This is a genomic window from Vibrio sp. L85 (assembly GCF_963871815.1).
GTDB classification, from domain to species: domain Bacteria; phylum Pseudomonadota; class Gammaproteobacteria; order Enterobacterales; family Vibrionaceae; genus Vibrio; species Vibrio harveyi.
This window is the reverse complement of record NZ_CAWMYL010000244.1, coordinates 57,672-519,044: the sequence shown is the minus strand read 5'-3', so window position 1 is coordinate 519,044 and position 461,373 is coordinate 57,672. Positions and strand designations below refer to the sequence as shown.

Below are 461,373 nucleotides of genomic sequence, written 5' to 3'. Positions count from 1 at the left end.
CAATAAAAACAGCAGCTTGGTGAAGATGATGGTGCCAGTCAAATTGATAGAGCGCAGCACAACCAAAGCCTAATCCCAGAGAAGCCAACCCAAGCGGTTGGCTTTTTTATTTCCTCATTTCTTCTTTCTCTTGCCCCTCATCTTTTACTTCTACTTCTAAGATTTCGAGCCAATGGCTCATTTGGTGTTGTGGTTACTAATGAACCTCTGTATATTTATGGACCATTACAGTATATGAACCAATCTCAAGAGACGCATTGCACCCATGGCTACCTTTCTCTATACGCGGCACTCGCCAAAAAACCGGGCTTACCCTGAGCAGCTCAACGCTTTGAAAGCCTTTGCTCCAGAAGCCGTTCACTTTGAAGACAAAGTACGTGGCTGCACACCACCAGCAGAACGACACGCTTTTCAGCAACTCATCAACACCGTTCAATCCGGTGACACTGTCGTACTTTGGTGGCTAACCGCGTTTGGGCGCGATTTCAACCAAGCATTAAACACAATACAAGCTCTACTTGATCAAGGCGTCACCCTAAAAACGGTTTGTGAGCCGTTGACCTTTGAACCAGGTTCGGTACAAACACAAACCTTGATCTCACTTCTTTCTGGCTATGGGCAAGTCCAAACTCAACACCGTCTATTTGCCGCGGAACAAGGTCGCAAGGCGCTCAAAGACAACCCACAGATGTGGAAGCAGAAATTCCGAGGCCGTCCGGCAGATAAAGCAAAACATCAACACATCGCGACGCTATTGTTGGAAGGAAACACGCTCCAAAGTGTCGCAGAGCAATGTGATGTGAGCCTATCGACGGTAAAACGGGTGAAAGCCAAGCTAAATCAGTTCGATGAAGAAGGAAGCCTACGTCGCCGCGGTGATGGTGAAAAGTCATGAGTCGAGCATTCGAATTTAAAACCATCTTGCTAGCTTGTTTGATCATCAGCGTTGGTCAACTCAGCATGGGCTTGGTGTTTCCATCATTGCCTTGGATTGCGAAAGACTTTGATATCTCCCTCGACCAAGCTCAGCTATTGGTAAGTGTTTACTTACTTGGATTCGGTCCCTCTCAGTTTATCTACGGCCCAGTATCTGATGCACTAGGTCGTAAAAAAGTCCTACTGACCGGCTTGTTGATTGCTATGCTCGGCCTGCTGATGATCATCTTCTTCAGCAATACCTTCACTGGTATGGTGATGGGGCGTTTTCTGCAAGGTCTGGGAACAGGTTGTTGCGCCGTATTAGCTCGTGCATCCACCCGTGACCGCTTTAGTGGACCAGAGCTGCCTGTCGCCCTTTCCTACATCGCAATGGCTGCGTCTATCACACCATTAGTTGCCCCCGTTATTGGTGGCTTCATTAACGCCCACTTCGGCTGGACCATGGTGTTTATTTCACTGCTCGGTTACGTCTCACTAGCTTGGATTGTTATATTGGTGCGCTTTAAAGAGACCATCACACAAACCTCCCCACTGCCATCACCGAAAAAAATGCTGCTGCAATATCGTGATCTGTTGACTTCTCGTTACTTCATGAGTTTTGCCAGTATCGGTTGGCTTAACTTCAGCTTGATGATCACCACTGTTTCGGTAATGCCTTTTATCATGCAAAACCAAATTGGCATGACATCTGATCAATACGCGATGTGGGCACTGATTCCTGCATTTGGCATGATTTGCAGCACCAGTATTTGTAACCGTGTGCGCCCAATCATCGGCACGAAGAAGATGCTACTGGCGACGCCTATCCTGCACCTAAGCTCCGCAGTGTGGCTGTTCGTTTGCCCAGTCGAACCGCTATATTTGATGCTTGGTCAACTGCTGATGATCTTAGGCAATGCGATCGCTCTACCTTGTGCTCAAGCCATGGTTATGCAGCCATACAAGAAGCAAGCAGGAGCGGCGGCTGCCATGTCGGGCGGTGGTCAAATGGTGGTGTCATCCTTGGTCAGTATGGCGCTCGTGCAGCTCGGTTTGAGCCAAGCGTGGCACTTGTCGTTAGTGATTGTGGTATTCGCGACAATTACATTGACCAATATCTTGCGAGGCTTTGCAACTGAGCAGCCTTCAGAGCAATAGCAAGGATAGATAAACAAAAAGACAAGTTAATTTTGCTTAGCTTGTCTTTTTGTTTTTTAAAGCAGGAACAAATTAATCGTTATTTTTCTTTGCGTCTAAGATAGCTTGAATACGAGGATGCAGCTTATTACCGTGCTCATGTTCGTATTCTTCACGCTTTAAGTCCGTCATGCTTTTCACCGAGTGAGTCGGTAAAGCAATAGGTGCTGTCGTGAGCTTTCCTTTCTCAAGCAATTTCATCGCCTGACGGTAGTATTCACGGAATTTCTTTAAAATCAGATGCTCAGGCAGTCGACGTAGCTCGTAGAACTTGCTTTGCATTAACCACAATTCAATATCGTCATTTGGCGTACGTGCCACGACTCGGTTTAACGCATCCTCCAACTCAGATTCCGTTGGTAAATCTTTCAATACCACCAATTCACCCATAATTGGCGGCCATCGGTCCCCCGATTGAAGACGCTCGCGACAGTGCTGGATAATTCGCACTAGCTCTTTATCTGTAAGCGAATCCGCGAAATCTAAAAAGCGACCTGTTGGACGTTTACCGTAGCTTTGCACCCATGTTGATTCATAGATACTAAAGAGCGTACCAAACACCTCATTGCATCGATCGCTCGCTTCTTGAGTAACGACAAGCGCTTGCTCAGAAAACGTCGGCTGTGGTTCAGAGACAATGGGTTGCTCCCAGCTTGTGCTAGGTTCATTTTTCACAGTAAGAGATTGACTGGTAGATACTTTATCTTTGTTCAAGTGATCCACGTTAGCTTCAATACCAAGTTCACGAAGTCGACTTTCGAATGACGAAAAGTCCACTTTTTTTGGTTTTTTAGAATAGCTCATAGCTTCTATCTCTTTGGGTCAATTAGAAGGATGGTTTCTTGCCTTGCTCTCTCAAAAATTGTCTAAATTCTTCAGAAGGGCTGACATGCTTATCTCGAGCACTGCTGTGCTGTTGATATCTCGCTTGTTTTTGGCGATCTTTTTCCATCCACTGCTTCTTCAAGTTAATCGAATATCTTAACTTGTTGACGAATTGGGTAACAGGACCAATGAAGTTTGCCTGCGTTTTTTGGTACAACACGAACTCTTTCCAGAACACACGTAAATCCATATCTAAAGCAGAGTAGTGCAGCTCTCTTTCCGCCCAGTTTGGAATTGTGTTTTCATCGAGATCGTAGGAGTTGAGATAACCACTATTTGGACGACTGCTACTTTCAACGCTTCGATAACTATTTGGCGCTGCTGGTTCTTCGGCTTGGTGGTTACTGGTTAGTTTTTCTAAACGCCCAGTTCGTTTACTTTCTTCAAGCCAGTTTTCAAAATTGCGCTCCAACCTTGAAATGTTGACATTGCCCCGACCATTTTGGCGAATAAATTCACGCCAAACATCGTCTCTATAGCTTGCCGGAACCTTATAGAAATCACATGTTTTATTTGCCCATTGCGGCAAGCCAGCTCCTTCTAACGTCGTGATCGACGGTTTCTCTGTCATTGGCGCGGCTTGTTGTACCGATGGTTGAGGCGCAGATTGAGAATCGGAGTCTAATGTGAGCTGACATGAATGCCTCTCTACACTGCCTTCGCGTGTGGTTCGCCCCATCGCGAGCAAACCTTTTTGCGATAAAGCAAACAAGATGCTACTTAACTTGAACTCTTCGCACAGACACTCTTGTGTAATATCACGCAAGACAAACGATGCTTGTCCATCTGCGCTTGCGATGTCCGACAGTTTTAGAAGAACCAGCTTCTCTTCAGCACTAACGTTGTGTGCCTGCCAAGCTAAATAGGTGTGTTTATAACTCATGTAATACTCCCAAGTTGCCCGCAGATTTTACTAAGATGCTACAGAGAAGAAAACAGATAACTTTTACTCCATCACTTTCATTGATGGTAAATCACACGCTTTTCAACATTAGCTTGAGCAAATGCGCAACAGTCCTAATTAATTATATACAACGCCGTCCGCGCTGTGTCTCTGTTGGGTGATGAGTTGGACAGTTTTATACTTGGAAAATCAAAATAAAACGCCCACTTAAACAAAGTAGGCGCTGTTATTTTCAAACCATGCTGGAGGTTTCAACTAAGAACTTTGCAGGCTTACCAAAATCACGCCAGCGGTAATCAAGCCAATCCCCATCCAGTTAACCATACTGAGCTTCTCTCCCAGCAAAACCACACTGAAGATCGCAACTAACACCACACTCAGCTTGTCGATAGGTGCAACTTGAGAAGCTTGCCCCAATGACATAGCGCGAAAGTAACACAGCCATGATGCGCCGGTTGCTAAGCCCGACAACACCAAAAACACCATACCTTTGGTCGAGATCTCACCTATGGCACTGAATTGCTTAGTCGCGTAAGCAATCAAACCGACTAAAACAAGGATGACGCAGGTACGAATAAAGGTCGCCAAGTCTGAGTTGATATTGGCGACACCCAGTTTGGTCAATACTGCGGTCATCGCTGCGAACACAGCTGACATAAGCGCCCAAAATAACCAAGAAGTTTGTAGCATTGCCTTTCCCCATTCATCCCTAAAAGCAAAAAAGGCGTTGCAGAGTATACTGCAACGCCATGTGTTCGAATCAGTGTCTCACCAGAGCTTAGAAGTCTGCCGTCATACCAACGTAGTAAGTACGTGGCGCTTCTACATAGCCTTGCTCTTCCAGTTCCTTGGATACTCGTTCATCGGTCACGTTTGTAATACCCGCACGAATACGTAGTGCATCATTCACATGATAAACCGTACCAAGATCCATTGTCGTGTATGCGTCTTGAGATAGCTGAGCATCAATCCTACGATCACCGCGGTAGCGTGCACTCGCAAACAGGTTTAGGTCTTGTGATGGTGTCCAATTCAAACGTGCATATGCAGAATGTTTGTAACGTTCACTCAGCTCCTCACCCGTGGACTTATCTTCCGTATCCAAGTAAGTGTAGTTACCAGACATTGACCATTCCTCTGCCAATTGTACCCTTCCTGATAATTCAACACCTTGAATTACTGCTTTAGAAACGTTGTGGTACGTTTTGTATTGGTTATCTTCTAATGGCTCAATTTTGTCACCATTAGCATCTACACAATAACCGTCAGCATCAGACCATGACCCTGTTCGACAGAAAGTCTCATCAGTACGCTCAATCAAGTTTTCAATTTCATTACGGAAAATAGTGCTTTCTAAACTAAACCTTTGATTGCTGTAAAGCGCTGACAATTCATAGTTAATGCTAGTTTCAGCTTCTAAATCTTCATTGCCCTCTAGTTTACATGCTCCTTTACAGCTTGTTAGTAAGAAATCTGAACGATTTTGCGTTAAAGTTGGCGCCTTGAACGCTTTACCCACACCACCTTTCAGTACCAAATCATCCGTCGTTTGATGAACTAAGTACACGCGTGGGCTGAACTCCTCACCGAATTGCTCGTGCTTATCCAAACGACCACCAATTGTCGCAGTTAGCGTATCGGTCATTTCCCATTGATCTTGCGCATAGAGTGCAGCTTGATACGCATCCGCTTTGCCATTAGACAAGTTTTCTGGGTTATTAAGCTCACTCAACTGGTAGTCCACACCAAAGGTTACCGTGTGGCTTTCACCAAAATAAGTCGTTGCTGACGCTTCAAAAATTTGCGTCAGCTCTTCAATTGAATCAGCACCATCGTTCGCCGCTTCAATGTTCTCTACATTTTCACGTGAGTAACGAACTTGCGTATCACCCCAAGACCAGAAGCCAGTATGCGATAGCGCTTGGCTATTACGTTTTACACGAGCTTCTGACGGGTCCATTATTTTTGTGGGAGCTTCAGCTATCGAGAAACGTTCATCATCACTATAGCCTAAGTCCAAATCAATAAACTGATTGTCAGTTAGGTGCCACGATAGTGTGCCAAATAATGCGAGGCTATCACGATCTTCAAGGGCGGTTACCTGCTCACGATCCTGTGTAGTGCCTTCCTTGATTCCTGAATAAGGCTGCCATGCATTACGACTGGTTTGAGATGCAGAGAAACGAGCAAAAAGGGTATCTTCAATCAGAGCGCCAGATGTAGTCAAACCTACGGTGTATTCTTGACCGCCATTGCCATCATTCGGCGATGTGTTATCTAGGCTAAGCTGTGAGTTCCAATCGTTGTCTGGCGACTTGGTGATAATGTTAATCGTACCGCCCATGCCGTCTGAACCATAAAGCGCCGACATAGGACCACGGATGATCTCTACTCGCTCAATTGAATCCATTGGGATCGCAGAAAGATCAAAGTCGTTACCACGTACAATCGCACTTGCTGAACTCATACGACGACCATTTACCATGATCAATGTGTACTTAGAATCCATACCACGGATAGAAATTTGCTGACGACCGGCACGTGTGCTGTCGAAGTCTGACTCCACGCTGGTTGCATTAGACACGATGTCTGCCAGCGTGATGCCCGGATCGTTTTCGATATCTTCAGCGGTGATCACCGACATAGAAGCTGGTGCGTCTTTCAGCTCCATCTGGGTACGAGTTGCTGTTACAACAAGCTGCTCATCAGCTTCGATTGGCATTGTATCAGCAAAGACAGAAAAAGAAGTACATAGCGCACCGATCACCACTGCTAATGGTTTTGGCGCAAACGGAGTCGTCTTCGACATGGTAAAAACCTATAAACTTTAATGGAACTTATAATGATAATGGTTCGCATTAAATAGCCTTTATTTAACGAAGACAAGCAACCGAGCATTTGCCGAAGTTATTACGATTATGTCAAATGTGAATAATGAATTTCTTTACCATTCACTCTCAGTTGAGCCATATATTTCTTTAAATAATGACTTAACCCAATTACACATCGGGTCGTTATGATAGCGCTTATGCCAGTACAAATAGACCGATTCACTGTCCATTCGAATCGCTTTCGGTACGGTTTTAGTAATCAATTTTCTGCCCTGACAAGCGTCTTCCGCAAAGGGCGTTGGCAAGTGAAAAATCACATCTGTTTGTTCTGCGATCGCTGGTGCAGCATTGAAGTTTGAAAGCTGGACAGGAATCGATAATTGACGCTTTTTATCCACCACACCAAGCTCGACAAAACGATGATAAATCGACAGCGTTTTGCCTCCTTGAAGTGAGATTTGACCGAAATTGCAATCGAGCAGCATCTCTACCGTCAGCTCTTCAACATGCGCAAGCGGATGGGTTTCGCTCATCAGGAATCGGTAGTCGCGATTGGCAATTTTCATGCGGTACAAATTCTGCTCAGAGCTAGGCGGCTCGGCGGTTGAGAGCACAAAATGTACATCCCCTGCAATCAGTGCATCGAAATGGCGCTTCGGGATGGAGTCGATATCGACAATCATGTTCGGCGCTTCTTCACGGATACGCGAAACAATCGGTGGCAGTAAGAAAATTACCTGTGGAACCAAGCCGTAAAAACGGATCGTCCCGTTACTCTTTTCAGGTACAAATGACTGACCGTACATCAGCTTTTCTAGCCCGGTTAGAACGGTGTTCAAATCTTGCTTGATCACTTCGGCTTTTGGGGTCAATTCGTAGCCGTGTGCAGTGCGTACTAACAGCTCATCGTTGAACAAGTTTCTGAGTTTTTGTAAAGAGCGGCTCACCGACGGTTGGCTCATATTGAGCGATACCGCTGTGTTGGAAACATGCTTCTCTTCAAGTAGGTGTTTGAGAATAAACAATAAGTTCAAGTCGACTTGAGCTAAATTCATTTTTTGAATACTCACTATTCCGCTAATTCTGTTGCTGCATATAGACTATCTGCTAATGTGTCTGCAATCAATAATCATTCTTATTTGATTTTAATCAAATTAGTTATACCGCTTTACGACTAATCTCGCGCTCTATTTTTTAAAGCACTATTTGTTTTTTAAGGCACTAATGCGAGATTGCATCGCACCTTTTGGAAATCATTATGTTGGGTAAAACTTCTCTTCGCGTAGCAACGGGAGCTTTGCTGCTTGCATTGGCTCCTATTGGGGCAATGGCTAAAACCTACCAACACAGCTTGGGCACAGTAGACATTGATGGCGTTCCACAACGCGTCGTTGTTCTAGGCTACGGCAGTTTAGACTACATTGATGCTTTGGGTGTAACACCTGTCGGCATGCCAAAAACACTGTTGCCAAAATCACTAGAAAAATTCCAAATCGACTCGTTTGTGAATACGGGTAGCGTAAAAGAAGTGAACTTCGAGACGCTGTTTATGCTCAAGCCAGACCTGATCATTGCAGAAGGTCGCATGGCAGATATCTATAAAGATCTGAGCGACATCGCACCAACTTACATGTTCCGTATCGACACCACCGACTACTGGAAAACAACCCAAGAACACTGGCGCACGCTGGGTGACATCTTCGACAAAGAAGAACAAGCTGAGCAGTTAATCGAAGACGTTCAAGAGCAAATCGACCATCTTCACGCAAAAGTAGAAGAACAACCACGACGCGCACTGACGGTCTCAAACAGTGGTAACAGCTTGGCGATGTTTGGCACCAATAGCCGTTTCTCATTCGTGTATGAAGAAGCAGGCTTCGCGACTTCGACTTCTGAAAACGTGAAATCTGTACCACGCACTCACGGCAACCTGATTTCATTCGAATACATCGCTGATGCACAACCTGAAGTACTGCTTATTCTTGACCGCGAACAAGCCATCGGTCAGAGCAGTGGTAAAGCAAAACAGCTGTTCGACAACGATCTCGTGAAGTCGACACCAGCGGCGAAAAACAACCGCGTGCTGTTTATGGACCCAGCAGCTTGGTACTTAACCGCAGGTGGCTACCAATCGACGCAAACCATGATTAAAGAGCTGAACCAAGTCATTGCTGACTAGGGTCTGTTTATCTTTCGTGGTTAAATTTTGTTCGAGATAAAAGCGTTTTAATCGCGGCGAGTCGATTGAAGCCTAGTGGTTCTAAGTAAAATTGACTCAACAAAGAGTAAAACGCTTTTAGCCGAACCCTTTGGGCAGCGTTTGTAGGTGCTTTCTACTGCGTTATCGGCTTATCAGGTAAGATAGCTACATATCAAAGCCTCTGCCTTGTATAAAACACCTACAAATTGCTGCAAAAATCATCACGAAAGGTCAACAGACCCTTATAGATTCGGTTCCTGCTCACTCTAAAAGATGACCTTTCCCGCTTCACGGTGCGAAAGGTCATTGTTGTTTTTATCACCCTATAAATACACCATGAAATTACATCATATCTTGGCTTTTTTGTTGCTCGTCGTACTCGCCTGCGCCTCTTTGTTGGTTGGGGTGGCGAACGTTTCACTCTCGCAGATTTTGGCTGGTGACAGCCACAGTTTGAACATCTTGCTGGTTAGTCGCTTACCCCGCTTGCTTGCTATCGTCTTAGCCGGAGCAGGCTTGAGTATCGCTGGTTTGATCATGCAGCAGATCGTGCAAAACCGCTTTGCTGCCCCATCCACCACGGGCACCGTCGATTGGGCTATGTTCGGCTACATCGTCGCGCTGATTCTGTTTGCAGACATGAGCAGTTGGGTTCACCTGGTCACCATCTTCGCGTTTTCTGTGATTGGTACGGTGATCTTCGTGCGCTTCTTGCAACGTTTGAAGTTTAAGAACACCGTACTCGTCCCGCTGATCGGCATCATGTATGGCAACGTGGTGTCATCCATGACCACCTTTATTGCCTACAAGTACGACCTAGTACAGACTCTTGGTTCTTGGACTGTGGCTAACTTCGCCTCGGTATTGCGTGGTAACTACGAATTCTTATATCTCGCTCTTCCGGTCTCGGTTCTGGCTTACGCTTACGCTAACCGCTTTAGCGCGGCAAGTGTGGGTGAAAGCTTTGCAAAAAACATTGGTTTGAACTATCAACGCATCGTTCTGGTTGGTGTGATCCTTGTGGCTGTACTGTCGTCATCGGTGGTAATGATCGTCGGGATGATTCCGTTTCTCGGGCTTATCGTGCCAAACCTTGTGTCGCTGTTCATTGGCGACAACATGCGTCGTAACTTGCCTTGGACCGCATACGCAGGTGTGATTTTGGTGCTTACTTGCGACATTCTAGGTCGACTCATTATCTTCCCTTACGAGATTCCAATTTCGATGATCATCAGCATCTTGGGTGGCTCAATCTTCATTTACCTAGTTCTGAGAGACAAATCGAATGCGTGATTCTATGAAAGTAACGCTGCTGGCAATCGCGGCGGTTTTGATTTGTGCGGTGTTCATCGGTAAAGGCTTAACGCCAGATAACTACCAGTTCTTCTTGTCACGCCGCATCCCGAAAGTACTGGCGATTGTCTTGGCAGCAATGGCGATTGCGTCGTCGTCACTGATTTTCCAGACCATCACCAACAACCGAATCCTCACCCCTTCGATTCTGGGTTTCGATTCCATGTACGTGATGATTCAAGTGCTGCTTGTGGTGATGTTTGGGGGCTTGAGTGCTTTGGTCATCAACAGCAAACTCAACTTCGTGTTGTCGACTGGCATCATGATTGTGTGTGCGATGACTTTGTTCAGCTTCTACTTTCGTGGTCGTCAGCGCAATATCTTCACCCTTTTGTTGATTGGTATCGTGTTGAGTAGCTTGTTCAACAGTGTCACTGGTTTCTTCACCATGATCACCGACCCAGATGAGTTCACCTTCATCCAAAGTTCGATGTTCGCGAGCTTCAACAACATCAACAGTGAATTGGTGTACTGGTGTGTGGTTCCGATGCTGCTGTGTGGCGCGTACCTAATGCGTATTGCCCACAAATTAGACGTAATGTGGCTTGGTGTCGATAACGCGAAAAGCCTAGGTGTGGATACCCACAAACTGACCATGCAAGTCATGTTCATCATCACTTTGATGGTGTCTATCTCGACCGCATTGATTGGTCCAATCTTGTTCTTTGGCTTGATTGTCGTGGCTCTGACTCGCCAAATCTTCACTGGTTACCAACATCGCTTATTGATTGTAGCGAGCTCAGTACTGTCAGTTGTACTGCTGTCTGGCGGTCAATGGGTGGTTGAAAACCTGTTCGATTTCGATACCACCATCAGCGTTATTATCAACTTTATCGGCGGCGGCTACTTCTTGCTTCTGCTTATGAAAAACAAATTCGATTAAGGGTTTATCACATGATCCGTATTCAAGGTCTTAGCAAAAAATACAACGAAAAATACGTGGTAAAAAATGCCGATGCCCTTTTCCCTCTTGGTAAAGTAACCAGCATTATTGGTCCTAATGGCGCGGGTAAAAGTACCCTACTATCTATGGCGAGTCGTCTAACAGAAAGCGATGCTGGTAGCGTCGTGATTGGTGATAAGCCGCTTGACCAATGGAACACCGAAGACTTAGCAAAGCGCCTATCAGTGCTGCGCCAATCAAACAACATCAACATGCGCTTTACGGTGCGTGACTTGGTGGCGTTTGGTCGCTTCCCGTACTCGCAAGGTCGTCTGACAGAAGAAGATCACCGCATCATTGATGAATCAATGCAACATCTGGAAATCGACCATTTGAAAGATCGCTTTATCGACCAACTGTCGGGCGGGCAACGTCAAATGGCATTTATTGCTATGGTGGTGGCACAAGATACCGACTACATCTTCTTGGATGAGCCGCTGAATAACCTCGACATTAAACACTCCGTCGACATCATGAGTACGCTACGTAAGCTTGCGGAAATGAAGAACAAAGCTGTAGTAATCGTAATTCACGACATCAACTTTGCGTCTTGTTACTCTGACCACATTGTGGCGATGAAGCTCGGGGAAGTCATTAAAGCGGGCTTAGTTGAAGAAGTGATTGATGCCGACGTGCTGAGCGATATTTACGAGATTCCATTTATCGTGCAAGAGATTAACGGCAACCGTATTTCGTTGTACTACCGACGTTAACGTAACCAATTTGATTTCAAAGGCGGCCTCGTGTCGCCTTTTTTAATTTTGGTCAATGAAGAAGCATTAAACGCGGAAAAGCGGTGTGTCTCGGCGGCAATAATGATACTGTACTGAACAGTTTTATTTAGGCTGATTTAGTTATGCGCGCATCTACTGAAAAGAAAAGAACTCGAATCATCGAAGTCGCGACCGAACTGTTTATTGAACAGGGTTACAAGGACACGTCACTCGATCAAATCGTTTCAATTTGTGGTGGTTCAAAACAGACCCTGTATCGTTACTTTTCCAACAAAGAAGGGTTGTTTGTTGAAGTGCTCGCGCATAACACCAAGATCAGCCTAGAATCCGTTTTCCAACTGGCCGATAAACAGAATGAGCCACTAAGAGAAACCTTAGAAGACTTCGCTAAAAAGTATCTACGTGGCATTTGCTCTAACCCAATCTTATCGCTTTATCGCATCGTGTCTGCTGATTTTAATAAACACGACTCGGTTCCAAATCAGTTTTGGCAAACCGGACCACAGCGTATTCACCAATACTTAATTGAGTTTTTAAAAACCGACACCATTAGCCAGCAACTTAACATCGATGATGCCGATTTAGCCTGCGGGCAGCTACTCGCGCTGATCAAAATGGATTACCAGAACATGGCACTGATGGGCTTTGATTTCTTAAGCGATGAAGAATTGGATTCGCACACACAAAAAGCGGTGACGGCGTTCCTTAAACTTTATCAGCGTTAAGAACCTCAAAACTAAAAAACAAAGGGAGCACATTGGCTCCCTTTATTCTTTTACGGCTTAGTTACCGAGTTGTTTGGCTGGCTATTTGTTCTGTTTACCTAACCTCAGTGCGCTTCTTGTTTTGCGGCTAGCTTCTTACCAATCAACAAGATTGGCGCAAGCGCAAAAATAGACACAATAAACATCACCAACGAATTACTCAGCGCCAATGTCGTTGCTTGCTCCTTCACAACGGCACTAATCTGGCTCATGCCGAGCGCCGGATTAGGTAAGCGACCATGAGTTAGAATCGCGCCGCTCAACGCCTGCTCGTAAGCTACGAATACGTGATTAGAACCATCCAGAGTACGACCGATTTCGCCCGATGCTTGCGCGCTGTGGTTTTGAATCACACGAGAGAAAAACGCTCCGCCAATCACCCCGCCCATGGTTCGGAACAGATAGAAGTTAGCAATGCCTTCTAAGCGCTGCCCTACTTGGAAATACATCAACACCGCAATCGTCACCGACACGTTCAACAAGCCAACACCAAAACCGCGCAGCAGCATTGGGATAGGTAGTGACTCTGTACCAACAAAGCTTGGTAATTGGCTGAACTCATGCACCGACAGTAGAATCATCAGCACGCCAAAAGGCACCACAGCATCCGCCAGCGGACGGCGGAAGTAATACACCAATACACTTACCAGCATGCCGACCAACATGGCGTAAAACGATGGCAACTGCGCATAGCCCGCATTGAGGCTGTTATAGTGCATCGCCATTTTTAGGAAGTTAGCAAACAGCACCGTACTTGCCATCACGGCAAAGCCTGCAAGAAAGGCGTTGTACATAAACACGTTAGTCTTTAACTTGCCGTGCAATTGCATCGACGCAGTATCCAAATGGCGCGTTTTCACCAACTGATACACCACCAACAAAACCAGTGCTGCAGCGACAGAAGAAGCCTGTACAAACCAGTCTGAATCCAACCAGTTGTAGTAGCTGCCACGCATCAGTAGGAACACCACCAAACTCATCGTTAACGCGAGTACGAAGTAAACTGAAGCTGATGATTTTAGCTTAGCTTCAATCTCAATCGCCTGAGGTTTGTATACACCGATCATTACTAGAGCTGAAAAGTACAACCAAGCCGAGGCAACATTCAGAAACGACCAATCAAACTCTTCAACAATCTCAGCCACCAACCACGGGTAAGCGCCCATTGGTAACAGTGTTGAGAAGATCAGTGTCAGCGCAATAATCGCAGGCAACCAACTTTGCTCAAAAGTATTGAGTAGATAAAGGTTCACCACCACCAATAACATGCTCATGAAAAAGCCGCTTACTAACCAAGTCAGTGTGAACAACAACGCATGCTGACCAGTCCAATAGAGCGCAAGGTTTGTTCCCAAACCCACCAGCAATGAAGAGTGCAATGGCAATGACGTACCAAGCTTACGCACCATGATTGGGGTAAACATAAACCCCAATACTTGAGTGATCATAAAGCCGATTTTCACTAACTCGACTTCATCTGCAGACAAACCGGATGTGGCTGCCATCTCGTGGGACAACTCAGTAAACATCACTGAATTGATCCCAAAAGCCGCAATGGCGAACAGCGCAAAAATCAGCAATGGTGAACGTGTTTTCATGGCGATTAACCTTGCGTTGCGGTCTCAATCGACACTTCAGCCGACAAGCCAGGGTAGATGCGCTGTTTCAGCTCTTGTGGAATATCCAACTCGATACGCACTGGCACACGCTGAACTACTTTCACGAAATTACCAGTCGCATTTTGCGGTGGCAGTAAACTAAACTGCGCGCCTGTTGCTGGGGTTATGGAAGTTACACGACCATGCAATGGATGATCAGGGAACATGTCTAACACCACTTCCACGTCTTGCCCTTGTTCAACGTTTTCCAATTGAGTCTCTTTGAAGTTTGCCTCAATCCACACGTAATCCGGTACCATCACAATCAAACCCATGCCCGGTTGAACAAACTTACCCACTTGCACTTGTCTGTCTGCCACATAGCCATCAAAAGGCGCTCGAACGATAGTTCGCTCAAAGGCGATATTCACCAGTCTCAAGTTCGCTTCGGCTTGTTTGCGTTGCGCGGTTAGCTGCATCTTTTCTGTCACGAGCGCGTCAAGCTGCTTCTGTTCAGCGGCTAGCGCTAGCTTGGCAGTTTCAAGGTTGCTGTTCGCTTCAATAGAACGCGTTCTTTGCGCTTCAAATTGGTTTTTACTCACCGACTGCTTTTGTACCAAACGAGACAGACGTTTAAACTCCGCCGCTTGATGTTCCGCGTTGGCACTTGCACTGTGAATGCCCTGCTTCGCCTGCTCGATCTTTACCAACTGCATCTCAGTTTTGGTTTGATTTGCGGTCAGCGCTGCTTTTGCGACATCTAACGCCGACTTCGCGATTTCTTGATTGGCAATGAAATCTTCATCATCAATCGAAAACAGTGGCGCACCTTTGCTTACCCACTGGTTATCTTCGACAAAAAGTTGGCTTACCTGCCCACCGACTTCCGGAGAAATCGCCGTCACATCCGAGTGAACATAAGCGTTATCGGTAGTCACCGTATTAGGTTGGTATAACGCACAACCTGCAGCGAACAACGAACCAATAACAAGCGACAACGCAATGACTTTCTTCTTCATTTTTGAAACCCAACTTAATGATTTCCACAAACTGTACTGCACCGTACAGTTTTAGTAAAGATACATTTGATCATTTATGGAGGAGAAAGATCCATCCCACTGATTTTTATTGATCTTATTTGATGCCCACTTTTGAATGAAAGGGAGAGAATTGAAGTACATATATTGAGAAAAACAAAAAAGGCGACACTGGGGTCGCCTTTTGATTATGAAAAAATGCTTCGAGATTGAAGCCAGTGAATCACGCTTATTGCTGCGCTACCTTCACTTGTGGTTTCGTTGAACCGGTGTAATCAAAGTCGAACGTGATGCCATCTTTGGTTACATCCACCGCCATACCACCAACAAGTTGACCTTGAAGGCTCATCATCAGATCTTCTGGAACTGGTTCGCCAGAAACTTCAGATGCCGTTTCCATCACTTCCAATACACGCTCTGAGTCCAGAGTGAAGCTCAATAGACCATTCGCTGTTAGCGGTTGTGCCATCACCTTGTCACTTGCAGATGCTGCTGCATCACCGCTGTAAAGCGTCAAGTGACTGTCATTCAGACGAGCAAACACATCAATTGGCTTGCCAGCGTACGGTTCTAACAAACCACCAATATTCACAGGTTGGTTATCCGGTTGGATTTGGATTTGAGCGAGTTCAGGCACAAACATCTGCGCGGTTTGCAGCAACATGTTTGGATCGTCCGCAGAGATCGAGAAGATTGCGTCTAGCTGACCAAGCTCAGGACCGTATTGACCACTCATGTCTACATCAAGACCGAACATTTCCATGCTCAAGCCTTTCAGTCCATTCGCCATACCTGCACCCATGCTGATTGCTGGAGCTGGATTTTGACCACGCATATCTTGCTGCGCTTTGGTTAAAATTGAACATTGGTATTGAGGCGTAGTTAGATCGGTCCAGATCTTACCAATTGCTGGTGCAAGCGTGGCAACATCCAAGCCCAGCGCTACACTGAACATACTCTTCTCGCCGTTTGATTCCGCCAGTACGCCACGCATTGATTGCAGTGCTTCCAAAATCACTTGGTTTTTCGATTCAACCACTAGGCTACCATTAATGCGCGCCTTGCTGTCTTGGACTGAGTATTCACCAAATACCACCATTTGCGACCAGTTTTCTGCGATCTGAGTAAACTCGGTATGACACGCTGGCGTGCGAAGTTCATCCAACATTGGATCAGAACCCGCCGTGTTTAGTTGGCGAGCAAGGCGGTTACCATCCGTCGTAGTGAAACCTTTGATGACTTCACGAAAATCAACCAAGCCAAACGAGTTGTTGTTCGCACCGTATTTCGCTTTCAGCGCTTCCAAGCGACCAGAATCCGCAATGTTGTTCTTTGGCGATTCTAGACCAAATGCCATCTTAAGCGGGTTCTCAGCACCTAGCTCAGGAATATCCAACGTCACCGTCAGCACGTTGTTCACTACGCCCACAGCAAGACCAACACCCATTTGCGGATCTTGTGAGTCTGTTAGCTCATAGCGACGGAACTCAACCGTATCCAATTTCACGCTCTCGTGTTGAATGCCGGCTAATTTCTCTTGCTCATCTAAGCTTTTCCATAGTGATGCAGGAGTCTCAAGCTGCATCTTATAAACTGGAACAAAACCAAGCGTATAGATAATTGGGCTTACCATATCGCCAGTACCTAGGAAAGATTTGAGACTTTCAGGTGAAGAAGATGCCGCAACATAAGCATCGAAGAAGTTAACCGCAAACTCGAGACCTGGAGTCAACTCTTCTTCTACGAACAGATCAGCAAGAGGCGGCTGTTGTGTTCCACCGAAAGCAGTCATGTATTCGTAATGATTGAATGGTTCTGTTTGGTAAGTCAGAACAAGTGTATCTGCCGGAACTTGCGTAAGTAGCGAGTTTGAAGATTCACCTTGGGCAAGGTTGTTTTGGTACACATAAGCGGCACCACCAACTGCTGCGACCACTGCAGTAGCTAATAATAATTTTTTCACGACCAACTCCGTTGTCTTGGTTATATTTCCCCAAACCAACTAGCTGGTTTGAGAGAGCATTAAGCCTTCAATGAACGCTTTAACAAGATGAAAAATTTCATTTTTTGTTTCAGGCGTTTATTCGCGTGCAACGCCATCATAAACACCCAACCAGACTTATCAATTTCCCAAATGCTAAATTACTAAAATATCCAACATTTATAAGATAAAACGTGAAGTGAGTTAAATTGCTCAATCATACTATTGGTAATTTACTCAATCGAAAGGATAAGCTCCCCTTATCTCACTGACCAAAGCGGCGATAAGATTAAATCTACCCCCTAACTTTTATTGATTGTGTGAAAACAGATCACGATCTGACATTTTCATCAACATAATCAGTAGAAGCCGACGCACCTTTTCCTTAAAGTCTTGCTTTTCAACAAATAAACGGCAGAGCTACACCTAATTAAGCGCAATGAAAGACCAGCTAACGATTTCAATCTCCACCATTAACGGTTCCAAGCATTGGTACTTCAGTAAAACCATGCAACGCAACTTTAAAACTGGCGTAGTGGTGTTTGTACTGGCGTTAGCGGCGACTGCAATTTTGATAAACCACCTCTACTCACAAGTGGATGATGCGGTTCTTAAACAGGCAGAATTGACCGAACGTTCGCGTAGTATCGGGCAAGAACTCGATGATTTAAAAAATCTTAAATCCGAGTTAGAGAACGATCTCTCTGAACGAGAAGAACGCGTTCAACTCGTTTCTGAACGCTTAGGTGAGTTAGAAAAAGTGCTTGGTGTTGCCAAAGAGTCCTCCAGCGATAGTTTGGATGCGCGACTAGATACCGCAGCCATTACCTCACATGTACGTATGGCAATGCTTAATCAGATCCCTAACGGCTCGCCAGTAGGAAAGGCACGTTTTTCTTCTGGTTTTGGTAAACGCGTCCATCCCGTTACAAAGCAAGTCAAGATGCACCGAGGATTGGACTTTGCCGTAAACACTGGAACCAAGATTTACGCGCCAGCAGATGGCGTTGTTGAAGTTACTCGACGCAGTAAAAAAGGCTCGGGTAACTTCTTACGTTTACAACATTCATTCGGCTTTTCGAGCTCTTACTCGCACTTAACAGGGTTCAAAGTCAAAACCGGTGAGTTCGTCAAAAAAGGACAACTCATTGCAATCTCCGGCAACAGTGGGCTCTCTTCTGGTCCCCATCTTCATTATGAAGTGCGTTTTGTCGGACGAGCCCTAAACCCGAGGCCATTTGTCGATTGGAACCTCAATGATTTTGAAGACATCTTTACCAAGGAGCGAAGAATACGATGGGAATCTTTAATCAAAACCGTGGAACAACGAGTAGCCCAACAGCTTCAACTCTCATCGCCAAAGGCTGTACTGTTAGCGGAGAACTCAAAGTAGAAAGCGACATCCAGATTGATGGTATTGTTGAAGGTCAATTGCACGTCGAAGGCACCCTTGTGGTCGCAGAAAGTGGTCGCATCAAAGGCGACGTTTATGCGAAGCAACTTGTCATCAATGGCGTCCTTGATGGCAACTTCCATGCAGAGCACATTCAAGTGCTCGCAAAAGGTCGTGTTAGCGGCAAGATCTGGAGCAACAACTTGAGCATCGAACCGGGCGGTAAGTTCTTCGGTGAGGCAGCAGAGCTACCAGAAAAAGAAGTGGTGACGTTAAAAGACAAATCCACAGCAGTGAAAGGCGCCGCAAAAGCCGATAAGCCACAGGCGGTTAAAAGCGCTTAATAACAAACCAAAAGAGCACATTTAAGTGCTCTTTTTTGTTTATCCTCTTCATCACCTCTCCCACTCCTTCATATCGTTACGAACACAGCCTCGATAACGGATTCGCACTTGGCAGAAGCGAAGCCAGTACTTTTATTCGGGCAAAGTCAGCGGATTGTGAAACTTCATCCACATGCAAAAATATCGCTAGTAGATTTTCATTTCTCTCGACTATGATTCGCGCTCCTGTGTTTTGGTGATTATTTTAATGAGAATTTATACCGCTATTATCACGGCAGCACTCGCTGCAACAACACTTATCGCGCCTGCTCATGCGGACGATAAATTCACTTTGGGTCGTACCATTTTGCTTGAGCACGGTAACCTAGCAGCAAAAATCCCGATGATTGTTTGCCGCAATACCAACGCGATCAAAGTGAAAGCAGAGAAAGATATCGAACTACGAAAAGTGGTTGTACGATTCCAAAATGGTGACGAAAAAACCATTCGTTTCCATCGTGACCTTGATAAAGACAAAATGACAGATTGGCGTTACTTTGGTTACCGTCGCTGCGTAAAACATATCGAAGTTTACGGTAACTCAGAAGGCTCAAAGGCGGGCGTTCGCGTTTACGGCAAAGAGAAAAACGATTAAGTATCAGAGTGCGATCGTTCCTTTCATCGCAGACAAATACATAAAAAGACTCCCGCTTGGGAGTCTTTTTCGTTCTGTGACGAGTTTAAGCTGAGTGTTTATTGAGCGCTTTGTTTGATTGACTCAAACTTTTTCAACTGCTCTTGCTGGCGCTTCTCAAGCGTTGCTTTCTGTTCGTCAGTAAGCACATTGTAGATATCGTGCTGCGCTTTAAGTTGAGCAAGTTGTTTGTCCAACTGTTTTGCATTTGCTTGCTGAATCAGCTGTTTTGCTTTTGCTTCATCAAAGGATGATGCTTTAACCAGCTTCTCGAATTGTTTTGCACTCTCTTGAGCCGCTTTAGGATCTTGTTTGCCCGCTAATTCGCTGCTGAGCTTAATCTGGATGTCTTCAATTTTTGCTTGCTGCTCCGCAGTCATACTCTCTAAACCAAATGGTTTTGGTGCAACAGGCTGCGCTGGTGCGGATTCTGCGAATACATTCGCGCTGCTTAGTAGTAGAATCGTCGACAATAGGTAGCGTTTCATTGGGGGAACCTTCATTTACTGCTATTTGGAATTAGATGAGACTCAATCGATACCACATGGTTTCCTGTACCTAGTAAATATGAGGCATTCCTTCACAAAAATGATTTTCGATTGAAGCCCGAAGGAACCTTATACAATTCCAATAACTGCGTCGTCTTTTCTCGTGATCATTCGTCTTATACCCAAGTAACCTCGAGATGCTAGGTTCAGCGAGAATGACTTGGAAAGAGCTGGCTATTCCGCTGCGTTGTTTTCCTTGCTTTCGGTAAATAGGGAATTAATGACAGCGCTCTGAATCCTGTATCTTGAAGTCACTTGGATATAATCATTGTTTAACCCTAATTTAAGAGCTTATGTTTACCTTTAAACCCGCAATCATTGAGATTGATACCCATAAAATCGCTATTTCACCGGATGACCAGAACCTTGTTGATATCGCTCGTAAGGTCAGAGTGAATATCGCCGCACCGTGTTTAAAGAACAGACGTATCAAAGGCTGCTGCCATGTTTGTAAAGTAGAAGTGGATGGCCAGCCTCGCTACGCATGTAAGGTAAAACCCATGCCGGGCATGAAGGTGATCGTGCGTCGTGCTGATTTAGATGCGGCACGTAAAGAGGCAGCAAAAGCTTACAAGCAGAAGATTACAGCGCAAGAGTCTGCCGCCAATGAGCAAAACTGACTGAATACGGCGGCATTCAAAAATAAAAAGGGCGACCATGGAGTCGCCCTTTGCAAATTATGATTTTGGATTGAGGATGATCGTCGTGCGTTTCGCTTTGTTACCGAAGGCACGTTTTGCCAACGCTTTAACTTCTTCTAAAGTGACACTTTGCGCCGCTTTGTCGATATCAAGCAATACATCCAGTCCATAGTCATGAACAAGGTAACGCGTGTATGCCCAACTGCGTTGACCCGGACTGTCGTCGATGTCTTTCATTGCAACCACCAACTGTTTCTTCGCAATATCGACTTCTTTTTGAGTAATGTTCGTTGCCAAATCATCGATGATGTTGCCAAGCTGCGCATCCATTTTACTCACGTCTTTCGGATCGATTTGAGATTCAAAGAACCAGTCAGACACCATCTCTTCATCTTGCGTGATTGGGTAAATGCTTGGGCTGTAATCCAAACTTGCCTCTTCACGTAATTGATCAGTCACTCGTGCTGCCGCAATGCGTTGAAGTATGTCAATAACAACCGTTTCTTGCGCCGTTCTTGGCTGTTCATTGCCGTTCGTTAAACGCAATAAATACAACGACGATGGCTCGTGCCCTTCTGCCATTACCAAGCGTTTTTGCGCATTAGGATTAAAATCGATGTGGTAGTCCACGGCTTCACTTGGTTTTAGATCAATCGATGCAACGTACTTACGCAATAATGGCGTGATCTGCTCTGGGTCGATGTCTGCAACGATCACCATCTTGTAACCGCGGTTGTGGTTAAACAATGTCTCATGCAAAGCGAAAACTTGCTCTGATGTGACATCCTTAACCCCATCTGCAGCTAACAGAACTTGGCGACTGTTCGGAAGGTAAGCGTTTTCATTTGCCGCTTTGACCCACTTACCCATTGGTGATTCAAAGAACGCTCGACGCTGCTGAACAAACTCGCGTTTCACAGCGGCAAGTTGACGCTCGTCGACTTTAATTTCCGTCATGATGTTGTACAAACCATTTAGCGCACTCGCAAGGTGTGCTTTTGGCGCGATCACTTCTACACCATGATTGGTTGCACCCAAAATAGGAAACAGTGAAATATCCGTTTTACGCAAGTAGCTGTCGAGCTCAGAACCAGAAAAACCACCTAAGCCACTGCGTGCGGCTGCCATCGTTGCCACATCAAAGGCAGGGTACAACGACTTATCTAACGCCGCTTTACCACCTTGGCTTGCTAAATAAACGTATGCGCGATTGGCTGCTTTCTCGTCTTTTTGGAACCACACCTCAATGCCGTTCGATAGAGTGTAAACTTGGAATCCACCCTTCTCTTCACGCATTTTAGTGATCGTGCCTTCTTTGGTTGGTTGAATAAAACCATCCGTCTGCGCATACATGTTCAATGGCTTCTCACCAGCTTGTGCATATGCGGCGCTCAAGGCTGCAAATTGACCTGCAAACTGTGCTTTGTTTTCATTTTTACCCAGTCCAATTACAAAGTTTGCTGGTTCAGACAACAGCGCTTTCAGCTCATCATTGGCATGATCTAATGTGTTGCTGTCGATAAAGCTCGACAAGCTTTGCTCATACCCTTGCTTCGATTGGCTTACCGAATTGATTTCTAACTGGTAAGTACGCGCTTCGGCATAACCTGCTGGCTTACGTTTCGACCAATCTGAATCAAGGTTAGATAGCTCGCCATACCAACCAGACATCACACCATCAAGCTCTTGTTGTGTCACTCCGTAGTCGCGTAAAGACGTTAGCGTATTTAGGAAGATTTTCTGAATATTGTCACGACGCTCTGGCGCAAAAGAAACACCGGCAGACATGACACTGTGGTAGTTGGACGTGTAAGGCTGTGCATACGCGTATTGGAAAGATTCCGCCGCATCATTTAACACCGCAAGCAAACGTTGCTGGATAAGCTGAGCACTGACTTCGTCTTGCCATGCGCTATGTTGTTGAGCCAAGGTTTGGCGCATCACAGAATCACGGTCGATGATCAGGTGCAGACTTGGCGATTCCATTTGGCTGCTTGGCAGAATGCGATTGGCGTTATTCGCACGAATATCACGTCGCTTCTCAACCACAACGTCAGACGTGCTCTCCCAGTTTGAGAATTTTTTCTCGATAATCTTAGCGATCGAGTCCACATCAACATTACCTGTGATGATCAACTCTGCGTATTGCGGCTGATACCACTTGTCATAAAAGCGCTTTAAAGCGGGTGATGACGTATTTTCAATCGAGCTACGCGTACCAATTGGATCGTGCTCTGCGTAAGGCGTCCCCTCAATTGTGGCTTCGTACGCAGTGAAAGACAGCGGCTTATCATCCGGACGAGAACGTCGCCACTCTCCCAAAATCACGCCTTTCTCTTTTTCTACCTGCGTTGGGTCAAATTGAATGCCATCACCGATGTCACGCATCCACGTTAGCGCCTCATTCAGCTTGTCTGGATTGGCGAGATCCAATTTGTACGTCGTCTGCTGATAGGTTGTCGTGGCATTAATATCTGCACCAAAGCTGCCGCCTGATGCTTCAAACAGCTTTACAACATCATTGCCAGAAAAGTGCGTACTGCCATTGAACGCCATGTGCTCAATAAAATGAGCGTAGCCTTTTTGGCTGGCGTCCTCTTGGAAAGAGCCGACATTCATCATCAAACGTACTGAGACTTCTTCGTCTTGAGTCGGATAGATGTGGTACTTCATCCCATTGGCAAGTTGGTCGACATGCCAATTTGTATCGGCTTGGAGAGGTGTTGATTGGGGAGTCAGAGCGCACCCTGACAGTAATAATGCGGGTAATAACAACGTGCTACGCATAACTATTGTCCCTAACAATGAATAATTGAGGCAATATATCGATCACGTCATATGCTTGATATTTAATATGCAATATACGCCCTTATAGTAAGACTTTGATCACACTTTATAAAAACAAGAATCATTTACAAAGATGTAAATAACGGTTTGCTAATAAACAAGTTAGCGCAAAAAAGCAAAACAATTTGAACAAAATGTGTGCATTAGCATGAGTATGAATCAAATACGCGACACAGATCGGTATTTATTTTGAACACTAAAATATAATATCGGCGCGAAATACAAATTTTTATAAATAATAAGAGCCAATCATATCTATATGTTTAAGAACTTATCTTTGAAGAACAAGCTGGCGATCTCTGCCAGCGCTGCCATCATCCTCGGGGGAGTGTTGGTAGAGGGGCTGTCTTTCCGTGACTCTTTGCAACGACTTGACGTTGAAGTTGCACAGCGTTTAGAAAGCACAAGCGCATCTTACAACCAATATGTAAGTGACTGGATTCTATCCAAAGAACGAGCACTGACTTCACTATCACAAGACGCTAAAAAATCGGCAATCGTGACGCACCTAAAACAAGTTCGCGATTCTGCCAAGTTTGATAACGTCTTCTTAGCTTACCCAGACGGTTCGCAAGATAACGCAAACGGCGTTGTTCTACCGCCAGGTAACGATGACCCACGCAAATGGGGTTGGTATACCAATGCCATTGCTAATCCATCCAAAGTCTTTATGGATAACCCAACGGTTGCCGCCGCAACAGGCGCAAACGTGGTGTCTTTGGGTAAAGCGATACAGCTTCACGGTCAAACTTCAGTATTAGGTGCTGACGTAGAAATCGGCGATATCCTAAACAGCCTAAACCAAGTAATTTTACCGGGTGAAGGCTATATGTTCATTGCGAACGACCAAGGCAACATCTTCACTCACAACGACAGCAAACTGCTTAATCAACCTGTGAGCAAGCTTGGTTTGAGCAACAATGACATCGTTGCAGCAGCAAGATCTGGTCAGGATCGTACTGTGTCTATCCATGGTAAAGACTTTTTGGTTCACGCAAAAGCCATCGACGGCACCAAGCTAACCACAGTAACCGTTCTGGATAGTGATTCACTTGTCGCACCACTTTACGATGCCGTTTGGGGACAAATTATCGCTACGGCTATCGTTGTGATCATCTGTGTGGCGTTGTTTAACTTGCTGTGTAACATCCTGTTCCGCCCGCTTTACAACGTCTCTCATGCACTTTCGCAAATCGCTAACGGCAGTGGTGACTTAACTCAACGCATCAAAGTAGAAAACCGCGATGAGGTAGGTGAACTGGCAGAGAACTTCAACCAGTTCGTAGCGAGCCTTCAGCAGCTTATCGGTCATATTCGTCATCAAGCCGAAGACCTAAACCAACAGTCTGAGCTAAGCACTAAGCGTGCAAACCAATCGGTTGATGAGCTAAACCACCAGCAACAAGAAATCACGCTTGTGGCAACGGCAGTGACAGAAATGGCGTCTGCAACTCAAGAGATCGCCTCTCACGCTGAACAAACAGCGAAAGTAGCGCAAGATTCATCAGTAAGCACACAAAACGGTCACTCACTTGTGGTAAACACGAAAGACTCGATCAACAACTTGTCTTCTGAAGTGAACCAAGCAAGTGGTGTTATTAGTGAGCTAAACCAGCACGCACAAGACATCAATACCGTGCTGTCAACCATCCGTGATATTGCTGAGCAAACCAACCTACTTGCGTTGAACGCGGCAATCGAAGCGGCGCGCGCTGGTGAACAAGGTCGTGGATTTGCAGTCGTGGCTGATGAAGTTCGCGTACTATCGCAACGTACACACACTTCAACAGAAGAGATCAAATCCACCATCGAAACGCTGCAACGCACCACTCAACGCGCTGTGACCCTGATGGAGCGCAGTTCAGAACTGGCGATGGGTTCGGTAGAAGATGCCGACCGTGCTTCGCAAGCGTTGGATGAAATCAATTCAGCGGTTGCATTGATCAGCGACATGGCGACACAAATCGCTACAGCAGCAGAAGAGCAAACGCACGTGACCAACGAGATCACGCAGAATGTTACGTCCATCAAAGACGTGACCGATCACTTGGTGATTGGTGCAGAAGAATCCATGAACCAATCTTCTGAGCTGAAATCACAAGCTGAAGACCTCAACTCGAAAGTAGCGACATTTAAACTGGCGTAGTACTCGTTTCTAAGCTCAATATCAAACCCCGCCTAGCTGCGGGGTTTGTTTTTCCCACCGATACTTCTCTCTTAAATTGACCTCAAAGCCTTAAAAATCCGTACATATACCCAACCAGTATTTTCACCTACCGCCGAGAGCAAGCTTCATAGAAAGCGTGGTAGGACATCATTTAGGGAAACGGCTTTTCAACCTTATTCTGAATACGTTCGAAGAGGTGCGCTTATGAATCTTATGGACCTACCCAAAAAACGGGGGAAATGGAATCTCGAACTGTGCAAACAAAGCGCAGCACAATACAAAACTCGCACCGCATGGAGCGAAGGGAGCAAAGCGGCTTATAGTGCTGCTTATCGTAACGGTTGGCTAGACCAATGCTGTGCCCACATGCAACGCGTTGGCGTTAAGTGGACCTACGAAAAATGCGTACGCAGCGCTGCTCGATATAAAACCCGCTCTGAGTGGAACCAAGCGTGCAAAAGCGCCTACCATGCAGCTCGTAAAAATGGCTGGGTAGAAGATTGCTGCGCTCACATGCTTCCCTCTCGTACAGGTAAAAAATGGACCTTTGAAAACTGCGCGAAAAATGCCAAGAAGTACAATACCCGTTCTGATTGGCAACGCGGTTGCAGCGGTGCTTATAACGCAGCAAATCGTAATGGTTGGCTAGACGAATGCTGCACTCACATGAAGCCCATCGAACTGAAATGGGACTTCGCGGCGTGCCTCAAAAGCGCTCGAGCGTTTCGGACCCGGACAGAGTGGATCAGCGCGTGCAAAAGTGCGTATCAAGCGGCACGAAACCGAGGTTGGTTGGATCACTGCTGCGCTCATATGGGTGCGCCGAGAACGCAAAAGAAATGGACACTCGACGCCTGCATCAAAAGTGCTTCTGAATTCAAGACTCGAACCGCATGGCAAGAAGGCTGCAGTGGCGCTTACTTCGCAGCACACCGTAATGGATGGATGAAAAAGTGTTGCCAGCATATGCGCTCTGCTCGCGCCAAATGGACACTGAAAATCTGTAAGGGCAGTGCCTCTTACTTCTCGACCAAGAAAGATTGGCTTCGCTGCTGTCGAGGCGCATACAACGCCGCACATCGTAATGGATGGCTGGTCGAGTGCTGTTCACATATGAAGAGAGCAACCAGCTCGCGATTGTCTTTAAATCCAACCGTTTAACACAATAGCCGGTGGGCAACGTTTTTCGTGATCCTACTTCGCGTTTTAACCACATGAATCCCTTCGTTCGGCTGAGTTGGGATTCATTTCACAGTTTATTCATGAAGCGAACCTAGACTGAAAAAATCCATCGAACTCGTTCGACCTACAACAACGTTAGGCACGATAAAAACTAGGTACTACAGCACCTCTAGGACATTTCATGAAGAAGAACTTACTTGCTATTGCTCTTGGTAGCGTGATTGCGCTAACGGCTGCTCCATACTCCATTGCAGCAAACGATGCTGCTATCCAATCTTCAGCCGACTATTCACAGATCGTCACCAAGCGTCAGGTTGTCGACCAACTGCTCAACGACGCGGTAAAGGCATTCAAATCCCCTGCGCGTATCTCGCACGCTGGTTTTACCGCCAAAATGCCGAGCAACATGGAGATTGTTACCGACCGCTTACTAGAAGCCTACAAACTTGAGCCATACCGTACTGACCTGCTGATTTCTGCGGCAAACGCGCAGATCTACAACAAGAATGCAGATCGCGCGATTGAACTGTTCGAACAAGCCCTTTCGGTCGCACCAGACGATGTGGACTTGCACGCTTACTTAGCGGTATGGCAACGCTTTGAGGGCAACCAAGCGGAATCAGCGAAACACATGGCGACGCTCACGAAGCTCAATGCAGGTAAAGCGGCAGACATCCAACGCATCTTCGACACTGTAGACCGCGTGCTTGCCACGCCACTAAAAGAGAAAGCCGACAAAGGCAAGCTGGATGACAAAGGGGCGATCGTCACACTGGGATACGCACTGAATCCGGATGGTTCAATGCACCAAATCTTGGTTGAACGTTTGGAAACCACGCTAACCATGGCAAAAGCAAACCCAGACGCGTTGATCGTATTGACGGGCGGCGTACCAAAGAACCACAAAACCGAAGGCAAGTTAATGGCGGATTGGCTGATTGAAAAAGGCATCAGCAAAGATCGCATCATTGAAGAAAACTATGCCACCAGCACGGTAGGTAACGCCCTATTCAGCAGCTACGCATTGGCACGTCACAACATCAAGCACGCGACCATCATCAGCTCAGCGAGCCACGTGCGCCGTGGTCAAACGCTATTTGAAATCGCAAGCTGGCAAACTGGTCCACAAGGCATCACTTTCGACACCGTAAGTTACCCAGACAAACCGCTTAAAGACTTAGCCAAAGCCAGCGATGGCGAACTACTTGGTATTTATCGCGATGCACTGCGTACTTACGGCATGTGGAGCTACCGCTCTTACCCACTAGAGTCGCGTTAAGTATTCTCGCTTCATACCAATCAAAAAAAGCCTGCGTACTTGCAGGCTTTTTTGTCTTTGTACCGTGGTAAGACCCGCTTAAATCGCTTCGCCGTTTACCGTTACTGCTACATCAATGTTGCCACGAACTGCGTTTGAGTATGGGCAAACTTGGTGCGCAATGCGCGTTAGCTCTAGCGCTTGTTCTTGTGGCATATCTAGCTCTACCGCTAGGCTCACTGTTAGTGCGAAGCCGCCGTTGTCGTTCGGACCGATACCTACTTCCGCTGTTACGGGTACGCTTTTCAGGTCTACTTTACCTTCACGTGCTACGTGCAGAATCGCGTTAGAAAAACATGCCGAATAGCCTGCTGCGAACAGCTGTTCTGGGTTAGTTGCTGCGCCTGTGCCGCCCATTTCCTTCGGATATGACAGCTCTAGATCGAGAAGACCGTCATCTGTTTTTACTTGACCATTACGACCAGCCAAAGCGGTAGCTTGAGTTTTGTATAGAGTAGTCATGCGAGTATCCTTCTTAATTTAGGTTGCGCACAATTCAATTGCTCACAATCTTAGATCGAAGTAAAGATCGTTTGCAACTATATTGTGCACAATTTATTTTATAACTCTCTTTCTCTGTGAGCAGGTAGGCAACGCCAATGAGCCAGTGTTACACCGACAACACCATGACCGACGACGATAAACTCTTACTCGAAAACCAAGTTTGCTTCCCGCTCTACAGCGCAGCAAATGCAGTGATCCGAGCTTACCGCCCGTTGCTGGACGAGCTTGATCTGACTTATTCGCAGTACTTAGTGATGATGGTGCTGTGGGAAAAAGACGGTGCCAGTGTGAAAGAACTGGGATCACAACTGCATTTGGACTCAGGCACACTCACACCGCTGCTTAAACGCTTAGAAGCAAAAGGCTATGTAGAGCGTGGTCGCAGTGAAACCGATGAGCGCGTCCGCGTACTCAACCTCACCGAGCAAGGTCTTGCTCTCAGAGAACAAGCCAAGGCAGTGCCAAACGCCATGATGTGTAAAATCACATTAGAGCTGGATGAAATGATTATGCTGAAGAAGCTGTGTGGCAAAGTGCTCGACAATCTAAGCTAATCCTTTGAAATCTTGCCCACTGACGAAATAAGTGGGCGATGAGACGTTAAAGGTTGATTGAAATCATATTCAACTAGTGTCATTAATGTAAAACTCCGCGCGCTCAAGTTTGGGCATACATTTCGGAGTATTAAATGAAAAAGGCAGTATTCGTTCTTCTTGTTAGTTTCGGTATGGTTTCTGCGGCGTTTGCCCATTCTGGAGGCACCGATGCAAATGGCTGTCATACAAACAGTAAAACTGGTGAGTACCACTGTCACAACCGCAAATAATTCCGTTTGCATAATATGAGAAGGCGCGGCTTATCGCGCCTTTTTAAGCGGGAATCACACGTTATACCTCCATCCTCCCTCATCGTCCTTCTCAATCAACATTATCTATTATCGCTCTGCATTCACCTTCAATAAAACCTATCAAAGCAAACTCACCTACATCGGATATGCCTATCAAGTGAAATAGGAAATGGCTATCAATAGGATAGTTACAAGCGATTTTCCTTAAACACACTCCGATGAGAATATACTTTCCGAAAGCAACAACAGCTCAGCTTAAAACATTCAAAGGAAAGTAAATTATGATTAATACTCAAATCAAACCATTTGCAGCTACAGCGTACAAAAACGGCGAATTCGTTGAAGTAACAGAACAAGACGTTCTAGGTAAATGGGCAGTATTCTTCTTCTACCCAGCAGACTTTACGTTTGTATGTCCAACAGAACTGGGCGACCTAGCAGACCACTACGAAGAGCTACAAAAACGTGGCGTAGAAGTTTACTCAGTATCAACTGACACACACTTCACTCACAAAGCATGGCACGACAGCTCAGACACAATCGGTAAGATTCAGTACTACATGCTTGGCGACCAAACAGGCAACATCACAAACAACTTCGGTGTGATGCGTGAAGGTCAAGGTCTTGCAGACCGTGCAACATTCCTAATCGACCCAGAAGGTACTATCCAAGCAATGGAAATCACTGCTGAAGGTATCGGTCGTGACGCAGAAGACCTACTACGCAAAGTGAAAGCAGCTCAATACGTAGCAGCACACCCAGGCGAAGTTTGCCCAGCTAAATGGAAAGAAGGTGAAGAGACACTAGCTCCATCACTAGACCTAGTTGGCAAAATCTAAGCCACTGAAATTTAAGTTCTAATCAGTTCCCGATTTCCTTTTTCTGATTAGAACTGAATTAGAGAGCACTTCAGGTTAGATACCTTGACGACCTTCTGCCTGATTTGCTCTCTCCCCCTCAGGTTTTATCTACAGTAACCACTTTTTAGTTTTAATTAAGGTAGTAACAACTATGTTAGACCAAGCGATCCAACAACAACTCAAACAATATCTGGCTAATGTAAAAGAAGAAGTTCGTTTAGTGGTTAGTCTAGATGAAAGCAAAGCATCGAATGACATTTTGTCTCTAGCGAACCAAATCGCAGAGATGAGCGACCTAATCACCGTTGAACGTGACGACAACGCAAGCGCACGTAAACCAGTGATGGCGGTAACTAACCCAGCAAAAGGCACAGCACTACGCTTTGCAGGCTTGCCAATGGGTCACGAATTTACCTCTCTAGTATTGGCACTGCTTCACTCTGGCGGTCACCCAATCAAACTAGAACCGGAAGTGATTGAGCAAATCGCAGCACTAGACAAAGATCTAGACGTAGAAATCTTCATTTCACTGTCGTGCCAAAACTGTCCGGACGTGGTTCAAGCGTTCAACATGATGGCGGCGATCAACCCGAAAGTAAAAGCAACCATGATCGACGGTGGTTTGTTCCAAGATGAAGTGAAACAACGCGACATCATGGCAGTACCAAGTGTATTTGTGAATGGCGAGCTATTCGGTCAAGGTCGTATGTCTCTGACTGAAATCCTAAACAAAGTGGATGACGGCGCGAGCGAAAAAGCGGCAAAAGCACTGAGCGAAAAAGACCCATACGACGTACTTGTTGTCGGCGGTGGTCCTGGTGGTAGCGCTGCTGCTCTATACGCTGCTCGTAAAGGTATTCGTACTGGCGTTGTTGCTAAGCGTTTTGGTGGTCAGGTTATGGACACCATGGCAATCGAGAACTTCATTTCGGTAAAACGTACTGAAGGTCCAAAACTGGCAACTGATCTAGCAGAACACCTAAAAGAATACGATGTAGACGTAGTAACTGAGCAACAAGCTGAGAAGCTAATGGGCGCAGCACACACAGAAGATGGTTTGATTCACATCCAACTTGAAAGCGGCGCAACGCTGAAGAGTAAGAGTGTCATCCTAAGCCCTGGTGCACGCTGGCGTGAAATGAACGTTCCGGGTGAGCAAGAGTACCGCAACAAAGGTGTCGCGTACTGCCCACACTGTGACGGTCCACTGTTCAAAGGCAAGAAAACTGCGGTTATCGGTGGTGGTAACTCAGGCATCGAAGCTGCTATCGACCTTGCTGGTATCGTCGAACACGTAACGGTTCTTGAATTCGCAGACGTACTTCGCGCAGACCAAGTGCTTATCGACAAAGCGAATTCACTACCAAACGTAGACATCATCACGATGGCGCAAACTACTGAAGTTGTGGGCGACGGTACTCGCGTAACAAGTTTGAAGTACAAAGACCGCAACACAGACGAAATCAAAGAGATTGAACTGTCAGGTATCTTTGTTCAAATCGGTCTAGTACCAAACACAGAATGGCTAAAAGATTCAGAAGTAGCCCTATCTGAGCGCGGCGAAATCGAAGTCGGTAGCCGTGGCGATACTAGCCTAGAAGGTGTGTTCGCAGCCGGTGACGCAACAACCGTTCCTTACAAACAGATCATCATTGCGATGGGTGAAGGTGCAAAAGCAAGCTTAGGCGCATTTGACTACCTAATCCGTAAGCAAGGCTAATCTCCAAATTTCTTGGACACAAAGCGCACAGTGCTGTGTTTTCTTCCCCAGAAGGCCAATCGGGGCACTGTGTAGAACGGAGTGGCAAGAAATAAAAGCAAAAACCTAGAAGCCCAAAGACTTTGCCAGCAGCTACTACTGCTGGCTTTTTTTGGTTTGTGGCGAAAGCACTGAGCACACAACAAGAAAGAACAGCCCTCCCCCTTATATCAAACTCCGAAGCTCTCAAAGCAACGAGTTCAAAGGGGAGGAATTGGCCCTGCAATCGCGGAAAGTTCAATTCACAATGCAACATCACAACGCGCTGAAAATTGATTCTGAATACTCGCTTAGGCTCCTTCAGAATGACGCTGCTCGTTTAGCTCTCTTTCCGTCATTCCCGCGAACCTAGGTGAGACTGGGAATCTATTCACCACAAACTCGATCGAAATTGATTAGTAAGAACACGAACAAACAAAAGGTGAAAGAAGGTCGCAAGCACCTAACCCAACATTCAGATTCAAAGCACTAACCTCACCTAACCTCTCCTTGTATCAAACTCCGAAGCTCTCAACACTCCGTGTTCAAAGGGGAGGAACTGGTTCTACACTCGCGGATAATTCAATTCACAATGCAACAGCACAACGCGCTGAAAATTGATTCTGAATACTCGCTTAGGCTCCTTCAGAATGACGCTGTTCGTTTCATGCTCTCTCCCCGTCATTCCCGCGAACCTAGGTGAGACTGGGAATCTACTCACCGCAAGCTCGATCCAAATACTTAGCTAAAACACGAACGACTAAAAGGTAAACAAGGTCGCAAGCACCTAGCCCAACATTCAGCCTCAAACCACCAACCCCAACTAACCTCCCCTTGTATCAAACTCCAAAGATCTCAACACTCCGAGCTCAAAGGGGAGGGACTGGTCCTGCAATCGAGGATAGTTCAATTCACAATGCAACATCACAACGCGCTGAAAACAGATTCTGAATACTCGCTTAGGCTCCTTCAGAATGACGCTGTGCGCTTAGCGCTCTCTCCGTGTCATTCCCGCGAACCTAGGTGAGACTGGGAATCTACTCACCACAAACTCGATCGAAAATGATTAACAAGAACACAGACAAACAAAAGGTGAAAGAAGGTTGCAAGCACCTAACCCAACATTCAGCCTCAAACCAGCAACCCCACCTAACCTCCCCTTGTATCAAACTCCGAAGCTCTCAAAGCAACGAGTTCAAAGGGGAGGAACTGGCTCTGTATTCGCAGATAATTCAATTCACAATGCAACATCACAACGCGCTGAAAGTAGATTCTGAATAATCGCTTAGGCTCCTTCAGAATGACGCTGTTCGTTTAGCTCTCTCTTTCCGTCATTCCCGCGAACCTAGTGAGACTGGGAATCTACTCACCAAAAACTCGATCCAAATAATTAGCCAAAGCACTTACAATAAAAAATTCCAAAAAAGCTCTTTACCTCAACCTAACTTGAGGTTTTAGCATGTTCATCGTTGGCTAGGAAATGAAAGAAAGGAGCACACAATGATCCAACTAGAACATGTGAACTTAGTGGTAAAGGATATCCCAGAAATGCTGAAGTTTTATCAAGCGGCATTTCCGCATTGGTATGTACGTGATGAAGGTACTGGCGAATGGAGTGGAAAGCCGAGAAACTGGCTACACTTTGGCGATGAATACCAATACATTGCAATGAGCGACCACGGCGAAGGCAACAACCGAGAATTAAGTGGTCACCAAGTTGGTCTCGCACACTTCGCCTACGTGACTAATGACATCGACGGTGTGACAAAACGATTGATTGAAGCAGGTTATCCAATTGCCCAACCCGGCGCAAAAGAGCCATACCGTAAGAACATTTACTTTGTTGACCCAGCTGGCTTTGAAATCGAATTTGTAGAATACCTTATCGATGATCCAAAACTACGTAACTTAACGAGTTAATACCAAGTATAAAAAACGCCAGCAGGAATTCCTTGCTGGCGTTTCGTTTATCAAGGGGGCGTAATTGACGATGCTCGTATCTATTGAGAAAGAGACGGGCGGTAAGGCTCTTCTCGAACACCGTGTGAGAGCACTAACTTAATAATGAAGATTGGTGCTAACCATTCTAAACCAGTCGGAGCCGGGACTAATGTCGAAAGAATGATGGATAACATGACTGCAAGTAGCGCAACCGGACGTTGTAAATAAAGCGGCAGGAAGTGCAAAAACACAACCGATACCATCATCACGGCATACCAGAAAAACGCGTAAGACCAAGCGACATCAAAACATAACGGCACAGCAAACAATTGAAAGTGAATAGCAGGGAACAAGAATTTGCTGCCTACCAATTTGCCCATCCAAGTCAGCTCTAGTTTTTGGTCGGTATGTAGAAATCGCTTCATCGAGCCTAAAGAGTTCGTCAGAACACCTCCAATCATATCTAACGTGAGCAATGACGCGACAATAATTTGAAGCCAACTCCACTCCAAGGTTTGCCATGCAAAAAAGTAGAGGATCACTGGAGCAATAAACGCTGCGTAATTGGCGATCATGGATTCCGCTTTGGTTGCACCAAACCCAGTCGTGAAGTTGAACTTACCCTCACAATCCCAATTGATATGCGCATTCTTTATCGTAGTTTTACTCGTAGACATCATTCGATCCCCTTCATTTAAACGACTTATTCATTTCAAACCTTTTAAGACCACCTGGTCTATAAAAAGAATAATCGATCAAAACTTATCTTGTCAATTTTTTAGACCAACTGTACCAAAATAAAAATAAAGCCAGTTGAGTCTCCTCTACTGGCTTTATCTGTTTGTTGTCCAGACTGATCTATTTGTCGTCATCAACGCTGCTTGGCGAAGACTTGGGTCCAGTAATAGCGATAATTCGTCGATTGGTTCTCCACCATGGATGAGCCCATCTGGTCGAAGTCGGCGTTCATGATATTGAGGCAGTGCCCTTCACTCGATAGCCAAGAGTTCATTACCGCATCGATTGAACGTTGCCCTCTCGCGACATTCTCTCCTAACCTGCTCCAAGCATAACCTGTGGCATTGACGCGACTGGAAAGCGTGCTGCCATTTGATCCGGTATGGCTCATAAAATCACTGTTTGCCATATCGCTAGAGTGTCCATAAGCTGCGCTTTCTAAATCGTAACTCCAAGTAAGCGCTCCAACGGGAGGCATAGTTCTTGAGCCACATTGCTGAGTTTTAGATCGAGCATCGTTAACTGCGGCAAGCATTTGCTCGGCAAAAGTGGTGGCTGTAGGTGGTGTATCAGGGGATTGTGAGCCGCTGTCTGCAGGTGATGACGAATCTCCATCGCCACCGCATGCACTTAGAAGTAGCGCCAAAGTAGGCACTAAGATCTTTGTTGGCATTGTCTGTCCTTATCTGTTTGACGAAAGGCAAAAAACGCTTTCGATAACCAAGTTCAATAACCTAACAAAAACCAATAAAAGCACCATATGGTGCAAGGTGTTTTAACCAAATACTCACGCTACGCTTTCATAGCTCGAATTTGCTTACGACTGGAGATTCAATTCCATATCGATACGGTGCATATCGACACCCCAACCATCAGGGATGTAGTTCAGCTCTACGGCACCATATTTGGCAAAAAACGGCGCAGATAAATGACTTGCGGCGATTTTGATTTGGGGGATGTTCAACTGCTCAGCTCGGTGAATCGCTCGGCTCATAAATTCATGACCAATCTTCATGCCTTGCGCTTTTGGTGAGATTAAAATCCAGTTCAAGCTATGAAATGCCTGTGTTTTGCCACTCAAACCATAAGCACCAACGAGTTCACCATTTAGAAAGCACACTTCATAACCTTGTGGGTCACTATCAAGAAACTCCGCGTAATCCTCTCTTTCATTGATTGTGAAACAATGACAACGCTCTGAATCCTGCATCTTGAAGTCACTTGGGTATATTCTGGGCAGTTTTCATCGAAGATGCGCAGACAATCCTCTTTATCACTTGGTAGGAAGGCTCTGAAACTTATGTTGTTGGTCATAAAATTATCTCTTTAGAATCGATTCGTGCTTACTATGAGGGTATGTAAGACCTTACTAAATCTCTGTCGTCATGGTCAGGATTTCATTAATAAGGAACTGAGCTTTGTCGTTATCTAACTGGCGTTTGTGATAGATACCGACATTACCGATTTTACTGGTATCTGTGTGCAAACACTTCACGCCGTTTTTCTCCATCCAACCGTTCATCTTATCGCTGTAAGGCATAATAGCATTGGTCGTTTCGAGCAAATCCAAGCTAGCAAGCAGAGAACCGACTTCATAAACCACAGATGCAGTTTCATTGGATTGGTTGAAGATTTGATCGTACTCGAATGCGTTGTTGAGCACTGAGCTGTATCGAGAATGCCCCGGCGTTACGCGGATCAGTGGATAAGCAGACATCGCCTCGGATGGTGATTCCAAAAACATTTTGTCATTAAGTAGAGGGTGGTCTCGATGAACAAAGAAAGACTCTTGATCTTGGAACAGCGGTCTGAACACCACCGGCATAAGATCTTTCAATCCGCCGATTTCGTGACCAATAAATAAATCTATATCACCTTGAATCAGGTGCTGCATCAAAGAAAGGTTGTTGCCAAATTCAATATAGAGTGAGCTATGAGGATGCGCTTCTTGGTATTTGGTGATCCCATGTCGCACAAAAAGCTCCCACCACGCTTCACCAACACCGATCTTCAGTTTGCCATGTTCCCTTTGATGCATGTCTTGAATTTTGTGCATCAAATCGAGATGTTTTTCTTGCTGTTCCTCGACATAACGGAGAAACACTTGCCCGTATTCTGTCAGCTCTACGCCTTTAGAACGACGTATTAATAGCGATACACCCATATCGCTTTCTAGCTTCTTGATCGCCGTTGTCAGGGTTGGTTGTGTTACATGCAGCAGCTCAGACGCCTTCTTGATGTTTCCGGTTCTGGCTACGGTCAGAAAATATCGATTCACTCGATTCATCATCGCCCACTCATTTAGGTATCAATTTTTCCTATATCATAAGCAAAAAGTTCAATTTCTACTAGCGGGGAAAAGCCACTATATTTTGTCTTAGATTTTTGATTGAAAAGGCACAAATAACATGGAAAAAACGTGGTGGCATAATGCAGTCGTTTATCAGATTTACCCACGCAGTTTTTACGACTCCAACAATGATGGCATCGGTGATCTAAAAGGTGTCATCAGCAAACTGGATTACTTAAAAAACCTTGGCATCAACGTGATTTGGCTCTCTCCTGTTTACCAATCGCCAATGGATGACAATGGTTACGACATTTCAGACTATCAAGCCATCGCACGTGAGTTCGGCACCATGGAAGACATGGAGCAGCTATTCAAAGAAGCTGGCGAGCGTGATATCAAAATCGTTATGGATTTGGTGGTTAACCACACTTCGGATGAGCACCCTTGGTTCGTTTCTGCGCGTGAATCTAAGGATAGCCCGTACCGCGATTACTACATCTGGCGTGATGCAGACTCAGAAGGCAATCTACCAAATAACATCGAATCGATTTTTGGTGGCGATGCTTGGCAATGGGACGAGAAAACCGAGCAGTACTACTTCCACCTCTTTTCAAAACGCCAGCCAGATTTGAACTGGGAGAACCCGAAAGTTCATCAAGAAGTATTCAAGATGATGAACTGGTGGATTGAAAAAGGCATCGGCGGTTTCCGATTGGATGTGATTGATCTGATAGGAAAAGAAGTCGACAAAGGCATCACGGGCAATGGCGATCGCCTGCACCCGCTGCTGCAACAAATGAACAAAGAAACCTTCGGTGGCAAAGATGTATTAACGGTCGGTGAAACTTGGGGGGCAACGCCTGAGATCGCTAAGCTGTACAGCGCGCCAGAGCGTCATGAGCTGTCGATGGTGTTCCAATTTGAACACATTACCCTAACCTGGCAAGGTGGCGACAAATGGCAGCCGATTCCGCTCGACCTTAAAGAATTCAAAGACGTGCTAACCAAGTGGCAAGTCGAGCTGCAAGACACGGGTTGGAACTCCCTATTTTGGAACAACCACGATTTGCCTCGTGCTGTGTCGAAGTTTGGCAATGACAAAGCCTATCGAGTCGAGTCAGCCAAGATGCTAGCAACAACGCTGCACTTTTTGAAAGGCACGCCATACATCTATCAAGGCGAAGAGATTGGCATGACCAACGTGGCGTTCGACCAACTAAGCGATTACCGCGATATCGAAACGCGACAATTCTACGATGTGAAAACCGCTGCTGGTATCAGCCACGAGCACATGATGGATGCGATTCACAAGAACAGTCGTGATAACGCGCGTACACCAATGCACTGGAACGCATCAGAGCACGCGGGCTTTACCAGCGGAGCACCTTGGATTGCGGTCAACCCGAACTACCCACAGATTAACGTGGAAGCGGCGCTTAACGATTCGAGCTCGATCTTCTACCACTACAAAAAGCTCATTGAGCTGCGTAAACGTCATGAAATCATCGTCTACGGAAGCTTCACTCCAGTATGGCAAGAGCATCAACACGTGTTTGGCTACGTGCGCGAATACCAAGGTGAACTGTTGTTTATCGTGAGTAACTTCTCAGAGCACGAGCAAACACTGCAAGTTCCAACCCAATATCAAGCCGATCAGGTAGAGTGCTTAATCAGTAACTATGCGACGCCTTGCGCGATTGCAGCGACGATAACCCTCGCACCTTACGAGTCTTTCGCAGTCAAACTGAAATAACTTTTGGAGGATATGGGAGCCACGAGCTCCCTTAAATATCTATGAATTCCGCAGCGAACGTTTATCAAGTTTTCACCCGACTATTTGGCAACACCAACACCACCAATCAACCTTGGGGCACCATTGAGCAAAACGGCGTCGGTAAGTTCAGTGACTTTAACGAAAAGGCGCTCACTGTCATTCAACAGCTTGGCATTACGCATATTTGGTACACTGGAGTACCACACCATGCGGTGATCCGCGATTACAGTGCCATTGGCATTGAGAACGACCATCCAGCGGTGGTGAAAGGACGTGCAGGCTCGCCTTATGCGGTGAAAGATTATTACTCCGTGAATCCCGATTTGGCAGATGATCCAGCATATCGATTAGAAGAGTTTGAAGCCCTTATCGAGCGTACGCATGCGCACAACATGAAGATCATCATCGATATTGTGCCAAACCACGTTGCCAGACGTTACCAAGGTTTGAACAACCCTGTCGGTGTACGAGATTTTGGTGCCGATGACGATACGAACGTTGAGTACCATCGTGACAACAATTTCTATTACGTTCCTAATCAAGCGTTTGAGTTGCCTAACATTCCTGAGCAATTTTCCCCGCTAGGTGACCCGACGCTGATTAGGAACCTTTCTAATTTTGAAAAATTGCCTGCCTTTGAAGAGTTTCCCGCCAAATGGACCGGCAACGGCTCCAGGCTTGCTCAGCCGCAATTTGATGATTGGTATGAAACCGCCAAAATCAATTACGGCGTGCGCCCAGACGGCAGCAAAGATTTCCCAGAACTGCCAGCCGATTACGCAAACAAATCCCATGCTGAGCATTTGCAATTCTGGCAAGACAAAACGCTTCCAAACTCTTGGCACAAGTTCCGCGACATCGCGCTTTACTGGATAGAAAAAGGCGTCGATGGCTTCCGTTATGACATGGCGGAAATGGTGCCTGTCGAGTTTTGGAGCTTTATGAATTCCAGCATCAAAGCAGTCAATCCAGAGGCGTTTTTGATGGCAGAGGTGTATCAACCGCATCTCTATCGCGACTACATTCATCTCGGCAAGATGGACTATCTGTACGACAAAGTTGACCTCTATGATTGCCTCAAAGACGTGATGCACAGCAAACAGCATGTAAGCAAAATCAGTGAGATTCAAGAAAGCATGATGGATATTGAACACCACATGCTGCACTTCCTTGATAACCACGATGAGCAGCGTCTTGCCTCGCCTGAATTTGCTGGCAGTGCAGAGAACGGCTTGCCCGCTATGTTGATTTCTACCCTGCTTAGCACCTCACCAACCATGGTGTATTTCGGACAGGAAGTGGGAGAAGCAGGAAGAGAAAACGCAGGCTTTGGGCAACCAAGTCGTACCTCCATCTTTGATTACATCGGTGTCCCAGAACACCAAAAGTGGATGAATCATGGCAAGTTCGACGGGGGCTTGTTATCGCAACAACAGAAAGAAGTAAGAGCCTATTATCAACGCTTACTCAACTTAGCTTTGACCTCGCCAGCCAAAATGGGAGGTTACTTTGACCTGTATCCAAGTAATCAACAAGCCTTGGGGGAAGAGTCATTCTGCTTTGCTCGCTATTCGAGTCAGCAATTGATTTTGGCAGTCGCACGATTAAGGGGAGAACAACCTCAAAACATAGAGTTGGTCATGCCATCTGAGCTGATCAAAAAACTCGAACTGCGCGATGGCGAGTACATCTTAAAAGACGCTATGAATCGTCTTTCTCCACTCACCTTACGCGTCGAAAATGGTGTCGGTAAATGCCAACTGAATATCGAGCCACAGTGCGCTAGTGCTTTCACACTAGATATAGACACTTCCATCGCAGATTAAATTTGGCTACTGTTCACAAAAACAGTCAAAACCTTCCAAGTCCCTTCTCTACATCAACCACCGCAAAGCATTGGCTACTGGGTATCACCCAAGCCAATGCGCTTCCCCGATCACATTCCAACGCATTGATATAGAAAAATGTAATACCAACGACAAAGAAATCAATTTTAACCGCAGAGTGCATCCCCGTATTATCAAACCGTGAAACAACAGCTGACGTCCAGTCACTAGGTTTGAAACAAGGAATCTATCGCAATGAAACCTATTCTAAAAACACTTTCGCTTTGCACTTTATCTGTTCTTTTAGCGCCTTCTGTTTCTGCAATGCAGGAGGGTGAAATCATCATTTGGATCAACGGTGATAAGTCTTACCAAGGATTGAGCCAAATTGGTCAACAGTTCGAAGAAGATACGGGGATTAAGGTTAATGTTCAGCACCCGGATTCTCTAGAAGAAAAGTTCCAACAACACGCCGCGACAGGCGGTGGTCCTGACATCATCTTCTGGGCACACGACCGTTTTGGTGGCTACGCTCAAGCGGGCTTACTGCAAGAAGTGAAACCGAGCCAAGAGTTTAAAGATAAGCTTGTCGATTTCAGTTGGGATGCAGTCACTGTAGATGGCAAAATCTTTGGCTACCCTCTGGCTATCGAAGTCCCTTCTCTAATTTACAACAAAGACCTGTTGCCAAACCCACCTAAGAGTTGGGAAGAGCTGGAGTCCATCCACCAAGCGATGCAAAAACAAGGCAAGAAAGCGATCATGTGGGACGTGAAAAACGCTTACTTCACTTGGCCAATGATTTCAGCTGGCGGCGCTTATGCTTTTGGTAAAACAGCAGAAGGCTACGATGCTAAAGACACGGGTGTAAACAATGAAGCGGGTGTGGCTGGTCTGCAATTCCTTGTCGACATGGTCAACAAAGGCATCGTCGATCCAAATATGGATTACTCAGTATCCGAAGCGTCGTTCACCAAAGGTGAAGTGGCAATGACCATCAACGGTCCGTGGTCTTGGGGCAACCTAGACAAAATGGATGTGAACTACGGCGTTGCTGTGTTGCCAACCTTAAACGGCGGTAAAGGTAACCCATTCGTTGGCATTTTGAGTGCGGGTATTAACGCATCAAGCCCAAACAAAGATCTGGCTGTTGAGTTTCTAGAAAACTACCTATACCAAGACGCCGCATTGAAGATCATGGATGACGACAAGCCACTTGGTGCCGTGACACTAAAATCGTTCCAGAAAGTGCTGGAAAGTGACGAGCGCATTAAATCAACCATGATCAACGCAGAAAACGGCGAGATCATGCCGAACATCCCTCAAATGACGTCTTACTTCTTTGCAGAAGGTGCTGCTATCGATAACGCGATGCAAGGCAAGCAAACCGTGAAAGACGCCCTAGACACTGCAGCAAAACAAATTGTTCGCTAATTCTTTCATGTTCGTATTTGGCACAGTTCGCTGTGCCTTTTTTATTTTATGAGACTCTAGAATATGCCCCAATACCCAACGTTATATCTGAAAGGCACACTAAATGGTTGGGGGCTAGATACGCCTTTCCAGCCAATTGATGAGCACCAACTACAAGCTAGCGTAGTTTTCCCAGCCGATAGACACCAATTCAAAATCGCCGATTTGAATGGCAGCGAAGAATGGACGTTCGCCGCAGATGATATTAAAGCAGTGAATATCAGTTTGAATCAAAAGCTCTCGCTTATTCCAACTCAAGGCATTGGTAATGATTTGGTGTTTGAACCAAAACAATCAGGTCGTTATTTGCTGACGCTCGACTTCAGCACAGCGTCGCCAAGTCTAAGCGTCAAACCCGAAATGGCAGACACCGCCTCCTTACTCACTCAATTGAAATTCGATCATCTCATCACTTCGCAATCAGGCCCTATCCCCGCTAAATCATTGCCAAGCACAGCCAAAATCCTTCCGCTCGATGAGTTGTTCGAGGCGTTGGCGATCAAGAGCGAAACGCCTTTCCCATTTGTGTTTGGTGATAACCTCGACGGCTACTATGAAGGCACCACACACAGCGCTTTGGGCACGGCACGTTATCGCCATCATCAAGGTTGGTATTTAGGTGGTTTCGCCTCAAGCATTGGCAACGTATTCAACGACAAAACACAGGCGCAGTATGCCTGCTTAATGCCATATGGAATCGAGCATCATTATGAGAATGCCAGTAAAGATGGCTTGTCCTTGATTGCAGGGCAACGCCTTGCTGCACTGAATGTGGAATCCACCAGCAGCGAAATGTTGGCACTGTTTCCTGAACTCAACCTCAATCCATCGTACTGCCAAGTAGAAGCGTTGGAAGATTGCCTGCTTATCTCTGTCGATCCAGACATCTGCCCTGAAGGCTCGCTCTCGTTTATCGCGATCAGCGCAAACCAAAGCTTCCGAGCACAAACGCTCAATGAGAGAGATTCGAACGTCAGTGATAACGTTCTATCCGGCAGCCAAAACATTCAAATTAAGCTCAGTTCAGAGACCACAACGAACCGCTTCACTGCCTACTTTGCGTTCTCCAACAACAAAACCGATGCTATCCAACAAGCACAAAACGCAGCCCTCGAACATGCAGAGTTGAAACATCAAAACGCAGTATTTGAGTTTTTGACCAAGAACTATTTTTGGTGTGATGATCTGGAATACAACCGCGCCGTTATGTGGGCACGATTAGCCAGCCGAACCTTCGTTAATAAAGAGCTGGGTACCGGCATTTGGGCGGGGTTGCCATGGTTTAAAGACTGCTGGGGCAGAGACACCTTTATCGCGCTGCCCGGCACCAGTTTAGTAAATGGCGAGTTTGACGAAGCCCGCGACATCATCACCAACTTTGCTTCGATGCAGTTAGATGATCTGAAAGACAAAAATCATGGTCGAATTCCAAACCGTGTCACCAGCGAAACTAATATCATCTACAACACGACCGACGGCACACCGTGGATGATTCGCGAGATCTTCGAATACATTAACTACTCCGGTGATACACAGTTCGCCCAGCAAATGTTGCCCATCATAGAGCGCTTTATTGAAGGGGTTGAAAAGCACTACCTCGATGATGATGGCTTGATGCGACATCGCGATCCCGATACCTGGATGGACGCCAAGATCAACGGTCAGCTCCCATGGTCACCTCGTGGACCGAAAGCCAACGACATCGAAGCATTGTGGTTTGAGAGTCTACAAGTGGCAAACCAACTTGCAAAATGGAATGGTGACCACGCCTTAGCGGAACATTGCCAAACTTTGGCGAACAAAGTGAAAGCCAGCTTTATCGACAAGTTCTGGGATAGCGAATCCATGTGCTTAGCGGATCATCTCAAGCAAGACGATGTGAAAGACATCAGTATTCGCCCAAACCAGCTAATGACGTTGACCATTCCGACCAACCAAGCCTTAATTCCAGAGTATATTGGGCAGCACATTGTGAAGAACAGCGTCGAGCATCTGCTTTTCCCTTGGGGCATCTGCTCTTTGCAACAAGAGCACCCAGAATTCCACCCCTATCATGACAACCGCCCTGAGTATCACAAAGATGCGGCATACCATAATGGGACCATTTGGGGTTGGAACGCAGGCTTCACTGTGGGCGCACTTACCCGTTACCAGCAACAGGATTTAGCGTATCAACTGAGCAAAAACTTAGCCCATCAGATTTTATATCAGGGACATCGCGGCACCATGAGCGAAAACTTGGATGCTTACCAAGCGTCTGCGACGTCCGTCATTCAAAGCGGAACTTATGCTCAAGCGTGGTCAGTGTCGGAATTTGCTCGTAACACTCAGCAAGACTATCTCGGCTTTACGCCACAGCTCTCGCGCAACAACATCAAGCTTTGCCCAAGCTTACCATCAACTTGGAAACACCTAAGCGCTCGACTGCCGTTTGGTGATAACAACGCCCTGCATGTTGACGTCGAACAAGCTGAGAAAACCAAATTCTCATTTGAGTTTGAACGCCCTCAACCTGAAGTTCAGTTCATCGTGAAACTGCGCGGTCAGGAATATGAGGTCGGCATTGAAGCCGATGTGATTGACGGTTCAATTGAGATCGAATGGTACCCAGAATCCGGGCAAATGAAGTGTAATCGTGATGGTGTAAAAACCAGATTAAAACCATTAGCACCAGTTACTTTGTTGGAGGGATTAACCTTCACTCAACCTAACCCAGCACTATCGCACCGAGCGCTTGAGGAAGAGAACTACTTGCTCAACAAGCGTTCTGCAGAAAAGCTATGTATTGCTAGAGACTAAAAAAACTCAGAGGGCGCGAAAGCGCTCTCTGAGGTCCAAAACTAGACACTTTAATAATGGAGTTACTTGTTATCTACGGCGTCAACAAACACTTTCTGTGCGCCGTCGATACCCAATCGGTTGGCTTCTTCTAGCAGCGTCATCGCTTTTGATGTTTGGTTGTTCTTCACTGCTGCTCGAATAGATTCAAAATAATAGGCTCGTGTATCAGCATGAACACTCGTTGATGCCGATTTCGTGTTCGAACTTACTGCTGACGATGTTTGCATGGTTGCTGATGCTGGCGCTGACAATTTTACCGGAGCCACCACAACTGCCGCTTTCTGTGTCTCTGTGGTACGTGAAGGCGCGGCTAACGATAAGGTTTTGATCGCCACTTCCAAAGAGCCAAAAGCTTCATAAGTATATTTCGGGTCGGTCACCATCGGCATTGGCTGACCCAACTCCACAGCACGCTCTTTGGCAGGATGAGGAATTTGAATCGAATCACCTAGCTCGCTTTCATCAGTATAAACAATAAAGTAAGGCGTTTTCTCAACGTCGAGCGTAAAGCTCAGCTGGTATTGAGTGCGTGTAAGCATGCCCGTGGTTTCGATATCAAAGCTATCATGATCATTGATATTCACGATATTGAACGCTTTATCTAAAGTGATCAGCTTAGGCGCGAAAACCTCGCCATTGACCATATGGCTGGCAAGCTGAATATTCACTTTGCTTGAACGCGCTGGCAACTTAAACGCAGCAAAATAGCTGTTCCCTTCAGCGAAGCGACCTACCGGCGAATCCGCATTAATCGAAAACTCAATTTGCTCATTAGTGCCGAGCTCTAACCATGGAAATTCAGAGAAGTTATTGCAGCAAACTGCCGCTTCCGGCACCGATTGCAACGTCGTCGCTTCCAATGTTGGAGAAGCCGCACATGCGGTTAACGCCGAGCTCAACATGAGGGCAAGGATTACACGGTTTTTCTGCATGATTTATCTCTCTTTCTCAAGGTAAAACAGATCTGCTAAACAATCATTCAAAAGCAAACAAGGCAGCGCTATTCGCTGCCTTTTGCAAAGTGTGCTTAGAACCAAATTTCGGTGTGAACACCAATCACGGTTTCATTTTTACCATCCTCGATGCCAATCTGACGCGCGCTCGCTTCATCATCAGCGGTAATGTAGCTCACGTAAGGTTTGATTTGAGGACGACCAAAGTAGTCTGCGTTTACAGTAAACGCCGCCGCGAGTTCGATGTTGTAAATATCACTTTCGACATCATCCCCTGTACGTCCCCAGTAGCCTTCAGCCCCTTCTTCATGACCATAAGACGCCGTCATCTCAAGACGAAGGTTATCGTTCACTTTGTAAGAAGGACGGACAGCCACAAGGTAACGTTTTAAGTCATCAGCACCAAACAGTTGGTCGAGTGCACCGATATAGGTAATTTCAGAACCCATCTGCCAGTTTTCAGAGATGTTTAGCACACCGTAAGAAGTGAAGAATAGAGATTCAGCTTTATCGTCACCGCCAGACCAACCACCAAAGTTCACGCCACGGTTTTGCGCGACACCCTTACCGTAGGCAAGTGCGTTTTGCGTCCAACCGTCTAAGCCGTAGTAACTCGTGTTCAAAGTAATTGCAGCGCCAAAGCCATCATCTGAAGAATTGTCTTTTCCTTCTTGCTGCATGTATTTAAAGTCGAAATCTACGCTACCGAAGCCCACATCTACGCCATAGTAGTAGAAATCCAAAGTAGAAACGGTAGTGCGCTCAGCATTGGCTTTAACAATCTCACACGTCGACGCATTGCTGTTGTCTTCACACACCAACACATCTGGTGCGCCTGCATCTGGATCGGCAATCACGTACGCGATACCTGCGGTGTTGCCAGCGAGCTTAGTTTGAATACCGGCACCAACACCTGATGACTGCTTCCAGAACTCACCAGATAACAGACCAGACGCACGATTTAGGAAGCGTTGACCACCCCAAATCGAGGTGTCTTCCCCAAAGTAAGGCAGCGCACCGATTTCAACAAACGCTTCCTTCACTTCAAACTGTGCAGTGGTATTGTCTTTTTGGCTACCCGCAGAAGAGTAGGCATAAGAGTTGCCGTTGCCATATTCAGAGCGAACAACAAAGTCAGACCAAACACCGTTCGCGTGCTCAGTATGCTTTTTGATGATGAATTCAACTTGGTTGGTACTCTTACCGTGTGTACCTGCTGTTTTGTAATCTGGTTTGCCAAATTCAGTATCCACTGATTTGCCATCAACAGTTCTAAAGTTCATTGACGCATAGCCGAAGATTTCCCAACCATCAGCGATAACATCGGTACCATTTACTTTTTCAACAACGGGTGCGGCTTCATCACCAGCGATCACATCTAACGCCACTTCGGTCTCAGCAAAGATGGCACCTGTCATTAAAACAGATGTAATTGCGGCAGCCACTGCACTTACTTTTTTCATTCTAAACTCCGATACGGACAACTAAATTCGTGTGCTTCTCTTGCGGAAAGCATTGCTGTTTCTATGACGTATGATGGAGTGAAAAATAAGCGGCTAAAAATTGATTTAATTGACGATGATATTGCTATTTTTTATATCAGAGCGGTTTGAGATGGATTTTAAAAGCATTGATAGAATCAATTACAACGTAATGCGCGTTAAACGAACTAAGAATGATTCACGGTAAATAGTAAGGAAGATGAGAATTTGTGAACACTGCCAAATTTAGCGTTTTAAGCGCACGGCGGTTTTGAGATCACGATGCAGCACATATTTGCCCCGCCAAACACAACTTACGGAAATAAAGCAATATTACCGTCCCATTTCATAAGTCGTTACACAACTCGGGGCTTTAAGACTTTACATCTGGCGCAAGGAGTAGAACACTTCTCACAAAGTAAAACCCAAGCCGACATAGTAGAGTCAGTAAAATTATGAGTAACACCACGGCGAAAAAGTCGAATCCATTATTCGAAGTCCTGTTTAACGTCATCATCCCTTCCTTCATTTTGATGAAGTTCAGCGGTGAAGAACACCTAGGTACAGCAATGGCACTCGTTGTTGCCTTGGCGTTCCCATTGGTTTATGGCGGCATGGATCTTATCCGCAACAAGAAATTCAACTTCATTTCTGCACTTGGTTTTATCAGTGTGCTGTTAACCGGTGGTATTGGCTTGTTAGAGCTAGACACACGTTGGTTAGCGTTAAAAGAGGCGTTGATTCCAGGTCTGATAGGTATTGCAGTGTTAGGCTCAACCTTCACTCGTTATCCGCTAATGCAAAAGCTTGTATTGAACGATACCATCTTGAACCTACAACTGATTAACGAACGTTTAGAGCAGAATGGTAAAACGCAAGCATTTGAGCGTTGCCTGATGTCGTCGAACTATCTGTTCGCTAGCACCTTCGCTTTCTCATCTGCGATGAACTATTTTCTAGCAACTTGGATTGTGACTAGTCCATCGGGCACAGCGGCGTTCAATGAAGAGTTGGGTAAGCTAACCCTTTACAGCTACCCAATGATTGCTATCCCAAGTATGTTGATGATGTTTGGTATTTTCTACTACATCTGGCGTCAAGTTCGCGCGATGACGTCGCTAGAAACCGAGCAGATCTTCCATACCAAGTAATGCTTGTTGCACCTTGATAGGCAAAGTTAGATAAAAAGAACCCCGATAATTGATAACCAATTATCGGGGTTTTGTTTTTAAGAGTAATTTATCACTTAGAAGCTGTAAGCCACTGACGCTTTGAAGTTACGACCAGCTTCGTAGCTAGTGTACTTATCTGAACCCCAAGAAATACCAAAGCCTGTATGCTCTGCGTACTGCTTGTTGAATAGGTTGTCTACCGCTAGGTTAAGTGATAGGTCTTTTGCAAAATCTGGTACGTAAGCCGCCCATAGGTTGTGCGTTGCAAAACCTGCACGTTCAATCTTGTCACCATCTTCGTCTTTATAATCATTACCCGGAACGAAACGTGAGTCCCAGCCGAACACAAACTCGCTGGTTAGATCGTACTTGAAGCCCGCCTTAATGTTATGGATACCAGTTTTGTTCATGTGGCTCTTCTTCCCATTCTTCAGGCTCGTTTGCTCACCATCAGAGTATGAGTGGTTTGCGTAAAGCGCGAAGTCTTCAATGCTGTAGGTGAATACCGTCTCTACACCCCAAACTTCAACATCGTATTGGTTTACCAAAGTTGTGTTGTTTTTGGTTGGGTGCATTTGGTTATCTAGATCATACTGGTAAGCAGTAAAACCAAGGATTGCATCGTCTGCCATCAGCAAACCAGACATGTCGTAATCAAAGCCTGCTTCGTAGTTGTTACCCGTCATCGCTTTGGTATCAGACTGTTTAACATCGCTCGCCGCTTTCATGGTTAGCGTTTCTGGCAATGAAGCCCCTTTGAATAGACGACCGTAACCAATACGAAGTTTTAGGTTGTCTGTGGTTTGGTATTCACCTTGGAACTTAGGCGATAGCTGATCGTATTTACCTTTAAACACACCACCTAGCTCATGAACATCGTAACGAAGACCGGTTACGAAACGGAAGTCATTAATCTCAAACGCATCTTGAGCGTAAATACCATAAGCCGTTACAGTACCGCCATCCATGTCGTAGTTCTTCGTTTGACCTTGCTTTGAACCTGAGGTGTAGTGACCTAGACCAGAGTCGATCCACTGCTCCGCTTTGTAGCCTTCGAAGCCGTAAGTCAGCTCGTGTTCACCAACCCAAGAGATATTGCGGATATCACCACCAATGGTCGTCACGTTGTATTCGCGATCAGGAATTGATAGGTCACCATCTTTGGTGAATTCCCAAGCGCCGTTCACCTTCTTCCAATCGCCGTACTCTTCGACTAACGCGTCGCGTTCCATGTATTGACGGTTGTAGTACAAGTTAGTTTTTAGGTTAACCAAGTCGCTTCCATTATCGAAACGGTGCTCGAACGTCACGGTATCACGGTTAAGTGAGTTGTAGTTGTGATCATCATGCAGGTAAAGTGCGCCTGCTTTTTCACCTGATAGCTGACGCTTACCGCCATCTTGGTAGGTGTTAAAAGTAAGCTTAAATTCATTAGCATCGTTTGGAACGAAGACTAGCTTCACCAAGCCAGATTTCAGTTCACCTTGCTTTGAAGTCACGTCATCTTTACCAGGAATGTAAAGATCGCCGTCTTCTGAGTAGTTGATGATACCCATCAACTGAAGTTCATCATTCAACTGCGCGTAAACCGCAACATTCGTCGTGAAGCGCTCATAAGCCGTTTGATACCCCGTTTTAACGCGAGCACCGACGCTTTCGCCTTCCGAAAGTAGATCGCTGGGATCTTTCGTTTCGTATTTAAATGAGCCGTTAATCGCACCAGCACCAGACAGTGCTGAGTTACCACCTAGCGTGATTTCAGCTAACTTAAGCATCGCAGGATCGAACGTTTGGTCGCCCGAGTGGTGGAATAGCTGACCTTCTTGACGCGCACCATCAATGGTTACGACAGAGAATTTGTCTTCCATACCGCGAATGTAAACTTTACGAGAGTAACGAGCGTTACCGTCAACCGTAACACTCGGCATGGTGTTCAATACGTCTTTAATATCCGACGCTTGTTTGAGCTCTAACGTTTCAGCGTTAATCTCAGTTTGAACAAGTTGATCAAGGGCAGAACCGACAACAACAATATTTTCATCGGAAGCGTGAGCAGCAAAAGAGGCAATGGCAACGGTGATGGCTGCTGATAGTGACTTCAGTTTCATAATACTACTTATATTTTATAAACAACAACGTGGTGCGAAGCATAATACACAACATTAATGATAATTAATCTCATTTACATTCTTTACGTTAATGAGTGATTTATTTTTATTCAGAATGAACCAGGCATCGTCAGTAAATCACTCAGCAGAAAAGAGCAAAAAAGTGTGAGGAAGAGGGTGTTGGACGGTTTTGAGTAAAGTGAGAAGTAGATAACCTCCACGAATCTGCTTCCAGTGTTAGACTAAAACCACTCTCTTTCGCTTTGTGAAATATGATGCCATCTCGCCCAAAAACCTTTTATGAACAAGAAATCGATCGCGTGTACGGCGAGATGCCGTTGAGCCCGAAACAGTACCTCCTGATCAGGCAGTCCAAGGCATTTATGGAAAAGCATCACTCAGAAAACATCGAGCTAAACGACTTAGCCAAAGCGGCTTTTATGTCACGCTTTCACTATGTGCGGATTTTCAAACAGATGTATGGTGTCACGCCGCGAAGCTATTTAAGGGATATGCGGATTAAAAAAGCCAAAGTGCTGCTCAAGGAAGGTCACTCGATTACGGATACTTGTTTTCAGGTTGGTTATGAGAGCTTAACCACGTTTTCGAGTGTCTTTAGAAAGAGCACAGGTTACTCCCCCAAAGCGTTTCAAAAAATGTATAAAAGCAATCTAGAATAAGTTTTTGAGCCAAGCTTTCGCTATCTTTTACTTATTCCAAAACAGTAAAGGTGAATACCCGTGATCAGAATTTCCCTAACCAGCGTTCCTGTTAACGATCAAGATAGAGCTCTCGATTTCTATACCAATATCCTTGGTTTCATTAAAAAAGCAGAAGTACCAATTGGTGAGCACAAATGGCTAACAGTGGTCTCTCCACAAGAGCAATCTGGCGTGGAATTATTGTTAGAACCGATGGCATTTGGTCCAGCAAAAATATACCAAGACGCGTTGAAAGAAGCCGGAATCCCATGGACGTCGTTTGCGGTCGATGACCTGAATAAAGAATATGCAAGATTAACTGAGCTTGGCGTGCAGTTCTCAATTGAGCCACGAGAAGCAGGCACGGTCATGATTGCAGTACTTGACGATACCTGTGGCAACTACATCCAATTGATGCAAGAGCTTTAAAAGCGGCTCATGAGCGGATAGAAAGAACAGAGGTTATCAGGTAAGCACCAAAATCTGAGACCTCTTGTTTGTATAAAGCCCTACCGAAAAAGTGTGATTACACCAAGCAAAGATATGAAAGTGATCGTGTATTCGATATCCAACTCGATTAGCATGGATTTTTTAACATCCTGTCACATTTATAGAACCTATGTTTGGATTAAAACGAATCAAATCAGAAAATGAGCTGCTAAAGCAAGAATTAGCAGACCTCAAACAGAAGTACCAAACTGACGTTGCCGCTCTGGAAAATCAGCTCCAAGAGGCTCAGCAGCTTGTTCGCTCTGCTCAACAGGAACACCACAATAGTGATGAGTTGATGTCGAGCAGTTTGAAAGGTGGAGATATGCTCCAAACCATTCGAACAGAGATGGTGGAGAGTGCGCAATCTATGGCGCATGAAAACCAAGAGCTGCAACAACTAGATGAAATGTTTAAGCAAACTCATCAAGCTCTTGCTCGTCTTGATAACCGAGCCGTGAAGATCAGTACGCAAGCCTCACAAAGCATTGAATCTGTTCAAATATTAGATAAAACTGCCACTTCTATTTCCCTTCTTGTATCGACTATTCAAGAGATTTCTGACCAAACGAATTTGTTGGCATTAAATGCAGCGATTGAAGCAGCACGAGCCGGCGAAGCAGGCCGCGGATTTGCCGTGGTGGCAGATGAGGTAAGAAACCTTGCCGGCAAAGCCAGCGAAGCCAGTGAGCAGATTGATTCTTTGGTGAACCAAGTACTAACGCAAGTGAACGCGATTAAAACCTCGATTGATGAAAACCAAACTTGTGCAGAGGAAGTGTCTGCCTCTTCTGCGCAGATTGGTTCTATTGTCAACGAAGTGGTCGTGAAATCGGAACACATGCAACAGGTGATCCATATTGCTTCCACACGCGCTTTCTTGGATACGGTCAAACTCGACCACGCTATTTGGAAGAACAATATCTATCGTCTCCTACAAAAAGGCGCGTTTGGTGAAACCGTTAATAGCCACTCTGAGTGTCGCTTGGGTCAGTGGTACTACCGTGGCGATGGCAAGGCTTACAGCCACTTAAGAAGCTATGCATTACTTGAAGAACCACACAAGGGCGTGCATGACGGTGGACGTGAAGCGATGAGCCAAGCCAAATCTGGCAACATGGCAGGCATGGTGACTGCAATTAACGCCATGGAAGACGCCAGCGAACAAGTCGTAGTGCAAATCGATCGCCTAATGGATGAAATCATCGCGAGTTAAAGGCACCTCAATTGCTCTTGGCTAGAACACAAAAGGGATGGTGAATGCCATCCCTTTTTTATTCTTCAATTTACCCAGTAACCTCAAGGTGTTTGAATATAGTTACTATATGGTCAGAATGATTTTGCCTTGCAGCGTGACCGACTCATCTTCTATCAGCTCGAAGGCGCGCTGGAACTGTTCTAACGGAAGGTAGCAATCCACATCGAGTTGTATTTGGTGTTCCATAAAGTGTTCTAGCATCTCGGCAAAGACTTGTTTGCGAACGGTCTTACCAACCGACTCTTCCCAATAGCGCAAAAAGAACGTACTGAAGTCGATATTGTTTTGCTTCATACAAGCGAAGAAAGCTGGCTCATAAGGGGTGAGTGAAAGCGTTCCATAATTGATGTATATTCCCGAATTACGCACAATTTGGATGAGTTCTGTACCCAAATTGCCGCCAATGGCATCGAATGCAACATTGGGTTGAGGTAACTCTCGGGCATCAATTTGAGATTGCAGATCTTGCTTGCTATCTAACACTGCAATGGAATCGTATGGATAACGCTCTGGCGCGGAGCTTATCGCAATCAAAGTAAATCCAAGTGAGTGCGATAACTGAGCGAAGATCTTACCAATCGCAGAATTGCCCGCGTTGATGATTACCACGTCATCTTTACCTAACTTGGCAACGTAAGTGGTGATCACCCAAGCCGTCAGGGCATTGATATACAACTGGCAAGCGTAGCCATTCTCAAGCTCTTCCGGCACTGCAAAGACATTCTCCGCAAGCGCATCGGCATAGCTTTGCCAAGTCCCGCTTTGTGCCACCAGCACCTTTTGCCCGATGTGAAATTCGGTTGGGTGCGGCTCGTTTATCTCAACCACACGCCCTACCGCTTCAAAGCCTGGGACTCGCGGCGGTACATGGGTGCGACGATACTGCCCTACTCCCTGAATCGACAATCGGTCACTTGGGTTAATGTTTGTGGCTTCGATTTGCACGCGCACTTTGCCCAAAGCGAGTGGCTCTAGCTCAACATGCTCCAACACCAATGACACACTTGGCGAGCCAAAGCTCAGTTGATTAACGCGAGTGTTTGTCTTATGCGAGTTGGTCTTGGTTAAGCTCATTTGGATACCACGGGACTGCTAGAGGAAGTATGACGCGCCATAGCGAAACGGGTATATAACGTTTTCTCGGCGCGCGCGTCAAATTGGATAAGAGCTTAAACGGGCTGACTCAGCATAAACACTACCACTAAAGCGAGACTGCTGCCCATGCATCGGTTTACCCACACCACCTTTTGTGGTGACTGAATAAAGCGGTTCAATACGGTGCCAAAGTACGCCCACGCAAACATCCCCAGCACACCAGTCCCTACCATCACGCTGATAATGATCACCACTTGATTCAGGTAATCATTGTTTGGCGAGATAAATTGAGAGAACACTGTCAGCGATGCAACCCAACTTTTGGGATTTAGAATTTGCACCCAAACGCCAGATAAAAAGCCGGACTTTTTTGCATTCGAATCATTGTCGAGTTCCATCGTAGCAATCGACCATGCGAGATACAGCAGGTAGGCCGCGCCAATCCACTTTAATGCCGTGTACAAATCTGGGTAAAGGGTAAACAAACTGACAAGCCCCACACTTGCACCAACCAACATGATGATCACCCCGACTGCATTGCCCAATACAAACGGCACGGTCGCAGAAAACCCATATCGGCTTGAAATACCTAACAGCGCGACGTTACCTGCTCCCGGCGTTAAAGAAATAGAAACGGCAAACAACAAAAATGCCGCTAGCAATTGAGCACTCATGCACTCTCTCCCAAAAAGTAATCAACGAATATGGGAAACAGTTTAACGATTTGGGTAGAAAGAAAATTGCTATCTGCGCTACGATAAAAGTCAATTTGAGCAGACTATTTCTAAAACAATTATGAAAAAGAAAGAATCCACCAACTTTGAATTGGATAGTACCGATTTCGCCATCCTTGACCATATTCAGAAAGATGGTCGCATGAGCAATTCTAAGCTTGCCGAGACCGTCAACCTGAGTGAAACACCCTGCTGGCGACGCTGGAAGAAAATGGAAGAGGAAGGTTACATTGAGGGTTACGCTGCAAAGCTGAACCGTAAAAAACTCGGTTTCCAAGTTTCTGGTTTTACTCTGGTTACCCTCGGCAGTCATGAGGTAGAAAACACCACGCCTTTTGAAGACTTTGTCGCAGAAACCGATTGGATCTTAATGTGTCACTGCATTGCAGGCAGCGCGGATTATATGGTGCAAGTGGTGGCTCGAGACTTAGACGAATACTTTGACCACATCAGTGCTATTCGCCGCGTGAAAGGCATCAGCGCCATTCAATCTAACGTCTCCGTAAAGGAAATTAAGAGTACTTTCCAGTTACCGTTAGAGTAGTGTGATGGACGAGACTGATTTCGTGGGCAAGATTGGACTCACTATCCCCGTCGACCATTCACGCGAAACTGTTGTGGGGTGACATCAAAATAGGCTTTAAATGCTTTGATGTAGGAAGAGTCATTTTGATACCCCACTTTATCGGCAATGCTTTGGATGGAGAGCTCTTCGTCCAGCAAAGAGAGCGAATAAATCAGCCGAATTTGTTGTCGCCAAAGTTGAAACGAGGTGTTGAACTCTTTGGAGAATAAGCGCGACAAAGTTCGCTCGGATGCACCGACTTTCTCTCCCCACTGTTTGAGTGACCAATCCAATGCTGGCGTGTCGGTCAGCGCTTCAAAAATCAGCTTTAAGCGTCTGTCTTCAGGCAGCAGTAACTGAAAGGTCTGCACGTTGTCTTTCATGATTTGATCGTGCAGTACGCCTAGCAAGCGCGATACTTCCTCATCACTGACGAACCCTTCGCATTGACGACGTATTTCCTGTAGCAGCTCGTTCAAGAAAGGAGTGAGAGTGATGGTTCTAACTTGATGCTCGTACTCAGTACCGAACTTAGGGTTTAGATAGATACCGACAAATGTCGTATGGCTTAGTGCGATGGATTCATGTTGAATACCCGCAGGTACAAACAGCGCAGAGGTATGAGGCACAAGGTGTTGGTAGTGCTCGGTTTTGGTTTGCAATAGCCCTTTGATCGGGAAAATGACTTGATGCCACGTGTGTTGGTGCAGCGCATCAATGTAACCTTTCGGCATGTCGATGGTCTTAACCAGTGCCGGTGAGTGGGGATTGGCAGCCATCATCTCATTGGAGGTCATGACACCGGAGTGAGAATCGATTTGGCGGATTGGCATCATTAACTGTCCTTACATCCCTACTCTGACACAAGCTCACTAGGCTATCATGCTCGTCAAAGTGAATGAAGCCGTGAGGTGCGACGTATGCGATATCAAGTTGAAATATCCAAAGAAAACCAACTCTTATTCAAAGTCGATATTGATAACATCAAGCAAGACAAGTGCGAAGCATCGCTCGAAACCGTGTTGACCAAGTTTCCTAAAACGGAAGGTTATCAACGACATGTGTTGGTTTCAGATAGCGAAACGCGTTACTTAAAAAGCACAGAAAAGCGCATTGAAGTACTGGCAGCGATTCCGGTATTCAAATCATTGGGTGAGCGATAACGTGACTTTGTGTCACACCGTTTGGCAAATCAGTTTTAGCGATAAGGAAAGAATATGAAGAAGTTAGGCGTAGTTAACAGCGTATTAGCAGGTAAAACCGTTGCCTTTGCACATGGTGCGAAAAGTGCGATTAACAAGCAGGTTCTACCTCAGCGTCAGCACGCAACAGAACTGGGTTTTACCAACGACGAACAAGGCGATCCGCGCTTTCATGGTGGGATTCAAAAAGCCCTTCATATTTACCCAAGCGAGCACTATCCGATTTGGCAACAAGAGTTGGGCGACAAAGCGATTTTCCAATCAGCTGGCGCGTTCGGCGAGAACTTAAGCTCAAGCGGCGTAACAGAAGCGTCCATTTGCCTGAAAGATAAAATCCGCATCGGCTCAACCTTGCTGGAAGTATCCCAAGGGCGCATGCCTTGCTGGAAACTCAACGTCCGCTTCGAGCAAAACGACATGGCGAGAAGACTGCAAGACACGCTTCGAACAGGCTGGTACTTCCGAGTGCTACAAGAGGGCGATATCGGTGCAGGTGACGAGATTATTCTGTGCGAAAGACCTTACCCAGACTGGTCATTGGCTCGCATCATGGGCGCAGTATTTACTGGTTGCCTAGATAAAACAGAGCTAAGCCAACTGGCGGAACTTCCATTAGTTGAATCTTGGGGCAAGCTTGTTGAGCGCCGCCTAGAAACCGGTGAAGTCGAAGATTGGGAAATGCGTTTGGTTGGTCCGACTGCGGGTTAATTCCCGTTTTGACTCCCTGAGAGAAGGAAGCGTATCCCTTCCAATATTAGCCCCACTACCAAGTCAGTGGGGCTTTTGCTTTTTAGCCGTTCAATACAGCAAATCTGTATTTAAGCTGGAGCTTAGCAATTAACAAAGGTTAATGAATCCCGTACAAATACTCTTTATGTTGTACCCAAAATAATACAAGGGGAAGCATGATGCTCGAGTGGAGAATTAAGAAATTCGCAGACCTGTCTGTTCAAGAGCTTTACGATTTTTTGCAGCAAAGAGTCAATATTTTCATCGTAGACATGAACACGCCATACAGCGATTTGGATGGTAAAGATAACCATCCCGACACCTACCACGTGATGGGGTATGATAACGAACGTCTGGTGGCTTATAGTCGTATTATGCCTCCGAAACTCGGATATCCCGTTGACGTTTTACCCTTGCTGAACTCTGATGCCAATGACGTGTGTATCGGTCGCGTTATCGTCGCAGAAGATTACAGAGGGAAAAACATCGGCAACCAATTGATGCAAGTGAGCTTCGATACCACAAGGAAGATCTACCCGAACGACAGCATTTTTATATCCGCACAAGCGCACTTGAAAGACTACTACGGCAAGTTCGGCTTCGATGTTGTCACCGATAGCTACTTGGAAGACGGATGCACTATGTTGGGTCTTAGACACATTCCGAAAGTTATCTGCTCAGCATAAAACCATTCATCATCCTATACGTTCACTTATAACGCTATTAGGCGTTTTATCTCAAAGCCAAAACCGTCATCACTTTGCTCTGTATCGTGTATTGAAACAAAGCAAAGGAGAAAGGCAATGAGCGGACAGTTAGTAAGATTGGTTTTAAGATGGATGCATATATTGTGTGCGCTGTTGGTGGGTGCAGCGCTTTATTCACCGCTGAAGGCAAATGAAATGTTCATGACTTTAACGTTATTTGTACTTGTTCCCGTCGTTGCTATCACAGGCGTTATGATGTGGAAGCAAGGGAAAGTCATGAAGTACCTTCACCGCAAAACCAGTTAAACCATCTCAACGGCAATAGAGATCATCTATACCAATGTCTCAACCATGCCTTCACAGCGGGCATGGTTCTACTTCTTAGCGTTTTTTAAGCGAAACCATACATTTCTTAAAGTCATCATTACACTTCCATACGCTCTGCTGATAGAGGGTTACAATTTTATTTTGTACAGTGTTCAAAACCAAACAACTGGGACAGAACAATGAACAAAACAATTATTGCATTATTAACGTTGACGGCTGCAGGCACGGCAACAGCGGGTGATACTTACATTCGTAACGGTAACATCTACAACAACGAAGGTGGCTGGATGGTCGAAGCTGGCGTAGTACAAGCGAGCGATCTTTTCAAAGACCAAAAACACAACACTGCGCCAGTTCTAAACGGTGGCTACCATGGTGAAGACTTCAACGCTGATTTAGGCGGTATTAACTACCGTTTCCTAGGTGACAACGATGAACTACTTAACATGAGTGCTTACGCGGTAGGTAGCGGTGTACCTCGTGATAGCGATGTAGCGAAAAGCCTAAAAGGTACGAAACGACGTGATATCGCGATCGATCTAGGTTTGAACGCAGATTTCAGACTTGATCCAAACAACGTGATCTCAACTTACCTACAACATGATGTATCAGGTGCTTACAAAGGCTTCCAAGGTGGTGCTACTTACTTCCATATCATGAATATCGGTAATGTTGATTTCGTACCATTTGCGAGCGTGTCTTACCAAAGCAAAGATTACGTTGATTACTACTTCGGTGTAACAGACAAAGAAGCACGTGCAAACCGCAAAGCATACAAAGGCGATGCAACCGTAAACTACGGTTTAGGTTACAAACTGGTAGTGCCAATCACTGAGCACTGGCAAATCAGCCAAGTATCACAATACACTCGTCTAGGTAGTGGCATCAGCGATTCTTCTATCGTAGACAGTGCAAACCAATGGGCAGTAGGCGCGACAGTTTCTTACAACTTCTAAGCATTACCCCTATTTAGACACACACTCCATTTAATTAAAAAGCCATCATTACGATGGCTTTTTTATTTGGTTTTGCTCATTTAGCTTTAGGCGCTTGACGTTTCGGCTTACCTTGAAACTGCTTAATGCTCTTTTTGGCATTGGTTCGGCGATTGGCTTTTTTATCACGTGGGGCGCGCTTGCTTTCGCCTGTTGATGGCTTATCCGTTACAGGGAAACCTTCAAGGTCTTGCGTTGGCAATTCACGTTGCGTCAAGTTACGGATCGCTGTAAGCGCTTCGGTTTCTCCATGGCAGACCAGCGACATTGCGACGCCTTGCTCGCCAGCACGCGCTGTGCGCCCAACTCGGTGAACGTATGTTTCCGCATGCATTGGCAATTCAAAGTTAATTACTACTGGTAGTTGCTCGATGTGAATACCGCGAGCTAATAGATCGGTAGCGATCAACACCAGTGTTTGCCCGGACTTAAACTGCGCCAACGCTTCTTCTCGCTCTGCTTGGCTCTTATTACCGTGCAGCGCATTGGTTGTAATTCCAGCTTTGTTCAATTTCTTCGCCAAACCATCAGCGTTCTCTTTCGCACCAATAAATACCAATACCTGCGCCCATGCATTTTGCTTGATCAGTTCAATCAACGCTTTGGTTTTGCTGCCTTTGTTGACGAAATACAGCGTTTCGGCAATATCTCGATTGGTGCTGTTTTCTTGATGCGCTGCTACCTGTTTTGGTGCGTGCATGAGCTGCTTGGCTTTGCCCTTCAACTCATCAGAAAACGTTGCTGAGAACATCGCGGTTTGACGCTGGTTTGAAATCTGCCCTGCAATATTTTGCACGTCTGGCCAAAAGCCCATATCCAGTAAACGATCCGCTTCATCCAACACTAGATAATGGATATTACTCAGAACCAAACCGTTGTTCACCAGATCAACTAAACGACCGGTTGTCGCCACAAGAATGTGGGGATTTGACGCAAGTGCTTGTAGTTGCTGCTCTTTATCAACACCACCACACAAACACACTGCGTTGAGACCAATAGATTGACCAACTTGGTTAATCGCCTCGCTCACTTGTGTCGCCAGTTCACGTGTAGGTACTAGAATCAGCGCTTTTTGCTCTGGATTTACACTTAGCTTTTCCAACAAAGGCAAACCATACGCAAGGGTTTTACCACTGCCTGTATTTGCCAATGCCAACACATCTTTACCACTGAGTAGCTCAGGAATAGCCAAAGCCTGAACATCAGTTGGCTTCTTAAAGTCTTTTGGCAGTGCGTGAATCAGCTCAGAACTCAAAGAGAGAGTAGAAAATGGCATTAGCTTAACCTTGTGCTTTTGATTGAAGAGGCAGTAAAAGATGCGGTAAATCGCAGGCGCGGACTTTACCACAATCTAGGAGACGAACAATCCAATTTTAGAAGAGGAAGTCTGCGAACGTCGTTGGTTTTTAATGCCTCAAACCAAAACAGTGATTAGATTGCCGCTTGGTAGGTACCACGAATAGGGTAATCATTTTCTGGGTTACGGATAAACGCCAACCCTGAGAGCAAGACTTCTAGGTCAGGTCGAGCGAATGGACCGTTGGAAATATCGACTAACTGAACTTGTCCTTTACTGTTCACCACAAACAAACCTGGCTCTGCAAAGAGATGGTCTGTCTCTTTTTCTGAGCGAGGCTCCGAGATATACAAACCTAGCGTTTGCATCTGCTCTACTGTCAAACCATAAGCCACTGGGAACGTGACGGTCAGTTGCTCCTTATGCTGCTCTAGCTGTGCTTGGCTATCTGCGGACACCGCTACGATATCCATCCCGAGTTGTAAGAATCGCGCTTTTAGTGTCTCTAGTTGGTTGAGATAGCGAGTACACAAAGGGCAATGTTTGCCACGGTAAACCACCACTAAACGCCAATCGACATTCTCTGAAGGCTTACCTAGCACGATTGTATCGCCATTTAACGTTGGTAGAGTGATAGAGGGAAACAAATCACCTGCGGTAAATTTCGTCGTTGTCATTATTCAGTCCTATTTACTTCACATTGTTCACGGTAAAGCGGGCGCGACACAGGTTGGAGTGGAGGGCATTGCTGCCCTCACATGTCGCGCCCTAATCAAGAGACCGGAGTTATCATCGAATGTATTCGTTACATTTGTCAGAATTAATACGTTCAATAACCACAACTTTTAAAAATGTGAACGCAGAGCCAAAACTCTGCGCTTTTACATTGTAAATCGAGCGGATATTTTAACTTTATGCCACTTCAGCACTATACATTTGAGCCATGTGAAGGCACTGCGGTTCTGGTGAGAAATCAACGATACCTCCTCGCCCAGCTTCAACATTACAGCACTCAACTAACAAGGCTTTGAGCTTAACTCGACCGCGCTGAATTCGGCTTTTCGTCGCAGAAAGCGAAAGCCCCAACTGATCCGCTACCGTTTGTTGAGGCAAACCATCGAGTTCAGACAAAATCATGGCTTGGCGATATTTCTCTGGTAGGCACTCAAACATTGGGCGCAAACAATGCCCCATGGTTTGTAGATTCTCCAGCTCTATCGGCATTTCCTCTTCAATCTGATTGTCTATCAGCTCTTCATAACTTTGCTGCGTACGATAGTGATCCATGATCGCGTTGTGCGTGATGCGATATAACCAACTTTTAATTTTGCTTCGCGCTTCTAACTGGTCGATCTTTTGACTCGCCTTGATATACACCTCTTGCAAAATGTCATCGGCTAAATCTGGATCACTGGTCTGTTTGACAATGTAGTTTTTGAGCTGCTCTTTGTGCGTCAACCACTCTGCTAACATACGACGGTCTCTATACATAAAAAGATAATTCGATATTAATCGAAATATAAACCGTATGGCAAGTATGACATAGACCGCTAAGACTCAAACTCAACCGCGCCATCTGCTAGCGCTTTGATACCTTTAGTGATGGTTTGTGTCATCGTTTTATTCTCCTACCACTTCACTTATTTACGTTTATCGACAGCGGCTTTAAGCAACTCAAACGAGGTTTGAATTTGCTCTAAAGAACAAGCGAAGTTCATGCGGTAGTAGTTTTCATTGGGTTCACCAAACCAAGTACCTGGCGTTAGCGCCATTTTGGCTTCTTCTGTCAGCAAGGCTTTTAACTGAGAAGGTTCCAATTCTAAACCAGAAAAATCCAACCAAATTTGGTTGGTTCCTTGTGGCGGGAACGCTTTCACCAGTGGCAAGTTGTGCTCAATAAACTCAATAATCCAGTCACGATTGTTTTGCGTGTAGGCATAAAAACCTTCAAACCACTCTTTACCTTGTTGGTAAGCCGCAATCGTCGCGTAAGTGGTAAACGCATTGCCATGATCGATAGACAGTGAAGCTGACGTCGCTTTGATTTTCTCGAAAAGTGCTTGGTTATCGCTGTAAATATAACCGTTAGAGATGCTGTTCAAACCAAAATTTTTCGCCGGCGAGCCAATGATCGTCAGGCTGTTTTCATAACCTAATGAAGTCATACTGGTAAAGGTGGAACCTTCAAACACAATGTCGGCATGCACTTCATCGCTGATGATCATCACCTTGTATTTCTCAGCTAACGCCACCATGCGCTCTAGTTCTGCTTTCGTCCAAACACGCCCCACTGGGTTATGAGGGTTGCACAGCAAAATCATTTGCACTTCACCACTTTTCAACTGATTTTCAAGCAGCTCAAAGTCCATCACGTAGTAGTCGTTTTCAATTTTCATTGTGTTGCCCACAACAGTACGACCCGCAGATTCAATTAAACGTCGGAATTGATGATAAACCGGTGTCTGGATCAGAACGCCCTCACCTTCTTTGGTGAACTCGCGAATCAGTAGCGCAATCGCACTCAGTACGCCCGGCACTTGAACAAAGTTATCAATGCTAAGCTCAAGACCATGCAAATCCTTATTCCAATCAGCAATGGACTGAAAAACCGTCTTACTATCAAACTCGTATGAGAAGGTTTCACGGCTGACAAGTTGCTGCATCGCTTGCGAAATAGGTGATGCAATAGGAAAGTCCATATCGGCAATCCAATACGGTACGACTTGGTCTGTTCCGTACACTTGGTTGAGCATTTGGCTATCGTGCTTGATGAATTTATCTTTAATGTCTGAACGCGTTGGTTGCGGCTTGAACATGGAATTCTCCGGTCAAAATAGTTGTGTCTAATAAGACGACATCGCAAAGAAAAAGACGCAGATTATTTGCAACTCTTCATTATAAAAGTGACTTTCGATCACTTTTTACGCCAAGAATCATAGTGTTAAAGAGCAAAAATTCACAATAAATAACTGTGGTTAATCAAAGTCCCATGAGAAGCCAACACTAACATCGCCATCGTCGTTCGACTGCATGCGGGTTTTAATGTTGCTGTTTGGAAAATGCGTGATGTAGCACTCGACGTTTTTCTTTTTGTTCGCATCGGCAAGAGATGTGAATTGCTCTTCTGTCCCTCGCGTACATTTATCATCGGTAAACGCGTCATGTTTTGGCGTTGTATCCAGCGCGTATGGAGAACTCTCCCATGTATTGCTCTCTTCGAGATTGTAGTCTTTGGACAAATCATCCAAAAAAATACCCTCAGCTAAGCTAGGAGCAGATACCGTTAGCAACGTCGTTGTAAAAAAAATCGCCTTATTCATTCCCCGTACCTTTATTCATCAATTTTATAAATCCACTTGGCAACATTAAATACTCGCATTAAGAAAAGCAATAAAAAATTATCGTAAAACGATAAGTTTTTATTGCGATATTATTTTTAACTGATTAGGATGAGCGAAAATTAAATCTGATATGAGGTTTGTCATGTCTCAACATTCCATAAGCAACTTTAGTCGTAAGCTACTTATCCTATTTTGGTTTTCTATGATCTTCACGGTTGTGCTCAATACCGTCTTTTGGTTTGGGGCAACTATGTTTGATGCGGAGTGGTTTCACGCCACCTTTCCTATTGAAGTGGCGCTCCCTCTTTCCGTTACGCGTTCTATAATTGGCTACTTCCCAAGCATGATCTCAACACTACTGACAGTGGCCTTACTGTGGCAGCTCATCGTCCTTTTCCGTTTGTATGAGAAAGGGCAGATTTTTGAACGCCAAAATACGGAGTGTTTCAAGAAACTCAGCTACTTACTGATCGCAACACCGTTTATTGAAGTCACGATGGACGTGCTTCTTAGCTTGGCTTTGTCGTACAATGACGGGAATTGGAATGTGTCAGCGGAAGTAGACGACAGCGACATTACTATGATGGTCATCGGTTTTATTGTCCGAGTCATCGCTGTAGTGATGGATAGAGCAGTCGAGCTACAAGAAGAAAGTGAGCTGACAATTTAAGTGAATGGTATATGGCGATTGTAATCAACTTGGATGTAATGCTGGCAAAACGGAAGATGCGCTCTAATGAACTAGCGAAGCTCATTGGTATTACTGAACAAAACTTATCGGTACTCAAAAATGGTCGTGCTAAGGCGGTTAAGTTAGCCACTTTGGAAGCCATATGTACGCATTTAAATTGCCAACCAGGTGATATTTTAGAGTTTGTGCCGGATGACGACGATTAACACCCTTCATCCCTAATCAGCTTAAATAAAAACCGAAGCATTACGCTTCGGTTTTTTGCTTTTATTAATATAGTTTGATGACACTCTCTGGTGTGCTTAATAAATTCAATTACTTAGTGTAGAAAGCGCGTTTTAGTGCCATCTCTAGACCACGCACTTCCGCAAGACCTTTCAAGCGACCGATGGCTGAGTAGCCTGGGTTGGTCTTCTTCTTCAAATCATCCAGCATTTGGTGACCATGGTCAGGACGCATAGGAATTAAACGGTGATCGCCCACTTCTGCGCGGCGTTGTTCTTCATCCAAAATTGCCATCACCACATTGTACATATCTACATCGCCATCAAGGTGCGCCGCTTCGTGGAATGTCATCGGGTTGCTTTCTTCACGTTTGGTTGAACGCAAGTGAGTGAAGTAAACACGGTCACCGTGCTTTTTAATCATTTTCACTAGGTCGTTGTCACCACGAACACCGTAAGAACCGGTACACATGGTTAAACCATTCATTTTGCTTGGTACTTTTTCAGTCAACCAATCAATATCTTCGATGGTTGACACAATGCGTGGCAGGCCAAGAATTGGGCGCGGTGGATCGTCTGGGTGTACCGCCAACTTCAAACCATGCGCTTCACACACTGGCATGAGTTCTGCCAAGAAGTGCGCCATGTGCTCACGGAGTTTGTCTTTGCTGATGCCCGAGTAACGGTCCAATTGTGCTTGGAACTCTTCTAGTGTGTAACCTTCTTCTGCGCCCGGCAAACCAGCAATGATGTTGCTTGTCAGTTGTTGAATTTGATCCGCCGTCATGTTGTTGAAGTATTCAAGGGCTTGCGCTTGCTCAGCTTCGGTATAATCCGCTTCTGCGCCCGGACGCTTAAGAATATGCAGCTCAAATGCCGCAAATGCGATTTGGTCAAAGCGTAGCGCTTTAGAGCCATCCGGCATTTCAAATTCAAGGTCAGTACGTGTCCAGTCGAGTACTGGCATAAAGTTGTAGCAGACCGTATCTACGCCGCACTCAGCAAGATTACGCAGCGTTTGTTTGTAGTTGTCGATCCATTGTTGGAAGTTGCCCGTCTGAGTTTTGATTTCTTCGTGAACAGGAACACTTTCAACCACCGACCACGTTAAGCCTTTCTCTTCGATGATGGCTTTACGTTTTAAAATCTCTTCTTTAGACCACACTTCACCATTTGGAATGTGATGCAAGGCATTCACAATGCCTGTTGCGCCTGCTTGACGAATATCGTCTAGCGACACAGGGTCATTCGGACCGTACCAACGCCAAGTTTGTTCCATGACACTCACCTTTTTTAAGACGCACTCAGCCCGCTCGAATTTATCAAGCTAAGTGCACAACGACTTCTTAATATGCAGCCACGATAATGCAGCTGCGCTGACTAGAGCCGACCGAAGCCGGCAATGTGGTTAACCGTTTTCAGCGCCCTGCAGAACAACAGGGTTGGAACTGAATAAGTAACCATCAAAATTCGGGTCATCGATGTCAGACAGCTCCAAAAGGCGCTGTTTAACGTTTTCAAGGTGTTGCCACATGGCATTTTTTGCAGCGATTGGATCTTTACGCTGCAATGCGGCAAGGATTTTGGCGTGATCGTCTAACCACTCTTCACGGTAGTCTTGACCAGCAATGTGAGAATGAAGTTTATTCCACATTGGGCTGCTCTCACGTCGCTCCCAAGATTGCTTCAGCATGTCCACCAGCACAGAGTTTTGAGTTGCCTCTGCAATGCACATATGAAACTTCTCATCACCGTTACAATCTGCGGTACCGCTGGCGAGTTCTTCTCGTTCTAACTCAAGGGCTGCACGCATTTTCACGATGTCGCCTGGCGTTACTTGCATCGCTGCAAATTCCGCAATGTTACTTTCAAGTAACTGGCGAGCTTGGAGCATTTCAAACGGACCGGCATCATCGCTGATCACGTTCTCACGGGAGTTCGGTTGAGATGGAATATTGATAACATACACCCCAGAACCTTTCTTCACTTCGACAAGGTTTTCCAGCTCCAGCATGATGATCGCTTCACGCACTACTGTGCGGCTAACGTCGAGACGTTCTGCGATATCGCGCTCAGGCGGCAGCCTATCTCCGACCACGTAACGGCCATTGATAAGTTCTTGTCTAAGGACTAAACCGATCTCTTGATACGGTCTTTTCGGTTCAAAAGGCATCATGATGATATTATCACTATATTCCATCTAACTTCTCACGCCATCATAACGACCAATAACAATTGGTCAACCTCTATGTACCAGAATGTGGTAACACCTTGTTTTCGATTGTTTATTACTAATTACTTTGTGAATTACTTAACTGCTTTGATCTTCTCAACCAGTTCATTTAATTCAGGATTTGTCTTTTCTAAGTCCGCGTACATTGGTTGAACCGCTTCAACGAATGCCGCTTTATTTGGTTCAACAAAAGTTACGCCCATCTTTTCAGCTTTTGTACGCTCTTTTGCTTCTGACTCAGCCCACAATTTCTTCATGTATTCAGAAGAGTCTGCTGCTGCTTTCATCAATGCTTTTTGCTGCTCAGGTGTTAGCTTGTCGTACGTTTTAGTCGAAATAACCAATACGTCTGGCACCATGGTGTGCTCGTCTAGGCTGAAGTATTTCGATACCTCACTGTGACGGCTCAAGCTAAATGATGGGATGTTGTTTTCCGCAGCATCCACCACGCCTTGTTGTAATGCTGTGTATAGCTCACCGTATGCCAATGGTGTTGGGTTACCACCTAACGCTTTTACCATCGCAATCGCAGATGGGCTCGGTTGTACACGCACTTTCAGACCTTTTAGATCTTCAGGCGTATTGATTGGCTTATTGGTGTAGAAGCTACGCGCACCCGCATCGTAGTAAGTCACACCAATAAAGCCGCTGTCCGCTGAAGAATTCAGGATTTCACGACCTACTTCACCGTCTGTCACTTTGTAGTAGTGGTCTTTATCACGGAACAAGTAAGGCATGTTGAATGCTGCGTAAGCTGGGGAGAAAGCTTCCAATTCTGCCGCGTTGCTCTTCACCATATCTAGAGCGCCGTTTTGCATTAGCTCCATCGATTCACGCTGAGTGCCTAGCTGCGCATCAGGGTAGATACGGATACGAACTTCACCGTCTGTCATTTCACGAACTTCTTTTGCCATAAAGTCCATTGCTTTATGTACTGCATGGTCACGAGGGTGGTTGTGACTTAGCTTCAAAGTGGTCGCAGCATAAGCAGAAGCAGTGGCGCCGAAGGTCATTGCAGCACCTACTACAGCGCTTAAAAGAGTCTTACGCGTCATCATTGTTCTATTCTCCTTGGATTGGTTGTCCAATATGTAGGGTAGTTTTAATTTTTCACGGTATTTCTTGTTTCGAGGTCATTATTGGCGATCGAAAAACCTATCGTCAAAACAAAAAAGCAAATTGATTGACCAAAATCACAATAAGAACCCTTGAATTGGTCAACCAATCCATTTGTGAACCTGCTCACGTGACAACCAAATTGGCTAACTTATAATCCGACCAGAAAGATTAGCGTATGTTACTGCCCTACACAGAAACACATTCTTACATTGGTAAACCAATTGTTATGAGATACGCGTATTTACTGAAAGGAAACTAAAATGAATAAATTGGTCAAATACATAAATAGAGGGTTGGCCGCCTTTACCATCTCTCTGTCGACCTTCCTCGTTTTTTGCGTGGTCTGGCAAGTGCTATCTCGTTACGTTATTGGTAGACCAAGTACCGTGACCGATGAACTTGCTCGTTATCTCTTTATGTGGGTAGCCCTTATTGGTGCCGCATACACTACTGGTCTGAAACGTCACCTTGCTATCGACTTGCTGACAATGAAGCTGCAAGGCAAACGCAAACTCATCAATGAAATCGTCATCCAAATTGCCATTGCCCTGTTCTCTTACGTGGTATTGGTTCACGGCGGTACTCAACTGGCGATGAAAACACTGGCTACGGGTCAGTTAACGCCAGCACTAGGCTTGGAAATGGGCTACATCTACTTCTGCCTTCCAATTAGTGGCGCACTGATGATCTTCTACTCGGCGGTATTTGCTTTTGACCGCATCAAACAATTGACGTCTGGTGAAGCCCTACTCACCGACACCCAACTTGATCAATAGAGGGTTCCACAATGGAATGGCAATTAATTCTTACCCTATTCGGTAGCTTCGCAGTCCTGCTTGCGATTGGTGTACCGGTCTCTTTTGCTATCGGCTTGTCGTCGTTAGCGACCATTTTAATGAGCTTACCGTTAGAGCCTGCTATCGCCGTTGTGGCACAGCGTATGGCGGCGGGTCTTGATAACTTCGCCCTATTGGCAATCCCGTTCTTTATCTTGGCGGGCAACATCATGAACCAAGGCGGTATCGCACTTCGCCTGATTAACTTTGCTAAAGTTTTAGGTGGCCGTCTTCCTGGTTCTCTAGCACACGTAAACGTGATGGCGAACATGATGTTTGGCTCTATTTCTGGCTCAGCGGTTGCGTCTGCTGCAGCGGTTGGCGGTACTATGTCTCCACTGCAAAAGAAAGACGGTTACGATGAAAACTTCTCTGCCGCAGTAAACATTACGTCTTGTCCTTCTGGTTTGTTGATCCCACCAAGTAACACACTGATCGTGTTCTCATTAGTGTCTGGTGGTACGTCTATCGCAGCATTGTTCCTAGCGGGTTACATTCCTGGCATCTTGATGGGTCTGAGCATCATGGTAGTGGCAGGCATTATTGCGAAACGTCGTGGTTACCCAATCGCAGCACTCCCTTCTCTTGCAATGGTTTGGGATACGTTCTTAAAAGCAGCGCCATCTCTGGCACTGATTGTGATCATCATGGGTGGCATTATCGGCGGTATCTTCACCGCAACAGAAGCCTCAGCTATCGCGGTGGTGTACACCTTCGCCCTTGCAGTACTGATTTACCGTGAAGTGAAATGGCGAGACCTTCCTAAGATCATCCTAGAATCTGCAGTCACCACCTCTATCGTATTGCTGTTGGTTGGCGCATCTATGGGTATGTCTTGGGCAATGGCAAACGCTGATATTCCTTACATGATCGCAGACGCTCTACTGGCTATTTCAGATAACCCACTGATGATTCTTCTGATCATCAACATCATTCTGCTGATTGTTGGTATCTTCATGGATATGACACCAGCGGTACTGATCTTTACGCCAATTTTCCTACCAATCGCGCTGGATATGGGCATCGACCCAGTGCACTTCGGCATCATGATGACGTTCAACTTGGCTATCGGTATCTGTACCCCACCAGTAGGTAGCGCGTTGTTCATCGGTTGTTCTGTGGCGAACGTTGCCATCGACAAAGTGATTAAGCCTCTACTTCCATTCTACGTTGCACTGATTGCGGCACTAATGGCTGTGACCTTTATTCCTGAACTAAGCCTGTTCTTGCCTAACCTTGTTCTTGGCTACTAAGCGCTTAGTGACAAGCTCTAGAGTTACGATCTCTAGATTCGAATGATTAAAATAAACCATCCCGCAGGTTCGCCTGCGGGAAAAGGGATACCAAAATGAAGACTATTTCGAATTCCACTCTGAATGACCACGTTCTGCTTCCGGACTACGACCGCTCAACGCTTAAAAGCCGTATTGTTCACCTTGGTTTTGGTGCATTCCACCGAGCGCACCAAGCTCTATTCACCAATGAAATGCTAAGCAAAACAGGCTCGGATTGGGGCATTTGCGAAATCAACCTATTTGGTGGTGAAGAGTTAATTCAATCGCTGCGCGCACAAGACCACCTCTATACAGTGGCAGAAAAAGGCGCAGGATCGACAGAGGTAAAAGTGATTGGATCAGTGACCGAATCACTCCACCCAAGCCTCGACAGCATTCAAGCGGTGTTAGAAAAAATGACAGAGCCACAAGTGGCGATCGTTTCAATGACGATTACCGAGAAAGGCTACTGCGCTGACCCAGCGACGGGCACGCTTGATAAAAACAATCCGCTAGTCATTGCTGACCTTGCCAACCCAACGGAGCCAAAATCGGCACTGGGTTACATCGTGCAAGCACTAAAGATGCGCCGTGAACGCGGTCTGACGCCATTTACCGTGATGTCTTGCGATAACGTGCAGGAGAACGGTCACGTAGCAAAAGCTGCGGTACTTGAGTTCGCTCAACTGCTCGACCCAGAATTGCGTGACTGGATTGAAACCAACGTTACCTTCCCTTGCACCATGGTTGACCGCATTGTGCCAGCAGCAACCGAAGAGACACTAACCGAAATCGCTGAGCTACTTGGCTGTGAAGATCCATGTGGCATCGCTTGTGAACCATTCCGCCAATGGGTTATCGAGGATAACTTCGTGGCAGGTCGCCCGGATTGGAACGTGGCTGGCGCAGAATTTGTTGCCGACGTTGTGCCTTACGAAGAAATGAAACTGCGCATGCTAAATGGTAGCCACTCGTTCTTAGCCTACCTAGGCTACCTTGGTGGTTACGCGCACATCTCTGACACCATGACAGATGAAGGCTACCGCAAAGCGGCATTCGATATGATGATGCAAGCGCAAGCTCCTTCGCTGACCATGCCAGAAGGCACCGATTTAGAAGGCTACGCCAAGCTGCTTATCGAGCGCTTCACTAACCCGAGCTTGAAACACAAAACATGGCAAATCGCGATGGATGGCAGCCAGAAGATCCCACAACGCATGGGCGGCAGCTTACGATTCCATCTTGCTCAAGGTTCTAACTTCTCTTGGTTGGCAACAGCGATTGCAGGTTGGATGCGCTACGTATCTGGCGTGGACGAGCAAGGCAACGACATTGATGTCCGCGATCCAATGGCAGAGACACTACGTCAGATTTGCGACCAACACGACTTGAACGTTTCTGTTGTGCCTGCGTTGCTCGCTGTTGAAGCCATCTTCCCTGCAGAGCTTGGTCAAAACCCACAAGTGATTGATGCGGTGAGCAGTGCTTACCAATCTCTAATCGATAACGGTGCTCGTGCCACTGTCGCTGCGTTGTAATAGGAGTTAACGATGAAGAATTTCTTGTGTAAAGACTTTTTACTCTCAAACGAAACTGCACGTCGCTTGTACCATGAGCATGCGTTCCACCAGCCAATTTATGATTACCACTGCCACCTAAACCCAGCGGAAGTGGCGCAAAATCGTCAGTTCGATAACTTGGGTCAAATCTGGCTTGAAGGCGATCACTACAAATGGCGTGGCATGCGCTCGGCAGGCATTGAAGAGCGTTTGATTACGGGTGATGCGAGCGATTACGACAAATACATGGCGTGGGCGAAGACGGTTCCTCAAACCTTGGGCAACCCGCTTTACCACTGGACGCACCTAGAACTGCGTCGCCCATTCGGCATTACCAATACGCTGTTTAGCCCAGACACAGCAGACCAAATTTGGCATCAATGTAATGAGCTGCTTGCGACACCTGAATTTACGGCTCGCGGCATCATGCAGCAAATGAACGTCGTAATGGCGGGCACGACCGATGATCCCATCGATTCACTAGAACACCACAAAGCGATCGCAGAAGACGACACCTTTAACGTTAAAGTACTGCCAAGTTGGCGTCCGGATAAAGCGTTCAAGATTGAATTGGACGTGTTTGCGGATTACATGCACAAACTGGGCGAAGTAGCAGACATTGAAATTCGCCACTTTGATGATTTATTGAGTGCGCTTGATAAACGTTTGGCACACTTCGATGCACATGGCTGTCGTGCGGCAGACCACGGCATTGAGATCGTCCGTTACGCGCCAATTCCAAGCGAAACTGATTTAGATGCGTTGCTGACCCGTCGTTTGAGTGGCGAAGTATTGTCAGAGCTTGAATGTGCGCAATTCTCTACCGCAGTTCAAGTTTGGCTCGGCAAACGCTACGCACAATTGGGCTGGGTCATGCAGCTTCATATTGGCGCACAACGCAACAACAGCACACGCATGTTCCAACTACTAGGCGCTGATGCTGGCTTTGACTCGATTGGCGATCGCCCATTTGCTTTTGAACTAGCACATCTATTGGATGAAATGGACCAAACCAATGAGCTGCCTCGCACCATCCTTTACTGTTTGAACCCTCGTGATAACGAAATGATGGCGACCATGATTGGCAACTTCCAAGGTGGCGGCATCGCGGGCAAAGTGCAGTTTGGCTCGGGTTGGTGGTTCAACGATCAGAAAGATGGCATGCAACGCCAAATGGAACAGCTTTCTCAACTTGGTTTACTCAGCCAATTCGTAGGTATGCTAACGGACTCGCGCAGCTTCTTGTCTTACACTCGTCACGAATACTTCCGCCGCATCTTGTGTGACATGGTCGGTCGTTGGGCAGAGAACGGCGAAGTTCCAAATGACCTATCGTTGCTTGGTCCTATGGTTGAAGACATCTGTTTTGGTAACGCAAAACGCTACTTTGAAGAGAGGGCGTAACCAATGAAGCACATCGCCATTATTGGTGAATGTATGATTGAGCTGAATGGCAAACCGTTCGGCTCAATGCATCAAACATTTGGTGGGGATACGCTCAACGCTGCGGTTTATTTGAGCCGCGGCTGCAAAGCCAATAGCAAACCTGATGAAGTTAAAGTCTCTTACGTTACGGCGCTTGGCAATGACCCAATCAGTACGGGCATGCTGACTCGCTGGGAAGACGAAGGCATCTCAACAGACTTAGTGCTGCGCGATGAGATTCGCACGCCGGGTTTGTATCTGATTCAGCTTGATGATCAAGGAGAGCGTACGTTCCTATATTGGCGCAATCAATCAGCCGCACGTTACCTACTTCAACATCCAAACTTTGGAATGGTTAAACAAGCATTAACTCGAGTAGACGCAGTGTTTCTCAGCGGTATCTCTTTAGCCATCTTGCCAGAAGAAGACCGAATTTCACTGCTCAACTTATTGGTCGAACTTAAAGCCCAAGGCGTTGAAATCGCGTTTGATAGTAACTTCCGCCCAGCGCTATGGTCTCAAGACGATAATCAAACCGTCAAAAATGTGTACCAAGCCATGTATCAACTGACGGACGTTGCCTTGGTGACTTTTGATGATGAACAATTGATCTGGGGTGACGAAGCACCAGAGCAAACCATTGAACGCCTTACCTCTCTTGGCGTAGGCAAATGCATCGTCAAGCTCGGCGCAGATGGCTGCTTGGTTCAAGACTCAACAAATCAGGGTTCGAGCGCGGCTCTGGCTCCACAAGCCGTGCCAACCCAACCTGTCGCTCAAGTGGTGGACACCACATCGGCGGGCGACTCATTCAATGGTGGCTTTTTATCAGCATACCTTGCTGGCGCCGATCTCGCGACCTCATGTCAAAGAGGTAACGCACTGGCAGGTGCTGTGATTCAACATCGCGGTGCCATCATTCCCAAAGCATTCACACAACCGGCGCTTGGCGTCGTTTAAGGAACACTCATGTCTAGTATTAAAGAACAATTGAAAGCTCTGAAAGTCATCCCTGTTATCGCCATTGATAAAGCAGAAGACATTATCCCACTGGGTAAAGTACTGGCAGAGAACGGACTACCAGCAGCTGAAATCACCTTCCGTTCAGCAGCGGCTGCAGAAGCGATTCGCCTATTGCGTGAAACCCAGCCAGACATGCTGATTGGTGCAGGTACGGTGCTGAACCGCGAGCAAGCAATTGCAGCAAAAGAAGCAGGCGCAACCTTTATCGTATCGCCTGGCTTTAACCCAAATACCGTTAAAGCGTGCCAAGAAATCGGGATTGATATCGTACCGGGTGTGAACAACCCAAGCACAGTTGAAGCCGCACTGGAAATGGGATTAACCACCTTGAAGTTCTTCCCTGCCGAAGCTTCTGGCGGCATCAACATGGTGAAATCACTGCTCGCGCCATACACCGACATCGAACTGATGCCTACTGGTGGTATTAACCCTGCGAACATCAAAGATTACTTAGCTATCCCGCGCGTATTGGCATGCGGCGGTACGTGGATGGTAGATAAGAAACTCATCGAAGCGGGCAACTGGGAAGAGCTTGCTCGCCTAACTCGCGAAGCAGTAGCACTTGTAAATGAGTAATGATTGGTAAGTAATCTCAAGGCTCTTGGGTAACCCCTTAGCGATTTAGATAAAGTGCCCAGCCCTCCCTTTGTGGAGGGCTGATTCATTCAAAGCATGGCTCAATTGATTGGGTTATCGCGATAAGTAGATTCCTGATCTCGCCTAGGCTCGTCGGAATGACGATATGACAAATATCTCCCTATTCGTCATCCTGAAAAGCGAGGCACGAGCGTGATTCAGGATCTACTCACAGAGTGAATCAAACTCTATAAGGGCAGCAACTTTGAAGGATGCTCATTAGCTTACTCACTTAACGAGATGACTTTGCAACACTCTAGGGAAATAAATGGAAAACTGGTTAGCACAAGGCATTGGTGGCATCGCGTTTATGGTTGGCGTGATGGCATTCTGGCAAAAAGACGACATGCGCTTTCGCTATCAGATGATGGTGTTTTGTTTCATCATGGGTATTCACTTTACCCTAATGGGCGCAACCGTCGCTGCCATTGGCGTGATCATTAATGGCATTCGCAGTTTCGCCTCAATCAAAACCCAATCACGCAAAGTGATGTGGTTCTTCATTGCTCTTATGTGGCTGATGACCCTACCAAACATCACCCACTTTTTTGAGCTACTTACAGTAATAGGATCGTCCGTCGCCACTTGGGCACTCTTTTCCAAACAAGGCATCACTCTACGTAGCTTAATTTTGTTTAATTCCTTCTGCTGGGTAAGCCACAATATTTGGCTTGGCTCTATCGGTGGTTCATTGGTCGAGAGTACATTTATCATCACCAACTTACTGACCATATATCGCTTGTATCAAACTAAGACGAATCAGAATGAAACTTGTTAAATATGCTAATTCACAAGAGCTAACCAACTTACGCCGAATGAAAATTGACCTTCTGACAAATTGGGGGGATGTAGAGTTGAAGATAGGACTCAGACAGGCGAAGGGCTTCTTTTGCCAGTTCTGGGGTGATGTAGCCATATTTGCGGTAAGAGAGAGAATAGATTTTGTCGGCAACTTGCAGGGATATAGCAAAAATATTAATCGGTTGAGGTAGCTGAGGAATATCGAAGAACTGGCGATAAATCATCTCAACTTGATGTCCTAACTCAAGATCATGCTCTGTATCTGCATGACCTAACTCTGCAAACGTGTGGCGTCCCAATATCAACTTTTTGGCAATTGGATTGTTATTGTAATAATTCACATAAGCGGTTTCTATCATTCGATTAATATCGGTCCAATGTAGAACTTGTTCTTCATCAATACATTGCTTTAATAGTAAGTCAAAATCGACAAAAACATTCTCCAATAAGCTATGAAATAAGTTTTCTATATTCGGATAATGATGATAAACCGTTGAAGTTGCCATTCCGCACTCTTTAGCAACGTCGTACATCGAAATATCTGTCGCTTCTCGCCTTTCCATCAAGCGGACAACTGCTTTGTTAATTTTCAACAATTTTGTTTCCGTACTAACTTTTCGCATCGTGATGTTGTCCTTCCAAATTTTAATTGAAACCTAATATATAAGGTCACACTATCAATGTCCGCCAAAAGCGACCGTAACTTTGACATGCGACCTTATTGATTTGTGAATTAACGTATTTGCATATTATGGCTGTATATGTGTACCAGACTTCCCTTCAATGATTTCTAACGCAAAAGATAAATCGCCAATATGACCACTTTGTCCTGTTTTTTCAACAAACTGGCAGCATGCATCGACTTTCGGTCCCATCGATCCTGCTGGGAAAGAATATTGCTTCATTTGCTCAATAGTCACATTCTCTAGCTTTTGCTCTTGTGGTGTTCCCCAGTTAAGACAAACGTGGGTGCCATCAGTCAGAATCAGTAAATGCTCCGCCCCAATTTGTTCTGCAATTAATGCGGCTGTCATGTCCTTATCAATAACCGCTTCAAAACCGACATATGCCCCGTCTTTTTCGATCACTGGAGCACCCCCACCGCCACCACAAATAATCAGGTGTTCTTTCTCAAGTAAGTCTTTGATTGCTTTGATTTCTAAGATCTCTTGTGGTTTAGGAGAAGGGACGACACGGCGCCAATGCGAGCCATCAGGTTTCACAACCCAATGATTTGCCTCAGCAAGTTGTTTCGCTTGCTCCTCGGTATAAACTGGACCAATGAACTTAGAAGGGTCAGCAACGGCAGGATCGTTTTCATCGACGACAATTCGCGTCAGTATTGTCGTGGTATAGCGGTCTTCAATCGCAGCATTAAGACCTTGTTGAATCAAATACCCAATCATGCCTTGCGTCTCTGCTCCAAGAACATCGAAAGGATAAGGAGGACAGTCTTTGTAAGCGTTATTTTGCAAAGAAAGCAGACCGACTTGAGGACCATTGCCATGCACAATGACTAAACGGTAGTTTTTACTCAGCTCAGCCAATGAGGTCGCGGTTTGCGCGATACTTTTCTGTTGGTTTTCACAACTCATCACCTCTCCACGTTGCAATAGAGCATTACCCCCAACAGCTACAACAATAATAGGTTTTGACATATCTAAATCTCCAAATACAGTGACGTCAGAATAGACTCAATTCACTGTATTGAATTCACAGAAAAGGATTGGAGATAAAAATCACAATTCGATTCCTATCCAAATTTTGGCTTAGAAAACCTTATTGATATCACGAACTCATTATTATTAGCGCACTGAAACTCGATATGTGATCTCGTATATATTTTTGTGCTTAGCTAAGTAAGAAAAATCTGAATTTCATAAATTGATCAAGAACAAGTATTTCGATAATTACGTTTTTTTTCCCTAAAAATGCCTAACTTCTTTTAATTTACAGCGCAATTAACCTCTCCAAAGCCGATATTAAATTCACATCAAGGTTCGTTACATAAATTTCACTTTTAATAATTGCCATATTCGGTAGTTAAGGAGCGAAACAATGAGCAACGAAACTCAAGGAAAAATGGGGGTCATGAGTATTGCACTATTTACTTTATGTGCAGTACTTGTGGTCGACACACTTACGGCATCCGCCAGTATCGGGGTCAGCTCAATCGGGTGGTGGGTTGTAATGCTGATCTTTTTTGTCATTCCCTATGGATTCATCACCTCGGAACTAAGCACTACCTACCCTGGTGACGGCGGTATTTATGACTGGGTAAAAGAGGCGTTCAATTTTAAATGGGCAGTTCGTACCACTTGGTTCTATTGGATCAACGTCGGTCTCTGGATGCCAGCGGTATACATCATGTTCGCAGGTATGTTCGCCGAGCTGTTTATGCCCAGCCTTTCATTGTGGGGACAAATTGCGATTTGTATTGCGCTCACATGGCTTACCGTTTGGATCTGTAACGTCTCAGCAGACATTGGGGTTTGGGTCACCAACATCGGTGCAATTCTAAAAATTTTGGTGATTGGCACATTGGGTGTAGGCGGTTTTATCTATGCGATGAAACACGGCGTGGCGAATGAATTCACGCTTGCAGCAATGGTTCCTACGCTTGATTCAGCAGTGGCATTTCTTCCTGCCATTGTATTCAACCTAATGGGATTCGAATTGGTTGCAACTATGACCAAAGAGATGAAAGACGTACGCGATATGCCAAAAGCCGTATTCCTTTCTATTGGTATCACTGCATTCCTCTACATCTTCGGCACCATTGGCATTCTGATGGCGTTACCTGTTGAGAGCATCGGCTTGGTTGCAGGCTTAATCGATACCTTCAAAACCCTGTTTGGTGATGGTCCGCTGGGCAATGCCATGGTGTATTTCTTTGGTGTCTGCGCTCTATTAACGCTCATCGGCAACATGGTGAGTTGGACAATGGGCGCAAGCCGTGCCGCCGCAGAAGCAGCGCAAGAAGGCGAACTACCGGCAGTTGTTGCAAAGGTATCGGATAAAGGCTCTCCAGTAGGTGCAAACAATATTACTGGCACGGTTTCTACCGTGGTGATCTTGTCTTACGCCCTATTTGCTCAAGGTAATGACGACTTGTTTTGGTCCATCTTTGCCTTTTCAAGCTGCATTTTCTTATTGCCTTATCTGTTTATGTTCCCTGCTTATCTGAAACTGCGCTTGGTAGATGGTGAACGCGAACGCCCATTTAAAGTCCCTGGTGGCATGGGGTTGCAGTTTGTGATGTCCATTGTGTGCTTCTTCGTGATTTTACAAGCGGTGGTGCTTTTCATCTTCCCAGAAGCACTTGACCTAACCGTTGCCGATTGGAACTACACAGCTCCGGTATTAATCGGCGTCATCACCACGATATTAATTGGCGAGTGGATCTTACTCGGTGCCTTGAAACGCAAAAATCAACAAGTGGAACAAAAAGCTGAGGCTTAGTTCAGGAGATAGACAATGAAAAAGCTATTAGAAACCACACCAAAACAAGACGGGTTCAGAATGCCTGGTGAGCACGAACCCCAAAGTGAAATTTGGATGGCTTGGCCAGAGCGCACGGATAACTGGCGTAACGGTGCGAAGCCCGCCCAAAAAGTGTTTGCCGAAGTAGCCAAGCAAATCAACAAAACCACACCTGTCACCATGTTGGTAAGCGCAGAGCAATATGATAATGCCGTATCACGCTTACCTGATGATATTCGCGTTTTGGAAGTGTCGACCGATGACTCTTGGATGCGGGATATCGGCGCAAGCTACGTCGTAAATGACAACGGTGAGCGTCGCGGTGTCGACTGGGAGTTTAATGCTTGGGGTGGGTTTGTTGATGGTCTGTATTGGCCATGGAAGCGCGATGATCAAGTGGCTCAGAAGATGTGTGAAATTACGGCTGATTCACGTTACAGAGCACCGATAATTCTTGAAGGCGGCTCAATTCACATCGATGGTGAAGGCACCTTGTACACCACAGAAGAATGCCTACTGGACGAGAGCCGTAACCCAGATCTAAGTAAGGAAGAACTGAGCAAAATTCTCCGTGAGCACCTTAATGTGGAGAAAATAGTTTGGTTACCTCGTGGCTTATACAACGATGAAACCAATGGTCACGTCGATAACATTCTCCACATCGTCAAACCCGGAGAAGTGGTTTTGACTTGGTGTGATGACCCGAATGACCCTCAGTACGAAATCAGTCGCGAAGCCTACGACTGCCTAACAAATCAAAGGGATGCGAAAGACCGGAAAATCAAGGTCCATAAGCTACCAATGCCGGGACCTTTGTACATGGCAAAAGAGGAAGCGGCAGGGATTGATATTGCAGAAGGGATGGAACGTGAAGCTGGTGAGCGTCTAGCCGCCTCATACGCGAACTATCTCATCACGAACAACCAGATTGTTCTACCTCTACTCGATAAGCGATACGACGCAGAAGTGATTGCGCTCTTAGAGGAGCTCTACCCAGGCTATGAAGTAAACGGTGTTCCTGCTCGTGAGATTTTGCTCGGTGGCGGAAATATTCACTGCATTACTCAGCAAGTGCCTCAAGTTTAAATCCATACGAATCCAACGACTCAAAATAAAAGGGGCGAGCTTAAGTAAGCCCCAAATGAAAATAGGAAAATGATTATGAAATTACCTTCTTCAAGTGCAACTGACCTACACAAAGCAAACATTGAGCATATGGTGTCTATGAAAGATTTCTCAGTCCAAGAAATGGACAACATGATGGAGTTGATGAGCTACCTAAAACAAGCGCGAAAAGACAATGCTGTCCCACAACTGTTCAAAGGAAAGTCAGTAGGGATGATTTTCGAAGCCGGCTCGACTCGCACACGCGTTTCATTTGAAGTTGCCGCAACGCTACTTGGTGGTCACGCTTTGTTCCTATCGCCAAAAGACATCCATCTTGGCGGCAAAGAATCGATTGATGATACCTCACGTGTTTTGTCACGCATGTGTGATGTGATCATGGCTCGCACTAACAGCCCTGAAACGCTAGATGGTTTGTTAAACATGTCTACCGTACCGGTAATCAACGGCCTAGATACCCGTTTCCATCCAACGCAAATGCTGGCTGACTTATTTACCATTCGCGAGCACATCACTGATGGTCGTCAGCTTAATGAACTGACTTTGGCATTCATGGGTGACGCTACCGATGTATGCCGTTCATTGATGCTAACTTGTGCGAAATACGGCATGGGCTTTAAACAAATTGGGCCAGTTAAATACCACATGGAACCAGAATGGGTCGAGCTTGCAGAATCGTTCTGCAAAGAGTCTGGCGGTCATATTGAGATCACCGATGACGTAGAGCGAATCAGTGATTGTGATGTGGTCTACGGCGACAGCTTCTACTGGGTCACTCAAATGGATGAGAAAGAAGAGCGCTTAGCTGCCTTCATGCCTGATTACGTGATCACGGAAGAACTTATGGCAAAAGCGAAGCCAGGTGCAATGCTTCTGCACTGCTTACCAGCAAACGACAAAGAGGAAGTCACTCGCGGTGCGCTAGAAAGTGAATACTCTGTGGCATTCGACGAAGCAGAGAACCGTCTAACGGCGCAAATGGCCATCTTGGTTTACTTCACTCATAAAGATGCCATCACACCAAGCGAAGAAACCATCAAGCGTCACGAAGACAAAATCCTGACCTTCCTCGGCACCCTATAACGATCTCATTCACTAACTAACGTTTTTATTCGGCACACATAGCCAGACTTGCCTCTGTTTTGAGCGGTTGGTCTGGCTATCTATTGCCTATAGGAATGCATCCATAGCGGTCCTATAGCAGCCAGAATTGGAGAACATTCGAAATGCACGGCGAAATCATCAAAGTATCTAGAAATACAGAAAAAGCACCAATCAACGACGGCTCAACTCAATCGGTGGCTTTCTCCCATTACAACAATATCTCAGCGCAACTGCCGATTGACCCAGAAAGCCAAAAGTTAGTGGAAGGGGGCATCAAAGAGCAAACTAAGCAATGCTTAAGCAATATTAGATCAATCGTGGATAGCATCGAGCACAGCTTAAATGACGTCGTTAAAATCACGATTTATCTTAAATCTATGACCGATCTAGATGCTGTCGATGAAGTTTATAAACAATACTTCATCAGCCACCTTCCAACTCGAACCGTAATTGCCGTTGCTGCACTGCCTTTGGAAGGCGCTTTAGTTCAAATCGACGCGCTCATTTCGAACGGTGAAGGAACACACCCTCAAGAACCTTGCGAGCTGATCAAGCTGGTAAGAAACACAGCAAAAGCCCCTGCCAGTTTGCTGTCGAGCCAAAGTGTTTCGTTCTCACATTACAACCACATTTCAGCCCAACTGCCGATTGAACCAGAAACAGGCAATATTGCTGAAGGCGGGATCAAAGCGCAAACTCGACAATGTTTAAAAAACATCAAGAGCATACTGAACAGTATTGATGTCCCTTTTGATGACATTGTTAAACTCAATATCCATCTGAGAAGTCTCGACGACGCCTTTGCTGTCAATCAAGTCTACAGCACATTTTTTCCAGACTCGGCGATAGCAAGAAGCGTAGCCTACGTGCCCGCTCGTACTATCATCAAAGCTGATGGGTTACCAATGGACGCCTTAGTGCAAATAGACGCGACGGTTTCTCATGGAGACGGAACGCCACCACAAGCCGTTGAAGATCGACATGGGATTGTGATTCGCGCCCACAACACAGAGGCGGCACCAATCAGCAAGTTCTCAACTCAAACTGTCGCTTTCTCGCATTACAATAACGTTTCTGCACAACTGCCAATCCATCCGTCGAGTGGCGAAGTCATTGCTAATGACGTAGGCGAGCAAACCATGCAATGCTTAGACAACATCAAAGCCATCATCAAAAGCGTACACCATATAATGGACGACATCGTGAAGCTGAATATTCAGCTAAAAGATATCAACGACTTGCAAGTCGTGGAGGATATTTTAGCAAGCTACTTTGATAAAGAGCTTCCAGCGTGCACTGTTATCGGTGTATCAGAAATCTTTATGGACGCTTCTATCCAAATAGACGCGATCGTTTCTAATGGTGAAGGCACATTTCCAAAAGAAGAGCTTAGCTACTGAGCCTAATAAAATTATCCAGAAAAAAGGTCAGCTCTACAGCTGACCTTACGTTTATCAAAGCCTTATTTGGCTCTAATCAAAGATCGACTTACCCAAAAGAACAGGGTTTTGCTGCCCAAAATTGGTTCCGTTTTGTAATCCACGACAAAACGAGCAATGGATGGTGCTGTATTTGATGTCGTTATCTTGGAGCAATTTGAGAGCTTCAAATAAGGTTGGTGGAGTGCCGCAGCTACGGTTACGAATGGTCAATACATCCATTTGAACGGTGCCTTTGTGCTGCATCAGAAATTGTTCAACAACCTCATCATTCAGCTTTAACACGTCACGATAATACGATTCGAGGTCATGCATGCCTTGCGCAATGTAAGCGTAAGTTTCCGCCTCGTCCGCACTTTGATACTTGGTCAGGTCATAATCTTTATCCAGATCAGTGCTGGTAATAATTTGCCTTGGCTTCACATAACCCGAAGCGAGCCTGCGAATATCCATGCTGCCGCCTTGCGTGTATCCATGTTCACAGTAGAACTGGAGATTCTCATTGGCGGCTAATTTGATTGGACTCTTACTAGAGGTGCGTCCATGGGCACTAATGATCAAATGTTCCGAGGTTGGCTTTCCCTTCTCTTTTGACCATAAGTAAAGGTGATTACCAATACCGTGTTTCTTAAATGTCGCGTTTTTAGGTACCTTCATTGGCATATTATTATCTCCATATTCACTAGTTCAACCAACGGATTGAAGCTTAAGTATAAGCAGCGAAAATAACCCAACTGGTTGGTTCAGAACGAGGATAATTATGTTTGTGATATGGCTTCTAAAAGTCACTGCAAAAATAGAGCGGCATACAGCCAAGCATCAAGTATATAAGCGTAGTTCAAATTGCCTTTTCTCTTTTGAAATCAGAATCCTGGTCAAAAAATGAAAATTTACCTTACGCAGCACTCTGTCAGAGTGCTGTCAGGACAGCGAATACTCTCTGATCCGCACACAAAACCTTCACATCACGGTCATAATCTAGGGTCTAAAATTACTCTTGTACTCGTGTCTACGGACGAAATTTTCAATCGTTAGTTGTGGGAGGTTGCTATGAAAAAGTACTGTCCAATATGTCAAACAGAGCTCATTGGTCGAAGCCAATATTCTGTGTGTCCGAGAAACAGTATCGGTGAATGTGCTTATGATGGTTATGAGGAACACCACGCCCATTGCTGTCATGAAGTGGGTGAAAACACCCATGAGAAAGAATTGGTCACCTTAGATTAAAAAATCAAACAGCAACGAAACATGAAAATGCCACTCAGTGTTGAGTGGCATTTTTAATGGTCAGTTCTTCACCTGCGGCATCAATAAAAAAGCACCACATCTTTCAACATGGTGCTTTTTGGGGGAAATTCAGGATTGGTTTACAACACGGCTTTGCGGCTTGGTAGGAACACTTCGCCTAACATACAGCGTACAGAGCCACCACCGATCGATTCGATGGTAGAAACGTCAAATGGTAGCAATTTACCGTGTGTCGCTAGTTGATTTCTTTGTGCTGGTGAGAACGCATCGTAAGCCGATTGAGACATAGCAATGACCTTATCGCCGCGTACCGTTTCCAACTGAAGGATGTTGCCGCAGAACTGGTTCATCTGCTCAAGCGAAATCGAGATAACCTGCTTATCTTTCGCCAATGATTTAAGCACAAAGCGACGCTCAAACTCAGGGATCACTTCATCACATATCACGCAGAACTGCTCACCCACCGCCATCATCACGTTAGTGTGGTAAATCGGCGCGCCAGAAGGCAAACGGGTTTGGAAAGAAATCACGCGATCGTAACCAATGCGCTTGGCATAATCTTCTAACACCAGACGATCACAACGCTGTGAAAGCGCGGCATAAACGGTTTTGTTGAAGTGGTCGAACACCATCACGCCTGTACTTTCTAGGTAGGCTTCTTCTCCGAGGTATTCGGTTAATGAATCTTGTTGATGCACTTCACGACCCGCTTTTGCTAATGCGGCGACCAGCGCATCTGGGCGAACTTCATGCTGACGGTTTTCACACGCCATCGGGAAGGTATACAAAGTGCCTTCTGGAGTGGTGCTAAACCAATTGTTCGGGAACACAGCATCTGGCGTGGCAATATCCGATTGAGGGTAATCAAACTCAACGACTTGCACGCCTTCTTTACGCAATGTTTCAACCATCGCGGAAAATTCAACCATGGTGTTACGTGAGACTTCTTCTTGAGTTAGCGAAACTTGGTGTTGAAACTCGTTGTCTTGCGCAGTTTCTTCGTTAAAACGAAACTCTTTAGGTGGCACCATCACAACGCAATTTGCGGTATGACGCAGAGCACTTTGCGTGCTTTCTTCTTTTCCATGTGCATTCTGAGGCACTGATTCGTGTAATAGCATCCAATACATTCCTTTTCACTAGAATGATGAGATTGTAAATTTATTGTTAACCGCAGTTTTGCTGTTTTTAATAATAAATCCATCAACCAAAAGTAAATATTTTGGTATAAGACCGGATTAACCCGACTTTTTATTGTCACTTTGCCGATTTACTGTTTTGTGACGCGTGAATGGTCATCTCAAGAATAATGCACTAGCGAATTCTTTATAACCAACTAGTTACATTTAAAAGGCAATCGGTTAGACTATTTTTTCGCCTCTCACACATACGCAAATACGTCTGCTTTTCTGGCTAGCAGACCACAATATGTCTTATCTCCACGTTCAGGATTTCTGCCTCGTCCAAGGCAAGAAGAATTGACGGATTCACCCTCTGACGTGGCAATGCTTTAACTTTAGGATGAGTTATGTTTAAACGATTTGAAGGCTTTACCGAGCCGTTCCCCAAATCACAGCCTGACCAACCCCCAACTGGGATTTACGCCTTCTTGCGCTATTACACGCGCGGCTTTGAGAAACCGCTGATCATCATGTCGATCATGTCGACGATTGTGGCGATCGTAGAAGTGTCTCTGTTTGGTGCCATGGGTCAGTTGGTTGATTGGCTATCCACCAGCAATCCAGAAACCTTTTTACAAGACAACAAAGCAGACCTTATTTTCTACGGCTCTTTATTGCTGATTGTCATGCCGATTTTGGTCGTGGTTTACTCACTGCTGATTCACCAAACCCTGCTGGGTAACTACCCAATGTCGGTACGTTGGCTTGCGCACCGTTACTTGCTTAATCAAAGTCTGAACTTCTATCAGGATGATTTTGCAGGACGTGTCGCCACCAAGGTGATGCAAACCTCTTTGGCGGTGCGAGAAACCGTCATGAAGACGATGGACGTGTTTGTTTATGTCTTGGTTTACTTCACCAGTATTATCGTTATGCTGGCGGCGGCTGACTGGCGCTTGATGATCCCAATGTTGGTGTGGCTAATGGCATACATCGCGATTCAGGTCCACTTTGTTCCGAAACTAAAGGCCGTGGCGACTGAGCAAGCCGATGCACGCTCCACCATGACAGGACGCATTGTCGACAGCTATACCAACATTCAAACCGTGAAGCTGTTCTCTCACAGTAAACGAGAAACCGAGTACGCCGAAGAAGGCATGAAAGGCTTCTTGAATACCGTATATCGCCAAATGCGCTTGGTAACCGGCTTCGACGTGGCGGTAGAGATTTCCAACTATTTATTGGTGTTCTCGGTGGCTGCACTGTCGATTTACTTGTGGTTGGATAGCGCGATTAGCGTTGGTGCCATTGCAATTGCTGTCAGCTTAGCCCTGCGTATCAATGGTATGTCGATGTGGATCATGTGGGAAGTCGGTGCCCTATTCGAAAACTTGGGTACTGTCGTAGATGGCATGAAGACGCTATCTAAACCGATCGACATCAAAGACAAAGCCGATGCGAAAGATCTGCAAGTGTCTCAAGGCGGCATCCACTTCGATAACGTGAGCTTCCATTATGGTGAGAAAAAGGGCGTGATAAACAACCTCGACCTTAATATCAAACCGGGTGAGAAAGTGGGCTTAGTTGGACGATCTGGCGCAGGTAAATCCACCTTAGTGAACTTGTTATTGCGCTTCCACGATGTAGAGGAAGGTTGCATCAAGATTGATGGGCAGGAAATCTCGAGCGTCACGCAAGATTCGCTGCGCTCGAATATTGGCATGGTGACGCAAGATACGTCTTTGCTGCATCGCTCAATCCGCGACAATATCTTGTATGGCAACCCAGATGCGACTGAAGAAGACCTGATTAAAGCGACTAAGCAAGCGCACGCACACGAGTTCATCGAAACCCTAACCGACCCTTTCGGCAACGTGGGTTACGATGCGCAAGTGGGTGAGCGCGGTGTGAAACTGTCTGGTGGTCAACGCCAGCGTATTGCGATTTCACGCGTACTGCTAAAAGACGCACCTTTGCTGGTACTGGATGAAGCGACTTCAGCACTGGATTCAGAAGTTGAAGCTGCCATTCAAGAAAGCTTGAACGAGCTGATGCAAGGCAAAACCGTTATCGCCATCGCGCACCGTTTGTCGACCATTGCGCAAATGGATCGCTTGATTGTGCTTGATAAAGGCAACATCGTCGAACAAGGCACACACAAAGAGCTTATTGCCAACAACGGCATTTACGCTCAGCTTTGGGCGCACCAAACAGGTGGCTTCCTTGGGGAGGAGCTAGAGGGTTAACGTTCTTAAATTACAGTAAATCACCAAACTAAAACGGCGCAATAAGCGCCGTTTTTTCATTCGATTTTGCTATGTCGAACCGCTTCCCCAAGAAGACACCCCATACAAATAGTGATGCAGATCACTTAATTTCTCAGATATAAAACAACTTTGTGGGTGAAAGTCACACTTTTTCTGGTAGTATGGCGTCCCGTTGCGTAATCGTTAGTAGTGGACACAACGCAGAGTAGCAAGCTGGATTCATTTGTAATTTCACTTTTTGAGAAACAGCTATACTCAATTGATGGCTTAGTTATTAATCTAATAATAAGGTAATTAGCTTATGTGTAAATGTGGTTCAATGCAGATCGTACAAGTAAAACCAAGTTGGGCAGACAAATTATTCGGCTACTCAGAGCGCTGGAAATGCCAACTTTGTTGTAAGGTCTTCCGCTTCTAAAAACACAATAAAAGTACACTTAGAATTTCTAAGAAAAAGCAGTGACCCGGCAGTGAATGTCGGGTTTTGTTTTTTAGCGCTAACCTATTTCATCCCGCCTAAAAGCAGACCCAATCAAGCTCAACCTAGCATCTCTCTACCAGTTAGGTATAGAATCATGCCCACTTATTACTTCATCAATTCATACATAATCGGTCACTATGAACAAAAGTTTGCTGACTAATATCCTCGCGATCGCCATGATGGGCGCGGGATACCACATTCAAAATGATTACCTTTGGTACGCGGGTCTATTCGCTTTTTCTGGCGCTATCACCAACTGGTTAGCGATTCACATGCTGTTTGAAAAAGTACCCGGCTTGTACGGTTCAGGTGTCATTCCAGCTCGTTTCGAAGAGTTTAAATTGGCAATCAAAAACTTGATGATGGAGCAATTTTTTACCGAAGCGAACATCGATCGTTTCCTAAACAAGGAAATGGCTGGCGGCGTAAACATCAACCTAGAACCAGTGATCGAGAAAGTCGACTTAAACCCAGCCTTTGATTCTCTAGTGGAAGTCATTGAAGGTTCTCAATTTGGCGGCATGCTCGCAATGTTTGGTGGCGCAGAAGCGCTACAACCAATGCGTCAGCCATTTGTTGAGAAGATGCAAGAGTCCATCATCGAACTGAGCAAGAGCGACAGCATCAAAGAAGCACTCAAAGAGCAGTTAGAGTCACCAGCAATGATGGATGAAATCAAACAGAATATTGAAAGCATCATCGATCAGCGCCTAAGTGAATTGACGCCAGCGCTGGTAAAAGAGATCGTACAAAAGATGATTAAAGAACACCTTGGCTGGCTCGTCGTTTGGGGCGGGGTATTTGGTGGTCTGATCGGCGTACTGACAACCTTCGTCAGTGCCTAAGGGCCATCTAATCACTAATGCTGATTAACTCGCATTAAGAACTCAAAAGGAGCCCCATTGGCTCCTTTTTTGTACCTGTGTTTCGCACACTTTGTGCAATTTAACCAAGCAGCTCGGGATTCACCCCAAAGCCCGTCTTGTGTTCTTCAATGACCACTTCACTACGAGTTTGTATCACACCAGGCAACGTCCCAAGCTTACTCGACATAAACTCTTGGTAAGCCTTCATGTTCTTCACTCGCACTTTGATCATGGTATCGAAGTCACCTGACAGCGAATAGCACTCTTCTATTTCAGGCATTAACTCTACTGCTTTAGCAAACTTCTCAAAAATCGAAAAGCTGGTTTGATCTAAGCGAATATGGATGAAAACCTGCACATCCAACCCAAGCTTCTCCGCATTGAGCTCGGCATGATAACCATTTATGTAGCCTTCTTTCTCTAACCGTTTGACACGCTCAGAGCATGGTGATGTGGTTAAGTTAACCTGCTTTGCCAGTTCTACGACCGGAATTCGCCCACGAGAATGCAGCACTCTCAAAATTTGCAAATCAATTCTGTCTAATTGGTAACTCATTAACCACATCCTTGTAACAACTCAGGAGTCATCAGAGTAATAGTAACTATTCAGTTTGCAAATAGTGATATCAACAACGTGTGAAACCTGCATACATTTAACGTTTGCCCAGCACAAAAATTCATCAAATAGTCAAAAAATAAAAACATTCATCTGCATAATTTATAAATCAACACACCAATATTGGCGACTTTATTAATCAGATAATTTTGTTAACAAAATAATGGAATGATGAACTTTGAAGAGAAAAACATGAGCTGCAGAGAAAAGAAATGAGCCAAATGATAAGGCAATAATAGGTAAAAATATTAAGGAGAAAGCAATGTTAACCCTACAACTCGCGTACAAACCATTTGGCGTTGGAGAATGGACGTACACGACCGTCTCACACGAAGTCGCAAAGTCTCTGGCGTCTGAATATGCGTCTTACGGCTGGCCAGTTATGATCGACGGATTGCCATTCGCAACAGAAAAAGATCTTGCTGCGTAAGCGTCAATTACATAATTGCTGATGTCTGTCGCGCTGGATGATGAACCACTTCACCAATAGCGCGATGGTTACAACAACGGCAGTAGTACTGCGGTTCCATCTCGTAGTAATGCTCACCCGATACAAACTTTGCCATCAACTGAGTAAAACTGACGACTTTGCCAGTTAGCGTGGCGATATGCTCTGGTTCACAACGCTTCATGATCACTTTATGCTGCGTTGATCTTCTACAAACTGAGCAATAAATATCCGGCATTTCTCTTCTCCCTGATTTTCTGTGCTACTGACAATTGACATATTTTGTTCAAAATAATTCCACAATTAAAAAGCCCCTTTAGTTTTTTGTGCCCCACATCCAAAAAATTCCGCACACGTGCCTGAAAACTGAGACCTTGGTCAGACCTCAACTTTTGTTTCAAATTATGAACAATAATGCCTATGTATGTAATACTACGAGATACTAAGCATAAGTAATTGTCACTGTGTATTTTTTGCATTCGGCATTAAAGAGCGTCTTGATTCCGACAGGTGAGAGAGAACGGATACCTCTCTTCCGATTCGTGTAATTTACAGTGTGAATTGTACACAAAAAAATCGCAGTACCCCTCGCGCAGTTCAATGCGGATTTGATGCGAATAACTAAACCTGAAAGCGTTCCGCAAACTAAAGAAAGCATTGAGTGTACGGTGGGACTTGCCTCTTAGATTTGCTGTTCAGCGAAACTAAGCAGCTCTCATCGTGACATTATGATGTGCAAAAGATAACTAGATAGAACATGGAGTCATTGGCATGGAAAGCCTCGCAAAATCTCTCAATCAACAAGGGTTCCGCTGTCATGCGCTAGATCGAAAGGTCAAAGTAGAACTCGGTAGCTTTGGGCAATACGTTTACGTTATTAAGGACTACCAAACTGGTCACTATTTGGTTCAGCGCCATTTAACCATCCAAATGGCGACGTTTATCCTTATGCTGATTACAGGTCTGTATGGCTTAGTAACCAAAGGAAGTGGTATCAGCGCGGTCCTTGCGGCTATCTCCGTTGGTGGGCTAATAAACCTGATTTTAATTGAAGTGAAATCTCAGCCGCTTACACAAGCTCTGCGTAAACTGTCAAGCATAAGCAGCGAGGAAATTCGAAGTGATCATTCATGAGACCTCACAAAACCTACCAAAGAACAATCCGTTCTTATTCAGCATTTGGTTTCTATCACTCACCTACTTTGCTTATATAGGCGGTTACCTATGGTTAATAGGGGCAGGATTGGCTGTATTTATTCTATTGCTGTACGTATTACATCTATCTAAGCGTAAGTGGTTTACGCCAAAATCGATCAGCATTGAGCCCGCTTCTAACAGTTTGAAGTACCATCAAGATTCTACAGTGTACTTTCGTATTCCATTGAATGAAATCAGCAAGGTTCAAATTGAGAAAGAACCTTTCAGTAATAACTGCTTGATGCTCTACACCGCCACAGATTCCTATCAGGTTCCAAATTCCAACAACTTCGATAAACTGCAATTAGCGCAATTAATGAAACAGATCGAAGAGAAAATTGATGATAGAGATAGTCAAAGCGCAAACGAATGACATTATGCCCAAGTGACTTCAAGATGCAGGATTCAGAGCGTTGTCATTGATTCGAGAGTAAGGAAAACAACGCAGTGTAATAGCCAGCTCTTTCCAAGTTGTTTGACGCAGCAATCGGGTCAATGACACGCTCCCAAAGGGCGAGCTGCCTTGGCTTGTATACTTTGTTGCCGATTCTTGATTTAGACCCACTAGACCTTTAAATCGCCGCCGCGTATACAAACCAAGTCATTCTCGCTGAACCTAGCATCTCGAGGTTATTTGGGTATACGAACAACTAGATCATTCTAAGTACATCTGCTTAAATGATTTTTCTTTCATTTTTCACCCAAAGGAGAGCCGATATGGAAACGAAACGTCTTAAGCTAATCCCTGCTTGTTTAGAACGTGCAGAAGAAGCACACCAAGCAGTACTGCGTAGCCAGAAGACACTCGAAGTGTATCTTCCTTGGGTGCCACATGTGCTCACACTAGAAGCAATGATTGAGGGGACAGAAAAAGCCATCGCCAACTTTGAAAGTTTTGAAGGGGAGTTGCGTTACTTCATTATTGAAAAAGAAAGCGACCGTTTAATTGGTGCAGTAGGCTTAATGATTCGTGATCAAGAAGTGCCGTCGTTTGAAATCGGTTACTGGCTGGATGATACCGCGGTGGGCAACGGCTACATTTCCGAAGCGGTGCTTGAGCTAGAGCGCTACGCGTTTGAAGACCTCGGTGCAAGACGCATTGCGATTATGGCAGATTCAACCAACCTAAAAAGCCGCGCTGTCGCAGAGCGTTGTGGTTATGACTTTGAAGGTGAGTTGAGACACGACCGCCTCTCTACCTCAGGGGAATTGAGTAACACTGTGGTTTACTCAAAGATCCGTTTCTAAGCAGTTTATGATTAAGTAAGCTGTTATAAAAAATAAGCCTCACGAAGAGGCTTATTTTTATTTAACCGGTTTTTAATGTCCTGCTTAAGCGCTAATTATAGAGCGCGAATGCGCACAATTTCGTCTTGCTCAATACCCAAAGATTCAAGGAATTTTTGGTGCTCAGCAGGCTCCATCTCTTCAAATTTCTGGTGCCATGTCACCATGTCGCTTTCAGAGAAGCCCGCCGCTTGCATGATTTGTACCCAACGTTCTTTAGTCACAATATTATCCTCTATCAGTTGTGGTTCTTGTAATAGCACCACGATCGCTTTTTGCTGCGCTCGCAGATTTTGAATCTCGCGTTCGAGTTCATTGAAATGGTCTTTCAAGATCTCCGCTTGAGATTTGCCTTTCTGTGCCAACAAAGTGCGTATGCTGGAAATCGGTAACCCATAAGAACGATAAGACGAGATGGTTTTTAAACGCTGCATCTCTTTTTCTCCATACCAGCGATAACCGTTTTCTGAACGATGTGCAGGCGCTAGCAAGCCTTCACGTTCATAGTAAAGAATCGTAGTACGAGAGAGTCCACACTCTCTGGCCAGTTGGGTTACGGTTAGCATAGTGGCTCCTTTTGTCGGTACAGACATAGCATCAGCCCTACACTGATAGACGGGTCAACACGTTTTTCACTATACCTCAGAAACTCTCTAATTGAGGTATTGGTGCGTCATTCAAATTGCTATCGAACAAACACAAAAAAGCCCGCGATGGTCGCGGGCTTTGTTTTTAATTGAGAGGAATTAGTCTAGCTCAACCAATTTCTTCTCGTATTCTTTGTGTTGCTCAAGCACTTCTTGCGCTGCACCACCAGTCAACTTACTTACAACAATGATCGCAATCGTTGAGAAGATGATGCCCGGTACGATTTCGTACACATCGAACCAACCGCCTGTTAGCTGTTTCCAAACCACGATAGTCACGCCACCGATTAGGATACCTGCTAGTGCGCCGTTACGGTTCATGCCGCTCCAGTAAAGGCTAAGCACAACTGCTGGACCAAACGCAGCACCAAAGCCTGCCCAAGCGTAAGATACAAGACCAAGAACAGAGCTGTCTGGCGTCATTGCTAGGAATAGCGCGATAAGAGAAATCACGATAACGCCCACACGACCAATCATTACAACTTCTTCAGACGTTGCATCTGGCTTAATCACTTGCTTGTAGAAGTCTTCTGCTAGAGCAGATGACGATACTAGAAGTTGTGAATCCGCAGTACTCATTACCGCCGCTAGGATTGCCGCCAATAGGATACCGGCAATCACTGGGTGGAATACCGTGTTCACCAATAGCATGAAGATTTTCTCACCATCTTCTAGTTGCGTACCAGGATGACCTGTTACCCACACTAGACCAACAAGACCAACTAGCATTGCGCCCGCCATAGAAAGCGCAGTCCAACCTACAGCGATACGACGCGCTGTTGTTAGGTCTTTGTTCGAACGAGAAGCTTTAAAACGTGCTAGGATGTGTGGCTGACCGAAGTAACCTAGACCCCATGCCACCAACGAGATGATCGCGATAGCCGATAGAGGCTCGCCTTTCGTATCGTTCCATAGCGTTAGTAGCTCTGGGTTAATGTTGTGCATGTCCGTCGCTAGTTGACCTAGACCACCATCCATCACAGCAACTGGCACGATCATTAGTGCTGCTGCCATCAATAGACCTTGCACCAAGTCCGTCCAAGATACCGCTAAGAAACCACCGAATAGCGTGTAAGAAACCACACACACCGTGCCAATGATAACGGCAATGCTGTAATCCAAGCCGAATACGGTCTCAAACAGTTTGCCCCCTGCTACCAAGCCTGAGCTGGTGTAGAAAAGGAAGAATAGAAGAATGAAGAAAGCAGAGATTGTCTGAATCAGTTTCGACTTATCGTTAAAGCGACGCGACAGGAATTCAGGCAGCGTTAGCGCATCAGTTTGAATGCTGTACGTACGTAGACGTTTTGCACTGATTAACCAGTTTAGCCATGTACCCACAAGCAGACCACCTGCTAGCCAGAACGCTTCAATACCTGCTGCATATGCATACCCCGGAAGACCAAGTAGCAACCAGCCACTCATGTCTGATGCACCTGCAGAAAGTGCCGCTGGCCATGGACCAAGGCTACGACCACCTAGGAAGTAGTCTGATGAATTGGAAGTCCTCTTATACGCGTAAACGCCAATGGCAACCATAATTAGTAAGTACGCCACAAAAGTGGTCGTGATAGCAAAGCTATTTTCTATCATTTGATAGTCCTCGTTATAATTATTTCCTTCCTTGCCTGCTTTGATATTTTGCCATCGCAGCAATACATCAAAGTAAGAGATACCAACCTGAGTAAGCTCTCAGGCTCTTTTGGTTCAGATTGGTATCACAAGTCAGGTTAGTGGGAGTCGCTTCCCAACTCGAGTAGAGTCGCGTTACCGCCCACCGCTGTAATATTTATCGTTCGAGTACGCTCGGTAATGAAGCGCAACGACAGATGAGGATCATGAGTCAATGTCGGTGACTCTAAATCCGTTTCAGAAACTAAGCCGACGATGGCACCGTCACGCTTAGCCAGTTGCAGGTTAAGCGCATGCTCAACCTGTGAATGCCCAACATAACCCACACTACGTACGTCGCTGTCTAACAACGGGGAAGACGCATCGTACGCAACCACTTGGACTAAGTTAGATGGGAAGTTTGCTGACGCCACAGCATGCTTAACCAATTGAGTAAGCTCTGTATTGTCACTACAAATCACCACGCTGTTGCCTGCAATCAGAGCACAGGTGATCATTGCAAATGTGCTGTTCAGAGCGTTCTCGGTATTTGCTAGATTGTTTTCACAAACAACCAAAGCCACACCGCGACCCGCTGCGTACAGCTCGTTAGTTTCACCCGTAGGCCCCACTAACTGATGAGTTTCTGCTAACAGAGTAGACGCTTGCTGCAAGTGGTAAGACACCACTTTGCCAACCACGCTATGCTGCTCTTCAATCGCAGATTTAAATGCCAGCAAATGCTCACATTTGTAATCAAAATCGGTCAGATTCCACTGCTCCCACGCAGAGAATGCATCTTTAAAAAACGTGATCTGATGAACCATAATGCGACTCCTTACGCCTTCTCTGCTTGAACAAGATGTTGTTTAGTAAAGCGGTATAGGTAGTGAGGACCACCAGCCTTCGGACCTGTACCCGACAAACCTTGACCACCGAATGGCTGAACGCCAACCACCGCGCCAACCTGATCACGGTTGATGTAGCAGTTACCCACACGAGCGTGTTTTTCAATCCAACGGTAAGTGGTTTCGTTACGGCTGTGGATGCCCATTGTGAGACCAAAACCAGTTTGGTTAATTTGCTCAACCACGTTTGGCAACTCAGACGCTTTAAAGCGAACAATGTGTAAGATGGGACCGAATTGCTCTTCTTTCAGAACATCAATGCCCGAGATTTCGAATGCACTTGGCGACACAAAATCACCATGCTGACACGCTTCGTCCAATTGCAATTGAGCAACTTTGGTTTGCGTGCTTGTCATGTGCTCTAGGTGAGCAAGGAGTTTATTTTTCGCATTGCTGTCGATAACCGGACCCACATCCGTTTTGTGCAGGTAAGGAATACCAACATGCAGTTCATTCATCGCACCTTGGATAAGGTTGATGATGCGATCTGCAACGTCCTCTTGAACGAACAGAACGCGCAGAGCAGAACAACGTTGACCAGCAGAAGCGAAAGCGGAACGAATCACGTCACGCACAACTTGCTCTGGCAGTGCCGTACTATCCACAATCATGGCGTTTTGACCGCCAGTTTCAGCGATAAACGGGACTGGCTTCGCGCTACGCTCGGCAAGCGTAACGTTGATGCGCTGCGCTGTTGCTGTCGAACCAGTAAATGCCACACCTGCAATCGCATCGTGAGATGTTAGTGCATGACCAATTTCACCACCACGACCCGGCAATAGCTGAATCACGCCCGCTGGGAAGCCGGCTTCTAACATCAATTCGATCGCACGCGCCGCAATTAAGCTAGTTTGCTCAGCTGGCTTAGCCACAACTGTGTTACCTGCAACCAATGCAGCAGTTACTTGACCAAGGAAAATCGCGAGTGGGAAGTTCCATGGGCTGATACAAACGAATACACCCAAACCTTCACGGCTTGAAATGCGCTTCACACCATCAAAACCTTCTAGTTCAAACGGCTGAAGATTTTGCGCTTGTTTCGCGTAGTAACGACAGAAGTCGACCGCTTCACGCACTTCATCAATGCTATCGTGAATCGTCTTACCCGCTTCTTGGTGACAAATTGCCACCAGTTCAGCCAAGTTTTCTTCCATCAGATCCGCAAGCTTATCTAGGCACGCCGCTTTTTGTTCAATTGCGGTGCCTTTCCACTCTGGGAATGCAGCATCAGCCGCTTCGATTGCAGCGGAAACATGATCAAGGTTTGCGAAAGCCACCTGACCCACTTCAATACGACGATCGTAAGGGGCAGTAATGATCTCTGCGGAGTTTTCCTTGATCATGCTTTCGGCATGTTTTTCGCCGTTGATGATCGGACCCGCAGTCCACTTCTGAGTTAGGAAGCTTTCAACCTGCGCTTCAAACGGCTTCGCTTCGCTGTCGATATCAACGTTCACACCGTATGAGTTTTTGCGCTCTGGGAAAATGCCGGTTGGCATTGGGATTTGACCGTTGTGCAAGGTCTCAAACGAGGTCAGCACATCAACAGGGTGATGCGTCAGCTCTGAAATTGGACAACGCGCGTCCACCAAACGGTGCACAAACGAGCTGTTCGCGCCGTTTTCTAGTAAGCGACGAACCAAGTAAGGCAGGAGGTCCGCATGGCTACCGACTGGCGCGTAAATACGTACTGGCTGACCATAAGTGTCCATCACATGGTTATAAAGCGAATCGCCCATACCATGCAGACGTTGGAATTCGTAATCTTTGTGCTCTGCCATTACAGCAATCGCCGTAACAGTGTGTGCGTTGTGACTAGCAAACTGCGGGAAGATATTACCGCGCACGCCTTCACTCAGTAGGAAACGCGCACACGCTAGGTAAGCAACATCCGTCGCTTCTTTGCGCGTGTAAACAGGGTAGTTCTCGTAACCCGCTTGTTGCGACCACTTGATTTCGCTGTCCCAGTACGCGCCTTTTACTAGACGAAGAGGGATCAAATCACCCTGCTCTTTCGCTAGACCGTTTAGCCATACGAGTACAGGTAGTGCACGTTTCGAGTAGGCTTGAACCACCAGACCAAACTTACCCCAGCCCTTCACTAGGTCGCTGCGGTACAGCTTTTCAAACAGTTTTAATGACAGCTCAAGACGGTCCGCTTCTTCTGCGTCAATCGTGATGGCAACATCCACCTCAATAGCGCGCTTAAGCAGTTGCGTTAAGGTGTCGTAAAGCTCTGTCATCACGCGTTCTTCATTCGCCACTTCGTAACGTGGGTGAAGTGCAGAAAGCTTGATAGAAACAGAAGGGGCAGGGCTTGTGTCACTGCCGTACGTTTCACGACCAACGGCTTCGATCGCCATTAGGTAGTCTTTGAAGTACTTGCTTGCGTCTGCTGTGGTCAGCGCCGCTTCACCCAACATATCAAATGAGTAAGTGAACCCTTTGTCGCGCATTGGGCGACCGTTCTTCTGCGCTTCTTCAATCGTACGACCACGTACAAACTGATGACCCATGATCTTCATTGCCTGATACATGGCTTTACGAATCACAGGTTCTGAGAATTTATTTACCAGACGGTTTACAGCCTGACCTGGGCTCTGGGTTTCCTGCTCACCAAGACCAATCACTTTACCTGTTAGCATTAAGCCCCAAGTTGAAGCGTTAACGAAGACAGAATCAGAACTCTTAAGGTGAGATTTCCAGTCAGCAACGCTTAACTTATCTTTAATCAGTGCATCCGCCGTTGCTGAATCAGGAATACGCATCAATGCTTCTGCAAGACACATCAGTAAGATACCTTCATGAGTATCTAAGCTGTATTCCAGCAATAGCGCATCAATCATCTGAATTGACTTTTTATCCGCACGGATGGCTTCGATAAGCTGGGTTGTTTGGGTCGTGATTGCCGATTTTTCTTCCGCTGTCGGCGTTGCTAGTGGCAATAATTGCTCTAGCCATTGAGACTCGTCCACCATGTACAATGGCGAGATCAGTGACCACAACTTATCAAGCGGCTGCTCGATAAATTCCGGTGTTAACACGTTCGTTGCTGTAAACATGCGTTTTCCTCAATCTCTCTCCTCGAAAACCGCTTCGAGGATCATCAATGGCTGGCAGTGTATTTTGAGCCCGAGAAGAATACTTGTCAAAAACTCCGAGCTTTTTGCTAAAAACTCGCTTTTATAACAAAACATCTACATAGTCACATGCAAATACATAATATATTGTGTTGTAAAAATTCATCTTTGCATGTCATTTACAACAAAAGCAGGCGGGTTTTGAGCAATTTCTGTTTGAATAAGAAGGATTTAGATTGCGCTTTTGTGAGGAATGGACAAAAACATTGAAATTTTCCGGAGAATTACGCAAAAAAGTTCGACTTTCCTGTGCAAAACACAAGCACAAAAAAGCCGCGACTCATACGCGGCTTCGCTCAAATAAACAACTTGATGAGCAGTGTTAGCCAACCTGTTTCTTATACTGAGAAGGTGATAATCCTTGTAAACGAGTAAAGGTATGAGTGAAAGTACTTTGGCTTGAGAAACCGGTGAATTCGGCAATTTGCCCCAACGTTAAGTGACCTTGTTCAATCAAATCGCGCGCCATATCGATGCGTTTGCCGAGCACGTACTGATGCGGCGTAATGCCCATCTGATCTTTGAATAAGCTATGGAATTGGCTTTCACCCAAAAATACGCTGCCAGCCAATTGCGCCACGCTGATTTTGTGGCTCAAGTGCTGTTCGATGTAACGGTCAATCGCTTCCAGATCAAAGCGTGACTCTTTCCTTGAGGTTTCAAATGCTGATATATGACGCTGCATAAGAGCGATCACGGTGTCATTACACGCACGGCTAAGCAGTAAATCGTCTGGATGATTACGCATCTCTTGCACCAGCATTTGAATCAGCTTTTGAATCTGACCATCCAATTGGAAGTAAAGATGAGAGCGTTCTAGGTTATTGATTTTTTGCAACATCTCAGGATCATCGTTGGCAGGCTTTGGCATATTAAGCACCAAGATGTCTGATTGATGAATCACGCCACCGAAAGCATGATCAGAAGATGCCGTTACGATGCAACCTTGCCCCGGACCAACCAAATTGCCCTGACCACGAACTTCGAATTCTGCTTGTCCCTTTAAACCGATCACGATCTGTGTGTAAGCATGATCATGGCAATCCATATAAGACGGAAGCGTGATCAACTCTGCTGGTTTAGGCAGCATGATCTCTTTATATAGCGGGGCTTTCGGGTTATCTGAATCACTCATTTCAAACAGTCGTCTTTACACAGTCGGCTTATATCTTGGCATCATATACCTTCTCTGTTGGGTTGCAAATCTTCCCCAATCCAATCGCACAAGAGCAAATCAACACGATCATTGCACTCTACATGATCATAGTTCCGGAACGATGATCATGTAAGAGAAACTTACGGTCAATGTGCAACCAATTTTTTTAACAAAAACGGACAGATAGCAAAAATTACCAAAGATGAGACAAGCCAATAGCAAAGATCTTTGGGGTTGAAATGCACACCAATGTAAGCAACAAGGTAAAAACTACGATCGAAAGCGCACGAAATGCCCGAAAAACAGGGGCATAGAGGGATTTCCCCCCTTACTAATATGCTCACAATTCAATACATTAGACCTCGAGCTCTAGGATGCATACGACCCTGAGCTCATCGGTATCTACTTGATACCTCTAACTTACTTAGCAGACCCTCGCTATGTAATTTAGAACCTCTTCTACACGTCGACAAGATTATATCTTGTGTTGCCAGCCCGTCTTCAGGCTGGCTTTTTTTTGTCTCACGCCAATGAAAACAATGGCATAAGCTGATAATATATCGACCATCTCACCGTATCCTGACGTTAATCATCACGCTGAGTTATCCTGATCGACCTTCTCTCTTCCAGTTCCATCTGGCGCGATTCTCGAAAGCATGATCAAGGCAGTGTTGTAATAAAAACGCGGGATAAGCGAAGTGAGAATACTGACCTGCAATCAAGCAGGCGATATGTAGCAGTAGTGAGTCCCTTGTGAATATTCCAGTCAATACCATAGAACAGTCGCTCCTTCGACAGCTACCGGGTTGTTGGGGATGCAAAGATAAAGATTCGGTATTCCGCTATGTGAATCAGGAATACGCAGAATTGATAGGCTACGATTCACCTGAAGTCTGTATAGGCAAAACAGACTTTGAGGTCGCAAGCCCTACCATTGAATGTGCAAAAGAGTTTCAAGAACAAGATAGGCACGTAATTGAAACAGGCGAGTCGCTAAAGATCCTTGATATCCACCCTTATCCAGATGGTCATTGGCGAGCGCACATTTTTACTAAGACGCCTTGGCGAGACGACGACGGCAACATCATTGGCACCATATTTTATGGTCGCGAACTTACTGATACTGCCGTGATCGAAGTGGGATATTGGGTATGCAGAGCCATCGGTGGCACGCCCAACCAGCAGTCCATCTTTCGTTTTTCTAACCTGAAACCCGAGCCAGAAAAGCTGACCTGCCGTGAGCAAGAGACTCTGTTCTTGTTGCTGTATGGCAAAAAGCCGCAATTCATCTCACAGGTCATGGGGATTTCAACCAAGACCGTAGAAGGGCATGTTGCTCGTCTGCGCACTAAGTTTGAAGCCAACAGTAAGAACGAACTTATCGACAAAGCCATGGAGGCAGGCTACGGATCGATTGTGCCGAAAACCCTGCTTAAACATCAGCTTTCTGTCGTGCTTAACGGTGAACGTTGATTCGCCATTGGGTAAACACAAAAACACCGCCTATTGAGGCGGTGTTTTTTTATCTCTTTGTCAAAGCCATTACGGCGCAAGGCGATCGATGTCCCACTCGCCTTCTTGATTTGAGAACAAGAAACGGTCGTGCAGACGATGTTCACCACCTTGCCAGAATTCAATGCTTTGCGGCTTGACGCGGAAACCACCCCAGAAGGATGGCATCGGGATTTCACCCTTGGCAAACTTCTGCTTCAACTCTAGGAATTTACCTTCCAATACACCACGAGCAGAAATACGGCTACTTTGTTTGCTCGCAATCGCAGCCAATTGGCTGTCTTTCGGACGAGAAGTGAAGTACTTCATGTTCTCCATCGGCGTTAGCTTTTCTGCCACACCTGTGATGTGAACCTGACGCTCAAGTGGATGCCATGGGAAATGCAGGCTGATGTTGCTGTTGTGCTCAAGCTGCTGCGCTTTACGGCTGCCCAAGTTGGTGTAGAACACAAAGCCATCTTTATCGACGTTTTTCAGCAGCACAATGCGTTGAAACGGCATGCCATTTTCGTCCACTGTCGCGACCGTCATTGCGGTTGGATCAGTCAACCCTGCTTGTACCGCTTGCTCTAACCATAGGTTAAATTGATCAATCGGATCTGCTTTTAAATCTTTACGACGCAGGCCACCTTTTGTGTACTCACGACGAATATCAGCAAGTTCCATCTTCACTCCTTCACTCGTTTTTGTCGATTGTGCGCCCGATGATAGGGAAATTCAAGGAAAGCAAGCGAGAACCCTGATTGCGGTTTTGTGTTATGTCACGTTGTCGCAGCAGCTCACAGCATCACTAAATGCCTTTTGATAACATGGCGTTAAAAACTAGTGAGCCAATCGTGAACCTACTTAACCCCAAAGCTCTGCGCCATTTTTTATTGGTCTTGCTCGCCATCGGTCTGGTCGGGCTGATGTTGACTCATAAATACGCAACCCAGCATCAACATGATCAGTGGCAAAATAAGCTGCAAACTCAAGCTTCGCAGGTTGCACAGGAAATCGATTATGAACTGGCAAAGTTTGAACAAATCCCGAACTTGCTCAGCCATGACCCAAGATTACTCGCAGCGGTCAAAGAGGGTAAACCGTCAGAATCCTTCAATTTATTGCTCGCTGATTGGTTAGCACAAAGCCTCGCTGACACTATTTACGTGCACAATAAAACCGGTTTGGTGATCGCATCGAGCAACTATCAACAAGACGACAGTTTCGTCGGTTCTAATTTTGCCTTTCGTCCTTACTTTCAACACGCATTAAATGGGGAGAAGGCTCAATACGTTGCCCTCGGGGTTCGCTCCAATAAGCGCGGATATTTCTTCTCATCACCACTTTGGGTCGATGGCGAAGTCGCAGGCGTAATAACAGTTAAAGTCAATTTAGAGCAACTAGAACAGCGCTTGGCACAAGACGATGGCGATTTACTGGTTGCGGGTGTGCACGACGTGGTGTTCATGAGTAACTTGCCCGATTGGCGCTATCGTGCTCTGTTCCCATTATCTGAACAAGCAAAACAAGAGCTCAATCAAACTCAACAATACGGTGATACCCTTCCTCAATATCGTGGCGAGCTCACTGGGCAAAGCGGAGTCAATCAGTTTGAAAACAACCAACTCTTGGTGTCACCCAACTACCTTGCTTACGCGACCAATCTGTTTGACAAAGGTTTTCGCGTCATTGCACTGATTAGCCAACAAGAAGTCTTCACCGCTGTATTGCAAGCCGACATAGTTTATCTGCTGCTGTATGCGCTCGTGGGGTTAATTGCGTTGGCATGGTTCCAAATGCTGGTCAACAAAGCACGTCTTGCCAATGTCAATGCCAGCTTGGAAGAAAAGGTAACAGAGAGAACTTTCATCCTCAGCCAAGCCAACCACAAGTTACAACAAACCGTGCATCAATATGAGCAGAGCCAACAAGAACTGAAGCAAACGCAACAAGAGCTAACTCAAGCGGCAAAGTTAGCGCTACTTGGTGAACTGTCTGCAAGCATTAATCACGAAATCAATCAGCCATTGGCTGCGCTGCGGACTTACACCGAAAACTCGCAGCGTTTAATGACAATGGAGCGTTACCCAATGGTGGCGGACAATCTGGATAAGATGCTGTCGCTCAACGATACCATGACCGAAGTCATTGCACGCTTAAAGGTCTTCACGCGCAAGACGGGTGACAACCTACACAGTGAGGTATCGGTTCTACACGATGCGGTGCACAACGCGACACGTATTCTGAGCAGTAAGCTGATCAAACAGGGAGTGACGCTTAAAGTGCCAGCCATTGAATACGACGTAAAACTCGCGATTCACAGCGTCGAGCTTGAGCAAGTGCTGATCAATCTATTCCACAACGCAGCTCAAGCTATGGAAGGGTATTGTATCGACCCACAGATTTCGATTGCCGTGCAGTGTGACCAGAGTAACTGCGATATTTTGGTTTCTGACAACGGCCCCGGCATGTCAGAACACGCCTTAGCTAAGATTTTCGACCCGTTTTACACCACCAAGCCAGAGGGGCTCGGACTGGGTTTAACCATCTCAAAACGCATTTTGGAGAGCTATCAAGGCTCACTCAGCGCTTATAATCATGATGCTAATAGCGATGCCGATTATACCCGTCACGCTCACAACCAAATGGATACACAATCTCAGCTATCAGGTGGGATGACTTTTGTCATCAGCGTACCTCTCGTTTCACTTCATCCAGCAGAGGAAGACTCTCATGCATAACCCTGTTTTCTTTGTCGATGATGAGCCGCATATTCGTGATGCGGTTACTCAAGCGTTATTGATTGAAGGAATTGACGTCACTTGCTTCCCAAATGCAGTTGAAGCGCTGCGCGTGATTGATCCCAATACGCCAGCACTGATCATCACCGATATCCACATGCCAGTGATGAATGGGTTAGAGTTCATGCGCACCCTGTTAGGCAAAAATAATCACTTTCAATTTATCGTATTAACTGGGCATGGTGATGTAAAAACCGCGGTCGAAGCGATGAAGAGCGGTGCGTATGACTTTCTTGAAAAGCCATTCTCTACCGAGCAACTATTAAAATCGCTCAACAATGCCGGCGATAAACTGGTCTTATTGCAAGAAAACGTCTGGCTAAAGAAAGAGCTCGACATGCAAACCCATGTCGGTCCAAAAATGATTGGTCACAGTCAAGCTATGGTCGACATTCGCCGTACGCTGATAAGCGCCCCACTCCACCAGCCGCTCATTTTTGTCGGTGAAGATGGCACAGGGCGAAGACTCGCTGCTCAGTTTGCTCACGATATCCATGCGACCGCAGAAAGTGAGTTGATTGCCGCATCCGGTGAAGACTTATACGAGCTTTCACATGAAGCATTAGACAAAACCATACATCATCTTACAGACGGTAAAAGCCATTGCAGTTTGTACTTACACAGCGCCGAGCATATATCGGAAAAACAGTGGCAATGCTTGTTTAACCACCCGAAACTGCAACGCGTATTTGGTGCTGCAAACACCGTCGATAAAGGCATTGAAAGCTCAGTAAAGATGATTCGGATGCCGAATTTGAATGAACGCAAAGAAGACATCGGTCCCTTATACAAACACTTCGTGCGTCATGCAGCGAGTCGCTATCAGCTCCAACCCCCTCAGATTAGTCTGAATGAAGTGAAGCGGATTACGGAACTCGATTGGCCAGAAAACATCAAACAATTGAGGCAGTTTGCCGAATTAAGGGCATTGAAACCGGACGCGTTTCGTATGGAGGATTGGAACAGCGAAAAAAGCATTGAAATCCAAAGTATGACCCAACGCACAGAACACTTTGAATATTGCTTGTTGTTTGATGCCTTGCAACGACATAGAGGCAGACTCAAAGAGGTTCAACTAGAATTACAAGTGTCGCGCAAAACCTTGTACGACAAACTAAAAAAACATCAGTTGGACAAAACAAAGTTCAAGGCACAGTAAATGAGGGGGGACTTACCCCTTTCACACATTTTTATTAGCTGAGTATGCTGACATGCTCCGTTAATAATAATAAGATCAAAAAGATAAACCGTCTTTATAAAACAAGGAATGTGATGAGCCGAGACAACTACAACAAACTAAGCAGCGAAGAGCTGGATTTTGTTGACGACAAAACCGCTGCATTGCTTCTAAATACGCCAAATAGTGCCCGCTTAATGCTGTGGGTGATGGTGTTATTCTTTGTTGCGGCTATCGCTTGGGCGTCGTGGGCGCAAATCGATAAAGTAACCGTAGGGCAAGGCAAGGTTATCCCTTCCTCTCAAATCCAAGTCGTACAAAACCTCGAAGGTGGTTTGGTCAAAGAGATCTTGGTGAAGGAAGGTCAACGAGTCGAAAAAGGTCAGCAGTTGTTATTGATTGACGACACGCGTTTCCGCTCAGACTTCCGTGAACGTGAACAACAAGTTGCCAACTTGACGGCTTCCGTACTGCAACTTTCTGCGTCGATCAGTAGCGTCGAAGTCAATCGCGATTTCGATGACAGCAACTGGGAACAAAATGTCGTTCTTGATTACGGAAAACTGACATTCCCACCAACGCTTGAAGAAAATCAACCTCGCCTAACGCAACGCCAAAAAGCGGAATACCGAGAAGACCTAGATAATCTGCGTAACCAAATTTCAGTTATCGACCAGCAAGTAAAGCAGAAGCAGCAAGACCTGGTTGAGATCCAAGCACGTGTGAGTAACTTGCGCCAGAGCTATCGTTTTGCCAAGAAAGAGTTAGACATTACCAAGCCGCTCGCAGATGAAGGCGTTGTGCCTAAAATCGAACTGTTGAAACTACAGCGTCAGGTGAACGACACACGCCGCGAAATGACATCCAGTGAACTGAAGATTCCCGTAATCAAATCTGGTATCCGCGAATCCATGCTTAATCGTATTGATGTTGCTCTGAAATTCCGTTCTGAACAACAAGAGAAGCTCAATAGCACCCAAGACCAACTTTCTGCGCTCGTGGAATCGGCTGTGGGCTTGGAAGACCGCGTAAATCGTACCGTTGTGGTTTCTCCAGTGACAGGCACTATCAAAACATTGAACGTCAACACCGTTGGTGGCGTTATTCAACCGGGTATGGACATCGTCGAAATCGTCCCAACTGAAGATACCCTTTTGGTTGAAGCCAAAATTGCACCGAAGGACATCGCATTCTTGCGCCCTGACCTTCATGCCATCGTGAAATTCACCGCGTACGATTTTACCAAGTACGGCGGTCTTGAAGGGGAACTGGAGCATATCAGTGCCGACACCACACAAGATGAGGAAGGCAACAGCTTCTATATCGTGCGTGTACGAACTGAGAAAACCAGTTTTGGACAGGATGCAGACTTGCCAATCATTCCAGGTATGACGGCTTCAGTCGATATCATCACAGGTAAGCGAACCGTTTTGGAATACTTGCTTAAACCAATTTTGAGCGCCAAAACCAACGCACTTAAGGAGTAAGTGTCAGCAAGGACTCTCCAATGTATATTTAAGTGTTGATAAGTGGTTAAATAAAAAGCACTTATTTCTCACTGTCGAGCCCATTGGAAGAGTACACTTGTGATGTGAGTCGAATATGCCACCCAGATTGAAGCGTAAAGTTACATTATTAATCAGCATTAGTTGTTTTTCGTTCCAAATTGGAGCCTTGAACAACAAAGAACAAAGATGGGTCGATACGGTCACTTCAGTCTATGGTGAACGCGCTGGAATGCGCGTGAAAACCTGGCGAGATAATATCGACTTTTTTAAAACATTGGAGACTCATGAAAAGCTGGCAGGCGTTAACGACTTTTTCAATCAACTTTACTTCGTTGACGACATAGACCTATGGGGCAAAAAAGACTACTGGGCAACACCACTCGAGTTTTTAGGCAGCAATGCCGGTGACTGTGAAGATTTCACTATTGCCAAATACTTCTCTTTACTCGAGCTTGGCGTACCGGATTCAAAGATGCGTTTGATCTACGTAAAAGCCATCGAATTGAATCAGTTTCACATGGTACTCGCCTATTACCCAACCCCAAGTTCAGAGCCGCTCATTCTCGACAACATCAATCCAGAAATTGTCCGAGCCTCCAAGCGTAGCGATTTGCTACCGATTTACAGTTTTAATGGTTCAAACCTATGGTTAATGAAGTCTTCTGCTAGCGTTGGAGAGCTAGCAGGAAAAGCCTCACGTTTGAGCCTTTGGAATGACTTACGCTCGCGCGAACGTAAGTTGCAGTTAAAAAAACCTAAAATTAACTATGACGAGTGAAAAACATGACCCTATATAAGAAGCTTGTAGTGGGAATGGTTACGGTCTTTATACTCTTGATGGCATCAGTATTCGTAATCCAGTTCAACACTACTCGAGACAGCTTAGAGCAGCAGCAACGTTCAGAGGTCAACAACACCATTAACACCGTTGGTTTGGCACTGGCACCTTATTTAAAAGACAAGGATAAGGTGGCGGTAGAATCCGTGATTAATGCGTTGTTCGATGGCAGTACTTATTCTGTCGTACGTCTCACCGCGTTAGATTCGGATTACCAAATCGTACGCTCGTACCCAGTCAAGCCAAGCCATGTTCCACAATGGTTCATCGACTTGAACTTGTTCAAAGCGATTCATGATAAACGCGTGGTAACCAGTGGTTGGATGCAACTTGCAGAAGTTGAAATCATCAGCCACCCAGGAGCTGCTTACGAGCAACTTTGGCAAGGCTTTATTCGCTTACTTACGGCATTTGGCATTATCTTCCTAGTGGGTCTGATTGCGATTTCTTACATTCTACGTCGCTCATTAAAACCGCTGGCTGCCATCGTGAAGAAAATGCACGAGATCGCCAACAACCAGTTTGGTGACCCACTGGCGCGTCCAAAAACCAAGGACCTAATTGCAGTGGTTGATGGCATCAACTCGATGTCAGCACAAATCGAACTGTCATTTAAAGAACAAGCCAAAGAAGCACAGCGTCTGCGTGCTCAAGCTTACCTAGACCCAATCTCCAAACTAGGTAACCGCTCGTTCTACATTAACCAAGTTGACCAATGGCTTGCAGAACAAACGCAAGGGGGTATCGCGCTACTCCATGCTGAATACATTGGCGATATTTACGAGACGAAAGACTATCAACGCGCTGATGCCCACGTGAAAGAGTTGTCTCAACGTCTGAAAAACACTATCGATGTACCAGGAGCGACCATTGCTCGTCTATCTAGCGACGAATTCGGTCTATTATTCCCACACATGGATGAGAGCGAACTGCGCATTCTAGCTGACAGTATCGTTAACTGTGTAAATGGTCTGAATACCGATCCTACCGGTCTTGCGAAACCAAAAGCATCACTGGGTGTTGCACACAGTAAAGATCAGAAAACGCGCACTGAAGTGCTATCGATGGTGGATAACGCCTTGTCGAAAGCGAAAGCGCAACCAGACAAAGCGTACGGCTTCGTTGGTGGTGAAAATACTTCTAACCTTATGGGTAAACAGCAATGGAAAGCGTTGGTTGAAGAAGCGATTCACAGCGATTGGATTAAATTCCGCTTCCAGTCTGCGAAAAATACTTGGGGTAAAGTGTTCCACAACGAGGTGTTCTCAAGCATCGAAAAAGATGGCGAGACTTACCGTGCAAACCAATACCTGTTTGCTCTTGAGCAGCTAGACGCAACCAACATCTTCGACCAATACGTCATTGAGTCGATGATTAAGATGTTAGAAAGCGGCGAGCTAAAAGAGCCAGTGGCCATCAACATCGCACAAAGCAGCTTGTCTCAACCATCGTTCATTCGTTGGACCACCAGCATGCTAGAGAAGCACCCGAAAGTAGCACCTATGCTCCACTTTGAGCTTCCAGAAGCGTGTTTCATTGACCATCCGCACCATACAGCCCTGCTGTGTAACGCGATTCGTCAAACTGGAGCAGAGTTCGGTGTTGATAACTATGGTCGTAACTTCCAGTCACTTGAGTACATTCAGGAATTCCGCCCGAATTACGTAAAACTGGATTACCTATTCACGCACAACTTGCACGACGAGAAGCAGAAGTTCACGCTGACTTCGATCTCACGTACTGCTCATAACTTGGGTATTACCACGATCGCATCTCGTGTTGAAACACAGATTCAGTTGGATTTCCTAACCGAACACTTTGTGGAAGTCTTCCAAGGCTTCATCGTCGACAAGGAATAAGAAAGGTATACCAAGGATGAAAGACCCTTTACTGAACTCGCTCATTTACGTTAGCCGATACTACGGACTAGCCAACTCACCGGAAGCCCTGATTAACGGTCTTCCGCTCTCTGATGGCAAGCTTACCCCGTTTCTGCTACCAAGAGCGGCGGAAAGGGCCGGATTGGTTGCCAAGGAAAACCGTGCAGATTTAGACAAGATCTCTAGCCTAATTCTGCCGGCTATCTTACTTCTTAAAGGTGGTGATTCTTGCGTTCTCAATAGCATTAACGTTGAGAAGCAAGAAGCTGAAATCACCACCCTAGAAAGCGGAATGGTGCCTATCTCCATTCCTCTAGAAGACCTACTTGAGCAGTACACTGGTCGCTATTTTTTAGTTAAAAAGCAATTCCGTTATGACGAGCGCTCTCCCGAAGTGCTCAAAACCAAAGAAGGTCACTGGTTCTGGTCAACCTTGTGGCAATCTAAACGCATCTACCGCGATGTGCTTATCGCTTCTCTCCTTATCAACATCTTTGCTATCGCTGCACCAATGTTCACTCGCTTGGTGTATGACAAAGTAGTACCAAACCTCGCGTTTGAGACGCTATGGGTGTTGGCAAGCGGTATCTTCGTGGTGTTCTTGTTTGATTTCTTGCTCAAATCACTGCGTAACTACTTCATCGACGTGGCAGGTAAGAAATCCGACATCCTGATTTCCTCTAAGCTGTTTAGCAAAGTGATGGGCATCCGTATGGAATCCAAGCCGCCTTCTGTGGGTGCGTTTGCTCGCCACTTGCAAGAGTTTGAATCCATTCGTGAATTCTTTACCTCTGCCACGGTAAGTGCGTTGATTGACTTACCTTTCGCGATTCTCTTCCTGATTATCATCTGGTTAATGGCTGGCGACTTAGTATTCGTGCCTATGGTGGGCGTGGTGATTCTGATGATTCACTCCGCGTTGATCCAAGGTCCATTGCGCCGCTCGATTGAAGAAGGTTCACGTCTTGCTTCACAGAAATACGCTAACTTGATTGAGAGCCTATCTGGCTTAGAAACGGTGAAAATGCTGAGTGCACAAAGCCAATTCCAATACCGCTGGGAAGAAGCCGTTGCACACATGGCAAACTGGAACATCAAGAGCCGCCGTATCACCGACAGTATTCAAAATGCAGCAGGTTTTGTGCAGCAAAGTAGTAACGTCGGCATGATCATTTTAGGCGTGTACTTAATTGCGAATGGGGACCTCACCATGGGTGGTTTGATTGCTGCAACCATGCTAAGTGGTCGAGCGATTGGTCCTATGGTTCAGCTTTCTTTGCTTTCAACCCGATACAACCAAGCGAAGTCTTCGATGACCATCATTAATCAAGTGATGGAAATGCCAGACGAGCAAGAAGAAGGTAAACGCTACATTCACCGTCCTATCGTGCAAGGTAAGATTGAAATTGACCGAGTAACCTTCCATTACCCAGATGCACCAGTAGCATCGATTCGTGATTTGAGCCTAACCATCAATCCAGGTGAGAAAGTGGCGATCATCGGTCGTATTGGTTCGGGTAAAACCACGCTAGAACGCTTGATAATGGGTCTGTACAAGCCAACAGAAGGTCATGTGCGTATTGATGACACCGATATTGAACAGCTTCATCACGTGGACGTACGACGCAATATCGGCTGCGTACCGCAAGATTCGAATCTATTCTTCGGCTCGATTCGCGACAACATTACACTCGGTCGTCCACTAACCGATGATCGCGATGTATTAGATGCAGCAAACCGAGCGGGCGTCACAGCCTTTACTCAATCTGACCCAGCAGGTCTTGAGCGTCAGGTCGGTGAAGGTGGTGCGATGCTTTCAGGTGGTCAGCGTCAAGCGGTAACCATTGCGCGAGCGTTTTTAGGTCGCCCACCTGTGCTATTGATGGATGAGCCAACCAGTGCAATGGATAACCGTTCGGAAATGCACATCAAACATCAGTTAGCGCAGTTAAAACCAAGTGAGACGCTGATTTTGATTACACACAAAACCTCAATGCTCGACATTGTTGATCGCGTGATAGTCATGGAAAAAGGCAGTGTGATTGCAGATGGTCCGAAGGCGCAAGTGCTTAACGACTTGAAGCAAGGTAAGGTTCGCGCCGTCAGCTAGCACTAAACCGCACAAAAAAATCAAAGCCCCGTTGAACTGAGTGTTTCACGGGGCTTATTTATTGAAGGTGAGTAAACCAAAATAGCCAAACTCTTCGAGAAGTATCCAAACCAACACAAAGCCAACAATGGCGACAAGTCCCATGATAGCCCTTTCATCTTCTTCCACACATCCCTCCACTTTCCATAGCGCAATCAACTTGTCTAGATTAGCAGCAGCGAACACAACAAAGAGCAAGGTTCATTACGTCTCAATCCGGAACTGGGATAAAGGTCAAAATTTGTTCAACATAAATCTCATTCCGCAGTGAAAATAGTTAATTACTTGCGAGTCAAAATCGGCTATAACACGCGCCTTCTTAATATTCTCGAGTTGAAGAAATGAATCATTGGATGCATTTAGAGCAAATCAGTCAGTATTTCACGGCGGGCTCTATCGGTTATAAAGTGTTGATGGGCGTCATCATTGTGATCGCTTATCGCTTGCTAAAGAAGATCGCCAACCGCGCGATTCTGAATTTGGCAGAAGCTAAAGGCGTAAACAAAGCACGCTTGAGCTTTATTCAACGTTGCTTCAACGTCGCATTTTTGTTCCTGTTTGCTTCGCTATTCGCCATCGTGACCGGTATTGGTTATGGCGATGTGTCGCTATTCCTATCGTCTATCTTCGCGGTATTGGGGGTGGCTTTCATCGCTCAATGGTCGATTCTTAGTAACATCACGGCAAGCTTTCTGATCTTCTTTGTCTTCCCATATCGTGTCGGTGACCGAATTAAAGTCGTGGACAAAGACGAAGACATTAGCGGTGAGATTCAGGAAATCCGTATGTTCCATGTGTTGATCAAGCACGACAACGGCAACCTAATCACTTACCCGAACAACTTGATGCTCCAAAAAGCGGTACTCAAACTGGCGAAAGAGAAAGCCAAGGTTGAGGAGCCAAAAACCACCTCACGCATTTATACCCGCAGAAAGAAATAGCCCACTAAAAGCCGATGTATCTACATCGGCTTTTTGTTTCCTCGGTTTTTTTAAATACCTTTTTGACCTCAACCATGCTTGAGGTTTTAGCCTTATTCGCACGATTCAAGATCAACAATGAAAAAGGAACCATTGTGGCTAAAATTGCGATTATTTATTTCTCTAAAACCGACGTAACAGGTCAGCTTGCTCGCGCAATTGCCGCTGGCGCTGAACAACAGGGTATTGAACAGCAAGGTGGATTCGAAATTCTCTCTCACCGTATTCAAGGCAGTGAGATTATTGAGGGGCGTTTTGTGCACCCTAACCTAATGGATGAACTTGCTGAGTGTGATGCGATTATCTTTGGCTCTCCAACCTACATGGGCAGTGTGGCAGCACAGTTTAAAGCATTTGCCGATGCAAGCAGTGAATCTTGGTGTTACCAAAAATGGGCAGGGAAAATCGCAGCCGGCTTTACCAGTGGTGGGGCTATGAATGGTGACCAATCTTGCACATTGCAATACCTACAAACGCTCGCTAACCAACACGGCATGATGTGGGTCGGCTTGGACAAGATCAGCAATTCTGGTGAGCAAAACCTTAATCGCTACGGTGTGCAAGGTGGCATTGTTGCTCAAGGTGGTGAAGATGGTCAGTTATCTCTTTCTGATCTCGCGACAGCCGAATATCTTGGCAAACGAGTCGCAATGCTAGTCAACAAGCTCTCCACCCGCTAAGAGAAAAGAAGCCCCGTAAGACACCTCTTCGGGGCTAGATTTTAGCACTGGTTGGTTAGGTGCTATTTCTTGATATAGAGGTCTTTCGAGTAAATACGACCTTCTACGTTGTTTTTGGCAAAACCACCCACCGTAGGGCGAACCAAACGCGCTTGCATGTAGTAGTAAATCGGCGCGATTGGCATATCCATAGCTAATAGTTGCTCTGCTTGGTCATAGAAACCTTGGCGCGCTTTTTCATCGGTGGCAGCCAATGCACTGTTCATCGCGCTGTCATAGGCTTCACTGCTGTAGCGAGCAAAGTTACCTGACGAGCCTGAGCGCAACAGACTCAAGAAAGTGGACGCTTCGTTGTAGTCTCCGCACCACGAGGCACGCATGACATCAAAATCCCCTTGCTTACGTGCGACCAGGTAAGATTTCCACTCTTGGTTTTCTAGCTCAACCTTGGCTCCCAAATTGTTCTTCAACATAGAAGCAATTGCCACTGCAATGGCTTTGTTGGACTCGCTGGTGTTGTACAGCAATTTGAAATCCAAAGGCTTACCGCTTCCGTATCCTGCTTCTTTCAACAGTTCACGCGCCTTTGCATCACGCTGTTTCTGTGTCCATGCGCTATATTCTGGCTGAGTTGCGTCAAAGCCCGCCGTGTATTGATGAGCAAATGTGTATGCAGGCAAGTTACCCACTTGAGTCACACCATCGGTGATCACATCACGCATGATGGAGTAAGACACAGCTTTACGAACTCGCTCATCATCAAACGGAGGACGAGTGGTATTAAACGCATAATAGTAAGTACAAAGCAGAGGTACCGCGGTGTAAGCTTGTGCGTATTCTTTCTTCAGCTTTTGCGCCATGTGTGTAGGTACATCTGAAGTAATATCAACCTCACCCACGGCATAGCGATTGATCGAGGCATTTTGGTTTTCAAACGGAATATAGGTCACCTGAGTGAGGTGAGCGTCTGCGCTATCCCAGTAGTTTGGGTTCTTCTTCAGTTCAATACGCTCATTCACCACCCACTTGTCTAGCACGAATGCACCATTGCCAACAAACTGCTTAGGATCACTCCACGGTTTATTGCTGCTCTCAACCGTCGCTTTGTGCACTGGCATCATGGAGGTATGCCCGGTCATTGCGACAAAATAAGGCACCTTGCTATCCAGCTCGAAACGTAGCGTATGTTTATCGACAGCGGTAATACCGAGATTATCCAGCGGCTTCTTACCTTCCGCAACATCAGCAATGTTTTTGATCTTGGTGAGTTTGAGATACCAAACATTCGGTGATGCCGTTTTAGGATCCACAGCTCGGCGCAGCGAATAAACAAAGTCATCCGCTGTCACAGGATCGCCATTCGACCATTTCGCATCTTTACGCAGATGGAACACAAAAGTTTGGTTATCTTCCGTTTGCCAAGATTCTGCAACGCCGGGAACGATGTTGCCATCACGATCTTGGATGACTAAGCCTTCGAACAAATCGCGAATGATGTGCATCTCGGGTAAGCCTTCAGCCTTTGCCGGATCTAGTGTCGCTGCTTCGGCATCGTTTGCACGCACTAAATGTTGTTCAGATGCCAATTGCACGCCATCAGGTAGAGAGTCTGCGAACGCAGCTGCGGACAAAAATGGGGTCAATAAAGAGGAAATCACTAACGCTGTAGAGTGCTTTTTAAAATCCATATCGTTCTTCGTTCTCCTAACACGTCTTTTGAAGCAAGTACCACAATTGATAATACAAGCATTGACGAACTTTAAGTGTTCGGTTTATACCCAAGTAATCTCAAAGTGCTAGTTTCAGCAACCATAACTTGAGTGATATCCAAATACTAATCGAACAATCAGGAGATTACGGTGAGTCTAATTCCAAGAACGGAAAGAGCGGCTTTTTTAATTTCGCCGATATCATATGGAAAATCGGTGTTGGGCGCGCCATTGCTGTACTTCCCTGCGCAAGTAGAAAGTAACTCCCGAGGTTTGATTTTAGCAGGCACACACGGTGATGAGACAGCGTCTATCGCAGGGCTATCTTGCGCGCTGAGAAGTTTGCCCGCTGAAGATTTAAAGCATGACGTTATTTTATCGATGAACCCAGACGCCAACCAGTTGGGTACACGAGCAAACGCCAATCAAGTCGACTTAAACCGTGCTTTCCCCACACAAAATTGGACAGAACACGGCACCGTCTATCGTTGGAGTTCACACACACCCGTGAGGGATGTCAAAGTCAAAACAGGCAGCAAAAAATCGCTTGAACCCGAAGTCGATGCATTAATTAACCTGATTGAGCAACGCAATCCAAAGTTCGTGGTCTCTTTTCATGAACCCCTTGCGTTTGTTGATGATCCAGCCCATTCAGTGCTGGCGAAGTGGCTTGGAGAGCTGTTCAAGCTACCGCTCGTCGATGACGTAGATTACGAAACTCCGGGATCATTCGGAACTTGGTGTAACGAGCGCGCATTGCCATGCATTACGGTTGAACTACCCGCGATCTCTGCTGATCTGACAATTGAACAGCACCTAGACGCATTTATCGCTCTATTGCAGCACCAACCAGGCTTTTAATTTCTCATCAAGACGTCAGTTTGCTGTTGCATACGAATAATAGAGGGGGAACTGGGGACACAAAATGCATGTCCCCTATAAGAATTAGAACTTGTAGCCCACGAGAAGGTTAGAAGTTGTTGCATCGATACCAGCAAAATCTACAACTGAGATTTGAGCATCCAACGTAATTCCATTTTGGAACACGTAACCGCCTTGCACAGCGAAACCAGTCGAAGAGTCTGAGTCACTAACTGATGTGTATGCGTTGTACACTGTCGCTTCCGTATCAGTAGCAGCTAGACCACCTAAAATACGCCAACCGCTCATGCTCTCATAACCAACCATAAGGTTTGCTTGCGAAGCCTCTACATGCGCACCTAGATAGCCGATTGATGCACTGTCTTCAACGATGGTTGGAACATAAGAACCAGCGATCACAAGACCATTGTTAAAAGTGTACGAAACACCGAAAGATACACCGCTTTCCGTCGCCGCTGTAACATTATCAAGGGAAGTCATTGCGTAGCCAATATTTACACCAAAACCAGAACGGTCGTATGAGGAGCCTTCAATTGTTTCTGCAGAAACAAAAGTTGAAGTGAAAATAGTAGCTAACGAAAGAGCAACAATTGAACGTGTCATATAATAAAAACCCAAATATGCGTGCGATGCACTGAAACGATATTCACAAAACGTGATATTTAAGGGGTGCGAATTATAGGCAACAAGTTGCTCCCTTCAACTAAACTCACTTATTGTTACCACAACATGTTGTTATTGAACAAAAAACCACCGAATTATCTATTGTTTTTAAAAAAATCAATAAATGCTCGTGTTCGTTTCGGTAGATGTTCACGTTTAGGGTAAAGCAGGTAGAGTGGAAGTATCGCTTTAGTGCGCCAATCGGGGAGTAAAGTGACAAGTTGCGCTCGCTCTTGGGGACTCAGTTTTTCTAGTGCAAACTCATCCAACATCGCGACACCGCAACCAGCTACTGTCGCATCAAGCATCGATTGGACAAGATTAAAGCACAACACGCTGGATAACGTGACCTTAATGTCTTGTTGAGTTTGCTGATGATGAAAGTGCCATGTATCCAGATTCAATTCAGCATTGCGATAGGTAATGTGCTCTAAAAGATGCAAATCTTCTGGTGTGTTTGGTGATGGTTTTGTCGCTAGATACGCTTTGCTCGCGAATGGTTTACAGTGTAAAGAACGCAGATGGTGTCCGACATACCCTTCAGGGGGTGAGTCGGTAAAAAAGAACGCAAGATCAAACCCAGACTCGATCAAATCGAGCGGTGTTTCAGTGAAAATCACCTCAAACGTAACGTCGGGGAACTGCTGGCGAAATGCAATTAATGAAGGGTTGAGTAACTCCGCACCAAATGAGGCAGAAGCAGCAATACGTAAATGCCCAGCAACCTTATCGGTCTCCATCACTTGTTCATTAATCTGTTCCACGTTTTCCATTAAGCCTTTCACTTGGTGGTAGAAACGCTGTCCATCATAAGTAAGGTTAAATTGTCGCGTGGTGCGTTGGATAAGCTGAACAGAAAGTATCGCCTCCAACTGCCCAAGTCGACGACTCACATGGGCATTGGAACAGCGCAGCTTTTTAGCCGCACCAGCAATACTTTTCTCTTCGCACAGTGCAATGTAAATCGGTACGTAACTGAGCCAGTTTATTTCCATATAGTAATTATGAATCTCTAAAATCAATCTACTGGAAATAATAGAAAGGCTCTACACTGCGCACAACTTAAATTTTTGCATGGAGAATACAGATGAACGCTTTCGATACTTGGCTGAAAGGGCAAATCATTAAAGAACATGTCACCAACCCAAACATTGAAGTGGGTGAATACAGCTACTACTCCGGCTTTTACCATGGCAAAACTTTCGAAGATCAGGCTGTTCGTTATTTGATGGGCGACAGCGTGACACAACAAGAATGGCAAAACGGCGCATATGGCGAAGTCGATAAACTGATCATTGGGAAATTTTGTTCAATTGCCTCTGGTGCGACTTTTATGATGGCGGGTAATCAGGGACATCGTATTGATTGGATTTCCACGTTTCCCTTTTCCCCAGAAGAGTTTGGAAATGGGGTACAAAGCGGCTTTGAACGTGCCGGCGATACCATTATTGGCAACGATGTCTGGATTGGCAGTGAAGCCATGATAATGCCGGGTGTAACAATCGGTGATGGTGCAGTGATTGGTGCGCGTTCAGTGATCACTAAAAATGTCGAACCGTATTCCATTGTGGTTGGTAATAATCATGTGGTTCGCCTGCGCTTTGATGAAGAGGCGGTATCGATGCTACTAGAGATTCAGTGGTGGGATTGGTCAATAGAGCACATCAAACAAGCGATGAAAATCATGTGCAGTGGTGATGTATTCGCATTAGGTGACTACTACCGTGAACACATCGCTTAACGACTTAGCATTGGGGCTGATTTGTTAAGGCAAAATGAAGCGAAAGCCCAGATAAATGGGCTTTCGTTCCTAAAGTTAAACAGCAGCCAGATCTTCTTCTTCCAAGGTTGCAGAGACTTTAATCTCGTATTGATTAAAGCTAAATACACAGCCGCCATGGGTACGTTTGGTGGTGACTTGCTCATCACCAAATTGAACCGTCACCCGAGTAAAGACTCGGTCAGTTGCTTCAACAATATTCTCTGCTAATGCGACTTCGAAATCTTGTTCAGTTTGCTCAAGCTTCTGCTTTACGTCTTCCAAACGAGTGTTGTTTTGCGCCTTCAATACTTCTATCTGCGCTTGCTCTTCATCTGTGCGCTCTGCTTTAGGGCGTTTCTTAAACTCAAGTTCCTTTCGGATAACGTCCATGGTGCCTTCTTGCGCGGATTTATACTCGTCCTTTAGATTTGCAATACGTTCCTTAAAGACAGAATAATTTGCAAAGGCTTCAACCTTGGTCGCCGTATCTCCCTCTACACCCAATTGCGAACAGGAAACCTTACTGCCCACTTTTGCATCACCGCCACTTAAAGTGCCGTTCTTGCCACTGGCATCAAGCACGATTAAATTGCGCCCACAAACAATGTCATTGTTCATGCTATGGACAGCAAGTTCTATGTCTTCACCAGATTGCAATTCACAATATTGGGCATAACTGGCACGAATCGATGTTTTGGTGCGCACATGGCAGCTTTTTGGCTGACCATCGCTCACTGTATGACCAATGATGCCCTTAGCAACTTGAATATCCCCTTCAGCTTGTACATCGGCAGATTCAATAAAACCACCCACTGTGATTGAGCCCGTCGCTTTCACTATCATGCCCGATTCGATGTTCCCGCCAATGATGACGTTGCCTTTAAATTTTACGTGACCGGTGTTTACTCCGACACTATTGAGGCAAAGTGCATTGTCGACTTCGATGGTTTTTTCTTTGATCAGTGGTGTGCCTGAAACAGATGCAAGTAAGAGGTTTGGATCGGACTTGCTGATTTCAGTACCTTTACCGGGTTTAATTGGACTGTCTTTGCCCGCTTGTGGCGGAATAACGCGACCTTGAACGGTGAAGCCCGGGATGCCTCTGGTCGCCGGAGTGCGGCGCATCACTTCATCCCCAATATCGACAGCGATGGTTTCACCTAAATTGCGTAGATCGATTTTGTCACTAGAGGATTGACCTTCTTTCGGCTTAAGGATGCGCTTGGTGATGTCTTTAACAAGTGGCGTGAAGATAGCGTCTTTGCCTTTAACAGGTTGCTTGCCAACCGCAACAGCTTGGGTGAAGGTTTCTCCGGGTTTTAGCTGTGTACTGACAACCAACACTTTTTTCAACGCAAGTTTATTGATGCCTTTGGAAACACGAGCATGCGCGAGTGCTTGAACAATTTCAGGACCTCTTAGTCCTCGTCCTCCATAAGCGCCCGTCACATTCATGCTGGCAAGCATGTCATTGTTGGAGAGTTCAACTTCCACCTGAGCGTTTTTGATCTGTGCAATCACGATCCCTTCATAGGCTTCTGATTTACGTTCACGCGCGCAATTAATGAATCGCACCACCTCAGTTTCATCGACAAACGCTTTGTCAGCTTCCATCATCTGAAGCTGCTCAGGCAATTCCTTTTGATTTAGCTCACCTCCGAGATCCACATCTCCCGGTAAGCGGGCAAAAACCTTTGTTTTATCTTCTGACCACTCCAGGCATATCTTCCACATAACCAATCCATCTGCTACCCATCACCACCTTCAGTCTAACCAAAATCATTTTCTGAACAAACCTCTCAATTCTAAGAATCAGGCTCACATCACTAAAGCATTAACAGGCTCAAAACTCAGGTATATAAAGCATTGAGCATAAAACTCATTTCAACAAAGCCATCTTAGACAAAATGCAATTTGGTTTAGAAAAGGTCGTAAAATTGATTTACCTCCAGCCGTTTTCAAGCAAAGAAAATAACGAAAAGAGTTTTATCAATACCGAATCAACTTCGACAATAGAATATTTCTTATATAGCTCAGAAAATCTTGTATACGGTCGTTTTCTTCTACCTGTCGCGCTGGCAACACCCTGGTTTATTCACATCTTTTTTTACTTTTAAAGTCATTGATTTAGTGACGATAGTCTTATCATTAATAATTTTTATAAATTTTTCCTCTGGAACCTATTTATTTTTCTGTTATATTCCGCCAACTGTCGTAATGATAATTATTATCATTACTGTTAGTTAGGGAAGGAGTATCAAATCATGGCGGCTATCAGTTCAGCAAGCGCAGCTCGTATCGGTAACATGTACCAAGAGCACCACAGTTGGTTATCTGTGTTTATTAAACGTCGTTTGGGGTGTCCTGAAGCAACTGCCGATTTAGTTCAAGACACTTATTTAAGACTCCTTACCCGAGGCAAATTACCTGAAGCGAAAGATTCGAGAAGATACCTTACTCATATCGCAAAAGGTTTGGTCATTGATCTTTACCGACGTCGTCGAATCGAAGCCGCTTACTTAGAACTCATCGAACAAGAACCTGTAGAAGTCGCTGGCTCTCCTGAAGACCAAGCTGTCGTTGTGCAAGCTCTGGTCGAAATTGATGCCCTTCTGCATCGTTTACCTCTTAAAGCTCGCCAAGCACTTTTGATGCGCCAATTGGAAGGCAAGAGCTATAAAGAAATCGCACTCGCACTCGACGTGTCAGTGTCTTCTGTCGAGAAATACGTAGCGAAAGCACTGCAGGGCTGCATGATGACCATGCTGAGTGAGAACGAGTAACATGGAGCAAGTTTCTCGTGAATCCATCGAGCAAGCCTCTCTGTGGATGGCGCGCTTGTGGGCCGATGACGTAACACAACAAGACAGAGATGCCTTTGATAGCTGGAGAAGCGCCCACCCTGATAACGCTTATGCTTGGCAGCAGTTAGAAGAGCTGCAAAGAAAGTTTATTGGTATTCCAAACTCCCCGATTAGCCGCAAAGTGCTTGCTCCAAAACAGCGTGGTTTGAACCGCCGACAAGTCTTGATGCTTGGTGGCCTTTCTCTTGGCACGTTAAGTTTGATGATGTCTACTCATACCTCTCTTCCCAATGGTGCGGAGTACACTACAGCGACGGGTGAGGTGAAAGACATATTGCTTTCTGATGGCACTCAAATGGCAATGAACACCGCCACCCGCGTATTTGTCGACTTTAACCAGCAAGAACGACGTTTACACCTGCTTGAAGGTGAGATTATGGTCACCAGTTCTCACCATCTCACCCCTTTCCATGTCACTACTCCGCAAGGTCGAGTCGTACCAATAGGCACCCGTTTCACCGTACAAAAACGAGACGACGATACGCTAGTTTCCGTTTATGAGGGCGAAGTAGCACTCTACCCTTTACTTGGTATGGGAGCACAGCACTTGCTTGCTGGTGAAAACGCCCACTTTACGCAACGTGAAACCTCGAACATACAAAAGAATCTCAGTGACGACGCCCTATGGTTAGAACAAAAAATCATGGCACAAGGGATGCCACTCACAGAGTTTATTACGGAGCTAAGTCGATACCGTCGCGGTATTCTCTCAGTCGATCCACAGTTGTCCTCTTTGAAGCTCACCGGGGTATTCTCGACAAAAAGCGTCGACAAAACGCTTTTTAACATCAGCCAAATATTACCAATCGAAATCCGCTATCGGACACCAATGTGGGTCAGTGTGAAAGCAAAACCATAAAAAAATTTACGGATTTAGACATCTCATTCGGTGTAAAGAGCAGTTAGTAGACCGATTAAGGAAAGCAAGGTGCCGCTCCCTCAACGACGCCAGATATTGGCGATAATGATTCAAGCCAATCTAGGATTAGCCTCTCTCGTCACTCCTTTTGCCGCATGGGCAGAACAGTCAGTACAGTACGATATTCCACCAGGTAATCTTGACCATGTATTAAACCAGTTTGCGGTAGAGTCTGGTGTTGAGTTTTATCTCAATGCTTCACTTTCAGAAAACCTGCAAAGTCCTGGATTAACAGGTAACTATGACCCCGAACAAGCATTGACATTGCTGCTGGCAAACACGGGATTGAATGCCGAGAAGCAGGCTGATGGTGTTTATCAACTTTCTCCTTCCTCTGAAATGACACTCGACGCAATTCAGGTAAGAACGAGTTTTGAAGATGCTTATTATCGCGATAGTGATGGTGAGATGGCGATCTATGACGCCGATGTTGCCAGTGCCTACATGGGCAAAGAAGAAATAGAACGCTTCAAAGGCGCAAGCGCTGCCGATCTGTTTACCGGAATGGCAAATACCTTGAGTGGTGAGGCTCGTAATGGCGGTGGAAGCATTGATCCTAATGTTCGTGGTGTACAAGGTTTTGGACGAGTCCCTGTCGTCATAGATGGCACAGAACAAGGCATTTCCGTTTATAACGGTTACCGAGGCGCTTCAAACCGAAACTACATTGATCCAAACTTGATTGGTGGTCTGAAAGTTTACAAAGGCGCACAGATCAGTTCGGACGTGAATACCTCTGTAGGGGGCGCAGTACAAGTCACGACATTGGAGCCACAAGACATTGTGCCTGAGGGTGATAATTTCGGTATGGAGTTCGTGGCGGAAAGCAGCAGCAACTCAGTAAAGCCCAACAAAGCTCGCTTGCATACAGGTAAACGGTGGCAAGATGTCCCAGTATACAATGAGTTAGGCGGCGTACCATTATATGACGACCCAGAAGTACGCTTTCAAACTAGAGATGATAAAGATGACAATCCGCTAAACGGTGAGGATACAGCTTATCGACTAGCTATTGCGGGCGTAAAACCAAAAATTGAATGGCTTGGCGCGTATGCATATCGTAATCGTGGTAACTACTACTCAGGCACAAATAAAACGGGTTTCTACTCCAAATCAAGAGATGGTAGCGGTAGCGAGATCGTTGCGGGCAGAAACCCATATTTGAACCCGGAACACATTGCATTGAGCCATATCCCTGGGCACGAAGTACCAAATACTTCCTCTGAGATGGAGTCGTTCCTATTAAAAACAACCATTAATTTTAGCGATTACTATAAGTTACAGCTGAACGCGCGCTACACAGAGAGTACTCACGGGGAAATCCTCGCGAGTCGTTCAGATTATCGAAACAGTGACGGTCTGCCTCAATGGCCGCTAGCGAATGCCAAGATGCAAGCTTACAGCATCAAGTTTCGAGCAAACCCAGAAAGCCGCTACATTGACCTCAGTACTAACCTATGGACAACGTTAACGGATTCCAAAAGCAATACTGGCTATGGCTTTCCCAATTTTGTGAACTTTCGTAGCGAGACACCAGATATCATCATCAACACCTCGACCGTCAATCGTGATGAAAACCGTTTTGGCTTTGACTTTAAGAACAAAATGCTATTGCTCGATAACTTGGATGTCACGGTTTCCGGCAGCTACATGAAGCATGAATTGACCCCAAAAGAAGGTTTGGAATACCTCATTGATTTCTACGGTGGTCCTGTGCGCTCGGGAGAAAGAGAAGAATATAACGGAGCCGCGGTCATCGAATGGCGTCCACTAGATGCCTTTATTATCAATGCAGGCGTGCGCTATATCAGTTATGAAGCCACCGACTTTTACATCGAGAATCGCATCAAAACGGGCAATAGCGACGATGTTGGTCTTAAAGAATACAAGAAAGATGGTTATCGTCTCGCATTTCAAACCATTGAAACTTACGCCCCAGAAGAAATCGCACAAAACGTCGCGAATGCAGAGCATGAAGTTCGTGCAACGTTCACAAAAAAGAACATAAACCGAGAAATCAATCGCCTGCAACATTTGATCACCACCGATCCCACCCAAGCTGATACTTACCGTGAAGAGTTAAAACTGCGTCAAAATGAGATCAATAACTTTGATTCACTGTTAACTGCAAAGGTAGAAGAGAAAACAACGGAAGCCAAAAACAAAACCAGTTTCGTTGAGGATCACCTAGTTGAATGGCGAACCAACAGTAAAAACGAACTGGATCTTGCTAACAACCCTTGTTTGATTGCCCAAAAGAAAGACAACTTTGTTGAAGGCAGTTGTAAAACCAAAGGACAAATTGATGGCAAGGACAACCGTAACCTCAGCTACAAGAACAGCGGCAGTGGTTGGATGCCATCTCTTACCACAACATGGCTAATCAACGAAAACAGCCGTGCGTATGCTCGATATGCAGAAACACTGCGATTTCCAAGCTTATTTGAGAGTACCAGTGGATTTTCTGGTAACCCATCAGCATCAGTACCCCTTGAACCAGAGCGAGCGAAACTCTTCGAGGTCGCGTACATTCACTACTTTGAGAACGCAAGTGCAAAGCTCACTTACTTTGATCAAACGATTGATGATGTAATGGATCGCGATCGATCCAGTTTTTCATTTGCCAATCTGGATAGCCAACGCACCAGTGGTATTGAAATCAACGGTATGTTCGATAACCAACTGTACTTTGCCGATGCGTCATTGGCTTATAACTTCCGCAATGAGGTGTGTGACAAAAACTCTGCAGCTCAAGGCTTCGTCCCAGCTCTTGTCGATAAAACCACACCATCAACAGAAACGTGTGTTCGCGGTGGCTTCACAGCAGCAAGCTATCTGGCAGCACAAGCGGCACCAGAGTATTCGGGTAGCTTATTAGTCGGAGCAAGGTTCTTTAATCAAGCATTAGAAAGCGGGTTACGCACCAACTATGTTTCTGGCAGTCATGAAGATGAACAAATTAAACGAACCGATGTAACAACATTTGATGCTTACATTAAATATGCATTTAACGAACACCTATCTGCAGAGCTTATCGGAAGCAACATCACCGATGTTTATTATCTTGAAGCTGGATCGGTATCTGGGATGCCTGCACCAGGAAGAACGATAGGACTCAAGTTAAACGGACGCTTCTAAACCTTATGAACGCCCCTTAAAAAGAAAACGCCTCACCCGAGGCGTTTTCTTTTTTCATTTTATTTTTACGGATTTCCAATTGCTATTCGGTGTAGTGGATGAAACTTCATAAAGCCCAATATAGGTTTGGTGTCCCAAACACCACCAAGCCTATAGAACCGTATATTTAGGATGATTTAATGAAACCCAACATGAAATGGACGCTTCTTGCTATCACCATTCCTTCGCTTATCGCTTGTGGTGGTGGTTCAGACTCAAACACTGCAGATTCACATAAAGCGCCTGTGTCCGTTGTATCTGGTTACGAAACAGCAAAAGTCGGAAACAGAATTCGTGTAGATGGACTGGGTAGCTACGGTGTAGATGCCAGTATCGCAACGTACACTTGGTCTATCAGCAAAAAACCACAAGGCAGTAACGTCAAGTTAAATAACGTTAATGCGATCTCTCCATACTTCACACCAGACGTGGCAGGAGACTACACCGTTCAGTTGGTAACCAACGATGGCAAAAAAGACAGTAGCGCACAATCGCTGACTATCACCGCAACAGAAGTAAATACCAACGTGGCGCCCGTTATTTATGCATCGGAAACCTACACGGCAGCGCTTGATCAAACCCTGAAATTAGACGCGAAAGCTTACGACGCTGATAATGATATGCTCAGCTACCAATGGGCTCTTAACTCAGCACCAAAAAACACCACGATGTCGTTGAGCAACGCAAGCACCAAACAAGCAGCGCTAAAAGCAAACGTTGCGGGTGAATACAAACTAACTCTAACCGTCTCAGACGGTAAAGAAGAGACAACTAAAGAGATCACCATCAACTACTCTGCCGATAACGTCGCACCGGTTGCCATGGCAGGACGAGATACCACATTCGAATTGGGTGGAACCGCAACCTTAGACGCTAGCGCAAGCATTGATGGCAATGATTCAGGTATCACGTACCAGTGGGAATTTGTGTCCAAGCCTTCGGCAAGTACTGCAGAATTGTCGGATGCTACGTCAGCAAAACCAACATTCACCCCCGATGTCGAGGGTGATTATGCGCTTGCTCTAACCGTAAGTGATGGCGCTCTAAGCAGTGGAAAAGATTTTGTTCGAGTAACGGCATCAAAAGCAGGAACAAGCGACCTCGTATTGCACTTCAACGGTGAGAAAAAACAATGGCCTCTCGAAATTCCGATTATTACTCTGAATAAAGACCTCAAAGGTGAAGCGCCCAAATACGTACTCCTAGGGTCACTAACTCTTGAAGCCGTTGGACAAGATTATGAAGTTCAGCAGGTCTTTGCAATGAACGCAACCAATCCCGATCACGACTTGAAATTAAGCGGCATTGAAGATGGCAGCGTGCTACCTGTCGGTGATGAGATTGTTGTTAAGTTTTGGTCAGCACCAACACAAGGAAGTAGTGTCATGATGACTTACGGTCTAATGATCAAAGATCAAACAAACTTTTATGGCGGTGTTGGCTACCACTTCCAAACAAACTGATCGTCCTGCACAACAATGACACATAAAAAAGCGCGGTCTCTCCGCGCTTTTTTACGGATATTCAAATCTCATTCGGTGTATCAGATAAAGCCTTTCTTTTACCGCGCCGCGTTATGGACCGCGCTTCTAATCAATTAGGATGAACTAAGATGAGTCTAAGCTCGAAATATACTCTCACACCATTGCTATTATTACTTCTTAATGGTTGTAATGGTGGCGGTGGGAATGATGCCTCTGAACCCCAAACGCCTAACAATCACCCCCCTATTGCGATAGCTGGGATCAATCAACATGTAAAGCTGAGTGAAAAAGTGGTGCATCTCGATGGCACGGGTAGCGTCGACTACGATCAAGACTCAATAGCCTTCTCTTGGAAAATGGTATCGAAACCCTTCAAGAGTAAGGCGGAGCTCATTAATCCAGAATCCAGAACTCCGCGCTTTGAACCAGACTTATTGGGCACTTACCTTGTAGAGTTGGTGGTTAACGATGGCAAAACAGACAGCCGCCCTAACCAAGTAAAGATAGAAGTCATCAGGGAAGACGAAAATACACCACCAACGATTAAATTTACCAAAGATAAGTACACCGGTAACCTAACTCAGCAAATTAACCTAAACACAAGACCTCAAGATATTGATGGCGATAAATTGTCGTTTACATGGGAAGTGTTGTCCCACCCACAAGGCAGCAATTACTCTATAGCGAAATCGACTGTATATGATTTCAACTCAATCAAGGCTGATACGGAGGGCAATTATGTGGTTAAAGTGACTGCATTCGATGGCTTTTCTGAAGCTTCCGCTACGACCACCGCTTCCTTTTTTTATAAAAATGTCCCTCCACATGCGGAGGTAGATGGTTCAATGTTTTGGGTTCTTGATAACATGAGTGTCCCATTGAATGGCACACCCAGTGGTGATGCCAACGGCGATGTACTCACTTATGAATGGCACTTCACTAAAAAACCAAACGGCTCATCCGCCGTCATCGATGATCCTTATGCTGTGCTAACTTCATTTTCGCCAGATATCTCCGGGGATTACGTCGTCAGTTTAACCGTAAATGATGGCGAGTTTTCAGATAGCCATTCTGTGGGAGTTAGAGTAAGAGCGATTTCTGAATCCCAACCGCACACCAAACTCACACGCGGCTCAGATACCACTCCTTTGCGACTGCCTCACAAGCAAAATGACGTCATCGATAAAACATCCGATACGGGTCCTATTCCTAACTATTACACTCTCGATAGCTATACTTTTGAAGCAGTAGGAAAGCCAGTCACCATTACTCTCGGAAAGTATACGCTTAGTAGTAGCAACGACGATGTAACACCAAGGATATTAGTTGGTTCTCAAAGCTACTTTAGTAAAGACCTTCAAGATAACGATGTCATTATTGTTATCCCCGCTGGTGACAGCTTAACCTTCCAACTACAAAGTCCACCGACCAACGGCAAAGTGGCAAAAGCCTCAATGGGCTTCAGCTGGAGTCTTAACGGTCCTAATGACTTTAGTATGGTTGAAAGAATTTCCACAACGATTGAATTTACCAGCCGTTAAAACACAAGCAGCTATCAAAAACGTCCACAGTTGTGGGCGTTTTGTTTTTTATTCGCCAACAATTTAAAAAATCACAAACTTATTTACGGGTTTTGTCTCCTATTTCGGTGTACTAAATGAGACCGCGTTAGTCATCTGTCGCGCGCACCGGATGCACTGGCATGGTCTCTTTCTTTAACTATTTCAATCAACAAAAGGAAGAGACAATGAAACCACTTCAACTTTCATGGATTGCAGCAGCAATGATTGGTCTAAGCCCACTTGTTCATGCAGGATTTGATGGCGCGATCAGTGATGATTCGCTTCGCCAAGTAGGAGAATCAGAAGTTTGGGTCCCATTTATTCACTCTAAAGGCAATGCAGGCATCGGTAAAACAGGTGGCAAACGAGTGGACTTTGAAGGTCTAGCTGGTGGTATTTTTGATGACGAGCGAAATGGTGTTCACACATCAGGCAGCAAACATTTTCAAGACAATTTTTACAGTTTTGTCCAAGTAGCGAATCAAGATGTGTGGTTTGGAGAATGGTACGAAGGTAAGAAAGATTCTGAGTTTAACAACCGTACCGTTTACTACGTCGGTAATGATGCAGGAACGACTGTACCAACCAGCGGCAAGGCGACCTACAACATTACTGGTATTAACAAGTTCTCTGGCGCAAACAAACTTTCAGGTACGTTTAACGCTGATTTCGGAGCCAAAACGCTAGACGGTTCAATCAACAATAGCAACCTAACGGTAAGTGTAGACGCAACGATTAATGCAGCCACCGCAGCATTTAATGGCACTGCTCAAGCTGTACAGAATGGCACAACCACGAATGGCGCTTCTCAAGGTCACTTCTTTGGTGCGAATGCTGCTGGCTTGGCTGGTATCGCCACCTTTACCAACAATAGCGATCTAGACACTGCTTTTGGCGGCGAGAAAAAATAACTCTCGATTCAATGAGTGATAACCAAGAAGCAGCCCGTGCTGCTTCTTTTTATATGGAATATTTATGGCGGTTAGAACCTCTTACACCATCGCTCTGACATCCCTGTTAGTGCCGTTGTTTTCTTTTCCCGTTGTAGCCAATGACCAAGATACGAATCTTCGCATTCAGCAAAGAGATGCGCTATCAGCACAAGAAAAAGAAAAGCGTCTCCTGCAAGAAGAAAAAGAACTCGAATTACAGAGGTCGAAGCAAGCTCAGGAACAAAGCTCGTCAGATCAAAGCAACGACAACTTAGGGCAAGCGCTTTACCTAGCAGTTAAAGGAAAGCAATGGTCACAAGTAGAAGTACTATTGAACCAGTATCAATCTTCACCCTATGCAGATCCTTTACTTATCCATTATGCCCAAGGCGGTCTATCACGCTATTTAGGTCGTTTAAGTGATGCAGAGGCAGAGTACCGATCGCTTTTATCCTTATATCCGAATTTTCTTCCCGCTCAGTTAGAGCTTGCTCGCGTTTTGTTTGAGCGTAAGAAAAACCAAGACGCACACACCCTTTTCTCACAAATCAAATCTACTCTCCCTACTGATAACCCAAGGGCTGATGGTGTCAGACGTACTCTCAATGCCTTTATATCAGCACTAGAGCACAGAGATGCATGGCAAGGTGCGATCAGCTTTGGTCCAACTTTCAATGACAATCTCAATAGCAGCTCAGAAACCTATACTTGCTTAGTCCGTCATGAGACAGGAAAGTGTTTATTTGATCGAGTAACACCGGAAAAACAGAGAGCAGCAGGGTTAACTTTTAATGCAAGTGCGAATAAGCGCATTAGCTTCAAAGGTCATCATGGTATGAGTTTGCAAGCGCTGACGTATGGTTCTCGTTACAACAATCACAGTGAATACAACGAGCAAACAGCGAATGTTAGCTTTGGTTACAGCTTTCAAGACCAGCGTCATAGTATCTTGGTTGCGCCGTTGATCGAGTACAGCACATACGCAGATAAGAGTTTGTATTGGTCAACAGGTCTAAAGTTGAATGGATTCCATAGCTTAGACTCGAAAAGCGCATTGAGATGGGAACTAAAAGGCGAATACCAAGATTACCGTCCAACAAAGCTCGACTATCAATCAGATTGGCAATGGAATGCAAGCATCAACTATTGGCACCAGTTGCCACAACAATGGCTCGCATTCGGTGGCATAGACTGGACGCATAAACAAAATGATCAAGATGTACATGCTTACCAGCTCTATGGTGGTCGAATCGGAGTCGTGAAAAGCGTCGAAGGTTGGCTTGACGCTAACCTGTTTGCATCACTGCGAGAAAGGCAATACGAGGGATATAACGCCCTACTCGATGCAAAGAGAAGAGACACAGAGCAAAACTATACTGTCACATTTTCCTCTCCAAAGTTGGTTTTTTGGACGTTGACACCCATTCTAGAGTGGACTCATAAACGGGTAAACAGCAACGTTGATTGGCTGTACACCTATCAGCAAAATGAGGTGAGCGTAAAATTTGAAAAGCGTTTTTGACTCTAAAATCACGGCAAACATGCTTTACAGTGTAAATTGACCCAAATATTTAAATTTATTTTACGGATTTCGTTACTTCATTCGGTGTAGTGGATAGAGCAGGCGCGAAAAGGTTATTTGCGCCATCAGTCATTTTCACAACGAGCAATGGATAATGAATAAGCGTTTTTTTCTCCTAGTGTCGGCATCTTTTAGTCTGGCACTTCTTCCCCTTTCTTCTTCTGCAACTGAGTCAACTGGTACTTCTATAAATAACTCAGTCACCGAAACACAAATAGCACCACCTTCTAACCCGCTCATCACCCACGATTTATCCCCAATGGGTATGTACCACGCTGCTGATTGGGTGGTAAAGGGAGTGATGCTCTCACTGCTTGCCGCATCCATTTTGACTTGGGCAGTTTTTCTTTTTAAACAAGTACAACTGATGAAAGCAACACGACGCACACAAAAACTACTTACTGAGCTTGTTGATGCAGAGTCATTGGAAAATGCCAAACAGACCACTCAGCCTTTTAAAGGCGTAGAATCCTCACTAATTTCAGCAACGCAGCATGAATTGCAACTCTCTTCTCTAGGCTCTGCTTCAGAAAATGGCATTAAAGAACGCGTACAACTGCGCTTAGAAAGAGTGCAAGCAGAATTAGGGAGAAGCATGACTTCACTGACCGGCATCCTCGCAACCATCGGCTCCGTCGGTCCTTTCGTTGGATTGTTCGGCACAGTTTGGGGCATCATGAATGCTTTCATCGGAATCGCAAAATCTCAGAACACGACGCTAGTGGTGGTCGCTCCGGGGATCGCAGAAGCCCTCCTTGCCACGGCAATTGGTTTAGTGGCAGCAATTCCAGCAGTGGTCATCTATAACTACTTCACACGTAAAATTTCTGGCTACAAAGCGCAACTCGCCGATGTCTCCGTAGCATTGATGATCTTGGTTAGCCGAGATTTGGATCAAAAGCGAATGCAATCTCACCAAGAACACAACGACACAGTGCTAAAGAAGGTGGGTTAAGCCATGGGATTTAAGCCAGCCTCAGACAGCGATGATATGGTTGAGAATCATGAGATCAACGTGACACCTCTGGTTGACGTCATGTTGGTGCTCTTAATCATAGTGATGGTTGCCGCCCCATTAGCGACAGTCAACGTTGCAGTCGATTTGCCGACGTCATCTGCAGAGCCTCAGCCTCAACCTGATAAACCAGTTTATCTCACGATTCAAAAAGACCTAACCTTAGTTGTGGGAGAAAAGCACGAGACTTCGCTTGCCGATTTGAAGCAAGCCCTAATACAAGCCGAGGTTGAACCAGACACTCGGATATTTCTTCGAGCTGACAAATCTCTGAGTTATCAAGATTTAATGAAAGTGATGAATGAAATGGTCGCTAGCGGCTACAACCAAATTGCATTAGTTGGTGTAGAGCAAGCGTCGGGAGCGCCACAATGAATGCTCTAGCGGGACCATCTTTTCGTTATAGCTATAGGAAAAAACGTTTTGTTTTAACGGCTATACTACTGAGCGCCTCTCTTCACGCCTTAATAGCCATCGCTTACATGTGGACACCTGAGTATGACTTTTCCTCTCCGCCACAAGCGATACCGATTACAGTGAGTATCGTAGCACCAATGGCTGCCCCCAAAAACACGGTGAAAGCGGTTGAAAGTACAGTGCAACAAGAAGAGTTAATTCAACAAGCCCGTCAAGAGCAATCCGTAAAACATAAGCCCGAACAAGAGCAGTCTCCAGCTTTAGTCAAATCCAAACAACCGAGCACGATTGCTGCAAACACTGAAAAGCCAATAAAAACAGAGAAACCAAAACCGAACAGATCAAAACCAGAAAAGCAGTCAAAGAAAAAACAACCTGAAATCAATCAAGCCGCCAGTTCAAAACCTAGCTTGGAGACGAAACGTGAATCCAAACAAATCAGCGCACTAAGGCAGGGTCAGCAATCCGAAGCAGGACGAGCGGCAAAGGTAAGTTGGCAACAAGCTCTGCATGCACACCTAGAACGAGAAAAACGCTATCCAAGGCAAGCACGTCGACTTAAGAAGAAAGGGATGCCAGTGATTCGCTTTACCATGGACAGGGAGGGAAATGTTCTCGATGTGGAACTCGTAAAAAGCTCAGGAACAGCATCATTAGATAAAGAAGCGATTGAGCTTGTAGGACGAGCGCAACCGTTAGTAAAACCACCTTCAAGTGTCAAAGGCGCTCGCTTGACACTAACTCTTCCTATCAATTTTTCGTTCTAGCCAGCCTGAAAAACAAAGGAGAGAATTTACAGTGTAAACTCTCTCCTCTATCTAAATTCTTATCTATTCCACTTTACAGTGTAAATTACAAAACCGCGTATCGTTTTACACTGTAAATTTAGCGATTAAAGCTTGAAGCTCTTTGCGTATCTCAGCTTCGATTTGCTTACGTCCCGCCAATCCAAATTGTTTTGCGCACTCATTCCAATCTTTGTTTAAGAGTGACTTACTGATCAGCAGATCAGAAACATCAACCAAACCAAATTGAAGTAACCATTGTTGAAGCCATGTCGACACAGATTCAAAGCTATTACCACCTTGAGCATAGCACTCCACCAAAGTGAGCTTCGCCTTATTCAACGAGACAGCTTGAATTGGTTGGGATAACAACGTACGCATTAAACTCGGCTCAAGTCGTGGATAAATCGCAGAAGCACTCAACGACAATAATTCTTCAAATAGATGCTTAGACTCTTCAATCCAAGACTGCTGTTGGGCGTTACAATTGCGAACCATCAAAAGTGAATAGCAGCCACTCGCAGCGTCACGCATCGTTCCAAGTCGAATCGACTCATAGCCCGAGCGTTGCCAAAACTTTATGAGTTCTTCCGTTGCACCAAAGCTGGTGGACAAATAGGAAATGTGAGATGGCGCAGATTGCTCCAGCAATGACAACATATGTTGACCAATTCCTTGCCCTTGCAACTCAGGATGAACAGCGATACGCATCACACGTAATGTAGAAAGCGCGCCGACTTCTGAGTAGCCAAGCTGGTTAATAATGGTAATGGGAGCTAAATGCCCTTTTGGACGACGCTTGCCAAGCTGGATATCTTTAATTAGGTTTTCGGCAAAGTTGCCTTCTTCCACGGTTAAAATCACACCGGCGATTTGACCTTGGTACTGAGCAACATAAACCTGACTGTTTTCATCTTGCAGCAAGTGAAGTAAATCATTAGGCGCCGTTTGATAATGCGCGTTGACCAATAGCGCAAAGCACGTTTTCAATACGGAAGGATTAGAAATCAGCTCGGACTTACGGAGATTGATCAATGCAATTTCACCAAGCTCTATTCGCTCAAACGGTTCAAGCTCTGCATTCAACAAAAACGTCTCATACAGCCACGACTCTAGATTGTCATTTGTACTCCAACGGATAGGCTGTTGAAGGTGGTGGCTTTTCATTCCTGGTCTTTGTTCTTTCAACCACTCAATAAACTTAAGCGTAAACCCTCGACCACACCCTTCATAACCATGTATCGTGCTCGAAAAAACCAAACGATGATAATGTTCCGTAATTTGCTTGAGCATTGGTACAGGGATCGCCGCAGCTTCATCCACTAACAACAAGTCACATTCCGGCATAGACGAAAGCAGCTCGTCTGGGGCAATAAATTGGATGTACCCCTGCCCTACTTCCAATCGATCTTTCTTAACTCGTTGCGCTGTTGAAAGTAATCGCAATGCATGCTGATAGATGGGTTCAACAGCTTTAATGCTTGGTGCGGTAACTAAGATACGCAGCGTCTTTTGCTTAAGAAGCTGTGCACAAGCGATACCTAAAGCGCTGGTTTTTCCACGACCACGGTCAGCAGTCAACACCAATGGACGCTTGCGGTGTCCCGTTACGACTTTCTCAACTAATGCTACCGCTTCAGTTTGTTGCTCAAACTGGTTTTCCTTCGCGCCATATTGTACGCTCGATAGTGTCGGCAACGGAAGACTCTGGTCTATCACAGTCAGTTTTTGCCAATGCATTTGCATCCACAAATCAGCTTCGCTTGGTTGCTCTTGTTTATTGGCGATAACAAGCAGCAATCCACCGCCAACTAAAGCCCCAAGAGCAGCGGTAAAACTGTTGGCATCGACGCCTTTTCTCGCATCAAACAATAAAACATCGCACTCACGACCAAGCAACATATTGCCTTGTTTGCCAGACACACAAAAAGCCCCTTCAAGGGACCAATCACCAACACAGAACCAAGTCTGATCCGATTGATGTTTGTAAAAGTCAGCAATTAGCGCATCTTGCCATTCGGGCTCACCATAGATAGCCACGCCACGACGTTGAAACGCATCATGAGATTGAGTTTGAAGTTGAGAAAGGAATTCAGATTGAGCGAGCATTACGTATATCCGAGCATTAAACTGACGCCATGTTATCACATCTCGATTCACGGAGACTTTGCCAAATTGCAGACATAAAAAAACCGCCCGAAGGCGGTTTCAAAGAAGAATATATTTACTTCATTTTACTCTCAACGAAAGCAAGAATTTCTTCCATCAAGCTGTCGTCAACTTTCTTCAAGTTAAGAGCAAGGTTATTGCCTTTGCGGCTGTAGCTTGCACGCCCTTTAACAAGATCAACTTTTTCAGCTTTCTTAGCTGGCTTCGCAGGTGCTAATTCTGCAATCCAGCTTTCAATGCTTTCTGTCACTTCTTTTGTCAGACGAGCAACACCTTGAGCTGTGCTACGTTGCCACAGGTAGCCTTCAGACGTACGGCATTTATCCAGCAGATTTTGTTGCTGTTCACCAGTTAGTGATGAGAATTGCTTGTGCAGCTTCACTATCGTTGGACGACCTAAATCGCCAACATTCGGGTACGCTTGAAGAAGCTCTAACGGTAATGCCGCCGCTTTTAACGCACCACTCACCAATGCTTCGCTGCACTGGAACATTTTTGCCAGTGCTTTTTGGTCTTCTGCTTCGCCGCTTTCTAACTTCGCCTGCATCTCTTTACCTTTCTCGTAGAGAGACAGTGGCTTGTGCGCGTTTGCAACATCAGAAAGGAATTTCGCGTGGTCTGTGTTGATGCCGTCACCAACGTAAACCAAGAAATCTTTGCCCGCTAAGATACAAGACATACGACGGCGGCTACCATCTAATACTTCAATCTTGCCATCTTGCGTGCGACGACCAACTGCTGGATATTGTTGACCACGTTCTTTCAACGTCACCAAAACATCCGATAAAGCGTGTTCGTTTAGGAAAGATTGCTCACGAGCGTTTTCTGCAAATACGCTCGTGTCTGTCGCCACTTTATCCGCAGGGATTCGTACCAATTCAAATTGCACAGTATTCTCACCAGCGACTGCTAGTTCGATAGTTTGTGCTTTGTCTTTTGCCGCCGTTTGCGCTTCTTGAGGTGTCGCAACACGACGCTTATTGGTTTTACCAAATAATTTCGCGTTTAATTCAGACGTTTTCAATGCCATTTATTCATTACCCCTGATTCAATGACGGCCAGTTAGAGTGCAGTACGCGCTCTAGTTCTAATGCACTCTTGTGTACCGCATCTTGTGCAGTTGCGAGTGTTTTCTTACCACCTTCGAAGTCGCCTATGGTTAAGTCAAACACAGTGCTGTAGGTATCAGCACAGGTTTCGAATGCACGACTGCGAGGAATGGTAGCCATCATAACTTGGTCACCTAGAAGATAGTTCATTTCAGTTAGAACAGAAACTTGCTTCTTGTTGTCGTCTTCAAACATAGTAGGCATCAGACGAACAAACTCAAGACCGTTCCAATCTTCAGGGAACATCTCATAAACCGTTGGTAGGTGTTGGAAGAAGTTTACTGTCGAAGCCCAGTCAAGACGCTTCGCCGCACAAGGAATCAATAGCGCGTTCGATGCGTACATTGCGTTCCATACTAGCGGGTCAACGTGTGGACCGGTATCAATCATAATTACGTCGAAGTCATTCGCGATCTTGTCAATCAACTGCTCTTTCAGCAGACGAACGATATCTAGCGATGGGTCTTCAGAGAGTGTTTGCCACGCTTCTGCGTTGAACATTGCGTCTTCTGGGAAAGCAGAAATCGACTTCAAGTTCGGATATTGCGTCGGCAACAGTACGTTCTTGTGAAGGAATTCACGATCGATTTCAACACCATCAGGCACGTTACCCAACATGATATCGACAGCAGAATAGATGTTGTCGTGTTCTGCCACGCTAATTTGTGGGTTCAAAAACAGACGCAGAGAGCCTTGAGGGTCAAGGTCAATCAAACAAATACGGTAGCGTTTATCTAGGTTTAGAGCCAGACACGCCGCCAAATGAACCGCGGTCATCGATTTACCCGTACCACCCTTTTGGTTTTGTACGTTGATGATCCATGGTTTATTTTCAGAATTCTTTTTGCGTTCATGGAATTTTGGCACTTCCGCCGCATCCATTAGCATGTGCGCTTCTTCAAGCGTGATTGAATAATGGTTAGCATTATTCTTTGTAAATTGATGACCTTCCGCTTCCATCTTGCCGATAGCATCGTCTAGTTTACGACGAGTTAAACCAGAGCGGGTTTCCATCATTGCCTTAGACATTGGTGGGAAGTAGTTGTCACTACGCTCTTCCAAAACAATCTCAATACGGTCAGCTTGAACTTGTTGCGTCAGCTCTGCTAATTCCTGGAGATTTTCAATCGTTGTTTCTCTTTTCATGCCAAATTCCGTTGGAAGGATATCTGCATTTCATTGTACAGCACTACAACACAAAAACAACAAAAAGGTGCACAAGCATTTTGAATAACCATCACATAAAAAACACTCACAAACGCCAGTTTTATGATTTCACCATCAAAACATCACAAAATTTAATCAAAACCCTGCGAATAAAGGCTTTAAACTCGACTAGATTTAAAATGTCACACTGTCACTTATTTACAATGTAAATAGTATTAATCTCGGAACGATTATAAAACAACGCTAAATTACGGATAGTGTGAGATGAATCTTATGTTGGATGATTTTCAGTGTCTCTTTAAAGAAATGGAAAAAAACCACACCTTGATCATGCATCCAGTACGTTAGAACGTATATTTAAGTGAAATGAAGCGGAAGTATGATCAAGGGGAGTTCTTGATCATACTTCCGGTACTCACACCAAAATCGAAAGCATGATCAAGGAAATCAACGCATCATTTACATTGCAGCTCGTTATTTCAAACGGATCAATTTACCGGAAAAATGATCAAGTGAATTAACCACTCGGAAGCATGTAATTCTCAAGCTAATTTACGGAAGAATGCAGACAGACAGGGGGATAGAGGCAAAAACGAATATAAAATCACGGAACGATGAAAACAAAGCGAATGCAAAATGTAGAAACTCATCTGATGATCATGCTTCCGTTTAATTAACGCTAATCATTAATAAGAGGCACAACCAGCAAAGTAGAGTAAGTTTTCATCACATGCGCAAATAATATCCAACTCAATGAACAGAACGTAAAAAACCTCTCTCTTGATCATCGATCCGAGTGTAAAATGACAATGTTTCAATATGCAGAAACCGAAAGTTTTCCATTTGAACCGCTAGGATCTGTGGATAAGTTGTACAAACATCATGATCATCGTTTCAAGGCTGTTTTGATCATCTTTTCAGAAACTTAATGATCATGCTTACGACGTTTTGTGATCATGCTTTCCGGCTCATGTTGATCATCGTTTCGATATAATCATGATCATAGTTCCGTTAATGAACTTTTAAATATCATTATAAAACAAAAGCTTACAGCACTAAAAATCTCCAGATCATTAGATCATATAATCAATTAAGATCAGAATAATCAGAAAGATCAGTTATTTAAAAACCCAAGATTTTTTCTTTATTTATGATCTGTTTTTCTTTATCCTTCGGAACCATAGCAAAACTACGGCTAGTGTGATCTGGATCTAAAATGACGGCTGATGAAAAAATTCTGATTAAAGCGCCAAGAAGCCATAAGGATGGGCACCTTTTTGAGGTACACGAATCTTCTGCAGATTGGGTAGAGCAATACCAACACTTCAAAGGGGTAACCAAAAGCATCTTGGAGTTACTTAATCTGATCTCTTTAAGAGGGTTCACCAGCAAAGATGGTTTGGTATCTACAACTGAAATTGTTGAAGCGACAGACGGTCAATTGACCAGAGCAGCATTACAACAGCGCCTGCGTGCTGCCGTTAACATTGGTTTGTTTACTCAAACACCAGTGCGTTTTGAAGAAGGTCTCGCAGGTAAAACCATGCTGCATAAGTTCGTTAACCCGAATCAACTTATTTCAGCCTTAGGTGCCACCAGCTTAGTAACTGAAAAAGTTCGTCAAAACGAAAAGCAAAAACGTTCTAAAGCCCTAGCACAAACTCAAGTGAATAAACGTTTACTGAACGAACATGGTTTAAATACTCCGCCGATGATGAAAGATGAAGCGGATCAATTTGTTGTTTCACCAACCAATTGGGCAGGGATCATCGACCAAGCTCTCGCGCCACCGCGTACTCGAAAAAGTTATCAAAAATCCATGGTGTCGATCTCTGGCACAAAAGCTGTGATTGAAACTCGATCGTCTAAAAATATCATGACGGTAGATGATCTGATGACTTTGTTTGCTCTGTTTACTCTAACGGTGCAGTACCATGATCATCACAAAGATCAGTACCACATGGATGCGGCGCATGTTCCAAACAAAACTCCTCTGTACATTACTGATATTCTGTCGTTACGTGGCAAAAAAGACAGCGGTCCGGCACGAGATTCCATTCGTGACAGCATCGATCGTATCGAGTTTACCGATTTTCAATTGCATGAGCTGACAGGGCGTTGGCTTAGCGAGAACATGCCTGAAGGCTTCAAGAGTGACCGTTTCCGTTTCTTAGCGCGTACTATCACGGCATCGGAGGAGGCTCCAACAGAAGGCGCTGATGGCGAAATTCGTATTAAACCAAATCTGTATATCTTGGTTTGGGAGCCATCCTTCTACGAAGAACTGCTTACGCGAGATTATTTCTTCCTGTTCCCACCAGAAATTCTGAAGCAGCACACTTTGGTGTTCCAACTGTATTCATTCTTCCGTAGCCGCATGGTACGTAGACATACGGACTGCATGTTGCTGAGCGAATTGAACCAGAAATTAGCGCGCAATATTGAGTGGCGTCGTTTCTCCATGGATCTGATCCGTGAATTAAAACGACTATCGGAAGGGGCTGGGAGCGATGATCATTTTGTTGTGAATCTTTGGGGATATCACTTGACGATCGAAGCGATGATCGAAAACGACAAGGTGATGGATTACCAAATCGACATTAAATGCGATGTGGAAGAGGTGCTGCGTTATTCTCGTGCTCGTACAACCAACGCAGGAAAGCGCAATATGGCGCCTACACTGCCAAACCCACTTCGCAATGAGATGGTGACCAGGCAGCAGCTAGATGAGCTCTCAGGTATCATAGACGGCGAATTTGAGCCTATTCAGCGTAAAGCCCCGTCTCCACGTGGCAATTTAGGTCGCCGAGTGAAACAGAAAAAGCACTTGGTAGAGATCAATGCTGACGAGATAACCATAACTCTATCTAAATATACCTCTCCAGAGGCTCTAGAACGCAGTATAACGGCTTTATCGGCGATGACAGGGCATTCGTATGCCTCGATCAAAGAAGAGTGTTCTGACTTCATTGAGAAGCTTGATTTCTTGAGAGTAGGGGATGCACCGCTTCCATACGAGACATTAAGTAAGACAGTCGAACTGTTTAATAACCAAAATGATGTCAAACATCTCACCATTGAACGTTTGATTGCGGGCTTAGCTGTCCGTCGTAAGGTATGCCGTCAGATCTTTGAAGGTCATATGGATGAAATGGTATTCAGAGCACTTGATGAGATGGCGATCTGATATCAACCAAGCGGATACTTATCGAGTGATAAGCATGAGTAATTGATTCAGAATGTAACAATGAATTGCACTGATGGAAATCAGACTTAACTCTTACAAACCACTGACATTGCAACGCTGAGCGCAGACTAAGATTTATCCCGAATAGACAACCTTTTGTCCTTTCTGATGATTAATAGATTGGCTCATATTGTTACATTCATTCTGAATAGACTTCGCGAGTTTCTCCTCAAGAAACTCGCTTTTTTTTATCTAAAATTCCTGTCTTTTGTATCCACAAAATCCATTCGGAACAAACAAGCAACCTTGATCATCTTTCCGGATTAATGACGTAATCCTTGATCATGCTTCCTAGTTTCATTCCAATTTAACGATCGCATCAACGCAACGTGTGACTCGATCAAGCTGCTTGCTTGTTGCTGCCACTCATTTTGATCGTGCTGTTGATTGCAAAACTCCAACGCCAGAACGGTCAAATGTTGCAATCGTTTGAGGCACCAATCCTTGATTAGAAGATCGGTCATCGGTTGGCAAGCCGCGTGTTCTAGCTTTGCACTGGTGTACTGTAGGATTTGAAACGCTTTTTTATGGTCTTGATGCCTAGCGTATTGAAAGACTCTTAGGCAGCCATCTAGCCAACAAGCGATGGCTTTACTCTGTTCGTCCGTTAATTCTGGACCAAATACAGAAACAGGTGCTTGATATAAGATCGCTTCTAATCTTTCTACTTGATCATGCTTCCGATTATCGTACCAATCTGAAATATGATCTTGCCAGGTCATCAAATTCATTAAGCTGCCTCAGTCCATTGTTTTACAAAGTGGTTTGGTCCGATTTGATCGAATTCTTCAACGATAACACTGCTGCGATTACGGATCTCATCGGCATCTACTGAATAGTTTGGTTCACTTTCCACTAGGTTGCCAAACGGCAGATCAGGATCTGGCACCGCAGAGATCAACAACTTAGTGTACGGATGCTGTGGGTTCTTTAAGATCGCTTGAGTGTCTCCCCACTCCACGATCTGTCCTTTGTACATTACTGCGGTTTCTTCGGCGATGTAATGTGCGGTTGCAAGGTCGTGAGTGATATACAGAAATCCGATTCCAAGCTCTTTCTTCATGCGCTGCATTAGGTTGAGCACACCCAAACGAATCGACACATCCAGCATCGATGTTGGCTCATCGGCAAGGATAAGTTGTGAGCCTACCGCCAGAGCTCGCGCGAGATTGACGCGTTGACGTTGACCGCCACTAAGTTCATGAGGGAACTTGTTCAGAGTTTCCTCTGGCAGCTCGACCAAATCCAGCAGTTCTAGTAGCTTGGCTGGGATTTCTTTGTCACTCTTCACCTGCTTATGAATCTTCAGTGGGCGAGTTAAGTGATGACGAATAGTATGGGTTGGGTTTAAAGAGCCAAACGGGTCTTGAAACACCATTTGGACCTTGCTGCGATAATCCTGAATCTCAGCGCGAGCGGTAATATCGTTGACGTTTTTCCCGTTAAATAGGATTTCACCATCACTGGCTGGATACACTTTGGTAATTAATCGAGCGCAGGTACTTTTCCCACAACCAGACTCGCCTACCAGAGCAAGGGTCTTTCCTGCATAAAGATCAAAACTCACGCCCTGAAGCGCGCGGAAGGTTTCTTCTTTGGCAAAACCACCACCGACTTTGAATTCCTTGATCACGTTTTTCATTTGGATGATCGGTTCACTCATGCTAGCGCTCCTTCCGTTTGCGGTTGTTTGTGTACATCGTGGATATTTGGGAATGAAGCCCAAAGCTTTTGGGTGTATTCGTGTTGAGGATGATTGCGGATTTCGTATGAACTATTCACTTCGACAATCTTGCCGTGGCGCATGATGGCAATGCGGTCGCACAATTGGCTCATGAGCGCTAAATCGTGGGTAATAAAGAGCACAGAGAAACCAAATTCGTCACGCAACTGATAGATTTGCTGCAAGATTTCGCGTTGAACCACTACATCAAGTGCTGTGGTTGGCTCATCCATGATGATCAGCTTTGGGTTGAGGGATAAGGCTATTGCGATCACCAAGCGCTGACGCATGCCTCCGGAGAACTGGTGTGGGTATTCTCCCAGACGATTTCTCGGAATGTTGACCAAGTCGAGAAGCTTCTCTGCGCGGTCTTTGGCTTGCTCGTTGGTTAACCCTTTGTGGTGGCGTAATACGTCGGCAAATTGTTCCTGAACCGTGAGTACCGGATTCAGCGAGTTCATGGCACTTTGGAACACCATCGCAATCTCGCTCCAGCGTAGCGTATTTAGCTCATTATCAGGTAGGCGAAGGATGTCTCTGCCTTCAAATAGAATTTGTCCACCAGAGATAAACGCGGGCGGCTTGTGTAGGCGGTTGATAGAGAAAGCAATGGTACTTTTGCCACAGCCAGATTCTCCAGCCAGACCAAATATTTCGCCCTTGCCAATATCAAAGCTCACTGATTTAACAGCATTGAAGTCACCGTTATCAGTGATGTAGTCCACGCATAAGTCTCTGATCTGAATAACAGGATCAGAGTGGAATGCCTGGTTCAGGTTAAGTTCACTCATAATTACACCTTACCAATACAAAAGATAATTATTATCATTATCAGGTGTGTAAGGTTTGCGAAAGATAAAACCGTCTAATCAGTGAAGTGACTCGAAAGTTGAGTGTAATAAAAAGATTTTTTTCCGTTATGGAAGTGTGAATTTATGAGGGAAAAATGAGAGCTGGATCAGCTCACTTTTCGTAGGGGGAATTCTTCAAATCTAAACGCTAAAAACGTGGTTTGCAAAAACTAAATGATGAATCTATTAAAGAGTTGATGAAAGGTCGAAAGGGGTCACATTTCCCTACTGTTTTTCTTACCTCTGCATTGGGGGTTTGCTATAGATTACCCATCGAAAACATGGTGTGTTCGGAGGAAATATGTCCATTAATTCTATCGACCATGAAGAGATGAGCAACATCGCTCACAAATGGGAACTCCCAGAAGAAGAAGCCGTTGTGAGACCCGAGAAAACCGTGAAGTCTGCCGAAGCAAGACGTCGTATTGAAGCACTTCGAGAAATCCGTGAAAGCGGCTTGAGCATCGAAGAAGCAAGGGAACTTGGCTTAATTCACTAATTCTCACACTGCGGTATAAAAACCATGGGGTAGTCATAGGGCTGCCCTTTTCATTTTTCTGATTTACAACCAATTATTTGACTTTCTTACCCTGCGTTACTAAAGCTTATATCAATAGCAATATGCTTTTTGTTGACTATTAAACAGCAACGTCAGGAGTACGATTATGGTTGATCAGATCCTTTTCTATGAGCCCGATGAATCCCACGGTTTTCTCTCCAACTTTTGCCAAGCTCCAATCAAAGTTTCCACCCAATCTTGGCCCACCAGCGAACATTATTATCAAGCTCAAAAATTCAGTGACCTCAAACTGCAAAACAAAATCCTCTTAGCGAAAAGCCCCGACGAAGCCTTTGCTTTAAGCCGCAAATATCAACATCTCGTCCGTGAAGATTGGGACGACGACAAACTCTCCGTAATGGCGTTTATCGTCCGTGAGAAGTTTCTGCAAAACCCACTGTTAGCCCAACAGTTGATGCAGACAGGAAACGCCTGTCTTACCGAACATTCGCACAAAGATGCCTTCTGGGGCGATGGCGGTGATGGCTCTGGTGAAAACTATTTAGGGGAGATTCTGATGAACGTACGTGCTGAACTAAAACATGTAGAGCCATATAGTCTGGTTCGCTTTGTCGATAAAGCCAAACTGCCAACTCAATGGGGCACGTTTATCATGCATGGTTTTATCGAGAACGCGACAGGAAAAGAACATCTCGCCTTGGTGTATGGCGACCCTGAAAACAGTAAAGCGCCGCTGATTCGCCTGCATTCAGAATGCTTAACTGGTGATGCGCTGTTCAGTACGCGTTGTGATTGCGGCTTCCAGCTTAACCGTGCATTGCAAAACATTGTCGAAGAAGGCTGCGGTGTGCTGCTTTATCTGCGCCAAGAGGGCAGGGGGATTGGCTTAATCAACAAGATTCGTGCGTATCACTTGCAAGACGAAGGCGCAGACACGGTCGAAGCCAATGAACGTCTTGGCTTTGCCGCAGATATGCGTGACTACGCGTTTTGCAGAGGGATGCTGGAGCATCTTGGAATCGATGAAGTACGTTTGATGACCAACAATCCACGTAAGCTTGCAGCGCTGAAGAAGGTGAACATCAACGTGATAGAAAGAGTGCCACTGCAAGAGGGCAATAACCCGCATAACCAACATTATCTGCAAACCAAAGCCAATAAGCTCGGCCACATGTTTGACCCCAAATTTGTTGAACAAGATTAGTTGCAGAGATGAAATAAAAATAAAACCGCTGGCTTATCCAAGCTGGCGGTTTTTTATGAATGCTAAGGCGTGAGTGACTAGATGTATTTTTTGATGATGTCGTCGATTTTTCCTGAATTTTTAAGCTCCGCTAAGCGTTTATTGATGAAGCTCTGTACTTTTGGATTCATCTCTGGAGAGAAAGCCAAATAGATGGAGTAGTCAGGGATGATTGAACTGAAAGATTGGATCTGGAAGTCTCCCATTGGCAACTCTAGGCGTTTGATGTTGTATACCACGCGCGATTCCATTTCGACGAAGGCGGTATCACCAGGAGTTCGTTGCAGAACGCGATAAGCAGCGTCGTAGTCTTTGACGCGCATTTCACTGACGGTGCCGTTTTCAAAGAATGGGCTAAGGTTAGGATAATCGAAGCCAAGCAGTAGTACGATAGAACGACCTTGCATATGCTGCATATCGCTAAATTTGAATGGCGCTTTGCTGCTGGACACGAGTACGTGTTTTACAGTGTAAATAGGCTGTTCAGAGAGGTTTTCCGATTGCACTTTCCCCCAATTCGGGCTGCCATAAGTGACCCAGTTTTCCTCGCCGCCCGCTTCGAGTACCGAAATCATGCGCTTGAATGGGTAGGTGTGGTATTTCACTTCGTAATCGGATTCTGCAAAGATGGCACTGACGATATCAGTCACAATTCCAGAGTGTTGCTCTCCTTGCTGCTCTATTTGAAATGGGCGGGCTTGCTCAGCAATTACGTAATAATTCACTTCGCTTGCCATAGAGTATGAGCTTAAGGCCATAAAACTAAAGCCTAATGTACGTAAGAGTCCTTTCATCCTAACCTCGATTATTGTCGTGACGTGACTATATTTATAGTAGCGCAAGTTTAAGGGAGCGATTTCATATGGGGATAAAAGAGCGAGCTCAACGCCGATTTAGTATCGGAAATCAATTGATGCTGGCGATTTTTGCGTTGAGTTTAATCTTTACCGTGATCATCTCTTCGATCAGCCTTTATCGTGATTTCAACGATGATCTCGCTCGCTTAGATGTAGAACTTGAACAGGTAAAAACCAGCTACCTGTCCAGTTTCTCTGCCAGTTTGTGGGTTGAAGATAGAGAACTGTTACGCACTCAGGCTGAAGGCGCAATGCGCCTACCCTCTGTGGACTATCTAAGAATCGCGACACCGGATGAAGTGATCTTCGAACTAGGTAGCGCATTAACGGAAGATCGGATCGAGCGTCAATGGCCGTTGAAATACGAAATGGGGACGAAAATTTATGATCTCGCCGAAGTGACGGTGCAATCAGATCTTAGCCCGATCTATCAAGGGTTATGGCAAACCTTCTTTTTTCTCGTGATCGCGGAAGCGATCAAGATCTTCTTACTCATCATTGGTGTTTTATGGGTGGCATTTCGTTTGATGGTGAAACCACTAGAGTTGCTCTCCGGTGCGGTGAGCGATTTCAGTGGCGGTCATGTACCTAGTAAAGTGACATTGCCAAAACGTTGGTTCTTTGATGAAGTGAGTTTGTTGGAACGCAAATACAACCGAAGTGTTGAGCGTGTGAAAGAGCACCAAGCTGAAATCGAAGAGGCGCGTGACAAAGCTGAAGTGGCAAACCGTAAGAAAAGCGAATTTCTTGCCACCATGAGCCATGAAATTCGTACGCCAATGAACGGGATTATCGGTATCGCTTCGTTGCTCGGAGATACCAAACTCGATGATCAACAAAAAGATTTCGTTTCTATCATTAACAGCTCTTCCAACTCGTTGATGGTCATCATCGACGACATCCTCGACTTTTCCAAAATTGAAGCGGGTAAGATTGAGTTAGAAACCACGACCTACAATCTACTCGATTTACTTCACGAGGTCGGGCGTCTTCATACTGTCAAAGCTCAACAAAAAGGTCTTCAACTGGTTTGTGATATCGACCCTCAGTTACCTTTAGAAGTCGAAGGGGATGTTGGCAGACTCAAACAAGTGTTAAGCAATCTGCTCAGTAACGCGGTGAAGTTCACAGAGCGCGGGCATGTTAAGTTAATGGTGTCGCAGGTGAGCCGAGAAGAGGGGGTTGCCAGCGTGCATTTTCGTGTTGTGGACTCGGGTATTGGGATTGCCAAAGAGAACCAACAAGCGGTGTTTGAGAAGTTTCAGCAAGCTGATGGCAGTACCACTCGTAAGTACGGCGGTACTGGTTTGGGTTTAGCGATTTGCAGTAGTTTGGTCGAAGTGATGGGCGGAGAAATCCGTCTGACCAGTGAACCCGGTCTAGGCAGTTGTTTTGAATTTACTATTCCACTCAATATCGTCAGTGAAAAGGCTATTTCTCCTCAGACACCAAATGTGTTCGATTTTCCGAATGGTGAGAGTAATGCCATCACTTCTGAGTGTATTAACTCAGCCAAAGACGAGGGGAAACCTTGGATTCTGGTGGTGGAAGACACGGCAGTGAACCAGAAAGTGGTACGCATGATGCTAGAAAAACTCGGAATGCAGGTGAATGTTGCCGAACACGGTGAAGAAGCGCTCCAGCAATGCCAAGCGCATAAATTCGATTTGATATTGATGGACTGTCAAATGCCAGTGATGGATGGATTTATTGCCACTGAAAACATTCGCAAGATGGGCGAGTGGGGTCAGCAAGTGCCGATCATAGCGTTGAGCGCCAATGTGATTAAAGAAGATCAACAGCGTTGTTTTGATGTTGGCATGAATGAGTTTGTTGCCAAACCGGTTACCAAGGAGCGTTTGCAGCAAATTTTTGAGCAATATCTTCCTGATTCATTGCAAACCCGATCGAATCCCAAGGAAGCAACTTGAAATTGATCAAGGAAAGTGCGTTTCACTTCTTAAAAGTCAAATCTGTGTGCTATAGTGCGCGGCTAGTATTTATTAAAGTACCTTGAGGCTGTGAATGTCGTTCAATCTATCCCTGTTGCCGCCTGACGAGAAAAACAAAATCGAACTTGATAAGCAAGCATCGTTTTTGGTTTGGAAGCTTAAAGAAGCGAAATCTGGTCCTGAAGCGATAGAAGAAGAGTTGTCTAAGATTAACGACGCTGATGAGAAAGTGTTTTTTCAACAGGCAATCGATAAGTACAAACGAGTAATGGGTGTCGCATAAAGCGAGCGTGGCTCTGGTGTAAACCGTAGCGGCGAATGAGGTTTCCTCCCCATTCCTTTGCAAGGTGAAAGGTAAAATCTTCACTCTTTGCTAAAATCCTTCGCATTAAATTTGAATTTAGAGAGACATCCCGATGGGAAGAAGTTTTGAAGTGCGCAAAGCCTCAATGGCGAAAACTGCAGGCGCAAAAATTAAAGTTTATTCCAAATACGGTAAAGAAATTTACATGTGCGCGAAAAACGGTGGTGGTGATCCAGACATGAACTTGTCTCTGAAGCACCTGATCGCAAAAGCGAAAAAAGACCAAGTTCCTGCACACGTTATCGATAAAGCGATCGACAAAGCGAACGGCGGCGGTGGTGAAGACTACACTCCAGCACGTTACGAAGGCTTTGGCCCTGGTGGCACAAGCGTGATCGTAGACTGTCTAACAGACAACGGTAACCGTACATTCCAAGACGTTCGCCAATGCTTTGTTAAAGTAGGTGCGAAAATTGGTGTTGAAGGTTCTGTTTCTCACATGTTCGATCACCAAGCGGTATTCCAGTTCAAAGGCGAAGATGATGAAATCATCCTAGAAACGCTAATGATGGAAGACGTAGACGTTACTGACGTTGAGCTAGAAGATGGTGTTATCACTGTATTCGCACCTCACACTGAGTTCTTCAAAACAAAAACTGCGCTTAACGCTGCATTCCCAGATCTAACGATCGACGTTGAAGAAATCACATTCGTACCGCAAACGAACACGCCAGTAACAGGCGAAGACGCAGAGAAATTCCAGAAGTTCCTAGACCTTCTAGATGACTGTGACGACGTTCAACAGGTATACCACAACGGCGAACTATAATTCGGTTTCCCAGTTGTAAAAAAGGCTTCCCGAGGGAAGCCTTTTTGATCGTGTTGTTTGTCTTTTCTATTGTGACTAGCGTTTAGGTGTTTCGGTATTTGGAATAACACAGCGACATGATCACACCAAAACAGATGCCTTGAGTCAGCATCGCCGTACCACCGTAGCTAAAGAACGGCAATGGGCTACCCATTACTGGCAACAAGCCACTTACCATGCCGGTGTTGATGAAGGCGTAAAGGAAGAAGCTCATCGCTAACGCACCACTTACCAGACGACTGAAGAAGTGCTCAGATTGGCATGCCAGCAGCATCACACGTGCCGTAATAAACAAGTACAGCGCCAACAACACCACACAACCAATAAAGCCCCATTCTTCTGCGTAGGTCGAGAAGATAAAGTCAGTATGGCTTTCAGGGATAAAGCCTAGTGTACCTTGAGTGGCATTCATCCAGCCTTTGCCTTTCATGCCGCCAGAACCAATCGCAATCAACGATTGGATGATTTGGTAGCCCGAACCCAGTGGATCCGATTCAGGGTGCAAAAACTGCGTTACACGGCTCTTCTGATACGCTTCCATCACAAAGAACCAGAGTATTGGTGCCAGCGTAAGAATACTCACCAAAAAGCCGCCAATGATCTTCCAGCTCATGCCTGCAAAGAACAGCACAAACAACGCGTAAATCACAGTGAAGATAGCGCCGTCCAAGTCAGGTTGTAAGGCAATTAAGCCCGCAGGGACAAAGGTGATCAGCAAACAGAAAGCAATTTTGCGAATGTCTGGTCGCCCACCTTCTAGATGCAGCATCCACGCAATCATAATGGGAATGGAGAGCTTGATCAGCTCAGAGGGTTGAAAGCGGAAGAAGCCGATATCGAGCCAACGCTGCGAGCCATTGGTACTATCGCCAAACAGGGCAACGGCTGCCAAGAGAGAAACCGCAACCAGATACAAATAAGGCGCTGAACGTTGATAACTGGACGCTGGAATCGACGACATGACCAAAATACACACCAGCGTCAAACCGCATCGAGCGAGGTGTTTAAAGAGCATAGCTTCATTGAATCCACTGGCACTCCATAGAGTGAGCGAACTCAATAGCATGATCGGAATGATCGCCATCAAGAGTGGCAAATCAATCCTAGGGAAGAAACGCTTGTTCATTTTCTACAACCTAAAAACGCCCCAACGCGGGGCGAAAACAACCAGAACTCTGCGAGCTCAAACTATTCCGATGCTAAGAATCCAATTTGGAAATAACAGACACCACGCAAAGGTGTGCAAGAGAGGAGTGTGCGACGCCGCCTGTTATGGGTAAGCTGACCTGGAAAGTCGTGGGAAGGATAAATACACCAGGCTGAGGTTTTGCGCCACACTTTTTATAAGGTTGAAATGGAAATTGGTACAGACAGCGCAATGAAATGAGCAGAATCACCTTAAGTATTGAGCACTTAAGGCGATGGCATGATTAGGCTTGGGCTTTTTCTGGCTTGTGCGTGAAATGGTACAACGCCCACAGCACAAACAAAGTCACGGTAAGCTCCCAAGCTCGGAGGAAGGTGCTTTCCAAGCCCAGTTCGCTGCTGGTCATGTACAGCTGAATCGGCAGCATGGTCGCCAATAATGCATCAGCATGAACGTCTTTGGCTGGACCTTTTGCTTTTGCCATTGATGCGGTAATCATAAAGGCAAGCAGACCCAATACGATGGTGTAGTAACCGAACGTGGATTGATGCCCAGCCATCAACAAGGTGAACACTACAGCTAATGCACAGCCGCCCACCTGAGTTTGAAAACGGCGGTCAACCACGTCGATAAAGCTTTTGTGTGTGGTTTGCGTTGCTGCGGCAATCACTGGCACCAAACAAAACGTTGCTGAGATGATGTCGACAATCATTAAGAACGCCACACCAAGACCAATCAACGCGAGTGAAATCGCTCGGTTCTCAAACGTAACAGGCTCTTCTTCAAATGCTGGTGGTTTGCCGCCACGTTCAACAGGGAACAGAGTCACCATGGTTTTTGCGACGACCATGGTAATCAGCATCGATAGCAGGATTTCATGAATGCGCATTGGCATGTCCATGGTGGTATGCTGAGCAAACACCACAATCAGAATCCAGTTGAAGGTTGGCATTAGCATCTGACCTTTCTTCGGCGGCGTGGTCGCTCTGCGGCGCATAAAGTCGAAGAAGAACAAGCTAATGGTCCACACCACAAACGGATGCTGCGAAAACACTTCAGTTACCACTAATGCTGCACTTGCTGCTAATAACGTAGGTAGCAAGGTGCGAAGCAGACCAAGCCAAGAATAGTCTTTGTTCTTGGTCATGATGATGGTTGGGTACAGCGCCAGATAAACTGGAGAATCAAGGTTCAGCAGTTTGCCCAGCACCATACAAATTGTCACAGTAAGGGCGACACGCAGTGCTTCATTACGCTCAGAACGACTTTGAAACAGGCTTTCGAAGGTCCACATGGTTCACCCCTTAGTAGATGTAGCGGAACATCGCTACCAAGTGAATCCAAGCTGAGCCAATGACATCCATGATTGGATTACCGCTTTCAACGATCACACTTGCTCGTGAACCAGAAATCATAGAAGGATCCAACTCGTTAACTGTAATGCGAGTACGCACTTTCTGTTGCTCACGGATCCAACGAGTATCATTGGTCACGCTAGAAAGCTGCCCATTAGCATTGTTGGTATCGTAAATCGCACGCTCTTGGCTGCTGACTTCACCAGTAAATACTTTGCCTGGTAGCGCATCGAAGGACACCAACACTTCGCGACCATTAGTTAGCTTATCAATGCCTTTTTCGTTGAAGTCCGCACTGATCCACGCATGAGCTTCGTCCACCAGCAGCAACGAAGCTGTGCCTTGTGTGATGTAGCTGCCTGATTGCAGTTGCAAGTTCGTTACCACGCCTTCAGTTTGCGCCACGATTTGGGTATGGCTTAAGTCGAGCTCCGCACTGGCAAGTTTTGCTTCTGCCAATTCAATAGCCGCTGTGCGGTCTTGAGTAGAAAGCTCTGCCTCAATGCGTTTCACTTCTGCGTTCGCTGCTTCAACCGCGCTGCTGGCGACTTGTGTATTGGTGATCGCGTCATCCAGCTCTTGCTCAGTAGCCAGCCCTTTATTGCGCAGTTTTTGGTTACGCGTCAGTTTTTGCTTCGCGTTGTGGTATTCGAACTCGCGTTGGCTTTGGGTTTGTTTCGCTGCTGCCAATTGTTGCCATTTCGCGGAATCTGATTCACGTGCTTGGCGCAGTTCGGCTTTGGCTTGTGCCACTTTCAATTGGTAGCTGCTGGCATCGATAGCAAACAGTGGCTGACCTTTTTCAACCAATTCACCGTTATTCACCATCACATCCGTAATCACACCAGATACCTCCGGCGCAATGGTTGCGACATTACGATGCAGTGTCGCTTGGGTGGTGAAAGGGGAAACATTGTCTGAGGTGACTAAAAAAGCGGAGAACAAAGCAGCCGCTGAAAAAACAGTGTATATCGCGTATTTATAAAAATTTTCTTTCACGTCTGTACCTAGTATTCATTCGTTATTACGCGCCGCGTTCACGGCATATTCGGGTCTCTTTTCTACGTGGGCTAGGTTATACTCATCTAAAATTGGAAAAAATAACCAATGGAAGAAGTATGAATTCCATATTTGGAAACGTTGATGATCTGTACCTGTTTTGCTCAGTGGTTGAGCAAGGCTCTCTGCTCGCGGCGGCGAAAAAGCTCGAACTGCCGGTCTCTACTATGTCTCGTCGTTTATCGGCGCTGGAAGCGCGTCTAGGGCTGAGGTTGCTGGAGAAGAAAGGACGTGAGTTGGTGGCAACCGAGACAGGCTTACAGGCGTTTGACCAGCTCAGCAGTGCGATGGCGCAGATTGAATCCGGCATCTTGCAGCTCAATCAGCAAAGCCAAGAAGTGGAGGGGCGAATCCGACTGGTGATGCCAAGCCGCTTTTACAATGACTTGGTTGACAAGGTGGTTGAGGACTACATCAAAACCTATCCAAAAGTGACTATTGATCTATTGCTTAGCCAAGTGAATTCGATTCCAGAAACCGATCGCGATCTGGTGGTGACGTTCGATTTGGATGGTTTGGACGATATGATCGCGCGCCCGTTGTTTAAAGTAGAGCACGCTTTCTTTGTTAGCCCAGAGTACTTAGCGCAAGCGGGTGGCAATATTGAAACCTTACAAGATTTAGCCAAGCAAGACTGGGTAGCCAGCACACACACCACACAAGTGCCTATCTATCAGCAAGACAAGCTGGTGGACATGCTCAACTGCAAGCCGCGCTTGGTGGTCAATGACATAACTGCAGTGATCAAAGCGGTGGAAAACGGCTTGGGGATCGCCTCGATTCCCATTCGTCATGCGAAACCTGAGCTGAATCTGGTGCAAGTCGCGCAATCCTACAGCCGTGGGGATCGTCAAGCCTATTTGGTTTATCGTCAACGCAACTACCAGCCTAAGGCTCTCAGCTTAATGATTGAGGCGATATTGCAGGCTGCCGAAACGCAAAACCATTCATCCTCTCTCAATACCATTCACTCCGCATAACTGCCATTGGTCGCATGCAAAAGCAGCGTGCGATCTTCTCCCTTAATCTGAAACCATCAAATCACGTTCAACTAAGGACAGTACATGATGGTTTCTCAATCTCGCTCAATCAAAGCTCTTAAACTGGTAAGTACGTTTATCGCCGCATTTGCACTTAGCAGCAATCTGGCTCTGGCTAATCCAAGCGAGCGCACACTCAGTCAATTCAACCAAGCAGCGCAAGGTGACTCTGGCTTAGTTGATACCGTTTACGGCGAATTATCTAAACAACTCGAAGAGCAGGGCGCAACGCCGGTGACTTTGGTGTATTTAGGCAGTGCAGAGACGTTGCAAGGTCGTGAGGCGTTTATGCCTTGGAACAAGATGAAGTTCACCGAGCGTGGTCTTGCGACAATCCAAAAAGGTTTGGATTTAATGGCGAATCAGCCAGTTCCACTGCAAGAGCAACAACGTTTACAAGGTTTGCCGGAATACCAACTAGCCACCGCCATGGCAGCCACTACGTTTACCTCTCTACCTGACATGTTCAACCACTTTGAGCGTGGCTACGAGCTGTACCTTTCTCTGCTCGATGAACCGAGTTTTAGTCAGCAACCTTTTGCGGCTACTTCATGGATTTACCGTTATGCCATTGAAGCAGCGCTGCGCGCTGAAGACGTTCAACAAGCCAAAATATGGTTAGCGCAAATGGAGCAGTTGGGTGACAGCAATTTAGAAACGCAAACCGCGAAAGCGCTGCTAGCGAAATATTAGGGAGGCGTCATGATCGTTTTTAATCAACTTAGTCGCGATTACGCCCTTGGCAACCAAACGGTGCGTGCATTGCGAGACGTGTCTGGTGAAGTGTTTGCTGGCGAAATGGTGGCTCTGTGTGGACCGTCTGGCTCAGGCAAAAGCACCTTACTTAACGTGCTTGGTATGCTGGATACTCAATACCAAGGTCAGGTGACGTTTGCAGGCAGCCCATACCCAACCGGGCAAATGCAGGCGGCGAAAATGCGTCGTGAAAAGCTTGGTTTTGTGTTCCAAAAATTCAATCTTGTCCCCGTGATGACAGCGTTAGAGAACGTGGCGTATCCGTTACACCTCAACGGCTTTTCAAAAGCTGAACAAACCGAGCTCGCCACACAAATGCTAGAACACGTTGGCTTGGGCGAGTTTATTCATCACATGCCCGATAACCTATCAGGCGGTCAGCAACAACGCGTGGCAATTGCGCGCGCCTTAGTGCACAAACCGGCATTGGTGATTGCTGATGAGCCAACCGCAAGTCTTGATAGCCAAACTGCCAACAAGGTCATCGACATTATGAAAGGGCTCGGACACGAGCTAGGCACCACTTTTATCGTCGCCACTCACGACCCTCGCATGGCATCCCGTTGTGATCGCACCATTGAATTGGTGGATGGCAAAATTACCCAAACGCACGCAAGTGTGGAGGAGGTTTCATGGGCAAGCTAATTCCTGTTTCGGTTCGTCTTGCTTGGTTGAACCTGCAACGCAATCGCCGTCGCAGTTTGTTGTCGATGCTGATCATCGCTATTGCCGTGTTTGCGTTAACCAGCGCGGGCGGTTTTGGTCTGTACACCTATGACAGTTTGAAAGAATCGACAGCGCGTGACACGGGGCATCTGACGTTAACCACTCCGGGTTACTTCGCCAAAGAAGAAGAGATGCCGCTGAGTAACGGGTTAACTCATGCAGACGACATTACCAAGCAATTGATTGGCTTAAACGAAGTGCGAGGCGTGCAGCCACGAGTTGAGTTCAGTGGGTTGATTTCCAATGGTAACAAATCATCGATCTTTATCGGCATTGGTGTGAACGAGCGCGAATTCGATATGAAAGGACCGTTTTTGGATGTGCGCGAAGGGCAAACGCTGTCCAACATTCACGCATCGCGTTATGACCCTGCAGAGCCAGAAGTGATGCTCGGTGTTGATTTGGCGAACAACCTAAGCGTGCACGTTGGCGATTGGATTACCTTGCTGGCGACCACAACTGACGGCGCATTGAACGCGTATGACTTCAAAGTTCGTGGCATCTATTCAACAGGCGTACCAGAGCTTGATAAACGCCAGTTGTACGTGCACATCAACAGCGCGCAATCGTTGTTGGGCTCAGACAAAGTCAGTGCGTTATCTGTCTTCTTGTTCGATACCAGTTTAACGAGCCAAGTCGAGCAACAAGTGGCTTCGGTTCTGAGTAAGCAAAAGCAGAACTTTGGCGATCAAGATATTGAGATTACGCCTTGGCAAGAACGTGCGTTCTTCTATCTCAAAGTGAAAGATTTGTACGACCGCATCTTCGGCATTATGGGCGCAGTAATGGCGTTGGTAGTCTTTGTCGCCCTGTTCAACACCATGACCATGTCGGTCACCGAGCGTACCCGTGAAATTGGCACCTTGTCAGCGCTTGGTAGCTACCCTCGAGAAATCATTGCTGGGTTCTTGCGCGAAGCAGGGTTACTTGCGGTGATTGGCAGCTTAATCGGCGCTTTGTTTACTGCGTTAGTTACCGTCTTACTGATGGTCGTGGATGTGCAAATGCCGCCACCGCCAGGACGCACAGAAGGTTACCCATTGACGATTTACTTCTCTTGGGAGCTGGTGGCTGTCGCAGGATTCGCGGTATTGATGATTTGTTTGGTTGCGGCGTTTTTCTCGGCGCGCAAAGGGGTGAACAAGCCAATTACGGAGGCACTGATTTATGTTTAATTTCAAATCACTATTACCAATTGCACTGCTGACGGTAAGCGGCGTTGCAAGCATAAATGCCAGTGCGAATGAAACAGCGCTAGATGCACAGCAAGTTGCGCAATTGATTGAAAAAGCCGACAGCTACCGCTTGCAAGATGATTCCTCCAAAGTGGTGTCACTGGTGCGCTTATATCAAGACCAAGAGTTAGATAAAACCCGCCTTTACCATGTGTACACGCGTCCAAATCGTGAATCGTTGGTGGTGTTCAAATCGGCAGTCGAAGCTGGGCAAAAGATGCTGATGATGGGCGACAACTACTGGCTGCAAATGCCAAAGAGCCGCCGTCCGATTCGCATTACGCCGATGCAGAAGCTGCTTGGTGAAGCGTCTATCGGCGACATCTCAACCCTGACTTGGAGCCAAGATTATCAAGGTGAATGGAGAGCGACAGAAACCGTTTCGGTGAACGGAGAAAGTGTCGCGGCTTATCACCTTGCGTTAACCGCGAAAACCAAAGGGGCGAGCTATCAGAAGATCGACTTGTGGTTGTCTGAGCAAGATGCGTTTCCAATCAAAGCCGATCTTTACTTGCGCTCGGGCAAACTCGCCAAGCAAGCGCAATACGGACGTGCAAGCGACAACGGTGAAGACTACGTCAGTGAGATGACCTTGCTTGATAGCATTCAGCCGAGCAAAAAGACCGTTATCGAGTATCAAGAAATCGTGCCTTGGCAGCTGGACAATAAGTTCTACAACCCAAGCTATTTGCCTAAAGCCAATACGACTCAGCTTTAGCCTGAACTCCGTAAACAGAGCGATTAAAACGAGCAAGGAAGTCACATGAAACCGCACCAGCTTAACCTTAACAAAAGCACCAGTCTGTTGATTGCTGCGTCATTGTGTGTGGGCGCTGCAGCCCCAGTTTTTGCCAATGATGAACTGAGTTTTGAGTGGGATTGGGCTGTCAGTTACGAAACTGCCAAGCAGCGTGATAGCGCATTTATGCAGGCGCAGGGCAGTTCTCGTGATTCACTCAATGCATTGCTGGATGTGCAGGTTAACTATCAAAACTTTAGTGGCTTGTTCGCTCTGTACAGCCAAGGTTTGTACCTCGATCAACAAGGAGAGAGTGATTGGTGGAGCGAAGCTGATAACAAACTGTTGATTAGAGAGCTGGCTTGGCTAGGGGAGTGGCAAGTCGGTGACACCACTCTTGATGTGAGTTTGGGTAAGTTGCGCGTGGATTGGGGCGTGGGTTATGGCTACCGACCTTTGGATCTGTTTAAGCCTTATCGACAAAACCCGGTTGGCTTAGTCGTAGAAGAAGGCGCGGGTGTGCTTTCACTTTCACACTATGATATGGCAGGCGAGTGGACGGTGATTGCAACGGATTCAAGCTGGGGGCAACAAGACCAAAGTGCACTTGATCAAGCCGCAGAGCAACAGGGTGTTGGTATCCGCCGTTATGCGCTGGTGGGTGACACAGAATATCAGCTGATTGGTTATTACGATGATGTGCGCCGAGGTTTACTCGGAGCCAGTGCCATTGCCGTGTGGGATGAATCCATCGCCATGCACGGTTCCATACTGTGGCAAAAGCAAAGTGTCGGCTATCAGTTTCAGCAGGATGATCTTTACCAACCCGTTTTAGCTGAGGAGCAGGGAAGCGCATTCCAAGCTTTAGTTGGGGTGAACTGGGCAAACCAAGCCGGACACAACGTGATTGCTGAATATTGGTACGACAGCCGAGCATGGTCGAAAAGCGAATGGCAGCAAGCAATAGAGCGTGGCGAATTACTCTCTCAGCTCCCTGAACCTAACAACTCTCTGTTGGCTAGCAGCGCTCTACTTGCGACAAGCTACGCCCAAGGGTTTCAGCACGCCAATATCGTCCAGCATAATGTAATGCTGCACTGGAGTTGGGATTTGGAAGCGTGGGCTGCATGGAACGGTAAAGCGGATATGGGCTGGCTAAGCGATGTAACCCCTACGTTGGATGTGATGTTGGCGCCACAAGATGGTGGTGTGATTGTCACGCAGTGGCTTAACTACCAATGGATTGATACCGGCGATCAAAGTGTAGAAGTGGAAGTTGCCGCACGCTTTTTAACCGGAGACGACCAATCTGCTTACGCACAAATCAATGATAAGCATATGATTGTATTTAACATCAAAGGGAAATTCTAAATGTGTTCAGCAAAATCAGTGGTGAAAAGTGGATGGTCGCGTAGCTTATTAGTGACCACGGCATTTTGTCTCTTTATCGCAGCAATGACGCTTTCTGTTTGGGGCGGCTCATTTTACGTTCATGTTATGGTGAGTTTTGGATTTGGCTATTCGGCTATATTCTTCTCATGGCTTGTCGACCGCCTGTTTCCTACCATTCCTCGTTTGGCGGAAGTGGCTATCTCGCTGACGGCTTGCTTATTGTTCGGTGTGGTAAACGCCCAGTTTTGGCTCGGAGAATATTTCGGCATCTCAGGTATGCTATCGGTTGGACTCATGGGGTTGTTATTCAGTGCCATGTGCTTTTTCTATTTTTACTCACGCGAGCAACATGCAATCGCTCAACGAGAGTTGGAAGCCATTAAACGCGAGAAAGCAGAGCAAGATCGTGCGCTGTTGCTGAGTCAGCTTAAGCAGATGCAAAGCCAGATTGAACCGCATTTCTTATTCAATACCTTGGCAAATATCAGTGCGCTCATGTCGCAAGATGTTGATAAAGCTAAGCTGATGCTAGAACAGTTAACCGCGCTGCTGCGTGCAACGCTCAAAAGCTCACGTGAAGAGCAAACTACCATAGACAATGAAACGGCGTTAATTGAGGCTTACTTAGGCATCCAGCAAACCCGTTTAGGTGACCGACTCAGTTACAAGATTGAGGTAGAAGAGGGGCTAGGTAGAACCGAGTTACCGCCGATGATGCTTCAACCCTTAATCGAAAACGCCATCATCCATGGTATTGAGCCGAAGCGAGAAGGCGGTGAAGTCCGTTTGCTGATTAAGCGCGAACAACAGAACTTGCTGATTGAAGTCAGAGACACAGGTGTTGGCTTAAATCACGTGAGTGGGCACATGGGGTCAGGCGTCGGTTTAAGCAATCTCAAGCAGCGAGTTGAAGCTTTGTTCGCAGGACAAGGAGAGGTTTCTATCAGTGAGTCTGCTCTGGGTGGCGTTTGTGTTCGCCTGAGCTGGCCAATGGAATCGTAATCAAGGAAGAAAGGAATGAATACAGGGTTTACTGCCATTATTGCTGATGATGAACCGCTATTGAGGCGTCATCTTGATAAAAGCCTAGCTGAAGTGTGGCCAGAGTTAGAGGTAATAGCTAAAGTCGCCGATGGTGAACAAGCGTTGCAAGCCATTGAGCAAAGCCAACCTGACATTGCGTTTCTTGATATTCGTATGCCAGTTTTGGATGGCATGACATTAGCGCAAAAACTCAATCAACTCGCCAATCCACCTTTGATTGTATTTGTCACCGCGTACGATGATTACGCCATCAAAGCTTTTGAGCAAAATGCCGCCGATTATTTGCTCAAGCCTATCTCGGATGAGCGCTTGCTGACGACGTGTGAAAGAGTGAGAGCACGCCTTGCTAAGCGAGAGCAAGAAAGCAGTAATGTGCAGATGAGCAGCCTATTAGAGCAGTTGCAGCAATTATCCGCGCCACAAACGCCGCAATATCTTCAGTGGATCAAAGCGACGCAGGGGGAAGATATTCATCTGATCGCCACGTCTGATGTGCTGTATTTCAAAGCGGAAGAAAAATACGTTTCTGTGTATGCCCAACAAGGACAAGGTAAAGTGCAGGAGTATTTGATTCGCACATCGTTGAAAGAGTTGATAGGGCAGCTTAACCCAGAACAGTTCTGGCAAGTGCACCGTTCAAGCGTGGTGCAAGTGTGCAAAATTAGCAAAGTAAACAAAGACTTTACAGGCAGAATGTTTGTGCACGTTGGAGAAAACAAGCTCGCTGTGAGCCGTGCATCTCAAAGTTTGTTCAAAGGGATGTAATCGCTAGAACTGCTCACTCTTTACACTGTAAACTCGCTGCTCATTTTTTCAGCAATAGAAACAAAAAGCGCCTAGGTCATAAGACGTTAGGCGCTTTTTTCGTTTTATAGTGATGACCTCTCCGAAGAGGCGAATGGGTTTATTCGCTGACCGTCACTTTCTCGATAATGATTGGATCGCATGGCACATCATCGTGACCAAGCTTAGAGGTCGTTTTTACTTTCGCGATGCGATTTACGACATCCATACCCGCGGTCACTTTACCAAACACTGCGTAGCCCCAACCTAGATTGGTAGTTGCGGTGTGGTCTAGGAAATCATTGTCTTCCAAGTTAATGAAGAACTGTGCCGTTGCAGAGTGCGGTGCATCGGTACGCGCCATTGCGATAGTGCCAACAAGGTTCTTTAGACCACGGTTTGCTTCATTTGCGATCGGGGCGCGCGTTGGCTTTTCTGCCATGTCTTCGGTGTGACCGCCACCTTGAATCATAAAGCCATCGATAACGCGGTGGAAAATGGTGCCGTTGTAGAAGCCATCTTCACAGTATTTTTTGAAGTTCTTTGAGCTAACTGGCGCTCGTTCTAGGTTCAGTTCAATCTCGATGTCACCGAAATTGGTGGTCATAATAATCATCTGGTTTGCCCTTATGGGTGCTAAGTTGGCGGCATTATAGCTAAGTCGTATGAGGATAGCAGAAATAAAAACAGCGACGTTTTGGCGTCGCTGTTTGCATGGTGAATAGGTGAGGAAAGCGTTAAACCGTAAAGCGACCGACCAAGTCGTACAGCTCGTTAGCTTTGTGGTTTAGGTTGCCACTACCTGCGCGGTTCTGATTCGCAAGGTGCGCCGATTGGCTGCTTTGTTGAGAGATCACCTCAATACGTTGTGAAATCTCTTGCCCAACTTGGCTTTGCTCTTCGGTTGCCGTTGCGATCAAGGTGTTCATGTCCATGATGTTAGCAATTGCGGCTTGGATTTCTTGCAGTGCGGCAGAGGCTGCTCGTGCTTCCTCAACCGTTGCTTCACCACGCGCTTGGCTTGAACCCATGGCTTTCACTGCTGCATCCGAGCCAGACTTCAACTGCTCAATCATTTGGTGAATTTCGCCTGTGCTGTCTTGAGTGCGACTCGCCAGTTTACGGACCTCATCGGCAACGACTGCGAAGCCGCGACCTTGTTCGCCTGCACGCGCTGCTTCAATGGCTGCGTTCAGTGCCAATAGGTTGGTTTGCTCGGCGATGTCTTGAATCACTTCTAGCGAAGAAGAGATGTTTTGTACATCGCTCTCTAAACGAGAAATCACTGTGCTGGCTTCCGATACTTCTAGAGCGAGCGCTTCGACAGAGTTTGCTGCCGAATCAACAATGTGTTTCGCTTGCTGTGAATTTTCATCGGCGTCTTTGGCGGATTGCGCCGCTTGGTTAGCGTTGCTGGAAATCTCGTGCGCCGTTGCTGTCATCTCGGTCATTGCCGCTGCGACTTGTTCGGTCTCTTCACGTTGACCTGAAGCCAATTCGTCCACTTGCGATGCTCGCTGTGACATGTCGTTGGTTTCAGAAACCACTTCTTGCCCAACATGGCTAACACTCTTGATGATACCCTGCAGGCTTTCAACGAAGATATTGAAGTTACGGCTAAGCTGGGTGAACTCCGGTACGCTTGATTCTTCCATGCGTGCGGTTAAGTCTGCATCGCCTTGCGCGAAAGAGTGGATTGAGGCATCAAACTGCTCGATAGGCTTCATGATGCTGCGGTTAACAAACACCGCGAAGACCGCTACGATAGCTGCAATCGAGACACAGAACAGAGCAATTGCCGTCAGTGTGGTGTTGAGGACCTGATGCGCGGCTTCTTCCATGTTTGTCACAATGGCGTCGATATCGTCAGTGTAGAAGCCCGTACCTAACATCAAATCCCATTCAGGAATGAAGACCGAGTAGCTCAGTTTCGGTAGTGCTTCGTTCTGACCGAGTTTCGGGAAGTAATAAGTCGTGAACTCACCAGTTTTGGAATTTTTGATCAAATCCTGAATTAGGTAATTGCCTTTCTTGTCCTGCAAGTTATAGAAGTTCTCTCCGATGCCTTTGGTGTTTTTACCCACCACGACACGCACGCCTTTTGAATCGTAACCGAAGATGTAGCCGGATTGGCCAAACTCCAACTGTTTCAAGATAGGCAGTGCTTCTTCAAGTGGGGCATTTTGAGCGAGTAGTGGCTCGACGGCGGAGCGCGCCATTTGGACGTAGTTTTTGAGCTCAGCTTTTTTCATCTCCATCATTTGACTTCGAGTCTGCTCAATCTCGTGTTCGTTGTAGGCAGTGGTTTGTAGGTAGGTGAACCACATCATGCCTATTGCCATGGTTAGAATTGGAATTATTGAAAGGATATATAGTCGTTTTCTGATCGTCAGATTCATAGAGACGTCCTTCTCTCGGCGCAGCGTTACAAGTGACAAGCTGAATAAGCCTGCCTGATAAAATTATTAATACTTATTGTTGTAATGCTTAGAGATTAACCGAGTTAATCAATCAGAAGTACAGGAAGTTTATAAATTTAGACTAAGGTCGTAGCATTTTTAAGCGGGATCACAATTAACGTGAACACGAACCGTTATTGCAGCGAGAAGTGCCCGTTAGCCAGTAGGAAACGCGGTAGCGGTTTTTGGCAAATTTGAGGTAAAGCCAGTCCGCAACAGGTTTGATAATGCGCCAACGCAATGGTGCATACAACCAACCTTGACCGACCAATTGCCATGCACGATGAGTCACGTCCAACCCAAGCAGCAGCTCACCCTTATCGTTGAGGGCGTGCAAAATGGTGTTGGCTTGCTCCGGATCGATCTGCGGATAATCGGCGAACGCCTCGCTGTAGATATCGACGGTTTTAATCTGCTGTTTGGAATCGCGTTGTTTTAGCGCCTTCATCTCTTTGGCGCACAAGGGACAAGTGCCATCGTAAAATACGGTCAGTTTGGTCATGATTGAGCTCATTATTGGCGGTTCTTATCCCTTTTACGCGATTATTTTTCTTTTAGTTCATTGTCTTGCAAGTAATGCAGCCAATTATCACGGATGTTGCCGTAATTGAATTGGCAGAACTCTTTGCGATCGCGTAAGTAATCTTTTTCTACTTCATCCAACAAGGCTTTGTATTGCTCTGGATCGCTGCCGTAGACCAGACACAGGGTAGAGAAGTAACGTTGCAGATCGAAACTGTGCTCATCAATGTACTCGCCAAAATCGTAGTAGTCCGGTCTGTCGTCGGATTCGAATGCGAACATGTCCGCAGCACTGATCGCCACATCGGCACCGTCATCAACGTAATCAATCAACAAAATGGTGGCGAAGTTATCGACCGCATCTTCCTCTTTACCCAGTACTGGAATGTTTTGATCGGCAATGTAAGCGTGTCCGGCTTCGTGCAATAGTGTATGCAGCAAAGTATCGAGCGCGCCCGTTTTCGGTGCTTTACCGTAACGTTCTTGGTACTTGTTGTTGGTGAAGTAGTTAAATGATTCCAGATAGAAGGTGTATGGGATATGGATGGTGTGGGTTTCTGGATCGTAAAGCGGACCGTCTTCGCCACCGTAGGTCAATGTCAGTGGGTTATCAAACGGGAAGTAATCATCAGAAAGCTGGACAAAGATGTCGTTCACTTCACTGCTTTCAATCACTTGCGCAGCAAAGCGATCATCGGCAGTTTCCGCTGGGAGGTATTCGATTTTAATGTTTTCGCTCGCAGACGCTGTGGCAGCAAACAGCAGCAGAGAGGCAAAGGCAGAGTGACTTTTCATTTTCGGAATCTTGTTATTTGTTTGGTTTGCTTGAAAATTATACATGCTTTTTATAGTGTGCGCGCTGGAGGACACATTCATGAATAATCCATTACTACTGCAACCCCGCATCCAATAGGCGTTGTTGACTGAGAACGCAGCAACAACGCCACGAGAAACCGTTCCGTGGCATACATTTACTCTATTGAGGCAACTGCCATGAAAAAACATTGGTCCAAATTTCAGTACCTGCACCAAGTGGTGCAAAACCAAAACATCCACATCAAAGGCACCCACAGTTATTACAGCGATTGTTGGGATAACGGCTTTGAAGATTCTGTCGTGCGTTATCTGCATGGCGATGAAGTCAGTAAAGCGTGGCAACCGAGGTGGGAAGTCGATCAGCTCTATATCGGTGATTACGTTTGTATCGCGGCTGAAGCGGTGATTTTGATGGGCGGCAACCATAATCACAGGACGGACTGGTTCTGTCTGTATCCGTTACTTGATGACATCGAGCAATCTTACCAAGGCAAAGGCGACACCGTGATTGGTGACGCGGCTTGGATTGGCATGCGCGCGATGATCATGCCCGGTGTCACCATTGGGGAAGGCGCAGTGATTGCCGCAAACAGCGTCGTGACTAAAGATGTCCCACCTTACACTGTGGTGGCAGGATCTCCGGCAAAACCCGTTAAGCTTCGCTTTAAGCAAGACATCATTGATAAGCTGCTCGCCCTGCAAATCTACACGTGGGATGAAGCCAAGTTCGAGGCACTTCGCGCTTTCATCTGCAGTAATGATATTGAACAGTTGATCATTGCAGAAGCAAACTATGAAAGTGGCGAATAGCACTGAAATGAGGAAAATTTTCAGCGATATGTTATAATCTCGCTCCGTTGTAACGAGAACACTTGTTGCAAGCTTGAGAATTTCCCGGGATTCGGCTCGTTCCAAACACCATGAGTCAGAGTTTTTAACTACGATGGGATACAAGCAAACCCAGATGTTAGAGCGCCACCTCGGCGCTCTATTCGTTATGACGGGAAGGAACTTTGCTCGATAGTGATGATCACATTCTGTTTAAGTAAGGGAGCCCGATAGCGGTTCAGAAAGTGTCACTCGGACAATACTCACAACACGATATCCATCTCCTGCAAGCAGTCATTTCTGTTTGTCTATGAAGAGGATAAGAAGGAGCTTAACAGGCTCCTTTTACATTTTAGGGCTTGCGAATAGCGCGTAAATCAGAACATCGCTTAACGACCGTCCCTTAAACTAGCCTAAGGCGCATTTAACACAACCTTTTGAGTATTTTCGGAAAAATATAGCGAGAAAATTTGCTATTGAGCGAAGGTTAAACTAACACTCAATCATTACGGAGGATGAAGAGAACAATAATAAGAGGCGATATGAATCATTTAATATCTGTAGGTGCACTGGAGTCCTTTTTGGTTGCGATCAGTGTGCTTTTCCTGGGGCATTTCATTAATGCTAAGCTACCGATCTTAAAGAAATTCAACATACCTGAGCCGATTGTAGGGGGCTTAATCGTTGCCTGCATCATTACTGCTCTTCATTTTAACGGCGTCGATTTGGAGTTCGACTTACCGTTGCAAAACACATTCATGCTGATGTTCTTCGCTACCGTTGGTTTGGCAGCAAATTACACTCAGTTAATGAAAGGGGGCGCGAAGGTTTTCATCTTCTTAGCAGTCGCGTCGTTCTACATCATCATTCAAAACGGTGTTGGTGTTTCACTGGCAGCGGCATTGGGTTTAGATCCGCTGATGGGGCTTATCGCTGGTTCGATTACTCTATCAGGTGGTCACGGCACGGGGGCGGCGTGGTCACAAACTTTCCAAGACGTTTACGGTTTGAATAACGTATTGGAAATCGCGATGGCGTCAGCAACATTCGGTTTGATCATCGGTGGTATCATCGGTAGTCCGGTTGCGCAGCGTCTGGTCGAAAAGAACAACATCGAATCTGAGTATGGTCGTGGTGGTCGAGATGCCAAAACCCACGAGAAATTCCCGGAGTTGGTGACGTACAACGAGTACGAAGAAGACAAAGTAACCGCGAAAAAAGTGGTTGAGAAACTGTTCTTCCTATTGATCTGTGTAACAGGTGCTAAGTACGTAGAGCAATGGGTGAGCACTTACGACATTCAATGGCTGATGATTCCAGACTTCGTTTATGCGTTGTTCATTGGTGTGATCATCACTAACTTCTTGGAAGTGACCAAGATTCGTAAGTTGGATGCCGAAACGGTCGACATGTTAGGTACGGTGTCGCTGTCTCTGTTCCTAGCGATGGCTCTGATGAGCTTGAAACTATGGAACATCTTTGACCTAGCGATCCCATTCTTGGTGATTCTAGGCGTGCAGTCAGTGATTCTGGCTATCTTCACCTACTACGTCACGTTCAAGGTGATGGGTAGCAACTACGATGCTGCGGTTATCGCAGGTGGTCACTGTGGTTTCGGTTTGGGTGCAACCCCAACGGCGGTAATGAACATGGGTTCAATCGTTAACCGCTTTGGTCCGTCACCACAAGCGTTCATGGTTGTTCCGATTGTTGGTGCCTTCTTCATCGACATTGTTAACTTGATCATTCTACAAGGTTACATCTCGTTCCTTGGCTAGATAGATTAAGACGCCAAATAAAACAAAAGGTCACAGTATTGCTGTGACCTTTTTTGTATCTGGCGTTTGCCAACGAATAGCTTCGTCTGTCTAGACGCACGCTTTCATTTTCAAGCGGTTCTTGTTGTCGCGATTAGCAAGGACTTGCTGGTGGTCATCAATCGTCCCCAGTGTTTTCGCCATGCGATCGTAAAGCACAACGTTCACCGTCGCGGCTAGGTTCATACAACCGTGAGTCGGTACGTACACCACGTGATGCGCCTTATCGACCATCTCTTGCGGCAGTGAACCGTCCTCCGGTCCAAACACATAAACCGCGTTCTCTGGGTGAGTGAAGTGGGGCAGTGCTGTTGCACCGACCACTAACTCAACACAAACAATTTCCACATCGTCGGCAACATTAGCAGTGAGGTCTTCCATCTCCACTAATTGAATGCGTTCTTGTGAGTTCTGGGTGTCGGTCTGAAACTTTACTGCGCGGCTGTAGCGTGTGCCGTTGTAACGAACTTGCGCAGCGTCGTAGCAGCCAGCGGCTCGCAATACAGCGCCAACGTTGGTTGGACTCTTTGGGTTGTACAGTCCAATAATGGCTGTTGGCTTGGTGGTCATGGTTGGTGTTCTGCTTTTCAAAAATTCTAGATAACAGCGCTGGGCGCATTAAGCGGGGGATTATGAACTTAACCACGCCGAAGCGCTATTGCTACAGGCTGATTATTTTTGCGTTGAAGCAAAGAGAATGAAGATTGATGGTGTTGAAAATGAAAAAGCGAGGACAGTACCTCGCTTTTGATGTGTGGTTTTGCTTGTGCTTGTTAGTCCACGGTGCGGCTAAACTTGATGCTAGCCGTCCAAGCAAGCACACCGATGAAAGCGTAAATCCCAACGTTCATCCAACCTGCATCTGGAATCGCGCTGAACGGGTTTGGCGCAAGAATCGCGTGCAGTGGTAGATAGAAAATTGCTGAGAAGAAATCATCCAGACCATAGTAGTTAAACATCGCAATTGGCATCCAACGTAGCGCGTAAATACCAATCAAGATCACCAACAATGGTGAGTTCACTTTCTGTGAGATTGCCATTGCGGTTAGTGCGAGCGGCAATAACAACACCCCAGCCACCACCATTCGAAGCAAGAATTCAACCCAGTTCAGCAGTACGAAGCCCAGTGATGCCTGGCGATACAATAACGCCAGCTGGTGGTCGGTTGAAACATTCAACATCCACAGCATAAAGTCGGCAGCGAAAACCAATACCGAACACACCAATGGAATCACCAATAAACCAAACGTCAGCTTCACCAGATGGGTTTTCACGTCACTGACAGGCATACTGCGCCAAAACATGATACTGCCCTCTGAACGCTCTTTACGCAGCGTTCTCGGGAAGTATTGAGTGCCAAGTAGGATAGACAACAAACCAATGCCTCCTGTGATCAGCATGTTGACGTCATCGCCGAGCTCTTTGTGGATGTCACTGACATCACCGCCAAAGCTCATTTGGAAGAACATATTGTGTTGCAGTGTCGAGCTACTCATTAAGCTGACAAACAGTAGCACACCACAGGCAAACATAAATAACGGCACGCGTGTAACCAACGGGTTCTCTAGCCATTCTTTACGCAACATCGCGACAATCGATTTCATTATGCTGCCTCCTTCTGCAATGCCAAGAACAGATCCGCAAGCTTGACGCCATACACATCACCCAGCCCAGCGACTTGCTCTGCGTATTGGGACGACAGCAACCATTTAGTCGTGCCTAAGCCTTTTTGCGATGACAGTGGTTTCAGCGCTTCGATTTGTGCGCGATGCTCATCACTGGCATCGAGAATGAAGTAATCTTCGCTGATGCTGTCCATTGAGGTTTGCAGAACAGGTCGACCGTGTTTAAGGATCAGCACGTCCGTCAGTAGGTGTTCGATTTCCGATACTTCATGGCTCGCTATGATCAGCACACGCTCGCCATCGTGGAACCATTCCAGCAAATGACGGTAGAAGGTATCGCGATAAACCAAATCCAAACCAAGCGTTGGCTCGTCCAGAATCAGAATCTGCGTATTGGTCGCGATGACGACAGCCAAGTGCAATTGCACCTTCATGCCTTTCGATAGGGATTTGATGCGTGCACGCGGCTTGATGTCGGTTTGACGAAGCATGGTATCGGCTTTGCTGCGATTAAAACCTGGGTGTACGCCCTCGGTGTAATCGAGTAGCTGAGCAACCGTCATCCAGTTTGGCAGAACGTTCACATCCGAGATGTAAGACAAGCTCTGCATGATTTTGTCGCGTTGCATGATTGGCTCAAAGCCGTTGATGCGAATGGTACCCTGATATTCGTGTGCACCGAGTAGGGCGTTAATGAGAGTCGATTTACCCGCACCGTTATGACCTAGCAAGCCAAGCACTTGACCCGCTTGTAGATCAAAGCTCACGTCATGCAGCGCTTCACCCTGCTGACGATATTGCTTGGAGACGTGTTTTACACTGACTAATGCGCTCATTGGTCACCTTCAATATGTGTTTGGATTTGTTGGATAAATTCATCAAGTGACATATCCAGACGTTGTAATGTGTCGGCGATCTGCGGAATTTGTTGTTCAAGGAAACGGGCTTTTTCATCAGCAAGAAGCTGTTTTTTTGCACCTTGGGCGACAAACATGCCTTGCCCACGTTTCTTCTCAATCAATCCTTCATCAACCAATAACTGATAGCCCTTCATGACTGTCAGGTGGTTGATCTTCATATCCGCAGAGACACTGCGTACCGAAGGCAAAGCTTCGCCCTCTTGCCAGATGCCTTGCAATATTTGCTGGGTGATCTGGTCAGCCAACTGACGGAAAATCGGTTGGCGATCATGCCAATGCGTCATGATTGGTTTCCTTGGCTGAGTTGGTGTTATATATATGTATAACACCTTGGCGATGGGATAGAAAGCGCCAATCTTCTTGCGCTGTTTTCTCAATCACTTTTGTCGATGAAAATTCGACACAGTTTGCACCAGAGTTTCACGCAAAATTTGCACGCAATCGCATACGTTTTAGCCCTCAAAGATTGGCAAAAAATTGATCACTTCTCATAAGTTGAGAAGTGCGAAAAAAACGAGAAAATTGCGCCACAAAACTTGGTGAAAAAGTGTGTTTTTTCATTGAGTGAGAATTGGGTGAATATTCGAGTTATTGCTTTCTTATTTAATGAGAATCTAGTGGGTTTGGACCCTAGAAAACCACACGTTCAGTAGGCACTCTGACCTGCCTAAATACCGCTCAACCTGCGAGTTGTTACTCAAAGGATGAGAAAAAGGAGGCAAAGAGGTTTTATGAATCAGGTCATTTCTGTCGGTCCACAAGAGTCGTTTCTCGTCGCTATTTGTGTGTTGTTCTTGGGACAATTCGTTAACGCTAAATTACCGATCTTAAAGAAATTCAATATTCCCGAGCCAATTGTGGGTGGTTTGATTGTCGCATGTGCGATCACCGCGATGCATTTCAATGGCGTGGATTTAGTTTTCGATTTACCGCTGCAAAACACTTTCATGTTGATGTTCTTCGCTACCGTTGGCTTAGCAGCGAACTACACCCAGTTGATTAAAGGCGGCGCTAAGGTATTTATCTTCTTAGCTGTAGCATCGGTGTACATCCTTATCCAAAATGCGGTCGGTGTCTCCTTGGCAACGGCGCTCGGCTTAGACCCGCTAATGGGCTTGATTGCAGGTTCGATTACGCTGTCTGGTGGTCACGGTACGGGCGCAGCATGGTCACAAACCTTCCAAGATATGTACGGCTTGCACAACGTTTTAGAAGTGGCAATGGCATCCGCTACCTTTGGTTTGGTGATTGGTGGCATCATTGGCAGCCCAGTAGCGCAGCGCTTGATCGATAAACGTAACCTTGAATCTGAATACGGGCGTACTAACCAAACTCACGAACGTTTCCCTGAATTGGTGACCTACAACGAGCACGAAGAAGACCGCGTAACCGCGAAAAAAGTGGTCGAGAGCTTGTCGATCATCCTGCTGTGTGTCACTGGTGCTGGCTACTTAGAAGGTTGGGTGAGCAGCTTTGGCATCAAATGGTTGATGATTCCAGATTTCGTTTACGCACTGTTTATCGGTGTGGTGATCACCAACATCATGGAAGTGACCAAAGTTCGCAAAGTGGATGTTGAGACGGTCGATATTCTTGGTACGGTTTCGCTGTCTCTGTTCCTAGCGATGGCGCTAATGAGTCTAAAACTATGGAACATCTTCGACTTAGCAATCCCGTTCCTCATCATTTTGGCGGTGCAATCGGTGATTCTGGCGGTTTTCGCTTACTACGTGACATTCCGTGTGATGGGCAGCAACTACGATGCAGCGGTTATCGCAAGTGGTCACTGTGGCTTTGGTCTGGGCGCAACCCCAACGGCAGTCATGAATATGGGCTCTATCGTTAACCGCTTTGGTCCATCACCACAAGCCTTTATGGTGGTGCCTATCGTTGGCGCGTTCTTTATCGATATCGTTAACCTAGTGATTCTGCAAGGCTGTATTTCTTTTATAAAGTAATCAGCTACGCTCCACAAAACAAAAGCCAGTCCCGAGAGACTGGCTTTTTTGATCGGCTTAGAGCAATAGGCATCAACAATTTAGATTACTGGAATGAGCCATGTCCTTTAAATTTATCAATGACTAATATTCGGTTTGTTGAGGACGTTACTGATGCGAAATCGTCGGACATTTATCATCAGTAATTTCCTTTTCTCCTTATAAGACTCTAGCTAATTGCCCGTCGCATCCATCATCGCGACGGGCTTTTTTTATTCCTGCCAAACCGACGTTGCGACGGAATTACAAGAACGCTTTGTATGGCAATTCTGGTTCGTTTTTGAAGATGTCGCTGAAGCCACGGAAGTGTTGGTAGTGCATGCGACCTTTATCGGTAGGGAAGGTGTATTTGCCTCCCACTTGCCAGAAGAACGGTGCGAACTTGTATTGCAGACGATCTTTCTTCATGTTCCACAACACTTCGATTTCGCGTGGGTCGTTTTGGAAGTTCGCCCAAATATCGTGGTGGAATGGCATCACGACATCACAATTCAATGATTCTGCTGCGCGTAGGATGTCAGAAGACGTCATTTTGTCTGTCACACCGCGTGGGTTCTCACCGAAAGATAACAGTGCCACGTCGATTTGGTATTCGTTGCCGTGCGCTGCGTAGTAGTTCGAGTAGTGCGAGTCACCAGAGTGGTAAACCGACCCGCCTGAAGTTTCAATCAGGTAGTTCACCGCGCGTTTGTCCATGCCGTCGAGGATTTCTTTATCGTAAGAAGAAGTGCCTTCTGGCAGCGTGACAAGTGCAGTACGGTCGAATGAATCCAGAACGCGGATCTTCATGTCGCCGACCTCAAGCACATCGCCCACTTTCGCGACAACACAACGCTCTTCTGGTACGCCCCAGCCCATCCATAAATCGACACACGCTTGTGGACCGATGAACTTCACGTGGTCACCACAGTTTTGCAGTACCGCTGCCGCGACGTTCACGTCGATATGGTCAGCATGGTCATGGGATGCCATCACAGCGTCGATCTCTTTGATAGCAAATGGGTCAAGCGGGAAGATAGCAGTACGTAGGTTTGGTTGCAGCGCTTCGACGCCGCCCATACGCATCATTTGGTGCTGGTTCTTCATGAAGGCATTCTTTTGCGTCTTTTTGCCCGTACCACACCAGAAGTCGATAGAGATGTTGGTGTTGCCCTCACTCTTCAACCAGATACCTGTACAACCTAGCCACCACATCGAGAATGTATTTGGTTCTACCACCGTATTTTCGATCTCTTCGTTTAACCAGGTACCCCACTCAGGGAATGTATTTAGGATCCAAGATTCACGAGTGATTTCATTTACTTTACTCATAGCAACACCTTTTTGTTTCACAATTTTTATTAAATTTGGGATGTAGGGAGCCGAGCGCCTTAATTTGTGGTTAAGGCACTGAGCTGAATTATTTTTATTTATTTGAGAAAGAGGCTAGGGCGCGTTAGACCAGTATGACCTGTGTCCCTTTTGCTTCTATCGCTTTGATGACCTCTGGGTTGGCACTTTTGCCAGTGATCAGAATGTCGATTTTCTCGGTAGGACAGAACAACATGCCCGTTCTGTGACCCACTTTGGAGCTGTCTACCACGACGACGAGTTTGTCGATTTGCTCAAGCATTTGCTGCTCTGCCACCGCAGTTAACATGTCGGCTTTGTAGAGTCCGGCTTCGGTTAACCCTTTACCCGAGGTGAACATCCAATTGCCTGCGTAACTGCCAAGCGAGTTGGGCGCCGGATTTAAGAACAGTTTTTGCGAACGGTTGTATTGACCGCCAATGATGATCACATCGTCATGGTCTTCATTGATCAGGTAGCTTGCCAATGGGAAGTAGTTGGTGACGATCTGCACGTCTTGTCCACATAGCTTCTGCCCAAGTAGGAAAGCGGTCGAACCGCAGTTGATGACCACGCTGTCGCCAGGCTGACAAAGCTCAGCGGCTTGCATCGCAATCAAGGATTTTTCTTCGTAATGCTCAGTGCTGTTGATATTCAGCGGTGACCATTTTTTCTTTTCTGCTTCTACGCGTTCTGCGCCGTTGCGTACTTTGCGTAGTTTGCCTAGTTCATCCAGCTTAGAGATATCACGGCGAGCCGTAGCTGGAGAGACGTTAAAACTCTCAATAATGTGTGAGACGTTAATCGTCTGATTTTCTTCTAGTAAAGACAGAATGCCATTGTGTCTTTGTACTTCATTCATACCCATCACCCTATTTGATTCAAATTCACCGAAATGTGTATCTAGTGATTATTTGGTGATTACTTGTGATTTGTTTTGATTCTATTAATCACGCTCTTGATTGTCAAATTCAAGACTGATGAAAATCTGAACTTCATCACAAGAATTTATAAGTTATTGTATTTACTGGTAATTTAATTTTTGTGTGTGATCCGCTTACCATTTGTGGGGTTTTTTGAAGGGCAAAATTGATAAATATCAAAATAATCACAAATGAGCATTGCGTGATTACTTTTGATTGTTAGAGTTTATTTCGTGAGCAAAAACTGAGTAGATTCTACGACATCAGATGGAATCACTCTGACCTACATACGATTACAAATAAAAAACACTCTAGGGGTAAAGATATGGAGTTCTTGTACGACATCTTCTATATTTTTTACAGCCAAGTTATGACCAAAGCCCCACTTCTACTGGGTTTGGTAACATGCATTGGCTATTGGTTGCTGAGAAGAGACGCCACCACCATCATTAAAGGTTCCATCAAAACGATCGTGGGTTTCATGCTGGTTCAAGTGGGTGCGGGCACCCTAGTTGCTGGCTTCAAACCTGTGATTTCCAAACTTTCTGAATATCACGGGCTAACCGGCTCAGTCATTGACCCTTACACATCCATGATGTCTACCATGGAAGCGATGGGCGACAACTACTCTTGGGTGGGTTACGCCGTTCTGTTGGCATTAGGTATCAACATCCTCTTGGTACTGTTCCGCCGCTACACGGGCATCCGCACCATCATGCTGACTGGTCACATCATGTTCCAGCAAGCGGGTCTGATCGCCGTGTTCTACTTTGTGCTTGGCGCAAGCATGTGGGAAACCATCATTTACTCTGCGGTGTTAATGGCGCTGTACTGGGGTATCTCCTCTAACATCATGTTCAAGCCAACTGAAGAAGTCACCGGCGGGGCGGGTTTCTCTATTGGTCACCAACAACAGGTGGCGTCTTGGATTGCAACAAAAGTAGCCCCAAAACTGGGTGATAAGAACGACAGCGTTGACCACCTAGAACTGCCTAAATGGCTACACATCTTCCACGACAGCATCGCAGCAACGGCGATCGTGATGACGGTGTTCTTCGGCATCATTCTGCTTTCATTCGGTCTTGATAACCTTCAAGAAATGGCGGGCACCACACACTGGACTATCTACATCCTAGAAACGGGTCTGAAATTCGCTGTAGCGATTCAGGTGATTGTTGCCGGTGTACGTATGTTCGTTGCTGAGCTATCTGAAGCGTTCAAAGGCATCTCTGAGCGCGTGATTCCAAATGCGGTATTGGCGATTGATTGTGCGGCTATCTACGCATTCTCTCCAAACGCAATGGTATTTGGTTTCATGTGGGGTGCGCTGGGTCAGTTCGCAGCAGTACTGGCGATGTTGGCATTCGATGCACCAATCATGATCATCCCTGGCTTCATTCCAATGTTCTTCTCTAACGCGACCATCGGCGTATTTGCTAACCACTTCGGTGGCTGGAAAGCGGTGATGAAGATCTGTTTCGTGATGGGCATCATCGAGGTGCTAGGTTCTGCTTGGGCTATCCACCTATTTAGCCAACACGGCACAGAGTTCAACGGCTGGATGGGCATGGCGGACTGGGCGCTTGTATTCCCACCAATCATGCAAGGTCTGTCTGCATCGAAAATGTTCTTCTTCGTTCTTGTTGGTCTTTCTCTGGTTTACATGTTCTTCGCTTCTCGCAAGCTACGTGCTGAAGAAGACGCGCAAGGCACAGTAGAAATGAGTGAAGAGCCAGAAGTGATTGAAGCGGTAGAGCAAGCAATCAAAGCGAGCGACGGTCTGCGCCCAGTAAGCATCCTAGCAGTATGTGGTAACGGTCAAGGCTCATCGATGATGATGAAAATGAAGATCGGCAAATACCTAGAGAAGAAAGGCATTCCTCACGTGATGGACTCATGCGCAGTGTCGGACTACAAGTCGAAGCTTGCGAGCACGGACATCATCGTATCGTCGAAGCACCTATCTGCGGAGATGGAGCCAGGCGAAGGCAAGTTTGTACTCGGGGTGCAAAACATGCTTAACCCTAACTCCTTCGGGGACGAGCTACTCGACATCATCAATAAAAACTTTGTACCAGCAAAATAAAACAGCATGACCAAATACTTCTCTCAATGAAGAGAGAAGAAACCAATAACAAACAGCGGATAACAACAGTGGTGTCGTGTTTCGGAAAGCCAAAGTCACGGCACCCAAACTGGAGATAGAACAATGGGATTAAAACAATCACTGATCGACAACAACTCAATCAAACTGCAAGCAAAAGCCTCTAACTGGCATGAAGCCATCAAGATTGGTACGGACATGTTGATTGCCTCTGGTGCGATTCAGCCTTCTTACCATGACGCCATCATCAGCAGCGTGGAAGAGTTGGGTCCTTACATCTGCATCGCGCCTAACTTAGCACTGCCACATGCACGCCCAGAAAACGGCGTAATTCGTACTGCCTTCGCACTGGTTACGTTAGAAGAGCCAATCTACTTTGAAGGCGAAGATGAGTCAGTTGATGTGTTGATCACGCTAGCGGGCAGCTCTTCAGACGAGCACATGGAAGGTCTGATGGAAGTGACCCAAGTGTTGGATGATGAAGACAGCGAAACGGGCGTGGATTTAGACAAACTTCGTCGTTGCCGCAGCAAAACCGATGTATTCAACGTGATTGATGAAGCTTTGGCTGTCACCGCCTAAGGAGAAATCATGTACAGCGAACTGAAACAACGTGTGCTCGAAGCCAACCTCAAACTGCCGAAATACGGCTTGGTGACCTTCACTTGGGGCAACGTGTCTGAGATTGACCGCGAGCGCGGCGTGATTGCGATTAAACCATCAGGGGTGGAATACGATGGCATGCGCGCTGAACACATTGTAGTGGTCGACTTAGACGGCAATGTGGTGGAAGGCAATATGAATCCATCCAGCGATACCGCGACCCACATTGAGATTTACAAAGCGTTCCCACAAGTGGGCGGCGTGGTGCACACCCACTCACGCAGCGCAACGATTTGGGCACAAGCAGGGATTGATATTCCAGCGCTGGGCACGACTCATGCCGACTACTTCTATGGCGACATTCCATGTACTCGCAAGCTCTCACAACGCGAAATTGCCGAAGAGTACGAGAAGAACACTGGCTTAGTGATAGTGGAAGAGTTTCGTCAACGCCGCATTGATCCAATGGCAGTGCCAAGCGTGATTGTTGCTGGTCATGCGCCTTTCTCTTGGGGAACCAACGCCGATGATGCCGTGCATAACGCGGTGGTATTGGAAGAAATTTCTGCCATGGCATTAGCAACGCGTTCACTCAACAGCGGCATCAAGATCCAGCCTGAGCTTTCAGACAAACACTACCTGCGTAAGCACGGTGAAAACGCCTACTACGGGCAGAGGTAACGACATGTACAAAGTGCTTGCTTTAGATTTAGACGGAACCGTCCTCACCGATGACCACAGCATTCACCCAGAGGTGAAAAAAGCGATTCAAGAAGCGCAGCAGAAGTGTCACGTGGTGATTGTCACCGGACGCCATCACACTGCGGCACGTCCGTATTACGATGAGTTGGGTCTTACCACGCCTATCATCTGCTGCAACGGCACTTATGTTTATGACTACCACAATGACCGTGTACTCAAGCACAACTCCATCAATAAGGAAGACGCGCTGACGTTCATCGCCTTGGCGAAGGAGTTTCAGGTCAAGATGGTGATGTACGTAACTGATGCCATGACGTACTCAAACTACAACCCAATTCATTATATGGAAGCGTTGGAAAAGTGGGCGAAAACCGCGCCAGAGCATCTTCAACCGAAGATCTACAAAATCGACTCGTTCAGCGAAGAAGTGCGCAATACCGAGTTCGTGTGGAAATTCGTGGTGGAAGGCTTACCAAGCTCGGTAGAACGCTTGATTGAAAACCCATGGGTGAAAGAGAAATTCAACGGCGAACGCTCGTGGTCGAATCGCATCGACTTCGCAGCAAAAGGCAACAGCAAAGGCTTAAGACTGGCGGAATACGTTTCTGAGTTGGGTTATCACCCGAATCATGTCATTGCCGTGGGCGATAACCACAATGATATTTCCATGCTCCGTTACGCCGGATTAGGCGTTGCCATGAACAACGCAGACGAGACGGTACGTTCTAGCGCCCGTTTGGTATGCGAAACCGATAACAATAACGACGGCTTAGCTCGTCTGATACGTGAAAAAATTCAAGGATAAGCATCATGACCAAACCAATGATTCAAATCGCTCTAGACCAAACTAACCTAACTGACGCTGTGGCGGTTGCAAGCAATGTATATAGCTACGTCGATGTGATTGAAGTGGGCACCATTCTCGCGTTTGCAGAAGGGATGAATGCGGTCTCAACACTGCGTAAGAACCACCCAGATCACATTCTAGTGTGCGATATGAAAACCACCGACGGCGGCGCGATTTTGTCTCGCATGGCGTTTGAAGCGGGCGCTGACTGGATTACGGTTTCAGCCGCAGCGCACATTGCAACCATCGAAGCGTGTAAAAAAGTCGCGGATGAATTTAGTGGCGAAATCCAAATCGAAATCTACGGCAACTGGACGATGGAAGATGCGCAAGCGTGGGTGGATCTTGGTATCACTCAAGCGATTTACCACCGTTCTCGCGATGCAGAGTTGGCAGGGATTGGTTGGACAGACGCTGACATCAGCAAGATGCGTCAACTCTCTGAGCTAGGTATCGAGCTCTCTATCACGGGCGGCATCGTGCCAGAAGACATCTACCTGTTCGAAGGCATCAAAGCGAAAACCTTTATCGCAGGTCGTGCATTGGCGGGCGACAGAGGACAAGAGACCGCAGAAGCATTGAAAGCGCAAATCGACCGTTACTGGAACTAGGGGGCGACATGTATCAGAACCTACAACGTCATCGTGTTGGCTTGTATGAGAAAGCGTTGCCGAACGAGTTGAGTTGGGAAGAAAAACTCAGCGTGACCAAAGAGTTGGGCTTCGACTTTCTTGAGATATCGGTGGACGAATCAGACGATCGCCGCAGCCGCTTAGATTGGGACGACGAGACGATCTACACCCTGCGTCACCAGTGCGAACATTATGGCATGCCATTGCAGTCGATGTGTTTGAGCGCGCACCGTAAGTTTCCGTTTGGCTCGGCTGATCCGAAGATCCGAGAGCAAGCTGTGCTGCACATGGAAAAGGCGATCGCATTGGCGTACAAACTTGGCATCCGTACCATTCAATTAGCTGGCTACGATGTGTATTACGAGCCAGCAAACCGTGCCACGCATTTGCGCTTTATTGAAGGTATGAAGGAAGCGGCGAAACTGGCTGAGCGCGCAGGTGTGATGCTTGCTGTTGAAATCATGGACACCGATTACCTCAATTCATTGAGTAAGTTCGAGGTGCTCAATCGCGAAGTGAATTCGCCGTATTTCACTGCTTATCCAGACGTGGGCAATATCTCTGGTTGGAACTATGACGTCTGCACCGAACTGAAATTGAGTAAGCCACACATTACCCAAATCCACCTTAAAGACACCTATCGTGTGACGCCGGAATACAAAGGTCAGTTCCGCGATCTCGTGATTGGCGATGGTGAAGTGAACTTCGATGCCATCTTCCGCACACTCAAAGAGACAGACTGCGTCGTGCCACTGGTGATTGAGATGTGGGCGCACGATGAACATTGGCGTGCGCACATTCAAACCGCCCAACAGCGCTTAAATCAAGCGTGTGATCATGCGGAATTACCAAGGTTGTTTGCCGCATAACTCTCTCTTAACTGTATAAACAGTTATACCCAAGTAACCTCGAGATGCGTGGTTCAGCGAAAGTGACTTGGTTTGCAGACGCGGCAACGATTTGAAGATCTAGTGGTTCTAAATCAAAAATCGTTAACAAAGTATGGAAGCCAAGGCAATTCGCCCTTCGGGAACGAGTCACGGAAACAATTTCTTCGTCAAACGACTTGGAAATAGCTGTCTATTACGCTGCTTCGTTTTCCTTGAACTTGAGTCAGTGACTCGTTCTGAATCCTGCATCTTGAAGTCACTTGGGTATATATGCTCCGGTGCTCGTTATTGGGCACTGTTTTCCCATCGTGGGAACGTGCAGTTTTTAACCCTCGTGAAAACTGCACTCTTTCGTTTCATTGGTTGACTTACCATCAGGGTTGGCGCAAAGTTGCGCTTTGTCGTTATGAAACCCCGTTAATCTGAATGAAATTACTCCATCTGCAACTTTTCTGGTACGAAAAACATCACACCCTATTGGAGATGGAAGACCTGCCAATTCTCACCCCAGCGCAAGAGCAAGAACTGCGTGAGTGGGCGAAAACACGCCGCAAAATCCTCAGCTACGAAGTGCATCAACAGCCTTGGGTAAAAGTGAATGTCGACGGTTTCTCATCGATTTTAGAGCTCAAACCAAATGGCACGCTGGTGGAAAAAGACTTGTTCAGTGAGCGTGGTTTACAGGGCTTATGGAAGGTCAGCGACGGCTTTTTGTTTATTAAAGTCATCAGCGGTGAATTCATCGTCGAATACCAAATTGTTGGTCACACCGAAAACAATGTGCACAGCGGTATCGAGTACATCAACGGCAAAATCAGCACCTACAGCAAATTTGCCAAACTTGCGAATAATTAAGCCGATTCAATTCGATGTAGAGAAAGGAGCCAAAGTGCTCCTTTTTTGTTGTGGATAGAAAATCCCAACTATTCTTACTTCAAGCAATGAAATCAATGCGTTAATATCCAAGTCATTACCTTATTTCAAACAGTAGCAGGAGGCATGAATCGTGTCTGAAAAAATATCGACGTCGGCGCTGGCAAAAATGCGTCAGATAGAAGCCAAGCTGTTGTTTGCTGATCTGAAGCGTGCTGGCTACATCGTTCGCCAAGACGAGAAATGGATTTTGACCGAAGAGGGCGCCAAGTTTGGTGGTGAGTATGTCGATCATCCCAAATTTGGACAGTTCATTGTTTGGCCGACTAACTTGCACATCGAGCTTGCTGCGACGTCTGGCAAAACCTACAGCGCAACCCAGTTGGGTGAGAAGCTTAAGCTCAATGCCAAGCGCATGAACCAGCTGTTAAGTGAATTAGGTTGGATCAGTAAATCCGAAGAAGGTTGGAGCTTAACCGAAGCCGGAATCCGCGCTGGTGGGCAGCAGAGAACCGATAAAGAGTCGCAGAATACCTTTGTTGTGTGGCACGACGTAGTGCTGCGTAACAAGCGACTCAAGCAGTCTGTGATTGAGTTTTTAGGACAAGATGCCGAGTCCCATTCCACAGATAAGTCGTTTTCTAGTTTTCGCCAGAAGTTTGAAGCTAAGCACCGCACTTTAGACGGGCATTATGTTCGTTCTAAAGGAGAACTGCTGATCGATAACTGGCTGTATTTGGCAGGAGTAGTGCACGCTTATGAGCGTCAACTGCCGATCGACCAAGACGTGACAAGCGATTTCTACCTACCAGGCGGCAAAGTCTATCTTCAGTTTTGGGGTAGCGACACCGGTGAGATGTTAGAGGCGGAGCGAGAGAAGATTCGTGCTGTGTACGAGCAACATAGCTTTAACCTTATTGAGGTCGAACCGAGTGAGTTAGATAAACTCGATGAGGTATTGCCAAAACGTCTGCGCCAGTTTGGTATTCAAGCTTATTAGACGCACCGCTAGCGGTTGTTTAAATTCCCAAACCTTTCAGTCTCTAAAAACGAAAAAACCCGTGATAACTCACGGGTTTTGTGTATTCAGCGTTTATCTTTGGTTGTTACCCGAAGGATTAGAAACCTTTGATGTTTTCCGCTTCTAGCTCAGAGAAGTACTTAACAGTCTTCACTTTAAGCTCTTGTTGTGAAGGCTCATCACAAACGATCACTGCTTTAGGGTGTAGTTGAAGTGCAGAAACCGTCCATAGGTGGTTTACGCTGCCTTCTACCGCTGCTTGTAGAGCAAGTGCTTTGTTGTGACCAGTTACTAGGATCATCACTTCTTCAGCGTCTAGTAGAGTGCCAACACCGATAGTTAGTGCGTACTTAGGAACTTGGTTGATGTCGCCATCGAAGAAACGAGAGTTCGCGATACGAGTGTCTTCAGTTAGTGTCTTGATGCGAGTGCGAGAAGACAGAGAAGATGCTGGCTCGTTGAATGCGATGTGACCGTCGTTACCTACGCCGCCCATGAATAGATTGATCTTGCCGTAAGACTTGATTTTGTCTTCGTAACGTTGGCATTCCGCTTCGTGATCTTCCGCGTTACCGTTAAGAAGGTTGATGTTCGCTTCTTGGATGTTTACGTGGTTGAAGAAGTTGTTGTACATGAATGAACGGTATGATTCTGGGTGATCCGCAGGGATACCGATGTACTCGTCCATGTTGAAAGTCACAACGTGTTCGAAGCTCACTTCACCTGCTTGGTAAAGTTCGATCAATGCTTTGTAAGTTGCTAGAGGAGTGCCACCAGTAGGTAGACCCAGAACGAACGGACGCTCAGCAGTTGGTTTGAAGTCGTTGATGCGCTTAGCGATGTGTGCTGCTGCCCACTTGCCTACTTGTGCTGCTTGAGCTAACGGGATAAGTCTCATTTTGTGCCCCTAGTTATTGGAATTTAAGATGTCCTGAAACATTAATTCGCATTATAAAATAAGTAATGACGATCTGCTATTGTTTTAGGTCAAAATTTTGCTTTTTCTTTAACCAATGTTGCTTTTCTCAACAGTTTTCACGTTTGCTTCTTGCGATTACCCTCTTATATAGAGTGCGTTAGACTAGTTGATTAGCGTTTAAAATTTATGACTGAAAAAAAGTTTTTTGGCTGAATGAGCGAGCCAAGTTGAACCGAGTTGCGTAGGAGAAAGGGAAGAAAAATGCCGAAGTTATGATCTCACGCAATCTATGGTGTGGCACGGCGTTTCTTCCTTAACCATACTTAAAGTGTGTTTATTGCTGAGGGAATCGCAATGAAAAACGACTTAGACGCAACCAAAGTGCTGCAAGCATACGAATGTGTGATGAATAACGGCACGCCTACCGAGTTTGGCAAGATGTATGAAGGGGTAGAAGCCTTTTCTGATTACGACGGCTATAACGTGTTTCTGAGAGGCAATGGCGTGGAGCTTAAAGTGGGTTTCCACAACACCTATCAGTTGGAGTATGACCAAGAGCATCTTAAAGACAGCTTCTTGAAGAAGGTCGCCATGCTGGCGAAGTGAGTGCTCGCCGGATAAATAGGTTTACTAAAAAATGAAAAAGCCCTTTGGTGAAACACCTCTGGGCTTTTGGAAAAGAAAAATTTTTGCAACTCCACAGAATGAAACACTCTGAGGATTAACCAAGCATTAAGGCTTGGCAGAGTCGGTTAATCGTCTTCTGCTAGGCTCTCTTCTGCGTAGTCATCTGTCGCCTCTGGTTTGTTACGACCATTTAGCGTGTGGAAGCGTTTGCGACCACGAGCTAATTGTGTGTATTTTAACCAAGTGCGCTCGATCTTAGTTTTCGCTTTGCCTGGGTTTTCCAGAACTTTTACGAAGTGTTTCTCTTCGCTGTTCTCAGGTGTCAACTCGCCTGACTCTAGGCCAAGCATAGTATCCCCATAAATTGTTAGGATTTCCTCTTCTGAAAGAGTAAAATCGCCAGACTTTGCAAAGCCGCGTGGGAATTTTACGTTGTCGTAAAAACGTTTTTTGCCATGACGAAATTCAGTGTCAGACATATCAACAGCCTCTGTAACCGTTATTGATGAATGTGATGAATTACGGCGAAAATTAGGCGCAAAGCTAACAAAAGAAAAACAAAATTTTTTTGTCGTCAAGATTTTAATTAGTTGTTAATCTGGTTTTATATTAACCAGGAGATGGTTTATGGATGTAAAGGTCTTTCGAACATTTTTAGAGCTGGCAAAGGTTCGTCACTTCGGACGGGCTGCTGAGAACTTGTACATTACTCAAGCCGCAGTGAGCGCACGCATCAAACAACTCGAAAGTTATTTCGATACGCAGTTGTTTATTCGTGATCGAAATAACATAAAGTTGACCTCCGCAGGTGAGCGTTTAATAGGCTATGCCGAGGTGATGGTGAGCACTTTGCAGCAAGCCAAACTCGAATTATCCCTCGAAGATGGTAAAGCGTTGCAGCTTACTATGGGGGGAACGCCTAACATTTGGGATGCCTACCTGCAGAACTGTTTGAGTGTGGTGACAGACTCCTTTGGTGGTTACGGTTTTATGGCGGAAGTCATGGGACGTGAAATGCTCAGTCGAGGTTTACTAGAGCGCACCCTCGATATGGCATTCGCCTTCGATCAAATCAAAGCGGATGAGCTTAACTGCAAGAAAGTCGCTGACGTGGTGTTGGTGCTGGTGTCTACCGAACAAGATTCTCTTGATACGGTGTTTAACAAGAAATACGTTTACGTTGATTGGGGTACGCGCTTCGCTTCAGAACACGCAGAACGTCACCCGAAAATCCCAGCACCTTACCTTCGCACTTCTACCGCTCGTATCGCGTTAGACTTCGTTTTAGAGAAAGGTGGCAGCGCATACCTACCAGCGTCTCTGGTAGAGCCGTTTATTGCAAGTGGGCAGCTCCACAAGGTGTCTGGCGTAGAAGATTGGTACCGTCCTATCTATTTGAGCTATCGCAAAGCCAGCACGTCTGTAGAAGCGATTAAGCAGGTTGAAGAAATCGTAAAAGAGATTGACCCGTTAACGGCGTACAGCTTGCAACAAATTGCGGACATTCCTGCAGACGAGTAATTTCTGCTTTTGCGATCCAGTGCAAAATTAAACGAAAACCCCTTGGTGTGATGCCAAGGGGTTTTTTGTATGGGTTTCCGGAAATGCCGATATGTTTATAAATAAGTCGCCTTCTTGAAGCGAGAGTTGTGGCACTGTGAAGGTCGTTTTTGCTCCCGTTTATGCCAGTTTCTGACGAAGTGTTTCATCCAATGCGGCTTTGCCTGCGCCAGAGAAAACGAGAGAAACGCTTGCTGCCAGCAGTGCTAGACCAAACTCGTAACCGTTATTCGACATAAACAAACCGTTTTCAAAGTGAACCGAGAAAATGGCGATCACCATGGTGAATGCTAAAGCCACGGCTGCTGGGCGAGTAAGTAGACCAAGCAAGATGAACAAGCCGCCAAAAAACTCTGCACTGCCAGCTAAAAATGCCATCAGCATGCCTGGACCTAAACCAATCGATGCCATCCATTGACCTGTACCTTCAAGACCATAACCGCCAAACCAGCCAAAAAGTTTTTGTGCGCCGTGCGCCATAAAGATGATGCCGACTGGAATGCGAAGAGCGAGTGCGCTGTAACCCGCGTTTGAAGTGGTGATTTTCTGTAGTAGTGCTTTCATGACTTTATCCTTTCTCGAATTTTTCTGATGAGGAGTGGTGACTCCCTTGCTGTTGAAACCAGTGTAGGTAGGAGGAGAGAAAGAAAAAATTGGGGCAATTTGATGTTCTCGTTCGATAAATTCGATGGAACGTTTTTTTATTTTTAAATACATTAACTTAAATTGTTAAAAGTATTTGTTTTTAGTGCTCATACGTGCCGGTTTTGATCAAGGAATTGGTAAAATTTTGAATGACATTCTTTACTTTGGTTGGTCTCTTGGAAGGGCGTCTGTGTACTACGGGCAAAAAAAGAACACAGGGGGCTGTGCTCTTTTGCTTTTACGATTAACAAGGGAGAAAGGAGTTTTTATAGATTCATTAAGCTTTCAAGCGAGTCTTCCACACTATGGTAGTGATAAGTGCGAATATTCACACCATCAGTCGCATTGATTTGAATTTCTGAAATCTCGTTATCAGAGTCGCGTTCGATAATCCCTATCGAGTGCTCGACTGATTTACTGGTAATAACCTTGTGATTTCTAAGTACAATCACGCACGTATGTAAGTCCATGCCAATTCCCTTTAGCCGACGTTGTTGTGTTGTTCTGATCTAACTTTAGTGCACAAATTTACTAATGCCAAAATTTCTCAATATTGAGTTCCGAAAATGGCTAATCTACAGTAACTCCTCGTTCTACAATGAAGTTATACCGATCGAGTGGCGAGCAAGTTACCCACTCGTTAAACACCCACTGTGTACGCAAGGACAGCACTATGCTCATCCACCCACACACATCGTTGACCTTCGAACAATGTCAAAAAGCACGCATGGCACGTGACAGCCGTTTTGATGGGCGCTTTTACATTGCGGTGAAAACCACAGGGATCTTTTGTCGCCCGATCTGCCCAGCCAATTTGCCCAAAGAGGAAAACGTCGAGTACTTCACTGACAAGACGCAAGCTTTGAAGGCAGGTTATCGTCCGTGTTTGCGTTGTCGCCCGGATAGTGCGCCAGGATCATGGGCTTGGAAAGGGGTTGAAACCACATTCCAACGTGCGATCAAAATGATCGATCAAGGTGAGTTACATCATCAGTCCCTTGCAGATCTCTCCGATCGTCTTGGGATCTCGGATCGTTACTTGCGCATGCTGTTCGAGCAATATTTGGGGATGTCACCTAAGCAATATGCGCAGTATCAGCAGTTGATGTTTGCCAAGCAGCTTTTGCATTCGAGTTCGATGTCAGTCACCGAAGTTGGCTTTGCTGCGGGTTTTAACAGCACTCGACGTTTCAATGATGCGTTCCAAAAGATCCTTCAACTAACGCCTTCTCAAGTGCGCAGAAAGGAGTTTGATGGCGTGGGGACGAATCGAATCGTGCTACCTTATCGCGGAGCTTTGAACTGGCAACACATGCTCGACTTTTACCGTCTGCGTGCGATTGAAGGAATGGAGCAAGTCACACAAGATGCTTACCAGCGCAATGTTCTACTTGATGATTGCCATGCACGATTTAAGGTCACTCAAGGGGACGGTTACCTTGAGATGGAGTTCGATATTGAAGACGTCACTAAATTGCAGAATTTGGTGTCTGGAGTGCGTCGCATGTTCGACCTTGATGCGGATATTTGCACGGTGGAGCAGCACCTTAATTACATCGCGCCAGGGTTGGTGAAAACCCAAGGGATTCGCATTCCGGGCGTCTGGAGTGCGTGGGAAGCCGGTGTACGCGCTGTGTTGGGGCAGCAAGTGTCGGTCAAAGCGGCTATCGGACAACTTAATTTGTTGGTAGAAACGCTCAGTAACGATCAGCAAGCGCGCTACTTTCCAACGCCAGAAGCCATTGCGAATGCCGATGTTAGCTTCTTGCGTATGCCGCAAAGCCGTAAAGACACACTCGTGCGATTTGCTCAGTACATGCAGCAAAACCCAGAAGCCGATCCGCAGCAATGGCTGGAATTAAAGGGCATTGGTCCGTGGACGGTGAGCTATGCGCAACTGCGTGGTCAGTCTCAGCCCGATTGTTTTTTAGATAAAGACTTGGTGGTGAAGAAAGCCATGCCAAACTATCCGTCATTGAATGCTCATACTGCGTCGCCTTGGGGCAGTTACGCGACTTTTCACTTATGGAATCAATCATGAAATCACTTTATACGGTAATGCCAAGTCCGTTAGGCGCTGTGACCATTCAAGCTAACGATCAAGGTTTGCTGGGAATTTGGTTTGAAACGTGTACCACCAAACCAGACGAGTTGGGTGAGCGTGATGATCAACATGCAGTGCTCAGCCAGACTGTTACTCAATTGGAAGAATACTTTGCTGGGCTGCGTAACGAATTCGACTTGCCCCTTGCAGCGACAGGTACGGCTTTCCAAACTCAAGTTTGGGATGCGCTAACGACTATTCCTTACGGTGAGACATGGAGCTACCAAGACTTGGCAAATGCCATCGGTAATCCGAAAGCGGTACGTGCGGTGGGGCTGGCGAATGGTAAAAATCCAATCTCGATTGTGGTGCCGTGCCATCGTGTGATCGGCAAAAGTGGCAAGCTTACGGGCTATGCAGGCGGGGTAGAGCGAAAGCAACGATTACTCGCATTGGAGAAGGGCACGCCACTTTAAGTGAGACCATTCTCAGAATCCGGCAAGGTTTATCTTATTTGGCTAAATTTTGTGTAGGGTTGTTGTGCTAATAAACAATCCAGAGCAATGAAAAAGGATAATAAGGATATGTCTTTCAATACGGATTTTGATGCATTCATAAACCAAAGCTGGCAGCAACATGAAGCGCAGCCACAACAAACATACAATCAATTAGAACAAGCGCTTAGCGAGGTGGAAGACACTAACCATGCTGAGCGCATCTTACCCTTGATGTTGCACACATCCATTGGTCATCTGCACGACCCAAGCCAGTTTCTCTCCAGTTTAGATAAGCTCGAAAATGGCGTAGCGACTCAGTGTCTAGCGCGTCAGAGAGCCAAAGCCGTTGCACAGTACTTCGTTGATCAAAATACAGACCCGATTACGGATCTAGATGATGTCGATCAGCGTCGCGTGTTTGCTCAAATTGCTAACGAGCTGTCAGCAATGAATGAACTAGAGCAAGCGAGCACGTGGTTAGCAAAAGCTGCCAACGGTATAGATTCAGATCAAGCTGCCGAGCCTTTAGCGCGTTCAATTGCCATTACGGGTAACAACCTTGCCTGCCAATATGAAGAGCTTGAAACCCGCTCTGAGGTGCAAGTAGAACACATGCTAGAGGCTGCTACATTGGCGCTGGAGTATTGGAAGGTAGCGGGAGGTTGGATGCAAGAAGAGCGCGCAGAATATCGCTTAGCCATGAGTTTGCTCAAAGCAGGAAACCCACTCAAAGCCAAAGTGCACGCTGATCGCTGTGAAGCAATCTGTCGACAAAATGGAGAGGACGCTTTTGAGCTTTTCTACGCGCATGATTTGTTGATGTTGGTGCACTATCACTTAAGCCAAGCGAGTAAGCAAAAACTGACTGCGGATGACCAGAAGTATTGTGAGAACTCACCATTGGCGTAGCTAGAATACGTGAGAATAGAAAGTAGCAAATAACGGCTTGAACCTGATAACAAAAAGGCAGTTAAGCCCACTCAATTGGGATTAACTGCCTTCTGTTTTCTACTATGCCCAAGCGACTTCAAACGCAGGTTTCAAATCAAGTGATTTTCACTTAACTAAGCATCCGAGGTGACCTAGGTATACAAGGAATTAGTTGCCTTGATTTTGGCTTTGAAGCTTCTCTTTTGCTTCTTCAACTTTTGAGAAATCCAATCCCAACTCATCCACCGCTTCTTTGATTAGCACTGGGTTTTGCATCACTTGCGCCATCAGCATTTGTAGTTTGTCTTGTGGTAGACCTAGCTGGCTGATTGTTGCCATTGCCGCAAGAGGGTTTTGGGTCAGAGTCTGAAAAATCTCGTTGATTTGTTCGTCGCTGATATTGTTCTCTTTCAACAGCGCAATAATCGGGTTCATCGCATTTCCTTTTAATCACAGAATGAAATAGAACCTGAGTTTATCATTTGGCTGGGTTTGGTTGAACTAAGAACTGCTCGCGAAAGCATTTGTTGGTTCTACCGCGCGTTTCCGGTAATTGAATAACATGCTCAAGCTGATCACCGCGGTGAGAGACTCTGCGAAGAGAATGCTTGCCCAAATACCGTTGTGCGGGAAGAACTTAGGCAGTATCAAAACACCCAACGCAACAAAAACAAACCCTCGGCTCAATGAAATGAGTGTTGCTTGCTTTGGTTTGGCAATGGCTTGGAACAAATTAGCAATCACCATGTTTAACCCCATCAAAGGCACGCCGAAGAAGTAGAAGGTGAGTGCAGTCGCGGCAAGTGGGATCAAGTCGTTGCTGTTACCTAAGTACACCGATGCAATCATGGGCGCCAATAACCAAATCCCCATTAGGAAGACGGTGCCGCTACCAATTGCCGTTTTTAACCCTAGTTTTAAGATCTCATCAATGCGCTCTGGGCGAGCTGCGCCGTGGTTAAAGCTGATGATTGGCTGACACGCTTGCGCGATGCCGACCATGACAAAGAGGGCGAACACACCGACGTTCGTAGTCAAGCCGTAGGCAATGATATGACTCTCACCAAATTGAGTCAGTAAGACATAATTAAACAAAACAATGGTCATTGCAGACGTGACTTCGATAAAGAATGTCGGTGTACCGATGCTTAAAATCTCTTTGGTTTTGCTGAATCCGATGCCTTTTAAGCTCAGTACCAAAGCGCCTTTCTTTTGCACAAAGTGAGTCAACAAAATCAGTGCGATGACAGCTTGAGCTATGGCGGTGCCGTAAGCCGCCCCTTTCATCCCCATGTTCATCTCGATGATAAATAGGTAATCAAATGCAAGATTAGTAATGGCACCAATCGACATGGCATAGGTTGCCAATTTGGGGTTGGTGTCGTTACGCACAAAGCAAGACAGTACCCAAGCGAGGGAATAGAGAGTAAAAAACGGCAACAGTACAACAAGGTAATCATGAGCAAGCTGAGCCAAGTTGCCTGAAGCGCCCATCAAGGCAATCAATTCATCTAACCAAATGAGAGCGAGCGTCACCGTGATAGTGGATAGCAAAGTGGTAATCAACATGGATTGGCTAAACCACATCTGGCTGGACTCGGAGTTGCCTTTACCAATTTCGATCGACATTTTTGCGGCGCCACCAATGCCAACCATCATGGCGATGGCAGTAAAAATCGAAAACGGTGGGATGACTAAGGCAATAGCACCAAGTCCATCGGGACCAACACCCAAACCGATAAATAACGCATCGCCCATGATGAACAAAGATTTGATCACCATGCCAGTGAGAGCAGGCCACAGGTACTGATAAAAGGATTTTGAAATGGGATCAGTTTTTAGATTGATAGCCATGGAATAGAAAAATACCCGAATGTGGTGGATTTATGTTCGGGTATTATCAGTACATTCAAGCGTGGCGAAAAGGGATTATCCGCCCATTATATTGCACTATCTAAACATCGTAGACGAAATTCCGCTGGTGTTTCTCCTTTTTGTTTTCGATAGAAGCGGCTGAAATAGGCAGGGTCATCAAAGCCTAATTCAAATGCTATGGTCTTGACGGTTTTCGTCGAAAACACCAGTTCTCGGTTGGCTTCTAATATGATTCGGTCATGAATCAGTTGCGTGACCGTCTTGCCTCTGTCGGCTTTCACTAACTCGTTTAGACGTTTGCTGGTGAGAGCTAAGGCATCGGAGTAGAACTGGCATTTCTTTTGTTCGCGATAATGCAGCTCAATTAATTCGGTCAACTGTACGATGCGAGCGTCTTTCTGCTCACCTTTTTGAGATGGTGTTTTAGCGAAGCGCAATGCATAGCGTAGAAAGCTGTTGATGAGTGATTCGACAAGATCCCAATCACAATCCTCTCTTTCACATTCTTCTTTGATTAGGGTGTAAATTGATTCTAGGTAGGGAAAACTCTCTTCGCTACAATCGAGGTACGGCGGTCGATCAATCGTAGAAAATACGCTATTCACCAACTGCGTGCTGCGTGGATTGGTTTCAGCAAAGCCGGGACGGAATATCAACATGCGAATGTTTTTACCCATGAACTCGGAATGGTGAACCTGCCCTGGTGAAATGGTAAATAAGCGACCAAGGCGGTTTTGGTATTCGACGAAATCGATGCTCTGCGTTCCGCTATTATCCAAGCACCAGACAATCTCCCAGTACTCGTGGCGATGTGGCTCGATGTATGGGTCTTCTTGGATGTCTGAAAATTCAAGCGCTCGACATGGTTCACCTAAAATGAGTCGCACTTGTCGAATTGGCGAAATCATATTGCTCATGAGGGCATTCAATAGCTCTTGGGGATGAGGATTTCATCATTATGAATCGAATAACCAAGGTTGTGCACGGAAATTTTTGTCCTCAGTAGCCGGTGAGTTCCATATAACCAGTCCCAGAATGAGAGCCATCAATACGCACCGGGCCTTCCCAATAAGGCACTGAAAGCGGCATTTTCGCGTTCGGGTTGAGTGCAGAAACGGTTAGCTCGATTTGCTGCTTAGGAATCGACACTTGCCACTGGGTTGGATACTTTCGCCCTTGGATTTCTGTTTGATTGGTTGCCTCTAACTGAATGTCTTTTTGTGGGATAGCGATGCCAGAACCATCTTGCTGCATCAGCCTTGCGCTGGAGTAACTGGCTTGACCGGTTTTGGAATCTCGCAATTGGAACACCACCAAGCTGGTGTCGTCACTCAACCTTAGGGCAAACCAGTCCCAGCCTTGTTGTGAGTCGAGTAAGAATTGCGAGCTCCACTCTCGGTCTATCCAACCTTTGCCCGACACTTGATGGATTTCGCCGTCGATAGTGACTTCACCGGAAACATCAATAAATGGTTGGCTGTAGTAATACGAAGCCACCTGTCCATCGGCACTTTTGGTGCTGTAACCTTGCTCGCCTTGCTTTTGATAAGGTGCGCTGCTGGTAAGCGTCAGCGAATAGCCAAACTGTTCCGAGTTCGCCTTCAATGTTGCAGGGAAGAGATCGGTGGTTGAAGAAGTCCACTGCCAATCATCGAGATAAACCCGAAATGGTGAAGTGTCGACGCCGGCTAGAGAGGCTTGATCGCGTGACCATTTTTCATCGGCGTAGTGTTTGTCGGTTGTGGTGACCGCGCTGTGTGCCATGAAGATTTGCTGAGTCTGCCATTCGGTTTTCTTCACGTCATCTTCGCCCTTTGGCGGTGGCGGCGCAGCAGCAAAGCGAAATTGTGTCCATTGGACGCCAAGTGGGTTGCTGTCTTCATCAATTAAGTTAGCGGTTAAGTACCACCATTCATGACGAAAATTCGGGTGCGCTTGATGGTCTGCTGGGAAGGTGAGTTCAACCCCTTTTTCCACGGGTGTGAATGGGTTGCTCTCACTTTGCGTATCTCCACTGCCCAGCAATGCGCCCATATTTTGTGTGCTCATATTTTTTTGTTGGGGATCTTCACATCCAAATAGGAACAGACTACCTATGAACAGAGTAAGTTTGCTTGCTAATCGAACCATCACAACACCTCGCTTTGCAAACTGGACACGACAGGCTTGCTGACTAATCGCCACAGCGGAATCAAGGTCGCAATCACTGCCACCAAGATGGTGATCGCCGCAATGCTGAGGGCATCACTCCAATTCCACAGATAATTTAAGCTCCAACCAAAAGCGCGCAAGGTGACGATGTCTGTCAGCACGTAACCCACCATCGCACCGAGGGGCAGGGCGATAACCAGAGTAAAACTGACCAAAGCAACGATCTGTCCGACTACCATGGTCATTAATTTACGACGGCTGACGCCAAGTGCATACAGCCTTGCAATGGCGGCTTTGCGCGCGTCGAGTAACATAAAACAAGCACTGAACAAGCCAATCACTGCGACCATCAACGTCACGCCGTTGAGTGCGCGTGTAATGGCGAAGGTCTGCGAGAAAATATCCAACGCGATGGATTTGATTTGCGCCTGATCGTAGAGCTGACTTGGATGCAGATTCAGTTGCTCGCGCAGTTGGTCGTATACGATTTGTGGGTCACTAGATACTTTAATGCCAAGGCTTGTTGGCAGGTCGGTAAAGCCACTCTCTTGCCATAATTTGGGTGCCAATAACACTTCACCATTGGGTGAACCGTAATCGTGAAATATCGCCCCCACAAGCAGGTTCTTACTTGGAACGGCATCAAGCGTGATCTCGCTACCCAGTGATAAACCCAGTTTGACCGCGGTTGGTTCACTGATGGCGACTAATTCACCTTGGTAAAAACGTGACCAGAAGTTCTCCAAATGCGATTTGAACACCATGGTTTGCTCTAAGGTGTCTTTGTCTTTGGTACCAAGCAAAATCGGTAAGCCTTGCAGGTTATCGTCGACGTAGTATTGCTTGTAGACGGTCTCAACCTTGTCGAACTGTCCTAATGCGCGCTCTACATCTGCGATTTCCCCTTGGGCAGGGCTGACGTAAATATCGGCGTGCAACCTTTGTTCTAACCACTGTTTTAGGGTGGATTCAAAGCTGCCCACTAAGGTGTTCATCCCCATATTGGCAGTAACGGCGAGCAGCAGTGCCATCATGGCGAGAGAAAGCGGAGAAATCAGCTCGCGCAACTCAGCAAACAGATACTGCATCAAACCAGAAGTGGTGCGCTTTTCACACCAATTGGCTAATACGCTGAGTGTTTTGGGCAAGTACAAAGGAATCGACACTACAAGCACGCCGAGCCACGCCATAGTGAAGCGGTGATGCCCACTCAGCCATAACCCTGCAAGTGCGAGAGCCGTCAACGCAGCACCTATCAAGAACAATTGGTTTTCGTTAGAGGCTTCAGGTGCTTGATAAAATCCGCCATGAGAGGAAAGCGGCTGGCGCACTCGTTGTTTAAAATGCTGCCAACATGCTAATAGGGTGGCGGCTAATGTGAGCAGCAGGGCTTGCGCCCACCATTGCCATTGCCAAGTGCCGGGCAGCAGTGTCGCACCATAAAGTTGTTCTAGAGTCAGTGCTACGGTCGGATGCAACCAATGGCTGAGCTGCATGCCCAATACAAAACCCAGCGAAGCACCGATGGTAACGAGAATAGTGAGTTCAACCAACAGCGCAGAGAACACAATGCTCGGCGCAACACCTGCCTGTTGGATTTGTACTAACAGACGATTGCGTTTCAGCAAGCTGTATTTTACGCCGTTGTAGGCAATGAACAGCCCGACTAAAAAGGCAAGTAAGCTCATTGCTGTGAGATTGAGGTGAAAGCTGTCGGTCAGCGAGCCAAGGTCTGTGCTTTGATTGTTGGAAATCCATTGCCCTTGATCGCCAATCAGCTTCTGCCAATTTGCTTGCGTGTCTTTATTCCCTTTATCACCCGAATGGAAAACCGCAATGTAACTGAGCTGTCCTTGTTTATTGAGCAGTTGCTGGGCAAAACCAATGTCCATCAACATTCGGCTACCTAACTGCCATTCGTCGGGTAGCACCACCACTTGGGTTGGAATGTCGTCCAGAGTTAGGGTTTCTACCTCTCCTAAGTTTTGATGTTGAGATTGACTCATCATCACGATTGGCTTGCCGGCTAAAAGCTCAGGCAAAGGTAAAGCACTGTCGAACAAAGAGACGTTCTGTTGGTTTTCTGCTGACTTTCCGTTTGCAGAATACCGAGAACGTGAAGAGATAGCGGCAATCAACTCGCTGCCTTGTACTGACCAGCGACGCCCTTGTTCATCTCTCACTCGCCCTTCGATTACAGGTAGTGCTGCACTGAGCCCGTTTTGTCTAAGGGTGAAGTAGAGCGATTCAGGCAGATAGTTTTGCCCTGCTGGTGGAATAATTAAGTTCTGAGCTTGTGCGCTAAGCTGCTCGGTAGACTCTGCATAACTGCGCTTGGCATTGAGGTTGATGGCTTGTACCGCAACAAACAAGGTCACAGCCAACACGATACCGATCAGAATCGCAGCGGCTTGCAGTGGTGCCTGCCGATAGTGCGCCGCAAACAGATTCAGGGCGAGTCGAGTATGCGTGAATCTGGTGTTTTGGAGCTTAACTTGCTTCATGGTGAAGCTCATGTTTGTTTACTTGATGACTGTTCTGTAGCTGATTATTATCCAATCGCAGCCGTGTTTTCATAAACTCAGCGCAGTCAGGACTGTGGGTGACTAACAGCACTGCCGTATTGCCTTGGGTGGTGATTTCACTCAGTAGTTTCATCACTTCCAAGCCGGCTTTTTGGTCGAGGTTACCTGTGGGTTCATCAGCAAGCAGCAGTTTAGGTTTGTGGGCTAATGCGCGCGCAATCGCAACTCGTTGTTGTTGACCACCAGAAAGGGCAGAAACATGTCTATCGAGCAGTTGGCTGATGCCCAGAGTCTCGACCAAGTAATCGCACCAGTCGTTCCATTTCTGTTGATTCAAATGCAGAGGGAAGGCGATGTTTTGCTGCACGTTGAGCGGCGTTAACAGATTGAATTGCTGGAAGATAACACCGAGCTTTTGGTGTCGAAATCGGCTCCATTGTGGGGCTTTCCAAGCCGTCGTGTTATCGCCATCTAACCACAACTCACCTTCGGAAAGCGGCTCAAAGCCAGCGATGATATTGAGTAGGGTACTTTTGCCGCTACCACTGGCGCCCGTCAGCGCAACACTCGCTCCTGTGTTCAACGTAAAGTCGACGCCTTCCAACACGCGATGTGTCTCTTTACCATCGACAAAGCTTTTACTCGCATGTTTAAGTGTGACAAGTGGGCTTTCCATTTCCTCTCCTTGTGTTCAAAGGTGTCGTTTCTTTTGGCAATGGTTATTACAGTAAGTTCTATAGAAACTTTAGACAACAATAAGATAAAAACAGCGATTTACATCGATTTCTTAATAACTTGTACTGAAAAGAAGAGGGATTAGATTAAACGAGGAGGAGATATGGCAGGCATTAAAAAAGCCCGAGTCAGACTCGAGCTTTCAAAGAAATTTAGCGTGGTCAGCTTACACGTAGTACGCTTCAACTTCGCCTTTAAGTTTGATAAGCATTGGGTTACCGAAACGGTCTTTTGCTTTAGGAGAAGCAATTTTTACCCAACCTTCGCTGATGCAGTATTCTTCTACGTCAGTACGCTCTTTGCCGTTAAAACGGATACCGATTTGGTGATCGAAACATTCTTTGATGAAGAATGGGCTACGTGGGTTACCCGCTAGGCGATCTGGTAGAGCTGGTTTAGCTGTATCTGTCATTTTGTGTGACCTTGAAGTCCGTAAAAAAAGTGCGCCATTGTAGTCAGTGCAAGGCGAGTGTTCAAGAAATGTTGATGTGAGTTTGAAGCGTATAACACTCACAGTCATGCTATCGTCTTTTTTGGCGTGAATACGCTCTCGATTTCAATTTGATAGCATTAAAGAAAGGTTGCATTATAAACAGATACGAGTACCTACCATTATATCTATAGCTTATTATCGGTGATCAACTTTTATGAAATTAAACGCATCATTAAGGCGCAAAGAGATTTTGCGGTTCATCCAGAACGCCCAGCGAGGTGAAGTGAGTGACTTTGCCAAGCAATATGATGTGTCAGAAGTGACCATTCGAAATGACCTCAACTATCTAGAGAAACAAGGCTGCGTCAAACGTTGTTATGGCGGAGCACTGTTGAATAATCAGTTTGCGTTTGAACGTCCTCTCAATGATAAAAAGCAGCTCAACAGTAATACCAAGGCGAAGCTCGGAGAGTATGCTGCCTCGTTGATTGCGGACGGCGATAAAATCATTCTCGACTCTGGTTCAACCACAGAGCAAATTGCTTATCACTTGAAAGGTAAGAATGATCTTGTCGTCATGACTAATGGGATTAACATCGCCTATCACCTTGCCAATCAAAGTAATGTCTCTGTTATGGTCACTGGAGGCACCATGCGTGAGAATTCTTATTCCGTCCACGGTTTGAGTGGTGAGGACTTCCTCGCAGGCTATCGCTTTAACAAGCTCTTTTTAGGTGTGGATGGCTTTGACAAATCTACTGGCGTCACGACTCCTCATCAGGGTGAGGCTGACATTAATCGAAGAATGCTTGACGCGGCACAAGTCGTTATTGCCGTAACCGACTCATCAAAGTTTTCTCGTCAGAGTTTTTGCCTTATTGCCCGACCAGAGCAACTTGATATGCTCATTACTGACAGTGGCATCCCGTCCGATTACTTTGAACATCTCACTTCAATGGGCGTTGATGTACGTATTGTTGATTAGTGATTAGTGATTAGTGATTAGTGATTAGTGATTAGTGATTAGTGATATTGGTTTTTCTATCAATATCGTGAAGATTATTTCTGATCGACTTAAACCTTTGTGCAACTTCAGCATCAAAAAAACGCCTTCTAACGACTTCATCGACCTTCAAAAAAATAGCCGATATTGCATTTTGTGATCTTGCGCAGGCTGTAGTTCGAAACGACAGCTGTTAACTCTATTTCATCCTACCTTTCACTTTCCTTGTATCGAAAGTGAGTTTTTATGCGCCCCTTTGTGATTACTTTCAATTTAATAACGAAAGAAAAGCCTTTCGTTTTTCATGAAGTGAAAGGTTTTTTGGGGTGAAAACGAAAGAAAAATGACTGTGATCTAGCTTTCACTTTTCCTAACTTCGCCCTGTTTTAATACCAACGAAAAGAAAATCGAAACATTTCTAACGGAAAGCGAAATGGAACGAAAGGAGAGTTGGTGAATGAACAGTGCAGAACGAAGACAGCAAATCATGGCTCATATTTGTCGTCATGGTTCAGGAAAAGTGGACGACTTTGTCGAGCATTACAATGTATCGGCTGTCACCATTCGCCACGATCTCAATCTTCTAGAAAAAGAAGGCTGTGTTTTTCGCTGTTATGGTGGCGCAACACTCAACCCTAACTTTGCCTTTGACCAACCGCTCTACCGCAAAGATCAACTTAATCGCAGTGCGAAACAAGCGATAGCACAGGCTGCTGCGAGCCTTATTCAAGATGGCGAAGCGATCATTTTGGATTCCGGTACCACGATAGGTCTTATGCCGCAGTACTTGGTCAATAAACAGCAATTGGTTGTGATGACCAACGCCCTCAATACCGCCTACCAACTTAGCAAGATGGAAAACGTCGAGTTACATGTGGTTGGAGGTAGCCTCCGTCGCGCTTCTTGTTCACTGATAGGTAACCATGGTGAACAACAAATTCGATCTTACCTTTTTGACAAGCTGTTTTTGGGCGTGGATGGATTCGACCTGCTTGCTGGCGTGACTACGCCGGACAATCAAGAAGCTCAGGTGAATCGCGCCATGTGTGAGGTTGCTCGCCAAGTCATTGCTGTCACCGATTCAAGCAAATTTGGTCGCAAAAGCTTTTGCATGATCCGAGCTGCAAGCCAGATCGACGTCTTGGTCACTGATCGCAACATTCCCCATAACACGCACCAATCCCTTATTGAACTTGGCGTAGATGTCGTTATTGCGGATCAAATCGTTAACTAGGAATCAAAATGAAAGCGTTACTTTCCCTAATCGAGCAACACAAACAAGGTCAGCTTACCGGTATTTATGCTGTGTGTTCTGCTCATCCCTTAGTACTTGAAGCTGCGATAAAGCAGGCTGCGCAAAATGAGCAACTGGTTTTGATTGAGGCAACGTCAAATCAAGTTAATCAGTTTGGTGGCTACACCGGAATGACGCCACAAGATTTCGCGAGCCACGTATTTGATTTGGCTGAGCGGGTTAATTTTCCTGCTGAGAACGTGGTATTGGGTGGCGATCATCTTGGTCCTAACTGTTGGCAGCACTTGCCAGCAAGCCAAGCAATGGAATATTCAGCGCAAATGATTCGAGACTATGTTTGCGCGGGCTTTAAGAAGATTCATCTCGATTGTTCAATGCCTTGTGCCGATGATGAGATACCGCTGAGTGAAGAACTAATGGCGCAGCGTGCTGCCCAGTTATGTTTGGTGGCAGAGCAAGCTTGGAAAACGGTCGGTGGTGAAGCGCCAGTGTATGTGGTTGGCACGGAAGTTCCAACGCCAGGTGGTGCTCTTGAGTCGCTTGAAGAAGAAGGTATTCAAGTGACGAAAGCGGAAGAAGCATTGGCAACGCTAAATGCTCATCATCAAACGTTCAGTGATATCGGGCTTAGCTATGTTTGGCCTCGTGTGATTGGCTTAGTGGTGCAACCAGGAGTGGAATTTGATCACCACTCAGTACATCACTACCACAGTGCGGCAGCGCGATCGTTAAGCAATATGATCGACAGCCAACCAAATCTGGTCTTCGAAGCGCATTCTACGGATTACCAAAACCCAGAGGCATATCACCAACTGATTCGCGATCATTTTGCGATTCTCAAAGTCGGTCCAGCTCTCACATTTGCTTTGCGTGAAGCCTTGTATGGTCTGGACTCTGCGGAGAAAGAGTGGTTAGGCGCTCATCATGCTTCTCACTTACGCGAAACCATAGAACAAGTGATGAGAGAGCAACCTAATTATTGGCGTTCTCACTACTCCAGCAAAGGGCATCAACAATATCTCGATTGCAGCTACAGCTTGAGTGATCGCATCCGTTACTACTGGAATCATCCAGAGGTTAAAGCGGCGCAGCAAGCTCTGTTTGACAACTTAGCTGCTCACCCTCTGCCAATCACAATCCTTAGCCAATATTTACCCAACCAAGCTAAGGCAATTTCTCAACATCAAATTCAAAATCAACCTGCTGAGATTGTCGTGCACAAGATTATGGAAGTGACACAAGTCTATTCCGAAGCCTGTTACGCCAATTCAGTGGCTAGCAAGGAGACGACCAAATGAGTTCAGTTTTAGGCTATGAGTTGCCATGGTTAGAACAACGTAATGGTGTTCATACGGCTCAAGAAATCAGTCATCAACCTCAGTTATGGCGAGCACTTTCTACCATTTTAGAAGAGCAGTATGAGGCAATCCGCGATTTTCTAACGCCTCTGCTTGAGCAGCCAGACCTACGCATTATTTTGACTGGTGCGGGCACATCCGCATTTGTCGGCGATGCGGCAGCACCATTTATTCAAGAGGGGCTGAGATTTCAAGTTGAGTCCATCCCAACCACGGATTTAGTGTCAAACCCGGAACAGTATCTGGACCCAAGTCGTCCGACGTTGGTCGTTTCTTACGCCCGCTCTGGTAATAGCCCGGAAAGTGTTGCTGCTGTTGCTCTTGTCGATCAGCTTGTTCCTCATTGTCATCACTTGTTCTTGACGTGTAACCGTGACGGGGAACTCTCTCATTACGCTCGAACTGCACAAAATGCTTGCTGCGTGATCATGCCTGAAGGCTCAAATGATAAGAGCTTTGCGATGACATCAAGCTTCAGTTGTATGTTGATGTCTACGCTGACGTTATTTGGTGGTCAATCTCCAAAGCAATGGCATGAACAAATTGAAGTGGTAGCAGCACTTTGCGAAGCCAAGTTAGAGCAATGGGAGTCTGCTATTAAGGCGCTCGCCAGCCAGCCTTATGAGCGTTTAATCGTAATTGGTAGTGGTGGTTTTGCAGGGCTTGCCCGTGAAGCATCACTCAAATCGCTTGAGCTAAGTGCAGGTAAAGTGATGACGGCTTTCGACTCATCTCTTGGCTTCCGCCATGGCCCTAAATTCACCATTAACGATAAAGCGGTCGTGATCCAGTTGCTATCAAGTGACGCTTATACCCGTGGGTACGATCTGGATTTATTCAATGAGATCCGTCGCGACAAACAAGCATTAGCTCATATTGCTCTCACAGAACTGTCTCTCAACGAAGACGATGTTTTTGAATTTGGGAGATTGGACTTGGGCGATCAGTGGCTGTGCTTCCCATTCATTCTCTTCTGCCAAATGTTGGCATTTGAAAAATCACTTCAACTGGGATTTGGACCGGACAATCCGTGCCCAACCGGTGAAGTCAATCGTGTGGTGCAAGGTGTCACCATCTACCCATTCAACAAGTAACGGATTCGAAAAGGAATAGACCATGCCAAATATCGTGTTAAGTCGTATTGATGAGCGCCTCGTCCATGGGCAAGTGGGTGTGCAATGGGTAGGTTTTGCGGATGCCAACATTATTGTCGTTGTGAACGATGAGGTAGCAGAAGACACCATTCAACAGAACTTAATGGAGATGGTGCTAGCAGATGGCATCGCAATCCGATTTTGGACGGTGAAAAAGACCATCGACACCATCCATAAAGCGGCTGAACGCCAACGAATTCTAATGGTTTGTCGCACACCAAAAGATTTCCGCCAATTGGTGGAAGGTGGTGTGCCAATTAGCAATATCAACGTCGGAAACATGCACTACGTTGAGGGGAAAAAGCAAATTGCCAAGACGGTTTCAGTCGGAACTGAAGACGTTGCGGAGTTTGAAAAATTAAAAGCACTAGGGGTGAAATGCACGATCCAAGGGGTGCCAACTGAAAGTGCGACTGACCTCTTTACTCTTATCTAACAATAGGAAAGAAATCATGGAAATAGGACTCTTACAGGCCTTGATGCTCGGCATCTTAGCCTTTTTTGCTGGCCTAGATTTATTTAATGGTCTTACTCACTTCCACCGTCCGGTGGTGCTTGGTCCACTTGTTGGTCTGATTTTAGGCGACTTGCAAACCGGTATCTTGGTCGGCGGTACGCTTGAATTGATTTGGATGGGACTTGCCCCTCTTGCGGGGGCTCAACCACCAAACGTTATCATCGGCACCATCGTGGGTACGGCTTTTGCGATTACAACCAAAGTCGAGCCAAATGTTGCGGTTGGTGTCGCTGTGCCTTTCGCCGTTGCCGTACAGATGGGCATTACGCTGCTCTTTTCTGCAATGTCTGCGGTCATGTCTAAGTGTGACGAGTACGCACAAAATGCGGATACCAATGGTATTGAACGCGTGAACTATATGGCACTTGCTGTACTCGGTTCTTTCTACTTTCTGTGTGCATTCTTACCCGTTTATCTTGGGGCTGAACATGCAGGGAAAATCGTTGAAGTACTGCCGAAAGATCTCATTGATGGCTTAGGCGTCGCTGGTGGCATCATGCCTGCAATAGGCTTTGCTGTCTTGATGAAAATCATGATGAAGAACGCCTACATTCCTTACTTCATCCTTGGCTTCGTCGCTGCAGCTTGGCTTCAACTGCCAATCTTAGCGATTGCCGCGGCTGCGACGGCCATGGCCATTATCGACTTCATGCGTAAAACGGAACCCACTCCTGTAACTGCACCTGCTGAGGACTTTGAAGATGGAATCTAATGTAAGTAACGAACTCGACCTTCGTAACCAAAATGTTGATGTGCAGCCAGCTCCTGGCGTGGCTGAAGATGAGTATGAAAATAAAGAGATTGGTGCAGATCTAACCAAAGCAGACATCAATCGTATGGCGTGGCGCTCGCTGTTACTCCAAGCGTCTTTCAACTACGAACGTATGCAGGCTTCTGGTTGGTTGTACGGACTACTGCCTGCGCTGAAGAAGATTCACACCAATAAAGCTGACCTATCTAAAGCAATGCAAGGTCATATGGGGTTCTTCAATACTCACCCGTTCTTGGTGACATTTGTCATGGGGATCGTTCTGGCGATGGAACGCTCCAAGCAAAACGTCAGCAGTATTCAGAGCACTAAGATTGCGGTTGGTGCACCAATGGGTGGCATCGGTGATGCGATGTTCTGGCTGACTCTTCTTCCTATTTGTGGCGGTATCGGTGCAGACCTTGCGCTGCAAGGCTCCATCATGGGTGCGGTGTTCTTTATTGTGCTGTTTAACGTGGTGCATTTTGGTCTGCGATTTGGTCTCGCACATTATGCGTATCGCATGGGGGTTGCTGCTATCCCTGTTATCAAAGCCAACACGAAGAAAGTCGGACACGCGGCTTCGATGGTAGGTATGACGGTGATAGGTGCTTTGGTGGCGACTTATGTTCGTCTATCGACGACCGCAGAAATTACCGCCGGTGATGCCGTGGTGAAACTGCAAGGCGATGTGATCGATAAACTCATGCCAGCGTTTCTTCCATTGGTCTACACCCTAGCTATGTACGCGCTCGTCAAGCGTGGTTGGAGCCCGCTAAAACTTATCGGTATCACCGTGGTGTTAGGCGTTGTTGGGCGTTTTATGGGTTTCTTATAAATCACATTGGACACACAAAACATTGGGGTGGAGTGCTCTGCCCCATTAAGGAAACGTAAATGATTGCTGTAATTCTATCTGGTCACGGAGGGTTTGCTTCCGGTCTTGCCAAAGCGGTGTTTCAGGTTATTGGGGAGCAACCTCAATTTAAGTTTATCGACTTTCCAGAAGAGGCAACGACTCCGCAACTGGAAGTGTCAATGCGCGAGGCGATTAATGAAGTTGATTCTGGCGAAGGTATTGTTTTCTTGACTGATTTGTTGGGAGGTACACCTTTTCGTACCGCATCACTGATCAGTCAAGAGCGTGACGATGTCCAGGTTGTAACGGGAACAAACATGCAGATGGCGGCTGAGATCTTAGGTGCGTATCTAGAGGGACCTTATTTCACCGAGAAGAATCGCGGCGCGCATCCGACGACATGGTTTAGAGATTTATCGCTCGAAGAGTTGGAGCAGTGGATTTCTTATTGTGATGACCAGCTCGTCACCGTCGCACTGGCTCCAGAAAAAGGTGGGGCAATCGATGCGATTCGTTACCTGAATAAACAGGGTATTAACGTGATGCTTGGGCATACTGATGCGAGTTACGACCAAGTGAAACAGGCGTTGGATGCGGGCGCAAATGGCATTGTCCACTGCTACAACGGCATGCGTGGTCTACATCACCGAGATCCAGGAGTCGTTGGGGCAGGGCTTATCCACCCCAATAGCTATGTCGAAATGATTGCCGATGGGCATCACGTTCACTCTGCTGCTATAGATGTCGCGCATCGCTGTTGTGGTCAACGCATGACGCTGATTACCGATGCTATGAGTGCGACAGGCATGCCTGATGGTCGCTACACGCTTGGTGAATACGAAGTGCAAATGAAAGGCGGCGTCGTTACTACAGAAAGTGGAAGCTTGGCAGGCAGCACTTTGACTTTGCCGCAAGCAGTTAAAAATATTCATAAATGGCTAAACATCCCACTAGAGCAAGCTTGGTTGATGGCATCGTTAACTCCGGCTCAATCGTTAGGTTTGCAACACCAATTAGGCACCCTAGAAGCCGGAAAGCGTGCATCTATGGTCGCTGTTAAATCAGATTTCTCAATTGTAAAAACTTGGGTCAATGGGCGTCTTGTGTTTGATGCATCCGTATCAAGTCAGGAGGCTTTATGTATCTAATTTCTTCCCGTGAAATGCTAAAACGTGCTCAACAAGCTGGTTATGCGGTGCCTGCATTTAATATTCATAACTTAGAGACGGTCCAAGTCATTGTTGAAACCGCTTCAGAGATGGGCTCTCCAGTGATTCTCGCAGGCACGCCGGGAACTTTTGATTATGCGGGTACCGATTACCTGATCAGTATTTGTAAAGAAGCTGCACATAAGCATTCAATCCCGTTGGTTCTTCATCTTGATCACCATGAAGACCTACAAGACATTTGTACTAAGGTCGATCACGGTATTCGTTCTGTAATGATTGATGGTTCGCATTATGCGTTTGATCAGAACATAGAGATTGTGCGCTCGGTGGTTCAATACTGTAACCGATTCGACGCAAGTGTCGAAGCTGAGTTAGGTCGTTTAGGCGGTCAAGAAGACGATCTGATTGTCGACAGTGCCGATGCACTAATGACCGACCCAGCTTCTGCCGCAGAGTTTGTTCGTCGTACTGGTATTGATTCGTTAGCTGTGGCAATTGGCACAGCTCATGGCTTGTATAAAGCGGAGCCTAAACTCGACTTTAACCGCTTAGATAAAATCCGTGGTGTTGTCGATATTCCGTTAGTACTGCATGGCGCATCAGGTGTTCCTGATGAAATGGTTCGTCGTTGTATTGACCTTGGCGTGTGCAAGGTGAACGTGGCGACTGAGCTGAAGATCGCGTTCTCAAATGCGGTCAAACAACATTTTGCGCATCACCCTGACGCAAACGACCCTCGTAAATACATCACGCCTGGTAAAGCGGCGATGAAACAGGTGGTGATGGATAAGATCCATATGTGCGGAAGTGAAGGAAAGCTCTAGGGTCTGTTGACCCTAACAACTGATTATATTTGGTAAACTCCCCCCGATGACATGTTTACCTAGGTGCTAGGTCTTCTAGCACCTTTTTATCTTTATGGCATTTCAACCGTTATGATGTGGGTATTAAGCCCGATAGAACTTACTGTAGTTGAACACGTCACGATCACGTGGATCATTCGATAAGAACATCCACATCTCTTTCATGCTTTGTTCAAAGAATTCTTCCTCAAACACCACCATGGAACAATGTTCATTCAGCCTGATGACAAAAGATTCGAGTGCTTCAAAACCGATGTTTTCGATGTCATCAATATCGATAAAATAAAGTTTCTTATCAGTTTTTTGCGCGCTTTCTGCGGGCAATTTGCCTTTACCAAGAGCAGAGAAGTTGAGCTCTACCGTCAACCCCGTGCGGTTTTGCGTGAGCTCATAGACGTCTTCTGATTGCGTCACAACGCTGTAATTCAGATCATCAAAGTAGCTGAGCGTTTCTTGCTTCATTGGGTATAAGTCTTCCATAAATTGTGCGAGTGCAATCTTGCTCTATTCGCTTATAAGCCTTTTAAATACTGAGCATTAGCAGTAGGGTGAATCGCAACATTCAGAGCGTCTAGATTCTGCTCATTGTGTTCATCAAGCAGCGTTGAAAAAGCCTCTATTAGCTCAGGTTTGGTGATTGTGACTTTGGTTTCTGTCTGGATATCACGTAGGTCAATCAACACGTCTGTAAACAGCTGCGGCAAATCTTGCAATACTTGCAGGTTCAGCACGTTATGTTCGCTGTAAATTGCGTTATGGCTGCCTTTTTGCTTTTGTACCACATATGGGTTGTCTTTGAGGTTGATGATTGATGTGCGTTTATCACAACGCTTCAAACAACCTTTGTTAACCTTGATTTTGCGGCAACCTTCGGTTTGTTGGAACAAACATTGGCGACTGGTTAAGAGCGTATTTGGGTGGTAAATGCTGTAGTAACTGCGCATGTTGTGTGGGCGTTTAATATGACGCATTTGCTTCATGTTCAGCTCGTTTGAGATAAATGCTCCGCGTGCCGCGAATTCTTCTTGCAAACACTTAAACGAGTATGAGTTCACCGTATTCATTTGTGGACCTGCAACCCAACCTAATCCAAGCTCTTGAGCGAGTAAGCCTACGCCAGAGTTGTTGGTGATCAGCAGCTCTGGTTGGATAATTTCTAAGAACTTGCGTGCAGCTTGGTAATCGTCACCAATCAAAATTGCAGGGAACCAAGGCTTCAACGCCGTGTTTTCTTGGAATAAGTCGACCATAGCGTTTAACTCGCTCGCCAATCCCATTGGTAGTTGAAAGTACACATCGACATCGCGATATTTGCACAGCGAAGCATCTTCTAGCGACGAAATCAGTACCGATAGTTTTGCTGCCCCTTCACGCTCTTGTGGCTGAGGTAGCGTCGGTAAACTTGGTACATCAATGGCGCCTTTTAAACTACTGCCTGAGCTTTGTGTAGCCGTGACGTCGAAGTTTTGCGTCTTCTCGGCGACTTTTTCAATGATTGCGGTTTTGTCGTCGTACAGCTTCTTCTTCACTGTTTGCACATTGTCCGCGGATTCGCATTTGTATATCTTTGAGAAGTGTTTCACCGCATGGTCGCGTGGGTTGTCGATATACATCGCTTTACCGAAGTCGCCTTGCAAAAATGCGTTGGAGAAATCACGGTTGAATACGGTGTACAACTCTGTGGTGTCGCTCGACAGCTCTACGCCATCACATAAGCGATCAATCTGCTTACGCCAATTATCGACGACGGTGTAAACGTAGTGGGACTTCTTGATGCGACCTTCTACTTTCAATGAATACACACCTGCATCGGCAAGCGCTTCTAGATCGCCAAAAGCTGAGTTGTCTTTCATGTTGAGCGGGTAGCTGTTGCCTGTCTTGGTTGTCTCGTATTGCTCACGACAAGGCTGACTGCAGCGTCCACGGTTGCCCGATGCACCATTACGCGCTGAGCTAATGTAGCAAATGCCAGAGAAACCAATGCAGTAAGAGCCGTGCACGAACACTTCCATCATCACGTTGTGCTGACGACCGAACTGAGCCAAGTGTTTTATTTCATGGATATTGAGTTCACGAGAGAGGTTCACGCGGCTCGCTGTCAACTGATTGAGGAACAGAATCTGTCCTTCATTGTGAGTGTTGAGCTGGGTTGAAGCGTGTACATCTAACTCTGGGAAGTGGTTCTTGAGAATGTAAGCAAGACCAAGATCCTGCACGATTACGCCGTCAATCGCGGTGTTGTTCAACTGGCTAAGTAAGCGAACGATAGCAGGAATTTCGCTTTCCAGAATTAACACGTTCAACGTGAGGAAAATTTTACAATTGTGCTGATGCGCCAACTGTAATACGCCGTTCAAGTTATCTAAGGTGAGGTTGGTTGCGCGGTTACGTGCATTAAAGCGGTCAAGTCCGCAGTAGATGGCATCGGCACCTGCAGCAATGGCCGCTTTAATGGAATCTAAATCGCCACCTGGCGCTAATAACTCAAATTGATCGCGTGTCACTAGTTAACTCTTACTCAATAAAATAGGTTGCGTATTTTATGTGCTTCACAGTTTTAATGTTGGATTGATTAACGCTTTATTAATCTGAATCAATTATTGCTTGTTGGTCGGTCTATTGTGATTACGGGAAGTCATGACCTGAGTCCACATGCTCGCGAGTCGGTGACTTGGGTATATAATTTTTGGATATAGTAAAAATAAGGAACTGGCAGATGGTAAAAGTAATCACAGTTGGGTTGGTCGTTGCTCTGGCGTCATTTTCGGCCCTAGCAGAAGAGAGTGTTATCCGCGTTGCAAGCCAGCATTCGGTGCAAGATACAGCAAATAAATTTGTTCAGATTGCTCAGGGTAAAGGGTTGAATGTGTTTGCTCGCGTGAACCATCAAGAGAATGCGGCGAAGGTCGATATGACGCTACGACCAACAGAAGTGATCGTGTTTGGCAACCCAAAAGTAGGGACGCCATTGATGCAATGTGCACAAGAAGTGGCGATTGATTTACCGCAAAAAGTGCTGGTTTATGAGGATGCAGAAGGTAAGACATGGCTTGCTTACAACAACCCAATGTATCTAAAAGAGCGCCATGGTATTGAAGGGTGTGATGAAGTGCTGACGAAGGTGAGTGGCGTACTCAGTAAGCTAACCGGTGCAGCGGCAAAATAGTGCTTGTAGAATAGGGGCTTATCATCGCTATCTAAGCTTACGACGCTATCATCTACATTAATTTTGAAAACAAAAATCCCCGAGATATTGCTCGGGGATTTTATTTTTAGCTGCTGTTGAACGCTAAGATTAAGTTCGTCGTTTATTGCGTTTATACTGGCTGCGGCTTGGGCTGATAACGCCCAGGTTTGTGGTTCATCGCCAAGATCAAGTTGGTCGCCACAGCGCCAAGTACAGAAAGAGCAATCAAGTAAACATCAACGATAAACAGCGACATCACTACGATGGTGCAGTCTAGAGCCATTTGTACTTTACCTGCTCGAATACCAAAGCGTTCCTGAAGAAAAAGCGCCAAGATGTTGAAGCCACCTAAACTCATCTTGTGGCGGAAAATTACCAGCATGCCCATGCCAATCAAACCACCACCGAGTAGCGCTGCGTACACGGGTTCAATACGAGAAATCTCAATCACATGGTGCAAATGGTCTACCGCAAAAGACACGATCGAAACCGCAATAAAAGTGTTGATGGTAAAACGCCAACCCATGCGCATCACAGAGAGAATGTAGAACGGCAGGTTCAGTGCGAAGAATATCTGGCCAAAACTGAAGTCACTGACCTTGGTAAGGAAGATCGCCAAACCGGCCGTTCCGCCAGTGAGCAATCCCACCTTGCTGAAGAAGATAACCCCAAGTGACACCAACGCACTACCGAGCGTCAAAGCCAAGAGGTTTTCTCTAAGGCTATGATCTTTATCCATAAAAGTATTTTCCTTGGTTTTAAAGCCGTTTTAGCTGTAAGTACGAAACCAAAACGGATGCGGTTAGCAAAATGCCAACCAAATAATGATAAATCGCTGAATAAAATGTCGTGAAAAGTGATTGATGTCGAGTTTTCGACCTAGATTGCGCGGATGTTAACTGTTTAACAGACTTTACACATTAAGCTAGGGCATGTTGCTCTTTGCTGTACGCATTTTGTTCAACAGCGCATCGGCAACCACTTTACTACCTTTCCTTGCTTCCGCATTACAAGTCCGCTGCGCACCAGCACAAGAACTAACACGCCTTTAGCCAGCGTCTCTGATATCCAGGGTGAATAGAGGTAAGTACCAAGCTGCAGAGCCGCAATATTATGTATCCAGCGCAACAGAAGGCTTGCGATAAACGGTCAAATAGCGTGCCCACTGGCATCAGCGTTTGCTTAATAAACCTAAAAAACCTTGCCTAATAATGAAAGAAATTCCCCTTGCATGCGCGGTAGTCTGAACACTCATTCCCCGACTGTATCTGGAGGTGCTGATGACGGCCGACCAAACCTTTCTGAACAACCTGCTTCTCGAGTTGGGTAACACTTGGCAACTGGACTGCTTAGAGCTTGATAACTTTGGACGTTGTGCACTGCTGACTGAAGAAGGCATCGAGCTGGCAATCGATATGGCAGCGGGAAGCAACCACCTTCAGTTTCTTGCAGAATTAGGGGTTCTGTCGGAGGTGCAGAGAGAACGCCACCTGACCCGTCTTCTTAAGCACAACTTTGAAAACCCCGTCTTGCGTCAGGCACACTACGCCCTGAGTCCGCAAGGCGATCAGGTTCTGTTGCGCTACCAGCACCCGATTGAAGGGTTGGAGCTGGAACTACTGGCGAACCTGCTTGGCAACTTTATTACCACAGCGACTGATGCCAGAAACGCTCTTCAAGCCCCTTTAAAAGAAGAGGCTAAAGCACCTTCTCTGTTTTGCGACGCGCACCTGTTAAAAGGTTAAGGAGTCATTATGCCGGTAACTAAACTTCTCAACACCTTGTTTAAAGGTGTCTCTCAGGTACATCAGAGTGCACCGCAACAGGCGCCGAAACTGGAAAAATCTAAAACAGAACTTCCGGGGGCTGCGCATTCAACACAGAGTATGAGTGAGCCGCTAAGCCAGAACCCTGTAGGTTTGCAGAGTGCGCCTCGCATCCATGATGAGGATCTCACGCCACTTGCCAAAGCTTTTAGCAGCGCACTGCAACAATATGTAGACAATAAACCGGAGAAGCATGGCGAGTTTCTGCGCGGATATTGTGAGATGGAAGAGATCAAGGGACGGATCACCATAGATGATCAGGAAAAAGTCAGGGTCATCAGACTGCCCCGCTCGCCGCAAAAACTGGCAGAAATGTTTAACCTGATGCTAGAAGGTCACTCAAGGTTCGGCTCTATGTATAAAGCGTTAACCCGACCTTTAGAGAGCAAAGACAATATTCTGGGCTCGTACCTGCGCCTTTCTCACGGCAAGGTAAAAGCCGCTAAAACACTGCCTGCCGAAGCGGTGACTAAAGCGGAGCAGACAACCAAAGCTAAGCCTCAGGAAACAAAAGCTGAAGCAGCGCCAAAAAACGCGCCGGCTCCTGCTGCCGAGCCACCGAAAACTGAGATTAAATTTACTTCCAGTGAACGTAATATGATCTCAGACGGTATCAACCAGATACTGTCCGACTACCTGCTCACTGGCAAGAAAGCGGCCTCACACCAGGAGAAACTGAAAACGCAACTGGAAAGCGGCGATCCCATGCTCAGCCGTTTCTTAAATGTGGCAAACGGCGAAATGAAGCTGAGTTGTCCTAAAGATCGCCAGGAGTTGAAAGGATTTCTCGAAGCGCTGCTTAAAGGTCACCGGGGCTTTGATACCCGTTTTTCTGCTGGCTCAAGCAGCCTGGTAAATCTGGTCAAAAAAGCGGTGCAGAGTGAAACTGGCGCACTGCGCCACTACCTGAAGTGGGACAGCAGCAACCGGCTGACAACTCGCGCGCCGAGTGATGAGGCGATTAAAGCTGCAGAAAAGGCCGAACAACAAAAGCTTCTGATACTTGAGAACCGTGAAAAAGCCGCGCTGACCAAAGAGATCAAACTCTCTCGGGATCAACAGCCCGCTTTGATGGCTCGGGTTAAACTCGCCCGTCATCTGCAGGTGCACGCCAGAACAAATTGGCCGGAGCTAGAGTTCCGCTCGGTCCCTATAACCAGAATGACCAGCGCCCCGCTGCACGGTAACGAATCACTAACGCAACTGCGGGATATGGTCAAAGCTGTCAGCGGAGAAAACCGCGGTCTTGCCGGAGAGATAGAACTCAACCTAGAGCAGTTGCCGATAACAGCAGAGATCAGAGAGAAAGGCCTTCCGGTTACCCGGCTTCCTGTAAAGCAGGCGCTGACAGAACTTAGAGATAAAGTCACCAACATGGAGAAGGCTTCTTCAAACTGGTTCACCCGGTTGCTGTTTAAACCACAGCATCAGGCGCTGAACGAGATCAAAGGTCGCCTGAACGAGCTGGATAATCTGCGTCAGCAGCTCACCGAGTATTGGCCCGGAATGCCTAATCAGATCTGGTTTAGCAGCTTTGTGGCTAGAGAGGTAGAAAGGCTGAGTGATAAAATCATCCCAGAGCGTACGTTTGGTCCTATCCACCTGACCACACCCGAGCATAAAGCGTGGCAGGCTGTTAAGGCTGAGATGCTCACTAAGTAACTGAACCCCCCTTGAGCGTGTTGAACTTTATATGGTCAGCACGCTCTACCTCTTCTTTCTAGCTCGGGCAACCTTCCCGAAATCTATACCCAGGTTACTTTCGCTGAACCATACACTCGGCTTTTCCAATACATTCACTGCCCCTTGGTGCAGCATCGGTACTGTGTTGATGAGCTTTAACAATCCAGCCATCAGCAACCGCTCTCGTAATCTGGATTCTTGGCTAATTTATTGAATAAGCGGGTTAAAACTCCGTTGTTGGACCAGTGATTGGAGTGACGATAAACAGCGCTCCACTCACTAAACGCTGCAGATAAATCACGCTAGGGAATGCCTGTGTGAAGTCGGTATAGTCTTCGAAGGTCATTCTATGTTTGGGCTTGTTGTATACACGGTCGGTGCTCTTCATAAGCTGAAGTGGTTTTTCCCACCGCTTATCAGTTACATTAGTCTAGGCATGATTTGGAGTGTTTTTGCTCATGATACCTCCTTACCATGCAGCTCAAAAAACATCATGAAAGAACAACACACTTTAGGTGAACAGGGAAGGAACAAGGAAAAATCATGATTAAACAAGTGGGTAGTACGACAATTCAGCCTTTGCATAAGCTTTCTTGCCATTGTGGAAAAGTGCAAATCGAACTGTCATTACCGAATGGAATCGAGAAGCCTCGACGCTGTGATTGTTCCATGTGCCGACGTCGCGGTGCGATTGTGGCATCGGTACCGTTGAACGGAATTCGTATCACTCAAGGTGAGGAAGTACTCAAGCTTTATCAGTTTAATACCAACACAGCTAAGCATTTCTTCTGTGGAGAATGTGGCATCTACACTCACCATCAGCGCCGCTCTAATCCGAGTGAATATGGCTATAACGTTGGCTGCTTAGAGGGCGTAAATCCGTATGAGCTGGGAGAGATAGAGGTGATGGATGGCGTGAACCACCCATCAGACCGATAAGAATTATTCCGATGGATTAAGGCAGTTTAAGTGAACAAGCTGCCATTCATCCAAAGGTGCGCGGCAATACTCGCTGCATATCCAAGAGCAATCACCGGTGCCCATTTGAGATGACCAAAGAAAGTATATTGCCCCCTCGCAGCGCCCATGAGAGCCACGCCAGCAGCAGAACCAATCGACAGTAAGCTACCGCCAACACCTGCTGTTAGTGTCACCAACAACCAGTTACCCATCGACATGCTTGGGTCCATCGTTAGCACAGCAAACATCACTGGAATGTTATCGACGATGGCAGAAAGTATCCCCACCATGACGTTCGCCCAAATTGGATTCCACTCGGTGTACATCACGTTGGAAACCAGTTCGAGATAGCCAAGCAAACTCAAACCGCCAACACACATCACTACGCCGTAGAAGAACAATAAGGTGTCCCACTCGGCGCGAGACACACGATGGAAGACATCAAATGGTACAACAGAACCCAGACGTTTCAGTGCGTAGTCATCCCCGTTGGCAATCGCCATTGCGGCTTTTTTGGCAAGAGAATGTTTGAGTGTTTTTCGCAGGAAGTAGCCAAAAAATTGCAGATAAGCGAGCCCCATCATCATGCCGACCACTGGAGGGAAGTGTAAAACGGCGTGGAAGGAAACCGCTGTTGCAATGGTCAGGATAAACAAGCCAACGATACGTCTTGCACCACGTTTCAGTTCGATGTGCTCATGAACCGTATCTGGCTTTGTGTTTGGTACAAACAACGACATGATGAATGCAGGTATTACGTAGTTGATTAGAGAAGGTACAAACAACGGCATAAACTCAGCAAAGCTGACGTGTCCTGCCTGCCAAACCATCAGAGTCGTAATATCGCCAAATGGGCTGAATGCACCGCCAGCGTTTGCGGCAATGACGATGTTAATACAGGCAAGATTGACAAATCTTGGGTTGTCGCCAGAAACTTTCATCACTACTGCACACATTAATAGCGCTGTGGTCAAGTTATCGGCAATAGGAGAAATCACAAATGCAAGACTACCTGTGAGCCAAAATAACTTTTTGAAATCAAAACCTTTACCAACCATCCACGCTTGCAGTGCATCAAACAGTCTGCGTTCTTCCATCGCATTGATGTAGGTCATCGCCACTAATAGGAACAATAAAAGTTCAGCGTATTCCAAAAGGTTGTGTTCCAGTGCGGCTTTAGCAACGTCAGCTTGGTTGTGTTGGGCAAAGGTATAGCCAATTAAAATCCAGATTAATCCCGCGGCGAGCAGTACAGGCTTGGATTTTCGCATTTGTAGGTATTCTTCCAGCATTACCAGAATGTAGGCAATGGTGAAGAAAATCAGTGCGGCATAGCCGACGGTGGAATTGACGAGGTTAAGTTCACTGGTCGCAGCTGCAAACGTGGAGCTAGAAAATATCAAACAGCAAAACGCGACAATTGGGTAGATTGGCATAGACATTTCTCCTTGTCTGACTGGAGAAATTTTAGCCACATATTAATAGGTTAAGTGTGAGTAAGCTCGAATTAACGGTAGGAGTTTTGAATTGATGTAGCTTGCGCCACTACTTTCTGAGTGACGCAATGCTCGCCGCGCCAAATAGGATTACTGCAGCGTATAAACCATAGGTTAACCAATGGCTAATTTCTAAAAAAGGAACGAGTCCCTGACCTGCCCACATACCGCCTCCGTTTAATGAGCATTTTGTTGATGTCGGATAAATCTAAAGTAAATGAACAATGTTTTTTGTGAGTGAAAGCAAATTACAAAGTATTAGAAATGATAATTTTGGTGAGTGAGAGAGAGCTCTCATTTTTATAAAGTCTGCACTAGCCAAAAAGTGGTAGTGCAGACCATACATAGTGCTGAATGGATTTAGCGCAGTAATAGTTTTTTCAGCGGCGTAGCTTCAATGCCTTTTACAAGTAGCAGGGTTACCACAATGGTTGCTGGGTAAATAAAGGCGTCTTTAGCTAAGTTTTCTAGCCCTAATATACCTGCCATGTTCATCATGATGATGATCACCAGCAAATGACTCACGTAGATACCTAAAATGCTCGGTGACCACTTAAACACCCATGGCATATTGCCAAAGTTTGGATGGGCAAGAAGCCACATGAATACGCCTAAAGACCAGATCACATTGCCAAATAAGAAGTCGTGTGAATTAAAAGCGATCTCGTCGTTCATCAAATAATAGGCTTCGGCAAAGTGCAGTGCCATACCAACCAACATCAAGCGAATGGTGTTATTACGAGACCATTGCCACTGGTGTTGTCTCGCTAAGTAACCAAGCACAACCAACAATGTGCTGAAGAACGGACCATTGCGAGTAAAGAAGGGCGCTGGTAGCTCAGTCAGTGTGATGTAACTGCCTGCGAGTACCCCGTAGACGTACAACAATATTGCCGTCGGGAGCAGCAACTGCGCCATGCCACCACGAACCAGCAATGCAATGATAGCGACGGCAATCACAAGTGCAGGAATGAACCACAAATGAACTAAGCCGCCTTCTAACAGCGAGTTAATTGGGTTCGACATCAAGTAGCCCCAATAGCCTTGTCGCTCAGCGAGATAGCCTGCCTCCGCAACCACTTGCCAACGGAACGGCATTAACAGACAAATCGCACTCCAAACCAGCCATATCTTAAGCAAGGGCTTAGCGTAGTTTTTCAGTGTTTCAACGGGATTTGCGCTGAGTTTAGGCTGGATTAGATAACCGGAGATGAGGAAAAACAGTGGTACAGCAAAGCGAGCCAATTGGTTAAGCATATACCCAACCCAAGGTACCTCATCCCATTGCCAGTACGTGAGTGCCATTTGACAGTGAAGCCCAACGATCGCGAACATTGCGATGATGCGGGCGAACTCTAAACTGGCAATTTTCTTTGTGGTTGCCATAAATACTTACCTAAAAAAGTGAAAAATCGCTGAGAAATTAACAGCTAATAGCTTGCTCATCGCGGTAAAAAATCAACTCATGTGCAATTGATAGTAACCAGTTTGTGAAATTCAGACCCATCTCAAATTTCGAAAATTCGTATTCATTGAGTTGCTCAATGTATTGCGATCGTGAGTGTGTCAGAGGGTATACATTGGTTTGACCAGTAAACTTTAGATTGTAAAAAAGTACGACCGTGCTAAAAGTGTATTTATGAAAAAAGGAAAAGTAACCAAAGAGCTGATATTGCAGCGTGCATTCCAACTGGCGAGTGAAAACGGGTTGGAAAGTCTCACTATAGGTGAGTTGGCGAAGCAGTGTGGCATGTCGAAAAGTGGCTTGTTTGCTCACTTCAATTCCAAGTTGAACCTTCAACTATCGGTGTTGGAGTTTGCCAATCAAGTATTCGCAGAGCGGGTTATTGCGCCTGCGCGTGAGTTGGGTGACAGCAATATCGAACGTAAAGTACGTGGTCTGTTGGACACTTGGATGACGTGGAATCACTCTTTTCAAGGTAGCTGTATGTTCCTTGATGCTTGGAACGACACCGCAGAAGAAGGCTGTGCGTTGCAAGCTGCATTACGTAAATCGATTGATACTTGGCTGAATTATCTCGAAATTCAAATCAAGAAAGGCAAAGAGAACCAAGAGTTTGTCGCCGATTTAGATACGCGACAAGCGACCTTTGATTTATACGGGCAGTATTTAAGTGCGCACGTGTTTTATTCGATTAAAGGGCAAGAAGAGAGCCAGAGATTGTTTTGGCAAGGTATCGATAATTTATTTATTCGATGGAAGCGCTAGCCCCGCTGTAACGGGCATAGTACGAGATTCATAATGAAGAGCGACATAGAGCGCTCTTTCTTATCAGTATAAAAAGCACGACCGTTCTATTTTGTGCAAAGCTGATAGTTAAGGAAAAGATCATGAGTGAGAAAATCTACTTCAATACTTCGCAGCGCTTCAGTGTTAAGCGTAGCTTGGTCAATATCAGTACGCGTTTGCACCATACGTTGGCACCGTCACATGCAAAAAAGACCGCGCGTAAGCTGTTGCTCACCCCAGCACGTACTCAGCCTAAAAATGCAGAGCCACAGGGGCTGATTAAAAGTGAAGTACAAGGTCATGCTGGTGCAATCAAAACTTATCAGCTTGGTAATGGTCCGGTATGGGTGCTGACTCACGGTTGGTCGGGGACAGCAAGTCAGTTCTATCCGTTGATGGAGCACATCGCCGCATCGGGTTACACCGCTTTGGCTTACGATCACCCTGCTCATGGTGAAAGTGATGGTCAGTATGGGCATATCCCGGGGTTTGTTCGTGGTCTAGAGGACGTGTTGGATTCTGTTGATGATGTTGCAGGTTTGGTGGGGCACAGTATGGGTACTGCGTCGGCGTTAGAATGTCGTCACAGCAAATTAGAAAACAAGCCATTGCTGTTGATTGCGCCTGTGCTTAACTACGTAGAAAACTTGTTTGGCAGCATTGCGCGTTCGGGTTATTCAATGAAGCTATTCAAAGCCGTGGTTTCGGAAGTGGAAGAGCAGTTTGGTTACCCATTGCAATCCATTGACCCTGAAAAGCGTCTCGCTGAGCGAAAAGCAAAAACTATCATTGTTCATGATGAACAAGACAAATTCACCAAACACGGTGTATCTGCGAAAGCTGCTAATGAGATTGAGCGAGTCGAATTGGTGACGACGCAAGGGCAGGGTCATGGTCGTGTCATGAAGTGTGATGAGGTATTCCAGAGTTTTGATCGTTTAGTTGACGCTCGTTGATCGTAGCGATGGCGCTTGTGAATCAAAATCTAGAATAACAAAAGGACAGCTGATGCTGTCCTTTTCTATTTTACAATTTTGATAGCGGTAGGTGCTGAATAACAACACCTTAGCAGTGTTTAGTTACAGTTAGCTGGACCAACTTCTTTCCAAACACCCCATTCGCCAGACTTACTAGGATCTTGACCTTGAGTCCACCATTTCGCTTCCCAAGTTTTACCTGCGTAAGTCACTTGATCACCACCAGTGTAAACTGCCGTTGCATCCCATGCGTTAGTACAAGTACCACCGCCTGTGCTGTGCTTCGCTACAACAACGGTTGCACTTGCAGTTGATACTGCTTGACCATCACTTACGCTTACTGTGAAGCTTAAGCTTGTGTCTTGTGGGTATTCTGCTGCTGTGAACGTTACTTTCGCACCGTTGACCGTAGCATTTAGACCTTGTGGTAGCGTCCAATCGAACGTTAGTGTGTCGTTGTCAGCATCGCTAGAAGCTGAAGCATCAATCACAACCACGTCCCCAGCGCTTGCCGTTGCTGGTGCAGAAACCTGTGCAACTGGCGCTATGTTTGGTGGATCAATCACGCCTGCTGGCTTAACGGTGACTACAACAAGATCAGAAGCCGTTGCGCCTTCGTTATCTGTTACGGTCAGCTTAAACGTTAGTTGCTCTTCTGCCGCGACTTCTACCGCATCAAAGCTTGCTGTTGCTGTGTTCGCGCCAGATAGAACGACTGCAGTACCTGATACTTGCTCCCAAGCGTAACTTGCGATTGTACCGTCAGAGTCAGTTGAGTTGCTGCCATCAAGCACAACGCTTGCAGGACCTGTTACGGCTTGGTCTACGCCTGCTGCTGCCGTTGGTTTACGGTTTGGTGGGGTAACGACGCCGCCAGCCATACCTTCGTGCATTGCATTAAGGATGTCGCCGTTATCTGCATCAATCTCCCACGAGAATAGACCTGCTAGACCTAGAGATTTTGCGTAGTTGCCTTTCGCTAACACAGAACGATGATCGTCAAATGTGATTAGCTCACCAGTCGAACGGTTCCACACCCAAGGTGCTTCTGCTTGCGCATCATAGCCGTATTCAAAGCCGTTGATGCCAGTGTTGTTCGCACCTAGCATAAATGACTTAATACCTTTGTAGTCGATTACGCCATCTTCCCAAACACCTTGAGCTGTGCTGCCTTTCAGTTTGCCTGTTGCAGTACCGGTCATTGGGTCATTTGGATCTGTTAGCGTATCAGGTGTTACACCTTCCCAACCACGACCATACATCGCTGTACCAAGAACCAGTTTATTTGCAGGAACACCTTGCGCTAGAAGAAGCTGGATACCGTTATCTGCAGTGTATGCTGGACCTTTGTACGGTTCGCCGTTTTCATCCACGCCGCTGCCATCACACTGACCAGGACGCATGAATGAGCCACAGTAAAGAGCAGTTTGGTGACCAGGAACGTTGTTCCAGCCGCCGTAGAAGTCGTAAGTCATCGCAAAGATGTAGTCCATGTACTGAACCGCGTCTGCGTAATCTACGTCTTCAATCTTGTCGTAACCAACACCGATTGCTGAAGTTAGCTCGTAAGTACGACCTGTTTCTGCTTCAAGTTCATCTAGCATTACACGTAGTTCACGCATCAATGCAATGTATGCAGGACCATCGTTTACAGGGTCACCCTTATCTGCTGCAGCGCCGCCGCCACCAGGGAATTCCCAGTCAATATCTACGCCGTCGTAAAATTTCCAAGTTTTCAGGAATTTCTTAACTGACGCGACAAACGTGTCACGATTCTTCTTATCAACGAAGTCGTAGAATGGGTCAGAAAGTGTCCAACCACCGATAGATGGGATAATTTTTAGATCCGGGTTACGTTGTTTCAACGCCATTAGCATTGCGTAGTTACCCTTGATTGGCGTGCTGTACTCATGACCTGCTTGAGGGAAGCTCTTCTGATAAGCAGCCCACGGGTCATGGATAACCACTTCGTAATCATTCACACCACGACATGCCGTTTGCAGCGCATTAAAGCTGTTACCACCAACTGATTTTACTGATTCGTTTGGACCACAAATTGGGATAAAGCCGTAAAGGATGTGAGTTAGGTTATCAACTGGCATGTTGTCGACAGTGTAATCACGACCGTAGATGCCCCATTCAACAAAATAAGTACCCATCACGATACTTGGATCTGTGTTGTAGCTCTTGTTGTTCGGATCAACATTCATCGTCAGAGGCTTCAAGTGTGAGCCGTCTGTATCTGCAATGGTAATTTCTACCGGAGCGCTCTTAGAACAACCTGTTGCGTCACACGCTTCGATTTCCATTTGGTACAAGCCGCCTTGACCATATTCAAATGAAGCCGTGGTTTGACTGCCAGTGATAGCGCCTGTTGCCACTTTTACACCGTCAAAGTAGACGTTGTAAGTGTCGCCAGATGTGCCACTCCACTGGTTAAATTTCACTTTGATCTTAGCCAGTTCATGGTATTTGACCATGTCGTTGTAGCCAGATGTGGTTTCCATTGCCAATTCAATTTTAGAAAATTGAAGGTTATTGGAACCGTACATATCGATACTTGGTGCGGTTGGAGCCGCGTTTGCAGCGCCAGATAGTGCTAGGGCAACCCCAGCTGCACATAGGTTAAATCGAATCATAACTTCTCTCTCAATCCTTGAATTCATGCTCGTTTAGGAACATAAGCTGCTCTTGCGACAGAAAAGACAATCAATTCACACACTGTGCAAAAGCATCCCTTTGAGCATTTCAGAGGCTTATTTTTTTTCAAAAAAAAATAAATCAAGATTCGACCGTGTTACACAAAACTCACTACAAGAAACATAGTTTTGCATAGAAAATACAATATTGAGCCAAGATTTTATAAATATTTTGCATGTATTTAATTAATCGCTTACTCAGTTCGTGGGGGTTGTTTTGCGAGTGAAATTAAGCTTTTCTGATGAAACAGAAAGAGTTACGACATAGAGGTAGCGTTGAAAAGGAGGTTATTTGCGACTGAAGTGTTCGCTCAACGCTGCTCTGCGTTTGGAAGCTGCGCCAGTTTCTGAGCCCTGAACCGTGTGTTCGAAGCCTTTTAGGATAAAGCGTTGGTCAGGGAGTCGAGGCTCAATGCGTCGTATCTGTGGAGAGAGATGAGACCCTGAGATTTGGTACTCAGTTTTGCCAAGCCCGGTGTTCAGTGTGACGACTTTGCCATCAAACTCGAATTGAGTGGCGATAAGGCGATGGTTGCGAAAGACACCTTCGGGTGTAAAAGAAAGCTGTTCGGTTTGATAAGGTGGCGCACCGATCTCTATCCATTCACCGTAGATTTTGTTTGGGTCGATGTAATCTAAGTAAGATGCGTACAACTGGTAACTAAGCACACTAATCAACGAGCAACCGAAAACAGCAAAGCCCCCTTTAATGATTTTGAACTGATGACGAGCCCAAAATGAGGGTTGCGGTTCTGGCTTCTGTTTCCTTTTCCTGCGCGCAGTGGTGGTCATGATTCCTACTTACCTTCCTTTTTTATTATGGTGAGAAGCTTGAGCTACAAAAACAAACAATCTAGCTTTTGAGACGGTGAAACTATGATCTGATGTCCACTTTTACATTCCGAAACACAGTTATTGAGAATTTGCTCTTTCAACAAAGACCCATTTAGAGACTTGAGTCGTAAACCGAAACAGGGTAAAAAAGAGCTGATTTTTGATAAGGAAACCAATAATGAGTATTAAGGAAAACAGTTATTTTGCTGGTGGCGTAAAGTCACTAGGTTTTAGTCAACAAGGGCAGGATGTCAGTGTTGGCGTAATGCTACCAGGTGAATACACGTTCGGCACACAAGCGCCGGAGCGTATGAGTGTTGTTAAAGGTGCGTTGATCGTAAAGAAAGCGGGTGAAGTGGATTGGGTCACCTACAATAGTGGTGAGTTCTTCGAAGTTGAAGGTAATTCATCATTCGAACTGCAAGTGAAAGACGCGACCGCGTACTTATGTGAGTACCTCTAAGTACTAAATAGAATTGAGATAAAAGCCACCTTTTGGGTGGCTTTTTTCATGCATGTTGTTCAGATACAAACGTTTTTTAACAACAAACTGATAACTTTGTATATACTTAATACAGGTGCAACCATCAACAAGGAGGAAGTGATGGCAGTACAACCTAAACATTCTGATCTCCCTCCTCGCTTTGAGGCGACGGAATTTACGACAGAGCAAAGGCACCGTTTCACGAAAGTTGCGAATGCGGCACAAAAGCGTCGTGCTTTCTATAAACGAGCGATTGAAAACAGTCTAGTCGGAAAAATTAAGGAACGGGCACTGAAACCCGTTATTCGTCCTAGAGAGGATAAACCAAGTAAAACACGCCAAGTGATTTGGTTGATTACGTTTTTGCTCGGCGGTTTATGGGCGATGTACATGTTTGCTTAACATGTGTGATAACGACCATTTGCACTTGCCATGATGCTAAGCAATTGGTCGTTATAAACTGGCATCGCGTTGTAACGAGGTCACATTTTCACTTCCCATTGCGCCAACAAGCGAATGTCTTTGATGGCGTAACTCTTCTGCATGCGAGCAATGCTCATAATAGGCGTACTGGTTTTTACCCGTGTGCTTTGCCGCGTACATGGCTTTATCCGCACAACGAGTCAGCTCAGATAGGTCATTCGCATCCTGATGATAGATGGCAACGCCAATGCTCATTGTAAGCTCATTAATCGTGTCTTCCGATTGATAGCCAGTTTTAAATAGATTGACGATGCGATCCATGATGGTGTCTAAGTCCTTTTTACAGCGCACATCGTAGAGCATGAGTACAAACTCATCACCCGCAAAGCGAGCGATCGAATAATCGTGTTTGTCTGTCTTTCGGTCTTTGTTGCGAATGTTGTTTTTCAAGCGTGTCGCGAAGTGTTTTAGTACGCGGTCACCCACATCATGACCATAGTTATCATTGATGTGTTTGAAGTTATCAATATCAAGGAAGACCAATGCGGTAACCGTATTACTACGGGTTTGATCTAGCTCCTCTAGCTTGGCGCGAGCCCAAGTTTCAAAACTCCAGCGATTCGCTAAGCCTGTCAATTGATCGAGATAAGCGAGTTCTTCAATCCCTTCTCGATAGAGAGTTTGGATGTAATTAACCACTTTTGAGTAGTAATAAGAAAACGTATGGCACACAAAGCAGATCGCCACTAAGGTGAACATAAAGCGACGCTCAGTCATTTCACTTGCAGTGGGAACACTTTCTAGAAAGGTTAAACCAAAAAAAATGATGAGTGTGTAACTGACACTGAATAGTATGCCGACCTTAAATTCATTAATTAGAATAATGGCAGCCACAATGGGGTAGAGCCAAAGTAACCTGCCGGATGGCGCGTCGTTATAGAGTAGCAGTAGTAAACCATCGAACATCAATACTGCGGTAAGTAGTAAATCTGCGTATTGATGATGCTCGTGTACTCTTATCAGATAACTGATCGTTAAGCATGTGGTTGCACACAGACCAATAAAAAAACTGACTCCCCAATTCCCTTCAAAGTAATGCAGCACAGAGCCATAAGCTAAAAATGCAGTGGCAATACTAGAACAGAGAAATACGATCTTCTTTTTTCTTGTCGATCGGATATCCGCCATTTCCTCTAGGCGCGCTCCGGCCAATTTTGACATCATGCATCCCTACTTTTGAATTATTTACAGCCTATTCTAGGTGGTAATTTAATGCGACATGGAATGGTAATACGTTTAATTGTGATATGAATCATGTTTGACATTGACGTGAGTTATTGAATTTGTAAGAAATTTACGACTTGTGAAAGTTTTCAGGATTATGAAAACTTTCAAAAAACCAAGTATGAATTGCGCTTATTTTGAACAAATTAACGTGATTATTCTTAAACATTTCTGTGAAATGAAAGCGATTTCAAAATATGAATGACAAATTAGAATCTAATAACATTATGATTTTAATTAACAAAATACGGCGCTAGTTTCATGCGTTGTTTCATGTCATTTCGAGTGCTTGTGCCATGTGAAGCAGTAGCGACTTTTCAAACGTTTCATTCCTTAAGATCCCTATTGAAATAATTACACCTACAAAAACTTAGGGAAATCACATGAAAAACTTAAAGGTTTTACCTCTCACTCTTGCAGTGGCCACTTCGCTTGCTTCTCTTTCTACTTTTGCTGCCGATTCTGATGTAGAAGCTTTGGAAAAACGTATTCAAGAACTGGAGAAACACATTGACCCAACTTATGTCGATGACCAACAACCAGCGGTATTAACGCCGGACATTGAGATTCCTTATGGCGTTGTGTTCTCTGGTTATGCTCGTTACGGTGCTCACTACCAAGGGGGCGACCAAAAGTACGTGATGGTTGATGGCTCTTTTAACGGCTCATCCGCTATTGGTCGATTAGGTAACGAAGGCAATGGCGGTGAATTCCAGTTAGCAAAAGCATTTAAGAATGACAGTGGCGCAATCTGGGATGTTGTGGTGATGTTCGATCACTGGGGTGACGAGGTGAACCTGAAAAAGGCTTATGCAGGCGTTACGAATGTACTAGAGAGTCAGCCGAACGCTTACATTTGGGCTGGTCGTGATTTCCATCAGCGTCCACAACAGGGCATCAACGATTACTTTTGGATGATGCACGATGGTCAAGGTGGCGGTATCAACAACCTTGAGCTTGGTTCCGTCAAACTTGACCTTGGTGTGGTTGCTTCGGTTGAAAGCTGTAACCCGGAAATCACTCCGGGATCAAACCCTTCAATCTCTTGTACTGGTGGCTCTGGAGCGGGTGATAGCGGTGCGTATGCATTCACATCTAAACTGCACGGCATTGATATGGGCTTTGCTGATTTAGAGCTTTACGCGAACTATGGTTTTGATTCAGAAGCAATTGAGAGCTCAGAACACATTGATGCTTACCAGCTGGGTGCGGTGATTTCTCGTGCACACGACAGCGGATCAAATCGTTTAGTGTTGCGTTATTCTGATAACGCTGACAACGGCGTATTCTGGAAAACAGAAGACTTAACAACTATTTACGCAAGCTTTGAAGGTAATGCAAACCTTGGTGAAAACGCTGCGGTTGAATACCTATTGGCATACCATGATTACTCAATTGACGGTTCAAACAAGCTTGAAGATGAGCGTACTAACTACAGTGCTATCGTCCGTCCTATGTACTTCTGGAATGATGTTCACTCGACTTGGCTAGAAGCGGGTTACCAAATGGTTGATTACGCACGTGCCGATGATGACAACACAGGCTGGAAAGTGACGCTATCGCAAAATATCTCGTTTGATTGGGGCGCTGGCGCTCGTCCGATGCTCCGCTTCTACGCGACGGCAGGTGAGGTCGACAACAAAGCAACCAACAATGACCCTAAGCAAGACACATTTAGCGTAGGTGCTATGTGGGAAGCTTGGTGGTAAACCGAGTCTAATTAATTACTGTCCATGTAACAGTGGTAGGCACTGAAGGCAGATTTATTAGGTTTCTACCACTGATTTATTTCTTAACTCTCTCTATTTAGTCATGGTGTTCATTGCAGCCAGTGAAAACCATACTGTCCATTATTGACCCTATTTTGAGCCGCATTTGCGGCTCTTTTTTTGTTTATATGCTCTAAAAAACTGCGCAGAGCTCTTTATTAAAGAGTTGTGAAATCAATGCCTTTATTGAATCTCATTTGAGCGTGAAATGACCGTTTCATGAAACAGTTTCATGGCGTGAAAGGAAACTGCCTACCGCTTCATTTTTTCCGATATTGCCCGAATCTAAAGGGATTTCGGTGTGATTTCTCTCACGATAACACCCTAGTGGATAAGAAATACTAGCTGCCATGAAAGCGGTTTCGAGAAATGCATCTCGAAGCAAAATTGAATCTTGATGCTCAGGTGGAAGAGGTTTCTTGTGGCGACGATTAAAGATGTATCTGAATACGCAGGGGTTTCTCAGGCAACGGTTTCTCGTGTGATCAATGGCACTAGCCGTGTAAGTCACGATAAGAAGCTGAAAGTCGAGAAAGCGATTCAAGAACTTGGCTATCGTCCAAACTCAATCGCTCAGGCTTTGGCGTCTAGTCGCACTGGCAGTATTGGCATCATCGTGCCAGAGCTTGGTGGTCCATTTTACTCTGGCATTTTGCACAGCATGGAAGAGCGTCTGCGCCGTTTCGGTTACCACGTGGTGGTGACTGCAGGTTCAAACTCTGAGCAAAGTCAGCGTGAGTCAGTGGAATTTCTGCTTGGACGACGCGTAGATGCCATCATTTTGCATGCACAAAACCTGACGGATGATTACTTAATCGATCTTAAAGAAAAAGGCATTCCAGTGGTACTGGTGAATCGCTTTATTCCAGAAATGGCGCAATGCTGTATTGAGATCGATAACGAATTTGGTGGTCAGTTGGCGACCGAATACTTGTTGCGAATGGGGCATCGCAACATAGCGTGTATCACCGGTCCTCTGGACAAATCTGACGCACGGGGGCGTCTACAAGGTTACCGCAAGGCTCTTGAAGAAGCGGGAATCGAGTATGACGAAGCGTTGGTGTCCGAGGCCGGTTTTACCGAAGAATCAGGGGAAAGCGCAATGCGTAAACTGTTGAAGCGCGATTGTCATTTTACTGCTGTATTTGCGTGTAATGATCATATGGCGTTTGGTGCTTACGAAGTGCTGAAAGCCAATGGTGTCAACGTTCCGGAGCAAATCTCTTTGGTAGGGTTTGATGACATTTTATTTGCACGTTACCTCACGCCAGCCCTAACCACAGTTAACTTCCCTATTGAGCAAATGAGCGCTGAAGCTGTCCAGCTCGTGATTCAAATTCTCAATAAAAATAAACGAGATGTGAACTTCAAATTGTCGCCAAGCTTGGTGCCAAGAAGTTCAGTCAAGGAACTGCATACCCTATAAAACGATAATTAAGGACAACAACATGAAACTGAAAACTTTGACGCTTGCCATGACCGCTGCTTTGGGTGTTGCTGCAACGGTAAATGCGGCTGATGAAACCAAAATTCGCTTCGATGGTTTCCCTGATTTTGATAGCAGCTTGAAAGTGTTGCTACCGGATTTCGAGAAGGAAACTGGCATTAAAGTGGATTACCTAATGAATAACCACGGTGACCACCATACCAAGCTGACAACCAACTTGGCGACGGGTTCTGGCGCAGGTGATGTGATTGTTGTTGATGTAGAAAAAATCGGTCCATTTGTGGCGTCTGGCGGCTTAGTTAATCTGTCTGAAAACTATGGTGCAGACAAATACGCAGAAAACTTTGCGCCTTATGCATGGGCACAAGGTAAAGGTGCAGATGGCGATGTGTATGGTATGCCAGTCGATTTAGGTCCGGGTGTGATGTACTACCGCACTGACATTTTTGAAAAAGCGGGCATTGATATCAATGAAGCGATCAAAGATTGGGACTCTTATATTGCTGCGGGTGAAAAGCTGAAGCAACAAAACGTACAACTGATCGCGTCTGCTGCGGATGTGGCACAAGCGATTATCTTTACCACAGTGCCAGAAGGTGAAGGTCTATACTTCGATAAAGATGGCAACCCAGTCGTGACCTCTGAGCGTTTTGTGCACGCGTTTGAAGTGGCGAAAGAGATTCGTGATAAAGGCTTAGATGGTCGTATTCTTGCGTGGTCAAACGAATGGTACGAAGGCTTCCGTAACGGCACATTTGCTACTCAGCTTTCGGGGGCTTGGCTACTTGGTCACCTAAACAACTGGATTGCTCCTGAGACTGCAGGTAGCTGGGGTGTATCTAACCTTCCTGATGGTATTTACGGTAGTTGGGGTGGCTCATTCCTATCGATTCCAACCCAATCTAAGCATCAAGACGAAGCGTGGAAGCTGATCGAATACATGACAACTCGTCGCGATATTCAGCTTAAACACTTCGAAACTATCGCAGCATTCCCTGCAAACACAACAACTTACGACGACCCTATGTTTGAAGAGAAAGTCGAGTTCCTTGGTGGGCAGCAAGCGCGCTTATTGTTTGCTGAGGTGGCACAAAACATCAAGCCAGTGGCACCAGCAAAAGGCGACCACGTTGCTCGCTCTATCATCCTAGAAAACGCACTGATGGAAGTGCTGGATGAAGGCAAAGACATTGAAACGGCATTGAAAGAAGCGGAACGCATGATTAAGCGCCGCACCCGTAATTTGTAAGCATTTCGCCATTTGGTAAGCAAGGAGGGCGAATCGCCCTCCTGAGTAGAGGTCGTTACTATGAATCATGCAGCGAGCAAGGTTATGGAAACATCACAACGTGAGAGCATTTTTTCTCGTCTAAGTTTGAAAGCGCTTACACCGTATGGATTCCTATTGCCGTTTTTGATTATTTTTTCTGTTTTCGGGATCTTCCCGTTACTGTTTTCAATTTTTCTTTCTTTCCATGAGTGGAACCCAGTCGAAGGTTTGGGTGCGATGGATTACGTCGGGCTAGGGAACTACCACATTGCTCTGACTGACCCGTGGCTGTGGCGCTCATTGAAGAACACCCTTTGGCTAGCCATTACGTCTGGTGTGGCGCAGCACTTAGTTGCTCTGCCTGTGGCGTACATTCTGGTGTCTTTGGGTGACCGTTTCCGTCATTGGTTGACGTCGGCTTATTTCCTGCCGTTCATTACGTCAACGGTGGCTGCGTCACTTATCTTCTTCAACATGTACTCGCCAAACTCAGGGATCATCAACCAAAGCTTAATGGCATTGGCAGACAGCACACTATTTGGTTGGGCATTCTCTTGGGTGAACGACTTCCAGCCAATCCGTTGGTTAGATGACGCAACCATGGTGAAGCCTTCTATCGCCATTATGGTGTTCTGGAAATACACCGGTTTTAACATCGTGCTATACACCACTGGTTTGATGACGATTCCTAAAGACATCCTAGAAGCGGCTCGTATGGATGGTGCAAACGCATGGCGTCGATTCTGGAGCATTTCACTACCAATGATTCGTCCATTCATCTTCTTTGCGGTCACCATGACCATCATCGGTAACTTGCAGTTGTTCGAAGAACCCTTCGTTCTAACGCGTGGTACGGGTGGTACAGGTCAGTCTGGTTTAACTATCTCAATGTACCTCTACAAAGTGGGCTGGGAATGGCTAGAGATGGGTACAGCGTCAGCGATTTCGTGGCTGCTCTTTACCTTGATTGCAGGCTGTACAGCGGTTCAATTCTTCTTCTTCGGTAAGAAAGGTCTAGGGGAGCAATAAGATGAGTACTAACACTTTACCTGCGGCGCAGCGTTGGCGTCCAAGCGATCGCAGTATCGAGATCTTCACCAAAATACTGATGGTGATGCTCGGCTCAATCCTGATTGTTTCTGCCATCATGACCGTATTTCCGTTCATTTGGTCGGCGCTGCTATCAACCCGTGACCGTACCGAAATCTTTGGCACTGGGATTAGCTTTGCGATTGGCGACAGCTTAGCGGTCAACTACGCAAAACTATTGGAAATCATGCCGTTTTGGCAGGCGATGTTTAACTCTATCTACATCGCATTCCTAGGCACCACAATTTCACTGCTGTTTTGTAGCATGGGCGGCTATGCGTTTGCGGTGTACAAGTTCAAGGGCAAAAACGTGCTATTTGGTATGTTGGTTGGCTCAATGATGATTCCGCCAGTATTGAGCTTGATCCCTTACTTCATGATCGTGAAGTTTCTCGGCTTACTCGATAACCACTTAGCGGTTTGGCTACCGTTCACAACGACACCATTTGGCATCTTTTTGATGCGCCAGCACGTGGTGGCTTCGATTCCAAAAGAGCTGTTAGAAGCGGCGAAGCTCGATGGTGCGGGTGAATTTAGAACTTACTGGAGTGTGGTATTGCCACTGATGAAACCGGCGCTTGCAACTTTGGCTATCGTGCAGTTTGTCTTCTTCTGGAACATGTTCATGCAACCACTCGTGGTACTTACAACGCCAGAAAACTACGTGATTACGCAGGCACTGCGAAGCGTGCAGGGCATTCCGAATACGCCGTGGGGAGCGGTGATGCTCGGAACAACCATCTCCATTTTACCGTTAGTGATTACTTACTTATTTGCCTCTAAACAGATGATCAGCGGCTTGACCTCTGGTGCCGTCAAGGGCTAAGCGAAACAAAAGGTTTTATAACAATGAATAAATTCCAATTACCACAAGATTCAAAATTACGTAGCCCAGAGTTCCTATTTGGTGTCGCAACCTCTTCTTATCAGATTGAAGGCGGTGCCCAGTTAGGTGGTCGTACGCCTTCGATTTGGGACACGTTTTGTAATAAGCCAGGTGCAGTCGACAACGCAGATAACGGTGACGTGGCATGTGATCACTATCATTTGTGGAAGCAAGACATCGAGATGATTCAAGGCTTAGGGGTTGGCGCATATCGTTTATCCATGGCATGGCCGCGCATCATTCCAGAAGATGGCAAAGTGAATGAAGAAGGTTTGAAGTTCTATGAGCAAATCATCGATGAGTGTCACGCACGTGGTTTGAAAGTTTTCGTCACGCTTTACCACTGGGATCTTCCGCAATACCTAGAAGACAAAGGTGGTTGGCTAAATCGAGAAACGGCTTACAAGTTTGCAGAGTATGCGGATGTAGTTAGTGCTTACTTTGGCGATAAGATTGATTCTTACGCGACACTGAACGAACCATTCTGTTCAGCCTACCTAGGTTACCGTTGGGGTGAACATGCTCCAGGTCTTAAGGGTGAACGCGAAGGTTTCTTATCAGCACACCACCTAATGCTGGGTCATGGTCTTGCGATTCCACACATGCGTAAGAATGCACCAAATGCGATGCACGGTTGTGTGTTCAATGCGACGCCTGCTTACCCATACAGCGAGGCAGATATCGGAGCGGCAGAGTACAGTGATGCGGAAGGTTACCATTGGTTTATGGACCCTGTATTGAAGGGTGAATACCCTCAGTTGGTCTTAGATCGCCAATCGCACAATCTACCGATGATTCTGGAAGGTGACCTCGACATCATCCAAACCGATTTGGACTTTATCGGGATTAACTTCTATACCCGTTGTGTGGTGCGTTACAACGAACATGGTGATATTGAAACCGTTCCTCAACCAGAACAAGAGCACACGTTCATTGGCTGGGAAATTCACCCTCAGGCATTGACGGACTTACTACTGCGTCTGAATGACCGTTATCCAAACTTGCCGCCACTTTACATCACTGAAAACGGCGCAGCTGGCGATGACCATTGCATTGCTGGCGAAGTGAATGATGAGCAACGTGTGCGTTACTTCCAACTGCATCTAGAAGCGTTGGATGCTGCGATTAAAGCAGGTGTGAATGTGAATGGTTACTTCGCTTGGAGCTTAATGGATAACTTCGAGTGGGCTTACGGGTACAAGCAGCGCTTCGGCATTGTCCACGTGGATTACCAAACACAAAAACGCACCTTAAAAGCGAGCGCAATTGCTTACCGTAACATGCTGCTAGATCGAGCAGAGGAGAACCAGTAATGGCAAAAGTCGAATTCAAAAACATCAAAAAATCCTACGATGATGTTGAGGTAGTGAAACACTTCGACTTCACGGTGCAAGATGGAGAGTTTGTGGTTTTCCTTGGTCCATCGGGCTGTGGTAAATCGACCACGCTACGTATGCTTGCTGGGCTGGAAAGCATAACGGGTGGTGAGATTTACGTTGGCGATAAGCTGATGAATAAAATCGATGCGAAAGATCGTGACCTTGCGATGGTGTTTCAAAGCTATGCGCTGTACCCACATATGACGGTATACGAGAACATCGCTTTTGCACTGAAACTGAAAGGCATGCCAAAAGACCAAATCGATGTTGAAGTGCGTAAAGCGGCAAAAATGCTTGAGTTGGACGTACTGTTAGATCGCAAACCAAAAGAGCTGTCTGGTGGTCAACGCCAACGTGTTGCGATGGGGCGTGCCATGGTTCGCACGCCTAAGGTGTTTTTGTTTGATGAGCCATTATCGAACCTAGATGCCAAGTTGCGTGGTGTAATGCGTGAAGAGATCAAACAGCTTCATCGTGAGCTAAAAACCACCACGATTTACGTAACCCACGATCAAATTGAAGCGATGACACTGGCAGACCGTATCGTGATCTTGAAAGATGGCTATGTGGCTCAAGTTGGCACACCAACGGAAGTGTTCCAACGCCCGGCCAACAAGTTTGTGGCGCAATTCATTGGCAACCCATCCATGAACATGTTGGATGCCAAGCTGATTGGTGAAGACGGTAACTGGGAAGTGGAATTGGGTGATGTTCGTATTCCTCTACCAGAGCGTTTCAAAGCACACGCATCGAAGAACTTAGCACTGCACTTTGGTGTACGTCCTACGGACATTCATCTACGTGCTGAGCAAGTGGATCATGACCGCGTGCTGCCATTCCCTGTCAAAATTAAAGACAAGGAGCTACTAGGTGCAAGTATTCTACTGAAAACGGAAATTGCTGGTCAGCCATTAATGGTTGAAACACAAGCTGCGGAAGTGGATGTGGATAGTTTAACTCTCTACTTGGATTTAGATGCGATTCATCTGTTTGATGCACTGAGTGAAAACTCGCTAGCGACATTCTAAACCCTCGATATGAAAGCCAGTGCGCGCTTGCGTACTGGCAAATTATCTAGCTCTCATTTCCCATATCCAAACGTTGTCGCGTTCCCCGGCGCAACTTATATTTTTGTTATTAGCTTGCTGGGAAAATTCCTACAATGAAAAAGAAAAAAAGAGCAGCATCTATTTACGATGTGGCTAAGTTGGCTGGGGTATCACCGAGCACCGTTTCACGTTTCCTCAACCGTACAACTTTTGTCTCGGACGATAAAAGCCAAAACATAGAGAAAGCGATCAAGTCACTGGGCTATAAGCCGAACTATCAAATGGGACAAGGCACTAATACGCGTTCCATGACGATTGGCGTTCTTATCCAACATCCAGAAAGTCCGCACACCAGTCGTATCCTTAACGATATGGAAAAGGTTCTGAATGCTCAGGGGTATTCGTTGGTGATTGCGACGGGACATTGGCAGCGTTCATTGGAATCGCATGCTTTGGAGTATTTGGCGAAGAGTAATGTCGATGGCGTCATCATTGTAACGGGCAGTTTGACGGAAGCGCAGATACTGGAATATGCAGAGCGAATTCCGGTTGTTGCGGTTGGATACAATGTCATTGGCGATAAGGTTCGATCCATAAATATAGATAATGTATTGGGTGGATATATGGCGACACTGCATTTGATGCAGCAAGGTCACGTGAATATCGCGCATATTAAAGGGCTTTTGAATCAACCAGACGCCGTTGCTCGCTTTGTTGGCTACAAGAACGCACTGCAAGAGGCTGGCATTAAAGTGCTACCAAAATTGGTTAAGCAAGGCGACTTCAGCAGTGAGTCCGGTTACGCGAAAACCGTTGAGTTGATCGAATCTAAAGTGCATTTCTCCGCGTTGTTTGCTGCCAATGACCAAACGGCTTATGGAGCAATAAAAGCTCTGCATGACCATGGTTTTCGTGTACCAGAAGATGTATCCGTGATCGGTTTTGATGATTTGCCGACCTCACAGTATTTTACGCCAGCATTAACCACGTTGCGTCAGCCGATTGAAGAAGTCGGAGCGCTCAGTGCAGAGTCCATTCTTAATTTATTGAGTGGTGAGAGACACGAGGTGCGTTTGCCACCTATTGAGTTGATTGTTCGTCAATCTACCGCTTCAAAGTTTCGTCAGTCAAGCTAAGGCAATCCGTCGAATGCATTAGAAAATATTTTCCGAAACTCGACGAAATTTTGTTGTATTTGTGACCAAACTCCGTCTAGAATTCGCGCCTGCATTTTGGTGGTTAAGTGTTCAATTGCCGAAATGTCCAAATTCTAATAAATCTAATTTTTTGAACTGCCTCACAGTTTTCTGTGGGGCAGTTTTTAGTTGTAGGAAAGGTCTCAATTCATGCCTAAAAGCCAGAATATCAACCAGCGTATGTCTATCGTGGCATTGGCTTGGCCGATACTTGTCGAAATATTGCTACGGACGGCTTTAGGAACCAGTGATGTATTCATGCTGAGTGGTTACTCGGATAAAGCCGTCTCTGCGGTTGGGGTTATCACGCAGCTCACGTTCTTCCTGATCATCGTATCCACCTTTGTGAGTAGTGGCACGGGCATCTTGATCGCGCAATACAACGGTGCAGGGCGTGAGAAAGACTCCGTTGATGTTGGCGTTGCCAGCGTAGCTTTGTCCGTTATTGTTGGTGCATTTTTGAGTGTGCTTGCTGTGATCGGTGCGGTGTTCTTCTTACCTTACTACGGGTTAGAGGCGCAGGTTGAGCAATACGCAAGAGAATACTTGCTGATCAGCGGTGCGATGACGTTCAACGTGACGATTGGTATCGTCTTCACCACAATTCTGCGCAGCCATGGTTACTCACGCTCACCAATGGTGGTGAACCTTATCTCTGGTGTATTCAATATCATTGGTAACTACATTGCTTTGTACCAGCCTTTTGGTTTGCCTGTGTATGGCGTTGAAGGCGTTGCGGTGGCGACTGTCGTCAGCCAAGTGATCGGTACTTTGCTATTAGGCGTGATTTTGAAACGCAGCAGTATTGAATTGCCAATGTCTAAGCTCAAACAAGTTCCGAAAGAGGTCTACAAAAAGATCTTAAAAATCGGTGGCATGAACGCGGGCGAAGTACTGTCTTACAACATGGCGCAAATCTGCATCGTGTACTTTGTGGTGCAAATGGGTACCTCTTCGCTAGCGGCATTTACCTATGCGCAAAACATCGCACGTTTCTCTTTCGCGTTTGCGCTCGCGATTGGTCAGGCAGCGCAAATCCAGACAGGGTACTACATAGGCAAAGGTTGGGTGACCAGCATTTTGAAACGCGTGCAGATCTACTTTTTGATTGGCTTTGCGGCGTCAACAGCAGCGACGTGTTTGATCTACCTATTCCATGAAGAGATTCTGAGCGTGTTTACCGATCAGCCAGAAATCTTGGCATTGGCGGGCGCATTGGTCATGGGGTCAATCGTGCTAGAAGCAGGACGCGTGTTTAACCTGATCTTCATTTCGGCACTCAAGGGGGCGGGCGACATCAAGTTCCCCGTACAGATGGGTATTCTGAGCATGTGGGGATTAGGTGTGGTGTTTTCTTACATCTTCGGCATTCACATGGGTTATGGCGTGATTGGTGCTTGGGTGGCAATTGCTCTAGATGAATGGGTGCGCGGTATCATTATGGCAAGACGCTGGCGCTCTCAAGTGTGGACGAAGTTTAAAGTCAGTTAACTTCCGTTCATAAAAACCAGAGATTCCAGACATCTCGTTCCTCGATTCTGGAATGACAATGTTTAGTTATGGTGATTGGAAACCTTGTTCTATAACGCGTCATTCCCGATAGCGACGGAGGAGCGCAGTCGGGAATCTCTTACTTGCTCTAAACGTAAAAAAGGCGCTGTAACTCAGCGCCTTTTTGCTATCTGCTTTTCACGTAGATTCACTTTAAAACTCACACTCTGCTTGGAAACACATACGCTCCTTGCTGTACGGATGATCCAACTCTAACATCTCCGCATGCAAATGCAGACGGTTGGCTTTCTCGCCATATAAGCCGTCGCCAACCATCGCCATGTTCAAGCCCATGTGGTGGGCACTGTGTACACGCAATTGGTGGGTACGCCCCGTTTTCGGGTACATGTACACCTTGCTGCGTCCGTCTTTTATTTCAATCAGTTGCCAGTAAGTTTCGGCAGGTTTACCGTGCTCAAAGCACACAAGTTGACGTGGACGGTCATCTGGATCGCCACGCATCGGAAGCGAGATTTCACCTTCAGGCTCAGTTAATACACCTTCAAGCAGTGCCATATAACGCTTTTGTACGCCGCGTGTAATGAACTGCTTTTGCAAGCTCTTGTTCGCGCGTTTGGTTAAAGCAAACACCAAAATCCCCGAAGTCGCCATATCTAAGCGATGAATCACAAATGGTCCTTCGACATCTGGGAACATTGTTTGAAGACGTGTGTACGCCGAATCCTTGATGGTTTTACCCGGAACAGAAAGCAGACCCGATGGCTTGTTGACGATCACCATGGCTTCATCTTGGAACAGTATTTCTAACTCTTTATCTTCTGCCCAATTTTCTGCCAATGGGTTTGGCTCCACATCCAAGCCTTGCAACATGTGCCCCAAAATCGGCTGACACTTGCTGTTGCAAGATGGGTAAAACTTTTTGTGTTGGCGCACTTCCGATTTCGGCGATACGCCCCACCAAAACTCAGCTAATGCTAGTGGTTGGTAGCCATGCTTGTATGCGAACTGAAGCAGTTTCGGAGCGGCACATTCACCAGAACCGGCTGGTGGTACTGGATTGGTAGTAGGAGCAAAAATGTCCACCAAGTCGCGCTCTGCGTTGCGGTTGTCCAAGAAGCGGTATTGCTTATGCAGTTTGTGTTGTAGAGCATTAGACAAATCTTTGCGCTGCTCTTTGAGCCCTGCCAGTGTTTGTTCTAGCTCGGCTAAGCGTGCTTCTTTGATTGCCAGCCTTTCGTTCCAAGCTTGTTTGAGGTACTTGAGCACATTCTTCTCAGCAACGCTTTGCTTACCCAAATCATCCAGTAGCGCTTTTAGATCTTCTGGATTTAAGGTTTGCTCGCCTTGCGTACGTTGCTGTTTTCGTTCTGCACGACCGGTAATCATCACTTGGCGCTGGGCATTCTCTTTTTGTTGATACGCTTCGCGGTCGGCTTTGATTTCTGCTTTCAGTTGTGCCAGTTCTGGATTAGCAGCAAAGGCTTTGTATTCCGCATTTGCCGCGTTAATAGCATCCGTCTCGCCACGAAAGAAACCTTCTTCCGTCAACATGTCGAATACGGGTGGAACAAAACCAGGGAGCAAGTTTTGATCGGCAATCTTGCCAGAGAACGCACTGAAGTAGCCAATCTCACCTTGTGGATTACGCACTAGCAAAACACCGAACATCTTACCGCGTCCACTTTGCTCACCCTCAAGACCAAAATCGTGCACAAAGTCAGTTTGTGTCATGAGGTGCTGCTGTAATTGCTCGGCAGCCAATACACACAATGGGTGAGGGGTGTAGTAGAACGGAAACGTAAACTGCGCTGGCAAGTTATAGCCAGAAATGTCTGCAGAAAATCGAGTAAAGCATTGTTCAGGCGAGTGCATGAGAGTGAGTCCGCGCGAAATAAAAATCGAGCACGGATTGTACCTGTTTTGGCTGTGATTGCTATTCGAAGGCGCTCCTGGGCTGACGGTATCGGCTTGCTATGACTCCTTATCTCAATGATTTTCATTGCTTAGAACGCAGAAACTAGGATTGTGTTTGAAATGATTAATTTGAGTGATGTACTGTTTTGATTGATTCTGGAAGCATTTGACCAAACGCTTCTAGTGCGTTTTGAGATGCTTTACGTGATGCGATGTTCGCAGGGTTTGCTTGAAGGTCTGCAATGATTTGGTTTGCTTTTGCTTCCCATTCAGCCGGTAGATCACCGTTTACGCGGCGTTTGAATTCAGCTGCCAGCTCAGGGTACGCTGCTTCATAAGCTGCAAATTTCTCGTCCCACGCTGCTTCCTTAGCTGCGCCTGCTTCTTTCGCTGACCATTCTGCGTAGACTTCCTGCGGAATTTCAAAAGGACCGTGCTCCCAACCTAGTTCTTTACGTGTCGCTGCAATTTCTTCAGCACCTAGTGGTGCACCGTGACAGTCGTGTGAACCAGATTTGTTTGGTGAACCAAAACCGATGATAGTTTTAGTACAGATAAGTGTAGGGCGTGGATCTGCTTTTGCCGCTTCGATTGCTGCGTTGATCGCTTCAGAGTCGTGACCATCTACAGCAGGGATTACGTGCCAGCCGTAAGATTCAAAACGCTTAGGCGTGTCGTCAGAGAACCAACCTTCAACGTGACCATCGATAGAGATGCCGTTGTCATCCCAGAATGCGATCAGTTTGCCAAGACCTAACGTACCAGCAAGAGAACAAGCCTCGTGCGAGATACCTTCCATCAGACAGCCGTCGCCCATAAACACGTAAGTGAAGTGGTCAACGATGTCGTGGCCTTCTTTGTTGAACTGAGCCGCTAGTGCTTTCTCAGCCATCGCCATACCAACAGCGTTAGTGATGCCTTGACCTAGAGGACCCGTTGTAGTCTCGATACCAGGTGCGTAGCCGTACTCTGGGTGACCAGGAGTCTTAGAGTGAAGCTGACGGAAGTTCTTAAGATCGTCGATAGATAGCTCGTAGCCTGCAAGGTGCAGTAGAGAATAGATAAGCATAGAGCCGTGACCGTTAGACAGTACGAAACGGTCACGGTCAGCCCACTCTGGGTTTGATGGGTTGTGGTTTAGGTGAGAGCGCCAAAGAACTTCAGCGATGTCAGCCATACCCATAGGTGCGCCTGGGTGGCCAGAGTTAGCTTGTTGAACACCGTCCATGCTTAGTGCACGGATTGCATTTGCAAGGTATTTACGATCCATAGTAGTTACTTCTCGATATTTGATTTAAATAGAGGGAACTCGTCGGAACAAGTTCAAATAGAATTTTTTGAATAAAGCGTTGATGCTAAAAGCGAGTAGGCTGGCTACTCGCTTTTGGTAAGCAATTAAAGCTTAGCTGCGATCATGTCTTCTAGTTTGCCTTGGTCAACCGCGAAGTTACGGATACCTTCAGCTACTTTCTCAACAGCCATTGCGTCTAGGTTGTGCTCCCATAGGAACTCAGCGTGAGACATTGGAGCTGGACGCTCTTTAGAACCTTTAGAATCAACTAGCTTCTCTACAACTTCGCCTTCAGCAGCTTCTAGCTCAGCAAGAAGAGCAGGAGCGATAGTTAGACGGTCACAGCCAGCAAGTTCTAGGATCTCGCCGATGTTACGGAAGCTTGCGCCCATAACAACTGTGTTGTAACCGTAGTCTTTGTAGTAGTTGTAGATGTCTGTTACTGAGATTACACCTGGATCTTCTGAAGCTTCGAAGTCACGACCTTCTTTCGCTTTGTACCAGTCCATGATGCGACCAACGAATGGCGAGATTAGGAATACACCTGCTTCAGCACATGCACGAGCTTGTGCGAAAGAGAATAGAAGCGTTAGGTTACAGTTGATGCCTTCTTTTTCAAGGATCTCTGCAGCGCGAATACCTTCCCAAGTAGAAGCCAGTTTGATTAGGATACGGTCGTTAGTGATGCCTGCGTCGTTGTACATTTTTACAAGTTGACGCGCTTTAGCAACACTGCCTTCTGTGTCGTAAGAAAGACGAGCATCTACTTCTGTAGAGATACGACCAGGAATAGTTTTTAGGATCTCTTTACCGATGTTTACTGCAAGCATGTCACAAGTGTCTTGTACTTGTTGTGCTTTGTCGTTGCTTTGTGCTTTTGCGTATTCGATAGAAGCGTCGATTAGAGGTGCGTACTCTTCGATTTGAGCCGCTTTTAGGATAAGAGATGGGTTCGTTGTCGCATCTTCAGGTTGGTACTTTTTGATTGCGTCAATTTCACCAGTGTCCGCTACTACAGTTGTTAGTTTACGAAGTTGCTCTAACTTGTTGCTCATAATCGATCATCCTATATAAATGGGCTTAAGTGTGGTTTTGAGTACCACAGCTTGTGCATTTGCAAGCGTGTCGGCTAATCGTCTCATCATAATTAACGAGACATCTGCTCAGCCAACTACGGAAAATTTCGGTACCGAACATTTGCTTTGAACATTTGATCGGTAGCTGAGTAAATGATGAATCCATATTTATCCTATCCATGCTGAAAGTCAATCGTCGAAACCGACTTTAAGTGAAGTTCATCAACGTTTTTTTGCTGTGTGTTCAGAGCGTGACCCAAATAAACGTTTGCCCTTATTGTTCAAGGCTTGAGCAGCAGTGAGATTAATAAAAAGACATAGTGAGAAAATGTCATTGCAGTGAGCAAATGTCGCAGTAAAATTGGTAGGTAACATATGCTAAGTCAATGAGCAGATGCTCACTAATGCATACAATGTCGATCCTCTAAAAGGGCGAGAAAAATCATGAGCAGTTCTAACCAAGATATTTCTATTGAAAGTACAGACTTGTTGACGGAGATCTCCGTTGCTTATTATCAAGATGGTGCGACACAAGAAGAGATATCGAAAAAATTTTCCATATCACGTGCCAAAGTTGGGCGAATGCTGAAACAGGCTCGTGACGAAGGCATTGTTGAGATTACCGTAAAATATCACCCTGTGTTCAGTGCCAAGATAGAGCAGCGCCTCATCGAGCGCTTTGGTGTGAAGCGAGCACTGGTTGCTTTGGACCAACCTAATGAAGAAGCGCAACGCCTGCAAGTTTCTGGTTTAGTCTCTAATTACCTGACGAGTACTCTTAAGAACGGCATGGTGGTGACGGTAGGGCAAGGGCGTAACGTATCTTCTGTGGCGCACCACATTGGTGTTATTACGCCGCGCGATTGTAAGTTTGTGTGCGGTATCGGCGGGATTCACCCTCGTGGCGGTATGTTCAACGCCGACCATATATGTCGACAATTTGCCAAGAAATACGGCGGCACATCGGAAACCCTATACGCGCCTGCCTATGCTGAAAACCGCGAGCAGAAGGTTGCCTTTATGCAAAATGCCACGGTTAAGCAAACCCTAGATTTGGCGCGCAAAGCGGATGTAGCTCTTGTTGGTATCGGTGATATGAGTGAAAACAGCTACATGGTTGACCTTGGTTGGTTCACTCCAGATGAAGTGGTTCAATCTCGCTTGATGCAAGGTGTCGTAGGGGACTTTGCCGGTTATGACTTCTTTGACATTCACGGCAACGTAGCAAATACGGTGATGAGTGACCGTGTCATAGGCTTGGGTATTGAAGAATTTAGACCTATTGCAGAAGTGATTGCGATTGCAGCTGAAAACAGTAAGCCATTGGCGCTACTTGGAGCGTTAAGAACCGGAGCCATTGATGTGATTGCAACCAGCGTAAGTAACGCACTGACGGTTCTTAACTTGGATGAGCAGATGCACGGCAACAGTGCATCAGAGGTTTAGCACAAATAATATGCAAACTATGTAATCAGGTGATGAGGATTTATAAATGACTCGCAACCTGATTTCGTTTCCAAGTTAAAAATAATCCTCAGGAGTAATTTGTAGTTAATTACTCTGGAGGAAACGATGAAAAAGACACTTCTCGCAGCTGCTTTATTTACGGGGTTAACGGGCATAGCGCACGCCGAGCAAAAAGTCGTCGCAGGCTATTTTGCAGACTGGCAGTATGCAAACGCAGACAACCCTTATACGGTTAAAGATATTCCGGCTGATAACCTGACTCATATTATCTACGCGTTTTTGAGCATGTGTGGTCCTCACACTGGTGCCTCAGAAACCGTGCAAAAACTGGTCGCAAAACAGTGTGAAGGTAAAGAGCCGTATACCGCGATTCTGGTTGATACCGAGGCGGCACTTGAAAAAGACTTTGGTCCGGTCTCTGTCGGCGTTCCATATAAAGGGCACTTCGCTCAATTAGCCGAACTTAAGAAGCAACACCCTGAACTGAAAATTCTCCCTTCTTTTGGCGGTTGGACCATGTCTGAACCTTTCCACGCGATGGCAAAAAACCAGCAAGCGATGGATCAGTTCTCTAAAACAGCAGTCGAGCTGATTGCTCAATACGATTTCTTTGATGGTATTGACTTGGATTGGGAGTATCCAGGGGGTGGCGGCTTGACTACGTCTCCTTGGAACCCAGATACCAAGCTGACGGATGAGCAAAAAGCACAAGAGCGTGACGCCTTCACTTACCTAGTTAAGACTATGCGTGGTGATTTAGACGCGTTAGCGAAAAAGACCAAGCGCGAGTACGAGCTTTCAACAGCAGTGGGTGTTGGTCCAAAAGCCGCGGGCATTGATTGGAAAGCGGCGCAGCCCTACTTAACCAATATGTTTGCTATGACGTATGACTTCCTTGGTGGTTGGGGACAACAAACAGGGCACACAACAAACTTGCATGCCACTGACCGCAGTTGGTGGGGCATGGGCGCTGACGTGTTCATTAATCAAATGATTGAGCTGGGTATTCCTAGTGAGAAGTTGGTGATTGGTGCCGCGTTTTATGGTCGCGGTTGGCAAGGAACCAAAGATTTCTCCGGTGGTTTACCAACTCAAGATTTATTGTCAGAGAAAGGCGCGCAGTTTGGTACCGGTGAGAATGGCTACTTCATGTTTTGGGACCTTATGAAGAACTACAGCGCAAAACAAGGTTACGAATATAAGTACGATGAACAATCTCAAGCCCCTTATTTATGGAACCCTGAGAAAAAAGTGTTCATTTCATTCGAAGATCAACGCTCTATCAAAGCCAAAGCGGATTGGGCAAAGCAAACGAATCTTGGTGGCATCTTTACGTGGGAGCTATCAGGTGATCCGAAAGGCGAGCTTGTTGAAGTGATGTATAAGGAAATGCAGAATTAATCTGTAAAACGTCACATTATTGTTTGTTCTTAAAGCCGTCGTTATTCTGCGACGGCTTTTTCATTTTGGTTTTGCTCAGAGAATTCGATTAATTGTTTGAAAGGTAATGGCTTAGAGTAGAAATATCCTTGAATCAAGTCACAGCCACACGCGGCTAACTGATCACGTTGCTGACGAGTTTCTACGCCTTCCGCGAGAACTTTCATGCCAAAGTTCTTACCAATCGCAATGATGTTTTGCACCATGTTAAGTGCTTTTTCATCATCTTCGATATTATCAATAAAGCTCTTGTCAATTTTGACTTCATCAATCGGAAGTGCTCTTAGCATCGAGAGGGAAGAGTACCCGGTACCGAAATCGTCGAGAGAGATTTTAAAACCGAGCGCATGCAAGCGCTCACAAATAGGTGCGAACTTATCGAGGTCTTCAATGAATAAGTTCTCAGTGATTTCAAGCGTGATGCGGTGTTGATCGACTTTATATTTGTCTATTAACGCCACTAAGTCATCAATGAAGTTTATTTGAATAAACTGTTTTACCGAGATATTAATCGACATCTGAATTGGCTGCGCTGCCATTTCCGTAAGGCGAGCCATGTCGATCAAGCTTTTCTCGATAATCAACTCACCCAATCTCACCATCAGACCTGAACTTTCCGCTACTGGGATAAACTCATTGGGTGGGACGAACCCAAGCTCTTCATCTTGCCAACGCACCAAGGCTTCAACACCATAAATTTTGCCATTAACGTTCAATTGCGGTTGATAAACTAAGAATAGATTTTGTCGTTCTATCGCTAGCCTTAAACGTTGTTCCATCTTCATCTTGTGAAGGTGTTTTGCCTGCATTTGTTGGTCAAAAATACTGTATGCATTGCGCTCTTTTTTTGCTTGATACATAGCGATATCTGCAGAACGAAGCAAGGCATCTAAGTTTTGACCGTGAGAAGGGTAAAGAGCAATACCGACGCTGCAACTCAACAGAAATTGGTTTTCTTGAACTAAGTAGGGTTCGGATAGGTAATTGATCAGCTCTTTTGCCAACGCTCTCACCGTACCTTCGTCGGTTTGGTTAACAAGCAGTATAAACTCGTCACTTGCTTCTCGAACGATCAGACGACCATCACAACCAAAGGTCTTTAAGCGTTGTGCGATCAGCTTCAATACCTCATCCCCAAATTCGTGACCATGGGTGTCATTCACGGATTTAAAGTTATCGATGTCGATAAACATCAGGCTAAATGGCGTGGCTGAGCCATTCACCCAGTGTCCAATATGTGCGCGCAGATATTCTCGATTTGGGAGTAGCGTGAGGTGGTCATGATGCGCTTGATATAAGAGTTTTCGTCGGGTACCCAATTCATTATTCGCAATGGAACGAACCAGCGCATAGAACCCACCTTGAATAAATAGGAACACGAGCGAGTATAGTGCGAACTGATCGAAAAAACCGCTCTGGATATACCGAAGATCCGTCGAAGACGATGCCCAAAGTTTATAATCTGGTAGGTATTTCAATGTGACCAGTTGATTAATTCTTGGGTCATCAGCAACAATGTTTACTGCGCTTGCAAGTGTTCTGACTGTATCTCGGCTCCATCCATACTTGTTTTCGATCTGTTCGAAAACGATAGCCTTGGTATGCCCGTCAGCAGGATGGCTGTAACTGTTGAGGTTTGCTTGTTCAGCCGAAGTAAAGGTTAGATAACCATCTTCACGATTTAATGACACTCGATTGTGTTCATTTGCGTGAACGTCGCTTCGAAAAACCAAAGAGGAGTTCATGTTGAAACCCGCCGTCATCACCGCGAGAACCTTACCATTTTTATCTCGAATAGCTTTTCGGATGGGGATAACAAGAGAGTCGAGCGCAGGCATAAAGTAAGTTCTACCAACCACCATGTGATCAGACTGTAGTGCGGCTTCAAACGTTCCTCTTGTTTGAGGATCTTGCTTCAAGTTACGCAGTTTTTGTAGGTCCAGATTCGAGCTTATCGCTAAATAATCGCCTTGTGGGTTTGTAAGACCAAATGCGGCGATCGCTGGGTGGATATCCATCAGCTCATCCAGAAGAGGTCGCATTTGCAATGAGGCGGTTCGAGTAAAGTCGTTCTGTTCAATCAATTGGTGACCGACAACTTCCAGTAAGGTTTCTTGTCCTTTAAACAGTGACTGTACAGATGAAGCAAACAGCTCTAATTGCAAGAGCTGCTTGTCTTTGTATTTATCGAGTATGGATTGATAATGATAATGACCAAACAGAGAGAACAAACCGACACTGATGGTAAAAAGTGTCAGATATAGCGTCCAAATGTTCTTCTTTAAGCCGATCATATCGTATTACTGCTCCTGATATTAATGCTCGATTGGTAGGGTTTCATCGGCACCCCACTCAGTCCAAGAGCCGTCATAGACTGATAAATTCTGCAGACCAATTTGATAGGCGGCGAGCAACAAAATGCACGCGGTCACACCGGAACCACAGCTAAAAATGATTGAACTATCACTGTCTAATGTTAATCGGCTAAATATCTGTTGCAACTCGGAATTTGGCTTAATGTGACCGTCCGTTAAGAGTTCTTGAAACGGCAAGCAAACTGAATTAGGAATGTGTCCACTGCGTAACCCTTCTCTTGGCTCAGGAACTTCACCTAGGAAGCGGGCTTTAGCTCTAGCATCGACAATATTTGCACTGCAGTTATTAGAATGGGTTAACACGGTATGCGCGCTTAAGAATGCATCTGGGTTTAGTTTACCTGTGAAGTTGCCAATCTCTGTTGGTTGAGACAAGGTATCGACAATAGGTAATCCTGCTTCAACCCAAGCCGGAAGCCCCCCATTTAGAATGCATACGTTGTGATGACCCATCGCTCTGAACATCCACCAAGCTCTTGGTGCGGCAAGAGTGCCGGAATTGTCATACACCACAACCACATCTTCGTTATTTAACCCAAGTTGTTGAGCACTGCTATTAAAGCCTTGCTCTGTTGGCATCATGTGAGGCAGGTTGGAGTTAGGTAGGCAAAAGTCGTTGTCGTAGTCAAAGCGCAAAGTGTTAGGTATCCATTTATCTTTGATCTTTTTGCCTTCTGATGGGATCTGAAAAGCAATGCTGGCGTCTAGGAGTTTGACATTGGGTTGGCAGATGAGCTCTTTGAGTTCATCTATTGTGATCAGTGCTTGCATCGTCTTTAGTTTCCTCACAGTAGTATGGAATGTTTTGGCGTGAACAGCTTAAGCTCATTCGCAGTTTATAAACGTGAGCGGTTGCTCGAAGAGAGAATCAGTCGCTTGGCTAAATGTGACAATAGCACCTTCTGAACACTGAACATTTGTGGGTACTGCGACTCGTTTGAGCCCCAAAACGTCAGATTCTACTGTTAAGTAACGTCTTTGACCGTCCAGTGATTGCGTTAAGGTGTTCGATATTACTTCCGCTGTAATTAACTGTTTTTCTTCTGAGGACGTTAGCCATAGAGCCAAACACAACAGAGCAATGGCACTAACAAAAGCCAAGATGTAGGTTTTGGGGTTGTCCAACGTATTTTTCCCGCCGCATTAATAATCTTACTGTTTTACAACAAAAAAATCGCATGTTCAAAAGAACGATGCGATTTTTAAGTGTGAGTTGTTTTCTATCTTCACGTTTTCAGCTTGTTTTGGCTAAAGAATCCAATTGCTATCACCTGAAGAAATCACTTTCTGTATTGGGTCCGAGCCATCATAAAACCAGATTTCTACTAGAAGATTCCCTTGGCTGTCTGAGACGTTGAAGTCAAAGTTTGCGGTTCCGTTATTCAGAGGTACAGAGGCAACTTTGCTCGGATATTTTGCGTCGTATTTTCCAGAACCACTCTCTTTGAAATCTTTGTAAACGCTTAGGTGTGCACGCTGTGAAGAGAAACCGCTGATATCCACATTTAATGAGCCTTGTACTACAGGGTTGTAGTTAAAGCCATCGGGCACTTCAAGATCTTGCATTGTAGGATCTTCATCTGGCACTGCAGTCTGTGTCGGTGGGGGCGCACTCGTACCGCCTCCACCACCACCGCCGCCGCCACATGCTGTTAAAGCTAATCCCATGATGATTGTAATTAAAGTTCTCATAATGTTCTCTCCCTATGGAATGTAGCACTTGTTTGGTGTTGGAGCGGTATGCCAATCTGTACCTAACTCGCCAGCAGATTCAGCCCATGTTTTGAACTGAGGATAAGCCTCAACCATATCGATACGTTCGAGTGGCCAATCCCAATCCTCAACGATTAATAGTGCCCAAGGTAGGTTGTTCGCAGTTTTAAAGTACACACCTTGTGAAGGGTTACTTGCGTCCACACCAACACCGAAAAGGTTTTGGTCATCAAATTGCTCTGTTGGCGCTTGGTCGGCTAAGTGAACTTCCCACTTACGTCCTGGTTGGAAAGTAATGCCGTCACCATGGTAAGTTCCTGGAGTCGCGAAGATGAACGGGTCGTAAGGCATCGCTTGTATGGATGAACGGTCAGAGCCTTCAGTAAAGTAGACGTTTAGAGTAAAGGTGAGAGACACGCTGTCGTCGCACCCAGCTTCTGTTCTAAAGAAGTTACAACCGCTCGAGGCATGTTGGCTCAAGTCTTCACTAATGATGAATATTGCTTCGTCAGAAATGCTTTCTAGCCCGTTGGACGCCTGCTCAATGCCATTAAAAGAGAGTATTGTGAGACCATTTTCAATCGCGCTTCTCGAGATGCCCGGTAAGCGGATGGCGAACCCATTTTTGTAGTCTGCACCGTACGCAGCCAAGTCACCAGTTATTTGGATGTTCTCTACATGACCATCTAAGCTGGTTTCCGTGATTTGGAAGGTCACGACAACGTCATTCATGTCGTAGTCTGCTGTGTAGGGCCAGTTATCTTCATAAGCAACGGTGGCGAAGCTTTCTGCACTTGGGAAGTATTCAACAGAATACCCATTTCCCGTGATCGCAATAGGGTAATCTTCGACCTCACCAGATGTCGAACCACCGTCGTAATTCAACCCAGTTTGTTGGCTGAAGCGGAATCGACTCCAACTCGAACCTTCTGTTGCCGCAGTAGAAACAACGAATGGCAGTGGATTATTTCCGGCTGAAAGCAGTTCATCGGTAAAGACCTGTTCGCCTTCATCATCAAAGTCACCATCGCGGTTCCAGTCAAACCACGCAGACAGATAACCAGAAGTGGAGGCGGTGACATTCACAATGGAGCTTAAGCCAGGATCAAGCGCGGGTACAAAACCAACACCATCCTCATCTGCTGTGCCCACGGAGTTATCATTTGCTTGACCGTCAGCGTCACCATCTGGGGCGACAGAACCGAGCCAAGTGACGTCGTCGACTTCGTGACGAGGTCCGTTAGAAGCTAGAGTTGTACTGTAACTATCGGGTGCATCACCAAAATCGATAGGATCGTCTTCATCAATAACAGGTGCATTTGCACAACGTGCACCATCATTCTGACTTGAGCTTGGTCCGTTTGAGACAAACTCAACTGCCGGAACAATCCCTGCTGAAATGTTAGCGGCGTTTTCTGAAGACAAGTTGATACGATAGATCTTACCGTCTTGGTTACGCGATACATAATAGTTGCCGTTTACATCGAAATAACCAGCGCCGAATGTGCCTGTTTCGCCAGTGTCACCGATTGCAGTTGCATTGCCATTTGATGGATTGAACTGGTATAGGACACCAGAGTTGTTGTCGATACCATAAAGAGAACCGTCACCGGGATGGAACGCAAAGTCGGTAAGGTTGACAGTCGCCGTCGAGCTAATCTTTACGATGTTTAATGTTGCGTTTGGATCCGAGTCTAGTGGGGAGAGGTCAATGGAGAATAGACCTTTCCCTTTACGGTACAAATAGTAAACGTGATTGTAGACGTCACCCACAAAAAAGGTGTGATCGGTAGGTAGACCGGAAACGTTCAGTGTTTCTGCTTGAAAGTCTTTCCCTAATCGAACTATCTTTTTGTTCGTAGTGTCGTAGCCATAAATGTAACGGTCAGTGAAGTCAAAGCCCACGCCGTTAATACCCGAAGCTAAACCCGTGTCGTCCTCTAAAAGAGTAGTAGAACCTGTAACCAAATTGACGCCATAGATTTGAACTGGGGTTGATTGAAATAGGTATGCTTTGCTTGGGCAGGTGTCGAACGGCGTGGCTTGAGCATACGCACTTGCCATTAAAGTCCCAAGTATCAGTGATGTCCTTTTCATAATTCGCCCTCTCATTGGTTCGTGATATATGCAATGAAAGGAATGTGCCATGTTTTAAGATTATGATTTTTAATGAATTATGATTATTAAATAGGCAGGTTTTAATTCTGATTGTCAAAATGAAAAAAAGCCCAACATTGAGTTGGGCTTTTTGGGAATGATTGAGTAAAGAGCTAACTACAAACCGGACAGGTTGGCATTTTCATCAGATTCATTTCTCGCCAAGACATGCTTAGCGCATCCAAAATAAGAATTTTTCCTTTCTTTGGCTGCCCGTAGTTAGCAATCACCTTGATGGCTTCCATTGCTTGGACTGCACCGACAATACCGACGACAGGTGCCATTACACCGGCTTCAACACAGCTTAACGCGCCATTGCCGAAGAGGGCGCTTAAGCACTGGTAACATGGTTGAGTAGGATCATCGTAAGTGAACACGCTTACTTGCCCTTCCATGCGAATAGCGGCACCCGAAACCAATGGTGTTTTTGTTTCAAAACACAAGCGGTTGAGTTGGTTGCGTGTATCTACGTTATCTGATGCATCTACAACGATAGTGTGTTGTTCGATGAGTTCTTTGAGTTCAGTATCACCAAGGCGTTTTGCAATGGTGTCCACGGCAATATGTGGGTTTAGCTCCCTTAGTGCCTCAGCCGCTGACTCGACCTTCTTACGACCAATATCTGCATCGTGGTGCAGCACTTGACGCTGTAGGTTAGATAGCTCAACGATATCATCATCAATCAATGTGATTTTACCTACACCGGCAGTCGCTAAGTATTGGCTTGAGGCGCAGCCTAAACCGCCGGCACCAAGCATCAATACCGATGCTTGCTTAAGTGCTTCTTGCCCATCAAAGTCAAATTGACGAAGAATGATTTGGCGGTTGTAACGCAACATTTCCTGATCGGAAAGAATATCCACAACGACTTCCTAGTAAAGGGTTGAGTTGAATAGTTGAATCTGAACCGTTTCGCCTACTTCGACGCGGCCGCGTTCACGCTCCAATACAACAAAACAGTTCGCTAGGCTCATTGATCGGAATGCACCAGAGCTTTGGTTACCTGTTGTTTCAACCACAAACTTGCCATCTTCTAAGGTATAGATGCCACGTTGATAATCGGTACGCCCCGGTGCTTTCTTAAATGCTGTTTTGGTTGTCGCTGGAATAGACTCCGGAGCCTTCCACTCTGTATGTCCTGCGAGTTTTGCCAACATCGGTTGAACAAGCACGTACATGGTTAGCACCGCAGAAACAGGGTTGCCCGGCAGACCACAGAACCAAGCAGTACTTAGCTTACCAAAGGCGAAAGGCTTACCTGGCTTGATTGCCAGCTTCCAGAAACCGATCTCACCAAGTTCTTCAAGAATGTCTTTTGTGTAATCCGCTTCGCCAACGCTGACGCCACCAGAGGTAACAACGACATCAGCCAACGTTTGTGCTTTTTCAAAGGTCGCTTTGAGTGTTTCTGGGCAGTCGGGGATGATGCCTAAATCGACGGCTTCACAACCAAAGTTTTCAATCAACGGTTTGATCCCGTAACGGTTGCTGTCGTAGATTTGACCTTCTTCTAGCGATTCACCCAGTGGTTTTAGCTCATCACCAGTAGAGAAAAACGCCACTTTTGGTTTACGAACGACGGTCACATGGCTGACGCCAAGAGACGCAATCATTGGAATATCACGCGGTGTTAAACGAGCACCTTGCGCAAGTACAATGTCGCCTTGTTTGATGTCGTCACCTGTTGGGCGGATGTTGTTTTGTGGCTTCACGTCCGTTTGGTTGAACTGAACACCTGCATCCGTTACTTCGGTGTTCTCTTGCATGATAACGGCGTCACAACCCTCAGGGATTTTTGCGCCAGTCATAATGCGAACACAGGTACCTTGAGGCCATTCACCTTCAAAAGGTTGCCCTGCGAATGATTTGCCCGCCAAAGGCAGTACCGAAGACGACTCAAGATCTTGAATGCGAATTGCGTAACCGTCCATTGCTGAGTTATCGAATGGTGGCACATGGATAGGAGACAAGATGTCTTCTGCCAGTACAAAGCCAAGAGCATCAGCAAGTGGAAGAGAAAGAGTGGTTTGGATAGGTTTGATTCGCGATAGCATTTTATCCATCGCTTCTTCAATTGGCATCAAGCCAGGTGCGTCGCAGCAGCCCATTGAGAAAATCCTGTGTTCTTTTGTTTTGTGGCAACTTTACCATAAAAAGGGGACTGAGTAGGGTCTGTTAATCTTTCATGGTTAAATTTTGTTCGGACGGGGGCGCCTAGACGAACCCTTTGGGCAGCGTTTGTTGGTCATTTCTACTTCGTTATCGACTTCTCATGTAGGCTAACTACACATCAAAGTCTCTGCCTAGTATAAATGCCCCACAATTCGCTGCAAAAATCAGCTCGAAAGATCAACAGACCCTAAGAATGTCCACCTATAAAATATGGGTGTAATTATTCAAAAATCCGAGTATCCTTGTCAGCCATCCGAAAGGGGTAAAAAACCTGCGGAGCTCAAGAAAATCAGCTCAGTACCTTCATTTGATGTGACTTGGTGGAAAGACACGAACTGAGCAACTCAAAGCGAAAAGTATGAATGCAATTTTGGTTGGATTTGTACAATCGGCTGAAGTAACAAAAGAGGAAGTGGAATGTCAGGTCTTAGCGAGTCAGCGAAGTTAGTAAAAGAAGCGCTAGAGCAACGTGGTTTGGAAACGCCAATGCGCCCAAACAACGTAAGCCGTGAAGAGAAGAAAGAGAAGATCGAACACCACATGCGTGAGATCTTAAGTTTGCTTCAACTTGACCTTACTGACGATAGTCTAGAGGAAACGCCGCATCGTATCGCTAAGATGTACGTGGACGAAATCTTCTCCGGTCTAGATTACGCCAATTTCCCGAAAATCACTGTGATTGAAAACAAGATGAATGTAAGTGAGATGGTTCGCGTGAAAGACATCACAGTGACCAGTACTTGTGAACACCACCTTGTTACGATCGATGGCAAAGCTGCCGTTGCTTACATCCCACGTGGCAAAATCATTGGTCTGTCTAAGATCAACCGTATTGTCCGCTTCTTTGCACAGCGCCCTCAAGTTCAAGAGCGTATGACACAGCAAATTCTTGTAGCACTTCAAACGTTGCTAGGTTCAGATGATGTGGCGGTGACTATTGATGCAACGCACTACTGCGTGAAATCTCGTGGTGTTATGGATGCAACCAGCGAAACAACGACGACAGCATTGGGCGGTATTTTCAAAAGCAACCCAGCGACACGTGCCGAGTTTCTCCACGGTTTACGCTAAGTAATCAAGCAAGTTTCTAAGAGGATGGTAAATGCCATCCTTTTTTGTATCTATCTGAAAGTCATAGATAAGATGGATTTGAGACGACAAAAATCATTTATCGAACTTCGTGTTGACAGTTATTTGAGTTGCCCTTAATATCCGCGCCCAGCAAACGGTTGCGAGGGTTTTCTCTCTTATTTGATTTGCTTATCTGATTCTTCAAGTTCAGCTGATCTCGGTCAGTTGTCTTTCTTTTTTCTAATAATAGAAAGGCAACAATATTGAGACTTGGCATGACCACACAAACTACCGTTCACTCTTCTATTCCGACTTCTGCACAAGCCTCGGAAAATAGCTGGCAAAAGAAAGCTATTCTTAGTGTCGCATTCCTAATGGCGACTACTTCTGTTGGTCCCGGCTTTTTAACTCAGACAGCAGTCTTCACCAATATCTACAAAATTGACATGGCGTTTCCAGTCTTTGCATCCATGTTCATTACTTTCGGTATCGTGATGAACTTATGGCGCATTGTGGGTGTATCTGGCATGCGTATTCAAGACATTGCCAATAAAGTAGCTCCGGGCATGGGCTACGTGGTGGGTATTCTCCTTGCTCTTGGTGCGGTAGCGTTCAACTTTGGCAACGTGAGTGGAGCTGCACTTGGCATCAATGTGCTAACAGGGGTTGATACTACCTGGGGGGCTTTGTTTACCGGGGTTGTGGGATGCCTGCTGTTTGTGGTCCACAATGCATCTAAACGTATGGATCAGATGGCGCGCTATCTTGGTCTGTTTATGATCATTCTGATTGCTTACGTTGCAATGACCAGTTTGCCACCAATGGGTGAAACCTTGAGCGCAGCGGTGATGCCGACAGATATTGGTAGCTTACTGCTCCCAACACTGACCATTGTGGGTGGTGCCGTCGGTGGTTACTATACGGGCGCACAACGCTTGGTTGATATCGGCTTACAAGGCAAAGACAAGGTTCCGGCGATTAAAACCGCGGCTTGGGCGGGCATTTCTATTGCAGTGGTGATTCGTATTCTGCTGTTCTTAGCCGTATTTGGTGTGATTGCGACAGGCGCAACGTTGGATTCTGCAAACCCAGCTGCTGATGCCTTCCGTCAAGGTGCTGGTGAAGTGGGTTACTTCATTTTTGGCTTGGTATTATTTGTCGCGTCGATTACCTCGGTTGTGGGGAACTCGTACATGGCCATCTCCCTGATCAAAACTCTATTCCCAATCGTGGCTCGTAACGAGAAAGTGTGGTGCGTTGGCTTTATCATTATCACATCACTTGGCACAGTGACCATGAACATGCCGATTCTACTTCTTATGCTTGCAGGTTTGGTTAACAGCATTATTTTGCCAATTGTACTAGGCATGATGTTGGTAGCGACACGCAGAAAAGATATTGTGGGTGACTACAAGCATCCGGTCTATTTAACCTTTACGGGTATTGCGATTGTGGTGGTAATGGCGGCATCAAGTATGACCAACATCAGCAATTTTGTGTCGAAGTTCATCGGGTAACGTTGCTCGTTGAAGACAAAAGAAAACGGCCTCACAATGAGGCCGTTTTTTATGTTTGTTTCGATGGTGTCCTAACAAGCTCTGGCCAGTACATTTTGACATAACCAGCAGACACCCAAACCACGAGCACGGTTGCGATGCTTAGTTCTAGAAATCCAAAATCGTGTAACCAATGCCAATGCGGGTGAGACTCCGCGAAGAATGTGGTGAGACGATGCATTGCAATCGCACTGATCACGGAAGGAAAGGTGACCGCTGCGATAGATGGTTGAAATTTCAAACGCATCAAACGGAAATAACACAGATAAATTAACAAGGTCATCGTAATGGCGATGCCTGCCAGTGCGCCCGTCAGGATCGGATCTGGTTGCGCAAAGTTGACTAGGTACGCAGCCAGAGAAAGATTCACAGGCGCAGCCATGATCGCGAGTGTTGGTCGTGCTCGACGCGGCAGAGAGCCAAAGAATACCAAGCGATACAACACCAAAGGCAACATGAAGAAGTAAATGCCGATACACATCATCGCCAAAGTTTCAGAAAACACGTTGTGTCCAAACTGAGAGCCAGCAAGAGAAGAGCTGATCAAGCCCACAGGGTAAAGAAACCAGCTTGGCACTATGTTCGACATCTTGAAGTTCATGATCTGAAAACCAAAGAACAGCACCATCATCGTGAAATGCAGTAACACCGCCATAAACCACAGCGGGTAGGCAATGATTGGCGTTACCACGGCAAGATAGTCACACAGCATGAGTAACGCCATGCTCATTGGCGCCATTAAACTACCGCTCAGTGGGTGCTTGATGTCCGCCATAAACAGTCGAGGGCTGGTGGCGTATTTAAGTAGAACCGGGGTAAGAAGAAGAGCTCCGAGTGCAGCAAGAAATGGTCTTATTGGTTCTCCAATCTGTGGAATGTACAAAGCCCAAGCTTGTCCAAGCCCTATCATGCCTAGTGCTAACGCCGCTTGTGACGGAGGAACACTATAAAACTGCACAAGTCTTTTCCAGTTCAAAACGACTCCAGAAATGGGTTAATTGCTCTAATTTGAGGCGCAAATACTAACAAGTTTAACGTCTTCTTACCTTTCATTATGATAGGTAAATTCCAGAGAATGGGAATTTTGTGAGTTTGGTAGGAGATTTATGTAGAGACTTGCAAAAAAGTAGAATTACTGGCTCCAAAAGAATCTTAATGGTGAAAGATAATTTGGAGCCGGTACACCCAAGTACCCTGGGTATATTAGGTTAAGCTTGGTTTTCAGGCAGATCTTGTTGACGTAGCTTGTCATTCTTAAGCGTACGATGTAACAACTGGCTGTAAATTGGTTGTCCACCAAGTAATTGCGCCACTATTACTGCGCCTAAGCTGGTAATAATAAGTGGTAGGATCAGGTAGTAGTTATTGGTCATCTCGATAACCAGTAAGATACCTGTGATTGGCGCACGTACTGTTGCGGCAAATAAAGCCCCCATGCCTGCAATTGCGAAGACACCTGGTTCGATAGTCAATGAAGGTAACAGCATGTCTGCACTTGCTCCAAATGCATAGCCAAACAATGTGCCCAAAGCCAGCATTGGAGCGAAGATACCACCAGGAGCACCAGAACCAAAACAAAGTAGGGTAGTGATCACACGACCAACGAACAGCATAACTAAAATAGAAATTGAGTAGTTGCCGTTGGTAATGTCTGGAATCAAACCAATACCGCCGCCGGTTAGCTGAGGAACATAAAGCAGTAGCAAGCCAAACACACCGCCCAAAATAGTACCTGTGATCAAGTAACGTTTACGGTCGTTTTTATGTAGGGCAACAAAGCTGTCTTGCGCGATGGTGATTAGCTTATTGAAAATCACACCAAATACGCCAAACAAAGAACCGAGTAGCAAGAACAACCATAATGATTGTAATTCCGGTGATTGGTATTGCGGCATGGTGATTACCGCTTCTTGACCGTTAATCGCGCGAAACACAATGTTTGCCATGATCGCCGAAATGATCACTGCTCGAATAGAAATTAAAGAGTAGCGAAATTGAGGACGCATTTCCTCAACAACAAACATGATGCCTGCTAACGGTGCATTAAACGCCGCGGCTAAACCACCGGCAGCACCGGATGCTAATAGAGAGTGGCGAGTATCATCGTCTTTAATACGAAAGATATCGGTAACCATGCGACCAACCGCGCCACCCATTTGTACAGTTGGACCTTCACGACCTAAAACCATACCTGAGCCAAGTGCGCCCATACCGCCAAAGAACTTCACCGGGATGACACGCCACCAACGTACCGGGCGAATATTGTCCATTGCACCTTCTATCTCAGGAATGCCGGAGCCAGAGGCTTCTGGTGCGAAACGGTGCACAAGGTAGTAACCGATGAATGCTAATGCACCACTGATTAAGATTGCGGCCAGCCACAAAGGCAGCACGCTACCGATTTCGCTTTTTAACCACTCTGTACGGGTTTCAGAAACAAAGTGAACAGCAATCTCAAAGTAAGTGCCGACAAGACCTGCTAGCGTACCAACGATGGCCGCCATAAAGAGGACGGAAAATGAAGTTGGCGTTGACCCTCGAGAGACAAACTGGTTAATCGCATCTTTAGGTACGTGCGCTAACACAGATTTCACAATTCTCTCGCGTTTGGTCATTAACAGATTCTCCTGACTACAGATTGGAAGGGACGGAAGAAATTATACGCTCAGGAGAGTCTAGACCTAATCAATAAAGATGCAATTTAGCTTTCCACTATTGAGCGGTTCAAGTGTCGATTGTCTAAATATTGATAAACTTTGTGCTATTGATCCCATATATGGCACTATTTTTTTATCGGTAAAACTTGTTTTCTGAGCAAAATGAACCATGCTTTAAGTGTAAAGCAACATGACTGCTTCAGAAGGAGGGATGTGAGGTTTTACACACAATTTGGATGGATTCAAACCCTACAGAAATTCCTCGTTATTTGTTTGGGATGCATCAATAGACTTCCCGATTCGCATACTCACGATTGAGTCACGAGGCAGAGGCGCACGCATAGGTGCGCCTTTTTAATGCCTATTATCTTCCCCGTTACTTATTTTAAATAACCGTACGAAGTGTTGATAATTCCAACTTGGTATGGCATTCTGTTTTCTCGTAATGGTTCTCGGCGTGATGGATTACGCGGTTTAGGCTTTATACAAAGATTGATGCGGGCTAGAAGGTCCGCTTTTTTGTGTCTGAAATTCGAGCTGAGTACTTGCTTATCTTAGGTATAGGGGCAAAGATAGCGTTTTCGATAACATCAAATTTAATCGTCAAGTAATAACATGTCGCGCTTTTCTCTTTGTTTGCTCATCTTCTCAGGGTTATTTTCTCAAACTACATCGGCTCAAGATCTATGGTGGCAGGCGATATTATCGAGTGCTCCTGTTGAACAAATTCAACAAGCGATAACGACAGGTGGAGTTTGGTATCGATGTGAGACACAAGATAGTACCGAAGCGTTTTGTTTGGATGATTTTCACTACTACCATCAGCATCTCTACGGAGAGTCAACAATAGAAGATCGTGAGGTCTATTTGTCTTTTCTTACCGAGTACCAACCCCAGAGTTTGAGCGAACTGATTTTAAATTTGAGGAAAGATGGGCTGGTGATGCAGAAGGTGGAGATTGATGGGCAACAATATGATATTTCTGAAGCGATGAGGCACGCCACGCCTGAAGAGGTAGATAAAGAGCTGATTGTCTTCATTAATCGCTATCCACAGCAAGCGCCACGAAGTATTGATTGGGTGTTAGCACAAGAGTTTGGCACGCCAACGCCAAGATTAAACGTCATGTTAAACAGCGATGGCGAGATGATTGAACTAAAGGTGATCCGTTTCTAAAGTGTTATGCTTTAGACGTCTGAAGCCTCAGTTTTGTTTTCGTGATGGAGAGCCAAAAATGTCGCCATCGCAGATTCATCCAAAAAACCATCCGACTTTTTATGCGCGCGTAGATACTGATAACCCGCAACCAATTTGCGGTGCTGCGCTTCTTCTTCCCCAGAAATTACACCATTCATGACATGTTGATAGGCGAGTTTGTAAGCCTCCATATCCACTACTTCGGCTTGGCGATATAAGTAACCACAACCCGTCGCTAGCCATTCTAGTGAGCAGTTTGCTCGCATCGCTATTTGGTTCGCTTTGGTTAAACTTGGCTCACTTCCTTTGAGATATTTCCTGATCAAAGCTTCAGATACATCGACGCGTCGAGCGAAGCCGCTGACACTTTCTTCGCCTATAAGGGTGGCGAGTCGTTGGGCAAAAGACATATTTCGTACTCCAGTTCGAATTGCGAAAGTTTACCCGTTGAGCGAACGGTAAAACAAGACTAGGATGAAAGCAGATTAAGAAAAGGAGAGAAACCCATGGTTGCAAAAGTAGTGACTGCACCAAACGGTCCAGAGTTTTCTGAGCTGGTTCAAGGATATTGGCGTGCAGTAGATTGGGGCATGACAGCGCAAGAACGTTTGTCATTCCTAAAGCAACATATTGAGTTAGGTATTACGACTGTCGACCATGCTGACATCTACGGTAACTACGAATGTGAAGCGCTGTTTGGTGAAGCATTGGCGTTGGATAAAAGTGTTCGTGAGCAAATCCAGATCGTGACCAAATGCGACATTAACTTGTGTGGTGATAAAACACCTGAGCGTAAGATCAATCATTATGATACTAGCGCGGTGCATATCTACCAATCCGTCAACAACTCACTTGAGCGTTTAAATGTTGATGAGATTGACGTGCTCTTGATTCATCGTCCTGACGTTTTGATGGATGCAGATGAAGTGGCAGAAGCGTTTTCGGAGCTTCATAAAGTCGGTAAGGTGAAGCACTTTGGTGTTTCTAACTTCACACCTCGTCAATTTGAACTTTTGCAATCGCGCTTAAGCAAGCCACTTGTGACTAACCAAGTGGAAATCAACCCCCTTAACTTTGAAGTTGCACACGATGGCACGTTAGACCAGATGCAAACTTTACGAGTGCGCCCGATGGCATGGTCGTGTCTAGGTGGTGGTTCAATCTTTACGGGTGATACGGAGCAAGCGGTTCGTGTTCGCAACGAGTTAGAAATGATTCGTGAAGAAGTCGGTGCGAACAGTATTGATGAAGTGATTTACGCTTGGGTTCGTCGTTTACCATCGAAGCCAATGCCTATTATTGGTTCGGGTAAGATTGAGCGAGTTCACTCGGCGGTTAATGCACTGAATATTGAATTGACGCGTGAGCAGTGGTACCGAGTTTGGGTCGCTTCAAAAGGTCACGGTGTGCCATAGAAAGACCGAAAAGTTTTATCTTCTTAGGCACTCTTGATATCCAAGTAACCACGCATTTCGAGGTTATAGGATATATTGGGTGCCTTTTTGCCTTCTAGATTATCTTTTTCATTCTAATTGCTAAGAGCAACCCTTTGCGTATCAGGCTTTGTCGAAGTTTTAATCACACTTGCGCAACATCACTAAATGTATAGGGAATTGCGTTTTTTATTGGTTCACTGGTTCACTCATCTATTCATATTGCGTATGCTAGTCCGGTAAACAAGAAATAATAAAAACTCCTCGTCAGTTTTCTCGTACTTTGTGCTGCGACAATCTGTTAGACTCCTGCGCAGATTGTTGAATATATAAAGGTGGTAGAATGTCTTTTCCTGTACTCATCTGTGATGACTCTGCGTTAGCACGTAAACAGATGGCAAGATCACTGCCGGCAACATTAAATGCAGACGTGACATTTGCCGTTCATGGTAAAAACGCGCTAGAAGAACTAGCGCAGAAAGAATTTAAACTGATGTTTCTTGATTTGACCATGCCAGAGATGGATGGTTTTGAAACATTGGAAAACATGAAACGCTTAGGCATTCAAACTCCAGTTGTGGTTGTGTCTGGTGATATTCAACCCAAAGCAAAAGAACGTGTATTTGCACTCGGTGCGAAAGCGTTTATTCAAAAGCCAATTGGTAAAGACGAGCTTAAAGCGACGTTAAAAGAGCTGATTGAGCCTAATGATCGTCCACAGGTTATCACTCCTACAACGATTGAGCTGCCTATTCTGCGTCGTCGTGATATTTACATGGAAGTGGCTAACGTGTCGATTGGTCGAGCGGCAGATGCCTTGGCGCGTCACTTTGATGTTTTTGTTCAACTTCCACTTCCAAACGTAAATATCTTCGAAGTCAGTGAGCTTCATATGGCATTGAGAGATTTAGCATCTCATGACAACGTCTCAGGTGTTTGTCAGGGGTTTTGTGGAGAAGGCATTGCGGGCGAAGCACTGGTTATCCTAAGTGACTCAAGTGTCTCTGACTTGAAGAAGCTAATGAAGGTGCCAGCAGACAGCGAAGAGTTAGAAGAGCTCGAACTGCTGATGGATATCTCTAATATCTTGGTAGGCGCATTCTTGAATGGTTTAGGTGAGCAATCTGAGGTGCGATTCTTCCAAAGTTCTCCTGTATTGCTCGGGCAGCACATCTCCATCGATTCAATTATTGAATCAACTACGGGGGCATTTAGTCGAACCATGACATTTGAAGTGAGCTACAACATTGAAGGTACATCAATTCGTTGTGATCTTCTGTTTATGTTCGTTGACGAGTCGCTGCCTTTGCTAGACAACAAATTGTCATACCTAATGGAGGACTTCTAATGCTGAATCTACCTGCAGAATTTGAACAATTCCATTGGATGGTCGACATGGTTCAGAATGTCGACATGGGTTTGGTTGTGATCGATAAAGATTACAACGTACAAGTATGGAATGGGTTTATGACCCACCACAGTGGCTTGCAATCTCACGAGGCAATTGGTCGCTCCATTTTTGATATTTTCCCAGAGATCCCACAAGAGTGGTTCAAGCTAAAAACCAAGCCGGTTTATGATTTGGGTTGCCGAAGTTTTATTACTTGGCGTCAGCGTCCGTATTTGTTCCGCTGCCGTAACGTGCGTCCTGTGACACAACAAGCAGAGTTTATGTACCAGAACGTAACGCTGAACCCAATGCGTACACCTACAGGAAAAATCAATTCCTTGTTCTTGTCTATTCAAGATGCGACGGCTGAAGCGTTGATGTCTCAGCAACACAACTAAAGGTTGATTAAATAACGATATTAAAAGCCGAGGTTCGCCTCGGCTTTTTTGTATACTTAAATCGTGTCTTCAAATGCGCAGAATAATCATATGGACTTTAATCTCGCTCTCAAGCTCTACACCGCTGAACAAGTCAGAAATGGAGAAGTAATGGCAGCTCAATTGGCGGGGGTATCAATGTATAGCCTTATGCAACGCGCTGGAATGGCTGTGTATGAGCGTTTTCTTCATCTTTATCCCAGAGCACGAAATGTGTTGGTGGTGTGCGGTAAAGGCAATAATGGTGGTGATGGTTATGTGTTTGCCACTCTAGCAAAGCAGGCACAGCTGAATGTACGCGTGTTTCAGTTGGGTGACCCTTTAACCTTGAAAGATGATGCTCTGAGAGCGTTCGAAGATTGGCAAGCTAGCGATGGAGAGAACAGTGCTTGGGATGATTGGCATACTGCATTGTTAGAAGCTGATGTGATTATCGATGGCATGTTAGGGACAGGGTTAGTGGGAGAAGTCAGAGCCAACTCTCGTCGCTATATAGAGCAAATCAATCAAGTCCATTGTCCTGTAATCGCTATTGATGTGCCATCGGGTCTAAGTGCTGATACTGGCGCCGTTTTGGGAGAGGCTATTCGCGCAGACCATACCGTGACATTTATTGGTGTAAAGCAAGGTTTGTGCACGGGGCAAGCAAGAGATTACGTTGGAGACCTGCATTTTTCCGGCTTAGGTGTGAACGTCGAGTTCGAGTCGATTGAAGAAGAAAGCGCGTTAGGTATTGATCATCAGATTATCGGTAGACTGCTACCGGAAAGGAAAGCCACTGCTCATAAAGGCGATAACGGGAAACTCCTCTGTGTAGGAGGTAATCAAGGTATGGCAGGCGCGATTCGATTATGTGCTTCTGCCGCAGCGAGAACAGGGGCGGGTTTAACCGCAGCGATTACCTATCCAAGCTCGCTACTACCGTTACAAGTGGGAGCTCCAGAAATAATGAGTCGAGGCATTACACTTGATGAGCTCAAAGACACCGATAACGAGCTGGTTAAGCGTAGTCGTTGGGCTGATGTTCTCGTCTTTGGTCCTGGTTTTGGGCAAGATGAATGGGCACATCAGGCATATCAATTCTTATCTCAGAAAAACAAACTCAAAGTGGTGGACGCTGACGGACTAAACATCCTTGCTATGCTCAATCAGAGAAATGATGTCGTGTTTTTACGAGACGAGCAACGCGTTATGACACCGCACCCCGGAGAAGCTGCACGCTTGCTCCATGTTTCAACAAAAGAGGTAGAGCAGGACCGTTTTGCAGCGGCGAGGCAGCTTCATGAACGCTACGGTGGAGTTGTTGTACTCAAAGGCGCGGGCACTCTTATCTATGACGGTGTCAGAATGTATATTTGTCTCGCGGGTAACCCTGGGATGGCGAGTGGGGGAATGGGAGACGTCTTGTCTGGTGTGATTGCTGCGCTACTTGCAAAAGGACTTCCTATTGCTGTGGCGGCTCGTTTAGGCGTGATACTTCATAGCCATGCAGCCGATATTAATGTCCAGCAAAGTGGTGAAGTTGGCTTGTTGGCGAGTGACGTTATCGAATCTCTTCGATGTGCCATCAACACACCAAAGAACTGAACAGAGCTTTTTTAGCTCATTCGCTTTCAAGAAGAGGCAAAAAAGTGATGTTGGGCATGAAAAATTTGAAGAAATATTTTTTGAAGAATCGCACTAACTGGGTTCGTTTGACGTTATTTTGAGCGTTTATGAGAAGTTAAACGGTAACCTACGATGAAAATGACGCAAAGGTTTGCGCAAAGGATAAAATAATCGAGCGTTTTAACTGTTTGATATTGTTAATTAAGTTGCGATTTTGGGAAGAGGGGAGGTGTTTTTGATATGCGATTTCCAAGATGGTATCACAAAAAAAAATCAAATATCAGACTTGTAGGAAATAAATCACAGCCTATAATGCTGAAAACCGGAGCGTCTGCCAACGCTCCGGTTTTTTTGTGTCCGAAGAACAGTGAACTCGTCTGCCAACGATTTCACTACGCACTCTGAGATGACACATATACTTATGAATCAAGGAATTACACAATGCGTATCGAACAAGAACTTAAGTTAGGTTTTAAAGATGTACTGTTTCGCCCGAAACGTTCTACCCTTAAGAGCCGTTCTCAAGTAAATTTAACCCGCGATTTTACATTCAAGCATAGTGGTCGTCAATGGTCTGGCGTACCAGTAATTGCGGCTAACATGGATTCGGTTGGTAGCTTTGCAATGGCTAAAGCGCTAGCAGAGCATGGTGTAATGACCGCTGTTCACAAACATTACACAGTTGAAGACTGGGCAGAGTTTGCGAAAACAGCAGACAAAACAACGCTAAACAATGTGATGGTGTCAACGGGCACGTCTGATGCAGACTTCCAAAAAACTAAAGACATCATGGCGATTTCTGATGAGTTCATCTTCATCTGTATCGACATCGCGAACGGCTACTCAGAGCATTTGGTGGAGTACGTACAACGTGTTCGTGCTGAATTCCCAGACAAGGTTATCTCTGCTGGTAACGTCGTAACTGGTGACATGTGTGAAGAGTTGATTCTTGCTGGTGCAGACATCGTGAAAGTAGGTATCGGTCCTGGTTCTGTATGTACAACTCGCGTCAAAACCGGTGTTGGTTACCCACAACTTTCTGCAATCATCGAATGTGGCGACGCAGCTCACGGTCTTGGCGGTATGATCATCGGTGATGGTGGCTGTTCATGTGCGGGTGATGTAGCGAAAGCATTCGGTGGCGGTGCTGATTTCGTCATGCTAGGTGGTATGCTTGCTGGTCACGAAGAGTCAGGCGGCGAAGTCATCGAGAAAGACGGCGAGAAGTTCATGAAGTTCTACGGTATGTCGTCGAAGAGCGCGATGGACAAGCACTCTGGTGGTGTTGCTGGCTACCGCGCAGCTGAAGGTAAAACCGTATTATTGCCATACCGTGGCAGTGTTCACGGCACTATCCAAGACATCCTTGGTGGTGTTCGCTCAACATGTACTTACGTAGGTGCAGCAAAGCTTAAAGAGCTAACCAAGCGAACTACGTTCATCCGCGTGCAAGAGCAAGAAAACAACGTATTCGGTAAAGAGTAAGTCGACTGAATATCGGAAATTTCTAATAGTTAAGAGCCGCTAGCTAATAGCGGCTCTTTTTTTGCGTAAATTGTGTTGTTAAACAAAGAAGTAACAGAACTGGTGGTTTGAAGATCATGCTGTCCAAGTTGATGTTGATAAAGAGACTAGAGAAGAGCATAACGACACGTTTTCGGGGGGAAGTGGTCAAAGTTGGTAACCTCACGAGATTGGAAGGTGTGGCAAATTTATACTGTACCGATCATCTCAAGTCTTTATGCGAACAAAACCAGCTCGATGGCATCGTATTCTCTTCCGAGTTAACTGACTATTTTAATTGAGTTCTTTTCATCAAAATTTGGTTAGTGGTGAAACTTATAGTTTGCTCGCTGTTGCACCTCGACGCATTTATTGACTTCATTAAGATGAGGGGTGAGGGCGGCGGTTAGCACCTAACCAAACTTTCTCGCCATGCTTTAAGTTATCTCTCTAACTTATCAAGTCACACCTTACTTAGGGTCTTATGGTGACTACTTCTGTATATATCCTTATATTGTTGTTGAATGGCAACAGTGATTTGATTTAATTGCTATATATCAACATCAGTGCTTTTTCATAACATACCTCTGTTGCAACGGGGAACGTTGTAAACCTCAGAAATCAATGGAGTAAGATATGAAAACTACAAAGTTAATTGCCCTTTCATTAGTTGCTAGTGCTGTTTTAGGTACAACATCTGTAGCAGCAGAAACCTTCTTAGGGGCTGACTATCATGATGGTAAGAATAAAGTTGCTTTCCTTAGCGAAAATGTTCGTATTGCTGGCAATGTGTTTCTACCGCCAAATTATGATAAGAGCAAAAACTATCCAGCATTAGTGGTCATTACGCCAGCTAGCGGTGTGAAAGAGCAAACGGCAGGTATTTATGCCGAAAAAATGGCAAAGAAAGGTTACATTACCTTAGCTTTTGACCATCGTACTTATGGTGAAAGTGGCGGCTATCCACGTGGTATGGAAAATGCGCCAATGAAAGTTGAAGATATCAAAAATGCCATTACATTTTTGAGTCATTTCCCAGGTGTTGACTCTCAGCGTATCGGTGAACTGGGGATCTGTTCAGGTGCTGGTTACAGCTTGCAAGTTGCGATGCAGGATACCCGCTTAGATTCAGTCGCGACAGTTAGCGGTTTTGTTGACTTTACTGACTACGGCATGGGTGGTGCAACACAATATATGGACCAACTTACCGGTGATCCTGTTGAACAATATCGCCAACAAATTCAAATGGCTAGTGATGCGCGCCAAAAGTATTACGAAACCGGCGAGGTTGTGCTTGTTGATGGAATCCCATCGGCAGAAAAAGCCAAATCGATGAATGAGTTTTGGGTGCGTGCTGCAGATTACTATCGTAACCCTGCACGTGGCGGTGGTGCGGAAAACTACTCACCTATGCGCGCTGCAATGTCACTAGATACGCGCTATGCCTATAATCCATCAGAAAATATGGCATTACTGGGAGATACACCTTTCTTAGCCATTGTTGGTACAGAGGCGCTATCAGCATACTTCAGCGAAGTTGCAGTAAAACGTGGCAAAGATGCTGGTATTGACGCTGAACTGTTTAAGATTGAAGGTGCGCAACATTTCGACTTATATGATCAAACCAAGTATGTTGATCAAGCTGTCATTAAGCTTGATAAGTTCTTCTCAACAACGTTGCTATAACTTACTTGATGCTTTTATAGAGGCGAGTGGACATCACTTTTGTAGATGATCATCAACGAATAAGAGAAGACAGTCTTTAGTAAAAATTAACTCTTTGTTTTTAAGAGACTAAAAAGACTAAGAGCCGCGATGAGCGGCTCTTTTTTTATCCTGTTTTTAGAACAGCAGTTTGTACAATACGGTCGCTTTTACTACTGCGCTAAGTCAGCAATAAAAGTCTGTTTTTTGCTTACGCAAGTCTGCAGTTCACCTTTGATCCATTGGTTAAACAAACCAAAGTCAGAATGCACCGGCCAGAAAAGGGAAGCGACAACTCTCTTGCCAAAAAAGTCGGGGTGGTCGGTAATGATCTTTAGCTTATTCTCTTTCATGTTCTTCTCAATAAGAAATTCTGGCAAAAATGCCATGCCTCTTTGAGCTTTGCATAAATCGAGAATCGTGCCTAAATCGTCCAATCTCCACAAGTTATATGAGGCAATGTTCGATAAGTTGAGCAACTCTTCGCATCCATCCATAAGAAGAACACGCTGAGAAGGGTTACTGGTCACTGAGGCTAAATCTTCATGTGCAACCCACCAACAGTTAACGTGAAACAGTTCGTCAATGTTAAAGTCGTTGTTTGTTTTGTGGTATGGGTTCCCCAAGGCAAGATCTATTTTTCCCTCGTTGATGTAATTTCCCAAAATAAAGCTTGGCTTGGTTACTACTACCAAATCGACATTTGGAAAGGCTTCCGAGAAATCCAACAGTGTTTTTTTTACATCTTTATTGAATACCAATGGATCGATCCCGACACGGTAAACAATTTGTTCTGAAATATTCATTTGTATCGCTGTTGTAATCAATTCTCGGTACCTTGATACAACGGGTGCGGATAAATGAAATAGACGCTTCCCTTTCTCAGTCAACCAGACTTTTGAATTTTGCCTATTAAATAAATTGAAGCCTAAGTCTGACTCAAGATTCTGAACAGCAGTGCTAACAGTAGATTGGGATTTTCCAAGCTTACGAGCAGCGGAGCTAAATGAACCTTCCTCAACTACAGCTACGAACGAAACAATATTTTCGAATTGTAGTTTCATGATTCGACCAACCTTTTAAAAGCAAGCAAATTATAGGTTTTTGATTTGTAATTTGTATATTTGCAACACAATAGCGTGATGAAACTCGTATTTCAACTCGTTTTATAAAGCAAAATTAATTATTGGTGCTAAATTCAACGTAAGTATATTCCTACATTGCATAAACAATCATCACATTTATCTATCTTTTTGATAAAAATAATTTTTGAAAATAATAAAGTAATGACTCTATTGATGATCTATGTCTCACCGTGTGAATTAATTACCTTATAGCGACTATTGTAAATAATACTCGATATATGTCTGTAAGCCATTGTAATTTAAGTGCTTGTTGGTTCTCTATGATTTTTTCAGCATAACTTGATGTGCCGGTCTTTGCCAAATCTATCGATTCTATCGATAGGGGCTATTTTTCCATACCTTTTGGTATTCAATAGAATGGCAAAGCTTTTGTAAATCAACTTCATAGGAACTAAACATGATTACTAAACTGTACGTAAAAACAAGCCTGTTTTTGTCACAATTTAAAAACGACGAGCGCGGTGTAACTGCAATCGAATACGGTCTAATTGCTGTTGCAATGGCGGTATTGGTTACAACTGCAGTTGGTGATGGTGGCTTCATCGACAAACTAGAAAAAGCATTTACTCAGGTCGGTACTGCTATCGATACTGCGAGCAAATAAGCCAAGTAATTACCTTACTGGTTTATGTAGATAATATCGCTAGATATTTTTGCCAGACCTCTGTTTCTCATTGGTCTGGCTCAGCTAATTTAGAATATCTAATAAATGTTATTTGAAGCTAATCTCGATAAATTCAGGCAAGAGTCTTAATTTTGAGTCATGAATTGTATTTATTAGTATTGGCAATCGCGTGTTTGTATGTATCTATTACCGATTTTCTTCATCGTAAAATACAAAATAACGCTTTGCTTTTACTCCTCTTGTTGCAGAGTTTTCTTTCACCATTAGATCTTCAGATTACAACCTTTTTGCTGGTGCTAGGGATAGGGTTAATACTCTATGCTCTGATTTGGATTGGAGCTGGTGATATTAAATATGCCGCAGTGTTGTCACTGACAATCCCTCTCAATGACTTACCATGGGCCTATATTATGACGGCGTTTGCTGGTGGTTTTTTAGCGATTATTTATTTAGTTACTAGAAAATTAATAAGCAACACGTCGAGTAGCCAAGAAGGCCTTCCGTATGGGATAGCAATTAGTGTTGGATTTTATTTAATAATTTTAACTCAAAATACGCCACATATTTAAACCTCCAAGAATGGGCACATTATGAGATCTCGACTGGTTTTACTTGTTGCTATTGTTGCCTTGATCGTAGGCGCGCTTGGCGTTGTCGACTTGTTCAAGAGTCAACCTCAACCCGAAGCTGTCGCTGAAGTGGTCGATAACAAAGATGAACAGCATGTTGCTGTATGGATGACCACCGAAGCTTATGAAAAAGGACATGCGATTAGTGCACAAGGAGTTATCAAACAACAGCTCCCACTTAGTGAAGCACTAACGCTTGGCGTCAGAGAAGACGCACAAATCAGTTTTTCACCATCCGTTTTATTAAACCGAAGCCTAAATCCAGGCGATGTTGTGTTACCAGAGTACCAAGTTTCTCCCGGTCAACCAGGGTATATCGATCTACTGGTAACGGAAGGCATGACCTTGTATCCACTGAAAGTGAGTGATCAGAACTTAATCAAAGATTACATTCGTCCTGGCTCATATATCGACATTCTTACCGTGAGCTCTCCAAACGCTAATCTTGCTGAAAATATGGATAAGCCGAAGCGCTTTCGAGGTGTAAAAGCGTCCATGTTCCTAAAACATGTCAAAGTGCTCAACATTGGTGATGGCGAGGGTGAAAACAGCAACATTACCGCTCGAACACCAAATAAAGAAGACGGTATGACGACGGTGGTTATCGAAGTGAAGCCAGATGAGTTGGCAAAGCTAGCGTTGGCTCAACGAACTATGCATATCGAAATTTATCGAAGCCAAACCTATACGCAGCCGGAATACGCGGAAGTACGCAATGTTATCGACAATTATACCGGAATCGAAGAGTTACGCGGTAACGTTAATGATCCTAGAGAGGCTTTGTAATGATGATACACCATCGAATTAAGCAAGTACTGTGCGTCTCCTTTACCTCTCTTTTGATTGGCTTGCTTTCTATAACAAACACTTTTGCTGCTGACCGATCTATCACACTTAATGACGGTCAGCACATTCAATTAAAGATGCCGATTGGAAAGGTGTTTATCAGTAACCCTGATATCGCCGACTACAAAATCATTAATGACAATACGCTAGTGGTTTTTGCCAATGGCATTGGTCAGTCTCGCTTGATTGTCTATGGAACAGACGATGATGTGTTGCTTTCTGACCGCATCATCGTTGATTTGGATCTAAGCGAGGTTAGACGTCAACTCAAGTTCCATTTTCCTGATGCCAAAGTCAAGGTTCAATCGGTGGGCGAGCAAGTTGCAGTGAGTGGTGTTGTTGATTCTGAAGAAACTCGTGATGACATTTATCGCATGGTGGCAACCTTACTCGGACGAGAAAAAACCGAGAAGTGGGAGAAAGTCGAAAAGCTGGAGTTCAAATCTGACTATTCAGATTATGAAGAGCCAGAGAGCATGGTTTTCGCTCGCAATATGACTTGGAAAGGAATCATTGAACGCATTAAGGTTGCAACGACACAACAGGTAAACGTCAAAATCTCAGTCGCTCAAGTTAATGAATCTTTTAGTAAAACAGTTGGGGTCGACTGGAGTTCTATTGGTTCTAAAGCGGGTGAGTTCGTATTTGACCAATTTGATGCGGCAAACCTAAGTACCTTGATCACTGCATTGGGTGACGATCAGGTTGCAGAAGTCTTGGCGGAGCCAAACCTGACGGTACTTTCCGGTGAATCGGCGAGCTTCCTCGTCGGTGGCGAAGTGCCCGTTATTGTGTCGAACAACAACAACGTGAATATTTCGTTTAAAGAGTTTGGTATTAAGCTCGACCTTACAGCGAAAGTACTTAGTCAAGACAAAATCCGAATGCAGCTAGCTCCGGAAGTGAGCGAAGTAGAAAGCTATGTCGAAGCTGCAGGCATTAAAGTGCCACAGTTGTCATCACGACGTGCAATGACAACCGTTGAACTGGCAGACGGAGACAGCTTCATCCTTGGCGGGTTAATGAGCAGTGCTGATTTAGAGAAAATGCAAAAGATTCCTTTCATTGGAGACATTCCTGTACTTGGTGCTGCATTTCGTAAAGCAACGACAGAAAGAAAGCGAACTGAGTTGATCATCGTGGCAACAGTAAACCTCGTGGAACCAATCAAACCGAAAGATATTCAGCTGCCACACATCAAGAAAACCTCAACGTTAGCGCGTTGGTTGAATATTGATTCTGACGATAATTCTAACACGTCATCGGATGCGACGATTCGTCTGCTATCTGAAGGAGGGTTTATTCAATGAAGAAGCTAGTACTTATTGCTTTATTGACATCGTCACTCTTTGGTTGCGCAACAGAGCGATATTTTGGCGGAAATGGCGCTGAAGCCGTGGTGTATAAAGAGCATCATAGCTTTGAGTTTGCAGTAAAGAATCGTGCAGAAACAGAAAAGCAGATTAAGCAACTCATCCAAAAAATCGAATCGATGGATAAAGAAGCCACTTACGTGATCGATTACAAATCCGCGCGCAGTAAAACAATGTTAAAGAAGACATTTGAGCAGTATCCGTCACACATTATTGCCCCGCAAAGAGTGGAATATCGTTATACGCCAGCTTTACCAAGTGATCTGAATATCCAAGTGACGTTAACGCGTTTGCAAACCCAGCAATGCTCGCCTGCACAGATTCAAGTTCAGTTAGGTGAACCAGACTGTTTTGTTGAATCGATGCGTCTTAAACAAGTGTCCTACAAGTCAAGATTGGTAGGAGAATAATAATGTTTGATTTAACTAAAGCATTAACAACGAAAGCAAAACCGGCGCAGTCTTCGACGACAGGTGTTGCTGGATGTACGTTGTTTTATCAATCACAAGAGTGTTTAAACCTCGTTCAGGAAGTGTTTCGATTCGAAGGTTGGAATGACCCAGAATGTGTAAGAGCTAACGCAGGCTTAACCAAGCTGACGGAACAACATAGCAGTCATATTGTTATCCTTGAACTGAACGAATCGAACAACGTCGTTGAAGATGCTAAGTCTTTCGCTAGCAAACTACCAACACACAAAGGTGTCGTGGTCATTGGTAAAGAAGATGCAATTTCGACGCTTCGTTCCCTCAAAGACATGGGCTTTTACTACGTCTTTTGGCCGGTGAACAAACAAGAGTTCGCAGACTTCTTAAACCATGTTAGTAAGAACTTGAAGACGTTCTCCGGTGTTAGCCAGAAGCGTAAGGCGAAGCGTGTAGCAGTGGTGGGTTCAAAAGGTGGTGTTGGTGCATCATTCATTACTACTGAATTGAGTTCGTTACTATCCACTCAAGGTTCCGATACCATTTTGGTTGATCACCAATACGCAGATACCAACATCGATGTTTTATTGGGACTGAAAGATTTTAAACCGCGCGGTATCGATGAGTTTACTGCTCCCTTGCATGAAATGGATGAAGAGGGAGCACTTAGCTACCTGTTTAACGCACGAAAAAATCTACGTCTGTTGGCTATCGATGGCGACATGAGTCAAAGCGATATTCTCAACTATAACCAGACGCTCTGTGATCTTTTAGCTCGAAACACGAACTTCATTATTGAAGACTTCTCGGGCGGTGTGGACTTCAAAGTTGAACCTCAACTCTTGGTAGAAAACTTTGATGTAGTTGTGCTGGTTTTGGATGCGTCGGTATCTTCTGTAAGAAGTGCCAAACGACTGTTTGAGAAAATTTCCAATTTACAGCTCACATTATCGTCCCGAACTCGTGTGATTACATTGGTGAATTATCACCGTCCGGAAAACGCGTATGTATTACAACGTCCTGACCTTACCAAATACTTAGGTGCGGATGTTGATCTCGAAGTGGGGTACTGCAAGTCGTTGTCGCACATCATTATTGATGGCAAACGAGGTCATAAGCACGATCGTCATATTAACCGTTCTATGGAACTACTGGTCAAGCTGATTAATGGTCAACCTGTTGATCAAAAAGGCATGGGATCTTGGTTGAAGAGGGTGCGTGCTAAATGAGTTCGAATAAAGACTTATACCTCGCGTTTCGCGGGCAAATATTTGAAGCACTAGATGCTGAAGCGGTTCAGAAAATGAGCCGCCGAGACTTAGAGGCTCAAATCCAAGCCGCTGTTGATCTTCTTGCAAACAGCTACCAACGTCCGATCACTTCGATGATGAAGTCAGGCTTGGTGAAAAGCTTAATTGATGAACTGTTTGGCTTAGGTCCATTGCAGCCTTTGGTTGAAGACCAGTCTATTTCCGACATCATGGTAAATGGACCTAACAACATCTTTTTTGAAAGACACGGTAAAGTCCAAAAGTCAGAGGTGTCTTTTGTCAACGAAGAGCAGTTGTTAGCAATTGCTAAACGCATTGCTTCGCGTGTTGGACGACGTGTTGATGAACTGTCTCCAACGGTTGATGCCAGACTTGAAGATGGCAGCCGTGTGAATATCGTTATCCCACCCATTGCGTTGGATGGGACCTCGATTTCAATACGTAAATTCAGAGAGCAGAACATCGGCTTTGAAGATTTGATTGGTTTTGGTTCTATGTCTCCTGACATGGCGAGAGTGCTGATGATTGCGTCTCGTTGCCGAATGAATGTGCTGATTTCTGGCGGTACGGGCTCAGGTAAGACGACGCTGCTTAACGCATTGTCTCAATACATCGCTGAAGATGAGCGTATTGTCACCATAGAGGATGCGGCGGAATTACGCTTGCAACAACCTAACTTGGTTCGATTGGAAACGCGAACTTCGAGCGTTGAGCAGACTGGGGCGGTGACGCAGCGTGATTTGGTGATTAACGCACTTCGTATGCGTCCAGACCGAATCATTCTTGGTGAGTGTCGTGGCTCTGAAGCGTTTGAAATGTTGCAGGCCATGAACACGGGACACGATGGTTCTATGTCTACACTGCACGCCAACACACCGAGAGATGCGATTGCGCGTGTGGAATCGATGGTCATGATGGCGAACTTAAACCAGCCGCTTGATGCGATTCGAAGAACCATCGTCAGCGCTGTGCAAATGATTGTCCAGGTTAACCGACTGCGCGATGGGTCTCGTAAGATAACCAGTATCTCTGAAATCGTCGGCTTGGAAGGCGATAGTGTGGTGATGGAAGAGATCTACCGTTTCCGTTATGACGATGCACATTTTGGAGAAACCGTTAAAGGTGACTTCGTAACCAGCGGCATCATGCAACGATCTGAGCTTGTAAAGAAAGCCCAATTCTTCGGGCTGTATGACGAGCTGATGGCATCGTTTAAGGGGATATAACATGCTTTGGCTCTCACTTATCCTCTTTGCGTTCGTACTGCTTTTGGTCAGAGACTCAAAGGTCAAAAAGGTCGATCAGTTTTTCAACATCGAAGAAGCTGAAGCGGAAAACTTCAATGCTATCAACGTAAAATCACTGGTACGAAAACAAAGTTGGCAAAAGTTCAAAGAGTCTATTTCTCCAACACTAAAAGTACTTGGACCACGTTCATCGCTGTATATCGCTTTGTATATCACGGCGAGTCTCATCGCCTCTTGGTACGTCGTGGTTAAGCTGTTGTTGATGACGAATACCGGGTTGATCGTAGGCTTGTCTTTGGTGTTTACCATTATGGGTTACCGCTACCTAATGACAAGAAGGCGACGTGATTTTGAAAACACTTTCCCTGATGCGCTAAACATTCTGATGAGTGCGGTAACCGCGGGTGACAGCTTAATGCAAGCCATCAGTTATGTTGGCGAGGTGATGGATAACTCGATTGGGCGCGAGTTTAAACTGATGGGGGACCGACTTAAGTTGGGTGAGTCTCCGGAAGTGGTACTTCAACGTTCGTGTAAAAACTACCCTTACCCAGAGTTTCTGTTTTTCACTGTAACTCTTAGAGCAAATATTGCGCGAGGCGGTCAGCTGAAAGGCGTACTAGCAAGGCTTATTCGAGTTTTGGTGGACGCCAGAACCCTAGAGAAAAAGAAGATGGCCATGACGTCTGAAGCGCGAATTTCTGCCAAGATTGTTGCGGCAATTCCGTTGATTTTCATGATCATTCTTAACTATGTAAACCCTGACAACGTCAATTTCGTTTTGTATGACCCTTCTGGTCGTATCGTGTTGTTTTATGTACTTGGCAGTGAGTTATTTGGCTTGTTCATTGTTTGGTTGTTAGTCAGAGGAGTACGCGCATGATGCTATTGATTGCCCTTATAGTACTGTTTGTTTCGTTGCTTTTCTTGATTTTCGATTCGCTTCGTACAGAACAACGACGCAAAAAAGTCGCCCTTTATATTGGCGGTGATGCTGTACGTGCGCCTTCCCGTGTTAACCGCTTTTTTGTTCGTTTCGGTAAAGAGCATCGACATGAGCTGGAACAAAAACTCATCGAGGCCGGCTATTACAACACAGAGTGGGCGAAGTTCTACTTCTCTGCCAAATTAGCGGTGCTCGTGGTTGTTACAGGATTGGTGTTGTTGTCGGATATGACAGCAAATAATCAGCTAATCATCATTATTTTTACGCTTATTGCTGTGATTGTCTTGCCGGATACTTTGCTTCAAATGCGACGCAAAATGTTGATCTTTAAGACATCATCTCAGTTACCGTACTTGCTGGACATGATGTCAGTTTGCGTGCAAACCGGTATGACGATTGAGGCGGCATTGGTTTATCTGGGCAAAGAGTTGGCTGAGTTTGACTCTGACCTTTGTTATCAAATTAAACGCACCTCAGATTCGGCAAAAATCCACGGGCTAGAAAAAGCGCTAAATGACCTCAGTGATCGTATTCCAACGCCGCCAATACGAAGCTTCGTGCTGACTATCATTCAAAACTTGCAATACGGTACATCAGTGGCTCAGGTGTTGAGTGATCTCGCTGAAGACATGCGAAAAGTGCAAATCCTGACCGTTGAGGAAAAGGTAGGCAAACTCTCCGCTAAGATGAGTGTCCCGCTGATCCTCTTCATCATGTTCCCGATCGTTATTCTGATTCTCGCACCAGGAATCATGCAAATGACATTAAATATTTAGGAGAGTAACCAGTGATTGGAAAACGCATTTCTCTCGTTTTGTTAGCGCTGGGCGTGTTGGCAGGTTGTCAATCGACACCTTCGCAACAGAGTCAGCTACAAGATGACGTCGCGAGCATGGAAAAAGTAAAAAACTACGATGGCTTAATCTCTCACTACAAATCTCAGTTAGAGCAGGGTTCGCAAGATCCAGAAGTGAAAGAAAAGCTAGCATGGGCGTATTTCCATAAAGGGGATATCGAGTCGGCAAACTTTTATGTTCAGCATTTGCAAAAAGAGGGGGTAGAGAGCCCTGACTTGTACCAGTTAGAAGGGCAAGTGTTTGATGCAAAAAATGACACTGATAGCGCGGTAGAAGCGTATTTATCTTCCATTAAAACGGGTAATGAATCGGGACAAATCCATGTATTACTGGGTGTGTCGTACGCCAAGTTAGGTAAATACGAAGATGCCTACCAAGAGCTGAACAATGCACGTTTGCGTGGTTATGATGATGTCGCGATCAAGAACAACATCGCGATGATTCATATGGCAAATGGTGAATACGAGCAAGCCATCGAAACACTGATGCCAGTACTAAAAGATAACCCGGAAAATAAAGTAGTGAAGGCGAACCTAGCGATTGCCCTTATGAAAGCGCAGCAGATGGATGCGGCGAAGAAACTACTCAAAGGTGATTTTTCGGATCAAGAGCTCCACAGTATCGCCGTCGAATTAACTCAATATAGGAGTTAATGATGAAATTGCTTTCTAAACAAAAAGGGGTAACGGCGATCGAGTTCGTAATGGGCGCGCTCGTTTTGTTCTTTGCCACTTTTGCCATCTTTGAGTCGAGTTACCAAATCTATGTTGTGAACATGACGGAATATTCTCTTCGAGAAACTATACGAAACACCAAGATTTACGAGGGCAAAGGCATAAATCAGCAGTACGAGGACAAGTTTAAATCTCTGATCGAAGCTGATGGTAACTTGTGGCATTTCTTAATCGATAGCTCGCGATTTTCTATCAAAGGTCGTTACTACAAAACCTATGATGACTTCATTGCGAATAGAGGATATTCGGATGAGGGCTTGAACTTCAACTACAACTTAGCGGAGATAACGGTCACTTATCGTTACTCTCCGATCATAAAACTTGCCGGTGCAGCAGATCGAGATATCTCAAGCACAATGGTACTGAACTTAGAGCATGAGGGGTGGAAAGATGACGCTCCGTAAACAAGGTGTATGTTCTCCAAAACGCCAAAAAGGCTCATTTATGGTTGAGCTTGTGTTCATTCTTACTGCGTTATGGGGTGTTTACCTTTTTGCCGCGGATTTGAGCTATCAGTTGCTTTTGCGAGCCAAGCTTGATCGTTCTAGCTTTGCGTTGGTGAACGTAATCAAAGAGCGTTCGCGTTACTTTGAGGGCGACGTGTTAGGTGGAAAAAATCTAGCGGTAACCAATGCCGATTTAGAAGACTTATCCAAAGTCGCGAGTCGAATGCTCGGCACTCCCCCAAACGATGTGGCTATCAAAATCGAGTCATTGACCAATAAAGTGAATGTGGCGGTATTTACCAGCAGTAAATACAACAGACTAAATTGCAAAACGGATTCAATACTCGCACACGCAGATTTGGCTCCGGTGGAAAAGGGCGTGGTGTATCCATTGTACCGCGTCAGCCTTTGTGAGGAGCAAAGCTCTTGGTTCAAGCCGTTCTTTAATGGCGGTACCGGCACAACCGTGAAAGTTGGCTCTTCTTCAATAATGCCAGGGAGATAGTGAAATGAGAATGCAGCAATATCAGCATCGAAGTCTCCAACAACAAAAGGGCGTCGCCGCTGTATGGATGGGCTTGTTGCTTGTGCCTATTATGGGCGTCACTTTTTGGGCTGTTGAGGGCACCCGTTATGTGCAGGAGTCGAGCCGACTAAGGGATTCAGCGGAAGCTGCGGCAATGGCCGTTACGATTGAAGACCAACCGGGTGCAGCCCGCGCGCTGGCAACGAAGTATGTCGAAAACTATGTGAGAGACATCAAGTCAACCAACCTTTCTGCTCAACGTTTTTATCAAGCGGAAGATAAGGATACTGGTGCTCTTGAGTATATCCAATACACAGTGAACGCCAGAACAACGCATGACTCTTGGTTTGCAAGCAGCTTTATCCCATCGTTTGATAAGCAGCAGGAATTAGCCGGACGATCGCTGGCAAGAAAGTACCCTGCTTATCTTGGGGATAACAACATTGATATCGTTTTCGTCTCGGACTTTTCTGGCTCGATGAATGATAAGTGGGGCTCAAGTCGGAGCAAAAAAATTGACGATTTGAAAACCGCTATCGATCAGATATCAAACAAGATTCTTTGTAAAAAAATTCGTCAAGACTTCGTCGACGGAGAGTGGAAAGACGTTTGTGATGAGCCAGGAGAAGACACCACCGGGGACAAACTGCTTAACCGAGTTGGCTTTGTGCCGTTTAACGTTCGCACCAGAGAAATTGTGGCAGGCAATAGAGCCAATGCGACAAGCCAACTAAGTTACAAGAACGGGTACAAGGCTTACTTGTCACCTTATAGCTACAACGATGTCGATTGGGACTACTGGCGCACGTACACAGCAAGCGAAGTGAAGAATTGTGCTTATTGGCAGTCGAACTGTCGAAGCCCTCGGGCAGAAAATCACAATTATGCCAAGCGTATTCGTGATGTTATCGACGCAGATCGCTACGCCGTAGCTGATGTCTACAACTATGTTGATTTACCGACTTCGGTATCGACCATGTTTACTGATAAATCAGGATTAAAGCCTAATTTCTATGGTGTGAGCGGCACCCGACTGTTTAATGCTCATGGTTCTTCATATTCATCGCAATTTTATAACATCCCATTGTCGAACAAACTTTCAGATTTGGACTCGATTAAGTCGATGTGGGCAGACGGTGGTACTGCAGCGTTTCAAGGCATATTAAGAGGATCTCAGGTTCTTCATGATGGAGACCCAAACAGTACCGATGAAGAAGAGCAGCAAGCTTACAACAAGAAAATCAAGATGTTGCTGATTTTGAGTGACGGGCAGGAAAGCCCTAACAACGGCATTCTGAAGGGGCTAGTAGACAACGGTATGTGTGACAAAGCCAGAGCAGAGATTCCGGGCTTATACATCGGTGTTATTGGTATCGATTTCCGTGCATCTCAACAAAGTGGTTTTCAAGACTGTGTTGTTAATCCAAGTGAAGACATCATTGATGTATCTAACTTAGATGAATTGATTGAAAAGATAGAAGAACTCATCCGCAAAGGCTCAAAAACAAGCGGAATAACTAAGTTGTACTAGAGGAAAATATGAAAAAGTTAGTCATTGGTGCATTCGCTATCTCGACGTTGCCGTTTAGCCTGATAGTTAAGGCAGAAGAGGGGATTAGCGTTTATTGCGACAATACCTTCAGCGAGTACCAACATAGTATCAAAGTGGATGACGTTGTCGGAATTGCTCAACATCGACAGGGCTTTTTGCAAATAGAGCAGAAGTCTAACAATGGTGAGCTCAAACAAGCATTGGCAGGTAAATCAAAGTTAGGGTTGGATCAAACAGGCTGTACGACATGGATTAGCAATCAAAATAACAATCATCAAGGTGATGGCTTGGTTGCGCGTCTGCATTTTGGTTTTGATAAATCCAACTTAACACCAATGGGCAGCAAAGCTCTGAATCAACTCGCAGGTTCGCTTAAAAATAGCGATAGTGCTATTGCGGTAGATGGTCATACCGACAGCAAGGGCTCTGAAGGCTACAACCAATCGTTAGGCTTGCAACGTGCGTTGACAACGTCTAACGGTTTGATTGCGCAAGGCGTGGATAAAAGCCGTATTGTCGTTCGTTCATTTGGTGAAACTCAGCCGATTGCGTCGAATTCAACCGCTGAGGGGCGAGCACAAAACAGACGCTCAGAAATATGGGCTTCTAAGAATGATCAGGCAAAACCAGATCAAATAAAACCAGACGAAGTAAAGCCAACGGAATAGGTTTTAATCGTATAGCGTTCACCTTGCCTAAAACGCAAGGTGAAGCATTAACAACAATGGTGTCGTGGTGGGTCAATTTGGAGTGGCAGTGGGTAAATCTAAAACAATAATAGCCATTATGGTGGGGGTAGCGTGGAGTGGTATGATCGCTGCCTCAGAGCTCATTAACTTTAACGAGCAGGATACATTAAACAGCATTAATACTGCTTACGACCAGCAGTACAGTGCGCTGAGAATTGATGAAAACATCTCGCACTACAATAAATTGAATGCTGAAATAGAGTCCACCAAGATCAAATTGGCGACCAATGTCGAGATGATCAAATCTGACTCTAATCGCTTGAAAGACAAGTTGGTTGATGGTGTATATGACGAATCCTTAATTCTGACTTTGCGCAATATGTCTGCCAAAGTGAATTCAATGAAAAAGGAAATTGAAACCGCAGGGAAGTTGTTGGTCGAAACTAAGCAGCAATTGTCACAAGACCAACAAGAGGCAAGTCAAATCGAGCGAGTGAAGAACGACGCACTCCTTGCTCTGTACGAAAAGATAAAAGCGCGTCATTTGAATGAATCAAAACGTGTGATAAACGATACTTATTCTGGTCAATTGCAGTGTAACGTTGCGGAAAGTTTATCAACGTGCGTAAACCGAAATCTCCCTTCTATCAAGAACGCTTTTGTATTAAGCAAAGGTGGTTTATCTCGAATCAAACTCACGAGCTTTAAAGTCGTGGATGCAAACCAAAAATTAAACGGCGACCTTTCTTTCACTGCGGACGCAAGCTACAAGCACAATTACAGTGCGAATACAGAGGTTGAACTGAGACAAGCACTTGATCTTGATAACGTGCGCTTTGTGTTCCGTTCAAACTCACCACAAACGGTTTTCTACATTAATGACCAGGAAGTCGGCTCTGGCGAGCGAGTTGATGTAACGGGCAACTATGTGGGTATTTATAGTGTGCGAGCCGTGAACAATCATAAAACTCAGTCGCTTAAGCTAAATCTTAAAAATGGTGGCGACTACTTCTTCCCGTTTGCGAGCAAAGCCAGTGCTCCGAAGGCGGTTCCTACACGTTTAGCGGTAGAAGACAAGACTGATGCGAACAGTGAAAAGGCTCAACCTAAAGATACCGTAAGATTCTCTGAGAGTTTGTTACCACCTAAAGTCGTCGCTGAGCTGGAGTCTGCAGAAGAGCCCGATCTTCAGCGTTACACCAATAAGGTACTGTACAAAGATGAAGCCTTTACTTATCTATTGCCAAGATTCAGAGGTAACAAAAAGTCTCATGACATCTTCTTAAGTCAGGCTGACGCACAGAAATATTGTGAGCGTCTATCGTCTCGTTTGCCAAACAAAGCCGCTTATGAATACTTGCGCCTCTACACCTATCTATCTCCGGGAGATTACTGGACGAAAGATGGCAAAGTGTATTCATCGGAGAAGCATGAAGAATTGGATCAAGCATTTGATACAAATAAGTTCATTTGTATGGTGAACATGAACTAAGACATCGTTCCCCCTTTAAATCTTATTAGTAAACAAGCACATTTAAGAGCCGCATTTCGCGGCTCTTTTTGTTCCTATTACTGGAAACTTCCTAAATTCGACTGACGCAACAACGTTGGGCGTTATCGACTTTCTCTGTATTGCAGTGAAATTTTGTTACTGATGATCCTGTCTTTAAGCATAGCCTCTAGTTATTTCTGTTCATCAATATGGATCGAAAAATCATCTCGTAGAGGCCTTGAATGACGAGTGAATAGCAATGGGACAGAGAATATGAGTGAAGTGGCAACGTTAGAAGCTTGGCTGTATCAAGGCAATGTGCCTCTGTCGATGCTATTTCTCGGAGTAGTATTGTTGTCATACTTACTTGAAGATTTGGCTATCGTTACTGCCGCTACTTTAGCGGTAGAGCAAGTGATGCCAACACCTCTTGCGTTATTGGCGATTTTTACAGGTATCGCCACAGGAGACATAGGGCTTTATTGGCTGGGGAAATTGGCACAAAAGGTACGTTTTTTCCGCTATCGCTTGCTTCGATATCAACGTGCTAGGCGCGTGCGACGCACACTTCATCATAAAGCTTTCATTACGTTATTCACCGTTCGGTTTATTCCCGGATTAAGAACCGTAGGATTTACGCTTAGCGGATTTTTGGATGTGCCCAAAATGAAGTTTCTCATCGCCGTGTTAAGCGCGACGAGTTTATGGACTGCGTTGATTTTTGGCTCTTTCTTCCAACTAGGCAGCATGCAATGGCTTCAACAACATCAAATAAACAGTTTGTTGATTCCGATTGGATTGGTCGTGATGTTGCTGCTCAACAAACTGATTTCAAAAACATTGTTAAGGAACACATATGGTGCAACTCGCCCACGTTGAAATGATCCCAAACGGAATGGTTAATGCCGGTATGCCCGCTCTTCAAGAACCAAAGCGAGTAGTCTCTCCGTTTGAGTTTTTACCAGCTTGGTTTTTTTATACACCCGTGGTGATTCAAAGCGCGGTCCTCAGCGCTATCCACCGAGATTGGGCATTACCTTTGATCGCAAACCCTTCAATCAAGTTAAGCGGTATGGTGGGGGAGTCCAAGCATGACATTTTCGCTTCTTCGGGAGACAAAACTAAGCAGTGGATATTGCCTTTTATCACATTAACTAAGACGCATGAACAGCTTGAAACTGCTTTAGAAGACGCAACACAGCAGCTAAAACGATCGAGTTTAGAGTATCCATTGGTGGCGAAACCTGATCTTGGTTGCCGTGGTGCTGGCGTGAAGCTATTGCGTTCGGATGAACAGCTAAGAAGCTACATTAAAACGTTTCCCGTTGATGGACGTTTCCTGTTACAGAAGAAATCAGAGTACAGCGCTGAAGCTGGGGTATTTTACGTCAGGCAGCCAGGCGAAACCCGAGGGGAAATCATCTCACTGACATTAAAATATTCCCCTCGAGTGATTGGTGATGGGCAGTCTACGCTTAAGCAGCTTATCGAGAAGTGTCCAAGGGCCGGTAAGTTACAGCACCTTTATTTACCAAGGCACAGTGAGAAATTAGAAGTGATCGTCGCGAAAGGTGAAGAATTTCAACTAGCCTTTGCAGGAAGCCATTCACGCGGTGCCATTTTTCGCGATGGTAACCGATTCATTACGCAAGAGCTGGAACAGACGCTCGATCAAGTGCTAGGGGATTTTAATGGGTTCCACTACGGGCGATTGGATATCAAGTTTAAAGATATTCACGCTCTAATGAATGGTGAACATTTTGATATCTTAGAGATTAATGGTGCGAGCAGTGAAGCGGCACATATCTGGGATAGCGATACACCACTAACTCATATCTTCGCCACATTGCTAAAGCAGTACCGATTACTTTATCAAATCGGATCAAAGCAGAAGCTTCGAGGGCATCAAACGCCGACACTGGGTGCTCTCATTCAAGCATGGCGAGAAGAGAAAGTCCTGACGCAGCTGTACCCGATGACAGACTAAAAGCATTGATCTATACCCAAGTATCTCGAGGTTATTTGGGTATGGATGCCCCTACAAAGGGTGATGAATGGGGACATCTGTTATTCAACTTTACGTCATAAAACAGTTATTCAGTACTTTTCTTATTTAATTTTCAATTCTTTGTAATTTTTATCTCATTTGCCCTGTCTTTTTATTAACACCAAATAAATCACACAGTGAATATGCTTTCTTAGTGAGGGCAATACCTCGATAGAACGTATTTCCGAATAAGGAATTTAATGATGAGAAAATTATTTGCATTACTGATGGTATTAATCAGCTTCTCTTCTTTTGCGGAAGATGAAATTTATACCGGATTTTTTAGTAATAAGGCATTAAGCGGTTATGACACGGTCTCCTATTTTACAGAAGGTCAGCCTGTGAAAGGAAACAGTAACTGGAAAACTGAATACAAAGGGGCAGACTGGTATTTCTCTTCTCAAGATAATTTAAATAAATTTATAGAAAATCCAGAAGCTTATGCGCCACAGTATGGTGGCTATTGTGCATGGGCGGTATCCGCTAAAAATGATTTTGCCCCTGCGGATCCTAAACAATGGGCAATTGTTGATGGCAAGCTGTATCTAAATTACGACGCAGAAGTGAAGCAGTGGTGGGATGATGACCGTGCAGGACATATTGCTACAGCCGATAAAAACTGGTCAACATTGATTCAGCAGTAATAAGACTCAGAAATAATAAGGTTCATCTCATGACATTTATTCCAAAGAAACATATACCTTCGATTTTTATTGCTTTCGTTTTTATTCAATCATTATTTTTTAAGTTTACTGGTTCATATGAAACCGATCATATTTTTGGCACGTTAGGAGAATGGTCAGGGATTCATTGGTTTGGTGTTTATGGCGGGTATTTAATTGGGATTGCTGAGTTAATTGCAGCCATTTTACTGTTTACTCGTTTCCATGGTGTTGGTTCAACAATGGCCGTTGGGATTATGACAGGAGCCATTTTATTCCACTTGTTTACGCCGCTAGGTGTCGTCATGCCTGAATTTAGCGCTACGGGCGAAGTGATAGGTAATGATGGTGGATTGCTATTTGGTATGGCTTGCCTTGTTTGGCTATCCGCTATTTTCTTAACCATTCGCGATATTAGAGCTCAGGGCTCTTTTACAAACACCTTGCTAATGAAAGGAGCCTAATATGGTTGAAAGTCCTTTCCGGTTATCAAGAAAAACGCCATTTGGAATAGGTGAGTCTGTTGTCGAGTGGGCTACTGGGCTTTCCAAGTTAGATTCCTTGTACAAGCAAGAACCGTTGCCTGAAGATAGTCATTCATTTATGCATGAAGCGCTTGCTCGAATTGGTACTCAATATCGAGTTCAACATGGCAGCTTAGAGAATATTCCCAGTGATGGCTCGGTTTTGGTTGTTGCTAACCATCCGTTTGGTGGAATTGAAGGGATCATCTTAGCTTCCTTGATTTCCCAAGTGCGCAAGGATGTCAAAGTGCTTGCTAACGAACTGTTAAAGCGAATTCCTGAGCTGGATGAATTGTTTATTGGTGTTGATGTGTTTGGTGGTGAAAAGGCAAAGCAAACCAATCGACGAGCAATTAAAGCGGCGAACCAACATCTCAAAGAAGGTGGGGTGTTGATTATCTTCCCTGCTGGAGAAGTCTCTTCTTGGCAAGCCAGTGAAAATAAAATCACTGATAAAACATGGAGTCACTCAGTAGCAAAATTTGTTAAGCATGCTCAAGCGACGACTGTGCCTTTGTTTATAAGTGGTATGAACAGCAAATTATTTTATCAAGCGGGGAGAATTCATCCGCTTCTTAGAACGGCACTGCTGGGACGAGAACTTCTCAATAAGTCGGGTGAGATCATTTCTGTTTCAATCGGCAATCCAATCCCTTATCGCGAGATACAAGGGTTTGAAAATGATGAAGATATTACCCAGTACTTCCGTTTGAACACCTATTTAATGGGAAGTATGGACAGTCGCAAGGAGCTCACTCAACAAACTCTTCATGCAGAACCAATAATTGCGCCTATTCTTACAGAGACTTTAGAAAATGAACTTCTGGATCTGTCTGAGTTTAAATTATTAGAGCAGGCTGATTTTGAAGTGTATTGTGCGCCTACACCAAAAATGCCGCAAATGATGCGTGAGATTGGGCGCGTACGAGAAGAAAGCTTTAGAGATGTTGGAGAAGGCAGCGGCTTGAGCTGTGATGTCGACCTCTTTGATCCCAACTACCATCAGCTCTTTGTTTGGCATAAAACCAACCGAGAACTTGTGGGTGCTTATCGTTTAGGTCTGGTTGATGAGCTGATTGAACAAGGCGGAATTCATGCCCTCTATTCAACCAGTTTGTTCAAATATGATGAGGCGTTTATCAAAACTCTAGGTTGCTCGATTGAGCTGGGGCGCTCGGTGGTTGCGAAGCAATACCAACGCAACATGCATTCATTGCTTTTATTGTGGAAGGGCATTGCGTCTTTTGTTCAGCGCAACCCAAAGTACACCCATCTCTTTGGTCCCGTAAGCATCAGCAACGATTATAGCCCAGTGGCAAGGCAGCTCATCGCCTCCGTTATGTCGGTTCATTATTACGATAATGACAAAGCCAAATTGGTTTCGCCAACAACGCCTTTAGAGAGAAACGGTCAAGAATTTTGGCGACCAGATATGTTGAGCTCACTCTCTCAGTTGCCTTTGTTATCCAAAGTGCTCAGCCGTCTTGAACGTGGTATGGGAATTCCGGTGCTTCTCAAACAGTACCTGAGCATGAATGGCAAGTTAGTCTGCTTTAATGTCGACCCAGCGTTTAACTATACGCTAGATGGTTTGATTGTCGTGGATCTGACTTCGGTGCCGGAGAAAAAGCTTGGTAAATACATGGGTTACGACAATGCCGTGAAGTATCAGTTAGCCCATAAGAAAACGGATTTAAGTGAATAGCTATCTATAGGAGTAAGAAATACGATGCCTTTTATCAAATTAGCCAATTATCGTGATGAGCTGACAGCTCAACTCGAAAATATCGCTCATCAGTTTCAACTGCATTCCTTATTGATTATGGAATCTAAGCCGGATCAAATGGTGGTGTTTGCGGCGAATGAGCAACCTATTTACCACGTTGGTGATGCTGGTCCTAAAAGTAATCAACAAGGTTGTCATGAGCTGTATTGCGAACGCGTCGTTGATACTGCACAGCCGTTGCTGGTGGCGGATGCAAGTATGGATGAAGAGTGGAAGGGCAATGAAGACTTAGTGAAATTTGGTCTCGGTGTGTATTACGGAGTGCCAATCACCTTCAAAGGTGAAGTTATTGGGACGGTGTGCGCACTGAATAATGAGCCTTTCGATTTCGCGAAAGGTACGCCTAGTGCGATTGATCAAATCCATCAACTTCAACTCAACGTAGAGCAGCATCTCCAAGCCACTCACTGATTACTGTGAACTAAAGAAACTCTGACAATTCTTGGTCAGAGTTTCTTTGTTTGTCTCCTTCCTTAGCATCTAACACTTCTACTCCAGCACTTTTTCTGGTTGTTGTTGATTCACTGCTTAGACCAAGAATGTGCACTTGTCGTGAAATGGCAATTCTATTTCTCAACCGCTCGATATGATGCACCTGTATTGAGACAACTGACTCGGAGATAGAAACCATGAGTATCGTAATTAAAAATGCAAACGTGTTTAACGGTGTGGATGAGCAACTTCTGAAGAACGTGGACCTTCTGATTGAAAACAACTTAATCACACAAATCGGGAAAGTGGATGACTCGAATGCTGAGCAAATCATCGATGCAGAAGGCAAAACGGTGATGCCAGGCTTGATTGATGCGCACGTACACATCACGCTTTCAGCAGGCTTTAATGAGCTAGATGGTATGACGAGAGAAGAGATTGCGATTCGTTCTGCGAGAATTTCTGAAGAGATGTTGATGCGTGGCTTTACGACCATTCGTGATGTTGCTGGCAACACACTGGGCTTGAAAAACAGCATCGATAAAGGTTACGCCAAAGGTCCTCGAATTTTGCCTTGTATGGCGGCGATTTCGCAAACTTGTGGTCACTCAGACTACCGCCAAAACCAAGCGCAAGAACGTCTAGCGAGCGGTCATGAAGACTCGCCACTAATGAAGACGGGCGCGTTTAAAGTCGCGGATGGTCGTGCTGAAGTATTAAAAGCTGTTCGTGAGCAACTGTTCATGGGTGCTTCCCAAATCAAGGTGATGGCAGGTGGTGGTGCATCCTCTACCTTCGACCCGCTGGATACGTTGCAATACACGTTAGATGAAATGAAAGCAGCGGTGGAAGCGGCAAGCGACTATGGTACCTATGTCGCGGCTCATATTCACACAGCACCAGCGATGAAACGTGCAGCAGAAGCAGGGGTAATGTCCTTTGAGCACGCTACTATTATGGACGATGAAATCGCTCAAATTATAAAAGAGAAAGGCATTTGGCTTGTTCCGTCATACTTCACGTCATCACTGATTGCGGAGCGTAAGATCCCGCTGCCAAACGAAGAGACTTACCGCAAGACAGAACGCGTTGGTAAGGCAATGTTTAAGTCTGCTGAGCTTATCAAGAAATACGATATTCAAAACCTAGCGTTTGGTACTGACTGTGTTGGTAAAGCAAATGTTCATGAAAGTCAGATGCAAGAGCTTGGTGCGATTGAAAAAACGTTCGACACTATCACTGCACTGCGCATGGCAACTTCAAACTGTGGTCGTTTGTTTGAATTGTCGACTTACAAGCACCCATATCAAGAAGGCAAATTAGGTCAAATTGTGGAAGGTGCGTATGCAGATTTACTTATCGTCGATGGTAATCCACTTGAGGGTGTCGATTGTGTAATGAAAGACGAAACTAAGAAAGTCATCATGAAAGATGGCGTGGTTTATAAGAACACATTGTAAAAACATTATCCTGTTAATCAAAGGCGCTCATCGAGCGCCTTTTTTGCGTCATGGGATTAGAGTGGATATCACTTTTCAAAACCTTATCGGCTAATCTATTGTTGGCTTCATCCATTTGGTTCTTACTGCCAACATCTACTCGTGTTAAACCATCGTGCCCATTTTAAACTCATCCGTATTGGCTATCGAGAGCGCCTTTATGTTCTTCTAGCATTGAGTTTAGTTATGTTCTACCACGGGAGTGTCGAAGGGAGAACACCATAAATTAAGCGGTATAGGAGAAGACAGAGGCAGAGATTTCATCTCTTAGAGCGACATCGTTACTGGCTGGTTATTAGCTGGCGTGCGTAAAGAAAAAAGATAGGGGAAGGAGATGTCCCAAGCATCTCAAGGCTACTTGGGTAAAGCATAAAAGGGTTGATGAAATACAAACAAGGCAAACAAAAAAACGCGCCTTAAATAAGGCGCGGTTCGGACTAAAAAGGTTTTGGTGAAAGGACTTGTAGGGCTTACTTCATCACATAACGATAGGTTTTGATTACCAACCAGCCAAAGGCTTTGCTTAGAATTTTTACGGCTTTAAAAGCAACTTTACCAATCGTTACCATCAATTCGCCAGCAACAGTAAGGCACGTGTGTAAATCAGTTTGTTTGAACTCTGCGTAAGTCATGTTGGTCTCTCATTTTTAAGTGGGGGACTCCTGTCGCTCAATGCATACCCTGTAGCGATATAGTAGGAATAAGTGAGATTAGGGACTTACCATTTGGCGCCACCTCGCACGTAAAGATAGAAAATGAGTATTGCTTGGAATGGTTATAAATAACCAAGGTGAATTTATGATGAGTGGATTACAGATGCAAAAAAGCCACCACTAAACAGTGATGGCTTTGTCGGGCACTTGATCGACTAATATTTTACGAACAACATTTTTCTTAAGCTGTTACAGCGAGATTTATCTAACGGGTCACCAAGGTATTCTCCATCTTCAGCGGCTTTCTTCATTACTAAGGCTCTTGCTCGGTCACCGCTGTCTAGGTCTTGATACTCTTCCAGTGTTTTCAGCTTCAACAAACGGTATTTCGATTTGTCTTTGCCAGAGGCGACGTGGTCGTAGCAATAACTCATTGCTCCTGCATTCGCACCGATCTTGCTGGCGTCTGTAATCGCGTAAGCGTTAAAGCCAATTGTGCTCGTCAATAAGATTAAAAGGACATTGCGTGCTTTCATTTCTGTTTCCTAATTCAAATAAGTTGACGAATAAGGTAGGGAGAAATGGATAACAAAAATTGCCATTAAGCGACATTTGCGAACAATCAATCACTTTGTCTGTTTTGTCAGAGCGAGGTTAGCGATAAACCAGTGGCGCGAATTGGTAAATTTCTATTCTCCGAATTGAATAACCTCTGCTCATTGAATTATTCGGAGCATACGTCATGAATGCGAGACAATTTACTAACGACAATAAACGGAAGCTGCTGCCCATTGTTTATCTGTTGACGATAACCGGCTGGGGTATTTACACACTTACGTATGATTACAGTTGGCAGGCACTGATGCTTTTTGCCATCGGGTTATTGATGGTTATTCGTAACTATTATCTTGAGAGCGAACGAATTGATGAAAAGATTGCCAGTATTGCTGCTCACTCAGTCATTGGTGTGGTGATTCTTGATCAATATTTGCGAGTAGACTACGTCAACAAAAGTTTCTTGAGGCTGACGGGGTACACAAGTGAACAATTAAATGGTGAAAATCTAAAGCAGTTTGGCTTTCGTCCATTAAATGAAGCACTTACTAAGTTGGGCGCTAAAGCGAATTGGAAAGACGAGATCAAAGTGACCAATCGTTTTGGAGACCACTTAACGTTAGATGTGCACATCACACATTATAAAGTGGGGGTAGGTACGCGAGATCGTTATGTCGTGAGTTTTCGAGATGTTAGTCATCGTGCTCGACTAGAGAGCAAATTAAAGAGCTTAGCAGAAAAAGATCCTTTAACGGCGTGCTGGAACCGTCGTCGTTTTGACGAAGAATTAGCTCGCTACGCAAACATCGCCGGTCGATATGGGTTTTCTAATGCCACCTTAGCCATCATAGATATTGACCATTTCAAACAAATCAACGACCAGCACGGTCATGATGTGGGCGATGTCGTACTCAAAGACCTCGCTAGATTGATGAAGTCGGAGTGTCGTGAAACTGATATTGTTGCACGTGTTGGGGGAGAAGAGTTTGCCATCATTATGCCTGAGACCAATACTCGAAACGCGTTTGAAGTGATTTACCGGCTGAAAGAAATCATTCAGTCGAAAAGTGTATTGGGCATCACGGTCAGTGGTGGCATTACGGCAATCAATCGTTCGGTTGAGCAAACCTATCGTCGAGCAGACAAGGCTTTGTATCAAGCCAAAAATTTAGGGCGAAATCGTGTTTGTGGCGCGAAAGGTGAACCGCTAAGCAAGCACGTTTCTGAGATGGAAGCGCTGATTGCTACTAGTTCTCGATAGTCGACTTCCTAAAGCATACATTAGATTAAGAGCCGCACATCGCGGCTCCTTTTATTGCTGAAGCATTGTTAATTATCTAGGTTTACGAGTGGCTTGCTGATCAGTTCCACTTTTTGACCCTGTTGGATTTTAGCGACTTCAGTGAGTGCTTGTTTGACTTCATTTTGGTTTCTAAGTACTGAGTAGGTTAGATCAAAGTATTTGCTTTCACCTGCTCGTATGGTTGGAACTAAGCCTAATGGGCGTTGGTACTTCGTGTTGTAGGCGTAACTGGTTCCGGGCTCAATGCCAGTCACATAACCCTGTTTGTATGTATCGGTATTTTTCCATAGTGTCAGTACAGGCAGTTGCTCTACGTTATAACTGAGCGCCACACCTTTATCGCTTTTTTTGTTGTGGAGCACCGCTAAACTTTGTCCGGAATCGTCACCTATAGGCTTCAAGTTAAATACCATTTCATCATAGCCTTTTGTTGGTCCTTGATAGGTTTGCCAACTATCCAAGCCCGCCTTTGCGTAGTTGTTGAATGGAGAGACTTCCTTTACTGCTGCGGAAAACTTCGCTCCGTTTTCAAGAATAGGTCTACCAAAGTTAGAGTGGTAAATAATCTGGTACTCGTCATCGTAGTCAGACATGTTGGTTAACTTATCGTGTAGAGAGAATGAGTTGCTACCTGGCAGTATTGATAACTCTGTATGAGTCACCAGTTCTGCTTTTTTGAAAGTGCGTTCTGAAACGGTACCTTGCACCCTAATTCTGTGTGGGGGATTATCATCAATGATCACTTTTACTGTAGAAGCGGGTGTATTTTGGACTCGACCATGCAGGCTTAGAAGCTGACCGTTATCATCAACGCCCGGGTGACCTGTCCATTCATACCCACAACGTACAAGCATTTCATTGAACCCATCGAGCCAGCCAAGACCATTGCGACTTTCCAGCTCGATGAATGCTGGGTTAACGATCTCTTTGACAGGTGAGTCCCAGCCAAGAATTCGCTCTCCGTCCATTTTGACATCAAAGATGCCCATCCCACGAGTTGGGATAAGGGTAACTTCCAAAATGCCGTTGTCTATGACGAGAACATCAACACCAAATTGTTTTCCACCGTGCAAACGTTTTTTTTCAATGCTGAAGGGCAAGTCTGGATTAAAGCCGAGGGAGCGACTAGTCATTTTCCAATCTCCAACGTCTTGATTTAAAGCAGAATTAGTTAGAACAAATTCTGCTGAAGAAACAGGTAGGGTAGTGAGTCCGAGTAGCATAGCGGTACAAGCGATGTACGAATTTTTCATCCTTTATTCCTTATTTATTTTTCAAATCTAAGTGTTGCTGAATCGATTCAGCATTATTATATAAATTGCGCTATTTTTGAGCAAAGTAGGCTGATATGAGTTGTGATCAATATGCTCATTAGAGGGTTTTTTAATGATCTTTTTGATTGCTGAATCAAATTCAGCAGAAATATTGAGTGCGAAAATGAAAGTCGTTTTGCTGAAGCTCGCTCTTAGTTAACTAAATAGGGGCGTCAAACGACTCGGAGACACCTAGCTATTCCGGTTCGTTGTTTTCCTTGCTGTACTGGGCGATTTTAATTGACACGAAACGATTACATTTTGTTGCTGTGGATTCGCTGTGATGAAGTGGTATGCCATTCCTTGGTCAATTAACAAACTTAAAAATAAAATGTGTAGAAAATATTTGAGCTCATTGTATTTGTCTTTGTTTGTACTTTTGATAAGAACGGGGTCTTCATGAGTCTTTGTATCTATAATTTGCGTTATAAAAATTCTAATTATTGATTTTAATGGTTTTTGTGTTTCTGTTTTTACGTGTTAAATCTTCATAAACTCTCTCTTTTCTCAAGTTTTAGTAATGATTGTTGTCGAAATGATTCGGCTGTATCTGTCACTTTTTCTAGATAATTAGTTTGAGTTCGAACTAAATTTAAGGCATTTTATATTTAACTAATCGTTCAATTAAAAATAACAAGGATGCAAAATGCCCAAGGTTGGGATGCCTGAAATCAGAAAACCGCAGCTAGTCAAAGCGACGATGTCGGTCATCGACAGAGTAGGTTTGCACGCCGCGAGTATCTCGTTGATCAGCAAAGAAGCAGGGGTATCAACAGGGATCATTAATCACTATTTCGGTGGAAAGCACGGCTTGTTAGAAGAGACCATGCGTGAAATCCTGCGTCAGCTTTCTGCCACCATCAAAGAGAACCTAAGCCAGCTGCCGGCTGATGCGCATCATCAACGTATTAATGCCATCATCGACGGCAACTTTGTGGGTTTCCAAGCCGAGAACCAAGTGGCAAAAACTTGGTTGGCATTCTGGTCGTACTCCATGCATGACGCCCAGCTCAAACGTCTGCAACGAGTGAATGAACGACGCCTCCTTTCTCACCTAAAAAAAGAATTAAAAGCTTTGCTGGATAATGACCAAGCAGAGCTAGTAGCGCATGGTATTGCGTCACTGATTGATGGCATTTGGCTGCGTGGAACGCTCAACCCACAAGGCATCGATGCCGAGAAAGCACGCATTATCATCAACGACTATCTCGACAAACAACTCACGTTCTACTCAAAACAAAAATAAAGAGTCAAACCTTCAAATGGATATGAAAGCACACTACATCGATGGTGCCATGCACCTAGGATGCTCAGAAGAACACTTCACCACATACAATCCAGCCAATGGTGAGCCGCTTGCGAATGTGAAGCAGGCTAACCAGCAAGATATGCAAGCGGCAATTGAATCTGCCAAGCGCGGCTTTGCGATTTGGTCTGCCATGACGGCGACAGAACGCAGTCGTATTTTGCTTAAAGCGGTGGCGCTACTTCGTGAAAGAAATGACGAACTGGCGGCACTAGAAGTTGCAGATACGGGCAAACCAATCCAAGAAGCGAATTGCGTAGACATTGCAACGGGAGCAGATGTGATCGAATACTACGCAGGTCTTGCACCTAGCATGCATGGTGAACAGCAACCACTGAATGAATCACAGTTTTTCTACACTCGCCGCGAGCCTCTTGGCGTTTGTGCGGGTATTGGTGCATGGAACTACCCAATTCAAATCGCGATGTGGAAGTCTGCCCCTGCGCTTGCTGCGGGTAATGCGATGATCTTTAAACCATCAGAAGAAACCCCGTTAACCGCACTCAAACTAGCAGAAATCTACAGCGAAGCAGGGTTGCCAGATGGCGTGTTCAACGTCATTCAAGGTGATTACCGAGTAGGGCAAATGCTCACCGCACATCCAGACATCGCTAAAGTCTCTTTCACGGGTGAATCCGGCACGGGCAAAGTCGTGATGGGCGACAGTGCCAATACGCTGAAGCAAGTCACCATGGAGCTTGGCGGCAAATCACCAATGATCATTTTTGATGATGCCAAGCTAGACGACGCAGTTTCTGCTGCAATGGTCGCGAACTTCTACACCCAAGGTGAGGTTTGTACGCACGGTACTCGCGTGTTCGTTCATGAAGATATTTATGATGAGTTTGTCGATCAACTGAAAAACCGAACCGAACTGCTGGTGGTTGGCGATCCGCTTGATGAGCAAACCCAAATTGGTGCGCTAATTTCCAAAGAGCATGAATCAAAAGTTCTTTCCGCAATTGAGCAAGCGAAAGCAAGCAAAGCAACGTTGCTGACTGGTGGCTACAAAGTCACAGAGAACGGTTTGGCGAGTGGTAATTTTGTTGTGCCAACGGTTTTCATTGATTGCGAAGACGACATGCCGCATGTGCAGCAAGAGATTTTTGGTCCCGTAATGTCAGTGCTTAAGTTCAGTGACGAAGACGAAGTGATTGCACGTGCTAACAACACCGATTACGGACTTGCAGCTGGCGTGTTCACACAAAACCTCTCTCGTGCACACCGCGTCATTCACCAAATCCAAGCCGGTATTTGTTGGATTAACACCTGGGGTGATTCTCCTGCTGAAATGCCAGTTGGCGGTTACAAACTGTCTGGCATTGGGCGTGAAAACGGCGTTGAAACCCTTAAGCATTACACCCAAACCAAGAGCGTGTTAGTGCATTTGGGTGATTTCGATAGCCCTTACGCCTAATCAGTCTGGAGGATTTGTAATGCAACAACACTACGATTACATCATCGTCGGTGCGGGCTCGGCAGGCTGTGTTTTGGCGGATCGCCTGAGTGAAAGCGGTCAGCACCAAGTCTTACTGTTGGAAGCGGGTGGCTCAGACAAGAGCATCTTCATCCAAATGCCAACGGCGCTGTCTTACCCAATGAACACCGAAAAGTACGCATGGCAGTTCGAAACTGTAGCTGAAGAGGGTTTAGACGGACGCCAACTGCATTGTCCACGCGGCAAAGTGTTAGGCGGAAGCTCTTCGATCAACGGAATGGTTTATGTTCGAGGTCATGCTTGTGACTTTGACGAATGGGAAGCAGAAGGCGCAAAAGGCTGGAACTACCAAGCGTGTCTGCCGTACTTCCGTAAAGCGGAAACATGGACAGGCGGCGCAGACCAATACCGTGGCGACAGCGGTCCAGTAGGGACATGCAACGGCAACGACATGGAGCTGAATCCACTTTACCAAGCGTTTATTGAAGCAGGCAAAGATGCGGGCTACCCAGAAACGCAAGATTACAACGGTTATCAGCAAGAGGGCTTCGGTCCTATGCACATGACGGTAGACAAAGGTGTGCGCGCTTCTACCTCTAACGCTTACTTAAGCCGTGCAAAAAGGCGTAGTAACTTCACTTTGATGAAAGGCGTAACGGCTTACCGTATTTTGCTGGAAGGCAAGAAAGCGGTCGGCATTGAGTTTGAGCAATCTGGCAAAATCAAACAGTGCTTTGCCAACAAAGAGGTTGTGTCGAGCGCAGGTTCTATCGGCTCGGTACAACTGCTACAGCTCTCGGGTATTGGTCCCAAGTCTGTACTTGAGAAAGCAGGCATTGAAGTGAAACACGCACTCGAAGGTGTGGGTAAGAACTTGCAAGACCACCTTGAAGTGTACTTCCAGTATCACTGCAAACAGCCGATCACGCTCAACAGCAAGTTAGGTTTGATCAGCAAAGGTTTGATTGGTACGGAGTGGATTCTGACGCGCAAAGGTCTGGGCGCAACTAACCACTTTGAATCGTGTGCGTTCATCCGTTCTCGTGAAGGATTGAAATCGCCAAATATTCAATATCACTTTCTACCCGCAGCAATGCGTTATGACGGTCGTGCGGCATTTGATGGTCACGGCTTCCAAGTGCATGTTGGTCCAAACAAGCCAGAGAGTCGCGGTAGCGTTGAGGTGGTTTCTGCCAACCCAAATGACAAGCCAAAGATCGAGTTCAATTACATCTCGACTGAACAAGATAAGCAGGATTGGCGAGACTGTATTCGTCTAACCCGTGAAATCCTCAATCAACCTGCAATGGATGCGTTCCGCGGTGAAGAGATCCAACCGGGTCTGAACATCACCAGCGATGAAGCGATTGATGAATGGGTGAAGCAAAACGTGGAAAGTGCTTACCACCCATCGTGTAGCTGCAAAATGGGCGCAGACGATGACCCAATGGCAGTTCTGAATGAAGCCTGCCAAGTGCGCGGCATTGAACGCTTGCGCGTGGTGGATTCATCCATCTTCCCAACCATTCCGAATGGCAACTTAAACGCTCCAACCATCATGGTCGCAGAGCGTGCCGCGGACATGATTTTGGGGAACGTACTCGAAGAATCGAATAACACACCGGTTTGGATTGCTCCGAACTGGCAAGAGACGCAACGAATGCGTCCGCCGAAAAGAGACTTAAGCTCAATCTCATAAAGTCAGTAATCATTACAAGGAATTTAAACATGTCTACGATGACAAAAATCTTTTCATCTATCGCGCTGAGTGCAGTAGCGACAGGTGCTTACGCTAACCAATGTGAAACTGTTCGATTTGCCGATGTAGGCTGGACAGACATTACTGCAACCACAGCGGTTACCTCTGAACTGCTCAAAGGCTTGGGCTACAAAACCAAGACCGACCTTCTGTCTGTACCTGTGACGTACTCTTCAATGGCAAACGGCGACATCGACGTATTCCTAGGTAACTGGATGCCAACCATGGAAGGCGATATCGCCAAATACCGTGAAGCTGGCACAGTGGAAACCGTTCGCGCAAACCTAGAGGGCGCGAAATACACACTAGCCGTACCAAAGTATGTGTACGACGCAGGCGTGAAAAGCTTTGCTGACTTGGCAAAACATGCCGACAAATTTAAAGACCGCATTTACGGCATTGAGCCGGGCAACGATGGCAACCGCTTGATCCAAGATATGATCGACAGCGATGCATTCGGCTTGAAAGACTTCAGCCTAGTGGAATCAAGCGAAGCGGGCATGGTGTCTCAGGTGTCTCGTGCTGTGCGTCGTAACCAATGGATCGTTTACCTAGGTTGGGCTCCGCACCCAATGAACAGCAATGTTGAGATGGAATACCTATCTGGCGGTGACGACTTCTTTGGTCCTAACTACGGCGGTGCAAATGTTTACACCAATGTGCGCCAAGATTACCTATCTGAGTGTCAAAACGTGGGTCAACTGCTTAAGAATCTAGAGTTCAGCCTAGAGATGGAAAACCAGTTGATGGAAGCGATTCTTAACCAAAAACAGAAGCCAGCGAAAGCAGCGCAAGAATGGTTGAATGCTAACCCACAACAATTTGAAGCGTGGCTAGAAGGCGTGAAGACGCTAGACGGTAAAGACGCAAAACAAGCGATTACTTCTTACCTAAAAACAAACGCTTAATCATTCCTCTCTTTAGGAAAAGGTGGGCAGCGATGCCCGCCTATTAACACAAAGGTTTTATTGTGAATTTTATTACGGACAACAAACTTCCGTTGGGCGAATGGATGGAAACTGGCGTAGATTGGTTAACCATGAACGCGTCGGGTTTCTTTGATGCTATCTCTATTTTTCTCGAAACCATCATTCTATTCGTGGTGGATATTTTCAAATGGATGCCACCGGCAGCACCAATCATCATGACCGCAGCGATTGCGTGGTTCCTACACCGCAGCATTCCTTTAGTTGCGTTTATCGTGCTGGCGCTGCTGACTATCCTTAACCTCGGCTACTGGCAAGAAATGCTGGAAACCTTTGTTCTCGTCTTCGCTGCGACAACGATTTCCGTATTAATTGGCGTGCCGCTTGGCATCATGGCGGCGCATCGCCCGTGGTTGTATACTTTATTGCGCCCGATACTCGATTTAATGCAGACCGTACCAACGTTTGTGTATTTGATCCCAACATTGGTTCTGTTTGGTTTAGGCATCGTTCCGGGGCTGATTTCCACCATTATCTTTGCCATCGCCGCGCCAATTCGTCTGACTTACCTTGGCATCACTAAAGTGCCAGAAGAGCTGATTGAAGCAGGTAAAGCCTTTGGTGCTAGCCGCATGAAATTGCTATTCAAAGTCGAGCTCCCAGCAGCATTGCCAAGCATTATGGCAGGTGTTACCCAGTGCATTATGTTGTCGCTTTCTATGGTGGTTATTGCTGCGCTAGTCGGTGCCGATGGTCTGGGTAAGCCAGTCGTACGAGCATTGAACACCGTTAACATTTCTCAAGGCTTTGAAGCGGGTTTAGCGATTGTGTTAGTTGCGATTATTCTCGACCGCTTGTGCAAAGCACCAAACCAGAAGGAGGCATAACATGGACGCAATTACGATTGAAAACCTCGACGTTGTGTTTGGTCAGCAGCAAGAGCAAGCATTGGCGTTACTCGATCAAGGCAAGTCTCGCCAAGAGATCATTGATCAAACCGGACAAGTGGTTGGTGTTGATAAGGTCTCAATGAGCGTCAAACAAGGTGAGATCTGTGTATTGATGGGGCTTTCCGGTTCGGGTAAATCCAGCCTCCTTCGTGCCGTTAATGGTTTGAATGAGATCTCTCGCGGCTCACTCAAAATCAAAGATGGTGAAGACATGGTAGAGCTTGCTAACTGTGACGAACAAACTCTACGTAACCTTCGTACTCATCGCGTATCAATGGTGTTCCAAAAGTTTGCGCTTATGCCGTGGTTAACGGTATTGGATAACGTGGCGTTTGGTCTTGAGATGCAGGGCATTGGCAAAGCGGAGCGTCGCAAAAAAGCGCGTGAACAACTAGAAATGGTTGGGCTGAGCGAGTGGGAGAGTAAGTTCCCGCATGAGCTTTCTGGTGGTATGCAGCAACGTGTTGGCTTGGCTCGCGCCTTTGCTATGGATACCGATATCTTACTAATGGATGAACCGTTTTCTGCGCTCGACCCACTGATTCGCGCTCAGCTTCAAGATGAATTGATTCAACTGCAAGAGAAGCTCAACAAGACGATTTTGTTTGTGAGCCACGATTTAGACGAAGCGCTGAAAATCGGCAACAACATTGCCATTATGGAATCGGGCAAACTGATTCAACACGGCAAGCCTGAGCAAATCATCCTTACTCCAGAAAATGAGTATGTTGCGGACTTTGTGGCTCACACTAATCCGCTCAATGTCTTGAAAGGTCGTTCACTGATGCAAGCCAGCACCGAGCTTAAGCAGCAGAATGACCGCGTATTGGTGTGTGCAGATAAGCAAATTTGGATCGAGCAAGAGCCGAAAGGCTTAACGCTGGTGGATTCCGATAAGTCATTGGTGAATTGGGAAAGCGATTCAACCACACTCGACGACATCGGAGAAAGCACAGTCGTTCAAGCCAATCCAGATATCAGCATGCGTGAAGCGATTGAACTGAAGCAACGTAGCAATCAACCTATCTTGCTAGTAGAAGAGAACAAGCTAGTGGGCGTACTGAGTGATAACGAGTTGTACGATGCGCTGCTTGGTAACTTTAAGTCCAAGCAAGTGGCGTAACTCTCTCTTATCTCAAAACGTTTGTTGATTCCCCTCAGCAAAACAAAAAAAGAGCCGTACTCTTAGACTTAGAAACTAAGAAGTACGGCTCTTTCAATTTGAACAATGATTTAGATAGCTAAGCTCTAGGCTAGGAACCAAGGAGCTAGGAGGCGATACTCATTAAAGAGTAGTAATTACGTCATCCATGTTTAGACGTGCTTTTGGTAGACCGTGGTTGTAGTCTTCGCCGTCTTTGTGGTAGCCGATTGCTAGTGCAACTTCACATACGTGACCGTCTAGTTCTGCTTTGAACTCTTCACCGATCAGTGTTGGGTCAACACCTTCCATTGGAGTAGAGTCGATACCTAGACGCGCTAGTGTGTGCAGTAGGTTACCAAGCGCGATGTAAACTTGCGCTTTAGTCCAGCCGCCGTTGTAGCCGTTCTCATCTGTGTTTGCTTCAGCAAATGCGTAAGCACCCATGAACATGTCGTACATGTCTGCTGGTAGGTGACCAGAAGTTACTTCAGCATCAACACGCTTCGCGAATTTCTCTTTAGTGAATTTTGGATCGTACGCTAGCAGAATAGTGTGAGATGCTGCTTTAGCGTGCGGTTGGTTGAACTGGTGCATGTTAGCAAACGTGTCGTGGAAACGCTGTTTCGCTTCGTCGCTCTCAATTACGATGAATTTCCAAGGCTGAGAGTTGATAGAAGACGCAGATAGGCGGATTGCTTCTTTGATGATTGCCATATCTTCTTGAGAGATGCGCTTCTCTTCGTCGTATTTTTTAGCTGTGTAACGGTTGTTTAGGTCTGTAATGATTTGATGAGACACGTTTATATCCTCTTAATATTATTAGACAAATGAGGATGCGCTTAGCATCGACAACCATGCGTACCTCGAAAGTGAGTCCATAATATCGACTTTTATCGAATTGATAATACGTGTTTCGTTTAAATCACTTTCTATTTTTTATTGAAAATCGAATTTGAACGCCTAAAAGGCAGGTTGGTATTCTCCGTACGCCGACGTTCAGAAACCACAGAAACCACCAACGAGCTTGGTAGGATTATCAAATTACATTCATAATGAAAATAGATAAGTTGGTTGGAGGCTAGGGTATGAACGTAATCGAGGTATTTAACGACAGTTACGAACGCTGCGTAATCCATGAGGAGTTCTTTGATTTGTTCTATGAGAACTTTTGGTCGAAAGGTGAGAACTTCAGACAAAAGTTCGATGGCGTGGACATGAAAAAGCAAATCCGGATGCTTAAAGGCTCTATCGTGTTTGTGATGATGGCAGACACCTCAACAGACGCTCGTGACATGATGCGTAAATACGGCGATAAGCATGGACGTAACAATATTGGCGTTGCCCCTGAAGATATCGATGTCTGGTTTGAAAGCCTGTTAGAAACCGTTGCCCAATGTGATCCTGACTTTGATGAAAGGGTAGAGTACGCGTGGCGTCACTGCTTTGAAACTGGATTGGCGATCATGAAGAAAGAGTGCACCGATGCTTGAGTTCAACCAATGTTGAATTCGTAAAGGGAGTAGAACACAGCTACTCCCTTTTTTCTTTTTCCTTTTTCTACTTGCCTCTATAGCGACTGCTAGGCTTACTCGTTCCCTTACTCTCCCTGATTCTTCTTCACTGCTTTGGCGATATCGGAGACTGCTTCGACGAGATTAATCGGCATCGGGAAGATGATGGTCGATGTCTTGTCTGTGGTGATTTCAGTGAGCGTCTGCATGTATCGAAGCTGTAAGGCGTTAGGTGCTTCGTTAAGCATTTCTGCCGCTTCTTTTAGCTTGTTGGAAGCTTCTAACTCACCAGTTGCGTGGATGATCTTCGCACGGCGGTTACGTTCGGCTTCGGCTTGGCGGGCAAGGGCACGTACCATGCTGTCGTTAAGATCAACGTGTTTCACCTCAACCGTTGCGATCTTGATACCCCAATCGTCAGTTTGTTGGTCGAGAATGGATTGCAGATCCTTGTTGAGGCGTTCACGTTCAGAAAGCAACTCATCCAGTTCATGCTGACCAAGCACAGAACGCAACGTTGTCTGCGCAAGTTGGCTGGTGGCATCGCTGTAGCTTTCAATGTTGTTGATCGCCATTTGTGGGTCGACAACTCGGAAGTAAACCACGGCATTGACTCTAACCGATACGTTGTCACGGGTGATCAAATCTTGAGTCGGAACATCCAAGACGATGGTGCGTAAGTCGACACGAACCATTTGTTGAATGAAAGGAATTAAGATGATCAAACCCGGTCCTTTCACTTCTTGGAAGCGACCGAGGAAGAACACCACGCCGCGCTCGTACTCACGCAGCACCTTGAACATTTGCGTTGCCAGTGCAACCAATAAAACAATGATAACGGCAACAGTGTAGAGCATCATAAGCGCCTCCTATTCCTTAGGGCGGTCACTGGGTTTCACGGTTAGGGTCAACCCTTTTATGGTTACCACGGTGACGTGGTCTCCTTGTTTAAGCTGTGCATCAGCTTTGGCTTGCCACAATGCACCATCCAGTTGGACAAGCCCCGTTCCATCTACAAAATCATCGCTCACAACAGCGAGTTTGCCCGGGTAGGTTTCTAGTCCGGTGGTGGCTTTTTTGCTGCGAATTTTCAGAAGCAAGCCAACCGTGATGATGATGAGCCCAACCGAGAAAATAGCGATACCGAAGATCAGCGGTAGGGCGATTTGAAAGCCAGGTATATCACTGTCCATTAGGAAGATTGAGCCTAGAACAAACGCAACGACGCCACCTAACCCGAGTATGCCAAAGCTCGGGTTAAAGGCTTCAGCAATCATCAGAGCAATACCGAGCAGCAGTAACCCTAAACCAACGTAATTCACTGGCATCATTTGTAGGGCATACATGGCGAGTAACAAGCATATCCCACCGAGCACACCTGGTAAGCCGATGCCAGGGTTGTAGAACTCTAATAACAGACCGTAAATACCAATCAGCATCAGGATATAAGCCACGTTGGGATTGGTGATCACCGCCAACATTTCTGCACGCCAGTCTGGGACGCGCTCGACCCACGTTGGGTTATCTAACGTCAGCTTATATGGCTTGCCGTTCACTTTTACCTCTGTGCCATTAATAGTGCTAACCAAGTCTTCGGGCGAGTTAGCAATGTAATCAATAACGTTTAACTCTAGCGCTTCTGAAGCGTCTATGTTTGCAGCTTCGCTGACGGCTTTCTCTGCCCACTCTGCGTTTCTGCCATGCAAGCGAGCCAAACCTTTGATGTATGCTCTGGCGTCATTAATGACTTTCTTTTCCATTGCGGTTTTGGCGGGTACTTCATCAGAGTTTTTACCTGATGATTCATCATTCGATTCGTCACGGTCTTTGTCGTCGGCACTAGAAGGTTGCTGTGGTGCACCGCCTAGTGAAACAGGCGTAGCTGAGCCTAAATTAGTGGCTTCTGCCATCGCGGCGACATGACTAGCCAGCAGAATGTAGGTACCTGCGCTGGCTGCCCGAGAACCTGATGGACCAACCCAAGTTGCAATGGGTACGGAAGAGGTGGTGATGGCGTGAATGATGTCTCTCATTGAGCTATCAAGTCCGCCGGGGGTATCCATTTTTAGAATGATGAGGTCGACGCCGTTTTGCTGAGCCTCTTCAATCTCTCGCGACAGATAATCGCTCAGAGCAGGACCAATTGCACCTTTGACTGGCAATACCCAAATGGTGCTCGCTAGCGCTTGGCTAGCGAACAAGAGTAGAGGAAGAAGCCACAATCGTATCTGTTTCATACAGCCCTCCTTGTGTTACCACTGGGACTTATTGAAAACGCTATTTAAAGTATATGCCCAAGTGACTTCAAGATGCAGGATTCAGAGCGTTGTCATTGATTCGAGAGTAAGGAAAACAACGCAGTGTAATAGCCAGCTCTTTCCAAGTTGTTTGACGCAGCAATCGGGTCAATGACACGCTCCCAAAGGGCACTCTTTGCAAATAGTAAGGGCCTTGGCTTGTATACTTTGTTGTCGATTCTTGATTTAGACCCACTAAACCTTTAAATCGCCGCCGCGTCTACAAACCAAGTCAGTCTCGCTGAACCTAGCATCTCGAGGTTACTTGGGTATAGATACGAGTAGGCGTGAGAATGGATTTATACGTCGCCTCCAAATGTATAAGCAAATGTACAAGGGTGAAGCTTAAGCTGTGATGCACACTTTCTCACGTAATCTGGGTTTTAATGCGTTGTGGTTCGTAAGAAAACCAGTAAACTGCGAGGAATCAACGACACTCAGACAAGAAGGTAAGTGGGAAGTTATGATGTTAATTGCGATTCGATTGGTGAAGCTTGCCGTTATCTGTGCAGTGTTCTTCACTATCTACGATTTGATTGCGTTTGGTGAGGTGACTTGGATTAACCGTTTCTTCAACCTGTAATCCGAAATAAAAGGGGCATCGTGCCCCTTTTTGCTGTCTAGTTTGTCAGTTCTGGTTGCGTAGGTGGAGTGTTCACCACAGACATCTGTTGACATCGATCTTGAGCCAGAAAAAGAAACTTGTCGTAGCCGCTCTTCTCAAGCTCTTCACTAGAAACCAATTGCTTCACAATGTTGTCGCAGCGCTTGATCAGCAACTCAACCTCTAATGACGATTTGTTGCTTGGAAAAGCTCGTGTCAGCACTTTGATGATGTTAATACACACGGTTCTTAGCAGTGGACAACGAGCTTGAAGCTCAATTAAGGCATCGATCAAAGCTTGGTAATCTTGCTCGGCTGCACGAATCTTCTTGTATTGCTCCTGCATCCAAGCTTGGCGCTCCGCGTTGTCGGTTTCTAAAGAGCGACCTAGGGCAATCTTACTCGATAGAATGGTATCGCTTGAGTCGGTTTGTAAATTCTCAAAACACCATGTTATCGCGTGAGAAAACTCAGATTCGAAGTTCATCTCATGCAATAACCAAGCGAGGTGAAATTGTGCATAAAAGTGAGCGAAAGGCTTACGGCGATACAAATCACTGAGCACTTTAAACGCTGCAACGTACTGGTTTTCCTCAATCGCAATGTGCGCGGCAATTAAATCCAATTCGTCCTTAATTGCTTTGTTTTCTGGGCCATTAGTGATCGATTTAAACAGGCTTTTTGCCTGAGCCAGCAAATCCTCACGACCTTCTAATTTTCGCACGCAGTAAAGCAAATTGCGGATCAAATTTAGCTTAGAGAAGGTGTTGTTGCGATAGGTATCTTTGTTGATATCCATGTACGCATGATAGTGCTGCAATGCTGAATGGTAATCGTGCTCTGCAAGGCACAAGTTTACAATCACCAGTTCACGTTCTGAATTTCCTTCAACCAAGCTGTTTGCTAGCTCCAAGTGTTTGATAGCTAGCGGCACTTCGCGGTTCAGCATATTGAAGTTCGCGGCACATTCACGTACTTCTACGTTGTTCGGAGACTCTTCTAGCAGAGTACGCACTAGGCGTTGTGCTTCGTCGTTTTCCCCCAGAGAAACCAATGTGTTCGCCAAGCCGATTTTTGCCCAGTTAACGTCTTTGCGCTCGATAACTTGTTCGTAGACGATTTTGGCTTCGTGATGCAACTTTAGGCGCGTTAAGAAATCAGCGCGGAACTTCTCAATGATGAAAAAATACTCGGGATGAAAAGGCATCAGCTCTTCACATGCTTCTAAACCGGCGTGAGAGTCGTTGTTGAGTTCTGCTTGATAGATAGCCTGCAACACGTTCTTGCGTTTCACCGCTGCTGAGATGCGTTCTCGCAACGTAATGGAATTAAAAGGCTTGAGTAGGTACTCGTCTGGTTTTAGCTCGATAATAGCGCGTACGATGGTCGCAGAGCTTTCACCGGTCACTAGAATAAACACCGTGTCATGGTTGAGTAATTTGAGATGTTTTAGTTCTTCAAACAGCTGCTTACCATTCATACCTCGACCGAAGTTATAGTCACAAATGATCAGATCGATACGCTCTTGGTGAGCAATGGAAACCGCCCCCTTGGCTAAGCGAGCGGTGAAGATGCGTTTGTCAGAAAAGCCAAGCTTGGTCAGCATGTTACGTAATGTCAGTACCACGATAGGTGCATCGTCGACGATTAACACATTGTACTGTGAGAAAGATTTGGTATTCATTTCAAAGAGACTCATCATATGAACCATGTGACCGCGAATGAACAGTCACTGGCTAGAATTAGATCAAAGCTTCCAACTGCTCAAAGGGAATAGGGCGACAGCGAACAAATCCTTGGTACAGTTCCACACCAAGTTCGCGCAAATAACTTAACGTTTCAGTGTCTTCCACACCCTCTGCCACTGACTTAAGCCCCAAAGACTTAGCTAGATGTAGGCTCGATATGGTGATCTGCTGGCTTTTGAAGTTCGTCAACGCATCTTTGATGAACTGGCGGTCAATTTTCAACTCGGTGTATGGCAGTGTTGCCAGTTGGCTGAGTGATGAGTAACCCGTACCAAAATCGTCAATCGCTAAGCCAACGCCTGTTAAACGTAAGTTAGCGAGATTCGCCAAGGACGTGACGCTGCAGTCGTATACTTCATCCTCGGTGAGTTCAAGCGTGATGCGTTCAGGTGCGATTTGGTATTGATCGCACAACGCAAACAAGCGAGCACTCATAGGTTGCTTGAGTGTCTTTTGATTCATGTTTACCGATAAATTGATATTTACCTTCAGTTGAGACATGTCTTGCAGCGCGTTCTCTAATACAATCCAGAACAGCTTATCTAACTCGTTACGAGCCTGAATCTCAGTAATAAACTGTGCAGGTGCAATAATGCCGTGTTGTGGATGTCGACAACGCACTAATGCTTCGACGCCGATCAGGCGGTTATCTTTCGCGGAGTATTGAGGTTGGTAATAGTTGAGAAACCAACCTTGCTCAAAAGCAGTGCTAATTTCATCCCTACCTATCAAAATGGGCAAGGACACCACTTGTTCTTCCAATGTGTATTGTTTGAACTCATTAAAGATCTGATTCAACTGCTGATGAGAGATCGGCTTAGTTAACGCTCGAACAAAGCCATAATCCGCAGACAAACACATGTTGTAGGTGATTTCGACCACATCTTGGCTCATTGCACTTAAAATCACGACACCTTTAGGGCGAGCGCTTTCTGCCAGGTTGGACAGCAGGTTCACCCCGTTAATGTCTGGCAAATCAATATCGCAGAACATCAGATCGACAGGCTGAGTCTCGCAAATGGTCGCGACTTCAGCACCTCGATGGACGATAGTAATCGTGCCCTCAAACAGACGATTGAGCAAAATCTTAAGATTAGTTGCTTGTAATCGATCGTCTTCAACAATCAAAATATTCAATTAATTGCTCTCACTCATTTCCAGCCACTGTTGTGTGGTACTGACTATGGTTTCTAATTCGTTAATAAGCGCGGTGCGAGCCTGAGTTTCTTGCTCACTGCCTACTGAAGACTCACATTGCATTGCCACATATCCAAGCTGGACTAAGTTGAGGGCGGCGGCTGATCCTTTGATGCGGTGCGCGATGGACTTGAGGCTTTCTTCTCCAGACTGAATCAACGCAATATCGTTGCTCAAAGCCTCACAAATCACCTGTGCCATTTCGAGCTTTTCTTCGTAGCTGTAGTCTTCAAGCCAGTCTTCTTGGCGTTCACTGTTAAACGCTCTCGATAAGTATTGCTCGCATAAGGCTTGTAGATCGCCCAAGTTATATGGCTTAAACAGTACTGTTTCCATGCCATTGTGTTCCGCTTTTTCAATCACATTACGTGAGTTTTCTGCGGTACACGCTACAACGGGAATAGAGGCAAACTTACTATCTGCTTTGAGTGCTCTAGTCAGCTGGTAGCCGTCCATATCAGGCATGTGGCAGTCAGTAATCACCAAACTAAAAGAGGTGATCGTATTGTCGCTTTGCGCTTGTTCTAACACCTCAATGGCTTCGATGCCACTGGCTGCAAGCTGGCAATTAACCCCCAGCTTTTCAAACTGACGCTTAAATAGCAGTCGATTGATAGCGTCATCATCGACGACCAATACGCGACCATCCCAATGATACGCTTCTGTTGGTTCCAAAGGGCTTTGCGTGGTCGTATTACGGTTCAATTTCTGCAAAATCAAATCGGGATACACATTAGAGTAATGTGGATCTACCTCGACAATATGATGCTTGCTTTCAAATTCATCTAGCGTGACTTGCCATGTATTCAGCCAACGCTGGACTTGTTTGCTTTCAGTATAAACCGGAACCAAAGCTGTCAAATCAAGCGGTTGACTGGTCATCGGAAGTTGCACCTTGATGGTTGTGCCTTGTTCTTTTTGGCTTTCAACCTCAATGCTACCCTCCATGATGTCGACCAAGCTTTTGACGATAGACATACCAAGTCCAGTTCCCCCAAAGCGGCGACTGATACTTTTATCCCCTTGAACAAAAGGTTGGAAAAGAGCAGCCAATTGCGCCGTGCTCATGCCACACCCGGAGTCTTGCACGGAGAAAACAAGCTCATTCGCGCGGACGTGAATGTTCACGCTGATCTTGCCTTTGTCTGTGAACTTAACGGCATTACTCAGTAGGTTGTTGATGATCTGGTTAACGCGCAGCCAGTCTAGATTCACCAAAGCATAAGGCGTCGGTTGCCAATTTACTTCAAACGCTAAAGCCTTTTGTTCTACTGCTTTTTCAAAGCTGCGCAAACTTGAGCCAAGCTCTTCATAAACGTTGCCACTGTGCACATCCAACTGAAGCTGGTTCGCATCCACTTTCGAGAAGTCGAGAATGTCGTTTACGTGCAGTTGTAAACGCTCAGCCGACAACATCGCACTTTTCAGAAGCTCTTTGCTTTCTGGGCGGTCGAGGTCTTGTTCCAGTAGTTCCATCAGTCCGAGCATGGCAGCGATAGGTGTTCTCAGTTCATGGCTGATCACCGCAAGAAAGTGTTCTCGTGCCTCAATGGCTTGCATGGCTTTGAGGTTGGAGGCTTTCAACGCACACTCTTTCTTTTTCAGCTCAGTGATGTCATCAAATACCGTCATATGGAAGCGTGTCCCTTCTTCTGGATGAAGGAGAGACTGTCTTCTTACTCGGTAATGCTTTTTACCAAGAGAGCAGAGCGTGGTGACGATTTCATCCGGTACTGGGTAATCCGTATCCTTGGTTAGCTTCAAAACTAGCTCGCGCTGTTCATCGGTGATGTTGCTGTCGGTATTGCAACGTTGCAGCATCGACAAGTACGGTTTGTTGGCTAAGATTTGCTGGTGGTTATCATCCGAGATCAAAATCTTATTAGGGATATGATCAAGCACCGAAGACAACCATCGGTTTTGTCGTTGACGTACTTTGGTCTCGTACTCTTTACGCTTGATCTTGCGTGTCAGATGTCCGGTTCTCAGAATGTAAATCAGTACGGCAACCAACAACACACAGACGCCGACTAGCGCCCAAATCACTACGATTTCTTTGTCGACACCATAGTGGACGGTGACTTTGTCATGACGCTCCATGAGCTGCTTCAACTCGGCGTCTGTGGTGATTTTCAACACGGTGTTCAATACGCGGCGTAAGAACTCGGAGTCTTTTCTTAGCTCCATGCCCAGTCTTACTTTGAGCTGAATACCCGTTGGAGGTGTAACCGCTTCAAACGTCTTGCCTTGCCCATCGTAATAATGATTGTCGATCAGGCTCTGGTTAACAAAAGCATGGGAAATCTCACCTTCTTCAAACGCTGCCATCAAGTTATCGAAATCACGATAAACTTCCGCAGATGAATACTCCGAGTGATCGAGAAAATGCGGGTAAAAGTTACCTGAACGATCCAAAATCGCCACGTTTTCTTCAGCGTTTGAGTTGAGCGATTTAATGTAGCCAAACTGCAAGTAGCCCAAGGTTCTGGTCGTGATAAAACGCTTTTTGTCGGTTAGGGCAATGTTGCGTGCAGGCAGTAAGTCGACAAGGTTTTCTTGCAGCATCAAATCAACATCGCGCCCATTGGCTGGCACGTATTCGAACTTGATCATGCTCTTTTGCTCCATCAGCTTAAGCAGATCATGAACATAGCCTTTTATCTCGCCCGTTTTTGGATCGAGATAAGACAGCGGATACACGTTATCTTGAATTGTGTAGCGAACCGTCTGGTGACCTTGTTGCTGCTCTAGAATATCGAGCATCAATTCGTTGTGCAGAATGTTGATGTTGGCTTCGATGTGCACACGACTGTGTTTCGATTCTTTCGAGTGCTTGATGTACTTAGTGATGATGTCCATCAACTGAGTGGACTCTTTTCCGGTAAAAATCGTTACTTCTCCCGGAGTGAGAGATTTGTTGTAAACGACTTTACCCGTCAGTTCACCTTTCGGGTTTTTGAATCCATAAGAGCTCAGCGTCGACAAACCGACCACGGCAGCATCGGCTGCGCCACTATTAAGCGATGCCGTCATCATCATGTTATTGCGCACAGAATGGACGTGCTTAAAGCCAAGTACATCAATCTGATCACACGCGCTTGAATCTTGCACACACACCCATTTGAGCTCGTCTAGCGGGGTATTCTCTAATGCGCTGTCACGCAGCCAAACCAGTCTCAATGTGTGGAATATCGGATCAGAGTACAGGAAACGTTCTGCACGCTTTTTGGTTGCGACAAAGCCAACGGTGAGGTCTATCTCTCCGTTCTCTAAACCATCGAATAGTGTATTTAACGTTCTATACGGGACGTACTCTGCCTCAATGTTTAAATCGTGCAGCATGGTTTCTGCATACTCGATATTGATGCCTTCTTTTGAGGCAAGGTCACCCCAGTAAGGTAGCCAATCTCCCTCAAGTACACCGACTTTTAATGTGCTTTGATTGTCCAGGAATGTTCTGTCTTCTACGTTTAAGAAATCACGAGCAGATGCATTGAACGACAGAGTGGTAAGTAGTGCAGCAATGAATGCGAACAGTTTCACTATTTTATGTTTTCCAGCCAAGAACAGAATTCAAAATGGGGCGGAATCGTATAGGTTTTCACCGCGTTCTCCAATCAAGGTTGTTTGTCTTGTCGACAACATACGCTTGATATACAACTCGATGAGTTCAGAGAGGATCAGGACGATTAATTATCAATAAGTTATGAGAGGAAGTTCAATATCCCCACGAGCCGTAATGGAAAAAAACTTAAAAGCAACTAAGTTCATATTAAGAGGCTAGGTAAGGATACCCAGAATTATGAACAAAAGGCTTACCACAAAAGGGTTATGTGGATGTTTGATGATAGGTTTTAGCGCTTCGGTTATTGCTGGTGCAACGCATGATGACGAAGTGAATTTTCAGTTGGTGCAACCAATTGATGGCGAACCTAAGATCGACATGGATCTAGCTCGAGTCGGTTGGCACTTGTTCCGAGATCCAAACTTATCTTCCAACGGAACAATCAGTTGTGAAACTTGCCATGATCTTTCAACTAACGGTGCAGAACCAACCGCGGTTTCTACTGGCGTGAATGGTGTTGGCAACCGCAACTCGATTACTGTTTTTAATGCGGCTTTAAATTATCGTTTTCTTTGGGATGGCACGGCGAACTCTTTGATGGCTCAAATCGATGGTCCGGTGCAAAACCCGTTAGAGATGGATTCGAACTGGCAGGATATAGAACAATATGTGCAGTCGGAACCCTCTTACCAAGCTTTATTTAAACAAGCCGACAATCGAGCGATCACAGTCAACAACATCAAAGGTGCCATTGTTGAGTTCGTTAAGGGACTGCAAACGCCAGGCGCGCCTTTTGATTCTTATTTACTCGGCTACTCCCACACTTTGGACGAACAAGCGATTCGGGGTTGGAATACCTTTCAACAAGTTGGTTGCGTTCAGTGTCATCAAGGTAAGAATGTCGGCGGTTCAATGATTCAGCGCTTTTCCTACTTCCGAACCCAAGACGAAAGCCTCGATACAGGGCGCCACTTAAGGACAACGGATGGCGAGGATAAGTACTATTTCCGAGTCGCGAGCTTACGCAACGTGGGGCAAACCAGCCCTTACTTCCACAATGGGCAAGTCGATGAGCTTTCCGAAGCTATTCAAATTATGTCGCAAACCCAGCTGGGAGTAACCATGAGTGACGACAAAGTGGCAGACATCGAAGCGTTCTTAAATACGTTAACGGCGCCAAGACCCGCGATTTTAGAGGTGTTTGAAAATGAATAAATTCCGATTACTCAACGCCTTTCTTTTCATCGTTATTGCAGCCATGATGGTGCTGGCGTACATGACGCATGTGAATTCCAAAAACACACATGGGCTACATACCTCATTATCTGAGATCGGTCATCATTTGATTGAGTCTCGTGACAGTGTCGTGAATCGTTATTCTCTGCAAGAGAGAAAGAACTACGAAATCACTCAAAGCTTGGTGGAATTAGAGATTGCCGCTGAGAATTTGTGTACCGATTTTAAGCAATCCATTTGGTTTAGTTTCACCCCAACCAAAACGCGCGTGCAAAACATCGTCGCCCAATTCGATGGCAAGGTACGCGATGCGACGCAGACGTTAGATATGTTGGTAGGCGTTCAAGTGGCAAATCAATATGAGATGCACACTCTGCACAATATTTATAAGCAGCAGTTTGAAGTCACCAATGAAGATGCTTGGCTTGAACAGCATTATTTTGAATTCTTGACCAATGCCGCCCTAGAGGGGGAGAACGCGCAAAGTCAAAATATCGCTTTATTCCTTGATCGACTGCGAGAGAGCGAACGCAAAATTGAGTTGCTTACCAACAAGATTTTGGAGAGTCACTATTTTGAATTTGTTGAATACTCGGAGCATCAACTTTTAGAGATTGCTCAGCGTGAAGCAAGGCTTACGTGGGTGTTCGTTCTGTTATCCATTATCTCTTTGGTAGCGGTATTTGTGCTGCAAACTCAACACCGTGTGAACAAACTGAAGCAACTTAATGACGACTTAACCGAAGCCACAGAAAAAGCGGAGCGGGCGGCGAAAGCCAAGTCACAATTCTTAGCAACCATGAGCCATGAGTTAAGAACGCCAATGAATGGTGTTCTGGGTATTTCGCAAATCATCGCCAGTGAGACCAAGGAGAAGGGGACGAAAGAGCACGTTCAGGTGATTTTGGATTCTGGTCAGCATCTGATGACGATTCTTAATGACATCTTGGATTTCTCCAAAGTTGAAGAGAACAAGTTGGAGCTTGAAGCCGCACCATTCAATTTACCCCAAGTGCTCACCCCAGTTTGTAGTGCGATTCAGCCTTTAATCGAAGAGAAAAACATTCAGCTTTATGTCGAGAACGAAGTGCCAGAAAACATCGAGTTTAATGGTGACTGTGCGCGCATTCGACAGATCCTGTTTAACCTTGCAGGCAATGCGGTCAAGTTCACCAGTGATGGGCATGTACTGATTCGAGCGGAATTGGATGAACCAAGAAAGCGCTTATTGTTGTCTATTAACGACACGGGCATTGGTATTCCAGCCGACAAGCAAGACCGTATCTTCAACTCCTTCGAGCAAGCAGATACTTCCACCACACGTAAGTTTGGTGGCACCGGGCTTGGTTTAGCGATTGTGAAAAAGCTAACAGAATTGATGGGTGGTGAGGTCAAGCTTAAGAGTGTAGAGAGCATTGGTACTCAGTTTTTAGTCGAACTCCCTATACCTTGGGAAGAGAAGGCGCTACCTAAAGCGGAAGATACCAAAGTCAAAGTTCAGCGAGAAAACAAACGTAACCTGCACATTCTTCTCGCCGAAGACAACCGAGTCAATGCGATTGTGGCGAAAGGGTTCTGTGAGAAGTTAGGGCATACGGTCGAGATTGCTGAGAATGGTTTGATTGCGACTAAGAAAGCGCAAGAAAACCAATATGATTTGATTCTTATGGACAATCACATGCCGGAGATGAACGGGGTTGAGGCGACGCGATTTATCCGAGAGAAGATTGGTGTGAAGACCTTATTGTTTGCTTACACCGCCGATGTGTTTAGAGAAGCACACGATAACTTTATCGACGCGGGTGCTGACCATGTACTGACCAAACCATTGCAGCGAGAGAGCTTTGCTGATGCGCTCAAGCAGTTCGCCTCTCGTTTACCTGTGCAAAATGACGTATCGGATCAAGCTGAAAACGTGGTTGAGTTACATCGTGAACCAATTGAGAGGCTGAGACTGACAGAAGAAGAGCTGACTCATTCTGAGACGGTAGAAATGCTCAAAGAAGAGCCTGATGCACTGTTAGATCTGCTTGAAAGCATAGTGAATGATTTCGAAAAATCGGTTGATGAGTTGATTGAGTATTTCATGGCAGAAAACTTATCGTCACTTTACAACACCTTGCACACCACTAAAGGGATGGCGTTGAATCTTGGGTTAGACACACTGGCGAATCAGGCGCTAGAAATCGAAACTCAAGTTAAGAACAAGCAGATTCCTGATATTGAACAACTGCAAAAGTTGATCAACCGATTGCAAGTTAATATTCATCAAGGGCAGCGTTTGATTGATCGTTGCCGAAAGCAACAAACAGATTCAAACCAAGTGATTTGATCGCTCTATACCTGCATTTTCTGCCTTGTGAGTGGGAGTAAGCCCTAGGTTGTGGTCTACTTAGCTCTCTTTTGAAATCATCTCCTTTTGGAGTGCGAAACGACAGGGCAGGGAATTGCAATGAGTCAACATACCGCAGTGATTAAATGGCAACGTCAAACCGACGAAATTTTCAGTGATAATCAATACAGCCGAGCGCACGTTTGGCAGTTTGATGGTGGGCTTTGTGTTCCTGCTTCGCCATCTCCTCATGTTGTTCCATTGCCTTTATCTGTAGCTGAGAATGTGGACCCAGAAGAAGCGTTTATTGCGGCACTTTCAAGCTGTCATATGCTGGTCTTTCTCTCTATTGCTGCTAAACGCCGTTATGTGATCGACTCCTACGTAGATGAAGCGGTGGGCGAACTTACAACGGGAGAAAATGGTAAAGAGTGGGTTTCAAAAGTGACACTTAGACCAAACATTGTCTTTTCAGGAGACAAACAGCCGACACGTGAACAGTTAGAAAAAATGCATCATATGGCACATGAAAACTGCTTTATCGCTAACTCTGTAAAGACCGACGTCGTGACAGAGTTATTGGATTAGGAGAATGAGCCATTAAAAGCGTTAGTGAGGTGAAGCTCTCATAATCTTGCTTGTTGTGTAACCTAAGTTATACCCAAGTGACTTCAAGATGCAGGATTCAGAGTGTTGTCATTGATTCGAGAGTAAGGAAAACAACGCAGTGTAATAGCCAGCTCTTTCCAAGTTGTTTGACGCAGCAATCGGGTCAATGACACGCTCCCAAAGGGCGAGCTGCCTTGGCTTGTATACTTTGTTGCCGATTCTTGATTTAGACCCACTAAACCTTTAAATCGCCGCCGCGTCTACAAACCAAGTCAGTCTCGCTGAACCTAGCATCTCGAGGTTACTTGGGTATAAAGCTCTAATTAACCGTTTAATAGTTTGAATATGGGTGACTGATTTCACATTTTGGTTCATTTTAAGTCGGTATGTGAACCAATGTTGTGCAGTGGCGCAAACTGTTTGTTGTTAAATTAATGTTAATATCGAATGGTGTGTCATTGATTAATAGCGAGCATGGATGTGCAAACGCCTTTGAATCCCTTTATTCAAGCGAATGGATTACCTCAATTTGGTCATTTAGCATCGATTCCCGAATCGCTTCAGTTGGATGCGTTTCAGTATCTTAATGAGATGGACCAGCCTGCATCGAGTTGGCGTAAACGATTCGACTATAAGCAGTTCCAGTTCGTCTCGATCGTGACAGAGAAATACATCATTGGTGTTGCGATTGCCGATATTCGCTATTTGGCGTCTGGCTTTTGCTATGTGTTTGATACTGAAACCCATGAACTGGTGGAGCAGCAGTGGCTAAAGCCGCTCAACATGGGTTATCAAACGCAACCTTCTAGTTGGAACAGCCACGCCTATCTCGCTAATGATGACATTCAATTCAAGATTGAAAACGGACTCTGGCACATACAGCTTTCAACAGACCTTATTCAAGCTGATTTGAGGTTAAAACCTGAGTCAGAAAGCTTGCCTTTGATGCTCTGCACGCCAACAGCATATTCGGGCTGGACCTACACTCAAAAACACAACGCGCTCGCTATACAAGGTCAAATGAGTGTGAAAGGGCAGCCACAAGATCTCACCAATGCAGTCGCTGGGTATGATTTCTCTGCTGGTTACATGCGCAGAGAGACCAGTTGGCGATGGGCGAGCATCAATCGCCAAAGGGAAGGCAAACGGATAGGACTGAACCTTGCGGCTGGTGTGAATGAAACTGGGTACTGTGAAAACGTCATTTGGATTGATGGAGAACGCCACTTGATGCCGCCCGTACAGTTCGAGTTTTCTCGCATGCATCAAGAAGCGTCATGGCGAATTACCTCACAAGACAAGCGCATCGACTTGATCTTCAAGCCTAAAAATCAACGATCAGAGAAAAAGAACTTCTGGTTTTTGAAGAGTAACTTTCGTCAGTTTGTCGGTTACTTTTCTGGTTATTTGACTGATGACAATGGCATTAAACATGAACTTGATGAGGTGATGGGACTCACCGAAGATCATTACGCGAAATGGTAGGAACGGACTATGGAATGGTCACAGATTACGGAACATCCTGATTTATTGTTGATGTTGCTCGCGCCAATATTCTTTCTTTGTATTGCGGCAGAATATTGGTTTGGGCAACGTGGTGGTCGATTACCTGAGAGTGCGCGATATTACTTGCCAGAAGTCGTGTGTAACTTTGTATTGGCTGGGCTTCATCAAGCGACAGATATCTTAACAGGACTGCTGATCGCTAAACTGTATTTGTGGTGGTTTGGTTGGCGCTTGTTTGATATCGAGATGACGGTTTCTACCTTCCTGTTACTCATGGTCTTGCAAGATTTCTTCTATTATTGGTTCCACCGAGCAAGCCATCGTATCCGTTGGATGTGGGCAGCGCATGTGGTGCACCACAGTTCAGAGCGTATGAACTTCAGTACCGCATTTCGCCAAAGCCTGATGTACCCACTAGCGGGTATGTGGTTGTTCTGGTTGCCACTGGTCATTATTGGATTTGATCCTAAATGGGTGGTGTTTGTTGTGTTACTTAATCTGGGTCTGCAATTCTTTGTTCATACTCAGTCGATTCGTTCCCTTGGCCCTTTGGAGTGGGTCTTCAATACACCATCCCATCACCGAGTTCATCATGGTGTGAATCGTCAATACATTGATAAAAATTACGCTGGTGTATTGATTATCTGGGATCGCATGTTCGGGACGTTCGAGCCTGAAGTAGAAACCGTCCGTTATGGCATCTCAAAGCCCGTTAACAGCTTTAATCCTATTACCGTGACGTTTGCAGAATGGAAAGACATGTTCAAAGAGGTGACCCGTCCCAATTTGTCTTGGCGTCAGCGCTGGCGGTGCTTGTTTGCTCCACCGTCCGATACAATTGAGTAATGGTTCTGAATGATTAACTAAACGCCATACCATTAATGCTTGACAGTGTTCGGTGATGTTGTTTTAATGCGTACGGTGTTTTGTAAGTTTTAAGGAACGGACGATGACATTTAATCGAGTTTTCTCAATTGTAACGATGACCGCCGCTATGCTCAGCTCTGGGTACGCATACGCAGCACCTGCTTTTAGTGCAGATCAGTTGTGTAAAGCAGGGTTGGCACTGGCGATTGATAAGCAGCCTCGCGGGATTAAATCAGCGGGTACATCGGGTCAACGTATTTTGCTGGCTTTGAAAAATGGCAAAAACGATTGGGATTATCGCTGCACGGTGAATCGTCAGAATCGTACGTTAAAGATTGATGCTAGGGACTTGAAGCGAAATGATAAATATCTCGCTCAAGCCATACGTTATCGTATCAATGAAGGGAAGCGATCGGTTGAGGTCACCATGAAGAAACGCGCTGGTGGCGGGCTGAAAAACGACACGTTCACGACACTTCAGTTGGATTAACCCCAAAGATATGGGGAACACAATAACGAAGACGCGCCCCTGCACTCTGCAGGGGCTTTTTTATGCCTGCAGTTAGAGGTAGCAAATACAGAGATCGATTACAGCCACAGCATGAAAGCAATGAAGTACGAGTTTAAAGGGTATTTTAGGGAACTGATAAAAAGTTAGCTTAGGGAAAGCTTGGAGCGGGCAGCGGGAATCGAACCCGCATCATCAGCTTGGAAGGCTGAGGTAATAGCCATTATACGATGCCCGCGCATCGATAGGACTCATTCAATATGCCAGATTGAGTGCAAAAGAAAAGTCTTTTTTGCTCAATAAGTTGCTTAGTGAGTAAATAAATACCGATTCGTTCAAAAAGCGCACAGCACTGTTGGCAATATGTCGCTCTGAATACGATTTCACTCTCTTTCTCAACCAGTGTTTTACTCTGTTCTTAGTCTCTATTACGTCTTGAATTTGAACACTTGGCATTCATGGTCAAGACTAAATGTTGAAATGATTCAATATTTTCTCAGGTTCGTAAGATTAAACACCACAACTTGCCGAGAGACCGGCGCGATAGAGAGAGGAGAAAGAGTATGTGGAAAGGTTTATTGGCAACGTTGTTTGCTATCTCGGTGGTTGCTTGTACCACGGTAACCACTGATGTTGACAAGCAAGCGGATTTCTCATCCTACAAGACGTTTGATTTTGGTGAACAATCAGACACCCCAACCAGTTTGGATGCTCGTCGCATTGAGCAAGGGTTAGCAGCTCAACTGGAATCAAAAGGAATGTCGCGCGTGAAAAGCGGCGGTGATCTGTATGTGCACCACGACATTATCAAAGAATCGGAGATCGTATCTTCTGGTTCAAGTTTTAGTGTCGGTTACGGTTGGAACAGTTTTGGTGTGGTGACGTCCAGTCCTGAGCGTTACAAAGAGAAGAAGTACGGCAAATTGGTCGTTGAGCTTGTCGATACTAAAGCCAATCAAGTGGTGTGGAAGGGGGTTTCTAGCCGTAAGCTCACCGAGTCAATGAGTACTGAAAAGCGCGAAGAGTTGATCTCGGAAGAAGTCACGAAAATGTTTGAAAACTACCCGTATGGTAAAGAGTAAATTGAAGGTTAAATCATCGTCTAATCGCGCCAACAATCATTTGCAAAACGCTCTTTTTATTATCGATTAAGAATTTGAATTGCAAATTTGCACGCACGGAGTTACAACAGCGTATCGTTGTGGTTTAGGTGAATTCTGTGCGTGCTTACTTAGTCTCTGTATTAGGACTCTTTGTTGCGCTGATGGCTTTTGGGTTGAGTCAGGCTTCACCGTCACCAAAAATCTCCTACGCCGTCAGTTACACCTCTTCATTGATTGATGGTGAGGCGCATCTAGAGAAAGCACCGTTTTCTCCTTCACGTAAAGTCGCTGTGAGTTTATTCAGCCGCAATGCACTCCGCGTCAACCATTCCAATACGTCGCCAGATTCGGATGATTTCGATGTGCTGCCTGCACGTTGGCTAAATGACGTGCAGGATTTCAACAAACGCGAGTTTACTGACGTAGCGTTGCCTGTCATTCAAATTTTTTATTCGCACTCCAAATATCGGCTGGGGGCAGGGCAAGAGTCCAACCTGATCTATCGCTTTATTCATGCGCGGTAATTCCTATTCATTAATTTTCGAAGTTTGATTGTGATGTTTAGGAGTTTGTTATGTTTGATTCAATTACGCAGGTGCTGTTTGCTTTATGGCACCAGGATTTTACTGCACTGATGGCACCAGGTAGTGCAGGACTTATCTACTTTGTTGTGGGTGCACTTATTTTTCTTGAGAGTGGTTTTATTCCTGCGGCGCCTTTCCCTTGTGACAGTGTTGTTGTGCTTTCTGGCACTTTAGCGGCGGTGGGTGTATTGGACCCAGTGATGATCATGTTAGTGATCGTAGTGAGTGCGGCAATGGGAAGCTGGGTTGCTTACCTACAAGGCAAATGGTTAAACCGTTTACCAAAGGTGCAGGGTTGGGTAAATGCAGTTCCCGCAAAACGCTTGGAGCAAGTTGACATGTTACTTGGTAAGCATGGCTTGATTGCATTGTTTTGTGCGCGCTTTATTCCGGTTGTGCGTTCTTTGCTGCCTTTAATGATGGGTTTGCGCGTTAATCGCGTGAGTAAGTTCCATTACTTCGCATGGTTGAGTGCGATTCTATGGACGCTGCTGCTGTGTGGTTTAGGCTTATTATTGCCTCTACTGCCAGAGAAGCTTAACAAGATTGTGACCATGGGATTGATGGCTGCACCGGTGATTACCCTGACCATTGCCATTATGAGCTTTGTATTGGTGAAGGTGCGTAAGGCTTGGAGTAAATCGAAAACCACGCCGCAATTGCCATAGTCTTATAAACCTGAAGCTCGAAAAGCAAAAAAGGCGCGATGATCGCGCCTTTTTGGTTCTCTACGTAAATTGAAATGAGCTGGAATCAGTAACCATTGTTATAAAGGTATTCGCCTGCTTCTTTGCACTCAGTTTTGTAGAGCTGTTCCATCTTGGTTTCATCCATGCCTTTTGCTTTGAATTCGGTCTCTGCCGAAGAAAGCTGGCTGAATGTGTACCCACGTTCTGCCATTAAGTAATGACGAAACATTGCACGGTGTTCAGGAACCGCAGTTCGGGCGTTAGAAGCATTGGCACACTCCATCAGAGCGCTGTTGCTCATTTCTTCTGGTTTTGCTGCGTGCGTAGTTGTTGTGAATAAAGTAATAAGCGCCAAAGTGGCAATAGTCGCGATTTTTTTCATAATCAGGATCTCGAGTTAATTCGGTGTTCAGATGAGATCATCCATGGCTGGTACTGACGGTTTCCATATTGTGTCAGTACAGTCAATGTGCGAGCTAAGCGTCGCGACTGTGTGCAAACACGTACAGTAAATTGGCTTGCTTCCATCTAGCGAGATGATACGAGCGACGGTATGCAAATACATCGGCAGCATCGGGTAATGGCGTTGCTTTGAGCGCTATGTCCAACAGTGATGGAGACAAAAACGCGACTAACAGGTGATAGTCGGGCGTTATATTTAGTGGTAAATCACCATCGTTACCGGATGTACGGCGACAAGGGAGTAAACCAAGCAAATCACGTTTTAGGTGACGAAAGTAACCGTCTGGACTCCAAGAGTCGCGAGTATTCCATGCACGATAAGGCGCTTTTATTGCGTGATAATCGTATTGAGTGAGCTTATAAAGCTTTTCTGAATGCGTGTAGTGGAATTCTGAGGATGGCTGATTTTGCGCTGCAAGCATTTGCCCTGAGAACAGGGAGAGTGACAACAAAAGCAAAAGGCGAAATACGTGAACCAAAACTAACCCTAAAACACTATGGAATCGATATTCGTTTGCTGCCTGAAGGTGGCGCTTGCGTATACTAACGACTTGCTGAAAGGATGAACAGTTTTTTGTCGCATTAAAAAAGGGAGCGTATCAGCTCCCTTTTCAACATTAGGTCAAGAAACCTTAAGCGCTAGCGTAGATAACACTGCCACCTTTAATGGTGTCGATGATTTCTCGTGATAGCTTCTGTGGCAGAGCGGGGCAACCCCAACTGCGACCAAGATAACCATTCTTCTTAATAAAAGAAGGATTCGCGTAGTCTGCACCATGAACCACGATGTAACGCTCTCGTGCTTTATCGTTAACGCCGGATGTCAGTCCATCCAAGCGAAGTGAATAACCGTTAGAACCATAGTATGTGGTATCGGTTAAGAATGTTCCTAGAGAAGTTTTACGAGAGTTCACAACATTAGAAAACTTCGTTGCGGTCTTCTTGCCGCTGTTTACGCCGTGAGAGACATAAGTATTAAAAATGAGCTTCTTCTTGTCCAAGTCGACCACATAAAAGCGTTTTTCAGTAGATGGTTTACTGTAATCGATGATAGTCAAAAGTGGCTTTTTGCGGTCTGAGGTTTTCTTATAAGCTAAGAACGCATCATTGAATAAACTGAAGTCAATGACGCCTTCCAACTTGGCTTCTTTATATGTCTTTTCAACAAGTTGTTTAGTGGCTTTCGTTTCTGTCGCTTTGCCTGAATGATGAGCAAAGGCAAAAGGAGAAACTGCCAGCGATGTCCATATCAATAATAAAAATAGCTTTTTCATTTGTACTAAATAAAACTCTTGGTGCAACAAATTTAGCGATTGCTTCGTGCAGTCGTTAATACAGCATGTTCATCAATTTAACTCTATTCCCAATGTTGCTTATTATGCGTAGTGACGCCTATTACTCAAATATTTTTAGTATTTGGTAAAGACTATCCAACTAACTTACTGAATTTAATCAATATTGAGAGGTTAATTGATGACTTTAAAAATCTTCAGAACAAATACTAGCCGATTTGGCTAATTAATAAAACTGTGTTTATCAATATTTACTGAGATGGATACTCAATAAAACATCGTTTAATTATACTTTTAATAAAAATATTGTTTGAATTCAATGAACTTATTTCTAACTGGTCATTCGGCGAAAAGTTTTTAGACTGTGATCCTAGTCGTAACAAATCATGACTGAATAAAGGTGAATGTATTGATAGCTACTATGGGTTGCGGAGCATATTCAACCAAACGGCCAGCTAGATTGTTGTATATCGTCAATTTATCCGTGTTCACTGTTCACATCATCCAAACTTTTTATGTTAGCGTGCTATAAAACTGTTAGCAGAAGGCATTGAAGATGGAAGTTTATGAGTGTGTCTCATTTATCCTAGTTAAGGATGATGAAGTGTTATTAGAAACAAGATCGAAGGACAAGGACTCTGACCCAGGTATGATCGCGATACCCGGTGGGCACATGGAACAAGGCGAAAGTCAGTCCATGACATTGCTGAGAGAATTAGACGAGGAGCTAAACATCAGACCGCAAAGGTGCGGGTATTTGTGTTCTTTATATCACCCAACCACCGAACTTCAATTGCTTCATTATTATGTAGTCACTGATTGGGTGGGAGATATTCAGAGCCTAGAAGCAGAATCTGTCAATTGGTATCCAATAATAAATGCGCCTGTTGCTACGGAAGTGGATCGCATAGCTTTAAGTGAATATCAAAGATTAAAGCATGTATTAAAATCGGTATTTAATAATGACTTCTCAATAAATAATGTTTGTGGATAATCATAATGTTTTTAATTAATGATTAAATGACGAGTACATTTGAAATAAAGTTTTTCTGATAAATAGTTTAAATGAATTGTATACCCAAGTGACTTCAAGATGCAGGATTCAGAGCATTGTCATTGATTCGAGTTCAAGGAAAACAACACCGTGTAATAGCCAGCTCTTTCCAAGTTGTTTGACGCAGCCATTAGTTTAATTAAAAAAGCGGGGCAATGACACGCTCCCGAAGGGCACTCTTTGCAAATAGTAAGGAAGTCATTCTCGCTGAACCTAGCATCTCGAGGTTACTTGGGTATAAAACATTGATCAAAAATAAACTTTTCTCTCAGTAAGTTATGCTAGTTTCTGTAAAAGTTGAACAAAAGCTAAATATACAAGGAAGAAAATGAAAACGATAGGTCTGATTGGTGGCATGTCATGGGAGTCTACCGCAAACTATTACCAAATTATTAACCGAGAAGTGAAAGCGCGCTTAGGTGGTTTGCATTCAGGTAAAGTCTGCTTGTACAGCGTCGATTTCGCCGAAATTGAAACGCTGCAACACCAAGGCCGTTGGGGTGATACTGCAATCATTCTCGCGCAGGCAGCAAAATCAGTGGAAGCGGGCGGTGCAGATTTTATTTTGATTTGTACAAACACGATGCACAAAGTCGCAGACCAAATTCAGCAGGCTGTTAATGTACCGCTTGTTCATATTGCCGATACGACCGCAGAGCAGCTGGTGATGGATGGCATTAAGAAGGTTGGTTTACTTGGTACGCGTTTTACCATGGAACAAGACTTCTATAAGCAGCGACTTATCGATAAATTTGGTGTTGATGTCGTCGTACCCAGTTCAGATGACCAGACGATTGTTCATGACGTTATCTACAACGAATTGTGTAAAGGCGAAGTGCGTGATGATTCGCGCCAACACTACCTCACGATTATTGAGAAACTCGTGGAACAGGGGGCTGAAGCAGTCATTCTGGGTTGTACTGAAATCGCGATGTTAGTTGAATCTCAGCACACTGACGTCAAGCTTTATGACACAACTGAAATCCACGCGAAAGCAGCGGTAGAAAAAGCCCTCGACTCAAAGTGAGACTTCGCTTAACAGGCTTAATCAGATCAACGAACTCAAGGAAGAGTGATGAACTATCGATGCGGGCAATGCCGCCAGTTTACTCGTCAAAAAGGTAGCGCAGATATTTGCGGTGCATGGGGGAATCCAACTGATGCAAAACGTCCAGCGTGTGACTATTTTATGCCAACCGTTAGCGCAAAAGAGCGTGTCGCTTCTTCAATGAAAACCAAAAATGGCTAAGTCTTTCTCATTAATTGAGAATTTCTTAGCCAATCAGTATGCATTGATCAATGCAAACGATTGCTCGGTTTGGGATGTGTTGTATAATCTGCGTCGCGTCACACTTTGGTGACACGTATTACATTTCAGGACTCCCATGTTGAAGAAATCTCTTGCTCTCATGCTTGCTGCGTACTCACTTCCTTCCGTTGCAGGTTCTACCATCGGTATCGTTGGTGCGATGGATGTTGAAGTTGAAGCGCTATTACCAAAAATCCAAAATCAACAAGTAAAGAAAATCGGTAGCCATCGCTTTTATATGGGTGAGTTAGAGGGAAAAACGGTCGTTGTGACTCAATCGGGTGTTGGTAAAGTCAATGCAGCGATGACGACAACCCTTCTGATTGAATCTTTCGGTGTTGACCAACTTATTTTCACAGGTATTGCGGGCGCAAGTGATCCGAAATTGGATCCGCTAGACGTGGTCGTCTCTACGCGTTTGGTGCAACACGATGTGGACCTAACCGCATTTAACATGCCGAAAGGCTTGCTGCCTGATTATGAAGAGCGTTACTTCTACGCCGATAAAACACTGCAAAAGTATGCATTCGATGCCGCCGTTGACACACTTGGGAAAGAGAGTGTTTATCGAGGCATTATCGCATCAGGTGACCAGTTCATTGCGAGCAAAGTGAAGGTAACCGGCATTTACCAAGAATACAACGCGATGGCGGTAGAAATGGAAGGCGCAGCGCTAGGTCAAGTCGCAGACGCTTTCAATGTACCTTACGTAGTGATTCGCACGATCTCTGATAAAGCGGATGGCTCAGCAGATGTTGTTTACTCAGACCTGAAGAAGGCAACTGCAGACAATTCTGCAAACATTACTCTGAATATGCTGAAACGCATGTAATTGAAAATAGGTTAGGCAAACTTTTGCAAGCCGTAATAGGACGAAAAAGCAGCACTTAGAATGCTGCTTTTTTCTTGAAGATTCGCTTCACCCACTAAGCGATGTGCGTGCTCTTGAACGGCTGATCGTTTGCAGATTTCCACCAATGATCGAGTTGCTCTTTGTTCATTGGCTTGCCAAACAAATAGCCCTGCATAAAGTCGCAGCGGTAAGAAGAAAGCCACTCGTGCATCACGTTATGCTCAATGCCCTCGGCCGTAACGGTCTTATTCTGTGCATGACACAGTTCTATAATTGGCTTGATGACATGACCATTATCGGTGTTCATCAGAGTTAACAAAAACTCTCGGTCAAATTTGATTTTCTGTACCGGGTACTGCACTAATTGCGTCAAAGAAGTATAACCAGAACCAAAGTCGTCTATTGCCAGTTTGTAACCTAGTTTCGATAGCTCATCTAGTAGGGCTGTACCTTGTTTATCAGACGCAAAAGTTTCGGTAATTTCTAGCTCAATACAATGCGCAGGAACACCATTTTGTGATGCTTTATCATGGATGAATTCCGCCATAGACAGTGAGTTCAGTTCTGCAGACGATAAGTTGATGGACAAAATAATGTCTTTCCCAAAGATATTTTTGAGCTGGTGGTATTCCGCCATGGCATTCGCGAATACCCAGCGGTCAATCTTTTCGAACAAACCGGTTTGTTCAGCAATAGGAATGAACTCTTTTGGTGGTACTGAACCGATCCCTTCAGCTTCCCAACGTAATAGGACTTCCAAGCCTTCTATCTCGTTGGCATTACTGTTCATGTATGGTTGGAAAACAAGATGAAACTCTTCTTCAACGTTAGCTTTGCGCAATGCGCGTTCAATTTGGCTACGACGTTGAGCCTCGATATTGAGTGCTGCAGAATAGTAAGCGTATTGGTTTTTACCAGCACGCTTAGCTTGGTACATTGCTGCGTCTGCACTCGATAAGAGCTTGGCGATATCACCACCGTCTGTTGGGTATTGAGCGATACCCACGCTGGCTGTTACTGGAAATGAGTTTTTCGCTGACTGAGTTAAGTTGTTAATTGGCTTTAGCAACTCCGCGGCAAACAGATCGGGGATGTCGCTATTCTCTTGATTAGAACTGAGTAAGATTGCGAACTCATCACCGGACAAACGCGCACCGAAACATGGGCTATTGTATTGTTGAGTGAACTTCTGGCACGCATTTTTGATGTGTCTGGAGAAGACTTGCAGCAACTTATCGCCCAGTTCGTGACCGTATTTGTCGTTGACGTATTTGAAGTTATCTAGGTCAATATAAATTACCCAAAGCTGATCTGAAGGATCCGCCAGTTCACGGCTTGCAAGTTCATGGAAGCGATGACGATTAGCAAGTTGAGTTAAGTGGTCGGTTTCTGCCAAACGCTTGGTCTTGTGGTAGACGTTGTTCAGCTCTTCATACATATCAAAGAAGCGAGAAGAAAGGCGTCCAATCTCGTCATCAGTGTCTAGTTTTTCAATGTTAGCACGCTTGTTGGACTCAATTTCTCTAAGCTGTTTGTCTAAGTGGGATACCGGGCTAAGTACGTAACGATACAGCACCAAGACAATTAATGTGATGGTACAAAACGAGGCAATGCCAAACGACAATGCCAGTTCTAGCCAGACCTTATCGACCTTATTCCACATCAGATATTCTGCTGGCGATAAAATGGCATAGAAATGGGGTAGAAGTTCAATCGTCTGGGCGAGGGGAATATCTAAGATAATCGGCTTGTCAGAAAAGGTAATCACGCTGTGCGTATCAAATTCGATCTCATGTTTGATGTCATTGAACGCTTCGAGTGACACAGACACGATAACAAAGAAAACGTTTTGTGGGTCAAAGCTTAACGGGGGTTCTCCGGTACGTTTATCAAACAACTCATATTGCAATAGAATGCTTTGCCCGCTGCTGTTGTAAATAAAACCGGTATGGCTGACATCCCCATTGGCTTTATAGCTTTTGTCGACATACTCAAGGATCTTAGGGTCCACTCGACCATTTGATTCGTAATATTGATTTTCGGTGTAGTAGAGAAGGTCTTGTCTACCATCGAGGATCGCCATGTTGGCATCCCCTCGGTACCCGTGGCTGAGCACCTCTATGGTTTCATCTAAACGTTTGAACAGTTGCCTCTCACGATAGCGGTTATCATGATTTACAAAATAATCTTGCAGTACCTCGCTTTTACCCAAGGTATAGGCATAACTGTTGAGAAAAATGTTGGCTTGGCGAAACTGTCCAGCGAGCTTTTCCATTTGCAGCTGGATATAGCTGTCTTCCCTTTTGATTAGCGTGACTTTTTGAATGCTATAGATGATGGAACTCGACACCAGCGCGCTAATTAGAATGACAGGGGCGACAAGCAAAACGACTCTGTTGCTTAATTTCATGTATTTCTTACTTTCCGTTTGTGTCCCTACAAACGCTTCTAACCTGAGAGTATTACCTATTGGTGCCTACCTGAGGTATCGAACGGATGATGATACTTTCCTTGTATTCGAGGAAATTGTAAGTGTGTGTTTTTCGAAAGTCAGTCAGGTTTCCGATATTTGTGATGCTGTGTGAGGTTTTTTCATGTTCACAGGTGTCACCGTCTCATAAATTGAACAGATTTATTCCAGCGAAAAGGTCTTCAACTCATTCGTTCGACTTATGAATTCAGATTAATATCGATTGAATGGAAGTCTCTCTCCCGTTCAATAAATGTCATCGAAACGTTTCGATGGCGAAGTGTGACCTCAATATCTTTTTCTTAATCAGTTAGCACTCAATTACGGATCATTCTCACACCTTATCGATCTGCGGCTGGTCAATTCTCCTTGGCGTTCTATTATTGCATCGAAACGTTTCGATGAGTGTTTTGTCAATATAGAAATTAGTCCAAGAGAGACACTCACAGTTGTATGAACGTGTAACCGAAAGGTCGATGAGATGAAAAAAAGTACCCTAATTAACTCAGAAATTTCTTACTTGGTGGCGACGCTGGGTCATACCGACGAAATCACCATTTGTGACGCGGGCTTGCCAATTCCTGATCATGTGCAACGTATTGACTTAGCGTTGACTCATGGCGTACCTGGTTTCCATGATACCGTTCGCGTGATTCTGTCTGAGTCCCAAATTGAAGGGGTCATCATTGCTGAAGAATTCGCAACAGTTAGCCCAGTTCACCACGATGCGCTGATCTCTGAACTAACCAAAGAGAGTGAGCAAACAGGTAAGCAAATCGCGATTAACTATGTATCGCATGAAGATTTTAAAGTTCGTACAGAACAGAGTCGCACTGTTGTTAGAACAGGCGAGTGCACACCGTATGCGAACGTGATTTTCCAAGCTGGCGTGGTGTTTTAAGCCACAACTAATTGAGGACAAATTATGACTCAAGCCATTCTACAACTAAGCGACATTGAGAAAGCCTTCCCGGGTGTTAAGGCGTTGGATAAAGCCAGCCTTAATGTATACCCGGGTCGAGTGATGGCGCTGATGGGCGAGAACGGGGCAGGTAAGTCGACCTTGATGAAAGTGCTTACAGGCATTTACCACATGGATGCAGGAAGCATCAAATATCAAGGTCAGCCAGCGGCGTTTAAAGGTCCGCGTGATTCTCAAGAAGCGGGCATCAGTATCATTCACCAAGAATTGAACTTGATCCCTGAGCTGACGATTGCTGAAAACATCTATTTAGGTCGTGAATTTACCGGCACGATGGGACGTATTCAGTGGAGCAGAATGTACGAAGAAGCAGATAAGTTGCTTCAACGCCTTAACGTAAAGCACTCTTCAAAAACATTGCTTGGTGATTTAAGTCTTGGTGAGCAGCAAATGGTGGAGATTGCCAAAGCGCTGTCTTTCGAATCCAAAGTCATCATCATGGATGAACCAACGGATGCGTTGACCGACAAAGAGACGGAATCGCTGTTTAAAGTGATTAATGAACTTCGCGACCAAGGTTGCGGCATCGTTTACATCTCGCACCGTCTGAAAGAAATCTTCGAAATCTGTGATGACATTACTGTGTTACGTGACGGCAAGTTCATTGGCGAATGCCAAGTTAAAGACACCAACGAAGATGGACTCATCGAAATGATGGTTGGTCGTAAGTTGGAAGAGCAATACCCGCGTATCGATGTGACGCATGGTGATGTTTGTCTTGAAGTGATTGGTTTGACGGGCTCGGGTGTTCATGACATTAGCTTCACGCTTCAACGTGGTGAAATCCTTGGTGTGTCAGGCTTGATGGGCGCGGGGCGTACAGAGTTGATGAAGGTGATTTACGGCGCGCTACCAAGTGAGCGTGGCGTCATCAACTTAGACAATAAGACCATTAACCCGGTTAGCCCACAAGATGGCTTGGCGAATGGTATTGCTTACATCTCTGAAGACCGTAAAGGCGATGGCTTGGTGCTTGGCTTATCCGTGAAGGAGAACATGTCTCTGTGTGCATTGGATAAACTTACCAAAGGCTTCCAAATCCAACATGGCGAAGAAGTCGTGGCGGTAGAAGACTTCATCAAACTGTTCAACATCAAAACGCCAACCCGAGACCAAATCATTGGCAACCTGTCTGGTGGTAACCAGCAGAAAGTGGCAATCGCAAAAGGGCTGATGACCAAACCCAAAGTTCTGATTCTGGATGAGCCAACTCGCGGCGTCGACGTGGGTGCGAAGAAAGAAATCTACCAGCTAATCAACAAATTTAAAGCCGATGGCATGAGCATCATCTTGGTTTCTTCTGAGATGCCTGAAGTGCTAGGCATGAGTGACCGCATCATGGTGATGCACGAAGGTCGAATCACGGGCGAATTTGATGCGAAAGACGCCGACCAAGAAACACTACTCGCTTGTGCCGTAGGCAAGAAGATCAATGAGGAAGCAGCATGAGTACTAATACCATGAGCAAACCAAACGAAACGGGCAGCAAGAAGCTGTTCACTAAAGAGTGGCTGATTGAACAAAAGTCACTGATTGCACTGTTATTTTTGATTGTTGTCGTGTCATTTTTGAACCCGAACTTTTTTACGGTAGACAATATTCTTAATATCCTTCGTCAAACCTCAGTTAACGCAATCATCGCGGTAGGTATGACGTTGGTTATCCTGACCGCAGGCATCGACCTAAGCGTAGGTTCTGTACTCGCACTATGTGGTGCGTTTGCCGCGAGCATGATTGCATTAGAAGTGCCTGTGCTTATCGCAGTTCCGACTGCATTGTTCGCTGGTGCAGCTTTGGGGGCGATCAGCGGTATCATCATTGCCAAAGGTAAGGTTCAAGCCTTTATCGCAACACTGGTTACCATGACGTTACTACGCGGCGTAACCATGGTTTACACCGACGGTCGTCCTATCTCTACGGGCTTTACTGACACAGCAGATGCATTTGCATGGTTTGGCACAGGTTACGCACTTGGTATCCCGGTTCCAGTTTGGTTGATGGTGATTGTCTTTGCGGCAGCTTGGTACCTACTGAACCACACTCGTTTTGGTCGCTATGTGTACGCACTTGGCGGCAACGAATCAGCAACGCGCCTTTCTGGTATCAACGTTGACCGTGTAAAAATTGGTGTATACGCCATCTGCGGTATGTTGGCAGCGCTTGCTGGCATTATCGTGACGTCTCGTCTGTCTTCGGCACAACCAACAGCGGGTATGGGCTACGAGCTAGACGCTATCGCAGCGGTTGTTCTTGGCGGTACCAGCTTGATGGGTGGTAAAGGTCGCATAATGGGAACGTTGATTGGTGCCCTAATCATCGGCTTCCTAAACAACGCGCTGAACCTACTCGATGTTTCTTCTTACTACCAAATGATTGCGAAAGCAGTGGTTATCTTGCTAGCAGTACTGGTAGACAACAAAAACAAGTAATTGATATTTAAAATAAAGAGCTCCATTACATCCTGAATACAAACCGAGCCAGAGGACGTGTGCTGGCTCACCCTACACAAAGGACTAGAACGATGAAAAAACTCGCAACTCTTATCTCTGCTGCACTTCTTTCTTCAACCGTATCGGTAGCGGCGCACGCTCAAGATACAATGGCGATTGTAGTTTCTACATTGAATAACCCGTTCTTCGTAACGATGAAAGACGGTGCAGAAGCGAAAGCGAAAGAACTGGGATACGACTTGATTGTACTGGACTCGCAAAATGACCCGAGTAAAGAACTGTCAAACATCGAAGACCTAACGATTCGTGGCGTAAAAGCGATTCTGATTAACCCAACAGATTCAGACGCTGTGTCAAACGCAATTCGTATGGCGAACCGTTCTAAGATCCCTGTGTTGACACTAGACCGTGGTGCAAGCCGTGGTGAAGTGGTGAGCCACATCGCTTCTGACAACGTAGTTGGTGGCGAAATGGCTGGTCACTACATCATGGAAAAAGTAGGTGAGAAAGCGAAAGTTATCCAGCTAGAAGGTATTGCCGGTACGTCTGCGGCGCGTGAGCGTGGTGAAGGCTTCATGACAGCAGTGAAGGGCAGCAACATGGAGCTACTAGCAAGCCAACCTGCTGATTTTGACCGTACTAAAGGTCTGAACGTAATGGAAAACTTGCTTGCAGCGAACCCTGACGTTCAAGCAGTATTTGCTCAGAACGATGAGATGGCACTGGGTGCGCTTCGCGCAGTTCAAGCGTCTGGTAAAGATGTACTCATCGTTGGCTTCGACGGCACTGACGACGGCATTGCAGCAGTTAACCGTGGCAAGCTAGCAGCAACTATCGCGCAGCAGCCAGATCTTATTGGTGCTTTGGGTGTAGAAACGGCCGACAAAGTATTGAAAGGTGAGAAGGTTGAGGAGTACATTCCTGTTCCGCTTAAAGTCGTGACTAAGTAAGTTTAACTCCCAACTCAGTGATTCTTCTTTGTTGAAGATAATGGAATGACCCAATGAATGTGTTGGGTCATTCCAAACAACACAAATGGTACGTTAGAAAACTGAATCTATTTGAATCGTAATACGCTTACGTTTTTTCAAAGAGCGTAAACCTATTACTCCTGTTCAAATATAAAGGGTTCATTCAGAACCGAGGATAACCGTATGAATAAGTTAGTGGTGTTAGGTAGTGTAAACGCTGACCATGTTCTTCAAGTGCCTTCTTTCCCTCGTCCAGGCGAGACGCTGCATGGTCGCAACTATCAAGTTATCCCAGGTGGCAAGGGTGCCAACCAAGCTGTTGCGGCAGCTCGATTAAACGCAGATATCGGTTTTATTGCGTGTGTGGGTGATGATTCATTCGGCATCAACATTCGTGAGAACTTCAAAATGGATGGCATCGATATTGCTGGCGTGAAAATGCAGCCGAACTGCCCAACGGGCATTGCCATGATTCAAGTGGCGGACAGCGGCGAGAACAGCATTTGTATCTCCGCAGAAGCCAACGCCAAGCTGACTGCAGAGGCGATTGAGCCAGATCTAGAGCGCATTCGTCAGGCTGATTACTTGTTGATGCAACTAGAAACGCCAATGTGCGGCATCGAGAAAGCTGCGCGAATCGCGAAAGATGCCAAAACCAACGTCATTCTGAACCCAGCGCCAGCACGTGAATTGTCTGATGAGTTACTGTCTTGCATTGATGTCATCACACCAAATGAAACGGAAGCGGAAGTACTAACAGGTGTGACGGTAACGGACGATGACAGCGCACAAGAAGCGGCAAACATCCTGCATTCGAAAGGCATTGAAATCGTCATGATCACGCTCGGTGCGAAAGGGGTGTGGTTGAGTCAAAACGGTCGCGGTGAAATCATTCCTGGTTTCCGCGTAGAAGCAACAGATACCACAGCGGCGGGCGATACGTTTAATGGGGCATTAGTCACTGGTTTATTGGAAGACTTACCTTTAGAATCAGCGATTAAGTTTGCCCACGCAGCAGCAGCGATCTCAGTAACTCGCTTTGGCGCGCAAACCTCCATTCCAACCCGAAAAGAGGTTGAGGAGTTTCTGGTTAAAAACTAATTAAGGAGTAATAACATGGCAACGATGAAAGACATCGCAAAACTGGCAGGGGTTTCCACCTCAACTGTGAGCCATGTTATTAACAAAACTCGCTTTGTCAGCGAAGAGATCTCGGAACGAGTCAACAACGCTGCCAAAGAGCTCAATTACTACGCGCCTTCAGCTTTGGCGCGTAGCCTCAAAGTCAATCGCACCAAAACCATTGGTATGCTGGTGACTACCTCAACCAACCCATTTTTCGGTGAAGTCGTAAAAGGTGTTGAGCGCAGTTGCTACCATAAAGGCTATAGCCTGATCCTGTGTAACACTGAAGGCGATAACGAACGCATGCGTGATTCCATCAATACGTTGCTACAAAAGCGAGTTGATGGTCTGATTCTAATGTGTTCATCGTTAGAAGGGGAGCGCATTGATGTATTTGAACGTTACCCTGATATTCCAGTTGTAGTGATGGATTGGGGACCAATGCTGTTCACAAGCGATAAGATCCAAGATAACTCACTTCGTGGTGGTTACTTGGCAGCCAAATACCTTATCGATTGTGGTCACAAAGAGATTGGTTGTATCACTGGACCATTAATTAAGCATCAAGCGCAAATGCGTTACGAAGGCTACAAACGCGCGATGATCGAAGCAGAGCTTGAGTTCAACGCCAACTGGATTGTTGAATCGGACTTTGAATGCGAAGGGGGTTATCAAGCCTTCAAAAAAATGGCGGAACGTGGTCCGTTACCAAGTTCTATTTTTGTTTCCAACGACATGATGGCTATGGGCGCAATTAACGCGGCAAATGAGTTGGGTATTCAAGTACCTGAGCAGCTTTCTATCATTGGTTATGACGATATCCACATCGCTAAGTTTATGTCGCCATCCCTCACCACTATTCATCAGCCTAAGTACCGTCTTGGACAAGCTGCTGTAGAGACATTGTTACGTAAATTGGATGATAAGTCTGACGAAGCTCAGGTTGTGCAATTAGAGCCGACACTGATTGAACGTAAAAGTGTGAAGCGTCTCTCTTAGCTCAAAATTTATTCATTCTCAATAAGTTATAGACCTATACTTTTATTGAAGGTGCTTTTTATAAGGATTTAGGAAGCAACCCCACGCCTTTTGAACAATAAGCCCAACAAAATGTGATTTTTTGCGCGTAAAGTAAAAGATTTCGTGTAGAAATATTCCAAAAAGCTTATTATTAAAAGGGTCTATAAATAGATTTATAAATTATTGTAGCAAATGGAAAATTTTTATGTTCGTCAAGAGATACGCACTGCATTCAGTTAAGAGACCGTGGTTTCACCGTATCAATATTCTCTTAGTCTTATTCGTGTTTTCTTTGAGTGTTTATGAGTTGCTTGCCAATGAAGAATTCATTTACTTATTGGGTATCGCATTTACGTTCATAGCTACAGCACTATTTGCTGCGGCATCATCTTTCAAGAAGCGTTACTTAGGACATGAATCCTAAATAGTGGCGAAGGAATAAGTGTGCTTCAGGCACTTTAAAGCAAGTATTGATCTGATTTATGATCGGGTACATCGAAAGGAGGACAAATGTCCTCCTTTTTGTTTGCTGCGAGGCAATAAGATGAGCACATCCCAAGCACAATAATAAAGGACATCTTCATGGACCTATTTGCCCTGTTAGACATCAATAACACCCTTGTTAATATTCCTATTGGTGGTGGCTATGCGATGAGTTGGATCGAAGCTTTTGGTACGGTTTTCGGTCTGCTTTGTATTTGGTTTGCGAGCCAAGAAAAAACCATTAACTACTTGTTCGGTTTGCTGAACGTAACACTTTTCGCCGTTATCTTTTTCCAGATTCAGCTTTACGGATTGCTTCTGCTTCAAATGTTCTTCTTCTGCGCCAACATTTATGGTTGGTATGCGTGGACAAGACCAAATGCACAAGGTGAGACACTAGAGGTGCGCTGGTTAAGCAAGCAGAAGCTCATCGCGACAGGTTCAGTAAGCATTGTTGCGATTGCGCTGTTAACCATCTATATCGACCCATTCTTTTTTGCGTTGGCTAACATTGCCGTTGATACGTTAAATGTGTTCGGTGCAGGTTTGTCTGAACCTGTGTTGGAGCCAGATGCTTTCCCATTCTGGGATGCAACTATGACCGTTCTGTCTATCGTGGCGCAAATCTTAATGACACGTAAGTACGTTGAGAACTGGATTCTTTGGGTCGTAATCAACATCATCAGCGTTGGTATTTACGCAACACAAGGCGTGTACGCAATGTCGGTTCAATACGCGATTCTAATGTTCATCGCCGCAAACGGCACAAGAGAATGGGCACGTAGTGCGAAACGCAATGGTGATAAGACCCTAACTCAAGCGACAGCGCAAGGTTAAGCCAATGATGAAACAACCTCATATTGGCGTAGACAACACCCAGATAGCATCGCGAGTGATCGTCTGTGGTGAGCCAGATAGAGCAAACCGTATTGCCGCGTTGTTTGATAACGCAGAATTGGTCTCTGAAAACCGTGAATATAGAGTATTCACTGGCACATACCAAGGTCAGCAAATCTCAGTATGCAGTACAGGCATAGGCGCTCCTTCGATGATCATTGCGGTGGAAGAGCTAAAACAGTGTGGTGTGACAGACGTGATTCGTGTGGGATCAGCTGGTGCGATGCAATCAGGCATTCAACTCGGTGAGTTGATAGTGGCTGAAGGCGCCGTCAGAGACGAAGGTGGCTCGAAAGCATACGTTCGCTCTTCGTATCCGGCTTACGCAAGCTTTTCGTTACTGAAAGCGCTGGACAGCTATTTAGCCGAAAAAGAAGCGCGCTATCATTTAGGTGTGGTTCGCTCCCATGACAGCTTCTATACCGACGACGAAGAAGCGATTTGCGAATACTGGAACAAGAAAGGAATCCTAGGCGCGGATATGGAAACCTCGGCACTTTTTACTGTCGGTCGTTTGCGTGGACTGAATGTTGCCTCCATTCTGAACAATGTGGTTTTGTATCAGCAGGATGTGAAAGAAGGCGTAGGACAGTACGTAGACGAAGCGCAAGTGATGATGGAAGGGGAGCGTTTAGCGTCTTACGCTGCTCTTGAAGCCTTAATTGCGCAAAGTTAACTGGATCACAGCTTAGTTAATTTTTAAAGCGGCACTTTGGTGTCGCTTTTTTATTGGCTGTCATCAAACGATTCTAGCGAGTACAATCTATTTGAGATTGTTGTCATTAAAGAGAAACTCACGTGAAAATCAGCCCTTACTCAACCGGACGTTTCAAAAGCTTTCTAGAACAGAAAAGTGCCGAGTTTCGTGACTTAATCTATCAATGCCAAATCGGCAGTCGATACTTTGACTCTGGTGAAGAGATCCTTCGCCAAGGCGAGCAGCTTCAATATCTGTATGTTGTGCCAGTCGGTCGAGTTTCAATGAGTATTATTGCTGTCAACGGTCGTCGTTTTCAATTGGGTGAAGCCAATTGCGATTATCATATCTATGGTGAAATGGAGTACTTCACGCAAACGCCTTGTCAGTGGAACGTCGTCGCCGATGAACATATGCAAGTGGATATTATCTGCATCCAAAAACTGACTGAGGCGCTGCATCAGCAACCTGACATGATGTTCTTCTTTGCTTCTGCTTTGGCGGAGGATTATCAGGATTCAATGGACATCTATACCAATCGCTTGTTACACCCAATTACTTACAACATCGCTTATGATTTGTTGGTGCAAAAACAGACCAATACCTTGTTGGGGGGATTTGGCAAAGTAAACCAAGAAGCCGAAAGATTTGGCACTTCCGGGCGTGTTTATCGCCGAGCGGTAAAAGATTTAATGGACAAGGGTTTGATTAGAAAGGGTGAGCAAGGGCTAGAGATTGTTGATGAACTTGCACTGAAAGCGTTTCTTGATGCCTACGAATAGCCCGCACGATTCCATTTTAAAAATAAAAGCTGCGGGCTATCTGGTTTATCTGTTATTCAATCAGAACAATGTGTGTTTATTCTGATTTAAAAACACAATTTTTAGCAAAATCAGACGCTTCGTTAGCGGTCCATTCGCCTTTTGGCTTTTCTTTCATGTCGTTACACCACGCTTCACTGCCCACCTCTGTACAAGCCATCAGTTGCGCTGCAACAAAAACCATTAATGCTAACTTCTTCATTTTCTAATCCTTTTTGGTAAGACTTGCTTTGAAGTATAAGCACTCGATCACGAGATAAACATGAAAATTATTATTTTGCGCTTACCGTCTCAAATCCGATATAGGTACAGTGTAATTTGTTGATTTATTAAGCCAATTTAGAAGTGTAACGAATGTAAAGTTATTAAAGAATCGGTTGAATGCCTGATTGAGTAACGATATATTGCGAATGCGCATGATAACGGATCTCATTTAAGGCTTAGAATAATGGAAAAACTCGTCAGTGCGGCTCTTGTTTCGCTGCTAACAATCTCACCTGCTTTTGCTGCAACCGTCAAAATCGATCACTACATGGGAACGACAGAAGTCGAACAATCGCCAAAACGTGTGGTTGTGATTGGCTTTGGTCCACTCGATACACTCGACAGTTTTGGTATTGACCCTGTAGCGGTATCGAACGCCTCCCATCTTCCAAAGTACTTATCTAAGTACAGTAAAGCTCATTACAAATCGGCAGGTAGTCTGTTCGAACCAGACTTCGAAACCATCTACATGCAAAAACCAGATTTGATTTTGGTTGGTCCTCGCGGTTCGTCAAAATACGATGAGTTAAGTGAAATTGCCCCAACGGTAGTATTTGCTTCAGGCGAGAATGAAGATTACTGGCAAGGGACCAAAGCACAATGGCGAAATATTGGCAAAATCTTCAATATCGAGGATAAGGTCGAGCAAAAAATTACGAAGTTAGACGCTCAATTCAAAGCAATTCATGACTATAACCAAGCTCATAATAATGATGCGCTTACGATTCTAAGTATTGGTGACAACATCAGTGCATTTGGTGCGAAATCTCGTTTTGGGGCGATTTACACAGATTTTGGCTTTACAGAAACAGTGAAGAACCTCAAAACAGGCACGCACGGTGACGTAATCTCTTATGAGTTTATTCGCGAAGCTAATCCGAAAAATATTCTAGTTATTGATAGAAATTCACTTCACGCAAAGTCTGATCATGACCTCGCTAAAGCGCTGGATAACGATTTGGTTAAAGCGACTTCGGCTTACAAGAACAAGAAAATTACTTTTCTAGATGTTGACGCATGGTATTTAGCAATGTCCGGCGTGACCGCAACGGAAAAGATGGTGAGTGAAATTAAACACACGATCGATCTGTAAGCGAAGCTAGCTGAGGTTAACTTTGAAAAAGTTATTGCTTGTTCTTGTTGTTCTAAGCGTTGCATCGTTGTTTGTTGGGGTGGCAAATATGACACCCCAACAGTTGTTTTCGGGCGATGCAAAAGCACTAGAGCTTTTCTTTACTAGCCGGGTTCCACGTTTATTTGCCATTCTTCTTGCTGGAGCAGGGCTAAGCATCGCTGGATTAGTGATGCAGCAAATTAGCCAAAACCGATTCGCCGCGCCTTCAACAACAGGCACGATTGAGTGTGCCATGCTTGGTTACGTAATGAGTGTGGTGTTTTTTGGCAATGGCGAACAGCTTTGGCTTGTCTTTGCTGTCTCTATCCTGGGTACCTTGATGTTTGTCCAGTTCATTCAACGTATTCAATTCAAAAGCGTCGTGTTTGTGCCACTCGTGGGCATCATCTTTGGTAACGTTGTTGACGCTGTTACTACTTTCATTGCCTACAAATACGATGCACTACAAAGCCTGTCAGCATGGAGCGTAGCAAACTTTGCAAACATTTTGCGTGGTGATTTTGAGCTGCTTTATATTGCTGTTCCCGTCGCTCTTTTAAGTTACCTATTTGCCGCACGCATTTCTGCGGTTGGCATTGGTAAAGACTTTGCAGTAAACCTTGGGCTGAACTATCAGCAAGTGGTGACGTTAGGCGTACTTTTGGTGTCGGTGATGTCAGCCAGTGTGGTGATGATCGTAGGTCAACTGCCATTTCTTGGGCTTATCGTGCCAAACTTAGTCAGTTACTTCTACGGTGATAATCTCAAACGCAATATCCCGCTTACTGCCATGTACGGGGCAATACTCGTTTTGGCGTGTGACTTGGTTAGCCGATTGATCATCTTCCCTCATGAAATGCCGATTTCAATCGTGATCAGCATCTTGGGTGGAGTGGTGTTTATCGCGATGTTGTTGCGAGGTAAGCAAAGTGCGTGATTCCAAGAAACTGTTCTTATTGGCAGCCGTCGTGCTGCTTTTTGCTTTTTTGTTTATTGGTATTGGCTTAACAGCAGATAACTACCAGTACTTTTTGTCGCGACGTGTGCCTAAAGTGTTAGCTATGGTATTGGCGGGTATTGCGATTGCTCAATCTTCGTTGGTGTTCCAAACCATTACCCACAACCGGATTCTTACTCCAAGCATCATGGGGTTTGATGCGTTGTATGTGTTAACGCAAGTACTGATTGTTTTGTTGTTTGGTGGTTTAAGCGCTCTCGTTCTGAATGTCTACATCAACTTCTCGATTGCTGTGCTGGTCATGGTGGGATTTTCGCTATTGCTGTTTGGGTTTTATTTTTCAAAAGGCGGGCGCAACCTCATCACTTTGCTATTGGTTGGGCTGATCTTTGGGCAGTTGTTTAACAACATTGCGGTGTTCTTTTCCCTTCTTATGGACCCAAATACTTTTGCGTTTGTGCAATCTAAACTGTACGCGAGTTTCAATAATGTGAAGGTGAACTTGGTGTATCTTAGTTCACCAATATTGCTCATCGCTTGCTGGTTGTTGTATCGCATGCATCGTACTTTAGATGTTTTTTGGCTAGACCAAGACAATGCTAAGAGTCTTGGGGTTGATGTCTCTAAAGTGACGCGCAATGTCTTTATTCTCTCTGCGGTTCTCATTGCTATTTCGACGGCTTTAGTCGGACCAATCATGTTCTTTGGCTTATTGGTGACAAACTTGAGCCGTGAAATGTTCCGCTCTTACCAGCATCGTACCTTGTTAATAGGTTGCTCTTTGATGGCAATTTGTGCCTTATTGTCGGGGCAATGGATTATAGAAAACGTCTTTTCATTTGAAACGACGCTGAGCGTAGTGATTAACTTTATTGGTGGTATCTACTTCTTGTATCTACTGCTGAAAAACAAAGTCGTATAAACATGATAGTTATAGATAAATTAACCAAAGCATTTGGTTCCAACAAAGTGGTTGATGGCGCGGATACCCAATTTGAGAAAGGGAAGGTGACATCGATTATTGGTCCAAACGGAGCAGGAAAGAGTACCTTGCTGTCCATGGCGTCACGATTGACCGAGCGAGATGGTGGTAGTGTCATGATCGACTGCAAAGAGATTGCAGATTGGGACACCAAAGAACTTGCGAAAAAGTTGGCGGTATTACGTCAAGCTAACACGATTACGATGCGTTTTACCGTAAAAGAATTGGTATCGTTTGGGCGATTCCCTTATTCAAAAGGCAACTTGTCCAAAGATGACCATGCGATTATCGATCAAGCAATCGACTACTTAGATCTGAAAGAAATTCAAGATAAGTTCTTAGATGAATTGAGTGGTGGTCAACGACAGTTGGCGTTTATTGCGATGGTGATAGCCCAAGATACGGATTATGTTTTCCTCGATGAACCATTGAATAACCTTGATATCAAGCATTCGCTTCAAATCATGAGAGTCGTTCAACGTCTTGCGCATGATATGAATAAAGCTATGGTGGTGGTGATCCACGATATTAATTTTGCAGCTTGTTATTCCGATGAGATCCTTGCTCTGAAGAAGGGTAAAGTGGTTGCCAGTGGCAAGGTAGATGAGGTAATTCAGGCGTCCACGTTAGAAGATATCTACGAGACACCTTTTAATATCATTGAGCTTAATGGCAAGCGTATGTGTACTTACCATTAAAGCGATATTTACTAAAACAGAATTACGTTAAAACAGTACCTTACTAGAACAATAGCCCTGTAAACCGAAATAGAAATGTTGATGAGCTTACTTGGTGAGCTCATCAATGATTGGACATCGGCTCTCGGCATCGCCCGGACAAGATGAAACCCAACCTTCTAATTGCTTTTTAATTTCCAACAAGTGAGCGATTTTTTGCTCCACTTCATGAAGTTTATCCATCGTACGCGCTTTCACTTCGCTACTTTTGCGATTTGGATTATGCGCCAGTTGCACAAATTCTTTGCATTCTTGCAGTGAGAATCCCGCATTTTTTGCCCGGGAAACAAGGTTGAGCTCTTGGATGTGTTTGTCAGAATATTCGCGATAACCTGAATCGCTACGAGCTGGTGATGAAATGATGCCTTTGTCTTCATACATACGAATCGATTTAGAAGACAACCCCGTTAGTTTCGCAACTGCACCAATATTCATGATGACCTCTGTATTTCAGATAACCTTTCTCGCGAGTATAACGCCAAGTGTTTGTCTTCCCAAATAGCTTTGAGAGCAAATTTATATGGATATATGCCCAAGTGACTTCAAGATGCAGGATTCAGAGCGTTGTCATTGATTCGAGAGTAAGGAAAACAACGCAGTGTAATAGCCAGCTCTTTCCAAGTTGTTTGACGCAGCAATCGGGTCAATGACACGCTCCCAAAGGGCGAGCTGCCTTGGCTTGTATACTTTGTTGCCGATTCTTGATTTAGAATGACTAGATCTTTAAATCGCCGCCGCGTCTACAAACCAAGTCATTCTCGCTGAACCTAGCATCTCGAGGTTACTTGGGTATACTCAATGGTTGTTGACGACTTCATGTGGGGGAACACCAAATACTTTCTTGAAGGCGTTGGTAAAGTTTGATGGATGATGATAGCCCGCTTCGTATGCCGCTTCTGTGATAGTCACTAATCCCCGTTCCAAATGCTGGCGAGCGATCTCTAAGCGGCGATGGCGGATGTAACCATTAATGGTCATGTTAAAAGCCTGTTTGAAACGTCGTTGGAGGTTTGAAACGCTCATTGAAAACTCTTCTGCTAAACGCTCTAAAGTTAAATCTTTATCGAGATGTGTTTCTATGTAACTGACCACATTTTCTACGCGAGTGTCAGCGGAGCGATGCTGTTTTTCACATACCGCGCAGTAATCGTCAGGCATTTGCCCGATTGAGTGGGAAAGCACTTGGTAAATCAAGCTTTCGACCTCTATACGATCTTTCATATTTGTCGGAGATTCACGTTGAGTGAGAGAGCGTGCAAGCTCAATTAACGTCTCATTAAGCTCCAGCGTGTAAAAAGCTTGGTGAGTTTCAATGAAGCGCTTGTGTCCACAATTTCCCGCCATTCTCGATTCTAACCAAGGTGGTTTAATAAGAATGTTGATCTTATTCATTCTGTTATTTTGAATCAGTGAGCGGCGGAAGTTAGCGGGTTTTGCTAGGTTAACAACCACACCTTGTGGTGCTTTTTTAGCGTCAAAGTCGAATTGAAGATCGTCATAGCCAAAAGATAGCTTTCCCTCGAGAAGGATAGTAATCAGTAGGGCTGAATGGGCAGTAGAGACAATATTGGAATCGACTAATTCGATGCATCGTCCGCCATGGACAAAGATTTGGTCGTTGTATTGGTAGGAGAGAAATTTCCCTTCAGCAAGCTGAGTTTGGCTGCTTTGACCTTGTGTAACAATTATTTGTTTTTCCGTCTGCTCAAGCTTTTTGGTCAGAGCTACTTTGGCAATTTTAGTTCTTTTTTTGGTCTCTGCCGCCATTTGACGTTTCCTCATAACACCTATGCGATTTTGCATAAGTGATTCGTCTTTGTATTTATGAATTGAGATCCTATCATGCGTGAGAATTATTATCATTTATATTTAGGAAGACGTTTATGGAAAGCCCTGTTCGCTCACCAATTAAGCTCTCAAGCCTATGCCTAGCAGTGGGGATGGCGCTTGCCCATCCAGCTTTAGCTCAAGATCAAGACTCTCACTTCGAAGAGGTAGTTGTGTGGGGGACGAAAGTATCCAGCAACACCGAATCAATGTTTGCTGACGATATGTCGCTCAAGCAAGCCGATCACATGTCGGATTTACTTCGTGATATTCCGGGCGTTGATGTGGGTGGTACGCACTCTGTCAACCAACGCATTACGATTCGCGGTCTTGGTGAAACCGACCTTGATATCCGTTTGGATGGTGCCTCTCAGCACGCCAACATGTTCCACCATATTGGTAACCTTACGCTTAACCCGGACATTTTGAAGTCAGCGGATATCCAAGTGGGTAATAACTCGGTAACTCAAAGTGGTCTTGGTGGCGCGGTGTACTTTGAAACCAAAGATGCACGTGATCTGCTGCGTTACGATGAAAACTTTGGTGCGCGTGTTTACGGTGGTTATGCGTCTAATGATAACCAACAGGGCTCTTTAACGCTTTATGGGCTGTTGTCTGAAAGCGTGGACGCTATGGTCTACGGTCACTATGTGACGCGTGATGACTTTAAAGATGGTGATGGTAAGAAAACCTTTGGCTCGGAAGGTGACGTTTACAATATCCTAGGGAAATTAGGGTACGAATTTGGTGATATCCATCGCATTGAAATCTCTTACGACATGTACCGTGACAGTGGTGATTATAACCCACGACCTGATATGTCTGGTGGCGCGAACAATGGTCTATCCAACAACTTATTGATTCCGACTGATTATGATCGTGACACGGTCACTCTGAGTTATGAATTGCGCGGCGATCAACACCAAGGTGACGTAACACTTTACAACACCGAGACTGAAATTGTTCGTGATGAATCCGTAATGGCACCGCGTTGGCCGGCAAATCGTTTGTCGAAAAACACGGCGAAAAACCAGAACTTTGGTTTGAGTGCAAAATTCCAATCACTGCTGACATTGGGTGATTTTGATCATCGTGCGACGTACGGTCTTGATTACATGGATAAGACTTCGGAGAGTTACTACGGCAGCAGTAAGTTCATGGATGAATCCGCGGTCTCTACAGCGTTATTCGTTGAAGACCAATTCTTCATTTCTGATGCTCTCTCCATCACAGCGGGTCTGCGTTTTGACGATTACCAGCGCAAAGCAGAAACAGGTAACAACGATTACGATGAAGTGACATGGGCACTGGCAGCAGAGTGGGCAATAACACAAGACTGGACGCTATTTGCAAGCTCTCGTTCACTCTTTAAAGGTCCAGAATTAATGGAAACCTTTATCGCTTACCAAGATGTGGCTTACCTACAAGATGGTTTGAAACCAGAAACGGGGCAAAACACACAAGGTGGCGTGCGCTTTGACAAAACCATGGATGCGCATTCATTTGGTGCAAATTTAACCTTCTTCCAAACTGATATTGATAACTACATTGCTGAAGAGTACCAACGTACTACGAAAACTTATCTTATTTACAATTTGGGTGATGTGGAAATCAAGGGCTTCGAAGCAAGTGCCTTCTATGGTTATGAAAGCTTCGGTAGCAAACTGTCATACTCTAAATCAGATACAGAGAACAAAGATACTGGTGGTCCTGTCGCGGGCGGCAATGGTCGCAGTATTGATATGGGTGACAGCATCTCGCTGACGTTGGATTACCAATCTGATTCGCTAGAAACCATCTTCGGTTGGAACTCAATGTTTGTTCTTGAAGAAGACAATGTGTTTGATGGTCAACCTAAGAAAGACAGCTACGATGTACATAACTTGTACGCACAATGGGTGCCTTCTGACATCGATGGTCTATCGGTAACGTTTGGTATCGATAACGTCTTTGACGAGCTATATACGTCTCATGCATCTCGTTCGGGGACGGCCCGAGGTATTACTTTGGATGATTACGAGCCAGGACGTAACTATAAGTTATCGGCGGCTTATCAATTCTAAATCAATGACAGCGCTCTGAATCCTGCATCTTGAAGTCACTTGGGTATAACAACCTTAGCTATTTGGCTCTCATCAGAGAGCCATTTTTTATTCTGGAGAGCTCGAAAGGTACAGCCTAGCGAGAGAGATTTGTTTATGAAGGGAAGTGTAAACCAATGATCAAAGAAACGACGAAAATCGAAAGCGAGCATGCGAGTAAATACCTCGTCACCTTATGCCGCCATTTTGCTCGCAAGGTACCTGCGACTTGGAATGACGAAAAGGGCTTAGTGACGTTTCCTGTCGGAAGCACGGAATTTAGGTTGGAAGGGGAGTGCCTCTTGGTTATCTGTGAAGCGGAATCTGAAGAATTGTTGGTAAAAGTGAAGGCTGTTGTGGCTTCTCATATCGAGATGTTCTCACGAAGAGAAACAATCGAGCTCACTTGGGTTCGCTAATTAGCCGTTATCTTTTCGTTGATGCCAGAAAAAAGCCCCGCTTAGTCCAAGGCTGTCAAGCGGACTAAACGAGGCAAACAGAGCAACTAGGAACACTGCTCTGCGATGGTGTCCGGAAACGAACATTAGAATCGCTTCCGAGATAAATTCTAGGAGTTTCTTTCGCAGTTTTGTCAGCGAAATGTCACGAGTTAAGTCGTTGGTGGCAAGCTTATTTTTTATTTTTGAACAATAGCTTAGAAACCAAACAGGGCTTGTAGGAATTACCTTAAACCTCTGACAATAGACATAAAAAAGCTCGCTGTTTGAGCGAGCTTTACTGTTTTAGAACCCTCTAAGATTAGAGGTAAAAACATTCGACTAGTGTTTGCGCTGTGGACCGTTACGAACGATGTCTTTACCGTTATCGTAAACGTGCTGAGAAACCCAACGACCAAGGATCAATTGGTGTTTGTCACCCAATACTGCCACAAATGGACGACCATCTGTGTTCGTTGTCGCAAGTGCCACACCGGTTACGCCCTCAAGACCCAGTGCGCCACTTTCAATAAGGTGTAAGAAGGCTTCAAGCTCTTCTAGTGTTTCGATAACTTGATTATCAATGTTCATCGTATTCAATCTCTTCGAATTGTAGATACTCAATGGTCGCGTACTCTACCTAAGTTACGGACAGAAACCAAGAAAGGATTTGTACTAACCAAATGGCTCAAGGGACGAGGAGTAGGGACATGCGCGTGGTTTGATTTCAAGCAAGCAATGGTGAAATCAGGGTGGATCTCAGATTTTCAATCCGAAGCGCAGCGTAATCTTTGGTGGGTGGGAAAAGCGATGTAATAATGCTTCACGTTCTAAAGCTAAGCTGTTGTAAATTCATCATCAACAAGTCGTTAAGACCACTACTATGAGACCCGCCACTATGAAGAAAGTTTTGATTACTGGTTTTGAACCCTTTGGTGGGGAATCTATCAACCCTGCCTTAGAGGCCGTAAAGCGCTTAAACGGTAGAAAACTCGATGGGGGTGAAGTGGTTATGTGCCAAGTTCCTGTTACTCGATATGAATCCATTGAAGCAGTGATTGAATCAATAGAACTGCATCAGCCCGATATTGTTATCACAGTTGGTCAAGCGGCAGGACGTACTGCGATTACTCCTGAGCGCGTTGCAATTAATGTGGATGACTTTCGTATTCCGGATAATGGTGGTCATCAACCGATAGATGAACCAGTGATCCCTGATGGTCCGGATGCTTATTTTACGACGTTACCTATTAAGGCGATAACGAGAGCACTGCAACAAGAAAACATTCCATGCCAAGTCTCAAACACGGCAGGGACCTTCGTATGTAATCATCTCTTTTATGGCGTTCAACATTACTTACGCGATAAATCGGTACGTCATGGTTTTGTGCATATCCCACTTTTGCCAGAACAAGATAGCTCGGGCAACCAGCCTACGATGTTACTGGACGTCATTGTTGAAGGGTTGGCGCGATTGGCTCAAGTAGCCATAGATAATGAATCAGATATCGCCGTGACCGCAGGGCAGATTTGCTGATGAGATATCACCGAGCCTCTGCCATTAGGCGCATCGCTTGGTGTTCTTGTATCTGTTAAGTTGCTCAAATTTTGTGGGCTATGAAAGGAGTAGCATTGAGGTGACAGATGAAAGAGTTTAACTCATTCATTTTGCTCTCTCGTTTCAATAAAAAAGGCGAACTATCATGAAAAGCAATAGAAGTAAGATCATTGCGCTTTCCTCTGCGGTTGTTTTCGCTTTGGCTATTGCGGCCCTAAAATTCGAAAACACTCTCGGACTGCTTCCTATGCTCGTTGCCATTGTGGCGTTCTTTACTTGTGTCATTCATACCAGCATGCATCTATCTGGCGTAGGCAATGCAGATGCGTTTGGTTATTACGAACGATCACAGCAAACTAAAGCAAAAGCGCTTCATCAGGGGTTAAACTCCCGAGATAAAAAGCGTTGAAGCATGTCACATTCTCCGTATACTTTGGCTAAGCATTAAAGCACAAGCTTGTCGGAGAAAAGCATGTCAAATCGAGTACCTACCAACATACTGACGGGATTTCTTGGCGTCGGTAAAACCACGACTATTCTGAACTTATTGAAAAACAAACCAGAAAATGAAAACTGGGCAGTGTTAGTGAATGAGTTCGGCGAGATTGGTATCGATGGCGCGATGATGACTGACCAGGGTGCAATGATCAAAGAAGTTCCTGGTGGCTGTATGTGTTGTACGGCTGGTGTGCCGATTTCTGTTGGTATTACGGCATTGTTACGCCAAAAACCTGATCGTCTTCTTATTGAACCAACGGGCTTGGGGCATCCAAAGCAAGTCATTGCAACGCTGACTTCTGATCAGTACCTGCCGTATGTTGATTTAAAAGCAACCATCGCGCTGGTGGACCCTCGTAACCTCAGCGTTGAGAAGTACCTATCAAATAAGAACTTCGTCGATCAGCTAGATAGCGCGGATGTGGTTATTGGCAGCAAAGTTGATCTGTGTACCAGCCATGACATTGATGTTTTCAACGATTGGGTGACGGACCAATCGCCTTCAAAAGTGTTCAGCAAACTGATTCATGATGGTGATCTTCCTATTGAAGTGTTGGATATTGAACGCGTGCACGGTAGTGCTTCTTCTCATATCGAAGCTCATCATCATGATCACGCGCATCAAGAGCCACAATTTCAGTTGCCTCCTGGTGAAGCGTTCATCCGTAAAGAAAACAAAGGACAGGGCTATTACAGCTGTGGTTGGTTGTTTGGTGCCGAATACCACTTTAATTTTGATCAACTGTTCTCCATGTTATCGGATCTGACAGCAGAACGTGTTAAAGCGGTTGTTAACACAGACCAAGGTTGTTTCGCGTTTAACGTGGCAAATGGCGTGGTGTCGGTAAACCAAATGAGCCTAGAAGGTTTCGAATCTCGTCTTGAGGTGATCGACTCACAACTAATGCCATGGGACCAGCTCGAAGCGATTCTACTTAAGCTTTGTGGCATCGATAACTGAGCGTTAAGTGCTCAAAATTAAGACCTGAGTATCGACTTGGGTCTTTTTCGATAGAATCTTGTTATTGAGACGATAGAAATTTATTATCTCCGTTGCTCTATATATATGCGACGCGTATCACTATAATCGCCGGTTTTCTCGCGCTATAAGAAACCGGAGATCTCTTGAATCCTACCTTTACCCTCTCGGAACTGAAGTTCTTTTGTTTACGCTTTGTCGCGATTTTATTTTTGTTAGTTGCCGTATTTGGCGCCATCATTCATTACGACAAATCAGCATCGGAAGAAGCGGCAAAAAGCAATATTCGTGTGCAGCAACAAGCGCTATTAAAAGGCAAGAAACAGTACATTGAGTGGGTGATGGGGTCTGTAGTGAGAGAGACGGCTCTGTTGGCGGATATCATGGCAGCGAGACGAGTTTATGAAACCCTTGAGCTTCCTTCTGAACAAGCGCAACGTGCTGAATTGTCTCGCTTGAATTCGATTCTAGAGGCTGTGAGTCAACGTAAAGAAGTGTATGACCAGCTCCGCTATCTTGATATGCAGGGTAATGAAGTTATCCGAATCAACTTTAATGGTGGTCATTCTGAAGTCGTACCTAAGAAAGAATTACAGAATAAAGCGAAACGCTACTATTTTTCAAAAGCCCTTAAACTTGGATGCCGTAAAATCTATGTATCTCCTCTGGACCTAAATATAGAACATGGACAGATCGAAGTTCCTCTCAAACCAATGATTCGCTTGGCGACGCCAGTATTTGATAAGCAGGGAAACAAGCGCGGGATCGTGGTGGTTAACTACTTAGCCAAGTACTTGATGGAAGGTATGGCGTTGTTCAATCTCGACATGGGTACTAACTACATGCTTTTGAATAAAGATGGCTATTTCCTTTTTAACAAGCAAAACCGAGACGCAGAATTTGCGTTTATGTATTCCGATAGGCAGCAAGAGACCGTCTACAATGCTTACCCTGAATTAGCTGCTCAAATCAAGCAAACGCAATCCGGTCAGATTGAGACTGAACATGGCATCATGACCATAGAGTCTGTTGGCGCTGTGGACAGAATTAACCCCTATTGTTTCCAGAATTACCATGTGAGCGAAAACAGCTCAACAGCATGGAAGTTGGTGTCTTATGTTGATTTTGCGAAACGCAAAGAGATCAGTAGTGGCATTTACGAACGTCAATGGTTAATGCAAGTGGGTATGGTTTTGGCTGTCGCTCTGGCGTATTTTATCGCTCGATTCCAGCTACGTGCTTTCTCCGATAATCAACGCATTCATTACCTTGCACACCACGATAGCTTAACAGGATTAGTGAACCGCGCTGCGTTTCAAGAACAAGCGACGCTAACCTTAGCGCGTTGTTTTAAAGAGGGCAAAAAGGCGTGTTTGATCTATCTCGATTTGGATGGCTTTAAGTTCATTAATGATGAATATGGGCATGCTGCAGGGGACAAAACACTGGTTCACATTGCATCGGTAATGCGTCGTGTATTTGGTTCTAGAGCGTTGCTCGCTCGCTTAGGTGGCGACGAGTTCGCCATCCTTTTGAGCAATACCGAACATATGGAAAACCCTGAGCATTACGCGGCGTCTCTTATTCATTTAATTCAAGACCCAATCGAAGTGGTAGAAGGCAAGTTCCATCAAGTGACCAGTTCAATAGGTGGCTGCTATTCCTGCGAGCCGGAATGCACGTTTGATGACCTCATGCACCAAGCCGATATGGCGATGTATGAAGCGAAGAAATCGGGGAAAAATCGTTATTTCTTCATTCAGTAAACGAAAGTTGGGCATAAAATAAAGAGTACCGAATCGAAACTCGCGTGATTCCATGAGTTTTTACGTGAACGCATGAGAAAAGTGAGATAAATCACTCGAATTCGGGTATAGTGCACCGCTAAAATTTTTAAAGCTATTTAGTGATTTGTTTAAGGAATACGCTCAATGTCATTTTCATCTCAAGGTTTTGCGCCAGAAGTGGTAAAAGCACTGGCAGAATGCGGTTATGAGAAGTTAACGCCAATTCAACAGAAGGCGATTCCAATGGCTCGTAAAGGTCATGATATTTTTGCCACTGCACAGACGGGTACGGGCAAAACTGCCGCGTTCTCGCTACCTATGATTCAACAGTTGTTGGAATCTGGTCGTAGTGCATCTCGTAAAACGGCACGTGCGCTTATCATGGCTCCAACTCGCGAGCTAGCAGAGCAAATCGCAGATAACATCAAAGCGTACACTAAGTATACTGAGCTATCGGTTGCTGCAATCTTTGGTGGTCGCAAGATGTCTTCTCAAATTTCTGCATTAGAGCGCGGTGTCGACATTTTGGTGGCGACGCCAGGTCGTCTTGAAGAGCACATTGAACAAGGTAATGTGTCAGTGGCGAACATCGAGTTTCTTGTGTTTGATGAAGCAGACCGTATCTTGGACATGGGCTTTATCCATGCGGTACGTAAGATCATGCTGGATGTGGATACTGACCCACAAATCATGATGTTCTCAGCAACGACGTCTAGTCAGCTAAACCTATTGGCGAGAGACATTCTGCGCAAGCCAAAACGTATCGAAGTAGAGCGTGCGAACACGACTGCACAGACGGTTGCGCACGTCCTTTACCCAGTGGATCAAGAACGTAAAACAGAACTGCTTTCTGAGTTAATTGGTCGTAAAAACTGGAAGCAAGTATTGGTGTTCGTGAACTACAAAGAAACAGCGAACGATGTAGTAAAAGAGCTTAAGCTTGATGGCATTAAAGCGGTTGTTTGTCATGGTGACCGTGCGCAAAGTGCTCGTCGTCGTGCGCTAGAAGAGTTCAAAACGGGCAAAGCTCGTGTAATGGTCGCAACGGATGTTGCAGCGCGTGGTTTGGATATTGAAGATCTACCACACGTTGTGAACTACGATATGCCATTCCTAGCGGAAGATTACGTTCATCGCATCGGTCGTACAGGTCGTGCTGGTAAGCAAGGTCACGCCGTTTCGTTTGTTAACCGCGAAGAAGAGCTAACGGTAGTACAGGTTGAAAACCTTATTCAACAGCGTATTCGCCGTATCGAACTTGCAGGTTACGAACCAAAACAACGTGAAACGTACATTGAGAAGCTAAACTCAAAACCAGCTTTCAAGAACCGCCAAGGTCGTCGTAACAACCCGAACCAATCGGCAACAGACCAAGGTTCAGCTGAACGTCGCCTAGCAATGGTAAAACGTTTGAAAGCACGTCGCTCTTCGAACTAACTTCAGAATATAAAAAACGCCCCTCATGACGAGGGGCGTTTTTGTTTGTGTTTATACTTACGATACCTAACCATCACCTCGGTGATCTGGGGAAATACAAACGGTTTAATTCATACCAATGAAGTTCGGTTCTCCGCGGTAGATAATGCGGTCATTCCCTCTATGAATCCCGAAGGTGACCACAGTGGGTGGGTTGTCTTCGGCTTTGCTCTTCTTATCCCAATTGTATTTAAGCCAAGGTAAGTTGTTTCCCTTGTCGCTTAAGTCTAAGTGGAATCGAACTTGCTCTCGCGCGGAATCGACTTGGCTGGCTACGATATCGTAGGTTCTGCCAGCCAGCATGGTGCCTTCACCAGATAACTTAGTGTTGTCAGGAGCAGAGTTGGACCAAATTGGCGTGCGTGAATGATGCTGTCCATTTGCCGTGGTCGCGCTGTCGTCAAAGTGGGTAACAAAGCGTCCGTTGTGCCAAACTTCGACATCCAGTGGGACTTTTATGGTCATGCCTTGGTTGCCCCCGACATCTTTAAAGTTAAGTCTACCAAAGCGAATATCTGGCTGCTCTTTCAGAATATGAGTGCCGTCAATGAAGTGAATTTCGTCGACTGGCTTGATGAAAGCCAAACCTATTTTTGTCTTGGTTGTTGTATTGTCTTTTACTTGGTTGAATGGTCCGTCTGGATAGCGTCCATCGGTTTCATCTTTCTTCCAGCAAGGACTGTTCTCGCAAGTCGCATGGTTTGCTGGTTTAACAATAGTGAAAGTTCCAACGCTTGCTCCCGCCTCTAGGTTCCATACCGCGCTGTTTGCTGCTGGTGGAATAAATCGGTTCGTATAGTCACTGAGTTCCCCAAGGTAAAAACTCTCGCGCAAAGCGGGATTAAAATGCACGTAGTTTTCGATGTTTTTCTCCTTGGCGTTAAGGGCCACAACATCATAGGTAACTTGCTCAAATGGCTGGTTCATATAGATGAAGTCTTGCTTCTCAGGGTATTGCCATTCTGCATCTTTTGCCTCGAAGTATTTGGCATAGAAGCGACCGATATTTCGGTAGCCTGTGTTCACTGTCATTCCCAGATAGGTAGTATCGAGCTGCGCTTTAATTTTTAAGCTGCCGACTTCGTCCCAAACTAGCTGAGAGAAGTAATAGCGTGAGTTTTCATTCTCGGTATGGCTCAGTTTTAGGGTATTTGAACTGCGCAGTAAGGTATGAGTCTGCTCGGCAGTTGCCTTTGGTGTTTGCTGTGAACTGGTAAGGACGATGCTGGCCGCAGGAGCATCCTCCATCATAAAGTTACTCGTTACTCTGGCGTTACAGTAATTCGAGGTATTTACTTCATCCGTATGCAGCGCCTTGTTTTGCCAAACGATGGGTTTTACTGAAAGAGAAAAGTAGTCTCCCGCCGCGATGAAACCCTCTCCACTTTCTGATGTGCCTGAGGCAAGTGGGGTAGAGCCGTCACAGATAGCCAAAGTCCAAGGACGAGAACTAACGTTGAAATGCCCTGTGACTAGGACTGAGCCACTACTTGGACAGTCTTTATAATCAGCGCATTGAAAACTATCCGATAATTCGACTCTAAATTGCCCTGATTCATAGGTTTTCAACTTCGACTCTTCTGATTCACCATTCTTAAAGTCGTTTAAAAGCTTAAAATCACCGAACTTGCCACTTTTAGGTTGTGTGATTGTTGGATTAACTATGGGTGACCCATTGTAATTGGAAGCGATAACGGGTTGATCTCCAGAGGTACACGCGAGCAATCTCATGTGTACATCTTTCTCCTTACCTGCAATGACTTTGATATCATCCAGAGACTCACCAGACATGACCGAGTAAGCTTCAAACATGAAAGGCGTAAACATGAACTTTACGTCTTGAGTTTTGTTTGTGTCGTCGAGAAGAGAGAAGGTTAGGCTATAGCTTGCATCCAGTGTGATTGAGTCTACGTCTTTCGGGATGACCTTAATGATCAGTGTTCCTTCATCGTTTGAAACAAAGGTGTTTTCGTCAACTTCGGTTTTGCCTTCGACCATTTGCAGCGAAAACAATTTTGGATCAGATAACGCAGCGACAACTTTTGCACTCGCAGCTTCCCCTTTGTTTGTTGTCTTTACGGTAAAAATCGGTAAATCGTCACCGCACATTAATGCCATATCATCTGTCGGTGAGACGATAAGGTCATAATCGTCATCAGTTGGTGGTGTGATATCGCAGATTGGTATCTCTTCTGGTATAGGACACAACTTAGATACTTGGTTGCTGTATGTACAATCTGCGTCGTCAAAGCCGCAGTAGTTAGCAGGAACCGTATCAATCGCAACTGCAGAGTAAACAAAGCCACATATTGAGGTATCTTGCAGCGTGGCTTTTTGAAACGAGTTTATTGCTAATTTAGGTGCGTAAACGTTACTTATGGCATCGATGGTGACTTTGTTACCTTTAACACTATTGGTTAGGTTGTTGGTACCAAAGATATCGATATTCTTAAAGTCGACTGTTGCAAATGCACTCGTATTGCCAACAATTTGGCTCCGACCGCCTTCTGAAAAGATGTGTTGACCTTCTGAGTTTAAATCTCCGCAGACTTTTGCTTGAACTAGCTTAATATTGCCGGCGCTCTTCAGGTTGCCATTGACCACGCTGTCTTTCGCCAATAGAGATGTGTCTAACATGTTCGAGCTCGAAGAACCGGCATAGACGTCACCATCTACCTGAGTTTGTTCAAGTTCTACTTTTCGAAGAGCATAAATGTCGCCAAACACAAAGTTGGATTGTCCTTTGATTAAAATACTGCCACCGGCACTTTCGACATGACCAAAAACAATCGTATCTTTGATAGAAAGCAGACCATGCGAGGTTAAATTACCGACTATCTTGCTTGGTTCTCCGGTATTTTCGACGATGATCTCAAAGTCCCCACCTTCGGTCTTGATATTAATAGGCGTTGCTTCAGAGCCAATATTGTTTTTCCCTTTGAGCTCAACATTGCCGTAAGCAACGATCGTTGCAGTTTGAGGGGTGGGTTTTGAGTTGGTGATGTGAGCACCTTCAGGGATGCTAATGGAACTAGAGCAGGTGTAGAGGTTTCCTTGCACTGTGAATCCATCACCCGCACAAATTTCGTTCAACGTTGGAATATCGGCAAGATCATAAACTTTTGCCTCAGCCATCGTGGGTAAGAGTAATGCTGTACTTAAAATGCTAATAAAGCGCATCATCAAGTGTCCTAAATTTAGTGGAACTTAATGGCACCAAGCGAGAGTGAGCAATGGACTCACAGAGAATGATTCAACGACTTGTACTATTTTTTATTTAACGCTTACTTATTGAACTGTGGTTATTTTTTATTTCGTATGTTGTTCCAAGTTCATATGATGAGTATTAAAACTTGAATGTGATCTTAGTTCAAGATGTGGAGCTGAACTGTGTCGCACTTTTGACGTAATAAATTGTTAAAAAATAATAAGAAAGGGTGATTTTTGTACGAAGTGAAGCAGAGCCAACGAATGGTCATTGGCTCTCAGTTTCAGTAGGCAAAGATATTAGGCTGCGTGATCAATTAAAGGTGCCATTTGGTACAGCTCTTCAAGGATCGCTTTGGTTTGTTTTGAGTATACAAGTCTATCTCGATCGCCGACTAACTGAATGGCTTTTACTTTACCAGATACCAAGCACAAACGAATGGTGCGTAACACCATTTGAATATCGAGAGCTGGTGTTCCATCAAGGCTGTTTTTGGTCAGTAGTGATGCCAAATCAATCGAGACAATCACTTGATTGCAGTGATCTAAGTAGTTACCCATTTGTTGTTTTAGATGGTTGCGGTGACGAAAGCAGAACTCTCGGTCGGTTACCCAGTCACAGCCTTGGTCTTCTGCATATTCCCATACTTCTTGTTTGGTATCTTGCTCACTAGAGCCTGCAAAGAACAATCGCACGTTTTGGTAACGGGATAACGCAAAATGGAACGCAGACCCAACACGAGGCTCAAGTGTTGGGTTTAAATTCATTTTATGACCAATGTGAATAATGCCCACTTCGTCATCATCACAAACGACAACGGGCAGCATAGATAGCACTGCTTCTGTGCAATTGGACAACACAACGGGAACGGAATGACGAGAAAGAGATAAGCTCAGTGCTTCTTGAAAATCACCAGTCTCGATTTGATGATGGGAAAAGTGCCCAAGGTTGGCTGCTGAGCTTTGATCATGTTGCTGATATAGCCAATCGCTGGCATTTTCTAAGCTTTGATCAGCTAATTCAAACGTTCCGCGGCTCATCGGGGCTAAATGTTCACATACCGTCATAAATGAAAAAGGGTAGTGATGAATTGGCTTGTCAGCTCGATGAAATTTGTAACGTTTGAAAAAGCTCAACATGATGAATTACCTTTCTGGCGGCAACGCCCTCGCTGCCTGCAACACATGCAAAATGATACGCTGCTTATCCTTTTCGACTCGGTGAGCCGGAGCCATGACCGAGACGGCGCCAATCAATTTACTTCCTTTCATGACTGGTGCACTGATGCCAGAGACACCAGGATCGATTTCTGATGTACTGACAGCGTATCCGTTCTTACGAATGGTGCTGAGTTCCTGTTCCCACTCGTTGAGACGATGATCTTGACCAAAGTGGCGTAAGATCTTTTCACAACGACTTTGAGGCATGAAAGCCAGCATCACCTTAGATGAGGCGCCACGAAGCAATGGTTGACTTTGACCCTGGACGTAGCTGCATCGAAGCGCCTGCATACTCTCTTTTTGTCTGACACAAAGCGCACGATAACCAGATGGCACCATATAAGCTGCCATTTCGCCGGTTTGCTGAACCAAACGAGCAAGGATGGTTTCTACCATGTCCAAACCGTGTTGAGCGGTCTCATAGCTGTGCATTAACAGCAGGGCGGCAGGACCAACCACAAATGTTTTGTCGTGCACGCTTTCCTCTATCAAGTTCCACTCTTTGAGGAGCTTTAAGTGTCTATAAAGACTGCTTAAAGGCACATTCAGTTGTTCACTGAGTGTTTTCGCAGAGACTGGGAATGGACTAACTGCGACTTGCATTAGCAATTGCAGCGCCTTTTCGTTGACTTGGTTAGCGTTGGCTTTGTTTGTCGTCATGAGTGTGTTGTAACGTGATAATGAGTATGCAACAACTATAATTCTTAGTTGCTGAGAAAAGGAAAATAATTAGAAGTGGATATTCTCATACAGTGAGAAAATGGCATATTAATATTTTAGAGGTAAATTGGCAGCCCTCGTTTGATGGTTACTGTTCTTTAGAGATAGCGAAAGCCAACCAGATTTTGAGTGACCAACCAAACGCAAATTTTATGTGAATTCCTCTTCACGCATCGTACCTGAGTAAAGAAACCTGATAACCTCTGTCTCGCAAATGAGCCACATATCAATAAGTTATTGTTATATTTGCCACTTTGAGTCTTGTTAACCATACTCAATCAGTGGAAGTGCTTTCAGTGGGGTGAATGAAACGTTGTTTCTAACTTGCTGATAAATGAAGAGTAATCGTTTGATATTACTAATTCTGATTGAAAAAAGGCATCTTTTTGATGATAAATAAAGAGCTTTTGAAAAAAGCCGTTATCTACATGCTCCCGCTGCCATTGATTGTTGCGGAGGTGTTTTATTTAGCAAACCAAAGCATTCAGAGAAACCTCGATCATATATTGGATAAAAATGTTCAAGTGGCGGACGAGATCCTCTCTCAGATCAAGACCGAAAATAGGACGGCACTGATTAACCCTGAGCGTTGTGAAGCCCTGCAACAGAACCTGATGTTCGAACGTGACATTGATGAAATGCTCATTGTGAAGGGGGATCAAATAGTGTGCTCGTCAAAACAAGGCGCGATGTCTCGACCTTTGACCGATTACACGCATATTTATAGCAACGGGCAATTGTCTTTCGGTCATCTTAAAGGTTACGAAGAACAGGTTCTTTTTCTGATCACCAAAAGTGAAAAGCGTCCGGAATATAAAGCGATTACTGTCGTTGATCGCGATTATTTTGGCGTCACTGTTGGTTATCGTAACGATGTACGTCTGAAGCGGTCTGCGATGTTTGTTGGCGGAGCGTCGGCACCTAAAAACGCTTCAAAGCACGGACAGAATGCGGTGTCATTAGCCCATTCAAACGAGTTTAACTACGACGCACTGATAGAGGCGAGTGATATCTATGTCGATCAAAAACTGCTTTCCTACGCAATCTCTGCGGTACCTATTTTGTTGGTGTTCTACTTACTCATTGTCGTTATTCATCGTTTTGTTGACCCACAACGTAGTCTGGTTTCCGAACTAAGAAAGGCATTAAAACGCCAAGATCTTTTGCTTTATTACCAACCACAATATGACGCGACAACAGGGCATGCATTTGGTTATGAAGCGTTGATTCGTTGGCCTCACAAATTAAGAGGCTTTATATCACCCGATGAGTTCATTCCTGCGGCAGAAAGCAATGGGTTAGTCGAATCGCTGACCGATTACGTTCTCGAAAAAGTGTCGAACGATTTCTCTAAAGTTAAGTTTGAAACGCCAATTCATTTGGGGGTGAATGTGCCTCCTGGATACCTCGTTGGTTCTCAGGTAATAAGAAAGATCGAGAACATTCATCGCAAGCTCAAAACAAACAATGTCGAATTGAGTATAGAAATCACTGAAAGGCAGTTGATTGATGACAGTGCGAGAAAACACATTGCTGCGCTGCGAGTGCATGGTATACCAGTCCTGATAGATGATTTTGGTACTGGCCAGACAGCCTTAGCAGTCCTTCAGCATATGAAGGTAGACTATTTAAAAATAGATAAGTGTTTTATTGATACTATTGGCATCGATAGCGTGAACTCGACAGTGCTCAACGCTATCGTAAGGCTTGCGGGTGATCTGAACGTAGATCTTATTGCTGAAGGGGTAGAAACAGAGGAACAAGCTGCCCACTTAAGATCGCTGGGCGTAACCCTTCATCAAGGGTACTTGTATGCCAAACCACTCCCTTACGCAGAAGTGGTCGGCAATGCGAAGTAGGCGTCTTATTCGATGTGCCCTTTGTAACATTGAGCCGTTTGATCAAACTTAAACTCAAGATAATTCTGAATGCTGTCTAAGCCATCTTCTTGATAATGGGAAACGTAGAGAAGCTGGCTTAGGTGCTCTTTGGCGATCAGCTCTAAGGTGTTCTTTACTAGCACTCGTCCTAAGTAGTCCAGACCTTGGTAGGGTTCGTCCAAAATCAGCAGGGTAGGCTGTTTTACAATCGCCCTAGCAATCAAAAGTAAGCGTTGTTGTCCGTATTCCAATTGTTTAAACGACGTTTTCTCATACTGCGTCATGTGGAGAATCGTTAGCCATTCTTTGGCTATGCTGATTTCTTTTTTACTTGGTTGTGAATAAAGACCAATTGAGTCATAGAAGCCGGACAGAATCACCTCCAAGGCACTGCAGTTGACTCGGTACTGAAGATGTAACGCCGAAGAAACCATGCCAATGTGTTGTTTGATTTCCCAAATAGTTTCTCCGGTGCCACGCTTCTTACCAAAGATATGGATATCGTTGCTATAGCATTGCGGATGGTCGCCAAATATCAGCCCTAACAACGTGCTTTTACCGCAGCCATTTGGTCCCTTTACTTGCCAATGCTGACCTTTATCTATACGCCAGTTTAAGTCAGTAAAAATGGTCTTTTCGGTGTATTCCACCTTACCGTTTTTTAGCTCGAAGATTGGGTTATCGAAGTGCGTTGAATGCTGGTGTTGGCGAATCAACGTCATCATCTCTTCGCTTTGCTTCTCGGACTGGGATTTTATTTGCGTGATGATAGGGTGCTGATCCCAACTTTGTTTGTCCATGGTGCTGTCAAGTTTGCCACCGCTGAACAGCGCAATGCGTTCTATCCAGTCAGGCATGTCAGATTCACGGGAGAAGGTAATCAGCATTTGTACTGATTGAGACAATGTTTGAAGATAAGCCGCTAGTGAAGCACGGTGCGCGATGTCTAAACCAGTGAATGGGTTATCTAACAACACCAAGTCAGGCTTTGCTGCAAGCGCTCTAGCAAGCATTACGCGTCGTGTTTCACCCGTTGAAAGCACTCGAAATCCGCTTTCGGTTAAATGAGATAGGTCGAGGTCTTCAATGAGTGCTCGAGTTAAGTTGTCATCTTGGCTGATCTCAAAAATCAATCGATAAACTGAACTACCTTGGTCAATACGATCAAGAAAGTCTGTATCGTCTTTTTCGATCTCTAACTCCAACAACCTTTGCTGTTCAGAAAGAGATACCTGTGCGATATGGTAACCTTCGAGCTTCAATTCGCCTGTTTCTGGCTTTATTTCTCCGCACAGTAGGTCGCCAAGCATTGAGCCAATATCGCCTTTAGAGCTAAAAATTCCCCAAGATTGTCCGGCGTCAATCTGCCAATCGTCGATAGAGAGAGTAGAAGTGTTTTCCTTTGCAGTAAGCTGATGAAATTGAATCGGCATTGTGTCTTTCTTCCATGATTTATTGTCGTTTTGTTTGTTATACCAAGCTTACTCTTTCTAATGCCAATGTTTTGCTACGAGAAAAGCCCGTTTATTGGGGGAAATGTGACCTCAAAAGTAGATGCGTATTATTAGTCTTGTTGAGTATTGAGGCTGACAATTCCTTACCCGCACTTACACACCCCGGATTGAATGTTAAAAATGTTATCACTATGGTGACCCTCATTCGGAACTTGGGAGCCAACGTGGACGAATGGCATTCAGTCTCTCCAGTATCTATCGAGTCGTTATGCCAAAGGTGATTTTAAGGCAAGAACCGATGTCGTTGGTCCGGAGGCGATCAAAACACTTATCAATAATCAACATCAGATGGCACAAGCTATCGACTCGTTGATGACAAGGCAAAAAATGATCTTTGCTGCTCTGCCTCATGATATACGAACTCCACTTTCTGCTATTCAACATACGAGCGACATGATGGAAGAGGGAGGTGTGGACAATACCTTCTTGGTGAATCGTTTAGGGGCTCAGGTAAACAGCCTAAATACTCTGTGTGAATCGAGCTTACATCTCCTTAAAATCTTGAACAAAGAAGTCCCTTTACAACGAGAGTTCATCAGTTTTCAAGCTATTTTAGATCTTGCGTTAGAGGCTCAGGGGGGGAGCGACAAATCAAACGTGTGAACACACAGCAACTTGTATTTACCGACAAGAGGGTACTTAAAGTATTGCTACTCAACATTCTCTCGAACGCGAGTCGTTACAGTCATTCTGAAATTGAAGTTGTATTTATGGCTTATCCAAACGTTGACGTTGTAAAGATCAGTGATGATGGCGATGGTTTTGAACCAGCCACGATTGAGGCTTTCAATAGTGGCAAGGTTAACGACGTTTCACCCAAAGATGGCTTTGGTATTGGTATGTTACTTATTTACGAGCTAGCGAATTACCTGAATGGGCGAGTTCTACTCTCTAACACCGCCGCAGGCGGGCAAGTCATATTGATCATGAATCGCTGAATCGCAGGGAGTCTCAAATCTCTTCCCTAGCTGTCACGCGGCGAATATGCCGGAGTTCGGGGACGCCTAGTCTGGGCTTGCATTTAAGGAGGGATTTAGTTTAATCCCTTTAAATCAATGAAATACGAAAAAGCCCGCTAATCTCTTAGCGGGCTTTTTACTGGAATGTGGCGGAGTGCTGGGGGCGCACACGACTAGGGATATAGAAATCCCGTAATTTTCCAAATGCTAAAACGACGAAAGCTCGTTGATTTCTCAACGAGCTTTCTTAATATGGCGGAGAGATAGGGATTTGAACCCTAGATACGCTATTAACGTATGCCGGTTTTCAAGACCGGTGCTTTCAACCACTCAGCCATCTCTCCGTTGCGGGACGTATAATAGGGGGAGGCATAAACGTTGTAAAGCATTGTTTTAATGAAAAAGAACTGTTTGCTTGTTTTGTGGTCACACCTATAGACGGATGAAGTCTGATGGAATGCTCAAAAGGGCGCTTGTTACAGTATTTTGTAGAGTATTTACTTTATGTTGTGGTTACTTAATAAAATAGTGTTTTATTGCTATCTTAATGAAAAGTAAGAATAAAATGACTTTGAGTAAACATGTGTTCGCCCGAAAGTGTTTGCAACATATTGTGAACTAATTCAAAATTAACTGGTATAGCCAGTTGTGCTGAATTTATCTAAGGGTTTTTATGAAAGTCACGAATCTATTTAAAGACAAAGTTGGTGCGATTTCTGCTCACCAATCAGAGTTTATGAATTGGATGTCTCCAACGCTACGCGATTACTGGAGTGACTTCTTAGGTCGAGCACAAAGCAGCTTCCTATTTTCTAAAGTTCGCGATCACCAGCAACCAGCGGTGAACGAAGAGGTGATTCCTCAACCTGAGCCAATCGTGCTAAAGCCTGAAGCGCAAGTTCTATTTAATGAGCTAAGCGAGAAGGTGGGTGAAGTGATCCATGTAGGTGATTGGGTTCACGTATCTCAAGAGCGCATTAATCAATTTGGTTCTGTAACCGAAGATATGCAATGGATTCATACAGATCCAGAGCGTGCGGCTTCTGAATCTCCATTCAAAACAACGATTGCACATGGCTTCCTAACGCTAGCGCTGTTGCCTAAGTTGACAGATTCTGTGGATCCAGAAAAACCAATGTTCCCAACAGCAAAACTAGTGGTGAACCTAGGTTTGAACCAAGTACGTTTCCCTTACCCAGTAAAAGCGGGCAACAACGTACGTGCATCAAGTACGCTAACTAAAATTACGCCAATTAAGAAAGGTCTTGAGATTGAGCGTGAAATCAAAGTAGAAATTGAAGGCGTACGTCGACCTGGTGCTGTAGTTGTTTCAGTGATTCAATTGCACTTCTAATCGAATTCAAAGATTCAAACGAAAAAGAGAGCCGAAATTGGCTCTCTTTTTTTGTGTCTGCGTTTTATTGATTAAAGCTTTTTACTGGGGTGTAGCCGTAATCTGCAATCGCTTTTTGACCTTGCTCCGATTTCAGGAACTTCACGAAGTCTTTACCCGCTTTATCTAAACCATCCACTTTGTACAAAACTAAGAATGGACGAGCGAGTTTGTAGCTGTGGTTAGCGATGTTAGTTGCGGTTGGGTCTGTACCTTCAAACTGAATGGCTTTTACAGAGCGATCAACCGAGCCTACCGAGATAAAACCAATAGCGTGTGGGTTATGGTTCACAATGGTTTTTACCATACTGTTGCTGTTTACCACCAAGTTGTTCGGATTGATGTCTGATACCAAACGGTCGTTGATGACCTTAGTGAGACCTAGCAAGCTTTCAAAGCTGTAACGAGAGCCAGAAGAGGCTTCACGCGTTACAACGGCGATAGGTTGGTCTGATCCACCCACCTGTTTCCAGTTGTCGATTTTACCTTTGTAGATATTAAACAGTTGTTGTTCCGAAAGGTTAGTTACAGAGTTGGTGCGGTTAACGACAACAGCAAGACCATCATAAGCGATAGGGAATACGTTGAGATCTTCGCCTTTCTCGCTTTCTGTTAGATAACGTGAGCTCATTCCAATTTCAACCACGCCCTTGTTCACCATAGTGATACCAGCGCTTGATCCAATGCCCTGTACTGCAATGTAATCGTCAGGGTGCGTTTTATTATATTCTTCAGCCAGTACATCCATTACGCGTGCCACAGAGGTAGAACCTGAAATGTTGACTTCTTTTGCCATAGCAGAAGGAAGAGACAAAGCCATGGCTAGTAAGGTCGCCACAGAAAGACGTAACATATTTAACTCCAAATACGGTATAAAGCAGCGCTCATCATATTTCGTTCAGGTTACACTTTTGTGAATGGTCGTTGATATCCATAGCGAAAGATCGATTGCACTCACTTTAAGTTGATAACTATCAGTAATGTAGGATGAGTGGATTTTACTGATTTGAAACGAAAGAGGTGACACAGTTAGCTTTTCGGCATCAGATGGGGTGTTATTCTAGGTTTGAGCGGGCGCATGCCCCGATGGTGATTTCTGCCTCTCTCAGGCACTTGGGTATATACTAAGAACAACATATCAGGAGTACGCTCATGTCCGTGTCTCAAATGGCGACCAGTCGCTTGCACAAGTTGGTTCAAACGCTCTGCGCTAGGCGTAATGTCAATTTGCCAGTCGAAGCGATAGGGAAGTGTTTATACGAGCCCATAGAGAACGGTGTAGAGCTTTATCACGCACACTTCTTACTTGATTCACAACACAGTGAATACACGTCTCCTATCGCTAAAATTCTATTTGATGCCAACACTCAACTTTGGTGTTTCTATGTGCCTACATATCGTGGAGAGGAGTTGATGTGGGTGCCTTATGAAAAGCTACCAAGTAGTGAAACGCTTGAGGTGCTTCTCGCCGAATTAGAAAGCGATCCTCAAGCGTGTTTCTGGGATTAACAGATTTCTCTATCTGCTAATGCGTAACGTACCAAGCGTTACTTTGCGATTTGGCTACGAAATTCTTTTGGTGTAATGCTATAAATCGATTTAAACGCAGTACTAAAGTGTGCGGCGCTCTTAAAGCCGGATTCAAATGCAATTTGAGTAATCGACTTTTGTGACACTCGCAGTTGTGTTGCTGCGTGGTTGATGCGTTTCACCTTCAAAATGTGCGAGAACGAAAGGTTTTCTGCTGCTAGTCTGCGTTTCAATGTCGCGATAGACATGCTCATGTGTGTTGCTAGCGCTTCCAACGTGATGTCTTTCTCGATGTTCTTTTCAATGTACTTAATTGCCTTCTGAGAGGCAGTGAGACTGCTTGCGTCATCAATGATCGATAAGATGTCCGGCTGTACTTCAACCATCAGTGATAACAAGGAAAGCGCAATATGACCTTGGGCGTATTGTGGCGCTTTATTGTCTGCTAACTGAATTAACGTGTCTTTAAGCTTTACAATTGATGATTGGCTTTCTGAAGAGAAAGGGTAGAAGCGACGCTCTTCTGTCTCTGACTGTACGCCTGGATGCGTAGATTTAAACTCGCTAAACAAGCCAATATCAAACACAAGCGCGAGTGCTTTAAACACTCCGGGCTTAGCTTCAGCGCTGCGTAGGTCTGCAGAATTATATAGAGTGAAGTCTCCTGCATTTAATTCAATTTGCTCACCACTTGGTTGGTTAATGATGAGTGAGCCTTCTTCAACAACATATAAGCCATTGTGAGTGGCGGTGTAGCGTTCACTTTTGCGGGCAGTGAAGTGATTAAAGCGAATGATCTCAATGTTCGGCATATTCGTTCTTATCTTTTTGCATGACATATAAAAAAGGCGCTCCATTGAGCGCCTTTAAACTTCAATCGGTATTACTCACTCACAGTTTCTTCTGTTTGTGGTGCTGGTTTATCAGCGAATACCTGGGTTGGCTTTGCAACGATGCTGCGGTTCTCTTGGTTCACGTCTGCTAGAACGATTTCCAATGTATCACCTAACTTGTATACCACTTCTTTATCGATAGAAATGGTACCGTTGTCGCCGTTACACTCAATTCTTTCTTTATTATCAAGAATCAAGCTACCAGGAATAAAGGCTGCTGCACCATTTTCGAGAAGTCGAACACGTGCTCCGGCACGATTAATATCGAAAATCTCACCTGTGAAACACGTTTGCTTGTTCGGCTCGTCTGCAAGAGTGCGTGCGTATAGCCAATCAGACACGTTTCGCTCGGCAATTTTGTGGTGTTTACGGTGTAGAGCTAGCTCTTCGCCCACTTCATCGTCTGGCTTTTGAACCGGTTCTTTGTTCAAAATCACAGCTTTCAGCATGCGGTGGTTGATCATGTCACCGTATTTACGAATTGGTGAAGTCCAAGTTGCGTAGATATCAAGACCCATTGCGTAGTGAGGAAGAGGTTGATTGCCCACTTCGCTGTACGTTTGGAACTTACGGATACGGTTATCTAGGTAAGAAGTCTCTTGCTCACCCAACCAACGGCGAAGCGCTGCGAAGCCTTCTAGTGTCGCGATAGATTCAGCAGTGAACTCTAGTGCGCCTTCTGGGTTTACAAGTTCAACTACTTCTTCAATCTTCTCTGCTTTGAAGCCAGCATGCGTATTGAATACACCCGTTTCGAACTTTTCACGTAGCGTACGACCCGCACAGATGTTTGCCGTGATCATAGATTCTTCAACTAGGCGGTTTGCGCTGCGACGCATGTCAGCATGGATTGCAACAACGTCGTTGTCTTCGCTTAGCTCGAAGCGGTAGTCAGGGCGATCTGGGAATACCACGGCATTCTTTTCACGCCATTCAGCACGAGCGCGAGAGAAGTCGAATAGGTCGCGTACGATAGTCGCGATCTCTTCCGACGGTTGCCATACGTCTGAACTGCCGTTTTCTAACCAGTCTGATACGTGATCGTAAGCTAGGCGAGCGTGTGATTTAATGTTCGCTGCAAAGAAGTTGATGTCATCACCAATCACGCCTTCTTTATTTACTGTCACTGTGCAGCAGATAGCGGGGCGGACTTCCCCTTCAATTAGAGAACATAGGTTGTCCGCTAGATCACGAGGTAGCATTGGGATGTTACGACCTGGTAAGTAGATAGTGTAGCCACGTTCACGCGCCACTTTATCCATATCATCTTCAGGTGTGATGTACGCTGTTGGGTCTGCGATTGCGATAGTCAGTTCGAAATCACCAGATTCTGTTTTCTTCGCGTAAAGTGCATCGTCCATATCTTTGGTTGATTCACCATCGATAGTTACGAAAGGAACATGCGTCATGTCTACGCGTTCTAGAGCGGCGTCGTCTTTCAGTTCCCAGTTCTCGATGCCTGCTGGCTCAGAGTTTGGTAGATCATTCTGAGCAAGCGTTACCCACCAAGGCGCGATCTTGTCGTTTGAATCGGTAATCTTCTCCGAAATTTCTACGAAGAAAGTGTTATCACCTTTAAGTGGGTGACGAATAAGATGCGCGACAACCCAGTCACCTTCAGCAAATTCGTCAGGTTTTAGACCTTTCTTTAGTTTTGCTTTAAGAGAAAGCTTTTTAAGCTGCGGGTGATCAGGAGCTACGTTTAGCTTGCCTTTGAACATTTTTACTCGACCAATAAAGCGAGTTACGGCTTGTTCTAGCAGTTCTTGTGGTTCTGCGACTTCACGTTCGTTTTCAGTGCGGATGATGGCAACGACTTTGTCGCCGTGCATGCACTTTTTCATGTACGCAGGTGGGATGAAGAAGCTGGTTTTGCTGTCCACTTCCAGGAAGCCAAAGCCTTTATCGGTTGCTTTGATTGAGCCTTCTTTTTTAGGCAGGTTTTCTTGGATTTGCTGCTTAAGCTGAGCTAATAGCGGGTTATCTTGAAACATCTTTTCTTAACTTACCGTTGGAATTGGGCACACTATAATCATTGCGCACTATTATTACTACCTAAAGCACAGAAATTCGCTGTGAATTATTGATGAATTGAACAGCTTGTTGGTGCTTTTCTCTCCGGAGAATGGGGGGAGAGGTGGAAATTTATGCGAATAATACCATTAGTGAGAATAAATTGTGATGTAATTCAATTTTTTCTAGCTTTTTTTATGCATTTAAGGAATAATCCGCCTCCCTTAGTCGTCCCTAATGGCTTATCGCGGTTGTGTACTGTACTAGCTCCTGTCTGAACGGATTTAGTAATTGGATGGATCAGTATCGAATTGGAAGAGCATATGGGACTGTTTTTTTGTTTAATTAAGTAGGATCCCAATGCAAGATTCTGTTATTCAATTCAGCGATTTATCTCTGAATGATTCTATCCTTTCTGCTCTAGACGGAATGGGTTTCGTGTCACCAACTCCAATTCAGGCTGCGGCAATCCCACACCTGTTGGAAGGTGCTGACGCGCTGGGTAAAGCACAGACGGGTACAGGTAAAACGGCGGCATTCTCTCTGCCTCTTCTAAACAAGCTTGATCTTGACCAACGTAAACCACAAGCAATCGTACTTGCTCCAACACGTGAGCTAGCGATTCAGGTTGCGGCTGAGATGAAGAACCTTGGTAAAAACATCAAGGGTCTTAAAGTTTTAGAAATCTACGGTGGTGCATCTATCGTAGATCAAATGCGTGCACTTAAAAACGGTGCACACGTAGTAGTTGGTACTCCTGGTCGTGTACAAGACCTTATCAACCGTGAACGTCTGCATCTAGACGAAGTTAGCACTTTCGTACTTGATGAAGCGGACGAAATGCTAAACATGGGTTTCGTGGACGACGTAACTGCAATCATGGAGCACGCTCCAGAATCTGCACAGCGCGTTCTTTTCTCTGCAACTATGCCTCCAATGCTTAAAAACATTGTTGAGCGTTTCCTACGTGATCCTGTAACTATCGACGTTGCTGGTAAAAACCACACTGTAGACAAAGTTCAACAACAGTTCTGGGTAGTGAAGGGTGTAGAGAAAGATGAAGCTATGTCTCGTCTTCTTGAAACTGAAGAAACTGACGCGTCAATCGTATTCGTACGTACTCGTCAAGACACTGAGCGTCTAGCTGATTGGCTATCTGCACGTGGCTTTAAAGCTGCTGCACTACACGGTGATATTCCTCAGTCTCTACGTGAACGTACTGTTGATCACATCAAACAAGGTGTTATCGATATCCTAGTTGCAACTGACGTTGTTGCACGTGGTCTTGATGTTCCACGTATTACTCACGTATTTAACTACGACATCCCATTCGATGTTGAGTCTTACATCCACCGCATCGGTCGTACTGGTCGTGCTGGACGTAAAGGTAAAGCGATCCTTCTAGTTCGCACTAACCAAATCCGTATGCTTCGCACTATCGAGCGCGTAACTAAGTCATCTATGGAAGAAATCCAACTTCCTCTACGTGACCAAGTTGCAGAAGCTCGTCTAAACAAGCTAGCGGCTGAACTGGAAGCAGAGAAAGAGCACAAAGCTCTAGACAAGTTCGCAGAGCTTGTTGAGAAGCTACAAACTTCTCTAGAAATCGACCCAACAATGCTTGCTGCAATGCTTCTTAAGCGTCAGCAAGGTAAACGCCCGCTATTTTACATTGGCGAAGACCCAATGATTGAAGCGATTGAGCGTGACAAGCAACGTCGTAAAGAGCGCCGTGAAGGTGGTCGTGACGGTGGTCGCAACTTCAACAACCAAGACTGGGATACTTACCAGCTTCAAGTTGGTCGCGAGCAAGGCGTTCAAGTTAAAGACATCGTTGGTGCTCTTGCAAACGAACTAGGTCTAGGTAAAGGCTCTATCGGTGCAATCAAGCTAGCACAAGGTCACACATTCGTTCAGCTACCTAAAGCAATGACTTCAGATGCTGCGAACAAGCTAAGCAAGCTACGTATCCGTCAACAAGATGTTGGTGCTGTAGTATGTGACTTCGATGACTTCCGTGAGTCTCGTGGTGGTCGCCGTGACGGTGGTCGTCGCGATGGCGGTCGTCGTGATGGCGGCGGTTACCGTGGCAACCGTGATGGTAACCGCGAAGGTGGTCGTCGTGAAGGTGGTCGTCGCGAAGGTGGCTTCCGTGGTAACCGTGACGGCAACCGCGATGGTAACCGTGAAGGTGGCGAACGTCGTTTCGATCGTAACCGTGGTGGTGACCACCGTGGTGCACACCGTGGTGAACGTGGTCACGGTCGTGGTCGTCGCTCACAAGAAGCATAATACCTGCACACTATTGCATTAAAAAATAGTTGAATTTGAAAGCCGAGCAGTTAGCTCGGCTTTTTTGTCCCTGCTCATCCATTCCCAATTCATTCAAAAAAATTCGTAATATTTTTGCTTTATTCTTCATTTATTGACGTTTTTAAGTGTCTGGTTCCACTTTAGTTGAATGAGTCGATATATTTCATGGTTCAAATAAATTTTAAACTTGCGGTAGATCAATAAAATTTACGCAAACGAACAACTAACTCTAAAAGATAGTTGAAAGATTAAAAAATTATTGAATAATAGAAGGCACAAACAAGAAGTACGCAGCGCGGAAGCGCAATTACAACCTCTGCTCCACAACAGGAAACTATTTCATGTCTAATTCGTTTGTACTGGTGATCAACTCTGGTAGCTCATCACTAAAATTTGCAGTAATCGACTCTCAATCTGGCGATGCTGTGCTAAGTGGTCTGGGCGAATGCTTTGGTCTATCAGACGCTCGTATGAGCTGGAAATTCAACGGTGAGAAATTTGAGTACGCTATTCAAGGCGATGAGAATCACCATCAACTTGCAGTAGCAAAACTAGTTGAGTTAGTAAAAGAGTACAAATTAATTGAAGATGTTGTTGCTGTTGGTCACCGAGTGGTTCACGGCGGTGAGAAGTTTACCAAAACAGTCCGTTTAGATGAGTCTGTTATTGCAGACGTAGAAGCGCTAAGTGATTTGGCTCCTCTACATAACCTTGCTCATGCGATTGGTATGCGTGCTTCAATGGCGGCATTCCCTGAGCTACCTCAGTTTGCTGTGTTTGATACTGCTTTCCACCAAACAATGCCTGCAAAAGCTTACACTGGTGCAATTGCGAAAGAGCTTTACTCGGACTTCGGCATCCGTCGTTACGGTTTCCACGGCACTAGCCACTACTTTGTAAGTCGCGAAGCTGCGAAGATGATTAACAAGCCGGTTGAAGAATCGAGCTTCATCTCTGTTCACCTTGGTAACGGTGCTTCTGTTTGTGCAATCAACAACGGCGAATCTGTAGATACGTCTATGGGTTTCACGCCACTGTCTGGTCTAATGATGGGTACACGTTGTGGTGACCTTGACCCAGGCATCATTGAGTACCTACTGAAGAAAGGTTGGTCTCAAGAGAAAGTGTTCAACTCATTGAACAAAGCTTCTGGCTTCTTAGGTGTTTCTGGTCTAACAAGCGATGCACGCGGTATTTTGGAAGCGATGGAAGAAGGTCACGAAGGCGCTGCTCTAGCATTCCAAGTATTCACATACCGTGTGTCTAAATACATCGCGTCTTACCTTGCTGCTCTTGATTCATTCGACGGCATCATCTTCACTGGCGGTATTGGCGAAAACTCTATGCCAATTCGTCGCGAAATCCTAAACAACCTAAAACTTCTAGGTTTTGTTGAAGATGTGAAAGGTAATGAAGATGCACGATTTGGTAACGCAGGTGTTGTTGCTACATCTGAGTTACTTGGTGCGAAAGCGCTAGTTATTCCTACCAATGAAGAGTGGGTTATCGCTCAACAATCGGTGGAACTGCTGTAAAACGGCAAAAATTTTGGGAACTAAGTCAAAGCCCTTTCCGGTTGGAAAGGGCTTTTTTCGTCTTGGAGAGAGGCGAGTAACGATTTTATCGATACTGTTACTCCTCATTCCCTTGGTAGTTTAAGTATTGAATGCACAGCTCATGGAAAGCTTTAGCTTGAGGCGATATTGTTCGGTCCGTTAAGGTAAAGATTCCCACCTGCCTTTTCAAAGGTGGATCAATAAGCGGAATCCAAACTAATCGAGTTTCATTGGTTGGGAACGCTAACTTTGGCAAGGTGGTGACACCAATACCGAGCTCAAGGACTGAGAACAAAGACGTGATGTTTTCAACAGAATACAAAGCTTGTTCACTTAACGCGCGCGCAGGAGTGGGATCGAGTAGGGTGCAAGTTCCGTTGCGAATAAAAGGTTGCTCTAACAGCGTTTGCCACTCAATACCTTCCGGATGCTGAGCGATAGGGTTATCCTTCAAACACACCACACCAATGGGGTCAGAGATTAACGGGGTAAACTCGATACCGCCTTCGTCCAAGTGTGATGGGTTACCCAACGCTAAATCCACTTCGCCTGATAACAAACGCGCTTCGACGCCAGCGGCGTTATCATCAATTAGGCTGACTTCTACATTCGGGTATCGTTCACAGAATGCGCCGAGCACACTGGGAATCAGCTTGGCAGCAACAGAAGGAACGCTGGCGATGCGTACCCGCCCTTGCTGCCCTGCGGCGGCGGCTTTCAAGTCATTATCCAGTGCGTTATAGATGTTGAGAAACTGAATGATCTTAGGCAGGCAGATCTCGCCGAAAGGTGTGAGTTTGGATTTATTTCCAGATTCAAATAGGCTCTGACCAAGTATCTTTTCTAGTTCTTTTATGGATGTCGACAGTGCTGCTTGAGAGCGATTTGCTCTATGTGAAGCGGCTCGAAAGCCACCTTCCTCGACCACCATCACAAAATGCTTTAATTGTTGAAGCTTGATACTCACGGCGAAACCTCTGCAATCCCTTTATTTACCTTAGTTTTAATAAGGTGATAGATTTCTCTTATCAAATGTAAAAAATTTACCGTTCGATTTATCGCCTGTCAATGTGCAGTATTTAACTATCTTGAAACAAGGTTGTTACAAAGGTTGAGAGGCACGTGAATACTTCTACGAAAAAATACCCAGTCAAAACTGCATTGTTTGCCTCTAAAGCGCCGCTTGAATGGGCAATTATTAACAATGGCACGTTATACACCGCGCAAATCCCGATTGATGATACCGGAGCTGTCGTGGAAGGCGGTATCGAAGCGCAAACTCGTCAAACCTTTAATAATCTCGTTCACACGCTGGAGTGTGCAGGGGAGTCTTTAGATTCTGTTCTGCAAGTGCTGATTTATGTGACGGATCGTGAGTACTTAAAAACGGTTAACCAAGTCTACGCTGAGTATTTTGACGCACCTTACCCTAATCGTGCCGCTATGGTTGTGGCAGGACTAGCGCGTGAAGAGATGCTGGTGGAGTTTGTGGTGTACGCATCAGCGAGTCAACCAGAGTAAAGAATAATAATCAAAGCCTCATCACCGGGCTTTGTCAGTGAGATCAGTGAGCTGGTGGCGATCACCAGACGTCAGGAAGAATAAGGACAGAGCAATGACTTTTATCAATAATGTTCAAGCAGAGAAATCTCTCTACATTGCAGGCGAATGGCAATCTGGTATTAATACGGTTGCGAACATTAACCCTTCAGACATCAGTGAGAGTTTAGGCGATTTTGCTCAAGCGAGTGAAGGTCAAGTAGAACAAGCCATTCAAGCCGCGAAAGTTGCGCAGCCAGAGTGGGAAAAAACGCCGATTGAGCGCAAACAAGCGGTTTTGCAGGCGATTGGTGATGAGCTGATTGCTCGTTGTGATGAGCTTGGTACGCTGCTTTCACGTGAAGAAGGCAAGCCTTTTGCTGAAGGTCGCGGTGAAATCTACCGTGCTGGTCAATTCTTCCAATATTTCGCGGCGGAAGTGTTGCGTCAAATTGGCGATAACGCAGCTTCTGTCCGTCCAGGCGTTTCCGTAGAGGTCACTCGTGAAGCCGTCGGCGTTATCGCCATTATCTCTCCTTGGAATTTCCCAACCGCAACGGCTGCATGGAAAATCGCACCAGCGCTTGCTTTCGGCAACAGCGTTGTGTGGAAGCCCGCTAACCTAACGCCTGCTAGTGCGGTTGCACTGACTGAGATTATTCATCGTCAAGGATTACCAGCAGGCACGTTCAACCTTGTGTTGGGCAGTGGCTCGCAAGTGGGTAACACGCTTATCAACTCGAAAGACGTAAATGGTGTGAGCTTTACTGGCTCTGTTGATACCGGACGCAAAGTAGCGGCAGCAACGGCACCGAATTTTGTTCGTTGCCAGTTAGAGATGGGCAGTAAGAACGCACTTGTGGTTGCTGATGATGCAGACATTCAAATCGCCGTTGAAGCGACCATTGCAGGCTCTTTCTCTGGCGCAGGTCAGAAGTGTACCGCGTCTTCTCGTTTAGTCGTCATGGATGGCATTCACGATGCTTACGTGGAAGCACTGATCAAACGAATGAGCGAGCTTAAAGTCGGTCACGCTTTAGAAGATGGGGTTTTTATGGGACCTGTTGTTGATGGAAACCAACTGAATGCCAACTTCGAATGGATTGAGAAAGCTCGTCAAAGTGGTGCTGAGTTAGCATTTGGTGGCGAGCGCTTGAGCTTAGAGCATGACGGTTTCTACATGTCGCCAACCCTTTTCCTCAATACGCAAAACAGTTGGGAAGTGAACCAAGAAGAAGTGTTTGCGCCAATGGCAAGTGTGATTCGAGTTTCTGACTTGGATGAAGCCATTGCTGTAGCAAACGATACTCGCTTTGGCTTGACGGGCGGCATCATCACGCAAAGCCTCCGTAATAGCGCCATCTTCAAACAACAAGCTCAAACTGGCTGTGTCATGGTCAACCTACCAACCGCAGGAACGGATTATCACGTGCCGTTTGGTGGTCGTAAAGAGTCGAGCTTTGGTCCACGCGAGCAAGGTCAATACGCAAAAGAATTCTACACCGTGGTGAAAACCGCTTATCAACGTCCTTACTAAGTGAAATAGGGCAGCCGAGCATTCCGCTGCCCAACCTTAAAGGCTCATTAACGTTTAAGGAGTGGTTATGTACCAACAACGGATTGTGATTGATGGATTGCAGTACTGCAATTGGGATCGAGAATACTTCCAAACGCTGAAGGCGAGCGGTATTACGGCTGTGCATGCAACGATTGTTTATCATGAGAATGCACGCGAGACATTAACTCGCTTTGCCGAATGGAACCTGAGATTCGAACAAAATGCAGACCTGATTATGCCTATTTACTCGATGGCTGACGTCGAGAAAGCAAAGGCAGAGGGTAAGGTTGGCGTCTTTTTTGGTGCGCAGAATTGCTCCCCAATTGACGATGAAATCGGCTTAATAGAAGTCATGCGTCGCCAAGGTTTGTTGATTATGCAGCTGACATACAACAACCAAAGCTTGCTGGCGACAGGGTGTTATGAGCAGAACGATTCTGGAGTCACGCGCTTTGGTAAACAAGCCATCGAAGAGATGAACCGTGTCGGGATGATCATCGATATGTCCCACAGTGCTGAGCGTTCAACGTTGGAAGCAATTGACCTTTCTTCACGTCCCATTTGTATCAGTCACGCGAACCCAACATTTGCTCATGATGCTCTGCGTAACAAATCGAACAATGTCATTAAAGCGCTTACCGAACGTGGCGGCTTGATTGGCTTTAGTCTTTACCCATTCCATCTTCCAAACGGAAGCCAATGCACATTAGAAGATTTCTGCCAAATGGTCGCGAAAACGGCTGACCTGTTCGGTGTGGATCATTTAGGCATAGGCAGTGATCTTTGTTTAAACCAACCACAGCAAGTGCTTGAGTGGATGCGCAACGGTCGTTGGTCCAAAGCAATGGACTATGGTGAAGGCTCCGCTAGTAATGCGGGGTGGCCTGATGCTTTGCCTTGGTTTAGTGGCAGTAAAGGGATGGAGAACATTTACAACGGCTTAATGCGTCATGGATTCAGTGAATCCGAGGCAGGAAAAATCCTGGGTGAGAACTGGTTTAACTTCCTTAAAGAAGGGCTGGAGGCGAGCTAGGTCGTAACCCAAATAAACATGGAATAGCTCGCTCAAAAAATAATAACAAGGCGAGTGTTAAAGTCACTTTTTGTAGCCGTTATGGCAGCTGCAATAAACCTCTGGAGTCAGAGTATGTCTGATCTAACCAATAGCATGAAAGCTTCAACGATGAGCGTGTCATCAAAGAAGCAACAAGCAAAACACAACGACACTTCAGCAACGGAAAATTCACCGGATAAGTTAGGGTTAAGTAACCCGGCACTTTGGTATAGCGGTGGCTTTATTGCCTTGTTCGTAGCTATCGCGCTTTACGATGGAGAGTTGCTATCAACGTTAGTTAATACGGGATTTGCGTGGTCAGTAAAAGTCTTCGGTCCGTACTGGCAGATACTGCTTCTTCTCACTTTTCTTATTGGTCTTGGCTTGGCTGCAGGGCGAACAGGCAAGGTGATTTTAGGCGGAACAATGAAGCCTGAAATGGATGGTTTTCGTTGGATGGCAATCATCTTCTGTACGCTTTTAGCAGGTGGTGGCGTCTTTTGGGCGGCGGCAGAGCCTATCGCGCACTACGTGAGTCCTCCACCTTTGTATGGTCCGCAAGACAATCCTCAGCAAGGTGCCATTAATGCGTTGTCACAGTCGTTTATGCACTGGGGTTTTCTCGCGTGGGCTATTGTTGGCAGCTTAACGTCTATCGTGGTCATGCATTTACACTACGATAAAGGACTGCCGTTAAAACCTCGTATCTTGCTTTATCCAGTGCTGGGTGAGCGAGCGCTAAAAGGTCAAACGGGTGCGCTGATTGACGCATGTTGCATCATCGCCGTAGCGGCTGGAACCATTGGACCGATTGGGTTCCTAGGTTTACAGGTTAGCTACGCGTTAAATGCATTGTTTGATATCCCTGATGGCTTTACCACACAGTTGATCATCATCTTATTTGCGATTGTGTTGTACACCGTATCAGCTTTAAGTGGCTTAAACCGCGGGATGCAAATGCTGAGTCGTTACAACGTGATTCTCGCGTTAGTGTTGATGGTTTATATCCTTCTATTTGGTCCAACAGATTTTATCTTCAATGGTTATATTCAAGGCGTGGGTACCATGCTGGATAACTTTATCCCAATGGCAACTTACCGTGGTGATGAAGGTTGGTTGAGCTGGTGGACAGTATTCTTCTGGGGCTGGTTCTTGGGCTACGGACCGATGATGGCGATCTTCATTGCACGTATCTCTCGTGGTCGCAGTATTCGTCAAATTATCTCGACGATCAGCATTGTTGCTCCGCTTACTACGTGTTTTTGGTTCACCATTGTTGGTGGCTCTGGCTTAGCGTTTGAAATTGCGAACCCAGGCAGTGTGAGTGCAGCATTTGAAGGCTTCAATTTACCGGGCGCGTTACTCGCAGTGACTCAACAACTGCCAATGCCGCTACTTGTTTCAATCTTGTTCTTGATTTTGACCACGATCTTCATCGTTACTACTGGTGACTCAATGACGTACACCATCAGTGTTGTGATCAGTGGTGAGACAGAACCAAATGCGATTATTCGTACTTTCTGGGGAGTGGCTATGGGTATCACGGCGTTGATTCTCATCTCACTTGGCTCTGGTGGTATATCAGCCCTGCAATCCTTCATCGTGATTACAGCCGTTCCAGTGTCATTAATTCTGTTACCGTCACTTTGGAATGCACCGCAGATCGCTATGAAGATGGCGAAAGAGCAAGGGCTATAACAACGGTTATAACAAAAAGATCAAACCCAATAACGTGGCGCTTGTGTGGGTGATTCCTCCCCACACCCGCACAAGCCCTTATTCTTACAATAAAAAATAGGTGGTGAGCAAAATGGATGCACATCGTTCTACTTACACTGAAACAACACTTCGCAACGCTGCAATTGTGATGGCGCCAGACAGGCTAGGGGCTATGCACCAAAATCGAATCAGCTTTGTACGAAGCTTGATCCGAAAAATGGCGAGTCAGGAATGGCGAGTGAGCAAGCATGAGTGGCAATTGTGTCCACGCGGTTTTGGTCATGTGATTTACAAATTAGCGACGCCGGAACACGTTTATCACTTGGTTGTATTTTGCGATGAAATTGCTGATGAAGAGCGTAATGACCGAGTCATTGCTGAAAAATGGGACGTAACCTTTGCGCTGGTCAAAGGTGAAGTTAATGTTGAGTTGTTAGAGCAACTTCGAGCCAATGTGCCTTTGCAAGAAGCGGGGCGCAATCCAAACAACGTGCTTGTTCTTGCTCGTGCGAATAAGAGTGTTCGTGTGTTTGAACACATTGTGAATGCGCTTTCTAAAGGTGAGCAGCCAGAGCCTTCGGAACTAGCAGAAGTGGGTTACATCCTAAGAACCACCGCCGTTTATGGTAACGGTAAATTTGGTATTGCCGATTTTAAACTGCTGGAGAACAACCCTGATTTCAACCAGTCGTTCAGTGCACAAATGTGTGCCGTTTATATGCTGCGTGAATTCAGTTTAGATTGGGTTCATTACCTTGCTGCGAAAAAAGGCGGAGATAATGCAGTTGCACTTCACAAAGGCCTGCAGCGCTATCTTGGTGTGGGGAATGCAACTGGTTTGGGTATGGCGCCATATTTAATCAACCATCCATGTATTGTCGACCAATGGATGACATCACGTGAGCGTGCTATTGCCAATGTGCTTGCCATGCCATGTGAATCTACCGAGTTAGAGCTGCCGTTAAAAGCCCTGCTTAAAAAAGCACAGCGACACTTAGAGCAAGTGATAACAATCAATGAACATCAAGATCAGCTTAATCATCAAGCGATTGCGGATCTCCAAGCGCTACAAATTAACTTAAATGCTTTGATGGCAGAGCACTCGAATTGGGCAAGCTTGATCAAACAAACCACAACCATGAGTTTGGAAGCCCAAGAAATCCTAACTTCATGTTTGATCGAGCTTTACCCGTCTTTGGTTGATGAATTTGAAAACCAAATGAACACCGATGAGTCACTCTCTATTCCTGGTGGTAAAAGCGTTCAAGATGTTTTGCAAATACTAGAGAGCAAATACCGTTGGTCAATCGATGCCGACTACACGTTACCAGAGAACAACTATTGGTTCTGGTATCGCTCACAAGACAAAGAAGAACCGAGACTAGGCATTCGTGGGGAAGAAATCGGTGAAGAACGTGAGTTGCCACTCGATATAGGGCGACAAGTAAACCGCCTCTACCATGCGCTGCAAACGTGCCAGCCAGAAACATCGTTGGCGGAGTTCTTACTGCAGCATCCGCAGTATCGTGCAATCACTCGTCGTGTATGGACGCTCGGCAATCGAGAAATGGGCGATATCCAGATGAATGTACTACGTGAAGACGCGCTACCGATGCATCTACTACGCTGTAAATTAGCAATCTTTGGTGCGACTAAATTTGATCCGCGTTCAGACCGATGGGTGCGCGTGACCTTTTTCCAAGGCGCACCATTGCTTGATGAGATTCAGGACCCGCGTTTCAGCGATACGTGGATTTTCCCAACCATGCCAGAGCGTGAAGAAATCGCGCAAAGCGACAATCAAAAAATCAGTGGAGGTTTTGCATTATGATCGTCTCGCATAACGAGCTGGTAGCAGCAGTAAACAAAGCTTTTCTTGGTATGCGCCGTCATTGCGGTGAAGCTGATGTGATTGCCAATATGGTTGCGGATCTGCAAATGGTGGGCTTGCACGGGGTGCGTCACTTTAACAACGCCAGCCTGTTTCTCAACTTAGATTCAGATTGTGCGGTTAGCATTACGAGTAACACCGACTCTCATATCGAAGTCGAGTTACACAATGGCAGTATCGCCTGTCATTTACCTGCGGTGTTGGATTTTGCGCTTGAGAAAATGGTCAGCAGCAAGAGCGTTACTATCACACTGAAGCAATGCCACAATCGCTGGTTAGCATTTAGTGAGCTAGTGAGACTCTCTGCCAAAGGCATTGCGTGCCGTGCTCAGTGGGTTAATGGCACTAGTCCAAAGCGAACCTTGTATGTGTTAAACCGTGGGCGGGTTGCACCAGAGGTATTCTTTTCTGATCAGATTGAAGACAACAGTACCGATTATCACAGTATGACGATAGAGCTTGCCGTAACGGATTTTGATATCGAAGCAAGTTCACAAGGTTACGCAATTCATATTGATGGAGATGAACTGAATCGTGCACAGAAAACGTCGTGGGAAGAGGGTATCTTTGTTGAAGACGCAGAATGGGAAGCTCTTAAACAAACTGCCACAGTCTTCCTTGTTGAGAACAGTGAACGCTCGGTACAAGGCGCGGGCGAGTTAGTGTAGCGCAACCAAAACGGCATCATTGGGAATAGACAGAGAGGTAGCTGAATGCTGCCTCTTTTCGTTTAAGAATAAAGCAGGATTATGATTCTCAACTACGCTAATGACAGGTTGTTTGCATGACGAAGGAGAATCAAATGAGCACCATGCAAATCGATATAGAAGAGAATAAGCGCAATGCCATTGCCTTCTATGAGATGGCATATCGAGGAGAGCCGAGAAAAGCGGTCGAGCTGTATGTGGGGGATGAATACATTCAGCACAATCCGTTAGTGGGTAACGGTACCGAGCCATTTATCGCATATTTCGAAAGAATGCAGGAAGAGTATCCCAACAAAGATATTACGTTTGTTCGCGCAGTTGCAGAGGGGAATTTGGTTGCACTGCATACTCATCAGACGTGGCCTGATGATGTGGAATATGTAACGATGGATTTCTTCCGCTTTGATCTAAACGGTAAGATTGTCGAGCATTGGGATGCGTTGCAGGAAATACCGAAAGAGACAGCAAACGGGAATACCATGTACTAGCGCACCGAGCCTTGCCATACGCGTTAAGCACGGCAAGGCACTGAGATTGTATTTAAGTCTATTGCGCTTGGTTATCCAACCACTCACGTGTCACCGTGTCTAAATCTCGCCCTTCACGACTGATTTTGTAATCCAATTCCGCAATGATATCGTTTGAGAAACGGAGCGTGTCCAGTTGGTTTAACTCGTCTTGAGTAAATTTATCTGATTTGTCCTTACGCAGTAGTAAAACGGCTTTATCAATAATGCCTAACAAACCTTTCGGTTCGGTGAGCTCTCTAATTGCGTATTTATAGTGAAGAAATTGAGGCTTCCAAAGCGGCACGATAACCCATTGTTTGTTCTCTACCGCCTTCTCAAATGCAGTAAAGCAATCTTCTTCCGTCCCTGTGTGGAAATGGTAGCCTGCTTGGGTTAGTGCGTATTCGTCCATCATCTTGATCGAAAAGCGCGTAATGCCTGCGCCAGGGTTGATGCCTTGAATATCGGATTTCATTTTCGCTATAACTTCAGGTTTAGTCAGGTCGCTCACTTCTGATACGAGTGCTTCTGGAACGTAATCTGGTACACCCCAAAGTGCGTAAGGTTCGTAGTGTAAGCCGAGCTCCAGTAGGGGTTGTACTTCTTCTACCGATGCTTTGTAAATGCCGTGACTTGATGGTAACCAAGCCGAAGAAAGCATGTCGATTTCACCAGATTTGAGCTTTGAGAAGTTCTCTTCATGGGGTGAATAAATACGCTCGACCTTAAAACCCATATCATTGAGTATATGGCTGACAAGAGAAGCAGTGACACGATGAAATGAGAGGTTAGTGACACCGAGTTTTATAGCTTTTGACGTGTTAGTTTGAGTCATACTGAATTCCTTATTTTTATTCGTGCGAAGTTGAGTCGTGCACTGTGTTTTCGAAGTGATAGTAGGCTCAAGATAGGAAGGGATAAATAGCGAACGCTTTGAGTTACTGTCAAAAATGATTTGATAATCAAGTGCGATAATTACATGAAGGATGTTGAGCAAGGTTGCGGGAAAGAGGGCTTAAGTCGCGGATCAATGCAGTAAGAACAGTCCTTCGTATCCACCAATATGAATGTCGGAAACATAGTCTCCAACATTGCCATCCTTGTCGACAGGTCGCATTGGTTTGTCTAGCGTGATGGTGATTTTGGGCGCAGTAAAATAGTCCGCGCTTTTGCCAAAAAAATCAGTGCGATATAACACGCGTCCTTTGCTAAATTCTCTTGCTAAAACCATCTCAATGGGACCATCAGAAACTACGGACTCCTCTGAGCGAAAGGCAAAATAGGTATATGTCGGTAGGACGTGAGCAAGACCATCGGGCAGATCTGCGTGCACCACTTCATTCATGGAAGAGTCACCAACCACGGTGTAATCAGCGGCTGAAGGAGTGCTGGTGGACATCATCAAAGGTATTGCTGTAAAGCCTTCTGGGATTTGATTTACTGGTTCGCCCAGATCAACGGCAAGTAATGTAGTTGGTTGATAAGCGATGTTTTTGGGTACTCCGGCTTTCCAGAAGTTGTCGACAGTGGTGTTGTTGCTGCCGTACAGATAACCGCTGTTCCATTGATTAAAATAGCTGTATCCCGAGTGGTGATTCAAGTAAAACGCTGCTAATGCAGAGTATTGATCCTGCTTCCAATTGTCTTCAGTGTTACCGAAGTACTGAACTCGACCATAACGTGTTGTTGCTTGGTAAATCACTTTCTGACCAGCTTTGGCGAGAGCGGCGTTATCCCAGAATTTAGCCAAGCCTGCATAGCCACTAAAGCCAGTAGAAGGGAATAGATAGTGCTCCCGTAAGTACAGAGAACCTGCTTTAACTAAGTGACTCTGTCCATTGCGACCATATAAGTTTGCCGTGCCTATGTTGAGACCAATTAGCACATCCGGATCCAGCGTTGCCAGTTTGTTTAAAAATGCCGAAAACTGAGCTTTGTACGCATCATCAGCGGCTTGGCTTCCTGCAACCAAACCAAGTTCATCTACCATACCACCGGAATAGATGTAGAACTGATTTGCACCAAGCAGTTTGTTTGTATCGTCATTGTATGCACCGTTTAAGCCTTGTTTCGCCCATTCTGCTTGGTAATAGTGGTGAACTGCGTTGGCAAAGTTGGGATTGTCGAGATTGGTTAATGCCCACGAGGAGGTTTGGTTCCACATTCGCCCAAATGGAATGACTCGAGACTCCCAACGGAAACGAGCGGTCGCATTTTTGTTTGAGCGGTTTTTATATTCATTCCAAGAGAGATAATTGTCTTGGTTAAGATCCGCAGATTTATCAAAGCCACGAATTTTGCGCCAACGTTGAATCGTTTTTCCGTCAGGTGTTGCCGTTGGTGCATTCGTCAACTTAACGGTTGGAAAACTGTTCTTGAGCTTCACTTCTTTTAGGTGAGGGCGATTCTCAATATTGTCACCATGCCAAGTCACTCTCGCAACATACAAGCGACCACCATCTCGCAAGAAGGTCGAACCAAAGTACTGACCGCCGCCATAGGTTTGTCCACTGCCATCGTGCGTTGTGGCACGAACCCAATCTGAAGGAACAGACCAGTTTACAGTCTGGTTTTTGGTCATGCTCTCGGTTTTGTCTTTCTTAATATCGAAGCTTGTCCATTCTGTTACCTGACCGAACGAATCGACAGAGGAAGGGTATTCAATGGTGAAGCTGCCACCTTGAGCAAATTGGGTGAACTCAAAAGCTAAGCGGTCGAACTTTTCTGAGTGATAAACATAGAGCGCCCCGCCATTGTGAGCTTGACCGAATACGTCAGCGTCCCATGGCGGTGATTGATATAGCCAAAAACCGGCGTGGTCGGCGCTAGCGGTATAGCCAACGATCATCGGTTTTCGATTAAGCAGGGTATTTTCGCCATGAGTTTTGTCTACCTCGGCGATGATGGTGTCTTCGGCAAAATGGAGAAAGTAATCCTCGTAATCAATCCCATTCAGCTCTGCCTCGTTGCGAATATCGTTTTCTACCCATCCTGTATTGAGTTCAAGTTTTTGGTTGTACATGTAGCCAATGGCTTTGACGCGCTCGTTATCGGCTTTGTTTGGATACGTTCCAAAAACAACATCGGCATTCTCTAGCTCCCATTCAATAGCAGCAGCGGCTGAGATTGGGGTATCTTGCATATCAACGCCTTGTTCATGTAACCCTGGTAGAATGATCGCTGTCGCTGCCCATGTCATAGGCGCAGAAAGTAAGCTCAGAGCGCCCAAAGCTGAGAGCATAAAATGCATTGGCTTCATCATTGAGTTGTCCCAATCAAAAATGTTGATTACTCAAATTGAGAATCAAATTAAGAAGAAGTATTAGCGATAGGTATGACCAATTCAAGGAAGGGTGAGTGTGTCTTTTGGTTTATCACTTTTATATCGAATCAATAGTTGTCGCTATTCAGTAATTTATAAAATTAATATTTACTGTCTCAAAAATGAAACTTGAAGAATAAAAGTTTCGATATTTCTAGTTCTTTTCAAAATGAAAATTTACGTATTTACGATGGTATTTCATGAAGAGCTAAAATAAGCATCAGATTTTATATTTTAAAAGTAAGTCATTCTCGCTGAACCTAGCATCTCGAGGTTACTTGGGTATAAGAAAGAGCGTTGTTCTCGAATGATTTATTAGATGCAAAAGGAAAAGCATGTCGAAACTGGTGTTGGCATTGATACGACTTTATCAACGCTATTTATCCCCACACAAAGGGTTCCGTTGTGCTCATGCGGTGTACTACGGCACGGATTCTTGTTCTGCAGCCATCAGCAAAATAATTCAACGTAAAGGCGTGTTTTCTAGCTATACCAGTGTTCAAGACCAGATTACACGCTGTAGACATGCTCATCAGCGTCTTCAAACTGAGGAACCTTCCCGTAGTCGCAAGCGGCGTAAGAACAAAGACTCATCTTGTGTAACGGATATGGGATGCAACTCTTTGGATTGCGTCCCGAGTGACGCCTGTAGCGGTGGCAATGATTCACCTTGCAATTGTTGGTAATGGACTCTGTACGTAAATAAAAAGGAATGTGATGACCACTGATCAACTCAAAACTCTGTTTGAAAATGATTTGCGACATAAGCTCGAACCGCTGGAAGCTTTACGTTTAGAAGCGCTTCGTCGCCGCAAGTTTCTTGGTGTCGCGGTGTGTGTTTTCTTTGGAGCAGTGGCTTTTGATATTGCCACCTTCGCTACCATGTTTGTGCTCTTGGCACTGTTGCTCGGCGGTTGGGCTTACTTCAACAAAAAGCACAATGAGTATCGTACAACCTACAAGCAATACATTATGCAGAGTTTGTTGGCACACATTGAGCCTTCACTGACTTGGGACCCAAGCCGCAAGCTTGACAAAGATACCTTTGAACGTAGTGGTTTGTACTTAGACCGCTGTGATGGTTTCGAAAGTGATGATTTTATTTCAGGTACCATCGGTGAAGCCAAAGTGGTGATGTCTGAGATTCAAGCATCAAAGCTCATCAGCTCTGGAAGTGACAGTTCGAGTAAGCATCACGTATTTTTTGCGGGGTTGTTTTGCGAAATCGACGTTCCGATGAATGAAGACATTTGCACCTTTGTGCTGACTGATCGTGATGATACCCCAACCTTGCGCGAAAAGTTGTGGGATAGCTTCTTCAAGATTCAAATAGGTAAACGAGTCCGACTGGGCAATCCAGAATTTGACCAGCAGTATGAGGTGTATAGCGACGATTTAGACACGGCAAAGCAATTGTTAACGGATGAATTGATTGAGCGTGTGCTGACTTTTCGTCGTGAAAGTGAGTTTTCTAGCTTGTCGCTTTCTCAAGTAAACGGAAAGCTCTACATCGCCATCTCGCATTGGAAAGAGCTGTTTGAGCCTAAATTGGATGAACCTGCGGGTGAGTTTGAAGCGGTCGCGGAGATTTATCGTGAGTTGGATTTCTTGATTGGCACGGTTCGCAGTTTAGACCTTATGCGACCAATGATGGAGCCTGATAGTGTCGTAGAAACGGCGTAATCCCCTGTTATTCTCAAAGTGAAACTCGGTAAAGACTCGGTGATTTCAGCTTGAGATTCATCCAAGATCCTGTACCTTAGCGTGACTATTTTTTGCAGCCTGTTTTCATTCAAAGAGTGACCTGAGCTGCTTCACTTTTGAGTTAAAGTCATGTCACAAGCTAGCATCAAATTCATCGCCACCGATATGGATGGCACCTTACTTGACCAATATGGTCGTCTAGACCCAGAGTTTTTTGACCTGTTTTTACAGCTTGAAGAGAAGGGCATTTTATTCTCCGCAGCGTCAGGTCGTCAGTACTACAGTTTGCGTGATACGTTTGCGCCAATTCAAGACCGTATGATTTACGTGGCAGAAAATGGCACCTTGGTGATGCACCAAGACAAAGAGCTTTATAGCTGCACCATTCCGAAATCAGAAATCGATGAGATCGTAAAAGCGGCACGTGCGGTAGAAGGCACACACCTTGTACTGTGCGGTAAGCGTTCGGCTTACATCGAAACCAAAGATTCAAAAGCGTTAGAAGAGTTCCAGAAATACTACCACCGTTGCGAATACGTGCCGGATTTGCTGGCAGTAGAGGACGAATTTATCAAGGTCGCAATCTGCCACTTTGGTGGTTCTGAAGAATTGGTATTCCCTACAATGAGTGAGAAGTTTGCTCACAGTCATCAAGTGGTGGTGAGTGCGAAGATCTGGCTTGATGTGATGAACGCAGAAGCGTCAAAAGGGGCGGCGATCAAGCACCTTCAACAAACCATGGGTTTCGGTCCTGAAGAGACGATGACGTTTGGTGATTACCTCAATGACCTAGAAATGCTGCAAGTGAGTGAGCATTCCTATGCGATGGAAAACGCACATGAAGCAGTAAAAAAAGTGGCGCGCTTTTCAGCACCAAGTAACCGTGATTCGGGTGTGATGAAGGTCATCAAAGAAAAAGTGCTTTAATCGCCGCTTAGCGAATCTCAAGCATAAAAAAGCCCCGCCATTTGATGAGCGGGGCTTTTGTTTGTCTAAGGCTCAAACAGGTATGAGTTAGCGTACGTATTTCGCAGTCGCACTTACAAACCAGTGTTGTAGCTTGCCATCTGGGTTTTCTACCCACAAATCATTGTGATAACGGTAAATACGACCATTCACGGTTAGAGCTAGCGTGTTGTCGCCGGTTTGCTCCATACGAATAAACTGATCAGAAGTCACCAAAAACGGCTCTAGGTCTTCGGTGCTTGCGCCTTTGTATACAACAAAGTAACCGAACATGTTACCCGCGTCAGGGTCTGTAGAGTGAATGCGATGACCGACTAGTGTGTAGTTGTCGTTGAGCGCCTCTTCGAGGGTTTGTGCGCCCACTGTCTCGTGGGATGGGATAAAGACCCAAGCCAACACACCAAGCGCGATCACTAGCAGTAATAACACCGCTCGCATGAAATTTTTCATCATGGTTATCCGTTTAACGTTGGAATTTCATTTTGTACATGCGCTTATCCGCTAAATTGATTAGGAAGTCAATGTTATCGGCGTCTTGCGGGTAGCTCGCTGCACCTAAACTGGTGGATAGGGCTCCGGCTTGGTCGGAGGCGAGAATCGGTTTCTCAAACACTACATGGACGTGGTGTGTTGCTTCGGTAATTTTGTTCTCGTCGGTTGTGTTGATGATTACGGCAAACTCGTCACCACCCATGCGATAGACAGTAAAGTCATCCAATGCCATGTCGTTTAAGCGCTTTGCTATCTCGATTAAAGCGATGTCACCCGCTTGGTGTCCCAACGTATCGTTTATGTTCTTAAAGCCGTTCAGATCGAGTAGGAGCAGCGAAAACGGGGTTTTGGTTTCTTCCTTGCGATGTAAATCGAGAAACAAAGCACTGCGGTTGGCAAGATTCGTCAGTGGATCACTTAACGCGAGTTGTTTGTGGAACTTTGATTCTTGCTTATAGAAGTAGGTCAGCAGCGCCACGGTAAGCACGAAAATGCCCAACAAGATGTACTGCGCTTGCAGTAAATTGTACGCACGAACTTGCTGTTGCTGATAAAGCGGGCTTGCAACACGGAAGTTCTGGGTGACGTAGTCAATCATTTCCATGTATAGATTTTGCGTTGCGCGGTAAAACTGATTAGCAGCCACGCTGCTGCCTGTTTTGGCTTCAACTAAGATGGGTTCGAGTTGTTGAAATTTATCGAATAGAGAGACAAAGTACACGCGTACTTCTTCTCTTGATAGGAAAGAGTCCGCTTCTTTGTTGTTGATCAGCAAATCAAAACGGCTCCAAGCTAACTCATATTGCAGCTCGGCTCCATCAATGTTCATCACGCTCTCATTGAGCCGACGCGCTTCACCAACTAATTCCGATAACTCTTTAGATAAATGAAATAAAAACCAAGTCGCTTGGTTTTGTTGGGCAGAGTAGCTTTGGGTAAGTGCTCGGGTTTCTTTCAATAATACGATGTTGGCGAGCAGCAATGTCGATGAAAAAATCAACAACAATAACTTACTCTTAGTCGAAAATGGACCTTGTTTTGTAGGATGGGGTTTCGCCTTCATTGTTATTCTTCTTTCACGCTGATCCTGTTGATTTGCCAGACCATTTGCGAATGGTATGGGGCAATGTCTAGTTCTGGGTATTTATTTATAGAATAGATCAACCAGTAGGGACCTTTGTTTCGGATCTTGATGTATTTATGATTTTGTTTGTACGCCACGATAGGCTGGTAACGAAGGATATCTTCACGAGATAAATCGGAGTGGTAGTCATTCAATGCACGTACTTCAACGCGCTGGGGTACTTGTCCAAATGCATTTTGTAATAGGATGCTTAACTTAACGCCTTCAAACTCGGCTGGCGTTTCGAGCCAAGGCAGTTTGGTGGTGTAGGTAGTTTGAGGCAATGACTCTAGGTCTTTTAATGCCACAACAACATCGGATTTCTCAGGACTGCTAAACTGTATCGTGTTTGCAAAAAGTGTCGGTGCAAACAAAAGCAAAGCGAGTGCCACTGTTTTTCTCATCTTGTGCCCTTTGATTTATTGCCCTTGTTTCGGCGGGATAGCGTCACTACACCGATCCGCAGAAATTTCGGTTATTTATTAATAATAGAGCCAACTTGATGGATTTATATAATACGTTATGGGTGAAAAGTAACCGTTGGTGGAATATACGTCAAGGTTAATGACATAGTTAAAAATAGAACTATTGGATGAATACATTATTTAGTCTATTTTGTGTGCAGTTTGCCTCACGTTGTCTAACTTTCGCGACACTTTCATCTCATTAGGAGAAGCGATATGTTTGATTGGTACTACAGGGTCATCCTCAATTACTCCAACTTTAGTGGTAGGGCTAGACGCCAAGAGTATTGGTACTTTACGTTAGTGAATGTGTTGGTCAATTTAGTGATGGGCATCATCGATCGAGTGATCGGCAGTGTGATGCAAATGGACAATTTTGGCTTCTTTGGTGTGATTTATGCCCTGTTCATTATGATCCCATCGATTGCGGTTACCGTGCGGCGTTTACACGACTCAGGACGAACTGGGTGGTGGGCGTTGATCGCTTTTGTGCCCATCATTGGTGTCTTAGTGCTGCTGTACTTTCTCATTCAAGACAGTGAAGAAGGCTCGAACCAATATGGTGCGAACCCGAAGCATGAGTAGAGATTTGGCTCTGAATCCAGCATCTTGAAGTTACTGGGTATAAGTGGGTTTAGATGCCTGAACCCACTTGGAAATACACTGCACTGTCTTCATCGCTAAAGGCGAAGTCCATGCCTGCTTGCAGACCATAACGACGAGCGATGAGGTAACGAAAGCCCACGCCGTAAGCGTATTCGGCGTTGTTTTCGAATAGTGATGCTTCGGTTGAAGCGTAGCCAAAGCCGCCGAAAACATTCGTCGACCAGCGCGTGTTCCACTGATAGGTCAGTTGTGATTCGACTGACAGTGTCTCGTCCCCTTGATAACGATTTCTCGCAACGCCACGCAGTTTAATGTCTGGATAAGACGCTGGTGGTAAAAAGCGTTCGTCAGTGTAAAGAGATTTGTATTGACCACGTAGCGCTAGCGACCATCGATCCGCTAACTCCCAATAGTTAATGCCTTCCACATCCAGTTGTTCGTATTCGTAATCACTGCCAATCGCGTCGTTGTACCAAAGGTATTCGGCTTTGTAGTTGTAGCCTTGCGTCGGACTAAAGAAGTTGTTTCTGCTGTCCCATTCCAGTGTCAGACCCAATCCAGAGGTAGTCGGAGAGGTATTGGTCAGGGTTTGCAATAACTTATCGGCAACAGGGGAGTTGGTGATTTTCTGATCGGTGACGAAATAGAGCTGTTTCACACCGATAAACAGCGGAGCATCAATAATGCGGTATTGAAGATGGTTGAGCATGCCACCGCCAGTTATTTCGAAATCTAACCCTTTGCCGTTAAAGACGCTATCTAAGCCCGGCAAGGTGGATTGCGGATAGAAGGTCATATTGAAGTCGCCATAACCCACTCCACCTAGGTAACGCACCGTGTCTTGCGCCCACGTCCGGCGGTGCCCTAAGAAGCCCATCCAAGTGCCGTTTTCGGTGGCGAAACCACCGATTGCAGTAATGGCTGGTGTTAGTAGCTGCGCACCACCATCGAGAGAGGTTTCTGCCAGTTTACGCCTTTTCTCCCGTTGCTCATCGGATTCATGCAAAAACACGCCAGTGAAGCCCAAGCCATAGCCCACGGCGGGCTCGGTAATCACTATCGGGACGGGCAGAAATCCATAAGCGTTTTCAGCCAGATATTCTCCCATGTCCAATTGCCCATCAATGGGATCAAAAAAGTTGATTGCCTGAGCCATTGGAGAGGCGAGCAAAAAGCTGAAACAGGTGGTACTAACGATAACTGACGATGGTTTTTTCATAGGGTCCTATTCGGGTCTATAGACCCTAGTAAGCGAATAGCGTTCCCTTACAAGTTAGACACCAATCAGAGCAATTGCAATGGTGGTTTTGTAAAGAGAAGGTGAGTGTTTTTAAAACGCAAAAAGCCACCCAATAAGTGGGTGGCTTTGTATATTTAACCATTCAGTTTTTATCGTTTTTCTTATGTCACAACCAAGGTTAAGCAAATAAGTACTTAGCGTGGAAGTTCAAGTGTTCAGCGATAAAGCTAGAGATAAAGAAGTAGCTGTGGTCGTAACCTGGCTGCATGCGCAGTTCAACTTCAGAATCATGAGCTTTTGCTGCCGCCAGTAACGCATCAGGCTTCAATTGCTCAGCAAGGAAGTTATCAGCATCACCTTGGTCTACCAAGATTGGCAATGGTGATTTTGCTTGTTTGAGTAATTCACTTGCGTCGTATTGTTTCCAGCTTTCAATATCGGTGCCTAGGTAAGCGGTAAACGCTTTCTGACCCCAAGGGCATTGCATTGGGTTACTGATTGGGCTGAAAGCAGAAATTGAGCGGTACTGATCTGAATTCTTCAAACCAAGGGTAATTGCACCATGACCACCCATGCTATGACCCGAAATCGACTTCACGTCAGAGACAGGGAAGTTGCTTTCAATGATCGCAGGTAGCTCTTGGGTGATGTAATCGTACATGTGGTAGTGACGCGACCACGGCTCTTGAGTGGCGTTTAGGTAGAAACCCGCGCCTTTCCCTAAATCGTAGTTCTCGTCGTCTGCAACGTCGTCACCACGTGGGCTAGTATCCGGTGCCACAATGGCGATACCTAACTCAGCAGCCATGCGAAACGCACCGGCTTTCTGCATGAAGTTCTCATCAGTACACGTCAAACCAGACAACCAGTAAACCACAGGCACTGGGTTTGATTTGGTTGCATTTGGCGGCAAGAAGATCGCAAAGCGCATGTTGCAATTTAAAGCGCGAGATTCGTGTGTGTATTGTTTATGCCAACCACCGAATACTTTGGCTTGGCTTAGGCTTTCAATGGTCATGGATAATCTCTCGATAAAACAATGTTTATTTGAAACTGTGAGTATTTAAAACAATGATTTTTAACGGTGGACAAGACCGTTAAAGACAGCGGATGGCTCTCTTCCCAAAAGAAAACGTGTCCAAGAGAGAAGAGAGCCTGTTTCAAATTTTCAAATATCAGTCATATTACGTGAACCGTTATCTTGGATTATTTATCCATGTGAAGAACGGTACGGATAGATTCACCTTTGTGCATCAGTTCGAACGCTTCGTTCACGTCTTGTAGACCCATCGTGTGCGTGATGAATTCTTGTAGACCGAACTCGCCAGCCATGTAACGGTTTACGATTTCTGGAAGCTCAGAGCGACCTTTAACGCCACCGAAAGCAGAACCGCGCCATACGCGACCAGTTACCAGTTGGAATGGACGAGTTGAGATCTCTTGACCTGCACCAGCAACACCAATGATTACTGACTCACCCCAACCTTTGTGACAACACTCAAGCGCTTGACGCATCACGTTTACGTTACCGATACATTCGAATGAGTAATCAACACCACCGTCTGTCATCTCAACGATAACGTCTTGGATTGGTTTGTCGAACTTCATTGGGTTGATGACGTCTGTCGCACCAAGTTGTTTCGCTAGGTCGAATTTACTTTCGTTGATGTCGACACCGATGATGCGGCTTGCACCAGCCATACGAGCACCGATGATTGCAGAAAGACCGATACCGCCTAGACCAAATACAGCAACTGTGTCGCCTTTTTCAACTTTAGCTGTGTTTAGTACCGCACCCATACCGGTAGTTACGCCACAACCTAGAAGACAAACTTCTTCAAGTGGTGCTTCTTTGTTTACTTTCGCTAGTGAGATTTCTGGAAGAACAGTGTACTCAGAGAAAGTAGAACAACCCATGTAGTGGAAAATAGTCTCACCGTTGATAGAGAAACGGCTTGTACCATCTGGCATCAGTCCTTTACCTTGCGTTTCGCGAACTGCCTGACATAGGTTAGTTTTGCCAGATTTACAGAACTTACACTCACCACATTCAGCGGTGTAAAGTGGGATAACGTGGTCGCCAACTTCAACGCTTGTTACGCCTTCGCCAACCATTTCAACGATACCGCCACCTTCGTGACCAAGGATTGAAGGGAAGATACCTTCTGGATCGTCACCTGATAGTGTGAATGCGTCAGTGTGACAAACACCAGTTGCTACGATACGTACTAGCACTTCGCCCGCTTTTGGAAGTTGTACATCAACTTCTTCCATTTTAAGTGGCTCGCCAGCAGCCCATGCAACCATTGCTTTTGATTTAATGTGAGTTTGACCAGGTTTGATTTCAAGCGACATTGGATGTTTCCTTTATATTCTCAGTATATGGAGTGACGTCATAAGCGTAGTTGAGGTTTGTTCACTGCGCTGCGTCGTTTTGTTGGTGCCCATTTTAGGTGTTTCATGAAAAATGATAATCCGGCTAAATTGAAAATGATTTTTACGTATGTGTAATAATGAGTTCGATAACGTCATTGTTAGTGCGAGTGAGGTTAAGAAGAATGATAAAAATCGCATTGGTGTTTGACCTCAAGTGCAGTTGAGGGTTTAGTGTTGTTGCCACCGTAAAAACGTTGAATTGGAATGGGTATGAACCAAACAGATCTTCAAGCCTACTTAAAGAAAGTGGGTATCTCTCAATCGCTGAATATCAATACTGATACTTTGTTATTACTACACAATGCTCAGCATCGTCGTTTGCCTTTTGAGAACTTTGATATTGCGCTTGGGCGTGGCATTTCAGTTGCTGAACAAGACATTATTAACAAACTGATTTATCGCGAGCGTGGTGGCTATTGCTATGAATTGAATGCATTACTTTTGAATGTACTGAAAACCATCGGCTTTGATGCACGACCGTTGTTGGGGCGCGTTCATTTGTCTGGCACACCATCAGGTCGAACGCATCAATTCACTTTGGTGACCATGGGGGAAGATAAGTGGATCGTTGATGTGGGGTTCGGTTCTAACACGCCACGCGCACCAGTACCCTTTGTACTCAACCAAGATATTCACACTGATCTTCAAACATTCAGATTTATCGAACATGAGTTAGTTGGCTATATGTTGCAAGTTCAATCCTATGATGACCCTGAGCAATGGATTGATTTGTATAGTTTAGACTTTGAACACGTATTTGACGGTGACATCGTATGCGGCAATCACTACACATCGACTTCACCAAATTCCCATTTCACTTTGAGTCGAGTTGCGGCGTTGGCGACAGATAGCGGCATCATTACTTTGTTCAATCACAGTTTAAAGTACCGAGCAAATGGTGAGGTCGTTGAGATTGAGCTGGAAGCGGGAGAAACGTATCTATCTGCGCTTAAAACCCATTTTGGTATCGCTCTTGATGCTGATTACTCATCTTTAAAGCCAGTGTAAGAGTCGTAACTAAGGGGGAATCGTGCTCGAAATGAGACTTCAAGCATCGCGTTACGCTTAATTTCCTTACTTATCGGCTCAAAAATGGAAAGCGCAGCTCAACCTGCGCTTTTTTATTTGCGCTATATCTCAGTAAGTGAGTTTTCAAAGGTTTACTTTTAACCTTGAAGAATAAATGAGGTAAATCATGCGCTTTGAATACTTGCTTGATGATGAAGTCACCCAAGAACTCGATGCTAAGTTAAGAGCTTTGCTGTCCACTTGCTTCACCAAGGAGCAAGACAAAATCTTTCAAACTCAACGTTATTTCAATGAAATACCTCGTCACCGCTATCTAATTTGGGATGGCGATAAACTCGCTGCCCATGTTGCCGTACACGAAAAACAAGTCATGATTGATGATCAATCTTTTCCCATTAGTGGTATTGCAGAAGTCTGTGTTGACCCCGGTTCTCGCGGGTTAGGGCTGGTGAAAATCTTGTTGGAAGCGGTTCATCAGGATGCATTGGAGCGAGGCGACGCATTTTCTGTTTTATTTGGTCGCACGCCAGTTTATCGATCCAGTGGTTATACGCCCATCAATAATTTGAAGATAAAAGTTGCCCCAAATCATTGGGTCAGTACTGATGACACCATGGTATGCTCTCTGAAAATTATTTGGCCGCAACAGACGGTTCATTTAGTCGGCTATCCTTTTTAAACGGGTTTTCTCCGCGATTAACTTTGTGTGAGAATACGTAATAAATTGAATTCCATAGGATCAAAATCATGGCGAATTGGGAAGGCGTCAGCGAATTTGTCGCCGTCGCAGAAACCAACAGCTTTACCGGCGCAGCCAATAAGCTCAAAACATCGGTCGCGCAAATCAGCCGTCGTGTATCAGCGTTAGAAGAACGCTTAGCAGTGAAATTGCTTCATCGTACTACGCGTAAAGTGTCGTTAACTGAAGCTGGTCAACTTTATTACCAACAGTGTAAGCACCTTGTGGAAGGGTTAGAGTTAGCTGAGTTGGCGGTAACTCAGATGCAAGCCGAACCGAAAGGTGTGCTCAAAGTGACTGCGCCCGTGACCTATGGGGAAATGAATCTTGCTCCGCTGCTGCACCAGTTTTTAGAAAAGTACCCGCAAGTAAATCTCGATCTGATTCTTACTAACCAAAAGCTCGATTTGATTGAGCAAGGTGTCGATGTGGCGATTCGTTTGGGACGCTTGCAAGACTCGAGCTTGATCGCTAAACGCCTTTCATCGCGTCAGCTGTATGTGTGTGCCAGCCCGGCTTACTTAGAGCGCTCTGGTGAGCCGCATACCTTGTCTGAACTGAGTCATCACCAATGCTTGGTGGGTACCGCTGACTATTGGCACTTCAAAGAGCAAAAACGTGAGAAGTCTCTGCGTGTCTCTGGCCGAATCAAATGCAATAGTGGTTTTGCTTTGGTCGATGCGGCAAAACGTGGTTTAGGTTTGGTGCAGCTGCCGGACTACTACGTGCAAGAGGCGTTAGACAATGGCGAGCTGGTGGAAGTGTTAACCGATTATCGAGACGATCGCGAAGGTATTTGGGCGCTCTATCCGCAAAACCGTAACCTCTCACCTAAAGTTCGTCTGCTGATTGATTTCTTGGCTGAGAGCCTAAATTAGAAATAGGTATTTATGTGTTTAAAAGCTAAGTAGCAAATCTTGTTACTTAGCTTTTTTTGCGCTCTTAAATCACTGTTCGTTTAGCTCGGCATCTTCGCGTTTGATGACCTTATGACCATCTTCTGATACGCCTTGTTTCCAGTAACTGCTGAGGTAAAGGTTTTCACGCTCCACTTCTTTTTCGTTACGGAAGTATTGGCGTAGCGCGCGCATTGAATCGAACTCACAAGCACACCACACTGCTGCTTCACCCGTTTTCCACTCCAGTGAGCGAACCTTACCTTCGAGTGATTGCTCGGTGACCCAATGGATTTCCATACCTGCTGGTGCTTCGAGAGCTTGGATATCCGCTTCAGAAATTACGCTGATCACGGCATAGCCTTTTGCGTCTTCTGGCAGAGTGCGAATCTTCGCTGATAGCGCTGGCAACGCTGTCATATCCGCAGCCATAAAGAACCAATCAGCTTCTGTGTTTAAGTTCGAGATGCTGCCAGGACCGGCGATGTTGATGGTGTCGCCTTCTTTAGCGGACATCGCCCAGCGCGCTGCAAATCCACATTGTAGGTCTTTAGTAATATGGCGAACGAAGTCGACTTCAATCGTGCATGCTTGTGGATCGAAGCGACGAATGGTGTAGGTACGCATAACTGGACGGTTTTCTTCAGAAAAGCCTTGGATGTCAGTACCGCCTGTTTCGTTGAACAGCAGCTTGATGTAGCTGCCTTCGCAATCTTGTGGAAAGTTGCCTAGTGCTTCGCCTTGCAGGGTAATACGCTGCATGTTGGGCGTTACTGTTTGTGTGTTGATAACAACGAGGCTTTTTGGTTGTGGTTTCTTTTTCATTTTAATTCACATTTCACTACGTTTGATAACTATTCTCTTTCTCATCTAAGATTAACAGTATCTTAGTAAGGCAGATAGCGTCTTTATCTAAATTTACACTCTGATGTGAAAATCGGCGATTTAATTCCGACAGACCTCGCCCGAATGAACACTTCGTCATCCATGTTTATAAGATTTGGGTTTAAAGAATAAAAAAGGGCACCGAAGTGCCCTTGGTAGAATGAGAGAGGTTGCTTATTGCGTTTGCTCTAACAAATGTGTCTTTAGGAATCGATCCATCGCTTGGTAACCATCGAGGCGATTTTCAAGAGAGCGGAAGCCATGACCTTCATTCTCTTTCACGATGTATTCCACTTCGACGCCACGTTCACGAAGAGCATTGACGATTTGGTCAGATTCGCTTTTCACTACACGCGGGTCTTTCGCGCCTTGTAGAACCAATAATGGAGCTTTGATTTGGTCAACATGGAATACCGGTGAGTATGCTTTCATCATCTTCGCATCTTCTGGGTTATTCGGATCGCCAACTTGCTCATGCAGCATAGCTAGGAATGGTGCCCAGTATGGTGGAATGGAATCCATGAAAGTAAAGAGGTTGGACACACCAACGTAGTCGATACCACACTTATATAGGTCTGGCGTGAACGTCACACCAGCTAATGTGGCGTAACCACCGTAGGATGCGCCGTAGATACATACTTCACCATCTTGTGCGTAGCCTTGGTCAATCGCCCATTTAACGCCGTCAGTGATGTCATCCTGCATCGACTGACCCCATTGCTTAAATGACTTCTCCCAGAATTCACGACCATAACCTGTTGAACCACGGAAGTTCATCTGTAGAACGGCAATACCACGGTTTGCAAACAACTGAACTTCTGGTTGGAAGCCCCAGTGATCGCGAGCCCAAGGACCACCGTGCGGCAGAACAAGCAGTGGCAAGTCTTTCGCTTCACGGCCTTTTGGTAACGTTAAGTAGCCATGGATGGTTTCACCATCACGAGCGGTATATGTGATTGGCTTCATCTTCGCCATGTCTTCAGGCTTATGCCAAGGTGCGTTTGCAGCTAACTTCTCAAGTTGGTCTGAATCGCGATCGTAGTAGTAGTAATTAGGACGGTCGGTGTCGCTGTAGGTCACGACGATCATTTTTCTCTCGTCGCGAGTGGTGTTGTTCACCGAGATTTCAACACCCGGTAGCTTTTCTTGCAGACGCTCAAAAGTCTCTTCATAACCTTTATCAAGGAAATGGTACTGACGTTTGTCTGTCACATAAGAGATCGTTGTGAGCTTGTTGAGTGCATTTGAGTAACTTGCACTGGTGACGTCCACTTCTGGGTGAGAGAAGATCTCGCGCACTTCTTTATTAGCCTTCACATCATATTCGATGATCGCTGATTTATCGCGAGTGATACGTGAGGCAACGTACAGGTTCTTGTTATCTGGTGTAAATGAGATTGGAGAGAAGTCTTCTTTGAAGGTGAGGTTCTTCAATGGACGGAACTCTTCATCCACGGTATCACGGTACAGAACCGCTGTATTTACGCCGTCTGAAGTTGAAATCACGCGGATGTTCCCATCGTGGTCTGTACCCCAGTAACGCACATTCCCTGGGTTTTGAGCCACAAGCGTGTTCTTACCCGTTTTTAAGTTATGACGATAAACATCAAAGACTTGCGGGTTACGTTCGTTGGTCGTGATAAGAATGTCATCTGGTTGGCTTTCTAAAGTGTCGATCACATAAGCCACTACGCCAGATGTAGGTGTGATGGTTTGCTCTTCACCCGTTTTGACATTGACCGTTACGAGATAGAAGTTTTCATCACCGCCCGTATCGCGAGAGTAAATAATGGTGTCATCACCAACCCAGTAATAGTAAGCGATGTCACGACCAGTAATTGACGTAATACGTTTCACATCCTCTGGCTTACCAACTGGATGAACAAATACGTTTTTACGGTCTTGCCATGGTTTCATCATTGAAATGTAATCTCCAGCAGGGGAGATTTGGTAGCTAGAGACTTCAGCATTACGGAAGAAGTAATCTACGGGATATTCCGGTGGGATAACTTCGGCAGTCGTCGTGGTTGAAGTTTGGCTACAACCCGCGAGTAGTAGACCAAAAGCGGTAGCAAGAATAAGCTTGCGAGTACGCATTGTATAACGCTCCTTGTGTGACGGACCTGTCAGCATCGTGCTTGTCGGTCAGAATGAATCGATAGTCGCTATTAAAGAACAAAAGCGACAAAGCAGTGAAAGAAAAGCCAAAATCGAATATATCGATATGGCTTATGTTTGAGGCTTTTTAATATTCTTGTCACTGCTGTTGCTACTATGACCCAATCCATCCTTGGAAGTGGCGATTTTTTGTACTTACCGAACAAGGGACTAGTCGAAATTTGGCATAAGTCACACTTATCTTTCTCTGTTTTGTCATTTATATCATTGGGATAGTCGACAAAAGCAAAAGTGCTGCCATGCCATAGTTGAATCCTTTCACTCGTTTGGAGGTAGTAAGCCAGCGCTGAAGCTGGATACCAGCAGCGGTCCAAAAGGTCACGGAAGGCAGATTCGCGAGGCAAAAAATACCCGCGATGAATGCCAGTTCTAGCCAAGAGCCACCACTGCTGTATACCGTGATTGCGGTTAATGCCATTGACCAACCTTTCGGGTTGACCCATTGAAATGCTACTGCACCTAAAAAGCTCATTGGGCGGTAATCATCGTTGACTTCCGTTTTACTGCTGGTGGCAATTTTATATGTTAGGTACAGCAAGTAAGTCAGACTCAATACCTTAAGAATGCTATGTGTGATCGGGTAAGCATGGAACAAGCTCATCAAGCCAATGCCAACTAAGATCAGCATTGCGCCAAAGCCGAGGGTAATCCCCAGCATATGGGGGATAGTGCGTTTAAAGCCGACATTGGCGCCAGATGTCATGAGCATGATGTTGTTTGGACCCGGAGTGAAGGTCGAGACAAACGCAAACAGCGCGAGTGCACCAAGTTGAGAGTATTCCATAGTGTGTTCCTACAAATATGTTTGCCACAAAGTGATGGGCAAGGGGTTACGTTTTCTGACCGGTCAAACACAATGATAGGTAGAAGTGTCATCAATTTTGTGCTTTTATTTGATGAAAATGCTTCGCTTAAACAACAAAAGAACATTATGGATAGATTTGACGAAAGAATATTGCAAGCACTGAAATCGGACGGAAGAATCTCCAATGTAGAGCTGTCTGAGCGCGTTGGATTGTCGCCGTCTGCTACTTTGCGCCGCGTACAAGACCTCGAACGCAAAGGGACTATCAAAGGCTATCGCGCAGTGTTGGACAATCAGCAAATGGGCGTTGGTTTTGTCGCTTATGTGTCGATAGGTTTAGCGTCGCACTCAAAGCAAGCGCAGCTCGGTTTTGAAGATCATGTACGTTTTGTTGATGAGGTAGTGGAATGCCATAACATCACAGGGGCAAATGAATATTTGTTGCGTGTCGAAACTCAAGACCTTGCGGCATACAAAGCGTTTCATGCAGACGTGCTTGGTGAATGCGAACATGTCAAAGCAATCACGACCATGGTGGTGATGGACACACCAAAAGATGAACGATAACCGCTATAGGGAACATTGTGTTGTAGCACATCAATTTGAAGTGACTCGAAAGAGTGAGTCGAGTATGACTGCAGTCCACATAAAATGCTGGAAAGCAGGCTACAATCTGACAATTCCAGCATTTATTCTCACCTTCTAAATAATCGCATCCTGCTAGTTTTTCTACGTCGTTGCTTGGTTCGCGAGCAGCGTGATAGAAAATTTAAGGATGAATGATGAAATCATACGTAACCCTTCCCCTAGTTAGCTTTGGCGCGATTGCAGCGTTAAGCTCATTTAATGTTAATGCCCACGGCTGGGTCGAGTTTCCAAGCGCACGTCAAAATACCTGTTATTTAGACGGTGGCTTTTGGACCAATGAAATTCCAAACCAAGCGTGTCAGGCTGCTTATGACGAGTCGGGGGCATACCCATTTGTTCAGCGCAGTGAAGTGGCGGCTAACGTACCAAATTATCGTGATATGGCACATGTACAAGCAATCGTTCGTGATGGAGAGCTGTGTTCTGCGGGCGATGCGGCGAAAAAAGGTCTAAACATTCCATCGCCAAATTGGCAGCGTACCAATGTCACCCCAGACGCCAACAACCAAATTGAATTGGTGTTCTATGGCAAAGCTCCACATAACCCTTCTTATTGGGAGTTCTACCTTTCCAAGCCAACTTATGACGACACGCAACCTCTTACTTGGGACGATTTAGAACTGATCGATACGGCTGGTGACGTTTATGTTGATGCAGAAAAACGCTACCGCATGCAAGTGACCTTCCCTGCTGATCGTTCGGGTGATGCGATCCTTTACACTCGCTGGCAGCGTATTGATGTAGCGGGTGAAGGTTTCTACAACTGTAGTGATATTACGTTGAACGGTAATGGCACCACACCACCGACTGACCCTGTCGATCCCACCGAGCCGGGTAATAACCTCACGTCACTTGGCTATTTTGTTCCACAAGGGTTTGGTCCTGTCGAGGCGGGTGATACCGTGCGCTTTCGTACGTTTAATGAAACAGGTACTGAGATCGTCGACCTTTCACTCCCTATTAATGCCAATAACACGACGACATGGGCAGCAGAACTGGCAGATCAATTTAACTCACAGCAAACCGGTGATTGGTATGTAGGTATTTGGCATGAAGCGATGAATCACTACATGTTCGATACGAACAATGTTTATGCGAACCAAGTATTGGCTCCGAGTGCCAATTTTAGTTACGCATTATCGTTGATTAAAGGCGATACTCAACCACCAGTCGAGCCAACCAATCTTTGGAGCAAAGACACGGTGTACAACCAAGGCGATGTCGTAACGCACAATGGTCGTGAGTGGACCGCACAATGGTGGACTCGTGGCGAAGAACCTGGAACAACAGGTGAATGGGGCGTTTGGCGCTAGCATTCTTTCTTCCCAAATAAATAAAACCCTTCTCGATTAAGAAGGGTTTCTTGTTTTTAACTGTCGGAACGACTAGCAGACCAAGGTTGCCAATTCATCGTGGCATGCTTTGCCAATTTGAGCATGGGGATGTCTTCATGTGTATCGCCATACGCGTAGATGGCTTGATATTGACTAACGTCGAACTTTGCTTGAACGCGTTCGACTTTCCTTTCCAAACTGCAGTCTTTACTGTGATAGAGTCCGCTAATGCGTTTGCTGTTCCCAAGGAGTTCACTGCACAGCAAGTGGTAACCTTGAGTGTCGCACCAAGGTTTTAAGTAGGCGTTAAGTGACGCAGAAACGACTACGATCGTATCCCCTTGAGCATGATGCCAATCTAATCGTGTTTTGGCTTCAGGGCGGATGTGTTGCACGATGATCTCTTGAGCAAACCGTGCTCCTAGTGTTTTCACTTCGTCGGTTTGTCGCCCTGCAAAGGCAACAAAACTGGCGATTGGACGCATTCGTCTAGCAGGGAGGAACCCAGCTTTGTACATCGCATAAAATGGCAAGATGATAATGTTGCCTAGCCACTTGCGTGGACCCGTCACCGAGTAGTAAAGGAACAGGCTAAACATGTCCTCATCGGTGATGGTGCCATCAAAATCAAACAGTGCTAAAGCGGGCTTTCGAGAATCTGACAATCTACTGCCTTAAGGGTTAATGTGCGTGTCCGTGGGAGAAGTTTATCACCATCACGCCTGCAGCGATAAGTGCCATACCAATCCAAAGGCTGGCATCCATATGCTGGCGATACACTAGTTGAGAAATTAAGGTAACAGATACGATAGCTAAGCCAGCCCAAAGTGCGTGAACGATACCCACAGGCATACCGCCTTTCATTGCTTGTGCTAAGCAGACAAATGCTGCCAAGTGACCCAGTAAAACTAGTGTTGCTGGCAGTGGCTTGCTAAAACCGTCAGTCGCTTTAAGTGCAACATGTGAAAGGGCTTCTGCGCCCACGCCTAAAAGTAAGAAAAACCAGCTCATTGTTATCATTCGTCTTCAGTTGTTGTGGAGTGCGCTTAGTATATTGATGTCGAATAAAATGATAATCCTGAAAAAAATCAAATAACTTTTACTTAAATGTAATAATAGTGGCGTCTTACATACGCTTACACCAAGTCTTGGTTGTAGTCGTTACACTGCCGCCGTCTTTAGAGAGGAGCGTGTATTGATGCATAAAGCGATAGCGGCGACTGCGGTGATATTGGCATTGAGTGGGTGTGGCGGTGAAGGGATGTCAACGGATTCAATTCCCAAGTTCAAAGACCCTAGAGCAAGCTATCAAGTGGATGGGATCGATTTGCTCCATCACTCTATTACTGATGCAATCAGCGATGATTTACTTGGTTTTGAAGCAGAAAACTTATCGCGCAAAGTCACCTATACCCTAGACAGACTTTCTTTGGGTTTGCTGTGGGAGTTTAACGTGAGCACTTTAGAAGAGCTGCAAGCGCTAGTGCCCAATGTCGGTGACAGCAAAACCTCTTCATTCTGGAAATACCATCTCATGCGTCTTTCGCCTGATATGGTAATGGTGAGTACACCAGAGGAAATTGCGCACTTCTATTATGAACAAGAAATCATTGAAACACGCTTTGGTGTCTCTACCTACAAGTTCAGTGAAAAACCAACACGTATCACCATGGTGGTCTATCCTGAAGGCATCAGTATTGAAGCATTCAATGAAGGCTATCAGGCAGAATATGACGAGAGTAAAGGCACTTACACAGTGCGACTGCAATATGAAGACGCAAACCAAAGCAGTCATTACGAAAAGCTGATTGTCGAGTTGAACGGTGATCAAGTTCGACTTGAGAAGGGCACAAGTACGATGGAAGGTCTGGAAGTAAAAGACCACGCTAAGCAAAGCCATCGCTTCGAATATAATCGCAAACAAAACACACTCTCTATCCAATAACGATTTATTGAATATTGAAGTGGTGACTAGGTTCATTTCTGAGTAACGGTTGGGAGACTGGCTCGGAGGTCATGACTTCAATTCTATTTGCGCTTTACCAAGACCCTTTGCGCATTGGGGGGAAGAGATATTTCTTCCCCCCGTTTTTCTTGTGACTAACAGCGCCAATTAACTGCGATTTTCGCTTCTAGAAGGGGGAATAAAAGTGTGGTCTTGGACGCAATAGATGACGTTGGGTGATTACAGCTTGGCTTTGATGAAGTCCAAACCATCAGTATCAACAAAACCGGACGACTTGATCAGTCGACTCGGTTGAACCCCATAACGTCTCTTAAACACCCGACTAAAGTAATTAGGGCACCCAAACCCACTTTTGATCGCTGCTTGCTTGATCGACATACCTGACATAATGAGCGAAACTGACTTTTTTAACCTGATATTATTGGTTAACTGGGTAAAGGTAATGTTCGAGTTTTTGAGCTCAGTTAATAAGTAACTCTTGCTGATCCCTGTTTTTATCGAAACATTCTCCAACGTCCATGGGTACTCAGTGTCTGCTTGAATACAGTTAGTCATCTTATTTATGAGCTTTACAGACGATAAAATGTTCGCTTTATCGAACTCACTACAACTGCTTAAAAAAGACGTAAGTGCGAAGACGCTGATTGAGTGAACCATACATGACGAAACGTCAGATAAACAATATTCAATCGAAGAGTCGAAGTAGTCATTTGTATTAAATAACTTCTCTTGATCATCTCCCGTTCCAAAATCGAAGAAGTAATAATTATCTACAATGACTCTTAGCATTTCTTCTGTGTAAGTGAAGCGTTCAACTTCTATTTCTTTTTCCTTATTGATTGGTCTAAGTGAGACCCAACATTTAGAGTGCGCGGGAACATAAATAATGTCCCTTCCTTTAATCTGTATCATTCGACCACTCACACTAACAAAGCCTATCGCATTGGACACTCTGACTAATAAATGCCGAGAGACGTATGCTTCTATTAATAACTGTGGACTTTGATATTTGAGCGCTTTAAATGTAACTTTTTTCATAGGAATATAAACAAGTCTACGCGGACAAAACTGTTTCGAATCGAGGTGTTTCCTTTATCTCTCTAAAGTTCAATAAATCGAGAGTTTCAGAGAGTGAGAGCGGGTAATAATAGTTGTAACCTTGATGAAAGACCTCAGGATGAAGAAATGCGACTCGTTGAGAGGATGTTTCTACACCTTCTACAATGATCTTCTTGCTATGGAATTTAAGTAAAGGAATCAGCATTCCGATCATGGTCAAGCCATCTTGGTATAGCAAGTAACTCTTATCGAGTTTTATTGCATCCCAATCAATGCATTGCAACGCAGAGGTTTTGAGCTTCTCATCATGATGATAGTCGTCCAACCAGAATTGGTGTCCTTGTTTTTTGAGCTTAACGATGTTTCTTTTGGCAGCGTTGACCTCTTTAATACTTTCTATCTTCGTCACTTCGATGATGATGGGATTTTCAGTATTTTCTATGACTTCATCAACGAAGGATGAATCAAGTAAACAACTAAGAGGTAGGTTGAGTGATATATTTAGGTTAAACTGAGATAAATTTTCATTTAAGAATCTGATTTGACATAGAAAAATCTTTTTTATGAACTCATCGTTGATATATTCAAAAAACTCCTCGCTATTCAACCTCTCCCCACTTGAATTAACTAAATGAGACAGCACTTCATAACCGTGAATCTTATAGTTCTTTGGATCTACGATTGGCTGAAGCTTGAACTCAAGGCTGACAAAATTTTGATTATTCCAGAAAACACTAACAATATTATTGTCAATTGATATTTCTTCTATTTTTATAGTCATCTGTTTTTATTCCTTAGGCAAACGTTTTTATAAAATACTAGATGACAGAATCACGTCAAAGAAATTATTTTAAAGATCCCAATAATATCTTTTTAAGATATTTTGTCAGAATTATGACGCCATCTCTATAGCGTCAGTGAAATCTAATTACCCACTAATATATATAATACTAATATTTTCATCTAACTCTTAATGGGCATGGTTTTTTATGCGGATTTTAATGGTTGGCTTTATTATTAAATAATAAAGCCAATTGCTTGAAGTGATAAAAGTGTCAATAAGTGAGCTTTTAACGAAAGTTTTAAAGGGAGGGAATAGGCGGTGAACTATCTCATTGATAGAAGATCGCTAGCCATATTGTCTCTTGCTCTGGGTCGGTCCAACTTACTCGATGCTTCGTGTGCGCTGGAATGTTGACGTGATCGCCCGCTTCCAAACGCTTCTTCGTGCCGTCCTCATAAGTCAGTTCGCCTACGCCTTTTAGCACCAATACCCACTCATGGTCTTCTTGATCGTACCATTCGCCTTCTGGCGTCGTTTGCCCCTTCGATACAATACGCTCGATTCGGAGCTGTCTGTGTGTGAGTAAATCTTCAAATACCTCTTCACTCAAATCACAAGGTAGGTCTTTTAAAAGGTTCATAATGTTTCCTAAATAACGATCAGGCCAAATGGCGAGAGCAATTGTTCTTGTTGCCAGTCGCAAATCTTAACACCGTATAAAGAGACGCGGCGGATGTCCAAACCCTCTAAATCAACATGGGTCAGGTCGCTTTCTTCTATATTAAAGCTGCCCCATTGTTCAGGGCTGAATTCTCCACGTGATAGATCCGCACCTTTAAAGCTTGCACCCATCAAGTTGGCACCATTCCATCGGTTCTCAAATAGATCGCATTTCTCTAGCAGTGCGCGCTCAAAATTAGTGTAAGCCAAGTTGCAACCCGTAATGTAGGCGATACAAAAGAACACAGTATTGCTGACGCGATTAGCGAAATTAGCACTTTGAAAGTTTGCACCCTTCAAATCGCATTTACGTAACTCAATGCCGACGCAGTCTGCGCCATTAAACTGAGACATCGCTAACATGCAGTTGCTAAAACTGGCATCTTTAAGTTTGGCATAGCGAAAGGTACAGCCTTCAATGTCGCTTGGTTGGATAAAGCGGCAATCAATAAACTTCACATCACTGAGATCGGCGTGGTCAAAGTTGCATTGATAAAAGCGGCAATTTTGAAAAGTGGTGTTTTGCAAATCGTGATGCGAAAAGTCTTCCTGTTGGAAAGTGAGATCGGTCTTAATCATGGCTTTTTATCTTTTCCTTACTTGGTTAGATGCAGACTATCACTCTAAGTAACTGATTTTCCAGAAATATAACTTTTTGTATTTCAGTGGTTTACAGACCCCGAAAATCGCCAATTTAAGCGGTCAAACGGGCTGTTTAAAGTCGATGTTTTGTAAAAATAATCCGAGCATATCGAGAAAAAAGTTTTGTTGAGCACAGAGGCTTACAGAAGAATTGAAATGAGAACTGCGACGTACTCTTCTCACACGCACAGTTTGCATTACAGAATTGTATCCGATTTGCATAATTTGTTGATCAAATTGGCGTTTTTGTATACGGAAAAGCTATATTTTTCACAAATTGATTTCCATCAAAATAGTAGGGTTTCTATATGCTATTTTGCGCGCAGCTCAAGAAAATAGTGATACTCGCGTGCTTCAAGGTTTTGGATTGATAACAGAACCGTCCGAAAAGGAAGAGCATAGCGGAGTACAAAAGAAACAAAGCCCTACAAAAGGAAATAACAATGAAAAAAACAATCTGCAGTTTAGCAGTGGTTGCTGCGTTAGTGTCTCCAAGTGTTTTTGCTCACAGTGAAGGTGACTTCATTCTACGTGTTGGTGCGGCATCGGTTGTACCAAACGACAGCAGTGACAAGATCCTAGGTTCTCAAGAAGAGTTAAAAGTAGATTCAAACACTCAACTGGGTTTGACGTTTGGTTACATGTTTACTGACAACATCAGCCTGGAGATTCTAGCGGCAACACCATTTAGTCACGATATCTCGACTGATCTTCTTGGTCTTGGTGATATCGCAGATACTAAACACCTACCACCAACAGTGATGCTGCAATACTACTTTGGTGATTCGCAAAGCAAGTTCCGCCCATACGTAGGTGCGGGTTTAAACTACACCATGTTCTTTGATGAGGGCTTTAACGGTAAAGCCAAAGATGTAGGTCTTACTGATCTAAAATTGGATGACTCATTTGGCCTGGCTGCCAATGTAGGTGTCGATTACATGATCAATGAAAGCTGGTTCCTAAACGCATCCGCTTGGTATGCAAATATCGAGACTGAAGCGACTTATAAATTTAATGGCGCAGCACAAAAGACTGACGTAAAGATCAACCCTTGGGTATTCATGATCAGCGGTGGTTACAAGTTCTAAGAAAAAGCAGTAGCAAAAGAACAATAAGATTATTGGCATGACTTTTAGGGGCAGTTGCGGGGATTGCCCCTCTTTTTTATCTATTCTTTCTGGTTTTCTTTGCCTTCCCTATACCTCTTCTCTCTCCCCATATGACTACGATAGTGGTGCACTACTTTGGTATTTGTAAACACGTGACCAAAAAGATGAATTTTCTGTTAATTCTCGGTTGCTGAGAAAAGCGCAAAATTACCATAGCTAGGTTTTGAAATTGTTCTGATAAATTCGATTGGAAGTGTTCGGTTAATTATTAATCGAACGCTGAAATAAAAATTACAAAATGAAGCTAAGGACTGGCTGACTAAGGAAAATCACTCATGAAGTGCGAAATTTTCACACGAGTATTTTCCGGTTTTGCTGTCTTTAGCTGAGAAAAATGTCTTTATTTTTCAATCGATAGACAGGAAGAACCTAAAATGAAAGGAACCACACTCATTGCAGTATTTGCTTCGGCAGTCTCGCTGTTCTCATACAGTGAGAAAATAAGTGCGGCAGAGAAATTTATTACTATCGGCACCGGTGGTCAAACGGGCGTTTATTACGTTGCTGGACAGTCGATCTGTCGTTTCGTAAACCGTGGCGCAGCAGACCACAGCATTAAGTGTAATGCTCCGGCCAGTGGGGGTGGCGTGGCAAACGTAAATGGTTTGCGCAGTGGTGAATACAACTTCGGTATCATGCAGTCAGACCATCAATACAAAGCCTTAGAAGGCGTGGCTCCTTTCCAAAATAACCAACCAATGACGGATATTCGTGCCGTTTTCTCCCTACAAAGTGAAGTGTTCACGATTCTTGCGCGCAAAGACGCGGGCATCACCAGTTTCGACGATTTGAAAGGCAAGCGCGTCAACATCGGTAACCCTGGTTCTGGTCAACGCGATACGTTTGAACAAGTGATGCAAGCAAAAGACTGGTCGCAAGATGTGTTCAGTTTGGTATCGGATCTGAAGCCAGCAGAACAAGCTTCCGCAATGAGTGACAATAACATCGATGCGATGAGCTACTTCGTCGGTCACCCAAACGGCGAGATTCAGGAAGCATCAACCACCACCGATGCTGTGCTAGTACCAGTGACTGGTCCTGAAATCGACAAGCTACTTGCTGAGCGTGCGTACTTCACCAAAGCAACTATTCCGGGCGGAATGTACCGTGGCAACCCGAACGATACTCAATCTATCGGCGGTAAAGCGGTACTTTCAACCACAGCAGAGACGGACCCTGAGTTAGTGTATCAACTGACGAAATCTGTGTTCGATAACCTAGACCGCTTCAAACGCCTGCACCCAGCATTTAAAGACCTGAAAGAATCAGAAATGATTGAGGTGGGTCTGTCTGCGCCACTGCATGAAGGTGCGGTTCGCTACTACAAAGAGCGCGGCTGGTTGTAACTCTTAACACCTTCGATTTTTAGCAAGCGCTGCGATGGATTCTCAGCGCTTGCTTCTCTGTTGTTTGTGAGAAAATTATGGATAAGACGATCTCCACGTCCCATGCTGACATGCATCCGAATGAGCTGTCGGCAGAAGAACTGATTGCCCAAGATGTGGGTGCTCGCCTGCCAATCGGAATCATGGAAAAGCTGATTGCGGGTTTGGCGTTACTGTGGTCTTTGTTTCAACTTTGGATAGCGTCTCCGCTCCCATTTATTGTCGGTTTCGGTGTGATGAACGACACCGAAACGCGCGCCATTCACCTTGGTTTTGCCCTGTTGCTTGCCTTCCTCGTTTTCCCTGCTTTTAAGCGTTCTCCACGCGATCGTGTTCCTGTCTTCGACATCATGTTGGGTTTGATTGCTTGTGCCTCTTCGCTGTACTTATTTGTTATGTACGAAGCACTAGCACAACGTCCGGGCAGCTTAACCACTGAAGACTTTATTACCGCATTGATCGGCTTGCCTTTGCTTTTAGAAGCCGCGCGTCGAGTGCTTGGTCCTGCTTTGCCGGTGATTGCGTTGGTGTTTATCGGCTACAGCTTAGCTGGTCCGTATATGCCGGGTTTATTGTCCCATCGCGGTGTTCAGTTGGATGCGCTGGCTAACCACCAGTGGATCACCACGGAGGGTGTGTTTGGTATTGCGCTTGGCGTATCGACCAGCTTTGTCTTCTTGTTTGTTCTGTTTGGTGCGTTATTGGAACGCGCTGGAGCAGGGCACTACTTCATTCAATTGGCATTTAGCATGTTGGGGCACCTGCGTGGTGGTCCTGCAAAAGCAGCCGTCGTTGCTTCGGGCTTAACGGGTTTGATTTCGGGATCGTCGATCGCCAACGTGGTAACCACGGGGACGTTCACTATTCCTATGATGCGCAAAGTTGGCTTCTCTCCTGAGAAAGCGGGAGCAGTCGAAGTGGCATCATCGGTGAACGGGCAAATCATGCCTCCTGTTATGGGAGCCGCAGCGTTTTTGATGGTGGAATACGTCGGCATTCCTTATGTTGAGATCATCAAACATGCCTTCTTACCTGCCGCAATTTCTTACATCGCACTGCTTTATATTGTCCATCTAGAAGCGCTCAAGTTGGGCATGCAGCCAATTGATGCCGCACGCTCAAAACCTTGGCTAGCGAGACTCACGGGATTTGCATTTGGCGCGGCGTTGATTTCTGGATTGTCGATGGCAGTCTACTACGGTTTAGGATGGTTGAAGCCAGTATTGGGTGACTTTGTATTACCTGGGATGGCGTTAATTCTGGCTACGGTTTACTTGGCACTGCTAAAAGTCGCCGCAAGTAATGAGCCGCTACCAGAAGAAGATCCAGATGCTCCACTAGAACAGTTACCAAATACGCGCGCAGTCTTACTCTCTGGCTTGCATTACCTACTGCCTGTGGTGGTTTTGGTGTGGTGTTTGATGGTCGAGCGTTTGTCTCCGGGGTTGTCTGCTTTTTGGGGTAGTGTGATTCTGGTGGTGATCGTTTTGACTCAGCGTCCTCTGTTGAGTTGGATGCGTAAAGATGGCAAACACGATTATGGCAACTTCAAAGACGGCTGTATCGACTTGCGTGAAGGCTTGATTGCTGGTGCGCGCAATATGATCGGCATTGGCATCGCGACCGCCACCGCAGGCGTAATTGTTGGTGCGGTATCGCAAACGGGGGTTGGCTTAGTATTGGCTGATTTGGTTGAGATGCTGTCTATGGGTAACTTGCTGTTAATGCTGATGCTCACGGCGGTATTGAGCCTGATTCTAGGCATGGGCTTGCCAACGACGGCGAACTACATCGTGGTATCGAGCTTGTTGGCGCCTGTTATCGTTACGCTGGGTCAACAACACGGCTTGATAGTGCCGTTGATTGCGGTGCACTTGTTCGTGTTCTACTTCGGCATCATGGCGGACGTAACACCGCCAGTAGGTCTGGCGTCTTTTGCTGCAGCTGCGGTGTCGAAAGGCGATCCGATCAAGACGGGCTTAACCGCGTTTTACTACAGTTTAAGAACCGCGGCTTTGCCGTTCTTGTTTATCTTCAATACGGATTTGTTGTTGATTGACGTGGATTGGGCGCACGGTATCGCCATCTTTGTTATCTCTACTATTGCGATGTTGATATTCGCTGCTGCGACGCAAGGTTGGTTCCTGACTCGTAATCGTTGGTACGAAGGCGTGTTGTTGTTGCTCGTAGCATTTACCTTGTTCCGTCCAGGGTTCTGGATCGACATGGTGGTGGATCCGTACCAATCGAGCAATCCTGCCCAACTGGCACAAACGCTTGAATCGCTTGAAGAGGGTGGTGTACTCAGAATGCGAATCAGCGGTGAAGATGCGGTAGGTAAGATGCGTGAATTCTCGGTGCTGCTTTCGGTTCCTGAAGGGGAAACCGGACAAGATAAGCTGGACGCACTTGGCATAGCGACTTATCAGCAAGATGAACAAACTCTGATTGATATCGTTAGTTTTGCTAGCCCAGCAGAGGCGGCAGGATTGCAGTTCGACCAACAGATTGTCGATGTGCGTGTGCCAGTTGAGCGTTATCGCAAAGAGTGGATGTGGATTCCAGCAATGTTCTTGTTTGGTGTTGTGATTTGGCTACAACGTCGACGTGTGGCAATACAGAACGACACAGCATGTTGATAGTTAAAGAAAAATAACCTAACAGCCCCGTTGGAGCCAAGACTGACGGGGCTTTTTTCTGTCTGAAATATTCATCATTTCTATTTTCAATGTCGCGAAATTATTAGCGCATTCTATACTTTATGTTTGATTACTTTGCGCATCATTTGAACAAATGATCAACGCTCAAAATCGGATCTTAACCTTTCAGATCATCTTGTTGTTCGAAAGCGGAAAAATCCTACACTGATCACATAATTGAACACTTGGACAATATAAATGAGCGACGATATCGCGAAGAAATCCTCTTCGAAATCTAAAATGACCAAAATCCTTTTCCTACTCGTTTGTGCAATCGCCTTTGGTGCGATGTACTGGTCTTGGCAATATTCCGATAGTCACCCGAGTACGGAAGATGCGTATGTAAGAGCTAAAATCCTATCTGTCGCTCCACAGGTTCAGGGTCAGGTGGTATCAGTAGAAGCGAAAGATTTCCAAGTCATCAACAAAGGTGACTTACTGCTTAAGATTGATTCTCGCCCTTACTTATTGGCAGTGAAACAAGCGAAAGCCGCTTATCAGTTGGCCGTTCAACAACACGATGTGGCAGACAAACAAGTGACCGAAGCCGTGGCTGGTTTGGATGCGGCGCGTTCTAACTTGACTGAAGCGCAAGTGGAGTACAAACGTACCGATTCTCTTGTGAAACGTAAGTTAGCGTCTGACCAAGACCTTGATACGGCGAAAAACAAACTCGCTAACGCGCAAGCTGGTCTAGAGCAAGCGCGAGCAACAGTTGAAAAAGCAATCGCAAACCGTGGTGAAGAAGGTGCAGAAGCGGCGGTTGTTCAACAAGCAGCAGCGCAACTTGCACAAGCTGAATTGAACCTGAGCTACACCGACATCACTTCTCCAGTCGATGGCATTGCAGGTGAAATCAACACTCATACGGGTTCGGTAGTAAGCATCGGTCAAACACTATTCCCTGTGATCATCAAAGACAGCTACTGGGTGCGCGCGAATTTCAAAGAGACTGACTTAACTTACATCAAAGCAGGTATGCACGCTGAAGTCGTGATCGACATGTACCCAGACGTGGTTTGGGATGCAAAAGTGGAGCAGTTATCGCCTGCAAGTGGTACCTCTTTCTCACTGATGCCACCAGAAAACGCAACCGGAAACTGGGTAAAAATCAAACAACGCTTCCCTGTGCGTTTAACTTTAGAGGTACCTGAAGGTGCGCCACAGTTGCGTGTGGGTGCGAGTTCTGAAGTCACTGTTGATCTAAAAAGTAACGCACAATGAGTAACGAAATTACGGCAGATAAACGGGGTATCGCCACCGTCGCCGTGATGCTTTCTGCCATCATGGTGCTGATAGATATGACCGTTGCCAACGTGTCGCTTTCGCACATGATGGGCGCACTAGGCGCAACGGCAGACCAAATCACTTGGGTGCTGACTGGCTACAGCATGGCAGAAGCGATCTTCATTCCGATGACCAGTTTTTGGGTATCGCGCTTTGGTGAACGCAAAGTCATGCTGGTGGCGGTGATTGGTTTTGTCATTGCGAGTGCCTTCTGTGGACAAGCCAGCTCGCTCGAAGAGATGGTGGTATTTCGTATCATTCAAGGTGCGTTTGGTGCTTCGGTTATTCCATTGGCGCAATCCACATTGGTTCAGATTTACCCTTCTGAGCAAAAAGGCAAGGCGATGGCGATCTTCTCTATCGGTATCTTGCTAGGTCCTATCTTAGGTCCGGTGGTGGGCGGTGTGATTACCGATAACATCAACTGGCGTTGGATTTTCTACGTTAACTTACCATTTGGCTTGGTGTGTACCGCGCTGATCTATCGCTACATCCACATCAGCAACAAGTCGAAACCAAACTTCGACTGGTGGATCATTGGCTATATGGCGCTCGGTGTTGGTGCGTTGCAGTTCGTGCTCGATAAAGGGAACGATGAAGACTGGTTTAACTCACGCATCATTCAAACCGCTGCACTGCTAGCGATAATGGGCTTAGTCATGTGGATCTACCGCAGCTGGAAGACTAAGAGTCCAATAGCGCCGCTGTGGCTCCTCAAAGACAGAAACCTCATGGTCTCGTCTTTGATGATAGCGGTCGTTTCGATGGCGATGTTTGGCTTGACCACTCAACAGCCTATGCTGCTTGAGAGCTTGTTGAACTATCCAGTATCGACCACAGGTATGTTGATGGCACCACGAGGGTTAGCGTCCGCCTGTATGTTAATTTTGGTCATCATCATCAACCCGCAATTTGATCCAAGGTTGAAGATTGTATTCGGTTTAACCTGTATTGGAATTGGCAGTTATTTTATGACCCTATACTCGACAGAAATTGACACTTTCTGGATCGTGATGCCAAGTATGATTCAAGGTATGGGCTTAGGTTTGACTTTCTCGACTTTGTCGACGCTGGCTTACATGACGCTACCAAAAGAACAGTCAGTAGCAGGGGCGAGTATTTTTAACTTGTTCCGAACCATTGGTAGCTCATTTGGTATTTCCATCGCTACCACATATCAGTACCGTGATGGACAACAGCAATGGCACGCTTTGGGTGAAGGTTTCAATCCTTACAATCCTGTGTTGCATGATTGGGCTGCTAAGCAAGGATTGTCGATTACTGATCCTGCTGCATTGGAGCAGTACCAAAGCATGCTCCATCAGCAATCGCAAATGGTCGCGTTTGTGCACACCTTCCAGTTGGTCGGAGTGATGTTCGTGATCATGATGCCGATGCTGGTATTTATCCGTTCAAAGTAAACCTCTAAACATAAACTAAAGCGCCCTTAACTCAGCCAGTTAAGGGCGCTTTTTTACATCTGACTCTTAGGGGCTTAGGAGTTGATATCGGACAATCAACCGAAGGTGACTTCACTGAAATGCGGATTGTCTTTGAGTGCTTTCATCGCGACTAACTGTTCGGTTGGAAACGAAATGCGTTCACCTTCAATATCCAAAAATAAGCATTCTTGGCGTTCCATATCATAACCAGTATCGAACGCGCTACCTTGGTGCTTCTCACCGTTCTTGAGCGTAATTTCTACGGGTAGCTTAAACATACAGGCGATTTCAATAAAATCGTATTGGCTGCAGGTCACCATAATTTTTCTCCTTTGCTGTTCTTTATCAAGACCGACTAAGAACAGGAATCCTTCTCTGAAACCTAATCTTCATCTTACGCCCTATTTTGGTCATGAAAAAGACACACAAGCAGGCTTAACTAAAACCATAGTTTAGTGAACAAGACGTAGATAGGACATGTCTGAAACGACACTTAAAAACACGTACTTGGCTCGTGAGCGCGCAACGCAATCACTGATTACTCCTCATACTTACTACGCGCAGTTGGCGCATCGCATCAACCACTCAGCTCAATTTGAAAATGGACGCGTCAAAGATAAGATGCCAAACGTGCCAAGCCCTCAGTCATTTTGGCAAGTGTGTTGGGCTTACATGGGCGGGCGTTCGCCGCTCAGTCCTGATAAGCAACTGCCTTATTCAGCGATAGAGCCCACGCGGTTTTTAGAGCGACAACAAGCGATGCGAGTCACTTGGCTGGGGCATTCCACTTTGATGATTGAGACCGATGGTGTGCGCATCCTGACTGACCCTGTGTTCGACTACGCGTCGCCGTTGATTGCGAAGGCGTGGTTTGAGCGCAATATTCCCAATACATCAGTTCGCGACAGCTTGCCGACTCCCGATGTCATCCTGATCTCTCATGATCATTACGATCACCTCGAAGCGTCGACTATACGTTATTACTCTGATAGATCTGTAACATTTTACGTGCCACTAGGTGTCGGTAAGCATTTGATTCGTTGGGGCGTTAGACCGGACAACGTAGTGGAATTCGATTGGTGGGAGAGCGTTCAGTACGCCAACGTCGAGTTGATTTGCACGCCCGCTAACCATAATTCAGGTAGAACTTATCTGGATAAGAATGCCACTTTGTGGGCGTCTTGGGTGGTGAAAGGACAACAAGAGACGCTTTATTTCAGCGGGGACACTGCTTACGACAATCACTTTGTACAAATCGCTCAGCGCTGCGGACCGATAGACATTGCTTGTCTGGAAGTCGCGGCAGATGTGAAAGGCAATCAAGGTTATCCGGTAGAGAATTGGGGGCACATGCAAGCCCATCACACAGTGCAAGCTTTTAAAGATCTGCAAGCAAAGAAGCTGTTGCCAGTACACTGGGCAACGTATGAGTTGTTTACTCATAAATGGGATGAGCCGATTGACGATTTGATAGCACATTGCCAAGTGGATCACATTGAGTTACTTACCCCTATGGCAGGCGAGAGTTTTTATGTCGCGCAACAATATAAAAACAACGCATGGTGGCAGGTGGAAAAATTATGTGAGCAAGCTAGAAAAATAAGGGTATAATATGACGACGCTTCAATAATATCCCTACCAATTTAACCAACTTTCTTGGTCCTTATAACAAGCTTTTTACTGGTCATCGAATCAATAAATTACCAGCAAGTCACCGTTTTTCTGTGATCTCTCACGTGACTAATTTTCTAAGTGCAACTTTTTGATACTCACCACCTAAAAATTCAATCTTTAAAAAGAAAACTTTTACTAAAAAACTAGGTGAACTTAATTTTACGCATCAAAACAATTATACTCATCGCATACTGATAAGGCTTGCAATAACTGGTTAAAGCTTAATCTTGGTGGGTAAAAATTGATCGGTTAATGCTTGGTAAAAAGTCTCATCATTGAAACATATTTAATAGATAGAAATTGCTGGAAATATTTGGAACCGACATCACAAGAGTAGGGATTTCTTGAATATATCATCAGGGATGCTGACAAAAATAAAATAGGCATTGTTCGATGAATAATTCTGCAACGTATTTACTTGCTGCTTTGCGAGAAAAAATTAAAGAGAAGGGTATTTGTTATTCTGACCTCTCTATTGGAATGGGAATTCCTCTATCAACGATTAAAAGGCAGTTGCATAACACGTCTTTAGGGTTGGATAAAATACTCTCGTATGCCACTCATTTAGATACCGACTTAGTCGAATTGTCCATGCGTGGTAAACAGCTGCAACAAGAAAACGAGCAATTTATCACCGACACTAACAGTGAAATATTTCACCAGTATCCGTACCTATTTGATTTTTTGTATTTATTACGTCGGAAGGAATGGTCTCCGCAAGATATTGCGAGCAAATACCAATTGACCCATACCTCGATCACGCTTTATTTCCGCGCGTTGGAAATGATGGATTACATCGAGCTAAAAGGTGATGACCAATACCGTTTTAAAGACCAAGGTCGCTTTATTTTCGAAGAAGGTTCTAAGCTCGATACTTTGTTTGCTAAGCGCTTTCGAGATGAAGTGTTTAGCCATGATGTGAGACCACCGATTTGCATGGGACGCATTGCTATCACTGAAGAACAGGAAGAGAAACTGGCGAACGAGGTGTACAACAAACTGATAGAATTTGATGTGCAAAACAAGAGCGGTGAAGGCAGTAAGCGACTCCGAAACGTCTTGATGACTTACACTCCGGGCAATCAGATATTCCTTTCGGATACGATTCCGAATATTGACGGTGAATTATTAAAAGCCATCTCAATGGCGAATGAAAAATAGTGACTATTTAATCATAAAATAAAGAATTTATATTAAGTGGATGTGTTTGATAATGAATGCATCAAAGACCCACTATTATCCAAAATTAATGACCTGTTATACCCAAGTAACCTCGAGATGCTAGGTTCAGCGAGAATGACTTGGTTTGTAGACGCGGCGACGATTTAAAGATCTAGTCACTCTAAATCAAGAATCGGCAACAAAGTATACAAGCCAAGACAACTCGCCCTTCGGGAGCGTGTCATTGCCTCGATTTCTGCGTCAAACAACTTGGAAAGAGCTGGCTATTACGCGGTGTTGTTTTCCTTGAACTCGAATCAATGACAACGCTCTGAATCCTGCATCTTGAAGTCACTTGGGTATATTTAAATAGGTCAAACGAAGAAGAGACAAATTAACCGATCTCTTCTCAAATCCAAAAGTGAAATAAATAAGGCTGAATCTTCATCATCGAAACTCGGCAGGGCATGTCTCGACCTTTTTTCGCCTGATCAGGAGCAAAAGCCAATAAATGAGGGATATAACATGCACTTTAAGACTTCTTTATGTGCGATTGCTGTCGGGGTTGCTCTAACACTAAGTGGATGCAACAGTAGTGATAATGACTCTAACGTGGATGCGCCATTGAAAGCGGCTGAATTCCATAACACCATCAACCGTGCAGGTGTGCCAGTGGCACTGCGCGATTTGCATGGTGGTCACCTTCGCTACATTCCTATGTTTGATAACGGTTCGTGGCATGGTCACACGCTAGACACCAAAGGTGGTGAGATCACGTTAGGTGGTACCGCGTTGCTAACCGAAGAGTATGTGTCATTCATGGCGGCGCGTTTCGACCGTTTGGCGTTAACGGTTGATGGTAAACCGATGCCGCTTAAGCTGACAGAAGCATACTCACAGCCAGGCGCGCTGATCCAAACATACACGGGTGACGATGGCGTCGAAGCGAAGCTGGAAATGCGCTTTGTCACCGACCGTACTTCTTTGGTGAAAACGACAATCAAAAACCCAAATAAACTGGCTATTCAAGGCGAATGGGATGGCGAGTTAATGCAAGATTATCGCGCGGATGATGGTCAGCTATACAAGAACGATGACAGCACAGTTCGCAGCGTTGAAGAAGCTTACCCTACCTATTCTCGTGCTATCACAGCCACCGATAACGGTGTAGAAGTATCTTTTGGTGCAGTTCGTGACTCATGGTCTCTACTGACTTCGGGTGATTCGAAATTCGAAGTGACACGCTCTATCAAGCCAGAAACCTCAACCATCAGTGATGACAAAAAAGGTTTTGTACAAACCGCGTCTTTAGGTAACGGCGAAGAAATCACACTGTACACGGCTTACACTCACGTGCAAAACACCAAAGAGCAAGCTTCTGAGTTTGCTAAATTGGACGATGTGATGGCAGACCCGAACGGTTACATGCACAAATCGGCAATGCGCTGGGAAGAATACCTAGAAAAAGGTCTAACGAATGACGCGGCTTCTAAAGAGCATGAATTCGTTGCAGTAAAAGCGATGGAAACGCTCAGTGCGAACTGGCGTGGTGCTGCTGGCGCGATTGACCACGACACCGTAACGCCTTCTGTTACCGCGCCGTACTTCTCTGGCAACATGACTTGGCCGTGGGATACGTGGAAACAAGCGTACGCGATGTCTCATTTCAACCCAGACGTTGCGATGGAAAACATTCGCACGGTATTCCAATACCAAGTTAAGTCTGACGACCCTGTGCGTCCATGGGATGAAGGCTACTTGCTTGATGTGGTGACATACAACTTACCGGCTGAACGTTGGCAAGGTATGTCTGCGGAATACAAAAAAGTCTTCCCACTGGCAACAGACGGTTTGAACTGGAACGAACGTAACACCAAACCATCTCTTGCGGCATGGGCAGTATGGGAAGTGTATACCGCACTAAAAGACGAACATAATCGTCCGGAAGAAGCGAAACAGTGGTTAGAAGAGATGTATCCGAAGCTCGTTGCATTCCACGATTGGTGGTTACGTGCTCGCGATACCAACAAGAACGGCATTCCGGAATACGGTGCAGCGAAAGACCCAATTCATACCGTATTTGAAGATGACGTGAATGATGGATCTTGGGGACCAGATGCGTCTGTAGACGACATGAAATTCCAGTACAAAGACGAAGCAAATGGTGACAAGTGGATCAAAGAGACTGGCATCGAAAAATACAATGAGTTGCTGACTTCTGGTGATTACACGGCGATGAGCATTCCGGCAAAAGTGGCTGCTGGTTGGGAATCAGGGCGCGATAACGCGGGTGTGTTTGGTTTTATCGATACCATCGATGACTTGCAAGGTAAGTCTGATCTACCAACGCAAGAAGAAGCAGAAGTGATTGACCAAATGGGTCGCTACGCTCACAACACCAATGGTTTCGACAACACGTACGATATGGTGATGGGTGCACAAGGCTCGGAGATCACTTACCGCGATACTTCAGCTGCGAACATGGACAAACTGGCTCAGGCGAAGAAAGACTGGGAAGTGAAGTTCAACGAGAACACCAATGACGAGAACAAGTTGTCAGGTTACTCGCTCATGCAAGAGTCGGTAGACCAAGCCTCTTACTGGTACTCAGATAACCTGTACCTATCGCAAATTGCAGAGGTTCTGGGTAAAGCGGAGAAAGCTGCTGAGTTTAAAGCGAAAGCGGATGACACCAAAGAGTACATCAACCGTTGTATGTTCGATGAAGCGACAGGATTCTACTACGATATCGAAGTGGTACCTGGAGGTTTGAGTAACCAATGTGCGGGTCCAGCTCTAGTCAAACGCGGCATGGGTCCTGAAGGTTGGTCACCATTGTTCAACAACGCGGCGACACAAGAGCATGCTGATAAAGTGGTGAAGAACATGCTTGATACCAGCAAGTTTAACTCGCCGAAGATCCCGTTAGGTACCGCATCAATGGATAACCCAGCTTACGGTCCAGACATTTACTGGCGTGGTCGTGTGTGGCTCGATCAGTTCTACTTCGGTGTTCGTGGTATGGACAACTACGGCTACGGCGTGGAAGCTCGTCAAATGGTCGATAAGTTATTCAAGAACGCTCAAGGTCTAACGGAAGCAACGCCAATTCAGGAAAACTACAACCCAGAAACTGGTGCAGTACAAGGTGCAAATAACTTCTCATGGAGTGCTGCCCACCTCTACATGTTGTACAACGGTTTTGTGGGCAAATAAGTTTTGCGCCCCTGACAACGTAAAGCATTAAGCGTTGTAGATGACCCCCCTAGCATCTACAACCGCTTAACCCCTTCAAATTAGGCTCAATAAGATCAAACCGGACAGTGAAAGCTGTCCGGTTTTTGTAGAGCTAAAACACTAATTTTCCGCTGTTTTTGAAAAGTTGTTTGCCATAGAAATTGCGCTACAGAGAGATTTTTCTTTAAATATTGGTAAGTTAGTTGTCCGCATTTCATTCTGTCGATTTGCAATAGATAACATTTATAAAATGATCGTTTAACCATGCTGTAACAATGCATATGCTGCAAGTATTAGTGAGGTCATTTACATTCATGCAAAAGCATTAGAGTAACCCCAAATCTCGCCGCTGTTCAGCCGCTCCGAGCCAAAATCATTCCAACACTCTACTCTGCCGCCTGAATTTTCCTCACCTTGAAGAGCGTATTGATAAATACCTCACTTTCTACGTTGTCAGCATGACGTGTTGCGTTGCAACACCATCAAGGAAGGTGACATGAATTGTTTACAGACCAGCCTTTATAACTTGTTAGAAGATAATAACTTTGTGCCCTCTAATGAGTACAAAGCCTCTATTGCAAGCTACCTTTATTCGGATTCTTCCCTTACACCAAAAGCGATGAATGAGCTCACTCAAGAGATTTTTCAGAGCAAGCAAACCATGGCGTATTACCTGTTGCACAACGCCATCAATGAGGAAGAGGGCGCAGAGCGGCTCAAGATGATTGCCAATCGTTATGCGCAAGGGGAAATGAAGCAGCAAATCATGCACCATTGTCAAAACGACTTAAATCACTCCGCTATGTATGCCAGCTTAATCCCGTTGACGGGATACCAAACTGAGGTATACCAAGAAGCCAAGTCTAGTGATTTCAATTTTAACAACGTTAGCAACTTCTACGACGATATTAAAATTCACCTTTTCCGCGCGCATTCTGTTGAAATCCGTTCATGGTGTTTGCTGGTCGCGCAGCTTAGTTTTATTGATCAATCTGATGTCCCTTACCTGAAAGAGATGCGCCCAACCATTCAAAAAATACTGGATGATGAGGTGAAGCAGGTCTCTTATACGGCTCAGCATGTCAGCCAGTGGTTGGAAGAGGACCCGTCTTTGTGTCAGGTGTTCACCCAATGTATGAACCACACTTACCGAGAGACATGGGACTATCTAGCCTCAATGGCTGAGTTCATGCGCGATAGTGCGCCGTATTTTATGGTTTAAGCACATAGCATTAGAAATTTAAGAGAGGCTCAACGTTGTTTGTACTGTGTTGGGCAATAGCCACGCTTCACTTCTGGAGAGCGCAGTTTTAGGTGTTTGGTTTTCCTGCCGGAGACTCGGTGTCGCCAAAGCTTAAAACTGCTCGGTTGTAAGTGGTGGCGCATTAAGTTAATAACCCCTTTCTCGTCCAAACCAAATTGATGTTGGATGGCTTCAAACGGGGTTCTATCTTCCCATGCCATTTCAATAATTCTTGATAGCATGTCATCGCTAAAGGTCATTCGTTAATCCTGTTCTGCTGTTGGATATACACATACGTAACGCGCAGCGATTGGGATTCATTTAGGGATGTTTCTGGTCGAAAATGGGTGGTTTTCTGGTGCACTATTTCTGTGGTTTCAGCTCGACCACATTGCCTTCTGGATCTTCCAAGTAGACAGAGCGCCCGAAGCCTTGGGCACCATATCTTTCAGCAAACTCTGCAACATGCACATTGTTTTGGCGTAAGTAAGACAGCAGTTCTTTTTCCTCGAAAGGGGCAATTTGCACGCAAAAGTGGTCAAGGTTACGACCGTTTTGACTGGGCGATTTTCCACCTAGCTTTCCGAGTTCGCTATCGACCGTCACCAAATCAATGATCGCCATTCCTGCACGAAGCTGAGTTAACCCCAAGTCTGGTAATTCACGCTCTATTGGGCATCCTAATATATCTCGGTAAAAGTGCAGCATCGCGCCGAGATTGTCTGTTCTTAGTACCACGTGGTCGAGCGCTTTTACTTCAATTGGATTGCTTGTATTTGCCATGACGTTGCCCTTTTTTCCATGATGAGAAAAGTATACGCACTAAACCAGCAAGCTGATCGCCAGAGCCAGCATGACAAAGCCAATGATGAATTCCAAAATCTGCCAAGAACGCGCATGTTTGAAGATCGGGATAAGCAGTTTTGCGCCATAGCCTAGGCTGAAAAAGAATACGAAAGAGGCACAAACAGCACCTATCGCAAACTGCCATTTATGTGGTTCATATTGAGTGGAAATAGAGCCCAGCAACACCACTGTATCAAGATAAACATGCGGGTTTAACCATGTGAATGCCAAGCAAATCAGTGCTGTCTGCCATGCACTTTTTGAGGCATCACCTTCAGGGTTCATTATGTGTTTTTGTGTGAATGCAGAGCGTAGGCTACTGATGCCGTACCAAGTTAAGAACGCTGCGCCAGCGTAACGCGCAATTGTCTCGATCAAAGGAAACTGAGTTACCAAGTAACCGAAACCCGCGACACCAAGAGAAATTAAAATGGCATCAGACAAGGCGCATAAGAAGCACACTAAGAATATATGATGCTGTTTGATGCCTTGTTTTAAAACGAAGGCATTTTGCGCCCCAATAGCCAGAATTAAGGAAATGCCCAGCGTAAAACCAGCAAGATAGGTGGTCATTTTCTCTTCCTTGAATTGTGACCAAATCAGGTTTTAAACCATAACCTTGTCGCCAAATCGCTGCAAGGTCCAGATTAGAGACTTGCCAGAACTGTTCGATGGGGGGATACGTCGTAATTGTGAGAGTCGCGAGCAATTTGCATCGCATATTTACACTAATCTGGTGTTCCCAGTTACAATATGCACGTCCATATGAAAAAGGAAAAAACGATGAAAGCAGTTTGGTTAGCTGCCGGTGCTATGGCACTGAGCGGATGTTCTGCAATGAATTCAGCAAATGATGTATCTCGCCCATCAGCAGAGATGTTTCCGGAAATGGAGAGCATGACAAAACATGTTTTCTATGTAGACCCAGCAAGCAACGAAGCAGATAAGCGCGTAGAGTTAGTGGTTGGTAAAATGATGGAAACAGACTGTAACCGCGTATCTTTAGGCGGCTCTGTGACGGAGCATACATTGGAAGGTTGGGGTTATACCTACTATCAAGTTGATTCTTCAGCGGGTGGTGTTATCTCAACGTTAATGGCTTGTCCTGAAGATATGGAGAAGGTCGAAACGTTCGTGCAAATGCCGACTCGTGATTTGTACCGTTACAACAGCAAGCTACCAGTCGTGGTTTACGCTCCCGCTGATTTGGATGTCGATATCCGCGTATGGGCTCCTGAAGAGTGATCTTGAAGCCTAGCAAAGCCGCTCTGACTTATAGTGGCTTGTTAGGATTAGCGGGTTGTTCGTCGTCTGCACTTTGCGCCTGAATATTCATACCAAAGGTGATGAAGCCATCTTGGCTGTCAACGAGGTATCTCAAAGCGCACCCCGCCTCAACAAGTCATTTAATAAGTGAAAGGCTTGGTTCAGTACCAAGCCTTTTTTCTATATCACGCTTTTTCGTCGCTGTGCGACACCGATTACTGTTTTGGAGAGCGGCTGCGAAATGTTTTGGGCGTAAGTCCGGTGTGTTGTTTGAATACCTTCGAAAAATAGCTACCACTTTGATAACCCAAATCTAAGGCGATTTTGGTGATGGACTCATTAGGGTTGGCTAAACGTTCTTTGGCAAGGCTGATGCGATAAGCTTGGATCCAGCTTGCGACGCCCATATTGAACTGCTCTCTAAAGGATTGCTTTAGATAGCATTCATTCGTCGCGAGTTCTTTAGATAAGCCCGGTATGTTCCAATCAATATGGGGCTGCGTTGCAATGAGGTCGCACGCTTGCTCGGCGAGAGACTTAGGCTCTTTGTGCACCATGAGTAACGCAAGCAGCTCTAAGATTTTTCCTCTTAGCCATACTGTTCGGGCTATACCTTGGAAGTCATTGTTCCAAATCGATTTGGCAACGTTAAGAATCTCTCCTGTAAGTGGCATTTGCCAACCTGTTTCATAAAGATCGAAAGGCTTAAATGATGAGCCCCTATTTTGAGGAAGAAGATTTTTAGTCAAGCTATGGTGTAATGGGAAATGAATCCGAATGTTCTCAATTCGACCTCCTTCTCCTAGCTCAATAGGATTTACAGGTTCAGGCTTCGGCAAAAGGGATGCTATGCATCGAGAAGCAAAAGATGCTGCAGGGTAATCAGGGTATTTTGGGCTGTAGGCGTGGTTAATACCAGCAAAGCTGATATAGAACCCCGCGTCTGCCGGATCATTGAACTGAATGTCCGTTGTTGCTGTACAGTTAACGATGTAGGCATTCACACCATCATCGAGAGCAACAACATCAAACGTTCCATCTACGCCGCCTACTAAGTTTAAGCTCTTCACGATATTACTCATTGTTTCAGCCTTCGTCGTTTTCTCGTGAGCATCTTCCTGAGCAATTAATATAAATGATAATAGATATCATTTGTAGAGATTGTTGAACTAAGTCGAGTTCACAGAGAAAGAAGCTCTGGATATACCTAGAGCATCTTTAACGACAGGGCTTGGTTAGATTTGTGAGATGAGGCTCGCCTTCTCATTTGGTTTTAAGACTGGGATTATGAAGATAGCGATGAGGCTAAAAGCGATCATTAACATAAAATGCACTGAATACCCGAAAGCGCCGATCAGTGCCCCGCAAATGATAGCCATCACGATTGCAATGAACATATCCATCGATTGGAAAAGAGAGAAGTTCACACCTGACTGATGTCCGGAGGCAAACCCCATCATTAGAGTATAAAGCGCAACAAATTTAGCCGACGTAATGATGCCATTAACGACAAAGATACCCGCGATTAACCATCCCTGTTCAGCAATATTTAAGTCGTATGCTAAATAGAAGCTAAAAAATACAACTTCAAAGACCATCATTAGTAGTAACACATTGAGTGCTCGACTTTTTTTGATTAACCAGCCACCTAGCACTACGCCAATTAAACCGGTAATCACTCCTCCACCTGCAACCAAAAGCCCTAAGTTTTCTAGCTGTATACCGCTGTCGACTAAGAAAGGCATCATCATTGATAATGCCCCTCTCGTTCCGAGCTGCGATACGGTCACAAGGAGCAGTCCAATCCTTACTTCAGGGTTAGAAAATGCAGCTTTAAGGGAGGGCGTGTGAGCTGTTGGCACGCTTTTCTGATTGGCGCTGTGATTCCAGAATAAACAAAGCGTTGGCATACTGAATAATAAAGTCAGAAGAGCCAGACCGAATAATGCGGTTTGCCAATCGAGCAATGAAGTCGCATAGATAAATAATCCACCGCCAAAAACAGCCCCTAGATACGAACCACCAACTTGCATGACGTTGCCTAGGTATCTTCTTTTTGCTTCCAACTGGTCAATCGCCAGACCGTCTGTAGCGATATCAGCGAAGCTGGAAAATAAGCTGATAACCAAAACGCCAGCAAACAGGGTCATTCGATTCTCGATCGTTCCAATGACGCAAAGCGCAACGAGTATGGCAATTAAAACTAGCTGAGAACCAAAAATAATGATGGCGTGATTTTGTAAACTCGCTCCCTTTTTGCGTTGCCGTTCGATCCAAGGTGACCACAAAAATTTAGCGACCCAAGGTAGCATTGCAAGGTAGAACAACCCTATTTGGGAGGTATCTATGCCCTCATGTCGCATTATCGCTGGCAAGCCTTGAAGTGTGAACATACTGACTAAGCTTTGGATGGTATAAACGCTCGCCAGAACGGCGAGCAATGGTTTGAGTTTGATTCCTTGAGCGCTAACCATAGGTTTCATTACCACTCGTACTTCGCTTTCACACCAACTTCTCTACCTGTACCGTAATTGCTGTATGTCTGACCATAAGAGAATGCGTAAGTGGTGTAGTCTTTGTCAGTAATATTGTTGCTAAAGAGCGAGATAGACAGAGCTTCGCTGTAGTCGTAGTTAATGGATAGATCGACGAGAGTGTACGCACTTTGTGATAGTGAGTTAGCTTCGTTAAAGTAGATTTTAGAGTTATAACGAGCTTGAGAGTTGATCGAAATGTCGCCTTTGATTCCTGTTACTGGTAGGTAATAGTTAAAGCCCAACGTTGCCGTGGTGTCTGGCGCGTAAGGCAGTCGATTCCCTTCAAAGGTACTGTTGTTTGATTCAAATGTTGAACGTCCAAAAGTCCCGGCAGCAGTGATGGTCAGATCATCGGTTGGGTAGAAAGCGAACTCAGCTTCGATACCTTTACTCAGAGCCTCGCCCATATTTTTAAGAGTTTGATGCCCTGGCGTACCGGTATATAGTTGAATATCATCCGTTTTAATCCAGTACAATGCGCCACTAAAATCGATTTTTTGATTCGCAAAGTTGGTGCGCCAGCCTAGCTCGCCATTCAGTGATTTTTCCGCGTCATAACCGCTTGCATCTGCATTGCTCAGAGGAACAACGTTGTAGCCCCCCGGTCGGTAACCACTGGTTATGGAAGCGTAAAGTCGAGATTCCTCATTCACTTGCCAACCAATTGCAGCTTTTGGTGAAACCGTCGATTCTGTCTGTTCCTTGTTATAAGGATTGATAAACCATGCCGGGTTACCGTTGAAGTCAGAGTTTACTTTTAGGTATGAAGCTCGGACGCCAAGAGTGACATCCCATTGTGGTGCAAACTGGTAGTTTGCCTGCCCAAACAACGCGTACGTGTCATAGTCCAATTTATTTCGTGCGTTATTGGCTGAAACGTCCAAACGGCGATATTCCAAGTAGCCGCCAACTACGTAGCTAAAACGATCGTTGTATTGTTGGTTTAGACGTAGCTCTTGGCTGAACTTGTTTTGATCTTCTTGGTAGTAGCCATAGACATATTCGCGGTCTATCTCGCGTGTTTGATAAGCGGTGATACTTGTGATTTGAGAGGAATCTAAATCGTAACCAAGATTCAGCGCGAAAGTATTAACGTCTCGCTTAAGTTTGGGGATTGGTGCGTCTTTTACACCAGAGTCATGTTCACTCTCAGTGAGGTACCACTCCTCATGGCTGTTGAGCTTATCTGCGGCGACTGATAGGGTTGCGCTAAGTTTTGACTCATTTGGTAAGTAGTGAAAGCGAACTTTTAATGCTTGCTCATCTGCATCGTTTGCGTCTTTTTCCCCGCTGGTGGCGTGTTTAATATCACCTTCATCGTAGACATATCTAGCTGCAATATCCGCTGAAATGGAGTCAGATAAACGGGTAGCGGCGACAGCATCAACTTGCTGACTCAAATTAGAATATAAAGCAGAAGCTTTAATTTCGGTGGCGTCAGTTTCACGACGAGTCACGATGTTAATGACACCGCCTTGCGCGTTCCCACCGTAAAGAGTGCCTTGCGGACCGCGCAGCAATTCGACTTTTTCCACGTTAATCAGCGGTTGAGTGACAAAAGCGTTATCTTGCAGGACGCCATCAACATAAATGCTCACGGTTGGCGAATAGTAGTCAGGTGAACTAATCCCACGAACGGTGGTGTTGGCGTAAGTTCGGTTCCCGCGAGTTAGTATAAGCAGTCCAGGGAATACCATCTCGAGATCTTTGACCTGATAAATGCCTGCTTTTTCGAGTTCTTCTCCCGTTTTGACCACAACTGAATTGTTCACTTGCGATAGAGGAGTATCGAACTTGGTTGCTTCAACGATAACCACTTCCATTGCTGGTGGCGTCTCTTCGGCATAGGAGTATGAAGTACCCAAAATTGTGAGGATAGCGCTCGCAATGACGGTGCGCGGCGAAGAAATCTTGTACATACTGTTTTCCTTGAATCTGAATAAGTTAGCACTACTCACAGCGCTGAATTTTTAATTGTTATGTTGAGCTTCCCACAGAGACTGGTAGTGGGAAGAGGTTGCGATTAATTGGTCGTGCGAGCCAAAATCCTCAATGCGACCGTGGTTCATCAAATAGATGCAATCTGCATCAGCAATGGTGTCCAATCGATGCGCTACTGTGATCATGGTTTTAGAGGCAAAACACTCGGTAATGCTATGCAGTATTTCCCGTTGTTTGGGGTGGTCGAGTGCGGATGTAAACTCATCAAGCAGCACAATGGGCGCATCATGAAGCAACGCTCTTGCGAGGGACAAGCGTTGACGTTCTCCACCCGATAAATCCTTGCCATTCTCGTTTATTTCGGTGTTTAGTCCTTGTGGCAAGCGAGCGATCAGCTCATCAAGTCCTGCGGTAGTGATTGCAGTTTCTAACTCTTCGGTGCTCGCGTCTTTTTTGGCGATGAGCAAGTTTTCTTTTAGCGTCCCAGCGAACAATTGCACATTTTGGGTAACGTAGGAGATGTGCTGGTACCAGTGCATTGTCCCTGTTGCTTCTACCGTGCAACCACCAATTCTTACCGCTCCATGAGTGGGGATGTGGAATGCAGCAAGTAAATCTAACAAGGTGGTTTTTCCCGCTCCACTGGTACCGATGAGCGCGATATGTTGCCCATATGGAACCTGCAAATTGATGTCTTTAAGAATGGTGTTGCCATCCAGAGTTAACTCAACTGCTTTGAATTCGATGTCGTGGTGATGTGCTTGAACACCATGCACAGGTTGCTGCGGTTCTTGGCTTAGGGCATATAGACGATCGGCAGATTTAGCCATGTATCTGAGTAACGTAGAGAAAATAGTCATGCGTACAAATGGTCGGATACAAGCGACGGCAGCAATGATTGAAACTAACCACTCCCCGAGCGTAAGGTTGCCCAGGCTCATTAAGTAAGCACCGAGCGCCGCAACCATCGGAATAGAAAGCTCAAGTAACAAGCTTGCTAAAATGACGCCAATTCCACCAGCCCATTCAACCCCTAACCCTGTTTTGCGCAAGTCTGCTAATTCTTGATTAAGTGGAGTCGCTAATACTTCACTGCGACCAAAGCGTTTTAGCGTTGGTAAACAAGCTATGTATTCGAGCAGTTTGTTGGTGCAAGAAGCATTTTTATCGACATGGCGTTGTGCTTGTTTGGAAAAGTTTTCTTCGAATTTCCACAGCAATAGGCTCGCGATCACCATAACAATCAGCATAAGTGAGGCTAGGTAAGGTGAGCAAAATAGCAGTACACAAAGCATCGTGAACGGAACCACCAAAGCTGCGATCAAGTCAGCAATTAGGTGACTAAAAATGTCTTCGAATGCTTTTAAATCACGAGTGATTAGCTTAATGCGCTCTCCCAGACCTTGCCCTGTGATCTTGGAAAACGGTTGGCTACGAATGTCATGTAGTAGCACTTTTCTCAGGTGGTGAGTAATGTCATAAGCGCCTAAGAAGCTTTGTTTGGCGGATTGTCCTAACCGCCATTGAACGACAACCGTGATAAGTGAAACTGCAAATAGGGCTTCAAGAGAAAGTAACCATGTTTGGGTAAGGGCTCCGAATATCAGTAGCCAACAAAATAATGGCAGAATCTCACTGAACACTTTGCCAGCGATGCCAGCCAAAAACGTTTTTGGATTGATATCTGCGTGATCGAGTAGCTTGAGAATGTTACGCACAGACGGTCTCCTCAAGATGAATTTGTTTAAGCTGCCCGTGTGATAATGAAAACGCTCGGTTAGCGATGGTTAATGCTTGTGAACCATGACTGATGACCAATTGGATTTGCTGCGGTGCATGTTGACGTATTGCTTCTAGAACACGATTTTCCGTTACCTTATCTAGATGAGAAGTCGCTTCATCTAAAACCAGAATGGCAGGGCGTACTAGCATGGCGCGAGCGATGGCTAACCGCTGTAGTTCCCCTCCACTAAAATTGCGTTCGGTTTCATCCATACTGGAATACAAACCATTCGGAAGCTGTTCGATAAGTGCAGAAAGTCCAAGCATATCGAGGAGTTTGATAATCACGGAGTCGTGTATCAATCGATCTCCTAAGACCAAGTTTTCGCGTATTGATGCGCTGAAGAAAACAGGGTGTTGGTCGACAACTGAGATAAATTGGCTTCGTTCTCTATCGGACATCGAAGACACGGCTTTTTGGTTAATAAACCAATCGCCTTCGTATGTTGCTAATTCTCCGTAAAGCGTTGCCAGTAGACTACTTTTCCCTGAGCCTGATGCGCCTTGAATTACGATGCACTCGCCATGAGATAACTGAAGGTTCAGTCCACTGACGATATCGAGTGAGTCACGTTTGACTGCTAAGTTTTCACAACAAAGCTCGACATAAGGCGTTGCAATGGATTTGAAATGTTGATCCGACGTTGCTGAGAACAGAGGTAGTATTCGCTCTAGAGAAGAAAAGGACTGCTGCACTTGCCCAAATATCTGTGTTAGATCCAACCATGGTTTAAGGATACCGGCACAAAGAATCACGATCATCGCGAGCTCGACCGGGCTTAATGAACCTTGGGTCAATTTGACGATGGCGAATGGAATAACAAGAACCAAAGACGCCTGAGCTAAGGTGGTAAAGGTGACCCATGCTCCAACCATTTGATTGGTATAAGCGTTAACCAGCTTGTGGTGCTTAGTCATGTTATTGCTTAACTGGCGGTAAGAGTCCGCGTCAACGCCGAATAGTTTCATCACGCCGATGCTACGCAAAAACTCTAGTTGCGCTTTGTGCATATTCGCAACGACTTGATTGTACTTTTTTTGTCTATCTGAAAAGCCACGCATCATGACTGTTTGGACAATCACGGCGAGGGGGAGAGGACTTAATGCGATTAAGCCTAGTTGCCAATCGATGCTGACCATAAAACCAAGCAAAACAAACGGAAGTAAAGTACCAGTAATAATATCGGTCGTATGATGAGCAATAAGAGGTTCAAGGCTCTGACAATCGTCGCTGAGTCGTTTTTCTATATCTCCACGATGGTATTGCATCAGTTTAGCGGTTGGCATTTCGGACAGAGCACGAACGAGCTTCTGCCTAATGGTCTGAATAATTTGATAAGCCGCAAGGTGCGCCTGCCATACCGAAATCGTATAGAAAAAATAGCGCACACAGACTGCAATGGTCATAAGGGCTAAGTAGAAATAGAGACTTTGGGTATTTAGGTACTTGCTCAATGCGGCGTATAAGCAAATCCAAGTGACGAGTTCTGCGAACACACACAACACAGCGCTAACACCGGTATAAGTGATGCGTTTTTTTTCCGTTTTTAATAATGAGATGAGTGCTTGAGTGACGCTCATCTTGTCCGTTAGATGCATAGATGACTCCTTAATGGGAGGTATTCTCATCTAAGCGTTATTTTAACAATAGCAATATCGGGAAATAGAAAGCGAATATCGGGAATCTTTATGTGCTAGCAATATTAACGTGGGAGTTAAAAAAGAAGAAATATAGATTGGTTGAGCTTAATAAACTGATGTTATTAAAAAAAGACTGGCTTAGTGCCAGTCCTTTTTTGTTCTTAGACGTTTAATTATTCGTAATCAGACGCGTAAGTCTCTTCGTAAGTATGTGAGTAGAGCTCGAACAAGTTACCAAACGGGTCTTCCATGTAGATCATTTGAGCTTGTTTGCTGTCGTCTTCTGGGTGGTAGCGCATGATGTCCATGCGAGCTTTACCACCAAACTCTTCAATACGTTTGATTGTTTGTGGGAACTGTTCTTTCGCTACTTGTAGACAGAAGTGGAAGATGCCTAGACGAGAGAAGTCTACTTCGTGACGCTCTTGACGCTCTTTCATTTCAAACAGCTCTACACCGATGCCGTCAGATGTCACTAGGTGAGCGATGTTGAAGCCTTTGAAGCCTTCACCGAATACGGCGATACACATACGACCGATTGCTGATTCGCGCTCTTCGATAACTTTTGTGTTGTTCATTACGATGCGAAGACCAAGCGCTTTAGTGTAGAACTCTACTGCTTTGTCCATATCGCCAACCATGATGCCTACGTGATTCATTTTCATAATTCTGCTCCAAAAACTGTGATGATTAGTTCGTGTTTCGTTTCGATGGAGGAGAGTATATTGAGAATTTCCGATTACATGAAATTATCAATAATTTTTATAATAATAATTTTTTGTTATTGATGGGTAAGAAGAAGAATAAACAAATGTATTCCGCGAGCTTATCAAATGGTTATCTTATAAATTTCTTTACTTTTTAGGTTGTTTTATATCGATCGTGAATGGTTTTGTGAGGTAAACTTAAGGTCGAAATTGATGCTAATTATCTGTTTTTATTGATATTGACTGGTTGTTTTTGAACGTTGGTAGTTAGGGTTTTAGGGGAGCCTTTAATCTGAACTCACATATAAAAGGAATAAGGATTTGTACATTTGGAAAACATCAAAGCTGTCTGAGGAGCTAAGAGACAACAAAGTGCCAGACAGTGATTGGATTAAATACGCTTTAATATTCTTAATCTTTTATACGGTAACCCCGTACTTGATGATCTTGGCACCGTATGCAAGCAATGAAGCTATGATAACCGAGGCTATCGGTATCTTAGTTGTGTCAATTTTGGGGGTAGGTGTCACGTATAGAACGAACAATAGAGATGGTAAAACCTACATTCTTCGCTCTATCGCTTTATCTATCCCTTTGTCTTTTAGGTTTGTCGCTTTATCTGTGCTTGTTGGGATGGCTATCGTATCTTTTGATTTTGGCGATCAACATTATTTTATTATTGAATTACTTTCGACATTCTCTGTTATCGCTTTGCAAGCACTCTACTTTTGGCGCTTGAATGTTCATCTACAGTACATCAACTCATAGCTTTGCATTTTCTACTTTGGTTACAGGCTCTGAGATTAAGCATAAGACTGACTGACGATTAGCTCTCTTAACCATTTATGGCTTGGGTCGTTGTCGAGTTGCTTGTTCCAAAGTAGAAAGAACCCACCGGGCTCCATCTCTATCGGGAGCGGCTTGATCACAATGTCTGATTTACCTTCGAACTCGCGGATGCTTTTGTAGGGGTAGGTCAGTACCAAGTCGCTTTTTTCACACAGTTTTACCGCGCTGGAAATGTCGGACATGTTGACGGCGTTATCAATGCGCAGTCGTTTTGTGTCGAGCACCTCGTGCAGTAGCCAACTAGACACGCCTCCTGTGATGACTTGTATATGGCGGTACTTTAAGAACGCATCAAGGTTCCATTCTTCCTCTAATGCTGGGTGTCCTTTTCTTAATATACATGCCGAAGTATCGCGCATCAGTTCTGCGTAATTCAGTGTGTCAGGGATGGTGTCGACATGGGTTTTCGAACGATCATCAAACTCAAAAATACCGACACCAAAATCGATTTCTCGCCTTTGTAATCGAGTAATACTGCTGTGGCTCCAATCGGCACTTTTGATGGTGATGTTCGGTGCACTGGATAACGCCTGAGGCAGAAAACGTGGGTAAATTGTGGAGTAAGCGGTTTCGATAAGATCGATACTAAAAACGCGAGTCGAGCGTTCTGGGTCAAATTCTTCTGGTTCACGAAGCTGATCAATTTGCATCAGGATTTGTTGCAGTTTGCTCTCCAATGCCAACGCTTTTGGGGTCGGCAATAAACCTTTGGATTCTCGCTCGAATAAGGGGTCATCAAACTCCTGGCGCAATTTAGTAAGTTGTTTACTGACGGCCGATTGAGATAAGAATAGCTTTTCTGCGGTTCTGCTCACGCTGCGTTCTTGCAGTAAAACGTACAGACAAATCAGCAGGTTCATATCATTTTTGATTAAGTGGGATAGATTTATCATGATATTCCTATCATTCAACTTACAAATTGAAGGGTATGAATAGAAACTATATCACTTAATTGAATTGAGCCAGAAATACTGACTCGTTGCCCATTTAATGAATCAAACTGTTGAGGTATTGACTGAGCTCTTTCCTAATCTCTAGCTCTGCTTCCGATAGGTATTTGGGTATGTGTTTATCAACCACGGTAATGTTTCGTTCGCGAACTTGATGGGTATCGCCGATGGCGTCAAATACGCAGCGCAGCAAGTTCATCGATTGTGACATCAAGGCTTCGCTTTCTTGTTGTGAGAGCAAAGGCTCTGCGTCAAAACCAAGCGCGCATAGGATGTCGTTAAAGTGCATTGCATAACCTGAGCCAGAAACATCAAATGTGGTGCTCTTGATGCCATTGGGGCTTCTCTCCCAAAGATAAGGAGGATGCTTGAGTGTGCCAAAGCCAATTGCGATGACGCGGTCTGTGTAGTGCAGTTCCAACCGTCTGTCCCAAATATCACCCGCTTTTCCTGCCTCAATCACGACTTCAATATTGCCCTCCGGAGACGTGAGTTCGCCTTCGATATAGAGATGGGTTTCAGCGCCTTGTGTGTACTCCAATTGCGATTCGTTAATACGTTCGGCACGGATCTGTTTTAGTTCAACTTGCGAGTCTCCTATGCCGGATTTATGCAGGTAGCGAACTAGCCCTGCAATCGCATGAATGCCCATATCAAAGCCATAACCTCCGCCGCCGCTGGTGGCTAAGTTAAGTAGCTTTCTGGTGTTGAGTAACGCAATTCGGTTTTCAAAACGAAAGTCTTGGATCGCTTCATCATTGTCGATAGGGTTGTCGGCTGCAATCGCGATAATCTTGCGCGGGGCAGAGCCAGGTAGCGCGATAGATGAATCGGCAAAGAGTGCTTCCAACGAAGGGGAAACCAAAGCGGTATCAATAAAGTAAAACTGTGCTCCGCGACGTTTAAGCTCAGGGATGACTTGGTTAAAGCCTGTGTCGATTTCAGCTAAAGAGAAGGACGGTTTCTCAACCACAAACAACAGGCTTTGAATGTCGAGGGCGTTACTCACTTGTTCAATGGTGGAAAGATGTGTGCCGACCGGTGTTAGAACGAAGGTGGCAGCAACGTCAGTGTGTGAATGAGCTTGTAAAAACGCATCAAGATCGGCGTAGCGAGCGGAGTAAGGGAATTGGAACTGCGATGCACAGGACTTGGGATGTTGAACTGCAGGGTCAATGGCGACGACATCAAAGCGAGAACTTAAGGTGTGCAGAAGGTTCTTATACAAACCCACCACAGACGATTTGGCGCTCCCCAATCCACCAAATACCAATACGACCTTGTTCATAAGCGGCTTCACTATTCACACGTTTCATCGTGCCAGATTAACAAATTTTAATAGCGGATTAGCTACTTTTTACCAATCAATAATCCCACATTTTGTTTTCGCAAATGCAACGCTTTGGTCTTGAGACTACTCAAATTGCCAAAGGCATAGAAGGGAACGTGCAAGACGGTTTTAAAGCCCGCTTCAATGATCATATCGTGCCAAGTAGTACGACTATGGAAGCAGACACCAACGCCCGCAGTGTTCGCACCTAGTCGTTGAGTGAGCGGTGCTAGTAGCTTGGATGAGGTAGATCGATAAATCAGTGAATTGGGTAAATTGTTCACTAAAAGCCCTTCGTAGAAGTATTCAAACATGACAATCAGCCCTCCTGGGGTTAAATGCCGGTAGGCACAATGAAGAGCCTCTTGCTGTACTTGCTTGGTGGACTGATAGGTGTCGGTAACAAAGTGATGCAAAACCCAGTTGAACTGGATGATATCAAAACTGCTTTCAAGCGCAGCATCTTGGAAAAGGTGGCAGACCAGATGTTTGTTTGGGTTGGGACGGTTTTTGGCGATGAGTGACGCTTCTGGCTCGATAAGCGTGACTTGAGCATTGGGATAATGATTCAAAATCTTATCTGCATACATTCCATTCCCGCCACCTACATCGAGTAGGTGAAAAGGCTGCTGGGTAGGATAGAGCATGTTGAGTTGTTTGGTTAGTACTTCAAACATGCCTTTATCGATGTATTCCGTGTCAAATGAGGTGGTTTGCTGCGCATCCAATTGGCGAACTTTTTCTTGCATGTCATTTTCCTCAAAGCCAAAAGATTGAGGTAGCAAGAATCACTCCGCTGTTTTTAGTGATTATGAGTCTCAAAATGAGAAAGTATCGAAATTCATGTGCTTATGTTTTTATCTCAGCATAAAAACAAGGGCGTAATTGTTAATCAGCCAACGCTTCAATCGCTTGCTGGACCGACACAAAATGGATTTTGATGATGCAACGTTGTGCTTTGCTAAATTCGTGCTTTTGAATCAGCTCTGTCACTTGCTGCACATTCAATGTTTGTGGCAAAAGGCCCAATTCCACCGTGTTGTTGGCACTGGTTTTCAATGCAAAGCAATGACCTTGCGTATCAATCACTATGTCATCCTGACCCCAAATCAAAGCTTGGCATTCTGCATTTAGCTGCTTTGGTGAAGCTAAATACACCAGTTCATCGTCACCATCGAGTTTAAGTAAACAAGGCCATGTGATCATTGCGTTACCTTCGGTATTGAGTGTGAATGGTCTGAAGTTGCGCGTGAGCCGGGTAAGCCAGCACAAGGCATGTACGATACACAAAGCCTTAAGAGAGCAAAAGGCTTTCTGTCTTCGAGATGGTTTTCGGGTTTTCAGTGTTGTGCATGTTGAGGCTAAGCGTAATTACCAATGATGTCGATTAAGTCGTCTACTTGATGTGCCACATAATCTGGCTGGGCGTTCCAGTGCTGCGGTTGAGCGCCACTGTACGCTGCTGCTACGGCAATCACTTTGCAGTTGCTACCTAAATGTTGCTCGATATTGCGTGCAAAAAGCGTGTCCGCTTCGTGGTCACCAATGTACATCAGCAACTGTTTATCCGTGTGCCCAAAGATGGATTCAATGCATTTGATGCCACCAAAAGGATCCGGCTTCTGATGTCCATTGGACACATCATCGTAGCCCACGACGGCTTTAAACGGTGCATTGATTTGGTTGGCGCGAAGTACGTTACGAATGTTGGATTGCGAGTTCTGAGAGCAGACTCCGTGTGGCAGGTGCGCGAACGCATTCACCACATTGGCAATACCATTGAATAGATCCACTGGTGTTTGGTTTTGTTCTTGGTGCTCTGCCCACATGGTGCCGGCTATGAGCATTTCGTCTTGGGACATACCATAGTAGTTTACGTACAGTTCTTGCCAGTTTTTCGCTGCGTGATTGGCATGATGATAATCCGCTTCACTGCGTAGGTATTTCGGTAAGTTATCCCCGGTCAGGTGCGGCGCTACAACGGACAATATCGCTTTGGTGATGTCGATATTTTTCGGAACAGAATTTACTAGGGTGCCATCGTAATCCCACAATACGGCGTCTAACTTCATGCAAAACCTTTTGATACAGCAGAGGGTGAGTAGCTTTAAATCTTGCCAGTCTTAGGGGGGAGATAATCAGATCTTGCTCATGTTTTCATAAGCTTGCTTTGAATCGCTCGGAAAGGAGGGAAAAGAGACCAAGCGAAAGAAAAACAAAAAGCCAGCAAGGTGATGGTTGCTGGCTTTCTAGTGCGTGCTGCGTAGTACAAGGCGTTAAGCGATGTGCGACATCTCGTTTAGAGTGAAGGTGTCTACCGCGCCTTCTGTTGCTTTCATGTATTGTGCTAGGTGCGCGTTGTCCATGTGCTTGCGCCATAGTTCGCGTGATTCCCAGTTTTCGTAGAAGGTGAAATGCGCTGGGTTTTCGTTATCTTGGTGAAGGTCGTAGTTGATGCAACCTTCCTCGGCACGAGTGACATCAATCAGTTTCAGTAGCTCAGCTTTTACCAATTCTACTTGGTCTGCTTTGGCAATGATGTTAGCGACGATGGTCAATTTAGCCATGGTGGAAATCCTCTGTTGATCGTGATGTATCGTGTTGACGAGGTAAAGATTAGTCGCGAATCACCAAATGATAAACAGCACAATGATTGATTTATTATCAAATATAAATTGATAATCCTGCTTTAATTTTGTGCTAGCTGTGTTTAAAAACTGGAACCAGGCTGCTGTAAGAATTCCACTTCTTCTGCAGTGCTATCACGGTCCAAAATCGCATTGCGGTGTGGGTAGCGACCAAAGCGATCAATGATCACCTTATGCTTTAGTTCGAACTCGTAGTTATATTCTCGCCCCAGAGCTTTGAACAGCTTTTCTGCCTCTTCATGAATCCGCTTAGATTCACTGTGCATAAATGGCATATACAAAAAGCTGCGCTCAACGTCGGTCAATTCTTGGTCCAACCCTAAACGAATCGTCTCTTGTGCCAAGGCAAGTGCGAGGGCATCTTGAGCGAACGCTTTGGGCGTGTTGCGATAAACATTGCGAGAGAATTGGTCGAGCACAATGATCTCTGCGAGGCGACCTTGTGCCGTCTCTCGCCAGTCAAACAATTCAGATTGAGCGGCTTGCTCTAAGGTGGTGAGAAAGCGCGTTTCGATCTGTTTATCGACGTCTGCATTACTCACAAACCAGTCTTTTGGTTCCAGTTCTTCAAACCAGAAAGTCAGGATATCTTGGTACATGCTTGCTTCCCTGATAGAAAAAGAGCTAGGAGTATATAATACCCCCCAGCTCTTGGTTTCGCTTATCGACCGTAAGTCTCTTCGATGTAGTGCTCAAACTGCTCGCACATCTGCTCGTCTGAGATCGAGTTGCTTGCAAGCTCTTTGCTGCCATCCACCACTTTGATGCTGGCATTTAAAGACGCTACTGGAGCACGTTCACGAGTTTGCAGCGAGGCAATCTTCTGCTGCTGAACTTCCCATGCTTGTTTTGGGGATAGGTTACACACGTCTGCCAGATATTTAGCGTTAAAGCCCTCACCCGTGAGACTAACGATAGTCTCGTTGTGCGATAGGTGGTTACCCGCATGCCAATAATGTTTCGCCAGTAGTGGACCAATCTCTGGGTTGTCAGTCAGGTAGCCAAACTTTTCGAGGAAGTAAGCGCGAGTCTGGTAAACCGCCATATGTGCTAGCAAGTAACCGTGGTAGGCACACGCTGCTTCATCAGACAGAAGGTGTGGAATCGCCATCAATGGGCGTGGGCTGCACTCCAAACCAAGGATTTGCTTTTCGCAATCGCGTGCCAGCTTTGTGATGCGTTCTGGCGTCAGTTCTTCATCGCTTAATTGGTAAAGTGCGCGTTCAAAATACGGCACGACCAAAATGCTGCGCTCTTCGTACGCTTTGAATGGCTGACGGCTATTGATCATCGCTTGGATGATCTCATCCGGTACTGGGTTACCTTCTGCGTCCAACGCGTATTGTTTTAGCCAATCGGCATCGGTCAGCAGGCTGTCACAGAACATAGATTGTGTTTCTGCGTATGCCATGGAAGTTGGTGCGAACTCTTGAGAGAAACACGGCGCGTTCATCTTGACATTAGCGAAATGCGCAGCGTGCCCCCCTTCGTGGAACAGAGTATTGATGCCATCATAGCCGCTGCCCACTTGGTCTGGCTTCGCGTTACTGGTGAAGTTCACCTGCGCGGCAACCCATTCGCCTTGGTTGTAGAACGACGGGATAGGGCCATGACAGAAACCGTTCGGGTATTTGCCTTTACGATCAAGCAGGTCTAGCGTCAGCTCTGCGCCTGAGTATTCGATATTTAGGCGACCGAATGATTCTACCCAGCGACGTAGTGATTTTGAAAACGGTACGTACGGGTCTAAGTCACGCATGACGTCACCGGCGAACGAATACACAAAGTTGTAGCCAGTCAGTGCGCTTTGACCTTTCTGCTCTGCAAGGTTTGCCAAGCTGCTTAGGTGGGCATCGCGCGTGCGCAGTTCAAAGTCATCTAAGATGCTGAACAGTTGCTCAGAGCTCATCTTTTCCGTCTTCTTCACTGAGTAGTCAAAGAAGGTTTCGTAGCCCAAAGAACGTGCGAATTGGTTACGCAGCTTGATCAGCTCAATAAAGCCGTTTTGAAGCAACCATTGCTCAAGGTCGAGTAGCGTTTGATGTGCTGATTGACGCACTTCTTCGTGATTATTGGCGCGAATGGTCGAAGACAATACAGGCAAAGAGCCCTCGGTTTGTTCACCGTTCTCATTGGTAAACGTCAGGACATGATTTTGCTTTTTCTCGAACAACTCGGCTTCAAATGCAATCAGAGCATTCTTTTGGGCTTGAGCTAGTTCGCCTTCAATCGCGTGCGATTCAAATGTTGCCAACCATCCTTGCAAACCAATTTGCGTTTGCTGTTTCTCTTGTGGATCAGCGATCGCTTCAGCCGATTCAAGTTGCGCTTTGATGGCTGAGATTTGTTCGGCGTTGCTCAAGAAATTGGTCCAAGCGGTTTGTGCTTTTGTCGAACCATCGTGGTCGTCGCTGATGCCCATGTAGGTTTCCCAAAAGAAGTCTTCTTTGGTGCGATGGATAGCGAGGTAACGTTGGTTGAGGTCGTTTAGGTATTCCGTTGCAGTCATTTTGATCCTTCAAATGTTTGCTTTATTGAGGTTTTTATCGTCGTTGATTATGGCACGCCTAAGCAGCAGAAAGGAATGCGAAATCCATTTGTCTTCTTTATGGCTTGTAAACAGTAATTTACCGCACTTTTTACATGTGCAGACGTCAGTCACAAAGTTTTTCCGTTTTTGATTAGAAATCGTGGAGCGCAGTTTATAAAATTCGGTCTTTCGCAGTGGTGCTAAAGGTAAGGAAAACAATAATGAAAACAAGAATAACAATGGGTCTAATGGGTCTAATGGGTCTAATGGGTCTAATGGGTCTAACATTAGCAGGATGCTCAACGACGCTGCCAACCAATGACCGAGTTCAGGTCATCGAAAAAAACTGCGCTGTGATACTGAGTGAATCGGCAAACGCAGAACAGCGTCAGAATGCCTACAACCAGTTAATCGAAAGCTATGGTGAGCGTTATGTGGATGCCAACAATCCAAAACAGTCGGCAAATTGGAACTTGTTTCGCCAAAACGTCATTCATGATGAAAATGGTCAGTTAACGCGTGAATTTATCGAAGTGAGTGACTGGGGTTGTGCGAATGGCAACTATCTAGAAGAGGTGCGTCTGTTTGTAGAGGAAATCCAAGCAAGCGCACAGAAATAATGACGCCTAACCCACACCGACAGCAAACTAAACCAGTTTGCATATACTCAATGTGTTAGCGAATACAACGGAAGGTGTCATGTTAACTCCTCATAGACGGATTCTTGGTGCTGTGTTGCTGTCTGCATTTAGCGCATGGGCGAATGCTGCTGAGCAAACGGCAGACATTGTGTACATCAACGCTGGTATTTATGGTCATCCGCAAGCCGATGCTGTCGCCGTGCGTGACGGGCGGATTGCTTTTATTGGCGATAAAGCCAAGGCACAAGCGTGGGTTGGTGATGGCACGGAAGTGGTGGATTTAAGCGATACCTATTTGTTACCGGGCTTTGTCGATAACCACAACCATGTGTTTGAGGCGGCTTCCGAAGCAGGCGGTACGTGCTTGTTGCAAGCTGGCGTAATGTTGGATGAGCAAATCCCACAACTGCAAGACTGCAAAGAGTTTGTCCAAGATGGCGAGTGGTTGATGGGTTACGGTTTTACGCTTGATGCTACTTTGTCGGAAGAAAACCAACGCACACCTCTCGAAGTGATCGATGAGGTGTTTCCTGATACGCCTGTGGTGTTAATGGAGCAAACCTCTCACTCGATGTGGGTTAACTCGGCTGCGCTGAAAGTGGCGAACATTGATAAAACCACGTCCGATCCGCAAGGCGGTCGCATTCTCAAAGATCCGGATACAGGCGAGTTGAATGGCATCTTGCTCGATAACGCGGGTGATTTAGTGATGGAGCTGGCTTGGAACAGCATGAGTGCGCAGTTTGCGGTGAGCTACCAAGGCTTGTTGACCGGATTAGAAGAAGCTGCGCTCTACGGCATTACCACAATTGGTGATGGACGAATGTACTGGAAGCGAGGTTGGTATGAAGTATGGAAAGAGAGCGAAAAACGAGGCGATTTGACCGCTCGTGTTTCTTTACGACCATGGATCTATCCGACCGACAGCATGGACTCTCAACTGACGTATTTGAAACGCATTCAGTCCGACGACACCTCTCGCTTGTTACTGGTAAACCAAGTCAAAATGTACAGCGATGGCATCTTTATAAATGGCACAGCAAAAACCCTTGCACCTTATCTTGATACTTACTTGCCTGATTCACCATATGGGTTGAATTACATCTCACCAAAAGTGATGCCTGAATGGCTAAACAAGCTCGATAAACTCGGTTACAGCGCGCACATTCATGCTATCGGAGATGGCGGCATTCGCGAATCACTCAATGCGATTGAAAAAATGCGCAGCCAAGGTAACCAGCGTCGTTATACTTTGACGCATGTGGAACTGGTGAGCAGCAAAGATGTACCAAGGTTTGCCAAGTTGGACGTTACGGCAGACTTTCAAGTCGGTTCCGATTATGTGGCGTATCACGAACATCAATGGGCAGAAGCCTTTTTAGGCGCTAAGCGAACTAGAGCCTTAATGAACCTACGCGCGCTTTATAATACTAAAGCTAACGTGACGTTAAGCAGTGATTGGAATGTGCATGATTTGAACCCATTGGTTGGCATCTCCAACAGTTTGGTGATGGGAGATACTGGCTTGCCAAACGTTACCGCCGCGATTGATGCATATACAATTCATCCGGCTTACAGTTTGGGTTTAGAGAAGGACATTGGCTCAATAGATGTTGGGAAATCGGCAGACTTTGCCGTATTGGATCAAGATATTACCCAATTGAAAGCACAAGACATAGCACAAGCGCGTGTCCTCATGACAGTGCTGCGCGGGGAAGTGGTGTATGAACAAATTGATGATGAATAAGCCGAGCGATGATTCACTCGGCTAAAAGGTTCTATAGATTATTCTTCAGGGTATTCGCCCATACCTTGCGTTTGTCCTTCTGCTTTCCAATGTTCGCCTGGATCAAAGGCTTCATCGCATAGATCGACCGTGTAGCCCATTTCGGTTATTTCTTTCAAGGTGAGGTTGTCAGCAATTTTGGCAATGTCGCCCGCCTTGTTCCGCAGTTCCATAGTCTCCCTCCGGTCACTGTTTGGTTGTCGGTTCAAGTCGCGCCAAGTACAAAAACTTGGGTGGCTCGACTATAAGTATAAGCAGTGATGGCTGACTTTTTGGTTTAATAGCCGTAAATAATTTAAGGTTATACCCAAGTAACCTCGAGATGCTAGGTTCAGCGAGAATGACTTGGTTTGTAGACGCGGCGCCGATTTAAAGATCTAGTCATTCTAAGTCAAGAATCGGCAACAAAGTATACAAGCTCAATGACAACGCTCTGAATCCTGCATCTTGAAGTCACTTGGGTATAATTGGGTGATATTTCACTTTGGCGTTGATTCCAGTTCAATATCATGGCGATAGAAGACAAAGTGTGATTTATTGACGCCTCAATCGTTGAGATTTTAGGAACAGAAATGGTGATTCTCGACCACACACTCGCGCAGCAAATCGTCGATCGCACTATGTCGATCATTGGACACAACATCAATGTGATGAACGCGGCAGGCACTATTATTGGCAGTGGTGAAGCTGAGCGCATTGGTCAAAAGCACGATGGGGCGGTGCTAGCGCTCAACCACGGTGATTCGCTGGAGTTGGATGAGCAAAGTTGCCAATCCCTGCAAGGCGTGAAACCGGGCATCAATATGCTGCTGCACATTAAAGGTGAAGTGGTTGGTGTGGTGGGCGTCACTGGCAAACCTGAGCAAATCCGAGCGTTTGCTCAGTTAGTTAAGGTGACAGCGGAACTGACCATTGAGCAAGCTTCGCTGGTGGAGCAGTTGCAATGGGATCGTCGCCACCAAGAAGAGTTTGTATCAGCATGGTTAAACCAACAACTCAATGATTCAGATCTGCACGATTGGGCTCAGCGTCTTTGCATCGATTTAGTAACACAAAGAGTTGCCGTGGTGATTGAGCTTATTGCAGATAATGCTCCTGTTAGTTTGAGCAAGGTACGTGAAGTGGTGGACGTACTGTATCGTTCTGAAGATAAACCGTTGGTGGCGATCATGTCGATGAACGAAATTGTCGTTCTGAAGTCTTTGCGTTCTTCCTCTACCTCGAACAGTGACCAAAGTATACTTGAGCGCATTCAGCGCCGCTTAACGGCCAATCAAATTGACGATGTTCGCCTTGCGATTGGGCAATATTTTGATGGCGCAAAACAACTTCCTCTTTCCTACCAAAGTGCCAAGCAGGTGCTTGCGGTCGGTCGTCGTTCTCATCCAGAACAAACCACATTGAGCTTCTCTGAGTATCGCATACCTGTGTTACTCGCCCCGTTAGCCGACTCTTGGCAAGGTGAACAACTCGCTCAGGCGATGACTTCTCTTGCTTCAGCAGACAAATCTGAGCAGTTAGTGAAAACCTTAGAGGCGTATTTTCATGCCAATGGCAACGCTAATGATTGCGCTAATGCATTGTTTATTCATAGAAATACATTGAGGTACCGTCTAGATAAAATCAGTGAAGTGACGGGCATTTCAACGCATGATTTTACGGGGTTGGTTGAGCTTTATATTGCCAGTCATCTCAATAAGTTAAGTTGATTTATTGTGCAAGTGCACAAGATTTAAATAATTAAGCTCAGTGTAATTTGGTTGTTTGCCTAAAGAATGCGCCGAGTTTTTGAGTGAGAATAGCTACATTGATGAGTTGCGACTTGTTCCTCGCAGCGCGCTGTTTTCAGGAGAATGAAATGAAAGTTGTGATTGCCCCAGATTCGTTTAAAGAGAGCTTGACCGCTAAACAAGTGAGTGAGGCGATCAAGGTGGGTTTGTCTCGTGTTTGGCGAGACGCAGAGTTTGTCACGCTACCTGTTGCTGACGGCGGCGAAGGTACAGTTCAATCTTTGATTGATGCGACTGAGGGGGAGCAGGTTTTCGTGACCGTAAAAGGTCCGCTCGGTAATGATGTGAAGGCGTTTTACGGTATTCTGGGGGACGGCGAAACAGCAGTGATTGAGATGGCCGAGGCAAGTGGTTTGCATCTTGTGCCAAGTGATCTTCGTGACCCGAAAAACACCAGCAGCTTTGGTACTGGTCAGTTAATTTCGAATGCGCTTGATCGCGGTATTCAACGTTTGATCATCGGCTTAGGAGGTAGCGCAACCAATGACGGCGGTACGGGTATGCTCGCGGCGTTAGGTGTTAAGTTTCTTGACAGTGCTGGTCAGCCAATCACCCCCAACGGTGGCGGTTTGATTGAGCTAGCAAGCATTGACGTGTCTGGTCTCGACGCTCGCTTAGCTGATTGTGAGGTGCTGGTGGCGTGTGATGTTGATAACCCACTGTGTGGAGAGAAAGGCGCATCAGCAATTTTTGGTCCGCAAAAGGGCGCAACGTCAGCAGATGTTGAGCTATTAGATTCCGCTCTCAACAAATTCGGCGAACTGACAGAGCAAGTGACGGGCAAGCACGTTCTGACTCAAAAAGGCGCAGGTGCAGCCGGTGGTATGGGCGCGGCGTTGCTTGGTTACCTCCCAGCACGACTGAAGCCGGGTATCGAGATTGTGCTAGACATCGTAAAGCTCGCAGAGCACGTAGCAGACGCTGATATTGTCTTTACTGGTGAAGGTCGTATTGACCATCAAACCGTGCATGGCAAAACACCAATGGGTGTGGCGAAAGTGGCGAAAGAATATGGTTTGCCAGTGATTGCCCTAGCAGGCTGTACAGGTGATAACTTCCAAGCAGTCTACGAATATGGCATTGATGCGGTATTCGTGTGTGTGCCACGCGCAATGAGCTTGCCTGAAGCGATGGAAGAAGCGGATACAAACCTAGCCAATTTGGCAGAAAACGTGGCGAGGTTGTGGCAGTTGCCACACTAACTCTCGCTGTGTTTAGGAGCGATGAGCTGTGGAGGTTTGTGGTTTTCGTCGTTGCGGAAAACAGGCACAAAAAAGGGGAGGTGTTACCCTCCCCAAGCTAGCACATGATTGCGCCTACTGTTTTACTTCTTAGTTACCGTTACGATTGGTGCCGCCTTGTCTGCCGCATTGAAGTGGAAGTTGTAGTTTCCTGCTTCAGCAATCGTAATTTTAAGGTTTTTGCTACCGCCACCGGCATTCATGGTGACCGCTTTACCTAGCTCCACGCTGCCGTCACCACCAAAGTTGGTCGCATCAGCCCAGTCTGCGCTTGCGATCTTCATTTCGTAGCTGCCTGCTGCTAGAGCGATGTCTAGTGAGTAAACATCAGCGGCTACGTAAGAGAATTTAGCGCTAGAGTCTTCAGCTGGCGTATCCCAAGTGGTGATAGTGCCGCGTAAGAACAGTGACGTGTCACCAAACGTTGGCGCATCTGCTGCTTTCGTTACTGAAATTACTGGTTTTTCTACGCTTTCATCTTGAACATTCAGTGCGTTTAGAGTGAAGTTGTATTTGCCAGTTTCAGCCACTGATAGCTTACAGTTGCCCGCTGCACCTAGGTCTAAAGAGTCACTTGCTTGGGTTGCTGCATCACAACCGATGTTTGGATTTGACCAACCTGAATCTGCAAACTTGAACTCGTGCTCACCAGCTTCAAGTACACCTGTTACTGAGTACAAGCCATTGCCGATAAAGGTCATTGCCCAATCGCTGCTATCAGACCAACCGTTCATCGAACCCTTCACGTAAACCACAGTTTCGCCGTAAGGAGGAATGCTTGATACGTCTTTGTTGTCTTTGTTAACCGGTAGACCGTCGCCTTGTGCACCGCCCTGAGGCTGTACAAATACCGCTGTTGTTAGCGCAGGAACTGTGAACGTCTCACCCGCGAAGCTTGCACCTTTTACGATGTCGTCTGCTGAGTTCTTCTGAATCTCATGCAGTTCGAAACCTGTTGCACCTTTCACTGTGAAAGATTGCTCTTTAGACGTTGAGTTCACCACTGCCACAACGGCATCGTAGTTGGTGTCTAGGTCTTTACCTGCTGATTTACCGTCATCGATAGACATAACGATCAAGCCTTCTACTTGGTCTTTGCCTACGTTACGGAAATCGACGCGGTTCATTACTTCTTGTGCAGTATCTAAGCGGAACAGTTCGCTAGAGCTGCGGATTTTCAGTAGTTCTAGGAATTGCTTCTTAGTTAGCTCGATATCTTCAGCACTTGGTTTCGCAGAACTGTCACCAACGATCTTCTGGATAAGCTCCCAGTTTGCGCCATCTTTATCTTGACGAGGTAGACCGACGTTCCAGTTGTTGTCCGTACCGTTGAAGAACACACGGTTGAACCAGTCACCAGAATCGTAAGAGTCACGCTGCATCGATTTCGAACGTAGCAGCTCAGAACCCATGTGAATGAATGGAATACCTTGCCCCAACATTACCGTAGATAGAGACACGTTTTGCATACGAGCGCGTTCAGCAGAAGGGGTGCCTGTAGCAATCTTGTAAGCGTTGTTGTCCCAAAGCGTTTGGTTATCGTGCTTAGATACGTAAGAGATGTTCTCTGATGGCATCTTAGTGTAGCCCGCAGGTGCACCGTTGTAGTCTACGTTCTTACCAAGTTTAGTGTCGCCCTTGTAATCAAGAAGAACGAATTCAGCCAGGTTACCCGCCATACCTAGGCGAACAAGATCTTGGTTGTGTAGACGACCGTTTACTGAATCAGCGTCTGTCTTCGTTTCTTCGTTAGCGTATGCCGCGTTACCAAAACCTTGGTTGAAGCGAAGTGGGTGGTTACCTTCTGAGTCTTTACCGCCATCGAATGGGCTGCCGCCACGAACTGCATCACGTAGACGGTCCGAGAAAGTACCGATCTCTGTGCCAGCCATGTTGACTTGCGTTGCTTGATCGAAGCGAGCGTTTTGTGCCACTTCACCAAAGTCCCAACCTTCGCCGTAGAATAGTGTGTTAGGGTCAACTTTACGTACTTGCTCTAGCGCGTAAACCATCACGTCTTTTGGCTGGTGACCCATCAAGTCAAAACGGAAACCATCCACTTTGTAGTCGTCTGCCCATACTAACAATGAGTCAACCATCAGTTTACCCATCATTAGGTTCTCTGTTGCTGTGTTATCACAACAAGTTGAGTTCTCTACGCCACCCGTGTTTACGTTCAGGCGGTGGTAGTATCCAGGGACAATCTTATCCAGAACCGACTTATCATTTACGCCGGATGCGTTAGTGTGGTTGTACACCACGTCCATGATAAGTTTTAGCTTCATTTTGTGTGTTGCTTGAACCATTTCACGGAATTCAACAATACGCTTAGAACCATTAGGATCGGTCGCGTAGCTGCCTTCTGGCACTGTGTAATGGAATGGGTCATAGCCCCAGTTGAAGCTGTCTAGCATACGTAGGTCATTCATCAGAGCCTGAGCTGAACCCGTTGTTGGATCGTAGCTGTTTAGGACATCTTCAATGACTTTACTTTCGTTTTCTGTACCACAAACAGAAGCGGCTGGTTTAATGTCACAGAGTTTGCCAACCGTGTCAGTAATATCCACGCGGTTTGCTTCGTTTTCATCGACGGTAGCGATATCGAATGCTGGCAGAATGTGAAGCGTAGTGAGACCTGCGTCTTTCAAAGCTTGAAGGTGTGAAACTGATTCACGATCCGTTTCTGTCAGAGCAAGGTACTTACCATTGTATGCTTTGGTCCCTTTGGTATCGCTAAAGCTGAAATCACGTAGGTGCGACTCGTACAGTACGTGGTCTTCGTCTTTAGCAAGTTCAGGACGTTTGTAATCATTCCAACCTTGAGGTTTCAAGCTATCGCTGTCTAGGTCTACAACTTGTGAGTACAGAGAGTTTTGAGACAAGCTTAGCGAGTATGGGTCAGTAACAAGGCGGGTTTCTACAACACCTGTTGTTGGGTGGTAAACCTTAACTTGGTAACGATAGTATTTGTTTAATACGTCGCTTTGCGCTTCTGATGCCCAGATACCTGTAGCTGGATCTTCTGTCATCGCAACGGTTGCTTGTTCTTTCAAATCTGCATCGTAAATGATCAGGTCAACGTCTTGCGCTGTTGGTGCCCAAAGCTTGAATGTTGCTGCGTTGCCATCAACAATTGCGCCAAGTTCCTGACCGATTGCGTTACCTGCATCTTTGTTAGCAAATACGGCATCAAGTACGCCTGGTTTTTGTACTTCAGTTGCAGAAATAACATCGCCATCTGCGTTGTAAGCCACCATGACGATTTGCGATTTTAGAATGGTGTGAAGTACGTCAGCATCAACATCGATACCTGCTGCTTGTAGGCTAGAAAGGTGACGGAAACGTTTTTTCAGTGCTTCAGACAATTCGCCTGCTTTCGTCAGCTCAACTGCTGTACCACCAGTGATTTGCTTGTCTTCATCCATCTTGATGTCGTTAGTCAAGCTGTAGTAAAGCTTCATTGAGTCTGCATTCGCCGCCGCTTCCCAAGCGATGGTATTAGCATCTAGCCAATGCGCTTTTTGACCGTCAATTTCGACAGGACGCTCTTCGATTGGTTCGTAGTAAAGCTCGCTGCTGCCGTGGAAGCCGAACAAACCTTTCGATTCACCTAGCTTAGTCAGCTCAACTTTTGAGTTTGCACTGCCGAATGCCTTCTCATCGCCTTTGTGTAGGATGAAGTTCATACAGTTGTGTGGGTCAGATGCGTCTGGGTTCACTTTCAGAACGTAGTAAGCACCGTAAGTGTCACTGATGCCGTCGAATGGGCGAGGTGACCCCCAGTCCGTACCGCCCTCTGGGAGCCCCATTTCTTCAAGATCGGTACTTGTACAGCCTTCACCATTCCAAAGGTGTAGACCCCAACCTTCGTAATCGCTTGCTGATGATGCAGCTGCGACATCGCGTTTGTAATAGATGACAACTTCGTTCTCTCCCGCAGGGTGTAGACCAGAGCCAGGGTTTGTTGTGTCATCGCTTGTGCTATCACTGCCACAACCGCTGATGACTGCCACAGAAAGGAGCGGCAGTACGGTTTTAGCAATCGCTGATAATTTAAATGTTTTATTGTCCACGTTTACAAATCCATTGTTATTGAATTGATAATAGATTGGCAAAATGCCGAAAAGGAAATGTTCAACAAGATGCTAATACACTGAACTATCAGCAAAATGTGAGAGCAGGCAGTTAAGTTTTTTACAAGTAAAAATTTTCTGTCACAGTAGATTTTGTTCACAAATTAAATAATAAAACGGTCTCATAGTGAGATATTCAGCACAGCCTAAAGATGTAAATTTTTATAGGAGGAGAAAGGGGGGATGATAGGGGCGGAGAATGTCTAAGCCCCAAAACTGTGACTCATTTCTATAAAATTAGGGGTGTTATTTTTTAATTAAAAATAAGTTGCGGTGATATCGAATAAAAATTCGCCATACTCGACCAGTAAACTTCAGATTTTACCTACATGGTCGTTATATAATAGAGCGGAGTACGCCAAAGATGGCGCAATTATACCCCGAGTTAGAATTTTGCAGATTTTCCCAAGCGCGGAAAGTCTCGGTGAGCACTGACCTAAAAAGAGGCGGTTTATGAGTAGTATGGGCATTGCTATTACAGCAACTGGCCTTTCACTCATCCTGATATTTGTTTGGATGATCTCGTTGTCGATGCGTAAGCAACGTCTAGAGGCAGAGAGGAAAGCGCGTGAAGTGGCGTATCGCAAGGCGATGCAAAAAGCGCGCGAACAAGAACGTAAAGAGCGTGAGTTTAAGGCGGAGACCGGTCATATTCCGACAATTCTCTATTTAGCGAAAGAATCAGAGCGAGACAATCTCAAGCGCGCTCTGTATTGGTACGACAAAGCTGCCAAACTGGATAACGTCACAGGTATGTATGGTGTGGTGCGTTTGGCTGAGCGAATGCGTGAAGATGTTATCTTAAGAGAGCAAGCGAACTTTTGGCGTACTGCGATTGCCGGTATGGAAGGTGATATCGACGCGAAATTTGCAACGGGTAAGGCACTTTTGTCTGGACGTGGTACCGAGAAGAATATTCCCAAAGGGCATCAACTCATCGAAATGGCAGCAGATGAGGGTTGTATTCCTGCCATGTTGTATATGGGAGAATGGCAGTTATCACCGGAGAATACGGCAGGGCGTAGTGCTGATGCTTTGTTCTGGTTTATGAAAGCTGCCGAGCAAGACAGTGCTGAAGGTAAAATCCAAGTGGGTTTGTGTTATCTAAGAGGCACTGGCACTGATAAAAGCATGGTGAAAGCGTGTTATTGGCTTGAAAGAGCGGCGGAGAGTGGCAGCGCAGAGGCAATGTTTCACGCGGGAGAAGCGTGGAAAGATACGGGTAAAACAGGCAATGCGATTGCTTATATTTGGCTGTTTTTATCCGCGAACATGGGCTATGAGCCAGCACGTGTCGTTCGTGATGAAGTCGCAAGCAACATCGGCGTGGATGTTGTAGTGGGGCTGCAATCTATCGCTAAACCGCTGCAGAGGAAGCTCGCATCTGGTTTCGTCAAAAAGCACTCTATCATTCGTGCGTTAAACAAGGTCTACAAACGTGAACCTTACTTCCCAGATCAAGATGAACTCAATGAGTTGCTGAGTGAAGAACATCATGAAGAAGAAAGTTTGCTTGATGGCGCACCAGAGCTGAACTTTGATGCTGAGGTTCCACCACAGCAAGAGTTTGCTTCTCCACCCAAGCAACCATCAAAAGAAGTGCTCGACTTTACTCAGAACTTCTTACAGCCACAGAATCTCAACAAGCCTCATTCGTGAGGCTTTTTTATTGCCCGCGTTATAAGAAATTCCACCAAGTGCATATACCCAAGCATCTCTTAGGTATAAAGAGGTGAGTGATCTTTATGCAATTTTTCAACAGAAATCCATCACTTAATCACCTATCGTTATATAAATCGACAAATAGAGGGAAATCCCCCCTTGTTGGAAATACACGAATTAAGCTCCAATCCAATATTATTGATTAGCCAATAAAACGGCTATGAAAATAATTTGTTAGCTTAATTTGTGTTGATCTATCTAGATTCATTACTTTAACTAATATTAGCTATTAAGTTTTATATTACTAAATCTTAATTTCTATTTTCGGTTTTCTATTATCTCTATTGATCTTTAACTTAATTGAGCGCAATATACCCAAAAATAAAATAGCGCACACTCTGCGTATAAATACAGTAAGAAGCAACCTGTTATTATCCTTTTCAACATAAAGGGGCAAACTCACGCTCTTTTTATGTCTATTAGAGATTTGTGTATGTTGAGAATCATTAGTGCAGATAAGTTCATCTCTTCAAGGTTTATCTTGGAATACAGCAAAGTGGAATTTGCATCTTTGTTGGGAGTTTCCGTTGCTAAGATAACCAATATAGAGAATGGCAAAACATCGATTCCTCCGGTGTATGATTATGCCATCAACCACTTGCTCAGTGAGCACCCGTTTAAAGACAGCGCTGTTGAGGCTCTAAGCTCGCATGAAACGCTGAACTTCGCCCGTCGTGTGGATGTAAACAGTAAGGTGCAGCGCTTGTCTTGTAAGCGCTGTGACAGTCGAAGGTTACATGTTATGGCTGGCATGAGTGGTCTGTACTTTGTGGAATGTATGGACTGTAAGCACACCATGTACTCGTCTGGAATCGCGGTGAAACGGTATCAATTGTGGTCGAATAATGGCGTGAGGCTCGATAGCCATTTGTTTGATTAAACTGGCTCTCGCTGCTATCAAAGTAGAACCACCAAAGTAAAACAATAAAGTAAAAAGCCATCAGCAGAAATGTTGATGGCTTTTTGTTTATACCCAAGTAACCTCGATATGCTAGGTTCAGCGAGACTGACTTGGTTTGTAGACGCGGCGGCGATTTAAAGGTTTAGTGGGTCTAAATCAAGAATCGGCAACAAAGTATACAAGCCAAGGCAGCTCGCCCTTTGGGAGCGTGTCATTGACCCGATTGCTGCGTCAAACAACTTGGAAAGAGCTGGCTATTACACTGCGTTGTTTTCCTTGCTCTCGAATCAATGACAACGCTCTGAACCCTGCATCTTGAAGTTACTTGGGTATATAGTTTATAAATTGTTAAATATAAGCATATTTATTGTGTTTATTCTTGCTATTAAATCAATCTAGTAAAATATAGAGTGATGAAAATCGCAAAATTTTATTTTCTTTTGATTCCTTTTTTAATAATAACTGGTGAGGTCACATAATTCTTCACCTAAATTCAATTTAAGCCAAAATCTAATATCATTGGCTTATCGAAAGGAAAGTGATAAAGATCGCGAAATTTTATTTCGAGAAAATAAGAGTTTTAATTATGAACTAATAATCACGAAATTTGTTTTTTGAATTTTAAATATTAATTTCGTTTGTAATATCTGTGCTTGTCGTCTTTACAGAACAAATAAGAGATATTTCAAATGAAACGTTTAATTATCGGTGTTAGTAATTACATGCCAGAAGACTTCAGTTTATTATCTGAATCTTTGGATGAGCAATTTAACCGAACTTTAAAACCACTTGAGCACGTCGAATTAACTGACGTTGGCGCTGCAATTATTACTTCTGCAGATATTAAGGCTGGTCTACACAAAATTATTTCTGAAACGGGTTATGGCATTCCGGTTTTCTTGGTCACAGATGAAAACCCAGTTTCAGCAGAAGATTACGTATGGTTAACCGGCGTTATCGATTTGGAAAGACAGTCAATTGAATACTACGGTCGCCAAATCAATGAGGCTGTCACCAAATACGAATGTCGCCTACTTCCACCTTTCTTCAAACAATTGACTCACTACGTGGAAATGGGCAACTCTGCATTCGACTGTCCAGGACACCAAGGCGGCCAGTTCTTCAAAAAACACCCAGCAGGTAAACAGTTCTACGATTTCTTCGGTGAAAACCTATTCCGTAGTGACTTGTGCAACGCGGACGTTGATTTAGGTGACTTGCTGATCCACGAAGGTTCTGCTCACCAAGCTCAAGCACACGCAGCAAAAGTGTTCAACTCAGACAAAACCTACTTCGTACTTAACGGCACTTCGGCTTCAAACAAAGTGGTTTGTAACGCGTTAGTGACCGAAGGTGACTTGGTGATGTTTGACCGTAACAACCACAAATCAAACCACCACGGTGCATTGATCCAAGCGGGCGGTATGCCAGTTTACCTAGAAACAGCACGTAACCCTTGGGGTTTTATCGGTGGTATGGATGAGCACTGTTTTGATGAAGAATACATCCGTGCTCAAATAGCAAAAGTGTCACCAGAACGTGCTCGTGATGAACGCCCATTCCGTCTTGCGATCATCCAATTGGGTACTTACGACGGTACCATCTACAACGCACGTTACGTGATGGATAAGATTGGTCATCTATGTGACTACATCCTATTCGACTCGGCATGGGTGGGCTACGAGCAGTTCATTCCTATGATGAAAGACTGTTCTCCACTGCTACTGGATCTGAAACCAGAAGATGCGGGTGTGATTGTGACTCAGTCTGTTCACAAGCAACAAGCAGGCTTCTCTCAAACCTCGCAAATCCACAAAAAAGACCACCATATCAAAGGTCAGGCTCGCTACTGTAACCACAAACGCTTCAACAACGCGTTTATGATGCACGCGTCAACTTCACCATTCTACGCGCTGTTCTCAGCATTGGATGTGAACGCGAAGATCCACGATGGTGAAGCGGGTCTACGCCTATGGCGTGATGCGGTTAAGACGGGTATCGAAGCACGTAAAGAAATCCTGAAAAGTTGTGAGCTGATTCGTCCGTTCATTCCTGACCAAGTTGATGGTCAACCATGGGGCAGTTACGACACCGATCTTATCGCAACCAATAAGAAGTTCTTCATGTTCGAGCCAGACGCAAGCTGGCATAAATTTGAAGGCTACGGCGAAGGTCAGTACTTCGTTGACCCATGTAAATTGCTACTCACTACAGCCGGTATTGCTGAAGATGGTAGCTACGCAGACTTTGGTATTCCTGCAACGTTATTGGCTAACTTCCTACGTGAGAATGGCATCATCCCTGAGAAGTGTGACTTGAACTCTATCTTGTTCCTTCTCACTCCAGCAGAGGACATGGGTAAGATCCGTCATCTTGTGGCGCAAATTAACCGCTTCGAGAAATTCATTCGTGATGATGCGCCGCTAAACATCGTGCTTCCTCGTGTTTACGAAGCGAACAAAGAACGCTACCGCGGTTACACCATCCGTCAGCTATGTCAGGAAATGCATGACATGTACAAAGAGCTGAACGTGAAACAGCTACAAAAAGCGATGTTCCGTAGCGAATACTTCCCAACTATGGTGCACAAACCAGATGTGGCAACACGCAAATACTTCCGCGGCGAGTGTGATTACTTACCTCTGAAAGAAGCGGTAGGTCGTGTCGCAGCAGAAGGTGCGCTTCCTTACCCTCCAGGCATTATCTGTGTGATCACGGGCGAAATCTGGACTCAACAAGTGGTCGATTACTTCTTATCTCTAGAAGAAGGCATCAACCGATTCCCAGGCTTCGCACCAGAGATTCAAGGTGTGTACCTAGAAGACGTCAATGGTCGCACCACCGCCCATTGCTACGCCCTTAAAGATTAATCTACCCCGTTCGCATCGTGACTTGGTTGTCGCGGTGCGAACCGTTTATTCGTGGAGAATAATTTATGAGTACTGAAACTAAAAAAATGTCGGTGGTGCAGCTAACCATTCTGACATTCATTAACATGGCTGGCTCGGGCATCATTATGCTGCCAAGTAAGCTGGCGCAAGTGGGCACGATTTCGATTCTATCTTGGCTGATTACTGCGGCGGGTTCATTGGCTCTTGCCTATGTATTTGCAAAGTGTGGTCGCTTTAGTAAACGTGACGGTGGTATGAACGGTTATGCGTCGTACGCGTTTGGTAAATCGGGTGCGTTTATGGCGGGTTGGACCTACGGTTTGTCATTGTTGATCGCCAACATCGCGATTGCGATAACCTGTGTTGGCTATGGATCTGCGTTTTTTGAGGTGACCTTGTCGCCAGTAGAGACCTGTCTGTACACCATCGCTATCCTTTGGATTTGTACCTTCGCTAACTTTGGTGGTGCGAAGATTACTGGTCAAATCGGCTCGTTTACAGTCTGGGGCGTTATCCTTCCTGTATGTTCTTTGGGTATCGTTGGTTGGTTCTACTTTAGCCCAACCATGTACGTAGAAGCGTGGAACCCACACCACCTACCATTTGGTGAAGCGGTAAGTGCGTCGATCGCGATGACACTTTGGGCATTCCTAGGTCTTGAATCGGCTTGTGCGAACTCAGAAGCGGTAGAAAACCCAGAGAAGAACGTACCAATCGCAGTATTGGGCGGTACGCTGATTGCGGCAGTGGTTTACATTGTTTCAACCAACATCTGTTCTGGTATCGTAGCGAACTCTGAGCTTGCTGCCTCTACAGCGCCATTCTCAACAGTATGGACAGTGATGCTAGGTTCTACGGCGGGTAAAGTGGTTGCGGGTATGGCAGTTCTTGCTTGTGCAGGTTCACTATTGGGTTGGCAGTTCACTATCGCGTCAGTATTCAAATCATCTTCAGATGCAGGCTTCTTCCCGAAACTGTTCTCACAAGTTGATAAACGCGGTACACCAATCAAAGGCATGGTGGCTATCACGGTTATCCAATCGGTGCTTTCTTTAATGACTATCTCGCCAACATTGAACGAGCAATTTGAAGCACTGGTTAACCTGGCGGTAGTGACAAACGTTATTCCTTATATCCTATGTATGGGCGCAATCTTCATCATGCAGCAAGTGGCGCACGTGCCTGAGCGCGAGATGAAGACAACGAACATCATCGCTCTGATTGGTTCTCTGTACAGCTTCTATGCGTTGTACGGTTCTGGCTACGAAGCCATGATGTGGGGCTCTATCGTTACCTTCCTAGGTTGGAGTGCGTACGGTCTGATCGCTTCCAAACACGAACCTCTCGTGAACTAAGTTTTTTCAATCGAGCCTTCCCATACGCGGTGTGGAGGGCTCTTTTGCTTTTATCCATAACCTTTTGATTTGAAACACTAGGTAAGTTGAGGACACAACACCACTCATAACGTGAAAACTCATTTTCGACAATTGGGGGACGAAAGATGATTAGCCAACCTGTTAAAATCGGTGACGATACCGTCGTAGTCATTCCAAGCGTGATCCTGACTGAGCTCGGGATAAGGGAAGGGGACACCCTCGAAATTGCGCTCAATAAAGACAAAATGGAAATTAAGAAAATGGTACTGAAAACCAGCTCTCCAATCGATTCGAGCGAAGAAGGCTAGAATTGAGTTAGAGAATCTTGGTTTGTCGGATACACTACTGGTTTCGCAAATCTGGCGCTCGCCGCTGTCTTTGAACTATTGATAACAACAAGAAGAGGTCTGGTACTATGCAAGGTATCCTCTCTATACAATCTCATGTTTCTTTTGGTCACGCTGGTAACAGCAGTGCCGTTTTCCCAATGCAACGCATGGGCTTTGAAGTGTGGCCTATTCACACGGTTCAATTCTCTAACCACACCCAGTACCAAGAAGGTTGGACGGGGCGTGCGTTCTCGGCTGATGACATTAGCGAACTGGTTCGTGGTCTTGGCAACATTGGTGCACTAGAGAAGTGCCAAGCGGTTCTGACTGGCTATCAAGGTAGTGCTGAGCAATGTCTGGCAGTTGAAGAAACCGTCTCCAAAGTAAAACAAGCAAACCCAGACGCACTTTATGTGTGTGACCCAGTGATGGGCGCGCCAGATAAAGGCTGTATTGTGGCGCCGGGTATTGCAGAAAACTTGTTAAACCGTCTGATGCCAATGGCCGATGTTATCGTGCCTAACCAGTTCGAGTTAAGCCAATTTGCAGAGATGGAAATTCATACGCTGGATGATGCGATCAACGCTTGTCAGCGTGCACTAGCAAAAGGTCCTAAAGTGGTGTTGGTGAAACACCTTTACTGTTTGTCTGACGATAGCTTCAATATGTTACTTGCGACGCAAGAAGGCACTTATTTAGCGAAGCGCCCTCATTTTGAATTTGCTAAAGCCCCCGTCGGTGCAGGTGATTTGATCTCGGCGATTTTTACCGCTGGCTTGCTGAAAGGTTGGACGCCAAAACAAGCCTTCCAACACTGCCACGACGCGTGTTACGGCGTACTTAATGCGACTTACCAAGCGGGCGAATGGGAACTGCAAACCATCGCAGCACAACAAGAGTTCGTCGAGCCGAGCAAGCACTTCCCATTGGAAGAAGTGACATTAAGTTAAGTCTTATCATTGGTAGGAAAGAGGGAGCACAGTGCTCCCTTTTTTGATCTTCATTAACAGCCAGTGGTGTCAATTCTAAAGCTGTGTCCATCAACGCCTTTGCTGTCCATTCGATAGTAGGCGTAACACTGATTTGCCATCAGTGCCTCTGGTGATTCGTCACTGCCGTAACCGACAATTGAATAACGATTGTTTTCGATAAAGACCAAGTCTGCTTGTTTCATCTCATCAGTGATGGTCAGATTGTCGAAAAATCCAACTTGCTCACCACACTCACTCTGAGTTTCTGGATAACCGTTGTAGAAATCTTGATAGCCAAGAGCTGTCAGGACGCACTGGTTTGCGCCTCGGTCCTGCTTAAACGCTTTTGCATTGTTGTGTAGGAGCGAGACGTAATACTGCATGTCAGCGAACAGAACTTGGATTGCAGCACTGCGGGCAGCAGAAGTACGTTGGTTAGAATAATGGACTGTGGCTACGGTTAACCCTCCGAGTACCACGGCGGTCAACAGCCACTCTTTTGCTGAGAATCCAGACAACAATCTCATTGGTTTTTACCCTATGTACAACTCAACCATATGCGTAACTGAGCGGGATTCTACGCATCGATTTTCGAAAATTTAAGGGCAAATAGCGTGTTTCAGAAAAACCTGACAGAAACTTGAAGTACGATCAAAGTATGAAAAGAGGAGCATAGTGCTCCTCTTGATTTTTGGATTAGTTTGGTGTCGGCATGGGAATAAGGCTAGGTGATACAATCAGTTGGGCTTCCGTCGCCGCTTGTACCTCTTCAACGGAAAACTCCGGTGCGAGTTCGGTTAACATCATGCCTTTATCGGTGATTTTGAACACGCCCATTTCAGTGACAATCAAATCTACCTGACCCACAGCGGTCAGCGGTAAAGTGCAATGCTTAAGCAGTTTTGGATTGCCTTTCACCGTGTGTTCCATGGCGACAATAACTTTCTTTGCGCCGACCACAAGATCCATTGCGCCGCCCATTCCAGGCACCATTTTGCCCGGAATGATCCAGTTGGCAAGATTGCCAAGTTCATCCACTTGCAGTGCTCCGAGCACGGTTGAATCCACGTGACCACCGCGAATGATGGCAAAAGAGTCTGCGCTATTAAAGTAGCAAGAGCCTGCTATAGCGGTGATGTTTTGTCCGCCGGCATTGACCAGATCAGGGTCGATTTCTGCCTCAGATGCCAGCTTATCAATGCCAATTAAGCCATTTTCAGCTTGCAGAAGCAGTTCCACGTCTTTGTCTACTTCATTAGCAACCAGCGTTGGCAAGCCTATACCAAGGTTAACGATGTCGCCATCTCTCATCTCTTGAGCAACGCGCCATGCAATGCGGCGGCGAACGACTTCTTTATCTAATTGTGCAGTCATTAGTTGTCCTCCACTAAGATGTAATCGACGTACAAACTTGGGGTATGCACGGCTTCAGGCTCAATATCGCCCAATTCCACAATCTGCTCTGGTTCCACCACCACGATTTCCGCCGCAGTTGCCATTAAAGGATTAAAGTTCTGAGTGGTTTTGCTATAGAAAACGTTGCCACGACGGTCAACTTTAGATCCACGAATCAGTGCTAAATCGGCCTTCAGTGGCATTTCCAAGAGATATTGTTTGCCGTCAATTTCAATCACACGTTTGTTCTCTGCGACGATGGTGCCAAGTCCTGTTGGTGTTAGTACGCCACCCAAACCTGCGCCAGCACTGCGAATGCGCTCTGCCAATGTACCTTGAGGAACAAGCTCCACTTCAAGTGTGCCTTCATTCATTTGTTTGCCCGTTTCGGGGTTAGTGCCAATGTGCGAGGCATACAGTTTCTTCACGCGTTTTTCCGCGATAAGTCGACTAGAACCTCGACCCGGTGAGCCTGTGTCTGTGCTGATTAAGGTAATGTTTTTGATGTCTTTTTTGATCAACAAGTCAATTAAACGTTCTGGTGCGCCTGTTGCCATAAAGCCGCCAATCATGATGGTCATGCCGTCGTGCAATAGGCTTTCAATTTGCTCTGTAGTGGCTGCTTTTTTCATGTTTTTCGTGTTCATGAGAGGCTCCTTCTAACAACGTTTCAAAATTAACGCCGTGCCCATGCCACCGCCGATGCACAGTGATGCCAAACCGTAATCACGGCGAGTGCGTTGCAGTTGATAAACCAAGGTGGTCACAATGCGGTTACCTGATGCGCCGATTGGGTGACCAAGTGCAATGGCACCGCCACTTAAGTTACTGCGTTCTAGCAGCCACGCTTCATCGATATTGTGTTGCTCGGTAAGGGAACGAACCACGCCAAGTGCTTGCGCAGCAAAGGCTTCGTTAAGCTCAAAAACGTCGATATCTTCAATCGCCATTTCGGCTTTGGCTAAGGTATTGGCAATCGCAGACACTGGACCTAAGCCCATCACCTCTGGGGCGATAGCACCTTGTCCGTATTCGATGAGTTCAGCTATCGGCTTGAGGTTATGGCGTTTTACAGCACTTTCTGAAGCGAGCAAAATTGCGGATGCACCATCATTAATACCGGATGCATTGCCTGCGGTAACACTGCCTTCTTTATCGAATGCAGGACGCAGTGCTTGTAGACCTTCAAAGGTGCTGTCGGCTTTCGGATATTCATCGTTCTTTACTTCGAATTGGCGCTTGCGATCCACTATCGTAATTGGCGCAATTTCTGCTTCAAAATGACCATTTTCTATCGCGCTGATCGCTTTACGTTGGCTTTGTAAGGCAAAGGCATCTTGGTCTTCTCGGCTGATTTGGAATTGCTTGGCGATGTTTTCTGCCGTAACACCCATGTGGTAATTGTGGAAGGCATCTGTCAAACCATCTTTGATGATGCTGTCTTCTTGGAGTTGATGACCCATGCGATAACCGCGACGAATCTGACCGGAAGAGATGTATGGTGCGTTGGACATACTCTCCATGCCACAAGTAAGCACTAGCTCTGCGTCGCCTGCTCGGATATGGCTTGCGCCGTCCATGATGACTTTCATGCCACTGCCACAAATCATATTGAGTGTGTAAGCCGGAACGGACTCTGGAATGCCTGCCTTCATTGCGGCTTGGCGACCCGGTCCCATGCCTGCGCCTCCAGTAAGTACGTTGCCAACAATCACTTCATCGATTTGTTCTGGGGCAATGTCCACTTGCTCCAAGGCTGCCTTGATGGCATGAGCGCCCAGTTCAACACTAGACAATGACGCTAATGAGCCATTAAAGCTGCCAATTGGGGTGCGCTTTGCCGCCACAATAAAGATTCGTTCCATACCGCTGTTTACTCCGTAATCATTCTGTCATAACCAGTGTAGGGAGTGCGATGTGGTCGCGATATAGCCAGGAATTCAAAGCCGCTTTGCGAAAATGCAAAGTACAAACGAGGCGTAAATCACGAACTTTTACCCCTACCAATCTTAAGGTGAAAAGAAATCAACTTAGGAGAAAAACACATGCTTGATCGTATTGCTTGCGCCCCATGTTGCTGGGGAGTGGAAGAGGCATCTCATGCGACCAATCCAAGCTGGGGAAAGGTGTTAATGGATGCAAGTGACAGTGGCTTTCGTGGTATTGAATTAGGACCGGATGGCTTCTTCCCTGAAGATCCTGAACTGGTGAAAAGTGCGTTTCGTGTACGTGGACTGCAGGTGTGCGCTGGCAAGGTACAAGTACCATTTTGCGACTCTGCAAACATGTCTGCCATTTTGGAAGAAGTCGACACCGTCTGTCAGCGTTTAGATTCGCTGGGCGTAAAGAATTTACTGATCATGGAAGGCATTCATACGGAACGTTATGGCTATATCGGACAAAGCGTCACTGCACCGCGTCTGAATATGGAAAATAAACGGACCATGATTGTTAACCTTGAGCGAATTATTCGCGTGGCAAGCCAATATGGTTTGCGCAGTTTGCTTCATCCGGGCATTGGCGGCTACATCAGTTATAAAGATGAGATCGATTTTGTCATGAGTCAGATTCCCGGGACCAAACTGGGATTATGCATCGATATCGGGCATGTGTTTTTAGATGGGATGGACCCGATAGGGATCATTCGTCAGTACGGATCACGCATCGAGCATATTCATGTTAAAGATATCTCGACGGACAAATTGAGACTAGCTATCCGTGATAAGTTGGAGTGGGTTGACGCCTATAGTAAAGGATTGATCACTCCCTTAGGGGATGGCGATGTCAAGCTGCAACAAGTGATGAGTGCACTTAAAGCGGTCGACTATCAAGGTTGGATCGTGGTCGAGCATGAGCACGGCACCGCAGACGTGAGTCAGGTTTCGCGTGATTTAAAACGCAGTCGCGATTATCTCGCTCAGATTGTGGCGTGATTCGAAACTAGATGATGAAAAGGCAGTAATGATGCTCAGCGATCCTTGGTTCTATCTCTTGGCGATTCCTGCGGTGCTAATCTATGGCATTGGT

The 461,373-nt window shown here is 45.5% G+C and carries 418 protein-coding genes, 2 tRNA genes and 1 pseudogene (2 of these 421 running past the window's edge); 254 read left to right on the top strand and 167 right to left on the bottom strand.

What is annotated here, in order from left to right; translation table 11 throughout:
• From AACR11_RS26585 to AACR11_RS26575, 3 genes are all read left to right on the top strand, one after another.
• Nucleotides 1-73: the final stretch of a LacI family DNA-binding transcriptional regulator gene (locus AACR11_RS26585; protein WP_029788709.1), read on the top strand. The gene continues 935 nt to the left of window position 1, outside the view; only the last 73 of its 1,008 coding nucleotides appear in the window; its start codon lies beyond the left edge, outside the window; its stop codon occupies nucleotides 71-73.
• A gap of 192 nt (nucleotides 74-265) precedes the next feature.
• On the top strand, nucleotides 266-895 hold the full coding sequence (locus AACR11_RS26580; protein ID WP_029788708.1) for a recombinase family protein: 630 nt from the start codon (nucleotides 266-268) through the stop codon (nucleotides 893-895).
• The gene (locus AACR11_RS26575) at nucleotides 892-2,076 is read left to right on the top strand and encodes a multidrug effflux MFS transporter (protein WP_079325268.1); all 1,185 of its coding nucleotides are present in this window, start codon (nucleotides 892-894) and stop codon (nucleotides 2,074-2,076) included. The genes AACR11_RS26580 and AACR11_RS26575 overlap by 4 nt, the downstream gene beginning before the upstream one ends.
• Nucleotides 2,077-2,148: 72 nt before the next feature.
• Here AACR11_RS26575 and AACR11_RS26570 read toward each other — a convergent pair whose 3' ends face one another.
• The 5 genes from AACR11_RS26570 to AACR11_RS26550 all read right to left on the bottom strand — a co-directional run bounded on the left by AACR11_RS26570 (nucleotide 2,149) and on the right by AACR11_RS26550 (nucleotide 7,790).
• Complete coding sequence (locus AACR11_RS26570) at nucleotides 2,149-2,919, bottom strand: hypothetical protein (protein WP_017818245.1); 771 nt, start codon at nucleotides 2,917-2,919, stop codon at nucleotides 2,149-2,151.
• A 22-nt stretch (nucleotides 2,920-2,941) separates the two neighbouring features.
• Nucleotides 2,942-3,883 carry a hypothetical protein gene (locus AACR11_RS26565; protein WP_029788706.1) on the bottom strand — a complete coding sequence of 314 codons (942 nt, stop codon included), beginning with the start codon at nucleotides 3,881-3,883 and terminating at the stop codon, nucleotides 2,942-2,944.
• A gap of 276 nt (nucleotides 3,884-4,159) precedes the next feature.
• On the bottom strand, nucleotides 4,160-4,594 hold the full coding sequence (locus AACR11_RS26560) for an EamA family transporter (RefSeq protein WP_005449610.1): 435 nt from the start codon (nucleotides 4,592-4,594) through the stop codon (nucleotides 4,160-4,162).
• Between the two features lie 88 nt (nucleotides 4,595-4,682).
• Nucleotides 4,683-6,713 carry a TonB-dependent receptor domain-containing protein gene (locus tag AACR11_RS26555; RefSeq protein WP_029788705.1) on the bottom strand — a complete coding sequence of 677 codons (2,031 nt, stop codon included), beginning with the start codon at nucleotides 6,711-6,713 and terminating at the stop codon, nucleotides 4,683-4,685.
• A 135-nt stretch (nucleotides 6,714-6,848) separates the two neighbouring features.
• Nucleotides 6,849-7,790, bottom strand: a complete 942-nt coding sequence (locus AACR11_RS26550; RefSeq protein ID WP_005429183.1) for a LysR family transcriptional regulator — start codon at nucleotides 7,788-7,790, stop codon at nucleotides 6,849-6,851.
• A 203-nt stretch (nucleotides 7,791-7,993) separates the two neighbouring features.
• On the opposite strand from AACR11_RS26550, the gene AACR11_RS26545 reads away from it, so the two are divergent.
• The 5 genes from AACR11_RS26545 (at nucleotide 7,994) to AACR11_RS26525 (ending at nucleotide 12,690) form a co-directional block, all read left to right on the top strand.
• Nucleotides 7,994-8,914, top strand: a complete 921-nt coding sequence (locus AACR11_RS26545; RefSeq protein WP_029788702.1) for a siderophore ABC transporter substrate-binding protein — start codon at nucleotides 7,994-7,996, stop codon at nucleotides 8,912-8,914.
• 357 nt (nucleotides 8,915-9,271) lie between these two features.
• On the top strand, nucleotides 9,272-10,228 hold the full coding sequence (locus tag AACR11_RS26540) for an ABC transporter permease (protein WP_017189870.1): 957 nt from the start codon (nucleotides 9,272-9,274) through the stop codon (nucleotides 10,226-10,228).
• On the top strand, nucleotides 10,221-11,171 hold the full coding sequence (locus AACR11_RS26535) for an iron chelate uptake ABC transporter family permease subunit (protein WP_009695905.1): 951 nt from the start codon (nucleotides 10,221-10,223) through the stop codon (nucleotides 11,169-11,171). The genes AACR11_RS26540 and AACR11_RS26535 overlap by 8 nt, the downstream gene beginning before the upstream one ends.
• Nucleotides 11,172-11,182: 11 nt before the next feature.
• Entirely contained in the window at nucleotides 11,183-11,944 is a 762-nt protein-coding gene (locus AACR11_RS26530; protein WP_005434322.1) for an iron ABC transporter ATP-binding protein, read from the top strand.
• A 143-nt stretch (nucleotides 11,945-12,087) separates the two neighbouring features.
• On the top strand, nucleotides 12,088-12,690 hold the full coding sequence (locus tag AACR11_RS26525) for a TetR/AcrR family transcriptional regulator (protein ID WP_029788701.1): 603 nt from the start codon (nucleotides 12,088-12,090) through the stop codon (nucleotides 12,688-12,690).
• A 104-nt stretch (nucleotides 12,691-12,794) separates the two neighbouring features.
• Here the strand turns inward: AACR11_RS26525 and AACR11_RS26520 are convergent, their stop codons facing one another.
• The 3 genes from AACR11_RS26520 to AACR11_RS26510 form a co-directional block, all read right to left on the bottom strand.
• A complete protein-coding gene (locus AACR11_RS26520; RefSeq protein ID WP_029788700.1) occupies nucleotides 12,795-14,327 on the bottom strand; it encodes an MFS transporter permease in 1,533 nt (510 codons plus the stop codon).
• Between the two features lie 5 nt (nucleotides 14,328-14,332).
• On the bottom strand, nucleotides 14,333-15,346 hold the full coding sequence (locus tag AACR11_RS26515; protein ID WP_029788697.1) for an HlyD family secretion protein: 1,014 nt from the start codon (nucleotides 15,344-15,346) through the stop codon (nucleotides 14,333-14,335).
• A 247-nt stretch (nucleotides 15,347-15,593) separates the two neighbouring features.
• The gene (locus AACR11_RS26510; protein WP_029788696.1) at nucleotides 15,594-17,327 is read right to left on the bottom strand and encodes a hypothetical protein; all 1,734 of its coding nucleotides are present in this window, start codon (nucleotides 17,325-17,327) and stop codon (nucleotides 15,594-15,596) included.
• A 457-nt stretch (nucleotides 17,328-17,784) separates the two neighbouring features.
• Between AACR11_RS26510 and AACR11_RS26505 the strand changes: the two genes are divergently transcribed.
• The 3 genes from AACR11_RS26505 (at nucleotide 17,785) to AACR11_RS26495 (ending at nucleotide 19,716) form a co-directional block, all read left to right on the top strand.
• On the top strand, nucleotides 17,785-18,738 hold the full coding sequence (locus AACR11_RS26505; protein WP_005449635.1) for a M23 family metallopeptidase: 954 nt from the start codon (nucleotides 17,785-17,787) through the stop codon (nucleotides 18,736-18,738).
• Nucleotides 18,642-19,082 (top strand): bactofilin family protein, encoded by a 441-nt coding sequence (locus AACR11_RS26500; protein ID WP_074051870.1) that lies wholly within the window; start codon nucleotides 18,642-18,644, stop codon nucleotides 19,080-19,082. Before AACR11_RS26505 ends, AACR11_RS26500 begins: the two co-directional genes overlap by 97 nt.
• A gap of 247 nt (nucleotides 19,083-19,329) precedes the next feature.
• On the top strand, nucleotides 19,330-19,716 hold the full coding sequence (locus tag AACR11_RS26495; RefSeq protein ID WP_005449637.1) for a DUF2541 family protein: 387 nt from the start codon (nucleotides 19,330-19,332) through the stop codon (nucleotides 19,714-19,716).
• 98 nt (nucleotides 19,717-19,814) lie between these two features.
• Here the strand turns inward: AACR11_RS26495 and AACR11_RS26490 are convergent, their stop codons facing one another.
• Nucleotides 19,815-20,243, bottom strand: a complete 429-nt coding sequence (locus tag AACR11_RS26490) for a Spy/CpxP family protein refolding chaperone (RefSeq protein WP_005449638.1) — start codon at nucleotides 20,241-20,243, stop codon at nucleotides 19,815-19,817.
• A gap of 353 nt (nucleotides 20,244-20,596) precedes the next feature.
• Here AACR11_RS26490 and AACR11_RS26485 point away from each other — a divergent pair, with 353 nt between their 5' ends.
• Entirely contained in the window at nucleotides 20,597-20,923 is a 327-nt protein-coding gene (locus tag AACR11_RS26485) for a 2Fe-2S iron-sulfur cluster-binding protein (RefSeq protein WP_029788695.1), read from the top strand.
• 57 nt (nucleotides 20,924-20,980) lie between these two features.
• Here AACR11_RS26485 and AACR11_RS26480 read toward each other — a convergent pair whose 3' ends face one another.
• Nucleotides 20,981-23,731, bottom strand: coding sequence for a M16 family metallopeptidase (locus AACR11_RS26480; RefSeq protein WP_029788694.1), 2,751 nt, complete (start codon nucleotides 23,729-23,731; stop codon nucleotides 20,981-20,983).
• A gap of 319 nt (nucleotides 23,732-24,050) precedes the next feature.
• Between AACR11_RS26480 and AACR11_RS26475 the strand changes: the two genes are divergently transcribed.
• From AACR11_RS26475 to AACR11_RS26465, 3 genes are all read left to right on the top strand, one after another.
• Nucleotides 24,051-25,937 (top strand): methyl-accepting chemotaxis protein, encoded by a 1,887-nt coding sequence (locus AACR11_RS26475; protein WP_009702427.1) that lies wholly within the window; start codon nucleotides 24,051-24,053, stop codon nucleotides 25,935-25,937.
• Nucleotides 25,938-26,162: 225 nt separating this feature from the next.
• On the top strand, nucleotides 26,163-27,119 hold the full coding sequence (locus AACR11_RS26470) for a hypothetical protein (protein ID WP_029788693.1): 957 nt from the start codon (nucleotides 26,163-26,165) through the stop codon (nucleotides 27,117-27,119).
• A gap of 202 nt (nucleotides 27,120-27,321) precedes the next feature.
• Entirely contained in the window at nucleotides 27,322-28,419 is a 1,098-nt protein-coding gene (locus tag AACR11_RS26465) for a YdcF family protein (protein ID WP_029788691.1), read from the top strand.
• A gap of 78 nt (nucleotides 28,420-28,497) precedes the next feature.
• On the opposite strand, the gene AACR11_RS26460 is transcribed toward AACR11_RS26465, so the two are convergent.
• On the bottom strand, nucleotides 28,498-28,920 hold the full coding sequence (locus AACR11_RS26460; protein WP_029788690.1) for an organic hydroperoxide resistance protein: 423 nt from the start codon (nucleotides 28,918-28,920) through the stop codon (nucleotides 28,498-28,500).
• A 137-nt stretch (nucleotides 28,921-29,057) separates the two neighbouring features.
• Between AACR11_RS26460 and AACR11_RS26455 the strand changes: the two genes are divergently transcribed.
• From AACR11_RS26455 to AACR11_RS26435, 5 genes are all read left to right on the top strand, one after another.
• The gene (locus AACR11_RS26455) at nucleotides 29,058-29,516 is read left to right on the top strand and encodes a MarR family winged helix-turn-helix transcriptional regulator (protein WP_005449645.1); all 459 of its coding nucleotides are present in this window, start codon (nucleotides 29,058-29,060) and stop codon (nucleotides 29,514-29,516) included.
• Nucleotides 29,517-29,650: 134 nt separating this feature from the next.
• Nucleotides 29,651-29,788 (top strand): YHYH domain-containing protein, encoded by a 138-nt coding sequence (locus tag AACR11_RS26450; RefSeq protein ID WP_005449646.1) that lies wholly within the window; start codon nucleotides 29,651-29,653, stop codon nucleotides 29,786-29,788.
• A 302-nt stretch (nucleotides 29,789-30,090) separates the two neighbouring features.
• Nucleotides 30,091-30,648 carry an alkyl hydroperoxide reductase subunit C gene (gene ahpC / locus AACR11_RS26445; protein WP_005374632.1) on the top strand — a complete coding sequence of 186 codons (558 nt, stop codon included), beginning with the start codon at nucleotides 30,091-30,093 and terminating at the stop codon, nucleotides 30,646-30,648.
• 172 nt (nucleotides 30,649-30,820) lie between these two features.
• Complete coding sequence (gene ahpF / locus AACR11_RS26440; RefSeq protein ID WP_005374617.1) at nucleotides 30,821-32,389, top strand: alkyl hydroperoxide reductase subunit F; 1,569 nt, start codon at nucleotides 30,821-30,823, stop codon at nucleotides 32,387-32,389.
• Nucleotides 32,390-33,907: 1,518 nt separating this feature from the next.
• Complete coding sequence (locus tag AACR11_RS26435) at nucleotides 33,908-34,327, top strand: VOC family protein (protein WP_029788366.1); 420 nt, start codon at nucleotides 33,908-33,910, stop codon at nucleotides 34,325-34,327.
• An 80-nt stretch (nucleotides 34,328-34,407) separates the two neighbouring features.
• On the opposite strand, the gene AACR11_RS26430 is transcribed toward AACR11_RS26435, so the two are convergent.
• From AACR11_RS26430 to AACR11_RS26415, 4 genes are all read right to left on the bottom strand, one after another.
• Nucleotides 34,408-35,025, bottom strand: a complete 618-nt coding sequence (locus AACR11_RS26430; RefSeq protein WP_005450025.1) for a hypothetical protein — start codon at nucleotides 35,023-35,025, stop codon at nucleotides 34,408-34,410.
• A 194-nt stretch (nucleotides 35,026-35,219) separates the two neighbouring features.
• Entirely contained in the window at nucleotides 35,220-35,759 is a 540-nt protein-coding gene (locus tag AACR11_RS26425) for a CAP domain-containing protein (RefSeq protein WP_009695868.1), read from the bottom strand.
• Between the two features lie 144 nt (nucleotides 35,760-35,903).
• Nucleotides 35,904-36,296, bottom strand: coding sequence for a GNAT family N-acetyltransferase (locus AACR11_RS26420; RefSeq protein WP_223295782.1), 393 nt, complete (start codon nucleotides 36,294-36,296; stop codon nucleotides 35,904-35,906).
• 159 nt (nucleotides 36,297-36,455) lie between these two features.
• Nucleotides 36,456-37,376, bottom strand: coding sequence for a LysR family transcriptional regulator (locus AACR11_RS26415; protein WP_079325266.1), 921 nt, complete (start codon nucleotides 37,374-37,376; stop codon nucleotides 36,456-36,458).
• A gap of 118 nt (nucleotides 37,377-37,494) precedes the next feature.
• On the opposite strand from AACR11_RS26415, the gene AACR11_RS26410 reads away from it, so the two are divergent.
• From AACR11_RS26410 to AACR11_RS26395, 4 genes are all read left to right on the top strand, one after another.
• Nucleotides 37,495-39,129 (top strand): glycoside hydrolase family 13 protein, encoded by a 1,635-nt coding sequence (locus AACR11_RS26410; protein WP_029788370.1) that lies wholly within the window; start codon nucleotides 37,495-37,497, stop codon nucleotides 39,127-39,129.
• Nucleotides 39,130-39,170: 41 nt separating this feature from the next.
• Complete coding sequence (locus AACR11_RS26405; protein WP_029788371.1) at nucleotides 39,171-40,976, top strand: alpha-amylase family protein; 1,806 nt, start codon at nucleotides 39,171-39,173, stop codon at nucleotides 40,974-40,976.
• Nucleotides 40,977-41,231: 255 nt separating this feature from the next.
• Nucleotides 41,232-42,410, top strand: coding sequence for a maltose/maltodextrin ABC transporter substrate-binding protein MalE (gene malE / locus AACR11_RS26400; protein ID WP_005450011.1), 1,179 nt, complete (start codon nucleotides 41,232-41,234; stop codon nucleotides 42,408-42,410).
• A gap of 63 nt (nucleotides 42,411-42,473) precedes the next feature.
• On the top strand, nucleotides 42,474-45,248 hold the full coding sequence (locus tag AACR11_RS26395; RefSeq protein WP_079325264.1) for an amylo-alpha-1,6-glucosidase: 2,775 nt from the start codon (nucleotides 42,474-42,476) through the stop codon (nucleotides 45,246-45,248).
• 62 nt (nucleotides 45,249-45,310) lie between these two features.
• Here AACR11_RS26395 and AACR11_RS26390 read toward each other — a convergent pair whose 3' ends face one another.
• Both AACR11_RS26390 and AACR11_RS26385 read right to left on the bottom strand, forming a co-directional pair.
• Complete coding sequence (locus AACR11_RS26390; protein WP_029788373.1) at nucleotides 45,311-46,222, bottom strand: MalM family protein; 912 nt, start codon at nucleotides 46,220-46,222, stop codon at nucleotides 45,311-45,313.
• Between the two features lie 95 nt (nucleotides 46,223-46,317).
• A complete protein-coding gene (locus AACR11_RS26385) occupies nucleotides 46,318-47,706 on the bottom strand; it encodes a carbohydrate porin (RefSeq protein WP_079325262.1) in 1,389 nt (462 codons plus the stop codon).
• A 473-nt stretch (nucleotides 47,707-48,179) separates the two neighbouring features.
• On the opposite strand from AACR11_RS26385, the gene AACR11_RS26380 reads away from it, so the two are divergent.
• The gene (locus AACR11_RS26380) at nucleotides 48,180-48,875 is read left to right on the top strand and encodes a VC0807 family protein (RefSeq protein ID WP_005450007.1); all 696 of its coding nucleotides are present in this window, start codon (nucleotides 48,180-48,182) and stop codon (nucleotides 48,873-48,875) included.
• A gap of 95 nt (nucleotides 48,876-48,970) precedes the next feature.
• Here AACR11_RS26380 and AACR11_RS26375 read toward each other — a convergent pair whose 3' ends face one another.
• Complete coding sequence (locus tag AACR11_RS26375; RefSeq protein ID WP_029788374.1) at nucleotides 48,971-51,004, bottom strand: TonB-dependent receptor; 2,034 nt, start codon at nucleotides 51,002-51,004, stop codon at nucleotides 48,971-48,973.
• A 275-nt stretch (nucleotides 51,005-51,279) separates the two neighbouring features.
• Between AACR11_RS26375 and AACR11_RS26370 the strand changes: the two genes are divergently transcribed.
• From AACR11_RS26370 to AACR11_RS26360, 3 genes are all read left to right on the top strand, one after another.
• Nucleotides 51,280-51,684 (top strand): helix-turn-helix transcriptional regulator, encoded by a 405-nt coding sequence (locus tag AACR11_RS26370; RefSeq protein ID WP_029788375.1) that lies wholly within the window; start codon nucleotides 51,280-51,282, stop codon nucleotides 51,682-51,684.
• 60 nt (nucleotides 51,685-51,744) lie between these two features.
• Complete coding sequence (locus AACR11_RS26365) at nucleotides 51,745-52,134, top strand: VOC family protein (protein WP_029788376.1); 390 nt, start codon at nucleotides 51,745-51,747, stop codon at nucleotides 52,132-52,134.
• Nucleotides 52,135-52,324: 190 nt separating this feature from the next.
• Nucleotides 52,325-53,410, top strand: a complete 1,086-nt coding sequence (locus AACR11_RS26360; protein WP_009695860.1) for a methyl-accepting chemotaxis protein — start codon at nucleotides 52,325-52,327, stop codon at nucleotides 53,408-53,410.
• Between the two features lie 105 nt (nucleotides 53,411-53,515).
• Here AACR11_RS26360 and AACR11_RS26355 read toward each other — a convergent pair whose 3' ends face one another.
• Both AACR11_RS26355 and AACR11_RS26350 read right to left on the bottom strand, forming a co-directional pair.
• Nucleotides 53,516-54,526 carry a zinc-dependent alcohol dehydrogenase family protein gene (locus AACR11_RS26355; protein WP_029788377.1) on the bottom strand — a complete coding sequence of 337 codons (1,011 nt, stop codon included), beginning with the start codon at nucleotides 54,524-54,526 and terminating at the stop codon, nucleotides 53,516-53,518.
• Nucleotides 54,527-54,621: 95 nt separating this feature from the next.
• Nucleotides 54,622-55,221: a LysE family translocator gene (locus AACR11_RS26350; protein WP_029788378.1), complete on the bottom strand. Its 600-nt coding sequence runs from the start codon at nucleotides 55,219-55,221 to the stop codon at nucleotides 54,622-54,624.
• Nucleotides 55,222-55,342: 121 nt separating this feature from the next.
• On the opposite strand from AACR11_RS26350, the gene AACR11_RS26345 reads away from it, so the two are divergent.
• A complete protein-coding gene (locus tag AACR11_RS26345; RefSeq protein ID WP_005434199.1) occupies nucleotides 55,343-55,825 on the top strand; it encodes an Lrp/AsnC family transcriptional regulator in 483 nt (160 codons plus the stop codon).
• Nucleotides 55,826-55,866: 41 nt separating this feature from the next.
• Here AACR11_RS26345 and AACR11_RS26340 read toward each other — a convergent pair whose 3' ends face one another.
• Nucleotides 55,867-56,682 (bottom strand): AraC family transcriptional regulator, encoded by an 816-nt coding sequence (locus AACR11_RS26340; protein WP_029788379.1) that lies wholly within the window; start codon nucleotides 56,680-56,682, stop codon nucleotides 55,867-55,869.
• A gap of 84 nt (nucleotides 56,683-56,766) precedes the next feature.
• Here AACR11_RS26340 and AACR11_RS26335 point away from each other — a divergent pair, with 84 nt between their 5' ends.
• The 5 genes from AACR11_RS26335 to ompV all read left to right on the top strand — a co-directional run bounded on the left by AACR11_RS26335 (nucleotide 56,767) and on the right by ompV (nucleotide 59,767).
• Nucleotides 56,767-57,009: a hypothetical protein gene (locus tag AACR11_RS26335; protein ID WP_029788380.1), complete on the top strand. Its 243-nt coding sequence runs from the start codon at nucleotides 56,767-56,769 to the stop codon at nucleotides 57,007-57,009.
• 54 nt (nucleotides 57,010-57,063) lie between these two features.
• Nucleotides 57,064-57,756 (top strand): MOSC domain-containing protein, encoded by a 693-nt coding sequence (locus tag AACR11_RS26330; RefSeq protein WP_009706630.1) that lies wholly within the window; start codon nucleotides 57,064-57,066, stop codon nucleotides 57,754-57,756.
• 200 nt (nucleotides 57,757-57,956) lie between these two features.
• Nucleotides 57,957-58,463, top strand: coding sequence for a GNAT family N-acetyltransferase (locus AACR11_RS26325; RefSeq protein ID WP_079325260.1), 507 nt, complete (start codon nucleotides 57,957-57,959; stop codon nucleotides 58,461-58,463).
• A 117-nt stretch (nucleotides 58,464-58,580) separates the two neighbouring features.
• Nucleotides 58,581-58,790: a hypothetical protein gene (locus tag AACR11_RS26320; RefSeq protein WP_029788382.1), complete on the top strand. Its 210-nt coding sequence runs from the start codon at nucleotides 58,581-58,583 to the stop codon at nucleotides 58,788-58,790.
• 200 nt (nucleotides 58,791-58,990) lie between these two features.
• Complete coding sequence (ompV, locus tag AACR11_RS26315; RefSeq protein ID WP_029788383.1) at nucleotides 58,991-59,767, top strand: outer membrane protein OmpV; 777 nt, start codon at nucleotides 58,991-58,993, stop codon at nucleotides 59,765-59,767.
• Nucleotides 59,768-59,843: 76 nt separating this feature from the next.
• On the opposite strand, the gene AACR11_RS26310 is transcribed toward ompV, so the two are convergent.
• From AACR11_RS26310 to AACR11_RS26290, 5 genes are all read right to left on the bottom strand, one after another.
• The gene (locus AACR11_RS26310; protein ID WP_029788384.1) at nucleotides 59,844-61,082 is read right to left on the bottom strand and encodes a DEAD/DEAH box helicase; all 1,239 of its coding nucleotides are present in this window, start codon (nucleotides 61,080-61,082) and stop codon (nucleotides 59,844-59,846) included.
• Nucleotides 61,083-61,237: 155 nt separating this feature from the next.
• The gene (locus AACR11_RS26305) at nucleotides 61,238-61,780 is read right to left on the bottom strand and encodes a peroxiredoxin-like family protein (protein WP_005449990.1); all 543 of its coding nucleotides are present in this window, start codon (nucleotides 61,778-61,780) and stop codon (nucleotides 61,238-61,240) included.
• A gap of 235 nt (nucleotides 61,781-62,015) precedes the next feature.
• Nucleotides 62,016-62,576, bottom strand: a complete 561-nt coding sequence (gene sigZ, locus AACR11_RS26300) for an RNA polymerase sigma factor SigZ (protein ID WP_029788385.1) — start codon at nucleotides 62,574-62,576, stop codon at nucleotides 62,016-62,018.
• A 167-nt stretch (nucleotides 62,577-62,743) separates the two neighbouring features.
• Entirely contained in the window at nucleotides 62,744-63,919 is a 1,176-nt protein-coding gene (locus tag AACR11_RS26295) for a MalY/PatB family protein (RefSeq protein WP_029788386.1), read from the bottom strand.
• Nucleotides 63,920-64,078: 159 nt separating this feature from the next.
• Entirely contained in the window at nucleotides 64,079-64,423 is a 345-nt protein-coding gene (locus tag AACR11_RS26290) for a hypothetical protein (RefSeq protein WP_017818274.1), read from the bottom strand.
• A gap of 163 nt (nucleotides 64,424-64,586) precedes the next feature.
• Here AACR11_RS26290 and AACR11_RS26285 point away from each other — a divergent pair, with 163 nt between their 5' ends.
• Together AACR11_RS26285 and AACR11_RS26280 are read left to right on the top strand one after the other, a co-directional pair.
• Nucleotides 64,587-65,114: a DUF2975 domain-containing protein gene (locus tag AACR11_RS26285; protein WP_005449975.1), complete on the top strand. Its 528-nt coding sequence runs from the start codon at nucleotides 64,587-64,589 to the stop codon at nucleotides 65,112-65,114.
• Between the two features lie 11 nt (nucleotides 65,115-65,125).
• On the top strand, nucleotides 65,126-65,341 hold the full coding sequence (locus tag AACR11_RS26280; RefSeq protein ID WP_005429033.1) for a helix-turn-helix domain-containing protein: 216 nt from the start codon (nucleotides 65,126-65,128) through the stop codon (nucleotides 65,339-65,341).
• A gap of 109 nt (nucleotides 65,342-65,450) precedes the next feature.
• On the opposite strand, the gene uxuA is transcribed toward AACR11_RS26280, so the two are convergent.
• The 3 genes from uxuA to AACR11_RS26265 form a co-directional block, all read right to left on the bottom strand.
• On the bottom strand, nucleotides 65,451-66,638 hold the full coding sequence (uxuA, locus tag AACR11_RS26275; RefSeq protein ID WP_005449973.1) for a mannonate dehydratase: 1,188 nt from the start codon (nucleotides 66,636-66,638) through the stop codon (nucleotides 65,451-65,453).
• Nucleotides 66,639-66,767: 129 nt separating this feature from the next.
• Nucleotides 66,768-67,559 carry an FCD domain-containing protein gene (locus AACR11_RS26270; protein WP_005449971.1) on the bottom strand — a complete coding sequence of 264 codons (792 nt, stop codon included), beginning with the start codon at nucleotides 67,557-67,559 and terminating at the stop codon, nucleotides 66,768-66,770.
• A gap of 107 nt (nucleotides 67,560-67,666) precedes the next feature.
• The gene (locus AACR11_RS26265; protein ID WP_005449968.1) at nucleotides 67,667-68,650 is read right to left on the bottom strand and encodes a TRAP transporter substrate-binding protein; all 984 of its coding nucleotides are present in this window, start codon (nucleotides 68,648-68,650) and stop codon (nucleotides 67,667-67,669) included.
• 321 nt (nucleotides 68,651-68,971) lie between these two features.
• On the opposite strand from AACR11_RS26265, the gene AACR11_RS26260 reads away from it, so the two are divergent.
• The 7 genes from AACR11_RS26260 (at nucleotide 68,972) to AACR11_RS26230 (ending at nucleotide 76,242) form a co-directional block, all read left to right on the top strand.
• The gene (locus AACR11_RS26260; protein WP_005449960.1) at nucleotides 68,972-69,487 is read left to right on the top strand and encodes a TRAP transporter small permease; all 516 of its coding nucleotides are present in this window, start codon (nucleotides 68,972-68,974) and stop codon (nucleotides 69,485-69,487) included.
• A gap of 11 nt (nucleotides 69,488-69,498) precedes the next feature.
• Nucleotides 69,499-70,800 (top strand): TRAP transporter large permease, encoded by a 1,302-nt coding sequence (locus AACR11_RS26255; RefSeq protein WP_079325258.1) that lies wholly within the window; start codon nucleotides 69,499-69,501, stop codon nucleotides 70,798-70,800.
• A gap of 95 nt (nucleotides 70,801-70,895) precedes the next feature.
• Nucleotides 70,896-72,359, top strand: a complete 1,464-nt coding sequence (locus AACR11_RS26250; RefSeq protein ID WP_029788388.1) for a mannitol dehydrogenase family protein — start codon at nucleotides 70,896-70,898, stop codon at nucleotides 72,357-72,359.
• A gap of 12 nt (nucleotides 72,360-72,371) precedes the next feature.
• Nucleotides 72,372-73,784 carry a glucuronate isomerase gene (uxaC, locus tag AACR11_RS26245; protein WP_029788389.1) on the top strand — a complete coding sequence of 471 codons (1,413 nt, stop codon included), beginning with the start codon at nucleotides 72,372-72,374 and terminating at the stop codon, nucleotides 73,782-73,784.
• 3 nt (nucleotides 73,785-73,787) lie between these two features.
• Nucleotides 73,788-74,765 carry a sugar kinase gene (locus tag AACR11_RS26240; protein ID WP_029788390.1) on the top strand — a complete coding sequence of 326 codons (978 nt, stop codon included), beginning with the start codon at nucleotides 73,788-73,790 and terminating at the stop codon, nucleotides 74,763-74,765.
• 9 nt (nucleotides 74,766-74,774) lie between these two features.
• Complete coding sequence (locus AACR11_RS26235) at nucleotides 74,775-75,404, top strand: bifunctional 4-hydroxy-2-oxoglutarate aldolase/2-dehydro-3-deoxy-phosphogluconate aldolase (protein WP_005429019.1); 630 nt, start codon at nucleotides 74,775-74,777, stop codon at nucleotides 75,402-75,404.
• Between the two features lie 328 nt (nucleotides 75,405-75,732).
• Entirely contained in the window at nucleotides 75,733-76,242 is a 510-nt protein-coding gene (locus AACR11_RS26230; protein WP_029788391.1) for a YgjV family protein, read from the top strand.
• 28 nt (nucleotides 76,243-76,270) lie between these two features.
• Here the strand turns inward: AACR11_RS26230 and AACR11_RS26225 are convergent, their stop codons facing one another.
• Complete coding sequence (locus AACR11_RS26225) at nucleotides 76,271-76,888, bottom strand: TetR/AcrR family transcriptional regulator (protein ID WP_029788392.1); 618 nt, start codon at nucleotides 76,886-76,888, stop codon at nucleotides 76,271-76,273.
• Between the two features lie 126 nt (nucleotides 76,889-77,014).
• Nucleotides 77,015-77,923 carry a carbamate kinase gene (arcC, locus tag AACR11_RS26220; protein WP_005449950.1) on the bottom strand — a complete coding sequence of 303 codons (909 nt, stop codon included), beginning with the start codon at nucleotides 77,921-77,923 and terminating at the stop codon, nucleotides 77,015-77,017.
• 400 nt (nucleotides 77,924-78,323) lie between these two features.
• On the opposite strand from arcC, the gene AACR11_RS26215 reads away from it, so the two are divergent.
• The 4 genes from AACR11_RS26215 to AACR11_RS26200 all read left to right on the top strand — a co-directional run bounded on the left by AACR11_RS26215 (nucleotide 78,324) and on the right by AACR11_RS26200 (nucleotide 83,377).
• Entirely contained in the window at nucleotides 78,324-79,727 is a 1,404-nt protein-coding gene (locus AACR11_RS26215; RefSeq protein ID WP_029788393.1) for an APC family permease, read from the top strand.
• A gap of 15 nt (nucleotides 79,728-79,742) precedes the next feature.
• On the top strand, nucleotides 79,743-80,834 hold the full coding sequence (gene aguA / locus AACR11_RS26210; RefSeq protein ID WP_005449946.1) for an agmatine deiminase: 1,092 nt from the start codon (nucleotides 79,743-79,745) through the stop codon (nucleotides 80,832-80,834).
• A 75-nt stretch (nucleotides 80,835-80,909) separates the two neighbouring features.
• Nucleotides 80,910-81,956: an ornithine carbamoyltransferase gene (argF, locus tag AACR11_RS26205; RefSeq protein ID WP_079325256.1), complete on the top strand. Its 1,047-nt coding sequence runs from the start codon at nucleotides 80,910-80,912 to the stop codon at nucleotides 81,954-81,956.
• Between the two features lie 143 nt (nucleotides 81,957-82,099).
• Complete coding sequence (locus tag AACR11_RS26200; RefSeq protein WP_005449942.1) at nucleotides 82,100-83,377, top strand: RidA family protein; 1,278 nt, start codon at nucleotides 82,100-82,102, stop codon at nucleotides 83,375-83,377.
• Nucleotides 83,378-83,449: 72 nt separating this feature from the next.
• Here the strand turns inward: AACR11_RS26200 and AACR11_RS26195 are convergent, their stop codons facing one another.
• A complete protein-coding gene (locus AACR11_RS26195) occupies nucleotides 83,450-84,079 on the bottom strand; it encodes a putative adhesin (protein WP_029788395.1) in 630 nt (209 codons plus the stop codon).
• Nucleotides 84,080-84,466: 387 nt separating this feature from the next.
• Here AACR11_RS26195 and AACR11_RS26190 point away from each other — a divergent pair, with 387 nt between their 5' ends.
• Entirely contained in the window at nucleotides 84,467-84,643 is a 177-nt protein-coding gene (locus AACR11_RS26190; protein WP_155243545.1) for a hypothetical protein, read from the top strand.
• 140 nt (nucleotides 84,644-84,783) lie between these two features.
• Here the strand turns inward: AACR11_RS26190 and AACR11_RS26185 are convergent, their stop codons facing one another.
• Nucleotides 84,784-85,785 (bottom strand): arginine deiminase-related protein, encoded by a 1,002-nt coding sequence (locus AACR11_RS26185; protein WP_029788396.1) that lies wholly within the window; start codon nucleotides 85,783-85,785, stop codon nucleotides 84,784-84,786.
• 407 nt (nucleotides 85,786-86,192) lie between these two features.
• On the opposite strand from AACR11_RS26185, the gene AACR11_RS26180 reads away from it, so the two are divergent.
• Together AACR11_RS26180 and AACR11_RS26175 are read left to right on the top strand one after the other, a co-directional pair.
• Complete coding sequence (locus AACR11_RS26180; RefSeq protein WP_029788397.1) at nucleotides 86,193-88,031, top strand: ABC transporter ATP-binding protein; 1,839 nt, start codon at nucleotides 86,193-86,195, stop codon at nucleotides 88,029-88,031.
• A 639-nt stretch (nucleotides 88,032-88,670) separates the two neighbouring features.
• A complete protein-coding gene (locus AACR11_RS26175; protein ID WP_005449901.1) occupies nucleotides 88,671-89,378 on the top strand; it encodes a DUF445 domain-containing protein in 708 nt (235 codons plus the stop codon).
• A 100-nt stretch (nucleotides 89,379-89,478) separates the two neighbouring features.
• Here the strand turns inward: AACR11_RS26175 and AACR11_RS26170 are convergent, their stop codons facing one another.
• Nucleotides 89,479-89,955 carry an Lrp/AsnC family transcriptional regulator gene (locus tag AACR11_RS26170; RefSeq protein ID WP_005449899.1) on the bottom strand — a complete coding sequence of 159 codons (477 nt, stop codon included), beginning with the start codon at nucleotides 89,953-89,955 and terminating at the stop codon, nucleotides 89,479-89,481.
• Nucleotides 89,956-90,277: 322 nt separating this feature from the next.
• Between AACR11_RS26170 and AACR11_RS26165 the strand changes: the two genes are divergently transcribed.
• A complete protein-coding gene (locus AACR11_RS26165; RefSeq protein WP_005449897.1) occupies nucleotides 90,278-90,445 on the top strand; it encodes a hypothetical protein in 168 nt (55 codons plus the stop codon).
• A gap of 7 nt (nucleotides 90,446-90,452) precedes the next feature.
• Here the strand turns inward: AACR11_RS26165 and AACR11_RS26160 are convergent, their stop codons facing one another.
• A complete protein-coding gene (locus AACR11_RS26160; protein ID WP_029788398.1) occupies nucleotides 90,453-90,701 on the bottom strand; it encodes a hypothetical protein in 249 nt (82 codons plus the stop codon).
• Between the two features lie 533 nt (nucleotides 90,702-91,234).
• Here AACR11_RS26160 and AACR11_RS26155 point away from each other — a divergent pair.
• The 3 genes from AACR11_RS26155 to AACR11_RS26145 all read left to right on the top strand — a co-directional run bounded on the left by AACR11_RS26155 (nucleotide 91,235) and on the right by AACR11_RS26145 (nucleotide 92,908).
• On the top strand, nucleotides 91,235-91,597 hold the full coding sequence (locus AACR11_RS26155; RefSeq protein WP_029788399.1) for a hypothetical protein: 363 nt from the start codon (nucleotides 91,235-91,237) through the stop codon (nucleotides 91,595-91,597).
• A complete protein-coding gene (locus tag AACR11_RS26150; protein ID WP_009696503.1) occupies nucleotides 91,584-92,033 on the top strand; it encodes a hypothetical protein in 450 nt (149 codons plus the stop codon). Before AACR11_RS26155 ends, AACR11_RS26150 begins: the two co-directional genes overlap by 14 nt.
• Nucleotides 92,034-92,377: 344 nt before the next feature.
• Nucleotides 92,378-92,908 (top strand): GNAT family N-acetyltransferase, encoded by a 531-nt coding sequence (locus AACR11_RS26145; protein WP_029788400.1) that lies wholly within the window; start codon nucleotides 92,378-92,380, stop codon nucleotides 92,906-92,908.
• Between the two features lie 95 nt (nucleotides 92,909-93,003).
• Here the strand turns inward: AACR11_RS26145 and AACR11_RS26140 are convergent, their stop codons facing one another.
• The 5 genes from AACR11_RS26140 to AACR11_RS26120 all read right to left on the bottom strand — a co-directional run bounded on the left by AACR11_RS26140 (nucleotide 93,004) and on the right by AACR11_RS26120 (nucleotide 100,388).
• The gene (locus AACR11_RS26140; RefSeq protein WP_005449888.1) at nucleotides 93,004-93,513 is read right to left on the bottom strand and encodes a MerR family transcriptional regulator; all 510 of its coding nucleotides are present in this window, start codon (nucleotides 93,511-93,513) and stop codon (nucleotides 93,004-93,006) included.
• A gap of 180 nt (nucleotides 93,514-93,693) precedes the next feature.
• Nucleotides 93,694-95,187: a sodium/proline symporter PutP gene (putP, locus tag AACR11_RS26135; RefSeq protein WP_005449887.1), complete on the bottom strand. Its 1,494-nt coding sequence runs from the start codon at nucleotides 95,185-95,187 to the stop codon at nucleotides 93,694-93,696.
• A gap of 137 nt (nucleotides 95,188-95,324) precedes the next feature.
• The gene (locus tag AACR11_RS26130) at nucleotides 95,325-96,032 is read right to left on the bottom strand and encodes a 1-pyrroline-5-carboxylate dehydrogenase (RefSeq protein WP_005449886.1); all 708 of its coding nucleotides are present in this window, start codon (nucleotides 96,030-96,032) and stop codon (nucleotides 95,325-95,327) included.
• Between the two features lie 11 nt (nucleotides 96,033-96,043).
• Nucleotides 96,044-99,175: a bifunctional proline dehydrogenase/L-glutamate gamma-semialdehyde dehydrogenase PutA gene (gene putA, locus AACR11_RS26125; protein WP_029790491.1), complete on the bottom strand. Its 3,132-nt coding sequence runs from the start codon at nucleotides 99,173-99,175 to the stop codon at nucleotides 96,044-96,046.
• A gap of 400 nt (nucleotides 99,176-99,575) precedes the next feature.
• Entirely contained in the window at nucleotides 99,576-100,388 is an 813-nt protein-coding gene (locus tag AACR11_RS26120; protein WP_005449884.1) for an AraC family transcriptional regulator, read from the bottom strand.
• 774 nt (nucleotides 100,389-101,162) lie between these two features.
• Here AACR11_RS26120 and AACR11_RS26115 point away from each other — a divergent pair.
• Nucleotides 101,163-101,882: a helix-turn-helix transcriptional regulator gene (locus AACR11_RS26115; RefSeq protein ID WP_009702374.1), complete on the top strand. Its 720-nt coding sequence runs from the start codon at nucleotides 101,163-101,165 to the stop codon at nucleotides 101,880-101,882.
• A 69-nt stretch (nucleotides 101,883-101,951) separates the two neighbouring features.
• On the opposite strand, the gene pdxH is transcribed toward AACR11_RS26115, so the two are convergent.
• On the bottom strand, nucleotides 101,952-102,587 hold the full coding sequence (pdxH, locus tag AACR11_RS26110; RefSeq protein WP_005449881.1) for a pyridoxamine 5'-phosphate oxidase: 636 nt from the start codon (nucleotides 102,585-102,587) through the stop codon (nucleotides 101,952-101,954).
• A 128-nt stretch (nucleotides 102,588-102,715) separates the two neighbouring features.
• Here pdxH and AACR11_RS26105 point away from each other — a divergent pair, with 128 nt between their 5' ends.
• From AACR11_RS26105 to AACR11_RS26070, 8 genes are all read left to right on the top strand, one after another.
• Nucleotides 102,716-104,644 (top strand): sensor histidine kinase, encoded by a 1,929-nt coding sequence (locus AACR11_RS26105; protein ID WP_029790492.1) that lies wholly within the window; start codon nucleotides 102,716-102,718, stop codon nucleotides 104,642-104,644.
• The gene (locus tag AACR11_RS26100; RefSeq protein WP_029790493.1) at nucleotides 104,637-105,863 is read left to right on the top strand and encodes a sigma-54-dependent transcriptional regulator; all 1,227 of its coding nucleotides are present in this window, start codon (nucleotides 104,637-104,639) and stop codon (nucleotides 105,861-105,863) included. The genes AACR11_RS26105 and AACR11_RS26100 overlap by 8 nt, the downstream gene beginning before the upstream one ends.
• Nucleotides 105,864-105,976: 113 nt before the next feature.
• Nucleotides 105,977-107,368, top strand: coding sequence for an HlyD family type I secretion periplasmic adaptor subunit (locus tag AACR11_RS26095; protein ID WP_005449876.1), 1,392 nt, complete (start codon nucleotides 105,977-105,979; stop codon nucleotides 107,366-107,368).
• Nucleotides 107,369-107,483: 115 nt separating this feature from the next.
• The gene (locus AACR11_RS26090) at nucleotides 107,484-108,167 is read left to right on the top strand and encodes a transglutaminase-like cysteine peptidase (RefSeq protein WP_017189818.1); all 684 of its coding nucleotides are present in this window, start codon (nucleotides 107,484-107,486) and stop codon (nucleotides 108,165-108,167) included.
• Nucleotides 108,168-108,172: 5 nt separating this feature from the next.
• Nucleotides 108,173-110,086: a bifunctional diguanylate cyclase/phosphodiesterase gene (locus tag AACR11_RS26085; RefSeq protein ID WP_026000294.1), complete on the top strand. Its 1,914-nt coding sequence runs from the start codon at nucleotides 108,173-108,175 to the stop codon at nucleotides 110,084-110,086.
• 16 nt (nucleotides 110,087-110,102) lie between these two features.
• Nucleotides 110,103-112,217 (top strand): type I secretion system permease/ATPase, encoded by a 2,115-nt coding sequence (locus tag AACR11_RS26080; protein WP_005450056.1) that lies wholly within the window; start codon nucleotides 110,103-110,105, stop codon nucleotides 112,215-112,217.
• Between the two features lie 392 nt (nucleotides 112,218-112,609).
• Nucleotides 112,610-113,197: a mechanosensitive ion channel family protein gene (locus AACR11_RS26075; RefSeq protein WP_005450053.1), complete on the top strand. Its 588-nt coding sequence runs from the start codon at nucleotides 112,610-112,612 to the stop codon at nucleotides 113,195-113,197.
• Between the two features lie 134 nt (nucleotides 113,198-113,331).
• Nucleotides 113,332-113,916, top strand: a complete 585-nt coding sequence (locus AACR11_RS26070; protein WP_009696515.1) for a flavodoxin family protein — start codon at nucleotides 113,332-113,334, stop codon at nucleotides 113,914-113,916.
• Nucleotides 113,917-113,978: 62 nt separating this feature from the next.
• On the opposite strand, the gene AACR11_RS26065 is transcribed toward AACR11_RS26070, so the two are convergent.
• A complete protein-coding gene (locus AACR11_RS26065; RefSeq protein ID WP_079325254.1) occupies nucleotides 113,979-115,604 on the bottom strand; it encodes an ABC transporter substrate-binding protein in 1,626 nt (541 codons plus the stop codon).
• A 171-nt stretch (nucleotides 115,605-115,775) separates the two neighbouring features.
• Here AACR11_RS26065 and mpaA point away from each other — a divergent pair, with 171 nt between their 5' ends.
• Nucleotides 115,776-116,486: a murein tripeptide amidase MpaA gene (gene mpaA / locus AACR11_RS26060; protein WP_079325252.1), complete on the top strand. Its 711-nt coding sequence runs from the start codon at nucleotides 115,776-115,778 to the stop codon at nucleotides 116,484-116,486.
• 84 nt (nucleotides 116,487-116,570) lie between these two features.
• Here mpaA and AACR11_RS26055 read toward each other — a convergent pair whose 3' ends face one another.
• Nucleotides 116,571-117,110: an outer membrane beta-barrel protein gene (locus tag AACR11_RS26055; protein WP_005450047.1), complete on the bottom strand. Its 540-nt coding sequence runs from the start codon at nucleotides 117,108-117,110 to the stop codon at nucleotides 116,571-116,573.
• A 155-nt stretch (nucleotides 117,111-117,265) separates the two neighbouring features.
• Nucleotides 117,266-118,165, bottom strand: coding sequence for a LysR family transcriptional regulator (locus AACR11_RS26050; protein WP_029790496.1), 900 nt, complete (start codon nucleotides 118,163-118,165; stop codon nucleotides 117,266-117,268).
• A gap of 92 nt (nucleotides 118,166-118,257) precedes the next feature.
• Here AACR11_RS26050 and AACR11_RS26045 point away from each other — a divergent pair, with 92 nt between their 5' ends.
• Complete coding sequence (locus AACR11_RS26045; protein WP_017818304.1) at nucleotides 118,258-118,911, top strand: CatB-related O-acetyltransferase; 654 nt, start codon at nucleotides 118,258-118,260, stop codon at nucleotides 118,909-118,911.
• A 75-nt stretch (nucleotides 118,912-118,986) separates the two neighbouring features.
• On the opposite strand, the gene AACR11_RS26040 is transcribed toward AACR11_RS26045, so the two are convergent.
• Complete coding sequence (locus AACR11_RS26040; RefSeq protein ID WP_005450044.1) at nucleotides 118,987-120,666, bottom strand: DUF342 domain-containing protein; 1,680 nt, start codon at nucleotides 120,664-120,666, stop codon at nucleotides 118,987-118,989.
• 530 nt (nucleotides 120,667-121,196) lie between these two features.
• Here AACR11_RS26040 and AACR11_RS26035 point away from each other — a divergent pair.
• The 10 genes from AACR11_RS26035 to AACR11_RS25990 all read left to right on the top strand — a co-directional run bounded on the left by AACR11_RS26035 (nucleotide 121,197) and on the right by AACR11_RS25990 (nucleotide 133,651).
• Nucleotides 121,197-121,715: a sigma-70 family RNA polymerase sigma factor gene (locus AACR11_RS26035; protein WP_005450041.1), complete on the top strand. Its 519-nt coding sequence runs from the start codon at nucleotides 121,197-121,199 to the stop codon at nucleotides 121,713-121,715.
• A gap of 1 nt (nucleotide 121,716) precedes the next feature.
• Nucleotides 121,717-122,655 (top strand): FecR domain-containing protein, encoded by a 939-nt coding sequence (locus AACR11_RS26030; protein ID WP_029790497.1) that lies wholly within the window; start codon nucleotides 121,717-121,719, stop codon nucleotides 122,653-122,655.
• A gap of 69 nt (nucleotides 122,656-122,724) precedes the next feature.
• Nucleotides 122,725-125,853, top strand: coding sequence for a TonB-dependent receptor (locus AACR11_RS26025; protein WP_223295780.1), 3,129 nt, complete (start codon nucleotides 122,725-122,727; stop codon nucleotides 125,851-125,853).
• A 179-nt stretch (nucleotides 125,854-126,032) separates the two neighbouring features.
• On the top strand, nucleotides 126,033-127,355 hold the full coding sequence (locus tag AACR11_RS26020) for a PKD domain-containing protein (RefSeq protein ID WP_029790499.1): 1,323 nt from the start codon (nucleotides 126,033-126,035) through the stop codon (nucleotides 127,353-127,355).
• Between the two features lie 149 nt (nucleotides 127,356-127,504).
• Nucleotides 127,505-128,917, top strand: coding sequence for a PKD domain-containing protein (locus tag AACR11_RS26015; RefSeq protein WP_074051905.1), 1,413 nt, complete (start codon nucleotides 127,505-127,507; stop codon nucleotides 128,915-128,917).
• Nucleotides 128,918-129,123: 206 nt separating this feature from the next.
• Nucleotides 129,124-129,849 carry a Slam-dependent surface lipoprotein gene (locus AACR11_RS26010; protein WP_005450033.1) on the top strand — a complete coding sequence of 242 codons (726 nt, stop codon included), beginning with the start codon at nucleotides 129,124-129,126 and terminating at the stop codon, nucleotides 129,847-129,849.
• A gap of 64 nt (nucleotides 129,850-129,913) precedes the next feature.
• Complete coding sequence (locus tag AACR11_RS26005) at nucleotides 129,914-131,392, top strand: surface lipoprotein assembly modifier (protein WP_029790501.1); 1,479 nt, start codon at nucleotides 129,914-129,916, stop codon at nucleotides 131,390-131,392.
• 154 nt (nucleotides 131,393-131,546) lie between these two features.
• Nucleotides 131,547-132,407: a tonB-system energizer ExbB gene (gene exbB / locus AACR11_RS26000; RefSeq protein ID WP_017818307.1), complete on the top strand. Its 861-nt coding sequence runs from the start codon at nucleotides 131,547-131,549 to the stop codon at nucleotides 132,405-132,407.
• Nucleotides 132,408-132,410: 3 nt separating this feature from the next.
• Nucleotides 132,411-132,842, top strand: coding sequence for a TonB system transport protein ExbD (exbD, locus tag AACR11_RS25995; protein WP_009699148.1), 432 nt, complete (start codon nucleotides 132,411-132,413; stop codon nucleotides 132,840-132,842).
• Nucleotides 132,843-132,949: 107 nt separating this feature from the next.
• A complete protein-coding gene (locus AACR11_RS25990; RefSeq protein WP_339367395.1) occupies nucleotides 132,950-133,651 on the top strand; it encodes an energy transducer TonB in 702 nt (233 codons plus the stop codon).
• A 105-nt stretch (nucleotides 133,652-133,756) separates the two neighbouring features.
• Here the strand turns inward: AACR11_RS25990 and AACR11_RS25985 are convergent, their stop codons facing one another.
• The 3 genes from AACR11_RS25985 to AACR11_RS25975 form a co-directional block, all read right to left on the bottom strand.
• Nucleotides 133,757-135,778, bottom strand: a complete 2,022-nt coding sequence (locus AACR11_RS25985) for a GNAT family N-acetyltransferase (RefSeq protein WP_029790504.1) — start codon at nucleotides 135,776-135,778, stop codon at nucleotides 133,757-133,759.
• Nucleotides 135,779-135,893: 115 nt separating this feature from the next.
• Nucleotides 135,894-136,868 (bottom strand): ParB/RepB/Spo0J family partition protein, encoded by a 975-nt coding sequence (locus AACR11_RS25980; protein ID WP_029790505.1) that lies wholly within the window; start codon nucleotides 136,866-136,868, stop codon nucleotides 135,894-135,896.
• Between the two features lie 7 nt (nucleotides 136,869-136,875).
• On the bottom strand, nucleotides 136,876-138,093 hold the full coding sequence (locus tag AACR11_RS25975; RefSeq protein WP_005448834.1) for an AAA family ATPase: 1,218 nt from the start codon (nucleotides 138,091-138,093) through the stop codon (nucleotides 136,876-136,878).
• A 1,237-nt stretch (nucleotides 138,094-139,330) separates the two neighbouring features.
• Between AACR11_RS25975 and AACR11_RS25970 the strand changes: the two genes are divergently transcribed.
• The gene (locus AACR11_RS25970) at nucleotides 139,331-141,301 is read left to right on the top strand and encodes a replication initiator protein RctB domain-containing protein (protein ID WP_029790506.1); all 1,971 of its coding nucleotides are present in this window, start codon (nucleotides 139,331-139,333) and stop codon (nucleotides 141,299-141,301) included.
• A gap of 323 nt (nucleotides 141,302-141,624) precedes the next feature.
• Here the strand turns inward: AACR11_RS25970 and AACR11_RS25965 are convergent, their stop codons facing one another.
• Genes AACR11_RS25965 through AACR11_RS25955 form a run of 3 tightly spaced genes read right to left on the bottom strand, consistent with a single transcriptional unit; the run spans nucleotide 141,625 to nucleotide 143,875 of the window.
• Nucleotides 141,625-142,092: a hypothetical protein gene (locus tag AACR11_RS25965; protein ID WP_005448840.1), complete on the bottom strand. Its 468-nt coding sequence runs from the start codon at nucleotides 142,090-142,092 to the stop codon at nucleotides 141,625-141,627.
• Entirely contained in the window at nucleotides 142,092-143,024 is a 933-nt protein-coding gene (locus AACR11_RS25960) for an ATP-binding cassette domain-containing protein (RefSeq protein ID WP_029790507.1), read from the bottom strand. Before AACR11_RS25960 ends, AACR11_RS25965 begins: the two co-directional genes overlap by 1 nt.
• Nucleotides 143,021-143,875 carry an ABC transporter ATP-binding protein gene (locus AACR11_RS25955; protein WP_005448842.1) on the bottom strand — a complete coding sequence of 285 codons (855 nt, stop codon included), beginning with the start codon at nucleotides 143,873-143,875 and terminating at the stop codon, nucleotides 143,021-143,023. The genes AACR11_RS25960 and AACR11_RS25955 overlap by 4 nt, the downstream gene beginning before the upstream one ends.
• 361 nt (nucleotides 143,876-144,236) lie before the next feature.
• Between AACR11_RS25955 and AACR11_RS25950 the strand changes: the two genes are divergently transcribed.
• Together AACR11_RS25950 and ribA are read left to right on the top strand one after the other, a co-directional pair.
• Nucleotides 144,237-144,434 carry a PA3496 family putative envelope integrity protein gene (locus tag AACR11_RS25950; protein WP_005448843.1) on the top strand — a complete coding sequence of 66 codons (198 nt, stop codon included), beginning with the start codon at nucleotides 144,237-144,239 and terminating at the stop codon, nucleotides 144,432-144,434.
• A gap of 166 nt (nucleotides 144,435-144,600) precedes the next feature.
• Entirely contained in the window at nucleotides 144,601-145,659 is a 1,059-nt protein-coding gene (gene ribA, locus AACR11_RS25945) for a GTP cyclohydrolase II (protein WP_079325250.1), read from the top strand.
• 77 nt (nucleotides 145,660-145,736) lie between these two features.
• Here the strand turns inward: ribA and AACR11_RS25940 are convergent, their stop codons facing one another.
• Nucleotides 145,737-146,492 carry a substrate-binding periplasmic protein gene (locus tag AACR11_RS25940; protein WP_005448846.1) on the bottom strand — a complete coding sequence of 252 codons (756 nt, stop codon included), beginning with the start codon at nucleotides 146,490-146,492 and terminating at the stop codon, nucleotides 145,737-145,739.
• Between the two features lie 68 nt (nucleotides 146,493-146,560).
• Between AACR11_RS25940 and AACR11_RS25935 the strand changes: the two genes are divergently transcribed.
• From AACR11_RS25935 to AACR11_RS25925, 3 genes are all read left to right on the top strand, one after another.
• Entirely contained in the window at nucleotides 146,561-148,486 is a 1,926-nt protein-coding gene (locus tag AACR11_RS25935; protein ID WP_029790510.1) for an ATP-binding protein, read from the top strand.
• A 94-nt stretch (nucleotides 148,487-148,580) separates the two neighbouring features.
• Entirely contained in the window at nucleotides 148,581-148,790 is a 210-nt protein-coding gene (locus AACR11_RS25930; RefSeq protein WP_005435877.1) for a DUF3283 family protein, read from the top strand.
• A gap of 133 nt (nucleotides 148,791-148,923) precedes the next feature.
• Nucleotides 148,924-149,640, top strand: coding sequence for a YebC/PmpR family DNA-binding transcriptional regulator (locus tag AACR11_RS25925; RefSeq protein WP_005435878.1), 717 nt, complete (start codon nucleotides 148,924-148,926; stop codon nucleotides 149,638-149,640).
• Nucleotides 149,641-149,722: 82 nt separating this feature from the next.
• Here the strand turns inward: AACR11_RS25925 and rodA are convergent, their stop codons facing one another.
• The 3 genes from rodA to AACR11_RS25910 form a co-directional block, all read right to left on the bottom strand.
• The gene (gene rodA, locus AACR11_RS25920; protein WP_005428884.1) at nucleotides 149,723-150,805 is read right to left on the bottom strand and encodes a rod shape-determining protein RodA; all 1,083 of its coding nucleotides are present in this window, start codon (nucleotides 150,803-150,805) and stop codon (nucleotides 149,723-149,725) included.
• Between the two features lie 304 nt (nucleotides 150,806-151,109).
• Nucleotides 151,110-152,120: a DUF2955 domain-containing protein gene (locus tag AACR11_RS25915; RefSeq protein ID WP_005448864.1), complete on the bottom strand. Its 1,011-nt coding sequence runs from the start codon at nucleotides 152,118-152,120 to the stop codon at nucleotides 151,110-151,112.
• 10 nt (nucleotides 152,121-152,130) lie between these two features.
• Complete coding sequence (locus AACR11_RS25910) at nucleotides 152,131-153,180, bottom strand: HlyD family secretion protein (protein WP_017818313.1); 1,050 nt, start codon at nucleotides 153,178-153,180, stop codon at nucleotides 152,131-152,133.
• A gap of 119 nt (nucleotides 153,181-153,299) precedes the next feature.
• On the opposite strand from AACR11_RS25910, the gene AACR11_RS25905 reads away from it, so the two are divergent.
• The 8 genes from AACR11_RS25905 to AACR11_RS25870 all read left to right on the top strand — a co-directional run bounded on the left by AACR11_RS25905 (nucleotide 153,300) and on the right by AACR11_RS25870 (nucleotide 160,937).
• On the top strand, nucleotides 153,300-154,220 hold the full coding sequence (locus AACR11_RS25905; RefSeq protein WP_029790511.1) for a LysR family transcriptional regulator: 921 nt from the start codon (nucleotides 153,300-153,302) through the stop codon (nucleotides 154,218-154,220).
• Between the two features lie 84 nt (nucleotides 154,221-154,304).
• Entirely contained in the window at nucleotides 154,305-154,973 is a 669-nt protein-coding gene (locus AACR11_RS25900) for a hypothetical protein (RefSeq protein ID WP_029790512.1), read from the top strand.
• A 9-nt stretch (nucleotides 154,974-154,982) separates the two neighbouring features.
• The gene (locus tag AACR11_RS25895; protein ID WP_005448872.1) at nucleotides 154,983-155,681 is read left to right on the top strand and encodes an ABC transporter ATP-binding protein; all 699 of its coding nucleotides are present in this window, start codon (nucleotides 154,983-154,985) and stop codon (nucleotides 155,679-155,681) included.
• The gene (locus tag AACR11_RS25890; RefSeq protein ID WP_029790514.1) at nucleotides 155,669-156,937 is read left to right on the top strand and encodes an ABC transporter permease; all 1,269 of its coding nucleotides are present in this window, start codon (nucleotides 155,669-155,671) and stop codon (nucleotides 156,935-156,937) included. The genes AACR11_RS25895 and AACR11_RS25890 overlap by 13 nt, the downstream gene beginning before the upstream one ends.
• Nucleotides 156,930-157,715: an outer membrane lipoprotein-sorting protein gene (locus AACR11_RS25885; RefSeq protein ID WP_029790516.1), complete on the top strand. Its 786-nt coding sequence runs from the start codon at nucleotides 156,930-156,932 to the stop codon at nucleotides 157,713-157,715. Before AACR11_RS25890 ends, AACR11_RS25885 begins: the two co-directional genes overlap by 8 nt.
• Before the next feature lie 45 nt (nucleotides 157,716-157,760).
• Complete coding sequence (locus AACR11_RS25880) at nucleotides 157,761-159,107, top strand: hypothetical protein (RefSeq protein WP_029790517.1); 1,347 nt, start codon at nucleotides 157,761-157,763, stop codon at nucleotides 159,105-159,107.
• Complete coding sequence (locus tag AACR11_RS25875) at nucleotides 159,108-160,130, top strand: sensor histidine kinase (protein WP_029790518.1); 1,023 nt, start codon at nucleotides 159,108-159,110, stop codon at nucleotides 160,128-160,130.
• Between the two features lie 15 nt (nucleotides 160,131-160,145).
• On the top strand, nucleotides 160,146-160,937 hold the full coding sequence (locus AACR11_RS25870) for a LytR/AlgR family response regulator transcription factor (RefSeq protein WP_029790519.1): 792 nt from the start codon (nucleotides 160,146-160,148) through the stop codon (nucleotides 160,935-160,937).
• A 139-nt stretch (nucleotides 160,938-161,076) separates the two neighbouring features.
• Here AACR11_RS25870 and AACR11_RS25865 read toward each other — a convergent pair whose 3' ends face one another.
• The 4 genes from AACR11_RS25865 to AACR11_RS25850 all read right to left on the bottom strand — a co-directional run bounded on the left by AACR11_RS25865 (nucleotide 161,077) and on the right by AACR11_RS25850 (nucleotide 164,731).
• Nucleotides 161,077-161,571 (bottom strand): peptidylprolyl isomerase, encoded by a 495-nt coding sequence (locus tag AACR11_RS25865; RefSeq protein ID WP_005448882.1) that lies wholly within the window; start codon nucleotides 161,569-161,571, stop codon nucleotides 161,077-161,079.
• 121 nt (nucleotides 161,572-161,692) lie between these two features.
• Nucleotides 161,693-163,354 carry a methyl-accepting chemotaxis protein gene (locus AACR11_RS25860; RefSeq protein ID WP_079325248.1) on the bottom strand — a complete coding sequence of 554 codons (1,662 nt, stop codon included), beginning with the start codon at nucleotides 163,352-163,354 and terminating at the stop codon, nucleotides 161,693-161,695.
• Between the two features lie 175 nt (nucleotides 163,355-163,529).
• The gene (locus AACR11_RS25855) at nucleotides 163,530-163,916 is read right to left on the bottom strand and encodes a thiol-disulfide oxidoreductase DCC family protein (protein WP_029790521.1); all 387 of its coding nucleotides are present in this window, start codon (nucleotides 163,914-163,916) and stop codon (nucleotides 163,530-163,532) included.
• A 41-nt stretch (nucleotides 163,917-163,957) separates the two neighbouring features.
• Nucleotides 163,958-164,731 carry a DUF4344 domain-containing metallopeptidase gene (locus tag AACR11_RS25850; protein ID WP_026000288.1) on the bottom strand — a complete coding sequence of 258 codons (774 nt, stop codon included), beginning with the start codon at nucleotides 164,729-164,731 and terminating at the stop codon, nucleotides 163,958-163,960.
• Between the two features lie 198 nt (nucleotides 164,732-164,929).
• Here AACR11_RS25850 and AACR11_RS25845 point away from each other — a divergent pair, with 198 nt between their 5' ends.
• The gene (locus AACR11_RS25845) at nucleotides 164,930-165,562 is read left to right on the top strand and encodes a CatB-related O-acetyltransferase (RefSeq protein ID WP_029790522.1); all 633 of its coding nucleotides are present in this window, start codon (nucleotides 164,930-164,932) and stop codon (nucleotides 165,560-165,562) included.
• Nucleotides 165,563-166,122: 560 nt separating this feature from the next.
• Nucleotides 166,123-167,358, top strand: coding sequence for a sodium/glutamate symporter (gltS, locus tag AACR11_RS25840; RefSeq protein WP_005428854.1), 1,236 nt, complete (start codon nucleotides 166,123-166,125; stop codon nucleotides 167,356-167,358).
• A gap of 90 nt (nucleotides 167,359-167,448) precedes the next feature.
• Here the strand turns inward: gltS (AACR11_RS25840) and AACR11_RS25835 are convergent, their stop codons facing one another.
• The 4 genes from AACR11_RS25835 to AACR11_RS25820 form a co-directional block, all read right to left on the bottom strand.
• A complete protein-coding gene (locus AACR11_RS25835; protein ID WP_029790523.1) occupies nucleotides 167,449-167,967 on the bottom strand; it encodes an RNA methyltransferase in 519 nt (172 codons plus the stop codon).
• A gap of 203 nt (nucleotides 167,968-168,170) precedes the next feature.
• Complete coding sequence (locus AACR11_RS25830; protein WP_029790524.1) at nucleotides 168,171-169,001, bottom strand: membrane protein; 831 nt, start codon at nucleotides 168,999-169,001, stop codon at nucleotides 168,171-168,173.
• Nucleotides 169,001-169,858: an ABC transporter ATP-binding protein gene (locus AACR11_RS25825; RefSeq protein ID WP_051117173.1), complete on the bottom strand. Its 858-nt coding sequence runs from the start codon at nucleotides 169,856-169,858 to the stop codon at nucleotides 169,001-169,003. Before AACR11_RS25825 ends, AACR11_RS25830 begins: the two co-directional genes overlap by 1 nt.
• Nucleotides 169,855-170,226, bottom strand: a complete 372-nt coding sequence (locus AACR11_RS25820; protein ID WP_009706721.1) for a GntR family transcriptional regulator — start codon at nucleotides 170,224-170,226, stop codon at nucleotides 169,855-169,857. The genes AACR11_RS25825 and AACR11_RS25820 overlap by 4 nt, the downstream gene beginning before the upstream one ends.
• 447 nt (nucleotides 170,227-170,673) lie before the next feature.
• On the opposite strand from AACR11_RS25820, the gene gltS (AACR11_RS25815) reads away from it, so the two are divergent.
• A complete protein-coding gene (gene gltS, locus AACR11_RS25815; protein WP_020195065.1) occupies nucleotides 170,674-171,900 on the top strand; it encodes a sodium/glutamate symporter in 1,227 nt (408 codons plus the stop codon).
• 282 nt (nucleotides 171,901-172,182) lie between these two features.
• Here the strand turns inward: gltS (AACR11_RS25815) and ulaG are convergent, their stop codons facing one another.
• Nucleotides 172,183-173,250 carry an L-ascorbate 6-phosphate lactonase gene (gene ulaG / locus AACR11_RS25810; protein ID WP_005448892.1) on the bottom strand — a complete coding sequence of 356 codons (1,068 nt, stop codon included), beginning with the start codon at nucleotides 173,248-173,250 and terminating at the stop codon, nucleotides 172,183-172,185.
• 124 nt (nucleotides 173,251-173,374) lie between these two features.
• On the bottom strand, nucleotides 173,375-174,130 hold the full coding sequence (ulaR, locus tag AACR11_RS25805; RefSeq protein ID WP_029790526.1) for an HTH-type transcriptional regulator UlaR: 756 nt from the start codon (nucleotides 174,128-174,130) through the stop codon (nucleotides 173,375-173,377).
• Nucleotides 174,131-174,516: 386 nt separating this feature from the next.
• On the opposite strand from ulaR, the gene AACR11_RS25800 reads away from it, so the two are divergent.
• From AACR11_RS25800 to AACR11_RS25765, 8 genes are all read left to right on the top strand, one after another.
• Nucleotides 174,517-176,277 (top strand): PTS ascorbate-specific subunit IIBC, encoded by a 1,761-nt coding sequence (locus AACR11_RS25800; protein ID WP_029790527.1) that lies wholly within the window; start codon nucleotides 174,517-174,519, stop codon nucleotides 176,275-176,277.
• Between the two features lie 123 nt (nucleotides 176,278-176,400).
• Nucleotides 176,401-176,877: a PTS sugar transporter subunit IIA gene (locus AACR11_RS25795; protein WP_029790528.1), complete on the top strand. Its 477-nt coding sequence runs from the start codon at nucleotides 176,401-176,403 to the stop codon at nucleotides 176,875-176,877.
• A gap of 9 nt (nucleotides 176,878-176,886) precedes the next feature.
• Complete coding sequence (locus AACR11_RS25790) at nucleotides 176,887-177,579, top strand: L-ribulose-5-phosphate 4-epimerase (RefSeq protein WP_009696581.1); 693 nt, start codon at nucleotides 176,887-176,889, stop codon at nucleotides 177,577-177,579.
• A gap of 4 nt (nucleotides 177,580-177,583) precedes the next feature.
• Nucleotides 177,584-178,405, top strand: a complete 822-nt coding sequence (locus AACR11_RS25785; RefSeq protein WP_029790529.1) for a Cof-type HAD-IIB family hydrolase — start codon at nucleotides 177,584-177,586, stop codon at nucleotides 178,403-178,405.
• A 5-nt stretch (nucleotides 178,406-178,410) separates the two neighbouring features.
• A complete protein-coding gene (locus AACR11_RS25780; protein ID WP_029790530.1) occupies nucleotides 178,411-179,058 on the top strand; it encodes a 3-keto-L-gulonate-6-phosphate decarboxylase UlaD in 648 nt (215 codons plus the stop codon).
• 8 nt (nucleotides 179,059-179,066) lie between these two features.
• The gene (locus AACR11_RS25775; protein ID WP_029790531.1) at nucleotides 179,067-179,948 is read left to right on the top strand and encodes an L-ribulose-5-phosphate 3-epimerase; all 882 of its coding nucleotides are present in this window, start codon (nucleotides 179,067-179,069) and stop codon (nucleotides 179,946-179,948) included.
• 447 nt (nucleotides 179,949-180,395) lie between these two features.
• Entirely contained in the window at nucleotides 180,396-180,824 is a 429-nt protein-coding gene (locus AACR11_RS25770) for a hypothetical protein (protein ID WP_005434695.1), read from the top strand.
• A 151-nt stretch (nucleotides 180,825-180,975) separates the two neighbouring features.
• Nucleotides 180,976-181,842 (top strand): glycerol kinase, encoded by an 867-nt coding sequence (locus AACR11_RS25765; protein ID WP_029790532.1) that lies wholly within the window; start codon nucleotides 180,976-180,978, stop codon nucleotides 181,840-181,842.
• A gap of 118 nt (nucleotides 181,843-181,960) precedes the next feature.
• Here AACR11_RS25765 and nagB read toward each other — a convergent pair whose 3' ends face one another.
• Nucleotides 181,961-182,761 carry a glucosamine-6-phosphate deaminase gene (gene nagB / locus AACR11_RS25760; protein ID WP_005448902.1) on the bottom strand — a complete coding sequence of 267 codons (801 nt, stop codon included), beginning with the start codon at nucleotides 182,759-182,761 and terminating at the stop codon, nucleotides 181,961-181,963.
• Nucleotides 182,762-183,136: 375 nt separating this feature from the next.
• On the opposite strand from nagB, the gene AACR11_RS25755 reads away from it, so the two are divergent.
• Entirely contained in the window at nucleotides 183,137-183,388 is a 252-nt protein-coding gene (locus AACR11_RS25755) for a DUF3081 domain-containing protein (protein WP_009706732.1), read from the top strand.
• A 146-nt stretch (nucleotides 183,389-183,534) separates the two neighbouring features.
• Here AACR11_RS25755 and AACR11_RS25750 read toward each other — a convergent pair whose 3' ends face one another.
• Nucleotides 183,535-183,888: a DUF413 domain-containing protein gene (locus AACR11_RS25750; RefSeq protein WP_009696586.1), complete on the bottom strand. Its 354-nt coding sequence runs from the start codon at nucleotides 183,886-183,888 to the stop codon at nucleotides 183,535-183,537.
• 148 nt (nucleotides 183,889-184,036) lie between these two features.
• Here AACR11_RS25750 and AACR11_RS25745 point away from each other — a divergent pair, with 148 nt between their 5' ends.
• The gene (locus AACR11_RS25745) at nucleotides 184,037-184,930 is read left to right on the top strand and encodes a LysR family transcriptional regulator (RefSeq protein ID WP_029790533.1); all 894 of its coding nucleotides are present in this window, start codon (nucleotides 184,037-184,039) and stop codon (nucleotides 184,928-184,930) included.
• A 159-nt stretch (nucleotides 184,931-185,089) separates the two neighbouring features.
• Here AACR11_RS25745 and AACR11_RS25740 read toward each other — a convergent pair whose 3' ends face one another.
• Together AACR11_RS25740 and AACR11_RS25735 are read right to left on the bottom strand one after the other, a co-directional pair.
• On the bottom strand, nucleotides 185,090-185,533 hold the full coding sequence (locus AACR11_RS25740) for a DoxX family protein (protein ID WP_029790534.1): 444 nt from the start codon (nucleotides 185,531-185,533) through the stop codon (nucleotides 185,090-185,092).
• Nucleotides 185,534-185,880: 347 nt separating this feature from the next.
• Nucleotides 185,881-186,084, bottom strand: a complete 204-nt coding sequence (locus AACR11_RS25735; protein WP_009706735.1) for a hypothetical protein — start codon at nucleotides 186,082-186,084, stop codon at nucleotides 185,881-185,883.
• Between the two features lie 203 nt (nucleotides 186,085-186,287).
• Here AACR11_RS25735 and AACR11_RS25730 point away from each other — a divergent pair, with 203 nt between their 5' ends.
• The 3 genes from AACR11_RS25730 (at nucleotide 186,288) to AACR11_RS25720 (ending at nucleotide 189,064) form a co-directional block, all read left to right on the top strand.
• Nucleotides 186,288-187,655, top strand: a complete 1,368-nt coding sequence (locus AACR11_RS25730; protein WP_029790535.1) for a DNA-3-methyladenine glycosylase 2 family protein — start codon at nucleotides 186,288-186,290, stop codon at nucleotides 187,653-187,655.
• The gene (locus AACR11_RS25725; protein ID WP_009696589.1) at nucleotides 187,652-188,134 is read left to right on the top strand and encodes a methylated-DNA--[protein]-cysteine S-methyltransferase; all 483 of its coding nucleotides are present in this window, start codon (nucleotides 187,652-187,654) and stop codon (nucleotides 188,132-188,134) included. Before AACR11_RS25730 ends, AACR11_RS25725 begins: the two co-directional genes overlap by 4 nt.
• A 108-nt stretch (nucleotides 188,135-188,242) precedes the next feature.
• Complete coding sequence (locus AACR11_RS25720; RefSeq protein ID WP_029790537.1) at nucleotides 188,243-189,064, top strand: hypothetical protein; 822 nt, start codon at nucleotides 188,243-188,245, stop codon at nucleotides 189,062-189,064.
• Between the two features lie 189 nt (nucleotides 189,065-189,253).
• On the opposite strand, the gene AACR11_RS25715 is transcribed toward AACR11_RS25720, so the two are convergent.
• From AACR11_RS25715 to AACR11_RS25685, 7 genes are all read right to left on the bottom strand, one after another.
• Nucleotides 189,254-189,520, bottom strand: coding sequence for a DUF2999 family protein (locus AACR11_RS25715; protein WP_005448923.1), 267 nt, complete (start codon nucleotides 189,518-189,520; stop codon nucleotides 189,254-189,256).
• Between the two features lie 66 nt (nucleotides 189,521-189,586).
• Nucleotides 189,587-190,939 (bottom strand): MATE family efflux transporter, encoded by a 1,353-nt coding sequence (locus AACR11_RS25710; protein WP_061066048.1) that lies wholly within the window; start codon nucleotides 190,937-190,939, stop codon nucleotides 189,587-189,589.
• Between the two features lie 86 nt (nucleotides 190,940-191,025).
• Nucleotides 191,026-191,877 carry a helix-turn-helix domain-containing protein gene (locus AACR11_RS25705; RefSeq protein WP_017189758.1) on the bottom strand — a complete coding sequence of 284 codons (852 nt, stop codon included), beginning with the start codon at nucleotides 191,875-191,877 and terminating at the stop codon, nucleotides 191,026-191,028.
• Between the two features lie 82 nt (nucleotides 191,878-191,959).
• A complete protein-coding gene (locus AACR11_RS25700; RefSeq protein WP_029790540.1) occupies nucleotides 191,960-193,090 on the bottom strand; it encodes a lipocalin-like domain-containing protein in 1,131 nt (376 codons plus the stop codon).
• A complete protein-coding gene (locus AACR11_RS25695) occupies nucleotides 193,090-195,615 on the bottom strand; it encodes an ABC transporter permease (RefSeq protein WP_079325246.1) in 2,526 nt (841 codons plus the stop codon). The genes AACR11_RS25700 and AACR11_RS25695 overlap by 1 nt, the downstream gene beginning before the upstream one ends.
• Nucleotides 195,602-196,312, bottom strand: coding sequence for an ABC transporter ATP-binding protein (locus AACR11_RS25690; protein ID WP_029790542.1), 711 nt, complete (start codon nucleotides 196,310-196,312; stop codon nucleotides 195,602-195,604). The genes AACR11_RS25695 and AACR11_RS25690 overlap by 14 nt, the downstream gene beginning before the upstream one ends.
• Nucleotides 196,313-196,537: 225 nt before the next feature.
• Entirely contained in the window at nucleotides 196,538-196,783 is a 246-nt protein-coding gene (locus tag AACR11_RS25685) for a DUF3297 family protein (protein ID WP_005448935.1), read from the bottom strand.
• A gap of 235 nt (nucleotides 196,784-197,018) precedes the next feature.
• Here AACR11_RS25685 and agaR (AACR11_RS25680) point away from each other — a divergent pair, with 235 nt between their 5' ends.
• The 9 genes from agaR (AACR11_RS25680) to AACR11_RS25640 all read left to right on the top strand — a co-directional run bounded on the left by agaR (AACR11_RS25680) (nucleotide 197,019) and on the right by AACR11_RS25640 (nucleotide 205,691).
• A complete protein-coding gene (gene agaR, locus AACR11_RS25680) occupies nucleotides 197,019-197,789 on the top strand; it encodes a transcriptional repressor AgaR (protein WP_029790543.1) in 771 nt (256 codons plus the stop codon).
• 475 nt (nucleotides 197,790-198,264) lie between these two features.
• Nucleotides 198,265-199,041, top strand: coding sequence for a transcriptional repressor AgaR (gene agaR, locus AACR11_RS25675; protein ID WP_005448941.1), 777 nt, complete (start codon nucleotides 198,265-198,267; stop codon nucleotides 199,039-199,041).
• Between the two features lie 8 nt (nucleotides 199,042-199,049).
• A complete protein-coding gene (locus AACR11_RS25670) occupies nucleotides 199,050-200,360 on the top strand; it encodes a D-tagatose-bisphosphate aldolase, class II, non-catalytic subunit (RefSeq protein ID WP_029790544.1) in 1,311 nt (436 codons plus the stop codon).
• On the top strand, nucleotides 200,357-201,514 hold the full coding sequence (locus tag AACR11_RS25665) for an SIS domain-containing protein (RefSeq protein ID WP_005448944.1): 1,158 nt from the start codon (nucleotides 200,357-200,359) through the stop codon (nucleotides 201,512-201,514). The genes AACR11_RS25670 and AACR11_RS25665 overlap by 4 nt, the downstream gene beginning before the upstream one ends.
• Before the next feature lie 22 nt (nucleotides 201,515-201,536).
• The gene (agaV, locus tag AACR11_RS25660) at nucleotides 201,537-202,010 is read left to right on the top strand and encodes a PTS N-acetylgalactosamine transporter subunit IIB (RefSeq protein ID WP_005448946.1); all 474 of its coding nucleotides are present in this window, start codon (nucleotides 201,537-201,539) and stop codon (nucleotides 202,008-202,010) included.
• Between the two features lie 16 nt (nucleotides 202,011-202,026).
• Nucleotides 202,027-202,803, top strand: a complete 777-nt coding sequence (gene agaW, locus AACR11_RS25655; RefSeq protein ID WP_005448948.1) for a PTS N-acetylgalactosamine transporter subunit IIC — start codon at nucleotides 202,027-202,029, stop codon at nucleotides 202,801-202,803.
• Complete coding sequence (agaE, locus tag AACR11_RS25650; protein WP_009696601.1) at nucleotides 202,793-203,677, top strand: PTS N-acetylgalactosamine transporter subunit IID; 885 nt, start codon at nucleotides 202,793-202,795, stop codon at nucleotides 203,675-203,677. Before agaW ends, agaE begins: the two co-directional genes overlap by 11 nt.
• A gap of 59 nt (nucleotides 203,678-203,736) precedes the next feature.
• Nucleotides 203,737-204,846 carry an N-acetylglucosamine-6-phosphate deacetylase gene (gene nagA, locus AACR11_RS25645; RefSeq protein WP_079325244.1) on the top strand — a complete coding sequence of 370 codons (1,110 nt, stop codon included), beginning with the start codon at nucleotides 203,737-203,739 and terminating at the stop codon, nucleotides 204,844-204,846.
• Nucleotides 204,837-205,691, top strand: a complete 855-nt coding sequence (locus AACR11_RS25640) for a tagatose bisphosphate family class II aldolase (RefSeq protein WP_005448957.1) — start codon at nucleotides 204,837-204,839, stop codon at nucleotides 205,689-205,691. Before nagA ends, AACR11_RS25640 begins: the two co-directional genes overlap by 10 nt.
• Before the next feature lie 123 nt (nucleotides 205,692-205,814).
• Here AACR11_RS25640 and AACR11_RS25635 read toward each other — a convergent pair whose 3' ends face one another.
• Both AACR11_RS25635 and AACR11_RS25630 read right to left on the bottom strand, forming a co-directional pair.
• Nucleotides 205,815-206,210 carry a hypothetical protein gene (locus AACR11_RS25635; RefSeq protein WP_029790546.1) on the bottom strand — a complete coding sequence of 132 codons (396 nt, stop codon included), beginning with the start codon at nucleotides 206,208-206,210 and terminating at the stop codon, nucleotides 205,815-205,817.
• A gap of 32 nt (nucleotides 206,211-206,242) precedes the next feature.
• A complete protein-coding gene (locus AACR11_RS25630; protein WP_029790547.1) occupies nucleotides 206,243-208,234 on the bottom strand; it encodes a peptidase U32 family protein in 1,992 nt (663 codons plus the stop codon).
• 212 nt (nucleotides 208,235-208,446) lie between these two features.
• Here AACR11_RS25630 and AACR11_RS25625 point away from each other — a divergent pair, with 212 nt between their 5' ends.
• Entirely contained in the window at nucleotides 208,447-208,896 is a 450-nt protein-coding gene (locus AACR11_RS25625) for a DUF302 domain-containing protein (RefSeq protein WP_029790548.1), read from the top strand.
• Between the two features lie 151 nt (nucleotides 208,897-209,047).
• Here the strand turns inward: AACR11_RS25625 and AACR11_RS25620 are convergent, their stop codons facing one another.
• Nucleotides 209,048-209,656 (bottom strand): YitT family protein, encoded by a 609-nt coding sequence (locus AACR11_RS25620; RefSeq protein ID WP_005448966.1) that lies wholly within the window; start codon nucleotides 209,654-209,656, stop codon nucleotides 209,048-209,050.
• 541 nt (nucleotides 209,657-210,197) lie between these two features.
• Here AACR11_RS25620 and AACR11_RS25615 point away from each other — a divergent pair.
• Nucleotides 210,198-210,662 (top strand): CesT family type III secretion system chaperone, encoded by a 465-nt coding sequence (locus AACR11_RS25615; RefSeq protein ID WP_029790549.1) that lies wholly within the window; start codon nucleotides 210,198-210,200, stop codon nucleotides 210,660-210,662.
• A gap of 9 nt (nucleotides 210,663-210,671) precedes the next feature.
• Nucleotides 210,672-212,405, top strand: coding sequence for a hypothetical protein (locus AACR11_RS25610; protein ID WP_029790550.1), 1,734 nt, complete (start codon nucleotides 210,672-210,674; stop codon nucleotides 212,403-212,405).
• Nucleotides 212,406-212,649: 244 nt separating this feature from the next.
• Here AACR11_RS25610 and AACR11_RS25605 read toward each other — a convergent pair whose 3' ends face one another.
• Nucleotides 212,650-212,814: a hypothetical protein gene (locus tag AACR11_RS25605; protein ID WP_223295778.1), complete on the bottom strand. Its 165-nt coding sequence runs from the start codon at nucleotides 212,812-212,814 to the stop codon at nucleotides 212,650-212,652.
• A gap of 155 nt (nucleotides 212,815-212,969) precedes the next feature.
• Here AACR11_RS25605 and AACR11_RS25600 point away from each other — a divergent pair, with 155 nt between their 5' ends.
• The gene (locus AACR11_RS25600) at nucleotides 212,970-213,365 is read left to right on the top strand and encodes a GFA family protein (RefSeq protein WP_005448972.1); all 396 of its coding nucleotides are present in this window, start codon (nucleotides 212,970-212,972) and stop codon (nucleotides 213,363-213,365) included.
• A gap of 26 nt (nucleotides 213,366-213,391) precedes the next feature.
• On the opposite strand, the gene nhaD is transcribed toward AACR11_RS25600, so the two are convergent.
• Complete coding sequence (nhaD, locus tag AACR11_RS25595) at nucleotides 213,392-214,822, bottom strand: sodium:proton antiporter NhaD (protein ID WP_009696610.1); 1,431 nt, start codon at nucleotides 214,820-214,822, stop codon at nucleotides 213,392-213,394.
• Between the two features lie 420 nt (nucleotides 214,823-215,242).
• The gene (locus tag AACR11_RS25590) at nucleotides 215,243-216,268 is read right to left on the bottom strand and encodes an acyltransferase (protein ID WP_029790553.1); all 1,026 of its coding nucleotides are present in this window, start codon (nucleotides 216,266-216,268) and stop codon (nucleotides 215,243-215,245) included.
• Between the two features lie 253 nt (nucleotides 216,269-216,521).
• Here AACR11_RS25590 and AACR11_RS25585 point away from each other — a divergent pair, with 253 nt between their 5' ends.
• Together AACR11_RS25585 and AACR11_RS25580 are read left to right on the top strand one after the other, a co-directional pair.
• A complete protein-coding gene (locus AACR11_RS25585) occupies nucleotides 216,522-217,112 on the top strand; it encodes a TetR/AcrR family transcriptional regulator (RefSeq protein ID WP_005448982.1) in 591 nt (196 codons plus the stop codon).
• A 122-nt stretch (nucleotides 217,113-217,234) separates the two neighbouring features.
• Nucleotides 217,235-218,089 carry an alpha/beta fold hydrolase gene (locus AACR11_RS25580; RefSeq protein WP_009700204.1) on the top strand — a complete coding sequence of 285 codons (855 nt, stop codon included), beginning with the start codon at nucleotides 217,235-217,237 and terminating at the stop codon, nucleotides 218,087-218,089.
• A 119-nt stretch (nucleotides 218,090-218,208) separates the two neighbouring features.
• Here AACR11_RS25580 and AACR11_RS25575 read toward each other — a convergent pair whose 3' ends face one another.
• Both AACR11_RS25575 and AACR11_RS25570 read right to left on the bottom strand, forming a co-directional pair.
• Complete coding sequence (locus AACR11_RS25575; RefSeq protein WP_079325242.1) at nucleotides 218,209-220,749, bottom strand: glycosyl hydrolase family 18 protein; 2,541 nt, start codon at nucleotides 220,747-220,749, stop codon at nucleotides 218,209-218,211.
• Between the two features lie 348 nt (nucleotides 220,750-221,097).
• Nucleotides 221,098-221,601, bottom strand: a complete 504-nt coding sequence (locus AACR11_RS25570) for a DUF2850 domain-containing protein (RefSeq protein WP_029790555.1) — start codon at nucleotides 221,599-221,601, stop codon at nucleotides 221,098-221,100.
• A 220-nt stretch (nucleotides 221,602-221,821) separates the two neighbouring features.
• On the opposite strand from AACR11_RS25570, the gene ppnP reads away from it, so the two are divergent.
• Nucleotides 221,822-222,106, top strand: a complete 285-nt coding sequence (gene ppnP, locus AACR11_RS25565) for a pyrimidine/purine nucleoside phosphorylase (RefSeq protein ID WP_005448986.1) — start codon at nucleotides 221,822-221,824, stop codon at nucleotides 222,104-222,106.
• 141 nt (nucleotides 222,107-222,247) lie between these two features.
• Nucleotides 222,248-222,529, top strand: a complete 282-nt coding sequence (locus AACR11_RS25560; protein WP_005448987.1) for a hypothetical protein — start codon at nucleotides 222,248-222,250, stop codon at nucleotides 222,527-222,529.
• A 51-nt stretch (nucleotides 222,530-222,580) separates the two neighbouring features.
• Here the strand turns inward: AACR11_RS25560 and AACR11_RS25555 are convergent, their stop codons facing one another.
• Nucleotides 222,581-223,771, bottom strand: coding sequence for a GGDEF domain-containing protein (locus tag AACR11_RS25555; RefSeq protein ID WP_029790557.1), 1,191 nt, complete (start codon nucleotides 223,769-223,771; stop codon nucleotides 222,581-222,583).
• A gap of 446 nt (nucleotides 223,772-224,217) precedes the next feature.
• On the opposite strand from AACR11_RS25555, the gene AACR11_RS25550 reads away from it, so the two are divergent.
• From AACR11_RS25550 to AACR11_RS25510, 9 genes are all read left to right on the top strand, one after another.
• Entirely contained in the window at nucleotides 224,218-225,543 is a 1,326-nt protein-coding gene (locus tag AACR11_RS25550) for a carbohydrate porin (RefSeq protein ID WP_029790558.1), read from the top strand.
• Nucleotides 225,544-226,024: 481 nt separating this feature from the next.
• On the top strand, nucleotides 226,025-227,029 hold the full coding sequence (locus tag AACR11_RS25545; RefSeq protein ID WP_005448990.1) for a LacI family DNA-binding transcriptional regulator: 1,005 nt from the start codon (nucleotides 226,025-226,027) through the stop codon (nucleotides 227,027-227,029).
• Nucleotides 227,030-227,051: 22 nt separating this feature from the next.
• Entirely contained in the window at nucleotides 227,052-228,299 is a 1,248-nt protein-coding gene (locus AACR11_RS25540) for an ABC transporter substrate-binding protein (RefSeq protein WP_005448993.1), read from the top strand.
• A 60-nt stretch (nucleotides 228,300-228,359) separates the two neighbouring features.
• A complete protein-coding gene (locus tag AACR11_RS25535; protein WP_029790559.1) occupies nucleotides 228,360-229,349 on the top strand; it encodes a carbohydrate ABC transporter permease in 990 nt (329 codons plus the stop codon).
• Between the two features lies 1 nt (nucleotide 229,350).
• On the top strand, nucleotides 229,351-230,235 hold the full coding sequence (locus AACR11_RS25530) for a carbohydrate ABC transporter permease (protein WP_005448996.1): 885 nt from the start codon (nucleotides 229,351-229,353) through the stop codon (nucleotides 230,233-230,235).
• A 23-nt stretch (nucleotides 230,236-230,258) separates the two neighbouring features.
• A complete protein-coding gene (locus tag AACR11_RS25525) occupies nucleotides 230,259-231,608 on the top strand; it encodes a GH1 family beta-glucosidase (protein ID WP_009696616.1) in 1,350 nt (449 codons plus the stop codon).
• On the top strand, nucleotides 231,608-232,702 hold the full coding sequence (locus tag AACR11_RS25520) for an ABC transporter ATP-binding protein (RefSeq protein ID WP_079325240.1): 1,095 nt from the start codon (nucleotides 231,608-231,610) through the stop codon (nucleotides 232,700-232,702). The genes AACR11_RS25525 and AACR11_RS25520 overlap by 1 nt, the downstream gene beginning before the upstream one ends.
• A gap of 134 nt (nucleotides 232,703-232,836) precedes the next feature.
• Entirely contained in the window at nucleotides 232,837-233,859 is a 1,023-nt protein-coding gene (locus AACR11_RS25515; protein WP_009696617.1) for a LacI family DNA-binding transcriptional regulator, read from the top strand.
• A gap of 210 nt (nucleotides 233,860-234,069) precedes the next feature.
• Nucleotides 234,070-235,410 (top strand): MATE family efflux transporter, encoded by a 1,341-nt coding sequence (locus AACR11_RS25510; RefSeq protein WP_029790562.1) that lies wholly within the window; start codon nucleotides 234,070-234,072, stop codon nucleotides 235,408-235,410.
• Between the two features lie 213 nt (nucleotides 235,411-235,623).
• Here AACR11_RS25510 and AACR11_RS25505 read toward each other — a convergent pair whose 3' ends face one another.
• From AACR11_RS25505 to tal, 3 genes and pseudogenes are all read right to left on the bottom strand, one after another.
• On the bottom strand, nucleotides 235,624-237,303 hold the full coding sequence (locus tag AACR11_RS25505) for an RluA family pseudouridine synthase (RefSeq protein WP_029790563.1): 1,680 nt from the start codon (nucleotides 237,301-237,303) through the stop codon (nucleotides 235,624-235,626).
• Between the two features lie 196 nt (nucleotides 237,304-237,499).
• Nucleotides 237,500-238,615 (bottom strand): annotated as a pseudogene (locus AACR11_RS25500) (thiamine pyrophosphate-dependent enzyme); the annotation flags it as partial.
• A 125-nt stretch (nucleotides 238,616-238,740) separates the two neighbouring features.
• Nucleotides 238,741-239,691 carry a transaldolase gene (gene tal / locus AACR11_RS25495; RefSeq protein WP_005425862.1) on the bottom strand — a complete coding sequence of 317 codons (951 nt, stop codon included), beginning with the start codon at nucleotides 239,689-239,691 and terminating at the stop codon, nucleotides 238,741-238,743.
• A gap of 465 nt (nucleotides 239,692-240,156) precedes the next feature.
• Here tal and AACR11_RS25490 point away from each other — a divergent pair, with 465 nt between their 5' ends.
• On the top strand, nucleotides 240,157-241,158 hold the full coding sequence (locus AACR11_RS25490) for a sugar-binding transcriptional regulator (RefSeq protein WP_005452372.1): 1,002 nt from the start codon (nucleotides 240,157-240,159) through the stop codon (nucleotides 241,156-241,158).
• A gap of 126 nt (nucleotides 241,159-241,284) precedes the next feature.
• Complete coding sequence (locus tag AACR11_RS25485) at nucleotides 241,285-242,580, top strand: glycoside hydrolase family 18 protein (RefSeq protein ID WP_029788558.1); 1,296 nt, start codon at nucleotides 241,285-241,287, stop codon at nucleotides 242,578-242,580.
• 41 nt (nucleotides 242,581-242,621) lie between these two features.
• Here AACR11_RS25485 and AACR11_RS25480 read toward each other — a convergent pair whose 3' ends face one another.
• The 7 genes from AACR11_RS25480 to moeA all read right to left on the bottom strand — a co-directional run bounded on the left by AACR11_RS25480 (nucleotide 242,622) and on the right by moeA (nucleotide 250,972).
• Nucleotides 242,622-244,913: a bifunctional diguanylate cyclase/phosphodiesterase gene (locus AACR11_RS25480; RefSeq protein ID WP_005452370.1), complete on the bottom strand. Its 2,292-nt coding sequence runs from the start codon at nucleotides 244,911-244,913 to the stop codon at nucleotides 242,622-242,624.
• A 21-nt stretch (nucleotides 244,914-244,934) separates the two neighbouring features.
• Nucleotides 244,935-245,765 carry a sulfurtransferase gene (locus AACR11_RS25475; protein ID WP_029788557.1) on the bottom strand — a complete coding sequence of 277 codons (831 nt, stop codon included), beginning with the start codon at nucleotides 245,763-245,765 and terminating at the stop codon, nucleotides 244,935-244,937.
• A gap of 54 nt (nucleotides 245,766-245,819) precedes the next feature.
• On the bottom strand, nucleotides 245,820-246,119 hold the full coding sequence (locus tag AACR11_RS25470) for a hypothetical protein (protein ID WP_017818646.1): 300 nt from the start codon (nucleotides 246,117-246,119) through the stop codon (nucleotides 245,820-245,822).
• Nucleotides 246,120-246,242: 123 nt separating this feature from the next.
• Nucleotides 246,243-246,686 (bottom strand): hypothetical protein, encoded by a 444-nt coding sequence (locus AACR11_RS25465; protein WP_029788556.1) that lies wholly within the window; start codon nucleotides 246,684-246,686, stop codon nucleotides 246,243-246,245.
• A 12-nt stretch (nucleotides 246,687-246,698) separates the two neighbouring features.
• Complete coding sequence (locus AACR11_RS25460) at nucleotides 246,699-248,804, bottom strand: LruC domain-containing protein (protein WP_079325238.1); 2,106 nt, start codon at nucleotides 248,802-248,804, stop codon at nucleotides 246,699-246,701.
• Nucleotides 248,805-248,977: 173 nt separating this feature from the next.
• Nucleotides 248,978-249,727, bottom strand: coding sequence for a molybdopterin-synthase adenylyltransferase MoeB (gene moeB / locus AACR11_RS25455; RefSeq protein WP_029788554.1), 750 nt, complete (start codon nucleotides 249,725-249,727; stop codon nucleotides 248,978-248,980).
• Between the two features lie 9 nt (nucleotides 249,728-249,736).
• A complete protein-coding gene (gene moeA, locus AACR11_RS25450; protein WP_005452364.1) occupies nucleotides 249,737-250,972 on the bottom strand; it encodes a molybdopterin molybdotransferase MoeA in 1,236 nt (411 codons plus the stop codon).
• Between the two features lie 481 nt (nucleotides 250,973-251,453).
• On the opposite strand from moeA, the gene folE reads away from it, so the two are divergent.
• Nucleotides 251,454-252,107 (top strand): GTP cyclohydrolase I FolE, encoded by a 654-nt coding sequence (folE, locus tag AACR11_RS25445; protein WP_017190748.1) that lies wholly within the window; start codon nucleotides 251,454-251,456, stop codon nucleotides 252,105-252,107.
• A 275-nt stretch (nucleotides 252,108-252,382) separates the two neighbouring features.
• Nucleotides 252,383-253,624 carry an NRAMP family divalent metal transporter gene (locus tag AACR11_RS25440; protein WP_017818649.1) on the top strand — a complete coding sequence of 414 codons (1,242 nt, stop codon included), beginning with the start codon at nucleotides 252,383-252,385 and terminating at the stop codon, nucleotides 253,622-253,624.
• A 49-nt stretch (nucleotides 253,625-253,673) separates the two neighbouring features.
• Here the strand turns inward: AACR11_RS25440 and AACR11_RS25435 are convergent, their stop codons facing one another.
• Nucleotides 253,674-254,621, bottom strand: coding sequence for a TDT family transporter (locus AACR11_RS25435; RefSeq protein WP_009697295.1), 948 nt, complete (start codon nucleotides 254,619-254,621; stop codon nucleotides 253,674-253,676).
• A gap of 250 nt (nucleotides 254,622-254,871) precedes the next feature.
• Nucleotides 254,872-256,278, bottom strand: coding sequence for a H(+)/Cl(-) exchange transporter ClcA (gene clcA, locus AACR11_RS25430; RefSeq protein ID WP_009697296.1), 1,407 nt, complete (start codon nucleotides 256,276-256,278; stop codon nucleotides 254,872-254,874).
• 657 nt (nucleotides 256,279-256,935) lie between these two features.
• Between clcA and AACR11_RS25425 the strand changes: the two genes are divergently transcribed.
• Nucleotides 256,936-257,496 (top strand): hypothetical protein, encoded by a 561-nt coding sequence (locus AACR11_RS25425; RefSeq protein WP_029788552.1) that lies wholly within the window; start codon nucleotides 256,936-256,938, stop codon nucleotides 257,494-257,496.
• An 11-nt stretch (nucleotides 257,497-257,507) separates the two neighbouring features.
• Here the strand turns inward: AACR11_RS25425 and AACR11_RS25420 are convergent, their stop codons facing one another.
• Nucleotides 257,508-257,927: a helix-turn-helix domain-containing protein gene (locus tag AACR11_RS25420; protein WP_005452354.1), complete on the bottom strand. Its 420-nt coding sequence runs from the start codon at nucleotides 257,925-257,927 to the stop codon at nucleotides 257,508-257,510.
• A 96-nt stretch (nucleotides 257,928-258,023) separates the two neighbouring features.
• Between AACR11_RS25420 and AACR11_RS25415 the strand changes: the two genes are divergently transcribed.
• The 6 genes from AACR11_RS25415 (at nucleotide 258,024) to AACR11_RS25390 (ending at nucleotide 265,574) form a co-directional block, all read left to right on the top strand.
• Nucleotides 258,024-258,932 (top strand): aldo/keto reductase, encoded by a 909-nt coding sequence (locus tag AACR11_RS25415; RefSeq protein WP_029788551.1) that lies wholly within the window; start codon nucleotides 258,024-258,026, stop codon nucleotides 258,930-258,932.
• 361 nt (nucleotides 258,933-259,293) lie between these two features.
• On the top strand, nucleotides 259,294-260,298 hold the full coding sequence (locus AACR11_RS25410; protein WP_029788550.1) for a response regulator: 1,005 nt from the start codon (nucleotides 259,294-259,296) through the stop codon (nucleotides 260,296-260,298).
• The gene (locus tag AACR11_RS25405) at nucleotides 260,298-260,738 is read left to right on the top strand and encodes a PAS domain-containing protein (RefSeq protein WP_005452351.1); all 441 of its coding nucleotides are present in this window, start codon (nucleotides 260,298-260,300) and stop codon (nucleotides 260,736-260,738) included. The genes AACR11_RS25410 and AACR11_RS25405 overlap by 1 nt, the downstream gene beginning before the upstream one ends.
• Before the next feature lie 90 nt (nucleotides 260,739-260,828).
• A complete protein-coding gene (locus AACR11_RS25400; RefSeq protein ID WP_079325236.1) occupies nucleotides 260,829-262,364 on the top strand; it encodes an NAD(P)H-hydrate dehydratase in 1,536 nt (511 codons plus the stop codon).
• A 462-nt stretch (nucleotides 262,365-262,826) separates the two neighbouring features.
• Nucleotides 262,827-263,870, top strand: coding sequence for a GMP reductase (locus tag AACR11_RS25395; protein ID WP_005452348.1), 1,044 nt, complete (start codon nucleotides 262,827-262,829; stop codon nucleotides 263,868-263,870).
• Nucleotides 263,871-264,524: 654 nt separating this feature from the next.
• Nucleotides 264,525-265,574, top strand: a complete 1,050-nt coding sequence (locus AACR11_RS25390) for an alpha/beta hydrolase (protein ID WP_005452346.1) — start codon at nucleotides 264,525-264,527, stop codon at nucleotides 265,572-265,574.
• Between the two features lie 191 nt (nucleotides 265,575-265,765).
• Here AACR11_RS25390 and AACR11_RS25385 read toward each other — a convergent pair whose 3' ends face one another.
• Entirely contained in the window at nucleotides 265,766-266,656 is an 891-nt protein-coding gene (locus AACR11_RS25385) for a LysR family transcriptional regulator (RefSeq protein WP_005452341.1), read from the bottom strand.
• Nucleotides 266,657-267,134: 478 nt separating this feature from the next.
• Between AACR11_RS25385 and AACR11_RS25380 the strand changes: the two genes are divergently transcribed.
• From AACR11_RS25380 to AACR11_RS25275, 22 genes are all read left to right on the top strand, one after another.
• Nucleotides 267,135-267,341 carry a Flp family type IVb pilin gene (locus AACR11_RS25380; protein WP_009702393.1) on the top strand — a complete coding sequence of 69 codons (207 nt, stop codon included), beginning with the start codon at nucleotides 267,135-267,137 and terminating at the stop codon, nucleotides 267,339-267,341.
• A gap of 152 nt (nucleotides 267,342-267,493) precedes the next feature.
• The gene (locus AACR11_RS25375) at nucleotides 267,494-267,931 is read left to right on the top strand and encodes an A24 family peptidase (RefSeq protein WP_033001264.1); all 438 of its coding nucleotides are present in this window, start codon (nucleotides 267,494-267,496) and stop codon (nucleotides 267,929-267,931) included.
• A 21-nt stretch (nucleotides 267,932-267,952) separates the two neighbouring features.
• On the top strand, nucleotides 267,953-268,777 hold the full coding sequence (gene cpaB, locus AACR11_RS25370; protein WP_009697301.1) for a Flp pilus assembly protein CpaB: 825 nt from the start codon (nucleotides 267,953-267,955) through the stop codon (nucleotides 268,775-268,777).
• Complete coding sequence (locus AACR11_RS25365) at nucleotides 268,777-270,147, top strand: type II and III secretion system protein family protein (RefSeq protein WP_029788546.1); 1,371 nt, start codon at nucleotides 268,777-268,779, stop codon at nucleotides 270,145-270,147. The genes cpaB and AACR11_RS25365 overlap by 1 nt, the downstream gene beginning before the upstream one ends.
• Nucleotides 270,144-270,620, top strand: coding sequence for a hypothetical protein (locus tag AACR11_RS25360; RefSeq protein WP_017190738.1), 477 nt, complete (start codon nucleotides 270,144-270,146; stop codon nucleotides 270,618-270,620). The genes AACR11_RS25365 and AACR11_RS25360 overlap by 4 nt, the downstream gene beginning before the upstream one ends.
• Before the next feature lie 2 nt (nucleotides 270,621-270,622).
• The gene (locus tag AACR11_RS25355) at nucleotides 270,623-271,864 is read left to right on the top strand and encodes an AAA family ATPase (protein ID WP_009697303.1); all 1,242 of its coding nucleotides are present in this window, start codon (nucleotides 270,623-270,625) and stop codon (nucleotides 271,862-271,864) included.
• Nucleotides 271,861-273,132 carry a CpaF family protein gene (locus AACR11_RS25350; RefSeq protein WP_005452328.1) on the top strand — a complete coding sequence of 424 codons (1,272 nt, stop codon included), beginning with the start codon at nucleotides 271,861-271,863 and terminating at the stop codon, nucleotides 273,130-273,132. The genes AACR11_RS25355 and AACR11_RS25350 overlap by 4 nt, the downstream gene beginning before the upstream one ends.
• 1 nt (nucleotide 273,133) lies before the next feature.
• Nucleotides 273,134-274,036, top strand: a complete 903-nt coding sequence (locus tag AACR11_RS25345; protein ID WP_079325234.1) for a type II secretion system F family protein — start codon at nucleotides 273,134-273,136, stop codon at nucleotides 274,034-274,036.
• A complete protein-coding gene (locus AACR11_RS25340) occupies nucleotides 274,033-274,875 on the top strand; it encodes a type II secretion system F family protein (protein ID WP_079325232.1) in 843 nt (280 codons plus the stop codon). Before AACR11_RS25345 ends, AACR11_RS25340 begins: the two co-directional genes overlap by 4 nt.
• 11 nt (nucleotides 274,876-274,886) lie before the next feature.
• Nucleotides 274,887-275,609, top strand: a complete 723-nt coding sequence (locus tag AACR11_RS25335) for a tetratricopeptide repeat protein (RefSeq protein WP_017190735.1) — start codon at nucleotides 274,887-274,889, stop codon at nucleotides 275,607-275,609.
• Between the two features lie 2 nt (nucleotides 275,610-275,611).
• On the top strand, nucleotides 275,612-276,094 hold the full coding sequence (locus AACR11_RS25330; protein WP_009697305.1) for a TadE/TadG family type IV pilus assembly protein: 483 nt from the start codon (nucleotides 275,612-275,614) through the stop codon (nucleotides 276,092-276,094).
• Nucleotides 276,081-276,641 carry a tight adherence pilus pseudopilin TadF gene (tadF, locus tag AACR11_RS25325; RefSeq protein ID WP_009700149.1) on the top strand — a complete coding sequence of 187 codons (561 nt, stop codon included), beginning with the start codon at nucleotides 276,081-276,083 and terminating at the stop codon, nucleotides 276,639-276,641. The genes AACR11_RS25330 and tadF overlap by 14 nt, the downstream gene beginning before the upstream one ends.
• 4 nt (nucleotides 276,642-276,645) lie before the next feature.
• Nucleotides 276,646-278,193, top strand: coding sequence for a TadE/TadG family type IV pilus assembly protein (locus AACR11_RS25320; protein WP_050903541.1), 1,548 nt, complete (start codon nucleotides 276,646-276,648; stop codon nucleotides 278,191-278,193).
• A gap of 8 nt (nucleotides 278,194-278,201) precedes the next feature.
• Nucleotides 278,202-278,882: an OmpA family protein gene (locus AACR11_RS25315; protein ID WP_005452313.1), complete on the top strand. Its 681-nt coding sequence runs from the start codon at nucleotides 278,202-278,204 to the stop codon at nucleotides 278,880-278,882.
• Between the two features lie 118 nt (nucleotides 278,883-279,000).
• Nucleotides 279,001-280,395 (top strand): hypothetical protein, encoded by a 1,395-nt coding sequence (locus tag AACR11_RS25310; RefSeq protein ID WP_223295783.1) that lies wholly within the window; start codon nucleotides 279,001-279,003, stop codon nucleotides 280,393-280,395.
• 273 nt (nucleotides 280,396-280,668) lie between these two features.
• Nucleotides 280,669-281,274, top strand: coding sequence for a DedA family protein (locus tag AACR11_RS25305; RefSeq protein ID WP_079325228.1), 606 nt, complete (start codon nucleotides 280,669-280,671; stop codon nucleotides 281,272-281,274).
• Nucleotides 281,252-282,382 (top strand): D-alanine--D-alanine ligase, encoded by a 1,131-nt coding sequence (locus tag AACR11_RS25300; protein WP_079325225.1) that lies wholly within the window; start codon nucleotides 281,252-281,254, stop codon nucleotides 282,380-282,382. The genes AACR11_RS25305 and AACR11_RS25300 overlap by 23 nt, the downstream gene beginning before the upstream one ends.
• Nucleotides 282,383-282,645: 263 nt before the next feature.
• Nucleotides 282,646-283,086, top strand: a complete 441-nt coding sequence (locus AACR11_RS25295; protein WP_079325223.1) for a YHS domain-containing (seleno)protein — start codon at nucleotides 282,646-282,648, stop codon at nucleotides 283,084-283,086.
• 29 nt (nucleotides 283,087-283,115) lie between these two features.
• Nucleotides 283,116-283,568, top strand: a complete 453-nt coding sequence (locus AACR11_RS25290; RefSeq protein ID WP_005452305.1) for a hypothetical protein — start codon at nucleotides 283,116-283,118, stop codon at nucleotides 283,566-283,568.
• 1 nt (nucleotide 283,569) lies between these two features.
• Nucleotides 283,570-285,333, top strand: a complete 1,764-nt coding sequence (locus AACR11_RS25285) for a lysophospholipid acyltransferase family protein (protein ID WP_029788540.1) — start codon at nucleotides 283,570-283,572, stop codon at nucleotides 285,331-285,333.
• A 24-nt stretch (nucleotides 285,334-285,357) separates the two neighbouring features.
• Nucleotides 285,358-285,825 carry a GAF domain-containing protein gene (locus AACR11_RS25280; protein WP_005452302.1) on the top strand — a complete coding sequence of 156 codons (468 nt, stop codon included), beginning with the start codon at nucleotides 285,358-285,360 and terminating at the stop codon, nucleotides 285,823-285,825.
• Nucleotides 285,826-286,043: 218 nt separating this feature from the next.
• A complete protein-coding gene (locus tag AACR11_RS25275) occupies nucleotides 286,044-287,306 on the top strand; it encodes a metal-dependent hydrolase family protein (protein ID WP_079325221.1) in 1,263 nt (420 codons plus the stop codon).
• Between the two features lie 509 nt (nucleotides 287,307-287,815).
• Here AACR11_RS25275 and AACR11_RS25270 read toward each other — a convergent pair.
• Both AACR11_RS25270 and AACR11_RS25265 read right to left on the bottom strand, forming a co-directional pair.
• Complete coding sequence (locus tag AACR11_RS25270) at nucleotides 287,816-287,977, bottom strand: hypothetical protein (RefSeq protein ID WP_009697120.1); 162 nt, start codon at nucleotides 287,975-287,977, stop codon at nucleotides 287,816-287,818.
• A gap of 236 nt (nucleotides 287,978-288,213) precedes the next feature.
• The gene (locus AACR11_RS25265) at nucleotides 288,214-288,534 is read right to left on the bottom strand and encodes a hypothetical protein (RefSeq protein WP_029788539.1); all 321 of its coding nucleotides are present in this window, start codon (nucleotides 288,532-288,534) and stop codon (nucleotides 288,214-288,216) included.
• Nucleotides 288,535-288,740: 206 nt separating this feature from the next.
• Between AACR11_RS25265 and AACR11_RS25260 the strand changes: the two genes are divergently transcribed.
• Nucleotides 288,741-289,814, top strand: coding sequence for a sensor domain-containing diguanylate cyclase (locus AACR11_RS25260; protein ID WP_029788538.1), 1,074 nt, complete (start codon nucleotides 288,741-288,743; stop codon nucleotides 289,812-289,814).
• A gap of 68 nt (nucleotides 289,815-289,882) precedes the next feature.
• Here the strand turns inward: AACR11_RS25260 and AACR11_RS25255 are convergent, their stop codons facing one another.
• Nucleotides 289,883-291,109 carry an aldose 1-epimerase family protein gene (locus AACR11_RS25255; protein ID WP_101905219.1) on the bottom strand — a complete coding sequence of 409 codons (1,227 nt, stop codon included), beginning with the start codon at nucleotides 291,107-291,109 and terminating at the stop codon, nucleotides 289,883-289,885.
• Between the two features lie 706 nt (nucleotides 291,110-291,815).
• Between AACR11_RS25255 and betI the strand changes: the two genes are divergently transcribed.
• The 6 genes from betI (at nucleotide 291,816) to choV (ending at nucleotide 298,671) form a co-directional block, all read left to right on the top strand.
• A complete protein-coding gene (gene betI, locus AACR11_RS25250) occupies nucleotides 291,816-292,415 on the top strand; it encodes a transcriptional regulator BetI (protein ID WP_017190724.1) in 600 nt (199 codons plus the stop codon).
• Between the two features lie 16 nt (nucleotides 292,416-292,431).
• The gene (gene betB / locus AACR11_RS25245) at nucleotides 292,432-293,892 is read left to right on the top strand and encodes a betaine-aldehyde dehydrogenase (RefSeq protein ID WP_079325219.1); all 1,461 of its coding nucleotides are present in this window, start codon (nucleotides 292,432-292,434) and stop codon (nucleotides 293,890-293,892) included.
• Between the two features lie 19 nt (nucleotides 293,893-293,911).
• Nucleotides 293,912-295,612, top strand: a complete 1,701-nt coding sequence (betA, locus tag AACR11_RS25240; RefSeq protein WP_079325217.1) for a choline dehydrogenase — start codon at nucleotides 293,912-293,914, stop codon at nucleotides 295,610-295,612.
• A gap of 29 nt (nucleotides 295,613-295,641) precedes the next feature.
• On the top strand, nucleotides 295,642-296,580 hold the full coding sequence (locus AACR11_RS25235) for a choline ABC transporter substrate-binding protein (RefSeq protein WP_005425881.1): 939 nt from the start codon (nucleotides 295,642-295,644) through the stop codon (nucleotides 296,578-296,580).
• Between the two features lie 62 nt (nucleotides 296,581-296,642).
• The gene (gene choW, locus AACR11_RS25230) at nucleotides 296,643-297,485 is read left to right on the top strand and encodes a choline ABC transporter permease subunit (RefSeq protein WP_079325215.1); all 843 of its coding nucleotides are present in this window, start codon (nucleotides 296,643-296,645) and stop codon (nucleotides 297,483-297,485) included.
• 1 nt (nucleotide 297,486) lies between these two features.
• Nucleotides 297,487-298,671: a choline ABC transporter ATP-binding protein gene (choV, locus tag AACR11_RS25225; RefSeq protein WP_079325213.1), complete on the top strand. Its 1,185-nt coding sequence runs from the start codon at nucleotides 297,487-297,489 to the stop codon at nucleotides 298,669-298,671.
• A gap of 162 nt (nucleotides 298,672-298,833) precedes the next feature.
• On the opposite strand, the gene AACR11_RS25220 is transcribed toward choV, so the two are convergent.
• Complete coding sequence (locus tag AACR11_RS25220; RefSeq protein WP_005435698.1) at nucleotides 298,834-299,490, bottom strand: NAD(P)H-dependent oxidoreductase; 657 nt, start codon at nucleotides 299,488-299,490, stop codon at nucleotides 298,834-298,836.
• Nucleotides 299,491-299,777: 287 nt separating this feature from the next.
• Between AACR11_RS25220 and AACR11_RS25215 the strand changes: the two genes are divergently transcribed.
• Nucleotides 299,778-300,182, top strand: coding sequence for a globin (locus tag AACR11_RS25215; RefSeq protein ID WP_079325211.1), 405 nt, complete (start codon nucleotides 299,778-299,780; stop codon nucleotides 300,180-300,182).
• Between the two features lie 107 nt (nucleotides 300,183-300,289).
• Here the strand turns inward: AACR11_RS25215 and AACR11_RS25210 are convergent, their stop codons facing one another.
• Nucleotides 300,290-301,063 (bottom strand): slipin family protein, encoded by a 774-nt coding sequence (locus AACR11_RS25210; protein ID WP_038899387.1) that lies wholly within the window; start codon nucleotides 301,061-301,063, stop codon nucleotides 300,290-300,292.
• A 9-nt stretch (nucleotides 301,064-301,072) separates the two neighbouring features.
• Nucleotides 301,073-302,440, bottom strand: coding sequence for an NfeD family protein (locus AACR11_RS25205; RefSeq protein ID WP_079325209.1), 1,368 nt, complete (start codon nucleotides 302,438-302,440; stop codon nucleotides 301,073-301,075).
• A gap of 412 nt (nucleotides 302,441-302,852) precedes the next feature.
• On the opposite strand from AACR11_RS25205, the gene AACR11_RS25200 reads away from it, so the two are divergent.
• Nucleotides 302,853-303,083, top strand: a complete 231-nt coding sequence (locus AACR11_RS25200; protein ID WP_139374633.1) for a hypothetical protein — start codon at nucleotides 302,853-302,855, stop codon at nucleotides 303,081-303,083.
• Nucleotides 303,084-303,120: 37 nt separating this feature from the next.
• On the opposite strand, the gene AACR11_RS25195 is transcribed toward AACR11_RS25200, so the two are convergent.
• From AACR11_RS25195 to AACR11_RS25185, 3 genes are read right to left on the bottom strand one after another with little or no spacing between them, the layout of a single operon-like run.
• Entirely contained in the window at nucleotides 303,121-304,788 is a 1,668-nt protein-coding gene (locus AACR11_RS25195; RefSeq protein ID WP_189338779.1) for a response regulator, read from the bottom strand.
• Between the two features lie 58 nt (nucleotides 304,789-304,846).
• Nucleotides 304,847-305,989 carry an EAL domain-containing response regulator gene (locus tag AACR11_RS25190; RefSeq protein WP_079325203.1) on the bottom strand — a complete coding sequence of 381 codons (1,143 nt, stop codon included), beginning with the start codon at nucleotides 305,987-305,989 and terminating at the stop codon, nucleotides 304,847-304,849.
• Complete coding sequence (locus AACR11_RS25185) at nucleotides 305,990-309,592, bottom strand: ATP-binding protein (RefSeq protein WP_079325201.1); 3,603 nt, start codon at nucleotides 309,590-309,592, stop codon at nucleotides 305,990-305,992.
• Between the two features lie 259 nt (nucleotides 309,593-309,851).
• Here AACR11_RS25185 and AACR11_RS25180 point away from each other — a divergent pair, with 259 nt between their 5' ends.
• The 6 genes from AACR11_RS25180 (at nucleotide 309,852) to AACR11_RS25155 (ending at nucleotide 316,654) form a co-directional block, all read left to right on the top strand.
• Nucleotides 309,852-310,829 carry a cytochrome-c peroxidase gene (locus tag AACR11_RS25180; protein ID WP_079325199.1) on the top strand — a complete coding sequence of 326 codons (978 nt, stop codon included), beginning with the start codon at nucleotides 309,852-309,854 and terminating at the stop codon, nucleotides 310,827-310,829.
• Nucleotides 310,822-313,182 carry an ATP-binding protein gene (locus AACR11_RS25175; protein WP_079325197.1) on the top strand — a complete coding sequence of 787 codons (2,361 nt, stop codon included), beginning with the start codon at nucleotides 310,822-310,824 and terminating at the stop codon, nucleotides 313,180-313,182. The genes AACR11_RS25180 and AACR11_RS25175 overlap by 8 nt, the downstream gene beginning before the upstream one ends.
• 120 nt (nucleotides 313,183-313,302) lie before the next feature.
• Nucleotides 313,303-313,770 carry an OsmC family protein gene (locus AACR11_RS25170; protein WP_005452274.1) on the top strand — a complete coding sequence of 156 codons (468 nt, stop codon included), beginning with the start codon at nucleotides 313,303-313,305 and terminating at the stop codon, nucleotides 313,768-313,770.
• 495 nt (nucleotides 313,771-314,265) lie between these two features.
• On the top strand, nucleotides 314,266-315,276 hold the full coding sequence (locus tag AACR11_RS25165; protein ID WP_079325195.1) for a DUF2804 domain-containing protein: 1,011 nt from the start codon (nucleotides 314,266-314,268) through the stop codon (nucleotides 315,274-315,276).
• Nucleotides 315,277-315,285: 9 nt separating this feature from the next.
• Nucleotides 315,286-316,143, top strand: coding sequence for a sterol desaturase family protein (locus tag AACR11_RS25160; RefSeq protein WP_005452272.1), 858 nt, complete (start codon nucleotides 315,286-315,288; stop codon nucleotides 316,141-316,143).
• 103 nt (nucleotides 316,144-316,246) lie between these two features.
• A complete protein-coding gene (locus tag AACR11_RS25155; RefSeq protein WP_005452271.1) occupies nucleotides 316,247-316,654 on the top strand; it encodes a hypothetical protein in 408 nt (135 codons plus the stop codon).
• Between the two features lie 181 nt (nucleotides 316,655-316,835).
• Here the strand turns inward: AACR11_RS25155 and AACR11_RS25150 are convergent.
• Nucleotides 316,836-316,910: transfer RNA gene (locus tag AACR11_RS25150), tRNA-Gly, on the bottom strand.
• A 325-nt stretch (nucleotides 316,911-317,235) separates the two neighbouring features.
• On the opposite strand from AACR11_RS25150, the gene AACR11_RS25145 reads away from it, so the two are divergent.
• The 3 genes from AACR11_RS25145 to AACR11_RS25135 all read left to right on the top strand — a co-directional run bounded on the left by AACR11_RS25145 (nucleotide 317,236) and on the right by AACR11_RS25135 (nucleotide 319,027).
• Nucleotides 317,236-317,754, top strand: coding sequence for a DUF4136 domain-containing protein (locus AACR11_RS25145; protein ID WP_005452270.1), 519 nt, complete (start codon nucleotides 317,236-317,238; stop codon nucleotides 317,752-317,754).
• 137 nt (nucleotides 317,755-317,891) lie between these two features.
• Nucleotides 317,892-318,299: a hypothetical protein gene (locus AACR11_RS25140; RefSeq protein WP_005452269.1), complete on the top strand. Its 408-nt coding sequence runs from the start codon at nucleotides 317,892-317,894 to the stop codon at nucleotides 318,297-318,299.
• 50 nt (nucleotides 318,300-318,349) lie between these two features.
• Nucleotides 318,350-319,027: a DedA family protein gene (locus AACR11_RS25135; RefSeq protein WP_079325193.1), complete on the top strand. Its 678-nt coding sequence runs from the start codon at nucleotides 318,350-318,352 to the stop codon at nucleotides 319,025-319,027.
• Nucleotides 319,028-319,112: 85 nt separating this feature from the next.
• Here the strand turns inward: AACR11_RS25135 and AACR11_RS25130 are convergent, their stop codons facing one another.
• From AACR11_RS25130 to AACR11_RS25120, 3 genes are all read right to left on the bottom strand, one after another.
• The gene (locus tag AACR11_RS25130) at nucleotides 319,113-319,430 is read right to left on the bottom strand and encodes a hypothetical protein (protein WP_005452266.1); all 318 of its coding nucleotides are present in this window, start codon (nucleotides 319,428-319,430) and stop codon (nucleotides 319,113-319,115) included.
• Between the two features lie 94 nt (nucleotides 319,431-319,524).
• A complete protein-coding gene (locus AACR11_RS25125) occupies nucleotides 319,525-319,932 on the bottom strand; it encodes a hypothetical protein (RefSeq protein WP_009702315.1) in 408 nt (135 codons plus the stop codon).
• 210 nt (nucleotides 319,933-320,142) lie between these two features.
• Entirely contained in the window at nucleotides 320,143-320,784 is a 642-nt protein-coding gene (locus tag AACR11_RS25120; protein ID WP_005452264.1) for a murein L,D-transpeptidase catalytic domain family protein, read from the bottom strand.
• Between the two features lie 574 nt (nucleotides 320,785-321,358).
• Between AACR11_RS25120 and AACR11_RS25115 the strand changes: the two genes are divergently transcribed.
• From AACR11_RS25115 to AACR11_RS25100, 4 genes are all read left to right on the top strand, one after another.
• Nucleotides 321,359-321,796, top strand: coding sequence for an NUDIX hydrolase (locus AACR11_RS25115; RefSeq protein ID WP_017818684.1), 438 nt, complete (start codon nucleotides 321,359-321,361; stop codon nucleotides 321,794-321,796).
• A 388-nt stretch (nucleotides 321,797-322,184) separates the two neighbouring features.
• Nucleotides 322,185-322,883: an aspartate/glutamate racemase family protein gene (locus AACR11_RS25110; protein ID WP_029790173.1), complete on the top strand. Its 699-nt coding sequence runs from the start codon at nucleotides 322,185-322,187 to the stop codon at nucleotides 322,881-322,883.
• A gap of 48 nt (nucleotides 322,884-322,931) precedes the next feature.
• Nucleotides 322,932-323,105: a hypothetical protein gene (locus AACR11_RS25105; RefSeq protein ID WP_162860695.1), complete on the top strand. Its 174-nt coding sequence runs from the start codon at nucleotides 322,932-322,934 to the stop codon at nucleotides 323,103-323,105.
• Between the two features lie 136 nt (nucleotides 323,106-323,241).
• The gene (locus AACR11_RS25100) at nucleotides 323,242-323,997 is read left to right on the top strand and encodes a 5'-methylthioadenosine/adenosylhomocysteine nucleosidase (protein ID WP_005452257.1); all 756 of its coding nucleotides are present in this window, start codon (nucleotides 323,242-323,244) and stop codon (nucleotides 323,995-323,997) included.
• A gap of 94 nt (nucleotides 323,998-324,091) precedes the next feature.
• Here AACR11_RS25100 and AACR11_RS25095 read toward each other — a convergent pair whose 3' ends face one another.
• Nucleotides 324,092-326,428 carry a putative bifunctional diguanylate cyclase/phosphodiesterase gene (locus AACR11_RS25095; RefSeq protein ID WP_029790175.1) on the bottom strand — a complete coding sequence of 779 codons (2,337 nt, stop codon included), beginning with the start codon at nucleotides 326,426-326,428 and terminating at the stop codon, nucleotides 324,092-324,094.
• A gap of 541 nt (nucleotides 326,429-326,969) precedes the next feature.
• On the opposite strand from AACR11_RS25095, the gene rbsD reads away from it, so the two are divergent.
• The 10 genes from rbsD (at nucleotide 326,970) to AACR11_RS25045 (ending at nucleotide 335,895) form a co-directional block, all read left to right on the top strand.
• Nucleotides 326,970-327,389, top strand: coding sequence for a D-ribose pyranase (gene rbsD / locus AACR11_RS25090; RefSeq protein ID WP_029790176.1), 420 nt, complete (start codon nucleotides 326,970-326,972; stop codon nucleotides 327,387-327,389).
• A 24-nt stretch (nucleotides 327,390-327,413) separates the two neighbouring features.
• Entirely contained in the window at nucleotides 327,414-328,919 is a 1,506-nt protein-coding gene (gene rbsA / locus AACR11_RS25085; protein ID WP_005452250.1) for a ribose ABC transporter ATP-binding protein RbsA, read from the top strand.
• Nucleotides 328,916-329,899, top strand: coding sequence for a ribose ABC transporter permease (rbsC, locus tag AACR11_RS25080; protein WP_005452248.1), 984 nt, complete (start codon nucleotides 328,916-328,918; stop codon nucleotides 329,897-329,899). Before rbsA ends, rbsC begins: the two co-directional genes overlap by 4 nt.
• Nucleotides 329,900-329,991: 92 nt before the next feature.
• Entirely contained in the window at nucleotides 329,992-330,870 is an 879-nt protein-coding gene (rbsB, locus tag AACR11_RS25075; RefSeq protein WP_029790177.1) for a ribose ABC transporter substrate-binding protein RbsB, read from the top strand.
• Nucleotides 330,871-331,074: 204 nt separating this feature from the next.
• A complete protein-coding gene (rbsK, locus tag AACR11_RS25070; RefSeq protein ID WP_005452244.1) occupies nucleotides 331,075-331,992 on the top strand; it encodes a ribokinase in 918 nt (305 codons plus the stop codon).
• 15 nt (nucleotides 331,993-332,007) lie between these two features.
• The gene (locus tag AACR11_RS25065) at nucleotides 332,008-333,015 is read left to right on the top strand and encodes a substrate-binding domain-containing protein (RefSeq protein ID WP_005452243.1); all 1,008 of its coding nucleotides are present in this window, start codon (nucleotides 332,008-332,010) and stop codon (nucleotides 333,013-333,015) included.
• A 226-nt stretch (nucleotides 333,016-333,241) separates the two neighbouring features.
• Entirely contained in the window at nucleotides 333,242-333,460 is a 219-nt protein-coding gene (locus AACR11_RS25060) for a hypothetical protein (RefSeq protein ID WP_005452242.1), read from the top strand.
• A gap of 158 nt (nucleotides 333,461-333,618) precedes the next feature.
• Nucleotides 333,619-334,356, top strand: a complete 738-nt coding sequence (pnuC, locus tag AACR11_RS25055; RefSeq protein ID WP_029790178.1) for a nicotinamide riboside transporter PnuC — start codon at nucleotides 333,619-333,621, stop codon at nucleotides 334,354-334,356.
• Nucleotides 334,357-334,360: 4 nt separating this feature from the next.
• Nucleotides 334,361-335,092: a nucleoside phosphorylase gene (locus AACR11_RS25050; RefSeq protein ID WP_029790179.1), complete on the top strand. Its 732-nt coding sequence runs from the start codon at nucleotides 334,361-334,363 to the stop codon at nucleotides 335,090-335,092.
• Nucleotides 335,093-335,214: 122 nt separating this feature from the next.
• Entirely contained in the window at nucleotides 335,215-335,895 is a 681-nt protein-coding gene (locus tag AACR11_RS25045) for a Crp/Fnr family transcriptional regulator (protein WP_029790180.1), read from the top strand.
• A gap of 76 nt (nucleotides 335,896-335,971) precedes the next feature.
• On the opposite strand, the gene AACR11_RS25040 is transcribed toward AACR11_RS25045, so the two are convergent.
• On the bottom strand, nucleotides 335,972-336,136 hold the full coding sequence (locus AACR11_RS25040; RefSeq protein WP_078609721.1) for a DUF3012 domain-containing protein: 165 nt from the start codon (nucleotides 336,134-336,136) through the stop codon (nucleotides 335,972-335,974).
• A 246-nt stretch (nucleotides 336,137-336,382) separates the two neighbouring features.
• Between AACR11_RS25040 and AACR11_RS25035 the strand changes: the two genes are divergently transcribed.
• The 4 genes from AACR11_RS25035 to vctC are packed head-to-tail and all read left to right on the top strand — an operon-like array spanning nucleotide 336,383 to nucleotide 339,950.
• Nucleotides 336,383-337,291: a siderophore ABC transporter substrate-binding protein gene (locus AACR11_RS25035; protein WP_009703143.1), complete on the top strand. Its 909-nt coding sequence runs from the start codon at nucleotides 336,383-336,385 to the stop codon at nucleotides 337,289-337,291.
• Between the two features lie 22 nt (nucleotides 337,292-337,313).
• Entirely contained in the window at nucleotides 337,314-338,249 is a 936-nt protein-coding gene (gene vctD / locus AACR11_RS25030; protein ID WP_020197540.1) for an iron chelate uptake ABC transporter permease subunit VctD, read from the top strand.
• Nucleotides 338,242-339,192, top strand: a complete 951-nt coding sequence (gene vctG / locus AACR11_RS25025; RefSeq protein WP_029790181.1) for an iron chelate uptake ABC transporter permease subunit VctG — start codon at nucleotides 338,242-338,244, stop codon at nucleotides 339,190-339,192. The genes vctD and vctG overlap by 8 nt, the downstream gene beginning before the upstream one ends.
• A 2-nt stretch (nucleotides 339,193-339,194) precedes the next feature.
• Entirely contained in the window at nucleotides 339,195-339,950 is a 756-nt protein-coding gene (vctC, locus tag AACR11_RS25020; RefSeq protein ID WP_009696072.1) for an iron chelate ABC transporter ATP-binding protein VctC, read from the top strand.
• An 87-nt stretch (nucleotides 339,951-340,037) separates the two neighbouring features.
• Here the strand turns inward: vctC and cueR are convergent, their stop codons facing one another.
• The gene (cueR, locus tag AACR11_RS25015; RefSeq protein ID WP_005437780.1) at nucleotides 340,038-340,424 is read right to left on the bottom strand and encodes a Cu(I)-responsive transcriptional regulator; all 387 of its coding nucleotides are present in this window, start codon (nucleotides 340,422-340,424) and stop codon (nucleotides 340,038-340,040) included.
• A 360-nt stretch (nucleotides 340,425-340,784) separates the two neighbouring features.
• Nucleotides 340,785-341,756, bottom strand: a complete 972-nt coding sequence (locus tag AACR11_RS25010; RefSeq protein ID WP_029788090.1) for a helix-turn-helix domain-containing protein — start codon at nucleotides 341,754-341,756, stop codon at nucleotides 340,785-340,787.
• 116 nt (nucleotides 341,757-341,872) lie between these two features.
• Between AACR11_RS25010 and AACR11_RS25005 the strand changes: the two genes are divergently transcribed.
• Both AACR11_RS25005 and AACR11_RS25000 read left to right on the top strand, forming a co-directional pair.
• Nucleotides 341,873-343,879 carry a TonB-dependent siderophore receptor gene (locus AACR11_RS25005; RefSeq protein ID WP_005452229.1) on the top strand — a complete coding sequence of 669 codons (2,007 nt, stop codon included), beginning with the start codon at nucleotides 341,873-341,875 and terminating at the stop codon, nucleotides 343,877-343,879.
• A gap of 155 nt (nucleotides 343,880-344,034) precedes the next feature.
• Complete coding sequence (locus tag AACR11_RS25000; protein ID WP_017818692.1) at nucleotides 344,035-344,316, top strand: DUF2218 domain-containing protein; 282 nt, start codon at nucleotides 344,035-344,037, stop codon at nucleotides 344,314-344,316.
• Between the two features lie 360 nt (nucleotides 344,317-344,676).
• Here the strand turns inward: AACR11_RS25000 and AACR11_RS24995 are convergent, their stop codons facing one another.
• Nucleotides 344,677-344,925, bottom strand: coding sequence for a hypothetical protein (locus AACR11_RS24995; RefSeq protein WP_005452227.1), 249 nt, complete (start codon nucleotides 344,923-344,925; stop codon nucleotides 344,677-344,679).
• A 307-nt stretch (nucleotides 344,926-345,232) separates the two neighbouring features.
• On the opposite strand from AACR11_RS24995, the gene pcp reads away from it, so the two are divergent.
• The 5 genes from pcp (at nucleotide 345,233) to AACR11_RS24970 (ending at nucleotide 350,593) form a co-directional block, all read left to right on the top strand.
• The gene (gene pcp, locus AACR11_RS24990) at nucleotides 345,233-345,871 is read left to right on the top strand and encodes a pyroglutamyl-peptidase I (RefSeq protein WP_009696014.1); all 639 of its coding nucleotides are present in this window, start codon (nucleotides 345,233-345,235) and stop codon (nucleotides 345,869-345,871) included.
• Nucleotides 345,872-346,037: 166 nt separating this feature from the next.
• Entirely contained in the window at nucleotides 346,038-346,301 is a 264-nt protein-coding gene (locus tag AACR11_RS24985; RefSeq protein ID WP_029790685.1) for a hypothetical protein, read from the top strand.
• Between the two features lie 63 nt (nucleotides 346,302-346,364).
• The gene (locus tag AACR11_RS24980) at nucleotides 346,365-347,351 is read left to right on the top strand and encodes a CobW family GTP-binding protein (protein WP_079325191.1); all 987 of its coding nucleotides are present in this window, start codon (nucleotides 346,365-346,367) and stop codon (nucleotides 347,349-347,351) included.
• A 164-nt stretch (nucleotides 347,352-347,515) separates the two neighbouring features.
• Complete coding sequence (locus AACR11_RS24975; RefSeq protein ID WP_079325189.1) at nucleotides 347,516-349,135, top strand: sensor domain-containing diguanylate cyclase; 1,620 nt, start codon at nucleotides 347,516-347,518, stop codon at nucleotides 349,133-349,135.
• A 165-nt stretch (nucleotides 349,136-349,300) separates the two neighbouring features.
• Nucleotides 349,301-350,593: a DEAD/DEAH box helicase gene (locus AACR11_RS24970; RefSeq protein ID WP_009696017.1), complete on the top strand. Its 1,293-nt coding sequence runs from the start codon at nucleotides 349,301-349,303 to the stop codon at nucleotides 350,591-350,593.
• 105 nt (nucleotides 350,594-350,698) lie between these two features.
• Here AACR11_RS24970 and AACR11_RS24965 read toward each other — a convergent pair whose 3' ends face one another.
• The 3 genes from AACR11_RS24965 to AACR11_RS24955 all read right to left on the bottom strand — a co-directional run bounded on the left by AACR11_RS24965 (nucleotide 350,699) and on the right by AACR11_RS24955 (nucleotide 355,720).
• Nucleotides 350,699-353,815 (bottom strand): polymer-forming cytoskeletal protein, encoded by a 3,117-nt coding sequence (locus AACR11_RS24965; protein ID WP_079325187.1) that lies wholly within the window; start codon nucleotides 353,813-353,815, stop codon nucleotides 350,699-350,701.
• A 324-nt stretch (nucleotides 353,816-354,139) separates the two neighbouring features.
• Complete coding sequence (locus tag AACR11_RS24960; protein ID WP_029790688.1) at nucleotides 354,140-354,979, bottom strand: arginase; 840 nt, start codon at nucleotides 354,977-354,979, stop codon at nucleotides 354,140-354,142.
• Nucleotides 354,980-354,985: 6 nt separating this feature from the next.
• Complete coding sequence (locus AACR11_RS24955; RefSeq protein ID WP_005452217.1) at nucleotides 354,986-355,720, bottom strand: IclR family transcriptional regulator; 735 nt, start codon at nucleotides 355,718-355,720, stop codon at nucleotides 354,986-354,988.
• A gap of 449 nt (nucleotides 355,721-356,169) precedes the next feature.
• Between AACR11_RS24955 and AACR11_RS24950 the strand changes: the two genes are divergently transcribed.
• Complete coding sequence (locus tag AACR11_RS24950; protein ID WP_009696021.1) at nucleotides 356,170-357,639, top strand: EAL domain-containing protein; 1,470 nt, start codon at nucleotides 356,170-356,172, stop codon at nucleotides 357,637-357,639.
• 5 nt (nucleotides 357,640-357,644) lie between these two features.
• On the opposite strand, the gene modF is transcribed toward AACR11_RS24950, so the two are convergent.
• On the bottom strand, nucleotides 357,645-359,093 hold the full coding sequence (gene modF, locus AACR11_RS24945; RefSeq protein ID WP_079325185.1) for a molybdate ABC transporter ATP-binding protein ModF: 1,449 nt from the start codon (nucleotides 359,091-359,093) through the stop codon (nucleotides 357,645-357,647).
• A gap of 393 nt (nucleotides 359,094-359,486) precedes the next feature.
• Here modF and AACR11_RS24940 point away from each other — a divergent pair, with 393 nt between their 5' ends.
• Together AACR11_RS24940 and AACR11_RS24935 are read left to right on the top strand one after the other, a co-directional pair.
• Entirely contained in the window at nucleotides 359,487-359,777 is a 291-nt protein-coding gene (locus AACR11_RS24940) for a histidine kinase dimerization/phospho-acceptor domain-containing protein (protein WP_223295776.1), read from the top strand.
• The gene (locus AACR11_RS24935) at nucleotides 359,774-360,112 is read left to right on the top strand and encodes an ATP-binding protein (protein WP_223295775.1); all 339 of its coding nucleotides are present in this window, start codon (nucleotides 359,774-359,776) and stop codon (nucleotides 360,110-360,112) included. The genes AACR11_RS24940 and AACR11_RS24935 overlap by 4 nt, the downstream gene beginning before the upstream one ends.
• Before the next feature lie 274 nt (nucleotides 360,113-360,386).
• Here the strand turns inward: AACR11_RS24935 and AACR11_RS24930 are convergent.
• Nucleotides 360,387-360,477: transfer RNA gene (locus AACR11_RS24930), tRNA-Ser, on the bottom strand.
• 329 nt (nucleotides 360,478-360,806) lie between these two features.
• On the opposite strand from AACR11_RS24930, the gene AACR11_RS24925 reads away from it, so the two are divergent.
• Nucleotides 360,807-361,487 (top strand): MaoC family dehydratase, encoded by a 681-nt coding sequence (locus AACR11_RS24925; RefSeq protein ID WP_005452183.1) that lies wholly within the window; start codon nucleotides 360,807-360,809, stop codon nucleotides 361,485-361,487.
• A 64-nt stretch (nucleotides 361,488-361,551) separates the two neighbouring features.
• Here AACR11_RS24925 and AACR11_RS24920 read toward each other — a convergent pair whose 3' ends face one another.
• The gene (locus tag AACR11_RS24920) at nucleotides 361,552-362,379 is read right to left on the bottom strand and encodes a phosphate ABC transporter substrate-binding protein (protein WP_029790691.1); all 828 of its coding nucleotides are present in this window, start codon (nucleotides 362,377-362,379) and stop codon (nucleotides 361,552-361,554) included.
• A gap of 299 nt (nucleotides 362,380-362,678) precedes the next feature.
• Here AACR11_RS24920 and AACR11_RS24915 point away from each other — a divergent pair, with 299 nt between their 5' ends.
• Nucleotides 362,679-363,035, top strand: coding sequence for a DUF3024 domain-containing protein (locus AACR11_RS24915; RefSeq protein WP_005452180.1), 357 nt, complete (start codon nucleotides 362,679-362,681; stop codon nucleotides 363,033-363,035).
• 38 nt (nucleotides 363,036-363,073) lie between these two features.
• On the opposite strand, the gene AACR11_RS24910 is transcribed toward AACR11_RS24915, so the two are convergent.
• Nucleotides 363,074-363,868, bottom strand: coding sequence for an AraC family transcriptional regulator (locus AACR11_RS24910; protein WP_005452179.1), 795 nt, complete (start codon nucleotides 363,866-363,868; stop codon nucleotides 363,074-363,076).
• Between the two features lie 71 nt (nucleotides 363,869-363,939).
• Nucleotides 363,940-365,943, bottom strand: a complete 2,004-nt coding sequence (gene rnb, locus AACR11_RS24905) for an exoribonuclease II (protein ID WP_029790692.1) — start codon at nucleotides 365,941-365,943, stop codon at nucleotides 363,940-363,942.
• A gap of 379 nt (nucleotides 365,944-366,322) precedes the next feature.
• Here rnb and AACR11_RS24900 point away from each other — a divergent pair, with 379 nt between their 5' ends.
• Both AACR11_RS24900 and AACR11_RS24895 read left to right on the top strand, forming a co-directional pair.
• A complete protein-coding gene (locus AACR11_RS24900) occupies nucleotides 366,323-368,254 on the top strand; it encodes a DEAD/DEAH box helicase (RefSeq protein WP_009696353.1) in 1,932 nt (643 codons plus the stop codon).
• Nucleotides 368,255-368,616: 362 nt separating this feature from the next.
• The gene (locus tag AACR11_RS24895) at nucleotides 368,617-369,810 is read left to right on the top strand and encodes an acetate/propionate family kinase (protein ID WP_009696351.1); all 1,194 of its coding nucleotides are present in this window, start codon (nucleotides 368,617-368,619) and stop codon (nucleotides 369,808-369,810) included.
• A 97-nt stretch (nucleotides 369,811-369,907) separates the two neighbouring features.
• Here AACR11_RS24895 and AACR11_RS24890 read toward each other — a convergent pair whose 3' ends face one another.
• Nucleotides 369,908-370,798 (bottom strand): LysR family transcriptional regulator, encoded by an 891-nt coding sequence (locus AACR11_RS24890; protein WP_005450182.1) that lies wholly within the window; start codon nucleotides 370,796-370,798, stop codon nucleotides 369,908-369,910.
• A 155-nt stretch (nucleotides 370,799-370,953) separates the two neighbouring features.
• Here AACR11_RS24890 and AACR11_RS24885 point away from each other — a divergent pair, with 155 nt between their 5' ends.
• The 7 genes from AACR11_RS24885 (at nucleotide 370,954) to AACR11_RS24855 (ending at nucleotide 378,787) form a co-directional block, all read left to right on the top strand.
• Entirely contained in the window at nucleotides 370,954-371,352 is a 399-nt protein-coding gene (locus AACR11_RS24885; RefSeq protein WP_029790694.1) for a RidA family protein, read from the top strand.
• A gap of 94 nt (nucleotides 371,353-371,446) precedes the next feature.
• Nucleotides 371,447-372,907, top strand: coding sequence for an aldehyde dehydrogenase family protein (locus tag AACR11_RS24880; protein ID WP_029790695.1), 1,461 nt, complete (start codon nucleotides 371,447-371,449; stop codon nucleotides 372,905-372,907).
• A 67-nt stretch (nucleotides 372,908-372,974) separates the two neighbouring features.
• Nucleotides 372,975-373,961 carry a membrane dipeptidase gene (locus AACR11_RS24875; protein ID WP_029790696.1) on the top strand — a complete coding sequence of 329 codons (987 nt, stop codon included), beginning with the start codon at nucleotides 372,975-372,977 and terminating at the stop codon, nucleotides 373,959-373,961.
• Between the two features lie 150 nt (nucleotides 373,962-374,111).
• Nucleotides 374,112-375,680 carry a BCCT family transporter gene (locus tag AACR11_RS24870; RefSeq protein ID WP_408642795.1) on the top strand — a complete coding sequence of 523 codons (1,569 nt, stop codon included), beginning with the start codon at nucleotides 374,112-374,114 and terminating at the stop codon, nucleotides 375,678-375,680.
• 112 nt (nucleotides 375,681-375,792) lie between these two features.
• Nucleotides 375,793-377,532, top strand: a complete 1,740-nt coding sequence (locus AACR11_RS24865; RefSeq protein WP_029790698.1) for a hypothetical protein — start codon at nucleotides 375,793-375,795, stop codon at nucleotides 377,530-377,532.
• Nucleotides 377,529-378,260, top strand: a complete 732-nt coding sequence (locus AACR11_RS24860; protein ID WP_029790699.1) for a DUF3726 domain-containing protein — start codon at nucleotides 377,529-377,531, stop codon at nucleotides 378,258-378,260. The genes AACR11_RS24865 and AACR11_RS24860 overlap by 4 nt, the downstream gene beginning before the upstream one ends.
• A gap of 134 nt (nucleotides 378,261-378,394) precedes the next feature.
• Nucleotides 378,395-378,787, top strand: coding sequence for a nuclear transport factor 2 family protein (locus tag AACR11_RS24855; protein ID WP_017190898.1), 393 nt, complete (start codon nucleotides 378,395-378,397; stop codon nucleotides 378,785-378,787).
• 58 nt (nucleotides 378,788-378,845) lie between these two features.
• Here AACR11_RS24855 and AACR11_RS24850 read toward each other — a convergent pair whose 3' ends face one another.
• Nucleotides 378,846-379,643, bottom strand: coding sequence for a glycine betaine ABC transporter substrate-binding protein (locus AACR11_RS24850; RefSeq protein ID WP_029790700.1), 798 nt, complete (start codon nucleotides 379,641-379,643; stop codon nucleotides 378,846-378,848).
• A 192-nt stretch (nucleotides 379,644-379,835) separates the two neighbouring features.
• A complete protein-coding gene (locus tag AACR11_RS24845) occupies nucleotides 379,836-382,070 on the bottom strand; it encodes a hypothetical protein (protein WP_029790701.1) in 2,235 nt (744 codons plus the stop codon).
• Nucleotides 382,071-382,465: 395 nt separating this feature from the next.
• Between AACR11_RS24845 and yidD the strand changes: the two genes are divergently transcribed.
• From yidD to AACR11_RS24830, 3 genes are all read left to right on the top strand, one after another.
• Nucleotides 382,466-382,816 (top strand): membrane protein insertion efficiency factor YidD, encoded by a 351-nt coding sequence (yidD, locus tag AACR11_RS24840; RefSeq protein WP_079325183.1) that lies wholly within the window; start codon nucleotides 382,466-382,468, stop codon nucleotides 382,814-382,816.
• 31 nt (nucleotides 382,817-382,847) lie between these two features.
• The gene (locus AACR11_RS24835) at nucleotides 382,848-383,813 is read left to right on the top strand and encodes a DUF3137 domain-containing protein (RefSeq protein WP_005447272.1); all 966 of its coding nucleotides are present in this window, start codon (nucleotides 382,848-382,850) and stop codon (nucleotides 383,811-383,813) included.
• A 150-nt stretch (nucleotides 383,814-383,963) separates the two neighbouring features.
• Nucleotides 383,964-384,761 carry a Cof-type HAD-IIB family hydrolase gene (locus tag AACR11_RS24830; protein ID WP_029788749.1) on the top strand — a complete coding sequence of 266 codons (798 nt, stop codon included), beginning with the start codon at nucleotides 383,964-383,966 and terminating at the stop codon, nucleotides 384,759-384,761.
• Nucleotides 384,762-384,848: 87 nt separating this feature from the next.
• Here the strand turns inward: AACR11_RS24830 and AACR11_RS24825 are convergent, their stop codons facing one another.
• From AACR11_RS24825 to AACR11_RS24815, 3 genes are read right to left on the bottom strand one after another with little or no spacing between them, the layout of a single operon-like run.
• Nucleotides 384,849-385,253, bottom strand: coding sequence for a hypothetical protein (locus tag AACR11_RS24825; protein ID WP_017189738.1), 405 nt, complete (start codon nucleotides 385,251-385,253; stop codon nucleotides 384,849-384,851).
• A gap of 10 nt (nucleotides 385,254-385,263) precedes the next feature.
• Entirely contained in the window at nucleotides 385,264-386,355 is a 1,092-nt protein-coding gene (locus AACR11_RS24820) for a GGDEF domain-containing protein (RefSeq protein WP_005447275.1), read from the bottom strand.
• Between the two features lie 2 nt (nucleotides 386,356-386,357).
• Nucleotides 386,358-386,819 (bottom strand): hypothetical protein, encoded by a 462-nt coding sequence (locus tag AACR11_RS24815; protein ID WP_005447276.1) that lies wholly within the window; start codon nucleotides 386,817-386,819, stop codon nucleotides 386,358-386,360.
• A gap of 276 nt (nucleotides 386,820-387,095) precedes the next feature.
• Here AACR11_RS24815 and AACR11_RS24810 point away from each other — a divergent pair, with 276 nt between their 5' ends.
• A complete protein-coding gene (locus AACR11_RS24810; RefSeq protein WP_017189737.1) occupies nucleotides 387,096-387,464 on the top strand; it encodes a DUF805 domain-containing protein in 369 nt (122 codons plus the stop codon).
• Nucleotides 387,465-387,513: 49 nt separating this feature from the next.
• On the opposite strand, the gene AACR11_RS24805 is transcribed toward AACR11_RS24810, so the two are convergent.
• The 3 genes from AACR11_RS24805 to AACR11_RS24795 all read right to left on the bottom strand — a co-directional run bounded on the left by AACR11_RS24805 (nucleotide 387,514) and on the right by AACR11_RS24795 (nucleotide 391,080).
• Nucleotides 387,514-388,704 (bottom strand): BamA/TamA family outer membrane protein, encoded by a 1,191-nt coding sequence (locus tag AACR11_RS24805; protein WP_029788750.1) that lies wholly within the window; start codon nucleotides 388,702-388,704, stop codon nucleotides 387,514-387,516.
• Nucleotides 388,705-388,903: 199 nt separating this feature from the next.
• Nucleotides 388,904-389,743 (bottom strand): S-formylglutathione hydrolase, encoded by an 840-nt coding sequence (gene fghA, locus AACR11_RS24800; protein ID WP_029788751.1) that lies wholly within the window; start codon nucleotides 389,741-389,743, stop codon nucleotides 388,904-388,906.
• A gap of 188 nt (nucleotides 389,744-389,931) precedes the next feature.
• Complete coding sequence (locus AACR11_RS24795; protein WP_005447284.1) at nucleotides 389,932-391,080, bottom strand: S-(hydroxymethyl)glutathione dehydrogenase/class III alcohol dehydrogenase; 1,149 nt, start codon at nucleotides 391,078-391,080, stop codon at nucleotides 389,932-389,934.
• Between the two features lie 291 nt (nucleotides 391,081-391,371).
• Between AACR11_RS24795 and AACR11_RS24790 the strand changes: the two genes are divergently transcribed.
• The 3 genes from AACR11_RS24790 (at nucleotide 391,372) to AACR11_RS24780 (ending at nucleotide 393,807) form a co-directional block, all read left to right on the top strand.
• On the top strand, nucleotides 391,372-392,169 hold the full coding sequence (locus AACR11_RS24790; RefSeq protein ID WP_079325181.1) for an arylamine N-acetyltransferase family protein: 798 nt from the start codon (nucleotides 391,372-391,374) through the stop codon (nucleotides 392,167-392,169).
• A gap of 187 nt (nucleotides 392,170-392,356) precedes the next feature.
• Nucleotides 392,357-392,869 carry a GNAT family N-acetyltransferase gene (locus tag AACR11_RS24785; RefSeq protein WP_005447287.1) on the top strand — a complete coding sequence of 171 codons (513 nt, stop codon included), beginning with the start codon at nucleotides 392,357-392,359 and terminating at the stop codon, nucleotides 392,867-392,869.
• Between the two features lie 68 nt (nucleotides 392,870-392,937).
• Nucleotides 392,938-393,807, top strand: a complete 870-nt coding sequence (locus tag AACR11_RS24780) for a LysR family transcriptional regulator (protein WP_005447289.1) — start codon at nucleotides 392,938-392,940, stop codon at nucleotides 393,805-393,807.
• A gap of 69 nt (nucleotides 393,808-393,876) precedes the next feature.
• Here the strand turns inward: AACR11_RS24780 and AACR11_RS24775 are convergent, their stop codons facing one another.
• The 3 genes from AACR11_RS24775 to AACR11_RS24765 all read right to left on the bottom strand — a co-directional run bounded on the left by AACR11_RS24775 (nucleotide 393,877) and on the right by AACR11_RS24765 (nucleotide 397,672).
• Entirely contained in the window at nucleotides 393,877-394,650 is a 774-nt protein-coding gene (locus AACR11_RS24775; RefSeq protein ID WP_017818356.1) for a siderophore-interacting protein, read from the bottom strand.
• A 234-nt stretch (nucleotides 394,651-394,884) separates the two neighbouring features.
• Complete coding sequence (locus AACR11_RS24770; protein WP_009695962.1) at nucleotides 394,885-396,807, bottom strand: S9 family peptidase; 1,923 nt, start codon at nucleotides 396,805-396,807, stop codon at nucleotides 394,885-394,887.
• A 280-nt stretch (nucleotides 396,808-397,087) separates the two neighbouring features.
• Nucleotides 397,088-397,672 (bottom strand): LysE family translocator, encoded by a 585-nt coding sequence (locus AACR11_RS24765; RefSeq protein WP_009702356.1) that lies wholly within the window; start codon nucleotides 397,670-397,672, stop codon nucleotides 397,088-397,090.
• Between the two features lie 147 nt (nucleotides 397,673-397,819).
• Between AACR11_RS24765 and AACR11_RS24760 the strand changes: the two genes are divergently transcribed.
• Together AACR11_RS24760 and AACR11_RS24755 are read left to right on the top strand one after the other, a co-directional pair.
• Nucleotides 397,820-398,260, top strand: coding sequence for an Lrp/AsnC family transcriptional regulator (locus AACR11_RS24760; protein ID WP_009695964.1), 441 nt, complete (start codon nucleotides 397,820-397,822; stop codon nucleotides 398,258-398,260).
• Nucleotides 398,261-398,475: 215 nt separating this feature from the next.
• Nucleotides 398,476-399,654: a lytic polysaccharide monooxygenase gene (locus AACR11_RS24755; protein WP_029788753.1), complete on the top strand. Its 1,179-nt coding sequence runs from the start codon at nucleotides 398,476-398,478 to the stop codon at nucleotides 399,652-399,654.
• 56 nt (nucleotides 399,655-399,710) lie between these two features.
• On the opposite strand, the gene AACR11_RS24750 is transcribed toward AACR11_RS24755, so the two are convergent.
• Both AACR11_RS24750 and AACR11_RS24745 read right to left on the bottom strand, forming a co-directional pair.
• Nucleotides 399,711-400,340, bottom strand: a complete 630-nt coding sequence (locus AACR11_RS24750) for an HAD-IB family hydrolase (RefSeq protein ID WP_029788754.1) — start codon at nucleotides 400,338-400,340, stop codon at nucleotides 399,711-399,713.
• 16 nt (nucleotides 400,341-400,356) lie between these two features.
• Nucleotides 400,357-400,686: a DMT family transporter gene (locus AACR11_RS24745; RefSeq protein WP_029788755.1), complete on the bottom strand. Its 330-nt coding sequence runs from the start codon at nucleotides 400,684-400,686 to the stop codon at nucleotides 400,357-400,359.
• A 187-nt stretch (nucleotides 400,687-400,873) separates the two neighbouring features.
• Between AACR11_RS24745 and AACR11_RS24740 the strand changes: the two genes are divergently transcribed.
• The gene (locus AACR11_RS24740) at nucleotides 400,874-401,620 is read left to right on the top strand and encodes a hypothetical protein (RefSeq protein WP_079325179.1); all 747 of its coding nucleotides are present in this window, start codon (nucleotides 400,874-400,876) and stop codon (nucleotides 401,618-401,620) included.
• Nucleotides 401,621-401,860: 240 nt separating this feature from the next.
• Here AACR11_RS24740 and AACR11_RS24735 read toward each other — a convergent pair whose 3' ends face one another.
• The 4 genes from AACR11_RS24735 to AACR11_RS24720 all read right to left on the bottom strand — a co-directional run bounded on the left by AACR11_RS24735 (nucleotide 401,861) and on the right by AACR11_RS24720 (nucleotide 404,783).
• On the bottom strand, nucleotides 401,861-402,430 hold the full coding sequence (locus AACR11_RS24735) for a helix-turn-helix transcriptional regulator (protein ID WP_237358009.1): 570 nt from the start codon (nucleotides 402,428-402,430) through the stop codon (nucleotides 401,861-401,863).
• A 265-nt stretch (nucleotides 402,431-402,695) separates the two neighbouring features.
• Nucleotides 402,696-403,481 carry an EAL domain-containing protein gene (locus tag AACR11_RS24730; protein WP_017818362.1) on the bottom strand — a complete coding sequence of 262 codons (786 nt, stop codon included), beginning with the start codon at nucleotides 403,479-403,481 and terminating at the stop codon, nucleotides 402,696-402,698.
• Between the two features lie 331 nt (nucleotides 403,482-403,812).
• A complete protein-coding gene (locus AACR11_RS24725; RefSeq protein WP_005447308.1) occupies nucleotides 403,813-404,124 on the bottom strand; it encodes a cupin domain-containing protein in 312 nt (103 codons plus the stop codon).
• A gap of 8 nt (nucleotides 404,125-404,132) precedes the next feature.
• Nucleotides 404,133-404,783, bottom strand: a complete 651-nt coding sequence (locus AACR11_RS24720) for a Qnr family pentapeptide repeat protein (protein ID WP_050932267.1) — start codon at nucleotides 404,781-404,783, stop codon at nucleotides 404,133-404,135.
• A 506-nt stretch (nucleotides 404,784-405,289) separates the two neighbouring features.
• Between AACR11_RS24720 and ompW the strand changes: the two genes are divergently transcribed.
• From ompW to AACR11_RS24695, 5 genes are all read left to right on the top strand, one after another.
• A complete protein-coding gene (gene ompW, locus AACR11_RS24715) occupies nucleotides 405,290-405,934 on the top strand; it encodes an outer membrane protein OmpW (RefSeq protein WP_005447312.1) in 645 nt (214 codons plus the stop codon).
• Nucleotides 405,935-406,389: 455 nt separating this feature from the next.
• The gene (locus AACR11_RS24710) at nucleotides 406,390-407,361 is read left to right on the top strand and encodes a TAXI family TRAP transporter solute-binding subunit (protein WP_079325177.1); all 972 of its coding nucleotides are present in this window, start codon (nucleotides 406,390-406,392) and stop codon (nucleotides 407,359-407,361) included.
• Between the two features lie 77 nt (nucleotides 407,362-407,438).
• Nucleotides 407,439-410,039, top strand: a complete 2,601-nt coding sequence (locus tag AACR11_RS24705) for a TRAP transporter permease (protein WP_223295774.1) — start codon at nucleotides 407,439-407,441, stop codon at nucleotides 410,037-410,039.
• 258 nt (nucleotides 410,040-410,297) lie between these two features.
• Nucleotides 410,298-411,323: an HlyD family secretion protein gene (locus tag AACR11_RS24700; RefSeq protein WP_079325173.1), complete on the top strand. Its 1,026-nt coding sequence runs from the start codon at nucleotides 410,298-410,300 to the stop codon at nucleotides 411,321-411,323.
• Nucleotides 411,320-412,807: an MDR family MFS transporter gene (locus tag AACR11_RS24695; protein WP_009695971.1), complete on the top strand. Its 1,488-nt coding sequence runs from the start codon at nucleotides 411,320-411,322 to the stop codon at nucleotides 412,805-412,807. The genes AACR11_RS24700 and AACR11_RS24695 overlap by 4 nt, the downstream gene beginning before the upstream one ends.
• A gap of 95 nt (nucleotides 412,808-412,902) precedes the next feature.
• Here the strand turns inward: AACR11_RS24695 and AACR11_RS24690 are convergent, their stop codons facing one another.
• On the bottom strand, nucleotides 412,903-413,148 hold the full coding sequence (locus tag AACR11_RS24690) for a Rho-binding antiterminator (RefSeq protein ID WP_009695972.1): 246 nt from the start codon (nucleotides 413,146-413,148) through the stop codon (nucleotides 412,903-412,905).
• Between the two features lie 157 nt (nucleotides 413,149-413,305).
• Between AACR11_RS24690 and AACR11_RS24685 the strand changes: the two genes are divergently transcribed.
• The 4 genes from AACR11_RS24685 to AACR11_RS24670 all read left to right on the top strand — a co-directional run bounded on the left by AACR11_RS24685 (nucleotide 413,306) and on the right by AACR11_RS24670 (nucleotide 420,122).
• Nucleotides 413,306-414,439 carry an MBL fold metallo-hydrolase gene (locus tag AACR11_RS24685; RefSeq protein WP_079325171.1) on the top strand — a complete coding sequence of 378 codons (1,134 nt, stop codon included), beginning with the start codon at nucleotides 413,306-413,308 and terminating at the stop codon, nucleotides 414,437-414,439.
• 456 nt (nucleotides 414,440-414,895) lie between these two features.
• Nucleotides 414,896-415,663, top strand: coding sequence for a hypothetical protein (locus AACR11_RS24680; protein ID WP_005447325.1), 768 nt, complete (start codon nucleotides 414,896-414,898; stop codon nucleotides 415,661-415,663).
• 525 nt (nucleotides 415,664-416,188) lie between these two features.
• A complete protein-coding gene (ygjK, locus tag AACR11_RS24675; RefSeq protein WP_009695975.1) occupies nucleotides 416,189-418,879 on the top strand; it encodes an alpha-glucosidase in 2,691 nt (896 codons plus the stop codon).
• 517 nt (nucleotides 418,880-419,396) lie between these two features.
• The gene (locus AACR11_RS24670; RefSeq protein ID WP_005447330.1) at nucleotides 419,397-420,122 is read left to right on the top strand and encodes a hypothetical protein; all 726 of its coding nucleotides are present in this window, start codon (nucleotides 419,397-419,399) and stop codon (nucleotides 420,120-420,122) included.
• A 29-nt stretch (nucleotides 420,123-420,151) separates the two neighbouring features.
• On the opposite strand, the gene AACR11_RS24665 is transcribed toward AACR11_RS24670, so the two are convergent.
• The 3 genes from AACR11_RS24665 to AACR11_RS24655 all read right to left on the bottom strand — a co-directional run bounded on the left by AACR11_RS24665 (nucleotide 420,152) and on the right by AACR11_RS24655 (nucleotide 421,562).
• On the bottom strand, nucleotides 420,152-420,403 hold the full coding sequence (locus AACR11_RS24665; RefSeq protein ID WP_005447331.1) for a TIGR03643 family protein: 252 nt from the start codon (nucleotides 420,401-420,403) through the stop codon (nucleotides 420,152-420,154).
• Between the two features lie 103 nt (nucleotides 420,404-420,506).
• Complete coding sequence (locus AACR11_RS24660) at nucleotides 420,507-420,926, bottom strand: VOC family protein (protein WP_005447332.1); 420 nt, start codon at nucleotides 420,924-420,926, stop codon at nucleotides 420,507-420,509.
• Nucleotides 420,927-420,965: 39 nt separating this feature from the next.
• Nucleotides 420,966-421,562: a LysE/ArgO family amino acid transporter gene (locus AACR11_RS24655; RefSeq protein ID WP_079325169.1), complete on the bottom strand. Its 597-nt coding sequence runs from the start codon at nucleotides 421,560-421,562 to the stop codon at nucleotides 420,966-420,968.
• Between the two features lie 210 nt (nucleotides 421,563-421,772).
• Between AACR11_RS24655 and AACR11_RS24650 the strand changes: the two genes are divergently transcribed.
• The gene (locus AACR11_RS24650) at nucleotides 421,773-422,234 is read left to right on the top strand and encodes an ecotin family protein (protein WP_005447335.1); all 462 of its coding nucleotides are present in this window, start codon (nucleotides 421,773-421,775) and stop codon (nucleotides 422,232-422,234) included.
• 236 nt (nucleotides 422,235-422,470) lie between these two features.
• Here AACR11_RS24650 and AACR11_RS24645 read toward each other — a convergent pair whose 3' ends face one another.
• From AACR11_RS24645 to AACR11_RS24620, 6 genes are all read right to left on the bottom strand, one after another.
• Complete coding sequence (locus tag AACR11_RS24645) at nucleotides 422,471-423,337, bottom strand: helix-turn-helix transcriptional regulator (protein ID WP_009695980.1); 867 nt, start codon at nucleotides 423,335-423,337, stop codon at nucleotides 422,471-422,473.
• A gap of 153 nt (nucleotides 423,338-423,490) precedes the next feature.
• Nucleotides 423,491-424,738, bottom strand: a complete 1,248-nt coding sequence (locus AACR11_RS24640) for an MFS transporter (RefSeq protein WP_029788763.1) — start codon at nucleotides 424,736-424,738, stop codon at nucleotides 423,491-423,493.
• Entirely contained in the window at nucleotides 424,738-426,711 is a 1,974-nt protein-coding gene (locus AACR11_RS24635; RefSeq protein ID WP_029788764.1) for a TonB-dependent receptor, read from the bottom strand. Before AACR11_RS24635 ends, AACR11_RS24640 begins: the two co-directional genes overlap by 1 nt.
• Before the next feature lie 51 nt (nucleotides 426,712-426,762).
• On the bottom strand, nucleotides 426,763-428,451 hold the full coding sequence (locus tag AACR11_RS24630; protein ID WP_029788765.1) for an ABC transporter ATP-binding protein: 1,689 nt from the start codon (nucleotides 428,449-428,451) through the stop codon (nucleotides 426,763-426,765).
• Nucleotides 428,444-430,114, bottom strand: coding sequence for an ABC transporter ATP-binding protein (locus tag AACR11_RS24625; RefSeq protein WP_029788766.1), 1,671 nt, complete (start codon nucleotides 430,112-430,114; stop codon nucleotides 428,444-428,446). Before AACR11_RS24625 ends, AACR11_RS24630 begins: the two co-directional genes overlap by 8 nt.
• Before the next feature lie 215 nt (nucleotides 430,115-430,329).
• Nucleotides 430,330-430,821, bottom strand: a complete 492-nt coding sequence (locus AACR11_RS24620; RefSeq protein WP_005428296.1) for a VOC family protein — start codon at nucleotides 430,819-430,821, stop codon at nucleotides 430,330-430,332.
• A 363-nt stretch (nucleotides 430,822-431,184) separates the two neighbouring features.
• Between AACR11_RS24620 and AACR11_RS24615 the strand changes: the two genes are divergently transcribed.
• A complete protein-coding gene (locus tag AACR11_RS24615; protein WP_029788768.1) occupies nucleotides 431,185-431,631 on the top strand; it encodes a hypothetical protein in 447 nt (148 codons plus the stop codon).
• Nucleotides 431,632-431,666: 35 nt separating this feature from the next.
• Here the strand turns inward: AACR11_RS24615 and AACR11_RS24610 are convergent, their stop codons facing one another.
• From AACR11_RS24610 to AACR11_RS24575, 8 genes are all read right to left on the bottom strand, one after another.
• On the bottom strand, nucleotides 431,667-432,605 hold the full coding sequence (locus AACR11_RS24610; RefSeq protein ID WP_005447345.1) for a LysR family transcriptional regulator: 939 nt from the start codon (nucleotides 432,603-432,605) through the stop codon (nucleotides 431,667-431,669).
• Nucleotides 432,606-432,699: 94 nt separating this feature from the next.
• Entirely contained in the window at nucleotides 432,700-433,950 is a 1,251-nt protein-coding gene (locus AACR11_RS24605) for a hypothetical protein (RefSeq protein WP_029788769.1), read from the bottom strand.
• A 62-nt stretch (nucleotides 433,951-434,012) separates the two neighbouring features.
• Nucleotides 434,013-434,741, bottom strand: coding sequence for a class I SAM-dependent methyltransferase (locus AACR11_RS24600; RefSeq protein WP_029788770.1), 729 nt, complete (start codon nucleotides 434,739-434,741; stop codon nucleotides 434,013-434,015).
• Between the two features lie 139 nt (nucleotides 434,742-434,880).
• On the bottom strand, nucleotides 434,881-435,198 hold the full coding sequence (locus AACR11_RS24595) for a DUF4144 family protein (RefSeq protein ID WP_005447351.1): 318 nt from the start codon (nucleotides 435,196-435,198) through the stop codon (nucleotides 434,881-434,883).
• A gap of 155 nt (nucleotides 435,199-435,353) precedes the next feature.
• Nucleotides 435,354-436,064 (bottom strand): HAD family hydrolase, encoded by a 711-nt coding sequence (locus AACR11_RS24590; protein ID WP_029788771.1) that lies wholly within the window; start codon nucleotides 436,062-436,064, stop codon nucleotides 435,354-435,356.
• Between the two features lie 204 nt (nucleotides 436,065-436,268).
• On the bottom strand, nucleotides 436,269-436,559 hold the full coding sequence (locus AACR11_RS24585) for a putative quinol monooxygenase (RefSeq protein ID WP_009695991.1): 291 nt from the start codon (nucleotides 436,557-436,559) through the stop codon (nucleotides 436,269-436,271).
• A gap of 143 nt (nucleotides 436,560-436,702) precedes the next feature.
• A complete protein-coding gene (locus tag AACR11_RS24580; RefSeq protein WP_029788772.1) occupies nucleotides 436,703-437,239 on the bottom strand; it encodes a DUF924 family protein in 537 nt (178 codons plus the stop codon).
• Nucleotides 437,240-437,301: 62 nt separating this feature from the next.
• A complete protein-coding gene (locus AACR11_RS24575; protein WP_029788773.1) occupies nucleotides 437,302-439,149 on the bottom strand; it encodes a M3 family metallopeptidase in 1,848 nt (615 codons plus the stop codon).
• 242 nt (nucleotides 439,150-439,391) lie between these two features.
• Between AACR11_RS24575 and AACR11_RS24570 the strand changes: the two genes are divergently transcribed.
• Together AACR11_RS24570 and AACR11_RS24565 are read left to right on the top strand one after the other, a co-directional pair.
• A complete protein-coding gene (locus tag AACR11_RS24570; RefSeq protein WP_050582028.1) occupies nucleotides 439,392-439,790 on the top strand; it encodes a hypothetical protein in 399 nt (132 codons plus the stop codon).
• Nucleotides 439,791-439,869: 79 nt separating this feature from the next.
• Nucleotides 439,870-441,558 carry an amidohydrolase gene (locus AACR11_RS24565; RefSeq protein WP_029788775.1) on the top strand — a complete coding sequence of 563 codons (1,689 nt, stop codon included), beginning with the start codon at nucleotides 439,870-439,872 and terminating at the stop codon, nucleotides 441,556-441,558.
• Between the two features lie 38 nt (nucleotides 441,559-441,596).
• On the opposite strand, the gene AACR11_RS24560 is transcribed toward AACR11_RS24565, so the two are convergent.
• Entirely contained in the window at nucleotides 441,597-441,770 is a 174-nt protein-coding gene (locus tag AACR11_RS24560; RefSeq protein ID WP_005428284.1) for a hypothetical protein, read from the bottom strand.
• A 399-nt stretch (nucleotides 441,771-442,169) separates the two neighbouring features.
• On the opposite strand from AACR11_RS24560, the gene AACR11_RS24555 reads away from it, so the two are divergent.
• Together AACR11_RS24555 and AACR11_RS24550 are read left to right on the top strand one after the other, a co-directional pair.
• Complete coding sequence (locus AACR11_RS24555) at nucleotides 442,170-443,306, top strand: sugar diacid recognition domain-containing protein (RefSeq protein ID WP_029788608.1); 1,137 nt, start codon at nucleotides 442,170-442,172, stop codon at nucleotides 443,304-443,306.
• Nucleotides 443,307-443,455: 149 nt separating this feature from the next.
• The gene (locus tag AACR11_RS24550) at nucleotides 443,456-444,589 is read left to right on the top strand and encodes a glycerate kinase (RefSeq protein WP_029788609.1); all 1,134 of its coding nucleotides are present in this window, start codon (nucleotides 443,456-443,458) and stop codon (nucleotides 444,587-444,589) included.
• Between the two features lie 122 nt (nucleotides 444,590-444,711).
• Here the strand turns inward: AACR11_RS24550 and pulA are convergent, their stop codons facing one another.
• Nucleotides 444,712-448,701 (bottom strand): pullulanase-type alpha-1,6-glucosidase, encoded by a 3,990-nt coding sequence (gene pulA / locus AACR11_RS24545; RefSeq protein ID WP_029788610.1) that lies wholly within the window; start codon nucleotides 448,699-448,701, stop codon nucleotides 444,712-444,714.
• Nucleotides 448,702-449,214: 513 nt separating this feature from the next.
• On the opposite strand from pulA, the gene AACR11_RS24540 reads away from it, so the two are divergent.
• The 6 genes from AACR11_RS24540 to pdxY all read left to right on the top strand — a co-directional run bounded on the left by AACR11_RS24540 (nucleotide 449,215) and on the right by pdxY (nucleotide 456,930).
• The gene (locus AACR11_RS24540; protein ID WP_005447367.1) at nucleotides 449,215-450,420 is read left to right on the top strand and encodes a tetratricopeptide repeat protein; all 1,206 of its coding nucleotides are present in this window, start codon (nucleotides 449,215-449,217) and stop codon (nucleotides 450,418-450,420) included.
• Between the two features lie 496 nt (nucleotides 450,421-450,916).
• Nucleotides 450,917-451,363 (top strand): helix-turn-helix domain-containing protein, encoded by a 447-nt coding sequence (locus AACR11_RS24535; protein WP_005447369.1) that lies wholly within the window; start codon nucleotides 450,917-450,919, stop codon nucleotides 451,361-451,363.
• Between the two features lie 710 nt (nucleotides 451,364-452,073).
• Nucleotides 452,074-454,254, top strand: a complete 2,181-nt coding sequence (gene speF / locus AACR11_RS24530) for an ornithine decarboxylase SpeF (protein WP_005429232.1) — start codon at nucleotides 452,074-452,076, stop codon at nucleotides 454,252-454,254.
• Nucleotides 454,255-454,319: 65 nt separating this feature from the next.
• Nucleotides 454,320-455,630, top strand: coding sequence for a putrescine-ornithine antiporter (potE, locus tag AACR11_RS24525; protein WP_005447372.1), 1,311 nt, complete (start codon nucleotides 454,320-454,322; stop codon nucleotides 455,628-455,630).
• A 146-nt stretch (nucleotides 455,631-455,776) separates the two neighbouring features.
• The gene (locus tag AACR11_RS24520) at nucleotides 455,777-455,959 is read left to right on the top strand and encodes an AbrB/MazE/SpoVT family DNA-binding domain-containing protein (protein ID WP_005447373.1); all 183 of its coding nucleotides are present in this window, start codon (nucleotides 455,777-455,779) and stop codon (nucleotides 455,957-455,959) included.
• A 107-nt stretch (nucleotides 455,960-456,066) separates the two neighbouring features.
• A complete protein-coding gene (gene pdxY / locus AACR11_RS24515; protein WP_005447374.1) occupies nucleotides 456,067-456,930 on the top strand; it encodes a pyridoxal kinase PdxY in 864 nt (287 codons plus the stop codon).
• Nucleotides 456,931-456,983: 53 nt separating this feature from the next.
• Here pdxY and AACR11_RS24510 read toward each other — a convergent pair whose 3' ends face one another.
• The 4 genes from AACR11_RS24510 to AACR11_RS24495 form a co-directional block, all read right to left on the bottom strand.
• The gene (locus AACR11_RS24510; RefSeq protein WP_029788364.1) at nucleotides 456,984-457,478 is read right to left on the bottom strand and encodes a hypothetical protein; all 495 of its coding nucleotides are present in this window, start codon (nucleotides 457,476-457,478) and stop codon (nucleotides 456,984-456,986) included.
• 169 nt (nucleotides 457,479-457,647) lie between these two features.
• Nucleotides 457,648-458,325, bottom strand: a complete 678-nt coding sequence (locus AACR11_RS24505; RefSeq protein WP_029788363.1) for a 3-oxoacid CoA-transferase subunit B — start codon at nucleotides 458,323-458,325, stop codon at nucleotides 457,648-457,650.
• Entirely contained in the window at nucleotides 458,325-458,978 is a 654-nt protein-coding gene (locus AACR11_RS24500; protein ID WP_029788362.1) for a CoA transferase subunit A, read from the bottom strand. Before AACR11_RS24500 ends, AACR11_RS24505 begins: the two co-directional genes overlap by 1 nt.
• Before the next feature lie 27 nt (nucleotides 458,979-459,005).
• Entirely contained in the window at nucleotides 459,006-460,211 is a 1,206-nt protein-coding gene (locus AACR11_RS24495; protein WP_029788361.1) for an acetyl-CoA C-acetyltransferase, read from the bottom strand.
• A gap of 180 nt (nucleotides 460,212-460,391) precedes the next feature.
• Between AACR11_RS24495 and AACR11_RS24490 the strand changes: the two genes are divergently transcribed.
• On the top strand, nucleotides 460,392-461,279 hold the full coding sequence (locus AACR11_RS24490; RefSeq protein WP_029788360.1) for a TIM barrel protein: 888 nt from the start codon (nucleotides 460,392-460,394) through the stop codon (nucleotides 461,277-461,279).
• A gap of 31 nt (nucleotides 461,280-461,310) precedes the next feature.
• On the top strand, nucleotides 461,311-461,373 hold the beginning of the coding sequence (locus tag AACR11_RS24485; protein ID WP_029788359.1) for a sulfite exporter TauE/SafE family protein. The gene runs 687 nt beyond the window's last position; only the first 63 of its 750 coding nucleotides appear in the window; the start codon lies at nucleotides 461,311-461,313; the stop codon falls past the right edge of the window.

What these genes read in the sequence shown, in the direction of transcription:
- AACR11_RS26580 (WP_029788708.1), top strand. Translation starts at nt 266, where the DNA reads ATGGCTACCTTTCTCTATACGCGGCACTCGCCAAAAAACCGGGCTTAC.
- AACR11_RS26575 (WP_079325268.1), top strand. Translation starts at nt 892, where the DNA reads ATGAGTCGAGCATTCGAATTTAAAACCATCTTGCTAGCTTGTTTGATC.
- AACR11_RS26570 (WP_017818245.1), bottom strand. Translation starts at nt 2,919, where the DNA reads ATGAGCTATTCTAAAAAACCAAAAAAAGTGGACTTTTCGTCATTCGAA.
- AACR11_RS26565 (WP_029788706.1), bottom strand. Translation starts at nt 3,883, where the DNA reads ATGAGTTATAAACACACCTATTTAGCTTGGCAGGCACACAACGTTAGT.
- AACR11_RS26560 (WP_005449610.1), bottom strand. Translation starts at nt 4,594, where the DNA reads ATGCTACAAACTTCTTGGTTATTTTGGGCGCTTATGTCAGCTGTGTTC.
- AACR11_RS26555 (WP_029788705.1), bottom strand. Translation starts at nt 6,713, where the DNA reads ATGTCGAAGACGACTCCGTTTGCGCCAAAACCATTAGCAGTGGTGATC.
- AACR11_RS26550 (WP_005429183.1), bottom strand. Translation starts at nt 7,790, where the DNA reads ATGAATTTAGCTCAAGTCGACTTGAACTTATTGTTTATTCTCAAACAC.
- AACR11_RS26545 (WP_029788702.1), top strand. Translation starts at nt 7,994, where the DNA reads ATGTTGGGTAAAACTTCTCTTCGCGTAGCAACGGGAGCTTTGCTGCTT.
- AACR11_RS26540 (WP_017189870.1), top strand. Translation starts at nt 9,272, where the DNA reads ATGAAATTACATCATATCTTGGCTTTTTTGTTGCTCGTCGTACTCGCC.
- AACR11_RS26535 (WP_009695905.1), top strand. Translation starts at nt 10,221, where the DNA reads ATGCGTGATTCTATGAAAGTAACGCTGCTGGCAATCGCGGCGGTTTTG.
- AACR11_RS26530 (WP_005434322.1), top strand. Translation starts at nt 11,183, where the DNA reads ATGATCCGTATTCAAGGTCTTAGCAAAAAATACAACGAAAAATACGTG.
- AACR11_RS26525 (WP_029788701.1), top strand. Translation starts at nt 12,088, where the DNA reads ATGCGCGCATCTACTGAAAAGAAAAGAACTCGAATCATCGAAGTCGCG.
- AACR11_RS26520 (WP_029788700.1), bottom strand. Translation starts at nt 14,327, where the DNA reads ATGAAAACACGTTCACCATTGCTGATTTTTGCGCTGTTCGCCATTGCG.
- AACR11_RS26515 (WP_029788697.1), bottom strand. Translation starts at nt 15,346, where the DNA reads ATGAAGAAGAAAGTCATTGCGTTGTCGCTTGTTATTGGTTCGTTGTTC.
- AACR11_RS26505 (WP_005449635.1), top strand. Translation starts at nt 17,785, where the DNA reads ATGAAAGACCAGCTAACGATTTCAATCTCCACCATTAACGGTTCCAAG.
- AACR11_RS26500 (WP_074051870.1), top strand. Translation starts at nt 18,642, where the DNA reads ATGGGAATCTTTAATCAAAACCGTGGAACAACGAGTAGCCCAACAGCT.
- AACR11_RS26495 (WP_005449637.1), top strand. Translation starts at nt 19,330, where the DNA reads ATGAGAATTTATACCGCTATTATCACGGCAGCACTCGCTGCAACAACA.
- AACR11_RS26490 (WP_005449638.1), bottom strand. Translation starts at nt 20,243, where the DNA reads ATGAAACGCTACCTATTGTCGACGATTCTACTACTAAGCAGCGCGAAT.
- AACR11_RS26485 (WP_029788695.1), top strand. Translation starts at nt 20,597, where the DNA reads ATGTTTACCTTTAAACCCGCAATCATTGAGATTGATACCCATAAAATC.
- AACR11_RS26480 (WP_029788694.1), bottom strand. Translation starts at nt 23,731, where the DNA reads ATGCGTAGCACGTTGTTATTACCCGCATTATTACTGTCAGGGTGCGCT.
- AACR11_RS26475 (WP_009702427.1), top strand. Translation starts at nt 24,051, where the DNA reads ATGTTTAAGAACTTATCTTTGAAGAACAAGCTGGCGATCTCTGCCAGC.
- AACR11_RS26470 (WP_029788693.1), top strand. Translation starts at nt 26,163, where the DNA reads ATGAATCTTATGGACCTACCCAAAAAACGGGGGAAATGGAATCTCGAA.
- AACR11_RS26465 (WP_029788691.1), top strand. Translation starts at nt 27,322, where the DNA reads ATGAAGAAGAACTTACTTGCTATTGCTCTTGGTAGCGTGATTGCGCTA.
- AACR11_RS26460 (WP_029788690.1), bottom strand. Translation starts at nt 28,920, where the DNA reads ATGACTACTCTATACAAAACTCAAGCTACCGCTTTGGCTGGTCGTAAT.
- AACR11_RS26455 (WP_005449645.1), top strand. Translation starts at nt 29,058, where the DNA reads ATGAGCCAGTGTTACACCGACAACACCATGACCGACGACGATAAACTC.
- AACR11_RS26450 (WP_005449646.1), top strand. Translation starts at nt 29,651, where the DNA reads ATGAAAAAGGCAGTATTCGTTCTTCTTGTTAGTTTCGGTATGGTTTCT.
- ahpC (WP_005374632.1), top strand. Translation starts at nt 30,091, where the DNA reads ATGATTAATACTCAAATCAAACCATTTGCAGCTACAGCGTACAAAAAC.
- ahpF (WP_005374617.1), top strand. Translation starts at nt 30,821, where the DNA reads ATGTTAGACCAAGCGATCCAACAACAACTCAAACAATATCTGGCTAAT.
- AACR11_RS26435 (WP_029788366.1), top strand. Translation starts at nt 33,908, where the DNA reads ATGATCCAACTAGAACATGTGAACTTAGTGGTAAAGGATATCCCAGAA.
- AACR11_RS26430 (WP_005450025.1), bottom strand. Translation starts at nt 35,025, where the DNA reads ATGTCTACGAGTAAAACTACGATAAAGAATGCGCATATCAATTGGGAT.
- AACR11_RS26425 (WP_009695868.1), bottom strand. Translation starts at nt 35,759, where the DNA reads ATGCCAACAAAGATCTTAGTGCCTACTTTGGCGCTACTTCTAAGTGCA.
- AACR11_RS26420 (WP_223295782.1), bottom strand. Translation starts at nt 36,296, where the DNA reads ATGCAGGATTCAGAGCGTTGTCATTGTTTCACAATCAATGAAAGAGAG.
- AACR11_RS26415 (WP_079325266.1), bottom strand. Translation starts at nt 37,376, where the DNA reads ATGATGAATCGAGTGAATCGATATTTTCTGACCGTAGCCAGAACCGGA.
- AACR11_RS26410 (WP_029788370.1), top strand. Translation starts at nt 37,495, where the DNA reads ATGGAAAAAACGTGGTGGCATAATGCAGTCGTTTATCAGATTTACCCA.
- AACR11_RS26405 (WP_029788371.1), top strand. Translation starts at nt 39,171, where the DNA reads ATGAATTCCGCAGCGAACGTTTATCAAGTTTTCACCCGACTATTTGGC.
- malE (WP_005450011.1), top strand. Translation starts at nt 41,232, where the DNA reads ATGAAACCTATTCTAAAAACACTTTCGCTTTGCACTTTATCTGTTCTT.
- AACR11_RS26395 (WP_079325264.1), top strand. Translation starts at nt 42,474, where the DNA reads ATGCCCCAATACCCAACGTTATATCTGAAAGGCACACTAAATGGTTGG.
- AACR11_RS26390 (WP_029788373.1), bottom strand. Translation starts at nt 46,222, where the DNA reads ATGCAGAAAAACCGTGTAATCCTTGCCCTCATGTTGAGCTCGGCGTTA.
- AACR11_RS26385 (WP_079325262.1), bottom strand. Translation starts at nt 47,706, where the DNA reads ATGAAAAAAGTAAGTGCAGTGGCTGCCGCAATTACATCTGTTTTAATG.
- AACR11_RS26380 (WP_005450007.1), top strand. Translation starts at nt 48,180, where the DNA reads ATGAGTAACACCACGGCGAAAAAGTCGAATCCATTATTCGAAGTCCTG.
- AACR11_RS26375 (WP_029788374.1), bottom strand. Translation starts at nt 51,004, where the DNA reads ATGAAACTGAAGTCACTATCAGCAGCCATCACCGTTGCCATTGCCTCT.
- AACR11_RS26370 (WP_029788375.1), top strand. Translation starts at nt 51,280, where the DNA reads ATGCCATCTCGCCCAAAAACCTTTTATGAACAAGAAATCGATCGCGTG.
- AACR11_RS26360 (WP_009695860.1), top strand. Translation starts at nt 52,325, where the DNA reads ATGTTTGGATTAAAACGAATCAAATCAGAAAATGAGCTGCTAAAGCAA.
- AACR11_RS26355 (WP_029788377.1), bottom strand. Translation starts at nt 54,526, where the DNA reads ATGAGCTTAACCAAGACCAACTCGCATAAGACAAACACTCGCGTTAAT.
- AACR11_RS26350 (WP_029788378.1), bottom strand. Translation starts at nt 55,221, where the DNA reads ATGAGTGCTCAATTGCTAGCGGCATTTTTGTTGTTTGCCGTTTCTATT.
- AACR11_RS26345 (WP_005434199.1), top strand. Translation starts at nt 55,343, where the DNA reads ATGAAAAAGAAAGAATCCACCAACTTTGAATTGGATAGTACCGATTTC.
- AACR11_RS26340 (WP_029788379.1), bottom strand. Translation starts at nt 56,682, where the DNA reads ATGATGCCAATCCGCCAAATCGATTCTCACTCCGGTGTCATGACCTCC.
- AACR11_RS26335 (WP_029788380.1), top strand. Translation starts at nt 56,767, where the DNA reads ATGCGATATCAAGTTGAAATATCCAAAGAAAACCAACTCTTATTCAAA.
- AACR11_RS26330 (WP_009706630.1), top strand. Translation starts at nt 57,064, where the DNA reads ATGAAGAAGTTAGGCGTAGTTAACAGCGTATTAGCAGGTAAAACCGTT.
- AACR11_RS26325 (WP_079325260.1), top strand. Translation starts at nt 57,957, where the DNA reads ATGCTCGAGTGGAGAATTAAGAAATTCGCAGACCTGTCTGTTCAAGAG.
- AACR11_RS26320 (WP_029788382.1), top strand. Translation starts at nt 58,581, where the DNA reads ATGAGCGGACAGTTAGTAAGATTGGTTTTAAGATGGATGCATATATTG.
- ompV (WP_029788383.1), top strand. Translation starts at nt 58,991, where the DNA reads ATGAACAAAACAATTATTGCATTATTAACGTTGACGGCTGCAGGCACG.
- AACR11_RS26310 (WP_029788384.1), bottom strand. Translation starts at nt 61,082, where the DNA reads ATGCCATTTTCTACTCTCTCTTTGAGTTCTGAGCTGATTCACGCACTG.
- AACR11_RS26305 (WP_005449990.1), bottom strand. Translation starts at nt 61,780, where the DNA reads ATGACAACGACGAAATTTACCGCAGGTGATTTGTTTCCCTCTATCACT.
- sigZ (WP_029788385.1), bottom strand. Translation starts at nt 62,576, where the DNA reads ATGTTAGCAGAGTGGTTGACGCACAAAGAGCAGCTCAAAAACTACATT.
- AACR11_RS26295 (WP_029788386.1), bottom strand. Translation starts at nt 63,919, where the DNA reads ATGTTCAAGCCGCAACCAACGCGTTCAGACATTAAAGATAAATTCATC.
- AACR11_RS26290 (WP_017818274.1), bottom strand. Translation starts at nt 64,423, where the DNA reads ATGAATAAGGCGATTTTTTTTACAACGACGTTGCTAACGGTATCTGCT.
- AACR11_RS26285 (WP_005449975.1), top strand. Translation starts at nt 64,587, where the DNA reads ATGTCTCAACATTCCATAAGCAACTTTAGTCGTAAGCTACTTATCCTA.
- AACR11_RS26280 (WP_005429033.1), top strand. Translation starts at nt 65,126, where the DNA reads ATGGCGATTGTAATCAACTTGGATGTAATGCTGGCAAAACGGAAGATG.
- uxuA (WP_005449973.1), bottom strand. Translation starts at nt 66,638, where the DNA reads ATGGAACAAACTTGGCGTTGGTACGGTCCGAATGACCCTGTGTCGCTA.
- AACR11_RS26270 (WP_005449971.1), bottom strand. Translation starts at nt 67,559, where the DNA reads ATGGAATATAGTGATAATATCATCATGATGCCTTTTGAACCGAAAAGA.
- AACR11_RS26265 (WP_005449968.1), bottom strand. Translation starts at nt 68,650, where the DNA reads ATGATGACGCGTAAGACTCTTTTAAGCGCTGTAGTAGGTGCTGCAATG.
- AACR11_RS26260 (WP_005449960.1), top strand. Translation starts at nt 68,972, where the DNA reads ATGAATAAATTGGTCAAATACATAAATAGAGGGTTGGCCGCCTTTACC.
- AACR11_RS26255 (WP_079325258.1), top strand. Translation starts at nt 69,499, where the DNA reads ATGGAATGGCAATTAATTCTTACCCTATTCGGTAGCTTCGCAGTCCTG.
- AACR11_RS26250 (WP_029788388.1), top strand. Translation starts at nt 70,896, where the DNA reads ATGAAGACTATTTCGAATTCCACTCTGAATGACCACGTTCTGCTTCCG.
- uxaC (WP_029788389.1), top strand. Translation starts at nt 72,372, where the DNA reads ATGAAGAATTTCTTGTGTAAAGACTTTTTACTCTCAAACGAAACTGCA.
- AACR11_RS26240 (WP_029788390.1), top strand. Translation starts at nt 73,788, where the DNA reads ATGAAGCACATCGCCATTATTGGTGAATGTATGATTGAGCTGAATGGC.
- AACR11_RS26235 (WP_005429019.1), top strand. Translation starts at nt 74,775, where the DNA reads ATGTCTAGTATTAAAGAACAATTGAAAGCTCTGAAAGTCATCCCTGTT.
- AACR11_RS26230 (WP_029788391.1), top strand. Translation starts at nt 75,733, where the DNA reads ATGGAAAACTGGTTAGCACAAGGCATTGGTGGCATCGCGTTTATGGTT.
- AACR11_RS26225 (WP_029788392.1), bottom strand. Translation starts at nt 76,888, where the DNA reads ATGCGAAAAGTTAGTACGGAAACAAAATTGTTGAAAATTAACAAAGCA.
- arcC (WP_005449950.1), bottom strand. Translation starts at nt 77,923, where the DNA reads ATGTCAAAACCTATTATTGTTGTAGCTGTTGGGGGTAATGCTCTATTG.
- AACR11_RS26215 (WP_029788393.1), top strand. Translation starts at nt 78,324, where the DNA reads ATGAGCAACGAAACTCAAGGAAAAATGGGGGTCATGAGTATTGCACTA.
- aguA (WP_005449946.1), top strand. Translation starts at nt 79,743, where the DNA reads ATGAAAAAGCTATTAGAAACCACACCAAAACAAGACGGGTTCAGAATG.
- argF (WP_079325256.1), top strand. Translation starts at nt 80,910, where the DNA reads ATGAAATTACCTTCTTCAAGTGCAACTGACCTACACAAAGCAAACATT.
- AACR11_RS26200 (WP_005449942.1), top strand. Translation starts at nt 82,100, where the DNA reads ATGCACGGCGAAATCATCAAAGTATCTAGAAATACAGAAAAAGCACCA.
- AACR11_RS26195 (WP_029788395.1), bottom strand. Translation starts at nt 84,079, where the DNA reads ATGCCAATGAAGGTACCTAAAAACGCGACATTTAAGAAACACGGTATT.
- AACR11_RS26190 (WP_155243545.1), top strand. Translation starts at nt 84,467, where the DNA reads ATGAAAAAGTACTGTCCAATATGTCAAACAGAGCTCATTGGTCGAAGC.
- AACR11_RS26185 (WP_029788396.1), bottom strand. Translation starts at nt 85,785, where the DNA reads ATGCTATTACACGAATCAGTGCCTCAGAATGCACATGGAAAAGAAGAA.
- AACR11_RS26180 (WP_029788397.1), top strand. Translation starts at nt 86,193, where the DNA reads ATGTTTAAACGATTTGAAGGCTTTACCGAGCCGTTCCCCAAATCACAG.
- AACR11_RS26175 (WP_005449901.1), top strand. Translation starts at nt 88,671, where the DNA reads ATGAACAAAAGTTTGCTGACTAATATCCTCGCGATCGCCATGATGGGC.
- AACR11_RS26170 (WP_005449899.1), bottom strand. Translation starts at nt 89,955, where the DNA reads ATGAGTTACCAATTAGACAGAATTGATTTGCAAATTTTGAGAGTGCTG.
- AACR11_RS26165 (WP_005449897.1), top strand. Translation starts at nt 90,278, where the DNA reads ATGTTAACCCTACAACTCGCGTACAAACCATTTGGCGTTGGAGAATGG.
- AACR11_RS26160 (WP_029788398.1), bottom strand. Translation starts at nt 90,701, where the DNA reads ATGCCGGATATTTATTGCTCAGTTTGTAGAAGATCAACGCAGCATAAA.
- AACR11_RS26155 (WP_029788399.1), top strand. Translation starts at nt 91,235, where the DNA reads ATGGAAAGCCTCGCAAAATCTCTCAATCAACAAGGGTTCCGCTGTCAT.
- AACR11_RS26145 (WP_029788400.1), top strand. Translation starts at nt 92,378, where the DNA reads ATGGAAACGAAACGTCTTAAGCTAATCCCTGCTTGTTTAGAACGTGCA.
- AACR11_RS26140 (WP_005449888.1), bottom strand. Translation starts at nt 93,513, where the DNA reads ATGCTAACCGTAACCCAACTGGCCAGAGAGTGTGGACTCTCTCGTACT.
- putP (WP_005449887.1), bottom strand. Translation starts at nt 95,187, where the DNA reads ATGATAGAAAATAGCTTTGCTATCACGACCACTTTTGTGGCGTACTTA.
- AACR11_RS26130 (WP_005449886.1), bottom strand. Translation starts at nt 96,032, where the DNA reads ATGGTTCATCAGATCACGTTTTTTAAAGATGCATTCTCTGCGTGGGAG.
- putA (WP_029790491.1), bottom strand. Translation starts at nt 99,175, where the DNA reads ATGTTTACAGCAACGAACGTGTTAACACCGGAATTTATCGAGCAGCCG.
- AACR11_RS26120 (WP_005449884.1), bottom strand. Translation starts at nt 100,388, where the DNA reads ATGAGTGATTCAGATAACCCGAAAGCCCCGCTATATAAAGAGATCATG.
- pdxH (WP_005449881.1), bottom strand. Translation starts at nt 102,587, where the DNA reads ATGGAACTTGCTGATATTCGTCGTGAGTACACAAAAGGTGGCCTGCGT.
- AACR11_RS26105 (WP_029790492.1), top strand. Translation starts at nt 102,716, where the DNA reads ATGCCTTTTGATAACATGGCGTTAAAAACTAGTGAGCCAATCGTGAAC.
- AACR11_RS26100 (WP_029790493.1), top strand. Translation starts at nt 104,637, where the DNA reads ATGCATAACCCTGTTTTCTTTGTCGATGATGAGCCGCATATTCGTGAT.
- AACR11_RS26095 (WP_005449876.1), top strand. Translation starts at nt 105,977, where the DNA reads ATGAGCCGAGACAACTACAACAAACTAAGCAGCGAAGAGCTGGATTTT.
- AACR11_RS26090 (WP_017189818.1), top strand. Translation starts at nt 107,484, where the DNA reads ATGCCACCCAGATTGAAGCGTAAAGTTACATTATTAATCAGCATTAGT.
- AACR11_RS26085 (WP_026000294.1), top strand. Translation starts at nt 108,173, where the DNA reads ATGACCCTATATAAGAAGCTTGTAGTGGGAATGGTTACGGTCTTTATA.
- AACR11_RS26080 (WP_005450056.1), top strand. Translation starts at nt 110,103, where the DNA reads ATGAAAGACCCTTTACTGAACTCGCTCATTTACGTTAGCCGATACTAC.
- AACR11_RS26075 (WP_005450053.1), top strand. Translation starts at nt 112,610, where the DNA reads ATGCATTTAGAGCAAATCAGTCAGTATTTCACGGCGGGCTCTATCGGT.
- AACR11_RS26065 (WP_079325254.1), bottom strand. Translation starts at nt 115,604, where the DNA reads ATGGATTTTAAAAAGCACTCTACAGCGTTAGTGATTTCCTCTTTATTG.
- AACR11_RS26055 (WP_005450047.1), bottom strand. Translation starts at nt 117,110, where the DNA reads ATGACACGTTCAATTGTTGCTCTTTCGTTAGCTACTATTTTCACTTCA.
- AACR11_RS26050 (WP_029790496.1), bottom strand. Translation starts at nt 118,165, where the DNA reads ATGGAAATAAACTGGCTCAGTTACGTACCGATTTACATTGCACTGTGC.
- AACR11_RS26045 (WP_017818304.1), top strand. Translation starts at nt 118,258, where the DNA reads ATGAACGCTTTCGATACTTGGCTGAAAGGGCAAATCATTAAAGAACAT.
- AACR11_RS26040 (WP_005450044.1), bottom strand. Translation starts at nt 120,666, where the DNA reads ATGTGGAAGATATGCCTGGAGTGGTCAGAAGATAAAACAAAGGTTTTT.
- AACR11_RS26035 (WP_005450041.1), top strand. Translation starts at nt 121,197, where the DNA reads ATGGCGGCTATCAGTTCAGCAAGCGCAGCTCGTATCGGTAACATGTAC.
- AACR11_RS26030 (WP_029790497.1), top strand. Translation starts at nt 121,717, where the DNA reads ATGGAGCAAGTTTCTCGTGAATCCATCGAGCAAGCCTCTCTGTGGATG.
- AACR11_RS26020 (WP_029790499.1), top strand. Translation starts at nt 126,033, where the DNA reads ATGAAACCCAACATGAAATGGACGCTTCTTGCTATCACCATTCCTTCG.
- AACR11_RS26015 (WP_074051905.1), top strand. Translation starts at nt 127,505, where the DNA reads ATGAGTCTAAGCTCGAAATATACTCTCACACCATTGCTATTATTACTT.
- AACR11_RS26010 (WP_005450033.1), top strand. Translation starts at nt 129,124, where the DNA reads ATGAAACCACTTCAACTTTCATGGATTGCAGCAGCAATGATTGGTCTA.
- AACR11_RS26005 (WP_029790501.1), top strand. Translation starts at nt 129,914, where the DNA reads ATGGCGGTTAGAACCTCTTACACCATCGCTCTGACATCCCTGTTAGTG.
- exbB (WP_017818307.1), top strand. Translation starts at nt 131,547, where the DNA reads ATGAATAAGCGTTTTTTTCTCCTAGTGTCGGCATCTTTTAGTCTGGCA.
- exbD (WP_009699148.1), top strand. Translation starts at nt 132,411, where the DNA reads ATGGGATTTAAGCCAGCCTCAGACAGCGATGATATGGTTGAGAATCAT.
- AACR11_RS25990 (WP_339367395.1), top strand. Translation starts at nt 132,950, where the DNA reads ATGTGGACACCTGAGTATGACTTTTCCTCTCCGCCACAAGCGATACCG.
- AACR11_RS25985 (WP_029790504.1), bottom strand. Translation starts at nt 135,778, where the DNA reads ATGCTCGCTCAATCTGAATTCCTTTCTCAACTTCAAACTCAATCTCAT.
- AACR11_RS25980 (WP_029790505.1), bottom strand. Translation starts at nt 136,868, where the DNA reads ATGGCATTGAAAACGTCTGAATTAAACGCGAAATTATTTGGTAAAACC.
- AACR11_RS25975 (WP_005448834.1), bottom strand. Translation starts at nt 138,093, where the DNA reads ATGAAAAGAGAAACAACGATTGAAAATCTCCAGGAATTAGCAGAGCTG.
- AACR11_RS25970 (WP_029790506.1), top strand. Translation starts at nt 139,331, where the DNA reads ATGACGGCTGATGAAAAAATTCTGATTAAAGCGCCAAGAAGCCATAAG.
- AACR11_RS25965 (WP_005448840.1), bottom strand. Translation starts at nt 142,092, where the DNA reads ATGAATTTGATGACCTGGCAAGATCATATTTCAGATTGGTACGATAAT.
- AACR11_RS25960 (WP_029790507.1), bottom strand. Translation starts at nt 143,024, where the DNA reads ATGAGTGAACCGATCATCCAAATGAAAAACGTGATCAAGGAATTCAAA.
- AACR11_RS25955 (WP_005448842.1), bottom strand. Translation starts at nt 143,875, where the DNA reads ATGAGTGAACTTAACCTGAACCAGGCATTCCACTCTGATCCTGTTATT.
- AACR11_RS25950 (WP_005448843.1), top strand. Translation starts at nt 144,237, where the DNA reads ATGTCCATTAATTCTATCGACCATGAAGAGATGAGCAACATCGCTCAC.
- ribA (WP_079325250.1), top strand. Translation starts at nt 144,601, where the DNA reads ATGGTTGATCAGATCCTTTTCTATGAGCCCGATGAATCCCACGGTTTT.
- AACR11_RS25940 (WP_005448846.1), bottom strand. Translation starts at nt 146,492, where the DNA reads ATGAAAGGACTCTTACGTACATTAGGCTTTAGTTTTATGGCCTTAAGC.
- AACR11_RS25935 (WP_029790510.1), top strand. Translation starts at nt 146,561, where the DNA reads ATGGGGATAAAAGAGCGAGCTCAACGCCGATTTAGTATCGGAAATCAA.
- AACR11_RS25930 (WP_005435877.1), top strand. Translation starts at nt 148,581, where the DNA reads ATGTCGTTCAATCTATCCCTGTTGCCGCCTGACGAGAAAAACAAAATC.
- AACR11_RS25925 (WP_005435878.1), top strand. Translation starts at nt 148,924, where the DNA reads ATGGGAAGAAGTTTTGAAGTGCGCAAAGCCTCAATGGCGAAAACTGCA.
- rodA (WP_005428884.1), bottom strand. Translation starts at nt 150,805, where the DNA reads ATGAACAAGCGTTTCTTCCCTAGGATTGATTTGCCACTCTTGATGGCG.
- AACR11_RS25915 (WP_005448864.1), bottom strand. Translation starts at nt 152,120, where the DNA reads ATGTGGACCTTCGAAAGCCTGTTTCAAAGTCGTTCTGAGCGTAATGAA.
- AACR11_RS25905 (WP_029790511.1), top strand. Translation starts at nt 153,300, where the DNA reads ATGAATTCCATATTTGGAAACGTTGATGATCTGTACCTGTTTTGCTCA.
- AACR11_RS25900 (WP_029790512.1), top strand. Translation starts at nt 154,305, where the DNA reads ATGATGGTTTCTCAATCTCGCTCAATCAAAGCTCTTAAACTGGTAAGT.
- AACR11_RS25895 (WP_005448872.1), top strand. Translation starts at nt 154,983, where the DNA reads ATGATCGTTTTTAATCAACTTAGTCGCGATTACGCCCTTGGCAACCAA.
- AACR11_RS25890 (WP_029790514.1), top strand. Translation starts at nt 155,669, where the DNA reads ATGGGCAAGCTAATTCCTGTTTCGGTTCGTCTTGCTTGGTTGAACCTG.
- AACR11_RS25885 (WP_029790516.1), top strand. Translation starts at nt 156,930, where the DNA reads ATGTTTAATTTCAAATCACTATTACCAATTGCACTGCTGACGGTAAGC.
- AACR11_RS25880 (WP_029790517.1), top strand. Translation starts at nt 157,761, where the DNA reads ATGAAACCGCACCAGCTTAACCTTAACAAAAGCACCAGTCTGTTGATT.
- AACR11_RS25875 (WP_029790518.1), top strand. Translation starts at nt 159,108, where the DNA reads ATGTGTTCAGCAAAATCAGTGGTGAAAAGTGGATGGTCGCGTAGCTTA.
- AACR11_RS25870 (WP_029790519.1), top strand. Translation starts at nt 160,146, where the DNA reads ATGAATACAGGGTTTACTGCCATTATTGCTGATGATGAACCGCTATTG.
- AACR11_RS25865 (WP_005448882.1), bottom strand. Translation starts at nt 161,571, where the DNA reads ATGATTATTATGACCACCAATTTCGGTGACATCGAGATTGAACTGAAC.
- AACR11_RS25860 (WP_079325248.1), bottom strand. Translation starts at nt 163,354, where the DNA reads ATGAATCTGACGATCAGAAAACGACTATATATCCTTTCAATAATTCCA.
- AACR11_RS25855 (WP_029790521.1), bottom strand. Translation starts at nt 163,916, where the DNA reads ATGACCAAACTGACCGTATTTTACGATGGCACTTGTCCCTTGTGCGCC.
- AACR11_RS25850 (WP_026000288.1), bottom strand. Translation starts at nt 164,731, where the DNA reads ATGAAAAGTCACTCTGCCTTTGCCTCTCTGCTGCTGTTTGCTGCCACA.
- AACR11_RS25845 (WP_029790522.1), top strand. Translation starts at nt 164,930, where the DNA reads ATGAAAAAACATTGGTCCAAATTTCAGTACCTGCACCAAGTGGTGCAA.
- gltS (WP_005428854.1), top strand. Translation starts at nt 166,123, where the DNA reads ATGAATCATTTAATATCTGTAGGTGCACTGGAGTCCTTTTTGGTTGCG.
- AACR11_RS25835 (WP_029790523.1), bottom strand. Translation starts at nt 167,967, where the DNA reads ATGACCACCAAGCCAACAGCCATTATTGGACTGTACAACCCAAAGAGT.
- AACR11_RS25830 (WP_029790524.1), bottom strand. Translation starts at nt 169,001, where the DNA reads ATGAAATCGATTGTCGCGATGTTGCGTAAAGAATGGCTAGAGAACCCG.
- AACR11_RS25825 (WP_051117173.1), bottom strand. Translation starts at nt 169,858, where the DNA reads ATGAGCGCATTAGTCAGTGTAAAACACGTCTCCAAGCAATATCGTCAG.
- AACR11_RS25820 (WP_009706721.1), bottom strand. Translation starts at nt 170,226, where the DNA reads ATGACGCATTGGCATGATCGCCAACCGATTTTCCGTCAGTTGGCTGAC.
- gltS (WP_020195065.1), top strand. Translation starts at nt 170,674, where the DNA reads ATGAATCAGGTCATTTCTGTCGGTCCACAAGAGTCGTTTCTCGTCGCT.
- ulaG (WP_005448892.1), bottom strand. Translation starts at nt 173,250, where the DNA reads ATGAGTAAAGTAAATGAAATCACTCGTGAATCTTGGATCCTAAATACA.
- ulaR (WP_029790526.1), bottom strand. Translation starts at nt 174,130, where the DNA reads ATGAATGAAGTACAAAGACACAATGGCATTCTGTCTTTACTAGAAGAA.
- AACR11_RS25800 (WP_029790527.1), top strand. Translation starts at nt 174,517, where the DNA reads ATGGAGTTCTTGTACGACATCTTCTATATTTTTTACAGCCAAGTTATG.
- AACR11_RS25795 (WP_029790528.1), top strand. Translation starts at nt 176,401, where the DNA reads ATGGGATTAAAACAATCACTGATCGACAACAACTCAATCAAACTGCAA.
- AACR11_RS25790 (WP_009696581.1), top strand. Translation starts at nt 176,887, where the DNA reads ATGTACAGCGAACTGAAACAACGTGTGCTCGAAGCCAACCTCAAACTG.
- AACR11_RS25785 (WP_029790529.1), top strand. Translation starts at nt 177,584, where the DNA reads ATGTACAAAGTGCTTGCTTTAGATTTAGACGGAACCGTCCTCACCGAT.
- AACR11_RS25780 (WP_029790530.1), top strand. Translation starts at nt 178,411, where the DNA reads ATGACCAAACCAATGATTCAAATCGCTCTAGACCAAACTAACCTAACT.
- AACR11_RS25775 (WP_029790531.1), top strand. Translation starts at nt 179,067, where the DNA reads ATGTATCAGAACCTACAACGTCATCGTGTTGGCTTGTATGAGAAAGCG.
- AACR11_RS25770 (WP_005434695.1), top strand. Translation starts at nt 180,396, where the DNA reads ATGAAATTACTCCATCTGCAACTTTTCTGGTACGAAAAACATCACACC.
- nagB (WP_005448902.1), bottom strand. Translation starts at nt 182,761, where the DNA reads ATGAGACTTATCCCGTTAGCTCAAGCAGCACAAGTAGGCAAGTGGGCA.
- AACR11_RS25755 (WP_009706732.1), top strand. Translation starts at nt 183,137, where the DNA reads ATGAAAAACGACTTAGACGCAACCAAAGTGCTGCAAGCATACGAATGT.
- AACR11_RS25750 (WP_009696586.1), bottom strand. Translation starts at nt 183,888, where the DNA reads ATGTCTGACACTGAATTTCGTCATGGCAAAAAACGTTTTTACGACAAC.
- AACR11_RS25745 (WP_029790533.1), top strand. Translation starts at nt 184,037, where the DNA reads ATGGATGTAAAGGTCTTTCGAACATTTTTAGAGCTGGCAAAGGTTCGT.
- AACR11_RS25740 (WP_029790534.1), bottom strand. Translation starts at nt 185,533, where the DNA reads ATGAAAGCACTACTACAGAAAATCACCACTTCAAACGCGGGTTACAGC.
- AACR11_RS25735 (WP_009706735.1), bottom strand. Translation starts at nt 186,084, where the DNA reads ATGGACTTACATACGTGCGTGATTGTACTTAGAAATCACAAGGTTATT.
- AACR11_RS25730 (WP_029790535.1), top strand. Translation starts at nt 186,288, where the DNA reads ATGCTCATCCACCCACACACATCGTTGACCTTCGAACAATGTCAAAAA.
- AACR11_RS25725 (WP_009696589.1), top strand. Translation starts at nt 187,652, where the DNA reads ATGAAATCACTTTATACGGTAATGCCAAGTCCGTTAGGCGCTGTGACC.
- AACR11_RS25720 (WP_029790537.1), top strand. Translation starts at nt 188,243, where the DNA reads ATGTCTTTCAATACGGATTTTGATGCATTCATAAACCAAAGCTGGCAG.
- AACR11_RS25715 (WP_005448923.1), bottom strand. Translation starts at nt 189,520, where the DNA reads ATGAACCCGATTATTGCGCTGTTGAAAGAGAACAATATCAGCGACGAA.
- AACR11_RS25710 (WP_061066048.1), bottom strand. Translation starts at nt 190,939, where the DNA reads ATGGCTATCAATCTAAAAACTGATCCCATTTCAAAATCCTTTTATCAG.
- AACR11_RS25705 (WP_017189758.1), bottom strand. Translation starts at nt 191,877, where the DNA reads ATGAGCAATATGATTTCGCCAATTCGACAAGTGCGACTCATTTTAGGT.
- AACR11_RS25700 (WP_029790540.1), bottom strand. Translation starts at nt 193,090, where the DNA reads ATGGTTCGATTAGCAAGCAAACTTACTCTGTTCATAGGTAGTCTGTTC.
- AACR11_RS25695 (WP_079325246.1), bottom strand. Translation starts at nt 195,615, where the DNA reads ATGAAGCAAGTTAAGCTCCAAAACACCAGATTCACGCATACTCGACTC.
- AACR11_RS25690 (WP_029790542.1), bottom strand. Translation starts at nt 196,312, where the DNA reads ATGGAAAGCCCACTTGTCACACTTAAACATGCGAGTAAAAGCTTTGTC.
- AACR11_RS25685 (WP_005448935.1), bottom strand. Translation starts at nt 196,783, where the DNA reads ATGACAGATACAGCTAAACCAGCTCTACCAGATCGCCTAGCGGGTAAC.
- agaR (WP_029790543.1), top strand. Translation starts at nt 197,019, where the DNA reads ATGAAATTAAACGCATCATTAAGGCGCAAAGAGATTTTGCGGTTCATC.
- agaR (WP_005448941.1), top strand. Translation starts at nt 198,265, where the DNA reads ATGAACAGTGCAGAACGAAGACAGCAAATCATGGCTCATATTTGTCGT.
- AACR11_RS25670 (WP_029790544.1), top strand. Translation starts at nt 199,050, where the DNA reads ATGAAAGCGTTACTTTCCCTAATCGAGCAACACAAACAAGGTCAGCTT.
- AACR11_RS25665 (WP_005448944.1), top strand. Translation starts at nt 200,357, where the DNA reads ATGAGTTCAGTTTTAGGCTATGAGTTGCCATGGTTAGAACAACGTAAT.
- agaV (WP_005448946.1), top strand. Translation starts at nt 201,537, where the DNA reads ATGCCAAATATCGTGTTAAGTCGTATTGATGAGCGCCTCGTCCATGGG.
- agaW (WP_005448948.1), top strand. Translation starts at nt 202,027, where the DNA reads ATGGAAATAGGACTCTTACAGGCCTTGATGCTCGGCATCTTAGCCTTT.
- agaE (WP_009696601.1), top strand. Translation starts at nt 202,793, where the DNA reads ATGGAATCTAATGTAAGTAACGAACTCGACCTTCGTAACCAAAATGTT.
- nagA (WP_079325244.1), top strand. Translation starts at nt 203,737, where the DNA reads ATGATTGCTGTAATTCTATCTGGTCACGGAGGGTTTGCTTCCGGTCTT.
- AACR11_RS25640 (WP_005448957.1), top strand. Translation starts at nt 204,837, where the DNA reads ATGTATCTAATTTCTTCCCGTGAAATGCTAAAACGTGCTCAACAAGCT.
- AACR11_RS25635 (WP_029790546.1), bottom strand. Translation starts at nt 206,210, where the DNA reads ATGGAAGACTTATACCCAATGAAGCAAGAAACGCTCAGCTACTTTGAT.
- AACR11_RS25625 (WP_029790548.1), top strand. Translation starts at nt 208,447, where the DNA reads ATGGTAAAAGTAATCACAGTTGGGTTGGTCGTTGCTCTGGCGTCATTT.
- AACR11_RS25620 (WP_005448966.1), bottom strand. Translation starts at nt 209,656, where the DNA reads ATGGATAAAGATCATAGCCTTAGAGAAAACCTCTTGGCTTTGACGCTC.
- AACR11_RS25615 (WP_029790549.1), top strand. Translation starts at nt 210,198, where the DNA reads ATGACGGCCGACCAAACCTTTCTGAACAACCTGCTTCTCGAGTTGGGT.
- AACR11_RS25610 (WP_029790550.1), top strand. Translation starts at nt 210,672, where the DNA reads ATGCCGGTAACTAAACTTCTCAACACCTTGTTTAAAGGTGTCTCTCAG.
- AACR11_RS25605 (WP_223295778.1), bottom strand. Translation starts at nt 212,814, where the DNA reads ATGAAGAGCACCGACCGTGTATACAACAAGCCCAAACATAGAATGACC.
- AACR11_RS25600 (WP_005448972.1), top strand. Translation starts at nt 212,970, where the DNA reads ATGATTAAACAAGTGGGTAGTACGACAATTCAGCCTTTGCATAAGCTT.
- nhaD (WP_009696610.1), bottom strand. Translation starts at nt 214,822, where the DNA reads ATGCCAATCTACCCAATTGTCGCGTTTTGCTGTTTGATATTTTCTAGC.
- AACR11_RS25590 (WP_029790553.1), bottom strand. Translation starts at nt 216,268, where the DNA reads ATGGCAACCACAAAGAAAATTGCCAGTTTAGAGTTCGCCCGCATCATC.
- AACR11_RS25585 (WP_005448982.1), top strand. Translation starts at nt 216,522, where the DNA reads ATGAAAAAAGGAAAAGTAACCAAAGAGCTGATATTGCAGCGTGCATTC.
- AACR11_RS25580 (WP_009700204.1), top strand. Translation starts at nt 217,235, where the DNA reads ATGAGTGAGAAAATCTACTTCAATACTTCGCAGCGCTTCAGTGTTAAG.
- AACR11_RS25575 (WP_079325242.1), bottom strand. Translation starts at nt 220,749, where the DNA reads ATGATTCGATTTAACCTATGTGCAGCTGGGGTTGCCCTAGCACTATCT.
- AACR11_RS25570 (WP_029790555.1), bottom strand. Translation starts at nt 221,601, where the DNA reads ATGACCACCACTGCGCGCAGGAAAAGGAAACAGAAGCCAGAACCGCAA.
- ppnP (WP_005448986.1), top strand. Translation starts at nt 221,822, where the DNA reads ATGAGTATTAAGGAAAACAGTTATTTTGCTGGTGGCGTAAAGTCACTA.
- AACR11_RS25560 (WP_005448987.1), top strand. Translation starts at nt 222,248, where the DNA reads ATGGCAGTACAACCTAAACATTCTGATCTCCCTCCTCGCTTTGAGGCG.
- AACR11_RS25555 (WP_029790557.1), bottom strand. Translation starts at nt 223,771, where the DNA reads ATGTCAAAATTGGCCGGAGCGCGCCTAGAGGAAATGGCGGATATCCGA.
- AACR11_RS25550 (WP_029790558.1), top strand. Translation starts at nt 224,218, where the DNA reads ATGAAAAACTTAAAGGTTTTACCTCTCACTCTTGCAGTGGCCACTTCG.
- AACR11_RS25540 (WP_005448993.1), top strand. Translation starts at nt 227,052, where the DNA reads ATGAAACTGAAAACTTTGACGCTTGCCATGACCGCTGCTTTGGGTGTT.
- AACR11_RS25535 (WP_029790559.1), top strand. Translation starts at nt 228,360, where the DNA reads ATGAATCATGCAGCGAGCAAGGTTATGGAAACATCACAACGTGAGAGC.
- AACR11_RS25530 (WP_005448996.1), top strand. Translation starts at nt 229,351, where the DNA reads ATGAGTACTAACACTTTACCTGCGGCGCAGCGTTGGCGTCCAAGCGAT.
- AACR11_RS25525 (WP_009696616.1), top strand. Translation starts at nt 230,259, where the DNA reads ATGAATAAATTCCAATTACCACAAGATTCAAAATTACGTAGCCCAGAG.
- AACR11_RS25520 (WP_079325240.1), top strand. Translation starts at nt 231,608, where the DNA reads ATGGCAAAAGTCGAATTCAAAAACATCAAAAAATCCTACGATGATGTT.
- AACR11_RS25515 (WP_009696617.1), top strand. Translation starts at nt 232,837, where the DNA reads ATGAAAAAGAAAAAAAGAGCAGCATCTATTTACGATGTGGCTAAGTTG.
- AACR11_RS25510 (WP_029790562.1), top strand. Translation starts at nt 234,070, where the DNA reads ATGCCTAAAAGCCAGAATATCAACCAGCGTATGTCTATCGTGGCATTG.
- AACR11_RS25505 (WP_029790563.1), bottom strand. Translation starts at nt 237,303, where the DNA reads ATGCACTCGCCTGAACAATGCTTTACTCGATTTTCTGCAGACATTTCT.
- tal (WP_005425862.1), bottom strand. Translation starts at nt 239,691, where the DNA reads ATGAGCAACAAGTTAGAGCAACTTCGTAAACTAACAACTGTAGTAGCG.
- AACR11_RS25490 (WP_005452372.1), top strand. Translation starts at nt 240,157, where the DNA reads ATGAGCAGTTCTAACCAAGATATTTCTATTGAAAGTACAGACTTGTTG.
- AACR11_RS25485 (WP_029788558.1), top strand. Translation starts at nt 241,285, where the DNA reads ATGAAAAAGACACTTCTCGCAGCTGCTTTATTTACGGGGTTAACGGGC.
- AACR11_RS25480 (WP_005452370.1), bottom strand. Translation starts at nt 244,913, where the DNA reads ATGATCGGCTTAAAGAAGAACATTTGGACGCTATATCTGACACTTTTT.
- AACR11_RS25475 (WP_029788557.1), bottom strand. Translation starts at nt 245,765, where the DNA reads ATGCAAGCACTGATCACAATAGATGAACTCAAAGAGCTCATCTGCCAA.
- AACR11_RS25465 (WP_029788556.1), bottom strand. Translation starts at nt 246,686, where the DNA reads ATGAGAACTTTAATTACAATCATCATGGGATTAGCTTTAACAGCATGT.
- AACR11_RS25460 (WP_079325238.1), bottom strand. Translation starts at nt 248,804, where the DNA reads ATGAAAAGGACATCACTGATACTTGGGACTTTAATGGCAAGTGCGTAT.
- moeA (WP_005452364.1), bottom strand. Translation starts at nt 250,972, where the DNA reads ATGGGCTGCTGCGACGCACCTGGCTTGATGCCAATTGAAGAAGCGATG.
- folE (WP_017190748.1), top strand. Translation starts at nt 251,454, where the DNA reads ATGTCAGGTCTTAGCGAGTCAGCGAAGTTAGTAAAAGAAGCGCTAGAG.
- AACR11_RS25440 (WP_017818649.1), top strand. Translation starts at nt 252,383, where the DNA reads ATGACCACACAAACTACCGTTCACTCTTCTATTCCGACTTCTGCACAA.
- clcA (WP_009697296.1), bottom strand. Translation starts at nt 256,278, where the DNA reads ATGACCAAACGCGAGAGAATTGTGAAATCTGTGTTAGCGCACGTACCT.
- AACR11_RS25425 (WP_029788552.1), top strand. Translation starts at nt 256,936, where the DNA reads ATGTCGCGCTTTTCTCTTTGTTTGCTCATCTTCTCAGGGTTATTTTCT.
- AACR11_RS25420 (WP_005452354.1), bottom strand. Translation starts at nt 257,927, where the DNA reads ATGTCTTTTGCCCAACGACTCGCCACCCTTATAGGCGAAGAAAGTGTC.
- AACR11_RS25415 (WP_029788551.1), top strand. Translation starts at nt 258,024, where the DNA reads ATGGTTGCAAAAGTAGTGACTGCACCAAACGGTCCAGAGTTTTCTGAG.
- AACR11_RS25410 (WP_029788550.1), top strand. Translation starts at nt 259,294, where the DNA reads ATGTCTTTTCCTGTACTCATCTGTGATGACTCTGCGTTAGCACGTAAA.
- AACR11_RS25405 (WP_005452351.1), top strand. Translation starts at nt 260,298, where the DNA reads ATGCTGAATCTACCTGCAGAATTTGAACAATTCCATTGGATGGTCGAC.
- AACR11_RS25400 (WP_079325236.1), top strand. Translation starts at nt 260,829, where the DNA reads ATGGACTTTAATCTCGCTCTCAAGCTCTACACCGCTGAACAAGTCAGA.
- AACR11_RS25395 (WP_005452348.1), top strand. Translation starts at nt 262,827, where the DNA reads ATGCGTATCGAACAAGAACTTAAGTTAGGTTTTAAAGATGTACTGTTT.
- AACR11_RS25390 (WP_005452346.1), top strand. Translation starts at nt 264,525, where the DNA reads ATGAAAACTACAAAGTTAATTGCCCTTTCATTAGTTGCTAGTGCTGTT.
- AACR11_RS25385 (WP_005452341.1), bottom strand. Translation starts at nt 266,656, where the DNA reads ATGAAACTACAATTCGAAAATATTGTTTCGTTCGTAGCTGTAGTTGAG.
- AACR11_RS25380 (WP_009702393.1), top strand. Translation starts at nt 267,135, where the DNA reads ATGATTACTAAACTGTACGTAAAAACAAGCCTGTTTTTGTCACAATTT.
- cpaB (WP_009697301.1), top strand. Translation starts at nt 267,953, where the DNA reads ATGAGATCTCGACTGGTTTTACTTGTTGCTATTGTTGCCTTGATCGTA.
- AACR11_RS25365 (WP_029788546.1), top strand. Translation starts at nt 268,777, where the DNA reads ATGATGATACACCATCGAATTAAGCAAGTACTGTGCGTCTCCTTTACC.
- AACR11_RS25360 (WP_017190738.1), top strand. Translation starts at nt 270,144, where the DNA reads ATGAAGAAGCTAGTACTTATTGCTTTATTGACATCGTCACTCTTTGGT.
- AACR11_RS25355 (WP_009697303.1), top strand. Translation starts at nt 270,623, where the DNA reads ATGTTTGATTTAACTAAAGCATTAACAACGAAAGCAAAACCGGCGCAG.
- AACR11_RS25350 (WP_005452328.1), top strand. Translation starts at nt 271,861, where the DNA reads ATGAGTTCGAATAAAGACTTATACCTCGCGTTTCGCGGGCAAATATTT.
- AACR11_RS25345 (WP_079325234.1), top strand. Translation starts at nt 273,134, where the DNA reads ATGCTTTGGCTCTCACTTATCCTCTTTGCGTTCGTACTGCTTTTGGTC.
- AACR11_RS25340 (WP_079325232.1), top strand. Translation starts at nt 274,033, where the DNA reads ATGATGCTATTGATTGCCCTTATAGTACTGTTTGTTTCGTTGCTTTTC.
- AACR11_RS25330 (WP_009697305.1), top strand. Translation starts at nt 275,612, where the DNA reads ATGAAATTGCTTTCTAAACAAAAAGGGGTAACGGCGATCGAGTTCGTA.
- tadF (WP_009700149.1), top strand. Translation starts at nt 276,081, where the DNA reads ATGACGCTCCGTAAACAAGGTGTATGTTCTCCAAAACGCCAAAAAGGC.
- AACR11_RS25320 (WP_050903541.1), top strand. Translation starts at nt 276,646, where the DNA reads ATGAGAATGCAGCAATATCAGCATCGAAGTCTCCAACAACAAAAGGGC.
- AACR11_RS25315 (WP_005452313.1), top strand. Translation starts at nt 278,202, where the DNA reads ATGAAAAAGTTAGTCATTGGTGCATTCGCTATCTCGACGTTGCCGTTT.
- AACR11_RS25310 (WP_223295783.1), top strand. Translation starts at nt 279,001, where the DNA reads ATGGTGGGGGTAGCGTGGAGTGGTATGATCGCTGCCTCAGAGCTCATT.
- AACR11_RS25305 (WP_079325228.1), top strand. Translation starts at nt 280,669, where the DNA reads ATGAGTGAAGTGGCAACGTTAGAAGCTTGGCTGTATCAAGGCAATGTG.
- AACR11_RS25300 (WP_079325225.1), top strand. Translation starts at nt 281,252, where the DNA reads ATGGTGCAACTCGCCCACGTTGAAATGATCCCAAACGGAATGGTTAAT.
- AACR11_RS25295 (WP_079325223.1), top strand. Translation starts at nt 282,646, where the DNA reads ATGAGAAAATTATTTGCATTACTGATGGTATTAATCAGCTTCTCTTCT.
- AACR11_RS25290 (WP_005452305.1), top strand. Translation starts at nt 283,116, where the DNA reads ATGACATTTATTCCAAAGAAACATATACCTTCGATTTTTATTGCTTTC.
- AACR11_RS25285 (WP_029788540.1), top strand. Translation starts at nt 283,570, where the DNA reads ATGGTTGAAAGTCCTTTCCGGTTATCAAGAAAAACGCCATTTGGAATA.
- AACR11_RS25280 (WP_005452302.1), top strand. Translation starts at nt 285,358, where the DNA reads ATGCCTTTTATCAAATTAGCCAATTATCGTGATGAGCTGACAGCTCAA.
- AACR11_RS25275 (WP_079325221.1), top strand. Translation starts at nt 286,044, where the DNA reads ATGAGTATCGTAATTAAAAATGCAAACGTGTTTAACGGTGTGGATGAG.
- AACR11_RS25270 (WP_009697120.1), bottom strand. Translation starts at nt 287,977, where the DNA reads ATGACTTACGCAGAGTTCAAACAAACTGATTTACACACGTGCCTTACT.
- AACR11_RS25265 (WP_029788539.1), bottom strand. Translation starts at nt 288,534, where the DNA reads ATGAAAGCACGCAATGTCCTTTTAATCTTATTGACGAGCACAATTGGC.
- AACR11_RS25260 (WP_029788538.1), top strand. Translation starts at nt 288,741, where the DNA reads ATGAATGCGAGACAATTTACTAACGACAATAAACGGAAGCTGCTGCCC.
- AACR11_RS25255 (WP_101905219.1), bottom strand. Translation starts at nt 291,109, where the DNA reads ATGAAAAATTCGTACATCGCTTGTACCGCTATGCTACTCGGACTCACT.
- betI (WP_017190724.1), top strand. Translation starts at nt 291,816, where the DNA reads ATGCCCAAGGTTGGGATGCCTGAAATCAGAAAACCGCAGCTAGTCAAA.
- betB (WP_079325219.1), top strand. Translation starts at nt 292,432, where the DNA reads ATGGATATGAAAGCACACTACATCGATGGTGCCATGCACCTAGGATGC.
- betA (WP_079325217.1), top strand. Translation starts at nt 293,912, where the DNA reads ATGCAACAACACTACGATTACATCATCGTCGGTGCGGGCTCGGCAGGC.
- AACR11_RS25235 (WP_005425881.1), top strand. Translation starts at nt 295,642, where the DNA reads ATGTCTACGATGACAAAAATCTTTTCATCTATCGCGCTGAGTGCAGTA.
- choV (WP_079325213.1), top strand. Translation starts at nt 297,487, where the DNA reads ATGGACGCAATTACGATTGAAAACCTCGACGTTGTGTTTGGTCAGCAG.
- AACR11_RS25215 (WP_079325211.1), top strand. Translation starts at nt 299,778, where the DNA reads ATGAACGTAATCGAGGTATTTAACGACAGTTACGAACGCTGCGTAATC.
- AACR11_RS25210 (WP_038899387.1), bottom strand. Translation starts at nt 301,063, where the DNA reads ATGATGCTCTACACTGTTGCCGTTATCATTGTTTTATTGGTTGCACTG.
- AACR11_RS25205 (WP_079325209.1), bottom strand. Translation starts at nt 302,440, where the DNA reads ATGAAACAGATACGATTGTGGCTTCTTCCTCTACTCTTGTTCGCTAGC.
- AACR11_RS25195 (WP_189338779.1), bottom strand. Translation starts at nt 304,788, where the DNA reads ATGAATACCAAATCTTTCTCACAGTACAATGTGTTAATCGTCGACGAT.
- AACR11_RS25180 (WP_079325199.1), top strand. Translation starts at nt 309,852, where the DNA reads ATGAACAAAAGGCTTACCACAAAAGGGTTATGTGGATGTTTGATGATA.
- AACR11_RS25175 (WP_079325197.1), top strand. Translation starts at nt 310,822, where the DNA reads ATGAATAAATTCCGATTACTCAACGCCTTTCTTTTCATCGTTATTGCA.
- AACR11_RS25170 (WP_005452274.1), top strand. Translation starts at nt 313,303, where the DNA reads ATGAGTCAACATACCGCAGTGATTAAATGGCAACGTCAAACCGACGAA.
- AACR11_RS25165 (WP_079325195.1), top strand. Translation starts at nt 314,266, where the DNA reads ATGGATGTGCAAACGCCTTTGAATCCCTTTATTCAAGCGAATGGATTA.
- AACR11_RS25160 (WP_005452272.1), top strand. Translation starts at nt 315,286, where the DNA reads ATGGAATGGTCACAGATTACGGAACATCCTGATTTATTGTTGATGTTG.
- AACR11_RS25155 (WP_005452271.1), top strand. Translation starts at nt 316,247, where the DNA reads ATGACATTTAATCGAGTTTTCTCAATTGTAACGATGACCGCCGCTATG.
- AACR11_RS25145 (WP_005452270.1), top strand. Translation starts at nt 317,236, where the DNA reads ATGTGGAAAGGTTTATTGGCAACGTTGTTTGCTATCTCGGTGGTTGCT.
- AACR11_RS25135 (WP_079325193.1), top strand. Translation starts at nt 318,350, where the DNA reads ATGTTTGATTCAATTACGCAGGTGCTGTTTGCTTTATGGCACCAGGAT.
- AACR11_RS25130 (WP_005452266.1), bottom strand. Translation starts at nt 319,430, where the DNA reads ATGAAAAAAATCGCGACTATTGCCACTTTGGCGCTTATTACTTTATTC.
- AACR11_RS25125 (WP_009702315.1), bottom strand. Translation starts at nt 319,932, where the DNA reads ATGCTTGCAGCGCAAAATCAGCCATCCTCAGAATTCCACTACACGCAT.
- AACR11_RS25120 (WP_005452264.1), bottom strand. Translation starts at nt 320,784, where the DNA reads ATGAAAAAGCTATTTTTATTATTGATATGGACATCGCTGGCAGTTTCT.
- AACR11_RS25115 (WP_017818684.1), top strand. Translation starts at nt 321,359, where the DNA reads ATGGAAGTTTATGAGTGTGTCTCATTTATCCTAGTTAAGGATGATGAA.
- AACR11_RS25110 (WP_029790173.1), top strand. Translation starts at nt 322,185, where the DNA reads ATGAAAACGATAGGTCTGATTGGTGGCATGTCATGGGAGTCTACCGCA.
- AACR11_RS25105 (WP_162860695.1), top strand. Translation starts at nt 322,932, where the DNA reads ATGAACTATCGATGCGGGCAATGCCGCCAGTTTACTCGTCAAAAAGGT.
- AACR11_RS25100 (WP_005452257.1), top strand. Translation starts at nt 323,242, where the DNA reads ATGTTGAAGAAATCTCTTGCTCTCATGCTTGCTGCGTACTCACTTCCT.
- AACR11_RS25095 (WP_029790175.1), bottom strand. Translation starts at nt 326,428, where the DNA reads ATGAAATTAAGCAACAGAGTCGTTTTGCTTGTCGCCCCTGTCATTCTA.
- rbsD (WP_029790176.1), top strand. Translation starts at nt 326,970, where the DNA reads ATGAAAAAAAGTACCCTAATTAACTCAGAAATTTCTTACTTGGTGGCG.
- rbsA (WP_005452250.1), top strand. Translation starts at nt 327,414, where the DNA reads ATGACTCAAGCCATTCTACAACTAAGCGACATTGAGAAAGCCTTCCCG.
- rbsC (WP_005452248.1), top strand. Translation starts at nt 328,916, where the DNA reads ATGAGTACTAATACCATGAGCAAACCAAACGAAACGGGCAGCAAGAAG.
- rbsB (WP_029790177.1), top strand. Translation starts at nt 329,992, where the DNA reads ATGAAAAAACTCGCAACTCTTATCTCTGCTGCACTTCTTTCTTCAACC.
- rbsK (WP_005452244.1), top strand. Translation starts at nt 331,075, where the DNA reads ATGAATAAGTTAGTGGTGTTAGGTAGTGTAAACGCTGACCATGTTCTT.
- AACR11_RS25065 (WP_005452243.1), top strand. Translation starts at nt 332,008, where the DNA reads ATGGCAACGATGAAAGACATCGCAAAACTGGCAGGGGTTTCCACCTCA.
- AACR11_RS25060 (WP_005452242.1), top strand. Translation starts at nt 333,242, where the DNA reads ATGTTCGTCAAGAGATACGCACTGCATTCAGTTAAGAGACCGTGGTTT.
- pnuC (WP_029790178.1), top strand. Translation starts at nt 333,619, where the DNA reads ATGGACCTATTTGCCCTGTTAGACATCAATAACACCCTTGTTAATATT.
- AACR11_RS25050 (WP_029790179.1), top strand. Translation starts at nt 334,361, where the DNA reads ATGATGAAACAACCTCATATTGGCGTAGACAACACCCAGATAGCATCG.
- AACR11_RS25040 (WP_078609721.1), bottom strand. Translation starts at nt 336,136, where the DNA reads ATGAAGAAGTTAGCATTAATGGTTTTTGTTGCAGCGCAACTGATGGCT.
- AACR11_RS25035 (WP_009703143.1), top strand. Translation starts at nt 336,383, where the DNA reads ATGGAAAAACTCGTCAGTGCGGCTCTTGTTTCGCTGCTAACAATCTCA.
- vctC (WP_009696072.1), top strand. Translation starts at nt 339,195, where the DNA reads ATGATAGTTATAGATAAATTAACCAAAGCATTTGGTTCCAACAAAGTG.
- cueR (WP_005437780.1), bottom strand. Translation starts at nt 340,424, where the DNA reads ATGAATATTGGTGCAGTTGCGAAACTAACGGGGTTGTCTTCTAAATCG.
- AACR11_RS25010 (WP_029788090.1), bottom strand. Translation starts at nt 341,756, where the DNA reads ATGGCGGCAGAGACCAAAAAAAGAACTAAAATTGCCAAAGTAGCTCTG.
- AACR11_RS25005 (WP_005452229.1), top strand. Translation starts at nt 341,873, where the DNA reads ATGGAAAGCCCTGTTCGCTCACCAATTAAGCTCTCAAGCCTATGCCTA.
- AACR11_RS25000 (WP_017818692.1), top strand. Translation starts at nt 344,035, where the DNA reads ATGATCAAAGAAACGACGAAAATCGAAAGCGAGCATGCGAGTAAATAC.
- AACR11_RS24995 (WP_005452227.1), bottom strand. Translation starts at nt 344,925, where the DNA reads ATGAACATTGATAATCAAGTTATCGAAACACTAGAAGAGCTTGAAGCC.
- pcp (WP_009696014.1), top strand. Translation starts at nt 345,233, where the DNA reads ATGAAGAAAGTTTTGATTACTGGTTTTGAACCCTTTGGTGGGGAATCT.
- AACR11_RS24985 (WP_029790685.1), top strand. Translation starts at nt 346,038, where the DNA reads ATGAAAAGCAATAGAAGTAAGATCATTGCGCTTTCCTCTGCGGTTGTT.
- AACR11_RS24980 (WP_079325191.1), top strand. Translation starts at nt 346,365, where the DNA reads ATGTCAAATCGAGTACCTACCAACATACTGACGGGATTTCTTGGCGTC.
- AACR11_RS24970 (WP_009696017.1), top strand. Translation starts at nt 349,301, where the DNA reads ATGTCATTTTCATCTCAAGGTTTTGCGCCAGAAGTGGTAAAAGCACTG.
- AACR11_RS24965 (WP_079325187.1), bottom strand. Translation starts at nt 353,815, where the DNA reads ATGATGCGCTTTATTAGCATTTTAAGTACAGCATTACTCTTACCCACG.
- AACR11_RS24960 (WP_029790688.1), bottom strand. Translation starts at nt 354,979, where the DNA reads ATGTTGAGCTTTTTCAAACGTTACAAATTTCATCGAGCTGACAAGCCA.
- AACR11_RS24955 (WP_005452217.1), bottom strand. Translation starts at nt 355,720, where the DNA reads ATGACGACAAACAAAGCCAACGCTAACCAAGTCAACGAAAAGGCGCTG.
- AACR11_RS24950 (WP_009696021.1), top strand. Translation starts at nt 356,170, where the DNA reads ATGATAAATAAAGAGCTTTTGAAAAAAGCCGTTATCTACATGCTCCCG.
- modF (WP_079325185.1), bottom strand. Translation starts at nt 359,093, where the DNA reads ATGCCGATTCAATTTCATCAGCTTACTGCAAAGGAAAACACTTCTACT.
- AACR11_RS24940 (WP_223295776.1), top strand. Translation starts at nt 359,487, where the DNA reads ATGACAAGGCAAAAAATGATCTTTGCTGCTCTGCCTCATGATATACGA.
- AACR11_RS24925 (WP_005452183.1), top strand. Translation starts at nt 360,807, where the DNA reads ATGAAAGTCACGAATCTATTTAAAGACAAAGTTGGTGCGATTTCTGCT.
- AACR11_RS24920 (WP_029790691.1), bottom strand. Translation starts at nt 362,379, where the DNA reads ATGTTACGTCTTTCTGTGGCGACCTTACTAGCCATGGCTTTGTCTCTT.
- AACR11_RS24915 (WP_005452180.1), top strand. Translation starts at nt 362,679, where the DNA reads ATGTCCGTGTCTCAAATGGCGACCAGTCGCTTGCACAAGTTGGTTCAA.
- AACR11_RS24910 (WP_005452179.1), bottom strand. Translation starts at nt 363,868, where the DNA reads ATGCCGAACATTGAGATCATTCGCTTTAATCACTTCACTGCCCGCAAA.
- rnb (WP_029790692.1), bottom strand. Translation starts at nt 365,943, where the DNA reads ATGTTTCAAGATAACCCGCTATTAGCTCAGCTTAAGCAGCAAATCCAA.
- AACR11_RS24900 (WP_009696353.1), top strand. Translation starts at nt 366,323, where the DNA reads ATGCAAGATTCTGTTATTCAATTCAGCGATTTATCTCTGAATGATTCT.
- AACR11_RS24895 (WP_009696351.1), top strand. Translation starts at nt 368,617, where the DNA reads ATGTCTAATTCGTTTGTACTGGTGATCAACTCTGGTAGCTCATCACTA.
- AACR11_RS24880 (WP_029790695.1), top strand. Translation starts at nt 371,447, where the DNA reads ATGACTTTTATCAATAATGTTCAAGCAGAGAAATCTCTCTACATTGCA.
- AACR11_RS24875 (WP_029790696.1), top strand. Translation starts at nt 372,975, where the DNA reads ATGTACCAACAACGGATTGTGATTGATGGATTGCAGTACTGCAATTGG.
- AACR11_RS24870 (WP_408642795.1), top strand. Translation starts at nt 374,112, where the DNA reads ATGAGCGTGTCATCAAAGAAGCAACAAGCAAAACACAACGACACTTCA.
- AACR11_RS24865 (WP_029790698.1), top strand. Translation starts at nt 375,793, where the DNA reads ATGGATGCACATCGTTCTACTTACACTGAAACAACACTTCGCAACGCT.
- AACR11_RS24860 (WP_029790699.1), top strand. Translation starts at nt 377,529, where the DNA reads ATGATCGTCTCGCATAACGAGCTGGTAGCAGCAGTAAACAAAGCTTTT.
- AACR11_RS24855 (WP_017190898.1), top strand. Translation starts at nt 378,395, where the DNA reads ATGAGCACCATGCAAATCGATATAGAAGAGAATAAGCGCAATGCCATT.
- AACR11_RS24850 (WP_029790700.1), bottom strand. Translation starts at nt 379,643, where the DNA reads ATGACTCAAACTAACACGTCAAAAGCTATAAAACTCGGTGTCACTAAC.
- AACR11_RS24845 (WP_029790701.1), bottom strand. Translation starts at nt 382,070, where the DNA reads ATGATGAAGCCAATGCATTTTATGCTCTCAGCTTTGGGCGCTCTGAGC.
- yidD (WP_079325183.1), top strand. Translation starts at nt 382,466, where the DNA reads ATGTCGAAACTGGTGTTGGCATTGATACGACTTTATCAACGCTATTTA.
- AACR11_RS24835 (WP_005447272.1), top strand. Translation starts at nt 382,848, where the DNA reads ATGACCACTGATCAACTCAAAACTCTGTTTGAAAATGATTTGCGACAT.
- AACR11_RS24830 (WP_029788749.1), top strand. Translation starts at nt 383,964, where the DNA reads ATGTCACAAGCTAGCATCAAATTCATCGCCACCGATATGGATGGCACC.
- AACR11_RS24825 (WP_017189738.1), bottom strand. Translation starts at nt 385,253, where the DNA reads ATGATGAAAAATTTCATGCGAGCGGTGTTATTACTGCTAGTGATCGCG.
- AACR11_RS24820 (WP_005447275.1), bottom strand. Translation starts at nt 386,355, where the DNA reads ATGAAGGCGAAACCCCATCCTACAAAACAAGGTCCATTTTCGACTAAG.
- AACR11_RS24815 (WP_005447276.1), bottom strand. Translation starts at nt 386,819, where the DNA reads ATGAGAAAAACAGTGGCACTCGCTTTGCTTTTGTTTGCACCGACACTT.
- AACR11_RS24810 (WP_017189737.1), top strand. Translation starts at nt 387,096, where the DNA reads ATGTTTGATTGGTACTACAGGGTCATCCTCAATTACTCCAACTTTAGT.
- AACR11_RS24805 (WP_029788750.1), bottom strand. Translation starts at nt 388,704, where the DNA reads ATGAAAAAACCATCGTCAGTTATCGTTAGTACCACCTGTTTCAGCTTT.
- fghA (WP_029788751.1), bottom strand. Translation starts at nt 389,743, where the DNA reads ATGACCATTGAAAGCCTAAGCCAAGCCAAAGTATTCGGTGGTTGGCAT.
- AACR11_RS24795 (WP_005447284.1), bottom strand. Translation starts at nt 391,080, where the DNA reads ATGTCGCTTGAAATCAAACCTGGTCAAACTCACATTAAATCAAAAGCA.
- AACR11_RS24790 (WP_079325181.1), top strand. Translation starts at nt 391,372, where the DNA reads ATGAACCAAACAGATCTTCAAGCCTACTTAAAGAAAGTGGGTATCTCT.
- AACR11_RS24785 (WP_005447287.1), top strand. Translation starts at nt 392,357, where the DNA reads ATGCGCTTTGAATACTTGCTTGATGATGAAGTCACCCAAGAACTCGAT.
- AACR11_RS24780 (WP_005447289.1), top strand. Translation starts at nt 392,938, where the DNA reads ATGGCGAATTGGGAAGGCGTCAGCGAATTTGTCGCCGTCGCAGAAACC.
- AACR11_RS24775 (WP_017818356.1), bottom strand. Translation starts at nt 394,650, where the DNA reads ATGAAAAAGAAACCACAACCAAAAAGCCTCGTTGTTATCAACACACAA.
- AACR11_RS24770 (WP_009695962.1), bottom strand. Translation starts at nt 396,807, where the DNA reads ATGCGTACTCGCAAGCTTATTCTTGCTACCGCTTTTGGTCTACTACTC.
- AACR11_RS24765 (WP_009702356.1), bottom strand. Translation starts at nt 397,672, where the DNA reads ATGGAATACTCTCAACTTGGTGCACTCGCGCTGTTTGCGTTTGTCTCG.
- AACR11_RS24760 (WP_009695964.1), top strand. Translation starts at nt 397,820, where the DNA reads ATGGATAGATTTGACGAAAGAATATTGCAAGCACTGAAATCGGACGGA.
- AACR11_RS24755 (WP_029788753.1), top strand. Translation starts at nt 398,476, where the DNA reads ATGAAATCATACGTAACCCTTCCCCTAGTTAGCTTTGGCGCGATTGCA.
- AACR11_RS24745 (WP_029788755.1), bottom strand. Translation starts at nt 400,686, where the DNA reads ATGAGCTGGTTTTTCTTACTTTTAGGCGTGGGCGCAGAAGCCCTTTCA.
- AACR11_RS24740 (WP_079325179.1), top strand. Translation starts at nt 400,874, where the DNA reads ATGCATAAAGCGATAGCGGCGACTGCGGTGATATTGGCATTGAGTGGG.
- AACR11_RS24735 (WP_237358009.1), bottom strand. Translation starts at nt 402,430, where the DNA reads ATGCTAAGAGTCATTGTAGATAATTATTACTTCTTCGATTTTGGAACG.
- AACR11_RS24730 (WP_017818362.1), bottom strand. Translation starts at nt 403,481, where the DNA reads ATGACTATAAAAATAGAAGAAATATCAATTGACAATAATATTGTTAGT.
- AACR11_RS24725 (WP_005447308.1), bottom strand. Translation starts at nt 404,124, where the DNA reads ATGAACCTTTTAAAAGACCTACCTTGTGATTTGAGTGAAGAGGTATTT.
- AACR11_RS24720 (WP_050932267.1), bottom strand. Translation starts at nt 404,783, where the DNA reads ATGATTAAGACCGATCTCACTTTCCAACAGGAAGACTTTTCGCATCAC.
- ompW (WP_005447312.1), top strand. Translation starts at nt 405,290, where the DNA reads ATGAAAAAAACAATCTGCAGTTTAGCAGTGGTTGCTGCGTTAGTGTCT.
- AACR11_RS24710 (WP_079325177.1), top strand. Translation starts at nt 406,390, where the DNA reads ATGAAAGGAACCACACTCATTGCAGTATTTGCTTCGGCAGTCTCGCTG.
- AACR11_RS24705 (WP_223295774.1), top strand. Translation starts at nt 407,439, where the DNA reads ATGGATAAGACGATCTCCACGTCCCATGCTGACATGCATCCGAATGAG.
- AACR11_RS24700 (WP_079325173.1), top strand. Translation starts at nt 410,298, where the DNA reads ATGAGCGACGATATCGCGAAGAAATCCTCTTCGAAATCTAAAATGACC.
- AACR11_RS24695 (WP_009695971.1), top strand. Translation starts at nt 411,320, where the DNA reads ATGAGTAACGAAATTACGGCAGATAAACGGGGTATCGCCACCGTCGCC.
- AACR11_RS24690 (WP_009695972.1), bottom strand. Translation starts at nt 413,148, where the DNA reads ATGGTGACCTGCAGCCAATACGATTTTATTGAAATCGCCTGTATGTTT.
- AACR11_RS24685 (WP_079325171.1), top strand. Translation starts at nt 413,306, where the DNA reads ATGTCTGAAACGACACTTAAAAACACGTACTTGGCTCGTGAGCGCGCA.
- AACR11_RS24680 (WP_005447325.1), top strand. Translation starts at nt 414,896, where the DNA reads ATGAATAATTCTGCAACGTATTTACTTGCTGCTTTGCGAGAAAAAATT.
- ygjK (WP_009695975.1), top strand. Translation starts at nt 416,189, where the DNA reads ATGCACTTTAAGACTTCTTTATGTGCGATTGCTGTCGGGGTTGCTCTA.
- AACR11_RS24670 (WP_005447330.1), top strand. Translation starts at nt 419,397, where the DNA reads ATGAATTGTTTACAGACCAGCCTTTATAACTTGTTAGAAGATAATAAC.
- AACR11_RS24665 (WP_005447331.1), bottom strand. Translation starts at nt 420,403, where the DNA reads ATGACCTTTAGCGATGACATGCTATCAAGAATTATTGAAATGGCATGG.
- AACR11_RS24660 (WP_005447332.1), bottom strand. Translation starts at nt 420,926, where the DNA reads ATGGCAAATACAAGCAATCCAATTGAAGTAAAAGCGCTCGACCACGTG.
- AACR11_RS24655 (WP_079325169.1), bottom strand. Translation starts at nt 421,562, where the DNA reads ATGACCACCTATCTTGCTGGTTTTACGCTGGGCATTTCCTTAATTCTG.
- AACR11_RS24650 (WP_005447335.1), top strand. Translation starts at nt 421,773, where the DNA reads ATGAAAGCAGTTTGGTTAGCTGCCGGTGCTATGGCACTGAGCGGATGT.
- AACR11_RS24645 (WP_009695980.1), bottom strand. Translation starts at nt 423,337, where the DNA reads ATGAGTAATATCGTGAAGAGCTTAAACTTAGTAGGCGGCGTAGATGGA.
- AACR11_RS24640 (WP_029788763.1), bottom strand. Translation starts at nt 424,738, where the DNA reads ATGAAACCTATGGTTAGCGCTCAAGGAATCAAACTCAAACCATTGCTC.
- AACR11_RS24635 (WP_029788764.1), bottom strand. Translation starts at nt 426,711, where the DNA reads ATGTACAAGATTTCTTCGCCGCGCACCGTCATTGCGAGCGCTATCCTC.
- AACR11_RS24625 (WP_029788766.1), bottom strand. Translation starts at nt 430,114, where the DNA reads ATGCATCTAACGGACAAGATGAGCGTCACTCAAGCACTCATCTCATTA.
- AACR11_RS24620 (WP_005428296.1), bottom strand. Translation starts at nt 430,821, where the DNA reads ATGAAAATGAATCACGTAGGCATCATGGTTGGCGATATGGACAAAGCA.
- AACR11_RS24610 (WP_005447345.1), bottom strand. Translation starts at nt 432,605, where the DNA reads ATGATAAATCTATCCCACTTAATCAAAAATGATATGAACCTGCTGATT.
- AACR11_RS24605 (WP_029788769.1), bottom strand. Translation starts at nt 433,950, where the DNA reads ATGAACAAGGTCGTATTGGTATTTGGTGGATTGGGGAGCGCCAAATCG.
- AACR11_RS24600 (WP_029788770.1), bottom strand. Translation starts at nt 434,741, where the DNA reads ATGCAAGAAAAAGTTCGCCAATTGGATGCGCAGCAAACCACCTCATTT.
- AACR11_RS24595 (WP_005447351.1), bottom strand. Translation starts at nt 435,198, where the DNA reads ATGATCACATGGCCTTGTTTACTTAAACTCGATGGTGACGATGAACTG.
- AACR11_RS24590 (WP_029788771.1), bottom strand. Translation starts at nt 436,064, where the DNA reads ATGAAGTTAGACGCCGTATTGTGGGATTACGATGGCACCCTAGTAAAT.
- AACR11_RS24585 (WP_009695991.1), bottom strand. Translation starts at nt 436,559, where the DNA reads ATGGCTAAATTGACCATCGTCGCTAACATCATTGCCAAAGCAGACCAA.
- AACR11_RS24580 (WP_029788772.1), bottom strand. Translation starts at nt 437,239, where the DNA reads ATGTACCAAGATATCCTGACTTTCTGGTTTGAAGAACTGGAACCAAAA.
- AACR11_RS24575 (WP_029788773.1), bottom strand. Translation starts at nt 439,149, where the DNA reads ATGACTGCAACGGAATACCTAAACGACCTCAACCAACGTTACCTCGCT.
- AACR11_RS24570 (WP_050582028.1), top strand. Translation starts at nt 439,392, where the DNA reads ATGAAAACAAGAATAACAATGGGTCTAATGGGTCTAATGGGTCTAATG.
- AACR11_RS24565 (WP_029788775.1), top strand. Translation starts at nt 439,870, where the DNA reads ATGTTAACTCCTCATAGACGGATTCTTGGTGCTGTGTTGCTGTCTGCA.
- AACR11_RS24560 (WP_005428284.1), bottom strand. Translation starts at nt 441,770, where the DNA reads ATGGAACTGCGGAACAAGGCGGGCGACATTGCCAAAATTGCTGACAAC.
- AACR11_RS24555 (WP_029788608.1), top strand. Translation starts at nt 442,170, where the DNA reads ATGGTGATTCTCGACCACACACTCGCGCAGCAAATCGTCGATCGCACT.
- AACR11_RS24550 (WP_029788609.1), top strand. Translation starts at nt 443,456, where the DNA reads ATGAAAGTTGTGATTGCCCCAGATTCGTTTAAAGAGAGCTTGACCGCT.
- AACR11_RS24540 (WP_005447367.1), top strand. Translation starts at nt 449,215, where the DNA reads ATGAGTAGTATGGGCATTGCTATTACAGCAACTGGCCTTTCACTCATC.
- AACR11_RS24535 (WP_005447369.1), top strand. Translation starts at nt 450,917, where the DNA reads ATGTTGAGAATCATTAGTGCAGATAAGTTCATCTCTTCAAGGTTTATC.
- speF (WP_005429232.1), top strand. Translation starts at nt 452,074, where the DNA reads ATGAAACGTTTAATTATCGGTGTTAGTAATTACATGCCAGAAGACTTC.
- potE (WP_005447372.1), top strand. Translation starts at nt 454,320, where the DNA reads ATGAGTACTGAAACTAAAAAAATGTCGGTGGTGCAGCTAACCATTCTG.
- AACR11_RS24520 (WP_005447373.1), top strand. Translation starts at nt 455,777, where the DNA reads ATGATTAGCCAACCTGTTAAAATCGGTGACGATACCGTCGTAGTCATT.
- pdxY (WP_005447374.1), top strand. Translation starts at nt 456,067, where the DNA reads ATGCAAGGTATCCTCTCTATACAATCTCATGTTTCTTTTGGTCACGCT.
- AACR11_RS24510 (WP_029788364.1), bottom strand. Translation starts at nt 457,478, where the DNA reads ATGAGATTGTTGTCTGGATTCTCAGCAAAAGAGTGGCTGTTGACCGCC.
- AACR11_RS24505 (WP_029788363.1), bottom strand. Translation starts at nt 458,325, where the DNA reads ATGACTGCACAATTAGATAAAGAAGTCGTTCGCCGCCGCATTGCATGG.
- AACR11_RS24500 (WP_029788362.1), bottom strand. Translation starts at nt 458,978, where the DNA reads ATGAAAAAAGCAGCCACTACAGAGCAAATTGAAAGCCTATTGCACGAC.
- AACR11_RS24495 (WP_029788361.1), bottom strand. Translation starts at nt 460,211, where the DNA reads ATGGAACGAATCTTTATTGTGGCGGCAAAGCGCACCCCAATTGGCAGC.
- AACR11_RS24490 (WP_029788360.1), top strand. Translation starts at nt 460,392, where the DNA reads ATGCTTGATCGTATTGCTTGCGCCCCATGTTGCTGGGGAGTGGAAGAG.